Raw genomic sequence first — 461,373 nt, forward strand, 5'->3', positions numbered from 1 at the left:
GTCCTTCCATCGTCTCGCGGGCGCTGGTCTATCCTCCGGAGAGCAGGATGATGCCGCTCTCGCCCGGGGAGCGAAGCCAGGTCGTTATTGCATCACCGCTCCGGGAGCGTTATGCAACGACCATCGACCGGGAGTCCGCGTACGAGACACTGCAGCGCAGAGTTGCGGCGGTGCAGGAGACCCGGCCCTCCACTCCGGCCGGACCACACGCTCCGAAACGATCGGGTTCCGGATCCGCGGACGTGGTGGGAGCCGCCGCGAAAAGCGCAGCGAGGGCGATTGGAAGCCAGGTCGGGAGAGAGATCATCCGGGGCCTGCTCGGGTCGCTCGCAGGGACGGGGAAGAAGTAACGGATTGTGGCGTGTGAACCCCGACACGGGCAGGGGGACTCTTCCCGACGTACGGCGGGTCCGGTCGAACCCGTCGAAACAAAAAAAAGGGTGGCCTCACGTCACCGTGATACAGTTCCTGCAAAGGGTGGTGTTGCTCGTCAGTTTCCCGCCGGCGGTGGCCCACACCGTGAGCCGGACGTCGTAGGACCCCGGCTTTTTGTAGGTATGGACCGGGTCGGGGCTTGACGACACGTAGATATCCCCGAATGTGTACCGGAACCCGGTCGGGTCCCCGGTCGAGGTGTCGGTGAACCTGACCGTGAGCGGGGCGGCTCCGGACGTGGGAGTCGCGGTGAAACTCGCCACGAGCTGCCCTCCCGGCGTCCCTCTCACCGTGATGTACCCGACCTTCTCGGTCGTGGTGCTGGTGACTTTGTTATGTTCCAGTTTCATGATCGAGAGGGTGACGGTGTAGGTGCCCGGGTTTTTGTAGGTGTGCACCGGGTTCTGTGCGGTCGAGGTATACCCGTCGCCGAACTGGTAGTACCAGCGGAACGGGTCGCCGCCGGACGTGTCAGTGAACTGCACGGTCAGGGGTGCATCGCCGGAACGGGGCGCTGCGGTGAAGTCAGCGAAGAACTCCTCCGGACCCCCGGGACCGGGAGAGGTCGGCACGGGAAGGAAGTAGGGGTCGGCCATCGCCGCCGGGTAGAGCGGGAGCATGGCCCGGGACTGGTTCGAGGCCGAGTACACCGCTCCGGCGACCGTCGTGCTCTGGCCGTGGTTGTTCCACTGGCCGTCCGGGATGAGGAAGTTCTTGGTGACCAGGGCCTGGTTGGTCGGGGTCATCTGCTCTCCCTTCACCACGTTGAACCAGACGATGCCCTTGATGTAGGGATAGGCGGAGAGGGTGGTCGCATTGTAGAGGTAGGTGACCTGGTTGGTCTTGAGGGTCTCCTCGACGACAGGGTCTCCCCAGCCGTCGGCGCTGGTCTCCATGAAGATGAACGGGTGCGTGCGGTTCACGGCATAGAAGTCGTAGAAGCCCTGGAAACTGGAAAGCGTCGTCGGGCCGCCCGTCCAGGGGTACCAGGTCATGCCGACCCAGTCCACCGAATCGTTGGGGAGCGGGTTCATGTTCGTGTCATATTGCGGCCAGTAGTACTCCCGGTCCGCCATGGTCTGGGCGATGTTGCCGGCCCAGGCCACCTGGATGCCGTCCCCGCCGTACTGGTGGAGGATCGCGTAGGCCTCGCGGAAGACCTCCCGGAAGGCCTGCTTGTTCGGGCTGTCCACGTAGTCGTTCGCCTCGGGGTTGACCGAGGGGGCGGTGTTGAACTCGTGGGCGAACCAGATGATGACCGTGGCAGGCCTCCCGTCCTTGTCAGGATACTTCGCCGCGACGGTGTTCAGGTTCGTGGCGAGGTCCTGGAGGATGGCCGTGCCGGTCATGCCCGACATACTGGTCATGGAGAGATTGAGGACGCCGGTGCTGTCGGTCAGGGCGTAGGGGTCAAAGGCGAGCACCGGGACGCCGCCCTGCTGGATCACCCGCTCGGCCCAGACGTAGGGGGCCTCGCTCTCCACGTACTGGATCTTCCCGTAGTTGTTGTCGGGATAGAAGTTCATGTCGTAGTACCGGGAGATGAGGACCTGTTTCGCCCCGGAACCGGGCTGGATGGCATCGAGGTCGCCTCGAAAAGTTGCCATCCCGGTATCGATGCCGGAAGGTCCCGTCCCCTGCCGCTCCCCGTAACTCGAGGGATGGTCAAGGTACTGGGTCTCGTAGGGATCCGCCTGGACCTTCATGAAATAGTTCACGCAGAGGGCGTTGTTTGCACCCTGGTTCCCTCCGAGATACGCCCCGACATAGCACCCCTGTTCGGAGAGCAGTCCTTCATCGACGTCCGGTATGTGGAGTGCCTGGCCCGGGAGCGCCAGGCAGAGCACGATTGCCATGATTCCAAGAACATTACGCCACCGTAGTATCATTGTGTCTCCTCCAATCTGGTACTGGCTGGGTCTTGCCGGCCGGGTATATATCTTTAGTGCATGTGAGTGCGGGGGCGAAGAGGGGTGGTCTTTCACGTTGGCAGTGTACGAGGAAAAAGAGATTAAGGATTGGCATAGGGGGGCGACTCGTTCATCCCGAGGAAATCGAGCGCATTCTCTCCATATTCGACGGGGGCCTCATGGTTCCCGATATGGGGGAGATCCTTGAACCGGACGAGCCACGTCCCGTTGATCTGGCCTGCCATCTGGACGGCAATCGCCTGGGGCGTAATCACGTCAGCGGTCCCGACGACGAGCATGGTGTTTTGGGAAATCCCGGAAAGGCCGTTCCAGGTCCCGTTCCATGCGAGGCACGCATAGGCTTCTTTCGTTATCCCCGGGGATGCCGGTGTGGTATTGTTGGCTACCGCCTCGATTTTGTTGTAGAGGTTCTGGGCCTCGGGAATCCTGATGCTGTAGCTGACGGAGTCGAGGACCAGTTTCCTGACGCGTTCGGGATGATCGATGACGAGCTGCTGGGAGATGCAGGAACCCATGGACTGCCCGTACACATTCATGCTCGAATATCCGAGGGCCTGCATCAGTGCCGCCGCATCGTCGGCATACTCTGCGATCGTGTGGTTTCCGGGGGTATCGTTGCTGTATCCCACCCCACGGTAATCGTAGGTATACACATGGTATTTTGTCGCAACGATCCCGAGGAAGGTTGCATTCCACGCGGTATCCTGGGTTTCTCCGAATCCTTCATTCAGAAGGATCGGTTCGCCGCCCGACCCGTACTCACGATACGCCAGGTCTACCCCGTTCACACGAACGTACTTGACGGGGGTCGTGTTGATCGAGACCGTCGGGTAGTGCACGGTCTCGCTTGGGACGGGCGTCGGGTTTGTCGGAACGCCCGTGCAGCCAGCAGCGACAATAAAGCAAAAGGCCGCGAAAAAGGCCAGAATAAGGATCGATTTCTTGTTCAAGGTAGTACCTCGGAAGTTGATTACCAATGGGGATAATAATTCCCGTGGATTGAAAACGGATATAAATTTGCTGATTTTAAATGCACTTTTTCAGGACCTGTCAGGCTCACTTTTCTTCCTGCAAAACCCCGAAAATGATGCGGTTCTCGGGGTCGTATTCTTCAACCGGATGGACGATCCTGGCGTGCCGGAGGGCGCATTGGTCAAGATGCATGCCGTGATCGTGGGAGGCAAGGACAAGACCGGGAGCGAGGTGTTCCAGTACGTGCACGATAACGGATATGACACCGGCTATTACGCGAAGTACCATAGTTACGGGTAACCTGGAATCCTGATCTGATGTATTCAGGATTAACCAGGTGATGAAACCCAGAACGCAGAAACTGTGAGGAGAGGGAATGAATGAGGGCATAGGGAGACCGGGCTTAGATCCTTCTCTCCTCTCAGTCTCCCGAATGCACACCCCGGGTGTGAATTAAGGAGATAGTGATCGATTGCAGGAGGGTTGAACTTTCCCGTGTGGTACACCATGCACAACCTATTTATCCGTACCAAGGGGACTACCCCGTATGAGACTTTTCCTGATATTCGGCGTAATTATTCTCATCGTCGCACTCTTGTGCGCCGGTTGTACAAGCCGGAACCTCCCGGCAACGCCTGCCAGCCAGGCGATCGGCGGCATCACGATTCCCACCACGACTGGTCCGCCGAGCCCGGACGAAGCCCGGCAGATCGCGGCGGCAGCGTACGTCTACGGTTATCCCCTCGTCTTCATGGAGGTCCTCCGGGAGCACCAGACCGCAGTGACGGCGCCCGATATCCTGCGGGGCCTCGCACCCGCCAACCAGATGGTGAGGGTATACCAGGTACCGATCGACCAGTTCCAGAGCCGTGCCCCCTGGCCCATCACCGATGCGAGCTATGTCGGGGCGTGGCTGGACCTGACCGAAGAGCCGGTGGTGCTGAGCGTTCCCTCCTCGGAAGGGAGGTACTACGTCGTAATGCTCGAGGATCCCTGGACGTATGATCTCTCGTCCGTAGGAACCCGCACGACCGGCAACGGGCCCGGCAACTTCGCCGTCGTCGGTCCCGGATGGAACGGCACGCTCCCCCCGGACGTGACGAGGATCGAGTCCCCTTCACGTTACGTGATGCTCGCCGCCCGGGCACAGGTTGATGGTCCCGCCGATCTTCCTGCGACGGCGGCCTTCCTGGACAACGTCACCCTGACGCCGCTCTCCGCGTGGGGCACGAACTACACGCCGCCGGCCAATGTGCCGGTAACGTCTAATGTGACTCCGAATTCGTTATCTTCCGCGAGTGCCGCGTATATCGCGAACATGACCCCCGATGCGTTTTACGACCGCCTGGCAACGGCCATGGTAGCCAGTCCTCCCTACCCCGAGGATACGCCCGTCCTCGACCAGATCGCACGAATCGGCATCGTCCCGGGCGCACCGTTCGATTGGAGCGGCATGAACGCCACGATGCAGGACGCGATCGCCCGGGGTTATTCGGACGGTATCGCCCAGGTCAACGCCGCAGCCGTTGAATGGCCCGGCGATGTCGAAGTCCACGGCTGGAGAGCCGTGTTTGACATGGGGGCCTACGGGACCAACTACGCCCTCCGTGCCGGCCTGGCAGCGGGATACGGAGCCGGAAACCTCGTGGAGGACGCACTGTACTGGTGGTCAGCAGCCAATGCGACCGGCGTCCCCTATTCCGGCCAGAACAACTATGTGCTCCACTTTGCCCCCCACAGCACCCCGCCCGCGAACGCGTTCTGGTCGGTCACACTCTACAATATCAATGGCCAGTTCGTACAAAATCCTCTGGACAAGTATGCGATATCATCGCACGCAGGAAATCCGGTCTACAACCCGGACGGGTCGCTGGATATCTACATCCAGCAGACGACTCCCGGTGCCGACAAGGAGTCCAACTGGCTTCCCGCTCCACAGGACAGGTTCATGCTTATCATCCGTATGTACTGGCCGCAGGAGTCCGCCCTGAACGGATCGTGGGAGCCACCGGAAGTGCAGAGGGTGGGGTGAGCGGAAGCGGAACAAGAGGGGATGAGGACATGAATCGGACCAGGAGTGGACAAATAATAGGGCAAATACAACCGTCCCGCACCCGACATCGAGAGCTCTTTGTGGCGTTGAAGACAGCACAAGGCCCAGTTCCTACATCCATGCATCTTTTTCTTCAGTAGTTCCGAATTTGATGACCAGGGCTGGGATCGTAGTTTATTGCAGAGGTGCCCGACACCTTTCTGACATCATGTTTCAGATCAGAGTCATTCATCCGACTCATCAACTACGAGCATCCACACCCGTTTTAAAGGCAATTCTGCCTGAATCTCCGCTGGAAGAAGTTCATAATTTCTGTAAATAGCCTCGACTAAATCACGACTTTCCCAAAGTCGTACAGAGAAATACCCTTGCTTGGATTCAACTTGGACTGCTTTATTAAATCCGCCCCAACAAACCAACAATCCCTGTTCTGCCTTAAATGTCTGCATTGAACCTTGCAGGGTTCGATAAACCGTCACATCACAGGGATTTATTTGAGATTTCACTTGGACACAAAGACGTGGTTGATCAAGACCTAATGAACCACGTCCTGCGAAAATATCTACTCCCCCATCAGGTCCTGCAGGTGAAAATTTCGTAGTCCATCCCTCAGCCTTCAGGACGGCTTCTACTAATCGAGCAAGTGCATGTCCAGAAAAGCGACTTTGAATTCGAGAGACAATTTGATCGTGTGCAAGATCCGCAAGATTCGGTGAACTTGACTCTTCCTCTTCAATAGGGAACGTGGCACCTTGCAGTCGATTACTCGTTTCACCCAAAAAACCGGGATCTGGTTTGCCATTTAACACTGCTTCAATCCGTCTTTCTGCATCATTTCGAGAGATATTACAAACTGTAAGGGCCGAACCAAATGAGTAAAGCAGGTCTTGAAGGAACACAGTTCGGGCGATTTCAGGGCGGATCCACTTGACTGCTCGTGTATGGCGATATTCGTTATCAATTTTAAGGTAACGATAAGGACCTATTACTTTTCCTAATGCAACTTGTGATGTTAGTTTCCGAGGAAGAACAACGATATCCCCTTCCTTCATTGCGATAGCAAAATTTCCAAGCTGCCCGGCAAAGTTACCTATGGTTCGAGGTTTAAGATCGGGGTTCGTTTCTTGGATAAGGTTGTATACTTCGTTATATTCCTTCTTACCTTCTAATGAAGGAAATTCTCTAAAACCAATCATCGCCAGGTTGTGATTAAGGACATATTCTTCATCCTCTCCATCACGTCCGGCTCGCACCATAAAGACTTTAGTCCGATCTCTCATGTATTCCTCCAATATACAAACAAATTCATTCCCATATTTTTTGTTTAACCAATGAGGTCGGTTCAATTCTCTATAAGAGTTATCATTTCGTTGTTATGCTGAGTTTGGAGAATTATTATTGCATTATGCTGTTTCCAACTGGGACATGCATCAGGTTGTTCGATGATTACTTTATAGACTTGGTCGATGTGGTCGATGAGGGTAGACGTTTCTCTCACTACTGTGTCGTATTATATTGGGAGGTGGCCTAGGCTTCGAGGAATGCAGTCGTCCCGTTCCAGCAGAAGAAGCCGAGGAGGCCGCCGAGAGGGTAAATGTTTCTTTTTGTGAGCTTGTTCGAGATATCGAGTCGATATGTTGATGATGTGGACGAGGACGAAGGGAAACCGCCCTGAAGGATCGTGGGTGCCACCGAAAGTGTAGACGGTGGTTTGATTGACAACGAAACCATCATAGGATCTGACATGAAGTGGACAAAGATTGAAGTCAAAACCTCTTCGAGGACCCAGTTCATCGATATCACGGGCCTTGTTTCCGACGAGCTGGCAAAATCGGCGGTAAAGAACGGGGCATGTCATGTATACATGACGCATACCACGGCTGGCCTTACCATCAACGAGAACGCCGATCCGGACGTCGCCAGGGACATCCTCGCCGGTCTTGCTCACCTGGTCCCGGAGAAGGGAAATTACCGCCATGCCGAGGGGAACTCCGATGCCCACATCAAGGCCTCGCTCATGGGATCTTCCCTCATGGTGCCGGTGATCGATGGCCGCCTGGCGCTCGGGACCTGGCAGGGGATATACTTCTGCGAGTTCGATGGGCCCCGAGTACGGAATGTGCTGGTTGGGGTGTCGGGGGAGTAGGTGGTGGGGGGTGGTTTGCGGAGGTTGTTTTTGGGAATCGGTGGAGATGGAGCTGCAGTGGATGAGGTTGGAGGGGTGGGCATTATACTAGTTACGAGATTGGGGGGTTAGGGGGGAGGGAATTTACTTTCGCGGTACCTAGTGACCCCATTTTGGAGGATTTTTCATTATAGAAAAAATGCAATTTAATTTTTCTCGGCATACATCACAAACGAGAAAGAGAATTCGACAGTTTAGATGAAAATAAAGAAAAATTAGACGGAAATTCGTTGACTCAAATCGATTGACATTGTATTTATTGAGGAATTCTCAAATAGATAGGAAGAAGAATATTCCAAAAGAACATGTTAAAATTTACGGAGATATTTTGAATGTTTAACGTAAAATGGGACCCAGATATTAATGGTGTTATTCTTTCAACCGATCTAGGAGACACAAATTATCCCGTTCGTCCCGTTTTCCATGAGGAATTAGATCTACTAAAATTTTATGAATTGGGCTTTAAATATCCTAATTGTTCGGAACCCTTAATGTGGGCCGCTGGGAGAACGTATTACTATAAAGGAGAAAAAATTGCCTTGGTAAAAGGAGGAGGATTCTATAATAATCTTAAAATTGAAAAGTTCGTTGATTCACAAGAAATTGAGCCAATAAACATTTCGAAAATATTGAAAAAAAATCGGGATAAAATATATTTTTATTCTCATGATTCAATTGATTTTATTCGTGATTGCTATGTTAAATATAAAAATTCAGTTGATGCAATCGCTGTTTCATTCAGTGGGGGAAAGGATTCGGTTGTTCTCTCAGATTTGGTACGAAGGTCAATTAATCCGAAAGATTTTTTTTTAATATTTGCGGACACGACATTAGAAAGTCAATATACATATAATTTCATTCAGCAATACATGCATGAAAACTCAAATATAAAGTTTATAACTGCAAAATTTTACAAATCTCAAATAGATACGTGGCAAAAATTTGGTCCCCCCAGTCGGATCAATAGATGGTGTCATACGGTTTATAAAATAGCACCTATTCGAAAAAAAATTAAAGAGGTTATCGGTATTGAAAATCCAAAAGTATTGATTTTTGATGGTATTAGGTACGAAGAAAGTTCAAGAAGAAGCCTGTACGCAAATTTACAGGACGGAACTAAAAATATGTTACAGATGAATATAAGCCCAATAATAAATTGGTCTTGTTTAGAAGTGTTTCTCTATATATTTTCCCGGAACTTAAATTTCAATAAAATCTATCGTTGTGGTTATACTCGAGTTGGATGTATGGTATGTCCATATTCTTCTAATTGGAGTGAATATCTTTCAGGGATAACCCATAGTGAATTGATAAAACCATATTTAGATATTCTAAAAAAGAACGCTTCATTTGCGGGAATTATGGACATTAATAATTATATCAATCAGGGGGGATGGAAATCTCGAAGTGGAGGAATGGATTTAGAGTTTGGTGGAAATAGAGTGGGATTCTCTAATTTTGAAAACCAATTAGAAATTTCATTAAAAAATGACTCATCTGATTTCTGGACATGGTTACAATCATTGGGAGCAGTAACTAAAAGTGAAAAAAATGGTATTCTGAATTATGATGGTAAATATATCCAAATAGTCGAAAAAAAGACTAAAAGCGGGAGGAAAATTACCATTTCGAATACGGATAACAATATAAAACTTCTAAATTCTCTAAAAAGAATTGGATATAAATCAGAATATTGTGTTTATTGTCAATCGTGTGAGGCAGTTTGCCCAACGGGTGCATTAAAAATTAATAGTAATGTTATTATTGATAGTAAAAAATGCAATCATTGTGAAAAATGCATAAATTACGTGGAAAAGGGGTGCTGGGTTGCCAAATCTATTACATACGTAGGAATTCAGAAGGTAAAGAAAATGACAGGAAAAGGTTTTAATCGCTATCAAGGATTTGGTTTTGATAAGAACTGGCTTTTACTATTTCTGCAAAATAAAAAATGGCAGAATGAAAAAGATAGTAGTCTAGGAAATCGTCAAATTATGGCCTTGAAATTGTGGTTGAAGGATTCACGGTTATATGAAAATGAACAACCAACAGAGTTAGGAAAAAAATTAATGAAAATAGTTAATATTGATGATCTATTTCTTTGGTCTGTTATTTGGTCTAATCTCGCTGAAGAATCTCCTCTTATTCATTGGTTTATAACGAATATTAATGGTTCTTTTACTCGACAGGGTTTAATAAAATCGTTAGCTGAATTTCGGGGACAAACCGAGTTTAATAGAACAGATGAAAATGCGATTAATTCACTTCTTGCCACACTTAAAAAAACGCCTCTCGGGGAAGAATTGAATCAAGGAAGTGAATCGAAAAAAGGTTATGAAAAGTATTATTCAAAGGGGATTGCAATTAAGGTTCCAGATTTGGCGATATTGTATACTATTTATCAGTACTCCGAAAAAGTCCAGCGTAAACAGTTGGTTGTTAGTGAATTTATTAAGAATAAAGATGTAACTCCCTACTGGATTTATGGCCTTGACTATAACATGATTAAAACGGCCCTTACAAGATTATCTTCACAATATCCTAATTATATTCAAGTCGAATTTTCAGGAAATTTGGATAATGTCAATTTAAACGATAAAATCTCTCTGTTAGAAATTATAGACGAATATTTAGAAATGAAATAAAATTCAATACACTTATTTTTAAAAAAAACTATGGACTATTATGGTAGAAGAAAAATATGGAAATTACATTTCTTTAGACGAAAATTTTAAGGACGTTTTTAGTTTAGAAGATGATATATACAAGGACACAATATGGAGAAGATTCATTTTAACTAATTCTTTCAAAAAAATTCTTGAATCAATAGAGTATATCTTCTACCCCGAAAATAATGCAAATAAAAAAGCAATAATTCTAACAGGTAAATATGGTGTTGGTAAATCACACGCAACAGCATTTCTTAGTCATTTGTTATGGGATAAACATGATACAATTCAGGATTTACTTTTAAGAGCCAAAAATGAATTAGAAATTCCAGGAAATATTTTATATCAATTTCGACAAGAGAATAGATATTTTCCAGTGATATTGTCAGGAAGAGATTCAAATGATGTATCTGATACAAAATCGTTTGAATATCATCTCCAAATTGGTCTCGAAAGGGCCCTTCGAGAGAATGAATTTTTAGATCAAATTCAAGAAAAGACGGAATTTGAAAAATATTATTTATGGCTTGAAAATCTCTCAAAGGATCCTTCAAATGCCTCTTTACTTGAAGTTATATCAGTCAGTATTCAACAAAAATCAGATTTTTCTTCAATTGAAGAATTAAAAAGTGCACTTAAAGATCGAAATTTGGATTCAATCGAAATGATTAAAAAAATTTTTAGCGATTGGGATATTCCATCGCCTCGCCATTGCGATACATTGGGCTATTACGACTCGGTTTTACAGGAATTACAAAAGATTGATCGTTCTATACTAGGAATTATTATTTTTTGGGATGAATTTACAACAGTTTTCAATACGGCTGGAAAATATAATGATGCAAATCTGCTTGCACAAATACAAACATGGGCAGAAAAATCAGATTCGAATATTTTTCTTTTTTTAGTTAGCCATCAAAGTCCAGAAGCACTTAGAGGACGCTACGAACTAATTAACGATAGTTTGGCAAAAATTTCAGATAGATTTAAAATTTCTTCAATGGTTATGGAGCAGGTTACAACTTATCACCTAATTGCTAATACTCTTCAAATTGAAAAAAAACAAGAATTCTCTGAATTTTTAGAAAAACATGGCTTTTCTAATGACGTGAAAAAAGAAATAGATATTCTATATACTGAAATTTTTTCCGATACTTTTTGTGAGCTTGATATTTTAAGAAGAACCTTTCCTCTGCATCCATATTCCGTCCTTGTTGCCACAAAGATAGCAGATCTTATAGGATCGGCAGAAAGGAGTATTTTTGAATTAATCCACTCAAAATCGGAAGAAAAAATTTCTTTTGGAAAGAAATTAGGGTTTGCTCGATTTTTGGAAATGGAACCAGGGGAAAGTAAAATTTCTTGGTATACCCTCGATCAAATTTTTGATTTCTTCTACAACGATTTAGCTGATCATCAATTTGATCCCATTGCAGATGCAAATATGATTAAACCGCTTAACGCTTTTCAACATTATTATGATATAGTAAAAATCCAAGGGAAGGAAGCGGAGAAGGTATTTAAAATAGTCGTTATTCTAGAGATGCTGCACGCACAAAGCTTAACATCCTCTTTATTGACAACAAAAAATAATATTTTAAAAGCTCTTGCATTTACTGAAATCAATGAGCCTGAGGCGATATTACAACAACTTACAACCAAATCTATTCTTTTAGATTATTTCGACGATAAATCTAAAAAAACAATTTATAAAACGAGATTCGGGGGATATGATGATGAAGAAATAAGAAAATATATTGAAGACTTGAAGGAGAAAAAAGGATTCGATGATTTATTAAAAACAATTAATCAAAAAATTATCGCTAAAATAAAAATTGAAACGAATGACTCACCCAGAATTAAAAATAATCATGCTAACATTATAATTAATTCAATAAAACAAATTGAAAAGATAGAAAATCAGATTAGTAATTATGAAAATGAGAGTAAATTAAACATCTTCGTGTTTATACCCTTAAAAATTGGCGAATTCGATATTTCCAGAAATAAATTAGTCAAATTGTCTTCACATTTTAAAAATTCAATTTTTATTTCTTATGAGGGAAATTTTGATAAAATTTATGATAGATGGCTCGAGGGTCAAGCTATTTCATTAATCGGGCAACAACGTTCGAATCAGACAATGAAAAATCAAGCGGCTCAACAAATTGAATCAGCTGAACAACTATTAATAACCGAATTGAATCGTTCAATGATTTATTTTAGGGGAGCATCTGAATCGAGACCACATGGTATTGGTTCTTTAAAACAACATATCAATGATATTTACTACCGTGGGTTTGATTTTGTAGTTTATGATTATTTTTGGGGATCCCCTAAAAGTAGTAGTGGAGAATTAATTCAATATTACGGGAAAAAAAGTGGTCGAAAACTGATAGAAGAACATAAAACAAATTATGTAAGAAGATTTGTCGATTTATTTAAAGATATTGATGAAAACCCATTGATAGATACAAATCTCCTTTTAAAAATCGAACAGCCCTACGTTAAGAATTCATCACTTTATGAAATAGTTTCAAATATTAAGAAATATGTGGATGATCATAACGGAACCTGGATTTCACTTAGATCCCTTATTGATACATTGAATTTAGAAAAACCGCCATATGGTCTATGTGGATGGATAGAATCATTAATTATAACATATTCATTGGCTGAATATATCAATGAAGGAAGATTAGAAGTTCAATTAGGAAATCAAACTGCATCAAAAGATAACAACAAAATTATTGAAGCAATTAATAATGTGATTAAAACTCCAAGTAATGACCAAAAAATCCGATATGGCTCTTTTGACGAATTAAAACTATCTAGAAAATTGATAAATATTTTTGGCTTAGGGTCAGAAGTAAAAACATCGATTAACGAAGTTCTTGTGAGGATAAGAGAGCAAGTAAATTTGAATTTTAATTTGCCATTATGGACAATTCCTTACTCTCAGACCGGGAAAAAGAAAGAAACCCTCGAAAAAATTTTCAATACTCTTCAGACCTTTTTAATTGATTCAAACGCAGATAGAATTATTTCTGAACACGATATTGATTCTTTATTGGATAATATCGATACTTTAGAAAGTCACGATAAACAAATTTGGACAAAAATTGTAACTAAAGAAATGGCTTACCGTGGATTTAATCAGTTTTTACAAACGCACTATCCACAACTCTTAATTCAATACGATCCATTAGATAAATTGATTGAAGATTTAAAAAATGAATTGCATAAAGACCCGTGGTCCTGGGATGAGAAAATTATTTTCGAAAAATTATCATTTCTTGCAACCCATTCTCACCCTCCGGGAAGCCCGTCTAACGTTAACGCTTACCAAGAATCAGAAGGAATTATTGTGGTTTGGGATATTCCTCCGCCGGATGATCCGATTCCAACGAATTATATAATCGAAAGAAGTGAGGATCAAATTCAGTTTTATTTGATAGCAAAGGAAAAAGGAACGATTACACGATTTGTCGATCGAACCACAAAACCCGGAAATAAGTATTATTACAGGATTATATCTGAAAATCGAATGGGGAAGAGTGAACCAAGTGATATTATTTCATTAAAGGTTCTCCGAGCTCCCCCTGATATCCCTGTTAGTATTATTCCTAGAGAAGAATGTATCCATTTATCCTGGGAAATTCCTAAAAAGGAATATGCGATCACTTCTTATGATTTATTTCGTGGTACTTCACCAACTCATTTAACTTCGTTACGAGAGGATATTTCACAAGAAACATCAGACTATACGGATTATGAGGTTCAACCACATTTATGGTATTATTATCGATTGTCTGCAAAAAATTCAGCAGGAGAAAGAGGAAGCGGAATAATATCTCAAAAAATCCAATTAATTACTAATAAGCCGCCATCCATGCCTATTAATTCAAATTTATCTGTTGAGAAAAAATCAGTGCGTCTATCCTGGCAATATCCCGATTCTGGAAAGGAATCAGTTAAAGAATTTTATATCTATCGACAAGAACAAGAAGGGGACCTAAAATTAATTTCATCAATATCCCCAGAACATTTAAATTATATTGACAAAGGTATACAAAATGGCATAAATTATGTTTATTTTATTTCCGCTGGAAATGAGAACGGAGAAGGTCAGAAGGCAAGAATTGGTAATGTACAATTTTTACCAGAAATACCATTACCAAAATTATTGTGTAAAGAGAAGGAGGGAGGAGTTTTACTCAGCTGGCAAACATATGAAAAAGGTTATGAAATCGTTAATTTTGAATTAAAGAAAGGAAAATCTCTAAAATCGTTAAAGAAATTAGTCAGTCTTGATGGAACATCAAATGAATATTTTGACGATTCAATAAAACCAGAAAATACGTATTATTATGATTTAATCGTTCAAAACAGTAAAGGAGATACTCGGAATCTTGATGATATTGTAAAATTTAAATTAAATTTACATATAGATATTTCCACTTGGGAAGGCCAGACAACATCACTTCTGAAATCAGAGCCCCGTCTATTCTTGAAACAATTAAAAGACATTTTGAAATCCAATGAACACCTAAAATTGGAAAAAAATGACGAAAAAATCATTAATAAATTGATAAAGGTTTTAGAGGAACTGAAGAATGAATAAAAAATTATTAATCGAAATAGAATCATCGAAACAGTTAATAAAGGTATTAACTGCAAAATATTCAGAAAAAAAGCCTCAATATCTAAGTTCTGTTAGATTCCCTTCATCAATTATTTTTTTTAATTCGAAAAAGGAATATAAAGAATTTTTAGAACAGGCTCCATGGGATAGATCTTTACTTACCTCAATTATTGACGAATCTGATGACCTGTCTTGTTACAAAATTCAAACATGGTTTAACAATGCGCTAAAAGCATCAAAACGAGATCCACTTATGATTCTCCCAATTACGGAATATATCAGAATCTGTAATATTAATGAGAGAAATCGGAAAATTAGTGACTTTATTTTTCTATCATTGGTTCAATCCGAATCTTCAAAATTAATTGTGCCAATGTTAGATTTTTACAGTAATTATCAAGCATTTTTTAATCAGTTTCTTCATAAAGACAGAATGGCCGAAGTTTTTTCTGTAGTATCTTCGGATAACGAAGATTCAGCAGTAGAAATAATCTTGGATAAATCCGGAAGTATCCCAGCCAAAAATTATATCTCTATTACTTCCCAAAAATCTTGGTTAAATCTCTGGGAAACAGGGGAAATTGCAGAATTAAACAATTTATTAATCCAAAATGAGAAAATAATAAACGCTATTGAAAAAACTGGTATTTCTGTCCCTAGAATAAAGAAATATCTAATTAATGATATTAAAGATTATATAGCGTTTGAATATAAAATTCCTACAAGTGTTTTTAATATAAATCCAACGAAAGAGATATTAGAAAGAATTCTATCAATTTTGACTATTAAAGGTGAAATTAAAAGTTGGGATAGTATTGTAAATAGGATATTGGGTAATCCAATAAACTTCGAAAATTTAGTATTTCAATTATGGAATGGGGAAACAAATGCAGATGCTGTTATTAAAAGATGGTTTTGGCTTAACGAAGCAAAATCTAAACAATTCGATTCGATTTTTTTTAAAAATATAATTCGAAATACTGATGATCCTGAGTCTCTGTTAGACAATATCTATCAAAAAGGATTGAATCAGGAAATCGAATTTATCAACGAATTGAAAGAGAGAAGAGAGTTATTATTACAGTTCTCTAATCCATTATTTGAAACAGATAAAGGAACATTGAAAAAAAAGTTCCAAGAAATGGAGGAATCATTACCCCCGGATGAATTATATGATAGAATAACCTGCGTATTCGATTTCGAAAGACATGCCCTACTTAAATGCATTATTGGTTTTTTAAAAGATTCCAATGGATTAAATCAAGAGAAATTTGAAATTCTTCAACAAATTTGGCCTGCTTTATCCACTTACGTTGAATGTGGCTTAAGTAAATCTGATAATTGGCCTTTGATAATAGAAGATTTCGATTCTTTCGTAAACGTGTATATCAGCAACTACATCCTCTCAAAATTAATATTTGATTCTCCTAATGATGCGATTTTAGAAATGCAAAAAAGTCTTATTGATCATTGGAGTGATTTCATCAGTGTGTTGAAGCTGGGAAAAATTCCAAAGATCTCAAATAAGAATATTGTTGATCAGTTTCGACAAGAGGAATTTATCCTTATTGATGGTGCGGGATATGAATGGGGAATGGTTTTAAAAAAATTATTTGAAATGAAAGGATGGAAGATCAATAAAATCCAGCCAATTATTTCAGAATTGCCTAGCGACACTACGCATTTCCCGATAAAGGATTATTTGGAGAAAATTAATGAGTTTGATCAAAATCAACATAAATTCTATCAATATCCTTTCAGTATTGTAGATGAAATAGGTATTTTGGAAAATATAGTTGATTATATTCATCAATATTATCGAGGAAGAGATACACCTCTTTGGATAATATCTGATCATGGGGCCACCGTATTCGCTAGAAAAGGGAAGCCTAAAAAATACACATATATAAAGAAAAAAGAACATGGTGGCAGATATGGGGTAATAGACCCAGTAAAAAAAATTAAGAATGAATCAGTGTATATTGAAAAAGATTCAACTACTCGTAGTTACGCGATTTCTTTAAATTACGATAATTTAGGCGATACAACCCCCCAGGGAGAGGCACATGGCGGCGGTACGATCGAAGAAATGCTCTGCACAGCCCTTTTATGCATTCCTCCTGAGATAAATGATCAATACGAACAGCTCTATGTAACTATTGAGAAAAAATCATACTCTGCTCTTGATGAAGAATTGAAAGTAAAAATAAAAGGAAATATCGAAATAACAATAAAAGAAATTGAATTAAAAATCAATAATGGTTTAAAAAATTCAATACCTCCTAGGTATCTTGAATCAAAAACTATTACTTTGCCAATTAAATTTCTTCGAGAAAACGGTCTTAAAAATGGAAAAAACGAATTACTATTGATCTTTAATAAAACTATTATCACCTTTGCACGACTTGAATTCAAATCGGGATCAGAAAAAACAGGTTTTGATGATGCTTTTAATTTATAAGAGGTCTTTTAAATGAATGATGAAAATCGGGAAGAAGAAAATCAGTTAATCCCTTTTTCTCTTGATGATTCAAAGGAAGCAAATGAGTATAAACTTAATGAACTCGATTATAAAATAATAGATATCTTCCCCGGGGAGGCAGTAAATAAAAAATTAACCAAAACAGGTATTCTTACCTCGAGAGCGCTTCCCTCATTCGTTTCGGATTGGTTGATTAGCAAATTCTCTCACGATGAAAAATTAGAAACGCTCGCTCTTCAGAGATTCCTCGATAGTTATCTTCCTGATAAAAGTAAGGCAGAAGAAATAAAATTTAGAATAAAGAATAGCCGAGAACGTATAAAATTACTAACCAATTTCCGCGTGATTCCAGACATTCGTTCGAATGAAGATTATTTAGAAATTCCAATTCTGGATATTATTGGAAAAGAAGGAAGCGTTGATGCCTCTATTATTGATAAATGCCCGGAATTACTCAACGGAGGGATGTGGGGTGTTGGAGAATTAATTTACTCTCCGCCTGATAAAAAGAAAAAAGATGGTAAAATTGTGTTGAAAGAATTCACACCATTCAGACCTTATCATGCAAACATCGATTATTATAGACAAGCCAGATTAAAATTTTCATCGACGTATGAATGGATTGATTTTCTATTGAAAAATATGGAATATGATCCGGAGGGGTACTCACTTCTTGATCAAAAAATAAAGATGATTTCCAGATTATTGCCATTTGTTGAACCTCGGATAAATTTAATTGAACTTGCATCAAAGGGGACCGGAAAATCCTATGTTTTCGGACGGTTAAGCAAATATGGCTGGTTAGTTAGTGGAGGTTCGGTAAGTCGAGCACAATTATTTTATGATATTAGTAGAAAGAAAAGAGGACTTATCACCCGTTTTGATTATATTGCTCTCGATGAAATACAAACAATTACGTTTGGTAGCAATCCCGATGAGGTTATCGGTGCTTTAAAAGGATATCTTGAATCGGGTCAATTTCGAATAGCTTCTATTCCAGGTGAAGCAGATGCTGGTTTCATTATTTTAGGGAATATTCCAATAAACGATTTGGGAAAACCGATTAATAAGAACTTCTTCGAATCATTACCTCCATTCATGCGTGAAGCAGCATTTATTGATCGCTTTCACGGATTTATTGAGGGTTGGAAATTACCAAGAATTCAAGTCGGTAGTATTGGGAAGGGTTATGCCATTAATTCAGAATTCTTTTCTGAAATTTTACATTCATTAAGAACAGACACAATTTCGGCATCAGTTGTGGACTCAATTTTAGAAATTCCCAAGAAATCAGATAAAAGGGATGCTACTGCAATAGCGAGAATGGCAACAGGATTTTTAAAATTATTTTTTCCAAATGTCAGATCAATTGATGATGTTAATCGTACTGAATTTGAGGAATTTTGTTTCCGTCCAGCCTTTGAGATGAGACAAATTATTCGCGAACAATTGCATCGAATGGATGAAGAATATTCCCTTGATATGCCTGAAATTTCAATAAAAAAACGGTAAATATCACATTTCTCATTTTTAGTGAAGAATTAAAATTATTCCTTTTCGAGTTAAAGAAAGAATCTTAAAATTATTGAATTGTACGCTTCAAATGAATCAAAATATTTAATTAATAACTAAAATAAAAAAAGGATATACTGTGGATGATGAAAAATTTTCAAGCATAAAAAACAGAGAAAATGAGATAACAAGTATAAAAATGCTTGTCGAGATTCAGCAATCAGAGTCACAATTGAATTGCAATAGAACAAATTTTTTTCTTCTAGCAATAAGTATCGTCGCATTAACATTAACTCAGGTCCAAATGCCATTACTACAATTGGCAATTGTTATTTTGGGCTTATTAATTGCATTAGCATGGCTATTAACGCAAGATAGAAGTAGTGAATATATAAAATATTGGAAAAATGAAGTGAATCAATTATCAAATAAATTAGAAATTCCGTTTATCTACCCAGAAAACATTGGGGGTTTCCAAATGAGGAAGGTTTTATATATTTTGCCTATTGCTTTTACAATATTTTGGATATTCATGATTTTGTTAATTGCGATGAATGGGGGAATCATTTTTTCCAAAATTGTATGAGAATCAATCATAAATTCGTTTTTCTGGAATTACTCCCCTGACTCCACCACGCGGATCATTGATATCACCTATATATCGAGGAATAAGATGAATATGAAGATGCATAACAGTTTGACCCGCAGCACGACCGATATTTACACCTATATTATATCCATCTGGATGTTCAGTTTCATTAATAATTATTGATTTGTTTATTAGATCCCATAAATCTGTCAACTCGTCTATAGTTGCATCAAATAAAAATGGAAAATGTCTAAATGGAATAATTAGAATGTGTCCACGATTTACAGGGAATTTATCATATTTAGCATATGCTAATGCATTTCTTGCGATTATCTCATTTTCATTAGGATGACAAAAAGGGCATTTATCCGAATCCATGTACATTTATTAGATTCATTCCTTAAACAATTCTTTATCTAAAAAAAATTTAGTAAGGGTTTGGATTCCCCCACTCCCCTTTCCCACTTCCCTTCAATAATCCATATTCGATCTCGTAGTAGCAGCTCAGCGCGGAGTTGAAATAATGCATCTTCCCCAGTTCCTCCGCGTCGGCGATCTGTTTCAACAGGGAACCCTGTTCCTCCGGGGTATGCCCGCAGACAACCCACTTCTTCGTCTCCTCGGTGATCTTCCAGGACCTGGCAGGGACCGTGTCCGGGGGATGGTTACCAGTCGTCTTCCGGGTCGAAGAAGGAGATCTCGTCCCCCTTGTCGGGTCAGTCAAAGCTTAATTTATTATCAATAAAACAAATTAAGAATCGTTAATGCATAATTGTCGTAATTATATTTTCCTAACATTACGAGCCTTCCATGATTCTTTTTGTTTCTTTTTATCAAAGGAAGGATATCCATCAAATAAAACATCTTCTTCATTTTGTATTCCTTCGGTTAAATCGCCTTTTAAACAAAAATATGATTCACCATCAGGTGTGGTTATAAAACAAAATGGACGTTCTAAATATCCAAAAATAACTTTACCTTTAATATCAGGCCTTATTTTTCTTCTATGTCCTTGAGAGACTAATATTTTCCTTTCTCCACTAGACTCCCATACAATTTTACATTTTTTAAAAGCTACCGAAATTGAATTTGGTCTTTCAAAATTCTCTAATAGTTTATCTAATTCATCGATTGTGTTATTTAATTCTTCATTAATTTGCCATTCATTTTTTTCTCTGATTTTTTTAACAAGCAAAAAATGATCTCGCGAAGTTTCTAATTCGCCTTTTTGCTTTAATAAAAGTCCAATATCTCGGTATAATGAAATCCCCATATTATAATTTGGGCAACGTATTGCAGCGAGATATAACCATTCTAATGCGATATCTTTAGATGTTTCTAAATTGTATTGTGCAATCAATGAACCATATTCATGGTATATCCACCATTCAGTTTTAGTATATTGAATTAAAGATTCATAACATTCTTTTGCTTTTAGAAATTCTTCCAATTTTATATGTGCATGCGCTTTACACCGTAAGAAAAATTTTTTTTGTTTGGGAAATTTATCCAATATGGTGTCGATTTGCGAAATAACCTCAGTATATTTATTTTGATGAATGAGTGATATTGAATTGTAATAATACCAGAGCGCCTGTTCACTCCATCCTTCTTTTCCTTGAATAATTAATGGATCAGGATTTAATGCATCCAAATCAATTACTTGAATCCATTGTGTCATTACTTCCCATTTTTTTCTTTTTTTTGCAGATTTTAAGACTTTAAATGCTATTTTTTTTCTCGCAATTATATCTGGGTGCAACTCCATTATCTCTTTAGAGACTTTTAATATTTCAGAAAAAGATTCATCATTCAATGGATTTAATTTCCCAGAAATAAAAGTCCAAATAGCTTCGTTTCGAATCCAATTAAAAGAAGGAAATTTTTCAAGCAATTCTTCAGCGAGAGGGATTGCTCTATCATATTGGTCTGTTTTTCTCAAACAATGAAGTAACCCTGCACCATCAAATTCATCTTTTGAACTATCCCACAATTTTTCATATATCGGCAAAGCTGCTTCGATATCGCCAGATTTTCTTAATTGATTGGCAAGTTTTTTTTGTTCGAATAAATCATTCATTTTTATCTTGCTGCTTTCCCATGATTTCCTTAGTCGTTTTAAAATGTAATTTTGCAACTTTCCTTAGCTTTTCCTCACCATAATGTTCAATAAAAGTTTTTCCTACATCAATTACATTATGTGAGGCTCCCTTGGGCAAATTAATTTTAAATTCATTTGATAGTTTTTTTAATTTTTCAAGATATCTATCTCTGGCGAGGATTGAAGCAGCAGCGACAGCGATATTCTTCTCTGCTTTTGGCATTTGAATCAATTCAATTAATTTTCCTCTCTCTTGGAGTTTGCTGAGAATGTATTTCTCATCGGCAAATTGATCTGAAACTGCTCGACTGCATTTATTTAAAATTAAAATCTCTTCTATGGCTTTTGCATGGCCCCAAGCCAAAAGGGCATTTAAATTTTTATCCTCTCGTCGAAATTGCTCATATAAATCGTTATATTTTTCTGGTGAAATTTCAATAATCGCAAATTTTCCTTTGCATATTTCTTGAATTTTCAATGAAATTCTCATAACCGATGAATCGTTTAAAAGTTTGCTATCTTTAACTCCCACTGATATCAAATCATTGGCTGTATCCTCTTCTACTAGTACTCCTGCAGCGACCAGGGGGCCAAAATAATCTCCTTTTCCAGATTCATCGGTTCCTATAATGGGATATCCTAATTTATCATTTAATTCATCGTTAAAATGATTAAAATGGATGTTATCGTTTACGATCCCATCAATAATTCCGTAATGTTCTTTATTCTTAATTTGCGAAAGGTCGATTTTCAAATCTCCTTTTTTATTTTGGTATATTCTTACTAATTCAGACCAATTCTGAGATGAAACGAAAAATTGTAATCCATACTCAATTCTTTTAATATTAGATATTTTGAAATATTTTGTTTCAAAATTTTTCTTTATATTCTCGAAGAATTGATTTAATTCTTGTTCCAAAATAAATCACATCCTAAGGATAAAATTGGAATTCTCCATTAAAATAATTAAAAATTCTTTCAATTTCATGTAAAATTGAATTCACTGATTTATTAGCTTCCGCTAATGTGTCTACTTTTGTAATCTGCCCGCTATCGGAATGCATCATGAAATTTCTATATACATCAAGGTCTGATTTCATCCTAGTCATCATTTGATCAACATGATGTTCTTTATTGCATATTGACTTCCTCATCGAGTTGTTTTTATCGGATAATGCCGAAAAAGTTGCACCTGACTGCTGAAAAAAAGTAGGAGTTACTAATCCTATTGAAATCATTATTTTTTTAACGAAACCTTCGAATGCTTTGGCAGCAGGCATAACTATAGGAGAATATTCAGGTAGTGGAACTTCTACAATCCGCAGGCATTCTGATGCAATTAAATATTTTTGATCGTAATTATCCAAAAAATCATAAGCATCCCCAATAAATGAACGAACCCGAACCTCCGCCTCTATAATCAGTTGTGGAGTCACCTTAAGAGCGACTTCTCTTAATTTATCTTCGTCATCAGAAATAAAACGAGATATAATTTCATTAGCGCCAGGATTGGCAGTTTTTTCAATTATTGAACAAATATCATCAAACAACGAATCATTTTTCCCCTGTAATAATAATGTTCCCGAATTATATTGAGTTATTGTAATTTTTGATTTATTTTTAATAATTGATGCCCTATAGGTGATATTTGTGTTTGGATTGTCAACTAACTCTATTAGCCCCTCATATGCACTTATAATTTCTCTGATTATTCTTTTAAAATCATTACTTACTAGATTATACGATGTCGCACATGATTTTACTAGATTTTCATGTTTCATGAACTTTGCAGGATCTTCGATAATTTGTTTTTTTATTTCAATAAATTCTTTTTTTAGATTACTCTCCTTTCCTCCAATTGTAATACTACCTGTATTATATATATCAACATTAATTTTTTCTGTTAGATTTCCAACAATTATTCGTGTAAATAAGGTCCGATTTTCTTTTTGGCATTGATATTTTCTTTCTTTACAGATCAATTCAATTATTGCTACTATTTTTATTTGCGTAGAATTATCAGTAGCCATTAATTTACATTGCTTGTAAGAAATATAAATATATTTGAGTTTCATCTTTGGATTCAAATTATTTAAAAAATGAATAATAATTGATTGAGATATTTCCTAAGAAAATTCACCCCATCCCTTTCCCACCTCCCTTCAGCAGCCCGTATTCGATTTCGTAGTAACAACCCGGTACAGAGATGATGTACTGCACCTTCCCCAATGCCTCAGCCTCTGAAATCTGCGTGAGCAACGAGGCCTGGTCCTGCGGGTCGTGTCCGCAGATGACCCACTTCTTCGTCTCTTCGTTCATTTTCCAGGACCTGGCCGGAACCAGGTCCGGGGCCTCGGTCACCCGGTCGTCTGCCGGGTCGAAGAAGGAAACTACGTCCTGCTTGTCGGCGATGGACTCCCACTGCTGGGCACGGGCGAACTGCACAAGGTCGATCGCTTCTTCTCTCGCCTGGACAGCATCGTTCTTCTGTCGGTTCTGCCAGATGGCAATGATGGTCGCAATAACGGCGGCGATCATCTCGAGTAACTGGATAATATCAGGTTCCATGTGCGTCTTTTCCTGAGAGTACGCGGTCGTGCTCTTCCCGGAGTTTTCCAATCTCCTCGCACATCACGTCGTATTTCCCGATCTTCTGGTAAATGATGAAGAGGGCGGGATAGACGGGGAGCACGACAGTGAGCACCACCGCGATGAGTTCGTATTCCATAAGTAATTCCTCAGTGGCACTGGGAAAACGGGTGTAGGAGGGGAAGGAGAGGTAAGGAAGGAGACGCTCCTCGCATCCTCCCTCCTTGGGTCAGAATGACAACTCCCATTTGGTCAGGAAAATGACGAAACCTGACCCGGTTTGCCAGCCCGTGACCGATGAGGTGCGAGAGGTCAAACAACCAGAAACCCCTGCTCGCACTTCATTCCCGTCCTATAGGAGAGAGGGCAAACGTGTCGAACTTTGTTCTATTGGGCCGAAGTTCCGCCGACCCGAAAGGCCGGCATGGAGAAACTTCGTCATATTGGTATTATTGTATCAGCCGGTGAAGGCTGATTCACCCTCTCCTTCCATTATTGATCCCCGTTCTCCCGATACCGTGCCCGTTCAGGCGAGTGCCGGGATGGTATCTGCCCAGGTCTCCACAGCGGTCCGGATGGCATCATCCGAGTACGAGGAGATGGTCACGTGGTCCCGGGTGAAGGCCACGTAGTAGATCTCCCCGGAAGGGTCGTGGCATTTCAGGGTGCAGGTGAACGAGTCCCACTCGGTGTCCCGGACGGCATCTCCGCCCATCGCGGTTGCGAGGGCTTCGTTTGCGAGGAGCTCGGTGATGTTCGCGCTGAACCCGGCAATGCTCGGGGCTCGTGCGGTGATGTAGCCCACCGTTGCAGCTAGGTTGTCCTCGAAGTTGATCCGGGCGGTGTAGGCCTCGCGGCTCTTCATCACGGGGTCCTGGGTGACATCGTTCTGGATGTACGAGGTGCACCCGAAGGGGTTGTCGTCGAGGATCCCCTGGATGATCCCGTTGAAGGCGTTCACGTCCGCAATGGGAGTGGTGAGCTCCCGGACGGCGGTCTTGGTATTGATGGTCTGTATAAAGTCGGCCATGTCTATTCTATTCCTGTCCCATTTCTGGGACAATTACAATGTTGTCAAGGGGGGATCTTAGCTTTTTTCCCGGGGGGTCAAACGGGGGTTGCTGTGCTCCGGGATTGAGGAATGGAGAGCAAAGGTGGGGAGGAATGTGGGAAATAGAATAGATTTTAATATTTTCAATAGATTGGATTAAAACACACTTCCATATTATTCCAGCGACTCTGGGTTAGGTAAAATATCCGTAATTGTCAGTTTAATTTTTTTCTCAGAGTTTAATCTATCAATGTTTTCATAGACCTCACGATATACTTGAAGATTCAGTTCAGGAGGAAAATTATCATGTGAGAATATTAAGAGTGTATTATCTCTCGCTAAAAAAATAAGTGAAGTAATGTACCTTTTAAAAATATTTTTGCTTTCGTTTTGATATATTTGAAATTTTGTAATTTTGTTTGTTGTTTGATTTCCAAGATTTAAATCAAGAAAAATTTTTTCATCTGATTCATCAAGTCCTTCATTCAAAATACTATAATAATCAAAAAATAAATGATCTGTGAATAATGAAATTCTTAATGTGCCTCCATGGGCATAATATTTTTTGTCGTTTAATTTATTGTAAAGCTCAATTGAAAGCGAAAGTGATCTCCCAATATCATTGATCCATTTTGAGTATCTTTCATCTTTATTCCTAAAAATAACGTTCAATACTTCTCTATCAAGATTAAAAAATGAAATTTCAATATTAGATCCTAATTCTATTTTTCTTAATAACTCATCAACGATTTTTTTATTGAATTTGATTACAAGTTCTTCATTCATGGAATTTAAAATATCGCGACCGATGAAATTCAACGTTTGGGGATCATCTGAAAGCCAATCCGAATGAGGTTTAGAACGATCTTCGAAATCATCTCGAAGAAGTATCATACCTCCAATCATTTCATCTCTAATTAATTCGCGAATTGTTTCTTTTTGCTCATTTGTTTCAGTTTTTTTGAAGGCAATTTCATGAATTAATGAACCAATTCCAGTGATTATTATTGCTAATCCAAAACTGTTTAATATGGTCCCTATATTATACCTATCAATATATTCAGGATAAACGGGTGTTTGATTTAAAATTAAATATTCTGCAGGCCCACGAAAATATATGCTAATACCGAGTAATATTATGCCAATCAATATGATAAGATAACTTTTTAAAGAATTGCGAGATGATAAAATTGTTATCATTTTTCCCTCATTGAAATATGTTCTGGAGATTCCAAATGAGGAAGTTTTAAGTCATTTTTAAAAGAATTATAATAATTATATAATTCCCTATATAACTCGATATTAAACATTGGATTTTGATCAATTTCGGAAAATTCTAATAAATATTCAGATTTCTCATTTATTTTATTAATACAAAGAGAGAAATTTTGCTGAATATCTGGGTCTAAAATCTCATAGAAATGAATGTCTTTTTGGTGCAATTGGAAATCAAAATCACTTAGACTAATGAAAACATGTTCCTCTTTTTTAAAGAAATCAACGCAATCAATAAGAAAATAAAAAGGTATTTTTGGTGATATTTTCACTTTAAGGGAACCTGAGAATTTTTTTGTTTCATATGATGTATCCTTTAAATGTTTTAGCAATGAAATGCAAAATTTTACATTTTCATTTAGATCGATTAAATCTCTCTCTGATATTGACGTATTTGATAATATTCTCGGATCTTGGAATATTATTTCCACCATTGAGCCTTCCTTCAAAGCCGGAATCAGTAAACTAGGTAATGATGGACCTTTTAAATGATGCATTCTTTTAAAATTTTGAATGAATTTCTTCCCAACAAATTTAATATGACGGGGTTTTGAAAATGATGAATTAAAAATATCAAATAAAAAATCATCGTTGACCCTTTTAAGGGGGTACCGCGATTTAAATTCTTCATTTTGTATATCATATTGTTTCTTTTCTTTCCACGCTATTTCTTCGAAGGTATTTCGGAATTCCTCAATCAGAAAAGATTTTATATAGAAATCAAATATTAACACAAATAATGCCAGAAATATAATACCCGAACCTAACAGGAAAAGTAAACTTGATAATATATCTTCAAATCCAAAGAATGTCGGAATCAATATTAAATATAGACCAAATAAGAAAAGAAATGCCACAATAAACCGAACTTTAAAAAAAGGTTTGGAAAAATCCCGATTGGATCTCATTTAAATCATCTTAATCTAAAGAATATAAAAATTTTTTGAAATTTAATTTATTCATCACTATAAATATCTTCGAAATTACTAACTAAAAAATTCAGGATATATCTACTTTAATTATTCACCCCACCCCCTCAACTCTATTGCCCTCCCGGACCAGTCTCCCATAACATTTCTCACAGCAGTTCGTGTTCTTTGAATTACTTTTATAAACGGCCTCGTTCCCGCCGCAGATATCGCATTTTCCCTGGGAGAACTTCACCCGGATGAAATCGGTCGGGACTAGCAACCCGGGAATAGGAATCGCTCCTGATTTCGCAGTTTTTACTATTCTCTCAATATGCAACCGCTTCTCTTCCCTCTCTCTCACCTGTGCCTGTTTCAGGCAGGAATAGCATAGGTACTTATCCGGTGAATCGGGGGGTTCATCGATTCGTCGTTTCCTCACTGAAGTGGTGGGAATATCTCCGCAAACATGGCATGGCTCGGTAGAGTCGTTCGGTAGGGCGATGTAGTCCTGTTCCCGAATGTGATCCAGTGATCCAGACGTTTTCCCAATCTGGTCAAGGCCTGGGTCAATATTATTCTCTTGCTCCGGTGTCTGATTATCGTTTTTACCGCTATATGAAATATTTTCATTTTCATGATCCGAATGACCAGGATCGCAATGGCACACAGATGATGTATCAGGGGGGTCGCGAGAATTTGTTACCGCGGACGGAAGTATTGCGCTTTCACTATTTTGGGACAAGATAGTACTATTGTTATTATTATCTTGTACAATATCCCCCTGATTCTCGTTCGAACTGTTTTCCAGAGAATTCGACGTTGACCAGTTCGTTGACCCAATCTTGACCCACGCCTGGTCATCTGGATCATTACCGTCATCCCCACGGTCTGTATCTTCGGAAGAGAGCCATACCCCGTTACCCCTGCTCCAGGCCTTATAGCGTTCGTAATCGAAGAAGTAATGGTTCTCTCTTGTCCTGATAACCGCTGCAATGGTTCCTTCGCTGGTCGTCATCTCGACAACCCCGAAGGCAGGACATTTTGAGAGAAGTCCACCAGGTTCCCCGATGCGGTCGGGTCTCCCGTGAAGTATCCGTCGAATAATGACATAGGAGAGACCCATCCAGGCCTGCAGATCCTTCACCGTAAACTCCTCCGCCTTCATCGCAATGATCGAATCGATCAACAGTTTCTCGTTCTTCAGCAACTTTGAAGTCTGGCCTCCGTCGGTTGAATCCAGAGCGGAAAACAAACGGGCTGCATCGTGGAAGTCCTCCTCGGCAGCATCGATCTCCATCAGTCCGTCGGAAAGCGTACGCTGCTCCCGCTGCATGAACCGGAGGGCAGCGAAGGACCGGATGATATCCAGAAGCATGATCGGGTTCCTCCGGTTCCGGATGCTGTCCATCTGGATCCGGTGAGCAAAGGGGATGCGCACAGTATACAGATGCTCCCGGACGAGGGAGAAGAGCTCCCTGCACACGGCGATGTCCCGGTCTTCCCTCGAAGCTCCTCCGAATCGCCGGGCCAGGGCGAAGATGTGGTCCCGGACTCTCCTGTCCTGCTGCTCGGAGTCGTCGATCCAGGGATTCATCATCCGGTTCAGGACCTGGTCGTCGCCCGGGTTGTCCACCGAGAGGATCCACCACACGCACCGTTCCGGGAGAGAGAGGACCACCGGCTGGCGGTTCGCGTTCAGGGTATAGTGCTCGAGCTCGTGCTGGAAGCTGGAGGTCGCGTTCTTCAATACCTCCCGGAGGTCCTCGCTCATGGAAAAGTCGTCGAAGATGATCGCGGAGCCGGGTTTGATTCCATGGTAGAAGAGCGCCTTGGAAGTGATCGAGCCCTGCATCTTTGCGTCTTCGGGAAGGAGCCGGATGAACGCGTTCGCCGAGTCGCTCTTGCCTTTCCCTGAGTCCCCGGTGGGGCAGACATGAAGTCCCCGGGAGTTCGCCACCGTGGTGGAGAGGATGCTCACCAGGTAGCAGGCGGCCACGATCCCGTCACCCACGTGGCACTTCGCGAACGTATTCAGGATGAAGGACCGCGGGTCGCCGGACTGGAGGATCTCTCTCGCTCGAGTCCGGGCGGCGTTATCGTTTGGGTCTGCGGTCCCGGTCTTCTTGGGAGGGGAAGGTCCCTCCGTCCCTTTCCGAGGATCCTCTTTTCCCCTGGTTTCGACCTCTTCAGAGCCCGTCCGGGTTCCCCGAGCTGTCCCATATTCACCGGCCTTCGCCTGACCGGCCTGGGTTTCCCTCGTAGTCCCATTTACACCTGTCTTCGCCTGGTTAGCCTGTCCTGGCAGGGTTCTTGGTTCAGTCCCGCTAGCACCGGTCGCCAGGCCTTCCTGGTCCTGCTGCAATTCACGCTCGGCATATTCCCGGTCGTGCATCCTCCGTAATTCCTGCCACCGCTGTTTGCCCCCTCCGCAACTCGCGTGTTTGCACCCTGCATAGATCGCCCCGTTCGGGAACTGGATGACGAACGCCCCGTCCCGGTGAGCGGTGGAGAACGGGCACTCGTCGAGTACGAAGAGCCGTCCTCCCTGCCAGGGCTTTTCGTTCCTGATGGCGAGCCCATGTTCACGGAGCCAGTTCGGAAGGTTCAGGGGGGCGTTTCCGTCCTGGTAGACCTTCATCGGGTTCTGTCCTGGAACCGGGGTTCGTGAAGGGAGAACCTGTACGGAACGGGTCGATGCAGGACGTGTTGTCGCAATCCCGGAAGAGTTCCCGGGATTCGCACCCGCATTCGCAGGGATATCATCCGGAGAGAGCAAACCGGCGAGATCTTCCAGCCGTCCCTTAGAGACGATCTCAATCGGGTCCGGGACAGAGAGAATATGCGACCTCCGGTGGGGCCGGTCGACGGTATGGTCCCCTTTCCGGGAGACCGTGCCGTAGAGTTTCCAGATCCGGCCGGCATTGAAGACCGCCGTATCCACGGTGCACCGCTCGTCCGAGAAGAAGAAGGCAAGCACCGAGAGACACTGCTGTACGAGGTTCTTGCTCTCCTCGTCGTTCGGAAGATCGATCCGGTAGAGGAGGTGCGCCCCGTTCCCGGAATCGCCCCGGAGCGGTTCGGGGAACCCGTGCCCCGTGAGCCAGGCGGCGAGTTCCTCGGCTTTCCGGAATGCACATTCCCGCTCCTCGTCAGTAGAAGAGACCCCGCTCGGCCTGACCGGGTCGATATCGATGGGGAACCATCGACGCCGGAGAATATCCGAATCCGAGGTAGTGGCGTCCTTTGCGCCGAGCCGCATCTTCACCCGGTTGGCCCGGCGGGCGAGGAGGGCCGGGGCAACCTCGTTCAACGTGACGTAGACCCCGTGGACCGTTGCCAAATCCAGGAGCTCGGAAGCCGATGCAATAAGTGCGGGATCGGAAAAATATCCGCTGTGAGTACCGTTGTCCGCGATGGCCCGGAGCTCCGTGACACCGTCGGGGACAGAGAGGAGACGGACGGTCCACTCGACCTCGTCTCTCATGCGTGCCGTACCAGGGGCGGGTACGGCGTCATGCATGCGTATTCACCCGGGGGAGCGGAAGAGAGGTATTGGTCTCGGAAACGAGCGGAACATGCGATTCCTGCTGAAAAGGAAGGGTTCCCTTTGAGGTACCCACATCCATTCCGGCATTGCCCCTGACCGGCCGGATGATATCTGTCGGGTTCTCTTCATCCATCCCCGGGACCACCTTCGAGATCCCGCCGGGATAGACATGGAACCGCATCAGTCCGTATTGAGGGGAATTGATCCAGGCCTCCTTTCTGCAATTCGGGATATCCCCTCCGACGGCCCGGAAACGGGCAAGGTCCTCGTGGTAAAAGAGAGAGACCTCGTGACCGTCCCTGAGTGCTCTTTTGGGAGACCGGACCATGAGGAGAAGTATCTCGTTCTTCCGGATAGCTAGGATATCCAGAGGGGGGGAGGCTCCCGTGCACTGGACGACGTTCCAGCCCTGTTCCCGGAGGATTCGGCACACTTCGTATTCTACAGCGGAGATCTTCCGGGAGGTGCGGCTCATCGTGCCACCGCCGGAACAATAATTGTAGTATTACTCGGATCAGGGTATCGTATCCCGCTTGGGTGAACTGGAGCGAGACTATTCCGTCGTATCCTCGCCCCTTCCCGTGAGGAAGCGATGGTATCGGATTCGGCTCTTCTTAAAATACATACGGAGCCCGTGTCAATGCACGTTTCGACCAGCTCCGTCTTTGGTTCGTTCTGGGGGTTCATGGATATCACATCTTTTTAAATTCAACAACGACTCGGGGAGGGACGAAAAAATCGCCCGGGCTCACAGAGGGAAAAAATCGCGGGGACCGGGATCACGAATAAAAAACGGACACTTCTCGCAACGGGAAAAAATCGGTTGGAAAAGGTTCCTTTCCTATCCGGAACAGGAGGTCCCCGCGTTCATCGCGTGAAAAAGAGAGGTGGTGGGTGGTGCATGAAGGAGTGTTCCCGGGGACACGAATGGTGTGAGTACTTCCTTCCTGGCGTACTTCCCGGCACAAGAGTGCTCCGATCAAGAGCATGAACTGCAACCACCAGAGGATGATCATGAAGATGACGGGCCGTCGTGATCTCGGATTAGCAACGACTTCTTGCACGGCCACGGTCATTTTCACGATGAAATCCCGGATCATTGCTGTAAAAATGAGTTTACGTAAGAATAAATAAGTATTGCGGTCGGTTTTGAAATTCGGCAGGAAAATGGGTTAAATTTCCATTTTAAGGATGAATGTGGGGAGGATTGGGGGGTCGCGCAGGGGTAACTGAGAAAAAAATTCCAGGGAATTCTTGCGTGTATATTAGTAATTGTACATATCCAGGATACAGTTCATACAAAACTGTCTGGCCGGTCTGAAAATTTCCCTGATACCGGTGAATTCCTCAACGTTCCAGTCGTCTTTTTTCGAGGCCAGCAACCCTTCACATACACTCCCCATGGTCCCCATCAATCCGGCTTCCACGTATACTGCGACATAGCATGCGGATTTTATTCTGGATTCATGTAACGTATGCAGCCGTTCCATTTCCATGGAAACTGACTGGATCAGGTTGGGGGGATCCCCCTCCGTTCCCCGAACAAGAATAAAAATGTGGATATCGCTCTCGTCGATGAGTCTTTCACTGAGTATTCGGTTTCTCACCGGGTCTCTTATGGCCTCTTCATCTCCGGCTTCCTCATCCAGGTCTTCCGAAAGTTGCGGGAAGTATCCTTCTTTTAGAAGAAACTGCTGGAGAGCCCGTAAGTCGGTCTTCCTCGACTCGTAGAAGGAGCCGAAAATCCCGACAGGAGTGTTCTTTTTCAGCCGGTCGAAGTGCCGCCGCCTTTCCGAATAATAATCGTTAGTTTCTTCGGAAAGGGACATTGTTCTGAGAACGTTTTGGGAGAAATAAACCGTGATCCCCGTGGGGTGAAACTATGTCCAAAAGATTAAGAGTTACGAAATCGTAACTAGTTAAGTAATGGTAACTATGGATGAGGAGATCCTCCAGCATTACCTGCAGCAGGTCCCGGCAGAGATTCGCGAAGCCGTCATGGAACTGGATACCCCCCTGAAATGGGCGATCTACATCGCGCTTACGGTCGACGGAGACAGGTATTTCAACCAGCTGAAACACGAGTTTGGGGCAAATCCCAATACGATCAATATCGCGGTGAAATCACTCGTTGCGAGCGGCCTGGTCGCCAGGAAAGTGCCACGCATCGCGGATACCGGGGATGCCAACAAGACCTATTATACCGCGACGAAACTCGGCGAAAAACTGCTGACGAATTTACTCGAGGTCGTGCTTCCTCCATTGGCGGTCGGTGCACCGGAAGGCATCCGGATTCCGTCTCAAACAACAAAGAGAATTGAGATTGTCCGGGGTTCCGGTACAACCGTATCATATCCAATGCCAGAATCGCAGAAATCCATTCATCTGAAAACGGAAGGTGTTCGAACATGAAAAAGAAAGGTAAAGAAGCCGGAACCGGAGAAAAAGATGCATCTGTGGAAACGGGGCGGTCTGTGGATATAGATCTCGGGAAATGCTACACGTTCGCGCCTGAAGATTTCGAGATGGACGTCACCACGATCCGTTACTCAAACAGTTCCTTTATCCAGGTAATGGGCCAGGACGTATTCGTCGACTTCCTCGAACTACCCGGTGTGAAGAAAGGGGGAAAAATGGTGGCGAATGCGACCCGGATTTATATGACGCACGTCCAGGCGAAGAAACTGGCGGATACGCTCCGGAATATTCTGGAAAGTTCCTATCAGGCCGGCCGGATGGAGACGTTCCAGGGATCGGATACAAAATAACCTTTTTTTCAAATCGGGAGATCTCCTTGCGTGATGAACCAAGACCTGAGCAAAGTGAAATTGTGAGGGTCAACACGGGCATCATTCGCGAATCCGCATTTTTCTAACCCCCTCTCATCTCCCGTTAATTCACAAGAAAAAAAAGGGGACCCCTTACCGTACGTACACGGTCCTGGTCGTGTCGCTCTGTCCGTGCTCGTTCGATACCGAGAGCCTCACCGGGTAGGTGCCGGGGGAAAGGAACGTATGGACCGGGTTCTGGAGCGTCGAATTACCGCCGTCCCCGAAGTTCCACAGCCAGTCCGTCGGACCCTGGAACGACCTGTCCGTGAACTGCACGGTCATCGGGTCAAAGCCCACGCTCGTGTTCATGGCAAACATCGCGATCGGGGCACTTCCCGGCGACGGGGAGATCGTGGGCGTCGGAGTGACGGTCTTCGTGGGGAAGGTCGTGGGAGGAGCAGGCTTCGCCCGCACCCAGATATACGACTTGTACGTGCTGGTCCCGCCGGCATTCGAGACGGTCAGTCTTGGGGTAAAGGTCCCCGCCGTCATGTAGACATGGGTCGGGCTCTGTTCCGTCGAGGTGGTGCCGTCGCCAAAGTCCCACTGCCATCCGGTCGGCGATCCCAGGGAACGATCGGTGAACCTGACCGTCATCGGGGCTGGGCCGGTATTCGCCATAATACCGAAGAGTGCACGGGGAGGCCTGCCGGTGGGGCTGACCTGGATATACCCAGGTTTCGTCATGGTATCCTGCCCGTCCGCATTCCCGGCGGAAAGCGAGACCGTGAAGGTCCCGGGGAAGGAATACGTGTGGGAGACCGCCTGGGTCTCGTTGGCCCATTCCGTCGCCCCGTCGCCGAAGTCCCAGAACTTCGTGGTGACCACCCCGGTCGAGGTGTCGGTGAACGCTACGGGGAGCGGGGCGTTCCCTGCCGTTGTATTGGCAGAGAATTCCGCCACGGGAGGCTCAATGGGAACCGTTCCCAGGGCGTAGACCTTGCCGTCGTTCCCCCCGATGTACAGGATGCCGTTCACCACGGCCGGGCTCGAAACAAATCCCATCCTGGCGTTAAAGGTCCAGAGGAGGTCGCCTGTTTCCGCATCGAATGCATACAGGTTGTTGTGTTCGCCATTGCCTCCGATATACACCACGCCGCCTGCGACGGCCGGGCTCGAGGATACCCTCTCCCCGGTCGGGTAACTCCAGAGGGAATCCCCGGTGGAGGCGTTACACGCAAAGACGGTCCCGTCAACGTCCGCGAGATAGACGACCCCGTTCGAGACCGCAGGGCTCGACGACACGCCCTCGTTGGTGGTGAACTTCCAGAGGAGGTCCCCGGTGAGCGCATCGAATGCACGGAACCCGTGATCATAGCTGCTTCCGACATAGACGACCCCGTCGACGAACGCGGGGCTGGAATACGATCCGTACGCGCCCAGGTTGGAAGAATTCCATACGAAAGCCCCGGTTGCGGCATCAAGGGCGTAGAGCGCTCCTCCATAGGAATGTATGTACACCATGCCGTCGGCCACCGCCGGACTGGAAAAAATTGCATACTCGCCATACTCCGTCCTGGGCATGGCATACGTCCAGAGAAGATCCCCGTCCTCCTCGGAGAAGGCGTAGACCGTTCCGTCCATGTTCCCGATATACACCACCCCGTCCGACACCGCCGCACTCGAGCTTATGCTGCTCCGTATGGTGGTGCGGATCGGGAGTTTGTAATCCCAGAGGAGATCTCCCGAATACGCGTCGACCGCGTGGATCTTGTACTTCATGCCGCCGATATAGACTACCCCGTTCGACACCGCCGGGCTCGAACTCACGTAGTCATTCCGTTCGCCGCTGTCGTACTGCCATAGGAGATCGCCGGAGAGGGCGTCCAGTGCATAGAGGTTCCTGTTATGGCTCCCGATGTACACCACGCCGTCCGCGACGGAGGGGCTGGAACTGACCGGGGACCCGGTATCATAGGCCCAGAGAACCGTCGGGACCGGCCGCTTCCCGCCGTCGTCGTATACCCCGGAATTGGCAAGATCGGACCGGAACTTGCGGGCCGTCGCCGTCGCGGGGTTGTCTGTCACTGGGAAGGTCACGGTGTTGGACGATTCCCCGGACGCACGGTCATAGACGGTGATTTCCACCCGGCCCGAGTGGGCGACATACTCTGCAGGGACCTCCATGCTGAGAAGGTCCGGCTGCACGAACAGGGTGGACTGCGGATCGCCGTTCCAGAGGATCGTACAGTCCCCGGTGAAGCCCGTTCCGTACACATTGAGCGGGAACGAAGGGTCGTCCTCCACCACGCCCCCGGGGTCCAGGGAGGAGATCGAGAGCGTCCCCGTCGTCGCGGTATCGGTCACCACGGTCGCGTTGACCGCACCCTTCACCCCTACGGTCTGGAGCCCGATCGTGTGGACCGTCGAGGGGGCAAGACCGGTCGCGGTCCAGGTCCCGGTCCCGGCGGGAACCTCTTCCCGGAACACCCCGTCGAGATAGACCTTCACGCGGGAGAACCCGAGCGTCCCCGGATCGGTCCAGGTCCACGTGATCCGGACCCCGTTGACGATAGTGGTGTGCAGGCCGGTCACACTGTCCGGAGGACCGTCCGGGACCGTGGCGAGCGCGGTGAGCCAGCCGTCATTACTCTGGACGTAGACGACGCCGTTCGCCACGGCGGGGCTTGCGTATACAACGTCACCGGTCGTATAGCTCCAGAGGAGATTCCCTGTCGCGGCGTCGAGGGCGTACAGGGTATGGTCGCTGCTCCCGGCATAGACCACCCCCTGGGCAATCGACGGACTATGGACCCAGGATCCCGTCATATAATTCCAGAGGGGGTCGCCCGTCGCGGCATCGAGGGCGTAGAGGCGGCCATCGACGGCACCGACATACACCACGCCGTCCGCCACTCCCGGGCTGGACTGCACGTATCCTCCCAGGAGGGCGTTCCAGAGCAGTGATCCCGTATACGCATCGAGCGCGTAAAGGCTGCCGTCGTCACTTCCGATGTACACTACGCCGTCCACCACGGCCGGGCTGCAGGAGACACTGTCCCCGGTCGGATACTTCCACACCAGTGTGCCCGTGTCCGCCCCGAGCGCATAGACATTCCCGTCCCCGCTGCCGAAATAGACGATGTCGTTCGCCACCGCCGGGCTGGAATCCACGTGGTCCCCCCCGGTAGTATAGTTCCAGAGGAGTGCACCCGAACCCGCATCGAGTGCGTAGAGGTTGTTATCCCAGCTTCCGGCATACACGACGCCGTCCGCCACCGTGGGACTGGAATACACGATTCCCCCCGTGGTGTACTGCCAGAGGAGGTCCCCGGTGGCCGCGTCCAGTGCGGAGATGGTTTTGTCGGTGTTTCCCACGTACACGACATCGTCCTCCACCGCCGGACTGGACCTTCCTCCCCCGTACGGGGAGGTCCAGAGGAGCGTTCCGGTGAAGGCGTCAATGGCGTTGATATCGTAGATCCCGCAGACGTAGACGACGCCGTCCGCAACCGCAGGAGTGGAACCGTAATAATTCTCGGTCATGACCTTCCAGAGCACCTCGCTTCCCGGCCTGGTCCCGCCGTCATCGTACACCCCGGAATTCGCACGATCGGACCTGAACTTCCATCCCGTGCGGTCGGCGAGCGGGTCCTTCACGGTGAAGAACACGGTATTGGAGAGCGCTCCTGTCGCACTGTCCCGGACCGTGACATTCACGGACGCCGGGCGGACGAGGTCCTCCGCCGACACGTCGATCGAGAGGCGATCGGGCGGAAGGAACTGCGTCGTCCGCTCGTCGCCGTTCCAGACAACCCGACAGTCTTCTGAAAACGCCGTGCCGTAGACGTTGAGGGTGAAGCCCGGGCTTCCCGCGCCCGCAGAGGCCGGGTCGAGGCGCGAGACCGAGAGTGCACTGGTGGTAGCGGTCTGGTTCACCCAGGTACCGTTGATCGCTCCCTGCTCCCCGACGGTCCTCGTCCCTATGGTATAGGCGGTCGACGGGGCGAGTCTCCTGGCGGTCCAGGACTCCTCGCCTTTCGTCACGTTCTTCATAAACACCCCGTCAAGGTACACCATGACGTGGTCGAAATCGGGCTCTCCGGGGTCCGTCCACGTCCACCGGATCATATCCGGCTGGAAGGTGGCGTTGCGAAGATCGGTGACGGATGACGGCGGGGTGGTCCGTAAATCGATGACTTCACCCGAATTGATCACAAAATTGTCGAATGCGACCTTTACCAGTGAATCTGCAAACGCGTAGTCATGGCTCCACGCCCGGAGCACGAATGAGACACCCCCGCCGGTCACGTCTTTTTCCTGCAGGAGTACCCAGTCACCGCTCGTCTCATCGAACCGGTACCCGTATATCGTGGAACCGGTCCGTACCAGCCGCATCCGGCCGTCGGTGTCACCGGTGGCGGAAAGGAGTATCGAGTCCGCGAAATTCGTCGTATAATACTCTCCCGGGGAAAAAGAGTCCGAGTCGCTATAACTGGCCCGTTCGACCGTGCAGGTAACCGGTTCCCGTTCGATCCAGAGCCCCATCCGCACCCCGCTGTCCTGCGGCCAGGTGAGGAGGTGATAGTCCACCTGGACATCAAAATCTCCTCTCAACACCCCGGTACTGGCATACCCTGCGTAAAACGTCTCGCCGGATGCATCGGCGGGTATGGTGATCTCCAGCCGCTGGTTGGTCTCTTCGACATACGCGCCTCCGGATTCGAGGATCTCCCAGAGGGTGGTGTTGCACGTGTTGTCATCGAAGGTATCGTAGGCGAGAGGTTCCTCCTTCGAAGCACCGAACGCAGAGAGAGTGCCGTCATCGCACCCCACGAAGACCATCCCGTCCGCGACCGCAGGGTCGGAATAGACGAACCACTCTCCCATCGAGTGATCCCAGAGGACCGATCCTGAAGCAGCATCCAGCGCGTAAAAGTTCGTCCCGTATCCGAGGGTCCCCACGTAGACGACCCCGTTCGCGACCGCCGGGCTGGAATCCACCTCGTCTCCCATCGCATGGGACCAGATCACGGTCCCTGTCGATGCGTCGAGGGCATACATGTTCTCGTCGTAACTGCCCACGTACACGACTCCGTCCGCAACGGCAGGGCTCGACCGGACGGTATCGCCGGTCGGAGCGGTCCAGAGGAGCGAGCCTGTCGATGCGTCGAGGGCGTAGACGTTGAAGTCGTCACTTCCGAAATACACCGCACCGTTCGCGACCGAGGGGCTGGAGTGAACCTGGCCTCCGGTGGTGGTGTTCCAGAGCAGGGCCCCGTCGGACGCATTGAGTGCGTAGAGGTTCTTATCCTCGCTTCCCACGTACACCACACCCTCCACGATAGCAGGGCTCGACGTAACCCGCGGCCCCCCGGTAGTATACTCCCAGATGGGTTCGCCGGTGACCGCGTCCAGTGCATAGACTTTCCCGTCGAAGCTCCCTGCATAGACGATACCGTTCGCGACGGCGGGACTGGAGATCACCGCATCCCCCGTGGTAGTGTTCCAGAGAAGCGCCCCGGAGGACATGTCGAACGCGTAGATGTTATGGTCCCACGACCCGGCGTAGACGACCCCTCCGGTCACTGCGGGGCCTGTCTGTATCCCGAGCCCGGCGGCCGAGTTCCAGACAAGGCTTCCGGTCTTTGCGTCTATCGCGTACAGGTTCCCGTCGTTGCTCCCGAAATAGACGACCCCGTCCACGATGGCCGGGCAGGAACGCACTTCGCGGCCGGTGGTATAGTTCCAGAGGAGCGTCCCGTCCGGCCGGGTCCCTCCGTCGTCGTAGATACCGGAGTTAGAGAGATCGGACCGGGACTTCCAGGCCGGCTCAACTGCTGCTGCACTTGATGATGCAAAGAAAATAAGGATGCACATCACGGTGATGACAAAAATTGGTTTCATATGACTCTTGAATGTGTATTTCCATGTGATTTATTATATATTTCACGATATCCTTGTGAAATCCTCTCATTACACCATTGGGCTTCCTCCCGCTGGAGAGACCCTGTGGTAAGACGGAAGATTCGGCTTTTTTTATGTACCTGCAGAGCCAGTGTCAAGGCACGTTTCGACCCGCTCCGTCTGTGGTTCGTTCCGGGTGTTCATTGATTCACATCTTTTAAATTAAACAACGACTCGGGGAGGGACGAAAAAAAATCGCCCGGGCTTGATACGCGGGGACCTGATACAGGTACTTATCCTCCGGTCAGGAGGGTCCCTCGGATCGACAACACCGAACCCCACGACCCCCGCAAATCAAACCGGGGAAGAGAAAAAGACCTGAAGAAAGGTCCGGTTGAAACGCCGGACTGCGACCCGTTAATTGGGAAATCATTTACCGCTCCTGCAGGCGGGCACCGGTTTACCACGCCGGAGGAGATCCTATTTTTCTTTTTCTCCCGACAGGATCGCCTCTTTCAACCGCCGGAATTCCTCCTCTTCCAGATGCCCCTCCGTCCGGAGCGTAACCGCCCGCTCCAGGAGTGCGACCCGGTCCTCCGGGGAGGAAACGGACAGACCCTCGCCTTTCTTGATCTTCCCCTCCCGGATCTCCTCCACAAACCCCGAGGCGAGGATACCTGCCGGCAAGGCGAACAGGCCTATCCCGAAGAGGGCGGTGAGTGCGGCGAAGAATTTCCCCACCGGGGTGATGGGATACACGTCCCCGTAGCCCACCGTGGTGAGCGTGGCGATCGACCACCACATGGTCTCCGGGATGGAAGAGAAGTCCTCGGGCTGGACCTCGTGCTCCGCGTAGTACAGGAAGGACGATGAGATCACCAGGAGGAACCCCACCACCGAGAGCAGGACGAGCATGAGTGCCTTCTCCCGGCGGAGCACGCGGAAGAACAGGGCCATGGCATCCGAGTACCGGGCCAGCTTGAAGACCCGGATCAGCCGGATCAACCGCAGGATCCGGAGGAACCGGAGGTCTACGGGGATCACGAAGGGGATGTAGAAGGGGAGGATGGCCAGGAGGTCTACCAGGGCGAGCGGGGTGACGATATAGTGCGCCCTTCCCGAAAGAGGCGAAGAATACTCGGGGTTCTCGGTGCAGGTCCATACCCGGAGCAGGTATTCGACGGTGAACACGCCTACGGAGAACAGGTCGAAGATCACGAAATAGGGGGACATCAGGGCATGGATCGGCTCCATGGTCTCCATGAGGATCACCACCACGTTGGCCAGGATCAGCACGATGAGGAAGATATCCACGAGAAAGCTCAGGGTGCCCTGTTCCGCGGAGGGTTCGAGCACCTCGTAGATCTTATGTTTCAGGGTGCTCACGGGACACCCCCGCGAAGCACGGCCGGGGGAAAAACCCGGAGGGTCGCCGGGATCACGGAAGAAGTATGGCCCCCCCTGGTGTGCATTTGCTACACTATTTTCCGAGTAAGTGAAAAAAATTGTGAAAGAGAAAGAGGGATCGGGTCCTGCCGGGAGGTGCCCGGCAATCAAAAATGGTGTTTGCATTGCGTCACCCTTCCTGGCGATAATACCCCGGATCGACAGTGTGCAGTCCCGGATCGCGTCGAATCGCGACATATCCGCCCTGATCGGACGATGAATTTTTCTATCGCCTGCCAGGGGGTCGCAGAGAGAAAATGGATTCTCCCGATGCTGCAAAGGATACGCCCGTGCCGGGTGTTCCCCGGGGACTACCGGGGTCGATGACCCGGGCCAAAACCCCGCCGCGTGAGCGCCCAAAGGCCGGACCGGTCCGGATATCCGGATACCGCGCCGGGATTCCTGAAAAGAGCGTCAGGAATAGGATGACGAACCACTTCAGGAGGAGAAGGCGACCGGGCTTTTGGCGGCGGTGCGGGGAAAAATCCCGCGATTCATTGCACGGTATCGCAACAAAGCCCGGATTACGGGAAATGCGAACATTTCATGCAATTACCGCGGAAAGATCATCCGTTAAAAATCCTCTTGTTTTTAACAATGAAGAGCTACTTTTCCCTGTCAGGCAGGGAGCTCTTACCACATGCGATTCCTGCCGCGGGAGGAAGCGATGAGAGGAAATGTACTGGGGATATTCTTGATCGGGCTCTTTTTATGGTGCGCCATGATCGTGCTGCCCGCGGGAGCGGTATCGCAGGGGATCACCGGGATCGGGTACGGTTCCGCATCGGATTACGGGCCGTCATGGAAGATCACCACGGTCGACCCGAACGCCGGAAAATCGACGTCCATCGCCGTCGATTCGGCAGGCCACCCGCATATCGCGTACATCGACCCTGACCGGGGCACGCTCCTCTACGCGTGGAACGACGGATCGGGCTGGCAGATCGATACGGTCGACGATGATGTGCCCGGCGACCAGGCGACCGCGATTGCCGTCGAAGGCACGAACCGTCCCCATATCGCCTACACGGACATGGAACGGGGACTTCTCAAGTACGCGACATCGTGGGACAAGACCACCCTGGGCCAGGTGACCCCGGGATGCGTCGCACTGGCGCTCGATGCTTCGGGCGACCCGTATATCGTCTATGGACCGACGAAAGGCGGCAATCCCGACCACGGCCTCTTTATCGTGGCGTGTCACGACGGGGTCTGGGGTACGCCGGACGCGATCGATCCCGACGCGTACTGCACGTGGTGTTCCTTCGCGATAGATAAAGAACGAAAAGGGTTCCATATCGCCTATACCGACGGGGTGACCTGCAAGGTCAAATATGCGTGGGCCGATGAGGGTGGCTGGCACACGAACGTGATCGATTATAACAACGGCCTCTCGGGTGCGATTGCCCTCGACTCGGCAGGGAAGCCGCACATCGCCTACGTCGACATGTACGGGGCCCTGAGTTACGCGTCGCACGAGGGAACCGGCTGGTCCGAGACGACCGTCGATAAGAAGGCCATGTACGTCTCGCTCGCGATCGACGGGGAGGATACGCCGCATATCGCCTATTGCGACGGTGCGGGAACCCTGATGTACGCGTGGGCTGGCGATGACGAATGGGAGACCATGACCGTCGACAGTGCAGTCTGGCCCGGTCTCGGCTATTACTGTTCCATCGCCACGGATACCGCCGGTCACCCGTCCATCAGCTACTATGACATGAAGCACGATTCCCTCAAGTACGCATACGGGACGATCAGCGAACCGGCGCCCGCATTCGCCGCAAATTTCACTGCCCAGCCCGTTACGGGCCAGGCGCCCCTCACCGTATCGTTCACCGACGCGTCGACGGGTGATCCCACGTTCCGGACCTACGACTTCGGCGACGGGAGTTCTTCCACGGCAAAAAATCCGGTCCATACCTATCGCTCGCCCGGAACATACACCGTGACCCTCACGATACTCAAATCAGGGCGCGACGGCCTTCGGAAGGATATCGCGATACGGCAGGACCTGGTCGCGGTCGGCGGGGGGTCCGGGCCCGGGCTTGCCGCCGGGTTCACCGCCACCCCGATCAGGGGGAACGCACCGTTGAAAGTCTCCTTCACCGACACCTCGACCGGAAACCCTGACTACCGGGGCTACGACTTCGGGGACGGGACGAGTTCGTCGGCGAGGGACCCGCTCCACACCTACCTGCAGCCCGGCACCTACACGGTGAAGCTCACGGTGATGAAGGTGGAACGTGGAAACCTTGTGCGGAATACGACGGTACTGCAGGATCTGGTCATAGTAAACGGCGAGGGAGATCCTATATACTAAAAACCGGCCTGGCCTGTCGATTACGACAGCGGGGTGAGTATTATTCGATGGACTATTTGAACGATACCACGCTTCGGTTTCCCGAAAAGTTTACCCGGATAACTACGCCAGATTCGGGGAGCGTATCGTTTTTTCGGTGTAATCCGTATCCGACGACTAAAAAAATCGCCATCAATTACAAAAATATATGTGTGCAAGAATTGACCAAAAAGTATTGACTCATTCATCACCGGATGCAGGAGTGATTTACATTAAAAAAATTCTATTATTATTGGTAATTTCAGTAATGCTTTGCACCGCTGCCGCGTTTGCCGATACCGGCGTCCCCCAGGTCCCCGAGACCCAGGGATTTTCGACATCCACGGCCATGTCGGCACTGGGAACCGTGACCGAGACCGATAGTATCGTGAATGTCATCGCGAGCCAGGAACTCGAAGGGATCTCTCCCCTCATCGAGGGCGAATCCGTGTATACAAGCACGTATGCCGAGAACACCATCGCCGACCAGGGACTCGTCACGTATGCCAAGCAGATGACCACCGATACTGCCGGGGTGGCAACCACGAACCTGTTCAACGTTCACGCTGAGAAGGTCGTCGAGTTCGTGGGGACCGATACCGGCAGGATGATCTCGGATGAAAACTCCGTGCTCGACGGGGCGGGAGTGAGTGTCTGGGACCGTGTGCTCATGATTTGTCCGTTTGCAAGCCCGGACCAGTTCAGTATGAACCCGCCGTTCTGCAATATCGTGGAAGAAGGGAGCAGTGTCGACCTGACGCTCGGATCGCTCGCGACCGGCACCAGCCAGCGGTATATCATGGAGGTGTCGGACGCCGGCACCGTATATGATTACCCGGTCTCCGACCCGGGAGTCGAGTCCGGTTACCGGATAACCCTGACCGGGTTCGGGGATATCCCTGCAGCCGGCAGTGCGGAGGCCTTCCTCGATGCACACATCCAGGAAGGAAGAGTGATGACCGGGATCCCGCCCGTGGCTCCGAAAGCCGAAGATATCGTGTATTCGGAACTCACGACCGTGAGCGGGGATATCACGCTCTTCCAGAAGGTGATGGGCTACACGTCAACGATCACCTCACCCGGAGTGCTCAATTTCTAGGAATATCCTCTCATATTTCCCGGAAATTCACTTTTTTTGAAATGTCCCGACTAAATAAGTGGGAGAGCCGTGGGTGTGCGTCGGTACGTCCTTCCCCTTTCGGGAGTCACAAGGGACCTTCTTTTCGGTTCTGCGATGGCAATCATGATCGCATTTACGGCGGCGAATCGCCCTAAATTACAAAAATATATGTATTCAAGGATTGATTAAAATCGTTGAATACTTCAAAATCAAGTGGAGGAGTGAGATTATTATTAAAAAAGTTCTCTTACTGGCAATCGTCGCGATAATGTTCTGTTCATCTGCCGTATGTGCGGATACCGGGGTCCCCCAGGTCCCTGAGACCCAGGGATTTACCACCTCGACCGCAATGTCTGCACTGGGAACCGTGACCGAAACAGACAGTATCGTGAATATCATTGCGAATCGGGGAGGAGACACGCTCCCGTTCCCGTTAGAGGAGACCGATTTTGAGTATACAAGCACGTATACGGAGAACACCGTTGCAGATCAGGGCCTTGTGTCCTACACCAAGGGAATGACCACCGATACCGCCGGGATGGCGACCCAGGGCCTGTTCAACGTCCGGACCGATAAGGTCGTTGAGTTCGTGGGGACCGATACCGGCAGGATGGTCTCTGACGAATATTCAGTGCTCGACGGTGCAGGGCTGGGAATCGTGGATTTCGCAATCATGATCTGTCCGTTCGCAAGCCCGGACGAGTTCAATGTAAACCCGCCGTTCTGCAACATCATTGAAGAAGGGAGCAGTGTCGATCTTACTCTTGGGTCGCTCGCCACCACTACCGCTCAGCGATACATCATGGAGATCGGGGAGAGGGCTGGTCCCTGGGACTACCCGGTCTCGGACCCGGGAGTCGAAGCAAATTACAACGTGAAATTGACCGGGCTCGGGGATATCCCCGCGATGGGCGGTGCGGAGGCGTACATCAACGTGCACATCCAGGAAGGAAGAATTTTGACGGGGATTCCCACCGAAGACCCGAAATCCGAAGACCTGGTATATTCGGAGACTACGACCGCGAGCGGTGACATTACCCTGTTCCAGAAAGTAATGGGCTACACGTCAAAGATCACTGCTCCCGGGATGAACTTCCTCGAGGATTAATACTCTCCAACACCAGGAAACTCCCCTTTTTTGAAATATCCCGACTAAATCAGAAGGGAGCCTTTGTGTGTGTCGGTCCACACCCTGGAGCCATGCCCGCCCATGGAAACACCCGTTGTGCGATATCGGATACACCGCCTGGCCCGGCGTGGCTACCCCGGGAATCGGGCTCTCTTGAACAGATCTACGGCCGGGAATGCGATGTTCACCCACTCGATGCTCCATTGCAGGGAAAAACTCTTTCGCCGGATCGATTGCCGGACGGTAGTGGATAGCAAAGGCCTCCTCCACAAACCCTAATCTCATTTGATTCCAAATGAGTATCCATGCAGTCGATAAAGGGGTATATCGATTATTCGCGCCGGGAATATTGCAGGGACGTGCAATGCCCGATACAAATGCTGTTGAACAAGGAAGTGGAGAAATCTCCGAGGTATGAAGAGATCCGGGCGATCTGCGGGTCGGACTGCATCCACAGCACCCACGAGTTCCACCACTGGTTAATAGAGAAAGGATACCTGGTCGTCAGGCCGGAGTAAAAGTAATCCCAGCTTTTTATACAATTGTGGCGCATTAATTCACGAGATGTGTCCCATGCCAAACGCGTACCTTGATGTTGGAATACAGAGCCGGATGAACCGGATCATCAGTCCGAAAGATAACCGGGTGGTCATGCTCGCGGTCGACCATCCCTACTTCCAGGGGCCGACGACGGGCCTCAAGGACATGAGCACGACGATCAAGACCCTCCTCCCCTACTGCGACTGCCTGATGACGACCCGCGGGGCGGTCCGGGCCAATATCGCACCCGAAGACGTGGGGTCGAAACCGATCATGCTGCGGGTATCGGGCGGGAACAGCGTGTTGTTCGAGGAGTTAAGCGACGAGAAGCTCACGGTCACTATCAAGGAGGCCATCCGGATGGATGCGGCCGGGGTCGCGGTGAGCGTGTATGTCGGCGCCGCAAACCAGCAGCAGACGATCATGAACCTCACCGACATGATCAACCAGGCCGACGAGTACGGGATCCCCGTGCTCGCGGTGACCGCCGTGGGGAAGAACATGGCCCGGGACCTGCGCTACCTGGCGCTCGCGTCCCGTATCTGCCAGGATGCCGGGGCCCGGATCATCAAGACCTACTACTGCGACGAGTTCTCCAAGCTGGTCGACTCGGTCGCTCCCACCCCGGTCGTGGTCGCGGGTGGCAAGTACTCGAGCCCCCCCGACGCGATGAAGATGGCCTACGATTCGATCCAGGCGGGTGCGGTCGGGGTCGATTTCGGGCGGAATATCTTCCAGGACGAGAACCCCATCGGCATGATAAAAGCGATCAATGCGATCGTCCACGGGAATCACACGGTAAAGGAAGCCCTGGACATCTACAATGCGTGCCTGCCGGGTGCACGCAAACTCGAATAATTTTTTTATCCCGGATAATTTCACTCACCACGGGGAATAACGATGAAAGCCGCGGTCTATTATTCGAACAGCGATGTACGGGTCGAAGAGGTCGACGACCCCCAGGTGGGGCCGGGGGAGGTCAAGGTCAGGGTCATGGCGTGCGGAGTGTGCGGATCGGACGTCATGGAATGGTACCGGATCAAGCGTGCGGGAAGACCCGGGGGCATCGGGGCGTTCGGGCACGAGTGCACCGGAGTCATCGCGGAAGTCGGCGCTGGCGTGGACCCGAAGTGGAAGGTGGGAGACCGGGTCGTGGTGACCCATCACGTCCCCTGCAACACGTGCAACGCGTGTCTTCGCGGGCACACGACCGCCTGCGAGACCCTGCAGAAGACCAAGTTCAAGAATTCCTACGGTGCGTTCGCAGAATACGTGGTGCTGCCCCCGATCAACGTGGACCGGGGGATGCTCCGCCTTCCCGACCAGGTCTCGTTCGATGCGGGGACCTTCGTCGAGCCCCTCGGGTGCGTGGTCCGCGGACAGCGCCTCGCCCCGGTCTCGGACGGCCGGTCGGTCCTGATCATCGGGGCCGGGATCACCGGGCTACTCCATCTCAAGGCGGCCCGGCTGAACGGTGCGGGACTCATTGCGGTCTCCAACCCGAGCCCCGACCGGTTGAAGATCGCCAGAAAGTTCGGTGCAGATGCGACCATCTCCGCGATTACCGAAGACGTCCCGGAGAAGTTCAGGGAACTGAACGGAGGCCTGGGCGCAGACACCGTCATCATGACCGCACCGGTCCCCGTCTGCGTACAGCAGTCGCTCGACGCGGTCGGGTCCGGGGGTACCATCCTGTTCTTCGCCCCCACGAATCCCGACGTCCAGTCGGAGATCAATCTCTGGAAACTGTGGCAGAAGGAGGTCACCATCACCCATTCCTATGCTGCCGATCTCCATAACCTGACCACCGCCCTGAAATGGATCCAGTACGACAGGATCAACGTGGACGACATGATAACCCACGTGTTTCCCTTAAAAGACACGGTCGAAGGGTTTCAACTGACCGCCCGGCACCGTGAAGGGAGCCTCAAAGCCATCATTCATCCCCAGGAATAACGTCTTTTTTTGCGTGCAGGGAGCGTGCAATAGATCGGGGAGCCATGGCCCCTCCCTCTCCCAGGATTTCTGTGATTCCCAGTTTATCTCGCCCGTGCCATCTATAGTGCCTCGGGCATCCCTTTTATTCGAGCGAGGGCCCTCATTTACCGCGAAACATGACCTTAGAAGAGGAGGATGTAATCCTGCCAGGATACGCGGGGCCGGGACTCGAGTCATTCATTCCCGGAGACCCTGGTTCCTTTCTTCCGTGTGATGTCAGAAGAGGAGGATGAGTCCTGCCGGGTTACGAGGGAACCCGGGATTCCAGAAATTCCTTCCCGGAACCCTGGTTCCCGCCACCGGGGACGTGCAAAAATTGGGGGGTTACAGTCCCGCCCGTTCGACGATGACGTCGGCGACTTCCTTCGCACTCTTGAAGGGGAAATCGGACTTTTTCAGGAGCGTCCCTGCCTCTCCGGCGGTCATCGAAAGGTCCCCGACACGGCAGGTCGTGTCCGCACCGTCCGGGAACGCTGCAATGAGGGCCTCGGGGGTCTTGATCGGGAATTTCGCCCCGTTCAAGGCTCCCGTGATCTGTGCGTGGATCTGGTCTTTCACAGATGCGTCCCCGGAATCGACCATCAGGGCGACGTCTCCGGCCGCCTTTGCGATCGAACACTCGGGGTCGTGACTGTCGCACCCGAAACAGGCGCTTTTGATTGCGTTCAGGGATTTCTCCGCTTTTGAGGCGGATACGTCCTTGCCGGTGTACTTCCATGTGGGCATTTGTCTCACCGATCACTGGTGAGAGTGTTAGAAATATATACTTGAGCGTCAGTAAAATATACAACACACGAGCGGTACAGAATAATGACCCGTACGCTCATGATGATGTACCTGCCAGAAATGTGGGGAAGGAGTGCGTGGGACTCATGGAATCCAGGACTGCCCCCGGGACGGAGATAAAAGAACTGAAATCCGAGATCTCGGGGCTCCGGGCGGATCTGAAGCGGTTCATCGAGAAGGCGAACCAGCAGCACGTGGACAACGTGCTCCAGGACTTAAAGAAGAACTACGGCGACCTGATTGCGAACCACCAGGTCGAGGCCGCCGGCACCACGCTCTCCGACCGCATGGTCCGTGACTGTGCGATGAGGGACAAATGTTTTGCGGTATTCATGGACTTTCTCCAGACCACTTCGGGACATATCAGGGACGGCAGCGTCACGGACGAGGTCATCGCGGGGTACCGGGACCAGGTGAAGGCCCTCCGGGTGAAAGGGCCCTATGAGCGGTGCGACACCTGTTTTTCCGAAGTCTACCGTCTCTTTGAAAAACAGGTGGACCTGATGCGGTCGCTCGGCATTTACCTGCAGCGGGAGGACACCGGAACGTCGCCGGCGGAGGTACCGGACGAGGAGGTGGCAAAACAGCTCCTCGAACCGGTCGCAAGCCCCCAGAGATTCCAGATCCTGAAGGCGCTCGCCGTCCGGACCCGGACTTTCAGCGAACTCTCGCAGATGACCGGCCTCCGCGGTGGAAACCTTCTCTTCCACCTCAGGAAACTGGCGGACTCGGGGATGATCCTCCAGCGGCACGAGCGGGGGGACTATATCATCACCGACAAGGGGTGGAAGACGGTCACGACGATCTCAGAGCTTTACCGGACGCTGCACCCGGAAAACCTGCGGTAAACTCTTCATTCTGGAGGCAGCGGCGAATGGGACCGTACCTGGAAAAACGGTCCTGGCGGCACGCTTTTTAAAAAACAGGGGGTGTTACCCCAGAAACCCCTTAAAAATACTCCTACTCTCCTCCAGCGCCTCTTCGAGAGAAAATACGACCCCCTCACGGGAATGAACCCCGCATTCCTGCCATTGTGCGAGGTGGTCAGGTCCGCAGAAGAAGTTCAGGTCCGGGCAGCAGGCGTCTGCGTGGCACCCGCACCGGTCCCGGGCCTTCACGAACTCGATCGCACCCGCAGGGTCGCAGGATTGGATCTTCCCGCCTTCAAGGACAATGACAATCTCACGTCCACATTCCGGGCAGAGAGACCGGACGGTGATATCCTCGTCGAGCAGGAAATGGATGCCCAGGGCATCGGCCGCACAAAGAGCGTATGCGGTGTGCCCGTCCGAAAAGACGACCAAATGGCGGGTTTCAGCCGCGGAGAACGGATATGCCGCCACAATCCTTCCGCCCCGGAGCGTCAGGATATCCGCGGCGTGCAGCCTCGCGAGGGCCTGGAGTACTTCGATCTCTGAGGGCACCGGGAGCACATCGGAAACCGCCGGGATCTTGGGGAGTATATCAGGCTTCTCCGGCGGCAGAGGGAGCCCATCAGGCCTTTTCCGGGCTATGGGGGATATATCAGGATTCTCCGGAGGCAGGGAGTGCATATCGGGGTTTTCCGGGGGTCCCTGGAGTACATCGGGCATTTCCGGGGACAGGGAGACCATATCGGGAATTTCCCGGGCCATGGGGAGTTTTTCACGCATCTCCGGGGTTCCGGAGATCAGATCCGCGATCTCCTTCGGGTCCGGGGGACTGCCTCTCGCCGCGAAGACCCGGAGGACGCATTTTCGGACCTCGTTCTCCCGCGGGGTGAGCCGGGCTCGTTCGCACCGGTCCCTGACCGTGTCCCCGAGAATGTCCTTCAGGTGTGGCATTTTTTTGTTTCCCTGTTTTTCGTTTCCCTGTATCTGCCGGAGCCGGGACTCCCCTTCCCGCTCCATCCCGCGATTACCTGGGCTGCGAAAGGATCCCGTCCAGGATTTCCACGGCATCCCGGACGTATCCCTTGCACGACGTGATGAAGAGGCCGCTTGCAGCAGCCTTCCTGTAGTCCTCGGGGTTGCTGAGATCGTATCCCAGGAGCGCAGTGCAGTTGATCGCGCCGTTCCGTGCGGAGAATTTGCGGATGAACTCCCGGGTGAGCGCCCGGGTCGTATCCGTCGCTTCGTTGTCCCCGGCACGGGACTTTCCGTATTTCAGCCCGATGACCATGATCGCCCCGGAGACGGCACCGCACATGTTCCCGGTCTTCGATACCCCGGCCCCGAACCCGCAGGCGATCTTCTTCGCGGTCTCTGCATCGAGCCCCAGTTCTTCGGAGAACGTGGAAAATACCGCAGCGGAGCAGGTGAAACCGGACATGAAACTCCTTTCCGCATCGTCGGATCTGCTCATTTCGCACCTGTTCATTATTCTTTCGCGGGATGGGAGATAGGGGTATCCGTGGACCTTTCACAGGATATCCTTCAGTCCCGGGATCCGGCGGAACACGAAGTGCGTGAGAGCGAAGCACAGAGGGACGCAGATGATGCAGAGCATGAGCCAGGTCGCGATCGGGTAGAGCACGACTGACGCGAGCACCAGGGCAACCGCCACGATGATCGGGGGGGTGGACACCGCTCAAACCTCTCCGGATCCCCCCGAATGGTACCAGCGGTTCCCCTCTCCCTACCTCCTCATCCTATGCTGCTTCACCATCCCTGCAAAAGATCCGATCACCGCTCCGGCAATCATCCCGTACACGGGACACAGCACCAGGACCACGAAGAAATCGCTCGCGCCAAAACCGGGAAGTAACGCGGCGACGGCCCGGTAGGTCCCCAGGCTCGCAAAGAACGGGACCGAGAATATCGCGAACCCCGCGGGGGCGATCGCCTGGTACCAGCCTGCCGGTTCGGTCACGCCCGGGATCACGTCAGGCTGGGGCAGCACCACGAAGAGCAGGAACACGTCCGCGAGGGCCCCCCACATCAGCCCGAGGAGAATGCCGGATCGGAAATACCCCATAGAATTTTCACCGGATTTCACTGGGTGTGCGTGAGCGGAGAATACCGTCATGGTTTTGAGCCCCTCTCACCCGGAAACTGACTGCCGGTTCCGGATGTTCTATCCATGAATTCACGGTCACCGCTTCACGAAACCCCGGCCATCTCCCGGGCGAACTTCTTCGCGTTCTCCAGGTCCTCCGCGTTGGGATGACCCCGGTTCGTGAAGAGGAATTTCCCCCTGCAATGGAAACGTCCCGCGATCGCGGCACCTTTTTTGGAGAGATCCTCGGCCATGGCATCGATCATCTTTTCCGCTCCCGGGGGTCCCCCGGAGGTGCCGAAGAGTGCTACTTTGCGCCCGGTAAAGTCATTGGCTTCGATGAATTTCTTCATGGATTCTCCCGGCTTCCCGCCGTAGGTACCACTCCCGAGAAACAGGGTCTTCGCCCCGGCGGGCAGCGGAGCCGAGAGGTCCCCCACGGTGACGCCGAGTGCTCCGGCAATTGCCTCTGCCACTTTTCTGGTATTCCCACCCCGCGAATCCACAAGCACGACGATGTCGGTCATAATTCCCATGTACGCAGCGGAAGAGATAAGGTGATCCCAGAAAAGGACCCCCCTACAATCCGGAAACGCAGGAGAAAGGATATCGGTTTCGGCCCGGTATGGAAAGGGAAACTGTGGAAAGGATCCCCGGGGGAAGTTCATGTGAATCGGAGAGTCGATTCCCGGCCCGGTAATGGAAACAAAAACCCCACTATCGGAAGGAGCGGGAAGGGCCCCCCTTTCCCCACCCCCTTGCATCGTTCGATCCACATAATTACGATGCCGGAGATATCTCAGGGTAAACCCGGGAGGATCCTGGCAAGGGGAGGTCCTGATGATCGGAACCGGTTTTGAACTACGCAAATTTGTTGCTCCCGAATTCGTGATCGGGGCGGACGCACGAACGCTCGCGGGGAGATACGCGAGAAACCTCGGTGCCCGGCACGTCCTGCTGGTTACCGGCCCGGATATCACGAAGGAATGGTGGCACCGGGACGTGACCGCGAGCCTTGAGGCGGAGGGGATCGAGTACACCACGTTCTCGGAGGTCTCCGAAAACCCCCGGGACTTCCAGGTCATGAAGGGTGCGGAGTGCTACGCGGAGGCGGGCTGCGACGCCATCGTGGTGGTGGGCGGGGGGAGCCCCATCGATTGCGCCAAGGGGATCGCAATCGTCTCCTCCAACAAGAGGAACATCCTGGAGTTCGAGGGAGTGGATAACGTCCCCGTTCCCGCTCCGCCGCTCGTCTGTATCCCCACCACCGCGGGGACCAGCGCCGATGTCTCCCAGTTCGCCATCATCAACGACACGAACCGGAAGGTGAAGATCGCCATCATCAGCAAGGCGATCGTGCCCGATATCGCCCTGATCGACCCGGTCCCCCTCACCACCCTCTCCCCCGAACTGACCGCCCACACCGGCATGGACGCGATCACCCACTCGGTCGAGGCCTACGTCTCAAACGCAAGCTCCCCGGTCACCGACCTGCAGGCGCTGGAATCGGTCCGCCTTATGCACGAGGCCCTTCTCCCGGCGCAGGCCGACCCGACGAACCTCGGATGCCGCTATAAAACAATGCTCGGGAGCCTCTACGCCGGGCTGGCCTTCTCGAACGCGAGCCTCGGGGCGGTCCACGCCATGGCCCACAGCCTGGGAGGGTTCTCCGATCTCCCCCACGGGGAGTGCAATGCCCTGCTCCTGGAGCACGTCGTCGCCTACAACTTCGCGGTATGTCCCGGGAGGTACGAGACCATCGGGAAGGTCCTCGGGGTGGAGTCCGGGGATGCCGGCCCGGAGGAGAAGAAACGTATGATCGTCTCGGCCATCGCCTCGCTCCGGGAGCGGCTCGGCGTCACAGAGACCCTCCGGGACCTGGGGGTGACCAGGGACGATATCCCTGCCCTGGCGCGGAACGCGATGCACGACCCCTGCATGGCCACGAATCCGAGACCCCCGACCCAGTCCGACATCGAACGGATCTACTCTGATGCACTCTGACGACACAAGCCCGACACCGACCGACAACGCACGGATCTCCAATATGCACTCTGATGACCCCGCCACTACACCGACCAACAACGCAGGGACCTCTAGTATGCACTCTGATGACACCGCCACTGCACTGACCGACAACGCAGGGATCTCCCGCAATGACCTCTAACCACACGCCCGACTGGGACCGCCAGCGGGAGAAGATCATCGGCCTCGGCGAGACCTCGATCCACAAGAGCTACTATCCCGAGCTCCAGCAGCGGCTCTCCGAACTGCTCAGGAAGAACCAGGAACTCGCCGCCGCCTACCAGCAGCTCGCCGCCGCGGAAGAGGACCTCCGCTCGCACTACAACGAGCTCTCGGCGAGGGAGCGGGAGCTCCGGGAGAGCGAGGAGAAGTTCCGGGAGATATTCGATAAGGTCAACGACGCCATATTCATCCACGAGCGGGGGGAGGACCTGTTCTCCGGCAGGTTCCTGGAGGTCAACGAGGTCGCCTGCCGGCTGGTGGGCGCCACCCGCGAAGCGCTCCTCGATCTCCACCCCCTCGATTTTCTCACCCGGAAGAGCGACCTGCCGGCAGGGGAGATCAACGGGAGGTTGAACGCCACCGGTCACGTGCTCTTCGAGACATGGCTTTCGCGGACGGACGGGACCGTCTTCCCCGCGGAAGTCAACGCCCACCACGTGACCCTCCTCGGCCGGGAGGTGACCCTCGCGGTGGTGAGGGACATCACCGACCGGAAACTCGCAGAAGAGGCGCTGAACCGGGCAACCGAGAAATTAAATCTTCTCAACCAGATCACGTTCACCGACATCCAGAACGCGATATTCTCGCTGCATGGGTACTTCGAGCTGGAGAGGATAGACGCGTTGGACGAGGGGAAGACCGGGTACCGGGAAAAAGAGATCGCCATCGTCCGGAGTATCAGTGAGACACTGAAGTTCGCCCGGCAGTACCAGAACCTGGGCCTCCGGCCGCCCTCGTGGCAGAGCGTCACCCACTCGTTCCTCTACGCGATCTCTCACCTCGACCTCGGGGAGATCACCCGGGACCTCGGGGTGGACGGCATCAGTATCTTTGCCGACCCGCACCTGGAGAACGTCTTCTTCACCCTCGCCGAGAACGTGCTCCTGCACGGAAAAACCGCGACCGCGATCACGCTCAGTGCCCGGGAGACCCAGGACGGGCTGATGATCCTCTTCGGGGACAATGGCGTAGGCGTCCCCGCCGATATGAAGGAGAAGATCTTCGACCGGAGGTACGAGGAGAAGAAAGGAATGGGCCTCTTCTTATCCCGGGAGATCCTCTCTATCACCGGGATCACCATCAGGGAGAACGGAACTCCCGGAACGGGCGCATGCTTCGAGATCCTGGTCCCCCGCGGAGTGTACCGGATCGAGGAGAAAGACCGTACAATACCCGTGTCCTGAGAAACATCGGACTGTTGTGAGGGGACCGGCCATGAGATACCGCGTGGGAACACAGTCCCGCCGGTTGGATGAGGGCACTCCCTTTTCAGGGACATCCAGTACCTGGGTTAGTATCCGATAATTCAGGGACTAACCTCACATTGGGCGGGGCAGGCCCCTTGGGTTCGCAATCCCCAGGACCGGAAAAAAATTGAGTAGGGGAGTAGAGTAACGCCAGACACCGGTGCTGGGAGGAATTTCCCAAAATCCCGTGCGGGGGATCCTGCAGGTCTCTTTCGGTTCGCAATCCCGTGGATCAAAAAAGGATGTGGGGTTAGTACCGCCGGATTCCCGACTGGTAGGCGATCTCTTTGGCAAACACGCTGATCTCGCCCGCGGCCGTGGAAGTCTCGGAGTAGAGCACGTCTTCTGCCTTGTCCCCCTCGTACACCCTGGCCTCCTGGAGGTGGGCGTTGATGTACGCGCTCGCCGAGCCCATGGCGGGGACGTCGCCGAAGCCCGTCATTGAGATATAGTAATCGGCGGCGACCGCTGGATCGCCCGAATCCATGACGTGGCGTTCGTCCGCGGCTGTGGCGAGTGATGCGAGCGTGACGTCAACCGCGCTGCCCATTTCGATGATGTTGCAGTAGCCGGGAGTCTCGGTGGTCACCTGGGACACGAACGGGCAGACATAGAGCGACGAAGCATCGAAATACCCATAGTCTGCGGTGTCGAGCACCATGTTCTCATCGGAGGTCATCCGGCCCGTATCGAGGCCGATAAAGTCCACGGTCTTCCCGTTGTCGAAATTGTAGATGCCCGCCACTGCTACGGCGGTGTCAAGAGATTGGCCTTTGGTATACTCGATGAGACCCTGGTCCGCGATGGTGTTCTCCGTATAGGACATAACCGCGATGATCTGTCCGTCCAGGAGCGGGGGGGCGATCAGGTTATCGTCCCCGAGCTGCCATACGATGGAGTCGGTCTCGGTAACGGTGCCGAGTACCTGGGAGATCGTGGAAGTGACGAATCCCTGCGTCTCGGGGGCCTGGTAGATACCGGTATCTGCTGATGCGGCCGCAAAAAGGGCGAGCAACACGGCCATTGAAATAATAAGCATTGTAGTGGTTCTCATTTCGAATTCACTGCAGAATTGCTGGATTGTACTGCATGAAAAACTTTTCCCGTCAATACCGGGCAAACAGGTCCATTTTGGTGATCGGAATCAGATTTTCCATCCGGAGAACGTCCGGCCACGATCGGTCGAGAGCCCGGTTGAATCCGGGAAATGCCGGGCGAAGTCCGGCGAATACGAAATTTGCAGGTGGATAGCTCTTCCCGAAAGGGACCCGGCAGTCGCTACGAAAACCGGGCCCCCCCGGTTCCGGGAGGGGACGCCACGCCTCCCCTTCCGCTCAGGCCCGGTCGCGAAGTACACCTATTAATGGCGAAATTTCATCTGCCGGGGACTGTAGTCGGCATCTACGCGCCTAAACGGGACAGTCCTGGAATCCGTCCGGAAACTACGGGATACTTATATCAGGGTTGTCGTGCACCGCTGATATATCCCCGCCCGGGGTCGGCAGGGCTGACGGATCGCCTGACGGGAAGGTCCTTTAGGGTGCAAAAAAATCCTGCGGGCTTCCACGGCCGACACGTATCCGGGCGGAATGGGGGATTGAGAGTGCAGAATATCGAAGATTTTACCCTCAAGGACATGGTAGAGTTCTCAGCGGCCCTCCGGACGATGGGGACCGGTGCGGACAGCATGGAAGAGGTCGCTCATGGAATCGTCAATTACCTCCATGACAACCTTGTCGACCAGACCACCGGGGAACGAAATTGTGTACTGGTCCGTTTCTTCAAGACCGTTCCGTATGGCGAACTGGACGCCGACCTGCAGGAGTTTGCACGGGGGGTCCTCAAAGGATCTCCCGAATCGCCCGACATGAAATGCCTGGTCCTCCTGGCGAGCGCCGGCGCAAAACACGAATGGAACTCGCGGAAGAACTCCGTCGGTCACAAGGCGATTCCCCTGCCGAGCGGCCAGTTCATCGAGGCGTTTCCCATGATCGCGCAGATCATCCAGCAGATGGGGCTCGAGCTCAACACGCTTATCCGGCCGGACCCGGAGGTGCTCCTGGACATGTCCCAGACCACCTACAACGTGTTCTACGTCCCGGAGGCGGTGGGGAGCCGGTACGTCCCGGCCCAGGAAGACTTTGTCATTCCCTGCGGGGTCCGGTCGGTGATCGGGTTCGGCGGCGTCCTGCCGTCGGGAAATCTCTTCGTGACCAACCTGTTCTCTAGGGTGCCGGTCCCGAAGGAGACCGCGGACATGTTCCGGACGCTCGCCCTGAGCGTGAAAGTTGCGATATTGCCGTTCTATAACACCGTCTTCCGGGAGTCGGAATAAAGGAGGGATGAAACCATGATGAAAGATGCTCCCCCCGAGGGAAAGATATCCAATCTCGAAGCGATGGTAGTATCGCTCAACGAGCTGCTCACGGTGCAGGAAAAGGTTGTCGGCGAGCAGTCGGACCGGATACGGCAGGACGAGATCGCGTTGGAGGAGAGCAACGACCGGTTCCTCGCGTTTATCAAGGAAGCGGCGATGCGGCTCAAGAACCCGATCGAGGTGGTGGAAGAGAACATTGCGCTCGTGGTGGACGAGATCGAGAAAGAGCAGTTCGAGAGCAGGGACATCTCGCTGCAGCTGAAAGTCCAGGTGCGCAATCTGGAACAGATCCGGCAGAACATCATCGAACTCAACAAGGCGATCGTGGACCGTACCGGTGACATCCCCGAGCCCGCGAAAAAGTTTCTCACGGAATAGGTGAAAACGGAATGGCATTTCCCCTGGAAGACTTCCAGAACGAGGAGATATACCTCATCATGGCCTCGGCCGCGGAGATCCGGCAGAAGAACATCGAACTGATCCGGATGCTGCTGGATAAAGATTACGAGGTCCTGGTAATCACTACCAACCAGCCTTACGATATCCTGAAAAAGAACTACGAGAAGAACGGGATCCCGATGGACCGGATCACGGTGGTCGACACCGTGACGAAGTACGCCCTCGGCCGCGACCACGAACCGGTGCCGAACTGCCGGTTCGTGACCAACCCCGCGGACCTGACCGCCATAGGGATCGCGGTAACGGAATCCCTCGGCGGGCTCAAAGGAAAGAAAGTATCCCTCCTCTTCGACTCGGTCAACTCCATGCTGATCTACATCTCGTCCGCGAACATCACCAAGTTCGTGCACTTCGTGACCAACAAACTGCGGCTGACAGGGTTCTCAGGGATCTTCCTCGCGGTGGAAAAGGGGCTCGACCCGGACGTCCTCACCCAGCTGATCACCTTCGTGGACAAGGCCATCGACCTCGAGAAGGCGGGTGCGAATCTGAAAGAGATTCCGGCGGGATGATTTCAAGGAAAGGGGCACAATGGAGGAGGGGATCTATTATGCCGGGATCGTCGCCGGGCTGCTGGTACTCGTCGTAGGGTTCGGGTTTCACTGGATCGGCCAGCTCATCTCGGTCACGAACCGGCCGCTCGCGATACGGCTCGGGATCTGGGAGAAGGACAACCTGCCGGAGTACGAAACATACGAAAACGCGATCGCGGTCGCCGACGTGGCAATCGGCTGGACCTACGGCGTTGCGGGGGTCGGGCTCCTGCTCGGGGCTACCTGGGGGTATATGCTCGCCTGGATCCCGGGAGTCGTGCTGGTGTACCACAGCATTTCCTTCTGGTTCTGGACCGGGAACCAGAAGAAGGCGGGCCATCCCACCATGATGACCCGGAACCCGGCGAGAGCAGGGTGGTTCCTGGCAAACCTGGTCACCGGGCTGCTTGCAATTTCCGTGGCATGGACCGCGGGATAATAGAAACGAAATACTGCGAGGGGTGCGGTGAAAGGGATATCACCGGGGATCCAGAAAACGGAATCGGTAGGTGAGGTCAGAAGAGGAATATCACCGGGGATCCAGAAAAAGGGGAATTCTGGGGGAGTCCGGTCGGTTTCGCCTAGAGCCGGATATCCCCGGGGCCTTCGACGAGCCTTCCCGATGTGCCCTCGATTCTCGCGAGAGGATCGTATCTCGCGAGGTCCCCGAAATCGACCCCGGTGAGCCCTTTGATGGTGGCGACCGGGACCTGGTACGTCTTGTACTCGCCGTAGGCGAACTCGAGGTCCGAGATCAGGTTCTTCTGCGTCTGGAGGTATGCCGTGGCTGAAAGCGTGCCGTCGTCCTTCACCATCGCGACCACCTTCCAGAACTCGGCCGGAATCCGGAACTCTCCCTTGTAGACGAGGTCGTCCTCCCGGAAGACCGGTCCGGTAAACACCGAGACACGGAGGCCGTAATTCCCGGCATTCTGCAGGATGTAATCCTCGAGCCGGAGCCAGGAGATCCGGTTCAGTTTCTTGTGCTGCGGGGAGCAGTTGGTGAAGTGGAACGTGTCTTCGTTCGCCTCGTACGCGTTGTCGCCCCAGACCGGGTCGATCCTCCGCACCAGGTGCCCCTGGTCGAGGTCGTTCTTCTCGTAGAGGTCCGGCCCGCACTGGAGGCTCCGGTCGATCCTCGGGTCGAAGTACCACTTGTCCGTATCGCGGCCGATCGACTGGAGCCGGCTGCCGTCGATGTTCACCGCGGTGAAGAACGCGAGGCGGCGGGATCTGCTCATCACCACCGAGAAATGGGTGTATTTCAGGTCCCGGCTCCCGTCCGCCGGTGTCGCGACGTCCTCCTCCTGTGCGGCAGAGAGTGCCGGGAGGGGAATGACGTGTTCGCCCCCCAGGAATGCGGGGTCGTACCCGGTCGACCCTTCGTACCATTCGGCAGCGAGTGCTCCCAGCGTCATCCCGGATGGCACGGCCGGGACCGGGACTGCGGGGACCTGCCCGAAGGCAGCGAGAAGCTCGTCCAGCAGCCGCGCCTGTCCGGGCTTCATGGCCTCCTTCCGGGAGGCGAGCGCTGCCAGGATGGCACTGACCCGCACCCCCTCGTTCGCGATATAGTTCATGGGATCGTTCGGATCCTGCACGCCGGCATGGTGGAGTGCGACCACCCTCCAGTCGTCTGAGAAGACCGGGGACCCCGAGGAACCCGGCTGGGTATCGGTGAGATAGTGGAGGAAGCTCTCCTTGACCCCGATCATCTGGTTCTCGCGAACCGCCACCGCCTTCGGGGCGCCTCCGGGGTGCTGCACAATGGACACGTACTCCCCTTTCATGATCTTGCCGGTCTGCCCGACGAGCGGCAGGTACCCGAACCCGTCGAGCGTCGTTCCGTCCTGCGACCGCGGTTCTACCGCGACCAGGGCGAAGTCGAGTGTCCTGTCCGTCTCGAAGAACCGCTCGGGGGCGAGGCGGAACGATTTGACCGGGAGCGGATACTGGTTCAGGTCGTTCTCGTAGTCGAACTGCGCAAGGCTGTATTTCGCATGCTCCGTGGTCTCGAGGATGTGATTGTTGGTCAGGAGAAGCGTCGGCGACACGAGAAATCCCGTCCCGTACCAGAGCACCCTCCCGATCGCGTCGCGGACCTCGATCCGGCAGACCGACCTGCTCACCCGTTTCCCCATCTCCAGGAAGGATATGGGGAAGAGATCGCTTCTCCCCATCACCCGTTCGAGGGCGAGAGAGTCTCCGGGGTCCAGGAGCTCCTTCCGTTCGTCGATCCGTTCCGGCGTCGCGTGACTGGAAGGAGTCCCGACGGCGAGCGATTGCCTGTACTCGTCCCAGTTGTCGATCGCCCGCATGAACCGCTCCGTCGCTGCTTTCTCCTGTTCCGCGACACGGTCCTTGTTACATTCCGTGAGTATCGTTCCTTGTCCTGGTATCATGGTTCGTACTACCCAGGAGATCGATTGATGAGCCTATTATATATTTATTACTCTAATAAAAGTAATAGAATATTGCCGGGATAGGATAGTGACAGCCTCGCAAAGCCTTCGAATTTCACGTTGCAACCCGGTGCCAGGGCGATCCCTAAGAGCACGCGAAAGGTATCCCTATCGTCCGGCGGAAAAAAGAAGGTGTCCTGTTACTGCAGCGCGATTCCGCCGGTGAAATTCACGATGAAGAGCTGGATCCCGTCGGTCTGCGGCGGTGAAAGCGGGGTATGGTCGTTGTTCACCAGTTCTACGTAGAAGCGGTGAATCCCCACCGGGACGCCGGTGAAGGTATGGGAGGTGCTTGCCGAGGGTGCCCACACGGATTCCAACGGTATCCTCGGCACGATTGTCTACTGGATACACCCCTGCAAATTTTTCCTGGAACTCCCGGTCTCTAAAACTGACCCCGCGAGCCGGAATAAACGCTCCGTTACCGGTCGGAGGAAGGATCACTCCGTTCGCTCGAAGCCTGAATTCAATGAACGGGCGAACAGTTACTCTACCGCAGGGAATTTCATAACCTTTTAATCAGCTCGGGAAAAATACTCCATTATCTATGAAAACCGGCCGATATACTCTCCTTCTGGTAATCCTCCTGCTGGGTTTTGCCATTCTCGCCTGCGGGTGCCTGAACGCGGAAGATAACGTGCCGCCCTCCGGCGACCCGGACAAGACCCTCGCCCTCGCGGATACCGCGTATGAACAGGGCCGGTATCGTACGGCTTCCGCGCTTTACGACCAGGCATACGGAGAGTATACCTCCGCCGGGAACACTTCCGCTGCCCTGGAAGCACGAAACGGGAAGTTCCGGGCGAAGAGGATGATTCTCGAATTTCCTTACAACCTTTCGGGGGTTATGACGGCCATCAACGAGACTTTCCCGGACGTCGCCCCGGTCCGGAAGGCGGGATGGATCGTGCCGGGAGAGAGCCAGCAGATCGTGTCGGATAGCGAGGTGCTGTACTACGAAGGTACGGTCAAGAACATCTACTTCCACAACCCCGACCTCATCCGGGCCCGCATGGCTGCGCTCGGGCACACTGCGATCTATGACCAGGCGGCTGCCGTCGCCCTGGGACCGGTGCCTCCCGGGGACGGGCCCTACGTTAACCCCGTGACCTTCGAAGGGACGGGGACACTCACGGTGCCGGGGGATACGCTCCCCCCGAACGGTACCCTGCGGATATGGCTCCCCCTCCCCATAGAGACCGACTCCCAGCGGGAGGTTGCGGTGCTCTCGGTCGAACCGGCACGCTACATCGTATCCGGGCCGGATACCACCGGTGACATCGGCCTGGTCTACCTGGAGATCCCGCTGGAAGAAGTGTCCGCCGGGGACCTCACGGTCTCCACACGGTTCCGGTTCACCGAATACGAGCAGCGGTTCACAATCGACCGGGCGAAGGCGGGAGTATACAATACGAGCGATCCCCTCTACATCGCCTACACGAGCCCGGGGGACAATATCGTGATCACGCCGGAAATGGCCGCGAAGGCCCGGGAGATGGTAGGGTCGGAGACCAACCCCTACACGCAGGCGAGGAGGATCTACTGGTATATCATCGGGAACAATGCCTACAGCCTGGCCCCCCACCTCATGCTCGACACGGCGGGAATTCCTGAGTCCTCCTACATGCTCGAGACCGGCTTTGGGGACTGCGGGACCCAGAGCATGTATTACGCCGCACTCTGCCGGTCGCTGGGCATCCCGGCGAGGGCCATCGGAGGGTACCAGCTCCTGCCCGGGGTTGAAGGGACCCATTTCTGGGCGGAGTTCTACCTTCCGGAGTACGGCTGGGTCCCGGTCGACGTGACGATCGCGGAAGCGGCAGACTGGTCGTTCAACGCCACCCCCGGGGAGCGTGAGTCATTCCGGGACTATTATATCGGAAACCTGGACCCTTACCGGTTCGTGATCCAGAAGGATGTGGACATCCCCCTCGACCCCGACCCGGGCGATGCGGTGCTCTTCTCCACCGTGCACCAGAAACCCGCGGTGCTCTGCGACACGTGCACTGAGGACATGGAGCTCGTCGCCGTAGAACACTGGAAGATGGAGTTCCAGAGGGTGTGAAGGGACGGACCTTCCCTCATAAAGGTTAAAATCGTCGGGCATTCCACTACTACGTAGAAGACAGCGGTCGCGGATCCGGATGGGCTGATATGCGGTAAAACGGGATCCGGCGGGAGGAGGCCCGGGTTCCGGAGAGAATCCACCCCCGGGGCGGATCGTCACTGTGCACGAGAGAGGGTGGTTGGGTGAGATCAATTGCATCGGCTTATTGCCTTGTATTCTTTTTTGCCTGTGTTGTAGCCCTGGGACTTGTCGGTGTGGCATATGCCGGCAACGTGACCGGGGATGATGAAGACCAGGAGATCATCCTGGTATCCATGGCGCCGGAGATTATTCCGGGTGCGCTGCAGGAAACAGACACCTTTGCGGGACAACCTGAAAACACGCCGACCCCCGCTCCTACAGCGGGTGACGTGGAGCAGGGCACAACCTCCGCCGGTGAGGACCAGAATGTTCCACCCGGCCAGGAGGACGCTCAGGACGTACCTGGTTCTCTGTTGCAGCCCGCCGGGGAAGATCCTTCCCCGGGACCCACTCAGGAAGTGACACCGGACGATTTGGGGGAGATCCCGGCGACGGGGAATACCCTCCCTATGTCCCCGGGAAATGAGACGGAGAACCTCCCGCTGCCCCCGAATCCGCCCGATGAGCCGCTTCCCACGGCCGGGACGAGCGGTACCGGCAACGAAACCCTTCCTGCCGGTGACCCGGATTTCATAATGACACCGGCTCTGCCGGGGACGGAAAACGTGACGGCCCTCCCCGGGGACCTGAATGGGACTATTCCCGCAATCGAATCGGATATTGCATCGAACACGACATTTCCCGGCGCAGACCTGAATGAAGCCGTTCCGCCTGTCGATTCAAATATCACCGCGAATACGACATTACCAGCTTCAGACCTGAATACGACATTTCCTGCGATTGATGGAAACCAGACTCTCCGGGCCGCAGATCTCAACTCAACCTCAACCCTTCTTACAGCCGACCCGAATGCAACGCTTCCCTTAGAGTGGATGAATGGAACCCTGCCGGATGCCGGTCTGAATACGACCTTCTCCTGTGACGAATCGAATACCACCGGAAACGAGTCATATCCCTACGGCCTCCACGATCCGCCGCTGAACAGCACCAACTGGCTGGGCAGCGACGGTGCGTACTACTGGGTGATCAACGAATCGGGCTACTATCCGATAGACTGGTTCAATTATGCGGGGGACTTCGTAAACGGGGTCCTCACTACCGCGAACCCGTACGCGATCCTCATCCAGGCCTCGAACGTAGTACTGGACGGAATGGGCCTCATCATCGACGGGGCCGCGAATTACGGGATCGTGGTCAACGGCTCCAGCCAGAACGTGATGGTGACCAACTTCACTATCCTTGAAAAGACCTACGGGGTCCTGTTCGACGGTGTCACCTTCAATGCTTCCGCGACGGGCGGGGGCGATCTCGCCACCGGGGGGCAGGCGGCACCGGTGCCGAACACCATCTCAAAGGTGAACGCGAGCGACAATACCTATGGTATCTATGTCACCAATAGCGACAATGTCACCGTGACCGGTAACACGCTCACTCGCAATACCCACGGCATCAGGCTCGCTGTATCGCATAACAGCACGCTCTCCGGGAACACAGCGGAAGACAATACCAATACCGGGATATCCCTTCTTTACTCGGACAATATCACCCTCTCCGGAAATTCGGCGTTCCGCAACCTGAAATATGGCATCTCGCTGGTCGGTTCGAATAACAATACGCTCTCCGGGAATACGATAAACGACAGCGTAGATCGGGGACTTTCGCTCAGCGATTCCGATAACAATTCCCTGTCGGGCAATTTCGTGTATCGCAGCCGTGGCACCGGGATCTCCCTCAGCGGGTCGAATAACAATGCCCTTACCGGAAATATCGCACAAGACGGGCTGGACTACGGGCTGAGCCTCACCGTATCAGATGACAACACCCTGACCGGGAATGAAGCGTCTAATAACTCGTTGAGCGGTATTTTACTTGCGAGCTCGAGCCATAACGCCCTCTCCGGGAACGCGGCGAACAATAACCTGGGACACGGGATCTCCCTCTCCCTTGCGTATTACAACGACATCTCGGGAAACACGGCGGGAAACAACACAGGGAACGGGATCTCGCTCGCGACCTCGAATTACAATACACTCGATGGAAACCAGGCGGATAATAATACTGAAAGTGGGATTTCCCTCTCCGCATCGAGATTTAATGCCCTGACGGGAAATTTTGCGAACGATAACGGTGCAAACGGGATCTCTCTCTTCTTGTCAAGGAACAATACCCTGGCGGACAACGAAGCGGCAGGGAATGTCCTGAATGGCACGATCCTCTCGGGCTCTAACGGGAATAACCTGACCGGGAATCGGGCATCGTCCAACGGGATGAACGGGTTCTCCATCTTCGAATCGGATAACACTCATCTGGCGGAGAACATCGCCCGGGACAACCAGAATTCCGGGATCTACCTCGGATATTCCAATGGCACCACGGTAACGGATAATGTCGCGACCGGCAACAGTTTCGGTATCACGGCAGTCTCGACGGCATACACAGTACTCCTCAACAATACCGCGAATGAGAACAGAAATTCAGGTGTATGGATCGATAATTCGGGAGATACCAACCTGACAGGGAATACCGCGAATCACAATGGCAATAGTAACGCAGGCAACAATGGATACGGGATCTATCTGAACGGATCTTCCAATAATACGCTTTTCGACAACACCGCTCACGGGAATTATGGCGGAGTGGGAGCCCCTGCATCAGGATCCCATAGCAATGGGGGTACCGGCGGCAGCGGGTATGGTATTTACCTGACGGGATCGGGTTACAACGACCTCATCAATAATACGGTATCCGGGAATCTGGGAGGGATCGGCGGTACCGGCTATGGTGGCGGCGACGGCGGCAACGGCTATGGAATATATCTGGACGGTTCAGGCCAGGTCAATCTCACCGGGAACAACGCGAACGGGAATTACGGAGGAGCTGGCGGTACGGGCGACCGTAACGGCGGCGACGGGGGCGACGGCTACGGAATATACCTGTATGGTTCGGAGGAGGCCAGCCTGTCCGGGAACACCGCAAACGGGAATTACGGGGGTGCCGGCATTACCCGCGACAGTGGCGGCGACGGTGGCGATGGCTACGGAATATATCTAAACGGCTCGAGCCAGACCAATCTTACAGGGAACACCGCGAGCGGGAATTACGGGAATTTCGGGGGTACAAGTACTGATGGTGGCAGCAACGGAGGCAGAGGAGGCTCGGGATACGGCATTTACCTCACGGGATCTCATTACAACAACCTGACGAATACTATAGCAAATGAGAACCGGGGTGGCAGCGGAGGCACTGGAGATAGCTACACTACTGGTGGGAGAGGCGGGGCCGGCGGCAGCGGGTACGGTATCTCCCTTTCCGGTTCGAATTATAACAACCTGATCAACAGCACCGCCAGTTCCAATTATGGTGGCATTGGTGGTAACGGGGGTGGAACCAGTAGTGATTCAGGTACCGGAGGCAGCGGGGGTGCCGGCGGCAGCGGGTACGGCATCTCCCTTTCCGGTTCGAATTACAACAACCTGATCAACAGCACCGCCAGTTCCAATTATGGCGGCGCTGGTGGCGCTGGCGGCAGTGGCGGAAGCGGAGGCACCGGAGGCAGCGGGGGTGCCGGTGGCAGCGGGTATGGCATCTCCCTCTCCGGTTCGAATTACAACAACCTGATCAACAGCACCGCGAATTCCAATTACGGGGGCAGTGGCGGCTTGGGAAGGAGTGGAGGCAGCTACAGGGCCGGGAGCAATGGCGGCGCTGGCGGCAGCGGGTATGGCATCTTCCTTTCCGGTTCGAATTACAATAACCTGATCAACAGCACCGCCAGTTCCAATTACGGAGGCAGCGGCGGCAATGGCGGCAATGGCGGCAGGGGTGTTCCTGGCGGCGCGGGTGGCACCGGGGGGGCCGGCGGCAGCGGGTATGGTCTGTACCTGACCGCTTCGGGGAGTAACAACCTCACCGGGAACAATGCGACGCAGAATTATGGCGGCAACGGCGGCGCTGGTGGTCAAGGGGGCAATGGAAACGAGGGCACCAGCGGCACGGGCGCAACAGGAGGGGTCGGGGGTAGCGGTGGCGCCGGCGGCAGCGGGTATGGTCTGTACCTGACCGCTTCGGGGAGCAACAACCTCACCGGTAACCTCGTGAACATGAATTATGGCGGCACGGGCGGCGTGGCAGGCAACGGAGGTAATGGTGGCAGAGGCGGCACTGATTCCAGAGGTGGCACTGGCGGTGCCGGGGGCGTTGGCGGTGCTGGCGGCAGCGGCTACGGGATTTCCCTGACCGGGTCAGGCAACAACACCCTCACCGGGAACAATGCGACCTGGAATTATGGCGGCATCGGGGGCATTGGTGGCACTGGCGGCAGCGGGGGCACTGGTGGCGACGGAAGCTGGGGTGGCATGGGCGGCACTGGTGGTGCCGGAGGCGTTGGTGGCACCGGCGGCAGCGGGTATGGGATTTCCCTGACCGGTTCGAGCAACAACAGCCTCGCCGCGAACAATGCGACCTGGAATTATGGCGGCAACGGGGGCACCGGCGGCGTTGGGGGCACCGGGGGCACCGGCACCATCATTGGCGACGGTGGGGCCGGTGGTGCCGGGGGTGTTGGCGGTGCTGGCGGCAGCGGCTACGGGATCTCTCTCTCCAGTTCGAATTATAACACCCTCACCGGGAACAATGCGACGCGGAATTACGGCGGCATTGGCGGTACTGGTGGAACTGGTGGCACTGGCGGCACGAGTGGCAATACCCAGGATATGGGACATGAGTATCCTTATGGCGGCACCGGCGGCATTGGTGGAACCGGTGGCATTGGCGGTAGTGGGTATGGTGTCTACCTGATATTGTCGGGCAACAACAACCTCACCAGTAACCTTGCAGATTGGAATTATGGTGGCACAGCGGGCATTGGCGGCAAAGGGGGCACAGGGGGCACCATCGGCATTTCAAACGCCCACGGTGGCAGCGGGGGAGCGGGAGGCATAGGTGGCGCTGGCGGTAGCGGGTATGGGCTGTACCTGACCGGTTCGGGGAGCAACAACCTCACCGGGAACCTCGCGAACTGGAATTATGGTGGCAATGGGAGCGTTGGAGGAGCCGGGGGTAATGGCGCAAGCGGCAGCACCATCGGCAACGGTGGCAACGGCGGCAACGGGGGTGCGGGTGGCAGCGGGTATGGGCTGTACCTGACCGGTTCGGGGAGCAACAACCTCGCCGGTAACCTCGCGAATTGGAATTATGGCGGCATTGGGGGCCTTGGAGGTACCGGGGGCACAGGCACCATCCAGGGCACGAATGGGAATAAAGGGTACAACGGCGCCGGCTACGGTATTTACCTCACAGGATCGCATTACAACAACCTGATCGGCAACAACGCGAGTTACAACGACCAAAACGGATTCATCCTCCAGAACGCCAACAACAATACGCTCACTGGGAACTTCGCGGTCGGGAACCTCGAAAACGGGTTCCAGGTTACAGGTTCCCATTATAACGTCCTGACGGGAAATACCGCGATGCACAACGGGGAAGACGGGTTCTTCCTGGACGGGTCGACTTACAGCACCCTCGATTCGAACAACGCCATCGGGAACCTCGGAAACGGGTTCGAGATCACCGGAACAGGGGTGGCATTCAACAATGTGCTCACCGGGAACACGGCATCGGGGAACGCGAATGGGACGTTCCTCGACGATACGTATGTCGATACCCTGGATAACAACACGTTCTCCGGAAATCTGCAGTACGGGGTCGTGCTGAACCAGTCCGGCGGAAACAACCTCACTTCAAACTGGATTACCGGTAACACCGCCGGAGGGATGTACATCGGACTTTCCGGAAACAACTTGATCTATAACAACTACTTCAATAACACCGTCAATGTGGTCGAACCCGGACCCATAACCTCTTATTCCGGGCTTTCAGGGGCCCTCCTCGTGAATACGTGGAACACTACGAAGACTGCCGGGATGAACATCATCGGTGGGCCTTATCTTGGCGGGAACTACTGGGCGACCCCTGATGATACAGGATGGTCGCAAGTCAACTATGCCGGTCCGGACGGTATCATTCCGCTCCAGTACAATATTACCGCGACCGAGATCGACTATCTCCCCCTTGGATATCCTTCCCCCACTCCGACCCCCACACCGACTCCGCCACCTCACTATCCTCCATTCCCGGTCTTCCCGGCCCCTCCGGGCCTTGTCTGGAATGCCGCCTTCACCGGGAATACCTTCCCTGCGACGATTTGCACCTGCGGAAGCGCCCCGGTGACCGTGACGGTGAACAACACCGGCACTACCGGGTGGCTTGAGCACGACCTGCAGTTCGGGGCCTACAACGACGCGGCGAATACGTTCTCCCCGGTGAGGGTCCCGCTCGACCCCGATACCTTTGTCTCTCCCGGATACCCCTACACCTTTTCCTTCACCCTCCAGGCCCCCTGCACGCCCGGGACCTACAATCTCCAGTACAGGCTGGTCAAGAACAACGGCGAATGGCTTGGAGATACACTTACGGTCACCGTAGTGGTGCAAGCCTGCGGGCAGGTGCAGGTCAGCGGTGTACCATCTTCAGGGATCTCGGCACACGACCTGATTGTAGAAAAAGCGGGTGCAGGACCGGCGATTCACGCAGGTTCCGTTCCGGAGGACTTCGCCACGCTTCAGGCACAGGCACTGGGACGGTATTCGGCGAAGTCAACAGGGAAACTCCAGAGCCACCTGTCAGGTTCGTTCCCGGCCGGATTCCTTACCGCCTTCATTGGTGTCCCGGGACTATCCCAATAACCCTTTTTTCCCGGACTGCAGAGGAGGAAATTCTCTGTAAAGGACGTTTCGATAAAAAGTGCGGTTTTCGTAGTCTGATATTATGATGATTTGCTGGGTTGGGAGTAATTTTCCAGAAAAGCCAGGCCCTTTCCGTATGTTTGAAGGGAGTTCCTCAGTTGTCGGGAAAAAATAAAAAACGGGACCTGGAGAGGGAGAGGGTGATCTCGTGGAGGGGTGCGAGGAAGTCTTTCCGCCGTTCCTAGGCCCTGCCGAGTACTTCAGCGATTGCGGACCGGATCGCGGGGTCCTGCTCCGGGTCCGCTGAACGGGCCCTGAGTTCCTGACACGCATGCTCGCTCCGGATCGCCGCGAGTGCCGTAATGGCACTGATCCGGATCGCGAGGTCCTCTTTCCTGTCGTCGAGGTGTTCCACCAGCACATCGATCGCCCGACCGCTCCGGATCTTTCCGAGCGCCTCGATTGCATACCTCCGGATCTCCGGGTCCTTTTCTCCGCAGCAGAGGATCAGGGGGCGTACGGCCCTCGGGTCCGCGCTCTCGCCCAACCGGACGATCGCCACCATCCTCTCTTCGCGGTTCTTGTCCTCCAGCGCAGCATCGATAAGACGGTAGATCTTTCCCGTCCCCTCGCGATCGCTAAACCACTGCCCTCCGGGCATAATCACGCTCATGTCCATGAAATCACCAGAAACATCATCAAAACCCAATCCCGGTCCTTGCCAGAGAAATGGCGAAAGACCAAATCAGCGAGTGAAAATCGGCTGCCGCTTCTTGAATACGGCACGTACCCGTCCTGCTCTCGTCATCTCCAGGTAATCGGACTGGTACATTGTATTTCAATCGTAGTGCGAGAATAAAAATGTTATCCCGCTTTTGGGGTGCGGATCACCGTCACAAGAATGGCTATAGTAAATAATATATTACATTATGTTTAAAGTATCTTACAATATGTCAAACAATTGCGATAATTGCAGGATTACATCTCCGGTTCGTGCGGGAGGGGACCCGTTGCATTCCCGGTACGTGGTATGGGGCCTCACCATGGCCCTGTTCGTGGCCTGTATCCTCTTCGCCGGGTGCGTGCAGGACACCGCATCTGCCGGCGTAACACCGGGAACTGGTGCTTCCGGCCCGGCCACGCAGCAGACTACCGATATCCACGCGTCAGGGACTCCCCCTGTCGCCCGGGATCTACAGGGTCAGGCGAATGGGACGGCACCCGTCCCTGACGGGGATGGGGCCCGGGTCCAGCCCGCGGGCATCCCGCCCGATGGAGGAGCGACGGGGCCGGGAGGCCGGATGATGGAGTTCGACCTCGCTGCTGCAGCGGAAACGTTAGGGGTGACCGAGGAGGAGTTATCTGCCGCCCTCGGGGATACGAGCCAGGGTCCGGGAGATATCGCCGCGGCAGCGCAAGTGCTCGGTGTGACCGAACAGGAGCTCCAGGCTGCCCTGGGCGGACCCGCAGGAGCCCCTCCGGGAGATCAACCGACAGGAAACCCGCCGTCGGGGGCGCCGCCGCAATGAGCGAATGATGTGGGAACATGTCCGGCCTGTCCCGGGCCGGAATTCATGAAATCTTTCTTTTCGTTCTCCGGGATTACTGGAAGCGCCTCCAGGTCTTCTTTATGGTATTTCCTTCACGTTTGAGTCGCTCGCGGAAATCATGCCGCTCGATATCCCGAACTTCCATCCTGAGATCGGAGAACTCCAAATTGAGCGCCTCCCCGAGCACCAATGCCTCCGCCCCCGGGGAGATCGGGGCGAACCATCTTTTCCACCATCCGCCCGTTGACTGTTCGCGGGTTTTATTTTTATCATCGGAAACCGGCAACCAGGACGCGTGGAGTCCTCCAGACTGGAGATTATCAAGGTTCCAGGACGGAATACCAGTCCTTCCGGAGGGATTCTTCCCCGTTCTCCCCTCGCAAAAAAATTATGCTTATATATTCACAAGGTGAGCTGATCGCTATGGAAGGGAAGAAGATAGGGCGGGAGGACTTTGAAGCGCTCATAAAAGGCGAAAAGGACATCACCTCCTATATCGAACTCGACACCGCGGCCGGCGTATATTCGGTGTTCGGGGTGAGAACGGCCAGCAATCCCAATTACCTGGTCAAGGCCATTTACGAGATGTACGAGGCGAACCTCAACAGGAAACTCGCCGTCATGGCCGTGAAAAACCTGTTCCGGTCCGTCGGCCTGGGCTCGGTCGGCCTGAACAACCTGCTCAAAAAGCTCGGGCTCACCCTCAGCCCGTCGGAGTTCCTGATGCTGGTCTTTACGCTCCAGCACCAGCAGGGCTGGGGAGCCCCGTTCGAGCTCGTGGAGGCGAAAGAGACGCGGGTGGTGCTCCGCACGAAACAGACCTTCGAGGCGGCGGTAATGAAAGACTGGCAGATCCCGGTCTGCGGGATCCACCGGGGCTGGATCGAAGGGGTACTCACGGCGGTCACCGGGAAGAACTGGTTCTGCCTGGAAACGAAATGCGTCGCGAACGGCGACGAGTACTGCGAGTTCGTGGCGGACCAGCGTGAGGCGAGCTGGAAGTGGAAGGCCGAGGCGATTGCCAAGGGCGATTCGGCCATCACCGAGTACATCGAGCACAAACCGCTCGAGGGCAAAATGAAGCTGATCGACGACCCGGTGGTGATCATGCCCCGGTTCATCTTCACCTCGATGATGAACTCGCTGAAAAAGACCATGGGCGAAGCCCCTGCGAGCGGGGTCAACTACCGGGCCTACATGGAGGTCGGAAAGGAGAACGTCCAGCATTACAAAACCATGGGGATTACGAACCCGAACACGCTCTCGGACATGGCGTTTGCCTTCTACTCCCAGATGGGCTGGTTCCGCATCGTAAAGATGGAATGGAACGAAGCCAAGAAGTGCAAGACTATCACCCTGGACTACACTGCGGAGTCCGAGGCATTCGGGAAGAGCGAGAAGAACGTCTGTTTCTGCACCGCCGGGCTCCTCGCCGGGATCATCGAGGGCGCGTTCGGGATAAAGGTCCAGGGAAAAGAGATCCAGTGCCGCTCGAAGGGCGACCCGCACTGCGTCTTCACCATCACCAACCGGCAGGACAATAATAAGTAATTCCCTGCCGAATCTTTTTTCGGGAAGAGCCGGCTCCCTTCATGTTATTCAAAGGGGGAGCAGAGAAATCCGCCCGCACTCTGCAGCTCAGCGCGTACTCAATAAAAAAAGACGGTTATCAGGGATACCCTTTCGAGTCGGGAGGGATGACAAACCAGAGCCCTCCGAACTGGTTCAGACCCTGGCCGGTGGTCTGGCCGGGGCTCGAGTCGGCGACATAGTAATAGAGCGGCATTCCTTTGTAGGCAGTCTGCATCTTCCCGTCGCTCCGGGTGAACGATCCGAAGTCGGAGGCGTTCAGGCCGGAGGGGACCGTGATCGTCGGGGCATAGAAGATCGGCCACACCCCCACGCACCCGCCGGTGCAGGCGCTCTTGTCCCGTGAATCGATGGTGAAGTTATAGAGGGTTATGCCTTTCCCGTCGACCAGGAAGGTACCTAGGGCGCTCGTGGAGCCGGTCTTGACCGTGTACGCGGGATCCGTCGCAGCCGGTGTTGCGGTCGCTGCGGGGGTAGAGGGAGAGGTGGGCGTGCCGGTCCCGCCGGGGGTGGAAGTGCACCCGGCAATCAGGAGTGCTGCGATGACCGCAGCGATAAGTAAGATCCATCTTTTCTGCATGGTCGGTGCTCCATTCAGTGAGTAGGAACTATCTTACGATATTTAACGGTTTGGTTCGGGCGGCCTCCGCTGCCCGGGACTGACCTCAAGGCCGGCCCCGCCGGGTTCGCAATCACCCCACTCCTCATCCGGGATGGCACGCCACGGGAAAACCGGAGATCAGTGATATCCTCCCACCAGCCAGTATACTCCGGCGAGGGAGACGACCCAGACCAGGTACGCTCCCCCGAGGCTTTCGAAAAAGGAGAACCGGTTCAGGAAGAGGAACATCGCGGCCATGAAGAGTGCGGTGGGGATGACGAAATAGAAGGAGTTCAACGCGAGCTGTTGCGCCGTGGCCGCGTTCGTCTCCGCGTATACGAAATAGAATGCGAGCGTGGTGATGATCGGGGCGGTTGCGAGGATACCTCCCCATTTCGGGTTGATCTGCTCGGTAAGGACGGTCGTCCCGGCGACTACAGCCCCGCCGACCACGAACTTGAGGAGCAGTGCGGAATAGTCCATAGTGTCCCGGAGGGGTATGAGTGCGATGGGCAAAATATCTTGGGAGGGACGGCACGGGGTTCGAAGGAGTAGGAAGATTTCTTGGGATGATCATGCATTCCCTTCTATTTATGCACTATTGTAATAACAGGGCGAATTCCATGAAGGTTTAGGATTTATCTCGTGAAACCTGGCCCGAACGATACAAGGATTACGAAAAAGAGTATCCGGAGAGTAACATGATCAATGCCCGCGAATGACTGGCTCCGGCGTTCGGGTTTCGTTCAATAAAGGGTGTAGCCTTCGATGAAGTGATACCGGACCTTGCTCTCGAACTCGTAATATCCAAGGGACCGTGCGTGCTCATAACACGCGAGCGCCTGATCCTCATCTCCCAGGATATCGAGGGAACGGCCTTTTTCGTACCATGCCGCACCGCAGGACGGGTCCAGTGCGATGACCCGGTCGTAGGAATGTACCGCCTCCTCATTTCGCCGCCAGCCGGCAAGGCAGAGCCCCCGTTCGAACCATGCCAGGGTGTTCGAGGGTTCGAGAGAGAGGGATCGGTCGAAACAGAACAGGGCCTGCTCGAATCTTCCGGCGCGAACCAGGCACCTCCCGAGAGTGATCCACACCGGCACCGCAGCGGGGTGCAGATCGAGTGCGATGGAGTAACATTCGGCAGCCTCGTCGTACTTCCCCTCTTGGAAGAGGGCATCTCCCTTCCCCGTCCAGGCATCCACGTAGGTCCGGTTTTCGGCGAGCACGTGGTCAAAGTACGGAACTGCATCACGGGATCGCCCCAGCCGGGTGAGACACCTGCCAATCCCCACCCATGCGTCGGGAAGCGCCGGGTCGACTTTTTGGTCCCGTTCGAACCAGGTGAGGGCCTCTTCATACTTACCCAGGTGTTCCAGGCAGATCGCTTTTCCTGCCATAGCCTCGGAGTTTTTCGGGGCGAAGGCAAGTATACGGTCGTAATACCCGAGCGCCTCCTCGTAACGGCCCATGCGTTCGAGGCTTATCGCGATCCCGGACAGGGCGGACAGGCTCTTCTGATCCTTACCAAGCACCCGGGTGAAGGAGAGGATCGCCTCCTCGTGGTGCCCGCCGAACAGAAGCCCCTCTCCGCGGACCAGGTCCGGGTCCTCGGGCGCACTCCGGAATCGTGAAAACAGCGACATTCTTGTGCCCGGGTCGTTACGGAACCCTTGCGGCGGCGGATACTTTAACGTATGCAATGAGGCCGGTCCGGCCGGAAATCCGGCAGGGGCCGAATAGAGGGCGGACTCCGTGGTATCGTGACCATGACTGTACAACACTTCCCGGTCCGCTATAACCTCCAGGTTCAATAAATTCAAATAGGATGGAAATACTTCCCCTGCTATCGATGGTCCGGATCCCCACGCCGGCCCGGTACCAAGGTGGAGGGAAGACGACCCTCCGGAGGGGGCTCCTGCCAGGCTCCCGCCGGGGATCGTATTCCCTGCTGCCGGGCACGTGCCGGGGTCCACCCGACCTGAGATGCCGTCGCCGGGACGAGATGATCCCTGACCAGGAGGGCAACTGCAGCACCATCCACCCCCCGGTGATGACCACACACCACCCTCGTCACCATCAATGGCCGCCGGTACACCCGCTCGAGTCCTCTGGGTGGCGGCCATTGACCGATTCATATTCTTCCGGAGGGAATACACACCCGTCCGGGTCACCCCGCCGGTATGCCTGACGCTGCTTCCGTCTCCTGAAAAATCCGGTTCGTATAACCGCCCGGTTCAAAAAATTCAAATACCTCCGGCCGGTGTTCTTGTATAATGGCCTGAAATCCGGTTCCGCCGGGTGCCAGGCGGGAAGAGCAGGGCTCCGGGACCCCCTCCCGGCTCTGCACCACGCTCTTCTTTCCTGGCAGCCCGGTGGATCGTTCCGGCCAGACCGAGAGGGGATGCGGGGGGAACAATAACCCTCTTTATGGCACACGCACCTTTGCCCACCACCTTGTTACCTCTCCCCGGATCCCCACACCGCCAGAGACTACCTGATGTATACCTGTTCAACGCATAGTGGAACTGCTATTCATCCCGCGGGATCCGTGATGTTCCAGGACAGCACGGGAGACGTCACACCATGCAGCCCCGCGAATGCGACCCGACAGGCCGTGTGCGGAACCACGGCTTTGGGAAAAGAGCGTGATCAACATCCTTACCACGTGACATTCCTGGAAGCTTCGCCCCTGCCACTGTTCCAGCCCCCGGAGCGATATCTCCTGCAGTAATGTACCCTGGCAAATATCGCTCAATATGAAATAAATAAAAGGATCCCGGACTTCCCACGTTCAGGCGTATCCTGTCGGGGCGCAGCAGCGGCCGGGCGAAGCCCCGGAGCGTCATATGCCATGGAGTTCTTTTCTTCAACTACCCTTAGTGAAGCCCTGAATAGTGTGGCATATACGAATGAAATCGAGGATGTCAACAGAGTGTAAATGAGAAAAAGTTAGAGGGCTCCCTGCCCGGAGAGTACCGGCGTCGGCTCGGGGGTTGCTCCCGGCGGGAGGGGGACCACGTTGACCGTCACGCTCGACACCACGGGCGGTGAGAGCGGGGTGTGGTCGTTGTTCACCAGTTCGACCGAGAAGGTGTGCTTCCCGGGGGTCACGTTCGTCCAGAGATAATAGGCGTAGGGAGTGGGCACGTAGGTGCCTGCGGCCGTTATTGCCGGCTGCCCGGGTGTCGTGGGCGCGTCGACATCCATGAAGTAGTGGAGGTGCCCTTCACCGGCGACGTTCGATTTGCCCAGTTCGCTCACAAGGTCGAAGTTCTTCACCCAGGCAGTAACTATCACGTTGGTCCCTTCTACTGTTCCACCCTCTGCCGGCCTTGCGATTCCCAGCTGCGGCGCTGCGCCCGGGGTGCCCAGATCGAAGGCCACCACCGACGGTGCGGATCCCGATCCCACCGGCCAGATAAGATAGTTTCCTGCCGCTGCGGGCCAGGCATTAATGAGACCGGGTGCCTGGTGGGTCCAGAGGATCTTCCCGGTATCCTTGTTTACGGCGTAGATCATGCCATCGAAGGTCGCGGTGAAGACCAGGTCGTTCACGACCGTTACCCCCGAGAAGATCTCCGAGTCGAAGTTCCGCTCCCAGAGGATCTTCCCTGTGTCCACCTGAATCGCGGTCAGGTTGCTGGTCCCCTGGCCGTAGGGCTGGAGCCCGCCGCCCGGCGGGAAGGAGATATAGGGTGCCCAGTTCGCGTAGAGGTTGTTCGTCCCGGTATAGACCACCCCGTCGGCATACGCCATGGGAGTTTCGATCCCTCCCTGGTAACCGGGATAGACGATGACGGTCTCGTTAGGGAGGTTTACCAGGTTGTCGTTTAAGTGAATCCCCACCTGGGTGACCCAGAGGATCGCCCCGGTGTCACGGTTGAACGCGAAGACCCGTCCCCACTTGCCGCCGCCGATGGCGATCTCCTGGGTGACCCCGTTGATGTTCGCGGTGGTCAGGATGGGGGAGAGCTGGAAGTCCATGTCGGTATTGTCGTGGGCGATGGTCTGGGTGTACCACTGGAGCTTCCCGTTGTTATCGAGGGTGACGAGCGAGTCGCAGTACAAATTGTTCCCCGGCCTGGATGCCCCGTTGGGGTATTCGGGCGTACCTGCAAAGGGTGCAGGGTTCCCGGTGCCCCAGAAGGAGTTCCCGGTGTTCACGTCGATGGATGCCGGGAACCAGCAGCCTCCTCCGCTGTTCAGCTCGGGGTGGCCCCAGAAGTCGGGCGACTGGATGGTGTTGAACTGCCAGAGGACTTTGCCGGTCTGCTGGTCGAGGGCGTAGATGATCCCTGCTGCACCTGCACGGTAGCCCTGGGGGGTTGTGGAGATGAGCACCTTGCCATCGTAGACAGTGGGCTGGTCGAGGATCCCGATGGGGGCACCGAAGGAGAGGTTGGTGGTCCAGAGTTTGTCCCCTGTCTTTGCATCGACGGCCGATACGCTCGTGGGGTTGCTCGCCCCGAAGACCTTACCGTAACCGACTGCCGGGCCGTTCGGGCCCACCACGCCGGTGGAGTCAAAGGTGGTCATCCACGTGATCGCGCCGGTATCCCGGTCGATGGCAAAGAGCCGTCCAAGGAGGTCCTGGAAGTACACGGTGTTTCCCATGATCAGGGGGTTTGTCGATGCCCCGCCGAAGACTCCCGATGCGGTGATGGGCATCATCCAGGCGACCTCGAGGTTCTGGACTGTCGCCGAGCTGATGGCGGAGTCGGTGGTCCACCGGGTGCTCTCATAGTCCCTCATCGGGAGTGGCCAGTCTTTCGCGTACTGGGTTACTTCGGACGGGACGCTCCCCGCACCCGCAGAAGGTCCGGTGGTTGGCGTCGGTGTCGCAGCTCCTCCGCCTGGGTTCTGGGTGCATCCTGCACACAGGATGAAGGCACCTGCCACGAGCAGAAGAAGAAGAGAAAAAACTACGCGGGTTCTCATGACCGAGCCATATCCGGTGAAAGGAGATATAGATTTCTCCTCTTTCGATCGGAGATCGGAGAGATCTTCAGGTGGTAACCTGCAGGATGGGGATGTGTGGAATGAAAAAAAGAGTTGGTGGACCTGGTGGTAATCAGTGTAAGATCATGATAGTGAACTTGGCGATGTCTTGCTGTATCTCCTCGGTTACCCTGAGGTAGCTGTAATCCCCAATGAGATCGCTCCAATCTGACATGTCCGGGCCTAACTGCGTAGTCAGATTCAGGTAATACTCACCACCCGTCCCCGTGAGATGGTACGACTGGAGGGTTGAATTGATAACAAAGGGGGAATCGGTTCCGGGGAGATCCTGCCCGGAATCTGCATGGATGATGGAACCGTTCGTGATCCCGTTCAAGGAGGAAACATTCCCCTGGCCGTCATACGTGAGGTTGGTCCATGTCCAGTATGACCCGCCCCGGTCGGAAACACCCGTGGCAATCTTCCCGCCTGTCCCGTCAAGGGTGACATTCTGCCAGGCGGCCGCCCCGGTGTCCCCCGTATCGGAGGGAAGGAACGCGAGAAGGTTGCAGATCGTGCCCGCCGCCGCCTCCTGGTCGAAGTAGAGGCTGCCGTTGTGTACTTCGGACCATGCAGACGCGGAATCTCCTTCCGCATCGGTCCCCGTTGCGGATGCATAGCCGTTGTTGACGACGAGGCTTCCGAAATCACCGTCCTGCCGGGCATACGCCCCGCTGCCGAACACCACATCAGTTCCGGTCACGGTGATGAACCCGGTTCCCGCCCGGCCGGTCTGGTTGAAGTCGAACGGGCCGTCGGTTGCGGCTTCCACGATCGCCCGGTCTCCCCTGGCCGACATCCCCACGCTGGCCGAGGAGAGAGAGCTCCCGAACGTGCTTCCATTCGCGTGCTGTGACGCGTATACTCCATCGAAACCGGGAACCAGGCCGAGCAGCACGACTTCGGTGCCCAGGGTCCCTGCTTCCTGTTCAACGCTGGCGGAACCCCCTGATACCAGCGTCGCAGTCCAGGCCTTGTCCCCGGACGGGCCGATCACCGAGCAGCCGGCAAACGCCTCCCCCGCTTCCGCTTCCAGGGACAGGTCCTGTGATACGACGGGCTCGGTGAAGATCGGTCCCGGTTCCAGATTCAGGGTTCCCTGAGAGACGGGAGTGATCGTCCCTCCCGAGACCGCCGCAAGGGACAGTCCTTTCGTGCCGTCATCTCCCACCACGAGCGTCCCGGAATACTGGCCGCTCCCGGTGGCTCCCTCGAACGTAAAGGTCGCGGCACTCGCCGCGGCGACGATCAGGGCCAAAACGAGAAATCCCGCTATATATATCGGTTTCATGATATTCTCCGGATTCCGGACTGATAGGAGAGCACCTTCGAGAACGCAGTGATCTCCCCGGATACCGTGGTCGTCTCGCTGTACTGGACGTCCTCGCCCTTTCCGATCAGGTATGCGTCCACGTCACCGAAGGGCTCGAAGTTAAAGGTCCCAAGGGTGGTGGTCGTCCCTTCCTGCAGGTGGGCGCCGATGAATGCCGAAGCGGACCCCGAAGCCGGGATGTCGCCGAACCCGGTCACTGTTATGGAGTAATCGGCGGCAACCGGTACATCGGCCGATGCCGCAACGTTTCGCTCCGACGCGGTCGTGGCAAGAGACATGAGGGTCATGTCCACATCGCCGCCCATTTCAACAATGTTGCAGAACTCCGGGGTGATGCCGGTCGATGCGGCGGCAAAAGGACAGATGAACAAATCGTCGGTGATCCCGATCGATCCCGCTCCGTCAACCACCATGTCTTCCGAGGAGACCGCCCTTCCGGTGTCAAATCCTACGAACTCCAGGACTTTCGAGGTCTCGAGGTTTCTCGTCCCCACGACCTGGTTCGCGGTGTCGAGGGCCGAAGACTTGACATAGCCGATAAGGCCCTGGTCCGCAACGGTATTTTCAGAATATGCTATGGAATACTGTACCTCACCGGGCGTATCGGTAAGGATATCATCAAAAACGGGCAGTTCGGGGACCAGTACGGCCCCACCGTCCGTGGAGACCAGTACGCTTCCGGCAGGACTCAGGAGTGCATCGAGGACCAGGTTCGAGATCTGCCAGGTCATGGAATCGGATTCCGTCGCGGTGCCGAGCACCGTCATGGTTGTTGCCGAAGAGAACCCCTGCGTCTCGGGGACCGCAGGAGGCGGGATGTCTGCACATGCGAGCGGGAATAGGAACAGCAGTGCGATCACTATCGTTATTTGAATACGCGGTTTCACTGGTTACCACCGTTTCACTGAGCAGTGTCAGTTGATGGTGCTGGAACCGGTGCCGGCATAAAGATTCCTCTTACGGGCCTCCGGGTCGATGGCGGTTCAGCGTTATCGGTCGTGAAAAGGGATACTACTGCACGATCTTTTCGGATCCGGGTACCGGCCGGACTTAGGGGACACGTATGAAAATCGGGAGAATTAAAAAAAAACGAGGGGGATCGGGTTAATGGTTCCCGACCTTCGCGTCAAAGTCGCCGAGCCCGGTATAGGCATAGGCGTAGTGAAGATTCACTTTCCCGGTCTTCGAATCGATGTCCGATCCCAGTCCTTCGAGGTTTGCATATGCAGTCATGTTGTAGTTGTTCAGCGTGCCGTTACGGCCGAACTCGTACAACCCGGCCCCGGTGCCGGAGATGGAATCGTCCCCGATCACAGGGATGAGGTACGGCGAGTTCACGGTACCTGCACCTGCCGCAGACGCGGAGGCGATGTACCCGATCTTGTTCTTGTTCGTGTTGCTGAACGTGACGTTCACCAGGGATTCGTCACCTATTGCATTCGAACTCTTCGCGAGGACCTGCCCGTCGGAACCGGTTACGTTACTTACCTGGAGGGCAAGTGCAGCGGTCACGTTCCCGGGCTCTCCCGCATCGACCTCACCGGCCAGTGCGAGCTGGGCGAACTCCAGAGTGCCGTTCTCTGACGATGAGAGCACGAATCCGCGGTCTCGCTGGGAATCGACCCCGAATGCGAGGGCAACGGATTCCTGGGGACCTGGTGCGGTCTTCTCGAAGGTGCCGATCTGGCCGGCAAGTGCGCCGTTGACCAGGAAGTCATCCGAGTGTTCACACCCGGTATCGACATTCACACCGCCGGCGACCCCTACCTGGGCAAGCCTCCCGGTCGAGTTCCCGGAAGAGGCCGCGACCACGAGGGCGGCGTCATGTCCGGCTGAGAATGCACCCGTAACTGATTCGATCTCTCCGCCAGCGGTCTCTCCCTCTACTGCCTGGAAGCCGAACGCACCCGAACCTTCCGCATGCGGGTCATCGCCGGAGCTTCCCAGCATGTCCGCATCGAGGTCGACGTCGGCATTTCCAGCACCCACGATCTGGAGGAAGGAGAGCGAGCCGTTCTCCACGCGTGAATCGGTGAAGACCCTGTTGTCGTTCGAGTCCGATGCCCTGCCGGACACCATCCCGTTCCCGGCGACACTGTTCCAGAACTCTCCACCCTGGCCGGCGAGGGCCGCGTCAACTCCCACGCTGGAGTCACCATGGCTCGCCGATACGGTGCCCGCAAGGGCTCCCTGGCCATAATTGAAGAAGTTCCCGTTTGTCCGGAGCCTTACCTCAGCGTCGTTCCCTTCTGCCGAGGAAGCCTCCGTCACTGATGAAATCGAACCGGTAACATCTCCCTCCAGATACTGGATGCCGAAGGCACCGGAGCCTGATGCCTGGGGACTGGAACCGGCCGCTTCAAGGAGGCCGGCGTCGAAATCCACGCCGGTGTTTCCGGCTCCGACGACCTGGACGAAGAAGAGGGAGCCGCTCTCCATTCTGGTTTCGGTGAAGGCCCAGTTCCCGTCCGAGTCCGATGCCTTGCCAGATACTATCCCTCGTTCATCGGTCCCTAAATCTCCTCCCTGGCCTGCGAGGGCACAGTCGAGTCCTACATCCGCCGGTCCGAGATCTGCCGAAGCAGAGCCCGCGAGCGCAGCCTGAATGTATTCGAAGGAACCGTCAGTGCGTACTCTTACGGCTGCACCGTTGCCCCCTGCAGATTCTGAGATCGTGCTGGACGAAACCTGCGAAGCGGCGAATCCGTCGATATCCTGCACGGCGAAGGCGCCCAAAGCGTTTCCTCCAAGCGCATCTTCCACGGGCCCGCCTGCGAGCAGGTCGACTGCCACATCAAGGGTGCCTGCACCGACGACCTGGTCAAAGAAGAGAAAACCGTCCACTACATCAGTGCGGGTCGCTGCGGTGCTGCCCTGTGCATCCACGGCGGTCCCGGATATGCGTACGTTACCTGTGCCGTCAGATCCGAGGGTCCCGGTTCCCTGGATGTCGCTTCCCGACACCCCGCTCTGGCCTGCGATTGCACCGTTCACTCCCACGGAGACGGGGTCAAATGCGACCGAAGCGCTCCCGGCCGCAGCACCCTGGATAAGGTCCAGCATGCCGGTGGTATTCACGTCCACCGAAGCACTGTCTCCCTTCAGGGAAGTCGCTGCGCTGGCCGAATGCACGAATCCTACGGGGGCCGGACTCGACAGAGCACCGAAGCCTCCCGTCGAGACCTCCTGGCCGGCGTATACGCCGGTGAGGTCGAGCATCCATATCGAACCGTCGAAGGTCCCGGCTTCCTGGCTGATCGTCGCCGCTGTTCCGGCCAGGTCGGTCGCAGTCCAGGCCTGGTCGCCCGAAGCGCCGATGACCGAACAGCCTACGAACCCTTCGCCGCCTGTGGCGTCAACGGTCCATTCCTGTGATACCATAGGGTCGTTCTCGGGCTCTACGGCGGTAGTGGAATATTCGGGTTCTTTCATCGTCCCGCCGGAAACACCTGCGAGGGACAATGCCTTCGAGCCGTCGTCCCCGACGACCAGCGTCCCCGAGTACTGCCCGTTTGAAGTCGTGCCTTCAAAATTGAAGGTCTGTGCGCCCGCCGCCCCGACCAACAGGGCGACAAGCAGGACTCCGGCAAGATACGTCAGTTTCATGCCGTTCTCCGTATTCCGGACTGGTAGGAGAGCACCTTCGAGAATGCGGTGATCTCCCCGGATACCGTGGTCATCTCGCTGTACTGGACGTCCTCACCCTTGTCGGTCAGGTATGCATCCACGGCACCGAAGGGCTCGAAGTTAAAGGTCCCCAGGTACGTGGAGGATCCTTCCTGAAGGTGGGCGTCGATGAACGCTGAAGCGGACCCCGATGCCGGTACATCCCCGAACCCGGTCACCGCGATCACATAGTCCGCGGCAACAGGAACATCGGCCGATGCCGCTACATTGCGCTCAGATGCGCCCGTAGCGAGCGACATTATGGTCATGTCCACAGTGCTGCCCATCTCCACGATATTGCAGAATTCGGGAGTGATGCCGGTCGACGCGGCGGCAAACGGACAGATGAACAGGTCGTCGGTGATCCCGATCGATCCCGCCCCGTCAACCACCATGTCTTCCGAGGAGACCGCCCTTCCGGTATCTAACCCTACGAATTCCAGGACTTTCGAGGTCTCGAGGTTTCTCGTCCCCACTACCTGGTTCGCGGTGTCAAGGTCCGACGACTTGGCATAGGACACGAGGCCCTGGTCCGCAAGGGTATTTTCCGAGTATGCAACGGTATACTGCACCTCTCCCGGCGTATCGCCGAGGATATCGTCAAAGACAGGAAGGTCCGGGACCAGCACGGCCCCGCCGTCAGTGGATATCAGTGCGCCCCCGGCGGCACTCAAAGTTCCGTCAAGGTTCAGGTTCGAGATCTGCCATGTCATGGAATCAATTTCCGTGGCCGTCCCGAGGACCTGCATGGTAGTCATTGAAGAAAATCCCTGGGTTTCCGGAACAGCCGCGGGCGGGACATCCGCACAGACCGCCGGACACAGGATGAGCAGCGCAATGGCTGCCGCTAAAAGAAAAAATGGCTTATAGGTCAATATGTATCCTCCCTACCCTGACATCTGGTCAGGAGTAATTAGCTTACTTCAGTAGTGGATAAAGGTTCTGATTTCGATTAGGGACAAGATACGCAGGGATTTCCACTGCAACGCACAAGTTCCCATCTCCAGTGGAAATCTTGGGAAAATATTTTATAGTAGAAGTCATTCTCCTCACCTGGTGGATCGAATGCTCGAGATCATGAGATGTAATCTCTGTGGGAAACTCGCCATGATCATCCGCGACGGGGGGAGACGTACCATCTGCTGCGACCAGCTCATGGAGAAGCTCGCCGAACAGGGCCCCGGGGTGCCGGGCGAAGACCATGTCCCGGTGATCGAGAAGAAGGGAACGGGCATCCGGGTCAGGGTGCCTGGTATAGAATCGCCAATGGAGGCGGACCACTTCGTCGAGTGGATCGAGGTGACCGAAGGAAAGAAACTCCAGGTGATGGGACTGTCCCCCGGCGACACCCCGGAGGCGGAATTTTTCGGGGTCGGCCCCGGGTCGAAAGTTAGGGTCTACTGCGAAGATCACGGCCTCTGGTCGAACCGGCCGTCAAAACCGAAGGGGTGAACAGGTCGCGGTCACCCGGGAAAAGTCCAAAAGATCCCGTTATTTCATGTCCTTTTTCTCTCACGGGTACATGCTGATTCCGGCGTTGATTCGTCATCGGGATGATCCCGCGGGGGATATCCCTCGCACTGCAGAGTGCCTCGTCCTGTCGATACTCCCGGGAGACTGGTCTGAACCGACCATAGTCATGGTGTTCACAGGCCGGTGGGTGGGTAGGGACCAGGTATCGGAATGATGCAGGGACCGGTCCGCCAGGACCCGGAATGATTCATCAGCATTGAGAAAGAGATCCACATGGGAAAAAATGAAGAAGATCTCGCTTGTGTGTATCGCCGCGCTCGCGTGCGTTCTTATTTCCGGCTGCCTCGACGAGGGCGGGGACCGGGTTATCGGCACCTGGGAATGGTCGGACGGGAAAAACTATACCGAACGGTACACGTTCAACGAGGACCATACCTTCTCTGCCGAGGCGCTGGGTTCGACCTTTACCGGTACCTGGGAAGAGGAGTCGCCGGGCCATTACCTGGTGACCTATTGTAACGACGTCGATCCCGGATGTGCCGAACCTCTCATCGAGACCGTGCTCTATGACGAGACAACGGACGCGATCTATTTCCCGGCGCACTACCGGACCGGCTGAAGGGTGAGGCCCGGGGGCTACGAGGGGACTCCCGGGAAGCGAGGCGGCGGTCTTCCGGGAAACACTCCCTTCAGGCGGAAGCATATACTGATGATGGATAGGATTTCCGCAATCAGAACCCGCCACCGGGTAGCGTCCAACGTGACATTTGAAATAATGAGATGACTTTTTTATTGAATTCAGGAGCGTATCATGCAGTTCCTGCTCGCCCATTCCGGTCCAGGGATCCTCTCCGGAGAACCCCGGTACTATCGGAATTATCGCGGTTACGCTGATCGTGAGAACGAATTACACGAGCTGATCAGTTGACGATTCTAAAAAATGGGGGTTATACCGTCAGGCGGGATATGCCCGACTCGTAGCCGATGTTCTTGTCGAACACCCAGATCAGACCGCTGGCGGTCGAAGACTGGGAGAACACGATATCCGTGGCTTTATCGGTGGTGTTTCCCCGGCCCTCCTCGATATGGCCGTTCGTGTACGCCCCTGCCGAACCCACCGCAGGCCCGCTCCCGAGACCGGTGAGGCTCACGTCGTAGTTAAGAGCCACCGGGACATCAGCAGTGGGGGTCACGGTCCGTGACTGCGCCCGGGTCGCGAGCGACCCCTGGGAAAGGTCGAAGGAGCTCCCTGCGTTGACCGTGTTGTGGAATGCAGGTATCACTGTATTTTCCAGGAACGGGTTCACGCTCACGGATGACGCGTTCCTCGGCATTCCCATGGTATCGATCCCGATGTTCTCGGTCGATACCGCCCGTCCGGTACCGTTCCCGTCCCCGATCCCGTCGAACGAAAAGATCCTGGTCGAGTCCACGTTATACTGGCCCCGGGGTTTGTTCGCGGTATCGAGGGTAAATACCTTGTAGTACCCCGAAGTGCCACCGGTCGCGTGGGTGGATTCCCCGTACGTGCTCGTCGACTGGGCCTCTCCAGGCACCAGCACGCCATCGATCGCGTCTGAAGAGATCGTCCAGACCAGCGAGCTCGTCTCCGAGATGTCTCCGGTGGCGACAGTCGCCGCAGCGGCAAACCCTCCCGCGGAGAGGACCATCGCGAGTGCGATGGAAATTATGAAAATGCTGCTTTTTCTCATGGTATAATGCTCTTTCCTTACTGTACCGGGACATTCCGGCACCTGTACTCCCGGTTGACTCCCTGAAAATATCAACACGATTGTAGTGGCAATAGCTTCAATTCTATTGGAAGTTATGGATCCCCCGGAAGATATGATCCGCCGGGCGCGGCATGTCCGCGTGATAGCACCCCGGACCGATCATCAGTTCCAGGGAGTGGAATAACTACGATGTCGGGAGTATCGAAGAAGTCTGATGTAACCGAAATGACGTTCCGGGTGATCTGCCTGGCAGTTGCTCACCCCGGCAGGGCCTGCCGGCTTCGACCGTCCGGGTTCTTCTTATCGGTTGATCGCGAGCGATGTCCGCCAGGGTTAAACTAATGCGGAGGCTATCGCGCCGCGGTTGGCCCGAAGTGGCGGGTACAACGCCCGGGGAACATCACGAGGCAAGGATGCCGGCAAAGCCGGAAAAAAGTTAAAATCGGATCCGGGAGGCTTCAGTTAATGTTTCGGGAGGAGATAGAGGGCGGCCGCGAGGAGTGCGATGGTGATGGGAATTATCAGGACCTCCCAGGCAAGGTTCTCGTATCCCACGATGATGATGTTCTCCAGCACGTTGACGAAGAGGATGATGATGATCACCCCGGCGAGGCTTGTCTTCAACTCCCCGATACTGTTGATCTGGAGCCAGGAGGGGATCTTCTGCTTCTCCGGCTCGTCGGGATTCAGGATGAACAGGGTATAGATCCCGATCCCGAAGATCATCAGCACCAGGGCGAAGAGGAACACATCCACCGCCTGGACGATAAGCACCGTGACGAGCCCGTCCTCGGAGAGATGGGCCGGGAGGTTCATGTCGGTGTGGATATTGATGTCGGTGAAGAGCACCACCATGCCTTCGAATATCCGGGAAAGGCCGATGTAGAGGAGGAGGAACGAGCCTATGAGCGAGCCGATAACGGCGAGAAACGTGAGGTACCTGAATTTGTAGAGAGAATGAAAGGCCCTGGCCATGATGAATTATCGATTTTTTTGCACATTAAGGAAGTGGTTTTCAATGTCTGCCGGATCCGGGAGGCACAGGATGCCGGCGCCCGGATATCGGTGTCCGGGTCACACAATCTGCCGGTCTCAGATACCGTTCTGAACATGCCGCTCTTCAGTTTTTGAATCCGCCAGGAATCAGAATATCGGAGATCGCGGTGAAAGCTATGAGATCCGTGAGGTCTGCGACAACATCCTCACAGGGCTTTTGATACCCCGGGGGAACGATAACCGCAAAAAGAACTCCCCGCGGGTGGTCGCAGGTGCGACCCGGTGGAGTTCCATTCCCTGAATAAAGAAATGGATTGTCCGCCGAGGAAGGTTCATCCGCCGAAGAACCTGGCGATCCAGCGTGTATGCTTCCCGTGAAAGATCCTCCCCTCCTCGCTCACCTTCCGGATGTCCTCCACGGTGAAGAGCAGGTCGGGATAGTCTTTCTTCAGCAGGGCCACCAGGTTCTCGAGCTCTTTTCGGGGTACGATGAGGAGGAGCACCGAGACGTTCGGGGAGAACCGCCCTGTCCCCTCGACACGGGTGATCCCGTAGCCCATCTCCCCCAGCCGCTCGACCAGCGGGGCGGGGTCCCGGGGGCTGATGATCCGGACCAGCACGTTCCCGATACTGATCCGGTCTTCGATATTCATCCCCAGGATGGTACCGATACCGAATCCCACGATATAGGCGAGGATCCCGGGAATATTCTGCAGGTTGGTGAGCACCAGCCCGGTGGAGAGGAGCCAGATGCCGACCTTGACCACGCCTATCCCGGCGGCGAGGTACTTGTGACCCCGGCTGATGTAGACGGTCCGGATGGTCTCCATGCTGGTCTCCACGATCCGGGCCACCAGGATTATAAGGGGGAGATAGATCTCCGGGTTTGACATTCGCAGAGAGAAGGTGGCGTGTTCAAAGGTAAGGAGATTATGGTCCGACGAGTTCCGGAGGACCGCCCTCGTGAAAGAGAGCCGCCGGGTCTGCATGAAGAGAATCTTGGAAACGGGGCGGATACAAGAGGGTTTGCCCCCGCCGGACACTTGACCTCGGTGTCAGACTGAAAACGCCAGGAATATCCCGGTGGCGATCCCGGCCGCCATCAGCCCGGCCGTGAGGTAGCCCATACGGATATGCAGGCTGCGGACGATCGGTTTCCTGCTCTTCAGGTAAACCTTCGCGATCCCCGCCGCGAGCACGGTTACCGCCCCCAGGACGGCGATCCCCCCGATATAGGCATGGGGGACCCGGAGGTGCGGGCCTCCGGAGACGGCAACCATGTACATCGCTACCCCGAGTCCGGCGACCACGAACCCCGCCCCGGCGTGAGAGAGCCCTTTGTGCATCCGGAACCAGGCGGGCGTTGATCTCCGGGTCCTGGCGATGAACACTGCCGACCCGATGCAGGCGAACCCGACGAGGATGAGCCCCATGTGCAACGGCCAGATCGAAGGAATCCCCGAAGCGGCGGCCGAGCTGGGTAACGCGGCGACCTGCAGCTGCTCGGTGAGCGACCCGTACTTGTTGCAGGTTGCGGTCACTTCCAGGACCTCTCCTTGTTGTCCCTTAACCGGGTACTGGTAGGTGAACCTCGCATTCGCGGGCTGGGAGGTATACTGGTCCGCGATCACGACCTGCCCCCCGGACCGGACCACGACCTCTTTTATGTAATGGTCGCTCGTGTTGGTCACAAAATGGGTGATATCCACCGTGAGCTGCCCGGCGGAAGGATCGTAGGAGAGGGCGATGGCGGAGGGGGGGTGTGCGGTTACCGGCACGGCCAGGAAGGCGACGAGGAGGATAAAAACGAAAAAGGAGATCCGCCGCCGCCTCCCGTTCCGATTGCCCCCGGGAACCCGCAACGCTCCACTGCCACCTCTTTTTCCGGGCATGATCCCGCTCCACTCCACTCCACTCCTCTCCATTCCTCACTGTTGCTACTGTACGATCACGATTGCATGCTCGGTCTCGGGATGGTCGCTGCAATGGTTCGGATACACGCCGGGTTTGTCAAGCACCAGGGTGAACGTGTCCCCGGGGGTGAGGTCGCCCGAGTCCATCTCCGGGTAATTGGAGTGGGTCATGTGGGTATCCGAGTCGGCAGTGTGGTTCACGGTATCCATGTTCGTCCAGGTAACGGTGGTACCCGGGCTGACGATCACGTATCGCGGGTCTTTCTCACCGTTCACGATGTTGATGACGACCGCCGACTGTCCCCGGAGGTCGGTATAGGAACTCGCGAGAGACCGGTTTATAGAGAACTGGTAGGTCCCCTGCTCGCATCCCCCGGTCTCCAAGCAAGTAGTATAGGTCACCGTGTAGGTTCCGTCGGGTGCATCCGGGGAGAACATTTGCCGGAGGGTAACCCCGCTCTCGTCGACGGTTGCCGGCCCGACCCCGTATTCCACGCCGTTGTTCTTCACGCTCATGGACGAACCGGAGACCATGCGGGTATCGGTATCCACAACCACGTTGACCGGCGGGCCGGGGAATACCTCGCCCGCATAAGGGAGCGCATCCATGTAATGCGAGACCTGTTTCACCGCGGGCGCTGCCGCGGGCGATTGCGGGACCGGCGTGGTACACCCTGCACACCACACCGCGAGGATCAGGACGATCCCCGCGACCAGAACTGCAGATGATACGGACTTACGTGTCATGATGTTCCTTCTTTACCGAGGAGTGGCTGTATACTGAGGAACTATTTAATGATTCTCTCCCGCAATCCGGGATTCGGGGCCGAGGTGGATAGTATGCCAAAAAAGTCCTGAAAAACATCCTTTTCTTTCTCCCTCCCGCCTCACCCGGCACATGCGGATAACAAACCGTAAAACCTATCCCGGGGCTCGTCCTATCGCTTGATTTATGAATAAATTTGAGCAGAAGTGGGGGATTGTGCTTAAGGCGGCCGGCATTGTCATCGTACTGCTGCTCGTCCGTCTCGCAATCGACACATTCGGGCTCGACCTCATCACGGTGAATACGGTTGTGGGTTCCTTCGTCGGAGGAGCAATCTTCACGCTGGCCATCATCCTTACCGGAACCCTTGTGGATTTCAAGGAAGCAGAGAAAATTCCTGCGGAACTTGCCGGGGCATTCAAGAACGTGTACCAGGATGCACGGCTGATCCAGGTGGGGGATACTCGTACGGTGCGGGCAGTTCAGGAGCATGCGCAAAGGCTCCTTGCGGTGATCAATAGCAATTTCAAGGGGAACAGGTGGGATTCCCGGGAGATTACGGGTGCGATCGACCTCCTGAACGACGACATTGCGGCGCTCGCCATGCAGAACGTCCCCCCGCAGTTCCTGGTCAAACTGCGTGCAGAGGTCTCCGCAATCGAGCGGCTCACCAACCGGGTCCAGGTCATTGCCCGGACCTCGTTCATTCCGGCGGCGTATGCGATCGCGGAACTGGCAACGGTGGGGGTGTTGATTGTGCTCCTCTTCATCAAGCTTGACCCGTATTACGAAGGGCTGGTGATCTTCTTTGTCATCGCGGTGACGATCATCGGGCTCCTGCTACTTATCAAGGACATGGACGACCCGTTCGAATATGGAGCCCATGCGTATGCAGATGTCGATTTTACCATACTGTTCGAGATGGAGAATTACTTTTTGGAAAAAGAAGGAATCCCGGGCCCTGAACATTAAATAAGGGTTGAAAGGGCGGGATTTTTCAGCAGTGCGGGAAAATCCGGCCCTGCCCGGCAATGCACCGTTCAGGTGTACCCCGGGACCTGGGGAATTAATTTCATTCTTCCGGGAACGTGCCCTGCACTTCCCGCACGAACTCCTCGATCTGCGGGCCTACCGTCCGGGCATCCACATCCTTTTCGATGGTGAACCCCGAGGCTACGAAGAGCATCCCCTTCTCCCCGAGGATCTTCCGGACGAACATGATCGCGTAATCCGCTCCTCTGCCGCCCATCTCGGCAAATACGGAGAAATTCTTCCCCTCACAGTTGCTCACCCGGGAGAGATACTCGTGGACGTAGGGGGGGACCTTCCCGGACCATACGGGGGTGGCGACGACCAGGTGATCGATCCCCGAAAGGTCGGTCTGGCAGGGCCTGATCTTCTCTCTTCTCGTGAACAGGGCCTTCATTGCCTTGCCGAACATGCCCGGTCCGGGGTCGGCGAGCGGCTCTATTTTTACCAGCGGGGCGCCGAGTTTTCCTGCAATCTCTTGTGCGAGATATTCGGTGTGCCCTTTCCAGGAATAATACACGACAAGCACGTTCATAGGGATCATGAAGCAATGACCCGCACAGGATAAAAGACCTGCCCCCGGGACCGGGGATCGAACGGTCCCGGTTATTCCTCCCCCTGTTCTTCCGTCCCGGATCAGTCCGGCCAGTCCCGACCTCCATCACGACAGGTCATGGACCCGCATCCCCCGGCACCCGGTCCGGAAACGCGGAATCTTCATCCTTTTTGTCCTAAATTCGTGGAATATCCTTTAAAACTTCGTTATCGGCCCCGCAGGAACCGGAGTGGAGTTGTGTGGGCATCGCACATGCGGGAAAAAAGTTGCGCAGGATCCGGGGTGTCCGAAGGCCTCCCTTCCCAAACGGGAAATCCGGAATGCCCGGACCTGTGGAAATTAATTTATTTAACAATAATTATAATATCACGTAATACTTATTAACCCTTACAGAAGAGTACTTAGAAGGCATCAACATGAGAATATCAACTACTGTCTTTCTGATCGTTCTGGTCATTTTCGGCATTGTCTTTATCGCGCCTGTTCTTGCCGACGAACAAGGCGGGGATGCAGGAAATGTCACGTCTTCCGGTGATGAGGCGCTGACCAGCACCGTGAACGCCCTGGTTGCCGCTACCACCGCGACTACTGCCCCGACCCCCACCCCGTATGTCCCCTCCGGGAGCATCCAGGTCTCCTCGAATCCTACGGGAGCGTCGGTATGGGTGGACGGGGTCGCGAGCGGGATGACCCCGATCGTGGTCACCGGGCTTGCCCAGGGAAATCACCTGATTGAAGTTGAAAAGACCGGGTACAAGGACTGGGAATCATCGGTCTATGTCCAGGTGGGCTCGACGACCAATGTCTTTGCCGGACTTGTCGAGGGGGTCAGCCCCACCGTATCGGCCACCGCGACCACCGTGGCACCCACCACGGCGGGTACCACCGCGGTTCCCACCCCTGCATTTGGAAATCTCCAGATAGTCTCCGATCCGGAGGCCGCGAAGATCTACATCGACAACGCCTATCGCGGAATCACCCCCGGGATCATCTCGGACCTCACCACCGGGTACCACCTGGTGAGACTTGATAAGACCGGGTATCATTCGTGGGTACAGCAGGTCTATGTCTGGGGAGGCGAAACCACCCAGGTCCTCGCCACCCTGACTCCGGGCGACAGCACAGTCACGCCTACCGGGACCACCACCACGACCGTGACTGCGACAGCTACCCCCACTGCAACAACCACTCCGGTCAACAACTATACGGTCTCCGCAACGTTCGGGATCTACTCAACCCCTGCGAACGCATCGATTTACATAGATTCCGTTTACCGGGGAATGACCCCCCTGGTGGTCACCGGGCTTACCCAGGGATCTCATACGGTGAAGCTCCAGAAGACCGGCTATAAAACCTGGGAGACGACCGCCTACGGCCAGATAGGCGCCCTCACTACGATATATACCGCGCTGGTACCGGGTGCCGATCCCACCCCCACCGGGAACACGACGGGAACTGCTACCGTCACCACGATCCCCACACCCTCAACACCGCCCCATTACGGAACGCTCTCGGTGGTGTCTTTCCCCACCGGCGCAGCGATCTGGGTCGACGGGGTCAGTAAAGGACTCACCCCGGTCAACCTTGCCGGGACCCTCATCGGGAACCACACCGTGAAACTGGAGAAGACCGGCTACAAAACATGGCAGACCGTGGCCACTGTAACTGAAGGGAACACCACCAGGGTGAACGCGGAACTGGTACCGGTATCGGTGCCGAATACTTCCCCGACTCCCACCAAGACCGTGATCCCCACGTTCCCCACGCCCACCAAGACACCGACCCCCACCAAGACCCCGGTCCCGGCCGGGAACCTGATGGTGGTATCCAATCCGACCGGGGGAACGATTTACATCGATAATGTGCTCAAGGGAGATGCACCCCAGATCATCTCGAACATCCCCGCAGGGAATCATACCGTGATGGTGAACCTGACCGGGTACGAGAGCTGGAAGAGCACGGTCAATATCCAGCAGGGAACGCTCACCAGGATAGTCGCAAACCTGGTGCCCGGGTTCCTGTAATCTTCAGAATACCCTTTTTTCTCGAGATCAGGGCGTAGTACCCCCGGACGGGTTCTCTCTCAAAAAAAACACTCTCTCTCAGACGTGCCTGAGTACTCTCGCGGCACCCGGACCAGTCTTTACCGCTTCCGCCTCGAGCCTTACCATCCGGACGTGGGTCCGGCCTTCCCGGTCAGTCGGGTGGAACGCAAGGTAGCGGTCGACAACCTCGCCGATGAACTCTTCCTGTTTGCATGCAGGGAGTCGCTCCAGGAACGGGATCCAGGTGGTGCGGACCCATCCTTCGAGCCCCTGTCTGTCAGCGTGGACCATGTCCACCGGAACGAGATCGACACGAAGAGGGATGAATCCTGCCGCTTCCAGCAGCACGGAATATTCCCTGTCGGAACAGAACCGCCAGGGGGGTGTGAATCCTTCGAAAAATGATTTCCACTGGTATTCGGTGGCAATCGTGGTGGCAATAACAAAGAAATCCTCTGCGTTGCCGTATCCCCCCATCTGGAAGAGAAGCCTTCCACCGGGTTTCAATGCCCGGGAGAGCCGTTCAAGCAGTTGTCCCTGCTCACGGATCCAATGCAGGGCGGCGTTGGAGAATGCGAGGTCGAACTCCGACTCGAAGATCATCTCCCGGGCATCGACCGCGATAAAGTGGCAGTTGGGGTACTCCGCGACAGGGTAACGGAACCGTGCGTGGGCGATCATCTCCCCGGAGCGATCAATACCGGTGACCTCGCCCCGGGGAAGCAGGGAGGCGATCATCGCGGTGAGGGCACCGTCTCCGCATCCGATGTCGAGGACCCGCTCATCCCCCCGAAGGGAAAGTTTCCCGATCAGGTCTTCGCCCCACTTTTTCTGGGCCGAAGAATGCCGTGCGTAGTCGCCGGGGTTCCAGGTGTACACGGGATCCGTTCCTCAAAGGATTACTGCGCGCTGCACCATGAAAAACAAGAGGGCGGGAGGGACAAACAATCGATCCACCCCGGTCAGGGATTGTATCCGAAACACCGCCATACCATCGCCAGGGGCGCAATGCCATACTCCCGGGGGCTGTATGCGTGAAGGACCGGGGTTCCTTGTCCGTGATTGTATCCGAAACGCCGCCATAATGCCACCCGGTGGCTCAATGCAACGCTCCCGGGGGCTGTAGATGAGCAGGACCATAAGTCCCTGTCCGGAGCCCGGGTTATTTACGGCGCTCTTCCTCGGCCCCGTAGTGTTTCCGCATGAATTCCCGGACCTTTGCGGATTCGATCCACCCCTGGTCGAGCTGGGTGATGATGGCATTGATCTCCTCGGCCTGCCGGATGATCTTTTCCCCGGTCTCGCCCCCCTCGAGGGATGCAAGCCCCACGATCACCGAGAGGGGGTTCCGGATCTCGTCGTTTAAGATCGCCATCTGCATGAAGTTCTTGTCAATCTGGCTGAATGCCTCCCGTTTCAGTTCTTCGATCCTGACCCGGTCCGTGACGTCATGCATCACATTGACATACCCGTCGATCTTGTGGTCCGGATCACGCGTCGCGATGGTGATGAGGTCCACGTAGAGGAGCGTCCCATCCTTTTTCCGCTGCCTGGTCTGCCCGTACCAGACTCCTTTCTCCCTGCTGGCCCGGTAGTTCTCCCTCTCTTCAATTCCGGGAAACTGGCTCCGGAGAAGGTCTTCAAGCTTCTTTCCGGTCGCCTCGTCGCGCTCCCAGCCAAACATCGCCACCGCTTTCGGGCTCCAGGAGGTGATCCGGAAGTTCTCGTCCACCGTCACGATCGCCTCGGCCACCTCGGAGAGCAGGCGCCCCTGGTAGGCGATACGTTCCTCCGCGTTCTTCATGTCGGAAACATCGATGAACGAGGCCATCATGCAGAGCGGCGTCCCTGTCCCGTCGTGCACCAGGTTCACCAGGAGGTCCGCGTAAAACTTCGTCCCGTCGCGCCTGACGGGCTCGACCTGGCCGATCCACCCGCCGTCTTTCATCGTAGTATCGATGATGGTCTTGATCAGCTCTTTTTCGAACTCGTTCCGTGGGTCGAAGGAGAAAATGGAATTGCCAAGCACCTCTTCCGCACGGGTATAGCCGAACATTTTCAGGAACGAGTCATTGACGTAGGTGAACCGTCCGTCGAGGTTCGCGAGAGCGATCCCGGAGACCGAGGAGTTGAGGGCGTACCCCTTTACCAGGAGCTCTTTTTCTGCCGCGTCCCTCGCAACCCTGGTTCGGATGGACCGGACCCCGAAGGAGAGATCGGCCGAGAGCTGCAGGAGGAGCGCCACCTCTTCGTTGTCAAACGCTTCACTGCTCGTGGAATAGATGACCAGCACGAGGGGCGACGGATCGCCGGAGAGCAGCGACAGGGCTATCAGGGACCTGCAGTCCGGACAGAGTGCGCATTCCGTACGGAGAGGGTCTTCCGTCCCCGGCTCCGGACACCTCATGATAACGGGAGAAGACTTCGCCACGGCCTGTTCCGCGATCGATTCCTCCCTCGAAAGGTCCCGCCCTCGAGAAAAAATGTCTTCTCCCTTCACCCCCGGGGACCTTGCACATACCAGGGGAGACAGGCGGTGCGGATGGTTCCGGGGTGAAAGCGACCCTACCCAGCTGAACGGATAGTCCCCCGAGGTGACCAGGATGTCGCAGATCTGCTGGAGGAGTTCGGGCTCGGTCTTTGCCTTGACCAGGTCGGAGTTGTATTCGCTGATCACCTCGAGCGCCCGGTTCATCTTCTTCAGGGTCGCCTTTTCCTGTTCCAGGTCCCGGGTCCTCTCCTTCACCGCCCGGGTAAGCGAGGAATGAGAGGATATTCCCAGGAATACGAGGCCGCTCACCAGGAAGAGGGTGGCGAGGCCCCCGGCCCAGAAGACTCCCATCCGCCCTGCAACCGCGGCGTCCCACCCGCCGGGAGGGGTTGCGGCGAAGTCCCAGAACCCGTCCTGGACGCTTATCCTCCGGATGACAGGAGATTCGCCAAATACGGCGGGATCACCGTAGAAGACCTCACCGGACCCGTCCCGTATCGCAAGCGCAAGCGCCGAGGTATTCCCGGGCCCGAGCGATTCCTGGAGAAGGGGGGAGAGATCGAAGGTTACGGTGAGGATGCCCCATACCTCGCTCTCGTTCCGGATTGCCTTCCTGATCACCAGGGTCTGGCTCCCGTCAGGGTGTGTCATGGGACGCCCCACCACCACGTCGTTCGACTCCAGGGCACGTGCCACTTCAGTCCTCACCTCAGGGTCAGAGGAATGGACGAGGTCGACCCGGGGGTTCCCGGTCGGGTTATTTGAGGAGTACTGGTACTCCACAACTCCCCCGGGGGCTATGGAGATGTCCTGAATGGCGGGATTGGAAGAGGCGGTAATGAAAAGAATTTCATAAAAATCAGGAGGGGCTGTTGATTCCACCTGACCCTCGACCGTCGCGCCGGTATCCCGGACCAATACGATCCGGGAATAGAGGGAATTTTCAAGGCCGTTCCTGTACACCATCAGGTGCCGGTCGGTGACAATCCTGTCCTGGCCCTCCAGGCTGTCGACGTAGACTTGGGCGCCCCAGCTGAGGAGCAGGAGAAGAACTACGAAGATGACGATCGCTCCAAGGAAGGGGTGGGCCCTGAGCCGATGCCTGAACGCCTGGATATTCTGGTCCTTGCCGGAAGGGGCTGCCATCTGAAACATCACCGGTTTCCCGGGAATGGGGTGGTGGGGAGGTTCCATCCGGGATTTGTATGCCTCAATTATGCTCGCGGGTATATAAGTTGCTCTATGAAATCCGTCGGAATAAATTGCCTGATATACTTCGGATCCTATGGAGTGCCGGGGGCCGCAGGGCGGAAAGTGCCGGACAGGATATTCCCACAAAATTCCGGTGATACGGAGTTTTCAAGGGATCTTCACCGCGTCTCCCCTCACCATGGCCCCGTGAGCGATGTGGATCCTGGCCGGATGGTATGAGAGCAGGGTCCGGATGCTCATCTTCGCGGTCTCGACGTCTTCGGCCCAGAAGGGGAGCCCGGGGCGCCCGGAAGGCGGGTGGGCGAAAAGAAGGTCCCCTGCGAGTGCATCTCCGGAGGAGAGAAGAATGGAGACCGATCCCGGGGTGTGGCCGGGGGTACATAGTACCGTGCCGGATATCCCGTAGGGTTCAAGGCTCATTCCCTCCCGAAGGACCAGGTCCGGGTCCAGTGAAGGAAACGAGGATTTCTTTTTTCCTCCGAAGAACGGCCCGAGGACTCTCCCCAAAAGACTTGTGGGACGGAGGCACCCCTGGTCGCCGCACCGGAGCATCTCCGCATCGGCGGGGTGGATGGCAACCCCGGCCCCGGTCCGGGCACGGAGCTCCGCGGCCGAGCCCGCGTGGTCGGCATGGCCGTGGGTCAGGAGAATCAGGCGGACATCCCGGGGCGCAATGGTATTTTGCTCCATTACCCGGAGGATCGTATCCGCACTCCCGGGAAACCCGGTATCAACGAGGATCACCCCCTTTTGCCTTACGATGAATGCCGTGGTGATACCGAGCCTGACCGGGATAACCTCGGGCACTGGTCTTGTCTCCTGCATCGTGCTCCCAGAAGAAGGACGGATACCAAGGGGATAAACATTTTCAGGATTAATACTCCCCGCCACCAAAGAAATCCCGCAAGGTGCTCCCTGATTACTCCCCGTTCGGATTTTTTGGGTTAACTTTTTGGGTTAACTATATGCCCGATATTCGCAGAGAGAACATTACCGCCGGGGGGCGGCCCAATGCAATCCACGCCGATATCGCTGTTCATCGAGATATACGTTGATCCCTCGATATGCACCGGGTGCGGGACCTGCGTGGACCAGTGCTCCATGGGGGTGTTCGAGATGGCGAAGAAGGTCGCTGAACCGATCCGGGGGAATTCATGCATCGGGTGCTTCCAGTGCAAGAATTTCTGCCCAACGGGGGCGATTCAGACCCGGTGGGTTATGCGGGCGTGACGAATCCGGTTCATGGCTCTTTACCGGCCGTCGCATGGATGTATTCCTGCCACCTCGCAATCGAAGCGGGAAAATGTGTTCCGGTACATGATGCCGCATAGATCCCTGAAACGCCATTATATACCTGATTTTTTGCCGAACGTGAAGAATATCAGTACCAGACCCGGGAACCTCTCCGATATCTTCCGGCACTCGAAAAAAGAAGGAATGGAGGCCGGTTATTATCCTACGAGGTACTCGCCCGGGGCAGTGATCCGGGATGTATAGCTCATGACCTTCTGGAAGAGGGTAATCTCGCCGCTTGCGGTCGATGTCTCGGAGTAGACCAGATCCTCGGCTTTCACGTCCTCCATAGCACTGTAGTACCTTGCTTCCTGGACATGCACATCGATATACGATTCCGCACTGCCCATCGCGGGGATATCCCCAAACCCGGTCAGCTTGATGTTGTAGTTCGATTCGACACCCGGATCGGAGACCGGGAGATCCCATCCCTCGATCCCTCCCCGGATACCTCCCTTCTCCATGATATAACGCTGTTCGGTGTCCGTGGCAAGCGAACCGAGAGTCAGGTCGACGACGCTCCCTTCCTGGACGATATTGCAGAAGTCAGGGTTAACGGTAAGCCCCGGGCTGGCGAAGGGACAGATCATGATATCTTCATCCATGAATGCCGATCCCGCCCCGTCAAGTACAGAGTTTTCGGATGAGGTCATCCGGCCGGTATCCGTCCCGATGAACTCGACCACTTTATCGGTCCTGATATTGAACAGGCCAGTCGTTGCGGCACCGGCAGTATCGGTGGTCATTCCCTTGGCATAGGTGACGAGCCCCTGGTCGGCGATGGTGTTCTCGGTATAGGTACTGGTATATTCGGCCCGCTCCGTAGTCCCTGCGAGTGGGTAAGGCAGCGTTGATCCCTCTTCGACGTAGTTTGCGATGATGTTCACAACGCTGTCGGTCTCGGTCACCGTACCGATTGCAGACATTGCGGTCGAGGTGACGAACCCCTGGGTCTCGGGGACCTGGGGACAACCGGTGTCGGCCATGGCGGGGAGGGTACAAAGTACCAGCGCAATAGCGGACAAAACCAAAATCTCTTTGATCATAATTCACCCTTTTCGGACAGGTGCTGAACAAATCAGCACGAAAAAATAAAATTTTCGATAATAAAAATGTTTTTATTGTTTTTGAGAAGGTCTTTCTCTTCTCTGCCAGGTGGGATGAGCGCCTGGCGAACATAGGATGCCCGATGTCGCCGGTCCATCGATGTGAAAACCACAACGCGATGAGTTCCACCTTCCGAAGAATCCCAATTTTTGCCTCTTCCCGCACTCGAATCGGTCCGGGACAATTTTGTATACGAGGGTTTCGCGAATATGAGCCGCTCCCCGGTGAGCCGAGAGGCATCGAGAGGGTGCAGCCAACGGGAAATATTTACAGGGAGGAGAGAGAATTCTGGTACACGCCCGGGAACGGAATGCCCGGAGTATCACACCATGCCCGAAGAGATGAATCACAGGTCCCGTAAAGTCCCGGGAGAGCCACGTACTATGAAGACTGCCCTGATACCCGGGGTCCCGGCAGTGCTTCTGGTCATTGCACTCGTGCTCATCATGATCGCTATTCCTGCGGCGGTATGCGCCGACAACACCACAGTGACGACCACGCAGACGACGAACGCCACCACAACAGCGCCGACGGGCACGCAGACGACCTCGGAGACCACGGTCCAGACCACCGTCACCACGACGAACACCCAGACGACAATAGCGTCATCTGCGCCGGTTGCCGCGGTCGCCTGGTTCGCTGCAGAACCCCTCTACGGGAGCGCCCCGTTGGGCGTCCAGTTCACCGATACCTCGACGGGAGGAACTCCCACGTCGTGGGAATGGTTTTTCGGCGACGGTACAACTGCGTATGTACAAAATCCGTACCATATCTATACCGAACCAGGGACCTACAGCGTGAGCATGAACACGGTCATCGGCGGGTTTAGTTACACCGCCATCAGGAACGATTTGATCGAGGTGAGAACGCCCGAGACCACTGCGACCACCACGGCAACCACGACCGCCACAACCACCACGACCTCGGTTACCACGACATCGTCGACCGGATCCGGGGTTGAGGCGGCATTCTTCGGGGCACCCCGCAGAGGAAGCGCGCCGCTCACCGTAACATTCATGGATGCATCGACGGGGTCTCCCGGGTCCTGGCAGTGGGACTTTGGAGATGGCGAGACCAGTACCCTTGCCAACCCGTCCCATACGTACACCCAGACCGGGGCTTACACGGTGACCCTGACCGTCACGGGGGGGGGTGCCAGCGATGAAATGAAACTCCCCAACTACGTCACGGTGTCAGCCCCCACCTCCCCGGTTACGACGCAGACGACGGCACCGGTATCCGTCACGGGAACAACCCGGGCACCCGGAACGGGTGCATCGTTATCCACGGAATCCACCGCGGCAGTGCCATCCGGCGGAGGGATTGACCTCGGCGGGTTATCCGGTATCATCATCGCTATCGTGGTGATCGCGATCATTGCAGCAATAGCGGTTATGATCTATCGCAGGCGCAACCGCTACGATCTCCTGAAATAAATTTTTCCGCAGGGCTTCTGCTGGATCGTGGCGATCCGGACTGGACAGCTGTCAGTACGAGGGTGGAAACAATACGACATCCCGAAGGGTTACCGGTCCGCAAAATAATAGGAAATCTTGGAATTATGCCGCCATTGCCCGGCGAATGGGAGTGAAATTCAACTACCATGGGAGCGCGGCGATGAAAGATTCGTCGTGCTATAACTCAAAAAAAAAAATTATGTCGGGGGCGTAAATACGCCCGGGGAGGTAATCTTTGAGTTATAGTTCATTACCTTCTGGAAGAGGGTAATATCTCCGCTTGCGGTTGTAGTCTCGGAGTAGACCAGATCTTCCGCTTTGGGATACAAGGGCTCAATGCCCGGCCCCGGCTCGCCATAGAGCGACCTCCCTTCCTGAACATGTACATCGATGTAGGCCTCGGCGCTGCCCATAGCAGGAACATCACCGAACCCGGTTAATTTTATGGAATAATCGGACTCGACACCGGGATCTGAGACCGGTACATCAATGGCCGTGTCACTTGCCGACTTTTTCATGATGTACCGCTGATCGCTCGTGGTGGCGAGTGAACCGAGTGTCAGGTCGACGCTGCTCCCTTCCTGAACGATATTGCAGAATCCCGCATTGAATTGCCCCTGCCCTGCTGCAAAGGGACAGATCATGATTGACTGGGTCAGGAATGAGGTTGCCGCGCCGTCAATGACGCTGTTCTCATCGGAAGTCATCCGGCCGGTATCGGTCCCGACGAACTCCACGACTTTGTCGGTGTGCACATTGAACAGGTTCTCGGTTGCCATGCCGGAGGTATCAGTGCTCATACCCTTTGTGTACGTGACAAGTCCCTGATCGGCGATGGTGTTCTCGGTATATGTGCCGACATATTCCGTTTGATCTATGTAAAGAGTGGTCAGTGGAGCGGGTATCGGCAAGTTCAATGCGAGGCTTCCCACGATATTTACCACACTATCTGTCTCGGTCACCGTGCCGAGTGCGGAAATCGCCGTGGAAGTCGAAAATCCCTGGGTCTCGGGGACCTGAGGGACTCCGGTATCGGCCATCGCACCAAAGGTACAGAGTACGAGTGCGATTGCCGTGAGTAGAATAATTTTTTTAATGGTAAACATTCCCCCTACATTTTGCTGATTTCTCAGCAGATAAAAATGAAATTCAACTTATATATAAGTGCATCTATGAAATGCGTGCCGGTTTCGCTCTTAAATGTAATTCCAGGGAGTATAGGATTCCGGTGTGGTAATCTATCATCAATAATTCATCACTTTCCGGAAGCGTATTGATACTCTCCGCTCGCAGCGGAGTGTTCTGAATATGCCTTCAATCGGGGAATAAAGTTATCCCGGGGAGGGGATGGAGACGGTGCAGTGATTTTTGAATTGGAACTCGTACCCTTCTCAAAGAGGGTAGGTTCTCACCGCGTGCGGCGGAGGGCTTGACGAGAAGGTTGGCCCGCCTTCGGGGTGCGGTCGGTTCCGACCGTGAACTCGATAATCTCTCTCCCTTCCTTAAGAGGCACATCGATGTGGTGGTATCGTTCTCTAACGTGGTGCAAGAGACAGAAGATGGTCCTCTTTCAAAAGAAAAAAAAAGTGAAATTAAGCTCCAGTCGGAATGATCGATGTTCCCGTCCCTGTAATCTTTGAGTTGTAGCTCATTACTTTCTGGAACAGGCTGATATCCCCGCTGGCGGTAGTGGTCTCGGAGTATACCAGGTCTTCGGCCTTGGGGTCATGAATTCCTGGTACCGGGAATGACAGGTGGATCCGGCCTTCCTGGGCATGGACATCGATGGAAGCCTCTGCACTTCCCATGGCAGGGATATCCCCAAATCCGGTGAGCTTGATGCTGTAATCAGACTCGACACCCGGGTCCGAGACCGGCAGATCGGGATCACCGTCTCCACTCGCCTTTTTCATGATATAGCGCTGCTGTGTCCCGGTGGTGAGCGAACCGAGGGTCAGGTCGACACTGCTCCCTTCCTGAACGATATTGCAGAATGCCGGGTTAACATTGTTAGTTCCCGATGCAAACGGGCATATCAGGATCTCCGAATCAAGGAATGATATACCGGCGCCGTCAAGGACCGTGTTCTCGTCCGAGGTCATGCGTCCGGTATCGCTGCCGATGAACTCGACTACTTTGTCAGTCTCCACATTGAACAGGTTGGGGGTTGGCACTCCGGCCGTATCAGTGGTCATTGATTTTGCATAGGTGACCAGGCCCTGGTCTGCGATCGTGCTTTCGGTATACGTGCTGGTGTATTCGGCGTGATCTCTGACCAGGAGCCCCAGCGGATAAGGCAGGGTCTCATGGCCGCAGTTCGCGATAATGTTCACGACGCTGTCGGTCTCGGTGACCGTCCCGATCGCTGACATAGTCGTTGAGGTCGAGAATCCCTGGGTTTCGGGGACCTGAGGGACTCCGGTATCGGCCATCGCGAGCCCGGTACAGAGTACGAGCGCGATAGCAGTCAGTAGAACAAATCTCTTAATGGTAAAATTCCCCCTACTTTCTGCTGATTTCTCAGCAGATACGATTAAAATTTAACGTATATATAAAACCATCTATTGAAAAATTCACGTTTTTATGTGAGAAAAAAGGTTAAATGAATATCCGGTACCCGGGACCGGTGATCTTTGAATTATAGTTCATCACTTTCTGGAAGAGGGTGATGTCGCCGCTTGCGGTCGTGGTCTCCGAGTATACCAGGTCTTCTGCTTTATCAAAACCTAACCGGGATTCCTGGGCATGCACCTCGATAGAGGCTTCCGCACTCCCCATCGCAGGGATGTCACCGAAGCCGGTAAGCTTGATCGAATAATCTGACTCGACTCCCGGATCTGAAACCGGATATTGATAATCAGGGTTCATGACCGAAGGACCGGCGTTTTCCATGATATATCGCTGAGCAGTCTCCGTGGTGAGCGAGCCGAGGGTGAGATCAACACCGGATCCTTCCTGAACAATGTTGCAGAACGGCGGATTTATATTAATACCCGGGCTGGCGAAGGGGCAAATAAGTATATTGCTATCACCGAACATCGTTCCGGCTCCGTCGAGAACAGTGTTTTCATCCGAGACCATTCTGCCGGTGTCGGTCCCGATAAACTCGACTACTTTGCTGGTCTGCACATTGAACAGATTTGTCGTCGCCATCCCGGACGTATCGGTGCTCATACCCTTTGTGTAAGTGATAAGACCCTGGTCTGCGATGGTCTCTTCAGTGTAGGTGCTGGTGTACTCTGATTGTTCCCCAACCGCACCCATAGGGAATGGAAGGGTGGGTCCTCCATGATTGGCAATGATATTTACAATATTGTCAGTTTCGGTCACCGTCCCCAGAACGGACATCGCAGTGGCCGTGGTAAACCCCTGGGTCTCAGGGACCTGGGGGCAGCCGGTATCTGCCATTGCATATCCCGTGCCAAGCACGAAGACAAGAGTCATCAAGAGAATGAGATTTTTACGGATCGTAACATTCCTCCTACGTTTTTTGCTGAATACTCAGCAGATATTCTGTGAAAGTTATAGGATATAAAATATTTTTGGTGAAAAATGTGATTTTTCAGAGAAAATCTGTTGATATCCCTAGTTATGCAGTAAAGGAATTCGGAAAATAGTTCAATGGAGCGAACCGGCGGTGAGGGGGATGTGACACCATGCCGAGGTGCACTCTTACCTGACGGATGGCAACGGTAGAGGAAAGGCCACTATCCCTCGGATCCATGAAGACCACAGGCGTGCGTACAGCCGCACCCGACCTGACGAAGAACCCTTTTGCAGGCGTTCGCGAGGAATTTTGCCGCACGTTTCACCTGAATGAACCGACAAGTTCAACAAATTGATATATGGTCTGCTCATATCTTTTGTACAATGGTCCGGGACTCCATCATGAGGCTCCGGCGGCAGGAGATCGGGTTTTTCATGAAATCCTGCTGGGAAGGCTTTTTGTCTTCCCCTTCCCGCCCCACGGATATTCAGTAAGTCCCGGAACAGGATAGAGGGGAAACGCGGATACTCACTTCAGTGCCCGGGGGAGTGCAATCCCCCCCACGAGACCTCCCGGTTATGCCCGCGTTTCTCCTCCACACACATCGCCATATTTTTCAGGTCTTTTTCCTTTCACGAGCCGTGGCGAGGTTTCCCCATCCCATCCGGGCCCGATGGTATGGATTGGGGATGCTCCGGACTGGGGCAGACAGGGAATCACCAGCACGAGCATCTGGTGCAGGGTCACACTATGCGTGCCCGTACCCTTTATACCAGGGAGTGCCACAGGAACCGCATGCACCTCTCCATGCGTCATCAGTTCAGGCTCCGGATCCCCGAGCCGTTCGATTTTCCGCTCACTGTTGCCAAGCCCGCGGGGTGGCACTGGGCCACTCCGAAAGAGACGTTCGAGGACGGAGTCCTTTGGAGCGGGATCCGTATCGGGGACGTCCCGGTCGGCCTGAAGATGCAGTCGGGGACATCGGGGGTAAATGTCCGTGTATTCTGTGAGGAATCCCTTGACTCAGGGACACTCGGGGAGTTACAAGCCCAGGTAGGGACGGGCCTCGGCGCAGGGGAGGACCTTGCCGGGTTCTACCGGTTCGCCCGGGATGATCCCGTTCTCTCTGCCACTGTCGACGACCTCTACGGGATGCGGGTAGGGATGTTCGACGACATCTTCGGGGACACCATACTCGCGATCCTTCTCCAGATGGCGCCCATGACCAGGAGCAACCAGATGATGCAGGCGGTGCTGGATCTTTACGGCACGGCCCTCGAATTTGATGATAAAGCGGTGACCCTCTGGCCTACCGCCCGGAAGATTGCCGGGGTCGATCCTGGAGAGCTCCGTGGGAAGGCAAAACTCGGGTACCGGGCGGAACGGCTGGTGCAGGCGGCGCACTACCTGGCAGAGCACCCCCTTTCCATGAGGGAGCTCTCCCGGCTCCCCCCGGACCAAGCCGAAAGGATGGTGAGGGACATTCCGGGCATCGGTCCATATTCCGCGGGGATCATTCTCGGGGGGAGCTCCCTCCCGGTGGATACCTGGTCCGTGATGTTCCTCTCGGAGCTCTTCCTCGGGGCGACACCGGAACACCCCCGTAAGGAGATCCCCCGCGTGGTAACGGAACTTACTGCGAGGTGGGGAGAGTGGAGCTGGATGGCCTTCGTGTACGTGGCAAACGATCTCCCGAACCTCGCCAAAACATACAAACTCTCCAGGATAACCTGAAAAAAACCCTAAAATTCGGGCATTTTTTTCACCGGTAGCAATTTATAACCGGAGGTCTATGGCACAGTATATGAGGTGGGGGTTTGGCTGACCCTGAAGGGCGGGAATACGCGGGAGAGCGGTTCGGCGTGCTCACCGACAGGGGCCGGCCGGTCTTCGGGATCACCGGCCGGATCTGGGAGGCGCTGATACTTCTCAGCGTCGTGATCACCCTCGCGGTCACCCTTTACTCCCTCTCTCTCGGCGTGACCACGGTGTTCGCCCAGCTCTACTATATCCCCATCGTCCTCCTCGCGTTTTATTACCGGAGAACCGGGGTGTTCCTGTCGGTGCTCCTGAGCCTCGTGTATCTCGCGCTTACGGCGCTCTTCATGCCCGGAAACATAGTGGAGATCTGGGGGGCAGGTATACGGGTATTTTTTTTCATCGTGGTCGCGGTCCTCGTCGCACTGCTCTCCGAACAACTGTCCCGGAGCAGGGACGAACTGCGGGATGTCGCCGATCTCCTGGAGAGCAGCATGATGAACGCACAGGTATGGCTCACCGTGCTCGGCGCGAACGGGACGGTCCTCCTGTGGAACAAGGCGGCGGAGCGCATCAGCGGGTACCCTGCGACAGACGTGGTCGGGAAGAACGATATCTGGAAGAAACTCTACCCGGACCCGGAGTACAGGCGGGTGATGACCTCGAATATTACCCGAATTATCGGGGAGAAGGACTTCCTTTCCAATCTGGAGGCCACCATCGTATGCAGGGACGGAGAGAAAAAGACCATCTCCTGGAATACCCGCATGCTCCCTGTTCATGGTGAAGCGAGGTTCATCGTCATCGGGGTCGATATCACCGAGCAGAAACGGGCGGAATCCATCTCTTCCGAGTATATTCTCTATCTTGAGGATCTGGAAAAAATTGAGGAGATCATCCGCAAAGAGGCAGATCCAGACCGGATGATAACGCGGGTCCTCGACCTCGCACGGGAAATCCTCGAGAGCGACCGGGCCTGGCTTCTCTACCCGGGAGACCCGGAGGCCGGCTCGTTCCGTGTCCCGATGATCCGGTCCCGGGAAGAGTGGGCATTAGACTTCTCTCCCGACGCGGAGATCGCGGTCACCCCCGATGTTGCGGACGCGTTCAGGGACGCGCTTAGGACCGAGGGCCCGGTGATATTCGACCCCACGAGCGCCCGGGCAGTTCCTCTCGGAGACCGGTTCTCCATCAGGTCCCAGATCATCATGGCGCTCCATCCCCGGAGAGGGAAGGCATGGATCTTCGGGCTGCATCACTGTACCCACCCCCATGCCTGGACCAACAAGGAACAGCGTTTGTTCACCGAGATCGGCAGAAGGCTCGCCGACGGGCTCTCTTCCATGCTCCTTCTTTCGGAACTGCGGGAGAGCGAGAAGAAGTATCGTACCGTCTTTGAGACGACCGGTACCGCGATGGTGGTGCTTGAGGGCGACACCACTATCAGCCTGGCGAACAGCGAGTTCGTCCGATTGAGCGGGTTTCCCCGCGAGGCGCTGGAGGGAAAGAAACACTGGACCGAGTTTGTCCTGCCCGAAGATCTGGACAGGATGAAAAACCAGCATATGCTCCGCAGGGAGAACCCGGAACAGGCCCTCAGGCAGTATGAATTCCGGTTTTTAAGGGGGAACGGTGAGGTCAGGGATATTCTCCTCACTGTCGACATCATCCCGGGCACGAGGAAGAGCGTCGCGTCGCTCCTCGATATTACCGCGAGAAAAGAGGAGGAGAGGGCGCTTAAACAGGCCTACGACGACATCAGCGAACTCGACTTCATCGTCCGGAACAGCCCTGCAGTCGCCTTCCTGTGGAGGGCGGTCGAAGGATGGCCGGTGGAGTACGTATCCGCCAATATAGAATATTTCGGATACTCACCCGATGACTTTACTTCCGGCCGGATCCCCTATTCGACCATTATTCTTCCCGAAGACCTCTCCCGGGTGACCTCTGAGATCGGCCGGTACAGCGCCGAACCAGGACGAACCCATTTCACCCAGGAATACCGGATCCTTACCTCCGGAAGGGAGATCAGGTGGGTGGAGGACTGGACCTGGATACGGAGGGACGACAAGGGGACGATCACTCATTACCAGGGAATAATTTCCGATATCACCACCCGGAAAGAAGCCGAAGCGGCATTAAAAACGAGCGAAGAAAACTACCGCGACCTGGTGGAGAACATCAACGATATCATCATCTCGCTCGACACCCGGGGAGTCGTCACCTACATCAGCCCGGTGGTGAAGCAGGTGACCGGGTATACACCCGAAGAGATCGTCGGGCACCCGTATGTCGAGTTCGTGTATCCCGGAGATATTCCGGCGATAAACGAGGCGTTCCGGGAGACTCTGGCAGGCCACTCAATGCACGTCGAGTTCCGGCTTGTCAGGCCGGACGGTTCCCTGATCTGGTTTCGGACCAGGAGCCGGATCATCGCCGGTCCCGACGGAACCCCCCAGGGACTCTATGGAGTAGTCTCTGACATAAGTGAGCAGAAGGAGGCAGAAGAAGCGCGAAAGGCGACAGAAGAGCGCTACCATAACGTCCTCGACACCATGATGGAAGGGTGCCAGATCATCGACTTCGACTGGCGCTACCGGTACGTGAACGAAGCGGTCGCCCTGCAGGGCAGGCGGACTCGGGAGGAACTGCTCGGTGAGCGGATGATGGATGCGTATCCGGGGATAGAGCATACCGAACTGTTCGAGGTTCTGAACCACTGCATGAAAGACCGGGTCCAGACGCGGATCGTCAATAAGTTCGTGTATCCCGGCGGGGGGTCGGGCTGGTTCGAACTGAGTATCCAGCCCGTCCCGGAAGGAATTTTCATCCTTTCCATGGACGTCACGGACCGGAAGAACGCCGAGGATATGCTCGCCGAGAGCGAAAAACGGTTCCGCACCCTCTACGAGACGATGACGGAAGGGGTGATCTACCAGGACCGTTACGGAAAGGTCCTTTTCGCCAACCCGGCGGCCGAACGAATCCTCGGGCTTTCCATCGACCAGATGCAGGGCAGGAAACCCATGGACCCGCGGTGGCAGGCGGTACGCGAGGACGGGGCCGTCTTCCCCCTGGAGGAGCAGCCGGCGATGCGTACCCTCCGTTCCGGAGAACCCTCGAAGGAGATGCTGGGGATATTCAACCCTGAACGCGGGCAGTTCAACTGGCTGATGGTCAATTCCGTCCCGCTGATAGAACCCGGAGAGGAACGACCGTCCGGGGTTTACACCACCTTCGAGGATATCACGGCGCAGCAGAACGCCCGGGAGAGCCTTGCCCACCTGAACCGCGTGCTCATGACCATCCGCTCGGTCAACCGGCTGATCACGGAGGCATCGGACCGCGATACGCTGATGGACAGGGTAGCGGTGTCACTCGTCCAGGAACGGGGGTATTCCCAGGTATGGATCCTGATCCAGGACCCGACCGGCCGGCCCCTCCACCTGAGCAGTGCAGGTATGGAGGAATGCGAGCAGGAGTTCCGGCGTTGGATCGCCGAAGGCCGGTTCCCCGCATGTGTCGGGGAGGCACGGGACCATTCCGGGGTAGTCCACGTCCTCGAAAACACCCCGGAATGTAACGGGTGCCCGCTCCGGGGGCTGGGGAAGGACATACTGGTAAGCGGGCTCCGGGCGGAAGGAGTGATATACGGGGTGATCTCGGCGGTGCTCCCCGGTGGGCTCTCGATCGATCCCGAAGAGGAGGAGATATTCTCGGAGGTGGCCCATGATCTCGGATTCGCCCTTCACCACCTGGAGGTCTGGGAACGGGAGAGGGCGGCGGTGGCCGCACTCGCCCAGAGCGAGGAAAACTACCGGAACCTGGTGGAGAACATCGCGGAGGTGATCTATACCGTGGACACCACCGGACTCATCACCTATTTCAGCCCGGCGATACGGGAGATGCTCGGGTACCTTCCGGAAGAGGTGATCGGCCGGCCGTTCATGGACTACGTCGTGCCGGAAGACCGGGAGGCGCTCGCAAAGGTGTACCAGGAAAGCCTTAAAGGACGGAATGTCCGTGTGGAATTCCGGGGTTACGATCGGCAGGGGGGTATTCACGTCCTTTCCGCGATGAGCAACGCCGTCTATGAGGACGGGGGGACCACGGTAACCGGGCTGACCGGGATCCTCACGGACGTGACCGAGCAGAAGAGGATTGAAACCGAACGCGAGTTACAGAATGCGAGGGTCCGTGCCCTGCTGGAGATCCACGCCCTCGCGGAAGCCCCGGAGGACGATATACGGAATAGTGCCCTGGAAGGGGGAATCAGGATCACCGGGAGCAGGTTCGGATTCCTCGGTCTGGTCAGCGAGGACGAGTCCGTGCTCTCCATTCACGCCTGGTCGAAGGGGACCATGCCCAAATGTGCCGTATCACGGGTGCCGCTCCACTATCCTGTCGCAACGGCCGGGATATGGGCCGAATGCATCCGGAGCAGGAGGGCGATCGTGGTGAACGACTATCCCGCCTACGAGGGAAAAAAAGGATATCCCGAGGGCCATGTGCCCATACTCCGCTTCATGGCGGTGCCGGTATTCGAAGGGAATCGCATAAGGACGGTGGTCGCGGTCGCGAACAAGGAGGGGCCGTACACCGAAGAGGACGTGGGGGCGCTCACCACGCTCGGGAACACGTTCTGGGAACTGATCCAGCGGAGGAGTGCCGAACAGGACCTCCGCACCCGCCAGCACCAGCTCGTGGAGGCCCAGTCGCTCGCCCACGTGGGGAGCCTCGAGTATAACATCCCTGAGGGTACCCTGGTGTGGTCGGACGAGCTCTCGAAGATCGTGGGGATCACGCCCGAACAGGTGCCGGCAAGCCCCGAGGAGTTCATCAGGTTTATCGTCCCCGAGGACCGGGAGAGGGTACGGGCGGCAATGGAGGAGGTAATCCGTGACGGTGGGGAGCGGGACCTTGAACACGGGATCATCCGTCAGGATGGCTCCATAAAAATTGTGCACTTCCGTATCAGGACGATCACGGACGGGCAGGGTAACCCGGTGAGGGTGATCGGCACCAGCCAGGATATCACCGAGCAGAAGGAGGCCGAGGAGCGGATCGCGTCCGCCATCGCCCAGATCGCGAGGAACCTGGAACAGATGGCAATTCTGAACGACTCCATCAGGAACCCGCTCTCGGTGATCGTGGGACTCGCCGATATGGGCGGGGGCCGGACGAACGAAAAGATCATCCGGGCGGCGAAAGAGATCGACGATATCATCACCGAACTGGACCGGGGCTGGATAGAATCCGACAAGGTCAGACGGTTTCTCCAGCTCCACCACCACCTGTATGGTGAAGCGGAGCGGGAAGAGCAGGAGAAGCAGTAAAACAGGGACGGGACCCGGATTTCTATTCCCGCGATCTCAACAGGTATAATTCCGCCCGAAGTCTGGATCGACGGCGGGTGAGCCGGCAGTGCTGTTGAGGGATATTCCGGATATGAGAGTCGAATCCGCCCGGAAGGCACGAATCAATCACGTTTACGGATCAGACCCGAGCGGTTCTGAAAACCCAGGAATTTTGCCGGATATTTCCCCTGGCTGAAGCCTGGGAACACAGGGCCACTTTTATCTCCCTGTCACTTGTATACGCCGGGGATCCAAACCCCGAAACAAAATGCCGTTTTCCACCCCGCAATTGTCAAGCCATATTCGCTGCACTGCTGCTTCCGGAAACAGATAGTTTTATGAGGCTTCAGCATCCGGATCTTATTATACAGGTGGCAAAATGGAAAAAACCAGATGCGGATACCTCCTTCCGGCAATCGCCCTGTTGATCTGCATGGCGATCCTGACTGCCGGTGCAGGAGCGGAGATCCTGGAAGATGAGGGCAACGAATCGGCGACCTATACGATCACGGCTACTGCAGGACCGGACGGTTCGATCGACCCTGCCGGGAGTATTGCTGTCGCCGCAGGCGAAAACCAGAGTTTCATCGCCACTCCCGATCCCGGGAATGTCAACTGCTGGGGTGCAGGGACCCGGTACGTGGTATGGAACTTTACGGTAGACGGGCAGCCGTACAGTTTCGGGGAGCCCTCGCTCCAGCCGGTGACTTATACCTTCACTGATGTTTCGGAGAACCACACCATCCAGGCGAACTTCGCGAAAATGTTCATCACCGCCCGTCCTACCCTGCAGTTCGATGCCGAGCCGCAGTCGGGGTTCATCCCTCTCGAGGTGAATTTCACGCAGACGGACGTGAGCACCCATGACTCGGTCCTCTGGGATTTCGGTGACAATACGACCTCCACGGATGAGAATCCGGCGCATACCTACGAACTGGAGGGGAGTTACAATGTATCGCTCACCATATTTTGCGGTAACGACTCATATTCCTCAACAAAGGATGATTTCATCACAGCATGGGCCCCAATTGTAATCGGTGGCGACAAGGGGTATTACCTCGTCCACTGTAATGTCGACGGGGCACGAGTATATTTCGGGGATTCCTATGTGGGAAGCATCGAGAACGGGACCCTCCTGGTCCAGGTCTGCCTGACCTGCACCCCGTTCTTCGATTATACGGTTGAAAAGCCGGGGTACGAGCCGTTCACCGCTGCGATCACGGACCGGCCCGCCAAGGACGAGACCGTGGACCTCTATGCGGAGCTGGTCCCGGTCGAGACCTTCGAGGTCCCGCTCGGGAACGGATGGAACCTTCTCTCCACCCCCTTCGAGACCCAGTGGGAGGAGTCCACCCTGGAAACAATCCTGGACATCAGGGGACAGCCCCAGATCAGGTCGGTGCTCGGGTGGAACGGGTACTGGTACATCCCTTCGGGGTCTGACACCCTCTCCCCGCTCGACGCCCTCTACGTGAATGTGGACGGTTCGGCCACTGCGTATCTCTCGCCGTCCACAGGAGTGACCTCCCCGCCCTCCCGGGTGCTCAACGAAGGGCCAAACCTCATCGGGTCGTCGCCGTTCTACGAGAACGGGACGTTCCCGGCGATACCGCTAAACCAGGCCCTGATAAGCATCAACGAGACCTCCGGGGGAGGGACCGGTTACATCATCGTGATCAGCCCGGGGAACAACCAGCCGGGATGGGGGTATGCCCGGGGGATGACCATTCCCGATATCCTGCCGTTCAAGGGGTACTGGGTCGTAATGGAAAACTCCGACACCCTCTACGGGTTCTGTACAACCCCGCTCGGGGGCTGAACTAATTTCCGCCACCTCATTTTTCGACCGGCCGGTACGAAGGTCCTGTGAATCCGGGAGACATTCGGGTATTGACCGATGAACCCGACCCCAAATCCTCACCCCTTGGGACCGGCCCATAACAGCCTGTTTTTGCTCCTTCCGTCCGGTACGCACGAACCGGGTCGGTAAAAAATGCCGGTGTGGCACGCACGGGCGCATCTTCCCGGGAATTTCTTCTCGCAGAAAGGGTTCCCCTGTACAGTTCCCGATCTGCCTGTCATTGTACCGATCGGAGGCGCTTCCTGAAAATGTCAGGCTGGATCTCCATGGCCGTGCGAACCTGAATCCCGGGAGATCACGAGAAAACAGATATGATAACCGGTAAAAAAGTGGTTAGTAATGATGGATCCTGAACACTTTCGCGAAGTTCCAGTCATCATCACTTTTTGCGATTGCCAGATAGTCTTTCCGGCAACAGCCATCCCTGCTGTCCGAATCGATCCCTAAGGCATTCCCGGCTTCGGCATAGATACCGAAATCGTCCAGGGTGCTGTGACGGCACGACGGGTCGATCACGAGACCTGCCTCCGTATCGGTATCGTAATTGTCATTCTCCAGTTCTGCCCAGGATTTCGCCTCCAGCGAACCGGTGGGGATCCATCCGCCGCAGTGGGGTCCGTTGGTGAAGTTTGCCAGCACCTGTGAATAAATCACTCCGGTGGAATCGGCAGAGAACGACTCTACGGTCCCGGAGGTCCCTTTCAGGTCCACGCACTGTTCTGCTTCGAGCTCGCTGCCCGAGAAGCCGTTCACTCCCAGTGTTCCTTTTAAGGACCCTTCAATAGTCTTCGCTTTTGCATGCTGGTCGAACTTCAGGGTCCCGTTGAAGACCTCGGTAGAGACCAGGGAAATGCAGCCGTCCTCATCCATGGCGGTCGCCTCAACGGCGGCCCAGTCTGCGGAGTCGCATCTGCCACCGATCATACCTTCCTGGTTTGCATACGCGACCGAACCGGAAGACGAGGTGGAAGTCCCGAGTTGACCGGTTTCAAGGACGCCGCCCCACGACTTTGTGCCGGCATACTGGTCCAGCCATCTGATGGTGCCGCTTGCGTATGCTTCCACCTCGGCCCAGTCACCGTTCGCCGACTCAGATGCGGTCTCGGCCTGGATCAGGTCTGCCTCGGAGTGACAGATCTCCTGGGATGAGTACACCCCGGAGTCTTTCCCGTAGAACCCGACCTCCTGTTCGGTGTTCACTACGCCGTTGTACACGTTCACGTAGGTATCCGCATGGTTCCCCTGGGCATCATCGAGGGTGCATGACGCAAATCCCTGGCCGTTCTCGGCATCGATGGTATACTGCTGGGAAAGCACGGGTGAACCCGAGGACCCGAGGCTATTCTGCGGGGAGTTTACAGGACCATCGGCGGAAAATGTCCCGCCGACAACCCCGACGATGGAGAGTCCGACCTCGCCGTTCTCTCCCATGTAGAGGGTCCCGGCCCATTCACCGTTCTGGTTGCTCCCGTAACAGTCATAGGTCTGCGCAGAAACCACTCCTGCGAGAAGGAGCATCAGGGTAAGAACGAGTCCCGCGACACACTTCTTCATACTCGCCTCACTCCCGACTGGTAGGACATCGCCTTCTGGAACAGGGTGATCTCGCCGGATGCCGTGGACATTTCACTGTACACCACATCTTCCCCTTTCCCGACGCTGTAGAGGTCAACGGAGTAATCCTCGTCCAGTACGTGGATCGGGATCGTCATTACATACGCGGTCCTCCCTTCCTGGAGGTGCGTATCGATGAACGCAGAGGCTGAACCCATCGCCGGGATGTCACCGAACCCGGTTACCTTGATGTCATAGTCTGCTGCGACCGGAACATCGGAACTCGCGGCGATATGACGTTCGGAACTGTCGGTCACCAGGGACATCAGGGTCATGTCCACGTCGCTCCCCATCTCTACGATGTTGCAGTACTCCGGGGTCAGGTCGATCTGATCTGCGGCGAAGGGACAGATGAACTGCGATTCCGCCAGGCCGAACTCACCTGCTCCGTCTACAACAAGGCTCTCCGAGGAGACGGCCCGCCCTGTGTCAAACCCAACGAACTCAACGATCTTTGAGGTCTGAAGGTTCCTGTTGTCTACAACCTGGTTTGAGGTATCCAGTCCGGTGTTCTTTGTATATGAAACCAGTCCCTGGTCCGCGACCGTGCTCTCGGAATATGCGACGGCATACTGTACTTCACCCAGCACGTTCCCGTCACCGAACAGGGGATCGAGGATGGGTATGTGCACAACTCCGACGTACGGGCCGAAATTCAGGGCATCGACCTGAAGCGGCGCACCGTCCAGGGCGATGTTCGAAATCTGCAAGGTATATATGTCGTTTTCGGTCGCTGTTCCCGCGACCGCGATTGCAGTACCGGTTACAAACCCCTGAGTTTCGGGTGTTGCCGGCACGGGAGTGTCAGCGCATACCGCTGCAATCCCGAAGATTAGAACGATAGTTATCACTACTAAGTTAAGGGATCTTCTCAAAGGATTTCTCCCCCTCCTGCCGAGTCTTCGGCCATCAGATTCCGCCTTTTTTGTATATAACTTTTCCGAAAAAAAACGATTTTATCATCTTTATATACTAATTGAGAGCGGAAAACATTGTATTTCCAGTGGAAAAATTTGCACTGGAAATACCCTGAAAATAGGGAAGGTTATTGCACTCGAATTTCTGCAAAGAGCTCCGCCGGGTGAAGTTGAGTTAACTACTTTTGAACAAGGTATCTGGGGCAGGGGTTAAGTGTGGCATGCAAAGGCGGATAAAACTTGAAATGAGGGCGAATAAAAGAATTAACAGGCTTCCGGGGTGAAATATGGCGTGGAAAAGTAGATTATTCATCACCGTAGGAGCGTTATCGCCCTTGGGAGCGGGATCCCCGGAACCCAGGTGCATAGGTCATGATCGGGCCGGGGGCGGTTTCCCCATTTCGACCCCGGGGCATTCAGGAGCGAGCCGCCTCCGGAAGAGGTACCTTCCGGATAACCTTCACCGCATGGTGCAATGGGGAATATCCTGATGATAAGGGTCATCGTTTTGCGGGTAGGGATGTGTGGACCGCCCTACCGGATATTCAGTACTGAACCCGGAAAAAAACCCAATCTTTATCCACGCATTCATTGGATGTAATCATCAATGAATTTCTCCTGTAGCGGGATGATATTTGGTGGAAGGAGGGATTGAAAAGATGCAGGAAACAGAAGTATGTTCGGGCCCGGCCATAAAAGAAGGGGATGAAGACAAGCACCCGGAGGGAACCGGATCAAAATTATGGCACATTATTCTCATCGCTCTCATCGCCATCGCCTTTACCGCTGCGTTCCTGACCCTCTACGGCGCATTGAACAACCTCATCTGGTTTGATAACGATTTTGTCGCCGCGAACCGGTGGACCATTCCTGTGGGAGTTATGATATTCTCGCTCGCAGTCGGGCTCTGCCAGAAATATCTCCATGCCCCCAACGAAATCAACGGCAGTTTCGTGGAATCTCTCAAGGGGGAGGGTGCGGAGATCAACTACCGGACCTTTCCCGGGGCGTTCCTTTCCTCGATCTTCTCGCTCCTTTCAGGGGCCAGCATCGGCCCGGAGGGGACTATCGCGGTCCTCGTCGGTGATATTGCGAGCTTCACCAGGCAGAAGCTGAAATTCGCGGTTCATTCGGCAGGGGATGCACTCGGTTTCGACGTCGCGGCCATGGCGTCCGCATTCAACGGCATTATAGGAAGCGTCCTGTTCACCGGTATCTTCGCGACCGAGTTCCAGGTGGGTGGGAAAAAGAACGCGCTGCGTTTTCTCACCTGGAACCTGCTCGCGGGCGCCATCGGGTACATGTTTTACGCCGCCATCGGGCTTCCCGCATTCGCCCAGGCGATCCCGTTTTCACCCATTGGAGATCTTCACCTGGTCTATATCCTCGATGCGTTCCTTCTCGGAGTGCTCGGGGCCCTGATTGCCATCTTTATGGGGATTTCCATGAAGGGTGCCGGCAAGTTATTCGACCGGGTTTTCGGGGAAAAAATTATGCTCAGGATCCTGGGAGCGGGAGCGATCATCGCCGTGGTATGCTACATCTTCCCGGAGGTAATGTTCTCCGGGGAGATCCAGGTCCGTACCCTGATCGATAACCCGGCGCTGTTCGGGGTTGCGATGCTGCTTCTCTTTGCGCTGCTGAAGATCCTGCTCCTCGCGGTCTCGTTCAAGGGCGGGTATCTTGGCGGACCAATCTTCCCGATCCTTTTCTCCTCCACGATGATCGGGCTTGCCCTATCCCTCGTGTTCCCCGGAGTCCCGGTCTCTATCCTGGTCCTGTGCATCGAAGTGGCCGCCATTACCCTTGCCCTGGGGGCGCCGCTCACGGCGATCCTCCTGGTCGCGGTCGTAGGGGCCGCCGATCCTCATACGGTTGCCTTGCTTGCCCTTTCTGCGGTAACTGCGATGATCCTCATGCAGGCACTCACGCGGTTCCGGGAGAAACGGGGTGCCGGAGGCGAGGAGGCACCGGGGGAATGAGCGGGCAGGGCGCAATATTTTTCCCGATCCCAAGGTTCTCGCGATGACGTTTATGTATTTTTGAAGTGGTTTTTCAGGCGGATCCGAGCCCGTCGGGTCGACAGGGCACATATGGTGGGGTCGGGCCGGGTCCTGCCGGGAAGCGGCATGAGGCGATTCCTGTGCAGGATCGGCAGAACCCGGCTGCCGGGCGCAGAAACGTGAATAAAGACTATTTCATGACTTTTTTGAAAATCCTGCATGTTATGACATACCGGAGGCTGACGCTTTCGCCATCTGCGGCAGTCCCGGCGCGATATCGTCGAACCGCTTTCGCACCCGGATTGTAATAGCAGTAGTTGAGCTTCCGGATTTTTACGGAAACGTCAAAAAAAGGATTATTTTCTCATCATGAACGAGCCTATGATGGCCACGATTCCGCCGAGGATGGCGAATCCACCCATAATGTAGGGGAGGAGAATCGCGGTGACCAGCGTGTTTCCGAGGATGATGATACCCAGGATGATCCCGATGATACCGAGGATCACCGCTCCCCAGTCCTTGGTCGCAAAGCCCCGGAAGAGGTAGACGAATCCCATAAACAGGCCCCAGACCCCAATCACGATGGCAAGCAGCGGGAGGATGAGAATCGTGCTGTAGTACGGATAGGTCAGTATGATCAGCCCGGCGATGATACCGAGAATTCCGAGCACCACTTTCCACGCGACATCCTGTTTCGTCATCGCCGCGCTGATAATTCCGAAAATACCGCTCACGAACCAGTACGCGCCGAGGAATATCAACAGCACGAACAACGTCTGGAGCGGATACGCGATGAGATATCCTCCGATAATCAGGAGGATGATTCCCTGGATAAGGACGAGCCACCAGGGAATGAACTGCATCATACGGGCGCCTTCGGCACCCACGGTTTCTTCCATTAACACAACCTCGTTACCTTTTGCGGTATAGTCAATAATCAGGCTTCAACATATTAACCTTTCGCAAAAATCAGGGGATACTCTCCCGCTAATAAGAATCGGAGTTCTATCATCACTTTTTTTAACGTGGGGCCGGCATGAAGGACTCATCAAGGCCGCCGCCCGGATTCCCGGTCAAAAAAGACTGTTCGCTCCCATAGTTCCCTTCAGGGGGCGTTTTTCATTTTCAACCGCGTGATTCGCGGTGTGCCACACGAAGAGATTCTCGCAGTCATTCCCTGCCCGGGAATGAGACCCAGGCCCTGTGAGCAGGATCCATCCGATGCCCGGCGAATGTCCCGGGATGTCCGGGGTCGTTTCAATCCGGATCGCGGTGTATATAGGGGTACAAGCCCCTATTCCTTGACCGGTGATTATTTTGGGAGAACCGACCGCTGCAGCAAGGGGAGAGGTGGTGGAAAAGGTCCTCGGCCCTGTCCACACCGCAGTCCAGTACGCCCTCGTGGCATTCCTGTCATACGTTGCCGCTTCTAACGTGACCATAGCCATGGAGGGTACGGCCGATCTTGCCCTTATCGGGTCGCTCTGGGCAATGATATCCGGGATCGTGGTCATGCAGGAGACCCGGAAGACCACGCTCGACAGTGCCTGGCTCCGTATCCTCGGGTCACTGGCAGGAGCGATAATCAGCGCGATATATCTTGTATTTCTCCCTTTCAGCCCGTTGGGGATGGCGATCCTGATCGGAGTGACCGTACTCATCTGCCAGGGCATCGGAATTCCCGGTCACGCCCGCCTCGCCGCACTGACCGTGGGGGTAGTGATGGTGGTATCGGGCATGAACCCTGAGATCAGCCCTCTTGTGAACGCCGCCACGCGGTTCATCGAGGTGATCATCGGGAGTGTCGTTGCGGTGGCAGTGGTCTGGATATGGCCGTACGTGACCCGGCCGACCGGCTCTTCGGGGGCAGGACGGCAGTCGTAACAGAGTGTATGCGATGGCATAGGACCGCATTCCGGTCATTCGCGAATATCTGGTGAGAATGTTTTGTTGAATTCCCGAGCGTTCGCAGTCAAGGCAGACTCACGGTGAATTTTTTTGAAATACCCTGCCAGTTTTTTTTAAAAAAAGTCAAATTATTTTACACGGGATGACACTCCCCAAGAACGTCAATAAGCAGGAATGTCAAACAAAAACGGGAAAAATTAAAAAAACGGCCCGCATCTGCATTTTTTATTTGACAGCCCGGGACCGCTCCCGGATGAAAAGAAAAGCTTGATACCGTCATATTCAAGAGTACGACCGAGCTTAAGAGCATCACATCCAGGGGGTACCACCATACGATTCTGCAATATTCTCCGTATTTTCTTCCCCTGTGTATCGCCACCGCAGTCCTTGCGGTCCTTACAGTAATTGCCTGGCAGTACCGCCACCTGAAGGAAGGCCGGGCGGTCATCCTCTACCTTGGCGCTGCGACCCTCTGGGCCGGAGCATATGCCGGGGAGGTAGCGAGCCCGGAGTTCGCCCTGAATTATCTCTTTGTGGTGCTCGCCTACATCGGAGTGGTGACGGTCCCGGTGGCGTGGTTCATGTTTGTGCTGGTGTATACCGGGAAAGGAAAGCGGGTAAACACCTCCACGGTGATCGCCCTGTTCGTAGTCCCCCTCCTCACTCTGACCCTCGTGGTCACCAACCAGTACCACCACCTCTTTTACTCGTCGGCAACCGCGGTGGTCACCACTTCGGGAATAACGTGGGTCTATTCGTACGGGCCGCTTTTTCTCATCCATGCCCTGTATTCGTACGGCCTGATCGTAGCGGGGATCGCCCTCCTTGCGAGCCGTTACCCCGGATCGCCCGCCCTCTTCCGCCTCCAGATTGTCCTGCTGATCATCGCGGTAGGCGTTCCCTTCCTGGCGAACCTGTTGAGGGTCTTCAAGGCGGGACCTGTTACCGGGTTCGACACAACACCGGTGATATTCATTCTTACCGGGGTGATTCTCATCACCGCCATCACCCGGTTACGACTCTTTTCCCTCTCGCCCGTCGCCTACTCCTATCTGTTCAACCACATGACCGACGGGGTGTTCGTCACCAACGAGCAGGACCTGGTGGTGAATATCAATCCCGCCGCGGCGGGGATGCTCGGGATCCAGACTAAAGATGCTATCGGTCGCTCCGTCCAGGACCTGATCCCCGGGCTGTCACACGAGTTTCTCGGGTGCAAGGCGGAGATCCGGACGGAATGTGAGATTGCGCTTCCCAGGAAGGAGTCGGGGGAGCTCTACGAGGTGAGCTGCATGCCGCTCAGCCCCGGCCGCGAGATCACGAGCGGTCGCCTTGTGATCCTCCATAACATCAATGCAAGGCACCGGGCGCAGACCGCGTTGCTGATGGCGAACCAGAAACTGAACCTGCTCAACGATGTTACGCGACACGATATGCTCAATACGCTCACCGCCCTGCTCATGAACCTCGAATATGCGAGGACCCTTGAGGGGGACAAGAAAATATCGGGAATCCTCACCGATGCAGAGAAGTCGGCCAGGATCCTGCAGGAGCAGGTGGAGTTCACCAGGGATTACCAGGACATGGGGGTCCGTGAGCCGGCGTGGCAGGACCTCGGAGAAGCCCTCAGGAGGGCATTGGCCGGGATTTCTCCCGGCAGCGTGAGAATAGAGTCCGGGGTGAACGGGGTGTTCATCTATGCCGACCCGCTGCTCGAGAAGGTGCTCCACAACCTCGTCGAGAACGCCCTCAAATACGGTGAGCGCCTCACCTTCGTCAGGGTGCGGTACTCGACGGGCCCCGAAGGGCTGACCTGGTATGTAGAAGACGACGGGGTGGGGATCTCCCCGGACCTGAAAGAGACCATCTTCCGCAGAGGATTCGGAAGAGGATCCGGTCTCGGTCTCTTCCTCGCACGCGAGATCCTCTCCATCACCGGGATGCAAATCAGGGAGACCGGGACCTTCGGGAAGGGAGCACGGTTCGAGATCGCGGTGCCAGAAGGATCGTTTCGGATCGCCGGTATTTCTGAATAAGACCGGAATGCCGGCCTTGCAGAGATGGGGCACCCTATGACCTGGCGATTCGAAATCCTGTGTATCGGTCGTGGAAAATTACAGGTTCTTCTGGAAGACCAGAGTCTCCCGGCCGCAGGTGGAGTTGGCGATCACCGCGAGCGTGCCGGACCTCTCCGCCCCGGATACTGTCATCATCGCGCCTACCCGGGGTTCCAGGACTCCCACCGGTTCACCGTCCACCAGGACTTCCAGGGTTCCGGTGATCGCGAGGTCCCCTCCCTGCACAATGAGGTCGATATTCCCTCCGGGTCGTGGCACCGCAAGTACTTGAATGTTCCGCACCTCACACGGCGGCGGGGCCACGGTCACCACGATTCCCGGGCTGGCCGGGAGGTACCCTCCCCCGCCGGTCCCGGGGAAGGATCCGGTGAAGATCCCGAATCCCGCGACGATGATCACCAGGACCCCCACACCGGCGAGGAAACGGGTAAGCGGCCGATGCCGCTTCAGGAGCGGTGCACCGCACTGGGGGCACTGCCCCTGCCACTCCCCGTATTCCCATCCGCATTCCCGGCACCGTACCATATAATGTACTCCGGAGTATTCTTTTGGATATATTCTTTTTGGCCCATTATTAGGCGTATTCTCCCCGGGAAGTCCTGATTATTCTTCAAAATAAAAAAAGGAAAGTATAAATGGGGAATTTCAGGATAGGTCCTGCTAAAAAATCGATATCTATTTCATGTTTCCCTCCCCCCTTCCGGGAACGGGTGAGGAGCCCATGAGGGTAAGGAAGAGGAGGATAATTCCGGTATTTGTAACGGTCATTCTGATAGTGGTGTGCATCGCTCCCACGCTCTGCAGCGCGGGACCTGCCGGGGCAGCAGTCCAGGTACCCGACCCGGGAGCCGGTCAGGCGCTCGTGGGGTGGGAGTCCCGGGATATCGACGGGACCGGGGAATACGGATATTCATTCTCGCTTGCGGTCGATACACACGGTACGCCTCATATTGCTTCAACAGAGTCAAGGAGCGAATTCAGCAGCAGCCTGGTCTATTTCACCCGGGATCTCGGAGGATGGAAGAAAGAGGTGGTGGATGACCAGTCGGCTGTGTTGAGCACACCACAAATCACCACGGATCCGTTCGGCCAGCCGCACATCATTTATGGGTACCTGATAAACGGTGTCACGGCAGATTATGCGTTGAAATACGCCCATAAAGACCGGTTCGGCTGGCATATCGAGAACCTTACCGATACAATCGGGCAGACCTACGGGGACGCGTCCATCGCGGTAAACATCCAGGGGGCTCCCCGGATAGTGTATTCGTCGTTCCCTGAAGGAAGTTTGATGTATGCCTCAAAAGACGGTAATACCTGGCATACGGAGCAGATCGACCCTGACGACTCTTCATGGCCGATATTGCAGCTCGATCGGAACGGGGAGCCAAGAGTGCTCTACACCTATCTTCCCACGTACTACAGCCGGGAGAAACGGTACGCCTCGCGAAACCAGGGAGAATGGGGGATTGAGGTGATCGACCAGAACTATTCGGGACGGTTCTCAGGGTTCGTCCTCGATCTCCTGGGTACCCCGCATATCGCGTTTTATAGAGTCATCCCCGGTAATTACTACGAAGAAGTGGTGTATTTCACCCGGGGTCGGGCCGGATGGCAGCAAGATACGGTTGCGAGTGGAAACCTTCGCGATTATGCGACCGTGGTGGCGAGCGGGAACGGGATCGTGGGGGTAAGTTACGCAGTCCAGGACGCCGAAGACCAGGTCACGTCGATCCTCTATGCCATCAGGACCCGCTCGGGATGGAACCGCGAGACGGTTTCGGTTAAAGGGGACTCTTTCCTGCTCCAGCCCGGTTTCTCGATGGCCGGCGGACCGGGAGGAGCGGTCTCTCTCACTGCGACCCGGACGAACACCGTCGGAAATCCGCAACAGGTAACGCCGTTTCTCGCGACACGGGGGACCCGCACCCCGGTCGCGGGATAGTGAATTCTCTCTTTATTTTTCCGCGTGGGGTCGGATGAGGAGAATATCTGATGGACGGGATGAATCAGGAAAACTGATCCCGCCGCCGGTACGCTCAGGAAGCGTTGAAGAATTTTTATCGGGTTCGGCCCTGTATATCCTATTGAACGAACCATGAGCCAGTATTTTCGGGGCGATGTCGTCCTTATATCGCTGCAGCTGCAGGGGAAGGGGGAGCGGAAGGTGAGGCCGGCGGTGGTGGTCAGGACCGGAGACCGCGGCGAACTGGTGGTGAGCCCGGTCTCATCCAGGCCCTCGTTTGACGCCCCTTCAGAGCCCCTGGTACTGGATGATTTCAGCGAGGGGGGCCTGGACATCTTCGGGGAGAGTTATGTCATCACCGCCGGACTCTGCAGGGTCCACACCTGGGATGTCATCGGGAAAAAGGGAAAATTACGGAAAGAAGCGATGGAAAAGCTGTTTCCTGAAAAGCAATGAAATGAACCCGAAATAAAGGTCGAGCCTCAGGGACAGGGGGGCGGCCCGGACGTTCGGAGTGCATCTCCCGGGTGACAGGAGGCTTCTTCCCGACTCCGGCACGGAACAGTCTCTTTTTGTTCCATGACCGAGGGGGCACGCACTGATCCCTGCCTGCCACGGTAGTTCGTAATTTCAAAAATAACCGGTAATTAATGGTCAGATTACCGTTTCGGGTAATAATTAATACTCTTTTACCGTGACGAAATGTTTATCAGATTGGAGGACGGTGGAGGTGGCATAAGGAATGTGATATAGATGAAAACCTATTCAATTGCCCTGATACTGACAATCCTCTGTATCGGGATTCTGGCCGTCCAGCCGGCCGCATCGGCACCTCCGTTCATCCTGGAAGGATCACTCCAGATAAGTTCGACACCTGCGGGGGCCACGATCTTTATTGATGGTGAACAGGCGGGACTCACTCCCGCGACAGTCACGAACCTGACGCTCGGGTATCACGACGTGGTCCTCAGGAAGACGGGATACCAGGACTGGGGGACCCAGGCATATGTGCATTTCAGGCAGACGACCTCCGTTTCGGCGATACTTGTTCCCCTCGGCCCCACCGTGACACCTACCGTCACCCCGACCACCACCATAACTCCCACTCCCACCACGATCACGCCTACTCCCACCATCACGCCTGTCCTTACCGGCTCCCTGTCGGTATTCTCCACCCCGACCAATGCCGCGGTCATGGTTGACAACGTGTTCGTGGGGAGGACTCCTCTCATCCGTTCCGGTATAACAGCTGGTACGCATAAGGTGGAAGTGGATAAGGACGGGTACCATAGCTACGAGGTCCAGGTCACCGTCCAGTCGGGATCGACCACCACCGTGATCGCCAACCTCGTCCCTGAGACCCCCGCCACCACACCGATCACGACCGTACCGACTACCAGCCCCACGACTACGATCCCCACGACGTCCCCGACCACGGAGCCCACCACGACGGCGACTACAACAGTTCCAACAACGACTCCGACGACGGTAACCCCCACCACGACGACGACGGTGACCCCGACGGGGACGCTGCAGGTGTTCTCCACTCCGACAAATGCATCGGTGAGGGTGGATAATGTGTTCGTAGGGAAGACGCCGCTGTTCCTGAACGGAGTCGCGGCCGGGACCCACAAGGTAGAGGTGGATAAGGAAGGGTACCATAGCTACGAGACGCAGGTCACTGTCCAGGCGGGGTCGACGACCACGCTCATCGCGACCCTGATCCCCGAGACCCCCACCCCGACTCCCACAATAACGCTCACGCCTCCGCCCACCTTCACGCCGACTACCAGCCCCACGACCACGATCCCCACGACGTCCCCGACCACGGAGCCCACCACGACGGCGACTACGACCGTTCCGACAACGACTCCGACGACCGTAACCCCTACCACGACGACCACGGTGACCCCGACGGGGACGCTGCAGGTGTTCTCCACTCCGACAAACGCGTCGGTGAGGGTGGATAATGTGTTCGTAGGGAAGACGCCGCTGTTCCTGAACGGAGTCGCGGCCGGGACCCATAAGGTAGAGGTGGATAAAGAAGGGTTCCACAGTTATGAGGCGCAGGTCCAGGTCCAGGCGGGATCGACCACGACGGTGATCGCGACCCTGATCCCCGAGACCCAGACCGCGACCCCGACGACCACCACCACCGTTCCTACCACAAGTCCGACGACGGGGCCGACGACGACCACCCCGACGACGTCCCCGACCACGGAGCCCACCACGACGGCGACTACGACTGTTCCGACAACTGCCCCGACGACCGTAACCCCCACCACGACAACGACGGTGACCCCGACGGGGATGCTGCAGGTGTTCTCCACTCCGACAAACGCGTCGGTGATGGTGGATAATGTGTTCGTAGGGAAGACACCGCTGTTCCTGAACGGAGTTGCTGCCGGGACCCACAAGGTAGAGGTGGATAAAGAAGGGTACCACAGCTATGAGACCCTGGTCCAGGTCCAGGCGGGATCGACCACGACGGTGATCGCGACCCTGATCCCCGAGACCCAGACCGCGACCCCTACAACCACTACCACCGTTCCTACCACAAGTCCGACGACGGGGCCGACGACAGTAACCCCTACCACGACGACGACGGTGACCCCGACGGGGATGCTGCAGGTGTTCTCCACCCCGACAAACGCGTCAGTGAGGATGGATGATGCGTTCGCGGGGAGGACGCCGCTGTTCCTGAACGGAGTCGCGGCCGGGACCCACAAGGTAGAGGTGGATAAGGAAGGGTACCACAGCTACGAGGCGCAGGTCCAGGTCCAGGGGGGATCGACCACGACGGTGATCGCGACCCTGATCCCCGAGATCTAGACCGCGACCCCGACACCCACGGTGACCGGTATGGCGACCGGGACACTCCAGGTGTCGGGTAATCCCACGGCGGCGGGGGTATACATCGACGATGTCCTCCGGGGGATTCCCCCGCTGACGATCACCGGGATCCCGCAGGCGGTCCACACGGTGGAAGGTGACAAGGAAGGATACCAGCGTTACCTGGCCCAGATCTCCATCCTGGGGGGGAATCATAACTCCATTGAATATCACCCTCTCACCCTCCCAATCGCAATAAAGGCCCCATTCCTCCATTTTTCCGGACATTGACCGGGTGACCCCTTCAATAACGGTGTTTCCGGGGTTCAATCCAGGAAGTGGCCCGGTCTCCCGGGGCCTGGGGAGGAACCGCTCTTCAGAATGCTATACCACGGGATCCGCCGGAAAAAAGACGTTGAAAAAAGAAAAACCGGTATACGCCTATGGCGGCAGAGGCGGTAAGTCGATGATATAACGTCCCGTACCGGTCAGTTTTCCCAGGTAATTCATGTTCTTTTCGAAGAGGGTGATGTCACCGGAGACCGTGGTGGACTCTGAATATGCAAGATCTTCGGATTTGGGGTAACGCTCGTCGTAGGGTCCCGTTCCATCCATGATGACGTCTCTCCCCTCCTGTACACGGGCAGAGATGTATGCGGTCGCAGAACCGGATGCAGGAATATCGCCGAACCCGGTAAGTGCAATGGAATAGTCAGATTCCGTCCCGGGGTCCGCGAGGGGGTAAGGCCATGCAATACCGTAACTGCTTGGTGTCGTATCGGGGACTGCAATCATGATGAACCGCTCCCTTGTAGCCGTCGAGAGCGAACCCGTCGTGATGTCCACAACACTTCCTTCCTGCACGATGTTGCAGAACGGAGGGTTGTAACCGCCCTCATCCCCGGCCGCGAAGGGGCAGGTAAGGGTGAGGTCCGGTGCGTCCTGGCCCGTCGACGCCCCGTCCATAGTTACCTGCTCCTCCGAGGTCATCCGCCCTGTCCCGGTTCCCACGAATTCGACCAGCTTTTCCGTCACCAGGTTGTACTGGTTCGGTACCGCCATTCCGGCGGTATCGAAATCCGCGCTCTTCATGTACGTCACCAATCCCTGGTCCGCGAGGGTATTCTCAGAATACGCGCTCGAGTAGATCACGGAGGTCGGTGGCAGGGGAGGTGCCGGGGGGAACGCAATCGTGTACCCGTCGTTCATATCGACCGCGATGCTGTCGATCTCCGCGGCGGTCCCGAAGACCTGCATCGCGGTGCTGGTGACAAACCCCTGGGTTTCCTGGACCGCAGGTTCGCCGCTGTCGGCGAGGACCACGCCGGCCATCAGCGATCCCATAAGAAGGGCCGCCATAAATAAAGTAAATTTCATGGTAACTCCAAAATTCGTTGATTCAGAATCATTGGTTTTTAAGGTGACCTTAAAAAAAGTTGTTATTTATCCGGGACTGGTGGGACGGGGTCGCTGGTGATCGCCTATTTTCCTTTCTCTCCGGTCCGGGTGATCTTCTTCTCCGGCTTTATGGGCCCTGGCTGGTTGGTATGAGGGCCGAGGTCTTCCCCGTGGGAGTGGGAATGGGGATGGTGCCGGGGAGGGAGTTCCGGCTTGTGCTGGGGGTGGTGCGGGAGGTGGAGGTCCTCGTGATCGGTTGCATGATGCTGAAGATCTTCCTCCTTTCTGTCCTTATCCTGGCTCTTTTTCCCCCCGGTATGGGAGCGGTGGTCGTGCGGCGTCGGCTCGGGGTCGTGTCTCGGTGCCATGGAAACCCATGTAGGTGGATACAGAATAAAGGTTTTCTCGCGGTTACCGCAATGAAGCCCCGGTGGGTCAGCCTCGATTCCCGCCGGGAAAAAAATGACCGCTCCCCCGACCCGGTGGGGGCCCTGACCCTCTCCGACTCTATTTCTCCTTCTTTTCTGCCATCTTCCGGATCTTTTCGTTGATGTGCGGGCTGTTCTCCATGTGGTGCCATTCGTCATGGCTCATCCCCATGAAGAACCCGCAGGATGAACATTTCACCCATACCTCGTACTGGTCGGGGAATTCGGCAGCCAGGGTGGATTTCCCGCACCGGGGGCACACGAGTGTTGCAACCATTATTTCGCTCCGGAATCAGGATTAGTCATCCCCGGTAAAAACCATGCCGATACTATCTTCGGAGACCAGGATCCGTTCCGGGTCCGGGTCGCAGTAAGGGCAGGGTTCAGGCATCGGCCCCCGTTCCCTGTTGGGTGGACGGGTCATCACCACCGATGGGGCCTGCTTCCCGGAAAAGGTTCACGGATGAATCCTGTATCCGGCGGGAACGTTTCATCAGGCTGTGTTCGCAGTGCGTTTTCGCCAGAATCCCCAGTGCCGTGCGAGCGAGATGAGGATCGGGATGAGGAGGTAGGACCACATGCTGTCCTGCGGGCTGATGAACGACACCCCGATGGCAAACAGGCACACCGCGGGGATGATTACTCCCCGGGACAGCCCTAAACTGAAGGGTTCCAGTGTTTCGAGGGAGAGTTTCGAGAAATTACGGCGGATATACACCCAGAGCAGGGTGAGCATCAGGCTCCCGAGCAGGAGGTTGACATGGAACAGGAGGACCGCCTCGAGAACTGAGGTGTAATCGCCCGAGACGGAGGTGGTGAAGGGGATGAGCACCACGAAGAAAAGGACGAGGAAATTGATCCGGATTACCCACTCGTCCACAAAGTTTACCGGGCTCAGGATACGGTGATGCGAAAGCCAGAATCCGGAAAGGATGAAGAACGCAATCACGAAGAGGATGAACTCGGGCCATATCTCGGCCAGTTTCCCCGGAAGTACGATTATGGCATCGGCGTCCGAGATCATGGGAACGGTCAGGGAGAGGACCAGAAGGGTCATGGCAAAGGCAAATATCCCGTCGCTCAGCGACTCCAGCCTTGATTTGTTCAGGGTCTCCCGGGGAGGGCTCGTTTCCGGTGGCATTGTCGTCATCGAGATGTGGGTGAAGAGAGTATTTTAAACCGGATGGTACGGGGTGACACAGGACCGCCTTATGGTGTGCCGGAACTTCTCACGGGGCCAGGGATTGTCGGGATCGCGTAACGATCCTTGATTTATCCGGGCAGGTGTTCGTGTAACCCGGAGGATCAAAATTTATTTATCACCCCGGGTTGGTGTTCACCATAACAGAGGGAATTTTTGTGAAACTATCCGTCCTGATATTATGTGCCGTGTTGCTGGTCTGTTTCTTCCCGGCATCGGGGCTCGACCTTTCGCGGTATCCGGAACTGCAGGCGAAATATTCCGGCTACGGGAGCGCGATCCAGGAGAAGTCTTTCGATCGACTGAACACCGACTTTGCCGACAGGGCGACGTCCAGGGACGCGGTGCTCCAGAAGATCGCATCCGGGCAGGACCCGGTAGCAATCCCCGTGGTGAAGGGTGCGGACTTCCCCGGAAACAGGCTTATGCTCTATTCTTCCTCGTCCGGTTACGGGGACATGATATCGAGCCGGTTACACAACATGACCTCTCTGAACGCGGGTTCGGCGAGGGCACTTCTCGACAATCACACCTTCAAAAACCCGGCCCTCGTGAAGCCCGTACCCGTGAAGGTCCCTGCAACCAGCGATGCCGGGATGAGCGTGGTGGAGGCAAACAACCGGTTCGCCCTGGACCTTTACTCTGCGCTGGCCGGTGAAAACCCGGAGGGGAACCTGTTTTTCTCCCCCTGGAGCCTCTCCTCCGCGCTCGCCATCACCTATGAAGGAGCACGAGGTACCACGGCGGATGAGATCCGGTCGGTATTTCATTTCCCCGGGGACGACTCCACAAGGTGGAACGGGTACAAAGAGATTACCGACGGGCTGAACAATGGCAATTCAGGGTTTACCCTGGAATCCGCCAATGCACTCTGGGCAGAGGAGACCTATCCCCTCCTTCCCTCGTATCTCTCCACCGCGGACCGGTACTATTCCGCCCACGTGACCAATCTCGACTTCATAAAAAACCCCGAAGGGTCGCGGAAGACCATCAATACCTGGGTGGAAGGGAAAACAAGGAACAGGATACAGGACCTTTTACCTCCCGGTTCGATCGATTCCTCGACAACCCTGGTCATCACCAATGCCATCTACTTCAAGGGAACCTGGGCCGCCCAGTTCAGGAAAGAGAACACCGCAGAATCAGATTTTATGATTACCCCGACGGAGTCCGTGCGTGTCCAGATGATGAAACGAACGGATGCTGAGGCGAAGTACTGGTATGCGGAGACCGACGCCCTTCAGGTGCTCGGGATGCCGTACGCCCACCAGAACGGAAGGGAACTCTCCATGCTGGTCATTCTTCCAAAAGACCAGGACCTTGCCGCAGCGGAGCAGTCCCTCGATACTGCGAAACTCTCCGATTTACGACAGTCCCTGGAATATCAGCAGGTTATGGTCTATTTCCCCAAGTTTAAACTGGAGACGGGCTACCAGATGCGGGACACCCTCTCCGGAATGGGGATGCCGTCGGTATTCAACCCCGGGCAGGCCGATCTTTCCGGGATGGACGGTACCAGGTCCCTGTTCGTCACGGACGTATTCCACAAGGCATTCGTGGAGGTGAACGAGGAAGGTACCGAGGCAGCGGCGGCGACCGCCGTGCCCGTATCGAGGGCGCTGGCAGAGCCTGTCCCCGTGTTCCGTGCCGATCATCCCTTTATCTTCATCATCCAGGACAGTGAGAACGGGAACATCCTGTTCATGGGAAGAGTAGCTAATCCGGCAGGGGAATGAAGCTCGAAGGCTGCATTCTCCCCGTCACTGACTTTTTTTTTGGGTCCCGGTCTCCCGGCTAAAGATACTGCAGTATCACCCGCCACTCCGCAATCTTTTCTGCAAGTGAATGCCTCGCATTTGCCGGGCTGGTAGAGGGGAGACGGTAGAGCGGGATCCTGCCAGGTATGGTCCCGCGGGGAAAAAGTGTCCATGCTTTCCCCCCGTTCAGGGCGATGCAGGCTATTGTAGGGTGATCCCTGAGGACGCCGGCGATGTCGTTGACCCGGATCTCCCGAAGGTCCCGGTCCATGCTTCCCGGCTGAAACCGGCGGGACGCAGCCACATCCCAGAGTGAAATGTGGTTCCGGACAAGGAATGCGGGGTAGTCCCGGGCCGGAACGCCCTCCTGGTCCAGGACAGGGAGATCGAGCAGGTTCCTCATCACCTCCCAGAACTGGTTCCGGGGATTTGCATAATACCACCCTTTCTCAAGGGAGGTCCTGCTCGGGAAACTGCCAAGTACAAGGACCCTCGGGGCGTTCCCCACAAGCGGCATAAGTCCCGTTTCGCGTGGTTGTTCCATGATATGCATGACCAGGCAGCGTTATCCGGTCGACAGCAATCCCTATCAAGCTCCCGGTCGGGGTCCTTTCATAGAAGGACGGGATCGAGGGCAGTCTGTATCGAATACCACAGATATTGCCGGAAAATCTGTCCTTGTTGATATTCTCGCTTTGTGATATTCCAGGGGCTGCCTCTGGAGTGTCTTACAAAACACACCTGACTTCCTCGAGTATCCTGTCAGGTATTCGTCAAAAATGTATATCGTCAGTCCTTCTTGAATGATAGCGCAGGAAAAATTCAACAAGCCGGATAGTCCGAAAATACCTCCGTATCTATCCCTGGAATTCTCACGGTGGAAAAGCCAGGGATGAGGGGATAAAAGCCTTAATTCGTATAATCATATACGGAAATTGGTGATGTATAACTTTTAAATATAATAATTGGAGATACCATAGGAAGAGCGCGAAAAAAAACCGGCCCCCCCCGGGTAAAAGCTCTTTTTTTTTGTATAATTACGGGTAGGTATCCTACGTAGTTAAATAAAAATCATTATTTCACTACATACATTAATAATATTTAATTTATATTTTTCAAAAAATCAAATAAATACAATTAATTAAGCTTTCATAAAATGGCTCACTGACGAATGATTCGTCGAGGTATCGAGTTATGCAAATGAAATACGTTACTACTACATGCCCATATTGCGGAACGGGCTGTAGTTTCAATCTTGTGGTGTCCGACAACAAGGTGGCGGGGGTCGCACCTTACCAGCGGTCGCCCGTCAATGAAGGCAAAGTCTGCCCCAAGGGGACCTACGCTCACGAGTTCGTCAATCACCCCGACCGTCTTACCACTCCGCTGATCAAGAAGGACGGCAAGTTTGTCGAGGCGAGCTGGGACGAGGCCTACGACCTGATCGCCAAGAAGTTCAAGCAGTACAAGCCCGACGAGTGTGCCTGCCTCTCCTCCGCCCGCGTCTCTAACGAGGAGAACTACGCGATGATGAAGTTCGCCCGTGGCGTGATGAAGACCCGGCACATCGACCACTGCGCCAGGCTCTGCCATGCATCGACCGTGGCCGGGCTCGCGGCGACCTTCGGCTCCGGCGCGATGACCAACTCCATCCTGGACATCGCCGATTCGAAGTGCATGTTCATCATCGGCAGCAACACCTTCGAGCAGCACCCGCTGATCGGGCGGAAGGTCATGCAGGCCAAGATGAAGGGTGCGAAACTGATCTACGCGGACCCAAGGTTCACGCCCACCGGCAAGCAGGCCGACCTTTACATGCAGTTCCGCTCCGGTTCCGACGTGGCCATCTTCAACGGCCTGATGCAGGAGATCTTAAAGAACGGCTGGGAGGACAAGGAATTTGTCAAGAACCGGACCAAGGACTTCGACAAACTGAAGGAAGAGGTCATGAAGCCGATGTACTCCCTGGAGAACGTCTCCAAGATCTCCGGGATCCCGGTCGAACAGCTCAAGACCTGTGCGGAATGGTTTGCAAAGGCAGAGTCTGCATGCATCCTCTACTCCATGGGTATCACCCAGCACACGGTCGGCGTGGACAACGTCAAGTCCGTGGCCAACATCCAGATGCTGACCGGCAATCTGGGCAGGCCCGGCACCGGCGTGAACGCACTCCGTGGCCAGAACAACGTGCAGGGCGCCTGCGACATGGGAGCGCTCCCCGTAGTGTTCACCGGGTACCAGAAGGTCATCGACGAGGCCGCCCACAAGAAGTTCGCCGACGCGTGGGGATTCCCCGACGGCATCTGCGAGCCCAAGAACGGGTACGAAGTCACCACCATGATGGATGTCCTCGCCGACAAGCCCGGCGAGCTGAAGTGCATGTACATCATGGGCGAGAACCCCATGATCTCCGACCCCGACCTCCACCACGTGGAGAAGGCGATCAAGAACCTCGAGTTCCTGGTGGTACAGGACATCTTCATGACCGAGACCGCCGAGCTTGCCGACGTGGTCCTCCCCGCCTCCTGTTACGCGGAGAAGGACGGGACACAGACTTCCACCGAGCGCCGCGTGCAGATGTGGAGAACCGCACAGGCTCCCCCCGGCAAGGCGAAGCTCGACTGGCAGATCATCGCCGAGATCGCCGCAAAGATGGGATACGGGAAGCAGTTCGCATGGAAGAGCGCCGAAGACATCTTTACCGAGATCTCCAAGGTCACTCCCTCCTACGGTGGAATGAACTATAAGCGGCTCAGCAGACCCGAAGCGCTCCACTGGCCGTGCCCCGCTGCGGACCACCCGGGGACCCCTATCCTGCACAAGGAGAAGTTCGCCCACCCCGATGGCCTGGGCCAGTTCTTCGCCTGCGCCTACAAGCCCCCGGCAGAAGTCCCGGATGCGTCATACCCGTACATCCTCACCACCGGCCGGTGCCTGTGGCACTGGCACACCGGCACCATGACCCGGCGTTCCAAGGACCTGGAGGCGGAAGAGCCCACCGGATGGATCGAGATCAACCCCGAGGACGCCAAGGCGCTCGGCATCCAGAACAAGGAGATGGTGAAGGCCATCACCCGGCGCGGCGAGGTCAAGGTCCCTGCCCGGGTCACGAAGGACATCATGAAAGGCGTGATGTTCATGCCGTTCCACTTCAAGGAATGCGCCGCGAACGTGCTGACCAACAACGCACTCGACCCCATCGCCAAGATCCCGGAGTTCAAGGCGTGTGCGGTCCGGGTTGAGAAGATCAAGGAGGCCTGAAAATGGTAGCGAAAGGCGACATGGTCTATGCATGGACCAGCGACGCGGAGATCGCAAAGAAGGCGGAGTGCGGCGGAGCGGTGACCGGCCTGCTCAAGTACGCTCTCGAGAACAAGATGGTTGACGCGGTCCTTGCCGTGAAAAAGGGTGCGGACGTGTACGATGCGCTCCCGGTGCTGGTTACCGATCCGAAAGACCTCGCAGCCACTGCGGGATCGCTCCACTGCGGGACTCTCCTGCTCTCAAAAACGGTGAAGAAGTACCTTGCCGGTGCGAAGGACCGGAAGATCGGGATGACCGTGAAGGGCTGCGACCTGATGGGACTCTACGAGCTTTCCCGGAGAAACGAGATCAATATGAACAATCTCCTCCTGATCGGGGTCAACTGTGGAGGCACCGTGAGCCCGGTCAGTGCAAGGAAGATGATCAAGGAAAAGTTCGGAGTGGACCCGGACAGCGTTCACAAGGAGGAGATCGACAAGGGCCAGTTCATCATCGAGTACGAGGGAGGCCACAAGGGCATCTCCATCGACGAGCTTGAAGATGAGGGATACGGCCGCCGGTCCAACTGCCGCCGGTGCAAGCTGAAAGTTCCCCGCCAGGCGGACCTCGCCTGCGGGAACTGGGGAGTCATCGGCGACAAGGCCGGCAAGGCCACCTTCGTCGAGGTCTGCAGTCAGAAAGGCGCTGAACTGCTTGACAAGGCGATAAAGAGCGGTGCAATTGCCTCTGAAGCCGCGAACCCCAAGGGGATCGAGATCCGGGGTAAGGTCGAGAACGCCATGTACAAGCTGGGGGAGAAGTGGCGGAACAAGGACTTCTCGGCACTCAAGGCGGACCCGTGGGGTACCATCAACAAGGAGACCTCCCGGTGCATCAAGTGTTATTCATGTATCGAGAATTGTCCCGTGTGTTTCACGTCGGCCGATGCGCTGAAGAAGAGCTCCTACATGATCACCTCGGGAGAAGTCCCGCCGAACCCGATGTTCCATCTCAGGAGATTCGCCCACATCTCTGATACGTGTGTCAACTGCGGGCAGTGCGAAGAGCTCTGTCCCATGGAGATCAGGCTCGCCCTCTTCTCTCACGCGATCAGGGTCGAAGGAGATGCAGCATTCGAGCCAAAGCTCGGGGCCCCTGCCTATAAGAACTGATATCCACCGGTTGACCGTTGGGTGGGAGTAATCCCCCCTGTTTTTTTCGAGTGATTCGTGCGGCGGGAAAAATAGAGAAATTATTACCTTATTTCGCCCCGGAGTCATCCTGCCAGAGGCCGAACGTATTGTTCTCCGTATCCGAGCAGACCGCGACGTACCCAAACCCGGGTACCGGCATCCGGGGAAGGACCACGGTGCCCCCGGCATTCTTGATCTTCACCAGCATCGAATCGATGTCTTTTACCCCGAAATAGAGGGTAATCCGCTGTTCCGGATTCATCCGGGTGCCGAGCCCGCCTCCTATCCCCGGGTTCCCCTCGAGATCGGTGGTCTGGATGAGGGAGTAGTCCATCTCTCCCGGGTACTTCTCGTACTTCCAGTCGGGAAAAAGCGAGGAATAAAATTTCCGGGCCCGGGCGGTATCGTCGGCGGGCAGGTCAAAATGTACTATTGTGGGCATGATTTCACCAAGACCCAGATTGCCCCGCCGGACTATTTGTAGCTATCGCGGAAGGGGTAAAAGTGGCCCTTGTGACCCCGTGGCCACGTAACCTGCCGAAGACGTGCGGTCGATATCCGGAACCTCCGGTCTTTGTGAAAAGAAGATGGGTTGAACTCATCGATCTCCTTCGGCGATGAATCGCGAAAAAACTCCGTCAGCGGTCTCTAAGGACATTTGTATCTGCAGGATTTGATAATACGTCATGGAAACAGGATTTTCAGAAGAGAAAAAAAAAAGAAAAGATTGGGTTCCCGCTTTACTCGGGTATTTCCAGGTCGACCTCGATCCCCCCGACGCTTCCTGCCGAGATGTTGTAGATGAAAGCATAGATCGCTGCGACGATGAACCCCAGGATACCGCCGAGAATCAGCATAATGACGATTATCGCTGCACCGAGTCCCGCGAGCCCCAGGGCCCCGAGGCCGAGTGCGGAGAGAACGGTACCGCCTGCGATGGCGATGATGATCCCATAAATCAATCCCCAGATCAGGCCGAAGATCGCCCCGATCTTTGCGACGGAGAGAACTCCGAGATGTTTTACTACCGTTGCCTTGACAACCATGGTACACACCGTTTTTTTACAGGTGAACGATATGACCGGTCTTTTCATAAATCTTCTGTGTCCGTAAGGAATTTCGGCATAGATTACGGTGGGATTTTATCCATGCGGGAAGTTCAGGACGGAAATTGGGAGGACGGTAGATCTGGTGGAAGACCCGGAAGTCGGGCCATCCGGCGGCCGGACCAGGTGAGGGGGATCCCCCCGGTTCAGGGCTGTACTCCCGGTCCGGGAACTCGAGGCCTATGAAACCGAACGGGTGCCTGCGGCCGGCCCGGGACATACTTTAAAATATTACGAACGACAGTTGACCATGGCACTTTTTCTCTTGAAGCAGAAGGTGAAGGAGGGGCACCGCCCTGGAGTGAACGAGATTGTGAGCCTGGTGGTCCGGGCGCAGAACGAAGAGAAAGCCAGGGATTTTGCTGCCCAGCACTCGAAGGGGGCTGAGTCTCCCCAGATATGGCGTGATTCCCAGTTTTCATCCTGCGAGGAGATAGTCTCGAACGGGGCGGAGATGATCGTCCTCCAGGGGACGTGGCCGCTTCCCTCGACACAATCGCGGTATAACCAGTAGCCGATCCAAACGGAAACAAGCCGGTGCGGGAGCTTCCGGGGAAATGAACATTCTTCCGGAAGAAATCGGGTTAGGGATCACCGGTATCCAAAATGCAGGAAAAAAAATGGGTAACCGGGGGGGAGGGGCCCTGCCCCGGGAAGTCTCCCCGGTAAATGGGTGTACCTCCATTTTCCATGTGCACGGCGGGATCAGGTTAACGGAACAGCCAGCCGAACCAGCCCCTGTTGTTGAGTTCTTGCTGGGCGTATTGCTGGAGCTGTGTCTGGTTCTGGGAGAGCACCTGGAGCTGGTCCTCCAATTGCTGGCGCACCTGGGAATCGCAGGTCGTACAGTTCAGGAGGAGCTGGTCCATCTCCCGGATCCGGTCCTGATTCTGGGTTGTGGTCTGCAGCAGGGTCTGGGCCGCCTGGGCGTCACCGCCGAGGAGGGTCCTCGTAAGCGGGTCCCGGTCCCGGATCTGCTGTTGTGTCTGATCGATTGTCGTCATCGACTGCTGGATCTCCTGGTACAACCTGGTGAGGTCAGGAGAGTCGTTTCTGGCAACACTCCCCGCGATGGAGAGGGAATAGGTTGCGAGCTCGTAATTTCTTTGGTCGTTGCTGAGACCCGGTTCACTCTGTAATTCCTGCTGGCGCTGCTGGACCTCCGAGAAGTAGCGGGTCACATCCTCCTGGTAGATCCGGTCCTGTTGCTGGACCTGATCGGAAGATTGTAACTGGTCCTGAGACTGCAGCTGATCAGGATAATGGATCTGGTCCTGGGACCGGGTCTGGTCGGAAGACTGGGACTGGTCCTGAGACTGCGACTGATCGGGAGAATGGATCTGGTCCTGTGATTGTGTCCCGGAGGTCTCTACCTGGGAACCGGAGCTCTGGTCCGGGCCGGAAGAGGAAGAACCTCCCGAATCGGAAGAGGATGAACCTGAATTGCCCGAATCGGATGAAGAGGAACCTCCCGAATCAGATGAGGATGAACCTGAATTTCCTGAATCTGAAGACGACCCCGATGAAGAACCGCCTCCGTTGTCACTGCCACCGTCGGCCAGTACAATTCCGGTACAACCTGAAATGCACAGGAGGACCACCAATACGACAAGAATTTTCGATTGCATGATATCACCGCGGATAGTGGGTACCCGTAGTTTCCCGCGTAGGCGAGGATGGGTGCGATGTATGATAAAAGTATCCCCTGCCCCCCCGGGGAGGACCTCGATACGGACGCGGTAAAAAAAATTTTTCTGGATTTAAGGGCTTTATTGAATTCCGCGTCCTCCACGATTCATGGTGGATTAACCGATGAATATTTTTTTAAAATACTGCCGGGATATCAAAGAAGAGCGTGTATGACGTTCCAGGGAACGTCACGAAGTGTAGATCTAAAAAAAAAGGTGATTTGGAAATTTTTTCAAGTGACGACTTTAATGAGGGCATCTCTTTCCAGGTCCTTGAAATGGAACAGAGATTGAACGATCTCTTTTTCACCAGCCTTATGCCCCGGGACTTCCCGGGGAGGTCGTCTCATCGAGGAGACAGAACTTGCATTCGTTCTCCGCACAGGTGAGCAGGGAAGGATAGTAGTTGTTCACGTACTCCTTGACCATCCTCCTCGCCGAGAACCGGGCGCTGTTCGAGCGGATCGATTCTTTCATCTTCTTCACCCACCCGTGGGGGATGCCGTTGATCGAGGTGGAATAGTAGAGGGGAACGACCTCCTTTTCGAGGATATCGTACAACGCCGCGGCATCGGAGGCATCCCTCGACGCCGAGGGAGTCTCCGCCCCGAACGCCCACCCGTTCTTCCCGTTGTATCCTTCGAGCCACCACCCGTCCAGGATGGAAAGGTTGATCACCCCGTTTAACGATGCCTTCATCCCGGAGGTCCCGCATGCTTCCATGGGCGGGACCGGGTTGTTCAGCCAGACGTCGACCCCGTGCACCAGGTACTGCGCCATCTGCTCGCCGTAGTCCTCGACAAACCCTATCCTCCCCCCGAACTCCGGTTGCTGGGCGAAGTTGTAGATCCGCTGCAGGATCCGTTTTCCCTCGTCGTCCGCCGGGTGGGCCTTCCCGGCAAAGATGATCTGCACCGGCCTCCACCGGTTGTTGATGATCCGCTTCAACCGGTCGAGGTCGTTGAAAATCAGGTCCGCCCGCTTGTAGGTGGAGAAGCGCCTGGCGAACCCAATAGTGAGGACCGAGGGATTGAGCATGAGCCCGTCTGCGGCGAGGTTGACCGGCTCCTTAAGGTGAGTCTCCCAGTTAATCCTCTTTCGTTCCCTGATACGGTTGAAGAGTTTGGTCTTCAGCCAGACGTGCGTCGCCCAGAGATCCGAATCCGGGATCTCATCGATCAGCTCCCACAGATCGGGCATATCGTGGTCCTGCCTCCAGTGGGGGTTGACAGAATAGAAATACTCCGAGTACAGTTCTCCCATCTTGGGATTCAGCCATGTGGGGAGGTGGACCCCGTTGGTGATGGAGTCGATCGGGATCGCTTCCTCCGGAATGTCAGGCCAGAGACAGTGCCACATCTGCCGGGTGACGACCCCGTGTTTCCTTGACACCGCATTATGGAACTCCGAGGTCCGCAGGGCGAACGCGGTCATATTGAACCCCGAAGCGATATCGCACGGGTGGTATCCCAGTTTCATGAAGGTATCCCTGTCGATTCCTAATGCGGGGTAATAACTGGAGAAATATTTCTCCATCATGTGGAACGGGAAGATGTCGTTGCCCGAGGGGACCGGGGTATGGGTGGTGAAGACCGAGGTGCCTTTCACCTGGGAGAGGGCCCGATCGAAGGCCACTCCTTTCTGGACCAGTTCGCGGATCCGCTCCAGCTGGGCGAAGGCGGGGTGGCCTTCGTTGAGGTGAAGGGCCGAAAACTCGATCCCGAGCTCGGTGAGGACTCTCCTCCCTCCGATCCCGAGGACGATCTCCTGCAGGAGCCTCTGCTCGAGGTTTTCGGTATAGAGGCGGTGCGATATGGAGCGGTGGGCCGGATCGTTGGTCGAAAGGTCGGTATCCAGGAGGTACAACGTAACTTTACCCACCTCCACTTTCCAGACCGCGACATAGATCGCCGGCTCGATGAACGGGAGCCGGATGATCATCTGGTTGCCCAGGCCGTCGAGCACCCGGGTGATCGGAGCTGCATCCCGGTCAAGCACCTCGGTGATGTTGTCCTGCCACCCGTCGGGGAGGACGTGCTGGTGGAGGTATCCTTCCGAGTACATGAACCCCACCGCCACCAGGGGGACTCCCAGGTCGCTGCACTCTTTCAGGTGGTCCCCGGCCAGGAACCCGAGCCCCCCCGCGTAAAAGGGAAGTGAGTGGTGAAGCCCGTATTCGGCCGAGAAATATGCAATGGTGAGGGACCGCCCCTTCGGGAACCGCTCGGTGAACCAGCCGTTCCTGTTCCCCATGTACTGCCTGAAGCGGTGCATGATGATATCGTACCGGCGCATGTACTCCGGGTTTGCCATCACCGCGTCGAGGAATTCGGGGGGGATGTCCTGGAGCATCTTCACAGGGTTGTGCACGCTCTCTTTCCAGGCCTGCTGGTCTATCTGCTTGAAGAGGATGCGGGCCTCGGGGTGCCAGCTCCACCACAGGTTGTAGGCCAGCTCCACGAGTCCCGACAACCGTCCCGGGATATGTGAAAATTTATACTGGCGGGGATCTTCCATGCGACCGCTACCCGGGATACTCTCTGTCTTCCAAGTTTAAATCGGTTGACACCCGGTACGGGGTCGACAGCGTGCCGGTCAGGCACCGAGCCTGATGCATGGCGATCTGGAGAATAAACCTGTCGGAAAGCCCGTCCCCGGGGACTCCCGAGATCACAAGGTTACAAAAAAGGTCAGGACCGGCCGTGGTCTGCGATGATCCGGCGAAGGCGCTCCGCGAGTCCACGGTCGAGATCCGATCCCTTCGCTCGCCATCTCCAGTTCCCGCGGGTGGTTCCGGGGACGTTCATCCTGGCCCCGCTCCGGAGTCCAAGCAGGTCCTGGAGGGGGATCATCGCCAGGGACGCCCTGCTTGCGAGGGCCATCACGACAAACTCTTCCGCGACCCCTTCGGGCCCGACCTCGCGGCCGAGATACCCGGAGAGCCGTTGTCGTTCCTCCCGGGTCGCATCGCACTCGAACCATCCCCGCACCGTGTTGTTGTCGTGAGTCCCCGTATAGACGACGCAGTGTGCCGGGACATTCGCCGGGTGATTCGGGTTCTCTTCCGGATCGGTATCGAACCCGAAGAGGAGCACCCGCATACCCGGGATCCCGAACCGTGCCATCAGGTCCCGCACATCCGGGGTGATGACGCCGAGGTCTTCCGCCACGAGGGGAAGGCCGGGGTGCGAACGGCAGAGGGCCGTGAACAAGTCCGCGCCCGGCCCGGGCACCCAGCGTCCTCCCGCTGCGGTCTCCTCTCCGGCGTCGACCTCCCAGTAGGCGGAAAATCCCCTGAAGTGGTCGATCCGGAGAAGGTCGTACTGACCTGCGGCACGGGCCATCCTCTCCCCCCACCAGCGATATCCCTGTGTTTTGTGGACATCCCAGCGGTAGAGCGGGTTTCCCCACAACTGCCCGTCCCGGGAGAAATAGTCCGGGGGGACTCCCGCGACGACCCTCGCGTTCCCCTGCAGGTCGAGATCAAAGAGGCCGGGGTGCGCCCATACGTCCGCGCTGTCGTGGGTCACGTACAGGGGCAGGTCTCCCATGACCAGGATGCCGTTCCGGTTGCAGTACGTCTTTAACGATGACCATTGCCGGGAGAACAGGTACTGGAGGATCTTCTCTTTCTCCACCCGGTCGGCGAGGTGCTCCCGGCACCGGCTGATTGTGTTCTCATCCCGGTACCGGATTCTTTCCGGCCACCCGTTCCAGGCAACGCCGGGAAAAAGACCTTTAAGCGCTACGAACAGCGAATGGTCATCCAGCCAGGAACGATTGGCGGCACAGAATTCACGGTAGCCTCCCTGGTCTTCCAGGTCGGGGAAACGGCCTGCGGCGATGTCCAGCAGGCGCTCCCTGGCCGGGACCACCAGGGAGAACTCGACCTCGTCCTCGGGAAACCGGGGAAGCTGGTCCAGCTCGCGTCGCGTGAGAAATCCCTCCGTGCAGAGCAGCTCCGGACTTATCAGCAGGGTATTCGACCCGAATGCGGAATTGCTGTAATACGGGGAGTTCCCGCAGGCGAGGGACGTCGGGTTCAGGGGGAGGATCTGCCATACCTTCACCCCGGTGCGGTAGAGGAGATCGACGAACCTGAAGGCCCCGGGCCCGAGGTCTCCTGTCCCGAAGGGAGCAGGGAGCGAGGTGATGTGGAGAAGCACCCCGCAGCCGTGCGGGAGCGTTGTGTCATCATCCCCGTTCCGTTCACGGGCCCCTGTCAGGTGATCAGCCTCCGGGCGTTACGCCTATGAGGTCCCCGATCCGATCGAATGCATCTCTCCTGGCAGCGATCGCCTCTTCAAGAGATATCCGCTGGCCGAACGCGGAAAATTCCGTGGAAAAGATCCGGAGATAGAGGTTCTGGGCCTCCCAGAGGTCGGGAGAAATTCCTGCACGACGCATCAGTTCCAGTACTTCTCCTGTCTCGCGGATCAATGCGACATCGTCCGGCACCTCCCCGATTCGGCGTAAAAGCCGGACCACCACATCACCGGCCATAACCCGGAAAGAGGGATCTGCGGGGTTCCCCCCTGAGATCAGATTCGAGAGTGCCTCCCGCAGCATTGCGGTGTCCGCCGGCACGGCCTGCAATGCGTCCCTGAGCGCGGTATTCCCCGTATAAGCCTCGAGCGCGGCCAGTTCAGGGGGTACGGGGATGCGGGTCTCCTTCAGGAGGGGGATGACCGGGCAGAACTCCCTGCAGGTGCAGAGGAGGGACGACTCAAGCGAGTGCATCCTGCCGGCGACGACGAGACCAGTCGCCCGGTGACGTTCATCGAGTGAAAAATCATCGAATGAATACACGTGCGGTGCACACACGGCCCTGACCTCGGATTCCACCCGCGGCATGTCGCCGCTCCGGAACGTTTTCATCACCCGGGACTGGATCCGGGAAAATTCTTTCTCTCCCGGGAACGGGACGACCCCGAGCAGAACCTCCCCGACACCGGCCTGGAGTGCTGCAAACCCGAAGGTCTGCTCATCGTGGGTGATATCGGAGAGCAGGCGCATCCTGCCCACGGTGATCTTCTCCGTCCCGGTAACGGAGCGCTCGCAGACCGCCTGCCCCCCGGACACGTCCTTTGCCGCCTCTTCCCGGTACAGGGAGAGGAGGATGTAATGCGCTCCGACCCGGGCAGGATCGAATATCGCCGGCCTGACCATTCCGTTATAGACCGCGGCTCCGTCAGGGAACTCCGCGGTATTTCCCTGACCCTCCCGGAGATGGGACAGGAATTCCTCTTCGAGACCGCTCATGCCGAAGTCCGCCGCGAGCTGCATCGCCCTTCCGGCATACCGCATAACCTGGACCGCCTCGATCCCGGCAATATCGTCGAAGAACCAGCCGCAACTGGTGTACATCAGCATGGCGTTCCGCTGGATCTCGAGGAGCTTCAGGACCCTCACCTTCTCGTCCGGTGCGAGGAGCCGGGTCATCTGGGTCCCGAGGAACGCCTCCACCCGTTCGTCCGAACGGTCGAGGACGAGGGAAATGGCCTCGTCCCGGACGTGCCAGGGATCGGAGGCATACTTCGCCATCTCCTCCCGGTAGAGCGGGACGAGGCGGTCGCGAAGCGTATCCATGGCCGTCCTGAGTGCGGTGCGCCACTCAAAAGACCAGGCGGGATGTTTACCGGTCCCGCACCCGCACTCCCCCTTCCACCGATCGAGCCCGTGGTCGCAGCTCCAGGACGAGTTCTCCCGGACCTCCACCTCCCACCGGGGAGGGTGATGCTCAAGGTATTCCCCGTAGACCGTGAGGATCCCGGGATGATCTTCCTCAAGCCGCCGGAGGCAGTACGCGAGCGCCATGTCCCCGAATTTCTTATGGTGGCCGAAAGTCTCCCCGTCGGTGGCGACCGAGACCAGCTGATCGTCGGGGGAGCCAGGGATGAACCGCGAGAGGAGCCTGTCGGAAAACTCCTTCCCGTCCCGGAGGAGCTCCCCGAACCCCACTTCCCTGCTCACCTGGTCGTCCCGGAAAAAGATGGCGATGGACCGTCCGGAAGGCAGCCTGCACCGGTAAGCCCGGGTGCAGTCGAGGGTATCCGGGGAGGCCTCCACCCAGGGCGATCCTTCACCTGCCCTGACCCGTGCCGCCTGGTCCTGCCCGAGGATGGTGAATGCGATACCCTGCCCTGCGAGGACCTCAAGGGTCGGGGTATCGACTGCCATCTCCGGGAGCCACATCCCTTCGGGAACCCTCCCGAACCTCTTCTCGAAGTCCCTGATCCCCCACAGGACCTGTGTCCGCTTGTCTTCCGGGGTTGCGAGGGGGAGGATCATGTGGTTGTAGGGCTGGGCGATAGCTCCCCCGTGGCCGGAGAACCGGCTCCGGCTCTCCCGGTCCGCGCAGAGGATGGCCCGGTAGGTGGAGGGGCGGTACTTCTCGAGCCAGGAGAGGAGGGTCGGGCCGAAGTTGCAGCTGATCCACGCGTAATTGTTCACGATCTCCCGGATCTTCCCTTCAGGGCCGAGGATCCGGGCAGCGGTGTTCGGGGTATAGCATTCCGCGCTGATTCGCTCGTTCCAGTTGTGGCAGGGATAGGCGGAATCTTCGATCTCGATCTCCTCCAGCCACGGGTTTTCCCGGGAGGGCTGGTAAAAATGGGCATGAATGCAGATCCTGTCCGTCATGGGTGCATACTCCTGTGGCGACAGATAAGGATGGAAAGAGGCGGAAGGTCCAGGTCGAGGCAATACGGCCTCCCGTGAGATGCCGAATCCCCTGTTTCCTGCAGGTCGCGGGTCGTCCACCCGCTCCCCCCGTAAACCGTCGCATCGCTGTTCAGGACCACTTCCCACCTCCCCGCACGCGGTACGCCGATCCGGTATCCCGCACGGGGGACCGGGGTCATGTTCGCCACCGCGAGAACCGGGGGCGATGCGTCCCCCTTGCGGAGATAGCTGATCACCCCGTTCTCATGGTCCGAACAGTCTATCCAGTCGAAGCCCCGGTCGGTGAAATCGTTCTCGTGCAACGAGGGATCCTGCCGGTAGAGCCGGTTGAGATCCTTAACCCACTGCAACAGCCCCCGGTGCCCCGGGTGATCGAGGAGGTGCCAGTCGATGCCGGCGTCCTGGTTCCATTCCCTGAACTGCCCGAACTCCTGCCCCATGAAGAGGAGTTTCTTCCCCGGATGTGTATACATGTATCCCACGAGAAGTCGAAGGTTCGCCCGCTTCTGCCACTCGTCACCCGGCATCCTCGAGAGGAGGGACCCTTTCCCGTGGACCACCTCGTCGTGGGAGAAGGGGAGGATGAAGTTCTCCGAGAACGCGTAACAGACGGAGAAGGAGAGATCGTCCTGGTGAAACCTGCGGTGGACGGGGTCGAGCCTGAAGAACTCCAGGGTATCGTGCATCCAGCCCATGTTCCATTTCATCCCGAACCCGAGCCCACCGCTATAAGGGGGCCTGGTGACCATCGGCCATGCCGTGGACTCCTCTGCGATCATCATGATGTCGGGGTGTCTCTCGTAGCAGGCCCTGTTCAGGTTCCGGACGAAGTCGATGGCTTCGTAATTTTCCCTGCCCCCGTCGCGGTTGGGGGCCCATTCCCCCTCCTTTCTCCCGTAGTCCAGATAGAGCATCGATGCCACCCCGTCGACCCGCAGCCCGTCCGCATGGTAATGATCGAGCCAGAAAAGCGCGCTCGAGATGAGGAACGCCTGCACCTCGAACCTCCCGTAATTGAAAATCTTGCTCCTCCACTCGGGATGAAACCCCCTCGCCGGGTCCGCATGCTCGTAGAGATGGGTTCCGTCGAAGAATCCGAGTCCGTACTCGTCGTCGGGGAAGTGCGACGGTACCCAGTCGAGGATGACCCCGATCCCGTTCCGGTGCAGGGTGTCGATCAGGAACATGAGGTCCTCCGGGGTTCCGTACCGGCTGGTAGGAGCGAAATATCCCTCGGTCTGGTACCCCCATGATCCGTAGAACGGGTGCTCCATCACCGGGAGGAACTCGACGTGAGTGAACCCGGTGTCGAGGAGGTACTCGGTGAGCGGCCTCGCGAGTCCCCGGTACCCCGGGGAGCGCCAGTCTTCCTCCCCCATGCGGCGCCACGAGCCAAGGTGCATCTCGTAAATTGCGACGGGAGCCGAGAGCGCATTCCGGGAGAGCCGGTCCTGCATCCAGTCCCCGTCGCCCCACCGGTAGCGGAGCTCCCTGACCACCGAGGCGGTCCTGGGGGGGATTTCCCAGTAACGGGCGAACGGGTCTCCCTTATCAACCGTATAGCCGCGTAGGCGGGAGACGATATGGTACTTGTACCGGGACCCCTCCGTGACTCCGGTGATAAACCCTTCCCAGATGCCGGAACCGTCCCACCTCGACGCGAGCGCGTGGATCCCGGGCTGCCACCTGTTGAAGTCACCGATGACGGAGACAGACTCCGCATTCGGGGCCCAGACCGAGAAGAATGCCCCCGGGTGGCCATCCACCGTCCCGGGAAAGGAACCCAGCCGGTCTCCCAGCTGGTAGTGGGTACCCTGTCGGAAGAGATAGATATCGAGGTCGGAGAGACGTGGCTGTGAGGTGATCACCCGGTGCCGCGAGGACATCCCGGCGCACCCATCATGCCCCGGCATCGGCCCCCTCTCCCAGGGTTTTCCGGTACACGTCCTCCATGCCGGCGGTGACGGTGTCCCAGTTGAATTTCGCGAGCACTTTTCTCCTCCCGGCCACACCGAGAGCCCGCATACGCACCGGGTCGTCGATGACATGGTTGATCCCCCACGCGATGGACTCCGGCCTGACGGGGACCTTGATCCCGTCCACGAAGTTGTCGATGTTCTCGGAGAGCCCGCCTACTTCGGTGGCAATCACCCCCCGCCCGGCACTCCAGGCTTCGGTGAGCACCAGGCCGAAGGGCTCGTTCCTGCTGGGGATGACCACGAGGTCGCACGCATTCAGCACCCGGAGATGCTCTTCCTCGGGCAGAAAACCGAGGAACTGGACCGGGAGCGACCTGCTCTGCTCCTCGAGTACGGCCCGCATCGGGCCTTCCCCGGCGACGAGGAACTGCACATCCCAGCGCTTACGGAGGACCAGGGGAATGGCGGCCACGAGCAGGTCCGGTCCTTTCTGATACACGAGTCTTCCCACAAAAAGAACGACCGGGGCCAGGGGGTGGATCCCGTAGGTCATCTTGACCTCCCCGGGGTCGACCGTCAGCCTGTACCGATCGGGGGAGATCCCGTTCGGGACCACGGTAATCTTGTCTTCCGGGACGCCGTACAGCCACATCACCTCGGTCTTTGTATGCTTCGAGACGGTGGTCACCTGCCGGGCGATGTAGCCCTGATACCATTCCTTGGCGGATATCTCCCCGAATTCCCACCAATCTCCGAAATTACCGCCATTTCTCCCGTACTCGGTGGAATGGAAGGTGAGAACGGTGTTCCGCGACCGGAGGGCGTCCATCGCCTCGACGAAATGCCAGTCATGGAAATGGATGATATCGAACGGCGGGTCGTCATACTCCTCGAATCTCCGGAGCAGCCGGGTGCACATGTCCCTTGAGAACGCGATGATGTTCTCCCCGTGAGGTTGGCAGTAATGATACCGGACCCCGTTGATCGCCCGCCCCTCTCCCTCTCCGCGGGTAAAAAAATGCACCTCGTGGTGCCGTGCGAGCATCTCCGCAAGGTAGGTCGCGGCCGGTGACAACCCCCCGACCTTCACTGAATAGAGCGATTCCCAGCAGAAAAAGGCTATTTTATGCGGCTCCACAGGACCTCCAGCCTCCGCCCGACACATGTCCGCATCTCGTCCGTGCTCCCGCACCGGTCCACCTTTCCGGCGAGAACGGGATCCTCGAGCACATCCCGTATCCATCTTGCGAAATCGTGCCTCCCCTGGTGGAACGTAAACACCTGGTCGGGCGTATAAGAGAGAATCCGGGCGAACTCCTCCAGGCTGTAGGCCGAAGATCCCGTGAAACGATCGCTCGTAGAGAAATGAAACGCCTTTTCCGGGGGAAGGCAGCGGAGCGATCGGGCGGCTTTCCGGTGCCGTTGCCGGTTTGCCGCTGCCTCTTCGCAGTGGGAGAGGATCCGCATATAGGCGGTGAAATATTCGAATACTTGCTGGTTGCTCATGGAATGCGGGCTCCTCCCGCACGTACCCGACTTCATCTCCATGTTCCTGAAGTGGTCGTCCGCCTGGAGATTGCGCCAGGTCGTCGGATCCGGTTTCAATACCCCCGCGTTCATCACCGAGAAAAATGCCGAGTGCTGTACGATGGAGGTCATCCCGCCCAGGGTGCAGGAATCGCTCACCGTCCGCAGCCCGGGGTCCCGGGAAGGAAGTTCTTCCCCCGGCAGGCATGCCGCTTCCGAGGGAAGACAGGTCCTCACCCCTTCGTCCTGCAGGGCACCCGGGAGACGGGAGAGAAAATCGGCGAGTTCTTTACGCTCCGGGACGGGCCGTGACAGGATCTCCCCGTCAAGGAAGATATGCACGCACCTTCCCTTCGAAGCGGCGATCCATGCGGCGTATTTTTCGGGAGTGAGAGGGTACTGGTCCCATTCCTTTGAGAAGAACCGGAAGGCGATATCGTCGGAGAGGCCGCAGTTGGTGGTGAATACGGGCAGGCCGGAGCAGGAATACGCAAGGTCGGTGTTTTTCTCGGAGAAGAAGTTGTCGAATCCTTCGGTATACACGGCCGAAAACCCGAGCGATCTCAACACCGGGACAATGGCCGGGTTGAAGGAGATCCCGGTAGTATCGAAGACCCGGCCCCTGGTCCCGAACAGGTCCTCCATCGTACGGGAGTGCTGCCGGACCTGCTCCTCGAACTCGGCGAGGTCCGGGAAAAGCCCGGCCACGCTCCGGTAATACGTCATACCAAGGAGCTCGGTGTTCCGGTCAGAAACCAGCCGGCGGAGGAGGTCCAGCCCTTCCGGTTCGAACCGTGAGAGGAGTTCGGAGATGGTCCCCGATATGGAAAAGGTGCATCGGACCCCGTGTTGTAGCCACCCGGAGAGCACCTCCGTCAGGGGGATGAGGCATTCCCTCGCGTAACGCCGGGTCTCATCGGAGTTGCGGGGAGAAAAGTAGGCCTCAGGTACTTCTGTCGCCCTTCCTGACGGGCCTGGTGAAAAACGGGAGTTGAGCCGGAGGAACCGGTGGATACCGAACCCGAAGCAGACCTCCGGAGGCCCGGCCTCCCGAGAGGTGGTCATTGACATCCTCTATACCGGCAAAATATATAATCTCAACTGCGTTACTCACTCCATAAAATCAATGGACTACGTATTTTTTTTGTTTTTCCGGCCACGAAACGGAGTTCTGCCGTAACTCGGGCTGCCTGGACGCCGGAAGAACCGACAACCGCATCTATCGTGCTTTTGGTGAAATCTGTGGCCGGAAAAAAAGAAAAGAATCCTGATGTTCCGGGTGGCCGATGGTCCGGGTGTGGGGAGTTGCCACCACGGGTGGATTTTTATAAAACCGTTACGCTTCGTGAATTGCGTATTCCCTACTTACTTTCCCTCCACCGGTACCGTCCCGGGGGGACCCTGATCTCGAAACAGGCACCTTTTCCCGGCTCCCCGGATTCGGAGATCGATATCCCGGTGATGGAGAGGATCTCCCGGGACAGGAAGAGCCCAAGCCCGGTATGTGTGCCAAAGCCCCGCCGGAAGATCGCCTCCTTGGCGTCTTCCGGCACGCCTACGCCGTCGTCATGATATTCGATCACCAGGTCGTCTGCGTCCTTCCGGGAGGAACACGTAATACGGGTCGGCTTCCCCCCGTGGCGGAGGGTATTCTCCATCAGGTTATAGAACACCTTCTCCACCAGGGGGTCGGCGTAGATCTCGAGGCCTGAAAAGTCGCAGGAAACCACGAGTCCGCTGAGCGGCAGCATATCCGTGGCATTCCTGACAACCCGCTCAATATCGTGCCATACGGGGGAATGCACCCCGATGTCCTGGTAATAGCGGGTAAATTCGATCTGCCGCTGGATCTGCTTCGCCACCTCCATCTGCTTCAGGATAATGGTCCGTACCTCCGGCTCCTTCGCATCGTCAAGGGCGATCTCGGTATAGGCGAGAAGTGCGGTGAGGGAATTGAGGATGTCGTGCCGGGTGATGGACGAGAGGATGTTGAGCTTCTCGTTCGCCCTTTGAAGGGCGGATTCGGTCTTTTTCAGTTCAGTGATATCGACGATCACCCCGACCACCCCCTGGAGCGTCCCGTCGGTGCCCCGGAAGGTAGACTTGTAATTGATCACGTCCCGGTCATGCCGTCCGGGTTGCCGGATATGGCCCTCGTAGACCTGGGTTCCCGGGTTGGAAAAGAGTTCCCGGTCTTTGGCGCTGATCGTGGCAGCCGATTCCGGGGCCAGGATATCGTTGGCGGTCTTTCCGATGATCTCCTCCCTTGGGAGGCCTACATATTCCGCGAACGCGGTATTGCACCCGAGAAACCTGCCTTCACGGTCCTTGTAGAATACCGGGCTCGCGATGGTGTCCATGAGGAGCTGGAGGAACCGCTGCTCTTCTTCCTGGGCTCTTCGCAGGCGGACCCGTTCGCTGATATCATAGGCGATGGTCGAGGCCCCCACTATATCGCCGGCCGGATCCCGGAGGGGAGACAAGGAAAGCGATACGTGAATTAATTTACCGTCTTTTCTCAAACGAACGGTCTCATAGCGTTCAATGTGCTCTCCGTTCCTGAGTCTCCCGAGAAGAGAAGAGATGTCGTCAGGGTGTCCCGGGGGGATCAGGATGTGTATAGGCCTGCCGATCACTTCGACTGCCGTGTACCCGTAGAGTTTCTCTGCGCCGATGTTCCAGTCGGTAATGATTCCGTCAAGAGTCTTGCCGATGATCGCCTCGCTCGAGGATGAGACAATGGCTGCAAGCCGGGACTGGATGGCCTCCATTTCTTTCCTGGGAGTGATGTTGGAGAGGATTCCCTCGATTGCAGCCGCTCTGCCTTCCGCGTCCCTGACCAGGACGGCTTTAATCAGCACCCATTTTACGCCGCCGTCCTTGGCGGTGATCTGGAATTCGATCCCGTCCGGCAATTCGCCGCGGGCAACCGCCCTGAAATACGACGAGACCTGTTCCCGGTACCCTGGAAGGATCACCTGGTCAATATACCAGTTCGCACTGGAGAACTCCTCCCTGGAATACCCCGAGATCTCAGATACTTCGCGGTTAAGGTACTGGAATTTCCCATCGGGGAGCGAAACCCCGAAGATCACGTCCGGCACGTTGGCGGCGAGCCTGCGGAACCGTTCTTCGTTCTCTTCGGCTGCCTGGCTCTCTCTCTGGAGCATGGAGGTGAGGAAGGCGACCACTCCCCCCACAAGAATGAAGATCGCGCCCCTTGCGAGTGCCGACTCGATGATCACGGTCTGTTCCGGCACGCTCATCGCCACCATTCCGCAGTATACTACCGCGATGCCGACCGCGAACCATACCCCCCGGCGCGGATAGAAATATGCACAGAGAATTATGGGGATATAGAAGAAATGCGGGATAACGACGCTGATTCCCTCGACAAGACCATAAAAGTTAACCAGCAGGGCGATGGCGGTGGAAATAACAATGATATGAGCCGAATACCGTCGAAAGCCGTCCAGGGGGGTGCGCCGCTGATCCGTCACAATCAGGAGTTCAAAGTATACCCGTATTATTGTTTGCCCGGCATAGAAGTGCTATTGAACACGCCTTAACGATACGACCCGCAGGAATTAGTTACTTCAGTCAGGGAGGCAGCTTTCCCGGACCCTGTGCTGGTACAACAGGATGAGGATTATGAGCAGCAGCGTCCCGATCACGTAACTCCCTATCACATCGCTCGCCCAGTGTGCACCGAGGAAAATACGTGATGGCGCGATGAGCACAATAAGGGCGCCGCAGAGACTCACGAGGAGGATGCGCAGCCAGCCCGAGAGATGCACCCCGCCGAGGTAGCCCACAAACCCGAAAAAAACCACAAAGAAAAGGACGTGCCCGCTCGGAAAACTGTACCGGTCGATAGCCAGGAAGAGATCCGCAAGATTCGAAAGGTACAGGGGCGGGCGTGGTCTCCCGACCAGGACCTTGAGGACTGCCGTGAGGACCACGCTGGAGATCGTCGCCATTACGAATATCGCCTCGATCCGCATGTGCCTGTACAGCAGGAAGAGAGTGACCGCCAGAATGAGGGCCACCTCGGACCATGGGTCACCAAGGAAGGTCACCCCTCGCATGACGGCGGAAAATGCAGGATTATTCACTTCCTGAAGTTCGTGGGTCACCGAGAGATCGAAGGGAAAGACCGCGAAGAGATGTGCGGCGATAGAGAGCGCGATCCCGCACGAAAGGAGCAGGACTATCACGGTCTCCATCTTCAGATCCATCGGGTATTCTTGAGATATCATGGCGATAATGGTTCCGACCCGTACCTGCCCACGCAGCCCCCCTGCCATTCCCGGACCCTTGGAGAAAGGTTTATCATATACGTCCCCGCTTCTTCCCTGAAGGTGCGTCATATGATCGAACGACTTGCCGAAAGTTCGGGAAAGAACATCGGATTCCGGCTCTCCGGAAGGGTGACCGAGGCTGACTACATGGACGTCCTCTCCCCCGTGATTGAAAAGAGCATCGAAGAACACGCCCGGATCAACGTCCTCCTCCTGATGGAGGATTTCAAGGGGTGGACCGTCGGGGCCGCCTGGGAGGATTTCACTCTCGGTCCGAAGTTCCTGAAAGTCGAGAGGCTCGCGGTGGTGGTCGACGAGACCTGGGACGAATGGATGACCTGGCTGTTCCGGGCCTTTTCAACACTCACCGGGACCAAGGTCAGGTTCTTTAAAAAAGAACGGGTGCAGGAAGCCTGGGACTGGTTGAAGAGCGAGGAGAAATAGGGCGTTCGCCCATCGTGGCGAACACATCTCGCGGGGTATTCATATGGCCGCAGCAAAGTCCTGGAAAGAGGCGAAGGAGGTCGCGGAGAAAGAGGGCGAAGAGCTGGTCTTTCACAATTTCGATACCGGGGAGTACGGTGCGTGCTCCCGCTCGAAGAGTTTCGGCTGTTTCAAGCACGGGGAGTTCGTCGAAGAGCGGTGTATCTGCATCCCCGCGAAGTTTTCCACGGCCGAGCTCGAGGAGAAAGAGAAGAAATTCCTTCTGGAAAACCCGGAATGGGAGAAAGGAGAAGGGTAGCGGGCGGTTTCTCACCCGGGACCCTGCGATACGGTGTATGCCTGACGTTTCCGAATCAATGAATGACTGACGGGTCATGTAACGGCGAATGACCGACAGGTCCGTTGTATCTTCCGCCCTGATCCTTCCTTCGCGTGGGGCAATCGTTACGCCGTAGGTCAGAAAATCCGGGAATCCGTTCCTGCACTCTTTTTTTGGCTGAATCCTTAACCCTTGCAGTGGCGTGTGCTGAGGCGGGCGCGAAGCCCCGGGTGAAGTCATTTAAAACAGGATTCCGACAAAAGCCGGTTTCCCGTGAGAGGCCCGGGAGTCCTGCACATCCCTCGCTTAATTCTCCAAGGGCGAGTGTCCTGTGCGCGGGTGAATAAAAAACACGCGAAGTATATCGTGCTCCCGGGGAGATACGTACCTGAAAATGGGTGTCTACCGATACGAGAACAGGTATTCCGCTCCCACAAGGGAGCAGAGGGACCGTTACATGAAAGGCGACTGCGAGGAGCACAGGTTCGGTCCCGACGGGGAGATCCTGCTCGTGGTGTATGACGAGGCGGTCTACATCAAGGACGATATCGAGGACGTGAGGATCCTCTTCACCGGGATAAAGGACAAAGAAAAGGCCTACGAAGAGGTGAACCGGCTGGTGGAGTATTACCGGCAGAAAGAGGAGCGGGATGATCCGTTCAGGACAGGAAACGACTGCTGAACAGGGATACATTCCCTGGCCGGGACTCACGATCCAGGTGGTACGCCTGCTGAACGGGGCGGATTATTTCATCCAGGTGTGGGGGACGAGGGTGCCGGCGGAGAAGACCATGACCTTCACGGGCTCGCCTTTCCGAAACCGCCGCATCCTGTCGTCATAGACCTTCTGCACGTGCCGGAGGCCATGCTCCGCAAAATAATTCCCGATCAGTTCGAGGAACGACAGTTCCTGGGAGAGGACCGCGTTCTCGTATTCCTTGGTCTCCCTGGCAAGTTCCGTGCACTCCTCCGGCGGGATATCGTGATGGTATTCCCCGTGTTCGTTCAACCCGGAGACCTGGCGCCAGTCCACGATCCCTTCCTCATCGGGTTCGCGGTGGAGCATTGACGGGTAGATGCGGCAGATGGAGGGCCTCTGTCGGTAAATCCTGCAACTGCCATTCTCCAGGAACCAGCATGACCCTGCCGGGTCTCCCTGCGAACGCAACGCATATCCGGAAACGTAGAAGGTGCCGTTCTGGTCGCAGAACTCGGGGTCGGGGGCGGGCTCGATGGCCGCGGGATCGAGCGCCCGTATCACGGCGGCATCCCGGTCAAGGAGGAACACATGCCCGTTGAAGGCACGCGTGCAGCATTTTCCACAGCAGGTGCAGAAGAACCCGACCTCCCGGATCACCTCTGCAAGGCGCTCGGGTGGATACTCGAAAAGGTTGTGCTGCTCCCGGGTCAGGGCCACGATGCGATAAGGAATCGGCACGAGGGAGATTTCGACCACCGTTGGGTAGTAGTGGGAGACGGAGAGAGAAAAGGTATCGGTGGAGACATATATTGCCCCGGCCTATTTCATGGACCGGCCGGTGCTCATGACGGGCCGAGAACAAAGGACCCCGTGAGGGCAGGTCATGCCTTCCGGCGCCCGGTTATTCCCTGAGCGTTCCTACCCGGGCAAAATCGATGTGGGCATGAACGGGGTCGGTCCGCAACAACCGGACTCTTATCTTCTGGCCGACCCTGAGCCCCTGGTCCCCCTCGGTGACCTTTCCCTCCGCGGGAGGGGCAGTGAGCCGGACGAAGCTCCCGTGCTCCGTCACCCCGGTGACGAACGCCTCGAAGAGCTCCCCGATCCTGTCCGAAAGGAGCACGGCGGCCGAAGCCTTCCGCATGAACCGCTCCACTTTCTGGGACGCCTTGTCCCTTCCGGTAAGCCAATCGGCCTGTTCGGTCAGTTCCTCCGGGGAATAGGGGGAAGGGACGCCGTCCAGCACCGATTTGATCAGCCTCTGGTTGATGATATCCACGTACCGGCGGTTCGGGGCGGTGGAGTGGGTGTAATCGACGACCGCCAGGGCGAAATGCCCGATCGGGTCTTCGCCGGGAACGTAGGCAACGTATTCCCCGTGGCCGATGAGCTTCACGATGGTCAGGGACAAGTCCGGAAACCGCTCCGGGTCGGCCTCCTTCCGCCGGGTAAGGAACCGGGAGAGTGCTCCCGCGTCAGGCCCCGGAGGGAGATGCTCCCCGAATTTCGCTGCGGTGTCAACGATCTCGTCCCAATGGCGCGGGACCCTCACCACTCGCTGGACCATGGGCATTCCCGCGGCCCCCAGCCTGGTTACCATCGTCTCGTTCGCTGCTACCATGAACTCCTCGATCAGTGAACGGGCTGCATTCTGCGTCTGGACAACCAGGTCCCTGACAATTCCTCCTTCGACCACCGGCTGGGCCTCAAGGGTCTCCAGGTCCAGGGCCCCGCGGGCCATCCTGAATGCACGAAGCCTCGCGGTGGCCTCCATCTGTAGCCTGACCTGCGCATTCATCCCCGGGACCACGCTCACGGATACCGGTTCGGGACCGATCTCCTCCAGCCAGTCCCCGACCTCTTCGTAGACATGTTGTGCGTGGTTACGGACCAGCGCCCGGTAAATATCGCCATGGCGGACGTCACCCCCGGGCAGGACCGTATACTCGATGACAACTGCGATACGGTCCTGCCCGGGCAGGAGGGAGGAGATCCCTTTCGAGAGCCTGTCCGGGAGCATGGGAAAAGTCTCCACCCCGGTATAAACCGAGGTGCCGTTGTGGGCGGCGTGACGGTCGGTACGGGACCCCTGCGGTACGTAGACGTCCACGTCTGCGATAGCCACCTTGATCGCGATCTCCCCGTCCGCTCCCTTCTCGCAGTATTCGATCTGGTCCAGGTCCTCGGAATCCCAGTTGTCTATCGAGGACCAGAGCAGCTCCCTGAGGTCACGGAGGTCGCTCTGCCGTTCGAAGGTCCTTCCAGGATCGAGCGAATTCACCTCCCGGGACACCTGCGGGGAGAACCTGGGGTAAAACCCGTAACTGACCATGGTATCGAGGGCGATAGCATTCAGGTCCACGGGAGGGAGCGAATTGCGGCCCTCCCTCCTCTGGTGCGGGTTCCCTGGCCGGGGAGTATCGTCACGCGGCATGATTCATTGATGGGGGTCCCTTTGCTTAAATAACCGGAAGATTGGTCGCCGGATCCTGCAGCGAATCCATCCTGACCGCAACCGGGACGCTGCGGGCGATGATGTCCATTACCCGGGAATTCCTGGCGGCCGCACATCATCCAGGACTTCTTCTAAAATCTAATGGTGGTCCGGGCATAATGTGGGGCATCCAGATCGACATGGCCCGTGAATCTGCGATTGGTACGATGCCGCCGACCGGACGGTCCTGGGCGATTTGAGAAAGTATTAAGTGGGAGATAATCGTGCTATAACTCATCGAGGAAAACAATGGCATTCTTACGCGAGGGTGAGAAACTAATCCTGCAGGATCCTGCAAAATCGGACTATTTTGGAAAGGGAACGATCTATCTTACCGATTCAAGGTTTGTGTTCGAGGCGATGACCGGAGGGATGCTCTCGAAAAAGGCCGAGGTAAAGATTGACCAGTCTATGGACACGATACAGTCGGTCCAAGCCCCCGATGGAAAGACCCTCATGATCCAGTTTGCAGGAAGTGTCGAGCCGACGAAAATTCATACCGGCGCCGCGGCGAAATGGGAGGCCGCAATCAAGAGTGCGCTCGCGGTCCGCGGAAAGACGTGACCGGGATCCCCCTTTTCTTCTAATATTTCGCATTTGCCGGAGTTGAGAACAGGCGATCCGGTTCTCCGCTGCATCTTTGATCCCAAACTTTGACTCAGTCCTAGTATGGGCTGGAGAATAGGAGGAGATCAAGAAATCTCTGTAAGGTACCTGAAAAAGGGGAATAACCAGTAACGGAGGTACTGTTGTGTACCATGCACAAACTGAAAAAAAAGGTCCCTGATGCCGGGGCTAATGCCGCCGGAGGAACAGGACTCCTGCAAGTCCGGCAATACCCAGGGCAATAACTGCCGTGACCGGGCTTGCCGGCGCCTTCGTGGTGGGAGTGGTGACCGGTGCAACCGGGGATAATGCAGCGTAAACCTGCACGTTCTGTCCCGCAGTCACCATGCCGGTAGTCGAGAACGTGTTGTAGCCCGCGAGCCTTATCTCGATGGAATACTGTCCGGGAGAAACGTTCGTGAACGTGAGCGGGGTGATACCGACGAACACGTTGTTCACGTAGACTTCAGCCCCGCTGGGGGTCGAGGTGATCTGTGCCGTGGCGGTCGTCGGGGCCTGTCCGGAGGGCTGAAGGATCGCGGAGAGCTGTGTCTTTGCTCCTGCGACGACATTCACGGATTTGGTGTAGTCCTCATAGCCCGTTCGCGTTAAGGTAACGGTGTAGGTCCCGGGGGCAAGGTCATTGATATCCAGGGTGTCATCGACCGGAGTATTTCCCTTGAAATCCCCGTTCACGAAGACTGCAGCTCCCGAAGGAGTTGATCCCACCTGGAGGTCGCCGGTGGGGGGGTTGACCTCGGCGACGAGGGTAACACTCAGGTCGGTGATCTCTCCTGCAACCACGTTTGCAGTAGTGGTGTAGACCTCATACCCTGCTTCTGCAATGGTCACCTTGTGCGGTCCGGGTGCGAGGTTACCCACGACCTGGTTCGTTTTCCCCTCGGAGATCCCATCGATGGTGAATGCCGCTCCCTGGGGGGTGGACTTGATCGAGAGTCCGCCGGGGTTCGCCACCGGGGTCAGGGAAACTATCACGTTCTGTGTCGTCCCGGCGGTGACCGTTACAGTCGTGGCGATCGGTGAAAAACCGGGCTTGGTGACGATCACGCTATGTAGTCCGGGGCTCACCCCGGAAAAGGTTCCCGGGGTGATCAGCTGGGCAATCCCCCCGTCGAGGATGGCCGAGCCGGTCGGGGGTGTCGAATCGACATAGATGCTTCCCGAGTTGTACGCGGTGCCCCCGCTGACATCGACCTGCGATGTCGGCTGGGCGAAGGCCGGCCCGATCATCATCACGAGCAGGACAAGAGCCGGAACGATAAGAGAGATGTTTTTCATCTGGTATCACGTCCAAGGAGTGAATTACCGATAAGGTTTATAAAAGCAGTGGTGGGTCGGTGGAGAGCGTGCCATGCCGGGGTCATGGCACTCCCCGATTGAAACGGGGAAAATGAACATTAAGACTATAGTACGCATGTACTACGGACGATCGCCCGGGCCATCGGAAAAATCTCGTAGGAGAACCCAAGCCCCGAGAGAATAACGGGATCTCCGGCGGCCATGGTGCGGACCTCTTCCGCATCATCCACCTCCGCGACGGCCATCCCCCATGCCCCGTCCGGGTCCGAAACCGGCCCGAATACCACGATGCTGCCTTCATCAGCCAACCTCCTCCAATAAGCCACGTGTGCCTGCATGATTCGTGCCTCGGCTTCGTTCATGTCCCCGGGAAATGTCGGGCGAGGCGAGTGAAGTTTCAAAAAGAAATACCTTTTATCGGGCCTGGGAGCCGTGCCGGTTCCATCCATGATCTGCCTGTGGTGCAGGGAATCGGATAAACCTATCACAACACTACGGGATCCGTAATGGCCGTAGGGCCGGAGATCAGGAAAGGAATAACTGGCGGGTTGCCTCCGGGACGACAGTGCTGAGCGATCAGAGCGAAAATCTTTAAAAAAATCGTGCCGGACATGTAGTACTACAGGGCCGGCGAGGTTTCCGAGTGACCACCGAACAGGACTGCATACAGTGTGGAATTTGCTGCGAGCGCTGGGGATGGAACCAGAAGGGCATAGTCGAGGACATCATTCCCTGGATCGAACAGGGGAGAAAGGATATTCTCCGGCATGTCAGGGTAAGGTTCACGGACGGCCGGAAAGGGAGCGGAACGGAGGTCACCAGGCAGGACCTGGACCGCATCGCCCGGATCTATTACTGGCAGGACCCGAACGGGAAGGCCATGAGGAAATGCCCGTTTTTCCGGCGATCGGAGGATGGGAAGGCGTGGTGCGGGATCCACACCGTCAAACCGAGGGTCTGCCGGGAGTTCACCCCCTGGAACTGGAAGAACCTGGAGTATTACGGGAGCTGCCCGGCGTGCAGGGAGAAAGCGCCGTAATAGTCGGATATTTTTGAAAAAAGGTATGTTACCAAATCTTCTTCGTGACGTTCCTGGAGGTGGCGGCCCTGGGAGCGTCGGGAATAGAGAAGAACTGTCTGGGAGATTTTTTACCGAAAAACACACGCGATGGTTCCGCCGCTCCCGAAGAGCGCCCCGGCGGCGGTTCATGAACTTGTTCTGCCGATTCCTCTGAAAATCTCTGCGGTACGACGGTCCAGTTATATCCCGTGCCAGGGTAAGCAGCGGCAGGCAGGCAGCCCCGGGAGCGTCGAGGAACAGAGTGGAACCATCCTAAAGTTGTGTCGAAAATCCACACACGATGGTTCCGCCGCCCCCGAAGGGCGCCCCGGCGGCGGTTCATGAACTTGTTCTGTTGACTCCTTTGACAAATCTCTGCGTGCCGACAGTCCAGGCATATCCCGTCGGGTCGCCGCAGCGGCGGGGCGGCAGCCCCGGGAGCGTCTGTTCGAAAGAGTTTCCGGATAAAAAAAAGAATGTGAAAATTTCCTATCCTTCCGCTTCTTTCACCTTCGGGTGCCGCATGAACAGGAAGGCTATGACCATCCCGACCAGTGCGAGCCCGACCACGTAGGGGAAGACTCCTTCGTACACCCCCGTGGAGGTCTTGATGAACCCGGCGAGCTGGGGCCCTGCGATCGCCCCCGCCCCGTAAGCCAGGAAAACCAGCCCGTAACAGCGCGGGTAGTCGCAGGTCCCGAAGAACGACCCCGTCGCTGCGGGCGCGAGGGCCAGCCACCCGCCGAGACAGCCCCACAGTATGGCGAAGGCCAGGATGTAGATCCCCTCGCCCGGGACGACCCACATGATCAAAGACGCGAATGCGATCAGGGCAAAGGAGACCAGGGCGGCATTCCGGGGATTGATCCTGTCGGTGAGGGCTCCGAACACGGGTCGGCCGCCACCGTTGAATATTGCGAAGAAGCCCACCAGGAACGTTGCCAGGCCGGCCTCGATCCCGAGTTCGGTACCCACCGGCTTGGCGATCGAGATCGCCATCAGCCCTGCAAGGCAGCCGATGAAATAGCAGATCCACAGCCCGTAGAAGGCGGTCGTCTTCACCATGGCCCCACGGTCACATTCGCAGGTGATCTCACCGGCCCGCGGGGTGGGGGGAGCCCACCCTTTCGGCGTCCAGCCGGAGGGGGGGAACCTGAGGGGGAACGCCAGGAGCGCGATTAGGATGATGAAGGCCACTCCAAAGACCCTGAAGGTATTCATCACGCCCATGCTCCCGATCAGGAACCCGGCGATGTTCGCCGTGAAGAATGCGGAGAACCCGAACCCCAGCACGGTCAGCCCCACGGCGACCCCCCGCCGGTCGGGGAACCACCGGGCCGAGACCGCCACCGGCACCCCATAGGCGATCCCGACCCCGATCCCCCCGATGATCCCGTACACGACGTAGAGCATCTGGACCGAGGTCACGGTGGAGGCCAGCAGCCACCCGAGACCGGTCAGGATCCCACCGACGATGGTGACGTTCCTGGGTCCCCAGCTCTCGATATACTTCCCGGTCAGCGGCATTGCGATAGCGAAGAACGCCAGGAACACCGAGAACGGAAGGAGGACGTCGTTTGCCGTCACCGACTGTCCTAGGGTGTCGGTAAAGTACGCGGTAAGCGGCCCGACAAAGACGCTCCACGAGTAGATGGTCCCCAGACAGAGGTTGATCAGCAGCCCCAGCACTACCAGGCCCCACCGGCCCTTCTCGGCCGGCATCCCGAGCACGTTCAATTCATGCACCACAGCCATTCCGATTCTCCTTCATTAGTTGCTCGAATTCTGCTCCATATCGCAGGTACTCATTCCCTCAATTGCGCCGGCGGGACTGCACGTCCCCGGAGGTCCCCGCGAGACACGTCGGGGTGGGGCGCTCCTTTCCATCCGGATCGTTAAAACCCGGGTTTCACTCGCCATAACGCCATACTCCTGGAAAAAGGGAGGTTACTCCTCCAGGGTAGAGATATCTCCCGGGTCGATCCCCATCTCTTTCGCTTTCAGCACGCGGCGCATGATCTTCCCTGACCGGGTCTTCGGCAGCTTGTCCATGAACTCGATCTCGGAGGGCATGGCGATCGGGCCGAGGGTCATCCGGACGTGGTAGGTCAGGTCCGCTTTCAGTTTATCGCTCGGGGAAAAGCCCACCCGGAGGATTACGAAGGCCTTGATAGTGTTCCCCTTCATGGGGTCCGGTTTCCCGATTACCGCCGCTTCCGCGACCGCCTGGTGGGAGACCAGCGCACTCTCCACCTCGGCGGTCCCGATGTTATGGCCCGCCACGATGATCAGGTCGTCGGCCCTTCCGATGACCATGATGTAGCCGTGTTTTCCCTTCACTGCCAGGTCGCCCGCGGTATAGCAGCCCGGGATAGTGTCCCAGTATTTCTGGTACCGCTCGTCGTTCTTGTAGACCGTACGGAGCATAGAGGGCCAGGGATTCCGTATCACCAGGAACCCCCCGGTGCCGGGCTCTACCGGTTTTCCGCTCTTGTCTACCACATCGGCAACGACCCCGGGGATCGATTTACCCGCGAATCCGGGGCGCATGGGCTCTCCCACCATCGTGGTGATCATCTGCATCCCGGTCTCGGTCTGCCACCACGTATCTACAATGGGACACCGGCTTTTCCCGATCGCTTTGTAGAACCACTCGAATGCCTCGGGGTTGAGCGGCTCTCCGACAGAACCCAGGATACGGAGCGAGGAGAGGTCGTATTTATTCGGCCATTCCTCCCCCACCTTCATAAACATCCGGATGGCGGTCGGTGCGGTATAGAATATGGTAATTCCCAGTTCCTCGATGATCTTCCAGAACGATCCGGGGTCAGGGTAATCGGGAGTCACCTCTCCGAGCACTACCGTGCCCCCGGCGCAGAGGGGCCCGTAGACTACGTAGGAATGCCCGGTAATCCAGCCGGTGTCTGCAGTGCACCAGTATACGTCCGTATCTTTCAGGTCAAAGACATTCAGCGTCGTATAATACGTCCCCACCATGTATCCGGCGGTGGTGTGCACGATACCTTTCGGAGTACCGGTGGAACCCGAAGTGTAGAGGATGAACAGCGGGTCCTCCGCGTCCATAACCTCGGGCTCGCACCGGGTGGATACGCCCTTCATCAGGTCGTAAAAGTCGACCTCCATCTCCCTGTGCAGTTCCACGGGGTTCTCCTTCTCTCTTGAAAGTACCACGACCTTCTCAACGCTCGGTGCGTTGACCACGGCTTCCTCTACGATTGTCTTCAGCGGGATGGTCTTTCCCCGCCGGATGGCCACATCCGCGGTAATCACTACCTTCGCCTCGGCATCCTTGATCCGCATGTTCAGGGCGTTCACACCGAACCCGCCGAATACAACGGAGTGGACCGCCCCGATCCGGGCACATGCGAGCATGGCGATTACCTGCTCGGGGACAAGGGGCATGTAGATGCATACCCGGTCGCCCTTGGCCACCCCGAGTTTCTTGAGCCCGTTGGCGAACCTGCAGACCTCGTGGAAGAGCTTCTGGTAGGTGAGGATCCGCTCCTCTCCCTCCTCCTCGCCCCGCCAGATCATGGCCACCTTGTTCCTTCTGTGGTTGGCCACATGCCGGTCCAGGCAGTTGTAGGTGATGTTCAGCTTAGCGCCGACGAACCACTTTGCATAGGGATAGTTCCACTCCCTGACCTTTGTCCAGGGTTTGAACCACTCCAGCTGTTTCGCCTGGGTCTCCCAGAAACCGTCCGGGTCTGCAAGAAACTCCTCGTATGCCTTCTGGTAATCCTTGGTCCACGCCTGCTGCTTGTAGGATGGGTCGGGGAGGTAAAATTTCTCCTCCTCAACCAATGGCACGTCAAATGATTCAGCCATGTCTTCGCACCTTATTTCGTCAATGTATCCCGCCGGGAGAGAGGAATAAAGACCTTTCCGGCCCCTCTACTCCGGTGCTTTCCACGGCGGAGGATCTCCTGATCTCAAATTGATTGGATGTGTCGGTTGTTCCACTGCGGTTCCCGGGAACCCCGTGTCGAGGGTCCCCTCTTCCGGATGTCGTTGCGGTTCCTTTCCAAACCCTCCCACCTTTTCATAATGATTAATCATTATAATTATTAATCCTTCGTTCTGCACCGGCGACAGCATTCTCCCTGCCCGTCGAGCCTGGTTACTTCAGCAGGTGGCGGCATTTTCTTCGTGAACGGGGATACCCCTGTAAAACCCACATCTTCTGCGATAATTCTTTGATGGCCGGCATCTTTGGCGGGCAAGCGGGAGGATAAGGGAGTCGGAGGAAATCTCCCGAAGATATCCGTGAAAATTGCATGTCGGGTTGAATACGATCTTTCCCGGTCTTTTCACGGCAGGGTCTCACGGTGGGGACGGGTTAAATTCGATCAATAAACCGGTTTAAAAAATTAAGAGTCTGTAGGGTTTTATAGTAGGAGATCGAATTTAACGTATAATGCCGGGAAAACCCGGGGTGTAATCCATGGACTATGGAAAACTGATTGAAGATTCATTCACCTATGCAAAAGAAGGACTGCTTGGAAATATATGGACCTGGATTCTCCTGATAGTACTTGCGATAATACCGGCGATCCCGGTAATAATTGTCATCGCTGCTATCGTGGTCGGTATGATAGGAGGTGTGCCGAACTGGATCCTGCTCTTCTCCGGAATGGCCGTAGCGATTTTTCTGGCGCTCCTCCTGAGTTCGTTCCTGGCCGGGTACGAGATCCGGATCCTGCGCGGGACAACCCCGCTGCCGCCGGTGTCAGGGTTCGGGGCGATGTTCTTCGATGGCATCCGTTATATCGCCATCCAGATCATCTACATGATCCCGGTCATCATCGTGGTTGCATTGACCGCTGGCGCCGCTATCATGACCGCACTCTCATCCCCGACAAACCCCGAGGCGATCCTGCCGCTTATCGGCGGAATTATCCTGGGAATCATCATCGCACTCATTCTGGCGTTCATCATCGGTCTGTTTGCGATTATCGGGGTCGTGCGGTTCGCCCGCACCGGCCGGATAGGAGAGGCGTTCAATTTCAGTGAAATTCTTGCAACCATCCGGAAGATTGGATGGGGTCACTATATCCTTGCCCTCATCATAGTATTCGTGATCGTGATGGTCGTGGAATTTGTGGTGGGAATAATCCCCGTCATCGGAGGGATCATCAACCTGATCATTGTTCCCTGGGTCGTAGTATTTATGTCCCGTTACATCAGCCTGCTCTATGACAGTGCAGGGGCGGGAGAACCCACGCAACCCATGGCCCCTGTGGCAGCGATGGCACCGGCGGAATAATTCCAGGTATCACTTTTTTCCGCGCTGCTCTTTTCAGCCATTTCTTCCGGGCATTCGGGAGTGTTACCATTCCAGGCAACAACCTCCCAGGGGCCTGGCGTTCGTCCCCATGTCTTCCGACAGATGGGCCGGTCACGGGTTTCCGGGGAACGGCAAGTATAAGCATTAAGGGGTGCCGAACCGAATAGGATTCCATGAAAGTTGCGATCGTCGGAGCGTCGGGGTACGCAGGAGGAGACCTGATACGGCTCCTCCTTACTCACCCCCATGCGGAGGTCACGTTGGCCACCTCCCGGAAGCATGCCGGGCAGCCGATCGAGACGGTCCACCCCCACCTGAAGGGGTTCACCGGCCTCTCATTTGAAAACCCGGAGCCGGAGCAGATCGATGCGGATGTCGCATTCCTGGCGGTGCCGCACACCGCCGCGATGAACTATGTCAGGAAACTCCTGGACCGGGGGATCAGGGTAGTGGACCTCTCTGCGGATTACCGCCTTCCGAAGGACGTGTTCGAGCGGGTGTACGGAGTGCCCCATATCGACTACTTCGAGGCCCCGTACGGGATCCCCGAGCTCCATCGCAACGAATACCGGAACACCATGTTCGTCTCCAACCCGGGATGTTTCCCCACAGGAGCGACGCTTGCGGCAGCGCCTCTGGCCCGGTACGCCCACACGGTGATCTACGACTCCAAGACCGGGGTATCGGGTGCGGGGGACAACCCCTCCGCAACCACCCACTATCCCAACGTGGGGGACAACGTGAACCCCTACAAGTGGACGTCCCACCGGCACCTCGCAGAAATGCGTCTGGAGCTCTCCCGCCTGGGATCGAAGGCCACCGGGTACTTCACCCCCCATCTCGTCCCGGTCAACCGGGGGATCCTCACCACTGCACACATCCTCCTCTCCGAACCCCTCTCGCAGCAGGAGGTCGAGCGGATATACCGGGACTACTATAAGGACGAATACTTCGTCCGGCTCCAGTTCCCCATGCTTGCGGCGGTGCGTGGGACCAACTTCTGCGACATCCGGGTGGAGAGTGAGGGCCACCGGGTGGTAGCAGCCTCCGCCATCGACAACCTGGGCAAGGGTGCGAGCGGACAGGCCATCCAGAACATGAACGTGATGTTCGGATTCGACGAAAGGGACGGCCTCCGGGGTGCGGGGGTCCTTCCCTGAATTTGAGGTGAGAAGATGAAGATCAAGGAAATCATGACCCCGGACCCGATCACCATCCCGGTGCACGCACCGGTCAGGGACGCGGCGGCACTGCTGAAGAAACACCACATCGGGGGCCTCCCGGTGATGGACGGCGACCGGCTGGTAGGGATCGTCACCGAGTCGGATATCATCGCCCTCCTCGAGACAGGGAGGATCTCTGATGACCTGTGGCTCCCCTCTCCGCTGGAAGTCATCGAAGTACCCATCAGGGAGATCGTAAACTGGGAAAAGACGAAGAGCGCCCTGAAGGATATCGGGGACACGGGCGTTGAAGAGGTGATGAGTAAACCGGTCGTCACCATCGGGGAAGACCAGGACATCGAGGACGCGGCCCAGCTGATGCTCGATGAGGGGATTGCCCGCCTCCCGGTGGTCAGGGGGGACCTGCTCGTAGGGATAGTCACCCGGGCTGATATCGTTTCTGGCGTGGCGACCTCTGCATCCGGAGAATAAGAGGAGCGTCGTTACTTTTGAAGAGCATCTGTGGCGTAGAGGGAGTCTCAGCGTGGGGGATAAAGGAGGGCAAGTACGGGCTTGCCCTGATCCGGGCGGAAGGGGACTCGGCAGGGGTCTTTACCAGGAACCTGGTGAAAGCGGCCCCGGTAAGCCTGATGGAAGACCGGGTGCGGAAAGGCAGGCTCTCTGCAGTGATCGTGAACTCGGGGTGCGCCAACGCCTATACCGGTGAACGCGGGATACGCGACGCGGCCGCCATGGCCGATATCGCCGGGGAAGCGCTCTCCCTGGACCCCGGATCGATAGGGGTCGGGAGTACGGGGGTCATCGGCCGGTACCTCGACCTTCCCCTGATACGTGACCAGGCGTTCCGGGTGGCCCCGAAGATCGTCCGGAGCCCGGAGGCGGAAGTGATGGCCGCCCGGGCCATCATGACCACCGATCTCACCGAAAAGCATGCCCTGGAGAGGAGGGAGACCTTCTCCGTCGGAGGGATCACCAAGGGGAGCGGGATGATCGCCCCGAACATGGGCACCATGCTCGCCTTCATGTATACCGATGCCCAAATCCCGGCACGGGATTTGAGAGAGTCGCTAAAAATTGCCGCGGACAGGTCGTTTAACCGGGTGGTGGTGGACGGGGACACGAGCACCAACGACATCTGCCTCATCACCGCCACAGGGTCCGCGGGGAAAGTGAATATGGCCGAGTTCCAGGCTGCGCTGGAGTCCTGCTGCCGGAGCCTTGCGATCCAGATCGCCGAGGACGGTGAAGGCGCGACGAAACTGCTCGAGGTCACGGTTGTCGGGGCCCCCGACGAGGAATCAGCGGCGAAAGTCGCCCGGACGGTGATCGAATCGCCCCTGGTCAAGACCGCGGTATACGGCACCGACCCGAACTGGGGAAGAGTTATCGCTGCCGCAGGGAGGGCCGGGGTGAAGTTTGACCCCGATTCCGCCTCACTCGTGGTGAGCGACGGTAAGGATTCCGAACAGCTGGTAAAAGACGGTACGATCGTGGTCGACCTGGCCAGGGCCAAAGCGCGGATGCAGGGAAAGAAGGTCATTTTCGTCCTGGACCTCGCATCAGGAAACGGGGAGGCCACGGCATGGGGCTGCGACCTGACCGAGAAGTACGTGGAGATCAACGGGAGGTATACCACATGAACCGAAAGATCGGCCGGGAGGACAGGAGCAGCGGGAGGAACATCTCATGAAACGTGAAGAAGTACTTACCGAAGCCCTGCCCTACATCCGGCAGTTTCATGGCAGGACCATGGTCATCAAACTGGGGGGCCACGCACAGGTCGACCCGGTGATCCTGGACACGGTCATCAGTGACGCAGTGCTCCTGCAGCTGGTCGGGATCCGGCTGGTGCTGGTGCACGGCGGAGGTCCCGAGATCACCGAGAAGATGAAGGCTATGGGAAAGGAGCCCAAGTTCGTCGCCGGTCTCCGGATCACCGACGAGGAGACCCTGGAGATCGCCCAGATGGTACTGGTGGGAAAGATCAGCAGCAACATCGTCTCACTCATCGCCAAGTTCGGGGGAAAAGGCGTAGGCCTCTCGGGGAACGACGGGAACATGATCATCGCCCGGAAGATGACCCCCCAGCGGGTCTCGGTGGAGGGAAGAGAGCAGGAGGTCGACCTCGGTCACGTGGGGGAGATCGAGGAGATCAACCCGGCGGTGCTGAATACCCTGATGGACAACGGGTACATCCCGGTCATCGCCCCCATCGCAATCGGGAGGAACGGGCAGTCGCTGAACATCAACGCGGATACCGCCGCCGGGGATATCGCCATCGCCCTGAAGGCCTACAAGTTGATCAACATGACCGACGTGGACGGGATCATGGACCAGACCCGGACCAAGGTATACCGTCGGCTCTCACTCTCCGAGGCCGAGATGATGATCGCGAACGGTATAGTTTCCGAAGGGATGATTCCCAAGGTGAAGTCGCTCACCAAGGCGGTGAGCGAAGGTGTGGCGTTCGCCCATGTAATCAACGGCAACAAGGAGCACAATCTTCTGCTGGAGATGTTCACCGACGAGGGCGTGGGGACCATGGTCCACAGGGATTGACCTGGATAATTCATGAACTAGTTAAGGGAGCACCGCACACCTTTATTCACGACCCTGCATGAAACCGGCAACACTTCCATTTATCGTTCTGCTCGCCGTGGTGGCGGTCTTTGCGTGGAGCGGCACTCCCGTCATCGCAGATTCCCCCGGGCCGGGGACCTCCCCGGAGATCACCCTTACCCCCGCGATACTCCCGGGAAGTCCAATCGAGCCGGTGGTGGACGGGAAGGTCGTGGTCTATTTCTTCTACAACCAGGACTGCAGCGAATGCACCCATACCCTCCCTTTCGTGCAGGACTATGCGAGGACCCACCCGGACGTCATCGTCAGGTTCTATGACATCAAGGACAGCCCTGAGAACCGTGCCCTCTTCTCCCGGTTCAACCAGGAATATGCCGCAGGGTTCGTGGCGGTGCCGGCAGCATTCGTCGGGCCGTACGTGCTTGAAGGATACGAGCAGGTCACCGGAGAGCTCGATCTGAAGGTTCAGGAGACGACCGCGCTCGTCGCCGGGAACCTTACCCCGGAGGTCACTCCCACCCCCCAGGGTCCAGGCCAGGGAAGATCCCAGGTCCTTACCATCCCCCTGGTGATAGGTGCGGCCCTGGTCGACGGGATCAATCCCTGTGCGTTCTCGGTGCTCATCTTCCTCCTCCTCACTATCATGTCGCTCGGCAGCAGGAGAAAGATGCTCGAGGTGGGCACGAGTTTCATCGTCGCAGTCTTTGTCTTTTACTTCCTCTCCGGCCTGGGCCTCTTTACCGCCATCCAGATCTCGGGAGTATCGCAGGCGATCTCGGTGGTGGCGGCGTTCATCGCCATTGCGGCCGGAGTACTCTCGTTCCGGGATGCATTCCGGAAAGAAGGCGGGCCGGCCCTCGCCATACCGGAGTCCAGGAAAGGGATGATCGAACGATTCGCCCGGGTCGGTTCGGTACCGGCGGCATTCGTTCTGGGGATCCTGGTGGGGATGTTCGAGCTTCCCTGCACGGGGGGGATATACCTGGCGATACTCTCCCTCCTCTCCCAGGAGATGACCCTTATGCAGGGACTCCCGCTCCTCCTCCTCTACAACCTGATCTTCATCCTCCCCCTGGTGATCATCCTCGCGGTCGTCGCCTACGGGATCTCTGCGGAGCGGCTCGAAACCTGGCGGGTGGAGAAGAGGAGAACGGTCAGGATCCTCATGGGGGCAGTCATGATCGGGCTTGGAATTCTCCTGCTCTGGGAAGTCCTGGTGTAAACCCGGGCACCCACCTTGCCGGGATCTCTCCCGCCCTTTCGTTATTCCACATTGTTCAGGTCCCACCTTGAAAGCTCCAGATATTTATTACGGTTCCTTCCGGTTTTTCCTTCACCGGGGATGCAGCCAGATTTATCACTGCTGGTGATCCTCCGGTGATGCCTCATGAGGAGGAGAGACCTCGCCCGGGAGAAACCCTCATATTTAAATCCCCGGCCGGAGAGGATCAGGTGATGAAACTCCTCGTCTCCGGGCTCTTGCTTGTAGCCCTTATCCTGATGCTTCTTGCCGCCGGGTGTACCAACCCGGTGGAGGTCCCGACCCCGACCACGCAGGCGACCACGATCGCCACCGCGACAGCGTCACCTGTCCAGACCACGGCCGCTCCCCAGCCGGTGACCCAAGGCAGCCTCACGGGGGTTACCTGGTACCTGGTCTCGTTCAATCGCGGCACAGGGTCCACCAACGTCCTTCCGGGAACGGAGATTACCGCAATATTCGAAGGAAACACCGTGTATGGTTCGGCAGGGTGCAACCAGTACCAGGCCTCCTACCAGGGCAACCTGAACTTTATGTCGATCGGCACACCGTCAAGCACGAAGATGAGCTGCAACTCCCCGCCCGGGATCATGTCCCAGGAGAACTACTACATGAGTACGCTTCGCGGTGCATCGAGCTTTACCATAAACGGGGACATCCTGACGGTATACGACAGCAATAAGAATGCCATTCTCTCGTACACGAAGAACCCGGGTCCGGGGGCGCCTGTTCCGCTGACCGGCGGGACGTGGGTGATGAAGTCCTACGTGGACTACAAGGGCGAGATCTTCACACCGGTGGCCGGGACTACCATTAGCCTGGAGTTCTCGGATGACGGGAAGATCGCCGGCAATGCGGGATGTAACAATTATTTCGGTACATACGCCCAGACAGGAGCGAACAGCCTGGTGATCCGCGATATCGGGAGCACGAAGATGGCCTGCGCCGACCAGATCATGGTGGTGGAGAACTCCTACCTCACGATGCTGCCCCAGTTGAATACGTTCTACATTGCCGGGAACGAACTCTTCCTCTCGGACGGGGCCGGGAAGGTGACCCTGACCTTCGAGAAGAAGTGAGCGGGGTGCGGCAGGTGCCGCCCCCCAAAAAAACAATTGAAATTATTCCAATCTTTTTCCGATGCGATCTGACTCTCTTCAGGGAAGGTTTCCGTCTCCCGTGCACTCTCGCTGGCGTTCTTCCGACATCCCCACCAGGATCCGGAAAATGTCCTGTACCTGCAGCGGGTTGATGTTCTTCTCGACCGCCAGGTTGAAGGCCCGTTCCTGCACCAGTGACGATCGTTCCTCGTCATGGATGGGCACCCCCTCCAGCAGCTTGGCCTGGGCGATACGCCCCGCGATACGCTGTCGCTGGGCTATGAGGTCGATGATCTGCTCATCGATCCTGTCAATCTCCTTTCGTAGTGCGTCGATGGGCATGGTATATAATAACGGGCCCGAGTGGGGTATAAAGGTGCTGACTTTGCTCGTGCCAAAGGACATATGGCACAGGAGAACCATTGATCTAAGCTAAGGTTTTCTGATATGCTCGAGAGGATATCGGTGCGGGAACGACGCGATCTCATCATCGCCTGGCTCGCCATCTCCATCGCGTTCACCCTGATCTTCATCAGGCCGTCCGGGAAGGTCGTCCCGGAAGTATACCTGCTGTTCTTCGGGGTGTCGCTGGTCACGGTGGGGATCGGGTTCGTGCTGCACGAACTGTCGCACAAGTTCACCGCCATGAAATACGGGTTCTGGGCCGAGTTCCGCAGGGACAACCTGATGCTGGTCGTGGCGGTGGCGCTCGCGGCGCTGGTAGGGGTCGTCTTTGCCGCTCCTGGAGCCACCATGATCTACGGACCGACCATCACCCGCCAGCAGAACGGAAAAATATCGGCGGCCGGGCCGATCGTCAACCTGGTCCTCTGCATCCCGTTCGCCATCCTGCTGTTCGCAGGGCCCTTCGTCCCCCTGACCGTCTTCTCCCTGAACGTGGTCTCCCTCATCGGGCTGGTCGGCCTGCAGGTCAACGCGATGATCGCATTCTTCAACATGCTCCCTGTGAGTGTGCTCGACGGGAAGAAGGTGTGGGCCTGGAACAAGGGGATATTTATAGCGCTCTTCGGTGCCGCCCTCGTCGCGGTATTTTTCTCATATTACTACATCTATCTCTGAATTTTTTTAGGAAATCTGCAGGGCAGTGTGAATTTCAGGATACAAGGAACGAAAAACCGATTCGTATAAATAATAATTATACAAATTAATTTGTGTTAAAACAAGTAAAATTGAACTAGGAGGATCAGGATGCACATCATGGAAGGATTTCTCCCAAGCCCCTGGTGGGAGATATGGTTCGTTATCTCGGCGCCATTCTTGATCGTCGGGTTGATTCAGTTAAAGCGCCTCTTTGCCGAACACCGCGATTCGATACCCCTCCTGGCGGTCGCAGGGGCGTTCATCTTCGTACTTTCATCCCTGAAACTCCCTTCGGTCACCGGAAGCTGCTCCCACCCTACGGGGACGGGCCTTTCGGCGATCCTCTTCGGTCCGTTCATCACCTCCATCCTGGGCCTGATCGTCCTCCTCTACCAGGCGCTGTTCCTTGCGCACGGGGGGCTTACAACCCTGGGTGCCAATGTGTTTTCCATGGGGATCGCAGGGCCCCTTGTGGCATGGGGGATCTACCAGGCGGGGAACCGGACCGGGTTGAACACCTATGTCACCGTCTTCCTTGCGGCAGCCCTGGCCGATCTCTTCACCTACGTGGTCACGTCGTTTCAGCTCGCGCTGGCATTTCCGTCCGCTACAGGCGGAATATTCGGCTCGTTCCTTGCGTTCGGGGCTATATTCGCACTTACCCAGATTCCGCTCGCCATTGTCGAGGGAGTCATTATCGCCCTGGTCTTCAAATACATCGTGGCACTTCGCCCCGACGTCCTGGTGAACATCAGGGTGCTCACCCAGGAACAGGTCGACCGGCTCCGGGGGTCTTCATCATGAAGTACAAAGGAGAGATCATCGCCATCATCGTGATCGCCGTATTCGTAGGGCTGTTCCTCTACGAGAACGCGATTATACAGCAACAGGGAGCAGAAGAAGCCTGGGGCGGGGCGGACAGCCGGGCGGCAGAGATCATCGAGTCCGAGGGATACGAACCGTGGTACTCGCCGATTTGGGAACCTCCGAGCGGGGAGATCGAGACCCTTTTCTTCTCGCTCCAGGCAGCGATCGGGGCAGTCATTATTGGATATTTCTTCGGCTACTGGCGGGGGATCCAGAAGGCACAGAAACAATAGGAGACGTGAGCGCAAGGAATGGAGACCATCCTCGACGACTACGCCCACCGGAACGCACTGCGCGAGGTGGATACGCGGCTGAAACTGTCGCTCGGAGTGGGTGCCATACTTATCGGGGTCTTCTCGGCCTCCCCGCTTGCCCCTGCGTTGATCGCAGTGTCCATGAGCCTGATCACCGTGGTTCTCGCGAAGATCCCCGCCCGGCTTTATATCGGCCTGCTCGCGATACCGGTAACTTTTGCGGTGATGAGCGGGGTGGTGATCCTCCTGGTCACCGGCGGTGGGGAGACGCTCTATTCGTTCTCCCTTCTGGGTTTCCCTCTCTCGGTGACCACCGGTTCGATCCACCAGGCCGAACTGGTGATCGCCCGCACGTTCGGGGGGATGTGCTCACTGTACTTTATCGCGCTCACAACCCCGATGGTGGAACTCTTCTCGGTGATGCGGTCACTGCGCCTGCCGAGGGAGTTCGTGGACCTGTCTATGCTCATCTACCGTTCGATCTTCGTATTGATCGGGGAGGCCATCGCCATCCACAACGCCCAGGTCATGCGGAACGGGTATACCACGTTCCGGAGGAAAATCTATGCCTTTTCCATGCTCTCCGCGATGCTATTCATAAAAGCGTGGGAGCGTGGTGAGGCACTGCTCGTTGCCATGGACTCCCGGTGCTATGACGGAAAACTTGAGCTTCCCGAGACTGAAAAGAGGATCTCCTGGAAGGGTGCGGGCCTGGTGGGCACGTATCTCGCGGTGTTATTGACGGTCGCGGTCTATTCCGGAGGGTTGGCCATACTATGAACCACGACGACTCCGGGATCCCGGTCATCGAGTTCCGCAGTGTATCCTACGCGTATCCCAACGGCCCGGTCTCCCTGAAGAACATCTCGTTTTCCTTAAAGAAAGGGAGCAGGGTGGCCCTGGTAGGGCCGAACGGGGCGGGCAAGACCACCCTCCTCCTGATGTGCAACGGGATCCTCAGGCCGAAAGAGGGCAGTGTGCTCCTCTCCGGCCGGGCGGTCTCCTACGACGGCAGGTCACTCCGCGAGGTCAGGAAGAAGGTCGGGTTCGTATTCCAGAACTCGGATAACCAGCTCTTCGCCCCCACGGTCTACCAGGACGTCGCGTTCGGCCCCCTCAACCTGGGGCTTCCGGAGGACCGGATACGGGAGATCGTGACAAGGACTCTCTATGCCGTCGGCCTTGCGGGCTACGAGAAACGCCCGCCCCATCACCTTTCCGGAGGAGAAAAAAAGAGGGTGGCCATCGCGGGAGTGCTCGCCATGGAACCCGACATCCTGGTCTTCGACGAGCCGACCAGCTCGCTCGACCCGGCGGGAGGGGCGGAGATCATGGACCTCCTCGACGAGCTGAACGAGCAGGGGACCACAATCCTCCTCTCCACCCACGACGTAGACCTTGCCTACCACTGGGCGGACGAGGTAATCCTCATGGGCGGAGGGGAGATACTCCACCAGGGAACGCCCGAATCGGTCTTCACCGACCAGGGGATGATGCGGGCCGCACGGCTCACCATCCCGCCGCTCCTGGAACTCTACATGGAGCTCTCTGCGAGGGAGATACTCCCGGGGGGGAAACCACCGGCCGGTGTCCTCGACCTCACCCAGGCGATCGAGGCGGCAGCGGGAGGGAGGACCGGAATACACCCGGCTGCCATCTTCCTCTGCGATGCGGACCTGTGCCCGGGGGAACACCTCAGGGTCCTGATCGAGGAACAGGGTATCGGGCACGTGGGTGCGATGGGCACCCGGGCGAAGATGCGTGCCGAGGAGGAGGGTATCCCGGTCGACTTCACGTACGGGGTGATCGACAAGAGCCTGCTCAAGGCGATGCTCGGTGAGAAAGCCCTGATCATCACCGCCGGAGGGATGCTCGCCCGTGTCCGGGAACGGGTGGCGAAGTTTGCCGAGGAGAGCGGATTTACCATTCCCGTTATCCCTGTGGGCGAATAAGGAAAAAAATTTCTATTGGAGTTATCTTCGACGCTCCAGGTTGTTAGTTCCCCTTCACTTCCGCTTCCTGCCGGATCCTCTCGATTGCCCGCACCGCCTTCTCACCCTTCTCCCGCGCCTCCGTCATGGCGGTCGGGTGGTTCTTCACCCCTTTCCACCGGTCCATCTGGTTGGCGATGATATTGTCGTAGTACTCGAAGCCGATGGTGTTGAAAAACGCGGTAATCGCCGGGAATGCCGCGTCAAAGACGTTGTCCCAGTCCTGGCCGGCAGTGGAGATGAAGATCCCCTTATGGAGCCTGATGTGTTCGTTGGAAAAATACAGGGTTTTTAAGATGAACTTCCGGGCCCAGATGTATTGCGCACGGTCTATCAGCCCCTTTAGCTCGGCGGTGATCCCCATGCTGTAGATAGGGGAGGCCACCGCGAGGCAGTCTACGCCCATAATCGTGTCGAAGAGAGGGATCGCCTCGTCCTTCACGATGCATTGCCCGTCCTTGTGGCAGGCGTTGCAGCCCCTGCAGGCGGAGTAGTCCAGGTCCTTGAGGATTACCTTCTCTACCGACGCCCCGGCATTCCTGGTCCCGTCGAGGAATGCATCGAGGAGCGTCTCGGTATTGCCGTGGCGATGGGGGCTTCCCGAGAGTCCCACGACCCTTACCGTCATGGCCTTACCGCTCCAGCCGCGTCCGTATCTCGGCTATAACTTCCCGGGCCATTTTCTCTGCGTCCTGTTTCGCGGTGGGGTGAGAGAGGATTGCACCTTTCTCGTCCACCTTGTTTACCATCAGGGAGCGGATGTCCCGGTCCGGGATGTCCACCACGTGGAACATGCACTTAACCGTGGGGATCGCCCCGTCAAACACGTGGGCCCAGTCCTGGCCGGCGGTGGAGAGAAAGACCCCGAGCCGCTTTCCCTTGAGTTCCGGTTCGACGACCGGGAGCTTGAGCACGTACTTCCTCGAACGGAAGACCTGGAACCGGTCGATCATGGCCTTGGTCTGCGCATTGATCCCCATGCAGAATATCGGCGCGGAGACGACCATCACGTTACATGCGGTGACCTTCGGCCCGAGCACGTCCATCCCGTCCCTCTGCACGCACTTGTTCAGGATCTCGCACGCGTTGCAGCCCTTGCAGGGGTTGACATCCGCCTCGTCGAGGGCTATCTTCTCGATCAGGACGTCATCCTCGCTCCGCATCTCTTCCAGGACCCAGTCGAGCAGGGTCTCGGAGTTTCCATGCCGTCTCGGGCTGCCTGCGATTGCCAGGACCTTTATAGGCATGGATCAGCCATTGGCCTCCGGAAGATAAAAATGCCATGTGTCGTTTCTCCCGGCGGGCGGAATGTCACTCCTGAATTGTCGGAACCAGGGGAAACAGATCATCCCCGGACTCCGGTCACGAAACATACCGGGGAGTTTGGGAAGCCCTGCAGAGGGTCCTGGACGAACCACGGGATTTTTCACCTTGAAAATTCCCCTCCCGGGTTTAAGAATGGAATTTAGTTGACCCTGCCATCCGGATAATTTTTATTTAGATAATTTTATCTTCATCGAACCCAAAATTCAGGATTAATATAATTTGGGGAAGATATATGAAACTGATTTTACTCATCGCTTTTCTGGTGGCCCTTTTCTCGGGGACGGCGTCCGCTTCGGTCAATATCATCATGCAGGGTGACGACGTCTTCATCGGCGAACAGGACCTCGATATCACGGGCGCCACAGGGGGCTTTTCCCAGCTTGCATGGTTTGCGTCGGGAACGAATCCGAACGCCGATACTCCGAATTACGTCATCCCTGTGGGAGATTCCACTCACTTCTATATCGCGCCCTCCACCTTCGTAGGCAGGACGGGGATCTGGTACAGGTGGGATATCGCCAACCAGGGACCGGCGTTCAGTGTGAATGATCCCTATATTGTGCTCAAAGTATGGGACCAGGACCTGCAGAAGGACGTCTCCGGGAAAGCCGTCGCTCCGGGGGATTTTGTCAATTTCAGGATCGAAAGCAACTTCTATCTCGTAGCGAACAGGCCGGGGTACAACCCCTCCACCGACGGGGTGATCGATATAAAGGTCAGGACCGGGGACGGCGCGATCTACACGTCATTGCATCAGAACGCCACCTTCTCTCTTCCCCTCGGGAACATCAACCTGAATTCCCAGCCGTTCTACTGGGTATCCCCCACTCCGCACGGGGGTGAGTATCCTTATTCCGGATGGAATACCGCGGCATCCACGACAGCCGGAGACCGGCTCTACCCGGCGGGAGTCTATACCTGCTGGGCGGAATGCGACCTCAACCATATCATGGAGAATTATAAAGACCCCGGCGGTCATGACTACACCGGGAAAACATACTCGGCAACGACGACCGTCTCAATTGCCCAGGATACGGTAAGGATCGAGACGAGCAAGGATACCGTGGTCCGGGGAAACCCTTTCTCGGTAACAATAACCGGCACACCAAACTCCAATTACTATCTCTGGGTCAAGGATACGGGTCAAATGACCGGACTTGCACATGATAGGCCCCCATTCATCACACAGGACCAGAGCAACGTCAACCAGAACCCCCCTGCAGGTAGTTACACAGCAATAGACATCGGTGCCTACGCGTACGAGGGGGGCAATGGAAGAACTATCGCCCAGGACGTACCCTCGAACTGGGACGGCGTGCCATCCGGAACCTACTACTATGCCTACATTCTGACGTCGGGCAGCGGCACCAGGACTATTTTGTGGCAGACATCTACCGATACCAGGGATCAGAATTACACCATCAGGGTGGAGAGGCAGCTCACCTCCGGCGTCTTTATTAACGATTTTGCTAGTGTAATCATTGAAAAGGGAACCGTCACCATTGTCGCAGCCGGCGACCAGAACTTCTTCCTGGGACAGGAAGTTCGGCTTTCCGGTACCGACTCCGAGACTGACAACGTGTACCTGTTCATTACCGGCCCGAACCTCTCCTCCGCCGGCGGCAGGCTGACCGACCCCAGGACCTCGGTGGTCGATGGCATCGCTTCAACCTTTGATTCTGCCGACGTCCAGGAAGACAACACCTGGTGGTTCACATGGCAGACCTCTAACCTGAACCTCGATGCCGGTACCTACACCGTATATGCTGTTGCAACCCCGAACAACCGGGATAACCTCGAAAATACCCAGTGGGGAAACGTCTCGCTCATCATCCGCAAACCATTCGTTGCCGCGGCAGTATCGAATCCGATTGTGGTGCCAGGCGAAGAATTTTCCATTTATGGAATCGCCGAAGGACAGCCCGCTCCGGGAGTCGCGGTCTGGATCTTCGGGGACGACTTCATGGACTACCAGACCGCAGGAGTAAGCCAGAACGCAAGTTTCTCTCACGAAATAAGTGGACAGATCACCGCCACCATGTCGCCCGGGCAGTATTCCGTCGTGGTCCAGCACCCCATGTATAACGATGTGCTAGATGCGTACCCCAATCCGATCCCGATCGACTATGAAGGGTACAATTACCCCCGGCACGGCCTTGTGCTCAGCACTTACCCAGCCCCGGACACGGTATGGATACCACTCCTGGGCCCGGGAAGCGTACAGGGCAGGAACGCTGCAGACGCGCTCACAAACCTTCTTGAAAGCCCGTATTTCGATGATACATATACACTGCTCCAGTTCACCGTGGTGCCCGGTGAAGAGATCGCTCCACTCCCCGTATATGTTTCCCCGGGGTGGAATCTTCTCTCTACACCCATAGCCCTCGATACTGACTACTCGAACCTCACTTCAATCTTCCCGGAAGAATCGCTCGCCCATATCTCAGTTATTCTTACCTGGGACGGTTCCGGGTGGTCCATCCCCGGCCCGGACTACCGGCTCGAGCCGCTCTATTGCCTGGTCGTAAAGAGCGATGCAACGGTGAACGGGTTCCTGACTCCGTCATCCGCGGTCACACCACCCCCTTCAAGGGTCCTTTCGCCGGGGATAAACCTCATCGGGCCCGCCCCCGAGGGATACTTCCCCCTCCCCGGATATGTATGGTTCTCTCCGATGCCGGTTGAACAGGCACTCGCGAGCGTCAGCGAGGGTCCGGGAGGAATTTCCGGGTATACCATGGTCATAAGCCCGAACATGAACCAGCCTGGCTGGGTATACACGAAGGGGATGCCTTCTCAGGATGTCGTGCCGTTCCATGGCTACTGGGTGATCATGGACAACCCGGACACGTTGTACGGGTTTTCTACCACGCCGGTCGGATAGGGCCCTTTTTTAATGCGGATTTGGATGGGGGGGACGTCCGTTCATTCCTCGTCCCATCCGCCGGAAAAGACGTACGACTGTCTTGATCGTTCGAGGAACCCCCCGCACTCCGGGCAGCGAAACGGCCCGGGCGGTGGCGCGCAGCATGAACACCCGGTATTGAGGTAGAATTCCCTCCCGCAGCCCGGACAATGCAGTCGTTCCATTATGATCTTATCTGGTCCCGGGTGCAGTTGAACCCTTCGAAAAAAGTGCCTGGCCCGGTGAAATGAAGGTAGAAAAATGGAGGGGCACTTAATTGCCCTCGCAGCAGGATGAGGGTTCTTCCTCTTCCCCGCCCCCGCAACAGGCCCCGTCATCGCCTCCGCACCCGCATTCACCGCTGTCCATGTCCTTTCCCCGAAGCGCGGCTGAGATCATGGCCCATGCACATCCAACCCCGCTCTGTACCTCGATCGCCTGGACCGGGCAGTTCAATGCACAGGCCCCGCACTCCATGCAGTCCGGGGGGTGCCGGAGCACCGCACGCTCAGGCCCTTCGGAAAAGACCCCGTGGGGGCAGACCTGGGTGCACCGACGGCAGTTGATACAGCGCTCGGGATAATAACGGAGGGTGGTCTCGACATAAGAATCAAACATCAGATCACTCCCATGAGACGGCTTACCCCGAGGAGTATTCCGAAGAGCACTCCCGCCACCGCCATGCCCGTCATGGGCTTCACGTACCGGAAGATCTCCTTTTTCACCCCGGTCCTTGAGGTGAACGGTGTCGAACCGGTGAAGTTGAGGGCAAGATAGGCGGTCACCGCAGGGATGAGCAACAGGGGGGTGACCGCTGCGAGGAGACCCGCCCAACCCGGGAGGCCCGGTCCGGCGGCGTACCATGCGGCAAAAGGCAGGGAGACCACGAACCCCAGAATAAAGCCTTTCATACTGAAATCACGCGTCGGGATGTACGGGAGCAGGAGGGGGAAGAGCACCGTGCCCGCAACCACCGCGGTGACAGCCGCAAGGGAACTAACCGGCCCCGCAAGGAAATAGAGAACGATAGCCACGACGATCGCCGGGAGGGCGACATGCACCAGCTCCACCGGAATCAGGACTGCCCTGTCGCGCACCGGGAAACGGACCCGCCGCATCGCGGGGGTAGCGGTATGGGTCTTCAGGTACTCGGGGAGATCCTCTGCCCGAACCGGGCCGTATTCCACTGAAAAACCCGATCTGCGGATAACTTCCGGCCAGGAGACCCCGGGTGCGCCGAGTTGGGGGAGGATGAGTTTCCTGTGCCGGACGATACCCGTGAGTCCGGTGTACTCGATCCTCTTCACCAGCTCGTCTGTGCCGAACGTCCCTTTGCCTGCGGCGCACCAGACGTTGATACCCTTCGTATCCAGGACGAGGATGTAACAGTCGAATCCTTCCAGCGCGGAACGAAGCGCATCGAAGCTCAGCGTATAGTTCGCAGAAACAAAAACCGGCGAATCAGGTGTGGGTTCACCCAGCCGGTAGAGTCCCGGGTCCACCCGGTGCCCCATGCGGTCGACACCCCACCGGGCGTAGAAGTGGTCAAGCCGGTCGGCAAAGGTCAGCGTGCTGGTTGCAGAAAGGATCTCACGATGTCCGGTCTGTGTATCGAATCCGCAATTCGCGGTGTTTTGTCCGCCTCCACAACACCCGGTGTTTCCCGGGGCAGTCTCATCGGTCAATCCCTGCCTCCTGCCTCCGTTCCCTGCATCAGGGGATCGAGCACCCCCTTTATCATATCGCTGAGATTATCGGATTTTAACAGTGCGAGACAGCATATCCGGCCGTCCCTCTCCCAGCTGATAAGGGCCAGTTTGTCGCCCGTCCGTATCCCGGCTCTCTCCCGTACGTCTTTTGGGAGCACCATCTGGCCGCGGTCGTCAACACTTAAGACCGCTTCGACCTGACACCCCCGGTTTTGCCCGCACCCGCACCCACCGTCGGGATCGGGAACTTCATTCTCCAGGTTCTTCCCCGTCATGCTCATGATTACTCTCAATAGTACTCCTTCATAGTATTTATATTATTCAGAATTATCAGAATAATCAAAATATTATGACAAATGATATGGTATAGGACACAGGAACCATGAGGCTGGGAACGCACCGCGACGATCACATCCCCCGAGTGCGGTGTGCAGGATTCGGCTCATTGCCGTAAAAGTAAAATAAATATTACTAAATGTAAGTAATTACTTACATATACATCGCGGGCCGGTAATGTACCGATACTTCATGCATTATATCGCAGGACATTCTTTACCAGAACGCCACGAAGGGCCGGGATGCCGGGGCGTGACAGAAAAAAGTTTAACGTATATTACCAAATGTCAATTATCTTACACGTAAGGAGTTTGGATGAAAAGAACATCTTTCTATATTCTTGCCGGGATTATCGGGCTGCTCGAGGTAGGAGCCTTCTGGCTCTCGGTCGATCTGCACAGCCCGCTGCTGATAATCCTCGCCTTCATCGGGGGAGTCATGCTCCTCTATGTGGCCCGGCGGAAGATCCACGATGTAAAAGAGGATGAAAGGGCGGTCCTGATCAACGAAAAAGCGGCAGTTCGCACGTTCCAGGTGTTCTGGGTGGTGTTTTTTGCGATCAGTCTGGGGGATGTGGTGCTGGGTCTCGGAGCGCCCGGGTTTCCGCGGCCGCCCCGGCCTCCCGACGAAGGTCTGGTCCCGCTCGGGCATATCGGCATCGTGCAGTTGCTGGTGCTGTTCCTGATGATAATCCTCTATGTGGGATTCAGGTTCTATTACGCACGGCAATACGGGGAGTGGGAGACCGATGAAGAACAGGATTAAGGTCTACCGGGCGATGCACGACCTCACCCAGGAGGCGCTCGCCAATGAGCTGGGTGTCACCCGGCAGACCATCCTCGCCATCGAGAAGGGGAAGTACGATCCCTCGCTCGACCTGGCGTTCAAGATCGCCCGGTATTTCGGGGTAACTATCGAGGACGTTTTTACTCCTTAATCATGAACACGTGCTATTTTTCCAATAGCTCCGGAATGCCAATATTTTTCCTGCCCCCCTGGTTCCTTAGGATCCACTGTGATCTGCCAGAAATATCCTGATAATCTCCGGGGAATGTCCTCACTGCGGTCTAACCACACGGGATGTCGGCACCCCGATTCGCCGCGAACAGGCGGTCGTTATTATTTTCCGGAATATCGTATGCGCCACAACACGAACTGCACTATTCCTGTCTGATTACGTGAGATCGCCGTTTATCCCGGTATCTGCCATGAAAAGGGTCCCGGACAGGACTCACCGTTTTTCTGCCGGGGAAATCGATCCGGATTCCCTCCGTCCACACCAAAAAGTAGCCGTAAAAATTCTTATTTTTCGAATAAACGGCAGTTTTCTGCCGCCAGGGGAAGGAGAGCAATTCGATTAGACATATATACCGTCCCTGATAAACCCCTTACCAATGGCGTCCCGGGATGAAAGTTCTTGATCTCGATTCTCTATGTGGATGACGAAGAGATGTTTCTCGAGATCGCGAAGGTATACCTCGAGCGTTCGGGAGACCTTGCAATCGACACCGCCAATTCTGCATATCGGGCGATTGAAATGCTTGAAAGCCGCCCCTACGATGCCATCATCTCAGATTACCAGATGCCCGGACTGACCGGGATCGACCTGCTGAAGTACATTCGTGCAAAAGACGCCCAGATTCCTTTTCTTCTTTTCACCGGCCGGGGCAGGGAAGAAGTAGCCATTGAGGCACTCAACAGCGGCGCGGATTATTACCTCCAGAAGGATACCCATTTCAAGTCCCAGTTCGCCCAGCTGGAGCACGAGATCAGGGAGTCTATACGCCGCCGGTATGCCGAACGTGAGAGGACCCGGATGGAATCGGCGCTCAGGATAAAGGATGCGGCGATCCGGTCCGCGTTAAGCCCTATCGCGATCTCCGATAAAGAAGGACACCTTCTCTACGTGAATCCCATGTGCCTCGCCACGTGGGGGTACCGGGATGCGAATGAAGTGATTGGCAGATCGGTCGCGGATTTTGTATACGACCCTTTCACCGCCATTCGTGCACTCGAAAAACTCCAGCGGGAGGGCCGGTGGCTGGGAGAGGTGACGGCCCGGAAACGTGATGGGTCCACCTTCGAGGCGAAGGTAAGCGCGAGCATGATCCTGGACGAGGACGGGAACCCGGCCGGACTGGTGGCATCGTTCACCGACCTCACGGAACAGAAACGTGCCTGGTCCGAGCTCGAGTCATACGCAAGGGACCTAAAGTTCATCTCCGAGAAGGCGATGGAAATGGCGGATTACCCGCTCGATGCGAATATTTTCGAATATATTGCACAGGCACTTCATTCGCTTGCCCCCGAGGGGACGGTCGTCCTGGTAAACTCGATCGACACCGGAAGCACTACGGTGAAGATAGAGGCGATCCGTGGTGCGGACCCGTACCTCCCAGGCATCGCCGAGATGCTCGGCCGTTCTCCGGTCGGCCTTACCTTCAGGGCCTCGGTTCAGGGAGTAAAAGAGATGCTCCTCGGTTCATTTGTGAATATTCCGGGGGGGATGTATGAACTCTCGTTCGGGCAGATGCCGGTAGAACTCTGCGGGAAGATAGATTCCCTGCCGTTCATGGGGAGCATGAGGGGCGCCGGGCTGTCATGGAAAGGGCAGGTCTACGGGATAGCGATCCTCCTGCTCCCCCCGGGTTCGGCGCCAGAACACCCCGATATCCTGGACATGTTCGTACGGCATGCCGCTTCTGTGCTGCAGCGACGGCAGGCCGAGGAAGCGCTCCGGGCTGGAAGGGATTGATCGATTGTTCAGGTCTTCTTACCTCTTCTTTTTCCTATTCATTGCAGAGTTCAGGCGTATCGGAGGTGTGAGGGATCGCCCGGGAGAAACACCGGTATGATCCGGGGATCCCCGCCGTCTGCATCCGGGTCGAAAATACCCCGAACATGCCAGGGACTGCAGAGAATGCCCTGCATGATGAACAATCCGCCCTGATGACCGGGCCCCGGGATCACCGGCCAGGCGGGAATTCCGTGGGAACCCTGAACCCGGCAACATGCCTGATTTTAGCGGCATGCTCCTGTAACCTCTCCTCGCAGAGCTACCGGCACGAGGAGTCATCGGTTGTGGTGAAAAAAGGAAAAAAGATCAGATCTTCTTAAAGCAAAGGTACCAGTCCTTGCACTCGTACCCTTCAGAGAGCCTTTTATCCATCTCGGCCTTATTCTTCGGCGCAGGAACCACTACTTTGTCTCCCGGCTGCCAGTTGGCAGGGGTGGCGACCCCGTACTTGTCCGAGGTCTGGAGCGCTTTGACCAGCCGGATGATCTCGGGGATGTAGCGGCCGTTGGACGAGGGGTAATAGATCATGGCTCTCATGATCCCCTTGTCGTCGATGAAAAAGACGGTGCGGATTGTGGCGGTGTCACTGATTCCCGGGTGTAACATTCCGTACTTTTTGGCTACCTTCATATCCAGGTCCGCGATGATGGGGAACGGGATCTCGACCCCCATCTTCTCCTTCACGCTCCGGATCCAGGCCAGGTGGGAATGGACGGAATCGATGGAAAGGCCGATCAACTGCACGTTGAGGGCCTTTAATTCTTCAGCAACCCCAGAAAATGCGATAAACTCGGTAGTACAGACGGGGGTGAAGTCTGCGGGATGAGAGAACAACACCACCCATTTCCCCTTGAGGTCCGACAGTTTCAGGGGGCCGTTGGTCGTAGCCGCCTCGAAGTCCGGCGCAGGCTCTCCAAGAACCGGCATGCTGCTGAAATCTCCGCACATCGCAATCACTTCAGGAATTCTTCCGCGGCGGATTTACCATAGACATACGCCGGCATTCCGGCAAGGAGGAAGGCGACTCTCATAGCCTCGTCCATCTCTTCCATGGTGACTCCGAGATGTTTTGCACCCGCCATTTGTGCCCTCACCGCATGGCGGTCACGAAGGGCTGCGGCGATTGCTACCGCGATCAGTTTCTTGGTCTTTTTCGACAGCGCTCCGTCGGCCCACACCATCTGATCGAGGGCCATGACGGATTTATAGAGCGCCGGGTCGATCTTCTGCAGGTCCTCAAAGATCTTCGGGACCTTGCCGATCTTGTCTTCCAGGTCTTTTAACTGTTTATCCATTCTCATTCACCCCTTTATGCGGTTCATCGGCTGGCCACAGCAGACCAGTTCTCCTCCCCCGGCCACCTTGACGACCACGACGTTTCCGCATATCTCACATTCATATACTTCTCCCTCTTTCGAAACATTGACCATTCTTCTAAAACCTCCTTTCAATGTACATTCTGTAACGGGAACTGGCGCTAATAAGCAAAAAAAGTTATGGAAGCGGGAAGGGCAGAATGAATGACGTTCGCCCGGAAAGAAAAAAAGCTAAAAAGAGATCTTTACTGAAGACTGTCTCCGCGCTTCGGCGGTTTCTTCGCATCCTCCGGCGTTTTGATATCCGGACGGATATGTGTCATGGGGAAGCACTGATATTCTGCACAGGCGCAGTGGGGGCACTTCCTCAGGTCCTGCTCGGTTTTATCCAGTTCATATTCTCGTCCGCAATCGAGACAGACATACTTGCCGGGCCCAACTTTCTGGCCTGCCGTCACCTTTTCGGTCACTTGAATCACCTAACTCCTCTTTAGGCGTGAAAGTTATTTATCATTTGTGTTTGGGAATCCAAAATGAGGAGGACTCACCAAAATTCGCCTGATATCGGGGAGATTTCAGGTAACAATCCGGGTCTGGTTCCAAAGATATATGCGTTCCCGGGAGGAAACACTCGTTCATGCCGCCAACCGTGATAGGAGTCCTCGGAAGCCCCCTCTACTCCGGGAATACGGCGAAACTCCTCGATCGTGCACTGGACGGGGCGAAAGATGCAGGGTGCACGGTGGAGAAGATCGAGGTATGCAGGCTTGATTTCCGGTCATGCAGGGAGATCTTCTATTGCGTCGAGCACGACACATGTGCCATGAAGGACGACATGACCCCCATGTATGCCCGTTTTTCCACCCTTGACGGGGTGATCCTTGCCTCGCCGGTCATGACCATGGGGATCCCCGGAGTCCTGAAATCGTTCATGGACCGGTTCCAGGTCTATTTCATGGCAAAATACGTGCGGAATTCCCCATTCGTCCCAAAAGAGAAACGTGATCGCCGCAAAGGGCTCTATATCGCGATTTCAGGGATGAACGTCCCGTACGTGTTCGACGGGGCGAAACTCACCGTGAAGGCATTTTTCTCCATCATCGATGTGGAATACTGGGGAGAACTGCTCATCCCCGATATGGATAACATCCGGGACATCACCACCCGCCCTGAGCACCTCGAAGAGGCGTACCGGAAAGGATACGAAATGGGGCGGGCGCTTGTTTCTGAATCATGAGATGGCGGACACCGGGAATTTCCCGGTGTCCCCTACGTGGAGGATTTGAGTTCCGGGAAATCCTGGAATTCCTTTTTTACCGATCAGACCTGTCCCCGCTCTTTGAGAGACACGAATCCATCGCCGGTCACGATGAGGTGATCGAGTACCCTGATCCCCAGGAGTTCTCCTGCCTCTACCAGCTGGCGGGTTATGGCCAGGTCCTGGCTGCTGGGCTCCAGGGTCCCCGACGGGTGGTTATGCACGCAGATCACCGCGGCCGCCCGGTCGGCGATGGCATCCGCAAAGACCTCCCTGGGGTGCACGAGGCTGTGGTTCAGCAGGCCGACGGTCACGATCCGGGTCTCGATAACCTCATTCGCCCCGTTGAGGGTGACGACCACGAAATGTTCCTGCCGTTTTCCCTCGAGGAATTTTACCAGGGGGAGCACGTCGACAGGGCCGGCGATCTTTACCCGCTTCCCCGGGGGAGGCAGGTACCGGCGGGCGAGCTCGAACGAGGCCAGGATCTGGGACGCTTTTGCAGCCCCCATCCCCTTTATCCCTGCAAGGGTTGAGAAGCGCAGATCGCTCAACGGTTCGAGCGCCCGGACGACCTCTCCTGAGACCTCGAACACATCCTTCCCCTTCATCCCGCTCCCGATGATCGCGGCTACCAGTTCCCTGTCAGAGAGCGATTCAGCCCCACTGCGGGCCAGTTTCTCACGGGGGCGATCGGCGGGGTCGATATTCCGGATCTTCTTCATACCTGGGTGCCACCTTGATTGATCGGAAATTTTTCTCACGGTGGGACACAAAGGCCTGTCGTTTTATCCCCGCCTCCCGTTCTGCAGGGGTGACGGTTCCCCTGTGTCACTCATTAATTTCTTCGGAATGCCGAACGAGGCCCCGAGTGCGTGCACCCGTGAAATCAAGGCCCGGACATGTGCCCGTATCGTGGGAGAAGAGCCGGAGGGAGGGCGGGAACCATACCTTGATATGAATTTCGTCCCACACTACTCCCCATGGCAACAATGGAAGATGCAATGGAGGCATTCGCCGGGGAATCCCAGGCGAACCGGAAGTACATGATTTTTGCCGACCAGGCGGTCGCCGAGGGATTCCCTCATATCGCGAGGCTGTTCCGGGCGGCATCGGAGGCAGAAGCGATCCACGCGAAGAAACTGATGAAAGCGATGGGTAAGGTGGAGAGCACCGAGAAGAACCTGGAAGGTGCGGTCGCCGGGGAGACCCACGAATTCAAGAATATGTATCCCGGGTTCCTCAAGGATGCGGAAGCGGAGAAGAAGAGCGACATGGCCCTGGTCTTCACCTACGCAATGAAAGCCGAGGAAATACATGCAAACCACTACAAGGACGCTTTGAAGGCCCTGAAAGCAGGCCAGGACATGTCCAACCGGACCGTGTATCTCTGCCCCGCATGCGGGGCGATCTTCCTCGAGCCCGCGCCCGAAAAGTGCCCGGTGTGCAGTGCGGTCAGGAAGATATTCCGGGTTATCGAATAATCACACGACCCTTTTTTATACGGAAATGCCCCCGGCATTTCATTTCGAATGCCTGCGTCCTGGAAAGGAATCATGTGATTTTTCACGCGGGGATGACCCCCGTGCACGCATCGCCGACGGCGCGACCTGACCGGATCGGCCGTCTCCGAAGCTTTATACCCGGTCAGGGGCATAGAAACGGATGAATGCCGAAGGTCACAGTATACTATACCCAGGGGTGCCCGTACTGCAGGATGGTCAAAGCGTTCCTGGATAAGCACGGGGTGGAGTACGAGGCCATTGATGTGGGCGCCGATAAAGAGGCCGCCAAGAAGATGGTGGAGATCTCCGGGCAGTACGGTGTCCCGGTGACCACGGTTGACGAAGAGGTGATCGTCGGGTTTGACAGCCAGCGGTTGAACGAACTCTTCGGTACGGCAAAGGAAGGAGACCTGTACGACGTCCTGATCGTCGGGGCGGGTCCTGCAGGGCTTACCGCGGGTGTGTACTGTTCGAGAAAGGGTGTAAAAACCGTGATCATCAGCGAGAACATCGGGGGCCAGGCGCTGGAGAGCTGGGCCATCGATAACTACATGGGCTACCGGATGATCAGCGGGGACGAGCTGATGCGCAAGTTCGAGGAACAGGTCCGTTCGCAGAACATCCACGTGGAACTGGACCGGGTCGCCGGGCTCCGGAAGGAGGGGGTGCTCTTCATGGTCGATACCGTGACCAATGCCACGTACATCGCCCGTACAGTAATCCTCGCCCAGGGAAAACGTCCACGGAAACTGGGTGTCGAAGGGGAGGAGAAGTATCTCGGCCGGGGGCTTTCGGTCTGTGCCACCTGCGACGGGCCGCTCTTTCGGGACAAGGTCGTGGCGATCGTGGGGGGCGGGAACTCTGCCCTGCAGACCGCGATCGAGATGAGCGGGATCGCGAGGGAAGTCCATCTTATCGTGAGAAGCACCATCCGGGCGGACCAGAACTACGTGAATATCTACCAGGAGAAGAAGAATATCGTCACTCACCTGGACAGTGCGGTCGTCACGCTGCACGGGAATACCGTGCTCACCGGGATCACCATCCGGGAAAAGAAGACCGGAAAGGAGACTATGATCACACTCGACGGGGTCTTCGCCGAGATCGGGTGGGTTCCCAACACAGATTTTTTGGAAGGTCTGGTGGAGATGAACGACCAGAAAGAGGTCGTCGTGGATGTAAACTGCCACACCAGCATCGAGGGGCTCTTTGCCGCGGGCGATATCACCAATATCAAGACAAAACAGATTATCACCGCGTCGGGCGAGGGGGCAAAAGCAGCCCTCGAGGCGTACGAATACCTGCTGATTACCTCGGCGGGATAGCGGCACTACCCCGGGGGCGTTACCGGCGGAGATCCCGCACCGGGACGCGGTTTCCCGCCAGTCTGATATCCGGATCTCCCCAGACAGTTTCCTATTTTTTCGAAAAAAGAACGATTCTGTTGGTATTCGTTCCCCTGGAATTGTTCCCGATCCCCCAGATATGGGAGGTCTTAGTGAAGGCCTGTTCATGTACCACGATCCCCAGGCAGGAGAATCCTGCCCTGGTCCCGAGGGGGACGACCGCTTCGTCCAGCCGGAGTGTCCGGTTCCGCACTTCTCCCACCTCGAATGCCACATGGCCTCCCGGGGCGGTAATCCGGTACAGTTCTTCAAACGTCGCCTCCATGACAGAGGACCACTCCCCGAGAGAGCGGGTGATCGTGATCCCTTCCTCGATCTGCCCGGGATCGATACCGTTGAACCAGCACCGCAGCCAGTTGTCCTTGCTGTACTGGACCACATCAAGAAACGGGGGCGAAGTCACGGTGAGATTCACGGAATTATCATGGATATCAGGGGTACATCTCGAATCGTTACAGAGAAACAAGGCTGATCCGCCGATGTCCTCCAGCATCCTCACGGTCTCCGGGGTGAGGTCTTTCGTCAGTGACCTGGTTTTTTTCAGGATGATCGCCCGTGTATCACGGTATTCGGGTGACTGCGCTCTCCGGGCATTGATCTTCCGCTGGCCTTCGGGGCTCGCGGCCTGGTTCGGGGGGAGCGTGTAGACCGAGAAGAAACCGGGGGAATGCCCGGTGAGCCGGTTGGTGGCCACCATCCGGATCCACCGGTCCGCCCGGTCCTCTTTTCCGCTCTCCCTCCTGGCACACAGGTAAGCCCGGAGCGAGAGGATTTCCTCCAACGTATCGGGGTGGTAGAACATGGAAAGGTCGGGTCCGGTCGTGCAGGGCCCGGGTGGAACGAGAGACCCGAGCCTTTCCGCGACCTCCGCGTATGAAGGAATAAAAAACCTCGGAGCGGTCAGGATCCGGGAGAGCGGGTTGATATCGTTGGCGACGACCTGCCGGCCCATGAGCCCGGCCTCGAGGACCGTGGTCCCCCTGCCGGAGAAGGGGTCATAGACGCGGTCTCCCGGCCTTGTGAGCAGATTGATGAAGAAACGGGGGAGCTGGGGTTTAAAACACGCCCGGTAGGAGATCTCCTGGAGTGAGGAGGCCTTTCTCTGTGCCGGGGTCCAGAACTCGTTGGTAAAGCGGGGGACGGTCTCACCCCCGATCTCCAGGTAATCCGTCCGGGTCCCCGGTCCCGTTCTCCCCGTATCCGATAAGCGGAACTTTTGCAGGTATCCACGCAGATCCATGCCAGAATGCTCAAAGAATTATGAACCGGGTTGTACATCAAATGTGGCATGCTGCGGTGCGATCCGGTCCGGTCACATGCGATCCTTTTTAGCACATGATTTTTGTACGGTACCCTCATGGACGAGATCATGCGGAAGACGGTGCACATCGTCTTCGGACTGGGCATCACCGCGATGATCTACTTTCTTGACCGGGACCTGGCCATCACATTTCTCGCCCTGGGACTCTTCGTGGGGGCTATTCTCTCGGATGCGGTCCACAACGGGCACCCCGTCCCCCTCATTTCCTACCTGATCAAAAGCCTTGAGAGAAAAGATGTCCTCCCGGGGAAAGGAGCGCTGTATTTTGCCCTGAGTTCCCTCTTCTGCCTGATTGTCTTTCCAAAACAGGTGGTGGTCCCCGCGGTGCTCACCCTCACGCTGCTTGACGGCTTTGCGACCATCGTGGGCATCCGGTTCGGAAAACAGAAGATCTGGAAGAACAAAACCTCAGAAGGACTATTTGCGGGAGTGGGTGTTGCCGTGATCGCCATGCTCCCGCTTATCGCACCCCTGCAGGCACTGGTCGCGGCAATCGTAGCCGGTGTGGTGGAACTCCTCTCCCCGGTGGATGACAACCTGCTGATCCCGGTTGCGGTCTGTATCGTGCTCACCCTGATGGCAACCGGATGAATTGAGGTCCCGGTGGGAATTTCAGCAGGGCACGTCCCGTCTCGCCGATAATTTATATTCTCAGGGTCCATAGTCAGTGCAGCCTGCTCCTTGGCGGGTCGGAATGAGAGACCGGGGAGTACCGGGTCGGGGGAGAGTGGATTGGAGGATGGACGAGGACCTGCGAGGAAATGAACGGATCTCCTGGCATTCGCGCCCCATCGAAGAGGTTTATGAGCGTCTCTGCACCGGGCCTTCGGGGCTGTCGGAAGATGAGGCAGAAAAACGGCTGGAACAGTACGGCCCCAACGTCCTCCCCGCGAAGAAGCCCCCGGGTGTCCTGATCCTCTTCCTCCGCCAATTCAAAAGCCCGCTAATCTATATTCTCCTGATAGCCGCCGTAATATCCTATCTGCTGCAGGATGTCAAGGACGCGGCATTTATCCTCCTGGTAGTAATGCTCAATGCCGCTATCGGACTTGTGCAGGAGTGGAAAGCCGAACAGAGCGCACACAAGCTCGAGAAGCTCCTGCACATCACGGCACAGGTCCATCGAGCCGGGCACGACCGGCGGGTTGACGCCACCCTGCTGGTCCCGGGCGACCTGGTCTCCCTGGAATCGGGCGACCGGGTACCGGCAGACCTGCGCCTTACCCATTCCGCCCACCTTTCGGTCGACGAGTCGATTCTCACGGGTGAATCGATAACGGTGGAGAAGTCCCTTCCGGTCCTGCCCGGATCGACACCCCTCCCGCAAAGGTCCAACATGGTCTTTGGCGGGACCACAGTCACCAGCGGGCGAGGGGCAGGGGTTGTCACCGCTACCGGAATGCAGAGCGAGGTAGGGGCTATCGCCGAAGCCGTCGCCACCACCGAAGCTGCGAAACCGCCATTGATCGCCAGGATGGAACGGTTTTCCCTCCGGATAGGACTACTCGTGGTGGGCGCGAGTGTCCTGATGGCTGCGATATCCCTCTCTCGTGGAGCCCCTCTCGCGGAAGTGTTCTTTCTCGCGGTAGCGCTGGCAGTGTCGGCGATCCCTGAAGGACTTCCCGTAGCCATTACCGTAGCCCTCTCCATAGGCGCTTCACGGATGGCGGAACGAAACGTCATAATTCGCCGGCTCGCCGCGGTCGAGAGCCTGGGAAGCTGCACGATGATCGCCACGGATAAGACCGGGACCCTCACTGTGAATCAGCAGACGGTTACCAGGATAATTCTCCCCACGGGTTCGGAATTTTCAGTCACCGGTACGGGATATTCGGGATCCGGATCAATCCTCTCCCCCGAGTCGGCGCCTCCCGGAGAAGAGGACCTGGAACGGATAAAGAAAATGGCGCGAGCAGCGGCGATCTGCAACGAGGGAAGTCTGTACTCTGAGGGAGACCGCTGGATCTCCTCCGGCGATGCGATGGATGTGGCGCTCCTCGCGTACGGGTATAAAGCCGGGATCGAACCCGACCGGGTACGGGGCGATCTCCAGATTCTTCACGAAATTCCCTATGAACCGGAACGACGGTACCAGGCTGTATACTTCCGTGAGGACGGGCAGGTCAGGATCGCGGTAAAGGGGGCGGTAGAGACGCTTATTCCGTATTGCGTATCATCCGGAGGGAAGGAGTGGGATGCTCCCCGCGATACCGCGACCGTCGAGGTCTTGCACCGATCCCTTACCCGCCAGGGATTCCGGGTGCTGGCGGTTGCGGAGGGCACTCTTCCGGAACTTCCCCCGGAACCACTGGAACTCGAGGTCGTCCGTCCGCCACTCACCCTGCTGGGGCTCGCGGGGTTTATCGATCCTCTCAGGCCGGATGTCCCCGATGCGGTCAAGCGGTGCAGGAACGCGGGGATCGAAGTGGCGATGATCACCGGGGATCATCCCGATACCGCGCTTGCTATCGCCAAAAAACTGGAGATCGCCGACGACGAGGGGCGGGTGGTGACCGGTACAGACCTTGATTCCCTCGGTTCATCGGATATCCCCGAATTCCTCCGTAAGGTCGATGAAGGCCGGGTTTTTGCCCGGGTGAGCCCGCTGCAGAAACTCCAGATCGTAAACGCCATGATCAGGAACGGCCATTTCGTCGCGGTTACCGGGGACGGGGTGAACGATGCCCCAGCGCTCCGGAGAGCGAATATCGGGGTGGCGATGGGCAGCGGGAGCGATGTGGCGAAAGACACCTCTTCCATGATCGTGACCGACGATGATTTCTCATCGATCGTATCCGGAATCGAAGAAGGGCGCTTTGCCTACGACAACATAAGGAAGGTGACCTATCTTCTCATCTCCACAGGGTTTGCAGAGATCATTCTCTTTACGCTCGCACTCCTGTTCGGGCTCCCCCTCCCTCTCTTCGCCGTACAGTTGCTCTGGCTGAACCTTGTGACCAACGGGATACAGGACGTTGCGCTCGCGTTCGAGAAAGGAGAACCCGAGACCATGTCCCGGCCGCCCAGGAGACCTGACGAGGGGGTATTCAATCGCCTCATGGTCCGGCAGACGGTCCTTTCCGGGATGGTGATCGGAATCATCGCGTTCTCCACGTGGTTCTGGCTGCTCCACGAAGGATGGGACGAAGCATTGGCAAGGAGCATGCTGGTGCTGCTCATGGTGCTCCTTGAAAACTTCCATGCCCTGAATTGCAGGTCGGAGTACCGGTCTCTCTTCAGCATTCCGCTCCGGAACAATTACCTCCTCATAGGCGGGATCGTCATGGCACAGGCGGTACAGATCGCAGCGATGAATATCCCTTTTATGCAGGAGGTACTCCAGATCGGCCCGGTCTCACTCGCTGACTGGGCCGTTTTCCTAACCCTTGCCTCCCTGGTCCTGGTGGTGATGGAGATTTTCAAGTGGAACATGAGAAGACAGGGACATCCGGGGAGCGGCAGGCAGGACGGAGACAGGCCGTCGGCTCCTGGGATCTAGCCTGATCCTTGTCATCAGGTACCAGAAAGGACTTTTACCCTTCTTTACCCACCAACCATCATGGCGAAAGGTAACTTCTGGCTCGGGGCACTCGTCGGGTTCATCGTTATGATAATCCTGAATTTTCTCCCTGTCCTGGGCCCTATCATCGGGGGTTTCGTTGCCGGGATCATCGCCCGTGGAGGATGGTGGAACGGGGCGAAGGCAGGGTTCGTCGCCGGCATCTTCGGTGCGATCGTGCTCGGTATCATCTTTACCGTGGGCGGGATGATCTTTCTCGGCATCTTTGGTTTCCTGGGGGGGCTTGGGCTATTGGTGATATTTATCGCCCTGGCTCTCTACAGCGCTCTCCTGGGACTGGTCGGCGGGGCACTCGGCGGACTGATCGCGAAGTAAATTGGTATATCATTTTTTTTGGCGATACTCACTATCGCCTGATTCTAATGTTAATCCCCGGAGACGGGACCCTGACACAGGGATTCACGGGACCCGATAGTCGGGCTTGGTGAACGGATGGCGGGACATCGAATCCGGTACCGGGCTCCCGGCCGCCTTTCCGGATCTGGCAAGGCCGTTCTCATATCGGGGAAATTCCGCGATATTTCAGCGATTGAGCCAATGAAACGCCTTTTCCACGAATTGTTTCGCATCCTGTCCGATACAATCGCCGTGGGCGATGATCAGTCTGTCAAAGTCCCAGGAAAGTAGTTTCTCCAGAGATTTCCTGGCTGCATTCCGGTTGATAAAGGATAGCCTGATGTCGAGCGGGACGCCGCCGTGCGGTTCTGCGACGCCTGCCATTCTGATCAATGCGTTGCGAAAGGGGCTGCCCTTCACCAGGGGATGAACCTGAATGAGATCATCCAGGATGACCGTGTGCGATTTTTTATGAAAGAAGAAGATTTCCTCGATGAGAGGGTTGCCCCTGAACGCACACTGATCGATATCATCCGACCAGCCGGAACCCGGTATGTCCCCCAGGATTCCGGTCACGGGAAAGGACCCTTTTTTCAAGGTGAACGGGGTGGGCCGTGGAACCCACAACTCCGCCCCGGGAAACAGGGTATGCCATTCGTCCAACCGCCAGACGTGCCTCGGGGTTGCTGCAATGAGATAACGGACCGCTCCCAGACCGGTGATTCGTTCGAGCATATCAAATGGCAAGGACACGGGGGAATCCACCCATAACGAACCGTCAGAGAGCTTCACGACGGTCATGCGGGTCGTAAAAGTTACTCCGGAGTCCCGGACGGGCGGCCCGTCAATGATCCACACATCCTCTGCAAATGATTCAAAGCCGGACATTTTTGCAATGCCTCTTACAGTTGCCGGGACTTTAATATACTCATTAAGAGTAAGAAGCGGTGATTTTTCGTTCCCGGGTAACACTGCATCAGTCGGAGAAAAAATGAAATCCTGAATGAAAACGCTCAGTAATTCTCGCACCACAGTTCGAAGTATGCCCGTGGATGCGTGCAGACCGGGCAGTTGAGGGGGGCCGAAGTGCTCTCCAGGACAAACCCGCAATTCCTGCATTTCCAATGGACCGGGGTGTCTCGCTTGAATACGCGGTCCTCCTCAACATCCTCGAGGAGTTTTCGGTAACGGCGTTCGTGGTAGGACTCCACCTTCGCCACCTGCCTGAAGGTATTGGCAACGTCCGGAAACCCTTCTTTTTCGGCAGTATCGCCAAAGCCGGGATAAAGCGTGCCCCATTCGAAATGCTCCCCGTCTGCTCCTGCCCTGAGGTTCTGTGCGGTGCTGCCGATGACCCCTCCGGGATAGGCGGCGGATATTTCCACCATTCCGCCCATCAGGTGGGTAAAAAAGAGCTTCGCATGCTCCTTCTCGTTGTCGGAGGTCTCGAGGAAGATCGCGGATATCTGTTCGTATCCCTCTTTCTTCGCGACGCTCGCAAAGAACGAGTACCGGGTCCGGGCCTGGGACTCCCCGGCGAATGCGGCGAGGAGGTTCTTCTCCGTCCGGCTGCCTTTCAGTTCCATGGGATCTGATCCACCCGGAAATCGAAAAAAGGTATGTTTTTTCTTTGGATCCCGGCGTGGCGGGAATGATCCCTTGAACAACCGGTATCCTGGGCAGGTTCACCAAAAAGCCCTAATCAGGACGAATTAAAATGAGGTGCCCGATCAGCACGCAGGTTTCCCGGCGTCCTTCTTCTGCCGGTCCTTCTCCTGGTAGCCTTCCAGGAGCACAGTACAGACGTTCTTCACCGGCCGATCGGTATGGCCGCTGAGGTGGAACTCGCAGAACGGGCAGGAACTGATCACGATCCCGGCCCCGGTCTTCTCGATCTCCCGCCGACGGTTTTCGGCAAGTGCGGCGGCCTCTTCCGGTACTCCCGACCGGACACCGCCTCCGGATCCGCAACAGATTGATGGCATTTCGACGAGGTCCACTACCTGGGTGATCAGCTCCCTGGGCTGGTTCCTGATCCCCTGGCCCCGGAGGAGGTGGCAGGGGTCGTGATAGGTCGCCTTCACCGGGAGGCGTGCGGGGGGTTCGATCCCGCATTTCGTGAGCAGTTCGTTGATGTCTATCACCCGGAAGGGGAGGTTTTGATAGTCATGCTTCATTGTGGACCCGCACCCGGCGCACATGGTCACCACAGTATCGATCTTCCGGAACGCGTAGGCGTCGATGTTCCTCCGTTTCAGAGTGTCCAGGAAGTCGACCTGCCCGGTCCTGATAAGGGGCGAACCGCAGCAGACCTGCTCCTTGGGAATTATAATCCGGAAACCGTTTCTCCGGAGCACCTCCATCGCGTTCAGGGCTGTCTTCGGGAGGCGCTGGTTGTACATGCAGCCCACGAAGAATCCCACGGTCCCTTTCAGTTCCCCGTACGGCTCGAGGACCTCGGGGACTTGTTCCAGGAAGGTGGGCTCGGTCCGGTCGACGCTCCTTCCAGTCTCCCTGACCATCTTCGCCACCTCCTGGTGCCGGGGGAGGGTCAGACCTTTCTTGTTGGCCATCGCCCGGAGCTTCTCGATTGCCTTCCCCGGCATCTCGATCTCCTTGGGGCAGACCTTCCAGCAGGCCTGGCATGAGGTACAGGTGAAGAGTCCGGAGTTCACCGCCTCGGTGACCCGGTCGCATCCGTCACGGGGGTCGAGGGCCAGGCGGGTGTCCTGCCGCATGGCGGTGGGCCCTGCGAACTCTATTACCTGGAGGGCGGGGCAGACCGAGACGCAGGCCATGCACTCGATGCAGCTCCGGAGCGGTTTTAAGAGATCCACCTCTTCCATATTCGGCATGCGGAACTCCGCACCCGGAATAAGGCGGGGAAGAGCCCGGATATAGGGCTTTAAGTCCACCACGAGGTCGCGGGTAATGGGGAGGTTGAGGGGTTCGATGACCATCCCGTCCTTTGCCTCTTCCATGCATGCGAGGGCCGGCTCGCCGTTCACCCGGAGCGCACAGCTCCCGCACTGGCCCGACTCGCAGCAATAACGGTAGCAGAGGGTGGGGTCGATCTCGTCATGGATGGCATGGAGCACGTGGAGCACCCTTGCCCCGTCGTTCACCTGCACGGTGTAATTCTGGAAATGCGGCTCCTTGTCGTGCACGGGGTCGAAACGGAAAACCCTGGCGCTGATCTCCTTCATTCCCACACCCCCGTCTCGATCCCTTCCCGGTCTTTCGCGAGATATGTGTGCTTATACGGGGAATGCTGGACGTCCCAGGCCTGGGTCACGTCCCTCCTCACGTGGGCGCCCCTCGACTCTTTCCGGAGCAGGGCCGCCCGGCAGACGAGGGAGGCGGTGAGCAGCATGTTCTGGACGGTGCAGCACTGGACAAGGTTCTCGGGTGTCGCGGCCCGGAGCCGGAGCGTTCCAAGGTGGTTGATGATACCTGCGGTCTTTGCCAGTCCCTGTTCCGTCCGGAATATCCCCGCTCCTTCCCACATTGCGGTCTGGAGGGACCGCGTTACATGGAAGGGATTGGTGTCCCCGGTAAGGAATCCATCTAGCCGGGCCTGCTGGGCCCCGATCTGGGCTTCGTCGATACGGCGGCCCCTGATCTCCGCTTTGCCCGCCGATTCGCCTGCCCTTTTTCCGAATACCTGGGTATCCGCGAGCGCGTTCCCCCCCAGCCGGTTTGCGCCGTGTACCCCCCCGGTCACCTCTCCGCACGCATAGAGCCCGGGGAGGGTAGTCTCAGCCCGGGGGCTGATCCTCAGCCCTCCCATCATGTGGTGGGCGGTGGGGGCCACTTCCATCGGTTCATCCCGGATATCCACCCCGAATTTTTTAAACTGCTCGAGCATCACCGGGAGCCTGCTCTCGATCTGGTGCCTCGGGAGATGGGTCACGTCGAGGTGGACTCCTCCATGGGCAGTCCCCCGCCCCTCCAGGATCTCGGTCGCGATTGACCTGGCGACCACGTCGCGGGTGGAGAGTTCCATCCGCTCGGGGTCGTACATTTTCATGAACCGTTCACCGAGGCTGTTCTTGAGGACCCCTCCTTCACCCCGGACCGCCTCGGTGACCAGCCGGCCTCTCGCATCGTAGGGGTATACCGCGCCGGTGGGATGGAACTGGACCTGTTCCATGTCGATGACCTCCGCCCCCGCCCGGTAGCCAAGGGCGAACCCGTCGCCGGTCCCCGAGGAGGAGTTGGTGGAGATATCGTAAATTCGGGTCCCCCCGCCGGTGGCGAGCACTACGCTGTCGGCGGAGAATATGACCATTTCTCCCTTGCGGTCGAGCCCGACCGCCCCGTTCACCCTGCCCTCATCGGTGAGCAGATCGATCACCGTGACCTCGTCCTCGATCTCAGCGTCTGTCGAGGCCAGGCGGTCCATGAGCGTCATCATCATCTCGTGGCCGGTCCTGTCCCCTGCGTAGCAGGTGCGGGGAAACCGCTGCCCGCCGAAGGGCCGCTGGGCCACCTCGCAGCAGTCGGTCACGTCGAAGACCGCACCCCAGTGGAGAAGGTCGTCCATTCGCTGCGGGGCCTCGTCGACCAGGATCCGGACGAGTTCCCGGTCGTTTAAGTAGCCTCCCCCCTTGAGCGTGTCCTCGTAGTGGATCTCGCAGGAGTCTTCTTTCCTGAGCACCGCATTGTAGCCCCCTTCGGCCATGGGGGTGCAGCCACCCTTTCCGGCGATGGTTTTAGAGACCAGGAGTGTTTCCCCGTAGTTAGAGGCCTCGATCGCTGCCCGGACTCCGGCCCCTCCGCTGCCGATAATCAGGACGTGGTAATCCCTCACACAATCAGAACGCATCTTATTATTTCATGCGGCCTATACTTACATAAATAGATGGTTAAAGGACAGAGTGAGCCAGAATGAGATTTTTAATGAAATTTGGCGGAACATCCGTTGCCGACGCAGACAGCGTCACGCAGGTGGTCGACATCGTGGAACGCCACTACCTGCGCGATGATGAGGTCGCGGTAGTAGTCTCTGCGCAGCGGGGAGTAACCGACCAGCTCATCGCGATCGCAGAGGAGATCGTGAAAAGCCAGGATACCAGTACCATCGGGTCCTTCATCCACTCGCTGCGGGTGAGGCATGAGAAGGTGCTCAACCAGGTCGCCGGGGACTACGCATCCGAGGCCTGCAAGGAGATGGAAAACCGTCTCGCCAACCTGGAGAACATCCTCGACGCGGTCCACCACCTCAGGGAACTCACTCCCCGCTCACGGGACTACATCATCACCTTCGGGGAGCGGCTCAACGCCCTGGTGGTCTGCGCGGCATTCCGGCAACGGGGGATCCCTTCCACTGTGCTCGACGGGTGCGAGGCCGGGATCGTCACCACCCCGCAGCACGGGGAGGCGATGGCGCTCCCCGCGAGCGACGGCAGGATCAAGAGCCGGCTGCTCCCCCTGCTCACCGAGATGGTTCCGGTGGTGATGGGGTTCATGGGATGCACCGAGAACGGGATCATCACCACGCTCGGGAGGAGCGGCTCGGATTACTCGGCGGCCATACTGGGCGCAGGGATAGACGCGGACGAGATCTGGATCTGGACCGACGTGGACGGGATCATGACCTCGGACCCCCGGGTGATCGACAACGCCCGGGTACTCTCCACCATCTCCTACCTGGAGGTCATGGAACTCTCCTACTTCGGGGCGAAGGTCATGCACCCCCGCTCCATCGAGCCCGCGATGAGAAAGAACATCCTGGTGCGGGTGAAGAACACCTTCAACCCCGATCATCCGGGGACCTGCATCGTGCATCATGAGAAGCGGGATACCCGTGTGGTAAAGGCCCTTACCTACATCGACAAGGTCGCGCTGGTCAGCATCTGCGGGGCCCAGATGATCGGCCGGCCGGGGGTGGCCAAAATGATCTTCTCGGCGCTCGCGGACGCCGAGGTGAACGTGATGATGATCTCCCAGGGCTCCTCGGAGGCGAACATCACCCTGATCATCGACGAGACCCAGCTGAATATCGCGAAGGTGGCCCTGACCGCACTGGTCAAGCAGGGGATGGTCAGGGAAGTGACCACCAACAGGGACGTCTGTGCCGTTGCGGTGGTCGGCTGCGGTATGGCAGGAGCACGGGGGACCGGGGGCAGGATATTCACCGCGCTGGGCGAGGCGGGGATCAACGTGATGATGATCTCCCAGGGCTCATCCGAGGTGAACATCTCGTTCGTGGTGGACCAGGCCGACGGTCAGAAGGCGATGAGGACGCTCCACGACGAGTTCAGGCTCTCCGAGGAAGACGATGAGTAAGGTCCATACCTACCGGGAGGCAGGGGTCGATATCGACCTGGAATCCGAGGCGATCGGGTCTCTGGTGAAGAACCTGACCTATCGCCGGAAGGGCGACCACACGATGATAGGCGGCGTCGGCCATTTCGCCGGCCTGATGAGGTTCGGGGAGAAGGTCCTGGCCATGACCGTCGACGGGGTGGGGACCAAGATGCTGGTCGCGGACCGGCAGAAGGACTGGACCACGGTAGGGATCGACTGCATCGCAATGAACGTGAACGACCTCTACGTGATGAACATCGAACCGATCTCCTTTGTCGACTATATCGCCACCGACTCCCTCGATAAGGAGAAGATGGCCCAGATAGGAAAGGGGCTCGACGAAGGGGCGCGGCAGGCCAACATCGATATCGTCGGGGGAGAGACCGCCACCCTGAAAGGCCTGGTGACCGGGCTCGACCTTGCGGGCACCTGCCTGGGGGTCCAGGACCGGGACAAGGTGATCACCGGAGAGAAGATCCGCCCGGGCGACCTGATCTTCGGTATTCCTTCCACAGGGGTACACAGCAACGGGCTCACCCTGGCCAGGAAAGTAGTGGAAGAACATTCGGCCTGGGACAGGAAATTGCCGGGCGGCGAGAGCATCGGAGAAGCGCTCCTCACCCCGACACGTATCTACCACCCCGTGCTCCGGGTAACCGCAGAGGCGGAGATCCACGGGATGTGCCACATTACCGGCGGAGGGCTGCTCAATTTCCGCCGTCTTTCACGGTACGGATTCCGGTTCACCGATCCCCTGGAACCCCAGGAGATATTCTCCTGGATGAAGGAGACGGGGAGGATCCCGGACGAAGAGCTTTACCGGACCTTCAATATGGGGATGGGGTATGCATTCGTAGCCCCGGCATCGAGCATGGATGCGATAAAAAAGACGTTCCCGGACGCAAAAAGAGTCGGGGAGGTCACCGGGGAGCCGGGGATCTTCCTTCGCGACCTGGAAATCAACTGAACTTTTTTTATTCTTCGATTTCGCACTCTTCGACGACTTCGATCGGAGTCACTTTGGCCTTGTCCGCGAGTATGGCGGAATTCCCGGTGAGATCGTCGATGATCAGGGTTACCGGGAGGGTCCCCGCCCGGACCTGCTCGAGCTGTTTCTTGATGGCGAGCGCTTTTTCCTGTTCCTCCGGGTCGTCCTCGTTCCAGCAGATCAGGTTATCGATGACCGTCTCAACCCTGCAGATGACCCCCTCTACGTTGGAGACAAAACCCTCGCATGCCGGTCCGGGGTCAACCCTCACCCCGAGCTCCGGGATCCGTATGATCCCGGTGGTGCTCCGTACTACCCGGACGTTGAGATCTTCTTCCGATTCGACCCGCAGTTCCCAGCGTGACGGCTCGGCGTTCTCGAGGAGCTGGGTCTCTGCAAAACGCCACCCGCAGGAAGGACAGCACGCGGAAATTATCAGGATCCCTTTAAAATAGGGTATATTTTCGGTCTGGTACAGGTATTCGATATCGGCGTTGCACACCGGGCAGGGACCGGGAACGGCTGTCCGCACCTAGACGACCCCGCCGATCTTATCCCGCGAGATCTTGACCGACATGGGGGTTATTACCACGTAGCGCTGGTCTCCAAGACCGATAATGTCCCCGTTCACATCCTTTGCAACTTCTTTTAAGTCTTTTAACACCCGCTCGTACATCACTTTGTCCATCTTCAGCCTGGCGATGTCGACAATGACGATGTTCCCGTTATAAACCTCGTCCTTTATCTTCGGGCTGTCCTTGATATCTCCGATGGTGGCGATCTTGACGAAGAGGGCGGGCGCCGAGGATTCAGCCTCTTCGTATGCTTCCAGATCGAGGTCCATATAATCGTCCTCGGAGGTGGGGGTACTCCTGCCAAGAAGGGTGTCCAGAAACTTTACCATAGAGAAACTTGTTATTTGAATTTTATTTAATAGTATCTATTCTCTAAACCGGCGAATGGGTATCCGGGCCCCGATATGGGGCGCATAAACCCATGACATCCCGGCTCCCGCACGGGACCCGGTCAGAACTCGATGTTCCAGATATCGTCGCCGACGTAATGGAAGGTTTTCACCACTTTCCCGGTGGTCTTTTCGCGCATCTCCGGTGCGTCCATCAGCGCAATCCCGAGAGCAATCGGTTTGCCGTGCCGTTCTTCGACTATCTGGACCGGCCCCCCCTCCCGGATATCTTCCGTCACCGCAACGACTCCCGGGCGCATCACGTCCGCACCGTTGATCACATACGAGACCGCCCCGGTATCTACCGTGACCCTGCGTTCCGGGAAAGACCGTTCCAGGGCTCCCCGGAGCGAGGGGAACAGGGTCCCTTTGTACTCGAGGAGGAGCGGTTTCTTCCCGATAAGGTACATGACCACGTCCCCGCTGGTCTCCACGATCTCCAGACGCTCGTCGCGGAACAGCTCCGCTGAAGCCCCGATCTCGCCCGCGAGACGGGAATAAAGCTCCTGTATCTGTGATTTTCTCAGGATATGGCGCTTTCGGGGAATTATCTTCGGCATCCAAAGGTAATTTGTTCCGTGGGGAGAAAAAAGATCCCATCATGACGGGGGATCGGAAGATCGAAACATTTCCGCCGTAATTTATTCACCGGGGAAGGAAGGTCGGTATATTTATCTATACTCCTTGCGCACATATATTACTCCAAAGAGAATGAAAAGGGTATAAGAATGACCAAACGTCCGTTAGATATTTTGGACCAGGTGCTCAACCGCCAGCCGGTGATCGTATCTCTCAAAGGCGGGAGGGAACTCCGGGGCATCCTGCAGGGTTACGATGTGCACATGAACCTGGTACTGGACAAAGCGGAAGAGGTGGAGGCAGGGCAACCCAGGAGCCTTGGAACCCTCATCGTCCGCGGTGACAACGTGATTTATATTTCTCCCTCAATGGACTGATCGGAAGGTGAATTAACAATGTCAAAAGGCACACCCTCAATGGGAAAGAGGCAGGGCAACGTACACATCGCCTGCCGCCGCTGTGGAAGCGTATCCTACCACCGGAGACACAAGGTCTGTTCTTCCTGCGGATTCGGGAAGAGCACCAGGATGAGAAAATACCAGTGGCTGACCAAAAGGCCAAAAATCCCAACCCACTAGAATATTATGTGCGGTATCGTTGGCATCAGGGATGCTGGCGGTGTTTCATTCTCCATATACTATTCCCTGTACGCGCTCCAGCATCGTGGCCAGGAGAGCGCGGGAATAGCGACTTTTGATGGCACCAAGCTCCACAAGCACAAAGCCCAGGGGCTTGTGGCCGAGGTCTTCGACCCCGAGATCCTCTGCAGCCTTGAGGGAAACGTAGGGATCGGGCATGTCCGGTACCCTACCACCGGGGCGAACAGGCCCGAGAACGCACAGCCTTTCAACTTCTTCTTCAGGGACCGGATAATCTCGATCGCACACAACGGGAACCTGGTCAACGACCGCGAGCTCCGGGACGAGTTCGAGGCGAAAGGCCAGATCTTTTCCACCACCACGGATACCGAACTGATCGCGAAGCTCCTGATCGACGAACTGGGGAACTCGGGATCCATCGAGGATGCGGTGCACCGGTGTATGCGGGACCTCCAGGGGTCCTACTCGGTCGTGATGATGATCGACGGGGTACTCTTCGGGTTCCGTGATCCCCTCGGAATTAAGCCGATGTGTCTGGGAAAGACCAAAGACGGCTACATCATGGCCTCCGAGAGCGTTGCGGTAGACGCCCTGGGGGGGACCTTCATCCGCGACATCTACCCCGGAGAACTGGTCTGTATCGACGAAGAGGGCCTCCGGAGCATGCAGATCGCCCGGGCCGGAAGGAGGGCGCACTGTATTTTCGAGTACATCTATTTCGCCCGGGCGGACTCGGTCCTCGACGGTAAGCTGGTCTATGACGTCCGGAGGACGATCGGGAAGAAACTCCACGAGGAGGCACCGACATCCGCAGACCTGGTGAGCCCGGTCCCGGACTCGGGAACTGCCTACGCCATCGGCTACTCGCAACGGTCGGATATTCCCTTCGTGGAGAGCCTCATGAAGAACCGGTACATGGGGAGGACCTTCATCATGCCCTCGCAGACCGAACGGGAGAAAGCAGTGAGGATCAAGCTCAATCCTATCAGGGAGTTCCTCGCGGACCGGTCGGTGGTGCTGGTGGACGACAGCATCGTGCGGGGGACCACCTCCCGGAGGATAATCGGGATCATGCGCGATGCGGGGGCCCGGGAGATCCACATGCGCATCGGGTCCCCCGCCATCAAGGCCCCCTGTTACCTGGGGGTTGACATGCCCACGAGGGAGGAACTAATTGCGAGCGATAAGGAAGAGGAGGAAGTGAGGAGGAGGATCACCGCCAACACCCTGCACCATATCTCGCTGGCGGCGCTGGTCGAGGCGATAGGGTGCGATCACCGCAGCCTCTGCACGGGGTGCCTCACCGGGTGCTATCCTGTCCCGATCAAGGGTGAAGTATCAGAGCCCGTGCGCATCGAATTCCTCGACGGGACCTACCAGACCAAACTGGAACGGTTCGAATCGGAATAATTTTTACGGCTCTTTAACCCTGTAGACATCCTCGATCTCTTTCATTTATGATCGTGTTCTCAAGACATGCCAGGGCAGTTTACGAACACAAATTCATAGCATATGACGCTCCTGGGGCTGCGCCCTGCCGCTGCAGCGCCCCGACAGGATATGCGTGAACTATCGCAGGTCAGAGGATCTTTTTTATTTATCCGATATTGAGCGATATCAGCCCAGGTTAAACTCTTTCAGGAGATATCGCGCTGGGGGGTGCCTCATTAGCGGGGGCGAAGCCCCCCTGGAACGTCGCGGGGTAAGGATGTCAACAAAGCCGGATTTTTTGGTATAGTTTCACAGTAAATGTTTGGATAACGGTTGCTGCTCGCCGGGCCGGGCCAGCAATCCCGGAACCATCCCCTGGCCTTCGTTATCATGGGCGGCCGGGGAGGATCTGAGGGGACGAAACCGTCCCGGGCAAATTCACCTGACCTGCGGTGAGGGTTTTTCATGAACGCATACATGCGGGTACTTGGAGAATTCAAGAAAAGATCGGGAGTGTGCGATAGTTCCATAGCGAGGGATGGATTTGAACCATCGATCTACGGGTTATGAGCCCGTCGGGATATCCTGACTACCCCACCTCGCTCCGTCTGGGAGTTAATATATTCACAATCCGGCGTGATATAGTTTACTGGCAGGACCGGGGATATTGGAACGGAGGGGAAGATCCTTTAATAATCCCCGCCATGAAGAGAAGAGTACCATGGAGGACGATGAACTGCAGAGTATCCGGGAACAGAAGCTGAAAGAGATGGAGAACCGGATTTTGCAAAAGGATCAGGCGAACGTCCCGGCGAAGGTCGTCCCCGTGGACCAGGCCGGTTGGAACGACCTGATCCGGAAGAACCAGTTCGTGGTGGTGGACTTCTGGGCGGAGTGGTGCGGCCCGTGCCGGATGGTCGGACCGGTAATCGAGGAGCTCGCCGTAGAATATTCCGGAAAGGTTACATTTGCCAAATGTAATACCGACCAGAACCAGAAGCTCGCGGTGAACTTCGGGATCTCCGCCATCCCCACCATAATGCTCTTCGCCCGGGGCCAGATGGTGGACAGGATCATCGGGGCCTATCCCAAGGATGCGATAAGAAAGAAAATTTCCCGTGCATTCGGGGTATGAAGGTTTTTACGAGGAATCTGGATGAAGGGTAACGAATCGGTTATCGTGGGGCTCTCCGGCGCGAGCGGTATAATCTACGGGATCCGGCTGCTGGAAGTGCTGAAGGATCTCGGGATAGAGCGCGACCTGGTGATGACCGCGACAGGGGAAGAGATGGTGACCATCGAGACCGGCCGGACCCCGGCCGAGGTCAGGGCGCTGGCCAGCCGGGTTCACGAGAGCGACGATTTCACCTCCCCCCTCGCGAGCGGGGGATTTTTGAACCGCGGGATGGTGGTCATCCCCTGCAGCATGAAGACCGTTGCCGGGATCGCCTGCGGGTTTGCGGACAACCTCCTCCTCCGGGCGGCGGACTGCACCCTGAAGGAGGGGAGACCGCTGATCATCGTCCCCCGTGAGACGCCGCTGAACAGCATCCACCTCAAAAATATGCTTACGCTCGCAGAGGTGGGTGTCACAATTCTTCCCGCAGCCCCGGGGTTCTACCACCGGCCCAGGACGATTGATGACCTGGTGGACCACGTGGTCGGCAAGGTGCTGGACCGGATGGGGATCGCGCACCATCTCTACCACCGGTGGAGAGAAGAAGGATAAGGTCGGGATGAGCAAAAGGGAGCCCCTTCATTTCGAAATCTTCAGCTGTTACATTTGTATTTTTTTAATAGGACAGGACAGGGCATTCCAGGGAATAATCCGGTGACGCTCCCGGAGCTGTCGCCCCGCCGCTGCGGCCCCTCGCAGAGGATATCCGTGGAAATGACTGGATTGTTGACTACAAAGATATGGTAGTTCTGTTGATTGGGAGATCACCATCATAAATTGTTCAGAAAATTACATCTTCCAGTGCAAGTTCCGGATCCGCCGCCGGGGCGTCCTTCGGGGGCGGCGGAACCATCGTGTGGATTTTTGGGGGCGACAGTCCCATTTGTTCACTACTTACATCAAAATGGGAAAATCACTGCATTAAAAATTCATTTCTCGGCTATCTTCTCGAGTAGCATCCGGATTGACCGGAGTTCCCCGAGGAGTTCGCCGGGGATTGCAGGTGCCGGAATCCCGGATGAGACGGCGCCCACGGTTCCGTCAGTCGCTCCTCCGGCCATCCTTGTCTCCCGGATCATGGTGCGGATAGTCTCACGGAGTTCCTCCGCTTCGACTATCCCTTCCATAGTGATCTCGGCCTTTGCCTGCCCGGAGAACCCGGCGGTCTGGATCTTGATCAGGGAGAAGCCGAGGTACCGCATCAGCGGTCCCTGGTAGATGTCGATGTTGGTGATCCGGTCGTAGGGTACGATCCCGGTCTGGCGGAACCAGACTCCCCGTTTCCAGGTCACTTCGTCGTCTTTCAGCTCGAAGAATATTGTCCTGTAATATTTTCCTACCCAGAAGAGGTACACCCCGATGACCACCAGAAGCACTACGACGATTACGGCGAGCAAGGGTGGGATTCCGGAAAAATATCCGACGGCAAGCAGGACGCCCCCGATGACGACCATCAGGAATACGAAGAGGATATGAAACATGGTCACGATTGAGGGCGACGGTTTGAACGGGGTAAACAGCGGAAAGTGCGGAGATTTCATGGAGGTCACCAGGTCCCGGTCATACGGATTCCGGTTTTTGTTTTTACCCGGGAGGAGATAAAACCACGGAGGTCTTCGTGGAGACCGATCCGGACCGGTCGTCATCAGGTATCTTGTAGGGCGAGAAAACATCCGTAAAAGGCCGTAAAAAAGGAAAAAATTTTGTCCTTTTGCCATCCTCGATCACTTTCGGTATGAATATATTTTCAATGCTTCGTCTGGTTTGGTTTAAGGACGCGAATCGATAATATATGACGCTCCCGGGGCTGCGCCCCGCCGCTGCGGCGCCCCGACAGGATATGCCTGAACTGTCGCACGTCCTTGATCTTTTCTATTTTTTTTAATATTGAAGCGATATCAGCCAGGGTTACACTTTAACCAGAGATATCGCGCTGGGGACTGCCGTAGTGGCCGGGGCGAAGCCCCCAGGAACGTCACATGGTTAGGATGGGAATGGAGCCAAAAAGATTTAAAAAATTATGCAGGGGCCGGCTGTACCCCGCACCGTCCCGCCCTGAACTGGAGGATGGCGATTGCGAGCGCGGATATCGGGAGTGCGATCACCAGCGGGTCGATGGCGCTCCAGGGATAGCCGAGAACGCTCGTGGTCCCGAGCATCGCCTGGGAGAGGCCGAACACGGCGGCATAACGGGAGTTCACGAAGAGCGCCCAGATGAACCATGCGATCGCACCGAGCACGAGGCTTACCTTCGCCGCGGTGGGATCGGGTTTTTTGCAGTAGACCGCAACGGCAAAGACCGGGAGGAACGCGGAAGCGCAGAGCCCCATGAACATGGCCGTGGCAATCGCGATGATACTTCCCGGCATGAGGAAGGCGACGATCACCGAGACGACGATCATCACAATCACCCCGATCTGGTTGGCCTTAAGGGAGAGTGCGCACCCGCGGCCCCTTCCCCAGATGTCGCAGATAAGCGCGGTCCCCATGGTATGGAACAACGAGCTCAGCGTAGACATCGCCGCGGCGAGCAGGGTCACCATGAACAGGACCACGAACCAGTCTGGCATGGCCAGGTTGATGAAGAGGGGCATGATGGAGTCCACGTTCCCTCCCGCGGCGGCGACCGCGATCTGGCCCATGGTCTGCTGGAAATATACGTTGGTGAGCGCCCCGACGGTGAAGGCGACCCCGGTCATCATCAGGATGAAAGGCCCTCCCACGAGGACGGCCCGGTTCAGGGACCGGTTGTCCTTTGCGGTCATGAACCGCACCACCAGCTGGGGCTGCGCCAGAACCCCGATACCGACTCCCAGCACGAGGGTGGTGATCAGGGTGAACCATATCGGCGAGCCGAGTTCCGGCATGGTGGTCCAGCCTGTCATCCCCTGGTCCGCCAGTTTGGCGGGCACCAGGTTTGCCATCGCGGTCAGGGCTGAATTGGCCGTCTCGACCCCGCCGAGGATGAAGTAGGTCGCTATGATAAGGATGGTCATCCCCACCAGCATGATAGTCCCCTGCACGGCATCGGTGTACATCACGGCGATCAGCCCCCCGAAGATGACGTATACCGCGACGATGATGGCAAAACCGATGAGTGATGCCTCGTAGGAGATACCGAGGGTCTGCTTGATGAACTGCGCCCCTCCGATCAGTACCGCAGCGGTATAGAGGGGCATCCCGACGATGATCACCAGGCCGGAGACCACCTGCATGAACTGCGACGAGTAGATCTTTCCCATCAGATCGGGGAAGGTGACTGCCTTCAGCCGGTGGCCGATCTCCCGGGCCCGTTTGCCGAAGATCACGAAGGCGAGCAGGATCCCCACCCCGATATTCAGCACCGTGAGCCAGATCAGGCCCATTCCCAGGTTTGCAGCCTGGCCACCGAACCCCACGATTGCCGAGGTGGAGATGAACGTGGCCCCGTACGAGAGGGCGATGACCACCGGATGGGCCTTTCTCCCTGCCACAAGGTAGTCCTCCGCCCCTTTTGTCCGTTTGTAGCCCAGGTATCCCAGGCCGAACATGATGACGATGTAGATCGCGGTGATCGTGACCAGCCAGAATGTGCTGACGGCCACCGCTACTCACCCCCCTTGTTCCAGTTGAGCAGTCCGTATACTATGCATGCCAACGCAAGCCCGATGGCAAGCAGATAGGCGATCCATATCTGTGGGTCGGGAATTCCGAGCATAAGTAACACCTTCGGTAAACTCCGGATAGTGCCTTTACAGGGGTACCCGGGGGAAAAAACCGGGCCCCCTACCTAAAGAGGAATGCGTCGCTGCGCTGCAGGAGAGAAGAACAGTATGTATCCTGTGCGACAGACATTGGGTTTACCTGATTACAGGTCTTCCCGACGATATATATCATTTTCTGATTCCTGCGGATACCGGGGTGACCGGTCACCGAAAAGAGATATGTCCGTGCGCCCAATAGAGGGTGAAAGACTTTGCAACGCGTGTTTGAACGCCTCCATGAGTCGCTGCAGGAGGTGCTGGTGCACCGCCTGGGGTGGGACGACCTCCGCGAGGTGCAGGAGAAGACCTATCTCGCGGTCGCCGGGGGCAATGACGTGCTGGTTATCGCCCCCACGGCGGGGGGGAAGACCGAGGCGGCCCTCATCCCGGTTACCGACGGGATCCTCTCGGGAGGGTTGCCGGGAGTCGCCTGCATCTACCTCTCCCCGTTGAAGGCCCTTATCAACGACCAGGAAGAGCGTTTCAATGCCTTCTCTGTCCCATGCGGGCTGGAAGTTGCGAAATGGCACGGGGACGTCCCCAAGGGGGACCGTTCGTGGGCAAGGGGCGAGCCGCCGCACTTCCTGCTGATCACCCCGGAGTCGCTCGAGGTGATGCTCCAGGAAGAGAACCTTACCAGCGACCTGAAATCCCTCCGCTACGTGATCATCGACGAGGTGCACGCGTTCGTGGAGTCGGAACGCGGGGTTCACTTAAAAGTCCTCCTCGACCGCCTCGACCGGTGCGCGACCCACGACGTGCAGCGGATAGGACTTTCGGCTACGGTGGGGAATCCGGAAGAGATCCTCTCCTGGCTCTCCGGGGGACGGGGAGGAAAAGAGCTGGTGCGGGTGCCGGTTCCTCCCCGGGAGAAACACTTCTCGTTCGTGGTGGAAGGCGACGAACAGGGCCGGATGCAGGCACTCGCCGGTGTGATCGCCGGGAAAAAGGCCATCGTCTTCGTGAACAGCAGGAAGGAGGCCGAAGAGATCTCCCGGGCCCTGAAGGGGAGGGTGGAGCACCTCTCGGTCCACCACTCCTCCCTCTCCCCGCAGATGCGAAGGACCGCGGAGGAGGCCTTCTCCCGCGAGGGAAGCGCCTGCATCATCTCGACCAGCACGCTCGAGCTGGGGATCGATATCGGCGACCTGGATATCGTGGTCCAGGTGGGAAACCCCGGGACAGTCTCTTCGTTCCTGCAGCGGATGGGAAGGACCGGGAGGCGGGGGAAACCGCCTCATGTCGCGTGCGTGCTGAAAGACGGCTTCGAGCTCCTCTGTATGGTCGCGGTGATCGAGTGTGCGAGCAAAAAGGAGGTGGAACCGCTCATCCCCCAGGAGAAACCCTACAACGTGCTGGTGCAGCAGATATTCCTCGAAACGGTCCGTTCCCGCCGGACCTCGAAACGCCACCTCCTCGAATTTATCCGGGGGCTCACCCCGTTTTCAGGCATTCCGACGGAAGATGTCGATCTCCTGGTGGACCACCTGACCCGGGCGGGATTTTTCATCCGCGACGGGGACCTGCTCATGCCCGGCCCGGGAGCGGAGCAGATCTTCGGGAGGTCCAACTGGAAGGACCTTTACTCGGTGATCAGGGGAGGAGGCGAGTTCCGGGCGGTCACTCCCGACGGGGAGGTGGTGGGAAAGCTGGACTCCCGGTTCGTCGCCGCACGGGCCGGGGAGAGTTTCTCGCTCGGCGGGTCGAGCTGGACTATGGTGAAGAGTGACGAGTCCCATAACCTCGTGGTGGTGGTACCCGGCGGGGAACAGAAACTGGGGATATTCTGGACGGGGACCCGGGCGGGGATATCTCCGGTGGTCTGCCGGGCCATCCAGAGGATCGTAGCAAGGGGACATTCTTCCCTCCCGTTGCCGGACGAGCGGGCCCTTGACCTCGAGTCCGAGATCGGCGGGTTTCCACCGGTAAGGTCCCGGGGCCTCCACCTTTTCGAGAGGCCTTCCGCCAGGACCACCGAGGTGGTGGTGCAGAGTTTCCGGGGTGAGCAGTATAACGGGGTTCTTTCACGCATGCTGGGGCACTTCCTGGGAAAACCGGCGAGAATAAGATTTTCTGACCTCGACGTCACGATCTCCGGCCTGAAGCGGGATGACGGACTCGACCGGGTCCACCAGGCGCTCTCCGCGATCAAGGACTTATCCCCGGAGGACGCGGGAGAGATCCTCCCGCTCCCTGCCCCGGACCACTGGAAGTTCGGCCAGGCAATTCCCGGATCGATGCTCCGGGACATGGCGCTCGCGGATTACTACCACCTGGACCTCTTCTGCAGATCGATGGAGAAAGAAAAGATCTATCTTGTGGAGCCCGGGCCCCTTTCTCCCTGAAGAGATCAGGTCACCACCGCTTTCCTGAACCGCCAGAAGGCAAGAAGGAACATGATCACCGCGAAGAGCACCAGCACCAGCAGGGCGAACAAGAGTTCCATGGGGGTGGTGGTGTACTGGATTCCTATCGACTGGAAGTCCCCGCCTATCGCGAAGTAGCGTATCCCGATGACAAGGTAGGTGAGCGGGTTTGCCAGGGAGACCACCTGGAGAAATTCGGGAAAGGCGCTGATCGGGTAGAGGGCATTGCTCGCAAAGAAGATAGGCAGGGTGAGCAGGGTGATGATCCCCTGGAGTCCCTCGGGGCTCTCCAGCGAGATGGAGATCGCTGCCGAAAGGAAGAGAAAGCCCAGGGAAAAGACCCCCACGAAGAGGAGGATCCCGAGGATGGAGTAGACCGTCTGGAACGCGGTGTAACCCTTGAAGAACTCAGCCCCGATGATCAGCCCGAACACCATGATGATGATCGCCTGGATGAACGACTTGGTCATCCCGGAGAGGGCGATACCTACGATGATGTGGTCACGGGGGAGGGGGCTCGCCATGATCTCCCGCATAAGCCCCCAGTTCTTGTCGAAGAGGAGTACGATCCCTCCGAACAGGCTGGTGAACAGGGTGGTCATGGCGATCACCCCGGCGGCCATGAAGGTGAGGTACCCCACCGAAGGCACCCCGGGGATAGGGGGAAGGGTATTGGTGAGCCGGTTGAAATTCGACGACATGGCGATCCCGAAAAACGCCATCCACAGGGCCGGCTGTACCAGCGAGGAGATCAGGAGGGTCTTGAACCGGACGAAACGGAGCATGTCCCGCCAGTATATGGTGTAGAACCCGTATTTCACCGGGATCTCCCTCCTGCCTTCGATATGGCGCTCCCCGTCCGTTCAGCGCCCTCGTCTCGAAGTTCCCTCCCGGTAAAAGAGACAAATACGTCGTCCATCGAGGGTTTCTTCAGGTTCACCGTGCTGACCTGGACCCCCCTGCTCCGCAGTTCCTCGACCATTTGGGGGAGGAGTTTTGTCCCGTCCTCGGTCACCATTATCAAGAGCCCGTTTCCTTTCGGGGTGACTTCCTTCACGCTTCCCATATCCCTAAGAAGCGTTGCGGTGGCGGCATTATCACTCGTCTCGAGGTAGATCAGGTCCTTTCCAAGGGTGTTCTTCAGCTCCCACGCTCTCCCGGTAGTGATGATCTTCCCGTAATCGATAATGCTGATCCGGTCGGAGAGCTGGTCCGCCTCGTCCATGTAATGCGTGGTGAGGAAAATGGTGGTCCCCTCTTCGTTGACCTCCTTGATATAGTCCCACATCCTCATGCGGGTCTGGGGGTCAAGACCGATCGTGGGTTCGTCGAGGAAGAGCACCCGCGGCCGGGTCATCAGCCCCCGGGCGATCTCCAGCCTCCGTTTCATACCTCCCGAGAGGTGCTTGGTCAGGGTGTTGCGCTTGCTTTCGAGCTGGACCAGGTCGAGGAGCTCGTCGACCCGCTTTTTCAGCCTTTCGCGGGGCATCTCGTAGAGCATGCCGTGGAATTTCAGGATCTCCCCGCAGGTCATGTCCCGGTCGAGCGTCACCTCCTGGAATACAATCCCGATGGACTCCCGCACTTTTCCCGGCGAACGGGCGACATCGTACCCCGCGATGCTCGCGGACCCTTCCTGGAGTCTCAGCAGGGTGGTAAGCACGTTGATGGCCGTGCTCTTGCCCGCCCCGTTCGGCCCGAGAAAGGAGAAGATCTCTCCTTCGTCGACAGAGAAACTGATCCCGTCGACCGCCACGAAATTATTGTACCGGTGCCGGAGGCCCTCGACCTCGATAATGTGGCCGCTCATGCGCTCACAACCCTGATACGCGGCACTGCCTAATAGAGAGTGTGCATCCGTCGCGCAAAACGTTCTTCCTTCCTTACCGGGAAGCCTGCCGGAACGCGGTTTTCAGGCTCCCGTTGCACCGTATTCCGGGGGGGGGCAAAGATCCGGGATATGTTGCCTGCGAACCCCCGGCCGCATGGGGTTCATCCCTTTCCTCCTATCCTCCCGATGAGCCGGGCGACGTTTCGCGAAAAGACCCGGACGGTCTCCATCCCCTCCTCGTCGTTCCAGACCTCCCCGGGCGCAAACCCAAAGACCATGTTCCAGTAGTTGGACCCGGGGACGATCATCTCGTTGATCAGGAAGAACATCAGCATCTCCTGGACGGTCGCGGTATGCCCGCCCCTCCTGGCAACGGCGATGGGACCACCCACCATCCATGACAGGAACCGCTCGTTCGACATCGAGACCAGGCCTATGCGCTGCAGTGCGGCCATCACGTCACCCCGGGCCGTCCCGAAATACACCGGCGAGGCCACGATGAACCCGTCCGCATCACGAAGCTTTTCGATCAGTTCCGGGACGCAGTCCTCGAGGACGCAGTTCCCCTCTTCCCGGCAGCGGTAGCAGGCGGTGCAGGACTCGACCTTCTTCCCTGCCAGGGAGAAGATCTCCGCATCCAGTCCCTGGTCGCGGATTACCCTGGCACACTCTTCGGTTACCTGTGCGGTGTTTCCCTTCGGGCGCGGGCTCCCGCACAGGAGTAGTACCTTCCCTTTCATGATCCCTCCTCGCACGGGAAACGGATAATCATTGCCGCCCCGTAACGGCATCCGGAGTCCTGTGACCTGATCGCGGTTCAACCGTGTCGTAGTGCAACCGATCGCAAATCAATAGTATCGTATCTTCCCCTTCCCGCAATTCACGAAAACAGTATCTTCCCGGCGGGATTAAAGGGGTGAGATCTCCTGGATCGCCTTTACAAACACCGGCATGGAGGTGATCTTCTCGTAGATCTTCTTCCTCTGGCTTATGGGAGAACGTTCGTAGAGAAAGATGTGTATCGGCTCCCATATCGCGACCCACGACAGGATAAGGAGGATATTCTGCACCGCCTGGTTCTCCACGGTAGAAGGAAAGAGCGAGAGTGACTCCCGGATCAGGAGCGCAGCGACGAGGATGACGACCCCGACCACCAGGAATTTCCTCCCTGTCCGGAGCGTCCGCCTGAGTTCCCGCTCCCCGGCGGCGAGACGGTAATTGAAGTGATTATGGATCCCGCTCCGTATCGAGTCCTGGACATCCGGGGTTATTTTCGAGGGGGGGAGATACACCACTATCTCCATCGGCTCCTTGAGCGGAAAATCGTCGATGGCATTATAGATGTATTCCTCGGCAGCATGGTCGAGTTCGCGTTTCCGGAACGGGGAGGGGTCCAGGGAGTTATAAAGTTCCATGACGTTGTCGAGTACGATCTCGACCATGATCCTCCCCTCATGCTGACGATACAGCGATTTTATGTCGGTCATTCTGGTCTTTCCCCCAGGAGTCCGGAAACAGATGAGACCCCGGGTCCACTGTCAGGAGAGTGGTATGCAAGACCCGTTAATGAAGATTATGGGAACCGGGCACGACGCCGGTTCGAAGGATACAGGATATTGACATTCCGTTGGATGATTGGAAGGAATTTTTGACTCAAGGGTGCGGTGAGGTCACAACCGGAGGACCCTGGTACGCAGATGCCGGTGTGAGACGCACTGGCAGGAACTTTTCTTGCAGAACTCACACCCGGTAAGGCAGATTTTCTTTTTAAGCTCGCAGAAATGAGTCATTTTAAGGGAGGGGGCCTGCCTGGTGGTGACGATGGTGTCCTGACCATTCTCCCTGCAGGTTTCAGGCAATATCTCTGTAGTTGCCATGCTGATGTCTATACATATTTTAATAATTATATCTTTTGTACATAAAATATAGAGTTGTCATACTTTCTGTTCAGCAGGTCACGTGCAGGATGGCGACGTAAGAGCCAGTGGATCGTTTCATTTCCTGAAGAACCTCCGGGGTCGGAAGAACTACCAGCTGGTACCGGGATAGGATGATCTTTGCATCGGGAGTGATGGGAAGAGATCCGTACTGGCCTGTTCCTATATAGATCTGACCCGGCTGTTCCTCGGCGAGAAATCCGAGTTCTTTTTCAGACAGCGGAGTATGTTCGTACTGGTCCTTCAGACCTTTAGAGAGCTTTTTCTTCCTCTTTGTGATGCTCCCGTCGCTATGAATGATAATGTCATTCTCATAGACCTGATCGCCGATCTCGATCCACCCGAATCCGGTCTTCATTCAACACCCCGAGGAAAGGGATCATGAGAGGTCATATTTGAATCTTGTCCCGTATCGCTCCCCGCTCCTACCTCCACCCGATTCCGGATCCGGGACGCTATCTCACGTCCGCCTGGGACCCGAATGTCACCTCCCTCCCAGGCCTCTCCCGCGATCTCCATAGCCCGGACCGAGATATCCAAACATTCACCAGCCCGCACGACATCCTGAATGTCATGGCCGGAACCGACGGACCCGACAGGGATGAAAAATACGAGGAGCGGCTCTCCTACTATCTCGGTCTCCTCGCATCGGATAACCCGGGAGACCGGTGGAGAGCGATAGAAGTCCTGGCCAGGACCGGGGATGAACGGTCGATAGAGCCTGTAATCGCCGCGTTGCAGGACGAGGACTGGAGGGTCCGGCAGAAAGCCGCATGGGCGCTCGGCTATCTCGGAGACCCGCGGGCCCTGAAACCACTGCAAAGGGCGCTCGGGGACCGGAGGGAGGGGGTGGATGACATGATTTACGAAGCCATGGACCGGATCAAGAAGAAGATGGCGGATGCCCTCCGGGGGCAGGGGACGTAACCGGCCCTCCCTCCCTGCCGATGGTTATAAACAATTAATAGGAGGGGGAGGGAATAGTATGGGTACAGAAGGCCGGATTATTCGGCATAATCGTTTCCAGGGGAGAAAACCCGAGGATTTATCATGGATCCAGACTCAATGCACCTGAATTTTGACCAGCAGCGGATCGAAAAACTGCAGGAGATGCGGCAGGCCGGGATTTCCTTATTTCCGCCGGAGTTCGACCGAAAAGAGACGATAACGGAGATAAAAACACGATATTCCGATATCGGGCACGAGAAGAGCGAAGGGCAGGTGACCACCGCCGGGCGCCTCTACACGGTGCGGAACCACGGAAAGACGATATTCGCCGACCTTGGTGACGAGGGAGGAAGGATCCAGCTCTATATCCGGAAGAACGACCTTGGCGACGAGAAGTTCGCCGCATTCAACAGCCTCGTGGACAGGGGGGACATTATAGGGGTCAGAGGCTATGTTTTCCGCACGAAACTCGGGGAAATAACCATCTGGGTGGAGGATTTCCAGCTGCTGACGAAGTCACTCTGCGCCCTTCCGGAGAAATTCCACGGTCTGAAGGACATCGAGAAGCGGTACCGGCAGCGCTACGTCGACCTGATGGTCAACCTCGAGGTCAGGGAGACGTTCCGGACAAGGAGTCGGATCATCACCCTGATCCGCGAATATCTCACTTCGAGGGATTTTCTCGAGTTCGAGACCCCGAACCTCCAGCCGGTGTACGGGGGGGCCAATGCCCGCCCGTTCACCACGTACCACAATTTCCTCGAGCAGACTCTCTACATGAGGATAGCCCCGGAGCTCTACCTCAAGCGGCTCGTCGTGGGAGGCTTCGAACGGGTCTTCGAACTTGCCCGGAACTTCCGGAACGAGGACATAGATACCCATCACAATCCCGAGTTTACGATGGTGGAGATCTATGAAGCGTACCGTGATTTCGAGGACATGATGGCCCTCACCGAGGGCATCATCTCTCACCTGGTCCACGAGATCCACGGCACCTACGTCATCCCTTACGAGGATGCAACCCTCGACTTCACCCCGCCCTGGAAGAAGCTCTCCATGGAGGACGCGGTAAAAGAGTACGGCGGCATCGACGTTCTCACCCATACCGTCGCCGAGCTGAAGGAGATGGCCCGGGCAAAGAAGATCGAGGGGTACGAAGCGGCAGGAAATCCGCGGGAGTTCCTGGTCCTCTTCTTCGAGGCCCTGGTCGAGGACCAGCTGGTCCAGCCCACGTTCATCTACGACTTCCCGGTGGAGAACTCACCCCTCGCCAAGAAACACCGCTCAAAGGAGGGGTTCACCGAACGTTTCGAACTCTTCATTTACGGGATGGAGGTGGCGAACGGGTTCTCGGAGCTGAATGACCCGCTCGACCAGCTGGAGCGGTTCAAAAAACAGGACGAGAAACGGAGGGCCGGGGACCTCGAAGCCCAGATGATAGACTACGACTTCATCAACGCACTGGGCTACGGGATGCCGCCCACAGGGGGAGTGGGGCTCGGCATCGACCGGCTGGTGATGCTCCTCACGAACAAGAACTCAATCAAGGAAGTGATCCTCTTCCCCCAGATGAAGAGGGGAAGCGAGCTGCCGATGGAGCACGACGAAACCCCCGAAGAATAAAGGATAAAAATCCCAGTTTCTTTTTTAAAACGCAAGACTTCTGCTCCTTAAAATTAAAGGTTTCAATCGCTCCGGTCGGGGAAGTTACTGGTGGAAATATAAAAAAAAACGTTGAAAATGCCGTAGGCATTTCCGGTTGTGAAAAATCACAGCAGCGCTGTGGTAATCCCGATGACCCCGGACTGGATGATCACCGCAACGGCGATGATGACACCGGCCATCTCGAGGGCGACTGCAACATTTCCCTTCTTTAACTCCTCGAACTCTTCCACACCCTTGGTGAGGCGGTCGAGGATTTTAAGGGCAAGGTAGATGGCCGCGATTGCGAGCACGATCCCGAGGATCAACTGCAGGATCGCGACCCCGATGGCTACCAGGCCGTCGACAGAGAAGATCCCGACCGACATGGCCTTGGCGATGCCGAGAGAGACACCGGAGACTCCCGACTGGACTACGACCGCGATCCCGATAAAGACCGCCGCAATCAGGATCCCTACTGCCGCGTTCCCCTTTGCAAGTTCTTTTGCCTCATCCATCCCTTTTGTGATTCTATTCAGGACGGAGAATCCTATGTAGAGTGCGACAACCGCCAGTATGATGGCGATGATCAGCTGGATAATTCCAACAACTGCATTTGCCCATAGCATCATGGCATACTCACCTCGTATGAGGCCAAATCTCAGGTTCGCTCATGCAGGTGATAAATATGCCGTGGGTTCGCGGAAAATATGGCAGAATTATCGTTATTTTTATGAAAAAAGAGGGTCCTCACCCGGTATGGCGGCACAAAGGTCATCACCCGTGCGGGAGCGGGACATCCTCGCATTCCCTGCTCTCCACGTAGCGTTCGATCACCTCTTCCGCGGGACCGAACCCGATCCGTTCAGCGACCCGCTCCACGAAGGCTTTCACCCGGTCCGGCGGGATACAGCCGAGGCTCTCTCTGCCGTCACGTATGCATTCGACGAGGTATTCGAGGTCGGTGTCATCGAGCCGGGAGATCCGTGCCCTGAAATCCTCTGCATCGGTTGCGAAGTGCTGGGCGACGGGCGGAAGGATCGACCGGTAGGCGATGCCCGACGAGGTACAGGTGATCTCACTGCATTCCGGTGCCAGGACCTTTAAGATTTGAAGGTCCCTGGCAGAGAGTTCCCTGGGCATGGGAAGAGGTGTCGCCGGGATCCACATCAAGGTATTTTTTTCACTTTCTCCTTCCGGACCTTCGTCAATAGTTAATGATTTTTGTTCCTGAAGGTGATCGAAAAAGATGCCTCTCTCTCAACATTATCCGGAAAAAGAGGGTGGAAAACTGTTTTTCATGGGAAAGATTTATAATATACGAAAATAAGGGATACTTCAGAATATCTGATCAGACGTAACGACCCCCACGACGGGGAACCCATGGTACCATGGAAGAATTACATTGTTTGAGGGGACTATCTCCTCCTATGCCGAATTATGCGTCCATAAAGGGCAGGATTTCGAGCAAATCCAGCTGTTATCGCTATTCTGGATGCATTCCGGCCGGTCTAAAGGTGAGCGACTTATGAGACTTTCACATTCATCCCTTATGCTGATGGCATTCATCCTGCTCTGTGCCCTGCCCTGTGCGGGGCTTGCATCCGACGGAGCGGACGTTCAGTTCACGAAACTCCCCCTGAGTTTCATCGAAAACCAGGGCCAGAAAGATCCTGCGGTGCTTTTCCACGTGGAAGCGACGGACAGGAGCATATATTTCACTCCTGACGGAGTGATCTTCGCGTCTCCCGGGCAGGACGATGTTCCGGTCGTGATATCGATGGCGGTCCTTGGCTACCAGGCCGACTGCACCGTGGAAGGTATCAACCCTCTCCCGGGAAAAGCGAACTTCTTCGTAGGGAACGATCCGGAATCCTGGATTACGGACGTCCCGACCTATGCCGGTGTAGCCTATCGTGAGATCGTCCCCGGGGTGGACCTTTTGTTCGGCGGGACGGAGGGGACCTTGAAGCGTGAGTTCATCCTCTCGCCTGGTTTTGACCCTGAGGGACTGGTGCTCCAGTACCAGGGTCAGGTGACGATCACGAAGGAGGCGGACGGAAGCCTCAGTGTCGTCATCCCCGGCGGGTCGCTGAATGAAGCGGCCCCGGTGTGTTACCAGGTAATCGGCGGAGAACAGAAGAATATCGCCTGCTCATACCGGATACTCGGGGACGGACTTGTAGGATTCACGGTCGGGCCCTACAACCCGAACTATGCCCTGGTGATCGACCCGGTACTCGACTATTCCACCTATTATGGAGGCACGAATGAGGACAGGGGGCTCGCGGTGGCGGTCGATGGAGCTGGTAGTGCCTACGTGACAGGGTTTACGAAGTCTACCAATATTCCACTCCCCTACCAGGCGGTAGTGCAGGAACTTCCGGGTGGAAGTTCGGATGCGTTCGTGGTGAAGCTCTCCCCCGACGGCACCATGCTGGACTGGGCAACCTACCTGGGAGGCAGCGGTGAAGACCAGGGACATGGAATTGCAGTCGATGCCGGGGGGAATGCGACGCTCACCGGATATACCCTTTCATGTAACTTCCCCATCCTGAACCCCTACCAGAGCGTCATGTACAGCTGTTGTTGCGCTCCCGATGCATTCGTCACAAAGATCTATGCCAACGGGTCTGCACTTGCATATTCGACGTTCCTGGGAGGGAACGGTACCGATGTAGGCCAGGCCGTGGTATTGAACGGAACCGGTAGCGCGATCGTCACCGGTTACACAACATCCCTGGACTTCCCCAACGTCACGCCCTTCCAGCAGAACCTTTCCGGCGGGTCCGACGTATTCGTCACGAATGTGTTCTACGACGGCAGCGGTGACGCCTCGCTCGCATTCTCCACGTACCTCGGTGGGGCCGGGAACGACCAGGGGAATGCCATTGCACTCGATACCGGGGGCAATATCTTCCTCACCGGGTACACCAAGTCCCAGTTCTTCCCCACGATGAATGCTTACCGGCAGAACCTCTCCGGGGTGCAGGACGCGTTCGTGACCAAGATGGACCCCACGGCGAGCACCCTGATCTATTCCACCTATCTGGGGGGCCTCGGAGCAGAATCGGGGAACGGGATCGGGGTAGACTCCACGGGGCTGGCGCTTGTGGCCGGGGACACTCAGTCGAGTAACTTCCCTGCGACACCGAACGCGTTCCAGAAACTCCGCAAAGGTATCCAGGACGGGTTCCTTACCAGGATGAACCTCGCGGGGAGCGGGCTGAACTTCTCCACCTATATCGGGGGAAGTGACCTCGATTCCGTGGCAGGGATCGTGGTCGACCCCAACGACCGGGCCTTCATTACAGGATATACCGACTCGATGGACTACCCGGTGATGGACGCGTTCTATCCTACAAGGACAGGGTTCGTCTCCGATGCGTTCGTGACACGGTTCAACCAGAACGGCTCGGCCCTGGTATTCTCAACTTACATGGGCGGGAAATACTACGACCAGGGTACTGGTATTGCGCGTGACGCGGGTGCCAACGTCACCATCACCGGCTGGACGGATTCCGGGAACTTCCCTGTGGTGAATGCCTACCAGGCGACGAATGCAGGGACATTCGATGTCTTCATCGCCCGGATAGCCTCCCTGCCGCCGGTTGCGAACTTCACCGGCACCCCGCTCAAAGGGTTCGCCCCGCTCCTCGTGCAGTTCAATGACACCTCTACCGGAGGACCGACCTCCTGGGCATGGGTCTTCGGCGACGGGAACACCTCCACCATCCAGAACCCCACCAACCTGTATGGGGCTGAAGGTAACTACACGGTAAACCTCACCGTAGCCAACGTGGACGGCAGCAACACCACCTCGAAGTTCGAGTACATCCATGTCGCACCGCCGCTGATTGTGAACTTCTCCGCAAACGTCACCAACGGGACCATACCGCTCACGGTAAACTTCACCGACTACACGGACTACACCAACCAGACCCCGCCGTTCTCGTGGAACTGGTCATTCGGGGACGGAGGATACAATAATACCGCCCAGAATACGACGTACACCTATACAGGGGTGGGATTATTCAACGTAAGCCTGAACGTCACCACCGACGACGGGAGCAACACCAGCACCAGATACCAGTATATCCTGGCCGGCGACGTCCCGATCGCGAACTTCACCGGAAGCCCGCTGCTCGGGATCGCCCCGCTCAACGTGACTTTCCAGGACCTTTCGATCTCCTTCCCGCCGGGCCTCAACTGGTCCTGGGACTTCGGTGACGGAACGATCCTGAACGTGACCAACGGGTCGAACGTGACCCACACCTACCCGACGTTCGGGAACTTCACGGTGAACCTGACCATAGAGAACATCTATGGTATCAACACCACGTCAAAGACCGACTACGTCAGGGTGGGGGCCCTCCCGGTGGCAAACTTCACTGCGGACCTCACCAGCGGGGTGGTCGTGAATACGACGTTCAATTTCACCGACATGTCAACCGGTCCGGAACTGCAGAACTGGACCTGGAACTTCGGTGACGGGAATATCACCACGTACACCAACAATGCCACGTTCCCGCACATCTACCTCATTCCGGGTAACTTTACCGTCTCTCTTACGGTGACCAACCCGTTCGGAAGCGATACGGAAACAAAGCAGCGGTATATTACGGTATACGGCGTGCCGCTCCTGAGCGACCTCGTATTCGATCCCGGCAATTATACCATCCCCACCAACTCGACCACCTCGGGAAGACTGGTGCTGTTGACGGCGGAGAACGGCATATCGGGCTATAACGTGACGGTGTTCTTCGATGACCCCAATGCGGCCAATTTCGTGGCTTTGAGCCCTCCGGCATGGGCGGTGCCGAACTTCACCCAGAACAGCAGTATTCCCGCACAGATGTTCTGGCTGCGCGTGGTGGACATCAACAACGTGATCACCCCGGGAGCGACCAACGTCGAACTGGCCAGGTTTAACATCACGGGGATCACCCCGATGAACACCTACCTCAACGTCACCGCGACACAGATGGACACGGACACCGGGGATGTCCAGCTGACCGACCCGGTGCCGGCACCTGCCACGGTGGTTGCGTTGCTCAACATCCCCGGACAGGCCAACCCACCCACCGATCCCTTCTATGACGGGGTCTATTGGGACCTGAACGGGGACGGTCAGATATCATTCCTGGATGTCATCCTGTACTTCAACAACATGGACTGGATCGAGGACAACGAACCGATTGTATTCTTTGACTACAACCACAACGGGCATATCGACTTCAACGACCTGATACTGCTCTTCAATATGGTGTGAGGAGGAACAACCCATTTTGCGAGCAGCTCCAATGTCAGGATCCGGCCGGATGATGCCAGGTCTTACAGTTTACGGACGGAAAACGGGTAACCAGATGTTTTACAGGGTGGAAGGGTTCCATCCTGTCAATGTATATAGGAGAACCATATGAGAAGAATGACTGGAGGATGTATTATGACCAGAACTCATTTCTTATTCGGAATAACCGCGATAGCCGTGCTTTTGCTCCTGTCCAGTGGTGCATTGGCTACCACCATAGAGGTACAGGGAGGGACTATCGCCAATGTTGGCGACCAGCAGCAATTCAGCATTACCGGGGATTCGTTCCCGGACGGGCTCCTTGGATACGAATTCAACGTGACGCTTACAGATCCGCTCAAGGCTGAAATCGTGAGTTTCCAGTTTCCCGCATGGGCCAACCTGCTGACTGTCAATTCAACGGTCCCTACCGGAACACTTCACGTGAAAGCTGTGGGCAATTTCCCCGCCGTCCCGCCAGGTTCGACGAACGCTCCCCTGCTCAATGTGACGTTGAAGGGTAACGCAGCAGGTGTCACGAACCTGACCGTGACGGATGTGAACCGGCTCGAGAACTACTCCGGGTTTAACATGCCCTTTACCGTGGCTCCCGGTGTCATCACCATCGGGACTGTTCCGACCACGACGGTAACCACTACAGTGACGACAACTGTTACTACCACCACGACGACTCCGACAACCACGGAAACTACCCCGACGACAACGGTGACCACTCCGACAACCACGGAAACTACCCCGACGACGACGGTGACCACGCCGACGACCACAGAAACAACTCCGACGACGACGGTGACCACTCCGACAACCACGGAAACTACCCCGACGACGACGGTGACCACTCCGACAACCACCGAAACTACCCCGACGACGACGGGGACTACTACCACGATAACGACCGTTCCCACAACCCCGGTAGCCCCCGGGAGTATTACCGTCTACTCCTTTCCCCTCGGTGCCACGGTGGCACTTAACGGGAACGTGATCGGAACCACACCGATTATCGGCAAAACCGTCCCGGCGGGAACCTTCACGCTCACGGCATCGCTGACAGGGTACCAGACCCACGCCGAACAGGTCACCATCACTTCGAATCAGCTCACAAAAGTACCCCTTATCGTCCTGATCCAGGGTACTGGGACGCCGACCACCACGATGACGACACCGGTGACGACGCCTGTAACGACCAGCGGCACTCAGACGGGCACGACCATTATCCCGACGACGTTCCCTCTCGGCAACAATGGCGGGATCCTGATCTTTTCCTACCCCAGCGGGGCGGCCGTATCCATTGACGGTGTGTTGCGAGGATTTACGAACAGCCTCATAGAAAGCCTGCCTCCCGGGGCGCATACTGTGCGGGTAGAAAAGGCCGGTTACCAGCCGGTCACCCTGAATGTCGTGGTACAAAGCAACAGCATTACCCGGGTTCCCCTGGTGAAACTGGTCCCCGGAACACCGGGGACGACCCCGGTCACCACGCCCAGTACGACCGGAACCACCTCGACTACCGGAACCACAGTGACCATCACCCCGACGCAGACTGCCACCTTGCCCCCGGGAGAGACCGGTGCAATCTCGATCCTCTCCTATCCCCTGGGGGCGAACGTGTTCGTCGACGGGGTCAGGATGGGCAATACTCCGATAGTGGTCAAAAACCTGGTCCCCGGACCTCACCAGGTTACCCTGACACTTACGGGGTACCATGACTACGAACAGACCGTGATGGTCCAGGCCGGAACCACCACCCCACTTCCCCTTGTGGTTATGTCGCCGGACTTCGGGTTCGTAACGACTATCTTCTCATAAACTATTTTTTTTTGATTTCGCCGAATATTTTAGGGTTTTGCCAAACCTGATATTTTTATAGTATAAATGCTTTCTGAAAAAGTTTTATGAATAATGGAGGGATCATAGAGCGTATCTTATAAATTTAAGGAAACATTTCGCCATGCCGGACCAGGAACTCACCTCCACAATCGTTTCAGTCGAACGCTGGCTCGGGAACCCTGTCACCCGTTCTCTTCTCAACTTCATGGTTGCCGAAGACAAATGCGGGAACCGGCTCGCCAACGCGATCGATACCTACGCCGGGAAGCCCCACGATCTCTGCTGGAAATGCAACCTTGCTGCGTGGATGGTAGCAAAAATCATGCGACGCAGCAGCAGACTCTTCGATCTGGATGAGCAGGACATCAGGAAAGGACTCGCGGAACCGGGGTACCGGAGGGGAATGGTCAATGTCCTTACCGGGATCTCCCGGTACGGCATCACAAAACCGCAAATCGTGAATGCCCCATTCCTGGTGGTATGGGATTTCACCCACATGTGCAACCTGAAATGCAAACATTGCTATCAGGACGCACAGAAGGCCATGGAGGGGGAGCTCACCACCGAAGAGGCGAAGGGGGTGATCGATCAACTTGCGGATGCGGGCGTCGCGGTGATCGCGTTCTCGGGCGGCGAGCCGCTGATGAGGAAGGACTTCTACGAGGTCGCCGAATATGCCCATAATGCGGGAATTTACAATTCGCTCGCGACCAACGGCACCCTTATAACCCCTGAAGTCGCGAGGAACCTGGTCGCTTCCGGGGTGGACTATACCGAGATTTCGATAGACGGAAAGGATGCAGCGTCACACGATGCGTTCAGGGGAATCCCCGGTGCGTTTGAACGGAGCGTGCAGGGGATCAAAAACTGCGTGGAAGCAGGGCTCTATACCTGCATCGCCACCACGGTAACCCAGGCGAATTACAGCCAGATACCGGATGTCTATCGGGTGGCAGGAGATCTCGGGGTGAAGCGCATGCTATGCTTCAACTTCATTCCCACCGGACGGGGGAAAGAATTAGTAAAGACTGACCTGACCCCTGATCAGCGGGAATCACTGCTGAAATTCATACTTGAGAAGGACCTCAACGGGGGAACCCCGATCGTGCTCTCCACCGCCCCGCAGCTGGCCCGGGTGGCACTGGAGATGGAAGATGCCTGCGGGGTACCGGTGGGACATTTCCATCTGGGAAGCGAGATCCAGGGCAAAACAAGGATGCTTGCCGATTTCATCGGGGGATGCGGGGCGGGAAGGCTCTATTGCAGCATTGAGCCGGCGGGGAACGTCCAGCCCTGCGTATTCATGCCTGTTGTGCTGGGAAATGTCAGGGAAAAATCGTTCCTGGATATCTGGCACAATTCGGAGGTCCTCGACACGCTCCGGGACCGGAGCAATCTTAAGGGCAGTTGCGCAACGTGCGATAACAAACTGGTCTGCGGGGGATGTCGCGCCCGTGCCTGGGCATACTACCAGGACCTGAACGCCCCGGACCCGGGATGCAGGAATAACCTGGCATTCTGGAACGAGCTCTGCCAGGAAGAGCAAAAACCTGCAGTGGCGGCGCCTCCCCAGAAAATTGCCATTCCTGGGGCCAGATAACGGCACCTACTCTTTTTTCGCTCTCCCGGCATATACGCACTGGCCGTAGGAGATGCACCCGTCGCCCAGGGGATATTCGCGGTTCATTACCGGTTCGAGGCCCGCGGCGAGGATCTCCTCCCTGATCGCCCCTCGTATTGCTCTATTATAGGCGACCCCGCCGCTCAGCGCTACCTTTTTAAGATCCCGGTCCTGTGCGGCTCGCACTGCGAGCCCCGCGATACCCCGGGCGAGGTTGAACTGGAACGAGGCGGCGATATCCCGCAGGTCCTGGATCGTCTCGCGGTCGCTTCCCAGGTATCCCCCGAGTGCCGATTTAAACAGTGACCGGGTGGAGAGCACCTCCGCGGACCCCTCGCGGGTATAGTCCAGGTCCCACGCTCGTGCCCTGCCCCCGATCGCAAAAGACTCGAGCTTCATTGCCGGTTCGCCGTCGTATGTCCGCTCCCTGCAGATCCCGAGCAGCGCCGCCGCGGCGTCGAGAACCCTCCCGGTGCTGCTGGTCCTGGCGGTGTTGATCTCCCGTTTCAGCTGGGTCTCGAGCACCCCTGCCTCAATATCGGTCCACCCCCGGGAGACGAGGAGTTCCAGGATCTCCGGTTCGGGAAGGATGCCGTAAAGCATACGTTCGGGGAACCGGGTGGCGAGGTCGCCGCCCGGCATCGGGACGACCTCGAGGTGCCCGGTTCGCTCGTATTCCGGTGCAACACCTGCAAAAACTTCGCCTCCCCAGATGGTCCCGTCGTCTCCGTACCCCACCCCGTCGATAGCGATTCCCACACAGGGGTCGGGGATGGTCGCCGCGATATGCGCCCGGTGGTGCTGAACAGGTACGAGCTCCGCCCCGGCAGATTCGGCAAGTTCCCTCGCATAGCGGGTGGAGAGGAACTGGGGATGGGCGTCGTGGGCTATCACGTCGTAGCCCGCACCGAGGAGGGTGGTGAGTTTCCCGATCGTCTCCTGGAGATACGCGTAAGTCTGCGGATTTCTCACGTTTCCCACGTGTGGCGAGGTGATCACGAACCCGTCCCGGTAGATACTCACATTGGAGTTAAGTTCGGGTCCCACGCCCAGGATGCATTTTTTGCCCAGGTCTATTGCGGTCCTCTTGGGTGCGATCCCCCGGGAGAGCCGGATGATGAAGCCGTCGCGGACCACCGAATCGTCGCAGCGGTTCACGATGACGCGGTCGTGGGTGAGGAAATAGTCCACGTCGTTTCGCATGAGCGCCATTGCGTGATCGATACCCGTGATCATCGGATATCCCGGCATGTTCGCACTGGTCATGATCAACAGCGGATGGCGGAGATGACGGAAAAGGAGGTGATGGAGCCCGGAGTAGGGGAACATGCACCCGATGGTGTGAAGGTTGCTTATTGCGGCATGGGCCGCGGGGTCCTTCTTTTCGAGCACCACGATTGGCCGCTCCTTCCCCAGGAGGAGGGCCCGTTCATCTGTGGATACCTTCGCGATACGATCGATATAATCCGGGCGGACCATCACTGCGAACGGCTGCTCCGACCTCCCCAGCCGGCTCTTCAGTTTCGGAGCGGCCTCCTCGGTACAGGCGATATGGAACCCTCCCACGCCCCTGATAGCGATAATCCCCCCCTCGTCCAGCAGGATGGCCGTCTCGTGGACGGGGTCCCTGACGGGCAGCGTCTCCCCGTCGGGGGAGAGCAGCCTTAGCCGCGGGCCGCAGTCCTGGCAGGCGATCGTCTGGGCATGGTGCCTGCGGGAGGCGTGGTCACCATACTCCCGTGAACAGTCCAGGCACATGGGGAAGCCGGACATGGAGGTCCGTTCCCGGTCGTAGGGGAGCACCTGGATGATGCTGTAGCGGGGGCCGCAGTTCACGCAGGAGGTGCACCAGTACTGGTGGTACCGGCTTTCCGCCGAATCGATGTCCGCGAGACATTCCTCGCATGTAGCGATATCCGGGGGAATCATGCCGGAGAGCGTCCCATCTCCGCTGGGGAGGATCACGAAATCCTTCCCGGTCTCGCCGGAGAAATCCTCCACGATCACCTGGTCGATCCTCGAGAGCGGGGGGCCTCTCCGGAGCGCATCGACGAACTTGTCGAACCGGTCCCCCGCCGCTATCACCTCGACCTCCGATCCAAGATTCTTTACGTGCCCCCGTATGCCCAGTTCCCTCGCTTTTGCGTACACGAACGGGCGAAAACCGACGCCCTGGACGATCCCCCTGATGATCACTCTTCCACTGCGGGGCATAAGATTCCTGCAAAAATTTATTGATTTCTCCCGCCATATATTAATAGGGTTTTACTTTTGACCGGCCATATCAGGATAGTCAACGATCCAGTGGAGCTTGTACCTTTGCTGGTTACTTTTCATTCTAACACGTATAAACAGGCCTACGATCTGTTGAACAAGTCTTGGATGACCGAGGAGGAGCTCTGCGAGGCTATCGCGGACGGGGGTGTCATGGAATGTCTCCAGATACTGAAGAAAGGGAACCTGATCGAGGAGCAGTGGCGGATGCCGGAACAGGGCCAGAGGCCGGTCAAGGAGTACCGGGCGACCTACAATAAATTCCGGGCAAATTTTCAGTGCAACTTCATCGATCTCTCTGACCTCCTCTTCATCTCGATGTCGAACGACGAAAACCTGAGAGACCTGGGAGAGAAGGTGGCAGAAGAACTGGAGAAAGGGAACAGCTCCATCAACGATATCGCCAGAAAATTCGGAGTGAGCCCGGTCTTCATCAAGGGACTTGCCAAGCGGATCCCCCACCTCGACGTGAAGGGGCAGGGGCTGATCGTCATTGACCGGGGTCAGTAAGGATCCGCTCTATACCATCCTGCGGAGCAAGCGGGAGGTCTCGAGGCTGCAGATACTGGTCGAGATTGCGGAGCACCAGCCTGCGGTCCGGCAGCAGGAGGTCGCCGCCAAGCTGGGCGTGACCCCGCAGGCCGTTTCGGAGTACATCCGGGAGATGGTCGACGAGGGAATGGTCGCGGCGCACGGGAGGGGGAGGTACAGCGTAACCCGTTCGGGGATCGAGTGGGTAATCCACAACGCCGAGGCCCTCGAGACCTATGCACGTCATATCAGGAAGGACATCATCCAGCAGGTATCCATCTGGACCGCAATCGCCGCGGTCGACCTCCGCGAGGGTGAGGAGGTCGGGGTCTACATGAAGGACGGCTGGTTATACGCCGGGAAAGAACCCCAGAGCGCCATGGGTACCGTGATCCAGGGTGTAAAGGCCGGCGAGGATGTCGGGGTCGCGAGACTGAACGGGATCATCAGGCACAGCGAAGGGACGGTCTATGTCTGCAAGGTCCCCCGGGTGCAGCGTGGAGGCTCCCGGAAGGTGCGAAAGGAGCGGCTCAGGGATCTCATCGCGAAAAGCGGAGTGGTCGCCGCGGTGGGTCTGGAAGCGTATATTGCGGTCATGACCGCGGGAAAGAAACCGGATATGTTCTTCGGCGCGCGTGAAGGGGTCATCGAAGCGGCGTTCCACGGGATCGACTGCACGATCGTGATCGTGGATGAAGAGTTCACGGATTTCCTAAAGCGGCTGGAGAGCGTGCAGCTGGGATACCAGATCCACGACCTGGTCGCCTCATGAAGATCATAGTCCATCCCCAGAGGGGCACGTACAAGATCCTTTTTTACGACGACCGTGCCGTCAGGGGGGTGGGGATCGTCGAACTCTCATCCGGGCCCAAAGGGACGCGGCCTTCCCATTACCGCCTCAGGTGGGCGAACAAGCGGCAGTTCAAACATACCCCGCCGAAGGAACTGATCGACTCGCTCCGGAAGTCGCAGGTATTCCTCACCAGGAAAGACAGTGAATTCGAGGAGTTCCTGAATGCATTCCAGGTCCCCGTACACTACGCGGATCTCTGCCGGATGTGCCTGCTCGAGGAACGGGTGACCCCGCTCGACCGGAAAACCTCGGTGAAGTTCGGAAAATCCGAGCAGATCTGTCCCGATTGTGCGAAGAGAGAACTCCGCCGGGAACTGGCTCATATGGGGAAGATCGGACGCTCGGCGATGGGGCATGTCGACGAACTCCTCGCCCGCTTCCGGGATATCGACAAGGTCCTCGCGAGCGTCCAGCCCGATGAGCGGCGGTCGGGAAAGACGCTCTACGACCGGCTGGAAGCGCATGCGGTCCAGAAGACCGCATCCCTCGACGAACTCCCCCTCCCGAGGAAGTTCGTGGACACGGCCGGGGTGGAACATCTTATGCCCGCCCAGCAGATGGCGGTCGACGCCGGGCTGCTCTACGGAAAGGACCTCCTGATTGTCTCCGCCACCGCGAGCGGCAAGACCTTCATCGGCGAAATGGCGGGCATGAAAAATTACCTCGAAGGACGGGGCAGGATGCTTTTCCTCGTCCCCCTGGTGGCGCTCGCAGTGCAGAAGTACCACCGGTTCGACGAGCGGTACGGGAAGGTCGCCGGTACTGGACTCATGATCGGGAAGAGCCGCGTCCGCCTCCCGGACAGCCAGCAGGTGGGCGACAGGAACGCCAGGGCACCGATCCTCGTGGGGACCTACGAAGGGGTCGACCACATGATCCGGACGGGGAAGAAGCTCACCGGCATCGGCACGGTAGTCATCGACGAGGTCCAGATGCTGGAGGATCAGGACCGGGGGCACCGTCTGGACGGGCTGATCGCCCGCCTGAAGTTCCTCGCTCCGAAGGCCCAGTTCCTGTATCTCTCGGCGACCATCGGTCTCCCGAAGGTCCTTGCAAAGAAGCTCTCCGCTACGCTTGTCCGGTACGACGAGCGGCCGGTAGCCCTGGAGCGCTATCTCTATTTCATCGAGCACAAGCAGAAGATCCCGAACATAAAGAAACTCTGCGAGGAGGAGTATGCAATGACCTCTTCCAAGGGGTTCCATGGGCAGACCATCGTGTTCACCCATTCGCGGGCCCGGTGTCACGTGATCGCGGATGCACTGGGGCCGAGGTATGCGGCCTATCATGCCGGGCTGACCGCACAGGAGCGAAGGGATGTCGAGGACAAGTTTCTCAGGGGGAAGCTCAAGGCGGTGGTGACTACCGCAGCCCTGGGTGCAGGAGTGGACTTCCCCGCCTCGCAGGTGATCTTCGATTCACTGGCCATGGGGATCTCATGGCTCTCGGTCCAGGAGTTCCACCAGATGGCGGGAAGGGCGGGGAGGCCCGACTACCACGATCTGGGGAAGGTGGTGATCCTTGCAGAACCGGGCGGCACCTACTCCCGGAACGCCTCGGGAACCGAGGAGGAGGTGGCCCTCCGGCTGCTGAAAGGGGAGATGGAAGAGGTGGCCCCGGTATTTGATACCGAGCAGAGTTCCGAGGAGTTTGCCGCCAACGCGGTGGTGGCTCTGGGCGATTACGCGGCCCTCGAATGGATCAACTCCCGCATGGTGGGGAGCATGGAACCCGTGGCAGACCTCCTTTCCGGGGAAGGCCTGGTCCGCAGGGAAAAAGACCGCCTTGTGCTCCTCCCGCTCGCCAGGGTGATGGCCGAACATTTCATCGGGGTGGAGCGGCTGCTGGAGATCCTGCGGCTGGTAAAGACCATGGACGACCCGATCGAGATCCTGGCGGAACTCGAATGCAGCGGGTACGAACAGGAAAAGCGGGAACGGGAGAGAAAGGGAAGGAAATGACCGGGATTATTCCTTTTCGATCAGGCAGACCCAGCGGTCGTAGATCGGGTCCCGGGAGTTTTCGTGCAGGTCCACGTCCCTGCCGAGTCTCTGTGCCCAGTCCCTGACCCGTTCCGCTTCCCGTCCCGTCCCCACCGTGATGAGGACACGTGATGCGAGCGTGACCAGCGAAACCGTGATAGCTTCCCATATGTCCTGGTTATAAGCGTTGATCTCCCCGAACATCAGCCCCAGGCCCCGATCTGCGGGGTCCATGTAGTCTTCCGCCCGCGTGGCGTCGATATGCATGGTCTCGCCCGGAACGAGCCTCCCGGTGTGGAGGCCCAGGGAGAGCAGCGCAATATCGTTATCGAAGGAAAGGGTCCTGAACCCCATCTGCCGGAGGGCCTGCGACCCCACTCCGGACCCGCAGCAGCAGTCGAGACAGGTCTCTCCGGCAGCCGGTCCCCAGAATTCCGAAAGCAGGGAGCTCACCTGTCCGGCCCGCGAGGGGTTGAGGTCCTCGAGGGCGGGGGTGACCTCCCTGGCGATCAGGGTGCTGTAATACTCGCGGACGGCGGCCGCCCAGGCGGGCCGGGAGTCCTGGAACACGTCGCCGCCGAGTTCCTCGAACCGCTCGATGAGTGCCGCGGTAGGCCGCCGCAGATGAAAGGACCCTGCGACCCAGCCGTCCCGGACTTCTACCGCCAGGGCGAGGGGATCGCTCTCCTCGTCCACCAGGAGTCTCCCCTGGTCCGCGGGGAGGTCTATCAGCGCCTGGGTATAATCAGGCGAAGTGAGGTCCGCGAACGAGGGTTCGATAAAGACGAGGTCATCCAGTTCCATGAGCGCCGATGCGCTTGATCCTGGGTTATCGGTCATCTTCTCCCTCCGGTCAGGCCCCGTACTTATGGGACTTGTTGATCAGGTCGAGCAGTACCGGCATCAGGGAATTCCCGGACAGGCGGTGCAGGCCGCCACGGGCACAGGCGAGCTCGTCGAAGGAACCGACGTTGTCCACCCGCACTCCTTCGCCGCGGATTACCAGCGGGACAGGGTCCGCGCTATGATCTTTCACGCTGCACGGGGTGCTGTGGTCTGCGCAGACTGCGATAATGCAGTCCTCCAGTTCCAGGAAGGGCGCGAGGGCAAGGTCAACCTTCTCGATGAAATCACGTTTCTCCACGGCTTTTCCATCGTGGCCGGCCTCGTCTGCGCCCTTGATGTTCAACAGCACGAAATCCCGTTTTTCGAGCTCCCGGAGTGTTGCCTCTACCTTTCCGGTGAGGTTGGTATCCACCGATCCGGTAGCCCCGCTGACAGGAACGTGGTGCAGCCCGACGGAGATCCCGATCCCGGAAATCAGGGTTGCCGCGGCGATAACGCTCCCGGAAAGTCCGTATCTTTGCTCGAACGGTTCGAAATGACCCATCTCCCCTGCCCCGCGAATGAGGATCACGTTTGCCGGTGCGAGCCCCTTCTCCATTCGCTCCGTGTTCAGCGGATGGGAATCCAAAATAGCGGTGGACTGGCGGACGAACTCGTTCAGGACCTCCGCGGTCTTCCTGTCGCCGGGAGTATCTTTCTTCTCCTCGAACTCCAGCGGAGGAACACCCTCTTTCTTCGGGTCGTTCGACGAGACGCAGTGCCCGAGACCCTCTCCTTTCAGAGCGAGGGCGGCACGGTGCCCTGCCCCGGAGCGGAATACAAATCCGACTCCCAAAGAAGAGAGGTCGACCCGCTCCTGGATCGCCGCACTCAACGGTTCCGTGTTATGGATCCTCCCCGCTCTGCGGTCGATGACCTTTCCCTCGCGGTCCAGGGTGGCATAGTTGCACCGGAACCCGATCATCCCCGGTTCCATCCGGATCCCGTTTCCCAGTGCCTCGAGGGGTCCCCTGCCGGTATAGTACTTCCGGGGAGGATACCCGAGGAGTGCGAGGTGGGCGGTGTCGGAACCGGGACGGATGCCGGGGGCTATGGTATCCATGATCCCGGTGATCCCTTCCCGGGCGATCTGGTCCAGGACGGGGGTGAGTGCGGCCTGGAGCGGGGTGTGCCCCGCGAGCTCGGGGCACGGCCTGTCCGATACGCCGTCCAGTACCAGCAGCAGGATTTTGTGTGCGGTCATTTGGAGAGAGATAGGACCCGGGATTAATTTAACTTCACTTTTTCCCCTGCGGGAGATGGTATCGTTTACTCTCCTGGGGGTTCGCACTCGCTGAAAAGGTGACCTGTATGTGCAAGGATCGCGGGAATATGAGACAATCCACTTGCCGGCATTTGAGCCGTTCGTGATCTGGTGAGGTTAAGGAAAAAAAGTGGTTATGCAGCCCGGGTCGCTTCGACCTTGGACTTGATGATCTCAACCCTGCGGACCGGGAAGATGGTCTTGACGTCCTTGAAGAGTTCCTTGGAGATCTCCCCGTTGACGATCCCGTTGAGCAGGGACTCCAGGTCGATCTGGGTTGCAATAGCGGTCACCTTTGCGGTGATAGTCCCCCGGATGGCATGGACCTGGCTTAAGTTCGCCCGGTTGAGGGTGAAGCAGGTCACGGTGAGGGCTACCTTCTTCCCGTCCTTGGTCTGGATGGGGATGTGGCAGTCGATCCGGGAGGTGCGCCGCTTTACCATCGAGCGAAGATAGTCCTTGGTCATCTCGTGCCCCATGAATTCTGCGTTCGCGGAGTCCCCGGCCACACTGGCCACCCGGAACTTCATCTTCACGTTCTGTTTCGCATAGTCGTTCGTCAGTTCACCGAGTGTGGTCTGCATAACCCTGCCGACCACGCTCTCTGCGTCGTTGGCGATAGTATCGCCAAGATAGGCCTTGCCAAGGTTCTCGGGTGCGTACACCTTGTACCAGCTCTTGGCTTTCCAGCCTTCGACTCTTCGTCCTACCTGTTTCTTTCTTGCCATGATTTCACCAAATTAAAGGAACCTGAAGAGTTCCTTCGGTTCTCCGATTATTTCCGCCACGCATTCGGGCCAGTTCTCACAGTCCAGTCCTTTCTGGGCCAGGAATGCGGCAGTCCAGCGTTCGAGCCCGATCCCGGAGCACCCGGACCAGCATTCGGCCCCGCTCTGGATCTTGACGTTGAACCCCGAGGGGTACTTGTCCCCGTTGATGCTTACGTTCTGGAACTCGAGCCAGCTCTCGCTGTAGGGGAGATATGCTTCGTAATCGGTGGTTCCGATACGGCTCCCGCACCCGCAGCCGCAGGAGTCCTCCGTCTCGATCATCCCTTCCTGGGCCATGAACCAGGGAGTCACCCGGGCACACCGCCATTCCAGTTCCAGGATATCCTCGAAGACACGGACGTAGGCTTCGTGCAGCCGGTCCGCGATCTCCACCGTCTGTTCCGGGGTCCCGAGCCACAGGATCTCGATCCGGTGGAACTCGTCCACCCGCTCGATCCCGTGGATCCCGCCGCTCTCATAGCGGTGCGAAGTGCCGCTCCGGTCGAATATCCGGGCCGGGAGGCAGTCGTTCGCCAGGGTCTCGCCCTGGATGAAGGGCCAGAACGAGGGGCACTGGGCGTAACAGAGTCCTCCGATGGGCCCGTCGATCCGCTTCCTGATCTCGTCGACCCAGACCTCGCCGGTGACTTTGAAGTAGTCTCCGATGTCTTCCCAATACGCCGGATCCCGGGTCTTTGGGGTGCAGACGTAGTAGATCTCGGGATAGACCCCCTTGGCGTGCCCGGACTTCTTCCAGACCTCCCAGGGGACCAGTTTCGGGAAGATCATCTCGGTGAATCCCAGGGGTTCGATGATCTCCTTCATCACGATCTTCTCGAAGGCCCGGAACAGCTGGGTCGACTGCGGCCCGTGGATCCACTGGCCGCGTGACAGGGCGTGCCTGACCCAGCCCCTGCGGATCATCTCCTCCGTGGGGTCGCCCTCGAACGTCCGGGGTTTCTTTCCGCTTTCGAAGACCAGGTCCCAGTGTTCGGCCTTGCCGCCGTACCCTGCAGCCTGGATCTTCTCCTCCACCAGCCGGACGATCCGGTCCGGCACCTTGTTCTCCAGGTCCGCGGCGGTGAGGTCGAGCCTCATCCGGAGGGTATCCCCGGCGAGGGAACTCTCCTTGATGAAGGGAAGCGCCGGGATCCTCAATCCTTCCGGGAACTCCCCCTTCATCTCCACCGTGTAATCCAGGACCTCGATCACGCGCAGCCCCAGCCGGAATTTCCCGAGCGTCGGGGCGATCTGCTTCCTGAAACGGAAGAGGGCGTCGTGGACCCGGGTATACGTGCCGCTCTCCAGGTCAAGCAGGAGGCGGTTGCCTTCTGCCTGCCAGCCGGCGATCCTGCCGACCTCGCGCTCATCCGCGTCCTTCGGTACCCCCTTCCTGAACAGGACGGTGTTGGCCTCCCGGACCAGGTTTTCGACCGCCGGGCGGGCCTCGTCCGGTATCTCTGCGCTGAACTGGAGTCCGGCCTTCAATCCGAAGCGAGTGTACATATCTCCTCCGCTATACCGAGATTCATCAGATAATCATCCACCGATGCAATCACCGACCGGAGCCGGTGCCCTTCAACCGCCGTGACGACCCTGTCGCCGTCGGAGCTCGTGACCATGGATGCGAGGTTGTCCGGGCGGATCGCTCCGCCCACGCAGGCCGCACGGTCGTGGACCGTCCGGATGACTCCTTCGATCCGCGTCATGCACCCATCACCTTCGCCATGTGGCTCCGGAACTGGTCCAGCCTCGCGCAGGAGATGGTCGCTCCCGCCCGCAGGTGGTGCCCTCCGCCGAACCCTTCGCACTGGATGGCCGCGTTCCGCACCTCTTCGCCGAGGTTCTTACCGGCGCACCCGGGGCACCTGGCAGAGATATGGCAGAGTTCGTCCGCCCGGGCGACCACGAAGACCGGGCCCTTCCGCGGGCAGTCCCAGGCAAGGGCGTCGGCGACGTCGCTCGCGAGGCGGGGTTCTCCGGTCATGAAGAACCCGTCCCCGTCGGCGGCGCACCCGAGCTCCCTGAGCGTGCGGATGACTGCGGCACGGTGCCCGAGGGCAACCGTCCAGGCCGACGCGATCCCGTCCGTGCTCCTCATGCAGAGCGATGCGGCGAGCCCGCCCTGTCCTTCCTTGCCGCAGGCGTCCACCACCGCGGTAAGGCTGTGGGCGTCCGGGATCACCTCCCGCTCCAGGACCAGGCAGTCCCCGTAGATCGAGGTCATCGCCTTCTCCGTGGCATAGGGGCTGATACGGAGTATCACCAGCGAGAGCAAAGTGTCGAGGGCCAGGCCGTCATCTTCCATCGATGATTCGATCAGGTCCGCCACTGCGACCTCGTCCCCGCTTATCTGGTGAAGGTAGGGGTTTATTGCGAGCGAGAGTCTCTCGTGCTCGTCCCTGCCTGCGAGGCGGAGGCCCCTGCCGGTGGTGATCACTCCCTCTGCGGCGCCTTCGTTGAAGATCTCCAGGTTCGTTCCCGCAAGTTCCTGCCCGTCGCCGAGGATACCCAGCATGACCAGGCCGGAGAGGTCGCGGTTATCGCCCATGGCCTGGGCCACGAGGTAGGCCGCCCCCGAGGCGGAGAGCTCCCGGTCCCCGTCGATGCCGAAGAGCCGGGGGTTCACGTGCAGTCCGCCCCGGAAGTGGGGGAGGTGGTGGTCCACGACCATCACTTCGGGGGGCAGGTCTTCCAGCCCGGACCCGAAGTCGCAGAGCAGGGTGGGGACCTCCGGTGAGACGTGGGCCGGGCTGATCCGGTCCCTGACCCGGAGCCGGAAGTGGACCCCGCTCCTCGCCATGGCCATACACAGTATGGACGCGGAGGCGATGCCGTCCGCATCGTGGTGGGCGTAGACTTCCACAAACTCCTGGCGCTTCAGGTGGTCTGCGAGCTGGTCGGCGGATTCTTCGAGGGACATCAGATCATCTGGAGAGAAGGATCTCGGCGGTTTCGGGTTTGTAGCTCCAGTCGCTGGGCAGCCTGCCGCTTCCGGTGTAGTACCGCACCAGGCGCCTGACCTTCGATTCGGTCAGCTGCAGCTGCCGCTTGTTGTGCAGGTCGTTCTTGTTCTCCGAAAGGTGTTTCCGCAGTCCGAGGGCCTTGACGATAAGGTTCCTTAAGTCTTCGGGGATCTCGGAGCGCATTCCCTTCGTGTTCAGGATCTCATCGATCCGCTTTCCGGTGACGAGTTTCACATCGGGGACGCCGTAACGGTCCCTGAGGATCAGCCCGATCCGTGCGGAGGTGAGCCCTTCTTTTCTCAGGTCCACCACGATCTTCTCGATCGCCTCGACGTCGGTATTGGCCCAGGCGGGCGCCTCTTTACGATAGGGGCGCACCGAGCCGGAATGGCCTCTCCGGCGTGCATGCATTCGTGCCATGATCTACCTCCAAGTATTAGGCATATAAATCCGAAAAGAGCCGCATTCGGCTGACTCTCTGTAATCCCAGAGCCTCGCAGGCGAGGCCGTGCCGGATGGCACGTCGGACTTACATATGCCAGCACCTTCGCGTAGGAAAAGTGCTTCTTTATAAATCGGTCCCACTGGTATTTGAGAGTATCCTCCCGGTCACCCTCTTGCCGTTTTTTTTGTCGGCACTATGGGGAGCACCCGGGCCCGGTGGGACGAAAAAATCGGGTCGTGTGCCGGACGCGGTCACCGGGTTATCCTGTAGGATGGCTCACCCTGCACCCGTTGCGTTCCCGGCCGGATAACCAGGAACGATCCGGGCTCACAGGTCTTCCCTTCCTTCGGTTCCCTTTGGTAGCCTGGTTATCTCCGCATTCGTGACATTCGGCCGGACAAGTAACCCGGGACGGGACATCACTCGCCGTACCGGTTGATTGTCCGGACAAGGTCCGCGAACGCCTCCATCTCAAGGTGCAGGACCTGGTTCCTGGTCATGCCCATGCTGGTCTCTGCATCGGCGGTGAGCGAATCGGGCCCCCGAATCACCTGCCGCTCCTTCCCGTCCCGGGTGAGGACCGTCTCAGCTTCCCGGTCGTACACGAACGCCCTGCCGGGCAGAACGACCAACCGGCGAAGGCACGAGGGATCGACGGCCGAGAGGTCGTCGATGGTGATCAGGCAGGCGATATCCTGCTCCACGGCCACCACGTCAACCCCACCCCCGCAGGCATCGAGGATCGCTTTGAGGAACGGGGCGGCGACCAGCCCGGAGATCACTGTGGCCTTCTTTGCGAGCCTGGGGAGTTTCGCGAGGAGGTCGGGTTCGTTCCGGATCGCGAACGGGGACCCGATCTCGGGATCCCACAGGGGGGTTCCGCTGATTTTCATCCCGTGCCGGGACGAGAGCCCGGTCACGATATCGCGGAACTCGTCAATGGTGTGGACACGCTGCCCCTCGATCACCGGGGCGTTCCGGAGTATCAGCCCCTGGTCCCGGCGGTTGGCAAACCGCATCGCGATGAGTCCTTTCGCCCCCCGTTCTTCCAGCCACTCGCAGGTCTCTTCCAGGACGGGGCCGTCGTTTACCCCCGGGAGGACCACCGTGGCGGCGTAGACCTCGATCTCCCCGCAGAGACGTTCCAGGACCGCGAGCGACGCTTCAGGGGTGGGGTCGTGCATGTACTTTTTCCTGAGCTCCGGCCTCACCGAGAATACGGTGAAAGAGACCTCGGACAGGCCGCAATCGATGAGCAGGTCCGCGATGGCCGGGTCATCGAACCCCTTCCCGCTGGTATACCCGATGTGGAGCGGAGCCTCAAGGCTGGAGAGGAGCTCTACCAGGTCGGTGAACCGGGGATAGCAGCTCGGGTCTCCCCCGCCGCTGATGGTCACCCGGGAGATATCGTCGGTGACGAGCTGGAGCCGGGAGAGCACGTCGTCCGCGACGTCGCGGAGGTCACGGAATCCCGTATAGTACTCTTTCACGCTCCTGGAACAGTAATCGCACCCTTTCTGGTAGGGAGGACAGTACCTGCAGCCGAGCGCTTCGGTCTCTTTGACGTTGCGGAAATAACAGTATTCGCAGAAGCCACGGCAGTCGAGCCCGGGTCTTCCCCCGATGTCCACGGTAAGGTGGGCCATTACCAGTATATCGGCACTGCATTTCTATTAATGCATGGATCCTGCACCGGGAGAACCGCGGGATTACCGGAAGGGCCGCATGCCGGGCCGGACACGGACAGGATGACCCTGTGCGGGATTCTCCCTGGGCGAAGGATCAGGCGCCCCGGTTCCCAGGGTACGCAGACCTCCCTCGGGACGTTATTCATTTTCCTGCACAGCGCGGTCGTCACCGGCGGAACCGGGATTCCGGTAATGCGCATGTCGATACCCATAGAGCGCGTAGATCACCAGACCTATCGCGAGCCATACCACGAAACGGAGGTGGGTGACGGTGGGGAGCGCGAGGATGAGGGCCAGGCAGAAGCCGATGGCCAGGGCCGGGACCAGGGGGACAAGGGGACAGCGGAACGGGCGGGGAAGTTCAGGGCGTGTCCTCCGGAGCACGATGATCCCCACGGACACGATCACGAACGCGGCGAGCGTCCCGATATTCACCAGCTCGGCCATGCTCTCCAGGGGGAGGAGGGACGCAAGGAGGGCGGTGACCGCACCTACCAGGAGGCTTGCCCTTACCGGTGTGCGGAGCGTGGGGTGGACCTTCGCAAAACTCCGGGGCAACAGGCCGTCCCGGGCCATTGCGAAGAAAATCCGGGACTGTCCGTAAAGGAGCACCAGCATCACCGAGGTGATCCCGAGAACCGCTCCCACGGAGATAATTTCCGCTCCCCAGGGTACGCCGACGTATTCCAGGGCGAATGCCACCGGGGCGGAAGTGCCGGCAAGCAGGGAATAGGGCACGATCCCGGTCAGTATCGCGGCGACGACGATGTAGAGTATCGTGCAGATGATCAGGGACACTATAATCCCGATGGGGAGGTCCCGCCCCGGATTTCTTACCTCCTCGGCAGCGGTCGATACCGCATCAAACCCTATGTAGGCGAAAAAAACGATTGCCGCACCCGCGAGCACCCCGCTCCAGCCGAAGGGGAGGAACGGGTTCCAGTTGGCCGGGTCGATGTAGAAGACGCCCAGGGCGATGAAGAAGAGGACCACGCTGATCTTCGCCACAACGATCGCGGTGTTCACCCGTGCGCTGCCTTTCACCCCGGAGATAAGGAGGAGCGTGATCAGGGCGATGATCAGGATGGCCGGGAGGTTGATCACGCCACCCTCAATCCCTGGGGGATTTACAAGTGCGGGGGGGAGGACAACCCCGATCTCGGTGAGGAAGCTGTTCATGTAGCCCGACCATCCCACGGCCACAACGGCGATGGAGACCGAGTATTCCAGTATCAGGTCCCACCCGATTATCCAGGCCCAGATCTCTCCGAGGGATGCATAACTGTAAGTGTACGCGCTTCCCGCCAGCGGGACCATGGTTGCGAATTCCGCGTAGCACAAGGCCGCGAAAAGACAGGCCGTGCCGGCAATCATGAAGGAAAAGACCAGGCCCGGTCCGGCGAAGTCTGCCGCGGCAACACCGGTGATCACAAAGATCCCGGTCCCGATGATCGCCCCTATCCCGAAGAAGATCAACTCGATGGGCCCGATGACCTTCTTTAAGGCGTGCTCCCCGGCACAGCAGGACATGATCTCTTCCACCGATCGGGTCCGGAGGAGCCGCTGCCGGAGCGAGGGGGCATCATCCATATCTGATCCTCTACCGGGGAATATTAAAGAAGCAGGAAATTTCATGGACTTTCCTGCGAAGAGTGATCCGCAATGAGAAAGAGCCGGGAGATCCTCCTTAAGTACCGGTATGACGCCCGGTATCGGTTCTCCGACCTGGAGGTCTGCTATATCGACAGAGGCGCTCCGGGAAACGTGACCTGCATCGGTGGCGATCGGATCGAGGAACTGGGTCCCTACGGGCTCGAACTCTTCTCTCCCTACGGCACGACTACGATTCCCTATCACCGCGTGGTGAAGATCCGGTACCACGGGGCGGTAATATGGGAGAGGGGGCGACCAAAGATCGAAGGACAAGGACTTCCGGGGGATCAGGCAGGCCAGGATCCGGATCAATAAGAGTGAATTACTATCAGACAAGCCCTATTTTGGAAGCGGAACAGAACTGCCGGAGACAAGGCCGGAGAGGATCCAGATCAATAAGAGTGAATTGCCATCCGGGAAGTCCTACTTTGGAAGCGGAACAGAATTGCCGGGGGAAATGGCCGGAGAGGATCCAGATCAATAAGAGTGAATTACCATCCGGGAAGTCCTCCTTTGGAAGCGGAACAGAACTGCCGGGGGTGACATGGCCGGAGAGGATCCAGATCAATAAGAGTGAATTGCCATCCGGGAAGTCCTACTTTGGAAACGGAACAGAACTGCCGGGGGAAATGGCCGGAGAGGATCCAAATCAATAAGATTGAATTGCCATCCGGGAAGTCCTACTTTGGAAACGGAACAGAACTGCCGGGATGACATGGCCGGAGAGGATCCACCGCAACAAAAGTGAAACACTATCCTTCAAGACTCGTTTTGAAAGAAAAAGTGAGGGTATGGGAGTATTTCAATCGGCCGGGAAGGTCAGGTTGATGCCCGGGGGGATCTGCGGTTCGTACGAAACCCGGTCCAGCGTCAGGTTCGGGACTCCCTGGGGGTGCATCACGTCCTGCACGGGATCGTACACCAGGATGGTGTTCACCGGGATCACCTGGTAGGTCATCGTTTCGTGGTCGAGCACTATGCCGTCCCCGGTGAGGTTATAATATACGGAGCCCTCCTTCTCCCACGACCCGGTGAGCCATATCTCGTAGGAAAGATTCACCGAAGGGTCCGCCGAGAAGACGCCGGCGTCGAACCGTCCGTAGTCCTTGAACACCCAGAGTTCCCTGACGGAGCTGCTGGGATCGGGGGCGTCGATCCAGGCCCCTACGATAGGATCGGTACCGGCCGGGGGGGTCGGAGTGGTCGTGGCATTTCCGGCGGGCGCCGTGGTGCACCCGGCAAAAAGAAGCATGATCGCCAGTATCCCGGCCACCAGAATTGCTGCAGGATATTTCATGTTTTTCACCAGATCCACTCGTCCGCCCGGACTATATTCTTTCTCTCCCGGGAGTGTGATCGAAGGGGTCATGAATCATAGAAGAATAGTCCTGTTGTCCCGATTCCACACTGTCACCACTTTTTTTAGCCATGAGAACGTATGGTATATGGCGCCCCAGTGGCTTAGCTGGCAGAGCGGCTGACTTGTAATCAGCAGGTCCCGTGTTCAAATCACGGCTGGGGCTTTAGGACAGTGTGTTCAAAGCTCTAGAAACATTTTTTACCCCTTCTCTGCCACGATCTATTATGTCTTCCACAGCAACGACTACTGTATCCGATTTTAATCAGATCAAGCCAGACTATCCTGAACGCTCTATCCTCAAGGGACTTCGGAATAACGTCATTACCGAAGAGGATGCCCGTCTTATCCGGGCTTTCACGGCAGAGATGCAGTCCGCCCGGGACATCAGTCTGAAGCGGGCCCACAAGCTGACCTATTCTCTCGTTGGGTTGAGGAGATTCATTGGTCCGTTCCGGGAGAATGACATGGCCGCCTTGTATGTGGGCATCGCAGCACTCAAGAATGGGAAAAGCCTCAAGAACAAACCCTATAGCGCGAATTCAATCCGCGACCACCTTCTTACCCTGAAGCAGTTCTACCTCTGGCTCGTAGAAAATGAGATGGTAGACATCCCCTTCAAGAAGGTCAAGGCCCTCAAGGTCCCTAACCCGAACAGCATGACCAAAGTGGCCTCGGACCTCCTCACTGTTGAAGAGATCATGGCCATGCTGCATGCCACTGAAAAGAGCCGGGACCGGGCCCTCATCACCATGCTCTACGAGGGAGGGTTCCGAATAGGCGAGATGGGGGTCATGCGTTGGGGAGATATTCAGTTCGATCGCTTTGGCGTGGTTGTCAATGTCATGTTCAAGACCAACAAGCCCAGGTACATCCGGCTCGTAATGTCCCGGGAACACCTGGCAGCTTGGCAGAACGATTATCCATTCCAGCCCGTGACCAACGAAATGCCGGTCTTCCTCACCGAGCGGAAGGCCCCTCTTTCCTATGGAACTGCCGCCTCGCAGTTGAAGCGGATTGCGAAGCGAGCAAAACTGAAGAAACATGTAACTCCGCATCTGTTTCGTCATTCGCGGATTACTCATCTTATCCGTGAGGGAGTATCAGAGAGCGTGATCAAGCTGATGATGTGGGGGAATCTCACCACCGACATGTTCCAGACGTATGCTCATCTCACCGGGTCCGATATAGATAAGGAAATCCTTTCCACGTATGGGATATCAGAAGAGAAACAAGAAAAGGCCAAGACAAGGCTCGAGCCCAGGCAGTGCGAGCATTGCAGGACAATCAATTCTCCCATCTCGAACTACTGCAGCCTCTGCGGCCGGCCGCTCGATGAAGGGGCAGCTGAGACCCATGAGGATATAAAGGCATGGTTCATGGAGCATCCGGAAGAGATGAAGAAATATTTTGAATCAGTTCAAAAAAAAAAAATTAGAAACTATTAATAGAATTATAACGATATAACGAATTTGTTGGTATAAAATGGTAAAAACCCAAAATAATTTTGTCTTAATTTTTTTATTAGTGGTGATCCTTTTTTATTCTGGGTGTGTTAGCTTGTCTGAAAGATATGCAACCCCAAGCGAAACACCTACTATATCTGCAACTCACCCCATCCCTCCAGAAAAAGTTTTTAATCCTATTTATTCATCGGGAGATATTATCAACGATGTAAAATTGGCATACACTGCTTACATGGTTTATGATTATAACAATAAAACAGATTCTTATGGGTTAGTTCAAATTCAAAAATATGCTCAAAACAATTCGTGGGGATACGTCAAAGAATTTAAAATTGAAACAAAATCTCGAAAAATAGTCGAAGATACATACATGTTCAAAGTGGGCCATGTTAATGCAGATGAAATGCTTGTAAATTATGGGCAAATGTTGTATAACACAATACAGCAACAAATCGACACAGGAGTCCCAAAATATTCGGTGGGAGACATTGCTGGAATGTCGTTGTCCTCTGGATCTTATGCGTATCTGATAATACTGGAGTACACACCTGAATCAGATAAATACACAACATCGATGATTCACAAGAAAATGGATGGGAGTTGGGGGTATTATGCCCATGAAATTTATGACGGGACAACCGTTTGTGAATATAATCCAGAATCTTATGGGAGAAAAACGATGGAAAAAATGTACCCGTATAAAATGGGTTCTATTTCACCCAATAATGCAAAATGTGATTTAAATATTCTCAATTTCCAATTATAATTCTTATTTCTCATTATTATGCATTTGAATTACAGATTTTCGAATAGAATGCATCGTTGATGTATTGGAACGATTGCGGGGGAACGAACTTCTCATTGAACTCCCTTGGATCAACTGGTCTCTCAAACCGGTTTATTTCCTCAATTTCTATGGCATATCCCTTCTCTTTACCGTTAAAATACGAGAAAAATTCCTCTTCGCAAATACCGGATACTTCTTTGAACATTTCCCACAGGACCATGGGCCGGTCCTCGATGACAGAGCCTATTGCACATGTGCCAACAATCTTTTTTGTTGGGCTGCTGGAATAGATGACAATTTCACGGATATCTTCATTTTTGAATATAATCTTTCGGAATTCGTATTTTTTCAAACCGCAAAGGATTTTATCCGCATATTGCGGTTTAATGGACAGTAAAACTCTCATCGATACCTCCATTGATTTTGATCCATTCATACGAGGATTGACTGATTTCACCGATTGTCTGGGGGGGGCCATTCAAGACCCCGGCTTGCATCAATTTATCCAGTGGAATGCTGTCTTTCAGGTGGAAATGATGTCTAAAAAGAATAATGGAGCGATTTTTAATAGATCTTTCGATTTCCTCCTCAGAGTAAACGCTTCTCTTTCCAATAATTCGCATAATCTCTCCTGGAGAAATATCAGGATGGAACTCATCCACGACACCGATCGAAGTGATTCCCTGAATATCTTCGGACCGATAGAATAGGACAATATCGCCTGGTTTTAATTTTTTAATCCTGCTTTGGGTCAGATATGCCTTTTTTATAGTATTTCCCTCTATTACAAATTCTCCTAGATATTCGGGGAGCAGACTCTGTCTCCCTTTCCGAAAATCAGTAAATAGCTTTTCATGAAATTCCGGTAAAATTGGGACTACGAACTTACCGACGAATTCCCCATCATAAAAGCTTGGATAAAACATCCTGGATATGTCCACGGGCTGTAAGGAGTCAATCATGGGGCCGTTCGGTTTGAGATGTTTGACAAATACTGGTTCGGGCCGGTCTCCCGGAAGAACTGCAGCCTGATAGAAACCGAAATCCTGAATCAGTTCCACAAGATGGTCTTCCGGTTCGATAAAATGCGTTAGATAGATTTCATCAATGTCCTGACCGAGAGCAAGATCTATAGAGACCTTGATGAGCAGTTCTCCAATTTTATATCCAATATGGGTGACTTTTAGTGTGGCAATTTTTAGGCGTCTCTTTTTTGGCAAGGGTGGAACAGAGGAAATTGATTCTTCTTCGATTTTGTAAATTAGCAGTGCCCCGATACTTCCATCCGATCTTCTGTTCACGTAGCATTTCCTGCCTTTCCGGGAAATTTCTTCAAACCATTGGCGAAATGGAGTATAATCGGCAATTAGAGAATTAAAAATCGGGTCTTCGATATTGAGATTATAGACATAATCTTGAACCAAGGCAGGTGGGGTTGCAATTTGGTCCTTTCGTGGAATTTGTTGATTAAAGAATGCTAATGCTTCGGATACAAGAAAAACCCGATCTTCTATTCCTAGGGCCTGGGCTTTTTTATGTATGTCCCTGTCTTCGGTTAGAAGAAAATCGACGGCATTTCGATACACGCAGAATAAAATGGCGTTATCAATTCGATCATGTTCGGTCCTTGGTTCACCCACCCTGCCACAATATTTTCGATCTTTATCGGGATTAGGCGGGTTGTCGATAATCGAATAAGCCCGTATCTTTGAGAGATTCACCTCTCTTCTCACATCATCCTTATCGTTCTTAAGTTCGGTTATTGAAAGAGGGTGCACGAAGAGTTCTGTTCTTAGTTCATTCAGAATTCTATGAAGATCCACAAGGTCAGCAGAGACAACTCTGTCTGCTTCCCGGGAAATGAAGATATTCGTGTCAATAAGAACCCTCATTGTTGCTCACTTAACGATTTCAGGGAGATATATTTAAGATTTTGCCGAGAGCGGTGCAAATTATTGATGTATTCGACTGAATTGCCGGAGGCCGGTTAAAGATTTTCTCATTCATTTATCCTATTTCACATTCGCCCCGCACGGACTCCGTGATTTTTTAGATTAGTCGTCCACCATAACAGATTGTTTACCGTCAAGTGATTTGACACGCCCTGTTCTGAAACGGCGGTAAACGGTGAATGGAACGTGATTCTATGGAAAAACTCTTAGTGAGACGGGACGCTCTCGAAGCCTACGAGCGACTTACAGGCTTCACCGGTATAGGCCGCTTTATGGTAGAGCGGGGAGTGTTCGAAATTTCGGAGGAGAATCGATGTCAGAAAGAATAAGGGTGGCCCCCTCCAGTATCAAAGCCTTCCACAGCAACGATAGAAGAGGGCCAATATACCTTCAGGTTCTCCGTTATTTAAGGTTTAGGTCCATCCCTACGATTTCCCGAGAGGTGGCCTTATGATCATATTCCGGGCCCGTTTTATCGCGCCTATCCTTGACGGAAGGAAGACCCAGACCCGGCGTTTATGGTCCAAGGCGCGGGTGAGAGCCGGAGGCATCTACGAGGGCCGGACCTACCGGGCAGGGAAACCCTTCGCACGGTTGCATGTGACTGACATTGGAAAGGAGCGACTTGGGGATGTCAGCGAGGAAGATGCGGTGAAGGAAGGGTACACCACTTCCGCGGAATTTCTCAAGGACTTCTTCGCCATGCACGACGGGAAATTCAAACCCGGCATAGAGTGGCTGGACCACCAGGTGTGGGTCCTCTCTTTCGAGGTGATGGCATGACCTTGCCCACCACTTTCCCTACCCGGTGCTGCGATGATCACCTGACTCCCCGCTACATCCTGGACGCGGCGATAGCGTGCATGGGCGGCATCGACCTGGACCCCTGCAGCAACAGCCGGACATGCCCAAATGTCCCAGCGGCCCGGCAATTCACCCGCGAGGATGACGGGCTCGCCCAGCCTTGGGACGGACGGGTTTTCCTGAACCCACCGTTCGGCCGGGAGGTGGAGCGGTGGTTTGCCAAGCTTGCCGGGGAGTACTGCACCGGCCGGACCACCGCGGCCATCGTGCTCTGGAAGTCCGCGACCGAGACGAAGGCCTGGCAGGTCCTGACCGGAGTCGCCTGTCAGGTCTGTTTCCCTTCCCGGCGGATTGACCTTGATGGGGCCGGGAACCTTTCCGGTTCCACGTTTTCCCCAGCTATCTTCTATCTCGGGATAGAGCGGGCCCGGTTCATGCTGGCGTTTGAAGGCCTCGGCCCTGTCTGGGAAGTCCCCGGGGGGTGCCGGAATGGTCGCCGGTAACTTCACCCGCGGGCGGAGGGTGGAATACCTTGCCCGGGACCACCTCCGGGAGCAGGGTTATTGCGTGGTCCGGACTGCCGGCGCCAGGAGCCCGGTGGACCTGGTGGCCGGGAAGCACCGGGAGGTCCTCTTCGTCCGGACCCTCCGACTCAGGAGCCCGGTGGCCGATGTCCGTGAAGTGGCGACGCGGTTCCGCGGGGACATTGTCCGACTCCAGGAGGTCTATCGCCGCGTCGAGCTCCCGGTGCAGTTCTGGATCTTCACAGACCGGGAAGGATGGCGGTTCTTCGATGTCCGGCCAGGCGGGATTTCCGAGGTGCGCGGGGTGTGCGTATGAAACTGATTCCGGTCTCTGACGAGCAGCTGCTCCTTGAGCGGGGAGTCGGACTTGAATGGGAGCTTGACCGGGCCCGCCGGGATATCGCAAGGTTAGAGAAAGAGCGCACAGAAATTATTGAACACTGCATCCGTCACGGCATCTTTGAGGCGGACGAATACGCATTGATCTCCCGGTGCTCTCCGGATGGGAACACCCGTGAGCACTATTTCATCAGGAGAGAGGAGAGGCAGGATGGGGGACCCGGCGGAGTGTGAGGTCTTCCGGTCGCTCGGGGTGCTCTTCTCTCCGGGCCAGGTCGTAGAGGTCCGGGCCATCACCGATGACGGGATGGCATCAGGGTACTTCGATGACATGGCGGTCCTCTCGGAAAGCATCCCCGCGCTTGATTCGGCGGGGACCCAGGGTATCTATGTCACCCTGAACGAAGTGACCCCGGCCCTTCTCTCTCGGCGGGCGAACCGGATCAAGATGCGTCTCTCCAAGAAGGACGCAACCACCGCAGACGGTGATATTCTCCGGCGCCGGTGGCTTCCCATCGATATTGACCCGGTCCGGCCCTCGGGGGTCTCATCTTCCGATGCGGAGCATGGGGCGGCGCTTATCAAAGCGGAACGAGTTGCGACATTCCTCGCCGAGCAGGGGTTTCCCCCTGCAGTTTTGGGAGACTCGGGGAATGGGGCTCACCTCCTTTACCGCATCGATCTTCCGAACGACGACCCGGGCCGCAACCTGGTAAAGCGATGTATGGAAGTGCTCTCGGCGCTGTTCAGCGACGGGACGAGCACGATCGATACGGCGAATTACAATGCCGCCCGGATCTGGAAACTTTACGGCACGGTCAGCCGGAAAGGTGATCATACCGCAGAGCGTCCCCACCGGCGTTCCCGGTTGGTTAGGGTTCCTGATGACCTGGTTGTGGTGAATAGTGAATTGCTCGAACACCTCGCTTCGCTCCTTCCCGAGAGGGCCCCACCGCCCCCGCGAAAGAACCAGGGCATCGACCTCGCGGCTTGGCTCTATGAACACAGCATGGGGGTCCGGGCAGAGAAGCCTTATCAGGGCGGGACATTGTTCGTGCTCGAGGAATGTCCGTTCTCCGGCTCGCACCGGGACGGTGCTTTCGCCATCCAGTTCGGCAACGGGGCCATCTTTGCCGGGTGCCACCATGCGAGTTGTGGAGGCGGGGTCCAGAGATGGAAAGACCTGCGGGACCAGTTTGAGAACCGAAAGAAATGCCCGACCCCCTCCCTTCCTTCAGCACAACCCACCTCCACGGAGGTCCCTGCGGACAATGCGGTCCGCGACGAGACCATGGCCATCCTCGGCGAGGGTGACCCTCTGGCGTATTTGCTCCGGACGTTCGCCCTGGACCATGTAGGCGACGAGACGGTTGCTGCGTGTCTGATTATGTCACTCGCTTCTCAATCGGTCATCAATACCAATGGCCTGCACGTCTCCGTGACCGGCGAGAGCGGGAAGGGCAAATCACACACTTTCCGGACCATGCTTCGGCAGGTGCCGGAACGGTTCCGGCTCAAGGGGGCTATGAGCAATAAGGCCCTCTATTACCTGGACGATATGCAGCCCGGCTCGGTGATCGTACTGGATGACACGACCTTGTCTGAGGAGGTCCAGGAGATCCTGAAGTCGGCCACTACGAGCTTTCAGGAACCTATCGAATACAGGACCGTCACAAAGGAAAGAAAGGTCCGAGTCTGCACCATCCCGGAGCGGTGCGTGTGGTGGGTTGCCAAGGTAGAGGGCTCGGGGGACGACCAGGTCCTGAACCGCATGCTCACCTGTTGGATCGATGACTCCCCGGAGCAGGACGCAAGGGTGCTTTCCCGGGTACTCGAAAAGGATGAGACGGTGCCGGTGGCAACGGTCCAAGAGCGGCAGGAGGTCAGGGTCTGCCAGGCTATATGGGAATCGCTCCGGGCGCAGAGACTCTATGTGGTCATCCCCTTTGCCCGCCGAATCCGGTTCAGCAACGCGGCCAATCGTCGCAACCCGGAGATGCTCCTGGACCTGATCAAGGCCCACGCCCTGCTCCGGTTTATGCAGCGGGAAAAGACCGAGGCGGAAGACGGTTCGCCCTGCATCCTGTCCACCAGGAAGGACTTTGAGGATGCGGTCCGGCTCTACGATTATCTCAACGGCACCGCGGGTGGCCAGGAGACCAAGCTCACTAAGGTCGAGGCCGAGGTCCTTGGGGTGATTGTGAAGGCAGGGTGGCCGGAATTTACCGTTCAACAGATCCAGCAGGTAACCGGGCGCTCCTCCTCACACGTACGGAAGACTATGAACGGCTACGTGAGCCGGGGCTATACCTACAGCGGACTTCTGGAGAAGTGCCCGGCTATTTCCTACACGGACCGGACGGTGATGACCAGCGAGGAGGAAGGGCTTTCGATAAAACGACGAACAATTGCATACCAGTTTAACCCGGAGATCTATCGCCAGTGGGCGAAGGGAGGTTCCTGCTGGCTGGACCCGGGAGATGATGCTGAAGGGAATGGCAATTCCGATGGGGTGAAAGAGCGGAAAGAAATGGAGGAAGGAGAGAAAAATTCCGCTCCCCAGAATGAATCCGATCCGTCTGAAGAAGAAAGAAAAGACCATTCACCAGCTGATGTACTGAGAGAGGGGAAGAATAATTCAGATACAGTGCAGGGGGATGAAGCAGGTGAGGATGAGGAACTTTCTTTCTGCATGGAACGGGATTCCACCCGCCAGATCAATCCCTCTATGAACGTGGTGGCTACTGCCAATTCGTGTTCATGTTGTGAAGTCAACAAGGTCGGAAATCCTGGCAACCATTCCGCCCCTGGTACTCGTAACCATCTCAAGGCATCAGACTTCAAGAAGCTGGATATCATCAGGAGAGGGACGTGTGCAGGCTGTAATGGGAAGAAATACCTTGCATACATCGAAAAATTGACCGAGCGGCGAAAAAGTCTCCCGGCAAGGGCAGAGCCCTGGTATCTCTGTAAAGACTGCTATGAGGACGCGGTCCGGAGGGAAAGGGCCTCAGCACCACCTCTGCCTGGTTTAATTGATATTGATCGGTTGGAGCGAATCAGCACAGATTTAGGGAGATGCACGATATGCGGCTTGGAAAAGGCAGAATGGATTGATCGGGAGCGCGGAGTGAAGGTTTGTGAGGGGTGTTGGGAGAGGGAAATGTGTTAATGAGGCCGTCCAAAATTTCGAAACTCTTATCGATATTCCATGTAACTATTTTTTTAGGATAGATTCTACAAAATGAAACAAATATGAAATAACTGCTTGTTAACAATGAATTCTTGATCGCAAAATATGGTAATAAAATGAATGAAAGTAATGATCAGCTTTCCGTTCAGGAAGAAAGAGCAAAATACGGTGAAGAAAAACCCCGAGCAAAAGACACTGCACGACTTATTTGGGCATCCAAACCAAGGAAAGAGCCCAATCCTAAGGATTTGGAATTTCAGACTGCCGAAGAAGTATATCCTAATGTGGCCGATATTAGAGACAAGACCTTATCTTCATATGCAACAAATGGCAGAAAAGTCTCTGAATCACCAAATCGATTGATTTGGGGGGATAATCTTCTAGTCATGCAAGCACTCCTTGCACAAGGTTATGGAGGCCAAATTGACCTCATATATATTGACCCCCCGTTTAACACGGGTGAGAATTTTAATTTTAATAATGAAGTGAAAATAGGGGATTCAACTTATGAAAAAGAATTACCTTTGAATGAAAGGTTGGCTTATACGGATACGTGGTCACGCGGTTTGGATAGCTTTCTTGACATGGTATATCCAAGGTTACAGTTAATGCAAAAATTACTCTCTGCAAAAGGGAGCATCTATATTCATTGTGATTATCGAGTAAATTCATATCTTCGATTGATTTTAGATGAAATTTTTGGCCGAGAAATGTTTTGTAACGAAATTATTTGGAAGAGGCGAACTGGGACCGCAAGTTCAAATATTGGATATGGCGTTCAAACAGACACGTTGCTATTTTACACAAAAAGCGAAAACTATTATTTTGAGCACCAATTTAGGAAAGAAGGAATATCAAAAGAGGAAATTGAACAAAAATTTAATCTAATTGATGAAAAAGGTAGGCGTTATTGGAGTGGAGATTTAGGAAATCCAGCAGATAGGCCAAATCTGAAATATGAATATAAGGGTTACAAACCCCCGAAAAATGGTTGGGCAGTTAGTTTTGATGTTATGGAAAAGTGGGATGCCGAAGGAAAGCTAATATTTCCAAAAAATAAGGATGGTCGAATAAGACGAAAGATGCTTCTAGAAGATTGGAAAGGATTTCCGATTCAAAATTTATGGGATGATATCTCTCCTGTTCAACCACAGTCAAAGGAAAAAATCAATTATCCAACCCAAAAACCCGAATCGCTGCTGGAACGCATTATAAAAACATCATCAAAGGAAGGAGATTTAATTGCTGACTTTTTCTGTGGATCTGGCACCGCAGGATCTGTGGCTCAGAGATTGAATCGCAGATGGATTCTTTCTGATATTTCAAAAACCTCTCTCCAGGTAAGTCGCAGTAGGCTTGTAAATCAAAATTTAAATCCATTTGTTATTGAAAATTTAGGAAATTATCAACGTCAGCTTATCTATGCAAAAGAAGTCAATCTTCGACAAATGTACGCAATCATTCTCAAGTTGTATGGTGCGGATCCTCGTCCTGACATGCAGGGTTTCGGAATTTCACGCGATGATAAAAGTACACTTGTATATGTATGCGAACCAGACCGGGCTATGACAGCGAAAAAAGCCATTGATTTATCACGGATGGCAAAGTCCGCCGATGGCAAGGGTTATAGAAATCTGGTAATCCTAGCATGGGATTATGATTACGACTTCGATGATGCGTTTAAAAAATTGTCAAAGGGTCGCGAAAAGGAATTGAGCGAAGTTGAATTCAAAGTCATCCCATCCGATGTTTACAAGTACCTTCGGAGTACAAAAGTCGGTGACCCTGAACTTGCAAAGAGAATTAACTTTTATCAAAAACCATATATCCGAATTAGCGAACCGGAAATACGGAGAATTAATGAAAATAATTTCAGTGTAAAAATACGAATCGATCAATATGTTGTAATGGATATCCCCTTAAAAGATGAAAGCAAACGCCCCGAAATTGAAAGGTGTCTAGCAAAAAATTTTGCATATCTTATTGATTACTGGACGATAGACTGGGATTATGATGGTGATGTGTTCCGGAGTGATTGGCAGGCGATTCGGGATAGACGAGAAGATCAACCGGTTCCCGCTTTTGCTGAAAAATTGATGGAGAGGGGTAAGAAATATACAATCGCTGTCAGGGTTGTTGATGTTTTTGGCAATGACTCAGCTGGAACAAAGGAGATTGACCTACGATAAAAATGGCAGCGAAAAAATCTAAAACAGAACTTTTCGGAAAACACCCCCTGGCAAGGGCAATTGAACCAGTCATAGAAACATGGGCAAAGAGTGGCTATCCTGCAGTCAATGGAAGAGAGATAACGGCAACAACTCGCGAATTATTCCATTGGTGGTTTTCCGAACAGGTCCATGAACCTGATGCATTTCATATCTGTCAGCGTCGAGCACTTGAAACAATTGTTTACTGCTATGAAATCCTTGGGATTCCACTTATAGAATCGCTTTTCGAGACTTTTTCTTCTGGTCTTTTAGAAAAAGAAAATCTTAAAAAAGGAATTGAGAAAATCGATCATCCCCGTTTTGGGATTAAGATGGCAACGGGAACTGGAAAAACGTGGGTTATCACTGCTATTATCATTTGGCAATACTGGAATCGGGTAAAAACTGAAGATAAACGATTTGCCTCCCACTTTCTTCTTTGTGCTCCCGGCAACATAGTCTATGAACGCTTACTCGATTCATTCATCGGCAAAAAGACAACAGAAGGAAAACGATTACCTGATACCGCAGATATCCGAAAAACAATTTTCATGCCGGAACCGTGGAAGGATGATTTCAATCTAAAGATATTCTCCAAAGAAGATTTGCAGGAAAATGCCCCAATTACCGAAAGTCCCTTCATTCTCATCACAAACTGGCATCAATTAATGGATACCACAAAACAACGGGAAGATACGCTTGCTCAAAGCCTGGGTATCGATATGAAATCAGATACCATTTCTCTTCGCGTTGAGCGTTTCATGAATTTCCTTACCTTCAACGATGATCTCATCGTAATCAATGACGAAGCTCACCATGTTCAGAATGCTACCGATGCGGAGCAGAAACGGTGGCAGGAGTCCATCGAATTACTTAAAAAGGAACTTCAGACAAGGAAAGATAACATTTTCGTCCAGTATGATTTCACTGCCACGCCATTTGTGATTAAGGGAAAGAGGAAGGAATACTTCCCCCACGTAATCTATGATTATGGACTTGTCGAGGCAATGCGAGCAATGCTCGTCAAACAAATCTTCATCGAGAAAAGTAGTCTTCTCTCAGAAAAAATTGAAAAACTGCCATCATCAGAAATTGATATTACTGGTCATCGTGATGAAGCCGGCCATCCTCTCGAATTATCTGAAACACAGAAACACATGCTCGATGTGGGGTTAGCAAAACTCAACAACCTAAGGAAAGAATTCATCCGGCTGAAAATCCAGAAAAAACCAGTAATGTTTGTGATCGGAGATCAAAATGCTGAAGCTGACCTGATTGCCAATTACATTAAAGATAAAACAGATAGCGATGGCCTTTCTTACGGCGATGAAACAAACGGAGAGCAGGTCGTCACTATACATGAGGGGAAAAAAAGTATCCTATCGGAAGATGGCTATGAAAAATTGAGGACAAAGGTATTCACAAGTGACGATCCGGATAATCCCACCAAAATCATCGTTTCTGTGTTAATGTTACGTGAAGGGTTCGACGTTAAAAACGTCTGTGTTCTTGTGGTCCTTCGCCGCTCCGATTCGGACCTACTGACGGAACAGGTCATTGGCAGAGGCATTCGCCAGATGTTCCCGGAAATGGAATATTTCCATGATAAATTGGAGAACATTGAGAGGTTGAAAAATCGGCAAGAATTGGTGAATTCGTACGATCTGCTATTCGTAGTTGAGCATCCAAAATATAACGAGATTTATACCCAGCTGACTGAAGCTGGGGCACTAATTGCAAGTGGAAATTCTTTAGAAATTAGTCTCGATGCAAAAAGCGTTCTCATTTCGGCGGACCAAAGCAGGGCAGCTCAATACGATATCGCATGGCCGGCTTATCTCACCTACAGAACCGAGGAGGATTTAAATTTCAAATATTTCGATATCTCCGGCCTCCCCATTTATGAAATTCCATTCGATAAAGTGGAACCAACCAGGATAATCATCACCGATTATCACCCGGATACCAAGTTTAAACAAGATTGGGAATTGAAAGAAGCGAATTTCTCATACCAAGTCTTTCTAAGGAATCTTACCAAGGATATTATAGGAACAAGCCGTAGAAATGTCTGGATCTCACGGTATTCAACAGATATTGTTCAAATCCTCGATCAATACATTTCGGAATATCTTTTTGGGCGCCTTATCGACTTTAACAATGAAAATAATGTTAAAAGATTGCGAAATCAGCAACTATTCAATTTCATTGCAGAGAGAGTCCGAATCCAATTGATGAAATTTATCCAGGCAGCGAAATCCCAGGATGTTATCGAAGCGGAATGGGTCAAACTTTCTGATTATAAGGATATGAAAGTCAGAATGGAACGTTCCATTAGCACAAGAAAATGTATCTATCCTAACATCGATTTTCCTTATAAGGGCGGATTTGAGCGAAAATTCACCGAAGATCAACTTGAAAATGATTCTGTAGTGGAAGCGTATGTCAAACTAAATCAATACGTCCATGGATTCTCTATTCCTTATATCAATAGCCAGGGATATTTGGTTCAATATTACCCAGATTTTCTTGTTCGGACGAAAGATTCCATGCTAATTATAGAAACGAAATCAGAGAAGGAGGCACGAACCGATACCGATGTCAAACGAAAGGCACTTGCTGCAGAAAAACGATGCATTGAATTATCTAAAATCCGGACCTTACCTCCGATAAATCAGCCAAAAACTTGGAAATATGTTCTCCTACCGCAAGACATTTACAAGGACATGGAAGGACAAAGTTTGAGAGCAATCATAGAAAGATGTGAGAGCAATCTTGATCTATTAAAGATGAAAAGAGAATGATTCCTTTCAATCTCGTCTGGATGAGTATGAAATTCAATAAATCCCTTGTTTTAACTTTGGATTCAATTTTGATATAAAATTTATAACACTTTTATTAGGTACTCATCCCCAGCCCCAAATCGGGGCTGGAGTATCAGCAATGGCAGATTTTGTCCAGACCAACAACACCAAGACCGCAGTGCGTGAACTTGCCGTCCCAATTGCGGACGTCAATACGTTCAACGGCATCATCCAGGCGGTCCTCACGGACAACCCGTGGGAATGTACCGCATACATCCAGAACGACGTGCAGCAGGACCCCGTCATGCGGAGCAAGGACGCCTACACCGCCCGTATCATCTACCAGGACAACGAGGCAGACACCGTAGGCTACGTGACCGCCCGGGCCCAGACCATCGCCGGGTTTTCCGCGAGCATCACCGAGCTCCTGGCAAACGAGGCGCTCACCGCCGCAATGGGTGGAGACCCCGTCCGCGACGCCGAGCGGGACAGCTTCTCCTGCACCCTGAAGTGCCACGACGCTTCCGGGGAGATCTACTACGTGGCGTTCACCCGGGACCGAGTCACCGTCTCTTCCTACAGCGACGACGCCATTCTGACGGCCGTGGAGACCTGGGCCGACACCGTGCCCGCCCTGGCCTGATCAGGACCGGACCGAGAATAACCAATTTCCTCACAGGGAGGGAGGGCCATGAACGAGATGATCATGTTCCTCCTCGGGATGAGCTTCGGAGGGCTCCTGATGTTGTTCATCATCCTCCGGCTCATCGCAGGAATGCACGACCGGCTGGAACAGAACCTGGGGAAGCGGTGAACTCTTTCCCGCTTTCCCTTCATCGCCATGCGACGGCCCGCCCCTCCCGGGAGTTTTATCATGGAGCAGGATTTAGTCCAGATTTTCGAGTTGTTTCTCGCCCTCGCAGCGGCCGTGGTCGCCTTCTGGCAGCACCGGCAGAAACTCGTTGCGGTGGACGCCAAGGACGAGGCCCTTATCGAGCGGGACCTGGCCGAGGCCCGGCAGTGGGAAACGGAAGCGCTGAAGGACAATGTGATCTCGTTCTTCGACCCGGAAGACGAGTCGGTGGTCAAGGCCCCGCCCGAAGTGGCGGCCAGGTCCTGGAAGATGACCGACGAGACGAAGAAGTGGGTCATCTGCGGGCACTCGCCCGAGGACCAGGCATCGCTGCTGAAGCAGATCGCGGATGCCGAAGGGCAGAAGAAGATCCAGTACCTAATCTCGGTGCCCGGGTGCTACTACGAGATCGAGTACGGGTTACTGAAGGGAGGTGGGAAAGGGGGGTGAATATCCCTTTTTCTCTCTACAGGAATTCACTATTCATTTACTGTCGCCTTGCCGAATATAATTAAATATTTTTTAATGAATAGTAATATCTTAATATGAAAATATTGCTCCGAAATTATGAGGGATGGGGCTTATTTACTTTAAAGGAAGGTAAGCCACTGAAAATAATTTCATATTTTCATCTCCATTTTTTTTCAAATGGTTCAGCAGAAATACAATGCGATTTGAGCAAAGCTCATACGAGAATACTCCAAGATTTTTCATCACCTAATTTCACGTATTTTTCAATGATTGGAATTATTGAAGATTCCGAGTATTTCATCACCATCGATGAATTAGCCACTATTGAATTAAATAAACTGCTAGTTTCGAGCTCTATTATTCTTAGATCTAAATATGGAGATTTTGATGCTGGAATTGCTAGAAATGGAATCACTAATTTAGAATTTTTCGGTTGTTATTACAGAAAGAAAGATGATAAGGCTGTTCTTGATACAGTTGATCTAAAATTTGAGGATTTTGTCCTTCAGATTCAGAGAATTAACAATTACGATCATGTGATTAAAGAAATTAAAAATTCTCAAATAGCAAACGTGACCGCAGAAATAATCGTTCCAGTAACATTAGGCAATCGAGAATCTCGAGAAGAGCTAATAGAGGATATTACTCACTTATTATCTTTCGCCGTTTCAAACGAGGTTCTTGTAATTTATCGTGATTACTATTTATCCAATGGAGATATTTTTTTTACAGAATTGCTTTGTCGACATGATGTGAATTTCTCAAATTCGATTCCTATTTTACCTATTAATCATCCAATACCTTGTAATTTAGAAGAATTCTTGAAGCATTCTATTCCAAGATATCATGAATACCGCGATAATTTAGATTTGAATGCATTGATATATTTCGTAATTAATGCAAATTCGCCCTTAATTGCATTAGAGTTAAAATTTTTGATTTCCTTCACCGGGATTGAAACCTTTTGCAGTGATTTCGAGAGTTTAGGACAAGGTGTGATTCCCAGGCGTTCAATCGAAAGAAATGAAAAAATAATTCAACAATTCTTCGATAAAAAGAAAATAAAAATTGAAGAATCAGTCATGAAAGAACTTGCCATTAAAGTTGCATTTCCGCATCCAGACTTAAAAGATAAAATGCGCCTTGCACTTTCTGCATTCTCTATCCCTTTTGATGATGATGATATGAATCTTGTTTCGATAAGAAATGAAATTGTCCATAACGGACAATTTAAATCTGAAAAGAACCCTCTGGAATTAACTTTCAGGGCCCAGAATCTTTTAATCAGAATCTTATTGTCGGTTTTGAATTACCATGGTAAATATATCAAAAGATCAATAGGTTATCGACAGATTGAGTTTCCTTGATGTTTTTTATTGATATTTCTGGTAATATTTATCGATTAAATACTATTCAGAAAGTTTTTGATATGCTACTTTAAACCAAGGCCCATTTCCCTGGTTCTTTTCGAAATATTCAAGCATATTTATTCCTATAAATGCAATTTTCTTTACATCCAAACTTAAAAATTCGTAAAATAAGGATTGTTCTTTGGTTTTATTTTTAGGATATGCCTTCTGGGACTTTAGATGCAAAATATTATTGCGTATTTCTTTTATTGTTAGATATTCATTCCACAATCCCGGGTTTTCATTATTTATTGGTTTCTGTGATAGTAATTTTGGTAATATTTCTAATATCTTTTTATCTGTAGAAATCCAGTCGCTCTGCAGTTGTAATGCATTATAATTCTTAATTTTATTTTTTATTTTTATTGGAAAAGTTTTCGTCACTTTTCGCTCAATGACGCTGTTGCAATATGTGTCAATCGATTGAAGAGTAAATGTAACCGCGATCATACAGTACTCAAAAAAATCGTAGAGATGAGGTAAATTTTCGTTTGCAACGTTTTTCCCCGTGCCATACGGATTGTTTTGAAAAGCAATAGTTTTCCGTAATTTTTTTGCCTTTATTGCAGAATTAATCGCAATATCCATTGCTAGTTTGAATGGAGCCGGGGTGATAAATCCAATTAATTCACCATTAGAGTCACGAGAAACGGTATTAACATAAGCAATTTCGCCTGGAATAAATGACGGTTTCCCGGGCACCGGGGGCGGAAAGACACCCGTAACCCTTAAATAAGCTTGGACTCGCCAATCGATTGGCTCAATATCGCTCATAAATATGCATATTCTTCGAAAATCGCATGAAACTTTTCCTTAAACGAAGCATATGAATAACATCCCCCCAATGTTCGTTCCGGTCGCTGGTCCGCTCCTCCTGGCGTCCGGTGCTCCCTTCTCCATTCGCTCACAACGTGGGGCTGATTTTACCGGTTCATCCTGATATGATGAAGGCCATGCTCGCTCAAGCATTCGCTTCGCATCGTCTGCCATTCCCGCTCCTCGCAGATTGTTTTACAGACTGCTCGTCGCTGAGTTCAAGACGGAATATGAACCCCATCGCCATAAAATGACCAGTAAAGGAGCGTGAATATCAGGATTACAAACAACAACAGCCAAAACGAGATTAAAACAACAAAGAGGGGAACGTTCATTATTCCGAGAGAACGGTAAATCGCCCCGTAAATCGCAATCAGGTAGCCCATCCAGAGGTTAATAGTGATTGCTCCCAGATGGACCGGAACCCAGGACCAGGGAAGTTCAGTTTCACCCTCCATACGAATCATATTGAAAACACACCACGAAGAACCTGTCTTGTCGCACCGTCCTCGTACAAAAAGACGGAGCGTCTCTTTTGCATGCATTGAGGGGCAAACCCCCCTCAAATTTAATGTAACTGCAACATTATCGAGGCATAACGGCCCGTAGTGTTCGTCTCCGTTTCGCTTCGTCCGCTCCTCCTCGCGTCCGGTGCTCCTTCGTTCCACTCCGCTCACACATCGGGCCTGCCTTTCCTCCCTTCCTAGGTGTCAGATGACGCCCGCGAGTTCGTCACAGGCTCCTCTCCCGCCGGCTGCAGGGTCTCGCTCCTCACAGACTGTTTCACAGACTGCTCGTCGCTGTGTCCTGGATCTCGACGCTCGGTGACTCGCTCCCTCTGGTCGCTCGGGCCGCTGTGGCCCGCCCGGCTCCCCTACGGTCGCCAGATTCCCACTCCCCCGCCCTTGCGTCGCGCCGGGGGATAGGCGAGTATCCCCCTCTCTCCGCACCCTCTGGGCCAGGCTCCTCCTCTCCAGGGGAGAGGCAGTGAAGAGGATATAGCCCTTCGGGCAAAAACTAAATAAAATGGTTGAAATTATTTAAAAATTTTAATATAGATAAAAAATCAAGAAAAAATTCAATGAATAACTTATTAGACTATTTAAAATGTAACAATTCATTTAAAATTTTGACACTTTTATTGGTCATAATTTTCATTTTACCTTTGGTCTGGTCAATTATTTTCTATAACGTTCCAGAAAACGTCCAAACATCATTGAAATTAAGTGTAAATAATACTCAAATATGGCAATATTTCACCCATAGTTTTGTTCATAATGATTTAACTCATCTCCAAAACAACCTCGAGACATATTTTATTGCAATAATTTTTGGTTTAATTTTTGCATTATTATCAAAAAATTTAAAAATTTTCCTCATACTAGTGTTACTATCAATTTTTATTTTCCCTCCGATATGGGGAATTTTAAAGGTTTTTTTCCTTAATGGTTTATTTCCGTCATCTTATGAATGTGGAAGCTCTGGGGTAATTGCAGCCCTTTTAGGGATAGTACCTGTGTTTTTTATATTATCATTTAGTAAATACACTGGAAAATCGTTGTTATTTCAAGAATACTTTTATTTTTTCTTAATTTACATAGTCTTTTTTTTCCAAGATACTTATAAAACAATGGATATCTCCCCATTTTTAATGGGAATATATATTGCCTCTCTTTTGGCTCTTTTCATTGTTATATTCTTTTATATCTATCATATCCGCCAAGCATTGGATTCCAAAAAGTTATTCATTTTAACATTATTTTCATTAATGCTCTTTTTATTGATTTATACCATTTTTATTGGTTTCTTTTTCCCGCAACAGTTAGTATCTTTAGGAGGCCGTACGGCTATTGAAACGCACTACGTTGGTCTTGTTTTTGGATTATTTGTATCCTATTCACTTGTTATTTTATCACAGAATACTTCTTTTTCATGGTTAAGGTGCTGATCTAGGTTTTTCATTTTTTTAGATTAAACGACACCCAATAGAACTTCCAGAAACATGATGGATGGGAGAAATTAACCCCTGTGAACTTACCTTATGATTGCATTAAGAATAACTTTGTATTACTTTCACACCGCGAGGCGACCTTATATTATAACTCCAGTCCAAGACTATGTGGTGACAAACACCATGAGTCCTACAACTATATTCAGCCACATCGGCAGCGTGAAGCAGTCCGATGGAGTACTCCGCATCGACATCAAGACCATGCAGGCCGTGATCGCACGGTCCGATGTGTCCCAGCTCCTCGACCACTACCCGGTGGACGTCTATAACATGGCGGACATCATCCAGACATGCGGATCTCCCGAGAAGGTCGGCCGGGCCTGGATGGCTAGGTCGGGGAAGTCGGTCGTCTTCCATATCAACGGCTTCCGGTATGTCTCACCCCTCGCCCAGGTGAAGGGGTTGCTGAACGGCACCCGGAAATACGCCCACGTGGCGATAATGCTGGAAAAGGAAGCACCCGCTGCGGATGCACCCTCCTCCTGCCCGGCAGGAATGACCGCGGAGGCCTCGGCATGAGTGCCCAGGTAATAGTGCAAAGCAATGGGCGCCAGCCCCGGGTGGTGACTTTCACCACTACCAATCTCGAATGGCTTGATGCCATCCGGGAAGAATATAACCGGCGCTTTGAGCACGACCTTACTATCGAGCAGGTCCTCGATTATGCAATCATCAGTGAGATCTGGTCCTTGTCTCGCGAGATGTACCTGAGCGAAGAACAGACATTCCGCATCGGAATACAGGGGGATCTGTAGGTATGGACCTCACCACCCCTTTCTCCAACGATGAGATCATCTTTGCCTACACCCGTGCCGATGCCATCCGGGACGGGGTCCTGGTCGAAATCCCCGAGGACCTCCTCAAGGAAGTAGGCATCAGGGTCCCGGTCGCAGTTACCCAGGCGGTATGGGACTACCTCTGCCCCGAGGACCTGGACGAGTTACCGGGCCAGAGCGTCGAGGGCAGGACCTGGGACCTGCTGTGGATGTTCAGCCGGGCAGCAGCCCGGTCCCGCAATTCTTCAAAGGTCCTGTTCCGGATCGCGTTCCTCCTGATGAATGAGTATTCAGAACGGGGTCAGATCCTGCTCTCGAGCGAGCCCAGAGAGCAACTGATCACGCTGAAAGCACTATGTGGACCGGGAGATGAAGGGGAGCCAGTGATTACCATTATGCTCCCCGGGGAGGACTAACTCAATGGAAGAACCGATGCCAGAGAAAACCGGGGATGATATAATATCCGCCCCAATTTTTTATACCACGGACCAGGTGGCGGATATCCTTCATGTTCATATCAAAACGGTGCGCGAACTGATTAAAGCAAAGAAACTGAAAGCGGTGAAGATAGGAAACGAATACCGGATAACAGGGGAACAGCTCAGGCGGTTTGCAGAGGAGAATGAAACGTGACCGGGAGATCTCCGGTGCCACCATGAGTCCTACGTCAATGAGAACACCGGTCGCGACCCGGTCGCATTATTCTTGGATTTTCACCCGCAAAGAGGTTTTCCGTTCTCCTTTGGATTAGGACCATCCCGTTGGTTTCGCTCCAATCGGAGCGATAGGGGACCGAAGCGGAGCGCAGTGTCGCCTGGCGGAAGGCCCGTGGAGCCCTGGAAGGAGCCGCGAGCGGGAGCGGGAGGCGGCGACTCAGCGACGAGCAGTCTGCGGAGCAGTCTGCGAGGAGTGAGAAGGCAGGCGATGCGAAGCGAATGAATAAGCGAGCATGGCCGTCATCCTATCGGGGTGAACCGGGAGAAGCAGCCCCACGTTGTGAGTGCAGGGAGAGCGGGAGCACCGGACGCCAGGAGGAGCGGACCGGCGACTGGAGCGAACATGGTGGGGCGTCTTATAAATTAAATAGGAATAATCAGAAAAAGGTCTCCTCTTCCTCATAGTCAGGATGTTTTTTCCTAGGTCTTCCCCTTTTGCCGGTTCCACCACACGCTTCACATTCAACTAAGCCATGTGTCATATCATATTTTCTACCGGTCCCATTACACGCGCTACAAATACCCATAATTATTTTTAAAGAACCAATGAGATAAATCTTTTACCGGATGCATAAATGGGTTGAATGGGTTCCAATGACATGAAAAAGGCATTGGTATGAGGAAAAAATAACTAAGTTTTAGGCGAAAATTCCTCCAGATTTCCTATATTTTTATCCCTAACGTCTAGAATTTCAAATTGGGAGTTTATTAAATAAGTAAACTGTTCTCGAATTGGATATGCCGTTTCGAATGCGGGTTTCCCTTCTCTGGTTATAGTGCCCAGTCCAGATGGTTTTTTACTAAAATAGGTCTTTATTAAAATTGGTAGTTGGAGATTTTTCTCTTGGATTAAAGGAATAATCTCGGATTTAATTTTCTCTTCATTCACCTGCCCCTCCCCATAATCCTTTGTCGAATTCATTGGAATAACGATATCTCCATTTAACTCTGCATAATACAAACCCCACTTGGCCCTAGCTGACATGGGCATTTAATTAATGATAGGTTATTGAAAAATGTATTGGAAAATATGTCCCCTATGGCAAATGATTGTAAAAATCTGATTATTGAGTTGCTACAAATAGTCCAGATGATTATTCAAGTAGGGTCATTGGTATCAGTCATTATTTTTCCTCCATTTTTTATTGTTTTCTTAATAACTTTAGGAAATTATTTTCTAAGTCTGGCGATAGGGTTAGGAATACCGGTATTTCTCTCGTTTCTAGCTCTAATTTTTTATGTGAAAAAGGCAACAGATACGATAAAATTAGTACAAAAATATCCTGAATACAATAATCAAAATTTTCACCATGCTATAATCATAGCTTATCGAAAGCCTTTCAATGATGAAAATAGAAAAATTCGCTCTAATATGGATGGAATAGATATTTTAATAAACAGATTTAGAAACAATCCTCTCCCCCTTAATTATAAGATATATGAGGTGGATTCAAGAGAGAATGCCCAGAAAGTAATTTGCGATCCAAAAACAACGCATTTATGGATTTTTGGACATGGGCAGAGAAATAAACTAAGGTTATCTGACGGTGACCTATGTTATTATGAGGTAAAAGACGCCAAAAAAAAGATATTTATTGGACAATATCATTGCAATTCGATTCTCGGTAAAAGTTTAGCGGATTATAATAATCCTGACAATTCAGATGTAACTCGATGGAATAGAATTACACCATTAATTCGGTTCTCGGTAGGAAAGAAATTGGACGAATTGACTAAAAATAATATGATTGAACCAAATGAAACATTTTCAGATGGGAACTGTAACTCTTAAAATCATAACAATATTAATTGAAACATCACTCGCGCGGTCCACAATTCCCGAGTGATTTGAACTCCATTTCCTGCTTCACGGCTGGGGCTTTGTCGTTTTTTAAAAATTTTTTGAGGGTATTTTATATCGAGGCTGGATCAGAAGCTGTAGACGTGGTCCGCGTCTTCCATCATGTCGTGGACCATACGCTCGTAGAATTCGTCCTGCCCATACCCGCCGTCATCCTCCATCGGCACCCCCCTCGTCAGGGCATCGTCCCTGCAGACCACCACTCTTGCTTTTGGGATCTCCTGTTTCCTTATGAGGTGGAACACGCCGTCGCAAAAGAGGTACAGGACGGGGTCATCGGAGCGTTTCATGAATTCGAAACAGAGTTTCGCCCGGGTCGATCCGGGAGGTTTACTGAGCATAAAAAGATCGGTCATTACCATACCCTCACAGGAACAGGACGTGGTCGAATTTCTGCAGTTCTGCCATGAACGCATCATCGTCCAAAACTTCGATAAGTTCAATCAGCTTCAAATCCGAAAGCCCCCGCTCTTCCATTGACGGCCCGTGCGCAATCACCCGGATCTCGGGATAGGCATAGATGTAGTAGCTTAGGTTCGGGGTCGTGGGGTTTATGGATTGCTGGCCATGCAGGGCCAGGTAGGTGCCGTCCCCGTACAGCCCGACCGTAGAACCGAAAGGAAGACAGACGATCGCGGCGTGGAGCACGCCGTAGGCCTTCTCTGTACCATACGGGGATACATCGACTAACTGGATAACCGAATTCATGGAATCACCTGGTAATGGAGATTACCCTGTCGCTCTCCGCGATCATTTCCTGAAGGTCGTAGAGACTGGATATCTCGATCAGGTCAGGGTATTCGCAGTTATTCTCTGTCTGGTACCCCCGGGCCATACCGCAGCGCGGGCAGCCCCGGATCCGGGCACCGTGCTCCGCAAGGTCGATAAAGAGGTTCCCCATGTTCGCCACTGCCTGGGGGTTCTGGTGCAGCTTGGGAATATGGAGGGCATCGAGGTAGAGAAAGATGTTCACCCTGTAGTTCTTCAGGGCTTTGGAAGCGATTCGGTACGCAATTTCAGCACACTCCGATATATAGGGGCCGTCGGTCAGCAGGATCGTCAGCGTTTTCATGGGAAAAATCACCTGCCGATCAGGGAACTCACCGTTTCACGGTTGGAGGCATAGCCGTCTTCATGGAGTGGTGTGCATTTTTCCAGGCAGGTTTCTTCGAACGCAAGCATCGTCGCGAAGTAAAAACAGCTCTTGAACCCGCATTTCCCGCAGTTCGAGTGGGGGAGGGATTCGTTGATCTCCATGGGATCGACCGGGTTCCGGGTAGGGCGGGGTGCGGGTTCATCCGAACCCTTCTCCCGGACCCTGTTGATCATGGCAACGACATCTCCCAGGATCTCCCTGCCGTGGTCATCGCTGTTTAACCGGGTCATCGTGACGATCCCCGAGGTATATACGGTGATAAGCGTGTTCTCGCTCTTGACCAGGAGGGCATTCATCTTCTTTGAATACGTGGATTTATCAAAATAAGGGTCCATTGTGGCCAGGAGATGCGAGGGTGGCGGGGTGAGGCGGGCCACGACCCTGAACTTGTTCCGGTCTCCGAGGCAGGTAAGAAGCCGACTGTATTCCATCACGTCTAAATTATTTTTGCCCGTCAAGGGAGCAGCTGCCCCTTGTTCATTGCTACGCATTATTGAACGGCCCCTGTAATTTATCTTCAACTATTTGTGCTCCTTGGCAAAAATGCTAGTGCCTCGATAGATCCTCCGTGATCGAAGGACTATTCCCTGATCTCTCCGGAAAATTTACCGACGCGAAGATCCGGCTCATTCTGCCGCTTGCCGCAGAATACCGCAAGATGGAATGATTGGGTTTTGGTCTGTATGCCGCACAGGACGGGCTTTTTTCCAGGAAAATCTTTCTTATGTACTTGATCGCCCGGAGAAGTATATGTCCGGATCGCGCCACGTGAGGTGGGTCTTCTGATTTATTTTGAATTTGTCAGCGCTTTGAGTTCTTGTGTTCAAATCATCTTTTATTTCATGGGGGTATCGAACAACCCAAGAAAGTACCCGTAATCCGGTGCCGGACAGAACCGGGGAACCAAAAAACCTATCCTTCCCACAAATAGTATCATAAATTATTATGTGGTCTTCCCGGAGGGTGCCTGTTCTTTCCGGACGGGTAGGATTCTTCATACTTACTACGCTGTTCATTCTCGTAATTCCCGGCATTTGCGTGGCATCGACGCCCCCAATCTCGCCATCGCTTCTTTTAAACATGTCAGATGATCCTGCGGACCCGGACGCTTCGTATTCGTTACAGTTTACCTGGAACGGGTACGTCCCGGAAAATCTCCCCCCAGAATACATTGTCGTCGAAGTGTATGACGTGATGGACGGCGAAAGGCTGGGCTCGTTTTCGGTTCCTCGTGAAAACCCTGCGTGCGAGCCGGAACATCCGTGTACCTACGGTTCAACGGTCGACATGGGGATACTGCCCTCCGGGGAGTTCATGCTGGTCGGCTACGATCCCCTCTCGGGAGCGACGGCCCGCCAACAGATATCCGTCTCCCCCCACGGAGATGGCAATGAGGAATTTCTCGACCGGGTCGAACCGGAGCCGGCATTTTTCTTCGTATCGGGGATTCTCATGATTCTCCTGGTGATTATCCTCGCAATCCTCGTGGGGCGTAAAAAATAGGAGTGGGACCGATTGCAGAGCGCCAGCGACTCATACCCGAAAGGGCAAGCCTTTCGGCTACCTCGTCCGGACAGACCAGGTACGTGAAGAACGAGACCAGAGGATTGGAATGAAACATCCGGGAAGAACCCCGCCCTTCCGTGGACCCGACGGCGAGCCGATGCCGGACAGCATCGCCGAGATCCGCTACCTCCGTCTCGGAGGGATCGACCAGTGGGTGATGATGCGGGGCGAGCACATCACAAACCCTCCGCTGGTGTTTCTGCACGGGGGTCCCGGGTTTACCGAGACAAGTCTTTTCCGTCATTTCAATGCCCCGCTTGAGAAGATATTCACCGTCGTGTGCTGGGACCAGCGGGGCGCCGGAAAATCGTTCGACCCCACAATTCCCCGATCTTCGATGAACGTGGAACAGTTCATCTCCGATCTCGACGAACTGGTCGAGGCGGTACGGACCCGCACCGGGCAGGACCGGGTGGCACTATTCGGACACTCCTGGGGCTCTGCGCTCGGCGTGCTCTATTCTGCACGTTTTCCGGAAAAAGTCTCTGCCTACGTCGGGAGCGGGCAGATCGGAGACTGGCAGGAGGGTGAAAAGTTATCGTACTCATTCGCACTCGCAGAAGCGCAGCGCCAGGGCAACCGCAAGGCGGAACGAGCACTTCAGGCGATCGGCCCGCCTCCGCACGATTCCCGGAGCCTGATGACGGAACGTACCTGGCTGCAACGGCTCGAAGGACATCTTGGCATACGATCCATGTGGGAGATGGGACGGGTGCTTCTCGGCGGGCCGGAGGCCTCTGTCTTTGATCTGCCGGCCATCGTGCGTGGGTTCCGTTTCTCTCTTGACGCCATGTGGAGGGAGGTTTCGTGCCTTAACCTGATAGCGCGTGCACCCGTTCTGAAGATGCCGGTATTCTTTTTCCTGGGCCGCAATGACCACTGGGTCCCCCCGGAGACGAGCATGGCCTATTTCGAGTCACTCGCGGCTCCCTCGAAAAAACTGGTATGGTTCGAGGAGTCCGGGCACGAGCCGTTTGTCGATGAACCAGAGAAATTCAACGCGGCAATGGCTGAGCTGGTGAGACCGGTCACGGTGTGACAGGAAGATTAAAATCGCCCCGGGTCTTCATTGACCCGGGTTCCGGGCATTTAACTGAAATTTCTTTTTAATTCCATGGCCTGGAATTTCCCGGATGCACCCGAACGCCCCATCAGACGAGCGGTTCCGGCTGTTGCCCGGCAAGTGCAGGGAGCCGCGGGGTCTTTACCAGGACCGGAGCGTCACTCTGCCGGATCTTCTCCAGGATCATTTCTTTTCCCCTCCTGGTCATTGCGAATATCGGCACCGTGTCTCCGGCCTGCAGCAGGGCTTTGCCCCCCGCGATCTCCCGGATGGTCCCGGACGCACAGGTGGTGACCAGGTCGCACGACGACGACAGCAGCTCCGCCTCCCTGCGATCCAACCCGGTGACATGCACCCCGAACAGGAATGCCCCGGGGAACCGATCCCTTATCTTCGAAGCCTCTTCAGGGATTGCGACGGTGACCGCGACCTTCGTGTATCCCATTTCGTATGCACGGGCTACCCCGGAGAACTGATCCAGGGAGGCGTGGACTTCGTCCAGTACTATCCCGCCGTTCTCCTTGATCCTCCGGATGACGTCCGGATAGGCAACCGTCTTTACCAGGCCGGACATTCTGCCCCCAATACCCTGCACGAGCGCAGGGTTCGTCGCGATAACGGTCCCCGCCCCGTCGGAGGCAAGGACCACGGCGTCGAGCATGTCGGCGGAAAGGCCAAAACTAAGGATTTCCGAAGCCCCGAACCCGACGAACGGCCGGGTATCGGTGACTTCCCGTCCCGGGGTGCACATCCCCCATGCGTGAATCCGGTGTTCGATATTCGCCTTCACTGATTCCCTGTCGATCGCCGAAAGAGGGAATGCAAATTTTCTTGTCAGCGGGCAGGAGGTGATCCGTGCGTCCCCGACCTCCGTCACCACGCCGTTCCGGATAATCACCCGGCACCTGCCGATCGCTTCAAGGATATGTTCGTCGTTGTGTTCTGTCATCGGGCATCCTGCGGTACATACCAGTCGGCATAGAGGGTCATGAGGTGTTGGATCGATCCCTGATCGCTCCCGCACCCGGGAGAATGGAGTGCAGTCTTCAGAGCCGTGCGGTCGATATCCGTATCCAGCCGTCACCATCGGTGGGGAAATACCGGTTTTCCCCGGTCCGGAGCCACTCCATCTCGTTCATCGCGTGGTGCCGGACCTGCCCGCCCCCGGCGGAGATGAGCATCCGCACCATCTCATCCGGGCAGTAGGTAACGGTTTTTTTGACATTGCAATCCCGGTGGATGATAGACCAGATCCCCCGGGAGATGTAGCGCCGGTCTTCCCTGACCAGCCTGCAGGGGAGCAGCGAGTCCAGGATCACCGTGTTCTGCCCGGATTTCGAGGTGAAGCGGGACAGGACTCCGGAAGAGATTTCAGGCGGGAGATAGTAGGATATCCCTTCGAATACGATGATTGTGGGCCGGTCCGGATAAAACGCCCCGGTATCCGCGACCGCATCCCTCGTCCCCCCGGGGTCGTAGAGGTCTGCCTCGACGCATCGTATCCTTTGTGCGGCGGTTGGGGCTACTTCCCGGTAGATCCGTGCTTTCTCCTCCATCCCCGCAATATCCGTCTCAATCACCGATACAATCACCCCCGGGCAGCGCTCGAGGAGTTCGAGGGCAAGCGGGGATTTTCCCGAGGCAAGGATAAGGATCTGGCAGGGAAATCCCCTCGAATTGATGATGGTCGAGGCAATGTGCCGTATGAACCATTTCCGGTTCATCATTACTTCAGGATACCATGGGCAGACCGCATCGCATTCCTGCCTCATCCGTTGTCCTGCCGAGAGGTCGAGACGGGCGACGAACGAAGAGGCGATGCCCGTTCGGTACAGATCCTTCGCCCAGTCCATCACCAGCGCCGCGGTAGGTTCGAGCTCCAGGGACCCGGACATTATCGTGAGGAAAGATCTGGCACCCCTGTTATTTACACCTGTTGGGGCAATGGTATCCGGTAAAAATCCGGTCGGTGAAATCGGGCTGTCCCTGATCCTGTCGGCCTAATTTCCCGACTTACGGGAACAGCGGAAGAAGGCCCACAGAAATCGACCGGGCCGATCGGTATATTCAATTTTAACCTGCAATAGTACATGGAACGCGTGCGATCTTGTCCAGCTTGCTAAATGACCAGGGTTTGCGGAATGAACGGGCAGGAGGAGAGGATGAGATTTAAGGGCATCCCATTCTTACAGGAGAACCTCTCTCTCGGGAACAGGCTCTCGGAATGTTTCTACGGGGTGTTCATGGTGGTGATCATCACCGGGCTCATCAATACGGGCCTCCCTCCCACGGAGAGTACGCTCCGCATCCTCCTCATCGTGGCGCTTGGAGTGAACGTCTCGTGGGGGATCATCGACGGGGTGACCGCGATGTACGGGGGGCTGGTGAACCGTGCGGATTATCTCCGCATCGCCAATGCATACCGGGACGATCCCGGAAGTCCTGAAAAGAGGGATGCAGTCGCGAGATCCCTGCAGGGGACCATGGTCGAGAACCTGACAGGAGAAGAACAGTCGGGAGTGATCGACATGATCGGTGCCGGAACACCCGTGACGGACAAAAAATTCCCTGCGACCCTTTCGGACTGGAAAGTCGCGATTGCCACGCTTCTCATCGACTTTGCGCTCATCTTCCCGGTTATCATCCCCTATTTCCTTATCGATACGGTCCGGATGGCGGTGTTCGTATCCCATACGATCGCCATCGTGCTCCTCGGCGGGATCGCAATGGTCTGGGCCGGAAAACTCGGCCTCAATACCTGGAAGGCGGGGATAACCATCGCGATCATCTCATCTGTCGCGATATATTCCACATATCTCATCGGGTGGTGAGATCCCCGGGGCACCATCACCAAGCCAATTATTGCGGACCGCCGGGCCGGTCAGGAAAGTGCTCTCCCCATCCTGATCACTTCCCGCACGAGCAGATCGAAGTCGTCACACCGGCTGCGGTGATTGGTTATCGCGACATGCAGGTATTTGCTGCCCCGGATAGTAACGGAGGAAGGAACTGCGATCCCCTGCTCCTGGAGTTCACATTCGATCTGCTTGTTCAACTGATCGAGCCTCTCTTTGCTGATGCCGGGCCGGGCATACCGGAAATTCACGATGTTGAGGGAGACCGGCAGTGCAAGTTCCAGCTCCGGCGCTGCATCGACGAGTGTGCCCAGGTAATGCGCCTGTTCAATGTTCTGCTGGATTACCTGCCCGTACTTGGCGGTCCCCTGCTCTTTGATCGTCATCCATGCCTTGAGAGCATGGAAGCCTCGCGAGAGCTCAAAACCGTAATCCGAAAGCCATGGAACATCGACACCGGTCAACCCGCGGTCGCCTTCCCCATGGGCGAGGTACGTCGGGGTAAGAGAGAATGCCTGACGGTGCAGGTCTGCGTCACGGACAAGAATGCACCCGATCGGGTACTGCAGGTACATCCACTTATGAAGATCGAATGCAAGAGAATCCGCCCGGTTCATTCCCGTAACAAGATGTCGGTAGTCGGGAGCGATGGCGGCCCATGCCCCGAAGGCGCCATCTACGTGGAACCAGCATTTTTCCATCGCACAGATATCCGCGATGGAATCGAGGTCGTCGATGGCGGCGGTATTGGTCGTCCCGGCAACCCCGACCACACAAAGCGGGAGAAGCCCGGCACTGCGATCTTCTTTGATCAGTGACTTAAGTGCTTCAAGGTCCATCTGCAGGGATCCCGTTACCGGCACCCGGCGTAATGAATCGCATCCCAGACCGAGCAGTTCTACGGCCTTCTGGATCGAGGAATGGGCCTCGTCCGAACAATAGACGGTCATCCCGGAAGGTGTGTCCCGGAGACCGTGGGTACGCACGTCGAATCCGGCCCTCGTGTTCCGGGCGACGGCCAGGGCGATGAGATTCGATGCGGAGCAGCCGCTGGTAAGGAGACCGCTGGACTCCCGGGGATAGTTGAGCATTTCCTTGCACCAGTCGAGCACCTGCATCTCGACATAATTGTTGCTCTGATAGGCAAATGCCCCGCTCACTGCGTCGGTCGAGGCCGCGAGCAGTTCTGCCAACATCCCCATAACAGTCCCCGATCCCGTGACCCATCCCCAATAGCGCGGGTGGCTGTTGCCGATCTGGAAGGGAAGGACGGTATCGAGATACTCCTGGTACACGCGTTCCGGCGGAGTGGGTTCTGGCGGAGCATGCTGCCTGAAATGGGATTTTATCTCCGGTGGAGCATGCTGCCAGACAGGGCGATCCCGCAGGGTAATGATATAATCAAGTACATCGTCCATCATCCGGTGTCCGAGCGCACGCATGGAGTCCCAGTCCTCGGGATCCAGGGTCTTTTCGTGAGCACGCCCTCGGGTGCTCATGGGAGTATCTCCCCTGACCCGGTCGTCAATGAAATTCCCAACAGAACTGCCGGCATAATTTCCAATTAGGAAAAATCAACGCATATCCTTTTTGATATGGGTCGGACACGGGCAGGAGTGGATCTGATTCTCCCACGGCGGTCCGGTCGGCAGGATAATGAAAAATGAAATTATGCCCTGTTCACGACGATCGTACCGGTGGAGACAGAACTCTGCAGCGATGCGAAATCTGAATTGATACGGAGAATGGTCAGGGTTACCTTGTACGTGCCCGGGAACCGGTAGGTATGGACAGAGTGTGCGGTAGTCGATTTGAACCCGTCCCCGAAATCGTACGTGTAATAGGTGGGGTTTCCGCTTGACTCATCGCTAAAGGAGACTGTCAGGGGAGCGGGCCCCTCCATCGGCGACGCGGTGAACGCTGCTTCCGGTGGCGGGCTTATTGCACGGAAAACCGTAATGGCGCCGGGTTTTCTTGCAACGCTCGTCAGGAAAGTCATTTTTCCAGGATCATACTTCGAGATGGTCTCGGTGATCGTATACGTCCCGGGGAACCGGTAGGTATAGATTACGTCCGGACCCTTCGCAGTGAACCCGTCCCCGAAATTATATACGATCCTGCTCGGATTGCCGACAGACCTGTCTATGCAATGCACCGTCAGGGGTGCGGAACCGGTGACAGGGCTCACGGTGAAGTCCGCCTTGAACAGGGGTTGCCCACCCACTGTGATGTAATCCGGCTTGACCATGGTGTTGTCCTGGCAGGCCGTATTGGTCTCGTGGAGACTGACCGTATAGCTCCCCGGGGACGTGTAGGTATGGACCGGGTTCTCCTCTTCGGAATATGTTCCATCGCCGAAACTCCAGTTCCAGGCCTGTGCAATCCCCACAGAGCGACTCTCGAAGCCGACCGTCAGGGGAGCGGCCCCATCCGTGACGTTCGCGGTGAAATCTGCGATCAAAGGCTCCTTCGGGGCGGTGAGGTTCGCCCAGAGGTCCACCACCTCGTCCTTTGCAGGGTACCGCGTATTATTCTGGGTCAGGGCGAAATATCCGCACTTTTTCACGGTATATGTCCATACCGGTGTGCAGGTAGTGCAGGTCTCGACCAGGAGGGTGCCATTTTGTATGGTCCCTTCGAACCAGTCGCCGTTGAAGTATACCTCCGCGCCGTCGACGTTCGAATGGACCAGGTAATAGGCCTTGCCGCCGCCTATCGGGGGCAGGTGTTCCATTGCACGGATATACCCCGGTTGTTCGAAACTGTGTGAACCGGCACTGTTGCTCACGGTGAGCGTGACGTTGTAGGTTCCGCTGTAGGTATAGGTGTGAACGGGATTCTGTTCGGTCGCATTCGGTGACCCGTCACCAAAGTCCCACTGGAATGCCATGGGCGGCGAACCGGTGGATGAATCAATGAACTGGACGGTCAGCGGGACAAATCCAAACGTCTCGTTCGCGGTGAAGTTCGCCACCGGGGTGAGGGGAGACAGCACGGCATTCACGGTGGTCGTCTTTCCTGCAGTAACCGTCACAGTCCCGGTATAATTCATGTAACCTGCAAGTACCAGTTCCACGGTATGATCGCCGGCAGTGATCCCAGCCAGTTCCTGCGAGGTGACAAAGCCTGTGTCGCTCCCGTCGAGGAAGATCGCTGCGCCGAAGGGAGTCGAGGTCACCCAGATCTTCCCGGTGGTGGGCGCGAGCCCGACGTCGAGGCCGGAGAGTTGAGGGGGGCTGTTCACCATTGTGCTGGCCGCAGGCGAATATCCGTCTGCTTCCACCCAGACCCGGTAGGACCCTTCCTCCACGTCCCATTGGTATAGGCCTGCTTCACCGGTGGTGAGCGGGTTCTGGTCAGGAGTCATCGGCGGAGTGGCGAGTCCTGTCGGGACATTTACCCAGTTCCCCTCATCATCAGGCCACTGGAGCCAGACCTCGGCACCCTCGATCCGCTGCCCCCCGGTGGAGTCATAGATGTATCCCGCGGGCTCGATTTTGAAGGGGAATGTGATTCCGGAAATGATGCATCCCGGTGTCTCGTAGGTGACGGTGGCTGATCCGTAACGGGGATAGAAGGTGGCCGTATAATTCCAGTACTGGGGTCCCCCGGTCATCGGTGCGGCGATGTCCGGTCCGCCGTCATCGATATGGAACAGGATATTCACCGGTGTATCGGGGGAGCAGAGGGTCTGGTTATAAGAGAACATAACAGGGTCACGCCAGTACACCGTCGGGGTGCCCCACGGGTCCGGTACGGAGGGGGTGATCGAGCAACCCGGTGGTGTCCATGCACTTTTCAGGGTCGTCGAGGTCGAAGCGATATTGTCACCGTATTGGGTTTCCGGCGTGCTGGTGGTAATGTTTGCGGTGTTGTTCAGGACCGTGCCGTAGGCAACCGATGAAGGAATACGAACTGTAAGGGACTGCGTGCCGGTGGAGAGCGGAGGAATGCTCCCGAGATCCCACGTCACTGTCCTTGCAGTTTCATCATAGACAGGACTTCCGGATCCGGACAGATACTCGACCGAAGGCGGAAGAAAATCTTTCAGGACCACGTTCTCCGCGGAACTATTTCCCTGGTTCCGGTAGAACAAAGAATAATCCATCATGCTCGCATTCTCATAGAAAACGGGGCCCAATTTCCCGAGCATCAGGTTGGTGGTGCCTGGTGAGGAGCCGAGTGCATAGACATTTCCGTCGAAACTTCCGAAGTAGACCCGGCCATCGGAAACCGCCGGGCTGGAATACACGACACTTCCGGTCGGGTAGTTCCAGATCTGCTCGCCGGTTTCGGCATCCAGGGCGTAGAGTGTGTGATCCCAGCTTCCGACGTACACGATACCATTGGCGAGTGTCGGGCTGGAATAGACCACACTGCCCGTGGTGTAGTTCCAGATCTTCTCCCCTGTCAGGGCGTCCAGCGCGTATACGTTGTTGTCGTTGCTCCCGATGTAGACCACGCCATCCGCGACTGCCGGGCTCGAATCCATCTCGCTTTCGCTCCCTATCGCAGACCTCCAGATCTCCTGGCCTGTGAGGGTATCGAGGGCATAGGCATTACCATCCCAGCTCGATACGTAGAGGATCCCATCCGCGACCGCCGGGCTCGAAGAGATCGGGCTGCCGGTGGTGAAGTTCCAGATTTCCGTGCCGTCCATTGCATCGAGGGCATACAGTGTCGTCTGGTCCCCGGTAACGTACAGGAGACCGTTGCATACGGCGGGACTCGAATCGATGGAGGGATATTCCCCGAACGTTACGTTCCATAGCTCCGTCCCGTTGTGGGCATCGAGGGCGTAGAGCCTGTCACCAAGACTCCCGCTGTACACGACCCCGCCGGTCACTACCGGGCTCGAGGTCACCCAGCCCCCTGTTTGGAAAGTCCAGAGCAACAACCCGGTATTCTTGTCGAGAGCGTACAGGTTGTTATCGTAGCTCCCGGAGTACACGATGCCGTTATCGACTGCCGGACTTGCGAGGACCCGTCCGCCGGTAGTATAGTTCCACACCACCGCTCCGTTCTCTGCATCGAGAGCGTACAGATTCTGGTCATCGCTCCCGATGTATACTACACCGTCGACAACGGCAGGGCTCGAATAGACCCTGTCCCCGGTCGCACGGGACCATACCAGAGCACCGGAGGGGCGTGTCCCCCCGTCGTCGTTAACCCCTGTGTGACAGGGATCAGCCCTGAACATCAGGGGAGCGCGGTCCGGAGAATCCGCATGAACGCCGGGAACACACGTTGCGCATAGACCTGAAAAAAAAACTAAAAGGAAGACCAATCCAAAAATTGCCCGCATGGTTTGTCTGCCGCCTTGAAATTTATTCATCAACGACAATATACAGCACTTCACGTAATAATTCCCGCGGATACGCGGGAGGAGAATAAGGATCCGCCGATACTTTTCACACCATCAATTTCCGATAGGGAAATGGCTGATTCTCCCGGCAGGACAGACCTTGTAGAGGTCGGATCTCATGTGGGCGGGAAAATCCCGATGAACTGATAAACTTTCTCTTCTCACGCTTATCATGACCCAGCGTTCGTATGGTATGTACCTGGCCTATATTGTCCAGGCGCTCGTAGGTTTAAATGTCATTATCGCAATTGTATATCAGGGCCCTTCAGCCGCGCTGATAACAGGCGCCCTTTTCATTGTGGGGATGATCCCTTATATCTTCACGTGGAAGACAAAAATCGTCTTTCCATGGTTCGTGTATTTCCTGGTATCCCTCGCATTACTTATCCACGTCTCCGGCTATGTCCAGGAGCGGTACATCACCTTCCCCAACTGGGACTCACTCGCTCACCTGATCTCGGGAACCATCGTTTCGATCATAGGGTTTGTCGCGATCCTCTTTGCCGACAAGATCAAGAACTACAACCTGGACACCCCGTTCATCGCGATCTTTGTGATCCTCTTCGGCATGGCGATGGAATACCTCTGGGAAATCTGGGAGTTCTTCATGGACCTCTTCTTCGGGGGATCCCTCGCCGGGCCTATGCAGCCGAACAATGCCGATACCATGACCGACATGATCTTTGTCCTGTTATCGTCGATTATCGTGGCCGGAATCGTATACTTCTACATGAATCACCACGGGAAAGAGAACATTTTCCATAATATGGTGAAGGACAGCCCTTATTTTAACGAATAACCCTTTTTCCGTGTCTTCCGGATCCATAACCAGAGGATCGCTGACAATGGTTTCCTGGCCGTATCCCCGGGAGAAACAAAACCATGGAGGTCCGGGAATTTTCACCCGAAGGCAAGGTGAAAATTTAAAGAGACCCGGAAATATATCGTATGGGAAAACAGGTCAGGAGATAAGAGCGAACCATGGATAAAGAGAGCACAAAAACCGGGTTTCTGGACAGGTTTCTTCGCATCATCGTGTATATCCTGGGGATCAGTGTGATACTGCCGGTCCTGGCCGGGATTCTCTTCGGATCCACCGCAGCTTCAATGTTTGGGTTCCTCTTCTCGGCATTCGCCCTCCAGGCCATTGCCGCACCGGTCGGTCTGAGAGCCGGGCTCACTCCGCTTGAGACTCTCGTTTTTATGGCATTCTTCGGGATCGGCCTGATCCTCGGGGTATTCGAGATCTGCCAGACGCTTGGCACAAGTTCGAAACGCGTCGCATCATTCATTGACAAGATCGAGCAAAAGACCTCAAAGTATCCGTTTCTTTCGAAGTACGGTTCCGTGTCATGCTTTCTTCTTGTATGGATACCTGGGATCGGCCTTTACGGGACCCCGGTCATCGCCTGGCTGCTCTCGTGGAAGCGGATCCCGGCGGTTATCTTCACCTTTCTCGGCTTTATGTCGGGGTGTTTCACCTTCCTGTTCCTGGCCGGCGTACTATAGAATTATTATTCAATCATTTTTTTATGCGGATTATCGGGAGATAATTCAGGCGAACCCCGCTACCACCCCCTTCATCCGTCAAACCTGCCCGGCTGGTAAATTCCCCGGACCCCGGGCGGGAAACAGGTATCAAAACATCTCCTGGGAACCCGGTAGGTTCGGCGTTCGAATAACAAGAAATATGATGGAATTTAGGGAATATTCATACGATTGATCGCAGGAGCAGACCGGATATGATTACACAAACCATCCTTATGGTTGCAATATATCTCTTCATCATCACCTCGCTCCTCTTTATCGGCCTCGATCATACGTATCGCGATATTCTCGCCCCGTTGAAGGACATCAGGCTGGTCATCATCGCACTACTGGTGAATCTCGTCCTCGTTCCTCTGACGGGCTACATCCTCGTCACCGTATTTGCTCTTTCCGGGGCAGTGCTGATCGGATGCATCCTGATGACCAGCGCCCCGGGTGCGTCCTATAGTCCCAGGCTGGCTGAAGTATCCGCAGGCAACGTCCCGTTCGCCACCGGGCTCATGTTCCTGCTTTGTACAACTGCCCTGGTATCTACACCGGTCACCCTGCTTATCGTGCTCCCGGAGAGCACCATGATGAATGTCTGGCCTGTAATCCGGTCCCTGATATTCCTGATGGTCATCCCCCTGATCGTCGGCCTCGCATTGCGGGCATACCGGCCGACGGTTGCTGATCGTCTGAAGGGGCCGGTCGTGCTGTTCTCGTACGTAATGATCCTCTTCGTGCTCATCCTGGCCCTGGCGACAACATTCGGTCCGGCAAATCCGGTCGGGATTTTCCGTGGTCTCTTTGGCTCCTACGGGGTCCTGGTGATCATTCTGGCCGTCGCCATATCGTTCCTTTTCGGGTTCCTCCTCGGAGGACCCAACCCCGGAATCCGCAGGTCGCTCGCAGAGAGCTCTGCGATCAGGAACTCCGGAATGGCGCTCCTCTTCGCAGCCAGCAGTTTCACAGCCATAATGAGCGATATCCTGACCGTCCTGATTGCATATACCATTATTCAGACGGTAATCGTCGGAATTGTTGCAGGACTGTGGCGGAGAAAGTCGGGGCTCATCCCGACGGATGATACCGCAAAGGCGGGGTCCTGAACCGACGCACCTCCGGTCTCAGGCCAGGTACGGGAATTTCAAAAGCCTGATGTGGGTAGTTCGTTCACCCGGTGAAACGCGTCCTGTCCGGGGGAGATGATGGGGATTTGACCGGACATTTGTAGGTCCAGGATCTAGTTATCTAGTTATATTGAGCGATATCTGCCAGGATACGCCTTTTTCCAGGAGATATCGCGCCTGGGGGAGCTGCCGTAGCAGGGGCGAAGCCCCGGGAACGTCACGAATACGAATGTCAAAAAAGCCGGTATTTTAAAAAATTTCCTAAAAAAGAAGAAATTTTAACGTTTTTTTCATGGGACGAGGCAGTGCTTTATCATCTCGGCTCCCCTGTAGTAACTACAGTTTTTCAAACTGTTTGAGTATACAACATGGAAACATCAAATTTTGGAAGTTCGAGAAATTCCGGACCCCGTGAAATGACAAAGGTAGTCTGTTCAGACTGCGGAAAGGATTGTGAAGTGCCGTTTAAGCCTACCGAGGGCAGACCTGTCTATTGCCAGGATTGCCTCCCGAACCACAGGCGCCCCCGGCTCTAAATTTTTCTTTTTCGGACAGCCCGCCCACAGGGCCGGCAGAGGTCCGGATGATCATTATCGTTTCGTAACAACTCCTTGACGTCGGCAGATTTTTTTTTATTTTCACATGAAAGGCCGGAAATTATAGAAAAAGTCATTAATGGAGGGTGATCCTTTCCTACCCGTATCCGGCCTGGAAAGGAAAGGTGCCATGAAGACCGAATGAACCGGATGAATTGCCGACGGTCGTCGTGTTCGCGCTACCGGAAAAAAATTACCCTAAAATATAGTTATTTTTTCTCAACCATTCCGTCTGCGTTCGAATATACCGGTAGACAATATCGCATTTCTCATCCTGGAAAGTCCAGGGAGCAACGATTAATGTATCGCCCTCGCGGATCCAGGTCCTTTTTTTCATGGTTCCCTTGATCCTTCCCATCCGGGTGACCCCGTCACTGCACCGGACACGGACATGATTTGCTCCAAGCATAGATTCAGCGTACGCGAACTGCTCTTTCTTCCATTTCTTTGGCAGTCTTGCCCGGACAATCGGTGTGCCATCGGCATTCACTGCATTCGGGTTTCGTTCGCCATTATCCTTATGTGATTTTTTTTGCATGCAACCAACTTTGTAGTCCCCTAAACGGTGCGTGATACGATGAAGGTATGTATAGGACGACATATTTCCCGGTTATCCAAAAAGAATGGACAAATTTTTCCGGGAAACCATGTTGTCCCGCACCGGGGGGAAACCCCGGCTCTCGTAATTAGTGGATCCTGAAGAAAAACAATAGTTCGTTGCACGCGTTTCCGGAGCTCGAAATACTTTAGACCTCGCCTCCGAGAATGGGATTTACCCGGGAATCTTCAAATAAAAGGTAAAAATTTAGGGGTGAATACCCGGAATCCCCGGAGGTCTCACTCCCGGTTTCAGATCGGGGCCCGGACCGAACCCTCTTCGAAATACTTCATCGCTTTCGGCACATACTTCTTGACTTCTGCGTAAAAGTACTCGGCAAACGCGGGATCGGAATCTCGTATCGCCCCGTAAATGGTGTTAACCAGCCAGTTCGGGAGTTCTGACTGCTCATCGAAGACATTCTTTATGACCACCACGGTCTCGTCTACGTCAACCTTCTTGTTCCAACGGTATGGCATGCAAATCCCTTCTTCAGGGTGCATTAACGGGTCAGGAATTATTTATAATTATTGCGGAGGTCCGTGGTACAAGAATATATGATGTTGCCTTCAGTGACTGTTGAGGTGGGAGGTCACGGTCGCCTGATACCAGCCTTATATACCCTATGCCCGCCTATTATAATGAACCAGAAAAGTCTGGACATGCATACGCCTTTTTGATGGGATTGGCATAGATTCCCCAGCGGACATCTACCGGGCGAAGAGTTATCGGAATCTGAATATTCGGAGTGGACCCTTGTTACCTCCGAATCGTTGTAAAACCATTCCAAGAACGAGATTATGATAAAAAGTTCAGTATATCCGACGGTTGTCGGGACGAGATCCGGGTATGTAATCCGTTTTACCTGCCCCAGTTGCTTTAAAGAGAATTCGATCGTCTTCAACATGCCAAAAGCCTATTTTAAGGAATCCAGGGAAGGAACGTGCGCGAAATGTAAGAAACACTTCACGGTCCTGACCCCTGGGCGGACCTGATCTCTTTTTGATTGCTGATATTAGTGGATACTGCAGTTCACAAAACCGCGGGTTTATCCGTGGGTATGGATTCGGCAAAGCACTGAAATTTCGTGATGGTCCCTTTTACCATTCCCGGCTTTTGGTGACTTCCTCCTGGTCTGCCACTTATGGAATTTTTACCCATAATGAAATCCCGTGCAGATCACCCTGCCTGTCCTCCCGAACCTGATCCCCTCCATCTCGAGCAGTGCCCGTTTCATTGCAGGACCGCCCTGAAAACCGCCAAGGGTGCAGTCGGAGCGGATAGCCCTGTGACAGGGTATGAGGATGGGGAAAGGGTTCCGGGCCAGGGCATTTCCGGCCGCCCTCGCCGCGTTTTCATTCCCTGCCCGTCGCGCGAGGAGATGATAGGTACTGACTTTTCCCCTGGGGATCCCGTGTTCCAGGCGGAGGACCGCCTCCTGGAACGGTGTGCATCTCTTGAAATTCAGCATTTCAAGAGGGAAACGAACATCATCCCCGCCCAGGAATGCAAGAACTGATGCGGAAACAGAGTCAATTTCCGGACAGGCTGATGAACCTGTCCCGGGACAGAGACGGAGCACCTCATCTATCGCGGAGACCCCCGGCCTTGAGATCAGGACCCTTTCGATCCTCACCGAACCTCCCGACCCGGACCAGACAAGGGCCACCGGACCGAAAGGTGTCGGTTGTACTATCGACCGGTACAGTCCCGGGCAATTGTCCGGATTCCTGGTCATGGCTGATTCTTCCCCTCATGGACGAGATAATCTCGCGTTCCCTTCCAGCGTTCCAAAGACGGCTTGGCATGGGAATGATCCATGTCTTTTCACCTGGCACGATACCCGATACCTGATGTGGGGATGTACCCCGCATCAAAAAAAAAAGATTGCCCAGCCGTGTTATCCCAGCGGGGCGACGGTTTTCCCGTAAATATCGTTCATAATCGGTGCAAACGCGGTATAGACCGCCGAGAATCCGCTTATAATGCCCACGTATCCTGCAAGCACCGTGATAGAGGTGATCCCGGTCGCGGCTCCCGCAGCCTCCAGGAAGAAGACCAGGGCAAGCGTACCGAGCACGAACTGGAGTGCACGGGACATCTTCAGCGATCCAATGAACAGGATAACCGTGAAGACTCCCCAGACGGCAAGGTATGCCGCCAGAGCGCCGCTTCCACCGATACCTGTGGCGAGCCCCAGCTCGGGGAGTATCAGCAGGGCCGCAAACGAAAGCCAGAACAGGCCGTACGATCCGTATGCGGTCAGACCGAACGTGTTACCTTTCTTCCACTCCATCATGCCCGCGGTAAACTGGGCGATACCACCATAGAAGATGATCATGCCGAGGATCATCGATCCGGATTCGATGAGACCGGCATTTGCCAGGCTGACCAGGATTATGGGCAACCCGTACCCGAGGAGTCCGAGTGCACCCGGTCCCCCGGTGATGTCTTTTACATGTACGATTCTCTCCACATTGCTCTCTGTCATGTGTCAATCAATCCTTTGCTACGAAATCAGGGTATGACACGAAGCTATAAATGGAAGACGATTTCCTTCTTGCTAAAATAAGTATTTTCCATAGGAATATCCTGCAATTTCTCCAAACTGCGTATAATATACCGGATTTTTTGAGGTTTTTCTCATTACGGGTCCTGGTGGTGTGAAACGGTAATGGCGGTGAACACAAGTGTTCGCGATTTTTCCGGTGAAAAAGAACCCTGGCCCCGGGACTGCCCCGGACTGCACAGGGTCGGCGGGACTCGTTTCGTTATTTATAAGTAAGCTTAACAGTCACATCTTCAGCGTGATACTTTAATGGACTGGATTGCCGTTATTTCATTCATTGCCGGAATAGTCCTCGTGGTAATCGGTATTGCCCTGATCCTCAACATGTCGATGATCATGGTGCTTTTTGAGAAGATTGTCGGGGCATTATGCGTGCTTCTGGGTGCGGTAGCACTCATTTTCGCCTGGAAACTGATAAAAAGTGTGAGTGTGTGAAAGCCCCTATTTTTTCCTCATCAGCCGGAAGAGGGCAACTATCCCGATGACAATCGCCACGATATAGACGATGAACGTGAGATAAAAAAGGTTCCCGGTGATCGGGGTGTCCGACGCATACACCACGAGGGACGAACCGATGACGATTGCGGAAGCGATCATCCCTATGAGAATCCGTTCGGAAGCGTCATTGATGCTCGTACTAAGTGTTTTCAGATCATTTGCCTCGATTTCAAGTTTAAAATCGCCATTTCCAAGACTCCTGAGTGTCTGGTTGACGGCACGGGGGAGGTTCATGATCCCTTCGGCCATCTCCATAAGGGAGAGTGGGAGCTTCCTGAACGTCTCCGAGGAGAGGTAACCGCTCCGTATGATCTCCTCGAAATACGGCTTTACCCGCTCGTTGAAGTTGAAACCCGGATCGAGCTTGACCGCGACATCGAAGATCATCCAGATCACCTTGAGGACCATCATCAGGGACCCGGGGACCATAAGGTGGTATTTCTGCAGGGCCTTGGGGAGCGAGTCCATGGCCGGCCCTACATTGAAATCTCCGATTGCAGTGGTCTGGTAATCGCGGAGGGCAGAGAACAGGTCGTCTTTTAAGGGTTCCATGTCCTCCTGCCGGATGACCAGACCCAGCTTTTCGAAACAATCGACGAGGGTGTCCACGTCGGAGTCGACGATGGCCAGCAGGACCTTGATGAAGATTTTCCTCCGTTCAGGCCGGACCAGCACCATCATCCCGAAATCGAGGAAGATAAGCTGCCCCTCTGGGGAGACGAGGAGGTTGCCAGGGTGTGGATCCGCGTGGAAAAAGCCATCCCTGAAGATCTGTCTGATATAGGCGTGAAAACCGACATCCGCGATCATCACCGGGTCCACCCCGTATGACCGGATCGTCTCGATATCGTCTATTCTGCAGCCCCGGACGAACTCCATGGTCAACACCCGCTCCCCCGAACACTGCCAGAATATTTTGGGGACCTTTATTTCGGGGATATCGGCCATCCCCGCCGCCAGGATCTCGGCATTTCTCCCTTCCCTGGTGAAATCAAGTTCTTTCCGGATCTGGACCGAAAATTCGTGGACCATCGCTTTCGGGTTATACACCCTGGATTCCGGCGAGAGCTTCTCGATCCTCTCTGCCATCTTCAGGAACAGGGGGAGATCCGTCTCGATCTGCGTCGCGATGCCTGGACGCTGCACCTTCACGGCAACTACAGTCCCGTCATGCAGCATTGCCTTATGGACCTGTGAGATCGAGGCGGCCGCAAAGGGTTCGGTCTCGAAACACTGGAAGGCCTGGTCGATCGGACCGCAGTATTGCTCCACGACCGGGCGTATGTCCTCGAATGGGAGGGGGGCCACTTTGTCCTGGAGCTTGGAGAGCTCCTCGAACATCTCCTGGGAGATCATCTCCCTCCGGGTGGAAAGGATCTGCCCGAATTTTACGAACGTCGGCCCCAGATCTTCAAGGACATGCCGCATTCGTTCATAAACGGACATGTTGGCGATATTCGGATGAAGCCTCCCGGAAAGGTTCATCTGTCGCAGTCCCGGGGACAGGTCTTCGAGCAGGGTGGTCCCAAACCCCCACTTGAGGAGAACATCCCCTATCTCCTTATACCGCTTGAGATTTGAGACGGTCTTTGTCTGCATATGGTAGTGTTGCAACCACTCCGGGCATAAAAGGTAATACCTTGAATGCGACCGGATCAGGAAAAAATTTCATTGCCGGGTCGACCCGGAAATTCCAGGCTCGGGGAATGCCGAACATAGCCGCATCTCCTCGGTCCTATTTATCGGCGGATACGGACTTTCTCCCCATTTTCCGAAACAGGAGCAACATTATGATCGCAGCAAGAATCACCAGGCATGCAACACCCACGCCGAGGTAGACATTGGTCAGAATAAGGTTCCAGATCAATTCCGAGCCGAGGGCGAACATGAGACACTCCGCGGAACCCCCGATGGCGATCGCGAGAAGTATCATTCCCGGGGAGAGTCCCACCATCATCCCCACGACGGTGGCACCGACGCCTCCCGTTCCCTGAAACGGGAGAAATACGAAAAATGCAACTCCAAGTGTCCTCCAGCGGGCGAGCCAGGGGCGATCCCGCATGAAATCGTTCCCCGATGCGATGAACCGGGAGATCCAGGGCCCGAGGTAGGGGAACCGAAGTGCGATTCCGAAATTGAGGATCATGAAGAGCCCGGTGAGCACATCCAGGAGCGCGAGCGCCGCCGCCATGAGCCACCAGGGGATCCCGAGCGCAATTCCCAGGGGAATGATCGATTCCTTCCCCGCGGGAGGGACGTAATAGAGGATCATCAGGCCTCCGAGGATCATGGCGGACTCACGGGGGACAATAAGGAAACACAGGAGGAAGAAGGCGAAGGCAATTGCCCCCGGTAGGATCAGGCGGAAAAGGAAAGAAACAGGTGAATATCGTTGATCTTCCGGGGTGAACCACGCGAGAACCATGCTGCTCCCATATTCCAGATGAGTTTGGCGGGCTTTGGTCTTATCTGTTATTCGTGGGAATCCTTCCCACAAACCGCGGGAATGTCGGGAGTATAGATGCATAATTAACGAAAAGAGCCCGACCCGTCCGGGAGGCATCGCTATTCGATCCCTGAGTAAGCGCTCTTCCCTTTTTGTCCGGGATCGCGGACCTGGGGGGAGAGAGACCCCACCCATGATGGTTCAGCCCAGGAGCCGGATTTTCGCCATACTCCATTTCAAAATTCTCTCTGAAATTCACCATTTCCCGTCAGGAAATCGGGGAGATATGTTTAAATATAATGAATAAAAGGCTGTATAGAGGAGCGATTTATGAAATGTAATTATCCAGTAAAAAAATCAATTATTTTTGATATTCCCGGTTTTCCGGATCCCTGCTTTCCTCTCAGTTACTCCCGGCAAAGTGCATTTTATCCGATAGGAGGCATATCCCCGGAGGGTTTGGACATGACTGGTGAACCGAGAAATAGCCCCGCAACAGTCTGGAACGAAACGGGGAGTGCACGGCCACTCAAGTCGGACGGGGGATATGCATGAACCCGGAGGAGGAGGTCGTAGTAGCCATCATTGATGATACCATCGCGACCGATACCCCGCACGGGCGAACGATCGCCCGCATTATCAAGGGCATGACCGAGTACGATATCCAGGTCTTCACCATCGCTTCGCTCGAGGGTGCCCGGTCCGCGTATGCCAATCTCCCTGACGTGGACTGTATCCTGATCAACTGGAGCCTGGGCGGTTCGCCCACACATGACGCCGCAAAAGAACTGATCGGTGAAATCAGGCAGAGAAACGAGGATATCCCGATCTTCCTTATGTCGGAACCCCTCGGGGTAGGCGAGGCCGAGCTGGACGTCGATACGATCCGGGAGATAAACGAGTACATTTACATCATGGAAGACACCCCTGAGTTTATCGCCGGTCGTATCAGGGCTGCCGCAAACAGGTACAAGGAAAGACTGCTCCCTCCATTCTTCGGGGCCCTGGTAAACTTCTCGAAGGACTTCGAGTATTCATGGCATACCCCGGGCCATGCAGGAGGGACGGCGTTCCGCAAATCTCCGGCGGGAAGGCTGTTCTTCGAGTTCTTCGGCGAGCAGCTCTTCAGGTCGGACCTCTCGATCTCGGTGGGAGAACTCGGGTCACTGCTCGACCATTCCGGCCCCCTGGGAGAGGCGGAACGGTATGCGGCCAAGGTCTTCGGTGCGGACCAGACGTATTTTGTCACGAACGGCACGTCCACCGCAAACAAGATCGTGTTCTTCGGGAGGGTGGTCCGGGACGATATTGTCCTTGTAGATCGGAATTGTCATAAATCGGCCGAGCACGCACTCACCATGACCCATTCCGTCGCGGTCTTCATGATACCCACCCGGAACCGCTACGGGATCATCGGCCCCATCCCCCCGGAGGAAATGACCCTCCGGAAGATCAGGTCGAAGATACGGGAATGCCCGCTGATCGAGGGACTCGGGAGTACCAAGCCGGTGCATGCAATCATCACCAATTCCACTTATGACGGGCTCTGTTACAAGGCAACGGAAGTGGAGGCGCTGCTGGGAAAAGCCGTGGACAGTATTCATTTTGATGAGGCGTGGTACGGGTACGCCCGGTTCAACCCGCTGTACCGGGACCGGTTCGCAATGAGGGACGGTGCCCGGGACGAAAAAGGTCCGACCGTCTTTGCCACCCAGTCCACCCACAAGCTGCTTGCCGCCCTTTCCCAGGCATCAATGGTCCATGTAAGGAACGGACGGGTGCCGATCGAGCATTCCAGGTTCAACGAAGGGTTCATGATGCACAGCTCCACCTCCCCGCTCTATACCATCATGGCCTCGCTTGACGTTTCATCGAAAATGATGGACGGGGCTGCAGGGAGGGTCCTGACCACCGAATCGATCGAGGAGGCGATACGGTTCAGGCGGGTCATGGCCCGGTTGTACCGCGAGATCTGCGGCACCGCAAAGAAACCAAAGGACTGGTGGTTCGGGATGTGGCAGCCGGAAACGGTTGCCGAACCGAAGTCCGGAAAAAAAGTCGCGTTTGCCGATGCGCCGTTCGAACTGCTCAGAGATGAGCCCTCCGCCTGGGTCCTGCATCCCGGGGAGAAATGGCACGGATTTACCGGGCTCCCTGACGATTACTGCATGCTCGACCCGATCAAGGTCACGGTGGTGATGCCCGGGGTGAAGGAGGACGGCACACTGGATACATGGGGAATACCTGCCGCAGTGGTGGTGAAATTCCTCGACACCAGGGGGATCGTGAACGAGAAGTCCGGCGATTATATCATCCTTTTCCTCTTCTCCATGGGCAATACCAAGGGGAAGTGGGGGACCCTTGTCACCGAGCTCTTCGAGTTCAAACGCCATTATGATGAGGAAACCCCACTGGAGGAGGTGTTCCCCGACCTCACGAACGCATATCCCGAGCGGTACGGTGGGATGACGTTAAAGAGCCTCACCGAGGAGATGCACCGGTTCAAGAAGGAGCATGGTATGTGCGAGCTGCTCCAGCAGGCATACTCCCTCATACCCGAGCCGGCGATACCATATGCCGAAGCATACAGAAAACTCGTCCGGGGCGAGGTGGAGCAGGTCCCGGTATCGGAAGCGGGTGACCGGGTGGTGGCGACAGGGATCTTCCCCTATCCGCCCGGGATCCCGGTACTGGCCCCCGGGGAACGGACCGGATCGCAGGACGGCCCGATCCTCCGGTACCTGAAATCGATGCAGGATTTCGATGCCAGGTTCCCCGGGTTCGAGCATGACACCCACGGGGTTGAAAATATAAAAGGCGAATACAGGATGTATTGTATCAAAGAGGGTCGATCGTGAGCGAAGAAACCGGTAACGAACAGAAAACAGGAATGTCACCCCCCAAGATCCTCGGGGTGTTCGCCCTGGCGATGATCAACGTCGCAGCGGTACTCAGTATCAGGAACTACCCCTCGATGGCGATGTTCGGGTGGGCATGCATCGGGTGGTACATCATAGGGACCGTGCTGTTCCTGATCCCTCTCTCCCTGGCGGCGGCGGAACTGGCGACCATGCTCTCGGACAAGGGGGGCGGCGTGTATGCATGGTGCCGGGAGGCCTTCGGGGATAAAGGCGGATTCGTGGCGATATTCTGTGAATGGTCGAATAATCTCGTATGGTTCCCTACGGTACTCGCCTTCATCGCCGCGACACTCGCGTATGCGATATCGCCCGTACTGCAGACCGACAAGATTTATCTGTTCGTCGTGATGATGATCGCGTTCTGGGGCACGACGACGATTGCATACTTCGGGGAGAACGTCTCCACGAAGTTCCAGAACGTGGGAGTGATCCTCGGAAGTATCATCCCTTCGGTCCTGATCATCATCCTCGGGGTCTGGTGGATCGCCTCCGGCCAGCAGATGGTGCTCCCCCCCTTCTCGCCCGGCGAGATCGTCCCCACGTTGAACCTGGCCACCCTGCCGTTCTTTGCAACGGTAATCCTGCTGTTTGCAGGCATGGAGATGGCAGGCTTCCACGCACTTGAGACGAAGAACCCGAAAACCGATTATCCCAAGGCGATAGCCCTCTCCGCGATTATCATCTTCCTCTGCACGGTCATCGCAACCCTGGCGATTGCCTTCGTAATTCCGGCAGACGACCTCAGTCTTGCCGCAGGGGTGATGCAGGCGCTCCAGTACTTCTTCGAGGCCGCGAATATTCCCTGGGCGGTCGCGCCGATGGCGGTGCTCATCACGATCGGCGGGGCGGTCTCGCTTGCGGCATGGCTCATAGGCCCTGCAAAGGGTCTTGGGGTCGTCGCGGTGGAGGGCAACCTTCCCCCCGTGTTCAACCGGCATAACAAGTACGGGTCCCCGGTAGCGGTCCTCCTGATACAGGCGGGGATCGGGACATTCATCTCCCTGCTGTACGTATTCCTCCCGTCGGTGAACCAGGCCTACTGGATCCTCTCGGCGATCACCGTTGAACTGCTCTGTATAGTATATTTCACGATCTTTGCCGCGGTGATCAAGCTACGGTACAGCAAACCGGATGCACCCCGACCTTTCAAGATTCCGGGAGGGCTAGCCGGAATCTGGATTATCGGGGGCATGGGGGCCTTCGGGGTAATGTTCTCGTTCCTTGTCGGGCTCATGCCGACGGGTGAGTTCACTGCAGCAGAAACGGTTTCCTATGTCCTTGGCATTCTGATCGGTACATTCCTGCTGGCGGTGCCCCCACTGATCTTCCTGAAGATGAAAAAACCGAGCTGGGTCGAGGAGGGGGCAGGCGAATGACCGTGCCTCCGTATCCTCTCCGGATCGCATGGAACGGAGGGTTCCGATGAGCAGAGCAGACGAGGTCCTGGTGATCATCATTATCCTGGCCCTGGTGCTTATACCGTTCGGCTGGGTCTTTGTACTGTTTCCCGGTCATACCTATTACGTGAAGACCGGAGAACCGCTACAGCAGGCGGCACAGAACGCCGGGCTGACGATCGTGAACACATCCCCGGTACAATGGCCGTTCCCCGGGGCGACCGGAGGTACGCGTTATATCCTCGAGGATAGCGCAGGGAACACCGTGACGGTGCAGACCCAGACATTTGAGAGCATGCAGTCCCGCGACGCGGCCATCCAGGCGTTTTCCGCCCAGACCGTGGGCAAAGGCAGGCCAATCGGGACTATCCTGGTGCATGGGCAGGAACTGATCTATATTCCTGCGGACCAGACCGGGATCCTTGCCCTGATTGCATCCGAATTAAAAGCCATGGAAAAATCCATGCCCCTTTGAATTTTCATTCCGGAAGGGAGACGAACCTCTTTTTTTACCAGGGTCACCGCCGGCATTGATGAGGGCACGATGTCCGGAAACGGGGAGAGTGTGAACTTTCGTATACCTCCCTGAATATCCGGGCAATCATAGAAGGGGACGGGGCGGTGGCAAAGTATTTTACCGGGAAGGGTGAACGAATGGCTCGATATGGACCGGAAACAGGACCCCGCTAATCCCGACGACAAGTCGGTCCTCATATCGGGAGGCGGCATAGCGGGTCTCACGCTGGCCATTCTCCTCAGGGAGAGCGGATGGACCCCCCTGGTGATCGAGAAAGGACCCTCGCTCCGGACGGAGGGGTACATAATGGACTTTTTTGGAACCGGGTGGGACGTTGCAAGCACCCCGAGTTTTTCCTGAATTTATCGTTCCGGTCCCAATCTTAAAGACTACACCTTCCGATATATGCTCACCCGGGATAGTCTCCCGCAACTCAGGCAGTGTACAATGGCTTCCGCTCATGATACGACCGTTCCGGCCCCCCTGCTCGAATTCAGGGATGTCACCGTGATGAAGGAGGGGAAGAAGGTCCTTGATTCCCTCGCGGTTACCCTCCTGGAAGGCGAACATATCGCCATCCTTGGTCCGAACGGCGCGGGAAAATCCTCGTTCATCAAGACGATAACCCGGGAATATTACCCGGTGAACCGCGAGGACATGATCTTTCGGATCTGGGGCAGGGAACGCTGGCACGTGTTCGACCTCCGCGCACTCCTCGGCGTGGTCTCAAACGACCTGCAGTACACCTTCACCAGGGAGATTTCGGCAAGAGAGGCCGTAATTTCAGGATTTTTCTCAAGTGTGGGGTTGTTTTCCCAGCACGTCACCTGCGAGATGGAGGAGAAGACAGACCGGATACTCGAATTTTTGGAAATCTCCCACCTCCAGGACCGCCTGATGACCGAGTTATCCTCGGGAGAAGCCAGGAGATTTCTTATCGGGAGGGCCCTGGTGCATGACCCCAAGGCCCTCATCCTCGACGAACCGACCAACAGCCTCGACCTGCACGCGCTTCACACGTTCCGGCGTACCCTTCGCAAAGTGGCCGGGTCCGGGACCGGGATCATCCTGGTGACCCACAACCTCCCGGACATAATCCCCGAGGTGTCCCGGGTAATCCTGATGAAGGACGGCAGGTTCTGGAAAGACGGTCCGAAGAGGGATATTCTCACGGCATCCAACATGGAGGCCCTCTTCTCTGTGCCGGGCGTCCGGGTCAGGGAAGAAGAGGGATATTTTTACGCCACGGGGTACTGAACCGGTCCTGCCATAAAATGAGATGAGGAGATCGCTCTTTTTACAGTTTTTCTCTCATTCTCTGGATATAATCGTCCAGGTGAGCTTTCATGGACGTGATCGCGTCCCGGGACTGTTGATCGGGGACTCCTTCAATACGGTCGAGTGCGGTCCTCGCAAGGGTCGCGAAGTTCATGGCCAGTGCATACTGGTTGGAGTTTTCCGCGGAGGCAGCTTCGGCGATATCTTTTCCTGCAGTCGAGATCGAGGTAAGATATCCTAGGTATTCGTTGCGTTTCAGTTCGTTTGCCTGGGTTGCGAAATTCAAAATCCCAATCATCGAGGTGTGATACCCATCTGCGGTGGAGCTCATGTCGAGGGCCGCCATGCGGAGGTTCGCAGGGGAGTAGGTGACGCCTGCATCGGTTGATGAGGAATAAAACTTTGAATTCACATTCAGAATCTGAGCGGCCACATCGACCGATGACTGCGAGTACAGGGAGGAGAATGCGGAATCGCCCGACGACGTCTGCGTGGCAGGGGGGCCGGTCGTGGGAGGAGCTCCGCCCGGGACAGGAAACGGGGCACTGCATCCGGCAAGGATAAGGGAAAGTGTAAGGATCAGCATCAACGCCGGGATTTTTCCATGGATATTCATAGTTCCTGATTCGGTTTCGACCAGATAAAAACTCTTCATTTCTGGTCGCCCGAAACCCCCCGTGCTACCGGGAGGGCTCTCGTTACGCACCCTCCCTCCCCTCACCCGCCCTTGCGGAGAGGTCTCCCGAGTTCTTACCCGTTACGTCCGGACACCCCTGTCCCTGACCACCCGGATCACCATCCACGAATAGTTTTACCTGGCAGGAGTCGAACTGCATCCGTTCCGCTCTTTTGTTCATATGCTCCCGGTCGTGGCATTCCCTGCACAGGAGGATCAGATTGGAGGGTTCGGAGTTCCCGCCGAAGCAGAGCGGGACCTTGTGATGCACTTCCAGCTCACAGGGGATGCCGCAGATCGCACAATGCCACCGGTACCGTTCGGCAACCAGGACCGAGACGAACCGCCAGGCACAACTCCCGGGCCGCACTCCCGGACGGATCAGTTCGTCCCACCACTTTGCAATCCACCGGTCGCGATTACTCCACGATTCCCAGAAACGAGGATTACCCGGAATCATGGGGCCCTGTTCCCGCATAGCATGCCGATTGTTCTCGTACGTGTGTGCTTTGTGTCATGGGAAGGCAATCGGGTCATTTGCGTGCAATAATCCACTCTGATCTCAGGAACATAACGGGATCCGGTGAGGGGCGAAAGTGATCCCACCCGGCAACCGCCACCTTTAAGGTGCCAGGAACGGTAGAGAGAGCGAAAAGATCCTTATAACGCTCAAATGAGGAATTAACATGAAAATCGCAATTATCGGCAAAGGGCATGTCGGGTCATCGCTCGGTGCGGGACTGGCGCGGGCCGGACATGAGATACGCTACGGGCACCGGGACCCACGGGAGCCGGTATCCGATGCGGCGAACTGGGGGGAACTGATCATTATGGCAGTACCGTTCGGGGAGGTGGAACATACGGTGAAAGAGATCGGAGGTGCGGCTGACGGGAAAATCCTTATCGACGTCACAAATCCCCTGGACCAGAACATGGAACTCGCGATCGGATTTTCAACTTCGAATGCGGAGAACGTCCAGAGAATGCTCCCGAACGCACGCGTAATCAAGGCATTCAACACGGTGTTTGCGCAGAACCAGAGCACGGCGAGGGTCGGGGAGCATCAGCTGACCGCGTTCGTTGCCGGCGACGATCCGGATGCCAAGACCACGGTGATGCACCTGACGAAAGGGATGGGATACGATCCTGTGGATGTGGGCCCTCTGAAAAGCGCCCGGTATCTCGAGCCGATGGGGATCATGATCATCGGCATGGCGTTCAAACTCGGTATGGGGGTAAATATCGGGTATAAACTGTTGAAAGGCTGACGAGCATCCGCAGGCGAAGAGGACTATCGCAGCCCCGGATGTACCATTATGCATCACGCACGCCCCATGTTCATCGCACGTGCCCGGATGATATGCAACAATCCTCGTTTTCATCGTCCGGGGACGGGAGTGGAAAAAAATTCAGGGGGATCCCGGCTGATACCAGTCGGGAAGGACGAAGTCCGCCTCTTTGAGACCTGCAGGCCAGACAATCTTCGGCCGCAGGGCCTGGAGAGAATCGTCCCAGTAGAGCTGTTCCATATAGAGCGTGAACTGTGCTTCGTGGGCCTCTTCCGTGAAGGATATCTCGCCTCCCTGCATGGTCTCGATGATCTCCGGTATACTCATCGACCCGAGCGTGTCCTGCACCCGGGCCTTATCCAGGCTGCCGGCTTGTTCTATGGCATTCGCGGCGATGTACACACCTTCGTAGGTCGTGGCCCCCATCATCCCGGGAAGCCCTCCCCACCTGCTCTTGTATGCCTCCTTGAAGGCTGTTGCAGCAGCGGCCGTGCTCCCGCCCGGAACGGTGTACGGTGAGAAATGACTCTCGATGACCGAGCCCGCGCCGTACTGGCCGAGACTTGAGTAATAATCGGGATCGTCGTTACACTCGACCGCCAGGAAAATGGTGTCGAGCCCCACGTCCCTCCGGGCCTGGATGATCATCGGGGCCTGTTCGTTCAGGAATGCAGCGGCATAAACCGCATCAGGCCTGGTGGCCTTTACCGAGGTGAGCAGAGTCCGGAAATCGGTCTCCCCCATCTTGAACGATTCGTTGCTTACCAGCTGGATCGGAAGTCCCTCACGCTGGATAGTGGCTTCAACCGCCGAAAGTACTCCTTTTCCATAGGGGCTGTCCTGATACACGATCGCCAGCCGCAGGGGTCGGTCGGCACTGTAACCGTACTTCTCGTTTATCGCCGGCCGTATTACCTCGCTGATGAATTCGGTCGTCTGTTTTCCGTAATCGTCCGTGGTAGGGCAGAAGTGGTACATATAGCTCGTATCGACATCCGTCCTTCGCGTGATCGTGGGACTAGAGGCCCCGGTAATGATGTAAGGAACTTTATTGTCGGCGACGATGGACTGGTGGGCCGTAGTGACCGCACTGGAGAACCCCCCAACGAGCACATCGACATTGTCGTTCGATATCATTCTGGATACCGCTTTCTGGCCGCCCTCCCTGGTCGACTCGTCGTCACCCTGGACGAGCACTATCGGGATCTTTGCCCCGAGGTCCTTTACATACACCCCGCCGTTGGCATTAATCTCGTCGGCTGCGATCATGGCCGACTGCCACATGTCCTTGCCGGTGGCGCTCGCGGGCCCTGTGAGCGATGCGACCACCCCGATTTTAGCTTCTTTTACCGCCGGCGGGGCCGAAGAAGTCTGCATCTGCGTGCACCCGGCAATCAGGACCATGCAGATTATGCAGGCAAGGAGTGCACCGAGCACGATCTTCTTCATAATCCCTCACCGATATTCCGCACTCTCCATATTTCTGCGCGTGTACGTCGCCGGGACCTCGGCATGACCGCCGGTCTCCGGAGGGCGCCCCGCCCGGTCTCTGCTTCCTGTAGAAAGATTTCACCCATGATGAACACCATCCGGTAAACTCTTATTATACGCCTTTACAGGGGATCCGGCAACCTGCCAGGTCCCCTATCTAAAAAAGAAGAAAAAGGTGTCTGCTACCGGGCCTGGTGATGAACTACCGGATCCATGTGATACAGACATGAGTTTACCTGATCTCACTATTTCTGATTTGGGAATATATAGCTTGCCATGTTATGACATGGCAATGTTTTGTGGTAAAGGGAGGAACGTGGAGGTATGCGATCCCCCCCGGGCCGTCCTGGACAGACGACGTTACGGGCTTCTTTTCACGGGCATTCCCGGTGTCGGGGACACAATATCCTGAGAGTCACGTCCGGGAAATGGCGACACCCCCCCTCTCGCAGAGGGATCCCGCAGGCATCATTCTCAGCCGGATCGTCGCCTGGGGCCCCGGGCACCGTGACCCTCACGCCCTTGTGCCCCGAAATAAAAACGGCCCCGCACCGGGTGTCGCTGTAGCATTATTACCGATGAAGTCGTTCTGTGATACTGGAGAGTTTTCTTGGCAATCGACTGGTACATGGATTTCGTGGACACAGGGTATACCCCCGGGAAGGACGAACTCGTATGCCTTTACTATTTCGAACCGGCGGAAGGCATCGGCAGGGAAGAGGCGGTGGGAAGGATCGCGTCGGAGAGCTCGACGGGTACATGGACCACCCTCTTCACCCTGCCTCCCCGGATGAAAGACCTCCAGGCCACCGCATTCCAAATCGAAGGAAATTTCGCGAAGATCGCATACCCGCTCGCGCTCTGGGAGGAGGGGAACGCCCCGCAGCTGATGAGCGGGATCGCCGGGAATATCTTCGGCATGAAGGCGCTCGCGAACCTTAGATTGATCGACGTCTCCCTTCCGGCTGAATATATCACGCATTTCAGGGGCCCACATTTCGGTATGGAGGGTATCCGGAAGATGATGAAGGTCCACGGGAGGCCACTTACCGGGGCGGTCCCCAAGCCTAAGATCGGGTTCTCCGCGCAGGAGCATGCCGAGGTGGGGTACGAGACCTGGATGGGCGGGTTCGATTTCGTAAAGGACGATGAAAATCTTACTTCAACTCCCTTCAACCGTTTCGAGGACCGGGTGAAACTCATGGCAAAGATGCGGGACCGGGCCGAGAAAGAGACCGGGGAGACCAAGTCCGCGTTCATAAACATCACCGCCGAAACGGAACTGATGAAGAAAAGGGCCGAATTCCTTGCGGATTACGGCTGGAATTATGCCATGATCGATGTCGTTGTCGCCGGAACCGCCGCGGTCTCCACCCTCCGGGACCACTGTTCCGACCTTGGGCTGGCGATCCATGCCCACCGGGCCATGCATGCCGCGTTCGACCGGGACCAAAAGCACGGCATCACCATGCAGTTCCTCGCAAAGCTGATGCGCCTTATCGGGGTTGCCCAGATCCATACCGGGACCGCGGTCGGCAAGCTTGCGGGAACGAAGAAGGAGTCTCTGCTCCTGGCGAACCTCCTCCGGGAGCAAAAGACAGAAGCGTCGGGGAACATGCTCCTGGAGCAGGACTGGGGGGGGATAAAAAGTGCATTTCCGGTCTCTTCGGGAGGGCTTCACCCGGGGCTGGTCCCGGAAGTACTCGATATTTACGGCATCGACCTGGTGCTCCTGGTGAGCGGAGGGATCCACGGGCATCCTGACGGAACAAGGGCAGGAGCGACGGCGACCATGCAGGCCATCGAAGCCTGGAGCGAAGGGATTACCCTGGATGAAAAAGCGGGGACTTCACACGAGCTCGCCAGGGCGCTGGAGAAATGGGGCTATTACAGGCCAAAATAGGGTACCGCTCCAGGAGTCTGTACGAGTATGGGCTCATGGTTTTATGTCACTTCTTTTTTTAGTATACTGCTTCGCGACTGCAGATCCGAACGTGGAAAACCCGGGTGCTGATCCATAACAGGAATCCCTCACGATACCCGATCCGGGCTTTCGCGTAGGGCTAATCGTCGATAAAATCGTGAAGATGCGCAGGGAGACGTCTGCTTTTAAGATACTTGAACAGTTCAAACCAGATGATGCTCGCGACGCCGGCTCCTATCGCGATGGCCAGGGCCATCGCCGGTACCGGGCTGAAAAGGAACAGATCCTGGAGCCCCGGCACGTACAGGACGAGGAACAGGGCAACGAGCGTACCCGCAAACACCCAGGCAAGTGACGTGTTCGGCGTTCGCATGGTCGAGACCAGTGTCCTCGTCCACGAACGGTTGGTGAGGATCAGCATGAGGTTCGAGATCACGATGGTGGTGAACGCCAGTGCCCTCGCCTGGGTCGCCACGAGCCCGCCGGAGAGCGCTGCGCTGTATACCAGGAGAACGATGCCGAGGACTACCATTCCCTGGATCACGGAGAGGAACGCCGCCCCACGGGTGAACAGGACCTCGGTCTTTTTTCGCGGGGGGCGATTCATCACATCGGACTCCTCGGGTTCTGCCTCGAATACGATGGAGCATGCCGGATCGATGATCAGTTCCAGGAAGACGATATGTACCGGAAGGAGTACCAGGGGGAGGTCGAAGAGCACCGGGAGAAGCGACATTCCCGCTATAGGGACGTGGATCGAGAGGATGTAGGACACGGCCTTTTTAAGGTTGTCAAAGATTCTCCTCCCCAGGCGTACTGCGGCGACTATCGAGCTGAACGCATCGTCGAGCAGGACGAGCGAGGCCGATTCCCGGGCCACGTCCGTACCCCGCCGGCCCATCGCGATCCCGATATCGGCGGATTTCAACGCCGGGGCATCATTTACTCCGTCCCCGGTCATGGCAACCACCTCCCCGTTCTCTTTCAGCGCATCAACTATCCTCAGTTTCTGCCGGGGGACGGTCCTTGCGAAGACATTCGCGGATCCGACCCGCGCTTTGAGCGCTTCACCGTCCAACTCTTCAAGTTCTGGCCCGGTTATGCATTTTTCAGGATCTTTGAGCCCGATTTGGCGGGCTATGTTGAGGGCGGTCAGGGCGTAATCCCCGGTGATCATGATTACCCGGATCCCCGCATCGTAACACTCGCGAACCGCCTGAGGCACGTCAGGACGCACCGGGTCGGCAAAACCGATCAGGCCCAGGAATTCGAATACGAAATCATGCTGGTTCGCCGGGAGCCTTGTCCTGGTGAATGCGGCTTTCGCCACTCCGAGAACCCTAAGCCCCTCTGCGGCCATGGCATCGACCTGTACGGTGAGATCCTTCATGGAGGATACATCGAGGTGGCAGAGATCGGCGACCGCCTCCGGCGCTCCCTTGGCGGCGATGACGTAATCGGTCCCGTCCGGCGACATCCACACGTTTGACATCGCGAGCAGTTCGGGGGAGAGCGGGTACTCGATCACGAGCTCCCAGTTCCTGTGGACATGATCGGTCGTACCGAACTCCCCGTCGGCGATCTTCTTGAGGGCTTTTTCCATGGGATCGAAGGGGTCTTTCTTGCTGGCGAGAATACCGAACTCCATCAGCGTGTGGCATGATTCGGGAACACGCCCGCCGGAGTCGGAGGGGAAGTCGCAGGGTACCCCCCCGGCAGAAAATTTCTTCACCGACATCCTGTTTTCGGTAAGAGTCCCGGTCTTGTCCACGCAGAGGACGGTCGCAGCACCAAGGATCTCGACCGCCGGGATCTGCCTGGTGAGCACATTCTTCCGTGAGATTCTCCAGGCCCCCAGCGCCAGAAAAATGGTCAGCACGACCGGGAATTCCTCGGGGAGGATCGCCATGGCAAGGGTTACCCCCGCGAGCAGCCCTTCTATCCAGTTCAGCCGGGTTATCCCGTAGACCACCACGATGAGGATACAGAGCGCGAGCCCCACGAGCGCGATAGTGAGAACGATGCCGGATATCTCCTGTTTCAGGTGCGTATCGCTCCGTTCCACCTCTCCGAGGGTCATCCCGATCTTACCCATTTCGGTCCGGATCCCTGTCGATCGAACCTCGGCAACCCCCCGGCCCTGGACCACCATAGTCCCTGACCAGACCCACGGAAGTCCGTCACCTCCGGGACGATCCTCCCCTATCCCCTCTTTCCATGCGACCTTGCGCACCGGAACCGATTCCCCTGTGAGCAGGGACTCGTCAACGGCGATGTTGTTGGAATACAGGAGGACCGCATCCGCCGGCACCCTGTCGCCCTCCGAGAGGATCAGCATGTCGCCGGTCACTACCTCCCTGCCCGGGATGCGGCGATGCTCGCCGTCGCGAATCACCAGCGCCCGGGGGCTGGAAAGACTTCGCAGGGCATCCAGAGCCCGTTCGGTCTTCTGTTCCTGATATACGGTGATTCCGATGATGACGAGCACAAAACTGAGCAGGATGAGTCCTTCCTGAATATCACCCAGAATAAAATAGATCGATCCGGCAGCCACAAGGAGGATGAACATGGGCTCCCTGGCGACATCGAGGATTATCCGGGAGACGCTCCGCTTTTTTGCCGCAGGCAGTTCGTTGTATCCTTCCTTGCGCAGCCTGTCGGCGGCCTCATGCTCCGGGAGTCCCTTCACCGAATCGATCTCAAAGACCTGCAACGGACGTCCATCCCCTGCCGTGTCACAGTGTCGTTGACACACCTTTTAAAATATTTGAACCGAAGGGATCCCGGGGATTTTCGGAAGTACCACTATATGCGTTCCGTGGGAGATCTCATCCCGTTTCCGGGGTAATTGGTCTTTGGCCGGATGCCGTGCAGGCCTGCCTACCCGGTGAGAAACCCGCCGTTCCTTGCCGGTTCTCTTCCGGCCCAGGAACAGATTTCCCCCCCTGCAGCGACAGAGAGCTTATTAACCTCAGACATCATGTAAGATATCACAGTTTTCCATAACTGTTCGAGACAACCACTATGTATAAATCAAATTTTAACAGTGGCGGCCCTAGAAATTACGGCCCCCGCGAGATGACCAAAGTAGTCTGTTCAGACTGCGGTAAAGAGTGCGAAGTACCGTTCAAGCCGACCGAGGGAAGACCTGTCTATTGCCAGGAGTGCCTCCCGAAGCACCGGCGCCCCCGGTTCTAAATCCATCAAACTAACTCTTTTTAGGAAAATCCGTCTGCCAGGAAAACCTTGTTATAATACTGTTCGGTGGTTCAGTAGCAATGCACATCCTGCTGCAACGCCTGATCCTTCCGATTGACGGATCACGACGAATATCCCTGTATTACTTTTAGACTTTTTTATAGCGCGAATGAGAACCCCGGGACGAATAAGGTAGGGTTATTTCCCGATGAAAAATTACGCGGTGATTGAAGAACCTTTCAGAATATCGTTATTAACCCCTCGGACAAGAGGAGGAAGCCGAGCGATACGAGAAAGAATCCGAGCACCGTGAAGAAGACCGCAGGGAGTCTTTTCCACCGGAACAGCCACGCGATCACCGGGGTACTATACAACCCGAGCCCCGGTATCCAGGATATGAACACGCAGGAGATGGAACCGTATTTGTATATGATCTTCACCTTCTGCATCTTTTTTTCCACTTTATCCAGCCAATTCCGGACCTTTTCGGAGCTCTGTGCGAAGGTATCGCATATCTCCAGGATGCCAAGCACCATCCCCACGGCGAACGAAGTCATCACGGAAAGGATCACCGCAGGAGACAGGCCCATCCCGACCCCTACGGGGGAGGCGGTTGCCTGAAGGAGGAAGGTCGAGCTTATCAGCGCGACGATCACTCCAACAGGAACTCCTGCGATGACTCCGATAAAAAGGGGGATCGCCAGACCGAATATAAAGAAAAAGAAAAAAGCCTTCAGGATCTGACGGAATATGATGATTGCCCGAAAAAATGGTTTTTCCATCCGACAGTACCATTCACCTGCCAGGATATATACATATTCGCCGGCTCTCATGGGAGATGGGGAGAAACGCGATTAAACTGGATTTGGGAGAGCACCGGGATACTGCGGCTCTCCGGGCGCCATCACGCATGACTGAAAACCTCGAATTATTCCGCAGACGCCGGGATTTTCTTTCGACCCGGTCGGACAGACCCGGATTAACATGAGTTCCCCGCTGCATCCGGGAGCAGGGATCCCGGGAAACACTCCGGAAATGCCAGGAGGGGACTCGGGATATTTAAGGTGGAGGTTAATACCAATCGGTTCATATGAGTCTGTGACATGAGCCAGCATTCAGGACACTGGCGATTCGGGACGGTCATGACCCTGATCCTCCAGGGGTTGATCGTGATGATTCTCATAGCCAGCCTGGTAACCGGGGGACTTATCGCGGTGTTTATTCCTGCGGTCGTCCTCTTCATGACCCTCATACCGACCATTATTGAGAGGAAATACAAAGTCGCAATACCATGGTGGATCACGTTCCTGATCGTGCTCTCGCTCTATATCCACCTTGCCGGGGAGTATTTTACCTGGTATGTCATGTTCTACCCGTATTATGACAAGGTTGCACACCTCATCGCAGGTATTACCGCGGCACTCATCGGATTTACCGCGGTCCTGCTCATGGACCGGTACACCGAGAACAACTTCGACCGTTACGTGATCATCCTGATGATTATCATGTTCACCATGGCATTCGGGGCGTTCTGGGAGATCTTCGAGTTTACCATGGATACGTTCTTCGGGACGTCCCTTCAGCACGGGAACACGGACACGATGCTCGACCTGATATTCGACCTCTTTGCCGCTATAATCGTGGCGGCATTAGGGAATTTCTACCTTAGGCGGCTTTCCAAGTGTGAGTTGATGCACCTGCTCGCGGGAAACCCGAAATTTCCCCTGAAGTACGAGGAAAAACCATGCGACGAGAAACCCGAATCACCCTCGCGATACCAAGAAGATAAGTAGAATAGTCCCGACTATTAGTAAAATTTATATAACACAATGTAAAATATACCGTACGTCAGGGTGACCTGACCCCGCCGATGACAGATTCGGTCGCGGAAATGAAGAATAACGGCACTCCAGTATGTTAAAAGCGTCATTAAGCATCAGTTCATGACAATTTCGGATGTGTACGCCGTTCTCCAGACCACCATGATCTGCTTCGTTCGGATCGTCACGCGGGAAGAAAAGACCGATACAGATGCCGTGTGGTTCTTCGCCGGGATGCTCCGTAACCATTCCCCCACAACCACCAACATTCCGGCGATTCACACGACATGAGCCGGGGAGCCGGATATCCGGCGGGCAGGCCCGAGGGAGAGGATTCCGGCCTGCCGGATATTTATCATCCGCACCAGTCGCTATTTTCGTGCGTTTAGCGATTTTAATGCGATACCTGATGGCGGATTACCAAAAGGGTTATCTCGCTTCGCTATCCCTGTTCATTTATACAAAGCAGTGCTCATGATGTGAAGGGGATCCGGGAATGATTGCACTCCGTTTTTACCGCATGTACGATATCGGCAGGGAGGTCGACCTCTCCGCCCTGGAACGATCGCTTTCGGAGGGGTATTCGCCTGCCCGGACCAGCTTTTTACGGGTAAGGCCCCAGTCCATCATTCTCGAGGAGCCCCCGCTGAAGATCAGGCTCAAACCCCTCGACGTCGATTACCGCGGGACTTCCTCTCACTACACGGTATTTGCGCATATTTACGATTTCGGCGCGATCAGCCTTTGTTTTGCGTACGAGGACCAGGAAGCACCTCCTTCTCTGCTTATGGATGTCCCGGGCAATTTTCCGGGGCAGTCAGGGTTGAACGAGTTTTTCACCGCCTACCTTGCGGCACTCGGAGACATTCTTGCACCCCACATCCAGTTCTCCGCTGACAAGGACTTCTTCGAGGAATACACCATTTACGTCGCAGACCGTATCGATCCCCGGGTCGATCCTGTAGTCCTTCTCACGGGCGAAACGGGTCCCCTCTCGCCGCAGATGCGGGAAGAGATCCTGAAAAACTCCCTTAGTTATACGAATGAGGATCTGGCCGTCCTGACCTGGGACGGGGCGCTGCTCTTCAGCCCTGAGTACCCCGGTGACCTGATGGAGCTGATCGAGTTTGCCTGCGTCCAGGTGCTCGAGCTCCGGTACTACGACAGGGAGCTCACCCGGCAGATGTCCAGAATGTACGATGATATCGAGCAGGCGGACCGGCTTCCCCGCTACCGGCGGAGCCGCCAGTATCACATGATCATGGCGCGGCTGATGGAGACCTATGCGGAGATCTCGGAGATCACCGAGAAGATTCACAACCTGATCAAGGTCACCGAGGATGTCTATTATGCCCGGGTCTACGCAGCGGTCCTGAACGTGCTCCGGAGCGGGCAATGGAACCAGAGCGTCGCAAGGAAGATCGAGGTCATCCAGGAGAATTATTCCATGCTCTCGGACGAGGTGAGGATCCAGCACTCCAACTTCCTCGAATGGGTGATCATCTTCCTGATTGCATTCGAGCTGGTCCTCGGGATCTGGCAGATCTTCAGGTGATCCGGGAGTCCACTGGAAAAGATCTCTCCATCGGCTGAACAGGACCTGGCAGGGAACCGGATGACCGGTTGGCCGGTGGCATCCGGGCAGGATCACGGATGAAGCCGGGCCGGCTGTCCAGCCGGGATGAATTGATCGTCAGAGGCTGGTCATGAACCTGTCCCTGATCTGCGCCGGGGTGAGGGGGATGTTGTCCACCGTCGCATTGCCGGGTTCAAGGAGCACATGTACGAAATTCGGCCCGTCATTGAGCTCGGCGATCGCGCTGTCAAGGCTCTCCCGGTCTTCGACCTTCCAGGTGCGGGTAAACCCGGCCCCGAGCGCGATCAGCTCGAGATCGGCCGACCGGTACGCGGGGGTAAGCTGGTTTCCGGTACTTCCGAACGCCCCGTTGTCGAGGCAGAATATGGTCAGATTCCGCGGTTTTTTGGTAGCGATCACCGGAAGTATTCCGGTCCCGAGGAGACTCCCGTCTCCGTCAATCACCCACACGTCCCGCGCGGTTCCCTGTGAGAGCCCGAGGCCGATGGGGGATGCCTGGGTATAACTCCCCAGCATGTAAAAATTCAGCGGGCGGTCCAGGGCTGCATAAAGCTCTTTACCAGGGACCCCGATGTTCGAGACCACCGCCTGCTGGTCGAGGTGACCTGCGATGACCCGGATCGCGTCGTACCGGGTCATGGACGGGTTCTCTACCCGGCGTCGGAACACGATCGAGGTCTCCCTACTGCGGGAGATCGTTTCGCACCCTGTCCGGCAGGTGTGATCTCCCTTCCAGGCCCCGGGGAGAATAAGGGCGACGTGGGGCGTGGCACATTCAAAGGCGCGCTCTATAAGATCCCCAATCTTCGGCATTTCCCCATGGGTCCTGATTATCGTGTAGGGAATACCGGCCGATTTGAGTATCTCCGGGAGCGCACGATTGAACGGCACCTGGGCAGGGATAACCTCGTCCTGGACCCCCCGCCAGCTCGCCAGGATCGGCAGGGGAAGTGTGTAGGTGCAGGTAAGAGAGAGAAGTGCATTGAGCGAATTCCCAAGCCCGGAGCTCTGGATGACCATCGCAGGCTTCATCCCGGCAAGGTACGCCCCCGCGGAGACGCCTATCCCGTCTTCCTCCCTGGTCAGCCCTACATGATTGAACGCTTCGGGAATCATGAAACAGAGATCCTTTGCCTTATCGCAGGGTATGGAGGATACGAGATCTATCCCGTGCTCTTTCAGTATCGAGATGACAACGTCCTCATACATGGTGCTTCACCCAGTCCAGGAGCTCGCGGGTGCCGTCATCGACCCTGGATCCCGCGGGTACCGTGAGGGCCGCAGAGACGGGTAGTAACGTGTAGTCTTCGCGCACTCTCCGGTACCCCCCGCCGGTAATATTCAGCAGGACTGTCCCGTTTCTTTCTAGTTCCCCTGCTTCACACGCGGACACGAGGGACGCTGTACAGACCGATGCCGCCGGATCGAGGTCGATCCCCTCGGTGTCCGCGAACAGTTTCTCCGCGGCACGGGCCTCATCGTTGGACACCGCATACATCTCTCCCCGGGTATCAGAAAGCGCGTCGAAGACACCCCCCCTGATGGAGAAGGGCGGTTCCCGGTTGGTGAGGACATCGGAATACACCTCCCCGATCGCATGCTTTGCATCCGGCATGTCCTTCTCGGGGACGAGGTACCTCCTTCGTTCATTCCAGGCGGAGACCATGGGTATGAAAGGGAGGTTCTGGCAGAGACGGAGCGAGGGAAGGACAGGCCCGAACCGGCCGTCGCCTTTAAGCCGAAGCGCAGCCTCCCAGGCCGAGATCCCCCCTGTCCCGCTCCCCACCGCCTGGAAATAATAATCCGGCATCCTCCCGATGGTGACCGCGGCATCGAGCATCACCGTTCCCATCCCGTCCCTGCGGGCCACGTTCTTCGCACCGCCTTCGGCGAGGAACCCGGGGAGCGTGCATACTTCCCGGCTGAACGCTATCGCATCGGTATAATCACCCCGGACCGCGATGACAAATGCCTGCCGGGCCGGGGCGGTAGTCCAGAGACGGGAGAGCGCGGTCTCGGGCACTACCACCACCACCGGCGTGCCCGTAACGGCGGATACCTGGAGAAACGCCCGGGCGGTATTCCCTGCGGATGCGATGACCAGCACTCCGGGCCTTCGTTCCCTCTGGCGGATGACCGTGGGGATCGCTTCCAGCTCCTTGAATGAGCAGGTGGTGATCGCCGCACCCCGTTCCGGCCAGTAGCCGTTGAAATCTATGAAAAGATTATCGATATGCAGCTCCCTCGCGAGCCCCTCGCTCCGGTAGCAGACGGGGCCTGCATCCAGGGGGAGCGTATGGCCTATGGGGAGCCAGTCGCAGAACCGGAAGATCCCCGGGGATTCGCGGAGCTGCAACTGGCGGCTCGAATACTCGGTCCGCAGGAGCGACACATGCCCATCCGGGCAATCGAGGGTATAGCGATCCCTCACCACCTCGCCGCCTTCGAGACACCGCAGGCGATATTTTTCGACCGTCACATATCCTCCAGTTTTCCAGTGACCTGGAATTCTCCCTCCAGGATAAGGGTCTTTAAGTATTCACATAACCTCAATGCCCGCGCCCGGTCGGACTGGCGGAGCGTAACGGGCACGGTGCGGTGCCCGACATTCAAGTTACCGAGCTCGCCGTGGAAGGCCCCTCCGGGGCAGACCCCGACACAGGTCCCGCAATTCACGCAGAGCCCGGGGTCTATCCCGGTCCCCGGTAGTATCGCGCCCGTCGGACAGTATCCCGCTGCTTCGCAGGTTTCGCACCGGATGCAGGAACCCTCGGTATAGGTAACGGTCAGGTCGGTCCCGTTCCAGACCTCCCCGTAGTGGGATGCCGCAACAGGGACCCGGTTGTTGATGTCCGAGACGGGAAGCGGAATCTCTTCGTTCGTCACCCGTAACCGTGTGAGGATTGCATCGTCCAGGACCGGGATTGGGATCGCCACCGAGGAGGTACATTCGGGCCCGGAGGAAGTGACGAACCCGCCCATCATCTCCGGGATCATCCGGTGCATCTCGCAGAACGCGGCGATATTCGGTTTATCCCTGCTGCTCCGCGTTCCCTGGCCCATGATATACCCGGCTCCCCCGTTTAGAAGGATACGGGTCCCCACCCCTATCGTCGAGAGATTGGGGTCGTTTTGCAGCGGGTTGATATCTCCGCAGCCACTGACGGAGATCTCCCCGGAAGGCCCCGAAAGCCCCCGTACGGAGAAGATGGTGTTTACCACCCCGGGACGCGGGTTCAGGTACGCCCCGTAATTTTTAAAGGCACTGCGGGTGGTGATGATCCGGGCGGAGCCCATCTCCCTGAGGGTTATCGACCGGGAAAACCTCTTCCCCCCGGCCTCGATCTCCACATCGACCAGGGACCCCGCGACGAGGTCGCGGAAGAGGTGGCCCCCCCCGTAGGAATTATCGGCCCGGGAGGTGCCGTATATCACAAGGTCCACAGAACCGAGCCGTTCGTTCGGGCATGGCCCGGGTATTGCGGGCACCCCGTTCAGCCATGCCCTCTCGGCCCGGTCGAAAGAACCGGGTCCGGAGACCGGCACGTGGAGCACCGCGATGGTCCCGGACATTACCCCGAACGTCCCCGTGGTAACCACGTCGACATCCTTCGCGGAGATTCGCTCACCTCTCCCTGTAAGATCCTTCAGTTCGGCCGCGGTGTATACAACCGCGTCTCCCCGTGTGATCCTGTCATTAATCTCCTCAATGGTCTTTTTCACGGGAATTCCACCTAATCTATCCTGATGTCCTCCACCCGCACGTGAAGCCCCGAGGATTTCCCGAGCACCATCATGACCACTCCGGTATGGGCACGCTGCATCATACAGAAGGAAGGGAGAAAAAACTGCCGGAGCCCGAAGCCGGGGGGGTTTTTCACCACCCGGGCGATCCCTTCGAACCCGACCACGTGGTACGCCTGGATATCCTTGACCTGTGCATCCCTGGCCCGCTGCGGACCGACCGTATGGCAGGAGAGCACCCCGGTGACGGGGTTGGCATCGATCACCGACAGCACGTGCTGGATGGGACAGCCCGCGCCCATCGGCCTCCCGAGTACGATATCCCCGCTTCTGATGTCCCAGCGTTCGACGAGATCAGGGCGGAACGGGTGGATAATCTTCCGGGCCGAGGGCTCGCCCGGGAGCGGGATCAACACAAAATCGTACTCCCTGCCGCATATATCCGTCCCTTTCGGGGAGGTGATGGGAATGTGCAGGTCCGGTGCCCGACTTTCAAAAAAGGGGCATTCCGGATAATCTTTCTCCCCGCAGGAGACGAGGGCCATGAACTCCTCGCAGCTCCGTGCCCCGCAGGCCCCGCAGTTCTTCCCCGGGGGCTGCCAGGAGCGGGTATCAGTCCCCGCGGAACAGGTCGTCGGCACCTTCAAGTTTTCTCACCACCCCGGAATGTTTTTGCCACCCGATCTCCTGTTTTCCCACACATATGGTGCATACCCCAAGGGGCGGTATTCCCCTGAGAGTTATCGTCCCGGGATCCTCGATCTCGTCCGTCTGCTCGATCGCTCTCATGAGGTAGCGAAGGCCGGTTCCCTGGATGGCGTTGGTCTCTATAATCTCCACGTGGGGCGCGACCTCTTTTGTCCGTTCCCGGAACACCTCTTTCTCAGACTGGGACACCAGGTCGGTCTTGGTGATTACCGCGATGTCGGCGAGCGATATCATGGGCCCCATCTTGAGGGGGGAGTTCATCCCGCTCACCGCCGAAAGAACGACAATCCCCAGTGACTGTGTGGTGTAGGGCGAACACCGGAGGCAGAGGCCGGCGCTTTCCACGATAAATATCTCTGCACCGTTCTCTTCCGCCCAGGAGAGCGCGTCGGCGAGGACCATGATCCCGGTGTGGTCGGGACAGAGGTCCCCGGAGTATACTTTTCTGGCCGGGATGCCGAACTCTGCCCTCAGCTCCTCGTCCTCGAACGCCCGTACCACATCGATCTTGAGGAAGGCAACCCTTTTTTTCCCGAGGAAGTGCCTGATAATCTGCCTTGCTACCGCGGTCTTCCCGGCACTTGGCGGACCGGCGATGACGATCAGTTTCATGCCGGAAAACCCTTCTCCACCAGCAGCTCGCCTGCCCGGATCCTCTCCCTGAACATGCAGAGGGTGACGTCCATTCGTTCCACCATCTCCAGCACCTGCCGCTCTTTTCCCTTCGGTTCGAGTATCTTTTCAACAGCCCCGTTTCTCATTACCACCCTTCTGTCCGAGAGGAGGGATACCAGCGGGTCGTGGGTGACGAATATCACGGACTTGCAATGTTCCTTTAAGACCCGGATCACCTTTTCCCGAAATATGCCGGCATTTTCAACCTCATCGAGGAGAATAAGGGGCGCATTGCTGACCAGGATGGCGTCGGCTACCATCAGGGAACGGGTCTGCCCCCCGGAAAGGGCGGTGATCCTGCAGGAAGGCTGGATCTGTTCCCCGGTGAACTGGTTGGCCAGGTCGATCGTCTCCCGGACGATTCCAGGGTCCTGTAATTTACGTGCCTTCACGTGCATAGTGAGGAATGCCTCTACCGTGAGGTCGGCGAGGCACTTGGTGTTCTGGGTGATCAGCGCCACCGGCTTCATCGAGGGGTCACGGATATACTCCTCGGGGGGAACTCTTCCGTTTACCAGGACGGTCCTCCCCGTTGCCGTGTCGTTCTGGGCGAATACCTCGATATCGTTGATCAGTGCGGTCTTCCCCGAACCGGTAGGTCCTACGATGGACAAGGTATCCCCGGGGCGGATCACCAGAGAATCGAACTTCTCGGGCCGTCCCTGCTTGTCGTGGCCGGGAAGGATGGTGATCTCGCTGATGGCGCAGGTGTCCATGGAGTATACATGGTACGGGGGAATAAAATACATTTGCATTATTCTAGTTATTAATTACCTATTAAGGAAATATTATTAATAATAATTATACTATGGTATTATAATGTTCTCAAAAATGGTATTCGAGAAGGAGTTTCGCACCGCACTCGAGGAGGAGCTCCGACGCCAGGGCCTGACTATCAGGGAGCTGGCAGAAAAGGCCGGAATACCGGCTGCTACGCTTTACAAGCTCTCTTCGGGTGAGAGGGATGTACGGCTGTCCACCGTGAAGAGGATCGTGCAGGTCCTTGAGCCGCGGTACCCACCGTTTATTGCGGTTATCGCGGCGAAGTTTCTCCTGGACGAAGTAGAGGGACAGAAGATCACGTTCGGCGAACAGACCTGCATTATCCGGGGTTACACCGCGAATTCCATCGAAGAATGTATTATAGCGGCGGTAAAGGCGGAGAAGGAGGGTGCGGTGGGGATCGTGTGCGCACCGGTGCTCGCGTCGATGGTGGAGAAGATCGTGGATGTCCCTGTAGCCATCATGAAGCCCGGGAAAAAGACCGTGCTCGATGCACTGGACGTCATCGGGAAGCGGATTTCGTGAGGAAAAGTCCAGAACACGAGGCCCCGGAATCTTCCCGGAATTTTTTTTACCCTCCGTTTTGTTTCACTTTCTCCTCTTTTACCTCGGGGCTGAAGAGGAAGAACAGGCCGCTCACCAGCATCAGCAGGTCAAGCGGAGGCACAATGCTCGCTATGAGCGCAATGATACCTGCACGCTGCCAGCGGCCCGATCCGGTCGACCAGAGAGATACGAACCCGAGAATAATTCCCAGGATCTTTACAAAGGCCAGGGCGTAAAGCCCCCCGATAAAGAGCCCGGGCAGGCCTTGCAGCATGCGGGCGATCAGCACGCCCGCGAGGAGGACCAGGGCCACCGCGAGTATGCTCAGGACCAGGGAGACGATCAGGATGATCTTCCCGATCTTCGCCTCGGAGCTCAACCCTCGCAGTTCGAGAATTCCGGTCATTATCCTCGTATGGCCCCCGGAATTATATAACGGTATTTCAGCCCTTCCTTCGCCCGGTTACCTGTGGAGGATGAGGCACACGGCCGCTTTTGCGTTTCTGATTTGGGAATTTAGCGCCTTATTATTGTAAATAAACCCTATGATGCTTTATGGTAAAGGGGGAAGCGATCAGGCCAGCAGCGGGAGGATGCGTATCCGAAGGAAAGAACAATTATCCGGGATAAAAAAGAGAATCTCATTGTGGAATCACGCGAGGTTGCGGTGCTCCAGCATGTCCCGGAGGAGCCGGGAGGCATCATTGAAGAGCTTGCAGCTACCCGGGAAATTCCCCTCCGGAGGGTCCGGCTCTACGAGACGAATGATCTCCCGCGGCTGGATTCGTCCCACCTTCTGGTGCTCGGTGGTCCGATGAGCGTGAACGATGAGGCCGAGTACCGTTATCTTCGTCAGGAGAAGGAGCTCATCAGGGAACGGGTCCGACGCGGCCGCCCGGTGCTCGGGGTATGCCTCGGGGCGCAGCTTATCGCATCCGCCGGCGGGGCGCCGGTATCCCGGTGTGAACAGGAGCTCGGGTGGAGCATGGTCGGGCTTGACGAGGGCGCGTCCTTTTCAGGACTCCCGGAGAGGTTCAGGGTGTTCCAGATGCACGGGGAGACCTTCGGCCTGCCTGCCGGTGCGTCGCTGCTCTGTCGCGGTGAGCGGGTTTCCCACCAGGCTTTGGTATGGAAGAGTGCACTCGGAGTCCAGTTTCACCTCGAGCTGACCGGGGAGATGGCCGCTGACTGGACAAAAGGGTGCCAGCCCGGTGAACGGACGAAGATACTGGAAGAAACGAGGCGTTATCTCCCCGAGAGCCACCGGCTTTGCGGTATCATCGCCGGTAAATTCTTTTCAGGAGCCGGTGAAAGGTTCTCCTGGATATAACGTTTTGACAGTGATGGATGTCAGGGACGCATACTCCGTCAGGTTTCATGACCTGCGCCAGGTCAGGACTTTCTCAACCGGCGAAACGATGCCACTCACGGATTGGTGACCTGCCGTACCCGGATATCTCGTTTCCCTGCCTTCATTTTCCCCTAATCCCGGTTTACTAAAGGCCTGCACTACACAGAGATATTGGGGACTTTGGAGAACTATTTATACATAATGTAAAATATACTATACTTAGCACCCCTGACCCGGCGAACATATCCGTCGGGATGTGCGGGATAAAACTCTGAAGACGAATGAGCGCGGGATAACCCCGCTGAGTGATACTATGGTCATTACACCGTTAAACCGAAAAAATTCGAGAATATTCCTGATATTCTTTCTAATCGCTGCATGTGCCTGCACCGCAGTTGCCAGTGCGGCGTCAACGAGCGATGACATCGCGTCATCACAGGTCGCCGTAACCGCGATCTCCCTCGATCCGGAGATCCTCATGCAGGACGATACCGGGATGATCACCGTGGAAGTCCAGAATTTCGGCAGCAGCAGCGTTCCACTCTATCGTGCAACCCTGATGACGGACACCAATCTCAAATTGCAAAACCAGGGTACGTACGACTCGCTGGGATCCCTCGGTGCCGGGACGACCATGAAATTCACCTTCACTGTGAATGCCGATACCTGGGACGGAATATACTATCCCCGGTTCCAGCTCGACTACTCCGACCCCTCGGCGGACGGGCTCCGTTACTCCATCCCTGTCCAGGTGGAGAGCACGGGGATAGAGGTATCGGTCCTTGACGCGCCGGACAGCTTCTCGGATGGGAAAAAGGGTGCAATTACCCTGCTTATCGGGAATCCCCGTGAAAATACCGTTCACGGGATAACCGTTACCCCACAGGGGGACGGGATCACCTCTACCCAGAGGAGCATCTTCGTAGGAGACTTAAAGCCCGGAGAATCCCGGAACGTGACCTTCGATATCACCCCTTCACAGGAGACCGAGCTCACCTTCAACGTCAATTACAAAAACGGGATCAATGCCCATAATGCCACGGTCAGCCTGCCGGTCACGTTCGGCGAGGATAAGATGGGCGCCGATATGGTGATCAGCGGAATCGAGGTCTCCAGGAGCGGGGCCGGGTATTCCATGAGCGGGGATGTGAGCAATGTGGGGCTATCGGATGCAAAATCGGTGATCGTCATGGTGGATTCACCCGCCGTCCCGATCGATCCGGACAGGGTGTCGGTCATAGGCGCCCTCGAACCGGATGACTTCTCCAGTTTCGACCTGACCTTCAATGCGCAGGGGGTGTCCAGCATACCGGTGATAGTCCAGTACAAGGACGAAGACGGGAACCTCTACGAGGAAAAAACCCAGGTGAGCCTCAACTCCATGTCGGCGAGTACCGGCACGGGAAGCGGGACATTCCAGTCAGGACAGGCCGTCCAGGACGGCCAGCCCCCGGGAGGCGCCCGGACGGGTCCGTTTACGTTCGGAAGAGGTGTCAATTCGATCCCCTGGCTCGAGATCGTACTTGCAGTCATCGTCGCGGTCGGTATCGTGGTCGCCTGGAGAAAGGGCGTATTCGGGAAGATCAAAGGACGTATCCGGAAGTAATCCCGGGAGTGTTGCACATGAGCTCGCACCCGCTGATTGAGCTTGCCGGGGTCAGCAAAGTCTACCCCCTGCCGTCGGGAGACGTGGTCGCACTCGACAACCTCTCCCTCGGGATAGACGAAGGGGAGTTCGTCGCCATCATGGGACCGTCAGGGTCGGGGAAATCAACCCTTCTCAACCAGATCGGCTGCCTCGACGTCCCTACCTCGGGGACCCTGCGAATAAAAGGGAGCGATATCGGTTCGCTGAGGGATCACGAACTTACCGACCTTCGGTTGAATACCCTCGGGTACATCTTCCAGAAGTTCAACCTCATCGGGCTCCTTACCGCCTACGAGAACGTGGAATATCCCTACATCCTCAAACACCGCCACCCGGACGAGAGCGGGATCGTGGCGGAGATGCTCCGGAAGGTCGGTATCGACGAAAAACTCTCGGCCCACAGGCCGAATGAACTCTCCGGAGGGCAGCAGCAGAGGGTTGCGATTGCGAGGGCCCTGATCAACGACCCTGCAATCCTTCTCTGCGACGAGCCGACCGGAAACCTTGACACACGGACCGGCGGACAGATCATGGAGATGCTCGCGGAACTGAACCGCGAGGGAAGGACGGTCATCATGGTGACACACGACCCGGCGATCGCCCGGTACGCGGGACGGTCCATCACTATTCAGGACGGGAGGGTGGCCTAATGGCGAAAGACGTAATTTTCCAGCTCTCTCTCCGGAGCATCAGGCTTCATTTCCTGCGTTCCGTCCTCGCTGCACTCGGTATCGTGATCGGGGTGGTGGCCATCTCGTCGATGGGCATGATGGGGGCCAATATGACCCTCTCGGTTACCGAAGAACTCTCCTCCATGGGGAATGTTCTCGTGGTCCACGCGGATTCGGGTGGAGGCGGCGGGATGATCTTCCGGTCGGGCGGCGGCGGTGGCGGTGTTTCGGGCGGAGACGACGATACCACCATCTCGGATTCGGAGTTCGAGCAGATCAACAGGGCGGCAGATAAGTACGGAACGGTCTATTATCTCTATTCGGGAAATGACCGTATCTCGATAAGTTCCCAGGATGGAAGGGCGAGTATCTACGGGTTGGACCCGGATGTGATGCCGGAGATCCTGCCTCTCGCGGAGGGTGCCTACCCGAAAAGTACCAGTTCGGTGGTAATCGGCCCGACGCTCGCGGAGCGTTACGGACTCACCCTCGGCAGCCGTCTCACCATCGGTGATGAAGATTCCGGCGAGGAAACCGTTCGCGTGGTGGGGATTCTCGAGGAACGGGGAATGTCGATGGACCTCAATTCCGATAATGCGATCATCACCACCGAAAAATGGTATACCGGAGTCTATGGAGGAGAAGGTGAATACGACCAGGTCAATGTCCTCCTCGACGACATCAATGACGCGGATGCCGCAAAGACCGCGATTACCGACCAGTTGAACCGCAGGGAAAACGTGGTGAGCGTCCAGGACAGCAGCCGGATGCTCGAGAGCATCACCTCAACGCTGGGGACCCTCACCAGTTTCGTGATGGCGATCGCCGGGATCTCCCTGATCGTTGCCGCGGTCTCCATCTTCAACGTCATGATGATGTCGGTCACCGAACGGGTCCGGGAGATAGGGATCCTCCGGAGTATCGGGACCCAGAAGGGAGAGATCCGCAGGATGTTCATCTATGAATCGGTAATACTCGGCCTCGTAGGGGCAGGGATTGGTGCAATCGTCAGTCTCGGGATGGGGTACCTCATCGTGATGGCGATGGTGGGGACGACGGAGTATTTCTTTTTCCCCCAGAGCCTGGTCTATATTCCCCTTGCGATGGGAGTCGGGATCTTCACCTGCGTAATCTCGGGGGTGTACCCGGCCTGGAGAGCTTCAAACCTCGATCCCATCGAGGCATTGCGGGCTGAATAAAAAACAGTGATATTATGGCGGCCGGACCCCGCCACTCAATTTAGAGTATTGCAGGTGCCGGAGCTTATCCGGAGATCCGAAGTTGTCGGACCTCTCATCTCGATCAGGCGGACTATGAATGCATATTTTTAAATTTCCTGTAAGGATTATCAATAAATTCGACTTTGCATTGTTTAACGCTCCAGGGGCTGCGCCCCGCCGCTGTGGCGTCCCGACGGGATATGCCCGGCCTGTCGAACGTCCGGACTCTTTTTATCGATTCACATTGTGCGCTATCCGCCAGGGTTAATCTGCCGGAAAAAAATCTCGCCGGTGGCTGCCCACAGTGGCCGGGAGAAGCCCGAAAGAACGTTACGAAGTAAGGAAGTCAGAAAAGCCGGAATTCCAAAAAATATTCCACGAGTTTTCCCTGATTACGGCGGTAACTCACCCTTCCGTTATTCAGGAATTCCGCAGACGGCGTACTTTGTGGCTCTGTGGGGGTAAATAGTCGATTCCGTCAAAAAGAATGGGGGCTAATACGCCCGCTCACCATGCTGCGAGAGGTCGAGCCCCACATACTCCTCGGTCTCCGATACCCGGAGCCCGATGAACCGGTTGATGATCCAGGCGACGAGGTAGGTGACTCCGAAGGCGAACACCATTACCACGACCGCGCCGAAGATCTGGATCCCTAGCTGGGTCACGTTGCCCTCGACAAGACCCGAGACCCCGTTGACCGCGCTCATCGCAAAGATCCCCACGGCAATTGTGCCCCAGAGACCCCCGACCCCGTGGACCGCCCATGCATCCAGGCTCTCGTCCATCTTTTTCTGAATTCTCCAGAGCATCGCACGGTAACAAAGGAGACCCGCCACCGCACCTATCACGATAGCCGCCATGGGGGTGACGTATCCCGCCGCGGGAGTTATAGCCCCGAGCCCGGCTACCGCACCGCTTACCATGCCGAGCGAACTCGGCATCCCGCGCATCCAGGAGATACACAGCCAGGCAAGTGCCCCGGAAGCCGCAGAGATGTTGGTGACCACGATGGCATTTACCGCAAGACCGTTCGCGGCGAGTGCACTGCCGCCGTTGAACCCGAACCACCCGAACCAGAGCAGTCCGGCCCCAAGGAGCGTCATCGGGATGTTATGGGGATCGAGAGAGTACTCCCCGAACCCGGCTCGTTTGCCGATCACTATCGCAAGCGCCAGGGCAGCAAATCCTGCAGATATATGGACTACCGCTCCACCCGCAAAGTCGACAAATCCCAGCGATTGCGCCCATCCGCCTCCCCACACCCAGTGCGCCACCGGGGAATACACGAGGGTTACCCAGATAAGTGCAAAGATAAGGAATGCACTGAGCTTTATGCGTTCAGCCATGCCCGAGGTGACGATTGCGAGGGTTACCGCGGCGAAAGTGAGCTGGTACATCATGAACAGCATGGGGGGATAGGCCGCACTCGACTCGAAGGGGACGTTGTTGAGCCCGAAATACTCGAGGTTACCCACGAACCCTCCCGCATCCCCCCCGAATGCAAGGGTGTACCCGATGAAGATCCACTGGATGCATACCAGGGCGAAGGCGATGAAGGACAGTGCGACCATCGAGATGAAGTTCTTCTTCCTGACAAGTCCTCCGTAAAAGAACCCCACACCGGGGGTCATCAGCATGACCAGCGCCGTGGCGCAGAGGAGCCAGGCGATCGTCGATCCGTCTGCCATTATTCATCCGCTCCCGGAGACGCGGATAATTGCGAACGGTCCGGAAATCGATTTCTATACCATTTTGTCCAAGAAACAGACGTCTTTTTGGGATTTTTTTGAGTTCTCATGCTACGCACACCAATGGAAAGAATTTGCCTACCATAGAATTTAAGCAATACGGTTCCCTCCGGGAAGGTATATGATCCATGAGGTGCCGTTCCCCTCTACCGGGCAGGTGTCTCGGCCGACGCTGATGGAGGGTCCGACCCGTCATAGGAGCCGGTTTCATCGGGTATCAGGTAGCTTCGGGGGTGAGAATCGGTTTATAAGCAGGGGTAGACCGGATATGCAGGACCGGCAGAACGGAGATCCCGGATCACTGCCGGTGACCGCAATAAGGAAGTGAAAGAGAAATGCTCTATCGAACATTACTGGTCTGCGGGCTCATCGCCCTCATCGTCGTTCCAGCGTCCGTTATCGCGGCAGGACCGATGGGCGGCTCCGCAGAGTCGGGAAAACTCATGGGACAGAACCTGGTGGGATCAGGCAGCGGCCAGGGGTCCTCCGGCCAGGCAACGGCCGGCGATCAGACGATCAACCGCTTCGGGTTCACGCTCGATACCTCCGGAAAAGGAACCATGCTCCAGACAAGGATCTGTGACATGGAGTGCCTCCAGAACCAGACCGCACAGGACGGAGGATCGGATTCCGGATCCCTTAATCAGGCGAACCGTTTCGGTTTCTCATTGGAAACGGCCGGAAAAGGAACCATGCTCCAGACGAGGAGCCTTGATGCACAGTCTGCCCGTGATCTGATCAGAAACCAGACCCGGTTACAGGACGGATCCTGTGGCAACTGCATAAATTCCTAACCCTTTTTTTTATCGCCGGCATTTATCCTTCAGGCAACCCGATGCCGCATACCTCCGACTGGTAACAACTATCATATCCGGGACCCTATGGCGGGAATAAGTACCATCTCGTAAAAAAAGGGAAGTGTGGGGCTATTTCATCTGATGGAAGTTCCGGAACCACTGCATGTTGTCGGGTAGCGTGGCCCGGAGGGATGACCGTACAACCTCTTACGGGGGTCCCCGCGGCTCAGCTCACGAAGAACCGGATGTTCCCCCACGTGAATGAAGGAATTCGCAGGGATGTCCCGGGTGAAACGTCTGCGGGGCCGGGGGTACTGGAGTGAAGATCAGGGTCCTCGGGACCCGGGGCGAGATCGGGGAGGAATCGCCCGGTCATCGCCTGCATTCCGGTGTTCTGGTGGACAATACGCTCCTTCTCGACCTGGGAGAGAGAGAATACCTTGACCTCTCTCCCACCGCGATCCTCGTTACCCACCTTCACCCCGACCATGCATTCTTCGTGCGGGATAAGAGTGCGGTGGGAGTGCCGATTATTGCTCCCGAAGCCTATGACACCATGAATATCCGGGTGCCGGAGGAAGAATTCCGGTTGGGAGAGTACATCGTCCGGGCGATTCCCACTCATCACAGTAAACTGGTCCGGTCTCTTGCCTACCGGGTGGAAAAGGACGGGCAGGTATTCCTTTATACAGGTGACCTGATCTGGATCGATACGATGTATCATCATCTCCTCGGCGACCTTGACCTGGTTATCACCGACGGAAGTTATCTCAGGAAGGGAGGGATGGTCAGGAGAGACGAAAAAACCGGGCAGATTTTCGGTCATAACGGGATCCCGGAGCTGATCACACTATTCTCCGGTTTTACCCGGCACATACTGCTGGTTCATTTCGGCAGCTGGTTCTTTGAGGATGTCGAGGGATCGGCAGAAAAACTGCGCAAGGCGGGTGAACATATGGGGGTGGAGGTGCTTGTCGGATACGACGGGATGGAGATAGACCTCGCCGATATCCCCCGTTCAACGATTTATTCGCGAGAGCATCTCCTTTAAGCGTGCGAAATCCCCGGCGAGTTCGGAACGGAGCGGCGGGTTATGGGTCACCACCGCCGGGTGGTAGACAGGGAAGATCATCACCTCGTCCCCGTCAAACGCTCCCCTGAACAGTTTCCCATGTACCTCGCTGATCTTCCCGCCCCCGATCCCGAACCGGGAGAATATTACTCCGGCGGCGAATCTCCCCATAGGGACGATCACCCGGGGTTTTATATGGGCGATCTGGCGGTCGAGATGTCCCGAGCAGCTATGTATCTCGTCTTCTTTCGGGTCCCGGTTCTTCGGAGGGCGACACTTGACGATGCTTGTAATGAAGACTTCGTCGCGCGGAAGCCCCGTTTCCTCCAAAAACCTGTTCAGGACCGTCCCGGCCCGCCCCACGAAGGGCCTTCCCTGCTGATCCTCCTTCTCTCCGGGCGCCTCGCCGATCATCATGATCGGGCAGGGAACCGGCCCTTCGCCGGGCACCGCATTCGTCCGTGATTCGGAGAGCCTGCACCGGGTGCAGGTCATGATCTGGCTGTTGAGTGAGTCCCATTCGTCGTCGTGCATCTGCAGTCTGTCAGGATATTTGCTGTTCCAAGGACTTCAGGTCTCTGCTCTTCTCCGGACTTTTCATAAGGAGTATGTTCGTCATCACCCGAAGATTGCGCGCGAGAACATCTAGAACGGGTAGGCCCGGGGAACGTCATTCACTCCCTGAAACCAGCGCTCCGGGGCGATGGATGCCTGAGAGGGGGAAGTGCCCGGGATCATCGGCAAGGGAGAATGGACTAACCCTGCGGGGAAGGGTATGATCCATCTCATTGGGTACGGGCGAGTTATCATTTGATAATTTCGAGCGACCAACGATCCTGGTATACATGCTGGTACCTCTCTTTGTCTCGTTCGCAATAACCCTGGCATTCATAACCGTGATCGGGATCAGGTACCGCATTTCACCTTTTTTCTCGTTGATCGGAGGGGCGATCCTGTTCGGGCTGCTCGCCGGGATGAGCCCTGAGCAGGTATTCCAGGGAATAATTACCGGGCTCGGTTCGATATTTGCAATATTCGGGATCATCATCCTCTCCGGCGCGATAATCGCCCGCCTGCTGGTCGAACAGCATCAGACCGAAGAGATCGTCTCGGACATCAGGAAAAGAATAAGAAATCCCGTCCTCCTGTCAGGGTTCGCCGGCTACATTCTCTCGGTGCCGGTCACCTGCTGCATCACGGCGTTCGTGATGCTCCAGCCGATACTCGGTCATATCGGGGAGACCAAAGAGCAGAAGAACCGGCTGCTCTATATCGCCGCGTTGGGCAGCGTGATCTCCTACGCCCTTATCTACCCCACCCCGGTAGTCATCCCCCTGTATAATGCATTCTCCGGGACCCTCTCCCCGCTCGTTCTCGATGCGGTGACGATCCCTGTCTCCCTCCTGATACTGGGGGTACTTATCGTGTTGTTCATGAGAAAGGGGAAGATCTTCCCCGGAAATGAAGGGGACAGGGATCATTGCACCGATGCTGCCGATACCAACCCCGCCTGCAGGACCACGGGGTTCCACATCAGGGCCTGGGCCCCCTTCATCGTGATCATCCTCGCCCTCCCGCCGGGAGTCTATCTTCTCGGTCTCACTCATACCTCCCTGATACAGTTCATCATGCTGGCCGGGGTCGTCTGTGCGATCCTCATCGCCGACCCGCAGGTAAGAAAAAGCGCGATCTCAAAGGGAACGGGGCATGCAGGGCTCATCATCTTTGACATCTGCGGGGCGGGAGCGCTGGGAGCGATAATCGTGCAGAGTGGATTTGCCCAGCAGGCAATGGAGCAGATCAGCGGTATTTTCCCGCTCCTGATGGTCCCCTTCCTCATCGCGGCGCTGATCCAGACCGCCCAGGGATCGAGGGTGGTGACCGCGGTGATCACCGCCGGGATTCTCTCCGGGACTACCCTTCCCGCGGCGGTCAACCCGATCTCGCTCATCCTGATGGTCGCGGCAGGGTCCTGCCTGGTCTCTTTCGTGACCGACCCGTTCTTCTGGCTGATACACCGTACCACCGGCGACGATATCCCCACGGTCACCCGTTCGTACACCATTCCGCTGGCCCTCGCAGGGATCGGGCTATTTCTGGTGGCACTGGTGATCCAGGGAATCACAATTCCCTAATCACTCTACCGGAAGCGGGATCGCCTTCAGGGGGGCGGCATGAGAAACGATTCGGGAGGCCTCCGGAACGTGCGGGTCTTCGCGGAAGCCGCGTAACCCAGCCTGAAGAACGCCTGAACGGTGTGGGATCCCGAAATTCCCAAAATGTCCTTCAATTCCCCGTGGAGTTCTCCGGTCCCGGGATAATCACCGAGCACATGATGGTACGGCTGTAGCCCGATACCGGCGGAAGTCGCATGAAGCCATACCCGCTCGAGTGCCCTGCCGGCATGGATAAGGTTGACCCTGCTCTTCCCTTTCGTGCTGATCCAGCCGTATCCTGCAGCCGAACGGACCTGCTCTGCGCAACGTTCCCGGAGATAGGCGCAGAAAAGTTCCGGATCGGCCTGCACCTTCTCCCTGCTCAGCCGCTTTCCGGTGATGACGGAGAGGAGAGATTCACCTCCGCCCAACCATGAAAGACCGATCCCGTCCCCGGACAGGCGTGCCTCGTCCTCGTCGAAACGGACCATCTTGATCCATTCCATTGTCCTTTCCCTGCTTCCCAGGGCCAACGGGAGCGCCCGGGCCACCAGATCCCCGATCTCCCGGCAGACCTCCGGGTCGGTGAGGGTTACGAAGGAGGTGAACTCACTCTCAAAGGATCCCGCGACGTCCACCAGTGCATCATTATCGAGCGGTTTTTTATCGAACGGAGTCCTGCAGGTCTGCCGGGTCATCAGGAACGGAAACAGCGGATCAGCGTTCCGGTTGTCCGGGGAGGGGCTGCACTCAACCTGCGCTATCGGAAATTCATGGATCGTGGCATCGGTACCCCAACCCAGGGGAAAATAATCTATCGAAGTGCGGTATCCAAAGTACGATGCTGCAATTTTGAAATTCTCGAGGAACGTCGCCTGGGAGATGAGGGTATGCCGGTTCACGGGGTCGAGAGCGGGAAACATCCTTTCCCTGTCGATCCACAGCCTCATCGACTGTCCTTTTACCATTTCCACGCGCCAGGGCTGGGCATTGAGCAGGCTAGGGGCATGGACGGCGTAGGGAAGGCCTTCCCTGTACACATCCCCCTGCGCGAGGGGAGGATCATGCCCGGACAAATGCGGCGATACCATGAGCAACCGTTTGTCTCCTGAAAATATGAGTGTTGGGGACGGCTTCGGGAACGCAGTGAATTCCCGTTCGGGACTGGTTTTTGCCCTTCCCGAATTCGTTTCCGGTCCCACTCCCGGAAGCGGTCCCCTGCGGGTGCCCAAAGATTATCCTTCAGATGCTCGGGCCTTCCTTTCCGATGATCCGGGCAATATCCGCCATCTCACGGGAAAGAAGTCTGATAAGATCGTCGACGGTGAGGAGCCCCACGAGCCTTCCCCCATTGTCGACGATGGGCATCCTGCGCACCCCTGCGTTCTTCATCTCCTGGATGGCATCAAAAATTCCCGTGTCCTTTTTAATGGTCACGAGGTCCTTCGTCATCACCGATTCTACCAGGACCTCTCCTGCCTTCCCGGAGAGTTCGGCCCACTGGAGGGCGAGGTCGCGGTCCGTCACGATCCCCACGGGCTTGTGGTCTTTTGTCACCACGACGCATCCGATGTTCTTCCCCTTCATCAGGTCCGCAACGAAACTGACGGTAGAATCAGGTTTGACGCTCAGCACGTTGGTCTGGCAGTACTTGTAGGCGGTCACGATTACACCAATCCGAAGTGTAATTGTCGGTATGAGAGGGTAAATAAGTGACCGAATCGGCGGGGGAGTCCAATGATCCGGTTCATACAATGAGTCGTCTTCTCATCAGCCTGATGGCGAGGAAGAAGAATATGACCCCTACGACCGCGATCCAGGCAAGACTGTAGAGCACCAGGGGCGAGTATGCGGAGAGGGTGAGCGCCCGTGCGACTATCACCAGCTGGGTGAGCGGGAGTGCGGCGAGGGCGAAGACCTGGAGAGGCACAGGGAGGACCGACAGAGGGAAAAAAGTCCCGGAAAAGAGGAACATGGGAGTGATGAAGAGGAAGGAAGGATAGTTGAGCGCATCGATCCCGGGAACTATGGCGGTGAAACACATTGCAATACCCGCAAAGAGCAGCCCGGCAAAGAACGAGAATGGTATCAGAAGGAGGGATGAAGGGAGGTCCACCACCCCGAAGGCGATGAGGACGAGGAGCATCAGCGAGGCATAAATCAGGCTCCTGGTCGCGCCCCACAGGAGCTCGCCGGCGATGACCTCGTCGATCGAGAGCGGGGTCGCTACGATTGCATCGAAGGTCTTCTGGTAGTACATCCGGACGTACGAGGAGTAGGTGCACTCGAAGAACGCTGCGTTCATTATGGAGATGGAGATCAGCGCCGGAGCGATGTACCTGACGTAAGGGATCCCGTCGATCTCCCCCACGAACGTGCCGAGCCCGAACCCGATTGCAAGAAGGTAGAGGATTGGCTCGATGAAAGGGGGAAGAAAATTGACCTGGTAGGTCTTGAAAAACACGTCCCAGTTCCGGCGCCAGACCTTCCAGGCCGCATTCGTGATATAGTGACCCGTGTTCCTCATCCCTCACCTAATCCTTCAGCGCTCTTCCCGTGAGCGAGAGAAATACGTCCTCGAGGGTCGCCCGCCGGGCAAATACCCTGCCCGGGTTACAGTTATCGAAGAGATTCTTTGCCACTTCCCTCGGCCGGTCGGTAAACACCTGGACCATGTCGCCGAACACCTCGTACCGGGCGCCCATATGTTCCAGGCAGTCCACCACCTCGGGGGAGTTGTCCGCCTCCACGATGTCGCTCCCCACGAAATTCTTCACCAGATCCTCCGGGACACCCTCCACGAGGATCCTGCCGAGGTCCATGATGACCAGCCGGTTACACAGGCGCTCCGCCTCGTCAAGGTAGTGGGTGGTGAGCACGATGGTACTGCCTTCGTTCTGTACCGCCTTCAGTTTCTCCCAGATCAGGTGCCGGGCCTGGGGATCGAGCCCGATGGTCGGCTCGTCCATGATCAGCAGCTTCGGCTGGTTCACGAGCGACCGGGCGAGCAGGAGCCTTCTTTTCATCCCTCCCGAGAGCTTATCAATAAGCACGTCGCGTTTTTCCAGGAGTTGCATGAACTCAAGCAGGGTTTCGATCCTTTCCTGCGCCTCTTTCCGCGGGATATCGAAGTACCGGGAAAAGACCATGAGGTTCTCGAATACCGTGAACTCGGGATCGAGGTTCGTCTCCTGTGGCACCACCCCGAGCTGCCGCTTGATCTCCCGGGGGAAACGTTCCACGTCCATCCCGAAGACCTCGAGGTGACCTCCCGTGAGGGGGGAGATGCACTGGATCATCTTCATGGTCGAGGTTTTTCCCGCCCCGTTCGGCCCCAGGAACCCGAAAACTTCGCCCGTATGGACCGAGAAGTTGATCTTGTCAACTGCCCGCAGGCTCCCGAAATGCTTCTCCAGTTCGCGGGCCAGGATCACCGGGGTGCGCTCAGCCATGTCAGGAGAGATCGTCTCAACCTCAACAGTGAACACCCTTTCGATCCGGGGGGCCAGGGGCAGCCCGGGGAGTCGGGGGAAGATTTTAGCCCATACCCCGAATAGTACCGTGTGTTCTCGCCCGCCAGGTTTCTTGACCAGTTGATGAACATCGGCCCGGTCAAGAGGCAGAGCATCATCGGGCTTGCCGCCAATCTCGGAATCGCAGGGATCGGGTACATCGCCACGGTGTACTTCGCCCACACCCTGGGCCCGGCTCCGCTGGGGGCGTTCTATCTGTTCCTTGCCTACCTGGGTGTCGTGAACCTCCTGGCCGACGGGGGGATGGGGGGAGCGACAGTCCAGCGGGTCAGCGAGGGAGAAGATCAGCGGGAATTCTTCTCCGCGGGAGTTGCAGTCCGTCTCGTGCTCATACCCTTCGCCCTGAGCGTCCTCTTCCTGGCGCGAACCCTTCTGATAGACTTTTCCTCGACGGGCCTCTTCAACTGGCTGTTCCTTGCCGTCGTGGTCACCACGTCCGGGAGCATCATCGCCGCAGGCAACTATGGAAGGGGGAAAGCAGGAGTCATCCAGGTCGCGGAGCTCGGCACCACGATCGTCAAGGTCCTTGCGCAGGTCCTCGCGGTATATCTCGGCTACAGTGCGGCAGGGCTCGCCGGCGGGTTCGTCGCGGGGGCGATCGCCGGGATCGTCATCAACCTCCGCTTTCTCGACATTCGCCCCGGCCGTTTCACCAGGAAACATCTCTCGAGCATGGCTCCCTACGCGGGGTGGGTATTCCTCTCCGCTGCACTCGCCCTGGTGATCTCCTCCGCCGACACCATACTGGTGGGGTACTTCCTTACCACCGAGGAGGTGGGTTTTTACCGGACCTCGTTCCAGCTCACTACTCTTGCCCTTTTCATCGTCACCACCCTCACCACCGCACTCTATCCCAGGATCAGCCGGTGGTACAGGGAAGGCGAGCTTGCTACAATCGGGGAGTCGGTCGGCCGGGCCTATTCCTACTCCCTCCTCCTCGCTATACCTGTCAGTGCGGGCGGGATTATCCTTGCGGACCGTCTCTTATATTTCCTTTACGGGTCGCCGTTCACCGTCGCCGCCGCGGCGCTCTCTCTCCTTTTCCTGGTTCAGCTTGCGAGCATCTTCCCCCTCATCGATTCGATGTGCCTCGGGGCGCTCAACCGGCCCCGCACGGCGTTCGTGATCAACGCGATAAACGCGGTATTGGTAGTGATCCTCGAAGTAGCCCTCATTCCCCTGCTGGGGATCGCCGGAGCGGCTCTCGCAATTCTCGGCGCGATGGTCTTCCGGGCGGTGATTTCCCATCATGTTCTCGGAAAAGAGGTCAGTATCGCGATCGAAAGGGGAACGGTGGCCAGGATACTGGCGGCATCGACTGTGATGGGGATCGCGGTCGGTACGTTCCGGCTGCTCGTGCCCCTCGACTCGTTCTGGCTGCTGCTCGCCGATGTCATCCTCGGAGTGATCATCTACGGGGTCCTGATCCTCAGGCTGGACCGGGGGATTCACGACGAGTTGAAGGATCTCTCCAAAGGTATCGGCCTTCCCTGGCCGGGATGGCTGTGAGCATGACAGGCCTTTCACCGGGCGCAGCCCGCCCGGGGTCGCCGCCGGTTCGGGAATGCCCGCTATCGCAGTCCTTATGCCGTTTGATGCACTTGTTCCATGTAGGATATGAAAAGAACGGGATCGGTCCGGCGTGCGTGCGTAATGGTGATGATTGTCATCGGGATACTCGTAATAGTGCCTGTACTCGCACAGATCCCGGGAGCAACGCCCGAATCGCTGGTCGCAGCGGGTGACGAAGCCTACCGGGAAGGGAACTATACCGGAGCCGCCTTGGCGTACCGGGAGGCGACGATGCGTAATGCCACCTACGGGCCAGCCTGGCTGGGCCTCGGAAATGCACTCTACATGCAGGAAGACTACCGCCAGGCGCTGGATGCATACATCCAGGCGACGAACGTGACTCCCGGACTCTCGGACGCATGGCTGGACAAGGGCAACGCGCTACGGCAGCTGGGACGCACCGATGAGGCGATACAGGCATACGAACAGGCGATCGTGATGAACCCGGCATCCGAGAATGCGTATTACAACCTTGGACTGGCCTGGCAGGAGCTGGGGAACAACCCGGCGGCGACGGAAGCATTCGATCAGGCGACCCGGCTCTCCCCGCGCGATGCGTACGCCTGGAGAAAACTTGGGGATACGCTCTATGCCCAGCAAAAGTACCAGGAGGCGATCGACGCCTACGACCGTGCCCTGGCGATCCAACCGGGCATGCCCGAAGCGATAAAAGGAAGGGATGCGGCGCAGAAACGAGCATCGGAGGAGGGGCCGGTGCTCTCATCGATACCCCTGCCGGGATGGATCCCCCTGATCGCTGCGGGTGCGGCGGCCGCGATTCTGGCGCTCCGGAGAAAGAACGACTGAGTTACCGGTCCTGTGAACGATCCGGCGAAGCACTTATGTAACCGCCCCTCCATCATCACCTATGCCCATCCGGGAGATCGCGGTATCGAATTTCAAGAGTTTTCGTGAGATGGAGATCAGCCCCGACCGGTTCAATATCATCATCGGGTCGAACGCGTCAGGGAAGTCGAATTTTATTCAAATCTTCAAGTTTATCCGGGATATAGCGAAGTACGGCCTCCAGAACGCCATATCGCTGCAGGGAGGGGTGGAGTATTTCCGGAATACCCTTATCGGTCCGGTCGAAGATTTTTCCCTCAGGATCTCCTACGTCCTGGAGACCCTGCAGGAGGATATCGTCGCGGTGCGGGACGGGCTTCCGGTGTATTTCCGGCCCGTGGAGATTACCTACCAGTTCGGGCTTAAATTTGCTGATTCCGGAAAATCCTACAGTATCGCACATGAAGACCTGCTGGTGACGGGGAACTACCTGGTATACGATGAGCAGGGAACAAGAGATCGGGGAGAAGGATCGATCAGCCTGTCAAGGAGGAACCACTCCCTCCACATAGGGGTGCATCCCCCGGATTCCCTCCGGCTGCTTGAGCATGAGATCCTCCCCCTCCTCAACCAGCTAAAAGATCTCCCGCCGTCATGGCTCATGATAAACATGCCCCCTGCAATTCCCGGGATCCCCCCGCTGGAGTGGATATTCCGGGGGATGAAGGTCTTCGACTTCGATCCCAGGCTCCTGAAGAGCGCAGTCCCGATCATGGGAAAAAACGATCTTGAAAAGGACGGGAGAAACCTCGCCATCGTGATCCGGAATATCCTCGAAGATCCTGAGAAAAAAGCGTCTTTTTCCCGGTTACTCAACGACATGCTCCCGTTTGTGGACGAGGTTGAGGTCGAGAAGTTCATGGACATGTCCCTGTTCCTGAAATTCCGGGAGACCTACGGTAAAGAGAGCTATTTCCCGGCATCGATGATCTCGGACGGGACCATCAATCTCTGTGCCCTGATCATCGCCCTGTATTTCGAGGAGCGCCCGGTGACGGTAATTGAGGAGCCGGAGAGGAACATCCATCCTTACCTTATCTCCCGGCTTGTGGAGATGCTCCGTGACGCGTCCCGTACCAAGCAGGTCATCGTGACCACTCATAACCCCGAAATGGTGAGGCACGCACGCATCGAGGATATTCTCCTCATTACCCGCGACAAGGACGGATTCTCGAGGCTGGAGCGGCCCGCAAACAAAAAGGAGGTCCGGACATTCCTTGCACATGAGATAGGGATCGAGGACCTGTTCATCCAAAACCTGCTGGGCATGGAATGACCGATAAAAGGCTGTTTATTTTCGTGGAAGGGAATGATGACCAGAGGTTTTTCGCAAAAGTCATTCGTCCCGCCCTTGCATCCCGCTACACCTCGGTCGAGCTGGTGATGTATGCCTGCATGAAGAGGGAAAAAGTGTGCCAGTTCATCAGGAGCGTGATCTCAATGAACCACGATTTCATCATGGTGGCGGATATTGACCAGGAGCCGGATGTCTGGTCAAAAAAAGAGGTGATCCAACAGCGGTTCTGCACCATCGAGCGGGACCGTATCGCGGTGATCATCATGGAGATCGAGAGCTGGTACATGGCGGGACTTGAGAACCGGACGGCAAAAGCTATGGGCGTCAGACCGATGCGGCATACCGACCACCTTACCAAGGAGATCTTCAACCGGAGGATCCCCCGTCGTTACCATTCCCGGATTACGTTCATGCAGGATATCCTGGATAATTTCTCCCCGGAAACCGCCCTGGAAAAAAACCGGTCGTTCCGGTATTTTGCAAGGAAGTACCATCTGTTCCCGAAAAATTCCGGGACGAAGGACCCCATGGCCCCCGGAACGGGGCCGACGGTCTGATAACCTGGTCTCTGAAGCAATCCGGAGAGCAATCGGGGTGTTCATCGGGGCCCTGAAGAACCCCGGCCCTCTCTGATCCCGCAGTTCTCACCAGGTGCACGGAGGATCCGATCCGGCGGAATGGTAACCGCCGGGTGATTGGATTTAAAGAGGAGAAAGGATGTGACGGGCTTTCAAATGCCTGCGTGGTATCGATACATTTTACCATAAGGAAGGCACACGCCCTAATTGGAGCGGTGGGAGTTGGTCCGGCGATGAAACACTGGTATGCACAGATTCCCGCGACCCTGGGCCGGAAAAACGTGTGGATCCTCATCCTGGCCCTCACCACGATATTTGCATTTGCATTGAATATTTACGGCCTTACGAAGGGGATCTCAAATCTTACCCCGCACCTTTTTTATCTTCCCATCGTGATCGCCGCGTACTGGTTTCCGCGGAAGGGCGTCATATTCTCGGTTGCGGTGGGGATGTCCTACCTTGCCCTGGTATACCTCTTTACCTATCCCGATATCGATTCCATCACCTCGGCGACAGCCCGGTTTTATGTCCTGGTCGCCATCGGAGTCATTGTCGCCTCCCTCTCGAACAACCTGAAAGAACAGGAAGACCGGTATCACGGGATATTCGATAATTCGGAGGCAGGGATTTTCCTCCTTCGCCGATATCCCGAGAACGATGTCATCGACGAGGTGAACCAGCGCGGAGCAGACCTTCTCGGATACAGGATGGGAGGGTTGCTGGGCCGGCCGATACGCGAAATCTGGAATGACGACTCCGAGTACGGGGTATTCCGTGAACGGCTCGCGGGCAGACCTGTCACCGACTGGGAGACTACGCTCCGAAAGAAGACCGGTGAGAAGATCCGTGCCCTTGTCTCGGCAGGGATGCTCGAGGACGGGATGATAGTATTCACCGCTGTGGACATCAGCGCGAGGACAGCGGCCGAAGAGGCCTTAAAAGAGAGTAAAGAGCGCTACCAGGGCCTATACAACAACGCCCTCGTGGGACTGGTCAGGACGAGGATCAAGGACGGGAAAGTCCTGGAAGCAAACGAACAGATGGCGAGGATGTTTCTCTATCCCGACGTGCAGGCGTTCATCGACGAGTTCGTGTTCAACGAGAGATACGCGGACCAGGGAACCAGGGACCGTTTGATAGAGGATCTGCTGGTCAGGGGGTCCGTATCGAATTTCGAAGCGCGTTTCATCCGGAGGGACGGCTCGTTCATCTGGGCGCGGTACTGGGCCTCCATCTTCCTGGAAAGAGGATATATCGAGGCGGTTTTTACCGATATCACCGAAGAGAAGCTCTCCCATAAGGCCCTCGGCGAGACCGAGGAGCGGTATCGCAGGCTGATGGATAACCTTCCCGACTATGTCATCGTGCACACGGAAGGGATGATCCTCTTTGCCAATCCCTCCGCGGCAAAGGTGATGGGAAAGACCCCCGAACAGCTTGTGGGGACTCCCATCGGCGACTACATGCCTGATGCGAGCTATCGGAGGATCGAAGAGAATTCCAGGATCCGGTCCTCGGGAGAGGTGGTCGACCCTTACGAGATTGAGCTCAGTGTTCCGGGGGGCGCACCACGGCATGTAATCGTGAACGCTACCCCGATACATTACAGGGACCAGTATGCCATGCTCGCCGTACTGACCGACATCACTGAACGACAGCTCGCAGAAGACGAGCTCCAGGCCTCGAGGGACCAGTACCGGATCACCATCGATGCGATGAGCGACGGGATCTATCTCGTGGATGCAGGGATGAGGATCATCCTGATTAATCCCACCTTCCGGCGATGGATGGAGAACCTGGGGCTTGACGAGGACCTGGTGGGAAAGAGGCTGCCCGAGGCGATTCCTTATTTAAAACCGGATATCTGCAGGGAGTTCTCGCAGGTGATCTCCGAAGGGAGGATGCTCGAATCGCTCGACGAGTTCGAGCACAGGGGGCGGCATTTCTCATTTGAAACGAGAAAAATACCGGTAATGGAGGACGGAGAGGTGGTCAGGGTGGTGACCATCATGCGGGATATCACCCGGCAGAGGCACATCGAGACCGAGAAGAGACTTGCCTACGAACAGATCGAGAAAAATATCGAGCAGTTCGCCATCCTGGGCGACCATATCCGTAACCCCATGCAGGTCATCCTGGGCATCGCCGACCTTGAAGGCGGGGCAATTTTCGACCGGATAATGCAGCAGACCCAGGAGATCGACAGGACGATCACCCAGCTGGATAAAGGATGGATCGAATCGGAGAAGATCAGGGAGTTCGTCAGGAAATACTACGGGATTGGTAAATAGCGGGATCAATCCTTAAATAAATCAGGCAACGTGCGTTCAGGGGAATCCCTTGAATAATAAATTTTTTAACCCCTCAACCGCTAATGTGATCCGGGTTTTAGATGGGTTATTATTCCTCACTCATACAGCGAAAATTCAAGGATCTTGTCGGGACCAGGTACGAGGAGGTACGGCTGGAATACTCGGATTTTCTCGCCAGTGAGGAAGAGATGAAATTTTCGCCGATCCGGACCGTGCTCGTCCCCGTCGACGTACTCACGACCGACATTCCCGGTGACCTGGCCGAACTCTTCCTCGCCTATGGGGCCCGGGTGCACCTGGCGTATATCATGGACGCCCAGGTGCTGTCCCTGCTCGATGAGCTTGCCGGGGAAGAAGCGGAGGAGTTCCGGAAGGTCAAGGAGGCACAGGGACGGGACACGCTGGACAGATTCACCCGTTTCCTCGAAAAAAAAGGGATAGCGGTACAGACGAGCCTGTTCTCGGGATCAAAGACCGAGGATGTGATCAGGCTCTCGCACTCGCATGATATCGTCGCCTTGTACAGAGGATTCGGGGCAGCTGCCAGCGAGATGGCCCCGCTCTCACCGGTGGTCTCGCACCTCAACCGCAGGGTGGAGCAATCGGTGATCATATTCTAGGGTGACTACGATGTTCTGGGAGCTCGTTGCGGTATTCGTATTCCTCTTCACTTATGCCCTGATAGTCGACGAACGGATCCACCGGGCGGTGGCGGCGATGATCGGGGCCGCCATAGTAATTTTCCTTCATATCGTCCCCTGGGATTCTCTCCTGGTCTACCTTGACTTCGGAACCATCTTCCTGCTGATGGGCATGATGATCATTGTCAATACGGCCCGGACCAGCGGGCTATTCGAATATATTGCCATAAGAACTGCAAAAATGGCAAAAGGGAGCCCGATAAGGGTACTGATCCTCTTCTCCCTCGTTACGGCGCTCGCCAGCGCGTTCCTTGACAATGTCACTACGGTCCTCCTCCTCACCCCGATGCTCCTCACCATCGCCCGGCTGATGAAATTAAATCCGCTTCCCTACCTTATCGCAGAGATATTCGCCTCTAACGTCGGAGGGGCGGCGACGCTGATCGGCGACCCGCCGAATATCATGATCGCATCTGCCGCCGGGCTGACGTTCAACGAGTTCCTGATGGTCATGGCCCCCATCGCCCTGATCGACCTCGGGATAATCATCCTGATGATGTTCCTGATCTATGGGAAGAGCATGAAAGTGGAGCCCCACGAGCGCGATGTGATGAAGAAGGCCATGGAGGGCCTGGACGAGAATGCGGCGATCCAGGACCGGAGCCTCTTTAAGAAGTCAATCGTGACCATCCTCCTCGTGGTCGTGATGTTCTTCTTCCATTCCCTCCTGGGGCTGGAACCTGCTGAAGTCGCCCTTATAGGGGCTGCGATCATCCTCTTCTGGAGCCGGGAGCCCCCGGAGATGATCCTTGAGAAGATCGAATGGCCCGCCTTGTTCTTCTTCGGCGGGCTCTTCATCGTAGTGGGAGCGCTCGTGGAGACGGGGGTCATATCCCAGATCGCCGGCGCCATGGTGGGACTGGTGAGCACTACCGGGGAGGCGATGATACTGGTGGTCTGGTTCTCGGCCATCGCGTCTGCCCTGGTGGATAATATTCCCCTTACGGCTGCCATGATCCCCCTGATCAAGGACCTCGGGACATCAATGGAGATCTATCCTCTATGGTGGGCGCTCGCGGTCGGCGCATGCCTGGGTGGTAACGGAACGGCAATCGGTGCGTCGGCAAACGTGGTCGTGCTGGGGATATCGGAGCGCGAAGGGATCAGGATCAGCTTCCTTGACTTCATGAAACTCGGGATGGCCGTCATGGCGATTACCGTGGCAGTCGGCCTCGGAATTCTCTGGATCATGTTTATCCTTTAAACCTGTTTCATCCACTAGGAGTCCGCCAGGGACAAATCCTGTTTTTTCCAGGTTCCGGGGAAATAATCCCTGAATGCGAGGTCACTGACGTCGTACCGGAAAGATCGATCATCCGCCGGGATCCGGGAGTGCCCTGAGTATCGGGAGCCGGGCATTCCGGCCGGGGTGCCCGAACGGGAAAACGTACAGGGATGGAAATATCTACAAGGCTTATCATCATCCCTGCGCTAACTATTGATCAGGTGGTTTTGTGCAGGTCTCGATGAAGCTTGAGATGAAGGACACCCCGGGGCAGCTTGTGGCTGCACTAAAGCCCATCTCCGAGGTCGGGGGAAATATTATCGCGGTCATCCATCAGAGAGACGAAAAAAAAGACGGCGATACCCTTTCGGTCCAGATCGTTCTCGAGATCCCGGAACAGAGACTCGGGGACCTGATCTCACTGATCAAGGCGCAGGGCGTAAACATCCTGCGAATCGGAAAAGAGCACCTTCTGTACAAACAGTCGGTGATCATGATAGGACACCTGATGCACACCGACCTCGGAGATACCATCGACAAGATCGACTGTACCGGCTTTGCCGAGGTTACCGATCTCCATATCGCCATGCCTGCCATAAACGAGCGTTCTTCTGCAAGGCTTGAGATAAAAGCGGCAAACGAAGAGAGCATGGAGCAGGCCCTTAATATTCTCAGGGATGTCGCCCGGGAGAAGAAGCTGCTCATAGTCGAACCCCTGGAGGAATCCCTATGAAGGTGGCCCTTATTGGAATGGGTTCCGTGGGAAAGGGAATTCTCGAGTGCCTGGGGAGAAAGGACCTGGGGATAACTATCACAGGGATCGCAGATTCAAAGAGTGGCCTGATGGATCACGACGGCATCCCGGTCGCGGAGATTCTTGCCGCGAAGCAGGAGCGAGGGTTCGTGGGGGACAAGGGAATCTCTGCCCTGGATGTTATCGGGAGCGCCGATTACGATGTGCTGGTTGAAGTGACCCCCACCAATGCGGATACCGGAGAGCCCGCGAGCACGTTTATACGGGCTGCACTCCGGCGGGGAAAGCACGTGGTCACCTCGAACAAGGGCCCGATTGCACGGCATTTTTCAGAACTGGAGGCAATCGCGGCGGAACATGGTGTTACGATCCGGTACGAAGCGACCGTGGGGGGTGCGATCCCGATCATGCATACCCTGCAGCAGGGCCTGGCCGGGAACGAGGTCAGAGGCCTTTTCGGGGTGCTCAACGGGACCTCCAACTATATCCTCACCCGGATGGCTGCAGAAGGGCTGACCTACGACCAGGCGCTCCTCGAGGCCAGGGAGATGGGTTACGCGGAGGCGGACCCGACGTACGATGTCAAGGGGATAGACGCGGCCATAAAACTGGTCATCCTCACCAATACAATCTGGAAGCAGAACGTCACCCTCGAAGACGTGGAGATCACCGGGATCGACCTCCTCACCAGCAACGCCCTCGCCCTCGCGGAAGAACAGGGGTGCACCATCAGGCTAATCGCGGAATCGGTCCCGGGTCGCGGAATTTTAAGGGTGTCACCGAGGATCATCCCCCGGGACCACCCCCTTGTGGTCGACGGAACGCTCAATGCCATAACCCTGGAGACCGACATGGCCGGGGAGATCGCCATGATCGGCAAGGGGGCCGGATCGGTCGAGACCGCGAGCGCGATCATCGGGGACCTCTTGTATATCAGGGAATGTCATGCAGGGTGTCATTAGGCGCAGGCGGGAATTCCTGCACCTGATGAGGGCCCTTACCCTCGAGTCCGGGGCTTTTACAGTGCACGATATCCAGCGGGGGGCGGATGTCCCGCGGAGTACTGCACAGGACTGGATCAACCGGCTTATCGAAGAGGGGTGCGTAACACAGAAAGAACGTAAACAGGGGAGGACTCCCGCGAGGTACGCCGCCACCAGTGCACTTCCCTCCAGTGCGTGCCGGAAGATCTTCACCACCGTGGACGGTGACATGGTCGAGATATACCATGAATGCCTCTCCGGGGGGTGTGCCGCCTTCTGCGGGTACCATCATGGTATGGCCGGCGGAGTGGTTCGTAAGGTCCAGCGGGACGGCACGCTTCTTCGCGAATGTGCGGTACTCGGGCAGCACGAGATCGGGATTGGGTTATTTCCTGCCCCGGCGGTGGGGGTTCTCGGGGTCAGGCGGGAGGGGGACTGGATCGTGCAGAGGATCCGGTGCACCGGGGGCCCGGCCTATTCCCTTACCGATATGATGTCGCATGCCGACGGGGTATGCCAGGTCGACGTGGAGCGCCGGGGGGACGTGGTGGAGGGGGAAGTCCGAACCCGGGCCCTTTCCTACCTCGTTCTCGGAGTCGATGATACGGATACGAGGGAAGCGGGAGCGACGTTCGCGCTCTCCCTCGCCCTTCTCCAGTATCTGGGTAACACTCCCGGGGTCATCCCCATCGGGCACCACGTCGCTATGCTCAACCCCTCGATCCAGGAGAAAACTGCGGGGAACTCCTGCAGCTCTATCGAGCTTGCAGCCGAGCCCGGGCTTACGGGACGCCTGAGAGACAGGGCCCTGCTGTTCATGGAGGACGAGTCCTTCTCGTCGGACTGGGGGATCGCGATAAAGGAAGGCTTCAGGATCCCAAGGGCGTTACGCCTGTTCGGGGCGAGGGCACGGGAAGAACGGGTGAATGCCGACCAGGCGAGAGCACTCGCGGAAGAATACGGTGTCCTCCTCCACGGGGGACGGGGGGTCATAGGGGCACTTGCTGCCGTCGGCCTGTCCGGTCTCCCGTACGAGGTTCTTCTTAACGCCCGGGCAAAGGTCTCCGTCCCCCCGGATCACCCGGATTAAAGCGAGGTGGGGAGGAGCGAGAGGAAGAAGAGGAGCAGTACCATTACCGCGAGCAGCCACGCGATCCGGATAATTATCGTTCTGGCATTTCGTTTCTCCCCGTAAGAGCGCGGGCCGATCTGGAGGGCGATGACTCCTGCTACAGACCCTGCCATCAGTCCGAACACGTTTTGCAGGGTAAGAATCAGTGCCCCGAGGGTCCCCTGGCTGTATATCACCGGTGCGATACCGGTCACGACCGCGGGGGGGAGCAACGCGGCCGCCACGGCAACCCCGGCGATCCCTTCGGGAATCCCCTGAGAGAGGGCTACAATGGTGGCAAAACCGAGTATAACGGCCATGACGACATAGATCGGGTTTGATACCATCCTGGAGAGAATCTCGGGTGTCAGGGGAAGGGGGATGAACAACGAGAGTATCCAGGTGGCGACAAGAGAGAAGACGATGATCCCTCCCACGAGCACAAGGAGGGTACGGAACGAGAGTAATACAACCCTGCCCCTCCCTACCGCGGTATTGAGTGCGAATGCATAGATGGGTCCGAGCAGCGGCGAAAGCAGCATGGAGCCGATGATGATGCCGATATTATTCAGAAACAGCCCAATCAGGGCAACTATGGCCGCGATGGCTGCAAGGATAAGAAGGTTCAGGTCAAGCTGCTCGTAGGTCCCCGCAGATTCGAGCAATTTTTCGATGGGAGAGCGCTCGGATTTCTTCTTCTCACCTGTGTCGTGGTTCTTCTTCTCATCCTCTACGGGATAGATCACGAAATCCGGGGAGTAAACCTCGACCAGGGTCTTTTTATCCATGAATTTGAGGGATTGCTGGAGATTCGATATTATTCCGTCAAGCTCGTTGTCCGGGACAATGATGGTGAAACGAGTCAGATTCTCCAGATCTTCCTGGTAAAAAAATACCTTGCCGAGAACCTGAAGTATATTGGGGGCTTCTTCCCTCTTCGTGGTCACAATAATTTTTTTCATCGGCCGGAAACCGATATATGGTGTAAAATCGGATAAATCTTCCTCCGTCTAACAATTCAAAGAAAACTGTGGACGAGGGATCGGAACGCAGGAACAAGACGTTATGGCACCGATACCGGTTCACCGGACCCTGTCCGGCAAATAACTGAACGAAAGTTGAAAAAAAGGTGAGGGGGGGTTCGTTGCAGTGGGTGTTCAGGCAGTCTTTATCTGGTAGAGTGGTTTCCTTGCATCCCGGAAGTTGAACTTCGCCACAATGAGCCCGGAAGCCCTGAGCCTGTTGAGGGCATTCCGTATCGTCCTCGGAGAGAAGGAGACCTTGCCCACGAGCTCGTTCAGTGTCCGGGCTTTTCCATCGGTCAGGAGCGTAAATACCGCCCTTGCCGAGGATGGCAGAGAATCCACAGAATCATGCACCGACATTGTTGCCTCCTGTAGTCATTTCCTCTCTGGGATCCGGACGGATCCTGATCATTTCTTCGCCTCCATGAGCTCCTTGACGCGCTTGTTCACCCGTGAGAGGAACTCCTCGTCGGTGAGCATACCCTCCGGGGGATCGACGACTTTCCGCGCCTCGATGGGCACGTTATCCATACGATAGCAGTTGCCTCCGACCTCGACCCCGACGAAGGCGACCGGGACGTGAAGTTTGGCGACCTCGGTGGTGGGGGTGATATGGGGGTCGACGGCGACGGAGGGAAGTTCGGAGAACTTCTTCACCGAGGATATGGGGAAGTGCGCCCCCGGGTCGGATCCGAGCACGAAGACGGCATCGACCTCGCCCCTGCGGAGGAGGTCGTTCGAGCTGGTCTCACCGGGGTTGTAGCGAGCGAACCCGCGGGAGAGATCGACGCAGTAGGGGAACCCGAACTGCCAGCCGAGGACCTGTCCGGACCCGGTGACGTTGTAGTGACCCCGCATGGCCATGATGCTGAACTTCGTGAACTCGTTCAAGTCCTTGGTGAGCATGATGGCGTTGTCGATGTTGTGGTTCTTGGAGAGTGACTGGGTCACGCCCATCCCGAAGAAGATGATCCCGAACCTTCCGGACTTGAGGACCTCGGCGGCCTCGTAGATCTTCTCCTTGGGGATGCCTGCGACGGTGTCCGGCAGCCATTCGTTCCGGAGGGCGACGCGGAGCGCGGAGAGCAGTTCGTAGTCCCTGCCCTGCTCGATCTGGAAATGGTAGTCCGCCATCTTGGCGGTGTCCGTGACCCGGGGATCGATCACAAAGACCTTGCGGTTCTTGTGTCCCTTGTTCACGAAGAACCCGCGGGGGAAGATGGAGTACCGGGACATGTGCCGGGGGTGGGCGTGGCACGGGTTGCAGCCCCAGAAGATGATCCGGTCGGCCCGGTTCTTCACCTCGCCGAGGGTGCAGCTCGGGATCCCGACGTCCTGCACGGCGATAAGCGTCGACCCGTGGCAGACCGTCGCGGTGTTGTCCACGATCGCCCCGACCTGTTCCGCGATCTCGTGGCCCACGCTCTGGGCCTCGCAGGAGGTCGAACTCCACCCGTACATCAGGGGTTTCTTCGAGCTCGCGAGCATCTTCGCGGTGTATTCCACGGCCTCGTCGTACGAGACTTCCTTGTAACTCCCGTCAGGCTGCTGCATCCGCGGGCGTTTCACCCGGTCCGACGCCTGCGAGTGGAGGAACTTCGCCGCACCGATCACACACGCATTATACACGTCTACGATCTGCTTTCCGTCATCGGATACCTCGACCTCCAGGTCATCGCACAGTGTCCCGCAGAAAGGACAGATCACATCGGTTACTGTCTTGGTCATTTCGCTTCACATTCCACGACGATTTGTTTTATCATATACGAACATTCTACTGTATACGAACTAAATTTATATATAATTTTTCGTCACACGTGTGAGTGAGAACACCCCATGGACCGGAATAACCTCTCGGATAAGGAATTTTATCATTTTATCGAGTTATTTTCTTCTGAAAAAGGTATCCAGGCCGTGGACAGCCCAGTCAAACTGAAGATCCTGGCGATGCTGCACACACGAGAGATGGCGTTCGATGATATCGTGTCAGGAACGGGAAAGGCGAAATCGACGGTATCTGTACATCTCCGCGACCTCTCCGATGCCGGGCTTATTAGTTCGAGGCTCGATCCGCTGGACGCCCGGAAGAAGCTCTTCCTTCTGGACTCGACATTCCTCGGGGGAGCCCACAGCGGAGGGAGGGACCAGTTCAACATCGACCAGTACATTCCGGGGCACATCCCGGGGGACGGAAATCCTGCCGACTTCTACCGCATGGTGATGAGCACCATCAGGATGTCGCTCATCTCGGAAGGCATTTCTATCGAACCGGTGTTACGGAATGCCGGGGAACGGGTGGGAAAAGCGATCTACCACACTGTCGCGGACCAGGATGTCGGGATGCTAATCACTAATATACAGGATTTTTGGGAAAGATACTCTTTGGGCCACCTGGAACCCGCAGGGATGGAACCGATCACCCTCATGATCTATGACTGTTTCGAATGCGTCGACCTCCCTGTCCTGGGCAGGCCCGCATGCGCCTTCGACTCCGGAATGCTGGGAGCCATATTCTCGGGCTATTTCGGGGAGCGCAGCATTGCCGTCGAGACCGGGTGTTATGCCATGGGAGACTCGTTCTGTAGGTTCGAGGTGCGAAATCTCGATAACGGGTCGCGAACGAAATAATTCATCCTTTTCAGGCGATTCCTCCGGCGTCCCTTTCCAGAGGACGGTCCATTTGGTGGAGGATACGGTCCCCTTCCGGAATTAAGGGGAAACGAATAAGGTGGCCACCCGACCATCCCGCAATAGTCCAGTGCGGTGCGGAATGAGGGTTTCGTCAGGTGACCAGGCCATTCAAGGTGGCTCGGGCGGTTCCCGGAACCACTGGAGGATTACCGGTGAGCCTGAGGAACAGCGTTATGTTCACCATCTCAGCGGCAGTTTTCCTGTATTGTAGATGGCGATAAAAGTATTTCGGAACGTTCCGGGAACATTCATACAGCCCGCCACGATACATCGGCAGTGCCACTTTCCCACCGCAATACCCAGTATTTTATCAATGGAGGAAGAATTATTGTCAGGTGACACTGGGAAAAGGGGCCTACCTGAAGAAGATCACTTCACAGACCCAAATGCGTTCGGTCGAGGTCGGAAAGCACCTGGAAGGGAGCTCGCCACCTTCGGTCTTCGTTGGCAGCTGGAACTACCCGAATGTATACGCCGGCCCCATGATCGCTCCGGTGCACGGGGATACGGGTATCCTCGATACCCCTGAGTCCTGGATCCCGGGTCAACGGACTCAGGAAGAGATCATAAGGTTCCGGCTCTCTCTCGTGCGTGGTAAAAAGCAGGTAGACGTGCGGGATCTCGACGACCGGTTCGTCGGGAAACTGCAGGAGATCGCGATGGCCGATGCTTCGATCGAGAGCGAAGCCGATTTTTCATCGGAACCCAGGGGGGTCTCGCTCTCGGATGAACACACCCCTTATGGTCCCAGCGGCGACATTACCCGGTTCGATATAGAACACGTACGCTGGGAGCAGCACCTCGAACGGGCCTACCATGATACCGACCTGCGGGCAAAAGACGCGGTGCTGGATCTCTACCGCCAGGGCCTGCCGTTCTCCAGCATCCAGAAGGCGCTCTCCATAGGGACCCTCGGGGTTGAAGATTCGCGGAGAATGGTCCCCACCCGCTGGTCCATCACCGCGTGCGACACCATGATCGGCGATTCCCTCCTGGACCAGGTGAAGAAGAACCAGGTGATCGATTCGGTCCAGGTGCGGGAGTTTTCCAGCCTTAACAACCGGTATGCGGTAATCCTGATCCCCACACCCTGGCAGTACGAATGGACCGAGGCCTTCCTCCGCATACTCGGGAACGAGGAGATGGTCTTCTCGGACCACGAGGGGCACCGGGGAAAGAAAGAATATTCCTCGGTCGGGGGGTGCTATTACTCGTGCAAGATGGCGGTGCTCGAGGCCCTGGCCCGGGAACAGCGGCAGGCGGGGGCGATCATACTCAGGGAGGCGAGAAGCGGGTATGTCCCGCTCGGGGTATTCAACGTCCGGGAGAACGTACGGCATGCGATGCTCTCACCTCCGAAAGAGTTCGAAGACCTCAAATCCGCGCTGGAATCAACGGCACGGGATTTCATCCTTCCTGCTGACCGGTTTGTCCGGGAGAGTCCTCTGCTCAGGTCGCTCCTTCGGGAGAAACAGGCCACACTCGCAGAATTTCTTTAAAACTGAAGATCGGATGATCAGTCTTTGACCTCCCCGGGAAAAAGGTCCCCGGGTTCCGGTTCAGTCCGGTTCACGAAATCTTCCAGCACCCGGAACGATTCGGACTGCCCTCCCGGGATGAGTCCCTTCCTCGCCTCGAGGATCCACTGCTGCATCACCCTGAAATGGTTCTCGCAGAGGAAATTTTTCCCCCGGGCATCTTCCCATGCGATGGGTTCCCTGCATCCCCGAAAGATGCAGCTCCCTCGCTTCGGCACCACGATACGGCGATAATGGTCGATATCGGGGATGAACGAGATCACGGTATACTTCTCGATCAGGGCTTTCAGGGATCCGGAAGGATCGTTCGTCATAGTGCGGGTGACTATTTTTTCTTCCTCTACATATCCCTGCCGGGCTCCATCCGGGATGAGGACGAACCATCCCGCGGGCCGCACTCCATTGATCTGTTTCCCGGGAGAGAATAGTCCCGGTTACCGGACTCCACAAGTTCTATCAGATCGAAAGGGCAGGGAGAGATCGGGATGAAGTCAGTCATTGTATACTCTTCGGTGCACCACGGCAACACCGCGAAGGTCGCACGGGCCATGGCAGATGAACTCGGGGCGGTCCTCGTGAAAACGGGCGAGACGCCCCCCGAAGCGCTCGAGGTCTACGATCTTATCGGGTTCGGTTCGGGGATTTACTTCGGGTCTCATCACAAGGCATTGTTCGCGCTTGTAGATTCGCTTCCGGCGATGAAGGGAAAAAAAGCATTTATTTTCTCGACAAGCGGACGGGGAGGCCCGGGATTCCACAGGAGGTTGAAGGAGACGCTTCTCGCGAAGGATTTTCTTGTTGTCGGAGAGTTCTCCTGCAAGGGCTTTGACACCTACTCGTTGCTGAAGCTCTTCGGGGGAATAAACAAGGGAAGGCCGGATCAGGACGACCTCCGGGAAGCCGGGTTATTTGCACGGAGACTGGTGGAACAGAACGGGCAACGGTGACTACCATATGTATTCTCCGTGTCGATGAGGCCGGAACCGGCTGGGCCGGGTAGCCTCACCGCCGTACCCTGTAGTTTTCACCCGTGAGAATCCGGACCACCCTCTCCTCCCAGATACCGTCGTCATCCGGTTCATCTTCCGTCCGTATCCGGCTCCGCCATAGTTCTTCAAGGCGGGCATCATCTGTGCAAAGGTGGCGGGTTCCCATGACCCTTCCCACCCTTTTCCCCCCAGGATCGGTGATGAGCATCCTGCAACAGAAGACTTCCCGGCATACGTCGGGCCTGGTCTGGTGGACGGTGCAGGAGGATTCCTCACCTTCAGGGGCCAGGTACAGGAAGGGACAGGCTTCGGGGCCCGCGCGACCGGGCATTCGCCGTTCAAAGAGTTGAATTTTGTCCCGGTCGATCCTGACCTCATAGCGTGCCCCTGTATACAGGTTCGAGACCAGGAACCCGTAATCCCCGAGGACTTCGGCTATCTGGTATACCATTCCCATATGGCTGCAGCACTCGCCGCACCGGGAACATTCGACAGCCATGAGTGCTCCTCTCTTATATGGAAACGGGATATCCAAAAAAGCAGCTCCACGAATGAACAAACGTAAGTGAGGGGAAATGAACCGGCCGGTAAGATCCGACGAATATTGCCCGTCCTGCCCTGAATCCTCTTAAAGGAATGGGAAGTATCGGGCAACCGGTCCTCGTGGCAGCATTTACCCTCATGATGAGACCTATACCCTCAATGGAGCGGAAATATCGATGCTATTTCATTAAGGCGGAGCGCCTTTGTGAAATAAACCGACGAGAATCCCACTTTCAGAGATCTCATAAGGCATGGCGGTATGGATATTGAAGAAGTAGCCATACGACCGGAGAGAACAGGGAAATTGTGTCAAAAATTATCCGGAAATATCAGGGGGAATTCCCGGTCTCCCGCAGTTCCCTCAGGTGCCGATATTGCCATTCCCGTTCTCGGTCTGTGGCGGATCCTGCATCGGATGGATCCGCGGCATCCCGAACGGCGGTTGCTGCATAGAGCGCGGCACCGAGCGCATGACGGGGAACATGAGCGGTCGCAATTGCATGGCCCGCGGCCCGGGCGGCGGAACGGGCCGGGTCATACTCGTGTGCTTCACGAGCCGCGGCATGGGCCGCAAGAGCGGTCTTCCGGACGTCGGACATACGGAACACCCCGGTCCGGACCCACTCCCGTGTCGCTTCGATGGCATCCCGGGGCCGCCGGTCATCCGGAAAGTTCTGCTCAAAATATGGAAGCACACGTTCGGCACAGTCGGCCGCCCACATTGCCAGCGTGTTCTGGCCGGTCCCGGCCGCGAGTTCCTCTATCTCCTGGTCCAGGCTCGTTTTTGCGATTATCGGCTTCTTCATATCAATTTTATTCGGTTCTTCCTTGTCTGCAGGTAATCGGGTACCGGCCCCTGCACCCCGATCCATCATCGGGAGGATGATATGTTCATGCGGGGGAAGGGATTCGAACCCTTGAACTCCTGCGAGATGGGACCCTAAATCCCACGCCTTTGACCAGGCTCGGCAACCCCCGCGTAAGGTCGATCAATAATGGTTCTCGTATCATTTAATAGTATAAGACTCTGAATCCGGCGGTTTTAAACGGTGCCCGATATGTTCGGACACGAGGTATACTCCTCCCGGGTACAAATTTCAACCCCTTGGTCTGACCCCGGATATTTTCGTTTCACCCGGGCGGAACGTTACCTCGGGAAACTTACCCGAGGTGTATGTTCCTTGACGCAGAATTTTTTTACGCAATATTGCGCATCGCGTTCTCCATGCCGATCTGTCCTATTCCTGAAGGGAGAAGCCATATGTCAGGATCGACATCCTTTTATCGTAGAATTATTATTCTGCGCAATCCTTATATGCAAGGAGATTTAATAGAAATATGCCATATATGATGGCCTGGACGAGAACGAATACGGTCGCACCCTGCAATCTCAGCACCACCGGGGGCGGCCGGGCGTCGAAACCAGATTGGGACCAAATATGGTAAGTAGAAACGCCAGTGGAAATATCGGACAAAGAAGAGATCCTGACCGTTCGCCACCTTTCGATCAGGGGATAATAATGTCCGTCAGTGACGTTTCCCTCCTACGAGCGAAAATACTTGCCAAACTGGAGATCGAAGACGTACGAACCGCGATAGCGGCAATCGGGACCAGGCAAAAGTAACATATATGGTACTCTTTTCCGTTTTTCGATGAAAAACGAGAAAGAGGAGAAAAGATAGTCTGCAGCACATGAAGGACCCTCACAAACTCCCCTGGGTTCAAAATCCCAACCAAACTGGTCCTTTTCCCTTTCCTTTCCAAAATCTCTCCTGAAAAGCCCGGGCGGACTTCGGAAACCCCGGCGCCGGAACGATACCTGACAGAGTATGCCCCCCCGGAAATGTAATGGCATCCATCCTGAGATAATCATCCCCGGCCCCCGCCGTTCATCGCACGGGGTGTTATTATTACTCATATGCGCGTAATGATTTGCCGGGCGAGGGAACCGCATTCCGGGGGTATATTTTTCATTTACCGGGCCCATATTGAAGGGCAATTACTGGCACGATTGGTTCCAATCAGAAAAGATTATGCAGTCACTTCATGTACTTGTCTGTAGTGGAGATCAGGTGAATGCTTGAGGACCTCGCCCAACTGTGTGTCGCGGCGGTAGTTTCCTGGATCCTTTTCGTTTCGGTGGATATCATATTCAGGCTCCCGTTGAAGGGAGGTGTGAGCGGAGCCACCGGGATCGCGAAGGCCGTAGAGGGGGAGGGAGGCTCTCTTTCCGGGGGCACCATGATGGGGAATATCGTCTCGTCCCCCGATGCATCTGCCGGGACGCTCCTCGCGGCGTGCGGTGTCTATATCGCCGGAATCCCGGGCGGGCTTTTTGCGGCGCTGCTGGTGTACATCGGGAACCGCATCTGTTATGACCCCGGATATGCAGGTACAACCGGTGCGGTGCTCGCCACATTCGTTATCTATGCATTTACCCTGGCCGGGTTTTCCGCCGCATACTTCATCGCAGGGATGGTGATCGCCATTCTCACCATCCAGGGGCTCTCCCACGTGCATGCCAGCCGGCTGCTCGGGACCCTGTGGAGGTGGAGGTCATAACCCCTCCTGACCTGGCACTTATTGTGTGTTCGGTCATCGCGGTGTATGCGGCGGTCCGGGTGGTCCTTGAAAAAAACACCCTCCGTAAACTGCCCTACCTGAACGTGATGTCCTTTGCAGTGGCGGGGATAATAGTCCTCATTATCCCCCACCCGCTCGCGATCCTCGCTGCCGCCGCCTATTTTGTGGGCACGACGCTCGAGTCCAATGCTATCGCAAGCACCTTCGCCGGGGGTGAAGGGGATGAATGAGTACCTGCCGTTCGTGCTCGGGGCACTGGTCGTCATCGGTGCCCTGGCAACAATCCGGGAGAAGAGCCCCTATAACAAGCTGATATCGCTCTCCCTGATGATCGGAGGGGCGATTCCCTTCATCGCCGACAGAGGACTGCTCGACGTCGCAGTCGCGGTAGCGCTCATCGCTCCCATTTCCACCATCTTCATCCTGATGGCAATGAGGAGGGGACCGCAATGACCCCCGAATTTGTCCTGGGGCTGTTCCTTATCCTGGTCGGGACAATCGCCGTGGCGTTTCCGAGGGAGAAGACCTACCTCGCAAGGCTTATCAACCTGGAGATCCCCGGGTGGGGAGTGCTCCTCGTGATGCTCTCCTACAACGAAGCCCTGGCCCTCCTGACATTCGGCGGGGTGACCACCCTTACGGTCTACCTCTTCGCCCGGGTTCTGCAGAAGAAGGAGGGGGCACTATGATCGGGAGGATCTCACGTGTGCTCTCGAACTATGAGAACCTCCTGATGATCTTTGCCCTGGTGAGCATCGCGGTGATTATTCTCGTCCTGATCGGCCTTCCCTATACCTATGCCGAGCCCCAGCTCTACCCCAAGAGTATCAATACCAGCAGCCCGCTCAACCCGTACGACCGGGGCGGCCCGCCGTTCACCCAGGCCCACATCGCGCTCCAGTATCCGGAAAATTCTCCGTACGCAGGGTACGTGACCGCATATCTCACCCCGTTCTCGCAATGGCTCGCCGACACCACGATGTATCTGGGGACAACAATCGTCTCCCATCCGGGGGGGATCCTGGATGAGATCCTCTACAATACCCGGGGGCTTGACACCGTAGTGGAAACCACCATCCTCTTCATTGCGTTCGCCATCGGGTCCTACCTCTTCCGGAGGAGGTCCTGATGTGGGACCAGTATTCGGTCGGGCTCGCGGTGGTTCTGGTCTCCGCCATAATCGCATTCCTGGCGCTCATAAGAGAGAAAGACGACCTTCACCGCCTCCTCATAATCGACCTGGTGGAGATCCCGTCGCTTGCGGTGATCGCACTTCTGGGCACCGACCTTGCCGAGGCGCTCATCCTCCCCGGCCTGGTGGTCGGTATCGCAGAGCTGCTTGCGCTTTCCCAGATCTATATCACCAAAGAGGGGCTTTCCGATCGCCCGGTGAAGCGGCTGGGTGTGGAGGTCATCACCCGGTCGCATGCACCGGCGATACTCGCCCTGTTCCTGGTAGCATACGGCCTGGTCCTATCAGGGTTCACCGGCGGGGGGATCGCAGGGCTCGGGGTGATCTTCTTTGTAATGGCCAGGGAGAAGGAGGAACGGTTTGCGCTGGTGGAGATGGCGAGCGGGATCACCTGGGCGGTGTGGATCCTCGCGTTCTTCATCTTCATGTTCTTCCCCCTGTACTGGTACCTGGCCCTGATGCTCGCAGCTATCGCAATCCTGCTCAAGGTCACCGCGAAATTGTCGCTCATGGGGAGCATGTGGGGTGGGCGTAATGAGTAACCTCGGAGGCGTGCCCTATTTCCTTGTCCCGTTCGGGGACATCGTGATTTATTTCACGCCGTTCACCGCGACGCTCTTCATCCTTGCCCTGGTGTTTACCGTGCTCGCGATCCTGGCCCGGCCTGAGCGGCAGCTCGATATCGTGTTCGGGGGGGATGCATTCGTCGCAAAGGAGACCCCCGTGCAGGAGCTGAAGTTCCGGCGGTTCATGGCGATAGCCTGCGGGCTTGCAACCATGGGTGCAATGGTAACCGGGGATATCTTCGATTTCGCCCTGTTCACCTCCCTGGTGGGGATCACGAACGTGGGCATCGTCGGGGCGGTGAAGAACCGGCACGTCCAGGAAGCGGCCTTCCAGTATGGTATGGTGGCACTTGCCGCGACCATGCCCCTCTTTGCAGGGGCCGCGATGGTCGCCGCCACCACGGGGACGCTCTCGATGATCCAGCTCGCTTCCATGCCCGTCTCGCAGGTGCCGCTGGCGGTGAAAGCCCTGATAACCCTCGGGGTGATGGGAGAAGGGATGGCCCCGTTCTATGCCGCGAAAGCCGAGATGTTCCGGGCACCGGGCGCCCCCTACGTGATCATGTGTTCGCTCTCTTCCCTGCTGATATTCCTGCGGGTGATAGAGATAGTCCTGACGGTGTGATAGGCATGAAAAAAACGACTGCAGCTGCGATGGTCTGGATATCAGCGGGGACAGCATTCGCCGCATGGATCCTCTCGTTCCTGGAGATAATACCTCTGTGGGTATACGAAGCGGTCCTGGTGGCAGCCGTCCCCCTGTTCGTCCTTTCACTCGGGCTGTGGTGGATGGCACGGGAGAACGAGCCTGATATTCCGTTCATAGGGTACTAGCATGATTCCGTATCTCGTGTTTGCCATATTCTTCGGCCTGCTCCTGCTCGGCCTACACCGTAAGGTTATCGCCCGGATCCAGCAGCGCCCCGGCCCCCCGGTATGGCAGGAGATCCTCCACATGCTCAAGTTCTCTTTCAAGAGCACATGGATTCCCCGGACCGCGAGCGATACCCTGTTCGTTGCGGTGGTGCTGATCGCGATAGGGATATGGACGGCGGCGTTCTTCGTGGTGCTCGCCGGCGGGAGCCTCCTCATTCTCTTCGGGATCTATATGCTCCACAAGATCGTGGAGCACGGGTTCGGGCTCTCCTCGGGATCGCCGTACGGGAAGTTCGGAGGGGTACGCTCGGTCATCTCTGCGGCCTCGGAGATTCCCCTCTTTGTCTCGGTTGCCGGGATCGCACTCTTCACAAAGTCTCTCGACATAGCTGATATCATCGATTACCAGGCGGTGCACGGGCCCCTCCTCTGGGTGGTCCCGCTCTCCGCGGTGGCCATGTACCTGGTCATCCTCTCCAAAATGCCGTTCGGGCCGTTCTCGATCGTGGAAAGCAAGGAACTGGTCTCGGGATACAAGACGGAACACTTCGGGGTATGGCGGGCAGGACTTGAGGTATGCAACGGGTTGAAGACCTACGTGCTCCTGATGGCGTTCGTGATAATCTTTATCGGCGGCCTTCCGATCTGGTGGCTGCTCCTCGCAATGGTGGTGCTGATTATAACCTACTCGTTTGTCTGTGCCCTGACTCCCATGCTCGCCCCGTTTGACAGCGTGTCCATCCAGACCCTGATCACCGTGGTGATGCTCGGGTATGTAGCCTGGCTGGGGTGGTTCGCATGATCCGGGAGATAATCCTTGCCGGCGGGGCGTTTTACCTGCTGATCAACATCGTCCAACTGGTGCAGAACCAGTCGGTGGGAGGGGAAGGCCTGGCGGTCGGGGTGATCTACCTGATCGGCGTAGGGGCATTCTGGTCAAGAGAGGAAGAACCCCTGAAAAAATGGGAATACCTGGTGATATGGGTGGCCGTCCTGCTGTTCGTGGTATATGGGGCGCTTCATTACGGGGGGATGGTATGACCGCGTATCTCTATGAAAAAGACCTCGTGGGGATGAAATATTCCATCCTCATCAGCTGCAGGCACGACGCGATGGTACGGGCGATAGCCCTTGATCTTGGCGTGGGGGTCCAGCAGTTGCGGAAGCACCTGATCGAACATTTCGACATGATACTCCTGGAGAACCTGCCCGCCCGGTACGAGGCCGGGAAGAAGGATCCGGATGACGACGACGAGGAGGCAAAAATGCTGGGAAGAGCGCTCTATACAAAGTACATCCCCCTGTTTTCCGGGAACGAGATCAATCGCGCCCTCGACAGGATCGATACCTGGATATCGGAGGGAATACCGGCGGACGAGGCGGTAATGAAGGGAAAGAAATTCCTCGGCACGGTGATCACAGGATGAGCCTCCTGCAGTCGATAAAGAACTATGTCCGGTCCCGGTCGATCCACGTGAGCTACGTCGATGTCGGATCCTGCAACGGGTGCGATATCGAGGTGCTCGCCTGTCTCTCACCCCGCTACGATATCGAGCAGTACGGGATATACGTCCACAACAACCCCCGGGAAGCGGACATTCTGCTGGTTATCGGCGCATACACCCCCGGATGGGAGGAGAAGCTCGCGACGCTCTGGGAGAAGATTCCCGAGCCCAAGGCCGCGATCGCAATAGGGAACTGCCCGATATCGGGCTGCCTGTTCAACCGTCCCCACACGTATATCGACCCTCCCGTGGCAAAGCACATTCCCATCGCCGCAGAGGTGCCGGGGTGTCCGCCCCGCCCGACCGAGATCCTGGCCGCGGTGCTTGCGGTCGCACCCATCGTGTTCCGTGATTTCGAGGTGAAGCGATGAAAAAGACCGTGGACGTATCCATCCCCATGGGGCCCATCCACCCCTGCTTCAAGGAACCCGCCCGGATCAAGTGCCAGACCTCCGGGGAGCGGGTGCTGTCCGCCGAGATGGAACTGGGTTACATGAAGAAAGGGATCGAGCGGATCATGAAAGGCCGGCCCTGGCAGGAAGTGATGTTCCTTGCAGAACGGGTCTGCGGTATCTGTTCCGTGATCCACAACATGGTCTTCATCGAGGCGCTGGAGAAGATCAGCGCGATAGAAGTTCCTGAACGAGCGGCCTTGCTCCGGGTGATCGTAAACGAACTCGACCGGATACAGAGCCATACCCTGGCGAACTTTTCCTACTGCTATACCATCGAACACGAAACCCTGGCGATGTACCTCCTGGATGTCCGGGAGAAGGTCATGGACATGCTGGAACTGATCACCGGGGCCCGGGTGACCTGTGCCTACATAGTCCCGGGAGGGGTTAGGTTCGATCTCAGGCCTGAAGATGCCCGGCGCCTCTCCGCAACTATCGACCGTATCGAGGCGGATGTCACCCGGTTCATGAAGATGTTCGAGGGTGGCCCTATGATCGCGACAAGGAGCAGGGGAGTGGGCATCCTGACCAGAGAAGTGGCGATCGAGGCGCATGTGGTAGGGCCGACCGCCCGTGGGAGCAATATGCCGGAGATAGACCTGAGGCTTCGCCATCCCACCTACCGGGCGCTGGAGTTCTCCCCCGAATACCGGGAAGAAGGGGACAATTATGCCCGGATCATGGTGAGGTTCCAGGAGGTGTTCCAGAGTATCCGGCTCATCCGCAGGTGCCTTGAGCGGCTCGACCCCGGCCCTGTCCGGGGAGGAGGGATACCCGGGGCCGGGGAGATTGCCTACGCAGGGGAGGCGCCCAGGGGAGAGCTCTCCTACTTCTTAAAGACCGATGCCGCGGGAAGAGTGCTGGACATCTCCATCCAGACGCCTTCCATCATGAACATCGAGGCCTGCTGCCACTACCTTATCGTGGACGTGACGTCGCTCGCCGACGTCACCTCGACCTTTGTCAGCGTGGACCCCTGCATCGCCTGCACGGAGCGTTGACATGCCGTTCTCACTGGTCTACTACCTCTCGCATTTCGCCCGCATAGAATGGGTAAAGAATTTTTTTGCAGCAAAGACCGCTCCGCTGGAGACTCCTCCGTATTTCCGCGGGTTTCCGGAACTCACCGGGGAGCTCTGCCAGCACTCGCTCTTCTGCATGATGGCGTGCCCCGCACCCGGCGCCATCGACGTGGTCCATTCGGGGAAGAAGTGGGAGCCCCGCATCCACAAGGGGCACTGCATCCGTTGCGGGCTGTGCGTGGAGGCCTGCCCTCACGGCGTGCTGAGGAGCGGCAGGATACTGGACACGATCCACCGGGAACATACCACCCTTTCGTTCTCCTTCCGGATAGACATCGACCCTGACAAGTGCATGGGGTGCGGGAACTGTGCAGTGGCCTGCCCGGTGAACAAGGTGATCGACGCCCAGATGTCCCATGGGGGAAAGGCTTCCACCGATCAGCTCCTGCTCCGTGTAAACGCGGGGAAGAGCGAGGTCCTGCACATGGAGAAATGCACCGGCTGCAAGACCTGCGAGAACCACTGCCCGAACGAAGCGATCAGGGTATCGCGCCTGCTCGAAGCGGTCCAGAACCCGGAGGCCCCATGAAATTCCTCTTAAACACGGGCCGGACGATTCGCCAGGGCTCGTTCGTTGAGCGGAAGAACAGCCCGGCCTACAGGAACGAAGCGTCTTCCTGCAGGATGAACCCGGTGGACATGATGGAACTTGGTATCGAGGAAGGCGCCAACGTCATGGTGACCGGACCGGCGGGAACTGTCGTCATGAGGGGGGTGCCTGAACCGGGACTCCGGAAGGGCGAGGTCTTCGTCTGCCTCGGGCCCTTCGCAAACCACATCATAAGTACCGAGACGCATGGGACCGGGATGCCCGATTTTAAGACCACGGTGGTCGAGATAGTCCCCACCGACGAAAGGATCGCCGAGATATGGGAGCTGATGGAGTCCTGCGGAGGGTGGCGCTATGAAGGTTGAGGACGTGATCTGTCCGTTCTGCGGGTGCCTCTGCGACGACCTGGTGGTGGAGGTGGAGGGAGAACGTGTGATTGGCGTCGAGAACGGCTGCACCCTCGCCCAGGAGAAGTTCATGGGAGACCACCGGCTCGGACACCCTATCCGGAGGACAGGAAAGGAATGGACGCCCGTTTCGTACGACGAGGCGATCGAGACTGCGGCGCGGGTGCTCCTTGAAGCCGACCGCCCTCTTCTCTACGGCTGGAGCGGGACGCAGGGAGAGGCGCAAAGCGTCGGGGTTCACCTGGCGGAACTCCTGGGGGCGGTGATCGACAATACCTCGACCGTTTGCCACGGCCCATCCATCATGGCCATCCAGGAGGTGGGCCACCCGGGCTGCACCCTGGGACAGGTGAAGAACCGGGCGGATCTCCTCATCTACTGGGGGTGCAATCCTATCGACGCCCACCCCCGTCATATGAGCCGGTATACCACCTACGCAGATGGTTTCTTCCTCAAGGACGCCTTCCGTGACCGCAAGGTGATCGTGGTCGACATCCGGGAGACGGAGTCCTCGAATATCGCGGATGAATTCATACGGATTGACCCGGGCGGAGATTACGAGGTACTCTCCGCACTCAGGGCAATCGTGAGGGGCAAGGGGGCGCTCGTCCCTGCATCGGTCTCGGGAGTTTCACGGGAACAACTCTTCAGGGTCGCGGACCTGTGTAAAGCGGCAAGGTTCGGCGCGATATTCTTCGGGCTCGGCCTGACAATGTCCCCGGGCAAACAGAAGAACATCAGGAACGCGATCGAGCTTACCGAGGAACTGAACCGGCACACGAAGTTCACCATCTCCCCCATGCGGGGTCACTGGAACGTCTATGGTTCGAACGAAGTATTCACCTGGATATCCGGCTACCCCTACGCGGTCGATTTCGCCCGGGGAATCGCCTTTTACAACCCCGGCGAGACCACTGCGGTGGATATCCTGAAGCGGGGGGAGTGCGACGCCTGCCTGGTCGTCGCGAGTGATCCCGGCGCACATTTTCCCCGTGATTGTTGCGCTCATCTCGCCTCTATCCCGACCATCCAGATCGATCCCCACGTAAACGCGACCACTCACTTAAGCCACCTCCAGATCCCGGTTGCGGTCACCGGAATAGATGCGGAGGGGACTGCATATCGGATGGACGGGGTACCCATCCGGACGAGATCGCTTTTCCCGAGCAGGTACCCCACCGATACCGAAATCCTGGAGCGTATCTACGCCATCGTGGCGCGGGAGAAAGGACCATGACCGAACTTCTCATCAGGAACGCCTACGTCATAGACCCGATAAACGATATCCGGGGAGAGATCATGGATATCCCCATCCGGGAAGGAAAGATCGTGGAAGAGGTCTCGGACCGGGCCCCGGTGATTGACGCGGAGGGGTATCTCACCCTTCCCGGGGGCATCGACTCCCATTCGCATGTTTGCGGGACGAAGGTGAACTTCGGCCGGTACATGAGCCCGGAGGATATGAGGGCAGGAAGGACCGCACGGAAAGGCCGGATGCACGTGACTTCCGGGTACAGCGTGCCCACGACGTTCGGAAATTCCTACCGGTACAGTGCGATGGGATATACCATGGTCCTCGAGGGAGCCATGGCCCCGCTGGAAGCCCGGCACACCCACGAGGAGTTCACCGCCACTCCCCACCAGGACATGATGGCCAACACCCTCTTTGACGGGAACTGGTCGATTATGGAAGCGGTCCTCGACAAGGACGTGAAACGGGCGGCTGCGGTGGTTGCCTGGATCCTGAATGCGGTCAAGGGGTTTGCGATCAAGCTTACCAACCCCGGCGGGACCGAGGCCTGGGGGTGGGGAGAGGACCTCGCGGGGATCCACGACGAAGTCCCCCACTTCGGGGTCACCCCCGCGGAGATCATCGGGACGATGATCCGGGCGAATGAACTGTTACACCTTCCCCACTCGGTACACCTCCACTGCAACAATCTCGGGGTGCCGGGGAATCACCGGACGACCCTGGAAACCATCGCGCTTGCCCCGGACCTCAACCCGAAGCGGCAGAGCCTGTACCTGACCCATGTGCAGTTCCATTCCTATGGGGGGACCACATGGAGGGACATCGACTCGCGGAGCGAGGAGGTCACGAAGGCGGTGAACGCCAAACCGCAGGTGGTCATGGACATGGGGCAGATCATGTTCGGCAGGACCACCACCATGACCGCGGACGGGCCCATGGAGTTCAAGCTCTACATGCTCCACCACAACAAGTGGAGCAACCACGATGTGGAGCTGGAGACCGGGTCAGGGATCATCCCTGTGTACTACACCAGGAAGAGCCTGGTGAACTGCATCATGTGGGCCATAGGGCTCGAACTGGCCCTCCTCACGAAAAATCCGTGGCAGTGCATTCTCGCCACGGATAATCCGAACGGGGCGCCGTTCGTTAAATATCCCGAAATCATCGCCCTGCTGATGAGTAAAAAATTCCGCGAGCAGGAAGGTGCCCTGCTCGATCCGAGGACCGAGCATCATGTCCCCCTCTTCGCGATAGACCGGGAACTCGACTGGTACGAGATCGCGGTAATGACCCGGGCGGCACAGGCGAAAGCCCTGGGAATCCAGGACCTGGGCAGAGGGCATCTCGCTCCCGGCGCACTCGCTGATGTGGCGATATATCCCATGAAGACAGACCAGCTCGATCCGGCCACCCAGTTTCAGCAGGTGATCGCAGGGTTTGCGAGGACCCGCTACACCATCAAGCGGGGCAGGGTCGTTGCGCGGGACGGCGAGGTGGTGGTGGACGGGGCGAACAGTACTATCTGGGTAAGGCCGAAAGTCCCTCCCGAATACGACCTTTCCCGCGATCCAGAGTTTGTGAAAAAATTCGAGCAGTACTATACGGTCCGGATGCGAAACTACCCCGTGCAGGATACATATCTCCCCCGTGGGATCTGCATCGAGACCGAGGCGGACTTATGAGGGTCACGCTTGAAACAAAACCGAGGAAAAAGCCGAAAATCCCTATCGAAGCCGAGAATATAATCCCCCAGAACTTCCTTCGCGGGATGGACATTACGGTCTACGAAGGGAACAAGGAGCGCCGACTGGAAGATCTCTTCTATATTGCAGTGGAAGGTCCTGCTGTCTCTCCAGACCAGGTCGAGGTCATCCTCAAAGGTGATACCGGGGTGATCAAAAGGGTGGGAGAATACATGAATGCAGGAAGAATCGTGGTGGAAGGCGATATCGGAATGCATTGCGGGAATTTCATGAGCGCAGGAGAGATCCTGATCCGGGGGAATGCGGAATCGTGGCTCGGGCGCGAGATGAGGGGTGGAACGATCCGGTGCCTGGGCAATACCGGACATTATTGCGCTGCCGGGTACCGGGGAGAGAAACGAGGCATGCGCGGTGGAAAGGTTGAGGTAATGGGAAATGCCGGGGACTATGCCGCCGAGTATCTCTCCGGGGGAGAAGTAATCATCCGGGGCTCCACGGGAGATATGCCCGGGATCGAGATGCGGGGGGGCACCCTGGTTATCGGGGGAACCTGCACCCGTCCCGGAGCCAACATGACCGGGGGGACCTGCATTGTCCTGGGAAATGCAGCCCGAATCATTCCCACGTTCGCCGCTGCAGGTATCCGGGAACTGACGTGGGAAGACAGGAGCTACGCGGTGCAGGTCTATAACGGCGACATGGCGAACCGCGGTGGGAAAGGGACCCTTTTGGTGAGACGTGAGTGAAGCCAAAAAATTTCGCATTTCCCGGGTAATGAGGCCCCGGGACCGGTTAGAAGAGGGAATTATTCCGTTGATCGTCCGTTCATCTTACTTTTATCGTGAATTTGAGATAAAAATTCGGATCGACCCTGAATAAATTATTTCAGGCTGGAGGATGCACCTCATACTATTGAACCGGCCCGGAGACGCAGTTTCCGCACCATACGCCCGGGGTACAATGACTTTTAACGGGCTTGATCCTGTAAATCGGAAAAAATTAGCGAGTAACGTATGATCTCGGTACTACTGGTTGATGATGAGCCTGCGATCCTTGACGTTGCCCAGATCTTTCTGGAGCGGGGCGGCGGCATAAGGGTCAGCCTTTCCGAATCAGGCACGAAAGCACTGGAAATGTGTGCCCTTCACCCCTACGATATCATCGTCTCTGACTATGAGATGCCAGGGATGAACGGGATCGACCTGCTCAAGGAAGTGAAGTCCCGGAATCCCGATACCCCGTTCATTATCTTCACCGGGAGAGGGAGGGAACACGTGGCAATCGAAGCCCTGAACCTCGGCGCTTCGTTCTATCTCCAGAAAGGGGGCGACCCGAAATCCCAGTTCGCCGAGCTCCGGAACATGATAGACCAGGCGGTCCGGCATAACAAGGCCGAAGAGGAGGTCCGATTGAACGAATCCCGCCTCGCCGCGATTATCGACCTCCACCAGATGCACGGTGCAGCCATGAAGGAGATCTGCGACTACGCACTTGAGAAGGCCATCGAGCTCACCAGGAGCAGTATCGGGTACCTTGCCTTCGTGGAGGAGGCGACCTCGATGCTCACAATGTATGCCTGGTCGCGACAGGCGCTTACCGAGTGCCTGATTGGGGAGAAACCCCTGCTCTATCCGCTTGAGTCAACCGGATTGTGGGGAGAAGCGGTGAGGCAGCGCCGGCCGGTGATCACCAACGACTATGCGGCGGAAAACCCGGCAAATAAGGGATACCCGGAAGGACACGTCCACATCTCCCGGCATATGAACGTGCCAATCTTCGAGGGCAACCGGATCATGATGCTTGCCGGGGTGGGTAACAAGGAGACCGAGTATGACGAGTCCGATATACGCCAGGTGACGCTCCTTATGGGAGGATTGTGGCAGATCCTGAAACGGAAACGGGCCGAAGAAGAACTCAGGGAGAGCGAGAAGAGGCTCCGGTCGTATTTCGACCTTCCCATGGTAGGTATGGCGATCATCTCTCCCGGGATGCGCTGGGTGCAGGTGAACGATACGCTCTGTGGGATGCTCGGGTATCCGGCAGATGAGATGGTGGGCAGGACGTGGGCGGAATTCACCCCGGAAGAAGACGAGGAGAAGGAATTAAACAGTTATTCTGACGTTATCCAGGGATCGAGGTCTGCGGCAGTGTTTGAAAAGAGATACCGGAGAAAGGACGGTTCCCTGATCTCGGTCCGAATCTCGAGCATGCCCGTCCGGAACGAAAACGGCTCTATAGATTATTTTGTTGCCTTCTTCCAGGATATCACTCCCCTCGAAAGAACACGGCAGGAACTTACGATCTCGAACGAACGGGTGACCGCCGTTCTGGGGGAACTTAATGCCGCCCGTTCTGCCCTCGCAGAACAATGCGAGAGGCTCCTCCGCGAGGAATCCCTCCTGCACGAGAGTGAGGCAAAATACAACTCCCTGGTGGAAAAGATCGGTTCCGGCAATTTCGATGAGAATATTCCGGCGGATCCGATCGTTTCGGTTGAGGCGACATCCCCCTCAGCAGGACCGGGTCAGGGAACTGCTCCGGATGACCCTTCACGGGACCCGGCCTGCATCGCAGACCGGAAATTCACCCTGCTGGACACGATTACCCGGCACGATACGAATAACAAACTCGCCGTCGTTTCAGGGTACATCGAACTCATGAAGGAATCTTCCGATGACCCCGCGATCCATTCCTACCTCCGCAGGCAGGAACGGGCGGTGGAAGCAATCCAGCATATCCTGACCTTTACCAAAGCCTACCGTGACCTTGGAATGAAGGAGCCGTCCTGGCAGGATGTGGCAGGGGCCGTCCGGAACTCGGCAGGGCTCCTGGAATTACAATCGGTTACCATCTACATGGATCTTGCCGGACTGTTCGTTCGTGCGGATCCGCTCTTCGAGAAGGTATTTTATAATCTTATCGAGAATGCACTTCAATACGGAAAAAAAATCACCAAAATAGAGATATCGGCAATTGCAACCGACGAAGGACTTATAATAATAATCGAGGATGACGGGACCGGTATTCCCAATGACCAGAAAGAGAGAATTTTCGAGCCTGGTGTGGGTGAAAATACAGGATACGGACTTTTCCTGGTCCGTGAGATCCTCTCGATGACAGAGTTTTCGATCCGGGAAAACGGGCATCCGGGTGAAGGCGCCCGGTTCGAGATCGTCATCCCCCACGGGTCGTACCGGTTTGAATAGCTCGCGTATCCGAGGGTTGAGCGGTGCGACGAGGGCGGAGTCGCGCAGATCTGTACGCCACTCTGTGAGATAGTTTAATGAGAACCTGTTACTATTTTCGACTACCATGAAGGAGATACTTTCAGGACTGAAGCGAGAGGACGGGATCCACGTGATGTGGCAGTCGGGTACCGAATCGAAGACCCTGTTTTTCAGCTATTCGGAACTCATCGACATGAAGATAAATGCCCTTGACCTGCTCGACAATCCAAAAAACTATGCACTCGACGTGGACGGACGCAGGATAGTCTCGAAGGTATGAAATCCGTCTGATTATCCGGCGGGATACCGGAACGGACGTTTTTTTGGGTAGGGCTATGCGGGGACCTCACGGGACCCCCGGTTTCTCCGGGGTCGCACCGGGTCGGGAAAATTCACCGCAGCGTTCTGTTATGCGAAGACCGCCCCGATCCCATTTCAGGGAAAAAGGTGCTTATTTCCTGAATTCCAGCACCTGGTCGTAAATTTTGTAGGTATTACCGTCTTTCATGACCGCCCAGACCTCCACCCGGTCCTTGCCGGTGGAACCAAGCACATCGACGGAATCACCAATGTTCGGTTCGCTTAGTGCCGCAGTACCTACCGTGCCGTCCGACCTGGTGACCTTCACCTCGAGCCCCGAGAGAAGGTTGATCCCGGTCCCTCCCCGGTACACCACGGTAATTACGGGATCGAAGGAGAGCGTCCCCCGGCTTACTTCGATGAGCACGCTCTGTCCTGCGGGGACTACGTCGGTCGGTTCGGTGGTCAGCGTGACCGCCGGGGTGGGGGGAAGCGGGGTCGGAGTCGGAGTGGGCGTGGACGTCTGGGGAGGTGCCTGGGTACACCCTGCCCCCAGAAGTGCGAGGACGATCAATCCTGTCAGGATTAGTACACCGCGTTTCATGGGAGGTGAATAGGGACTTCTTGAATATACTTTTAACGGCCCCTGGAGTTCGATGCTCTACCACGCAGGTGTAATCCGGGTATGAATGGCGGGGAGAAAAAAGACGCTCATGTCCCTGATCCATATCTCGGATGTACGCCGGAACCGGCAATAGACTCCTCAGACTTCTTCGACGTCTTCGGACTGGCATGAGGGGCACATCGGCCGTTTTCCCACGCCCTTGAACTTCTCTCCGCATTCCCGGCACTTGTAGTTCTTTCCCTTTACCCTCTCCGGAGGGATATCGATATCTACCGGGCCACCAACGGTGCACATGTCGTACTCACCTCTATTCATCGTTTCGGGTTACCATGCCATAAGTGTATCCACCCGGTCCGGGCTTCATGTCTTTCCGGACGATCTTCCCAAAATAACCAGTCCGATGGAGAGAATGGCCAGTATCCAGGGTATAGGTGCGGTTGTAGGAGAAGGAGAGGTGACGGGACTCGTGGCCGGCGGGGATGGGGTGACGGGCGTTGTTCCCGATATCGACGTGCCTGTGGTGACGATCGGTTCGAGAGACGCAGAATACGTGGCCGTCTGCCCTGCTGCAACGCTGACATCTCCCTCTGCGGACTGATATCCCTGGAGTTCGAGCAGGACCCGGTATTCCCCGGGAGCGAGATCGGTGGCTGTCAACGGGGTGTTTCCCACGTACCTCCCGTTGAGGCTCACCTGTGCATCAACCGGTGAGGACGAGATCGCAAGACTTCCTGTGGTGACCGCCTTTTTGAGTGCGATCTGGATATCGGAGTACTTCACACCCGAGAGGTCGTTCGCCGCGGCAGGCGCCGTCGCGACATACACCGTGTAGATGCCTTCGGCGAGTCCTCCGGTAACTCTCCCTGTGTTCCACGAAAACACCCATGTATCATCGTTTACCGGGACCTGGGTGAAGGTTGAAGGGTCACCGGTAATCACCGCGGCATTGCTGTTATCCATCCTGGCTCCGTTTGCGGGGACCCCGGGGCCGGTCATGTACATGTACACGGTATCGACCAGCAATGCAGTTCCGTTCAGGGGGATGGTGTCTCCGATGGTCGCGTAGAGGTCTGCCGCGGAGGCCGGAACCACGAACCCCCCGGATATCAGTGCACAGACGAAGATCAGTGAAATACCAATCCTGGCCGTAATGTCGCACGATTTCATAGTCTCCTCTTGTACCCCCGGGGGATAAACCTATTTCCGGGTGGATAACTGGTCTGGGAATAGTTCTCCCGGATGCCCGCGGATAGTTGAAGAAAATGAATCTGTGGTATATGATCGTGTAGACCGGACCTATACCTGTACAATATCCTCGGAGAAAAAAAAGTCCGGGGTTACCGGGTTATAGAACTTACCAGTATCCCGTCCGCGTTATACAGGCGGGCGGTATCTCCGCGGTCATTCCACATCTCGTCTGGCCAGTATAACCTCGTGGAGCTGGGACTTCCGGTCTGGTTGGAATATATCGTGAGCGTTGAAAACGGCAGCAGTTCGAACCGGAAGCCGTTTTCCCATTCGATGAAAGTGATACAGCGCCCGGCCCTGTCGCAGAGCCTCCAGCCTGTCAGATCGATACGCTCATGCCCGTTATTCCGGATCCTGACATATTCCTGCGCCAGGCTAAGGTCGGTCAGGACGACATCTCCGGAGGGGACGGAGGTCTCCGCCGGGGAGGGGGACACCGTGGGTGCCGTGGTGGGGATGCTTCCGGGGACGGGGATCGTCCAGGTCGGGAAAGGTCTTGGAGTGGGAGGTGTCTGCAGGGGAGTGACCGTCGGGGTCGGATAGGGCGATGGGAGGATAAAGCCGCTTCCATCCCGTTTAATCAGAGAATAAAATGCCGAATAATTCATCTCCGGCCTTTGCGGCAGCGGGGGGCGGGGGAACTTTTCTCCTCCCGGGAACCAGTAGGTGCCGTTCGAAGGAGTAGGTGACGGGGTTACCGGTCCGAAGATCCAGTCGGTTCCGGTGAGGGACGGAGATCCCGCTCCTGCGAAGAGGGTGTTCCATCCTGTGGATGCACCTGCGGTCTCGCCAATAGTATCCGCGGTGACGACCTCTGCGGCCGGGCAGAGGGAAAAAACCATCAGGGCGAGTACCAGGAGAATTTTATCCTTCATCGAAGGCCCTCACCATAACCGTCCGGTGGAGGAGGGAAGCGAAAAGGTCGGCATCGGTCTCGGCGTGGGGATCGTCCAGGTGGGCATCGGCCTCTCTGTCGGACGGGTCCATGTGGGAACGACCTTGGGAGTAGGATAGGGCGATGGGAGGATAAAGCCGCTTCCATCCCGTTTAATCAAAGAATAAAATGCCGAATAATTCATATCCGGTCTCTTCGGCAGAGGGGTGCGGTTAAACTTTTCGCCGGCCGGGAACCAGAATGAGCCGTTCGCCGGGGTCGGAGAGGGGGTTACCGGTCCGAAGATCCAGTCCGTTCCGGAGAGCAGGGAAGAACCCTGGTTCATGGAGTAGCTATTCCAATCCGCCACAGCGCCCGCACCCTGATCCAGGGTGTCGGCGGTGACGACCTGGACCAGGGGGACGAGAGAAAATGCCGCCAGGGCGAGGATCAGGAGCAGTTTATCTTTCATCATTGTACCGCTAGAGTATACCCGTTTCAGGGTTTAAAAAATCACCGGATAGCCCGGGTTCAATGACCCCTGCCCTCCTTTCGAACCGGGAGCCGGCCCGGATAACACTTGGAGCCGCCATCTTCCACGGAGCTGGCGGTGGTTCCTGAACTGTTACAATAGAAAACCAGTAGGCCCACAAAGTGTGATATGCGGTATTTATGGGTCTATATTTCGGATATGGTTCCCCTTCCCCGGCACATCCCCCGGATCCTGCCGGGGCATGGAAGGGCTTTGCCGTGTCCCTGATCGTTTCATACCTACTACGGCGGTATCGTACCTCTGGTCTCTTGCGGCATAGATCAGGGTGAAGTACATTCCCTGTAAAATTCTCCGTATGGAATCGAGCAAATCCCCCTGTTGATCGGGATTCCCTGTCCCCAGGAGTCATGCCCTGATAATTTTAGCCATGACCTTGCCCGCTATCCCCTGTTCCAGCATGATGGCGTTGTCGGTGCACATCTCGTGACAGCAATAACATCTGATGCACCGAGAGAGATCGATCACCGCCCCCCCGCGCTCTATCCGAATGGCCCCGGCAGGACAAATGGCAGCACATTTTCCGCAGCAGGTGCACCGGTGCCGGACCGTACGCGGTCTCATGGCATACACCCTCCCCAGCGTGTAAAGGGCCCTCAAAAACCTCTTTTCCCGGATTCCTTTCCCTTCCCCCCGGTATGTGGACGGCTTTTTGAAATTCCTGACCTTGACATGTTCCAGCGGTTCCCCGAGCACGGCGATATCAGCCCCCTTTTCATCCAACCAGCCCCGCGCAACTGCAGCACGGATAACCGGGACATCCAGAGGCTCCATTCCCAGCACACGGCACAGTACGTAGTCAACAGCAACCGCGTTGGTCCCGGCAAGGATCACCCCTACCTGGCGGGGGTCCCCTCCCGTCGGGCCGTCCCCCTCCATCCCGACCACCGCATCGACGATATGAAGGGCCGGGCGGAGAAGTGCGTGAAGGTCAAGCAGCATTCCGGCGAACCGCTCCGGTTCGGGGAAACGTGCGTGGAAGACCGGTTTTTCCAGGCCCGGAATCACGCCGAAAAGGTTTTTTGTCGCCCCGGTGAGCAGGGTGAGGATATGCCCCTTTGCCTTGGACACCGAAACGATAGTATCGGCCCCGAGTACAGGGTCTATGAGGGGAAACTGCTTCACGACCTCCCCGTCGGGATGGGACCTGACCGAATAACCCGGGGAGAAATTGAGGGTGAATCCCAGTTCCTCTGCGACGCGGGCGTAACCCGCTGCATCGTATGCGTGACGCAGGTTTCCGGAGGTATATCGTATCCCGCCACCCGGGCTGTCGGCCAGGGTGACCGTGGCCCCCGCCTGTATAAGCAGGAGTGCTACGGCCCTGATCACCTCCGGGTGGGTTGCAACGGCTCGCTCGGGGGGCAATCCCTGGAGCAGGTTCGGTTTTAGCATTACCTGCGACCCTGCGGGAATGAACCGGCCGATCCCCCCGAGGAGGTCGACAGCCCGCCGGACCGCTTCAGTTACCTCCCCGGGTCGGTAGAGGGGGCAGGAAACGATGCTCACCCGATGAAGGGGGGTGTCACCGGTTGAACATGGATATCCGGATTCATCACTCGGAGGGAGCACAATTCCCCTCCCCCGGGGTAATCAGGCAGCCTCCCGTAAAATAAGCGAGGGGCACGGCCCACAGCGGGTTGGCGACAAGGAAATAGATATCAACCGTCTGCAGTATCATCCTGCTGGCGGGGGTGTCGTTTCCAAACGCGGCCATGAATGCAACGAATAGCAGGACCCCCGAGATAACGAGGTAAATGAGCACGCCGATAATTCCCCCCCGCAGGTTTGAAAGTGCATGGGTTACACAGGAGTGCATGAGGTTCCTATTGATCCGTGGGTACGATCGGTGATTAGCGTTATCCCTCAGACATCCCGCAGGAGCGGCGGTACTGCACCCTGCAGCGCATAGGGAGCAGAGATTTGATAACAGAGTACATAGGTAATCTCTTTTCATGCGAGGTTTATTTCTGCTCGGTCTTCTTGGGATTGGAATGGTATTTTTTGCAGGATGCACCTCCCCGTCCATCCCGGGCGGTGGCATGGTTCAGGAGGAGTTCCACGGGGCATACGATCTCCCCCCCGGTGCCACCCTGGAAGTGCATAATCTCAACGGAAATATCGCGATCTCGGGATCCCCCGACAGGACCCTGGTGGTGGATGCGGTGAAAAGCAGCCTGTACGGGCAGGGCGAGCTCGACAGGGCAACCATCGAGGTGCAAAACGGCACCGAATCGTCTGTGATCACGAGATTTTCACCCCCGGGTGCGAGAGTGTCCGTATCCTACCGGATCCTCGTCCCCACCACAGTGTCCGTGGTAAAGGTGGATACGACCAATGGGAATATCGACGCGTCGGGTGTCACGGGAGACGGAACGGTGGGGTCTACAAACGGATACCTGTACCTCTCGGACTGGAACGGGACAGTACGCGGGAGCACCACCAACGGCAGAATTGTGATCAATAACGTGGGGAAAATCGCGTTCCTGCACACGACCAACGGACCGATCAGCGGAACTTTGGGTGATATGAGCGGAGAACCGGTCTTGATCTCCACCACCAACGGTGCGGTGAGCCTCAGACTGGAGAAGGACCTTACATCTCCGCTCTCCATCAGTTCCTCGAACTCCCCGGTCACTATCGTGATACCTGAAATATTCAATGCCAATGTCGACCTCTCAACCACGAACGGGCAGATCCTCTTCGAAGGTGTTACCCTCTCGGGGGTATCCGGCCTGGGCAGTCATATGACCGGAGTCCTCGGAAGCGGGGGGCCGAAACTGGCCGTAAGTACCACGAACGGGAATATCATCCTACGGTCGGCCTGAAGCGGTGTATACCATGCAGCACAACTACCACGATGAAGAAGGCCGCCGCCGCTGGCAGAACCCGGAAGAACTGCTCGTAAGGATCGGCCTCGAAGAAGGGGATACGTTCATGGATGTGGGATGCGGCGAGGGATTCTTCGCAATCCCGGCCGCACGGATAGTCGGCCGAAAGGGGAAGGTATTCGGTATCGATGTAAACCGGTCTGCCCTGGACCGCCTGGAGGCCCGGGCACGCTCATCCGGCCTGGACAATATAACCGTCCTTGAAGGTGAAGGAGAAGAGGTCGTACCCTGCGCAGGATGCGCAGATTTCGTGTTCTTCGGAATAGACCTCCATGACTTCAGGGATCCCGGGACAGTGATCCGGAATGCGGGAACGATGCTTATCCCGGGCAAAGGACGCCTGGTCGATCTGGACTGGAAGAAAGTGCAGATGTCGTTCGGCCCTCCGTACAAGATCCGGCTCTCCCCCGAACAGGCGAAATCCCTGATCACCGAACAGGGGTTTGATATTATGTCCTGTGAGGATAGTGGCCCCTGGCATTACCTGATCATTGCCCGGCTTCCCTAGTGCCTGAATTCGTTCCGCCACATTTTTCTTCGCACTTACCGGGTGTTACCGAAAGGGTCTCTCCCGAATAGCGGTGAAGCCATCTCTGCCTGGACAGGTCGAAAATCCAGGTCCGGAAAGTTCCTTTCAGGCTTACATTCGATGCGTTCGCCGTAAGTACGAGCGGCGCTATCCCCGCGTCGCCGATCAGGGCCTGCCAGATATCTTCAACCCTCGCCTGATAATAGAGCCCGAGGATAACCGAAATATGGAGGTAACCCGGGTCCGGGTGGCGGTCCTGCCATTTGTGGGTTACCGTCAGGCCCGAGAGTTCGCGGACAATCGCACAATAAAAATCCGCAAATCCCGGCGAAGCGATCACGTCGTGAGCGATGACCTCGGAAAGTCCGCGGCTTTTCAACCTTTTCCAGCCGGAAATAGCGAATTCGAGGGAATCGTGGCCTTTCGCCGCGGCGGCGATCCCTGCCCGGACGCGGCCCGGCGAAACACCGGCCCTGAGCGTAAAGGGCCCGTAAAGGGTTATGTGAGGCGTTCCTACCACCTTTGATCCAAGCCCGAAACGTATTCCGACCTCCCTTGCGGTGGTGCAGAGCTGCGGCCACCAGGGCGTCTCCCTGAGATCGAGGGAGACGGTATACCTGTCACCCGCCGGATTGGTTTTTCTCCCTGCACGGCCTGCATTACGCATGGTCCGGGTCAAAGTTCAGGGACGCGGAGTTCATGCAGAACCGCTGGTGGGTCGGCGGAGGCCCGTCGTCGAAGACGTGTCCGAGGTGTGCTCCGCACCGGGCACACAAGACCTCGGTCCTTGTCATAAAAAGGCTGGTATCCGGCGCCGTACGGATGTTATGTCCGTCGATGGGGGCCCAGAAACTTGGCCATCCAGTCCCCGATTCGAACTTGGTATCGGACCTGAAGAGCGCGGTCCCGCAGCATATACACCGGTAGATCCCTTTTCCATGGAAGTTATGATATTTACCGGTAAATGGCGGTTCGGTCCCTTTTTTTCGTGCGACCCGGTAGGATTCCTCAGTGAGTACCGCCCGCCACTCTTCATCGGTTTTTACGATCCGGGGAACTTCTTCGAATTTCTCTCCTCGAGGTTCGAAAATTAACACCTTATCTGTTCCAGACTGGGGCATACGTACACCTCTGATGATCACTACAGGAGATCTCTTCTATATGAAATAGCTCTTCAGCCCCGGGTGTGCGATGAAAAAACCCTGTTATTTTATGCACCGGGGTGAAGATGATGTACTGGAGGATCGGTGCATCAATGGAACGGGAAACCGAGCGGATCAAAGGAGTCCTTGTGATCAGGTGCAGGGGGAGACTGGACGCATTCGGGGCCGAAAAACTTGAGGAGACCCTGAAGAGTTCACTTCAGGACGACGATACTTCGGTGGTTATCGATCTGGGAGAGGTCCCCTACCTGAGCAGCGGGGGGATCAGGATCCTGCTCGAATACAGGAAAAAACTCAAAGAAAGAGGTGGGATCCTCGCCCTTGCGAGGGTCGGGCAGTACCCCCGCCAGGTTTTGGATATGGCAGGATTTTCCTCGGTGTTCTCCCTTTACCCCACCCTGGAAGAAGCCGTGGCCTCCGCCAGGAAGACCACGGACCGCGACGACCTGCTGATGGAACTGATGAACCCGGCCTCCGTCCGCGGAGACCTGAAACTGAGTATCGAGCCTGGGAAGCCGAACGTCGCCGGGTTAAGGGTTGTGGGCCATATCGATGATGTCCTCCGGGCAAAAATCAGAAAAGAAGACATTCATATCCTGAGTTTCTCCGAATCCGAGTATTCGCTGGGACTGGGAGCCCTGGGTGCCACGGTCGACGATGCACTCCCCCTCCTGGGCGAGATGATCACCCTTCACGGGACGATGGTCTGGCTCCCGACAGACGGGAATAATACTCCGGACTTCTTCACTCCTGTGCAGGATACGGGAAATGTAAGGCTTTATTCGGGTTTTTCGGTGATTCTGAACGGGCAGTTCCACGAGGTTATCACGATTGAGACCGATCGGGAGGAAGGGGTCTCGATCCACGAGGTGTATCGCGAGTTATTTGAATTTGCCAGGGAACGAAAGAAGAGGGATACAGGGGTGATCGCCCTGGTGATCTGGGGTGTTCTCGCGGGGATGCAGAGTTCCGGGGTAAAGAAGGCACCGCTCGCCTCGGCGGGTTTCCCTGACGGCCATACCATCGACGAACCGGGCTTTGCGCCGGAATGGATGGACCATGATACAATTCCCAGGTGCCAGGGTGATACTCTGGTCAGTTTCGGGTTTGGCATAGACCAGGAGGCGGACCTGTCCTCATTCGACCCCCGGGCAGTTCTCGCACTCTCCCCGGTAAGGTATAGCGGGGAGCGAAGGGAGCGTCTGGCACTTCACAACCACGGGGTAGTCTTCCGGGATATTCCCTGGGATCCGAATGCACACCTGGGAAACCAGGTGAAGAAGATCGTGAGAGAAGGAAAATTCGTTGATATGCGGCACCTCCTGGAATCTACCCGTCTCCGGAGGATGAAGGCGGGCATCGCCTACATTTCCAATATCTCCCTGGAATGAATGAACCCTGGAAGGCCAGGGAATTCCTCCATGCCCGCTGCGAGTGGGGAGAGTGGTCAGGCCCAGACGCAGCCGCATCTCGCTGCATTCTCGGCACATGGCGGTGACGTCACCCTAACAGAAAGAAAAAGAATCGACGACCCGGGCAATCGGACAACCGGCGAAAAAATTATATTTAAGTGGCTGCTCCCGCATTTGCGATCTTTTGTTTAACCACGCCGATGACCCGGTTCAGGTGGATCTTCATCTCCTCGATGACCGCCATCTGGTCGTTGGTCGGGGTATAGGTAATCGAATCAAGTCCGGTCTGTGCGGCTTCGAACGAGGCGAGTGCTGAGTTGAAATCATTATTTTCGGCACTCTTGGCACCATCGCGCAGGTCGGTGGCCACGTCGTTCAGCTTCGAGAGAAATCCAAGGTAAGAACTCTGGAGCCGTGTATTTGCGGGATCCTGGAAGTTTGAGTACATCGACAAATTCCTGCTGTCATTGGTGATGGCATTCGCGAGATCGCCCGACTTGGAGGAGAGTGCCGACCACGTGGGAGAAACCACGGATACCCCCTGGATCTTTGCCAGCGCAATGTCGACCTTCCCCGAGAGATCCGTGATTCTCGGCCTTGATGCCTGATAGACCAGCAGGAAATCGGCATCCTGGTAGGCAGGAGTGGGTGTTACTATCGTCGTCTGGACCTCGGTCTGGGGGGCAGAGGGTGTAGGGGTGGGGGTAGGCGTGGAATAGCCCGGCACCCCGGTACAGCCACAGAATGCCAGCAGGATGATGAGCAGGCACGCACAGGCGCCAGCGGGTATGATCCGTATCATAAAAGAGTGAAGAATGTTGCAACGCTTAAATCTTTCCCCGAAAGGGCAAACAAAATGCCGCTGAATGGGAAATTTATCGATATTTCCGGTTCGTATTAAGCCGCGGGGAAGACAGACAGGTAGGCATGGGGGACCGGGGTCCCCTTTGAGCCGCGTGAGAGGGTTACCCGCATGAAGAGCAGATGCACCGGCGTAGCCGCTGATGGCAGGGAGGATCGTACTTCCGGTCAGCATGCGATACCCGTTCACGATCGGAAGTCCGGTGGCCCGGTGCGCCGCAAGTATTAATTGCGGTTCTTCTCTAGGAGATAATCGATGAATATCCCGTCGCGGGTGAACAGATGAAAGAGAACGTACTGATCGCGCTTGGAGGGAATGCGATCCTTAAACACAGGGAAGAAGGGACCGCTGCAGAACAGTTTGAAAATGTCCGGGTGACCTGCCGTCATCTTGCGGAGATGGTCCGGGAAGGATACCGCGTTGCAGTCACTCACGGAAACGGACCCCAGGTCGGGGATATTCTCCTCGCCTACGAACTTGCGAAGGGAACGCTCCCTCCGATGCCGCTCGACGTCTGCGGAGCGCAGTCCCAGGGAATGATCGGGTATATGCTCCAGCATAGTCTGCAGAACGAACTCCATTCCCGGGATCTTCATATTCCGGTGGCAACGATTCTGACCCGGACGCAGGTAGACCGGGATGACCCGGCCTTTATCAGTCCGTCAAAGCCAATAGGACCTTTTTATACTGCAATGGAGGCCAAAAGGCTTCGTGAAGAGAATGGGTGGGCGATCGGGAATGACAGCGGCAGAGGATTCCGGCGACTGGTCCCTTCACCAGAACCGGTCAGGATCCTCGAGGAGAAGGCGATAAAGGAGATTTACGATGAAGGAATCATCGTGATTGCGTGCGGGGGCGGGGGAATCCCGGTGATGGACTCAGGAAAAGGGGAATACATCGGTGTCGAGGCGGTGATCGATAAGGATCACGTCGCTGCCCTCATGGGGAATCTCATCGGGGCGGACACACTCCTTATCCTGACCGACGTCCCCTGTGTGTATCTTCATTATGGAAAACCGGACCAGGTAAGTCTTGGCCGTTTGACCCCTCATGAGGCCCGGAAATATTTGCATGAGGGACAGTTTCCATCGGGAAGCATGGGACCGAAGATCGAGTCTGCGCTCCGGTTTATCGCGGGAGGGGGGAAACGGGTGATAATCTCATCGCTCGAATCGGCTTCGCGGGCAATGAAGGAGGACGCCGGTACCGTGATATCAGGGGAAGATAACTAGAACGTCTCTTTATATCATCCTGGCGCCCCAGAGGGTATGTTCGAACCTCTGGGCCTTCTCCGCGCCCCTGGTGCAGAAGTGATTGTATTTCAGGCCAAGTTGAGCGAAAACCGGGCATTTTGGGCAGATACATTCTTTTTCAGTATCGATGCACATGAAACTCTTTCCATTGGAGCAGAAGAGTATCTCTTTCGCCTCATTCGCGCAGCGGTTATACGTCGGGCAACCGGGGCAGTTACACGTCCTCTTCAGTTCCCCGATCTTCGCGGCCAGCTGGTCGGGGGGCATCTTCATCATCGCATGCATTATCTCTTCAAACCTGTCCATCCTGTCTTCACCCTGCCGAGTAATACCGCCAGTGGATATTTAGAGTTATCTCAGATTTCCCGAACATTACAAGATGGATCATTATCCGGAAATTATTTGAAAATTCGAAAAATGCGGCAGTGGAGATTCCCGGTTTTGGGCAGGAAAACATCTTTATCTGGAAAGACCGTGGAATGGAGTTGTATGAGGCCCGAAGATCCGGAAAAGAGATCCGGAATACCCCCTCCCCCCCATCAGGGGCCGGGATATCACCGGTGCAAATGCACCCGATGTGGGTTTGAAATGAAGCAGCCGCCGGAATCGCCCTGTTATCTTGTCCGCTGCCCCCGGTGCGAAGGCCCGATGGTCGACGGGTAAACCAGACCGTACACGCCCCCGGCAGGTCCACGGATCAGCCCTGATCGCCGGATGTCGCGGACCTGAACTCGATGCCGGAGGCTTTAAATTCCGTAAAATCAGGAGAAGGCCAGGGCCGAGACTCGAACCCGGGTCGGGGGATCCACAGTCCCCTAGGATAACCAACTACCCCACCCTGGCAGATGTACCCTTTTTCATTTGACCCGTACATTCATTAATATATCTGCATTGTACGGATCCCGGGGAGATTATTAAGACCATATCCTGCAAATAGATAGCAGAAATGGCGAATCGGATCGACGTTTGATAAATGTCATCCGCCCATCCGGGCGAACATATTCGTTCAATATAGAAAACACGGGATTATTCCTGAGAAGAAACCTAATCGCGATGATTCCGGGGATGAAAAAAATGGCAAAACAGAACAATATCCGGACTCCGATCGTGTGTGTGCTTGGCCACGTGGATCACGGCAAAACGTCTCTGCTCGATCGCATCCGGGGATCATCCGTAGTGAGCACCGAGGACGGGGCGATTACCCAGCACATCGGAGCGACCATTGTGCCGATCGACGCGATAAAACGGATGAGCGGGGGGCTCGAGAAGCTCGCGCTCTCGGTTCCCGGTCTGCTTTTTATCGACACTCCCGGACATCACGCATTTACCACGCTTCGTGCGAGAGGTGGGGCGCTTGCGGATATGGCAATCGTGGTGGTGGACATTAACCAGGGATTCCAACCCCAGACTATCGAAGCGCTCCAGATCCTGCGTAATTATAAGACCCCCTTCGTCATCGCCGCGACCAAGATCGACAGGCTCCACGGATGGAAGGTCAACAAGGACGAACCGTTCTTGAAATCGTTCTCGATGCAGAACGACAGGGTCAGAGATCTCCTGGAAAAGAAGGTCTATGAACTGGTCGGAAACCTCTCGGATCTCGGTTTTTCGGCCGAACGTTTCGACCGGGTGAGTGATTTCCGGAGAAATCTTGCTATCGTCCCTGTGAGCGCACATACCGGGGAGGGCATCGCAGAACTCCTCATGGTGATGATCGGGCTGGCCCAGCGATATATGGAAGAGGCTCTTGAATTTTCGGTGGATGGGCCTGGAACCGGTACTATCCTGGAGGTAAAAGAGGAGAAGGGCCTGGGACTCACCCTTGACCTGATCCTGTACGACGGCACTATCGCCGTGGGCGACGATATCGCGGTCGCCACCCAGGGAGGCGTAGTCATCACGAAGGTGAGGGCGCTCTTAAAACCGCGGCCCATGAAGGAGATCCTCGTCGAAGACCGTTTCGAAAGGGTAAAATCGGTCGTTGCGGCTTCGGGGATCAAGGTCTCGGCGCCCAACCTTGAAGGAGCGATCGCAGGATCCCCGGTCCAGGTCGTCGCAGGAGAGCCCGGCCCGGTGATCGAAAAGATCAGGAAAGAGATGGAAGAGATCAATGTCCACCTCTCTCCCGAAGGGCTGGTGGTAAAGGCGGACACTATCGGCGCCCTGGAGGCACTCTCCAAGGAGCTGGAGAACCTGAACATAGGTATCATGAGGGCCGAGGTGGGTCCGCTCAGTCGCCATGACGTAATAGAGGCCGAAACAATAAAAAATCCATTTTACAGGGCTCTTCTCGCATTCAGCACCCCGGTGCTCCCCGATGCGGCCGAACTTCTCAGGGACCCCTCCTATTCAATGGTCCGGCTCTTCGAAGGCAGGGTGATCTACAAGCTGGTCGAGGATTACGTTGAATGGCGCGACGAACTGAAACGGAAAACCGAACAGCAGAAGTTTGAACAGATCGTCATGCCTGCAAAAATACGTATCCTCCCCCATTGTGTCTTCCGTCAGAGCAACCCCGCGGTGGTGGGGGTACGGGTGCTCGGGGGGACCCTTCGCACGGGAGTGTACCTGGCGACCAGGGAAGGAAAACGGGTCGGACACCTGAAGTCGATGCAGCAGAACCAGGAGAACATAAGAGAAGCGGACGCAGGTGCTGAGGTGGCGATCTCGATCGAAGGGGCCACCGTGGGAAGGCAGATCAATGTCGAGGACGACCTGCTGGTAGACATTCCAGAAAAACATGTTAAGGTGCTGGAAATGGAGATGTTATCCCATCTCCCCATAAGCACCCAGGAGGTCCTTGCGGAATTTACCGCCCTGAAGAGGAAGGAGGATCCCTTCTGGGGAAAGTAGTTTTAATAGTATCCTCGTCCAATTTTATAGGTACTTCTCCAGCGATAGATCTCCCGCGATGAGGCCGCTCACGCAGCCCCCGGATAGAACGTTTCTGGAGTTATCCTTCGGGAAATCAGGAGCAACAAAGTTATGGTAGAATTTAAAGTGGTCTTATCCGACCGTAAGACGGGGCGCGCCTACAATATTGATGTGAGCGGGGGCGCTGCCGGTGGAATTATCGGGAAGAAACTCGGCGACGAGATCGATGCGGGCGCCCTGGGACTCTCGGGATACAAGATCGAGCTGACCGGTGCATCCGACAGGAACGGAACTCCCGCCAAGAAGAACCTCCCCGTGGCAGGAAGACGCAGGATCCTGCTCGCAGGAGGAGTAGGGTTCAACCCTGTCATGGACGGTCAGAGACGGAGAAAGTCCATCAGAGGGAACGAGATAACCGCGGATTTCGTGCAGATCAATGCCAGCGTGACAAAATACGGCGAAAAGCCCCTTGAAGAACACTTCGCGAAACCTGTCGAAGAACCGAAGAAAGAATAGAAATATTTCCACTAACTCTCGTTTTTCAGCATTTGTTCACGAAGTGCGGGGAGGAGGTCTTCGAAGGGTATGTCGTACTTCCTCGCAAGGATTACGATCGCTGCCTGGGGTCTCAATTTGCCGTCGAACTGCTGGTGAATGAGATCGTTCATCTGGGAGACGACACCGGTGACCGGCTGGCCCGTGCCCGCGGCCATACGTTTCAGTAACTCCTGCAGTGCATCCGACCGGCTGAACATGGAGGAAGACGGCTTGAATCCCAATGGGATGTCCACCTGATCCACCACGAAAAGCGGGACTATCATTTCGCCCTCGAAGGCGATAAGGCCCTCTTCGAGGGCTTTCTGGATGACCTGGTTTGCCTGGTCTATGCTCATCCATTTCCTGTCGAATGCGAGATAATACACGATCTCATTCTTTTTCAGCCTCTCTTTTCTCGTGTGGCGGAAGGGTGCAGCGATAGTGATTGAAAGGCTCATATCTGCTCCTCGAAGAAGACGCCCCGGGCTGTCACGGGATTAAGGGCGAAATTTCAGTATGGTATAATTCTCACGTTCCCTCATCATAATCATTCACTAATTTTTCAAAACAGGGGGTGAGGCACCCCTGATTGCCAGGTGACCTGCAACGGGACCAGAGAATAGTATCGCGACGGTCCCGTGCCGGACTAATCTCTGAAATACGGCAGGATTGCGGTTGCGGAGAATCGTTACCCTCGTAGTAATGGACCTCTTGGAATGCATGTAGGGAGAATCCCGGAAGGCCGGGTGTTATTGAACCCGAGGCATAAAGGGTGCGTGGTTCTCCCGGGTATACCCGGGGCAATAATTTCCGTCTCATTACCCAGGCCAATATAACCCCTATCTCCGGCAATCAGCGAATTTGTGGTACCGGCTCCCAGGAAAAAGAAATACAACTGAATCAGAATATAAAAATCTTTATTTTAAACTCGTTCAATTCGAAAATAATCCCTTTTTTATCCGGATTCGCTCCCTGTACGGGGAACGATATTTGGTATTGACCGTAACTTATTTACCATTGACATGTAATAAGTAATTTCGACAAAAGCCGTATCCGGTGTATCCTCCTCCTACTAAAAAAGGATACGGCTTTTGATAATAGTTTTTAGGGAATGAACGTCTGAAAACGTTCCATATCATAAATAAAAGTGAAGAAACAGGATCTTCACAATTTTTAAAAAGGAATATTTTGCAGAACTTATTCCAGGAGAACCGCGTTTATCACGCCATCCTGTCCGGGCCTGCTCACGATGCGGGCCCTTCCGAGCTCCGTCCTGATTATTGCTCCCTTGGTAAGAAGATTTCTCCTCACATAGTTGGGATTGGCCCCGTTCTGTTCTACAGTTTCGATCTTTGCCCGCTTTATGGTCCCGGATTTGGGGTCCGCCACACTTGCGATGTTTTCCCGGACAACGCGGATTTTACGATTGCCGCCGAAGGTTTTGACGATCCGTATCCGCTCGTCTCCGATGTGCGTGTCCGTTGGCGCGGATCCGATCTCCGCACGCCGCTTGCCCCTGAAGGGCCTGTAACGCCCTCCTGTTGACTGTCTTACCGATCTTCCCTGCCAAAGCATCTTTTATCCCCTTTCACTGAAGTATTCTGCCGGGAGTGTTCCCCATCAGAGTGCTCTTAATATTGGATCCCACGCTTTAAATAACCCTCGCCTTTTCATGACAGAATGGCATCGAGCAGCGGGGACACTCCTTCGCCGGTTTTGAGATTCGTCCTGAAGATCTTCATGGAAGGGTTGTATCTGCGCATATCCGCTTCCATCCTGGAGAGATCCGCACCGACAAGAGGGGCAAGGTCCACTTTATTGATAACTCCGATGTGGCATTCCCGGAACATCATGGGGTGCTTGTTCACCACGTCGTCCCCTTCGGTGGAGCTGACTACTACGATCCTTTTCTCTGCACCAAGCCGGAAATCGGTCGGGCACACCATATTCCCTACATTTTCGATGAAGACCAGGTCCAGATCATCGAGCGGGAGCGATTCCAGCGCATGTTCCACCAGGTGAGCGTCGAGATGACATTCTTTTCCCGTATTGGCATTCACCGCGGGGATGCCCATTGCAACGATCCGCTTGAAGTCGTCGTCTCCGTACACATCCCCTGCGATAGCCCCGGCCCGCACGCCGCGCGCTGACAGAAGGGGGGCGAGACGCTCGATGAGTGCCGTCTTTCCCGACCCGATGGCTCCAAGGAGATCGAACGCCCTGACCCCGTGTTCTTTCAATAGTCTCGCATTTTCATCTGCGATCCGGTTATTGACGTCGTATATGTCTTTCTCTATCCTGACGTCGACATGATGCATACGTACTACTTCGATGCTACACTGTTTATAGATTCACCATCAAACATTACTCCGATGAAGAACGAGCGTATTCTCTATCCCTGTTATTTTAACGCAGCGTTGATGCGGCAGGAAGGGAGAAGAGTCTCCCGCGGAAGAGCGGTAAAAGAGCCCACTCTTGCGGATCTCGAGAAGGCGGCAAAGAAGAGCGGGCTTGTGTGCCGTCCCGAACAGAAACATCACCCTTCCTACTGGTGGAAAAAAGAAGGAAGGCTCGTGGTGACATGGGACAAGAGCAAGGAGCAGCTGTTGAAGACCGTTGCATCGAGGCTGGAAAGGAAATGACTGTCCAGTACGATCTCCATACCCACACGACACTCACCGACGGGGAACTTCTACCCACCGAACTGATCCGTCGTATGGCGGTACTTGGGTACACCACGGTCGCTATCACGGATCATGCGGATCGTTCCAATATCGACACGCTGGTATCGACGATTGAAAAGATCAGGGAATCTGCGGAGCATTTCGGGGTGAGGCTCCTGACCGGCGTGGAACTTACTCATGTCCCGCCCCGGGAGATCTCCCTCCTTGCCGGGATGGCAAGGAAGGCGGGAGCCCAGGTGGTGGTGGTCCATGGCGAAACTACCGTCGAACCCGTGGCGGAAGGGACCAATCTCGCGGCCTGCGGGTGCAGTGAGGTTGATATCCTTGCGCATCCCGGTCTTCTTACCTCCGAGGAGGCTGAACTTGCGAAGGAAAACGGTGTCATGGTCGAGCTGACCTCCCGCGGAGGGCACAACAGGACCAACGGCCACGTGGCCCGGGTCGCACGTGAAGCAGGGTGCACGCTCGTGGTGAACTCGGACGCGCATGCTCCACATGATCTCCTCGACAAGCGCGCGAAATTCATCATAGCCACCGGATCGGGACTTAAGAATGAAGAGGCCTCCCGCGCAATCTCTTTAAATATTGAGAAAATTTTCCCGGAGTAAAAATAATATTTATACCTTATCGATATCTTTTTATAGACTTATCAACAATATATATAGATTACTAAACATCTCACTCTGCCTGTTCCTCAGGTGAGAGGTTTGTTGACGGGGTTATCTTGTGAAGGTAATTGGTAATACACTTCATACTGTCGGGTCACGCATCCTTGTTGTGCGGTGCGATCCTGCACAACTACCCAAATTGTATGGCGAGGTTATCGACCGCCGCATGAAACCCGTGGGGAAGATCATCGAGATCTTCGGGAACGTATCCGCCCCTTATGCTGCCGTGCTCTGCAGGGGTCAGTGCGAGAGGCTGGAAGGCGAGAAACTGTTCATAAAATAAGGAGAATCAACCATGCAGGAAGTCGAAAAACTCAAAATCCTCCAGACTGAGAGAGAGGCACTCAAAGCCCGGCTCAAAGAGAGGGTAAAAGAGCACGAGAAGAAGGCGGAAGATCACACCGAGACCGTCTGCCCCGAGTGCGGCAGCAGGCAGCTGGTGCATGACTACGAGAGGGCCGAACTGGTGTGCCAGAGCTGCGGCCTTGTCATAGACGACGATTTCATCGACCGCGGGCCCGAGTGGAGGGCATTCGATCACGATCAGCGCATGAAGCGTTCCAGGGTGGGCGCTCCCATGACCTTCACCATCCATGACAAAGGGCTTTCGACCATGATCGACTGGAGGAACCGGGACTCGTATGGTCGGGCAATCTCCAGCAAAAACCGTGCCCAGCTCTACCGGCTGCGGAAGTGGCAGCGCAGGATCCGGGTAAGCAACGCAACGGAGCGGAACCTTGCATTCGCTCTGAGCGAGCTGGACCGGATGGCATCGGCGCTCGGTCTTCCCCGGAACGTCAGGGAAACTGCCGCGGTGGTCTACCGCGATGCAGTGGACAAGAACCTGATCCGTGGAAGGAGTATCGAGGGGGTCGCTGCCGCCGCCCTTTACGCCGCATGCCGCCAGTGCAGCGTGCCCCGGACCCTTGACGAGATTGCCGAGGTATCGCGGGTATCCCGGAAAGAGATCGGAAGGACCTACCGGTTCATATCCCGCGAGCTGGGACTCAAACTCCTGCCCACCTCGCCTATCGATTACGTGCCCCGTTTCTGCTCCGGTCTAAACCTCAAGGGGGAGGTGCAGAGCCGGGCGGTGGAGATCCTCCGCCAGGCCGGCGAGCGCGAACTGACCAGCGGGCGCGGCCCCACCGGTGTCGCTGCGGCGGCGATCTATATCTCGTCAATTCTCGGCGGAGAACGGCGTACCCAGCGGGAAGTCGCCGAGGTAGCAGGGGTGACCGAGGTCACAATAAGGAACAGATATAAGGAACTGGCAGAGAAATTAGATATCGAGATCATTCTCTGATCTCGTTTTCGGGCTTGTAGATCAGGGGTAGATCGTTACGTTCGCAACGTAAAGGCCGCGGGTTCGAATCCCGCCAAGTCCATCGTTTTTATCTTAAAACTTTTTTCACGGTCTGGTATCCAAATTCTTTCATATTCTTACCTCTGCATAACACCGATCCATTCAGCAAGAGATATATCGTCACGGAAAAAATTAGATAGGAGAGGGCTCGTAGATCAGGGGTAGATCGTCACGTTTGCAACGTGAAGGCCACGGGTTCGAATCCCGTCGAGTCCATCGTTTCTCATGATTTTCATGGTTTTCACGGTTTTCACTTCATCCGAATGTGTGCTTTTTTCGGTGTGAAGCCAGTCACGATTGGGGGTCGAGGGGCGAAGCCCCCGGATGGGAAAAGGGGTTCGAATCCCGTCGAGTCCATCGTTTCTCATGATTTTCATGGTTTTCATGGTTTTCACTTCATCCGAATGTGTGCTTTTTTCGGTGTGAAGCCAGTCACGATTGGGGGTCGAGGAGCGAAGCCCCCGGATGGGTAACGGGGTTCGAAGGGGCAGGGCCCCTCGGATGGAAAAAGCGGAGCCCTTCTGATGAGCAAAAAAAATTTGAAGGATGAATGCCCCCCGGCGGGAAATAAGGGTGGAGCTTCCCGGATGAGTTAGGAATAATACCTTTTAATCCACCCAGTCGAGGAGGTCGGATTTCTTACCGCTCTCTCTCCGGATCTGTGACTCGGGGATCAGGGTCTTCTCCTGTGTCGTAAAAACATCTGTTAAGGGTACGATCTCTTCGTGATGCCCGGTCTCCCGGGCAATGATAATATCCGGTGCGGGAGGTCTTGACGGCAGGCCGGAGTGCTGCCTCCCGCGCTCCAGGAGAAAGTCGATGTAATCTTCTACCTCCTTCTGCTGGTCAGGTGTAAGCCTCGAGATCTTCTCATCCAGATATCCCATATTGCTCGTGTGCTCCTCCCTAAGTATCGTCGGGGCGAGAATATCAATCTCCCGGGGGCGGGGAACTTTCAGGGCGAGGCTGGTGAAACGCACCCAGCTGCCATAGCACCCTGCAGCTGTGCTCGACAAGAGAGGTGAGGATGTACGCTTCATCGAGACCCCTCCCTGCGGCAAATGTACCGTGGCCTTTCACGAGCACTATATTCGCAAGCCGGAGCGCTTCCGCAACGTTCCTGCCGATCTCGTCCGAACCGGGTTTTCCTTCGACTACCGAGATCACAGGGCAGAACATCACCCCTTCGCTGTCCCGCGGGACTACCTCGTCTGTAACCAGCGAGGCCGCGACCGCGTGAGGTGGATGGGCATGCACTAACGCGGAGTGCCGGGTGGCACGGTAAACCTCCCGGTGCGCCCGGTACTCGCTCGAAGCGTCCGCCGGCACCGGCCCCTCGAACGGCACCTGCACCACCTTTCCCGGGCAATCCAGGTATGCCCCGGCGCTGGTGATGAAAAACCCGCTAACATCCCGGACGCTTATGTTCCCGAAATTCGCGTTTACAAGGCCTTCGCTCCGGAGTCTCGCCCCGATCCGCGCAAACTCACTCTCGTGCATTTCTCCGTCACCAGGCCCGGGAATACCGGGTTCACCTGAACTGGATGCCTACGTCCCGCAACCTGTTGAACCTGGCGATGTTGAGGAGCAGGGGGGTGAGGCACTCCACCATGCAGGAGGCTGCGAGGGGCCCGGCGTCATATGCCCGGATATGAGGTATACAATTTACCAGGGTCATCACCGTCTCCTTCGCTGCCGGATTGTCCCCGCATACGGGGATTGCGAACTCAAGATCTTCCGTCAGGGCTTTCCATTTATTGGCGGCCACCGTGTTGAATGCCGTACACAACCTGGTCCCGGCAGGAAGCTTCTTTTTGATGTAAAGCGCCGCGGATCCCTCCGGAGGAGGAGTATAGACAAAATAATCCCGTTTCTCCATCGGGTTGACCGGCGAGACCACGATCTTGTGCTCCAGGCCGTGCAAAGACGAGAGGGTGGATTCGACGTGTTTGAAAGGGAGAGCGAGGATGATCACCTCGCCCCGGTCGACCGCCTCCTGGTTGGAGACTCCGCTGATCGTGCACGACAGCCCCATATCGGTCAGGGTCCGGTAACACTCTTCGCTGCTGGTTACGGCTTTTTCCGCTTCGCGGGACCCGATGATCACTTCGTGGTGCTGGGAGAGGCGCATCGCAATCCCCTCCCCGATATCCCCGGTACCGCCGACAATACCGACCTTCACTCATTCCACCAGCGGCTTGAGCATGGAGGCCAGTGATTCGGCACCCGTGACCCCCTCAAGTGTCCTGACCACTTTTCCGTCCTTCTCGATGATAAGCGTGGGGACCACCCGGATCCCGTATTTATTCGCCAGTTCCATATTCTGGTCGACGTCGATCTTCCTGATCTCTATCGTGTCTCCCATTTTACCCTTCAATTCCTCGAGAATGGGCCCCTGGCGCTTACACGGGCCGCACCACTCAGCAAAAAAGTCCAGCAGAACAGGCTTGCTCATATCGATTACCTGTTGAGTAATGGATAAAAAAAGCAGATAAAGGTTTTTGTATTGTTATTTGGAAAGGATTCCCATGATTATCTTCCCGTATGCCGGCCGGGTGATAAGGACCCCGATCACCACACCGAGGATGGTGATGATGGCGAATCCCCGGAGGCTGGAAAGGTCCAGCAGGGCAAGGGGGAGCATCGCGATCACGACCGTGGCCGCGGAGACCATGATGATACCGAGTGCCCGGGTAAGCCTTTTCTGGTAAAGGGTCGGTGAAGGTACGCGTCCCTCGTGCAGGATCTCGTCGGTGATCACCACGAGCTGGTCGATCCCCGTACCAAGTACGGCGATCAGCCCGGCGATGGCGGCAAGGTCCAGTTGCTGTATAAATGTTGCAATACCAAGAAGAATGATGATCTCCGCGATGTTCGTGGCGATCATGGGAAGGACGATCGTGGGCTCACGGTATCGGTAGTAAATCACCACTCCCACCGCAACCAGCGCCAGGAGGCCGGCAAGGACCACCATGAACTTGTAATAGTCCGAGAAGTTCGCCGGAGTATATCCTGCACCTGCGACCACTACATCGACCGGCAACGCTCCCGCCCTGAGATGGATCTCCAGGTTCTTGGCGGACTGCAGCCCTTCATCGCCCGATCCAGTGGACGCAAAAAGCTGGCGGATGGGTTCGGTCTGGATTTTTGCGGCGAGATCCTGGGAGAGGGGTGCCGAGTACACCACCGCGTCGTCAAGGAGCATGTCGAGCCGGTGCGAATCGGGATCCGTCACCGCACCGTACTTGATGGCGGCCTGTCTGAACTGGTCGGCTCCCTGGTCGCTCAGGGTGAATGATACACCCCAGGATCCGCTGCCCGGTGGTTCCTGGCTCGGGATACCTACGCTTGTAATGGTGTCCCCGTAGAGCACGTGTTCGGTCTGGTTGCCGGTAGTGTGGATTCTGATCTCGAATTTACCCTGCTTCCCGACGATCTCCTTGGCTTCGGAGAGACTTGTCCCGGCGAGCTCCACCCTGATGTAATGCGCGACACCGTCAAGCCCGATCAGGGGGTTGACGTTGGCATTTTTGGTGCCCAGGCTGTTCAGCTTGTTCTCCAGGATCGTCTTGACCTGCTCCGCGGTCTCCCGGGATACTCCCACCTCGTAACTGGTGAGCGTTCCGCCGGAATCCGAGAAGATCTGACGCAATTGATCTTCCGGTATGAGTTGTCGTATCTCCAGCCGGTTATCATCGATCAGATAAATCTCCGCATCGAGGTTCTTCTGGAGGTTCGTAAGGAACTGCGAAGTCGTAAGATCGGTCTCGAATCCCACAACTTCGGACTGGAATTCCATCTGGAGCCAGGTCCCCGTCTGGAGATCAAGCCCGAACTGGAGGTTGGTAGTGAACTGGCCGTCTTCGAAATGGGGGTTTATCGCGACTATGGAGGCAGCTACGAGGATAATAACCAGGGCGACCTGCCAGTTTTTGATAATTCCAATCCAGTCTATTCCTTTTTTACCCGAAGGAGATGCACCGGCGGAGGCTGCTTTTTTCGGGGCTGCAGCGGGAGGCTGGACCTGCTCTGCCTGGGGTTTTGCTGCTGCCGCCTGCCCGGGAGCCTCGGATTTCGTGTCCTTCTTCTCCTTCTTCCTGCTCATCGCTCTCCCCTCCGGAGCAGGTACCACTTGATAATCCCCGCATTCGTCAGCCACGTGTTTATCATATCGATGATGAGCCCGATAATCAGGACCGTTGCGATCTCCCATATGACGATGATCTGGCCAAAAAATGCCACGACCCACATTGCCGCGACCGCCGCGAGCGTGGTGGTGGTCATGATGATACCGGTGCGGAACGCCCCCGAGAGCTTATCCTCAAGTTTTCCCTGCCTCTTCAGGGTCCGCATGGTAAGAAGGATATCACTATCCACCGAATACCCGATGAGCATCAGCAGGGCTGCGGTCGTGGCGAGGGAAAGCTCAATTCCTACAAGGTTCATCGCCGCTGCGGTCATGACGATGTCAGCGAACGCCGAGAGCACAACCGCCGCTGCAGGCACGAACGTGCGGAACGCGATGAACACCACGATTGACATCCCGACAAACGAGAATATCAGGGCAAGGATTGACTGTTGCTGAAGTGTCTGCCCGAATGTCGCCCCGATCTGGTCGATCTTGGCATCGGGATAGTGATCGTTGATGACCGTGGCGAGCGATTGCAGTTGGTCGTCACTCATCGGGCCGAACTTCAGGTATTTTCCATTATTGATACCGCCCGTTATGCTGATCAGGGGATAACCGGCAAACACCTCTTCCATCTGGGTATCCGTATCGGTTGTGAAGAGGGTTACCGCTGTCCCCCCGGAGAAATCAAGCCCTGGTTTCACCGGCATACCTGTCGTCGCCATCATATATCCCAGCGAGGCGAGCGCAAGTATGAGAAGAATCAGCGGGATGATTACCATCTGTTTGGGGGAATATCGATTTACATCGTAGCTGATAAATCCCATATCATATATGTTTGAAAGCTCGAGGGTAAAATGCTTCGGATATCGGAGGCATAATAGTCCCTAAATTGCCGTCGGATAGTAGATCAAAAAGATATTCTGCCCGGAGAGCGCTTCGCTCCGGTCTGGAAGCCTCCCTTTTACCCAGCGGGGTCCGCAACCACGAAAAAAAAGAAAAACCTTATATAAATGAGGAGAGTGAGTACCAATTATGAGATCTCCTGCCGAGATCACTCACCTCATAGAATCCAGGTTAAACAGCTATCTCTCCCGTGACAGAACCGGCATCCGCCGTGCAATGCTCAACCTGTTTCTTCGGATCAAATCCCTCACGATAGCCCAGATCTTTTCGGCCCTTAATGAGCAGTTCAATATCAGCTATCATTCGGTGGCCGCGATGGTGGGCATAATCGCCTCGAGAATCGGTATACTGCATGTCGTCAAGAACCGCGAGGGGACCTGCAGTATCTACCAGCTGAAGGAACAGTACAAGGAGATAGTGGTAAGGATCGTAAAGGCTGCATAAACCCCTGACCGGTGCCCGCTCCGGGGCCAGCATAATTTTTTTCAGCCCTGCCTTCGTAGTATATGAGCATCATGTATGCTCATCCCAACGATACGTTTCATCCGGAAAATATCCATATCGCGAAGGAAGTGATCGAGTACATCGACAAAAGAGGGTGTGATTTCAGGATCTCCACATCCTGCGGGGGGCCGTTGCTCCTGCCCGTGAGTATGAAACCTCCGAAATCGACTGACTTGCAGGTTAAGGCTGGGATCCATACCATTTTTATCTCAATTCACCAGGCCCGGTACCTCAATGTCATCGACATGAGCATGATCCCACTTTTTTTTGATGATCCGGAGAATTGATCTCTACCGCGATGAGTTACGTTGAACTGGAGCATACGGCAGACGTGAAACTAAGGGTCGAGGCAGGGACCCTTGAGGAACTTTTCTCCGAGGCCGTCCGGGCCCTGATGGCGACCATGTACGGGAGCGTGGAGCCCGGAACCCGCGCTGTCAGCGTGGAGGTACACTCTGCAGACCTTGAGGGCCTGGTCCACGATCTCCTTTCGGAGGCGCTGTTCCTTTCAGATGTCGAAGAGGTGGTCTTTTCCTCGGCCCGACTGACGATCGGGAAGGATTCCGTTTCCGGAATCCTCCTGGGGGAGCCGTTTGACCCCTCCAGGCACAGGGGGGGAAGCGAGGTCAAAGGAATCTCCTATTCCGGAATGAAGATCGGGAAAGAGGATGATACATATATACTTGATGTCATTCTTGATGTGTGATGGGGTATGCTGGAAGGAATAAAGAGGATAGGGCCGTGTGAGTGGGAGGTCCCCCGTGGTTTTGTCCCGGCTATGAGGGTTCCCGGGAGGTTCTTCCTCTCGGATGCACTGATGGAGACGCTGGAGGAAGGAGCGATCCATCAGCTCGCGAACGTCGCCACGATGCCGGGGATAGTGAAAAATTCACTGGCGATGCCGGACATTCACTGGGGCTACGGTTTTCCCATCGGAGGTGTCGCGGCATTCGACCTGGAAGAAGGGGTCATCTCCCCGGGAGGCGTGGGTTTTGACATCAATTGCGGGGTCCGCCTCCTGTCTACCCCTCTTCGTGCCGGGGAGATCACCAACCGGAGAGCGCTGATCGAACGTCTTTTCAAGGCGGTCCCGACTGGCGTGGGCGCAAAAAGCACGCTCAGGCTTTCGACGAAAGAACTCGAAGCCATGCTCCTGAAAGGGAGTGCATGGGCGGTCGACCAGGGGTACGGGACCGCGAAGGATATCGTCCGTTGCGAGGAGCAGGGGCAGATGAAATCCGCAGATCCTTCTGCGGTCTCCGCAAAGGCACGACAGCGGGGAATGCCCCAGAGCGGGACCCTGGGTTCCGGGAACCATTTCCTGGAGGTGCAGGAGGTGCGGGAAATCTACAACCCTCCGGCGGCAGCCCGGATGGGACTCTCCGTGGGACAGGTCTGTATCATGATTCACTGCGGTTCCCGGGGTCTCGGTCACCAGGTCTGTACTGACCACCTGAAAGTGCTGGAAGGTGCTACCAAGCGGTATAAGATAACCCTTCCCGACCGGCAGCTCGCGTGTGCTCCGCTGGACTCTCCGGAGGGAAGGGCATATTTCGGGGCAATGGCGGCCGCGGCAAACTATGCCTGGGCAAACCGCCAGGTGATCATGCACATGACAAGAGGTGTACTCACATCGCTCTACGGGATCGCGGAGGACGAGATGCCCCTGATCTACGATGTGGCGCATAACGTCGCCAAGTTCGAGGAGCACGAGGTTGACGGCATGCGGAGAAAGGTCTGTGTCCACCGGAAAGGAGCTACCAGGGCTTTCGGGCCCGGGAGCCATGACATCCCCCCCGAATTCTCAGATATCGGCCAGCCGGTGATCATCCCCGGGAGTATGGGAACTCCCTCGTACCTGCTGAACGGGACCCTGCACGCCATGGAACGGACCTTCGGGAGCACCTGCCACGGGGCGGGGCGGGTGATGAGCCGTTCAAAGGCAAAAAAGGCATTAAGTGGTCAGGAAGTCAAAGAAGCTCTGGAGAACGAAGGAATCATTGTCAGGGCACCCAGTGTGGGTGCAATCGTCGACGAGGCCCCCGAGGTCTATAAACCGAGTGCAGAAGTGGTGAGAGTCGTGCACGATGTGGGAATTTCAAGACTTATCGCACGGCTCGAGCCCATGGGAGTGATAAAAGGGTGATACAGCGATCCGGACTGGTGTGGGACACGAACCTGATGTTCCACCGGTATATCGAGGACTGCGGGGTTTCCTGCGAGCACGTGACCCCGCACATGCTTGCAGCGCCATTCTTCAGGGGAAGGTATGTTACCCTGGTCATTCCCACGGGATTTGGCAATCCCTCGTATTCACGACTGCTTCCCGCCCTGCGGGCATCTTCGGGGAGGATCAGGAGATTCGTGGAGAACGGGGGAAACCTGTTGGTGTTCGGGGCGGCCGAGGACAAGAATGAACCCTACGACTGGCTCCCGTTCCGCGTGGTCTACCGGCACCAGTACCAGGCACGGGCCGTCGAGGTCGAACCCGCTCATCCATGTGCAGGCATCATCGCCGATTTCGATTCAGAATCCATCGAATGCGATGGTTTTTTCCCCGAACACGAAGGCGAGGTGGTGGCACACTCGGGCGGCCTCCCCGTAGCGATCTCCCGCAGGGTTGGAGAGGGATCGGTTCTCGTCACCTGCATTCATGAATATCCCTCGAGACGCTTCCTCTCATATTTCTGCAGCGCCGAAGGGGAAACATTATTTTAACTGGAAACCGACGGATTGATGAGGTTAACCCATGCGCAGCTATGTCATCTCGTCCAGTTCACGCGCGGAAGATATGGAACCGGTGGGGATGGCGCTTCACGAGCTTCTGAACCGTCTCCCGGTCACTGCACGGTCGAAAGAGAGGCCCGGGATCCGGATCGAAGACGGGAAGGTAGTGGACAGGAATTACACCGGCCCCGTCCTGGAAGAAGTGCTGCATCGCAACGTCCTGATCAAGCAGACTCCGGTAACCGGGGAATACCGGGGTGTCCCGGTGGTGGTGAGCCCGATCCGGGAAGAGGGTGGCGAGGCCATCGGTGCGATAGGCGTGGTGGACATCACCGGGATCTTCGATCTCGCCACGCTCATGGAACATCAGTCCGCAATTTTAAAGCAGGTATGCGGAAAGGACCCCTGTCCTCTTCCCACGGAACAGATCGGAGCAAAGAGGTAGGGAGATAATGTACGAAGCGGCATTCCGGGTGCTGGAGATTCTGGAGAACAGTGAAGGGCCTGTGTCCGGGGAACAGATCAGCAGCAGGCTGGGAATATCCCGATCAGCGGTGTGGAAGCACATCAAGGAGCTGAACAACATGGGGTACGAGGTCTCGGCATCCCACAAGGAAGGATACCAGCTGAAGAAAAGCAGCAACCGGCTGCTTCCCTACGAGGTGCATAAAAAACTCCGGACCACCTTCATCGGGAAGAAGATGCGCTACCTGGAAAATACTCCCTCAACCATCTGGAAGGGGAAACAGCTCGCGAACGAGGGGGATGTCAACAAACTTCACGGGATGGTCATCATCGCCGAAGAACAGACCGGGGGGGTAGGGAGGCTGGGCAGGGCCTGGGTCTCGCCGGTAGGAGGGATCTGGATCACCATCGTCCTAACCCCGAAGATCCCGGTAGACCACGTTTTCATGGTGACTATGGCCTCTTCGGTGGCGGTGGCCCGGGCGATACGGAAAGAATTCGACCTGGGGGCGCTGATCAAGTGGCCGAACGACATCTATATCGGTGACTCGAAGGTGGCCGGGCTCCTTCTTGAACTCTCGGCCGAGGCTGATACCATACACTACTGCCTGCTCTCTATCGGGGTGGACGTCAATGTGGCCCCCCATCAGCTCTCGAGCGTCCCGAACTCGGTCACCTCCATTAGTGCGGAACTGGGCCACGATGTCGACCGGGCAACGTTCCTGGCCCGGATCCTGCGTGAATTCGAGAGCCGGTACCTGTTGCTCGAATCCGGGGAGTACGAGGCCATTATCAGGGAATGGAAGAGCCTTTCCTGTACCCTGGACCACAGGGTCGAGATAAAAACCATGCGAAGCACCTTCGAGGGAGAAGCTATCGATATCGATGAATTCGGTGCATTGCTGATCCGGAAGGACAACGGTAAGATCGAACGGGTTATCGCCGGGGACTGCGTTCAGCGATAACCTGATATCGTCAACCAGAAAATAATTTCAGGTTGACGATGCAGGACACCCGTGATCGCGCACTTCTTATTACCAGGACCGCAGCATTTACCGGTCTTATCGCCGTCGGGGCCTGGATCTCCGTACCTTTTTTTCCGGTGCCCCTCACGTTCCAGACCCTCTTCGTCCTTCTTGCCGGGGCGGTGATGCGTCGATACGCAGTTATCCCTGCTTCACTGTATCTGCTTCTGGGGGCTTTGAACCTCCCGGTATTCCATAATGGTACCGCGGGACTCGGCATCCTGCTGGGGCCGACCGGGGGGTATATGGTGGGGTTCGTCCCCGCGGCGTTGATCGTCGGGCTTGCGTACGAACAGGAGCGGAAGAGCATACGGATCGCGGGACTGATCGGGGGAAGCGCCTCAATATACGCATTCGGCACCGTGTGGCTCGCCTTTTCAGCAGGGCTCCCTTTGTACGAGGCCCTCGTGATCGGGGTAATCCCATTCATCCCCGGGGATATCCTGAAAGCCTACGCGGCGTACCTGATAGCCGATCGGCTGGAGAGGAGAAGGTGGCCGCACCTGCCCGGGGGTAACGGGGGTGCGGGTACATGATCCTGTTGTCCGGTCTCCGGTTCAACACCCTGTGCATACCCCGTCTCGAAATCCCCCCCGGAAGGACGGCGATCATCGGGAGAAACGGTTCGGGGAAGACCTCGCTCCTCCGGTTGCTCGCGGGGCTGGTGTCACCGGAAGAAGGGGCCATCGACAGACCGGGCGAACCCGGAGAGATGCGGGTCGGATGGGTGGACGAATACCCGGATCGCAATTTCATTTTTTCCCGCGTGCGTGACGAGATCGCGTCATCCTGCAGGTTCAGGCATATCTCCTGTGAAGAAACGGACGGGATGGTCACGAACATTGCATCGAAGGCAGGGATCTCTCATCTGCTCGACCGGAATATCAGGACACTTTCGGGAGGGGAAAAGGCGATGGTGGCGCTCTCTGCCGCACTGGTCACCTCGCCGCCAGTAGTGGTGCTTGACGAATATGACTCCCATCTCGATGCCCCTTCAATCGATGCGGCGGAAGTTCTGCTCGGTGCATCCGGAGCCCGGTACATCGTACAGTGCACCCAGAACATGGAACTTGCCGCGTGGTGCGATACCGTGGTGGTCCTCGGGGAAGGAAAAGTAGCGTGCGCCGGACCCCCCGCTGACGTGTTCAGGTCCCTGGAAAAAACCTGTTTCTATCCATTTTCCTGGAGGGTTCGCGATGCGGGTTGTCTTTGAGGACACCGGGTTCTCAAGGGACCTCTTCGCGGTCCGGGCATCCGGATCCTTTCCCGAGGGGGTCCACCTCGTATCGGGCCCGGTGGGGTCGGGAAAAACGACGCTTGCCCTCGCTGCAACGGGATTGAGATCGCCGGAGAGAGGGAAGATAGTCCGGGAGGGCGTGACGAAGTTCACGCTCTCCCAGCAGTTCCCCGAGTATCATGTCACCGGAACAACGCTGAAGGAGGAGATCGCGGGATGGGGTATCGAACCTGATGCTATCCTGGAAAAAACGGGGTTCTCCGGACAGGGCTCGAGAGACCCGTTCAGCCTGGCGAGGGGAGAACTGAAACGGGTGCATCTCGCCTGCGTCTTTGCGGGGGACTGGGATCTCCTGGTACTCGACGAACCTTTCAGCGGTCTGGACTGCCGGGAAAAAACGAGGATCGCGAGTGAGATAGGGTTGCTGAAGGCGAAGATCGTGATCATCTTCACCCACGAACAGACGATCTTCCCCCGCGTCGACCGCGTATGGGAAATTCGTGATGGATCACTGGAAGATCTGGGCACGTTTCCGGAAGCGTTCCTGCAATGGAAAGGGGCGCCCCCGATTCTTCGCACACTTCGTGAAAAAGGCGTGATCCCACGTAATCTGACGGGGAAGGATCTTCTGGAGGCCGCATGCAGGATGTAAGGATCAGGGTCGGTTCCACCCTCCTTCTTTCGTTCGCGACATTCATCAGCATCCCGGGGGCCATTGCCGCAATGGTCTGGTGGCTCGTTGCGGGGGGGCCTTCGACCGTGAGATCTTCCCGCTACGCCCTGGTCTTCATCGGGGCTGCAGGCCTGGTCTCGCTCCTCGTGGAGTTATCAGGGGGCAACGGGGTCTCGTATTTCATCCGCATGTCGGTGATCCTCCTCATCGCATTCTGGGCCTTCGCTCACCAGACTCCCGGGGAGTTCATGGATCTCGCGGTCTGGGCCGGGGGAACTACCAGGGGATTCGAACTGGGACTGGTCGCCGAGGCCACGCTCCAGTCCATCAATGCGATCAGGGACGACATCGAAAGGATAAGAGTCGCCCTCACCCTCAAAGGCATGGGTACAGGCATCCGGGGGCTCCTTCCCGCGGCATCCGTTCTGATTATCACCCACCTCTCCAGGGCGGAAGATCAGGCGGACCTGCTGGTGGTCAGGGGGTATCGCCGGGGTGGATCATGGTGCCCGGAATTCCCGAAAAATACCAGTGACCTCGTAGGCGGAATCGGGGCAATTCTTGTCCTTTTGGTGGCTTTCATTCCTATTCGTGAGATTTTTATACTTTTACAGTGAAGGTTTTAGAGACTTGAACGCTATTATGCAGAGCGTTCGTTTTCAGCCAGGAGGAGTTACATGAGTGTTGCGAACCATAAAGTACTGATCACAGATACTACCCTGCGGGATGCGCATCAGTCTTTGATCGCCACACGGCTGAAGACTGACGATATGATCGTCCTTGCAAAACAGATCGACAGCATAGGCTTCTTTTCCGTTGAGGCGTGGGGTGGGGCAACCTTTGATTCGAGCATCCGGTATCTCGCCGAAGACCCCTGGGAGCGCCTCCAGCTGCTCAAGCAGGAACTTACAAGGACCCCTATCCAGATGCTCCTTCGCGGCCAGAACCTCGTAGGGTACCGTCATTATCCCGACGATGTCGTAGACAAATTCGTGGAACAGGCCTACAAGAACGGGGTGGACATCTTCCGGGTATTCGACGCCTTAAACGATATCCGGAACATGACCGAGTCGATGAAGATGGTGAAGAAGATGGGGGCACACCTCCAGGGCACTATCTCGTATACCACAAGCCCGGTCCATTCCACTGAAAAGTTCATCCAGATGGCAGAGGAGCTCTATGCCCTCGACTGCGATTCCATCTGTATCAAAGATATGGCGGGGCTCATCATGCCCGATGCCGCACGGGACCTGATCAGGGGGATCAAGGACGCTATCGACATAAAAGTGGACCTTCACAGCCATTCTACCAGCGGAATCGCGCCGATGAGTTACCAGGCGGCGGTGGAAGCGGGCGTGGATATCCTGGACACCGCGATGTCGCCGTTCGCCCTGGGAACTTCCCAGCCGCCGACTGAGAGCGTGGTGGCGGCGCTCAAGGGAACCCCTCGTGATACCGGGATCGATCTCCTCGCACTGAGAGATGTGCGGAACACCTGCCGTTCGCTCCGGGAAAAGTACCAGGGGCTGCTCAATCCCATTTCAGAACGGGTTGACAGCGACGTTCTGATCTACCAGCTCCCCGGTGGGATGATCTCGAACCTGGTTTCACAGCTCCAGGAGCAGGACGCACTGGAACGGATGCCGGAGGTATACCAGGAGATCCCACGTGTAAGGGAGGATTTGGGATATCCCCCCCTCGTCACACCCACCTCCCAAATCGTGGGGACCCAGGCCGTGATGAACGTCCTCCTTGGCGGAGAGCGGTACCGCAACGTGACCAAGGAGGTCAAGGACTACGTACGGGGACTCTACGGGAGGTCGCCGGCACCAATCTCGGAGAAGATAAAAAAACTCATAATCGGTGACGAACCGGTCATCACCGTCCGGCCCGCAGACCTGCTCGAACCCGTCTACGAGAAGATGAAGACACAGGCCGTTGCCGACGGGCTGGTCAGGAAAGAGGAAGATGTCCTTACCTACATCCTTTACCCGGCGATAGCGCCGTCATTCCTCCGCGGCGAGCGGAAAGTGGAAGAGATCCCTGTCCCGCAGAAACCATCCAGTGCCCCCGTCGAAATCCCCCGGTCCATGGAAGTCGAGGTGGACGGGGAGATCTTCAATGTCAGGATTATCTCCATTGAGGGAAGCGCCACGGCAGTCGCGGTTCCTGCGGGAGAGAAGATCCCCCGCGGGGAGATCAAAGGCGGGGTCAAGTCCAACATGCAGGGGATGGTCCTCGAGGTTGCGGTGCGGAGAGGGGAGGAGGTCAAAAAAGGAGACGTCCTGCTCGTCCTGGAAGCCATGAAAATGGAAAACCCCATTCACAGCCCTGTCGACGGGAAAGTGAGCGAAATATTTGTCGACGTGGGTGACGTGGTCCAGAATGGCGACGTGCTCATGGTGGTGGAATGAAATACTTCGAGAAAGTACTTGTCGCCAACCGGGGAGAGATCGCCATCCGCGTCATGAGGGCGTGCCGGGAGTTAAATATCGAGACCGTGGGGATCTACTCCACCGCGGACAAGGATGCGCTCCATGTGAAGTATGCCGACGAGGCGTTTCCCGCCGGGGAAGCCCCCCCCTCGAAGAGCTACCTCAACATGGAAAGGATCGTGGATATCGCCCGCAAATCGGGCAGCGAAGCGGTCCATCCCGGCTATGGGTTCCTCGCAGAGAACTATAAATTCGCAAAACTCTGCCAGGATGAAGGTATTACTTTCATCGGGCCTTCCTGGAAGACGATCAGGTCCATGGGCTCCAAGATCGAGAGCAAGAAGACCATGAAGGACGCCGGAGTGCCGGTCCTCCCCGGGACCGAGGGTGGGGTCAAGGACCCCGAATCGGCCAAATCCATCGCCGCAGAGATCGGGTACCCGGTTATCGTGAAAGCGAGTGCCGGAGGCGGCGGGATCGGCATGCAGATCGCTCACGACGAGAAGGCCCTGGAAGACGCGATAACTGCAGGGATGAGGATCGCGGAATCAGCATTCGGCGACGCCACGGTCTTTGTGGAGAAATACCTGGTCAAACCGAGGCATATTGAGTTCCAGATCCTCTCGGATGAACACGGCAACTGCATCCACCTGTACGACAGGGAGTGCTCTATCCAGAGAAGGCACCAGAAACTTGTAGAAGAGGCTCCCTGCCCCATTATGACCCCGGAACTCCGGGAGAAGATGGCGGAGTCCGCGATTGCCGTGGCCAGGGCATCGGATTATACCAATGCGGGCACCGTCGAGTTCCTCTACGCGGCCGGGGATTATTATTTCATGGAGATGAACACCCGGCTGCAGGTGGAGCATACGGTGACCGAACTGATCACCGGTCTCGATATCGTGAAGCGACAGCTTTCCATCGCGGCCGGGGAGCCCCTGCCTCTTGAGCAGGACGATGTGAGCATACGGGGGCACGCGATCGAGTGCCGGATCAATGCCGAGGACCCCCTCAACAATTTCACTGCCGACCCGGGGAAGATCCTCCGCTACCGGTCTCCGGGCGGCCCGGGAATGAGGGTCGATTCAGGTATCCACATGGGATATACGATCCCGCCGAATTACGACTCGATGATCGCCAAGTTGTGTGCATGGGGGATGAACCGACAGGAGGCTATCGAGCGGATGAGGCGTGCGATCTACGAGTACGTGATCATCGGGGTCAAGACCACTATCCCGCTCCATCACGCGATCATGCACAACCAGCATTTCGTGGATGGGAACACCCACACCCATTTCCTTCAGGAGGAACACATCGCAAAGACTCTGGCGAGATATGTCCGCGAGGAGGAGACGAGGATCCATACCCTCGCCGCATCGCTCCGGGGCGGAAAACAGACCGCAGCGGTCACCGCGGCGGTCACCGCCTATCTGGCGAGCCAGCAGAAAAAACAGTAAAACCCGCTCCCTTTTTTGCAACCCGGATATTTTGTTGTGTAATTCCGGAATTAATGAGCCAGGAAATCTGGAATTGACTTCATTTGAAAGTGACATGGCTCGGGAGGAACGAATATGAGAACATTTAATAGTTGAAAAGACGTTTTTATTATGCATTTTGTGTGCTGCGGTGGCCTAGCTGGTTAGGGCGCCAGACTCATAGGGTTTTTGAGCAAACCGATGCGTCCATAATCTGAGACATCTGGAGGTCGCGGGTTCGGATCCCGTCCGCAGCATTTCTTTCGAATCGACCTTTAAAGGATTTTTCGGGGCAATCCTGATTTTACGGCAATTAGTCCGCGAAACGAATCGGTCCTTCGTGTCCTTTACGGATCCGGAACGTCCGGTGAACCCATAATAATAAAAACCAGGAGCGACATTCCGGAAGTATGAAATTATTCATACTTTGTGTCAGCACTTGTGTGCTCCTCGCATTGCTCGTGGCAGGATGCACTACACCGACCCCGCCGGTTACTCCCACGGCGACACCTACCCCGACAGAGACCTTTACCCCCGTTCCCACCACCGCCGCTGCTCCTGTTATCGATCCCGCACTCCTCGGGACTTGGACACTCCAGCAGATGTATGTCCAGGGTTCGGGCGATCCTATCACTGCATTCAACGTCCCGATCACCGCGACATTTGACAATCAGAGCAATTTGTACGGAAACGGCGGTTGTAATAACTATAACGGGGCATACACCCTCTCCGGGGGGACGAACGAATTCGGAAAAGATATCCGGATCGGTCCCCTGATCAGCACGCTGATGTATTGTGAGTCAACCAGCAGCACTGAGTCCATGTATCTCGGGATAATGAATAGTGCGACGAGTTATGCGGTGCCGAACCCCCAGACCCTCTCGATCAGGGACCCCTCCGGAAACACTCTCGTATTCACGATGTAGACGGTGTCGCAGTACCTTCACTTTTTTTACGGAGATTTTCGAACACTACGGGCCCTCTTCGAATCCCGGACCATAAAATTGAAAACGGGGGTGATTTGGGCACGCCACGGGGAACTATTCTTTCGGGGCACATGCGTCGCAGGCGTTCCGCATCGCGGTAATGAAACCGGGGAGGTTGCGCCCTGCATCACGCCCGATGATATCGACAATTGCAGAACCGACGATGATCGCCCCGGCCCCTGCAGCGAAGAGGGGGGCAATATGCTCAGGTTTCGATATCCCGAACCCGACGGCGACGGGTATCCGGCTAGCACGGGCGGTCCTCCTCACCAGGTCGAGGACCTGCGGGGAGAGTTCATTCCTGGCCCCGGTGATCCCCAGCACCGAGATGAGATAAATGAACCCCGACGCCCGTTCCATGGTGGCATTCAACCGGGGTCCCTTCGTTGTGGGGGCAACCAGAAAGATGTGGTCTATTCCTTGTTCCTCTGCCGCCCGCTGGGCCTCTTCCGATTCTTCAAGGGGGAGATCCACCACCAGGATCCCGTCGACACCTGCTGACGCGGCGCTCCGATAGAAGTCCGGTATTCCCCTGGCGTAGAGGTGGTTTGCATAGACCAGAAGGACTATGGGTGACTGGTATTCCCTTCGGAGCGTTGCCGCCATCCGGAAGACATTTTCCTGGGTCATACCGTGTTCCAGCGCCCTCTGGTGGGCCTGCTGAATCGTAGGGCCGTCAGCCAGGGGATCGGTGAACGGCATCCCGATCTCCAGGATATCCACCCCGGCATCGAGCATCGTCCTGGCCGCTTCCAGGGATTGTTCGTAATCCGGGTCTCCCGCCACCAGGTAGCCGATGAATACCGGTCGCCCCGCGGTGGAAAAAGTCCGTTCGATCCTGCTCATTTATGCCACCCCCCGCAACCGGGCAACCTCACCCACGTCCTTGTCACCCCGCCCGGAAAGGTTGATGATGAGAGTGTCGTCCCGGGAGCACTGCGCTGCGAGTTCGACCGCATAGGCTACGGCGTGGGAGGATTCCAGGGCGGGGATGATCCCTTCCGTGCGGGAGAGGAGGAAGAATGCGTCAAGGGCCTGATCGTCCGTGACGGCATGGTAGCATACCCTCCCGCTATCCTTGAGCATACTGTGTTCAGGCCCCACTCCGGGATAATCCAGCCCGGCCGAGACGCTGTGGGTGGGGAGTATCTGGCCGTCCCCGTCCATGAGGAGATAGGAGAGGGCCCCGTGGAGGACCCCCCTGCGTCCTGCACAGAGCGAAGCCCCGTGTTCATTGCCGTCGAGCCCTTTTCCCCCCGCCTCGACACCGTGAAGATCCACGCGGTCCTTCAGGAACGGATGGAAGATTCCTATGGCATTGGAACCCCCCCCGACACAGGCAATCACCGCATCGGGAAGACAGCCCTGCTGCTCGAGCATCTGGGCCCGGGCCTCCTCCCCGATAACGGACTGGAAATCCCGGACCATCTGCGGGAATGGGTGCGGCCCTACCACCGAACCTATCAGGTAGTGGGTCTCCTGCACGTTGGCCACCCAGTCTCGGAGCGCCTCGTTTATGGCATCCTTGAGGGTCCTGCTCCCGGTCTCAACCGGGATGACCTTCGCACCGAGCAGTTGCATACGGAATACATTCAACTTCTGCCGGGCAACGTCCGTCGCTCCCATATAAACCTCGACCGGCAGCCCGAGTGCCGCACCCGCGATGGCGGTGGCCACCCCGTGCTGCCCTGCACCGGTCTCCGCAATAAGCCGTTTTTTTCCCATGAACCGGGCAAGGAGCGCCTGCCCGAGGGTGTTGTTGATCTTGTGCGCACCCCCGTGGAGGAGATCCTCCCGCTTGAGGTAGATATTACAGCCGAGCTGCCGGGAAAGGTTTTCGCAGAACGTGAGCCTGGTAGGTCTCCCCGCATACTCGGTCAGGTACCGGGATAAAATCTGCTGGTAATCCTGATCTTTTACGAACCGGGCATATGCATCATCAAGCTCTTCCAGTGCGCTCATCAGGGTCTCGGGCACATATTGCCCTCCATAATCTCCGAAACGTCCTTTTTTCATAGTGTTCCCCCGAAACATGCACGCATGAAAGCCCGCACCTTTTCCGGGTCTTTTATACCCGGGCGTGACTCGACCCCGGTCGCAACGTCGACCGCATAGGGACGCACCTCCCGGATGGCCCCGGCGACGTTGGCAGGAGTAAGCCCGCCGGCAAGGATTACCGGAACTGTCGAGCGTTCCACCACCTTCCGTGCATAGACCGGGTCGTAGGGCAGTCCTTTTCCCTGGCTCGCATCCACTACCAATGCATCACAGTCATCCGGGATTCGTTCGCCGGGGCGTATCGACCGGATAATCTTCACCCCTCTGCCCCTGAGATCCGGGAAGGGGTGGGAGATCTGGAGAGCGCAGGGGTTGAGTCCGATGATACTGTCGATATCCTCCATATCCCGTGTATGGGTAACTATGACCGTCACGGTCAGCGGACCCGCGTTATCGAGCAGGATCCCGGCCTGTTCGGAGTGTACCGAACGCGGAGAATCGCTGCACATCACGATGCCGACTGCCGATGCACCCGCTTCTACGGCAAGGAGTATATCCTCCTCCCTGGTTATCCCGCAGATCTTTACCCGAATACGAATCCCTCCAGGGCCTTGGCCGGACTCGGCGAACGCATCAGCGATGTCCCGATAAGGTAGGCATCGCAGTAGTCCTTCAGCAACCTGACGTCATAGGGCCAGAGAATTCCGCTCTCCGAGACCACCAGTCGTCCGGATCTCCTGATCATCTCTCCCAGCCTGATGGTCGGGCGCAGACTCACCTGCAGCGTGGTAAGGTCACGGTTGTTGATACCGATGATCCGGGCCCCGGATTGAAGGGCAATCTCGGTATCTTTCCTGTCCCGGACTTCAACAAGGGGTTCGATCCCGAGTTCTGCACATCGTTCGACAAAGGAGGGCAGCTTTTCTTTCAATACCCCCGATATGAGCAGCACCGCGTCCGCGCCCATATCGAGGCTCTCCTCGAGCTGCCGGTCGTCGATAATGAAGTCTTTCCGAAGTACCGGCACCGCCACCGCCTCCCTGACCGCGTGCAGGTCCTCCGGAGATCCATGGAAATAATGAGGTTCGGTATGGACCGACAGGGCGATGCATCCGTTCTGCACGAACTCGAGCGCCAGCCCCCGGGGATCGGAGTACGGGCGGATGGAGCCTCTGCTGGGCGAGGAGAACTTCAACTCGGCGATTATCGCGTGCCTCGGCGAGGGAGAATATTTCACGTCACGTATCGAAGCCTCAAGGCTCCTGCACGTTCCCCTGCTGTACTCCCCCCTCGCCCGGGGGATTGACTCGACCCGTTCGGCGGTCCGGGAGAGGATATCATCGAGGATCATGAGGCACCCCCGGTCTCAATGACCAGGGTCTCGAGGACCCGCATCGCATTGTGAGTATCTATTGAATGTGCAGCCGCATGAATCCCTTCCCCGAGACTTGCAGCCCCCCCGCCGAGGTATATGGCGGCCCCTGCGTTCATGAGAACGACGTCCCTCGCAGGTCCGCGGTCCCCGGCGAGAATACCGCGTATGATCGCGGCATTCTCGGTGGCAGTGCCACCCCGGAGTTGCCCCGGCTCCGCACACGGAATCCCGAAATCGTCCGGGCTGATCGAATACTCCCGTATCTCCCCCCCGGCAAGTTCTGCGACCATTGTCGGGCCGGTGGTGGTGATCTCGTCCATTCCGTTGCCGTGCACCACCATTGCTCGGCCGACCCCCAGACACCGGAGGACCCGGGCCAGCGTGTTCGTCAATGCAGGGTCGAATACCCCGAGGACCTGGTTTTTGGCCCCGGCGGGGTTGGCAAGAGGCCCGAGCAGGTTAAATACGGTCTTTATACCAAGTTCCCCGCGGATCCCTGATACCCTCGCGAGCGAGGGATGATAAAGGGGAGCGAACAGGAATACCATCCCTGCTTTTTCCAGTACTTGTGAGGCCTTTTCCGGGGTGATATTCACGGTGACTCCCAGGGCGGCCATTACATCCGATGACCCGCACCTGCTGCTTACCCCCCGGTTTCCGTGTTTGACCACCGGAATGCCTGCCCCCGCGGCAACAATGGCCGAGGCGGTGCTGATGTTGAATGTTCCCGCACCGTCCCCCCCTGTCCCGCACGTGTCGACGATACGGTTGGGGTCTGCGACCATGAGCGGTACCGAAAGTTCCCTGAGCACCCCTGCAAACGAGAGGATCTCGCCGAATGATTCTTTTTTAACCCGTAGACCTGCGAGGAGCGCTCCCACCTGGGCGGGGGTCGCCGCTCCTTCAATGATGTCCCGCATCACCCGGTCGGCCTCTGAGGGAAGCAGGTCAGTTCCCTCCGTCACCCGCGCCAGCGCTCCACGGATCATGCGCACACCGCCGTGGAGGCAAGGAAATTGGAGAGGATCCGGTCTCCTTCCTGCGTTAGGATGCTTTCCGGGTGGAACTGAACCCCGCGTATGGGAAAGCGCCGATGCCGGACTCCCATCACGTATCCGTCATCCCTGCTCGTGGCGCATACTTCAAGTTCTGAGGGAAGGCTCTCCCGCTCCGCTATCAGAGAATGATAGCGGGTGGCGGTGAACGGGTTGCACACCCCGGAAAAGAGGTCCTGCCCGTCGTGAACGATAGTGGATACCTTGCCATGGACCAGGTGGGCTGCGCGTACTACCTCGCCTCCGAAGGTATAGCAGATGGCCTGGTGCCCCAGGCAGACCCCCAGGGTGGGTACGGACCTGCTCATCGAGTGGAGGACCTCGAGGCATAACCCGGAATCCTCCGGTTTACCCGGCCCGGGTGAGAGGATTATCCGATCGAATGCGCTTCCCGCAATCTCGCGAAAAGATGCGTCGCAGGTCATTACCACGGGGGTGGCACCGAGCCTGCCTACCTGCTGCACGAGGTTATAGGTGAAGCTGTCGAAACAGTCGACGATGAGGACTTTCATGAGGGAGAACCCCCTGCGGACTCCAGGGCCCGGAGCATCGCACCTGCTTTGTGCTCGGTCTCTTCCCACTCCCTCGCAGGGTCGGAATCGGCGACAATACCCGCACCGACCTGGAAGGACGCAACCCTGTCCTTCACCACGATCGTCCTGATAGTGATTGCGAACTCCATGTTCCCGTCAAGCCCGAAGTATCCCACGGCTCCTGCATAGATCCCCCGGGGATCGGGCTCCAGCGAATCGATGATCTGCATGGCACGGATCTTTGGCGCCCCGCTTACCGTGCCCGCGGGGAAACATGAGATCAGGGCGGCAGCGGGGTGAAGTACCGGGGAGAGCTCCCCCTCCACGACAGACACCAGGTGCTGGACGTGGGAAAATTTCTCCACGCTCATAAACTCCGTCACCCCGACAGTCCCGAAGGAACATACCCGTCCAAGGTCGTTTCTTGCCAGGTCTACCAGCATGGTATGTTCTGCACGTTCTTTCTCGTCGGAAAGGAGATTTTGTTCCAGCAGAGCATCCTCTTCGCGGGTTCTGCCCCGGAGCCGGGTCCCTGCGATCGGGACGGTGGTGACCCTCCGGCCTTCGACCCGGACGAGCATTTCCGGCGAGGATCCGATCACCTTAGTGTCACCGAAGTCGAGGTAGTACATGTAGGGGCTGGGATTTATCCTCCGGAGCGCTTCGTAGAGTGCAAAACTGTCGCCTTCGAGAGCGCAATCGATCCTGCGTGAGATCACCGCCTGGAATATATCCCCTGCCCTGATATGCTCCTTTACGACCATTACCGCGTCCTCGAATTCGCGGCGTGACATATTTGAACGGCGGGGGCCGCTCTTTGCGGAGGGAGTGTAATGGCCGGCGGGGCCGTCGTTCCGGTCCCCGATAGTTCCGATTTTTTCCAGGAGATCGAAAATCCGGGCTCTGCAGCGGTAATATTCATCTTCAGGATGTGTGGAGGGCATTACCAGCGCATTGCACACGATCCTCAGGATGCCGGCTTCGTGGTCGAATACCAGATTATCCCTGGATAACATGAAACGGGCGTAATTATCTTCAGGATTTCTCTTTCCCGAGATATCCACCCGGGGCTCGAGGTCTTTCACCAGGTCGTAGGTGCAGTACCCGACCAGCCCCCCGGAATAACGGGGGAACCGGGGACCCGCCACGGTGTACCGTGCGAGCAGATCCTGTAGTCGTGCGATGGGGTTCTCTCCGGCAAGTCCTGAAAAGAACGAGATGAGCGTTTCATCCCCCTCACACCAGGTCGTTCTCCCCAGGCGCAACTCGAGGTCGGGTCTTACTCCGAGGAATGAATACCTCGCATTTCGCGAGGGCCCCTCCATCGATTCGAGAAGGAACCCGGTTTGCGGGTTCAATCCCGAGTAGACCGCGGGGGGGGTGATCCCTGGCAGGGGGCATTCGAGGCAGAGCGGGACAAAAACGGGCATGTCCCTGTTCCTGACCAGGGTATAAAACTCATCGTACCCGAGATTAAGCACTAAAGCGGCATCGTCTATGCCGCATTTCGCCATTCCACCGGCATCACCCCGGGGGAGACGGCAGAACAGGACCCTGGCACGGTATGTCTGGGGTCATGAATGAGGTGTGCCTCATGGTTCATACATTAGGATGTGCTTTGCACATATATATACATTAATGTTCATTTATGTTGGGGGATGTTGGAAAAAGGGAAAAGTTCGCCCGGAGCCCGGGCGATCCCACCGGGGTCCTATCCCGGGTCCTGTCTATAATGTTCTGATCAGTGCACCTTTGTTGGCTGCCGAGGTATGGATGAACGATGCAGGCATTCCCTGGAGCGTCTCCCGGGCGGCACGTTCCAGCGCCTCCGGGGAGGAATCCGTGATACAGAAGACCGTGGGGCCGAACGAGCTCATCCCCGTGCACGCGGCACCTGCTGACCGCAGCGAACGCAGGAGGTCCCCGAGTAACGGAGGTTGGTGGGAGCGTTCAACCTCCTTGAACCCAAGGTGCTGGATCCGGTTGACACCGGCTGAAAACAGGTCGAGGTCATGGTCCACCAGTCCGGGAAGGACCCTCATGATTACTTCGCGGCAGGTCTCACCTACTTCGCCCTCCGGTACTGGACACGCCCTGGCAAACAGGTCTCGTTCCTCTTCGCCGTAGACCCGGAGGAGACCGTGCGGAATGACCAGGAGTATCTTCCATTCTTCAGGGAAGGCGTGCCGCGCGATAAGCGGCGGTGGGGAAAGCCCTTTGGATGCCGCCGAAGGGAGAAAAGATTCCTTATCTGCAGACTTTCCAAAACTATGGCCGCCGTCGAGGAGAAACCCCCCGAATTCGAACGCGCCGGTACCGACCCCGGAGGTCCCCCCCCGCCCAACGGCCCTCGCCAAATCCCTGACCGGGAGTTCGATCCGGTAGAGTTCGCAGACGGCCCGGGCTGCCGAGAGACCGAGGGCGGTACCCGCTCCCAGGCCCACGTGTTCAGGGGGTGATGCATGCAGGGTAAGGAACGCACCGCCAGATATTCCCTGCCGGGCAAGAATTGACAAGGCCGCCTCGGCGGCCCTCCGGTTCATTTCCGGGGTCCCCCCCTCAACGTGCAATTCCGGTGCCAGACGGGCCGAAAGGATGGTAGCGGGGTGCGAGAGGGCGAGGCCGATCCCTCCGTCAACTCTCGACAGTCCCCCGTGGAGATCGATGAGCCCGAAATGGAGACGAGAAGGAGCGCGAATGACCACACCAGCCCCCCTGGAGAAGGACTGCAGAGGAAATTTCTCGTGAATATCAATGAGCGGGAGTCCCCGGTGGATTATCCGGTATTCCCGTTTGAGGAGGAGATCGCCGGGGTCGATCCCGAATATCCCGGCCATTTTCACTCCGGCGGGTTCCAGTCCTACGTCCAGGAGCTCTCTTCTGGCCTCGATCTTGTGCCCGGCAAGGATTTTACCTATCGGGACGTCCGCCCTCACCAGGTCCTGGCGCCATTCGGGCTCCAGCCTGGAAAGCGGGGTGAACGAGGTCGCGTGGAGCAGCACGGCGCCCGTATCCGTGCGCCTGATCTCGACGATCCGGTGGTTCACCGCTTCTCCGGGGTTTACGTCCAGCACTGCGGACTCCGGCGGGGAGGATTCGACGGTCTGCTGGTGAAGGGTGACGATCCCGATCCCCGAGCCGGTGAACGCCTCCAGCAGGCGGGTAACGGACCCGTCCGTGGTTATGAGAATCTTCTGCACGGGGGAAAGGGGGCCGACGTCCTCTTCGATGCTCCGGAGGCTGGAAGAAAAACGATCCCCGGCATCCCCGTCAGGCTTCCCGGGAGATTGCATGGTGAAAGTACATCAGAGCGGAAAAAGATGAAGATATGGGACCTGCCCGGACTCCGCCCTTCCCGAGTCAGGGCAACCTTTTAAGAAATCCGGTCCGGTCGAATTCCACGCATATCCTGAAATGGAATCTTTAATCGGCCTCCGAAATTGAAGGATCAATAAGGAGGATTTGATCCTCCGGGCGATACCCGGGGAGCACTGGGATATCCATATTCCCGCTGTCCCGGGATCCATGAATCTGGTCCCGCTTCACCCGTAGGGTGAACATTCCCCCGCCGGAACCCGGGAGTTTTCTCTATAGACTCGGTCCTCTCTGTCGAAAAACCATATATCGGCGAAGGGTTTTTCTACATTCGGGTGCCAACCCCGCGCATAGTGGAGTCGCATTGACCACAAAGGAGTCAATAATCCGGGAACTGGGGGAGAACGAGCTGGTTCTTCCGGTCCTGGTTAATAATGCCCTGGCAGCGAACGACAGGATAAAATACTATTTTACACTTCTTCAGGCCGCCCTCGCAAAAGGTCTGGAACCGTACCGCGAATATTCAAATCTGCGCATCGAGCGGGAGACCGCAGGGATCACCGACAGCCAGCTGGACACCGTGGTACACGGGAGCAGCATGGTTTCCCCCGATACGATAAGGATCCCCCGGGTGGCAGGGATCTTTTCTGAGATCAAGCAGTGTCTTGATGAGATGATCCTGCCCTTGAAGATGGCGGCTACGGAGGCGACGGAACGGTATGAAGAGCGTGCCCTGGGGCTCATGGAGCGTATCGGCACGGCGCCGGACGACCTGGTGCGTAAGAGTGTCATTCTCGACATAACATCGGGAGACCCGGAAGAGAACGACAGCGTGCACCTGCTGGTTATCGACCTCCATCAGGCCCTGAACCGGCTGCAGAGCCAGCTTTCAGGTGAGACCGTAGACGGTGCGATAACTTATCTTCTCCAGCCCGGCGATCATGACATCATAAGGGCATTCATGGCCGGAGTGAACCGGAACGCCCCATTGAAATTCGGGCATCCCGGGTTGGGGACCACCGCGACACGAACGGGCCGAAAGATAGTGATCCAGAATGACATCGGGATGACCGATGCGCATGTCCTGGTGATCAACGTGACCGATGAGGAAGTGTCGGTTATCTACACCGATATCCACATGCCTCGCGTCCAGTTTTTCCACAGCCTTTTCCCGCCCGGTACGATAAGATGGGAGGATACGCTCTCGAGGAAAGGTGCCGAAGACTTCGAGAAGAAGATGTATCACCTCTCGGTCGGGAGATATCACGCCCGCGATAGGGAAGATCTCCTTGGCTTCGCTGAATTCCTCGGTTCGAGGCTTGTGTTCCTGATCGACTGGAACCGGGCCCGCAAAAAGATGCGGAATTTCCTTCCGAACAGGGATAGCGTTGCCGTGTTGAAGTGGGCGGCGGACCACAATTACGGGCACATGGCGTTCCTTCTGGTAGGAGGAGAGCAGCTTATCTACGAAGCCCTCCAGTTCGCCGCGGGAGTGCCCATCAGGTACGGGGAACCCCTCTACCAGATACTGGGCCGGGAAAAGACCGTGGAATACTTCCAGTGGGTGATGAAGACCGCGGCATCGGGGCTCGTTGCCGGCCAGTCCCACCAGCTGATCCAGGACGAGATCCGGACCGAACTGCTCAGGTATTTCCGTTCCGCACACGAGGACCTCATCACGATATGCGAGGATCACGCCACCTACACTATCGAGGTCGCGATGGTGGCAAGGGACTCCCTCCTCCATATCCGGCGGAGGATGAACGGGGAGTTCGTCACACGGAATGCAAAGAGGGCAAAGATCTGGGAAAGCCGGGCCGATGCACTGGTGAACGAGGTCAGGAAGATCTCGCGGAGGATCGAGGAGGGCGGGTTCTTCGAGGAGCTGATGCATACCTCCGACGACGCCCTCGATTATCTCGAGGAGGCCTGTTATTTCATCACCCTGGTCCCCGGGATATCGTCCTCCAGGGGAGTGAGCGAGGAGCTGGTGACGATGGCTGAGATCGCGGTCAGGAGTTGTCAGGAATATCTCCGGGCTCTCATGGCCTCCAGGTATTTGCACCGGTCCTACAGCCGGGAGGAACTGCAGGATTTCCTCCTCGCGATAGACCGTGTGGTGGGGCTCGAGAGGGAATGCGACGAAGAACTCAGGAAAGCCCAGAAGTCCATCCTGATGGAGACCACAGATTACAAAGAACTCTGGCTTTTTTCCGAGATCGCACGAACTGTCGAGGAGTCCACCAACTCGATGATGAAGGCTGCGTTCCTGCTCCGCGACGCCATGCTCGAGCAGATGAGCAGGAGGGGATGATGGAAAATCTCGGGAAAAGGATGATCAGGTTTGGCCCCGGCACCGTGGATGAGGAGATAACCGCCGAATATTTCGGAAACAAGGCCGCAGGGCTGGCGGAGCTGGTACGCCTTGGGATACCCGTCCCTCCTGGTTTCGCACTTTCGGTCGTATTGTGCGAGGAATATTTTGCGGGGGGCGGAAAGGCGCCTGATGATCTCCGGGAGCTGCTCAGGGAAGGGATATCGTTCCTTGAACGGGCTACATTGCGTAAATTCGGGGGGGCGAGAAACCCCCTCCTGGTCTCGGTCAGGTCCGGGGCCGCGGCCTCGATGCCCGGGGTGATGGAGACGCTCCTGAATGTGGGCTTATCCAGGGAAACGGTCCGGGGCCTGATATTTCTGACAGGGAACCCTCGTTTCGCCTGGGACACCTACCGGCGCGCACTCCAGAATTTCGGGCAGGCCATATACGGACTGGATGGAGGATGGTTCCATGCCCGGCTTTTGGAAGCGATGGCCGCGGAAGACATCCGGGACGAAGTCGAACTGGATGCACACAGCCTGAAGCAGCTGTGCGACGAGTATGAGAAGGAGTTTTCTACTGCAGGAGTAAATTTTCCGCAGGACGTGATGGTTCAGCTCGAACTGTCCGCGCTCGGGGTATTGCGCTCCTGGGAGGGACCGCGTGCGCGTGCGTTTCGGAAGATGAACCTGGTGGAGGGTGCGCGAGGAACCGCGGTGACCGTCCAGGCGATGGTCTACGGCAACCTTGGATCGCAGTCCGGTGCCGGGGTGGCCTTCACGCGGAACCCGTGGAAGGGCGATAACGAGCTGGTGATAGACTTCAAGTTCGGGGCCCAGGGAGAGGACGTGGTCTCGGGTGACCAGGCCGCGACAACCCAGGATGAATTCAGGGCGGCAATGCCCGGCGTATACGATCAACTCTCAGGTTTCGGACGGATGCTCGAACTGCATTTCCACGATATGCAGGATATTGAGTTCACCGTTCAGGACGGCGATCTCTTCATCCTCCAGACAAGAATAGGGAAACGGTCGCCGTATGCGGCACTTGCCATCGCGGTAAACATGGTGATGGAGGGTATACTTACCTCGTCCGATGCGCTGTGGATGTTGCGGGATGTAGACATCGACCGGATCTCGGTCCAGAAGATCAGTTCCCGCGATTATCCGGTGGCAATCGGGGTTCCGGCATCAAGCGGAGTGGCTTCGGGAATGATTGCCCTCAGCAGTGAGCGGGCGGCTCGCGACGCGGAGGAAGGAAAGGACGTGATCCTCGTGAGCGAGACTGCGTCACCGGACGACCTGCCGGGGATCCACTTCGCCAGGGGACTCCTTACCTCCCGTGGCGCAAGAACCTCCCATGCGGCAGTGGTAGCCCGGCAGCTCGGAAAGATCTGCGTGGTGAACTGCACGACGCTGGAGATCGATCTTCCCCGCCACCGATGTACCATCGGTGGGCAGGAACTGCGGGAAGGCGAGGTAATCACAATCGACGGCAACACCGGAAGGGTATACCTCGGAGAAGTTGAAGTGATCCTTGAAAAACCCCAGGATTTGATCGATACGGTCCACTCGTGGGAAAATACCGGGTGATGCAGGGAGAGATCCTGCCCCCCCATCAGGTGAGGTTCTCCCGACCGAACCGGAGGGATGCATACTTGATCAGGGAAGAGAGCCCGTCGGCTTCCGGGTGGACTTCCAGGAATTTCTGGAAATCGTGGACGTTTACTCCCATACTGACCAGGAACGTGGAATAAGCCGCGATGATTCCCCCGGCGGGTGCGGCAACACATATCTCTTCGATCTCTCCGGAATCCGGGTCGGCGGTGAGTTTTGCCATGCCTGTGCGGCCTTCCGGAACGCTCCAGAAGGTACCCGGTCCGGCCGGGCCGGGAACCCAGAGCGATACTCCTTCCGTCTTCGCGTTCCGGGCGAACGCGTACTCGTACATAAGGTTCATCGATTGTGGGATCAAGGTATAGTTCATCTCGCAGGGTCTCCCGAGAATATTATCGGCCGCAACCATTCCTTCCCGCCGGGCGACCGGGGTCAGGCACGGGCAGCCGGTCACGTCCCCCGCAGCGTATACCCCGGAGACGCTGGTCTCCATTCTCCCGTTTACCAGGATCTCTCCAAGGGCCCCTTTTTCGATCCCTGATATATGTTCCGACCGGGGGGCAAGTCCCGCGGCGAGAAAGACCGCATCGCAATTCACTTCTTCCGGCTCTCCTTCGTGTACGAACCGTACCGAACCTGCAGCCTCTTCACCTCCGATCCCGACGAGACGGGCGTGTTCATGAAGGGTGATCCCGGAGAGGTCCCTGATCGCAGCCTCACGGAGCCGGGGATCCAAATTTTTAAGGAACCCGCTCCTTGACACCAGGTCCACGGTGCTCCCCAGGGATTGAAAGATGAATGCAAATTCGGCCGCCATTATCCCTCCCCCCACCACGGTTATCCTGCGCGGAAGGGAGGGAATCTCCGAAAAGGTATGCGAAGTATAGACCCCCGGAAGCCCGATGCCGGGAACATCCGGTATCAATGGACACGAGCCGGTTGCGATCAGCAGGTGATCAGGGGTGTGCGGGTCGTCATCGACAAGGACCGTTTTCCCCTGTACATGGGCCTCTTTCCCGTAAATAATCTCTATCCCGGCATCCCGGGTTTCCTTGTCGAGAAATTCCGCAATTTTTCCCTGCACTTCCGAAAGGCCTGCGACCAGCGCCTCAAAATCGATATCAGGGAGGGACCCGAGTATTCCTCTCCGCCGGAGTACGGCGGACTGGGCCCTGACCCTGGCCACGTCGTTCAGACCGCAGACCAGCATACAGCCGTAATGGAGGCACTGACCCCCGATGCCGCTTTTCCCCCCGGACTCGATCAGCCTTACTTCCTCACCCGCGTGTGCCATGTATACGGCCGCATTGCGCCCTGCGGGCCCCCCGCCGACAACGGTGATCATGGCCGGAGTTACAGAATTTCCACGCCTTCATCCATCGGTTCGGTGAGTATCTCCCCGTTGAACGCATTGATCTCCACGATCTTCTTGCCCCTTATCTGCCAGACCGGCACGTACACCTGGCTGATCTCGATGGCGATGTTCTTCTTCTCGGGTTTGATCACCTTCTCTTCGTAAAATATCGCGTCTCCTTTCACCTGCCTGAGACGCACGTGCTGGGTCAGTTTTTCCACGAGCTCGTTAAAGATCCGCTCCGATGCATCTTCTTTGGTGATATGGGGTTTTACGATATCCGCTTCCGCAGGGACCTCGTCCTCGATCGCGGAGGCCAGGTCCCATCCCATGCAGCTGCCGTTGATCGCATTCATGGCCCCGCTGCCTTCGGAATCGAAGGGGATTCGTTTTTCCTTGTATACCTGTTCACCGGAACTCACGAAATGGTAGTACCAGTGAGGCATGAACCGGAGGGTCGCATTCCCCTGGGTATTGGCGATCTTCTCGGCTGACTGCCGGTTGATCTTGACCGGAAGGTGGAGCAGGGAGATTCCCGAACCGGCAGGTGCCGGTGCTTCGGCCCTGGGCGTAGGTTCCGCCCTGGCCGGTTCCGCGGAAAAGGACAGGACAAGTTCCTTGTCCATTACCCGTGCGAGGGTCGCTTCTCCCGCGTACCTCATGAACTCCTTCTGCCCCCAGACGACGCTGTTATCCGCCCTGACAGATTCATCGTAGGAGAGCAGGAGTTTTCTGCAGGATAGCTCCTGCTCGTCGTTCTTTACCGTATACCTGGTGGAATCGAACTCCCTGATCTCGTCGGTATCGTCGTTGATCATCACGATAAGGCATTCATTACCTTTTATTGCCGAAAGATCAAGTGGAGGATCAACCTCCGAAACCTCGTAACCTGCTGCAGAGATTATCCCTCTCATCGCAACCCTTGCCCGTTCCCGCAAATTCTGGTCCATCAACGTACATTTCCTCCAGCCTTATAGAACAATTTTTCTATTGCAATGAATGAAGAATTATTGATGAGTCTCCCCCTGAAGTTTGTGAATAACACGATTGAAGACTATGCGATGCAGGTGACCTTCGACCCGCGGGAAGGGACCGGAAAAGTGGTCTACAATCTTTCCCTGGTTGACGACAAGGATCTGGAGACATCGATCTCAATTTTTAAGGACGCGTATAAATCGGGGATCTGTGTCAGCGGACTTGTCCGTTTCATCGAAGCCGGAAAAAAGATCGGGGATCTCGTGGTTCCGCAGGGACAGACCGCGATAATCACCATGTGCAGTTCGACCCTGGATGGGATCCTCTTAAAAAAAGGTGTTCCGCTCAACCCGATCGGCGGCGGAGTCGTCGAGATCGAGCGAAGAATCCCCCGCAGGTTTACCCATATCATCCTGTACGAGCATACGACCATCGACCCGCTCCAGGTCCTCATATCTCAGGAGATCACCTCCATCACCAGCGTGATGCGGAAGGGCAGCGGAAACATCCTGGCAAACATCCGGCAGTGCCATATGGAGGCGGAGGCCCTCATCGGGGAAGTGATGGACGACCTTGCAGGGAGCAGTTTTTCGGGGATACTGGACGTGGGCCTCCCGAACACACCCACATTAGGCGTTGCGGTCGACCCTCAGTACATGGGGATAGTCGCGGTCGGAGGTACCAACCCGATAGCCGCGATCCGAGAAGACGGGGTTAATGTCGTCACCCACGCCATCAAGGGACTGATGGAAGCGGATACCATGATCGAGATACTGGATTACTGAGCCTCCGTGCCGGCCCATGCGGAGAAAAAATTCCAGTATATTGAAAAAAACCGTAAAAATCCGATCGATTCAGAGTATAGCGCGGTAAACCCCTCTTCATTTGAGCCCATCAGTACCATGGACTTTTTCGCGTCGACCAGGAAGACGCCTCCGGCAAATGACCGGGGCGTTATCTGTTCGTGATCTTTTGGCCCCTGCTTGATATGCACATTCATCCCTTTGGGAACCTGGCCGTCCCATTGATCGGTAATAATCTCCACCGAGATGCGGGCTGCCAGTTCGGAGAGTATCTCGGTTATTTCCTGCTTTAAAAACCCGTGAAAGAAGATGATCTTCACCGAATCTTCCGCTCCGGAGATCATATCGATCAACCGGACTCTGATATTCTCGTTCCCGTAGATGCTCCAGATCAGCTCCTGGTTTCCACGATCGGGCGAGGAGCGCTCCCGGTACATTTTGTTGAGGATCTTTTTCGCCTGCCTGGCGTCGGATTCCACGGTCTTAAGCAGGCTGTCGATCCCTTCATCGGGGGGGATCGAGGTGAAACGTTTGGGGGTTGTATGGGAGACTGCAACAAGGTTCTTTTGAAGAAGCCTGTCCAGGACCGGGTAGACCGATGCGCGTGGCACCCCGGATATCTCGTGGATCTCTGTCGCGGTCGCACCGGTGACCCGGAGCAGTGCAATGTACACCAGTGCCTCATATTTGGTTAAACCGAGAGATTTGAGAGATTCCGCAATCGTCAGTTGCTGGGGTGACAACTCAGTCATCAATTACCTATATATATAGTAGAATAATAAATGTTGTTATTACAATAACAACAAGTGATCGACCATGGATCTGCGATATCTTGCGTTAATAGCCGTTATAATGGGCTTAATAGTATCCCCGGTTATGGCTGGGACCAAGTACATGTCCGGGGGTCCCGATATCTCCGCAGCACTCTCAGGTTCCAACCAGTTCTCCCCGGGCCAGGACACCACCCTCAATGTAAAAATCGAAAACAAGGGGCTTATCGATATAAAATTTGTCCAGTCCGGGATCGTCGATCGCGATGACCTTCCGAATACCGCAAAACTGGTAAGTGTCGCACTCTCGCCCGGGGATGCCCCTATCGTCATCAAATCCGATCCCCAGAACGTGGGAGACATCCCTGGAGGGAAGAGCGCATCGGCATCCTTTGCAGTGAAGTTCTCCTCGGATGCCGCTGCGGGAAGATACGTGCTCCCCCTGACGGTCAAATACACGTACCTTAGCTCCGCTGAACAGATCGGTCAGGACAGCATCCAGTATATCTATAAGGATGTCGAGGAGACTATCGACCTCCCCGTCTCCATAGAACCAAGGGTGATACTGGAAGTCGTCTCCGCGGACCCGGAACACCTGAATGTGGGAAACGAGGGATATCTGCACGTTAAAGTGAAAAATACCGGTCTGGAGACCGGCGAGTCGACCATCATAAAGATCGCCCGCAATGGGAACAGTCCCCTCATCCCTACAGACAGCAGCGTGTACATCGGCACCCTCAGCCCTGGTGAGACGGTGGACTGCACATTCAAGGTCTCGGTATCCCGCGATGCAACCGCCCAGACGTACCCCGTGGACCTTCTCGCAGTGTACCAGGACCACGAGGGGGACACGGTGACCTCCGATCCCGTGACCGTGGGGGTTCCTGTGGGCGGGAAGGTTTCGTTCGAAGTGATCTCGACACCAGGCGAGCTCACCCCGGGAGTCAAAAAGGTAATCGAGGTGGAATACAGGAATACCGGAGATACTACGGCGTACAATGCCCAGGCGCGGATTAGCGCGATCGATCCGTTCACGAGCAACGACGATACCGCGTTCCTCGGTGACCTTGCACCAGGGGACACTGCTATCGCCCGCTACGAAGTGAGCGTGGACCAGGCGGCTGTTGCCAAAGATTACGGGCTTGATTCTGAGATCCGGTACAGGGATGCTTTGGACAACAGCCAGATCTCGGATACCATGAAAGTCCAGGTGAAGGTTGCCCCGGCCGGATCCCCCCTGCCGATGATAATAGGAATCATCATCATACTCGGGATAGTGGGAGGGGTCGGGTATTATGTGTACCAAAAACGAAAGAAGAACTGATGGTTTTGTGGGGATGGACCCTTCCCGAGCCTGACATCCGCACAGGCACCGATATGCACCGGGTGCTGCAGTCACCTGCCTGCGCAACGGATACCCCCCTCTATTTTATGTACCGGGACCTGGCCCGGTCTGAGAGAGATAAACTCTGGTTACAGAGCCACAATGTGCGGTTCGACCTGACCATCATCCCCCCACGCCAGATATGCGGCGAGTTCGTCAAGACCAAAGGGCATTATCATCCAAAAAATGCCGCAGGTGTAGGGTACCCCGAGATCTACGAGGTTATTTCGGGAGAAGCGCATTACCTGCTGCAGCATCGGGACCTGCACGACGTGGTAGTGATCCCCGCGTATGAAGGTGATGTGGTGATCATCCCACCGGGGTACGGGCATGTCACGATAAACCCGGGATCGTGCAGACTTAGCATGTGCAACCTCGTCTCGACGGAATTCAGGAGCGAATACGAGGAGTTCGAACAGAACCAGGGGGCGGCGTATTACGAACAATGCGACGGATCATTCGTAAAGAACAGCCGCTACCGGGACCTGCCGCCGCTCCGCATCGCGGAGCCGTCACTGCTCGGCAACGAGTTCAGGGAAATAAATGCCCCGCTGTACGAACTGGTGGGACACGGGGGGGAGCTGCCCGGGCTCCTCAACAACCCGGAACGCTACCTTGACCGTTTCAGCAGATTCCGACCAGACTAGGGGCCGGTAAACGTTTATGCTCGCTTTTCTTGACCATTTCGAGCACCTTCTCCTCCCGGTTGTTCTTCGGTCGCCATTCCTGCGCTTCCAGCGCACGGATCGCCGTGTCGATCTCGGCATAGGTCATCCCGATCTCCCCCTCGTCGCTCTGCCCCGGCCATAGCCCTGCGGAAGGAGCTTTTTTAATAATGGCCTCGGGAATGCCCAGTTCTTGTGCCACTTCGACGACCTCTGTTTTCAGGAGGTGCAGGATCGGCTGGAAATCCCCGGCGTTATCCCCGTATTTCGTGGTGTAACCGAGCAGAAACTCGCTCCGGTTCGAGGTCCCGCAGACGAGCCGCCGGTCCCGGTTCGCATAATAATAGAGGATCGCCATCCTGCTCCTCGCCATCAGGTTGCCAGTGAGGTACGGGGTCTCCATAAACCCAGGCATCGCCCGGTATGCGTCCAGCATGGGATCTATCCGCACTACCATATGTGATATCCCGAGGTATTCGCAGAGGGCTCTGGCATCAAGGAGGTCCTCCTCCCTCGAGACGGCGCTTGGCATCGATAATCCGAGAATGTTCCCGCCTCCTATCGCTTTCTCGCAGAACGCCGCAGCAACCGCAGAATCTATACCGCCGGAAATCCCGATAACGATGCCGCCCGCACCGCTGTTCCAGAGTGTGTAGCGGATCATCTGTTCTATCCTGCCCATCGCACAACCAAGATCGCCTTTCATATCACACCTTCAGCCATCATAATAATCGGATAAATTTTCTCAATCCCTCTGTATCGCCCATTGCGATCAGTTCGTCTCCTTCCTGCAGCGCCTCGCCAGGGCCGGGCCTGACCAGCGACCGGTTCCGCCCCTCGATACCGATCACCTTCACCCCGGCTTTTTTCTCTATCCATTCGATATTCTGTGAAAGGACCTTCATCGCCCGTTTCCTGACCACTTTCCTCCCGTCAGGGAGGTTAAGGATGACCTGCACGATGTCGGAGAGCACGACCCCCCCGATCACCTGCCCTCCGATGCTCGGGAGCAGGGCGACGTAATCCGCACCCGCACGGTAGAGTTTGTCCACCGATACCGGTTCGTTGGCACGGGCCAGGATCCTGATTCCCGGGTTTAAGTCCCGTGCCATGAGGGTCGTAAAAATGTTCAGTGTATCGTCATTAAGAGCTACGATGCAGAACTGCGCCTCCTCGACATGCGCCTCCCGGAGGATCCGCTCATCCTCGGCGTTACCTATCACCTGGGAGACCGGGTGCTCCTTCTGGTCGATGACCACGCAGTCGATCCCGAGCCCGGTAAGTTCCCTGTATGCGGCGGATCCCACGTCTCCGAACCCGGCGATAACCGCGAGCGAACTTCCCCGTTCGTCGATAACGAACTCCTGCTCCATCATATTTCCGATATGCTGCACCGATCCGAGGAGAAAGAGCATGGTTGAGGTGTCGAGTATATCGTCGTCCCCGGGCTCGAACGAATAGCGGCCACCCTGCGAGAGAAAGAGTGTCTCGATCTCATACCTGGTAAAGAGGGAGAGGTCCCCGAGTCTCTTTCCCGCGGCCCTGGACCCGGGAATAACAGGGATATTGACAAGTCGCAGTGTTTTCCCGGGATCGGTCCCCGGTGCCCGGGGTTCGCGGTCGGTGATGGTCTCTTCCACTATTGTGCTCACATGGGAGGAGAGTGCGGCGTGGCGGGCCAGGATCTGGCCGGTGACGTGCTTCGGCGAGAGCACGTATTCGGCCCCGGCATAATGAAGGTACCGGTCGAATGCAAGCTTGTCCACCACCGCGATGATCCGTCCCCGGGTTATCTCACGTATCCCGAGGATGACATTCGCTGTGATCTTCTCGTCCTCGTTCACCACGACATTGCTCGCCGTCCGGACCCAGGAATTTGCCCAGGTCGCAGGGTTTGAATAATCCCCCCATACGACGAACGCCCTTCTCCCGTACTTCCGGGTAAGCTCCCTTGCGACATCCTGCGAGTCAGAGACGATGACCATGTCCATCTCTGATATGAGGAGACTGTCGATGAGCGACTTGGTCAGTTCGCCAAACCCTATGATCACCACGTGACCGTACATGCCGTGGGGGGTTTTCCTCGGGGGGGTCGAATAGAAGAGGTTGCTTAGGTAAGGAACAAGGAGCAAAGGCACGATCATGAAGATCAGGATGATCCCGGTGAGCATCATCAGGATGGTAATCCCCACCGTGATCTGGTTCTGGAATGGGAGGAGTTCTCCGTACCCCGTCGTGGTGACCGTCTCCATCACGAAAAGGAGCGCTGCAGGCCAGGTGATGGGCTTTTCCTCGAGGATCGGGTAGGCATAGTGGAAAAGGAACGTATACGCAGCGATTTGAAGAAAGAACAGGGAGAAAAAGAACGCAATCTTCATCCTCCCCGATCCGTGAACCAGGCGCCAGAGGAATCCTCTCTTGTTCAGGACCATTGTCTCACCTGCCCGAGGATCTCGCAGCTCCTGCATGTCGTCCCGCACGGCTCCCCGCATATCCGGCACACCCCTCTCTCCGGAGATTTTCCGGGAGACGTCGTCCCGGAGAGTTCTTCGCCAAGATTTACCAGCGAATGGCGGGCGGACGGATGATACCAGGCATACTGGTTCAGCATCAGGCGAACTTCTGCCCGGAGGGCGTTATGGGAGTACGGGCAGCGGCCCAGTTCGAAGCCCTTCACGTTAAGAAAGGAGTAGAGTGCGACCTCCCGTTCAGGGACGAGGATAAACGGTTTGATCCGGGGGACCATTCCGGGAAAAGGGACTGCCTTTCTCTGGAGCCGGGCAACATCTCCCCGGAGGACATTCATCAGTATACTCTGTGCTTCGTCATCGAGGTTAAATCCGAGGGCGAGTTTGGTCACCCCGTTCTCCCTCGCGACCTTGTTGATCAGGTGACGCCGGAGGACCCCGCAATAGGAGCAGGACTGGGCCTCACCGGTCCGCTCAAGAATACGGTCAAGGGGGATCCCGTATTCTTCTTCAAACGAGGCGGTAATGCAGTCAATCCCCATTCCCCTGGCAAGGTCGCGGGGGGCTTCCGGAGTACGGTACCCCCGGATCCCTTCGTCTATCGTGATAGCGATGAGATCCACGTCCTTCCGGGGCGACAGGATCTTCTCGAGAAAGTAGAGCAGTGCACTGCTGTCCTTGCCTCCGCTTATCGCCACCCCGACACGATCTCCCGGCAGAATCCACCGGTGGGTCCTTACGGCTCTTTTCGCTTTGGTCTCCACGTCCTGGATAAAATGGCTTTCGCAAAGGTGGAGCCCGGAATAACGCTGGAATATTATGGCAGGCCGGAGGCATTTGGTGCAGCGCATATAGGGTATCAGATCAACCTTTATCATCAGGATAGATAAAAATGTGTAGAAACCATGGGAATTTCTGCTGATCATATACGGAAACTGCATAAATACGAGATCCGCATACTGGTCGCCCTGGAACGCCTGATGAAGCGTTACCAGTGGGTTCCCCTTGATATTCTCACCAGAACCGTCCGGCTTTCGGAGTCGGAAGTGAGCTACCGCCTGGGACGACTGATGGACTGGGGCATGGTCCGGTACGATACCGTGCCGTACGAAGGGTATACGCTTATCTTTTCAGGATATGATACGATCGCCCTGATCTCGCTCACGCGAAAAGGAACGGTGAGCGCTCTGGGATGCATGATCGGCGAGGGGAAAGAAGCCCTTGTATACGAAGGCCTCGGGCTGGGCCCGGTGGCGCTGAAATTTCACCACGTCGGGCAGCGCTCATTCCAGTCTGCCCGGGTCACCCGGGAATACCTCCCGGAACAGGGACACTGCCCATGGATCTTTGCCTCGGGATACTCGGCTGAAAGGGAATACCAGGCGCTCCAGCGCCTGCAGCCCGCGGTAAGCGTCCCCCTTCCCATCGATCATAACCGTCACGTGGTAGTGATGGAACTCATCTCCGGGGCGACCCTGAACAGGTGCAGGCTCAGCGAACCCCGGGTCGTACTGGATGCGATACTCGAAAACGTACGGAAATCCTACGAGGCGGGGATAATCCACTCAGACCTGAGTGAGTTCAACGTGATGGTGGACGGGGACGAGCAGGTCTACCTCATCGACTGGCCCCAGTGGATCGACCCCGCCCATCCCAATGCAGAAGAAATCCTTGCCCGCGACGTGGACAATATAATCCGGTATTTCGACCGCAAATACAGGATATCCTATGCCCTGCAGGACGCAATGGCGCTGGTGATGCGATGAAGGTATACGGGATCGATATCATCAGGGGGTCGGTGAGGTCCAGGTCCCGTCGCCCCATGTATGCCCTGGTCCGGATGCATGACCAGGAAATTCTGTCCGAGACCGAGATCTCCTCGTTCCGGCTGGAGAGAATTTTATCGAATGAAAAGCCCGACATCCTGGCGGTCGACAGTCTCCAGGAGATATCGGTCGACCAGCACGACCTCTTTGCATTTCTCCAGGCAATGCCCCCCTCGGTCCGCCTGGTCCAGGTTACCGGTGGCGAGCGAAAAGAAAGCCTCGGCAAGGTTGCCGCCCGGTTCAATATCAGTTTCAACCGCTTTGACCCTTTTGCAGAAGCACGAACCATTGCGAGGGTCGCCTCTCTCGGAGCGGGATACGAGGTGATCGCGTTCGAGAATACGAGCGACATCGTGGTGAGCAGGCACCGCTCCCCCGGGAAGGGAGGATGGAGCCAGAACCGGTATGTGCGGAAGATCCACGGGGCGGTCCAGCAGAAAGCGCGGGAGATTGAGATGGAGCTGGTTGCCGCGGGGCATCGGTACGAGAAGAAAGAGACACGTGCCTTCGGAGGGTGCAGCAGGGTCTCGTTCCAGGTATTCGCCCCGAGGGATCAGATGCCGGTCGCAATGTACCGCGGGGCGGACGTCCAGGTTCGGATCAGCGGGAAAAAACTGGACCGGATCAGGTTCAAACCGCTGACTGGACGGCCAAAATACCTCATCGTGGGGATCGATCCCGGTACCACCACCGCAATCGCGGCCCTGGACCTCGAAGGGAACCTGCTTCACCTCTCCAGCTCCCGCCAGATGTCCATGTCGGACGTTACCGAAGTACTGTACAAAGTGGGAAAGCCGCTGATCATCGCATCCGACGTTCATGAAATGCCGTATTCAGTAGAGAAAATACGAAGAGCGTTCAACGGCGTGGCCTATACTCCGCGCCAGGATATGAGCGTGGAAACCAAGCTCGATCTCGCGGCCCCTCACCCGTATAAAAACGACCACGAACGGGATGCCCTTTCAGCGGCCCTCGATGCACACAGGAGTTATAAGAACAAGTTCCAGAGTATCCAGAAGAGAGTACCTCCGGGCTACGACCTGGACGAAGTCCGTGCGGCGATAGTGCGGGGCCTGTCGGTGGAACAGGCCCTGGGGGAGATCAAAGGGCGGGAAGCCCCGGAGGTCACCGTGACCCCGCATGTTGAAGTGCAGGCTCCGGGTGACGAAAGGATCCGGATCCTCGACGGGACGGTGAAGCGGTTACGTTCTCTGATACAGGAGATGCAGGAGGAATCGAAGCAGAAGGACAGGGAGATCATCCGTCTCCAGGGAAGGTTGAGGAGGATACGTTCTCACCGGGAAGACAAGATCCGGAAGGATAACGAGATCGTCAAGCGCGATGCGATCATCACCAGCCTGAAAAAAAGGGTCAGGCGGGAAGAACGGGTAAACAGGAACCTACGGAAACGGGTGAGCCGGCTGAAGGAGTTTGAAAGCCTGCAACAGCAGGAAAATGCAGTCCCGTTGAAGATTCTCGTCTCGTTTACCAGGGAAGGGTTAAAGTCCCTGATCGAGGAGTTCGGGCTCCGGGAAGGAGAGCTCGTATACATCGCCAGGATCGACGGTTGGAGCCGGAACGTGGTCCGCGATCTCGCTGGCACCGGCATCATGGGCCTGGTGGTCGGCGACGAGGAGAGCATTCCCGGCGACCCCCGGTTCATGGAGCCTTTCCATGAGTATAACATCCCCCTTCTTAACGGGGAGGATGTCGATGCCAGGGTAAAAGGCAAACAAGGCTCGGCGAATAAAAAAATGGTCGACGATGCCCTTTCCGACTGGGAGGAGCGGCGAAAGACCTATGAACTCGAGAAGAAGGCGAAGATGCTCGAGCATATATTCAAAGAATACCGGTCCGAACGTGGAAAGGAGATGAAGAAAGTTGGATGATCGGGAGCTCCTCCGTGAAGTCATGGAGATTGTAGGAAAGGAGTGCTGCCTCGACGACTGTGCGGTGATTCCCGCCGGAGAGCGCTACCTGGTGGCATCGACCGATATGCTCCATAGAAAAACCGATTTTCCTGAAAGGATGTCGGAGTGGCAGATCGGGTGGACCTCGGTGGCGGTGACCCTGAGCGATATCGCTGCGATGGGAGCCAGGCCCTGTTTTGTGCTCCTCGCCGTAGGACTGGATGCAAACACCGCGATCGCTCCGCTCCTGAAGGGAGCGAAGGACTGTTGCGATACGTACGGAACGGACCTGGCAGGGGGGGACCTCGACCATCATGACGAGCTCACGCTCGTGAGTTCCGGAGTCGGCGAAGTCTCCCGCACTCACATTGTGCGGAGGCGGGGGGGCACGCCTGGCGACCTCATATGCGTTACCGGAATTCCCGGGAGGGCCCAGGCAGCGCTTGAGGGCTACCAGGAGTTCGATCGGTATCTTCTCGAGCCCAGACCGAGGGTAAAGGAGGGGCAGATCCTGGGGACGGCGGGAGCGACCTCCATGATGGATCTGAGCGACGGACTGGCGCTCTCGCTCTATGACCTGTCCCTCGCCGGGGATGTGGGGTTCGCCCTCGATTCACGATGTATTCCACGAATTCCAGGGATCCCTGCGGACAAGGGTCTCGAATGTGCGTTGTTCGGCGGAGGAGATTACGAGCTCCTTTTTACCTGCCCGGCAGGCATGCTCCCGGTGGAAGGGGTCGATGCCACCCCGATCGGATCCGTCACCTCAAAAAAAGAGGTCAGCATGGATGGCGCCCCCCTCCCGCGGAGAGGATACCAGCACTCCTGGTAACCCGGCCGAGCGGAGTGCCCGGACTGATTCGGGAGATCTCGCGGGCGGTTTGTGTGGATCAGGAAAGTGCACGAATTGCAGGCGGAGAGATGTTCAAGTACGGGTCAGGTAACTCGGGATACGACCGGTTATACCGTTATCAGGAACAATAAAATTACAGAAAGGGATTATCCCGGGTAGTTGGGCCAGTTTACCTGGATTGCCTGGATCTTCCCGTATTGTGCGTCGGTGTTTCGGGGATCCAGTTCGAGTGCCCGGTCGAACGAACTGATCGCCTCGCTGATATCGCCGAGTTTGATCAACGCGAAGCCTCTGTTGGCCCAAGCCATGGAGATATTCGGGTTGATCGCGATCAGTGCGTCGTATGACTCGAGCGCTTCTTCGAACATGTCATTCCTGTAGAGTGCGATCCCCTTATACATGTAGGCCTCCGTATTATCCGGGTCGATGGCAAGCACCCTGTCATACATCTGGATCGCGGGGAGATATCCTCCCTGGTTCATCCGCTCGTAGGCGAGGTCGAGCATCGCCACCGTGTTGTCAGGCTGAATATCGAGGACCTTCTGGTAGAGACGGATGGCATCGGAATAGTCCCCGAGCCGGTCGAACGCGTACGCGGTATTCATCAGTGCGGGAATGTTTTCCGGGTCGTCTCTGAGTACTTTATCGTAAATACGGGTGGTCTCCTCTCCTCTTCCGAGACTGTGGTACGCCGAGACTTCATAGGACCACGCGACGGAGTTGGAGGGGTCCAGTTCCAGGGCCTTATTATATGCGGCAATGGCATCCAGGTATTTTCCCATGTTATGGAGTGCGAGTCCTTTGGATATCCAGAGCGTAGTAAAGCGCGGGTTCATCGTGAGCGCGGCATCGTAGGCATCTGCTGCCTCCTGATACCTTCCGAGTGCATTAAGGGCGTTTCCTTTCGCCATCAGGGCCATGAAGCTTCCGGGGTCCAGTTCCAGCGCTTTTCCGGCGGCTTCCAGTGCGTCGCTGCTGCGTCCCACGTTCACCAGGGAATTCGCCTTGTAGGCATAGGCGACAGAAATGTCAGGGTCGAGGGCGAGTGCTTTGTCGTACGAGACAAGGGCGTTCTTGTCCTGACCCATGCTGGCCTGGGCGTAGCCCATATTTGTCCATGCCACCGAATTCTCCGGGTCAAGCGCGAGGGATGCATTGTACGCTTCGATCGCCTCGCTGTAACGACCCATGCTGTTAAGCGCAAACCCTTTATTATTCCATGCCACCGAATTCTCCGGGTCGACCTCCAGTGCCCGTTCACTTGCGTCCAGACCGTCGGAATACCTGCCGAGGTTGTTCAACGCGTAGCCCTTGTACGCCCATGCAGAAGCGTCGCCAGGGTTCTGGTCGTTTATCCTCTGATATACCTGGATTGCTTCCGTGTATCGTCCCATGCTGTTGAGCACGATACCCTCACTGGAGAGCAGAACGGTGCTGTTCGGGGAGATATTGAGTGCGTACTGATATGCCTGCAGGGCCTCGTTGTATTGCCCGAAAGCCTTGTAAAGGTCCCCGATCTTCTTCGCGGCACTGGTCTGTTCCGGATTTATGGCTATAGCGTTCTTATACGCGGCCAGCGCTTCGTTATATTGTCCCATCTGGAGGAGGAGGTCGCCCTTGTTCTCTGCGGCTATCGCAAGTTTCGGGTCAACCTCAATGGCCGTATCGAAGGCATCGAGCGCCTTCTGATAATCTCCCATCCTAGCGTACACAATGGCCTTGTACCCCCAGGCGACACCGAGCGAAGGGTCTATGGACAGGGCCTTGTCGTAGGCGTCAAGGGCGTCCTGGTATCTTTCAAGAGTCTGAAGCGAGTTGCCCTTGTACCCCCAGACGATCGCAAGGTTCGGATCCAGCGCAAGGGCATGGTCGAACGATTCGATCGCTTCGGTGTTCCGCCCGAGGTTCTGGAGTGCCATACCTCTCCGGGTCCACGCAAGTGCATTTCCCGGTTCTGATTTTACAATCGAATCGTATATCTCGAGTGATTCGTTATATTTTCCCGAGGCCTCGAGCTGTTTCCCCGCGTCAAGGGATGATTCCGACTGATTGGTCAGGCAGCCAGCGGAAAATATCACTGCGAGGAGGGATACGATCACGATGGCGGGGAATATTTTCATCATCAGGAATGCAATGTAAATACATATAAACCTCGCAGAGCTGGCAGCAGGGGTTAGTATAACCTAAGAGATAAAAAAATATTTATCCCAGAGAATTAAATTATCAATTAAAAGGAGGTAGGATAGATGATATCAATCAGGACCGCAGGAGCAATTGCGATGGTGCTGGTATTTTTAACCGCCATGGCAATGCCGGTCTCCGCGGCAGCAGATTTCAGCAATCTGATCAATTCAGGGAGCTCGATGAATGGAAACATAGGCTCCCTGGCGACCAGCCTGTCGTCAACCATGACCGGACAGCCAAGCGTGAACTATAATGTCGGGCTCCAGGGGATAGGAAATACTCCGGCTCAGGGGAGCATTTCGGCATATGCCAGTGCGAATCTTATGGAAGGAAGATCGGACGGAAGCCTCGCGCAACAGATTCTCTATAGCCAGAGATCCACGGCGAGCGGAGAAATCTCCCTGTTCAGCTTCTCTTTCAGCTATCTGAGCAAATTAAACTCTTAAAATTAATTTTTCCATCCGTTTTTTTGTCAGACATTTTTTTTATACGAATTGGTCATTTAATCCCCTGTTAGGTAAAACGGAGACCAATTCAAGGGAAACTATAAATACTACCACGTAATTATCATTATTTTGATCCGATTCGAAAAGTCGATCAAGGTGGCAAAATGAAGACGAGACTGTTATTACTACTGGTCATCCCGATGCTGATGATCGTATGTGTCACTCCTGCTCTCGGAGCCAGGACAATCCCTGCGAGTAATGAGACCAACCAGTTGACGGTGGTCACCTCGGCAGCGGCGATTGGTTCCGTGACTGCACACACCACTATTGTCTACACCCAGGGGAACGGAAACCTTACGGACAACCCGCCCCTCGAATCCGGTGAAGGCCAATCTACTATTGCCTACACTGAGGATACCTTGGCGGTAAACGGTGCGGTGACCTATGATAAGTACACCAACCTCGATACCGGCAACCAGGGTCCCAACGGAGATAACCTGGAGACCGAGAGGATCATAGAATACTCCGCGGAAGGCGATGGCCAGACCGGAGGCCGTATGCTCTCGAGTGAAGAGATATTGGTTGACACGGCCGCTACCGGAACCATCGACAGTGCGGGATGCTGTCCGTGGGGCTCTGGTCAGGACCAGGTATTGCCAGCTAACAATGATATCGTGGTGGCAGGCTCTACAATGGACGTGACCGAGGCATCGGTGGCATCCACATCCGGGGCAAGGACTACCTCTTCATCGGTCGACACACCTGTGGAGCTCACCTATAGCGTGAACATCCAGGGTATTAACCAGACACCGGGCGACATGAATGAGGCGGCCCAGGGAAGTGCGACGGCCTACGTGAGCGCCAACCTCCAGGAAGGGCTCGGCAACGAGACTGCGAAGGGTACTGATGTCCAGTACAGTGACGTGACCTCCGCAAGCGGCCTGTTCGACCTGGCAAAGGAAGTCTCCTATACTTCAGGGTAATTTTAAACCCACACCTCTTTTCTTTAAAATTTCCACTGATTCACAGGTTGAACCGCCTGGTTCTCCCGCGGGATATCGTTCCGACTCCTTCCCGGGAGTTTTATTCCACGGTCTTCAAGGGTATATCATCGTAAATGCGGCGCTCATATGGTGAATTCTTTGAAAAAATATTTCATCCCGACTGTTTTATGACGTCCATTTTCCCCTCTGGGCATTCTTTTGAGGTTCCCCGGCTCTGCAGCAGCCCCCGGTGCGATATCTCTTTAGCATGGTTTCAAGATGGGTGTCAATGCCATGGTGTGTTCCGGATTTTGTAGATCTATGGAGCATATTTTATCGATATCAGCTGAAAATCTTTCCGGAAACACGAGCGTTCAGGACTAACCTTGTCGGGACGCGAAAGCGGCGGGTATGCCGCCCCTTACGCGTCATTTACGGAATGATTCGTCGCCTTCATTTGTCCGGGGAGAGGCCTTGGAATATATGTACCTGCAATAAGGTGCTCAAGGAATTCAACAGGGATTCTAACCCGGGCGAAGTCCATCTCACCGAATTTGATGAGTTGTTATCCGAGACATTACCTTTCAGGATTTACTGTCGGGCCTATTGTGAGAATTCTTATGAACGGGAAATCTGGCAAATACCTTCTCCATCGACCTGCCAGCATATTGAATGGAATATAATCCGTTCCCCATACTTTTATCCGGAAGGGACATTCCGGCATATTTGCCGGATTCCGGGCGCTTTCTCCACCAGGGATCTGCCTCCCGAAGGTTTTTCTGTTTGTCATATATTTATCATTTCATATAATCATGAACATTCACGATTCGTACCGGGTTTTAATTGCCTGAGAAAAGAGGATACCGTGGTTATAGGATGTCCAGGGGAGTTTTCCGCCATCTGGAAATCGTAATTCTCACTTTTTTCCAGGGTCCCCGGGGGGAAAGTGATCCTGAAGAAGTTCTCCACTGACGGATAATCCATCAGAAATTTTCCATTATTCTTTACACCGGGATATTTTTCTTGGGCAGTACCCTGAAAATTACATCCACCGGGCAACCGGTGCAATGACTCAAAAATATACTCAAAAGTACGCGTCTGCCAAGAAAAGGGATGGTTGAGGAGAAACCTCAATCCCCTTTATCCTGAGACTTCAGAACCGGCGGAGGCCGGACTGGTATGCAATTACCTTCTGGAACAGGGTGATGTCGCCTGCTGCAGTGGACATCTCGGAGTAGGTCAGGTCTTCTGCCTTCGCTCCGTCGTCGGTGCGGGCCTCCTGGATGTGCGCATTGATGTACGCGTCAGCGGATCCCATTGCGGGGACGTCGCCGAAGCCGGTCATCTTGATCGCATAGTCGACTTCAACAGCCGGGTCGCTGGACTTCATGACATGGCGCTCGTCTGCTGCGGTGGTGAGGGACGCAAGGGTCACGTCAACGTCGCTGCCGACCTCGATGATGTTACAGAACGGCGGCATTTCCTCGGTCACACCTACTGCGAACGGGCAGATGAATCCTGTTGCTACATCCTTTCCTTCGGCTGCACCGTCAAGGACCATGTTCTCGGAAGAGAGCATGCGGCCGGTGTCGAGGCCGATGAACTCGACGACCTTTCCGGTCTCGAAGTTATAGGTGCCTGCGACCATGTTCGCGGTGTCAAGGGACTGTCCCTTTACATAGCTGACCAGGCCCTGGTCCGCAATGGTGTCCTCGGTATAGGACATGACGTAGTAGATCTCGTCATCCCCGAGCGGCGGAACAGTGAGGTCCAAGTATGCAAGCGACCATACGATGGTGTCGGTCTCGGTAACGGTTCCCAGTGCTTCGATGTTGGTTGCCGTCACAATTCCCTGGGTCTCAGGTACCTGGTTGACCCCGGTATCGGCCATGGCCATACCGGTGAATGCAACGAGCATGGCCAGTGCAATGACCATGATTGTGAGTTTCTTCATTTAGTTCCTCCTACAGTTATGCTGATACTCTCAGCATCAAACCAGTTTTTTAGTTGCACGATGTTAATAAACTTTCCCTCGAATTGACCACGTATCCAGCCATTTTTACCGGCGAGATAGCTCCGTCAACCGTGGACACGGATGATCAAACCGGGAAAACGTTCGATTAACCCCGGGATCTCATGACCGGACGGACCCTGCAGGCAACGCAGGATCTGCCCTGTTACGAGACCATCAGAACAAGATTCCGAATGAATCCGGATAATCCGGAGAAAGAAGATCCGGACTGATAAGATTCACTGTAGTGCACACTTCCAGAAATCAGCGCCAGAAATCGCAATGGCATGAGGATTATTACAATCCGAAAACAGAATAAAATTTAAAGGGTTTGGGTTTCCCCAAACCGGTCCATCTGAGACCTTAGTACCGGCGGAGGCCGGACTGGTAGGTGATTGCCTTCTGGAACAGGGTGATGTCGCCTGCTGCAGTGGACATCTCAGAGTAGACTACATCCTCAGCCTTGCCACCGGTTGCAGTGCGGGCTTCCTGGATGTGCGCATTGATGTACGCGTCAGCGGATCCCATTGCGGGGATGTCGCCGAAGCCGGTCATCTTGATTGCGTAGTCGACTGCGACTGCGGGGTCACCGGAGGCCATGACATGGCGCTCGTCTGCTGCGGTGGTGAGGGACGCAAGGGTCACGTCAACATCGCTGCCGACCTCGATGATGTTGCAGAACGGCGGGATAGTCTCGGTCACGGCGGATGCGAACGGACAGATGTAGGTAGTAGCGGTGGTCTGGCCGTTGCCTGCACCGTCGAGGACCATGTTCTCGGAAGAGATCATGCGACCGGTGTCAAGACCGACGAACTCGACGACCTTGCCGGTGTCGAAGTTGAAGGTGCCTGCGACCTTGTTCGCGGTGTCAAGGGACTGTCCCTTGGCGTAGCTGACCAGGCCCTGGTCTGCAATGGTGCTCTCGGTGTAGGACATGACATACATCTTGTCACCTGCATCGAGCGGCGGAACGGCGAGGTTGGGGAATCCCAGCTGCCATACGACGCTGTCGGTCTCGGTGACGGTTCCCACTGCCTGGACGGCGGTGGAGGTAACGATGCCCTGGGTCTCAGGGACTGCATTGATTCCGGGGTCTGCCATCGCAACTCCGGTGAGCGCGAAGAGCATGGCCACGGCAATGACCATAAGTCCGAATTTCTTCATTTAATATCCTCCTACAGTTATGCTGATACTCTCAGCATCAACCATAAAATTCAATCTGGTTCCTTAATAACCTTTCTTTTTCTTCTCTGAATTTCGAGGTTTTTATGCGATTACAAACCCATTTTGAATTTATTATAATAAATAAAACGCCTGGCAACATCTGAAATTTTCCCAGGTCCGGAAACAATCAAAGGAGCGCCCGTAGGCATTTGCCGCCAAAGACCGCGGGGACTGTCATCCTCTGTGCCGATATGGATGATTTTGGGCTACATGTGGAATAATGGTTGATTTTTCGGGTGCGAATGAACAGGTGTGCCTGGTTGCAGCTGCCTGCATCTTGAGCGGTTGAGAACCCCACACCGCCGGTGCAAGGCGGACGAACTCAACGACATCCGCTAGTGAAGGGAAGGTGTCAGCGACCTTGTTCGCGGTGTCACGGGATTGCCTCTTGGCGTAACTGACCTGGCCCTGGTCCGTAATAGTGAATTCTCAAACTTAAGCCAAACCGCGTTCTGATGGCCCGGAAAAGATACCAAAAAACACCTGATGGCCTCTGAAAAACAAAATCGATAAAAAATTGGGTTTGGGTTTCCCCAAACCAGTCTTATCTGAGACCTTAGTACCGGCGGAGGCCGGACTGGTAGTCGATTGCCTTCTGGAACAGGGTGATGTCGCCTGCTGCAGTGGAGGTCTCGGAGTATGCTACATCCTCAGCCTTGCCACCGTCGCCGGTGCGTGCTTCCTGGATGTGTGCATCGATGTACGCGGTTGCGGATCCCATCGCGGGGATGTCGCCGAAGCCGGTCATCTTGATGTCGTAGCCGACTGCAACACCCGGGTCGCCGGAGGCCATGACATGGCGTTCGTCAGCGGCGGTGGTCAGGGATGCAAGGGTTACATCGACATCGCTGCCGACCTGGATGATGTTGCAGAACGGCGGGATGGTGTCGGTGGTGGCGGATGCGAACGGACAGATGTAGGTAGTAGCGGTGTCCTGACCGTTGCCTGCACCGTCGAGGACCATGTTCTCGGAAGAGAGCATGCGGCCGGTGTCGAGGCCTACGAACTCAACGACCTTCTGGGTTGCGAAGTTGTTGGTGCCTGCGACCTTGTTTGCGGTGTCAAGGGACTGTCCCTTGGCGTAGCTGACCAGGCCCTGGTCTGCAATGGTGTTCTCGGTGTAGGACATGACGTAGTACTTGCCGCCTTCAGGGTCGAGCGGGGGTACTGCAGCGTTGGGGTATCCCAGCTGCCATACAACACTGTCGGTCTCGGTTACGGTTCCCACTGCCTGGACGGCGGTGGAGGTGACGATACCCTGGGTCTCAGGGACTGCATTGATCCCGGGGTCTGCCATTGCCATTCCAGTGAATGCAACGAGCATTGCCAGGGCAATTGCCACGAATGCGAATTTCTTCATATTGTTCCTCCTACATTTATGCTGATACCCTCAGCATCAACCAATTTGTTGGAGACAATCGGTTATCAACTTTTCTCCGTTTTTACGGGAAACGGGGTTAATATATCATTCCTTTTGGTGAAATGATAGAAATTTGAGGTTAATTCGTATAACCTGCAGGTTCAACACATCGAGGAAAGATATCCCTGCTTATTTCTTGATTACCTCAAAAAATAAAGTTATTTCCGGGCGACCGTCAGGTAGCCGCTATGGCATACCCTGGTCGAAGGCCGGGTTCCCCGTGTGCTGCGGGTCATCTCCCGTTCGATGCACTCGCGGGAATTCACCTCCGAAAACAGCCCCCCCGCCGCATCCGCGACGAGCGCGAGATGTTCGAAGAACGGGGTGTAGCATACCAGGAATCCCCCGGGGACAAGAAGCCGGTGGGCGAGGCTGACATGGTCCCGGGTCAGAGTCATGTCAAAGTTCACCACGTCGAATGTTCCCTCCGCATTCAGCACGTCGTCTGCCACGACATGTACGTTCGTAAGTCCTGCGTCGGTAATATTCGCCGAGGCGAGGCGGGCGAAATCGGGACGCACTTCGTAGGTCGTGACCTCCTTCGCGATCCCTCCGAAGTATATCGCCGCAATTCCCGAACCGGTCCCCGCATCGAGGACCCGGTCGTCCCGGTTCATGCCGGTATACGCGATGACCATCCCGATATCCCTGGGGAGCATGGGGGCCCCGCTTCTCTTGGAATATTCGAAAAAGTCAGGAGCCCGGGGACGCAGAATGAGAAAAGAGTTTCCGTTGTGGGACTCGATGCAATCACCGCTCTCCTTTCCGACCGCCTGGCCCAGGTCTATCATGCCCAGGTCGGTGGAGAACGTCCCGCTGCCCGCACGGACGAAATATTTCCGGTCGGGACCGACCAGGAGAATCCGTTCTCCCTCGCCGATCATTGCTGCGAGACCGAGAGGATTGCCTCTGCAATGTCCCCTTTGCACCGGATCAGGGCTTCACGCGCCTTATCCATAGGGACCCCGGACTGCTCGGCCACCATCTTCACATCGTCTTCCGGAATGTCCGGAGCCGACTCCTCGAAACGGGGCTGGCCCATGATCTGGTACGTGGTGACACCCTGCATCACCATCGCAGTGACCTCTGCAGAGTCGAAAATGTACCTGCCTCTGGAGGTGGTGATGACGATCTGCTGCACATCCTCGATGGGCTCGATCTGCATACCCATCTGCTTCATCATCTGTTTCATCTTTTTTGGGTTCACATTCCCCGGAAACATGGTTATGCACTTCCTTGCCGTACTTTTACCGCTACACCGTAATTAAATGCCAGCATCTCTCCGCCCGACATCACCGCCGACCCCGTTGCGAGCAGGTCGTCCGCACTGCTCACGACCAGCACCTCGTCGTCCGCCCGGATCGCGGGATCGGCTGCCACGACGTGTTTCGCGAACGCATTCTTCCCCTGCCGGATAAATTCCGTCACTTCGGGATCGATTACCACGCGGTACGACGGAGGGGAGAGTACTCTTTTCAGCCGGAGGCCTCCCTCGATCCCCAGGGTGAGGCGGCCGTCTTCCGCCCGGACCGTCGCCAGGCGTTTCTTTCCGAGAAGTATCTGCCGGATCCTCCCGGTTCTCGAAAAAATAAAAGTACACTCCTCCGGAAAGAGTTCCGGTCCGATACCCGAGCCGAACTGGTATTCAGCAATCGTTCTTGCCCGCCGAAGCGAACTGTTCTCCAAGCAACTCGTTGACACGATGTACAAACTCCTCTTCGCTGGTTTTTGGTATGAATGCTCCGGCGGCTATCCTGTGGCCTCCTCCCGCCCCCCCGAACTCGGCGGAGGCGGTCGTAAGGGCCTGCTGGAGGTCGATTCCCCGGGCGACCGTACGTTCGTTGGTCCTCATGGATACTTTGGTGACCAGGGGATCTTCGGGCTGTTCCACCAAGATCATGATCGGTTTGCCCATGTCCAGTTTCGAGAGCGCCATTCCTGCGCCGATTCCGACGATGGTATCGGGATACCGGTCCCCCACGTGGATATACTGGAGGTGCGGGAGGTGCTTCACCCCGGTATCCAGGATATAGGAGAGGAGATCGCGGATCACCGCCCGGTGGTTGGAGAGCATGTGTTCGGCCTGGCGGTAGGACTCACCGCGATCTCCCCTGCAGATCATGCCTCCCACCCGGGGTCTGGACCACCTTCCGCAGGCGTTCAGCAGGGTCGCGAACTCCTGCGCATTCCGGAGTGGTGTTCTCGCGGTTTCCCCCGGGAAAAGGTAGCTCTCGGCGAACAGCCGTTTCACCGGCTCACCCCGTGACACGAGGTGCTGGATCAGCATGCTCGCGATGGCCCGTTTCTCTTCGAGTGAGAGCTCTTCCCAGACCCGCCATCTCTTTGTTCCGGTCTGGAGCGGTATTTTCAGTCCCTGGAGAAATTTCAGCGCCCCATTGGGGTTGTTGGAGATCCCCGGGATGTAGGGGTCGTCGTTATAGGCGAGGCAGACATGCACGGGCCGGGTCGACGTTCCGTAGCAGTTGAGGTCTTTCTTCACGATCTCGATATGCCCGTGTTCCGCTCCTTCCCTGGCGATATCGGCCGCCGGACCGACCAGCCCGCAGTCTTCCCTTGCCATCATGTCTCCGACGTTTCCAATCACCGCGAGCGGGGCGAGGTCGACATTCGCCGGGTCCATCTCCCTGGCGACCAGATACGCGACTCCTGCGGCACTGAGTTTTGTATGTCCGTAAGGAAGACTGTTCACCTGACGGTAGTCGGTTTCGCACGGCTGGCTCACATGGTGATCGAGGATAAGCACGTCCTCCGCCCGGAGGCCCTTCTCGAGAAGGAGGTTCTGCTGTCCGGAACCTAGGTCGCAGAACACCTTGAAACTCTCGTCCTCCGGGATACGGTGCATGGTAAGCGGCTCCAGCTGTCGGACGAAGACCGATTCTACCCGTATTTCAGCCCTGGCCAACGCCTGGGCCAGAATGCTCTCGCCCGAGATGCCGTCCGCATCGATATGGGAGATCACGGTCACTTCGTCATGCGACAGAAGTTCTTTGGCTGCGTCCCTGATCTCCCCGGTAAAGCCCATCATAAGGTAATTGACGAACCAGGGTAAAAATCTCGCTTTAACGGAATGGATCTAAGTCAAAAAATGAACGTCAAAAAATGACACGTCGCGCCATCGGTCCCGGCTTGCCCGCGAAACTTCCGGTCCTGGAAAAAAGACATGAATACGAACGAATAAATGAGTGAATACAGTACGGAAACCAGGGATGCGTGAATTTCTCGAGACCGGGGTCATCTCCCCGGCAAGGATGCGGGCGGTGGACCGGAATGCCGCCGCCCTGGGGGTCGGGGCGCTCCAGCTGATGGAAAGTGCGGGGATGGCCCTCGCACGGAAGGTGCGGGAAGAAGACCCGTCAGGGGTGCTTATCCTGTGCGGGAAAGGAAACAACGGGGGGGACGGGATGGTTGCAGCCCGCCATCTCCAGGACCTCGAACCGGCGGTGTGCTATCTCGATCTCCCCGGGCAGAGCAGGGAGACCGCATTGCAACTTGCGGCCCTGCGTCATTGCGGCGTTGAACTTTTCCCTGTCCGCTGTGAGGAGAACCTCAACGCCCTTGACCGGCATTTTTCATCGGCAGGGGTCATCCTCGATGCCCTGCTCGGAACAGGAGCACGAAGCGGACTGGCGGGACCGATCGCCGGGCTCGTGGAACGGGCGAACAGGAGCGGGGCGAGGATAATCGCTGCGGATATCCCCACACCGGGTATGAGGGCAAACCTCGTGCTCTCGTTTCACCGGCCGAAAGTGGCCGGGGCGGAAACCGTCGGCATCGGGATTCCACTCGAGGCGGAGTGTATGACAGGACCCGGGGACCTGACCCTCGTCCCGGGAAGGGAGCGATCGGCACACAAGGGAGCCGGAGGGAAGGTATTGATCATCGGTGGAGGCCCGTACCAGGGAGCGCCGTTCCTCGCAGGCCTCGGGGCGCTTCGTGCCGGAGCGGATATCGTCCGGGTCGCATCCCCCGCATTTGAACCCGTTCCGGAGCTGATCTATGAAAGATTACCCGGAACGGTCATTACCCGGGACCATATAGATGACCTTCTCCGGCTGGCAGATCTTTCCGATGTCGTGGTGATGGGAAACGGCATCGGGGAAGGGAGCCACGAGGTGGTCAGAGAGGTCGCGGCCCGATGTAAAAAGGCGGTTTTCGACGCCGATGCACTCAGGCTGCCCCTCCCAAGCGCGGAAGAGTCTTTGTATACTCCCCATGCGGGTGAGTTCACCAGGATCACGGGCATCATCCCTCCGGAAGATCTCTCCGGCAGGGGACACGCGGTAAAAGTCGCTGCATCGCAGGGGACAATCCTGCTAAAAGGACCGGTCGACGTGATTTCGGACGGCGACCGGGTCCGGTTCAATCGCACCGGCACTCCGCTCATGACTGCCGGAGGGACGGGGGATGTCCTGGCCGGGGTTGCAGGGGCACTGTTCTGTCACCTGCCCGCGTTCGATGCGGCCTGCATCGCGGCGTACGCAAACGGGAAGGCGGGAATGGCAGTCGAATATACTCGCGGAGGAGGGCTCATGGCCGGAGAGCTGGCAGACCACATTCCGCGGGAACTTTTCAGAGGAGGATTGTAATGGCAGAGTTCAGTCACATAAAAGAGGACCGGGTTCACATGGTGGACATCGGGGAGAAGTCCGAAGTACGAAGGACCGCGACCGCACGGGGGAGGATCCACCTCAGGGATACCACGCTTCTCGCGATCCGGGAAGGGGCGGTGGTGAAAGGGAACGTGCTCGCGACCGCCCGCATCGCGGCTACCCTCGCAGTCAAGGACACCCCGCGCCTGATCCCTATGTGCCATACGATCCCGATCAGCAGTATCAGTGTCGACTTCTCCGAGGAAACCGGGTGTATCGAGGCAATAGTGAAGGTAAGCTCGGTAGGAAGGACCGGGGTTGAGATGGAGGCGCTCACCGGGGTAAGCGTGGCACTCCTCACCATCTGGGACATGGTCAAGTCCGCCGAGAAAGACGAGCAGGGGCAGTATCCCTGTACCCGGATAACCGGTATCGAGGTCACCGAGAAGCGGAAAGGATGAGGCACTTTTACGGGGTGCGCCCGGCCCCGGGACCTTCATGCACGGTGGAGTTTAATACCACGAACGTCGAATATTACTGGTCTTTCGGGATCCGTCCCGAAGAAGGAATGTGGCTCGTTCGCGAGCTGAACCTGAAGGTGAAGAATTATGGCGAAATCAATGTATGCGTACGTCAGGGACGCCTGGAAGAGACCTGAAGATTCCGAAGTCAAGGCTCTCCAGTGGGAAAGGATGCAGATCTGGCGGCGCGAAGGGAGTGTCGTCCGCATCGAGCGCCCGACCAGGATCGACCGCGCCCGGTGCCTCGGCTACAAGGCAAAACAGGGCATTGTAGTTGTACGGGTGAGCGTCCGCCGCGGAGGAAGGAGAAAATCCCGGTACGTCCGCGCCCGGAGAAGCGCAAGGATGGGAATGGCACGGATGACCGCGGGCAAGAGCCTCCAGCGGATCGGCGAAGAGCGTGCGTCCCGAAAATACCCCAATATGGAGGTCCTGAACTCCTACTGGGTGGGGCAGGACGGCAGGCAGAAATGGTTCGAAGTCATCCTGGTCGATGGCCACCACCCCTCGATCCGGCGTGACCCCCGCCTGAACTGGATAGGAAGACCCCAGAACCGCGGCCGTGCGGAGCGGGGAAAGACCAGTGCGGGAAGGAAAGGCAGGGGTATGAGGTACAGGGGCAAGGGTACCGAAAAGACCCGCCCGAGTATCCGGTCCCACGGCAACATCGGGAAATAATCATATCCTCTTTTTTACCACAGTATTCACAATGTCCCTTACCGACGCATGTGTCCACCCCTTCCCGGCCGGCGATTCCAGCATCCGGCGTATGGCCCTCGAAGCCCGCCAGCTGGGGCTTTCCGGACTTGTCGCCATCGACACACCCCCGGGGATCGTCGAGGGGATGAAGGTGACCAGGGGGGTGATCATCGCTGCCACGCAAGTGAAGGAGGTGCTCTCGACGCTCCGCAAAGTACCGAGGGCCGACACCCTGGTAATGGTGAACGCGACCGATCCCGGGTTTGTAAGGGCGGTTATCGGATTGAAGAGCGTTCATATCCTGCGGCACGTGCACAAGGCAGAGAAGTATGCGTTCGACCATGTGGCCGCACGGATGGCGGCCGACCACGGGGTGGCGGTGGACTTCGATCTCCGCCCTGTCGTGTATTACCGGGGTGTACCCCGCCAGAAGGTTCTCCAGAGATACCGGGACGTCCTGACCCTTCACCACCGGTACGAGTTTCCGCTCACTATTTCCACAAACTCCCGTTCGATACTCGACATGCGGGGGCCACGCGAGCTCCGTGCGCTCTCTGCCCTGTTCGATATGGATGAAGTGGTCTTCGACGGAATCGCCCCCGCGGTGGACCGGCTTCTCTCCCCAGGAAATCCGGTGAGGGTGATCGGATGAAACCGAGACCCCCCACCCTTCGGGAGAAACGCCGGTACCTGCTGGTGAGGATCGCCCCTCCTTCGAACGTTGTCGAACCCCGTGAACTCTACCTCGCGATACTCGAGGCTCTCTCCTCCCTGCACGGGGATACCACCGTGGCGAAAGTCCAGATGGCCGTCGTGAAAGCAACCGGAGAGTACGCGATAGTACGATGTACCCGGGGGTGGGAGGCACTGGTAACGGGGGCGATGAGCACCGTAACCGCGGTAAACGGAAACCGGGTCGCGCTCCGCACGCTTGCCGTTTCGGGCACCATACTCGCACTGCAGAAGAGAATGGCAGGATCCGGGGGTGGCGGGCCGGAGAGGACCTGTGATCTCATGTATCGGGAGAAATGGTACCAGGCGTACTATTATAGCGGGGAAAAGGTTGATTTGATTGAAAAAGGATTTAAAAGTCAGGAACTATTGTTTCTCACAACTGAAGATCTGGAGGAGTTATAATGCAGCCACAGGCATATCAGATGGGATATGACAGGGCAATCACGGTATTCAGCCCTGACGGCCGTCTTTATCAGGTCGAATACGCCCGGGAAGCCGTGAAGAGAGGTACAACCGCGGTCGGCATCAAGTGCAACGACGGGCTCGTGCTGATAGTGGATAAGCGGGTGAGTTCACGACTTCTTGAAGCCTCGTCAATAGAGAAGATCTTCAAGATCGACGAACATATCGGGGTTGCATCATCCGGACTGGTCGGCGACGCGAGAGCACTTGTCGATCGGGCCCGCGTGGAATCGCAGATTAACAGGGTCACCTACGACGAAAAGATCGATGTCGAGACCCTGGCAAAAAAACTCTGCGACCACATGCAGACCTATACCCAGTTCGGGGGAGCGAGACCCTATGGAACGGCGCTTCTTATCGCAGGGATAAGCGACGGGGAACTGCGCCTTTTCGAGACGGATCCCAGCGGCACGCTCCTTGAGTACAAAGCGACCGGGATCGGGATAGGCAGAAATGCGGTCATGAAGGTCTTCGAGGAGGAGTATAATCCCGAAGCCCCCCTGAAAGAATGCATCCTGCTTGGAATAAAAGCCCTTCACGACGCCACCGAAGGAAAATTCGACGTAAATACGGTGGAGATCGGGATTATCGAGACCGATAACCCGGTGTTCCGGAAGATGAGCAAGGAAGAAGTGGCCTCGTTCGTGGAAGGCTTCGAGAAATAGGGGCGATCGGGATGATACCACTCGAAAAGGCAGTGGTAGCCCGGCTCGACAGCCACGGCGAACGGTTCGAGATCCTGGTGGACCCGGACCTTGCGGTCAGGTTCCGCCAGGGGGAACCGCTGGAGATCGAGGACGTGGTCGCGGCACTCTTCGTATTCGAGAACTCATCCCATGCGACACGCGCTTCGGAAGAATCCCTCCAGAAAGTCTTCCATACGACTGATTTTAGCCCGGTTGCAAAAAGAATCATCGAGAAAGGAGAGATCCACCTCACCGCCGAGCAGCGGCGCCACATGATCACCGAGAAAAGGAGACAGGTCGTAGCGTTCATTTCCAGGAACGCGATCAACCCCCAGACCGGCCTTCCCCATCCTCCGCAGCGGATTGAGATGGCGATGGAGGAGGCGAGGGTCAATATTGACCCCTTCAAGCACCTCGACGAACAGGTCAAGGAGACCGTCAAGGCACTTCGGCCCATTATTCCCATAAAATTCGAGGAGATAAGGATCGCGGTAAAGATACCCGCGGATTATGCGCCGAAGGCTTACGGTGACATCCAGGCCGCCGGCACAATGGAACGCGAGGAATGGCAGAAGGACGGGTCCTGGATATGCGTTCTCAGGATACCTGCCGGGATCCAGTCTGATCTCTACGACCTGATCAACCGGCTCACCAAGGGTCAGGGCGAGGTGAAGATCCTCAATCAAGTATATTAATGCAGACCACGAATTATATAAGACAGCTATCAGGGTAGTCACTATGAGCAGGCAACAGAAAGCAAAAGGACGGGTGACCGGAAGCGCAGGAAGATTCGGCCCCAGGTATGGACGATTTATCCGGAAAAGAGTAGCCGAGACCGAGAAGATATCAAAGGCCGTTCACCCGTGCCCCCGTTGTGATGTCCTTGCGGTGCGCCGGGAAGGAACCGGGATATGGGCGTGCCGGAAGTGCGGGTTCAAGTTTGCCGGAGGGGCATACCAGCCGCAGACCCCGCAGCTCCGGGTAGCACTCCGGACCATTGACCGGGCGCTCCAGAAGGAGGCGTGAAGGACAGTGGCAAGTACCTACAAGTGTGCCAGATGCAAACAGAAGGTTGAGATCGACGTAAACGTCCGGTGCCCTTACTGCGGCCACCGGATCCTGTTCAAAGAACGCGGTGCCGGGATCAAAGAGCTGAAAGCTCGATGACCACGGTGACCACGTCCAGAAAGCCTGAATCCGAAGTGCGTGCCCTGGCCAAGGACCTCGCATTCGCCGCAAAATGCCGGTACATGGTGAGGGGTAAGATGGGGATGAAAGAAGTCGGGGAACAGGACCCTTTTTTTTTGATTGTGTTCCGGGAAAAGGGAGAGATGAGGATCCAGGCGTTCGATCACGGGGTGCCCTCAGGAGAGATCATCGCCACCTCGGTCTCGGTCTCCCGGCGTGAAGACGAGTTCAAATCCGGGATTTTCACCTCAAACCAATCTATTTATGAACTGCTGAAATCATATGTACCGGTGACCCTGTCAAAAGGAGGCAAGGATATGCTTTCTTTCGACGGCACGAGAAGAACCCGTTACCATCTCACCGTGGTTATCCATGCGGCATGAGGCGATATTCCGGGTGCATCACCCCGACGCGGTATACCTGTTCGGGGCAGTGGCACCGGAGATGGATGAGAAGAATCAGCGGTCAAGGGCGGAATGCCGGCTCGAAGGACGCGAGACCCTGGTGCTGAAGGTAACCGCCAGGGATATCGCTGCGTTGCGGGCGGCACTGAATATGTGGCTCCGCCTGATCAATGTCGCGAAAGAGATGCAGGACCTGATTAAAAGACCAGGAGAACACGACACATGAATGGAATTTCACCAAAAGTCCAGAACCAGATCGCCATGCTGCAACAGATCCAGCAGCAGATGCAGACCATAGGGGCACAAAAGACCCAGTACGAGATGGCGGTACGGGAAGCGAAAAGGGCGACGGAGGAGCTAAAGGACGTTGCCGAGGATGCACCCGTGTACCTGAGCGTAGGTACCGTAATGATGCAGAAGAAGAAAGAAGAAGTCGAAAAGAACCTGACCGAGAAGATCGAGACCCTGGAACTCCGGGTAAAATCCCTGGAAAAGCAGGAGACCATGCTCCAGGGCAAGTTCGAGCAACTCCAGGCCCAGATCAAGCAGGCGCTGGAGGGCAAGGCCCCCGTTAACGCCTCTTAATTCTTTTTTCCTTCAAAAAACTGTTCACAACGGGCCTTTTACCCGCTGTAATAAGTTTATGGCATTGATCATCGCTTCGGCAGACGAGAGCACGATGTCGTCGCCCGAGGCACTCGCATCGAAGACATGCCCGTGCTCATCCTCGACCGCGATGGTCACGTGACCGATCGCGTCCGACCCCCCGGAAATGGCCTCGATGTTGAACTCCTTGAGTTGTATCCGTGCCGGGAGGATACCGAGGATGGCCTTCAATGCGGCATCCACGGGCCCGTTGCCGGTGCTGGAAAAGACATGCTCTTTTCCGTTCACCAGTGCCTTCACGCTTGCGGTGGGGATAACATGATTTCCGGTCATGATGGCAATATCCTCGAGCTGGATCACCTTTTTACCGGTTTCAAGCCCCATGACGCTCTCCGCAATCTCATAGAGATCCGCATCGGTCACCCGCTTCCCCTTGACCGAGATGAACTTGACCTTCTCGACGATGGCATCGAGCTGTTCGTCGGAGGGGTTCATGTGCACCTCCTGGAGCATCTGGCGGACCGCGTGCCTGCCTACATGCTTACCCAGGGTGAGCTTTCTCCGGTGCCCCACCATCTCGGGGGTCATGATCCCGGGCTCGAACGTGGCGGCACAGGCGATCACCCCGTGGGAATGGATCCCGCTCTCGTGGGAGAACGCGTTGTCCCCCACGATTGGCTGGATGGGCGGGATGCCGATCCCGGAATACCGTGAAATCAACCGGGAGGTCTCGACCAACCGGGGGAGATCAATCCCCGTCCGGATCCCGAAGATGGTCTCGAGGATCATCACCGACTGGGCAAGGTCCGCATTTCCGGCCCGTTCGCCGAGTCCGTTCACCGTGACCTGCATCTGCGACGCACCCGCTTCGACCGCGGTGATGGTGTTCGCCACCGCGAGGCCGAAGTCGTTATGACAATGGACGTCAACCGGGCAGTCCACATCCGCGACAATGCGGGAGACGAGGGCCCGCATCGCCGACGGAGCATAAACCCCGACGGTATCAGGTACATTGATGATGGTGGCCCCGGATTCTGCCGCCGCCCGGAACACCGAGATAAGGTATTCCGGTTCGGTACGGGTGGCATCCATCGCAGAGAACATGCACTGGTCGCAGTGTTCCCGGACATAGGCCACGATCTCCCGGGTGATATCAAGCACTTCTTCGGGAGATTTCCGGATAGTGTGTACCCGCTGCACCTCGGAAGTGGGGATAAAGACATGCACCATGTCGACCCCGCAGTCGAGACAGGTATCCACGTCCTCCTTTCTCGAACGGGCGAGCCCGCAGACTACCGAGTCGAGCCCCAGATCAACGATGGCCCGGACCGTTTCCCGTTCTCCCTGCGAGGACGCAGGGAAACCGGCCTCTATGGCATGGACCCCGATTGAGGATAACTGGCGAGCGATCTCCAGTTTTTGTTCGAATTTAAACGAGATACCCGGCGTTTGTTCGCCATCCCTGAGGGTGGTATCAAAGACAGTGACTTTTCTGGTCGACTGGCTATCGGTGAAGAAAACAATTCCCCGCAACCTTTGTTATGGGAGACATACACCTATTACAATGCGCCCGAAGTATAAAAGAGTCGCGGGAACGGCTCGCGAGGATATCGTAAATCGGAACGTTTAATAAGTTACCTCTCCATATATGATGAGCGCAGAACCCGCCTTAACTCAGCCTGGTAGAGTGCGCGGCTGTAGTATGAGTTGCCGTTCAGGCAAATTGCGCGGCTACCGCGATGTCCCCGGTTCGACTCCGGGAGGCGGGATATCTTCCAGCGCGAAACAACGGTGCCCAGGTAGTGTAGCGGCCTATCATGTCTGCCTGTCACGCAGACGACTCGGATTCGAATTCCGACCTGGGCGTAGCAATCTTTTCGCCATAATCTGTGCAGGGAAGACTACCTCACTTTTCTAGGCTAAGTCAATCAAGGTGACCTGATATTTTTTATAATTTTATATTCGGGCTGACCTCCGTGATAATCTCTATTCCGGCATTTCTCCCTAATCGGAAACAAGTAAAATCAAGATATGCGGGTATGACAGCCCATGGACGAAAGTGCGGTGTTCCGGAAAAACAAAGGCCGGCGGACCTGTCCTTCCAGGGGAGAACTATCCCGGCCGGATTGAAAATAATTTCATATAGCCCGGCGTAGATACATTCAGTGATCGCGATGGACTCCGGAAATATTATGATACGATTACTATTGCTGACTTTTTGCGGGTTCCTGGTATTCCAGGCGGCTTCAGCCAGCTGCCCCTGTCTTTTGCCAAACTTTTCCCATGGCAATACCAGTTATTCCCCATCGCAATGTCTCTGCCCTTTTAACCAGAGCAATGTGAGTTATCCCTTTTATCCCTGTTACTGTCCGTTCTACGACCCTAACCAGACCATTTCCCCCTGCCCGACACCTTGTCCCTGCCCTTTTAATACGTCCTGCAGTCTCCCCCCAAGGCCGGTGTTGATGACAACGGTTCAGGCGGATTTTACTGAAAACGTCACTTCGGGGGATGCACCCCTGACGGTAAAATTCACCGACAAATCCTCGGGAAGACCGAATTCATGGCTCTGGGATTTTGGGGACGGGAGCACCTCCAGCCTGCAGAACCCTGTTCATACCTACTCGAGCGCGGGGACGTATACCGTTACCCTGACTGCGGGGACGGTATTTGACCAGGGTGGTGTCCATTCGGGAATATCCACCGTGATCCGGAAAGAGAACCTGGTCACCGTGACCGGGACGATCCAGGCTGTGCAACCCGGTTCCGGAGTGATTCCAGGAAGTTCGTCACCGCCAAAGACCAGTTTCTCCGCGGCCGATATTGAGGAGTTCATCGGTCAACGTTCGCTTCCAAGCATTTCCGGGCAACTAGTATCCGATAACTCCACGGGGAGCTACAGGGGTGTCGAAAGCGCTACCAGGATTCTGGTATTGGGAGATCCGGCAATTCCCACCGAGATTTCTACTGCAGAACAGGATCTGTTGCAAAACCGTCTTCACTCTGGACAAAGTGGTTCCACTGCGGCCCTGTTGATCAGGCAAAGGTTATCCACATAAACTCCGGCAGTTCATGGAGATTATCTCGAGGTCGGGGCCCGGATGGACTTTTTTTTGAATGGATACTCTTTTATCACCGGCTGGCTACAATGAATCTGCAGCGGAATGCTTTTCCTGTCGAAAGCCAGTAAGATGCTGTACGTAATGGAGATGATCCCATGTTCAGCGGGAATTTGAGAATTTTTGCGATATTGTGCGTCATCGCGCTCCTGGTATCCCCGGTGCTTGCCGGGGTGAACCAGGGCCCGATGCAGACACAGGTTCGGAACCTGCTTGAAAAGGTGAGATCCGGGGGGGTAACCGAGAGTTCATTACTCTCCACCCGATCATTTGTTGCGGATATTCAACCGGGTATGTCGGGTCCACAGGCGTCTCTACTCGCAATCACCTACCCCTATCGACCGCCGGTGAGGAATTCGACGATAACCTACCCATTTCCCGGGCCTGCTCCGACCGTATATCCTCTCCCCGTGATCCCCACGATCCCCACCACGACCCCGATCATCCCTTCCTCTTCGAGAGGCTTTGGATCCCTTCTGGTAAAGACCAGCTATGAGGGGCAGCTTTACCTTTGGATAAAATCGGATTTCTTTGCACAGGACGTGGAGCCGGGATATGATATGCGATGGCACACAGGAGGGGCGATTCCGGTGTATTACGAGAATAATATCCTGGCGGGTCACTATTATCTGAAGGCCACCACCAGCTCACACGACAACTCCACCGGGGTATTATGGTGTGGTCAGGCTACGATTTATGAGGGACAGGTGACCGAAGTGAATATTGTTCCCACTGTATGCCCCTTCGGCTGTTCCTGCTGCTGACCCGGTATTTTCTACCCTTTAGTTCTTTTTTGCTTCGTTGAAATCCCTGATCACCTTTCGAACTATTACGTCCAGGGTTATGTGCCGGGGACTGCCGCAGCGGCAGAGCGAATCCTGTGAAACGTAATGAGAAGGATTTTTGGGATAGCCCCGTTGTTCGGCTGTTTTCCCTCTGTCCCTGAAATGAATGGCCCTGCGTCGATTTCGGGTTAACAGGTATCCAAAACAAGGATTTTAATGCCAGTACAAAAATCCGGGATATCTGATTACGCGGGGGATCGAAGCGGTATTCGGGGCCGACAGGAGATCCTGAATAATCTCAGGGACGGGTGTCGTTGCCGGTGATTGTCGTGGTCGTGTTTTTTTCGAAAGAACAATCCAGGGAGATGCATTCACATCGTTGTATCCTCCGTCTCCTCCCTTATTAAAAGAAAATTGTGACCCGATATCTCCCCCATTTCGTAATTCCGAACGCCTTTCAAAATACGGCGATATTTTTGATTTTTCAACTATAAACCGTATAGTGCGATATGATAAATGCGTCAGGGATCTACCTTGCGCAGAAGGAGAGAGAAAAGAACTATACCGGGGGATGACAGAGTCTGGACCCTGCGAGAAGCATGACAGAACCGAAATCAGCCAATCCCTGCTGCCCGTTATTCGGGGTGAAGAGCGGGGTGCCCCCCATTGGAATCGGGATACTGTTGATCCTCTTCGCGGTGATCCCCGTGGCAATCGGGATGCCGGGTCTTCCCTTTCCTGTAACCATCGTATTTGTGGCGGCAGGGATTTTCTTCATCTGGATGGGATTTGCCCGGTGAACCGGAAGAGCCGGCCGGTGCCTCCGGGCCTTCGATGAGAGGGTTATTGAATCCTCATAATATAATGGAATAAGTATGGAGGAACATGCATCCGATTACGATCGCGGCCGCGGAGTTCTGGTGAGAAGTGCAAGGGAGTGCCCCGACCCTCATGCGAGGCGGTACTCGATCCTCCTTCTTTCCCGGGAGAAGGACCCCGATCTCCTGCCGCTGTTCGTGGCGGGGATGAAGGATGAGGATAAGGGGGTCAGGGAGCAGGCGGCGAGGGCACTCGCAGAAATGGGCGAACCCGCGACAGCAGCCCTTCTGGACCTCATCAGGGACAAAGAGTGGAGAGTGCGGTACAGGTCGGCCGAAGCGCTCGGGTTGATGGGTTACAGCCCGGGAGATGCCGCCCTGATCGAGGCACTTCATGACCCGAAGGATCATGTCCGCTATATGGCCGCGAAATCGCTGGGCCTGATAGGAGACCCCTTAGCGCTGGAGCCACTGATCGGACGGCTGGAGGACGAGAACGAGTTCGTCCGGCGGATCGCAGCGGTATCGCTGGCAAAGATAGGTCTTCCGAGGGCCCGCTCCGCCGTTGCCATGGCAATGGAAAAAGAAAAGAATCCCGAGGTGCGTGAGGCCATGGCACTCGCTCTCGCGGGCTTTACGCTTTCCGGCCCGGAACTCGATGACGAGAACACGGATTGATTTCCGGGCTGATACCGACCCTGGGATGATCCCGTGCCCACGGATTGAATGGTCCGCATCCGGTCCGGTATGAGATACGAGTACCGGATGAACCGGACACCCTCAAATTTTCTAACCCATTTTTATCCGAAAGTTTCCGATGTGCCCGCCCGGGGGGCGGCTCACGCGTCTTCTTTTCGAAGCAACGTGCTTGAATCCGGAAAAAATTTAACGAATTTTCGTACCCGGTTCCACAACAGTGAGCGGGACCAGGAGGGAGGCGGTATCGCCGGCGGCGAGGATCATTCCTCTGCTCTCCACCCCGAAGATCGTCGCCGGGGCAAGGTTCGCCAGTACCGCGACCTGCTGTCCCACCAGATCCTCCGGGGTATAGAACTGGGCGATACCGCTCACGATCTGCCGTTTCTCCTGGCCCAAATCCACGATAAGTCTCAAAAGTTTTTTGGATTTTGGAATCGGTTCGGCCTTCAGGATCTTACCGATCCGGATATCCATCCTGCAGAAATCCTCGATCGATATCTCCTCCATTTTCGGGGCCGGTGGAGCTCCGGCCTCCTTTACCCGTTTCTGGAGGAGGAGATCGAGCTCGGCGATAAGACCGTCCTCGAGCTTCTCGAAAAGCGGTGCCGGAACGGGGATTGCGCCCCCAAGGAGAGGATCGGTTGCGTCCCGAAGGAGATGGGAACCTGCCTGGTCCGTATACCCGAGCGCCTCCCAGACCTTCTGGGATTTCTCCGGGATCACCGGCTCGAAAAGCAATGCGAGAGCCCGGACCAGGAAGAGGCAGTTCTTGATGACCTTCCGCGCCTGGTCGCGATCGGTCTTGACCAGTTTCCATGGAGCATTGGACTGGATGTAGTTGTTGCCGAATGCGGCGAGTCCCATCATGGCATCGATTGCGTTCTTGAACTCGTACTCCCTCATCGCGGAGTCTACCGCCGCAAGTGCGCATTTCACCTCTTCGAGAACGAGTGCGTCGACGGGGTCATCGGGTATCCCTGAAAACTCTTTATTGGCGAAATAAAGGCTCCGATAGATGAAATTGCCAAGGGTATTGACCAGTTCGTTATTGACCCGCTCCTGGAACACAGTCCAGGAAAAGTTCAGTTCCTTGGTGTGATTGGTGTACGAAAGAAGGTAGTACCGGAGGTAGTCGGGAGAGAGCCCGCGGTCAAGGTAATCCTCGTTAGTCCACACCACGTAACCTCTGGACTTGGAGAACTTGTGGTCGTCGACCTTCACCATCCCGCTCGCAACCACCGCATGGGGGAGGCCGTAACCCGCTCCTTTCAACAACGCAGGCCAGAAGATGCAATGGTGGTAGATGATGTCCCCGCCGATGAAGTGGGTGATGCGATTTTCCCCGCACCAGAATTCTTTCCAGTCGTTTCCGGTTATTTTCGCCCATTCCTCGGTGAAGGAGATGTATCCGATAGGGGCGTCGACCCAGACATACACGACAAGGTCGTCTCTTCCCGGGAACTTGACCCCCCATTCGAGAGTCCTGGTGATACACCAGTCGTGAAGCTCGTCTTTCACCCAGCCCAGGGCATAATTTCTTGCGTTCAGGGTTCCCTTCAGGCCAGGGAGGTATTCGAGCAGGAAATCCCTGAAATCGCTCAGCCGGAAAAAATAATGCTCCTGGTCGCGGAACTCGGCCTTCGTACCGCAAACTTTGCAGGTCGGCTCCTGGATCTCGCCGGGTTCCAGGTGACGACCGCACCCCTGGTCACACTCGTCACCTCTGGCGGGAGTCCCGCAATGGGGACATATCCCCTCCACGTAACGGTCTGGGAGGAACCTCCTGCACCGGGTGCAGTAACTCTGCTTGACCACCTGGGAATAGACATACCCGTTCCCTATAAGGGAGGAGACGATCTGCCGCGTGCGATCGTGATTGGTGGGATCATCGGTCATCCCGAAGTGATCGAAGCAGACCTGCATCCGTTTGAATGTCCGGTCGAAATGGTCGTGATACCGTTGGGACATCTCACGGGGGGAGATCCCCTCCATCTCCGCGCTGACCACGATAGGGGTCCCATGGTTATCCGAGCCACAGACAAAAACTACCCGCTCACCGCACCGCCGCATATAGCGCACGTAAAAATCGGCCGGCACGTAGGTCCTCAAATGCCCGATATGGCACGGACCGTTGGTATAAGGGAGTCCGCAGGTCACCAGCAGCGGTTGATCACTCATCAGTATGCTTTTGATAATGATGCTATAAATAAGATAACGAGATGGCCAAAAAACTGTTTTTTCCCACCAGATCGTTCGGATCCGATAGTCCCCAGGCCGGGATCACCGAGTTGTCGGAATGGGTGGGCACCAGGTCGGGGAAAGGGGGAGATCTCCTTCTTTACCGCCTGGAAAAAACGCTTATTCCCCAGATAGAAGCGGGCATCGGAATGCCATGCGCGGGAGGGCCTTTCTATGACGAAAGAATACTCGAATGCACCCCGGGGATCCGTGAAAGGAAGATCGCGGGCGAACTCTGGCTAGAAACCGGGCTTGTGGAAGGTGACGGGAGAATAATCAGGGGGCATTCCTCCTGCGCCTGGTGTGCTATCCCCGCGCCCTCCCTCCTCGATCTGGACAACGAATATTACTCCGATGACGAAGATGCCCTCCATGCCCTCTGTTCTCACTACCAGGTCATTATGAGGGAGATGCGGGACCAGGGCGTCGCGGGACACGTGATCGTGGCAGATGGTGCCGTGGAAGAGGAGATTGAGCGGCTTTCGGGGAAGAAAACATATTTTTACATAACAAGGAATGAAGTGGATTCTCTCTCCACCCTTCTCGAATACCAGCGCGATGTGGCCGTGGTTCCTGGGGACCTCGATGTGCTGGCCGGCCTTTCGGATGAGTTCCGGGTAGGAACCGTAACCCTTTGCGAGCCTGATCGGGATTCCCTGGGCCGGCTCCTGGAATGGAAAGACCGGGACCAGGTGATGGCGGGAGGGTACTGCCGGGAAGACTGCCCCGGGTACTGGAAACGTCTGGTTGAATCCTCTGTATTCACTCAATAGATTCTGCGATCTTCACGAACCTGTCGAATTTTGAATTTTTCCCGCGCAACCAGAAGAGGAATTTCTCCCATAACGAAAAATCGAACGACCCTCCCGCGGCATTGGGGTGTCCGCCACCGTTAAATTCCCGGGCGATGAGGTGGCTTATCGGGGGGACGGACCTGAGTGAAAACCGTCCGCCGGGCGATATCAGGACTTCCATATCGGAAGAGAGGTCTTTTCTGAGACGGGCCGCGGTCTCGCTGGGATACCCGTAGAGGGGTGCGAGTACGATCCTGTACCTGCTCCCCATTACGACTGCCCTCCTTTCGCTCTTCTCCATCATTGCCTCCATCTCATCGCTGATCTCCCTGTATTCCCGTTCGATCGTCTCGTCCGACAGGACTCCCTTCACCATGGCATCCCTTACATAATCGCGGTTCTTCCGCTTCTGCAGCACGATCCCGAGAACCGCCGAACGGGGGTCCTCGTGTTTCCACAGGTCATAGTCACATACCACCCGTGCCACCTCCGCGGCCTGCGGATCGCCCGGCATAAGGTCCCTCGCACACAATCCGCACCCGCAGGTGGTGACATCGACCGAGAGCAGGTCGACGATCTCACCGGCGATGCGGAGTTCCTCATCTTTCCACCGGTGATGGTCCCGCCATTCTATACGCCATCCGTTCGTCTTCAGGTTTTTCAGCGGTGCGACCGCCTGCTGCTGGAACCCGAGGTCGCTTATACTGAGCAGGTCCCCGTTTCCATGGATACCGCTGATCTGCCCGAGGATCGAGGGAAAACTCCCCACGGAGCAGAAGACGCTGACGATTTTCCCGAATTTCATCCGGTGGATTGCATCCGCCCCTACTGCATCGAGATCGTTATGGGTCAGGTGCACCACCCCGGTCTCTCGTGACGCGATCATCTCCCCGATTCCGCTCTTCCCCGCTCCTGCCGCTTTATCCCGTGAAGTCTTTTTCAGAAAATCCACCGCCTCGTATGGAAAAAATGTGATTCCTGTCGTACATCGGTCTAAAAACCAGATCATTTATCAACCTGCACGTTCAATACTGTTACCCTGCCTCAGTAGCTCAGTTCGGGAGAGCGCCAGACTGAAGATCTGGTTGTCCCCGGTTCAAATCCGGGCTGAGGCATCCGGAACAGTAGTTCCAAATCCTCTCCTCGAACTTTTTCACGCTATGTCTCTTATCGATCCCTTATCTTCCGGCAATATCACGACGAAATACCTGCTCTGTAACATCAATTAACCTCTCCAACCGGAGGTGCGATGGACCGATACAAATCGATTCGGAAACAGTCCCATGAACCTCACTTCGATATCTACATATCAGGTGTCCTGTTCATTCTGATCTATGGAACAGCACCGCTCGTTCCCCTGGGGCGTTCTCTTTATCGTGAGCCTGGCGGCATTCATCCTGGTCATCGACACCACCACGATTGAAGTCTCCCTCAGCGCCCTGGCCGTAGGCCTGAACACCGACCTCACATCCATACATTCCATCATTACCCTCTATACCCTGGTGAAAGCCTCCTCCATGCTGATCGGGGCAAAGATACAGGACATCATCGGGAGGAAGAAGACGTTTATGACAGGGGCCGCGATTTATGGCGTTGGGACCTTCATCGCCGCAATAAGCCAGGACGCAGGCATGTTTCTTTTCGGCTGGTCGATACTCGAGGGGATTGGCACGGTGCTGATGCTCCCGGCAACGGTAACGTTCATTACCGGGGCGTATAAGGGGAAAGAACGGGCTTTTGCCTTCGGTGTCTGGGGCGGGATCGCAGCGGCAGCGAGCATCTTCGGCCTTATCTTCGGTGGTTACCTGGCCACCTTTTACTCCTGGAGGTGGGTATTTGTCCTCGAACTGGTAATCCTGCTCGTCATCTTTGCGTTTCATCGCGTGCTTACGGAAACCCGTCCGACGACATCCTGGAAAAGATTTGATATCGGGGGGGCACTCCTCTCGTTTTTCGGCCTTATCGCCCTCGTTTTTGGGATCCTGCTCGTCAAAGAGCCGGAAAAATGGGTGCTCGTCCCCTTCCTCGTCACTGGTGGGATCATCCTTCTCTTCGGGTTTTACCTCTGGGAACGGCGGCAGATCGGGAAGGAAACAGACATCCTGGTAGATGTGACCATACTTCCTACGCGTTCCTTCCTTGCGGGGAATGTCGTTGCAATCGGCCAGAAATTTATCACTGCCGGGTTCATCTTCCTCTTTCCCGTGTTTTACGAGATCGTTGCGGGTGCAAGCGCATACGAAACCGGTATTGCCCTTCTGCCCATGTCCCTTGCGATCGTCGTGTTCTCCATCCTCGGCGCCCGGCTCGCGTCGTGGTTCGAACCAAAATATGTTCTTCTCGGAGGGATTGCTCTCACCGGTGCAGGACTGGCAGCCATCAGGGATGTCTTTACCCTTACCACAACCGTCTATGACATCCTCTCCGGGAGCCTCCTGTTCGGGATCGGGCTCGGCATCGTCCTCTCCCAGGTGACCAACCTCACCCTCTCTTCTATCCGGAGCGAGCGCCAGACCGATGCATCAGGTATCTATAATACTACGAGACAGCTGGGGAGTTCTCTCGGAACTGCAGTCATCGGGATTGTCCTGGCCCTCGGTTTCGTGGCCGGGCTGTTCCCCGGTCGGTCGCTGTCACTCCCTTCCGGCCAGCCGTTGTTGTCACTTGGGATCAGCGATGCAGCGGTCAACCAGGGAATGGAATGGGCGTTCATTGCGATGATCCTGGTGGTAATCGGTATGTTTATCGCGGGCCTGTTCATCCGGAAGACCGGGAAGATCGCGTGAAGCCGGAGAATTGAGAAGAAAAGGAACCCCGGGAAAAGGGCTTGTTTCTTCGGGACTGATCCTGACGGGCTGAATCAAGGTGAGAGCGGGGTGACAGGTCCGGGCCGGAATTGGGTCCCTTTGATTTTCCTTTGTTTTGCGTGGCGGCGGCAAAAAGGAAGGGGATGGGGATTGCTTCTGGCACCATGTGGTCTTCAGGATGTAAAGCATTGCATATTCTCTCTCTGAAACCCCGGGCTGAAACATCTTTGAAACTTCATAAAAATGGTGATTATCTAATTTTATGCCATTTAATGGATTTTTAAATCTTCATTTTTTTTACCATCATATTATGTCGCCGTAACGCTCTTCCCAGCCCCCCGTGCACTTCGCCTGCCAAGCTCTCCCGCAATGATCATCAGGATGATAAATCCAATTACCGCTACGTCCATTACTTCTATCAGTACTTCCGGATCGGCGGCAAAATTGCTGGAGGCAACGGCAAACGCCGCGGCCAAATTTCGTTGACCCGTCCCGAGTGCGAGAACCTTTTTATTGTCTTTATCGGTCCCCCCCAGCAGGTACCCTATGATAACCGCGCCTACCACCAGGAGAATGGACACCAGAATTCCACCGGTTCCAAGAACTCCGTAGGTTACATCCCAATAACCCACAAAATATCCGATGAACATTGCCGCGAGGGACAGGTTGGCTGCCATGTTCATAGTGGGGATCAGGCCCTTGGCCACCTCTTCATACCTGGCTCGAATTAACAGGGCGACAGCGAGCGGAATCAGCATGAGCACGATCAAGCTCTGGGCGATCTCCCACGGATTGACCTGCACTCCGGTCAACACGAGTGGCAGGACTATGGGCAGGTAGGCGATGGTTACCACCATCAGGAGGACCATCAGCCCTGCGGTGAACGCCATGCCGCCTTTCGCCATCTGGACCAGCTTTGGCAGGAATGGCGCCCCTGCGGCGAAACCAACCAGAATCAGGCCGATCTGCAGTCCCTCGGAGAGTGGGATGATTCTCACGATCAATAAAGCCAGGATAGGCACGAGAACGAAATTGGCAACGAGAGACATGATGACCAGCGTTCTATTCCGAAGCGGGGTCAGGATTTGGGAGAAGGTCAGGCCAAACCCCATACCGAGCATGCTGGTAATCACGAATATCAGCACGCCCAAAGTACCAATGGCGATGAAGAAAGGATCGAACTGGGTCATGATTTCAACCCCTGCCTAATACTACTTTTATTGAGCCGGCTTTCGCTATCATAGACTTGACCCTCCGGCAACGCCATTTTTTCTGAATCATGTGTGTCAATGTATGCTCCAATTCAGGGATAGTGTCGTGATTAAATATGATTTGTGTGATTCGCTCCGCGGAGGCGCGGGAGCTATCAATCCTTGCAACAGCTCTGACAAGGCTGGGTTTGCGTGGCTTAACTGCCGGGAAATGACCGATGCGTCGGTAGGGCGGAAGAAGGTCCCGCATGTTCCGCCCGGGACACAACGAATGACCGGATATATAGTCAGATTGCGAGAATAGAAAAAAAAGGATTCAGGAAAAGATTGAAAAATCGTTTTTCAATGCGATTGTGTCTACAATGGGCTTGAGTACTGCTTCGGAAATTCCGAACTTCTCCGCGTACTGCTGCAGCAGTTTCTGCTCGTTGCCCACGAGCACTCCGTCGGCCATTGCGAGGTCTGCGAGGATCGCGATGGTGGAGATTTTCTGTTTCTCGTCAAGGCAGTTGTTCACCATATCGATTGCTTCCGGCAGCGGGGTTGTTCGAAGAACCTGAATAGCGGTGTCTATGGCCTTTTTATCACCGCGGACAATCTTTGCGAGGTCTCCGAGTTCGGCCTCGTCGATTACCCCGTCCGCCGCGACTACGGTAAGGGCGGAGAGGACCAGGGCTGATTTCGGGGTCAGCTGCACATTTTTGCTTCCTGTAAGCTTGTCAAAAATTCCCATACGATTCACCTCTTTACGATTCCACAGTGATATGAACCTGAATGGATATCTTCCTTTCCCTGGCGCAGGTTACCTGCATGAACCGATCAATCCGGCCTGGGGGAGACAGGACCATGGACTGATGCAGGGTTAGGCGATGACGGAAACTGAGTTTCCGTTCACTCGGGTGTATAGTGAGCAGATAATCTGACGACAGGAAGTCAGAGTGCCGGGTTTCACCGGAAGTTGAGGGGTCTATCTGCCGGCCCTGCTCAGGTTTCGTAGTATACGGATGAATGCAAACGGATCTCTTTTCCGGGCCGAATGAGAAACAGGCCGTACATCAGTGCCAGAAGTCCTGCCCCCGCAACTGTTGCGAGCTGGATCGGCGACTGGGCCGGGACAAAGAGCGTCCCTCCGGAGAGCAGTGCGGTGAAATCGGTCAGGGAATGAATCCCTACGACCGGCCAGATCGTGCCGGTCCTGAAAAGAATGGCGGCGAACGCGACCCCCAGGCCGAACGCGGCAAAACTGTCTGCAAGGGTAAAGCCCGGGTCCCATGCCCCGGAGAGGGCGTTGAGGAGGTGGGGCAATGCGAACAGGGCAGCTGAAATCATAACGGTCCTGAACATGCCCAGGGAGACCAGGGACTGAAGCATCAGTCCCCTGAAATAGGTCTCCTCCGATACGCCGATGACCAGCGCCACCGCAAGGAAATACAGCACTGTAACGGCGGAAAATTCCACGGTCCCTTCCGAGAGCGAGAGGAGGGCAATTCCCGCGGGCAGGATATACAGCGGAACGTCGCCCAGCCTCCCGGATGTTGCGTATCCTGCCCGCCTCACCCATCCGAGACGTAAGATAAACAGAATTCCTACGATTCCCGCAGACCCCTCGGCGATCGCGACCAGTGTGAGCGTGCTTCCGGTCACAAGGATCCCGACGGCTCCTCCAAGTGTTCCGACGAGCAGGAACAGGATCAGAAAGTATACCGCTCCGCCGATCGGGTGCCTCACGATAAACCCCGGAAGAATCCCGGGCTTCTGTACCTCCATTGCAACACCTTGTCCGATAACCGGAATTCGAGCTATGTGGCCTGCATCCTAAATAACTACATCTCCATGTCGGTCAGGAGTTTCGGGAGGAGGACCGTGTCCGGCCGGGAGTCTTATTGTTTGCGCATCGCAGGACAATAGGACCCCTGGAATGGGAAGGGCGATCAGGATCGGCAGGAAAACGGCCTGCGTTCCTGTTATACAGATTACGAAGATGTTTTTTCTCACCGGCCCTGGTACCGGTCGAGATATTCATCCATCAGTTTCTTCCGTTCGGGGTCGATCCCGTAAAGCCCGCACACCAGAGAATCGATCGCCATCGCCGTATGTCCTATGCGGACCGCAAGCCTTTCTGAGGCGTCCTTATCGGGGCCACGGACCAACAGGGCGAGGTGGAACATCCGTTCGACAAGCATCCTGATCCGTTCCCAGGTTCGGGATTCTTCCGCCGATGCGGGATCTATCACGTGGACCGGGAATGCCATCGCCCGGGAGACTGCAGTACTTCCCGGGCTTCCGGGTGTTTTTTCCTCGCCGAATATCATGTAAAACCTGGCGACGGAGGAGTTGATCACCCCGACGAGATAGAGGTCCGGATGGGGTGCATGCAGTATTCCCCCGTCATAGCACATACCCTGGTCGGCGATAGTTGCCATCAGGGAATGAGCCCCTGTGGCGATTACGAGTTCCCCGTCCTCCTCGTTTTCCCGGCAGGAGTCCGTGGCCGTTTCCAGTCCGGCGGGATGCCCTGACGTGGATGGTACTCTGCAGGATTCGTCCGGGCCGAGGTATCCGTCGGGGACGAGTCTGACATACGGGATTACCGACGAGCCCCTTGCATACGGCCGGGAGGAATCAGGTCGCCCCCCCCCGGGCGCGGAATGTGGGACTTCCCGCCTGAACCCCAGAGGGAGTGTCCCCCGGAAGATCTCCCCGAGCAGGTACCGGGAGAGAGGGGTGCCGTGGTTCGCGATATGCGCCCGGAGTTCGCCTAGTCTCGGGTCTTTGAGACTCCAGCCTCCTTTGCCGGTCGGGGCGGGGATCTCCTCCCGGGGGGTCATCAGAGGCCCGGGAAGCCTTCCCGTCGATGCATGAATCACCCCGACGGACCCTGCCGGGGGTGCGTTTCTTCCGGTGATGACACAGTACCCCTCGCCCCTGTGGGAAATTGTGCCGTGGCGCTCAGGTCCGTATTCCAGGACCGTGAGAATCTCTTTCCCGGAGATCATATCCCGGGCATCCCCATCAACGATAGCCGAGAGCCACCTGCCGGGAAATGTTACGGAATAAATGCCGCCTTCCCGGAGGAATTCAAGAATTCGTTCGAGATAGCAGTCCTCGAGCCCGGCGGCAGGCCGGAAGAATCGGTACTTCCGCGCCAGGTAATCCCGGACGGCACGGGGAAGCCGTTCGGGTGGAAAGAGGAACTCCCCCCCGATGCCTTCGAATCCTGCCTCTTCCACCCAGGGGAACCGGGCGGGCCAGTCGAGAGGAAAGAGCCTCTGCTCCTGCAGGGTGCCTGTTTCCGCACGGAAGAGGTCCGTGAGAATATCGGTACCGATGATTGCGTTCCCCCGTACAAGGGTGACACCTGGCAGTTCCTCCCCCCTGCGATAAAGGGAGGAGAAATCCGCCTCATCGCCCGTGTCATTCCCTGAACCACCGTAACGCTGGAGGAAAAGCACGAATCTCGTGCACTCCAGCATGACAGGGTCGGGGTCCACGCCGTACAGCGTGATAACTGGTCCGGAATCCTGCCGATCGGTCGTATGTTCCGGCATCCCGCCTCCGTCTCCCCGGAAACAATGGAATATCCCGGAAAGTTCGAGCAGGAACGTCCCGGTCCTGCAGCAGGGATCGAGGACCCTGACCGGGTTCATCCCCTCATATTCCCGGCACAGCCCCTCCGAAAACAACGCCGCTGCCAGTCCGCTCACCGCCCCCGGGGGATTCGGCGGAATTTGGAGTTCATGGTGCGGCATTTTCCGCTTTTTCTGGAGCCGGTGCTCCTTTTCATGGAGTACGATGGAAAACACCCGGCTGTACAGCTCCGGGGGAATCGGGGAGAACAGGAGAGAAGGGCCGGCGAAGTCATGCATACAGAGCCTCCGGAGCCGCTCACCTTCAAGCCCTTCGACGGAAAGAGAGGGAAAGTGTGATCCGGGGCCATTTTCTAAACGTGGCCGGTTACCCGGTGTCTGCGCCCGTTCCAGGTCCATGTGTTCGAGGATAAGATTACACACGATCTGCATCGCTCTCAAATCCCGTTTCTCGTGGTCAAGGCCCGGATCGGCGGATCTCAGGATCCGTTCGACCCCCTCTCGCCAGTATTTCACCCGGGAAATCAGTGCGTCCCGAAGGGTGAGTGCAGTTTCATCCGGTTCACCGGGAAGGATCCGGTCGTGCCGGGCAACCCTCCACAAAAGAGGGACCGGAGAGATCGAGTGTAAAAAATTCTCTGCACTCTCACCGGGCAGTCCCGGGGTCCAGGCCGAGATCGTCCTGGATCCCGGGGGTCGTCCCTGAATGACCGCAGAAGTGTCCTGCAGTGCACAGCGTTCCGGAGTGAAGAGGACACAGCACGGATGATTTGTGTTCCAGGCCCATTGCAGTATGGTTTCCTTATCCCGGGAATTCTCCCGTTCCCCGGGCCCGGCCGGTGCGAGGACTGCAACGGGTGCCCGCAGGAATCGCGGGGGGAGCGGGGGGTATGAGACATCCTGTTCCACATAGAAGCATGAAAGTCCGGGATCCGGCAGGAAACACGCGGGAATACGAACGGGTGATACCCTGTGCCACCCGAGCGGGGAGAAGAAGCGGAGAAGTATCTGCGGGAGATGGCCGCAATCCCCCGGGGGTCCGGCGAACACATCCCCGAGGCACTCCGAAAGGTGCAGGAGAGATGATGTCGCGTCAGGCGGACTACGCTTCTCTGAGGCCATGAATGGGAGAATATTGGAGATCACGGGTGATAAGGCTGCCAGTGGAAGGGATGCCGGCGGTTTAGCAACAGGTAGTTCGGCACGAAGACCGATATTCCGACGGGAGATCATCCTCACATTCCCTGAGTCCGGGGTCGGGGTTCCGGGTCATGTCCCATCCCCTCTGTGAAAACCGCCGTACCGATGATCACTAATAGAATATTTCCCAACACTCTACCATGCGGCCCCATGTATGGGTGAATGTTGCCATGAGCGCCGACGGGAAGCTCTCCACCCGGGAACGGCGCCAGGTGAAGATTTCGGGAAAAGAGGACTTTTCGAGGGTGGACCGGCTGAAGTCGGAGAGCGACGCCATAATGGTGGGCATTGGCACGGTCCTCGCCGATGACCCCTCCCTTACCGTCAAGTCTCCCACGCTCAGGGAGATGAGGACGAAGCGGGGGGTGGAGGAGAACCCCGTGCGGGTCGTGGTGGACAGTACGCTCCGCTGCCCGGCCGATGCATCGGTCCTTCACAAGGGGGGAGGGAGAAGGGTCATCGCCTGCACCAATCGTGCAGACCCGGAAAAGGTGACGCTCCTCGGTGAGTACGCGACGGTCATCCGGGCGGGAGGGGATCGTGTCGACCTGAAGGTGCTCCTCTCCAGCCTGTACGACATGGGGATCCGCAGGCTGATGGTCGAGGGAGGGGGGACCCTGATCTGGGCCCTTTTCGAGGCGGACCTGGTGGACGAACTGACCTGTTTCGTAGGGAATATTATCATCGGCGGGGCGAGCGCGCCCACCCTGGCGGACGGAACCGGGTTCACACGGGAAGACGCATTTATACGCCTTGACCTTGAATCTGCCGTGCGGATCGAGGAAGGAGTCCTGCTCACCTGGAGGGTCAGAAGATAGGAGTGCCGGAGACGGATTATCACGTACATCCCGGTCGTGGTTCTCGGGCTGGTATTTCTTCTCATCGCGATCAGGCAGGTGGGAAGATACCGGTTCAGGATATGGCAGATCATGCTCTTCGGGGCAGTGATAGTCCTGATCACAGGACAGATCAGTCCGGTCGAAGCGCTCGCTTCCATCAACCCGGAAGTTATGATCTTCCTGTTCGGGAT

439 protein-coding genes and 10 tRNA genes (2 of these 449 only partly in view) are annotated in these 461,373 nt (G+C 56.0%); 234 read left to right on the forward strand and 215 right to left on the reverse strand.

Annotated elements, in window-relative coordinates; all coding sequences use genetic code 11:
* Nucleotides 1–350, forward strand: the final stretch of a protein-coding gene (locus tag J2741_RS07335; RefSeq protein WP_209674400.1) for a helicase HerA-like domain-containing protein. It extends 1,117 nt beyond the left edge of the window; the window shows 350 of its 1,467 coding nt (coding positions 1,118–1,467); the start codon falls outside the window, past its left edge; its stop codon occupies nt 348–350.
* A gap of 96 nt (nt 351–446) precedes the next feature.
* Here the strand turns inward: J2741_RS07335 and J2741_RS07340 are convergent, their stop codons facing one another.
* Both J2741_RS07340 and J2741_RS07345 read right to left on the reverse strand, forming a co-directional pair.
* Nucleotides 447–2,324 carry a PKD domain-containing protein gene (locus J2741_RS07340; protein WP_209674402.1) on the reverse strand — a complete coding sequence of 626 codons (1,878 nt, stop codon included), beginning with the start codon at nt 2,322–2,324 and terminating at the stop codon, nt 447–449.
* A gap of 122 nt (nt 2,325–2,446) precedes the next feature.
* Complete coding sequence (locus J2741_RS07345) at nt 2,447–3,316, reverse strand: alpha/beta fold hydrolase (RefSeq protein WP_209674404.1); 870 nt, start codon at nt 3,314–3,316, stop codon at nt 2,447–2,449.
* Nucleotides 3,317–3,383: 67 nt separating this feature from the next.
* Between J2741_RS07345 and J2741_RS07350 the strand changes: the two genes are divergently transcribed.
* Both J2741_RS07350 and J2741_RS07355 read left to right on the forward strand, forming a co-directional pair.
* Nucleotides 3,384–3,638 (forward strand): hypothetical protein, encoded by a 255-nt coding sequence (locus tag J2741_RS07350; protein WP_209674406.1) that lies wholly within the window; start codon nt 3,384–3,386, stop codon nt 3,636–3,638.
* A gap of 247 nt (nt 3,639–3,885) precedes the next feature.
* Entirely contained in the window at nt 3,886–5,370 is a 1,485-nt protein-coding gene (locus tag J2741_RS07355; protein WP_209674408.1) for a DUF1254 domain-containing protein, read from the forward strand.
* A gap of 245 nt (nt 5,371–5,615) precedes the next feature.
* Here J2741_RS07355 and J2741_RS07360 read toward each other — a convergent pair whose 3' ends face one another.
* Nucleotides 5,616–6,671: a restriction endonuclease gene (locus J2741_RS07360; RefSeq protein ID WP_209674410.1), complete on the reverse strand. Its 1,056-nt coding sequence runs from the start codon at nt 6,669–6,671 to the stop codon at nt 5,616–5,618.
* 464 nt (nt 6,672–7,135) lie between these two features.
* Here J2741_RS07360 and J2741_RS07365 point away from each other — a divergent pair, with 464 nt between their 5' ends.
* The 6 genes from J2741_RS07365 to J2741_RS07390 all read left to right on the forward strand — a co-directional run bounded on the left by J2741_RS07365 (nt 7,136) and on the right by J2741_RS07390 (nt 19,470).
* The gene (locus J2741_RS07365) at nt 7,136–7,537 is read left to right on the forward strand and encodes a secondary thiamine-phosphate synthase enzyme YjbQ (protein ID WP_209674412.1); all 402 of its coding nucleotides are present in this window, start codon (nt 7,136–7,138) and stop codon (nt 7,535–7,537) included.
* Nucleotides 7,538–7,908: 371 nt separating this feature from the next.
* Entirely contained in the window at nt 7,909–10,221 is a 2,313-nt protein-coding gene (locus J2741_RS07370; protein ID WP_209674414.1) for a phosphoadenosine phosphosulfate reductase domain-containing protein, read from the forward strand.
* A gap of 40 nt (nt 10,222–10,261) precedes the next feature.
* On the forward strand, nt 10,262–14,869 hold the full coding sequence (locus J2741_RS07375) for a fibronectin type III domain-containing protein (protein WP_209674416.1): 4,608 nt from the start codon (nt 10,262–10,264) through the stop codon (nt 14,867–14,869).
* Complete coding sequence (gene pglZ / locus J2741_RS07380) at nt 14,862–17,351, forward strand: BREX-4 system phosphatase PglZ (protein WP_209674418.1); 2,490 nt, start codon at nt 14,862–14,864, stop codon at nt 17,349–17,351. The genes J2741_RS07375 and pglZ overlap by 8 nt, the downstream gene beginning before the upstream one ends.
* Nucleotides 17,352–17,363: 12 nt before the next feature.
* Entirely contained in the window at nt 17,364–18,884 is a 1,521-nt protein-coding gene (brxL, locus tag J2741_RS07385) for a BREX system Lon protease-like protein BrxL (protein WP_209674420.1), read from the forward strand.
* A gap of 139 nt (nt 18,885–19,023) precedes the next feature.
* Nucleotides 19,024–19,470 (forward strand): RipA family octameric membrane protein, encoded by a 447-nt coding sequence (locus J2741_RS07390; RefSeq protein WP_209674422.1) that lies wholly within the window; start codon nt 19,024–19,026, stop codon nt 19,468–19,470.
* A gap of 3 nt (nt 19,471–19,473) precedes the next feature.
* Here the strand turns inward: J2741_RS07390 and J2741_RS07395 are convergent, their stop codons facing one another.
* The 13 genes from J2741_RS07395 to J2741_RS07455 all read right to left on the reverse strand — a co-directional run bounded on the left by J2741_RS07395 (nt 19,474) and on the right by J2741_RS07455 (nt 32,776).
* Nucleotides 19,474–19,851 carry an HIT family protein gene (locus tag J2741_RS07395; RefSeq protein WP_209674424.1) on the reverse strand — a complete coding sequence of 126 codons (378 nt, stop codon included), beginning with the start codon at nt 19,849–19,851 and terminating at the stop codon, nt 19,474–19,476.
* A gap of 49 nt (nt 19,852–19,900) precedes the next feature.
* Nucleotides 19,901–20,197: a hypothetical protein gene (locus tag J2741_RS07400; RefSeq protein ID WP_209674426.1), complete on the reverse strand. Its 297-nt coding sequence runs from the start codon at nt 20,195–20,197 to the stop codon at nt 19,901–19,903.
* Between the two features lie 57 nt (nt 20,198–20,254).
* Nucleotides 20,255–21,553: a tetratricopeptide repeat protein gene (locus J2741_RS07405; RefSeq protein WP_209674428.1), complete on the reverse strand. Its 1,299-nt coding sequence runs from the start codon at nt 21,551–21,553 to the stop codon at nt 20,255–20,257.
* Complete coding sequence (gene rnhC, locus J2741_RS07410; RefSeq protein WP_209674430.1) at nt 21,546–22,493, reverse strand: ribonuclease HIII; 948 nt, start codon at nt 22,491–22,493, stop codon at nt 21,546–21,548. The genes J2741_RS07405 and rnhC overlap by 8 nt, the downstream gene beginning before the upstream one ends.
* A gap of 13 nt (nt 22,494–22,506) precedes the next feature.
* Nucleotides 22,507–23,604 carry a type II toxin-antitoxin system RnlA family toxin gene (locus J2741_RS07415; RefSeq protein ID WP_209674432.1) on the reverse strand — a complete coding sequence of 366 codons (1,098 nt, stop codon included), beginning with the start codon at nt 23,602–23,604 and terminating at the stop codon, nt 22,507–22,509.
* A 106-nt stretch (nt 23,605–23,710) separates the two neighbouring features.
* A complete protein-coding gene (locus tag J2741_RS07420) occupies nt 23,711–24,142 on the reverse strand; it encodes a hypothetical protein (protein ID WP_209674434.1) in 432 nt (143 codons plus the stop codon).
* Nucleotides 24,132–24,302 (reverse strand): hypothetical protein, encoded by a 171-nt coding sequence (locus tag J2741_RS07425; RefSeq protein ID WP_209674437.1) that lies wholly within the window; start codon nt 24,300–24,302, stop codon nt 24,132–24,134. Before J2741_RS07425 ends, J2741_RS07420 begins: the two co-directional genes overlap by 11 nt.
* Before the next feature lie 387 nt (nt 24,303–24,689).
* Nucleotides 24,690–25,193 carry a hypothetical protein gene (locus J2741_RS07430; RefSeq protein WP_209674439.1) on the reverse strand — a complete coding sequence of 168 codons (504 nt, stop codon included), beginning with the start codon at nt 25,191–25,193 and terminating at the stop codon, nt 24,690–24,692.
* 195 nt (nt 25,194–25,388) lie between these two features.
* Nucleotides 25,389–26,414 (reverse strand): hypothetical protein, encoded by a 1,026-nt coding sequence (locus tag J2741_RS07435; RefSeq protein WP_209674441.1) that lies wholly within the window; start codon nt 26,412–26,414, stop codon nt 25,389–25,391.
* Nucleotides 26,411–27,346, reverse strand: a complete 936-nt coding sequence (locus tag J2741_RS07440; RefSeq protein ID WP_209674442.1) for a hypothetical protein — start codon at nt 27,344–27,346, stop codon at nt 26,411–26,413. Before J2741_RS07440 ends, J2741_RS07435 begins: the two co-directional genes overlap by 4 nt.
* Before the next feature lie 166 nt (nt 27,347–27,512).
* Nucleotides 27,513–30,884 carry a hypothetical protein gene (locus J2741_RS12925; RefSeq protein WP_245249659.1) on the reverse strand — a complete coding sequence of 1,124 codons (3,372 nt, stop codon included), beginning with the start codon at nt 30,882–30,884 and terminating at the stop codon, nt 27,513–27,515.
* A 28-nt stretch (nt 30,885–30,912) separates the two neighbouring features.
* Nucleotides 30,913–31,422, reverse strand: coding sequence for a hypothetical protein (locus tag J2741_RS07450; protein WP_209674444.1), 510 nt, complete (start codon nt 31,420–31,422; stop codon nt 30,913–30,915).
* Nucleotides 31,423–32,212: 790 nt separating this feature from the next.
* The gene (locus J2741_RS07455) at nt 32,213–32,776 is read right to left on the reverse strand and encodes a hypothetical protein (protein ID WP_209674446.1); all 564 of its coding nucleotides are present in this window, start codon (nt 32,774–32,776) and stop codon (nt 32,213–32,215) included.
* 97 nt (nt 32,777–32,873) lie between these two features.
* Between J2741_RS07455 and J2741_RS07460 the strand changes: the two genes are divergently transcribed.
* Together J2741_RS07460 and J2741_RS07465 are read left to right on the forward strand one after the other, a co-directional pair.
* Complete coding sequence (locus tag J2741_RS07460; RefSeq protein WP_209674448.1) at nt 32,874–33,359, forward strand: hypothetical protein; 486 nt, start codon at nt 32,874–32,876, stop codon at nt 33,357–33,359.
* Entirely contained in the window at nt 33,356–33,715 is a 360-nt protein-coding gene (locus J2741_RS07465) for a DUF3467 domain-containing protein (RefSeq protein WP_209674450.1), read from the forward strand. The genes J2741_RS07460 and J2741_RS07465 overlap by 4 nt, the downstream gene beginning before the upstream one ends.
* 153 nt (nt 33,716–33,868) lie before the next feature.
* Here the strand turns inward: J2741_RS07465 and J2741_RS07470 are convergent, their stop codons facing one another.
* Nucleotides 33,869–39,625 carry a beta-alanine-activating enzyme beta-propeller domain-containing protein gene (locus J2741_RS07470; protein ID WP_209674452.1) on the reverse strand — a complete coding sequence of 1,919 codons (5,757 nt, stop codon included), beginning with the start codon at nt 39,623–39,625 and terminating at the stop codon, nt 33,869–33,871.
* 480 nt (nt 39,626–40,105) lie between these two features.
* Entirely contained in the window at nt 40,106–41,011 is a 906-nt protein-coding gene (locus tag J2741_RS07475) for an ion transporter (RefSeq protein ID WP_209674454.1), read from the reverse strand.
* 700 nt (nt 41,012–41,711) lie between these two features.
* Here J2741_RS07475 and J2741_RS07480 point away from each other — a divergent pair.
* The 6 genes from J2741_RS07480 (at nt 41,712) to J2741_RS07505 (ending at nt 48,157) form a co-directional block, all read left to right on the forward strand.
* The gene (locus J2741_RS07480; RefSeq protein WP_209674456.1) at nt 41,712–43,394 is read left to right on the forward strand and encodes a PKD domain-containing protein; all 1,683 of its coding nucleotides are present in this window, start codon (nt 41,712–41,714) and stop codon (nt 43,392–43,394) included.
* Between the two features lie 286 nt (nt 43,395–43,680).
* On the forward strand, nt 43,681–44,511 hold the full coding sequence (locus J2741_RS07485) for a hypothetical protein (RefSeq protein WP_209674458.1): 831 nt from the start codon (nt 43,681–43,683) through the stop codon (nt 44,509–44,511).
* Between the two features lie 202 nt (nt 44,512–44,713).
* Complete coding sequence (locus tag J2741_RS07490; RefSeq protein WP_209674460.1) at nt 44,714–45,640, forward strand: hypothetical protein; 927 nt, start codon at nt 44,714–44,716, stop codon at nt 45,638–45,640.
* Nucleotides 45,641–45,966: 326 nt separating this feature from the next.
* A complete protein-coding gene (locus J2741_RS07495) occupies nt 45,967–46,179 on the forward strand; it encodes a hypothetical protein (RefSeq protein ID WP_209674462.1) in 213 nt (70 codons plus the stop codon).
* A 46-nt stretch (nt 46,180–46,225) separates the two neighbouring features.
* The gene (gene lsrF, locus J2741_RS07500) at nt 46,226–47,059 is read left to right on the forward strand and encodes a 3-hydroxy-5-phosphonooxypentane-2,4-dione thiolase (protein WP_209674464.1); all 834 of its coding nucleotides are present in this window, start codon (nt 46,226–46,228) and stop codon (nt 47,057–47,059) included.
* Between the two features lie 42 nt (nt 47,060–47,101).
* Nucleotides 47,102–48,157 carry an alcohol dehydrogenase catalytic domain-containing protein gene (locus J2741_RS07505; protein ID WP_209674466.1) on the forward strand — a complete coding sequence of 352 codons (1,056 nt, stop codon included), beginning with the start codon at nt 47,102–47,104 and terminating at the stop codon, nt 48,155–48,157.
* Nucleotides 48,158–48,523: 366 nt separating this feature from the next.
* On the opposite strand, the gene J2741_RS12930 is transcribed toward J2741_RS07505, so the two are convergent.
* Nucleotides 48,524–48,925 carry an MTH865 family protein gene (locus J2741_RS12930; protein ID WP_245249444.1) on the reverse strand — a complete coding sequence of 134 codons (402 nt, stop codon included), beginning with the start codon at nt 48,923–48,925 and terminating at the stop codon, nt 48,524–48,526.
* 146 nt (nt 48,926–49,071) lie between these two features.
* Between J2741_RS12930 and J2741_RS07515 the strand changes: the two genes are divergently transcribed.
* Nucleotides 49,072–49,833 (forward strand): winged helix-turn-helix domain-containing protein, encoded by a 762-nt coding sequence (locus J2741_RS07515; protein ID WP_209674468.1) that lies wholly within the window; start codon nt 49,072–49,074, stop codon nt 49,831–49,833.
* An 84-nt stretch (nt 49,834–49,917) separates the two neighbouring features.
* Here J2741_RS07515 and J2741_RS07520 read toward each other — a convergent pair whose 3' ends face one another.
* The 5 genes from J2741_RS07520 to J2741_RS07540 form a co-directional block, all read right to left on the reverse strand.
* Nucleotides 49,918–50,808, reverse strand: coding sequence for an alkylmercury lyase family protein (locus tag J2741_RS07520; protein ID WP_209674470.1), 891 nt, complete (start codon nt 50,806–50,808; stop codon nt 49,918–49,920).
* Between the two features lie 73 nt (nt 50,809–50,881).
* Nucleotides 50,882–51,328, reverse strand: coding sequence for a C-GCAxxG-C-C family protein (locus J2741_RS07525; RefSeq protein ID WP_209674472.1), 447 nt, complete (start codon nt 51,326–51,328; stop codon nt 50,882–50,884).
* A 57-nt stretch (nt 51,329–51,385) separates the two neighbouring features.
* Nucleotides 51,386–51,550, reverse strand: coding sequence for a hypothetical protein (locus J2741_RS07530; RefSeq protein ID WP_209674474.1), 165 nt, complete (start codon nt 51,548–51,550; stop codon nt 51,386–51,388).
* A 51-nt stretch (nt 51,551–51,601) separates the two neighbouring features.
* Complete coding sequence (locus J2741_RS07535) at nt 51,602–51,940, reverse strand: hypothetical protein (protein WP_209674476.1); 339 nt, start codon at nt 51,938–51,940, stop codon at nt 51,602–51,604.
* Nucleotides 51,941–52,065: 125 nt separating this feature from the next.
* The gene (locus J2741_RS07540; protein ID WP_209674477.1) at nt 52,066–52,488 is read right to left on the reverse strand and encodes a flavodoxin family protein; all 423 of its coding nucleotides are present in this window, start codon (nt 52,486–52,488) and stop codon (nt 52,066–52,068) included.
* 313 nt (nt 52,489–52,801) lie between these two features.
* On the opposite strand from J2741_RS07540, the gene ercA reads away from it, so the two are divergent.
* From ercA to J2741_RS07555, 3 genes are read left to right on the forward strand one after another with little or no spacing between them, the layout of a single operon-like run.
* Nucleotides 52,802–53,965: an alcohol dehydrogenase-like regulatory protein ErcA gene (gene ercA, locus J2741_RS07545; protein WP_209674479.1), complete on the forward strand. Its 1,164-nt coding sequence runs from the start codon at nt 52,802–52,804 to the stop codon at nt 53,963–53,965.
* Entirely contained in the window at nt 53,955–54,128 is a 174-nt protein-coding gene (locus J2741_RS07550; RefSeq protein ID WP_209674481.1) for a hypothetical protein, read from the forward strand. The genes ercA and J2741_RS07550 overlap by 11 nt, the downstream gene beginning before the upstream one ends.
* Nucleotides 54,118–55,392 carry a PAS domain S-box protein gene (locus tag J2741_RS07555; RefSeq protein ID WP_209674483.1) on the forward strand — a complete coding sequence of 425 codons (1,275 nt, stop codon included), beginning with the start codon at nt 54,118–54,120 and terminating at the stop codon, nt 55,390–55,392. The genes J2741_RS07550 and J2741_RS07555 overlap by 11 nt, the downstream gene beginning before the upstream one ends.
* A gap of 313 nt (nt 55,393–55,705) precedes the next feature.
* Here J2741_RS07555 and J2741_RS07560 read toward each other — a convergent pair whose 3' ends face one another.
* Entirely contained in the window at nt 55,706–56,494 is a 789-nt protein-coding gene (locus tag J2741_RS07560) for a hypothetical protein (protein WP_209674485.1), read from the reverse strand.
* 564 nt (nt 56,495–57,058) lie between these two features.
* Here J2741_RS07560 and J2741_RS07565 point away from each other — a divergent pair.
* The 4 genes from J2741_RS07565 to J2741_RS07580 are packed head-to-tail and all read left to right on the forward strand — an operon-like array spanning nt 57,059 to nt 59,263.
* Nucleotides 57,059–57,790, forward strand: a complete 732-nt coding sequence (locus tag J2741_RS07565) for a hypothetical protein (RefSeq protein ID WP_209674487.1) — start codon at nt 57,059–57,061, stop codon at nt 57,788–57,790.
* A 15-nt stretch (nt 57,791–57,805) separates the two neighbouring features.
* Complete coding sequence (locus J2741_RS07570; RefSeq protein WP_209674489.1) at nt 57,806–58,210, forward strand: hypothetical protein; 405 nt, start codon at nt 57,806–57,808, stop codon at nt 58,208–58,210.
* An 11-nt stretch (nt 58,211–58,221) separates the two neighbouring features.
* The gene (locus J2741_RS07575) at nt 58,222–58,803 is read left to right on the forward strand and encodes a DUF7504 family protein (RefSeq protein ID WP_209674491.1); all 582 of its coding nucleotides are present in this window, start codon (nt 58,222–58,224) and stop codon (nt 58,801–58,803) included.
* Nucleotides 58,804–58,822: 19 nt separating this feature from the next.
* Nucleotides 58,823–59,263 carry a hypothetical protein gene (locus J2741_RS07580; protein ID WP_209674492.1) on the forward strand — a complete coding sequence of 147 codons (441 nt, stop codon included), beginning with the start codon at nt 58,823–58,825 and terminating at the stop codon, nt 59,261–59,263.
* Nucleotides 59,264–59,405: 142 nt separating this feature from the next.
* Here J2741_RS07580 and J2741_RS07585 read toward each other — a convergent pair whose 3' ends face one another.
* Together J2741_RS07585 and J2741_RS07590 are read right to left on the reverse strand one after the other, a co-directional pair.
* On the reverse strand, nt 59,406–61,226 hold the full coding sequence (locus J2741_RS07585) for a DNA/RNA non-specific endonuclease (protein ID WP_209674493.1): 1,821 nt from the start codon (nt 61,224–61,226) through the stop codon (nt 59,406–59,408).
* 200 nt (nt 61,227–61,426) lie between these two features.
* Entirely contained in the window at nt 61,427–61,606 is a 180-nt protein-coding gene (locus tag J2741_RS07590) for a hypothetical protein (RefSeq protein ID WP_209674497.1), read from the reverse strand.
* Between the two features lie 227 nt (nt 61,607–61,833).
* Here J2741_RS07590 and J2741_RS07595 point away from each other — a divergent pair, with 227 nt between their 5' ends.
* Both J2741_RS07595 and J2741_RS07600 read left to right on the forward strand, forming a co-directional pair.
* Entirely contained in the window at nt 61,834–63,351 is a 1,518-nt protein-coding gene (locus tag J2741_RS07595) for a transglutaminase-like domain-containing protein (RefSeq protein WP_209674499.1), read from the forward strand.
* Nucleotides 63,352–63,536: 185 nt separating this feature from the next.
* Complete coding sequence (locus J2741_RS07600; RefSeq protein WP_209674501.1) at nt 63,537–70,241, forward strand: NosD domain-containing protein; 6,705 nt, start codon at nt 63,537–63,539, stop codon at nt 70,239–70,241.
* Nucleotides 70,242–70,482: 241 nt separating this feature from the next.
* Here J2741_RS07600 and J2741_RS07605 read toward each other — a convergent pair whose 3' ends face one another.
* Complete coding sequence (locus J2741_RS07605) at nt 70,483–70,914, reverse strand: HEAT repeat domain-containing protein (RefSeq protein WP_209674503.1); 432 nt, start codon at nt 70,912–70,914, stop codon at nt 70,483–70,485.
* A 277-nt stretch (nt 70,915–71,191) separates the two neighbouring features.
* Here J2741_RS07605 and J2741_RS07610 point away from each other — a divergent pair, with 277 nt between their 5' ends.
* Nucleotides 71,192–71,770, forward strand: a complete 579-nt coding sequence (locus J2741_RS07610) for a hypothetical protein (protein WP_209674505.1) — start codon at nt 71,192–71,194, stop codon at nt 71,768–71,770.
* 73 nt (nt 71,771–71,843) lie between these two features.
* Here J2741_RS07610 and J2741_RS07615 read toward each other — a convergent pair whose 3' ends face one another.
* Nucleotides 71,844–72,077 carry a hypothetical protein gene (locus J2741_RS07615; RefSeq protein WP_209674508.1) on the reverse strand — a complete coding sequence of 78 codons (234 nt, stop codon included), beginning with the start codon at nt 72,075–72,077 and terminating at the stop codon, nt 71,844–71,846.
* Between the two features lie 137 nt (nt 72,078–72,214).
* Between J2741_RS07615 and J2741_RS07620 the strand changes: the two genes are divergently transcribed.
* The gene (locus tag J2741_RS07620) at nt 72,215–73,342 is read left to right on the forward strand and encodes a V4R domain-containing protein (RefSeq protein WP_209674509.1); all 1,128 of its coding nucleotides are present in this window, start codon (nt 72,215–72,217) and stop codon (nt 73,340–73,342) included.
* Nucleotides 73,343–73,460: 118 nt separating this feature from the next.
* Here J2741_RS07620 and J2741_RS07625 read toward each other — a convergent pair whose 3' ends face one another.
* The 8 genes from J2741_RS07625 to J2741_RS07660 all read right to left on the reverse strand — a co-directional run bounded on the left by J2741_RS07625 (nt 73,461) and on the right by J2741_RS07660 (nt 84,740).
* Nucleotides 73,461–73,961 (reverse strand): COG4315 family predicted lipoprotein, encoded by a 501-nt coding sequence (locus tag J2741_RS07625; protein ID WP_209674511.1) that lies wholly within the window; start codon nt 73,959–73,961, stop codon nt 73,461–73,463.
* Between the two features lie 159 nt (nt 73,962–74,120).
* On the reverse strand, nt 74,121–74,465 hold the full coding sequence (locus J2741_RS07630) for a GlpM family protein (protein WP_209674513.1): 345 nt from the start codon (nt 74,463–74,465) through the stop codon (nt 74,121–74,123).
* Between the two features lie 263 nt (nt 74,466–74,728).
* Entirely contained in the window at nt 74,729–75,628 is a 900-nt protein-coding gene (locus tag J2741_RS07635) for a tetratricopeptide repeat protein (protein ID WP_209674514.1), read from the reverse strand.
* Nucleotides 75,629–76,934: 1,306 nt separating this feature from the next.
* Nucleotides 76,935–78,923, reverse strand: coding sequence for an outer membrane protein assembly factor BamB family protein (locus J2741_RS07640; protein ID WP_209674515.1), 1,989 nt, complete (start codon nt 78,921–78,923; stop codon nt 76,935–76,937).
* 133 nt (nt 78,924–79,056) lie between these two features.
* On the reverse strand, nt 79,057–80,274 hold the full coding sequence (locus J2741_RS07645; RefSeq protein WP_209674516.1) for a hypothetical protein: 1,218 nt from the start codon (nt 80,272–80,274) through the stop codon (nt 79,057–79,059).
* Nucleotides 80,271–81,203 (reverse strand): hypothetical protein, encoded by a 933-nt coding sequence (locus J2741_RS07650; protein ID WP_209674517.1) that lies wholly within the window; start codon nt 81,201–81,203, stop codon nt 80,271–80,273. Before J2741_RS07650 ends, J2741_RS07645 begins: the two co-directional genes overlap by 4 nt.
* Nucleotides 81,204–81,420: 217 nt before the next feature.
* Nucleotides 81,421–83,922, reverse strand: coding sequence for a hypothetical protein (locus J2741_RS07655; protein ID WP_209674518.1), 2,502 nt, complete (start codon nt 83,920–83,922; stop codon nt 81,421–81,423).
* Entirely contained in the window at nt 83,919–84,740 is an 822-nt protein-coding gene (locus J2741_RS07660) for a hypothetical protein (protein ID WP_209674520.1), read from the reverse strand. The genes J2741_RS07655 and J2741_RS07660 overlap by 4 nt, the downstream gene beginning before the upstream one ends.
* Before the next feature lie 307 nt (nt 84,741–85,047).
* On the opposite strand from J2741_RS07660, the gene J2741_RS07665 reads away from it, so the two are divergent.
* Nucleotides 85,048–85,434: a desulfoferrodoxin family protein gene (locus tag J2741_RS07665; protein WP_245249666.1), complete on the forward strand. Its 387-nt coding sequence runs from the start codon at nt 85,048–85,050 to the stop codon at nt 85,432–85,434.
* A gap of 304 nt (nt 85,435–85,738) precedes the next feature.
* Nucleotides 85,739–86,074 carry a hypothetical protein gene (locus tag J2741_RS07670; RefSeq protein ID WP_209674524.1) on the forward strand — a complete coding sequence of 112 codons (336 nt, stop codon included), beginning with the start codon at nt 85,739–85,741 and terminating at the stop codon, nt 86,072–86,074.
* A 328-nt stretch (nt 86,075–86,402) separates the two neighbouring features.
* Here the strand turns inward: J2741_RS07670 and J2741_RS07675 are convergent, their stop codons facing one another.
* The 5 genes from J2741_RS07675 to J2741_RS07695 form a co-directional block, all read right to left on the reverse strand.
* On the reverse strand, nt 86,403–87,167 hold the full coding sequence (locus J2741_RS07675; RefSeq protein WP_209674526.1) for a hypothetical protein: 765 nt from the start codon (nt 87,165–87,167) through the stop codon (nt 86,403–86,405).
* Between the two features lie 483 nt (nt 87,168–87,650).
* A complete protein-coding gene (locus J2741_RS07680; protein ID WP_209674527.1) occupies nt 87,651–88,163 on the reverse strand; it encodes a YqhA family protein in 513 nt (170 codons plus the stop codon).
* A gap of 353 nt (nt 88,164–88,516) precedes the next feature.
* The gene (locus J2741_RS07685) at nt 88,517–89,173 is read right to left on the reverse strand and encodes a DUF2179 domain-containing protein (RefSeq protein ID WP_245249446.1); all 657 of its coding nucleotides are present in this window, start codon (nt 89,171–89,173) and stop codon (nt 88,517–88,519) included.
* Nucleotides 89,174–89,239: 66 nt separating this feature from the next.
* Nucleotides 89,240–90,109, reverse strand: a complete 870-nt coding sequence (locus tag J2741_RS07690; protein ID WP_209674528.1) for a hypothetical protein — start codon at nt 90,107–90,109, stop codon at nt 89,240–89,242.
* 12 nt (nt 90,110–90,121) lie between these two features.
* Nucleotides 90,122–90,844 carry a hypothetical protein gene (locus tag J2741_RS07695; protein WP_209674529.1) on the reverse strand — a complete coding sequence of 241 codons (723 nt, stop codon included), beginning with the start codon at nt 90,842–90,844 and terminating at the stop codon, nt 90,122–90,124.
* A gap of 205 nt (nt 90,845–91,049) precedes the next feature.
* Here J2741_RS07695 and J2741_RS07700 point away from each other — a divergent pair, with 205 nt between their 5' ends.
* The gene (locus tag J2741_RS07700) at nt 91,050–91,835 is read left to right on the forward strand and encodes a hypothetical protein (RefSeq protein WP_209674530.1); all 786 of its coding nucleotides are present in this window, start codon (nt 91,050–91,052) and stop codon (nt 91,833–91,835) included.
* Between the two features lie 100 nt (nt 91,836–91,935).
* On the opposite strand, the gene J2741_RS07705 is transcribed toward J2741_RS07700, so the two are convergent.
* On the reverse strand, nt 91,936–92,436 hold the full coding sequence (locus tag J2741_RS07705) for a flavodoxin family protein (protein ID WP_245249448.1): 501 nt from the start codon (nt 92,434–92,436) through the stop codon (nt 91,936–91,938).
* A 428-nt stretch (nt 92,437–92,864) separates the two neighbouring features.
* Here J2741_RS07705 and J2741_RS07710 point away from each other — a divergent pair, with 428 nt between their 5' ends.
* On the forward strand, nt 92,865–94,472 hold the full coding sequence (locus J2741_RS07710) for a PEGA domain-containing protein (protein ID WP_209674531.1): 1,608 nt from the start codon (nt 92,865–92,867) through the stop codon (nt 94,470–94,472).
* Nucleotides 94,473–94,550: 78 nt separating this feature from the next.
* On the opposite strand, the gene J2741_RS07715 is transcribed toward J2741_RS07710, so the two are convergent.
* From J2741_RS07715 to J2741_RS07725, 3 genes are all read right to left on the reverse strand, one after another.
* Entirely contained in the window at nt 94,551–95,372 is an 822-nt protein-coding gene (locus tag J2741_RS07715; RefSeq protein ID WP_209674532.1) for a methyltransferase domain-containing protein, read from the reverse strand.
* Nucleotides 95,373–95,655: 283 nt separating this feature from the next.
* Entirely contained in the window at nt 95,656–98,130 is a 2,475-nt protein-coding gene (locus J2741_RS07720; RefSeq protein ID WP_209674533.1) for a PAS domain S-box protein, read from the reverse strand.
* Between the two features lie 213 nt (nt 98,131–98,343).
* Complete coding sequence (locus J2741_RS07725) at nt 98,344–99,003, reverse strand: MBL fold metallo-hydrolase (protein WP_209674534.1); 660 nt, start codon at nt 99,001–99,003, stop codon at nt 98,344–98,346.
* 204 nt (nt 99,004–99,207) lie between these two features.
* Between J2741_RS07725 and J2741_RS07730 the strand changes: the two genes are divergently transcribed.
* Entirely contained in the window at nt 99,208–99,426 is a 219-nt protein-coding gene (locus J2741_RS07730; RefSeq protein WP_209674536.1) for a 4Fe-4S dicluster domain-containing protein, read from the forward strand.
* 221 nt (nt 99,427–99,647) lie between these two features.
* Here J2741_RS07730 and J2741_RS07735 read toward each other — a convergent pair whose 3' ends face one another.
* Nucleotides 99,648–100,535: a hypothetical protein gene (locus tag J2741_RS07735; RefSeq protein ID WP_209674538.1), complete on the reverse strand. Its 888-nt coding sequence runs from the start codon at nt 100,533–100,535 to the stop codon at nt 99,648–99,650.
* A gap of 444 nt (nt 100,536–100,979) precedes the next feature.
* On the opposite strand from J2741_RS07735, the gene J2741_RS13030 reads away from it, so the two are divergent.
* Nucleotides 100,980–102,032, forward strand: coding sequence for a PKD domain-containing protein (locus tag J2741_RS13030; protein WP_209674540.1), 1,053 nt, complete (start codon nt 100,980–100,982; stop codon nt 102,030–102,032).
* Nucleotides 102,033–102,250: 218 nt separating this feature from the next.
* Here J2741_RS13030 and J2741_RS07745 read toward each other — a convergent pair whose 3' ends face one another.
* The 3 genes from J2741_RS07745 to J2741_RS07755 all read right to left on the reverse strand — a co-directional run bounded on the left by J2741_RS07745 (nt 102,251) and on the right by J2741_RS07755 (nt 105,497).
* On the reverse strand, nt 102,251–103,159 hold the full coding sequence (locus J2741_RS07745; RefSeq protein ID WP_209674542.1) for a hypothetical protein: 909 nt from the start codon (nt 103,157–103,159) through the stop codon (nt 102,251–102,253).
* A 486-nt stretch (nt 103,160–103,645) separates the two neighbouring features.
* Nucleotides 103,646–104,485 carry a hypothetical protein gene (locus J2741_RS07750; RefSeq protein ID WP_209674544.1) on the reverse strand — a complete coding sequence of 280 codons (840 nt, stop codon included), beginning with the start codon at nt 104,483–104,485 and terminating at the stop codon, nt 103,646–103,648.
* A 166-nt stretch (nt 104,486–104,651) separates the two neighbouring features.
* Nucleotides 104,652–105,497 carry a hypothetical protein gene (locus tag J2741_RS07755; protein WP_209674546.1) on the reverse strand — a complete coding sequence of 282 codons (846 nt, stop codon included), beginning with the start codon at nt 105,495–105,497 and terminating at the stop codon, nt 104,652–104,654.
* Between the two features lie 793 nt (nt 105,498–106,290).
* On the opposite strand from J2741_RS07755, the gene J2741_RS07760 reads away from it, so the two are divergent.
* From J2741_RS07760 to J2741_RS13035, 3 genes are all read left to right on the forward strand, one after another.
* Nucleotides 106,291–107,274 carry a DNA-3-methyladenine glycosylase family protein gene (locus tag J2741_RS07760; RefSeq protein ID WP_209674548.1) on the forward strand — a complete coding sequence of 328 codons (984 nt, stop codon included), beginning with the start codon at nt 106,291–106,293 and terminating at the stop codon, nt 107,272–107,274.
* A gap of 83 nt (nt 107,275–107,357) precedes the next feature.
* A complete protein-coding gene (locus J2741_RS07765) occupies nt 107,358–112,634 on the forward strand; it encodes a PAS domain S-box protein (RefSeq protein WP_209674550.1) in 5,277 nt (1,758 codons plus the stop codon).
* A gap of 400 nt (nt 112,635–113,034) precedes the next feature.
* The gene (locus J2741_RS13035; protein ID WP_209674552.1) at nt 113,035–114,474 is read left to right on the forward strand and encodes a PKD domain-containing protein; all 1,440 of its coding nucleotides are present in this window, start codon (nt 113,035–113,037) and stop codon (nt 114,472–114,474) included.
* Between the two features lie 375 nt (nt 114,475–114,849).
* Here J2741_RS13035 and J2741_RS07775 read toward each other — a convergent pair whose 3' ends face one another.
* Together J2741_RS07775 and J2741_RS07780 are read right to left on the reverse strand one after the other, a co-directional pair.
* Entirely contained in the window at nt 114,850–116,070 is a 1,221-nt protein-coding gene (locus tag J2741_RS07775) for a hypothetical protein (RefSeq protein ID WP_209674554.1), read from the reverse strand.
* Nucleotides 116,067–116,840, reverse strand: a complete 774-nt coding sequence (locus J2741_RS07780; protein WP_209674556.1) for a hypothetical protein — start codon at nt 116,838–116,840, stop codon at nt 116,067–116,069. Before J2741_RS07780 ends, J2741_RS07775 begins: the two co-directional genes overlap by 4 nt.
* Nucleotides 116,841–116,931: 91 nt before the next feature.
* Between J2741_RS07780 and J2741_RS07785 the strand changes: the two genes are divergently transcribed.
* Both J2741_RS07785 and J2741_RS07790 read left to right on the forward strand, forming a co-directional pair.
* Complete coding sequence (locus tag J2741_RS07785; RefSeq protein ID WP_209674558.1) at nt 116,932–117,261, forward strand: hypothetical protein; 330 nt, start codon at nt 116,932–116,934, stop codon at nt 117,259–117,261.
* Nucleotides 117,262–117,706: 445 nt separating this feature from the next.
* Nucleotides 117,707–119,029: a chloride channel protein gene (locus J2741_RS07790; protein WP_209674560.1), complete on the forward strand. Its 1,323-nt coding sequence runs from the start codon at nt 117,707–117,709 to the stop codon at nt 119,027–119,029.
* A gap of 377 nt (nt 119,030–119,406) precedes the next feature.
* On the opposite strand, the gene J2741_RS07795 is transcribed toward J2741_RS07790, so the two are convergent.
* A complete protein-coding gene (locus J2741_RS07795; protein ID WP_209674562.1) occupies nt 119,407–119,949 on the reverse strand; it encodes a DUF308 domain-containing protein in 543 nt (180 codons plus the stop codon).
* Between the two features lie 418 nt (nt 119,950–120,367).
* Between J2741_RS07795 and J2741_RS07800 the strand changes: the two genes are divergently transcribed.
* Together J2741_RS07800 and J2741_RS07805 are read left to right on the forward strand one after the other, a co-directional pair.
* Nucleotides 120,368–120,934, forward strand: a complete 567-nt coding sequence (locus J2741_RS07800; RefSeq protein ID WP_245249453.1) for an FUSC family protein — start codon at nt 120,368–120,370, stop codon at nt 120,932–120,934.
* Nucleotides 120,935–121,329: 395 nt separating this feature from the next.
* Entirely contained in the window at nt 121,330–122,994 is a 1,665-nt protein-coding gene (locus J2741_RS07805; RefSeq protein WP_342452270.1) for a histidine kinase N-terminal 7TM domain-containing protein, read from the forward strand.
* 78 nt (nt 122,995–123,072) lie between these two features.
* Here the strand turns inward: J2741_RS07805 and J2741_RS07810 are convergent, their stop codons facing one another.
* Nucleotides 123,073–123,561, reverse strand: coding sequence for a hypothetical protein (locus J2741_RS07810; protein WP_209674566.1), 489 nt, complete (start codon nt 123,559–123,561; stop codon nt 123,073–123,075).
* 196 nt (nt 123,562–123,757) lie between these two features.
* Between J2741_RS07810 and J2741_RS07815 the strand changes: the two genes are divergently transcribed.
* The 4 genes from J2741_RS07815 (at nt 123,758) to J2741_RS07830 (ending at nt 128,125) form a co-directional block, all read left to right on the forward strand.
* Nucleotides 123,758–124,981: a hypothetical protein gene (locus J2741_RS07815; RefSeq protein WP_209674568.1), complete on the forward strand. Its 1,224-nt coding sequence runs from the start codon at nt 123,758–123,760 to the stop codon at nt 124,979–124,981.
* 153 nt (nt 124,982–125,134) lie between these two features.
* Nucleotides 125,135–125,458: a type II toxin-antitoxin system PemK/MazF family toxin gene (locus tag J2741_RS07820; RefSeq protein WP_209674570.1), complete on the forward strand. Its 324-nt coding sequence runs from the start codon at nt 125,135–125,137 to the stop codon at nt 125,456–125,458.
* A gap of 297 nt (nt 125,459–125,755) precedes the next feature.
* Nucleotides 125,756–127,834, forward strand: coding sequence for a PEGA domain-containing protein (locus J2741_RS07825; RefSeq protein ID WP_209674572.1), 2,079 nt, complete (start codon nt 125,756–125,758; stop codon nt 127,832–127,834).
* 30 nt (nt 127,835–127,864) lie between these two features.
* Complete coding sequence (locus J2741_RS07830; RefSeq protein WP_209674574.1) at nt 127,865–128,125, forward strand: PEGA domain-containing protein; 261 nt, start codon at nt 127,865–127,867, stop codon at nt 128,123–128,125.
* Nucleotides 128,126–128,275: 150 nt separating this feature from the next.
* Here J2741_RS07830 and J2741_RS07835 read toward each other — a convergent pair whose 3' ends face one another.
* The 5 genes from J2741_RS07835 to J2741_RS07850 form a co-directional block, all read right to left on the reverse strand.
* Complete coding sequence (locus tag J2741_RS07835; protein ID WP_209674576.1) at nt 128,276–129,211, reverse strand: hypothetical protein; 936 nt, start codon at nt 129,209–129,211, stop codon at nt 128,276–128,278.
* 104 nt (nt 129,212–129,315) lie between these two features.
* Nucleotides 129,316–129,600, reverse strand: a complete 285-nt coding sequence (locus tag J2741_RS07840) for a hypothetical protein (RefSeq protein ID WP_209674578.1) — start codon at nt 129,598–129,600, stop codon at nt 129,316–129,318.
* Between the two features lie 139 nt (nt 129,601–129,739).
* Nucleotides 129,740–129,937, reverse strand: coding sequence for a hypothetical protein (locus J2741_RS07845; RefSeq protein ID WP_209674580.1), 198 nt, complete (start codon nt 129,935–129,937; stop codon nt 129,740–129,742).
* A gap of 21 nt (nt 129,938–129,958) precedes the next feature.
* Nucleotides 129,959–130,084, reverse strand: coding sequence for a hypothetical protein (locus J2741_RS13040; RefSeq protein WP_280897443.1), 126 nt, complete (start codon nt 130,082–130,084; stop codon nt 129,959–129,961).
* A gap of 69 nt (nt 130,085–130,153) precedes the next feature.
* The gene (locus J2741_RS07850) at nt 130,154–130,810 is read right to left on the reverse strand and encodes a TMEM175 family protein (protein WP_209674582.1); all 657 of its coding nucleotides are present in this window, start codon (nt 130,808–130,810) and stop codon (nt 130,154–130,156) included.
* Between the two features lie 209 nt (nt 130,811–131,019).
* On the opposite strand from J2741_RS07850, the gene J2741_RS07855 reads away from it, so the two are divergent.
* Nucleotides 131,020–132,597, forward strand: coding sequence for a serpin family protein (locus tag J2741_RS07855; protein WP_342452243.1), 1,578 nt, complete (start codon nt 131,020–131,022; stop codon nt 132,595–132,597).
* A 58-nt stretch (nt 132,598–132,655) separates the two neighbouring features.
* Here the strand turns inward: J2741_RS07855 and J2741_RS07860 are convergent, their stop codons facing one another.
* The gene (locus tag J2741_RS07860; RefSeq protein WP_209674584.1) at nt 132,656–133,162 is read right to left on the reverse strand and encodes a DNA-deoxyinosine glycosylase; all 507 of its coding nucleotides are present in this window, start codon (nt 133,160–133,162) and stop codon (nt 132,656–132,658) included.
* Nucleotides 133,163–133,812: 650 nt separating this feature from the next.
* Between J2741_RS07860 and fdhF the strand changes: the two genes are divergently transcribed.
* Both fdhF and J2741_RS07870 read left to right on the forward strand, forming a co-directional pair.
* Nucleotides 133,813–135,879, forward strand: a complete 2,067-nt coding sequence (gene fdhF / locus J2741_RS07865) for a formate dehydrogenase subunit alpha (RefSeq protein WP_209674586.1) — start codon at nt 133,813–133,815, stop codon at nt 135,877–135,879.
* A 2-nt stretch (nt 135,880–135,881) separates the two neighbouring features.
* A complete protein-coding gene (locus J2741_RS07870; protein ID WP_209674588.1) occupies nt 135,882–137,033 on the forward strand; it encodes a Coenzyme F420 hydrogenase/dehydrogenase, beta subunit C-terminal domain in 1,152 nt (383 codons plus the stop codon).
* An 88-nt stretch (nt 137,034–137,121) separates the two neighbouring features.
* On the opposite strand, the gene J2741_RS07875 is transcribed toward J2741_RS07870, so the two are convergent.
* Together J2741_RS07875 and J2741_RS07880 are read right to left on the reverse strand one after the other, a co-directional pair.
* Nucleotides 137,122–137,496 carry a VOC family protein gene (locus J2741_RS07875; RefSeq protein ID WP_209674590.1) on the reverse strand — a complete coding sequence of 125 codons (375 nt, stop codon included), beginning with the start codon at nt 137,494–137,496 and terminating at the stop codon, nt 137,122–137,124.
* A 298-nt stretch (nt 137,497–137,794) separates the two neighbouring features.
* Nucleotides 137,795–138,100 carry a hypothetical protein gene (locus J2741_RS07880; RefSeq protein WP_209674591.1) on the reverse strand — a complete coding sequence of 102 codons (306 nt, stop codon included), beginning with the start codon at nt 138,098–138,100 and terminating at the stop codon, nt 137,795–137,797.
* Between the two features lie 310 nt (nt 138,101–138,410).
* Between J2741_RS07880 and J2741_RS07885 the strand changes: the two genes are divergently transcribed.
* Nucleotides 138,411–138,674 carry a hypothetical protein gene (locus tag J2741_RS07885; protein WP_209674593.1) on the forward strand — a complete coding sequence of 88 codons (264 nt, stop codon included), beginning with the start codon at nt 138,411–138,413 and terminating at the stop codon, nt 138,672–138,674.
* Between the two features lie 196 nt (nt 138,675–138,870).
* Here J2741_RS07885 and J2741_RS07890 read toward each other — a convergent pair whose 3' ends face one another.
* The 9 genes from J2741_RS07890 to J2741_RS07930 all read right to left on the reverse strand — a co-directional run bounded on the left by J2741_RS07890 (nt 138,871) and on the right by J2741_RS07930 (nt 154,216).
* Complete coding sequence (locus tag J2741_RS07890; protein WP_209674594.1) at nt 138,871–139,788, reverse strand: hypothetical protein; 918 nt, start codon at nt 139,786–139,788, stop codon at nt 138,871–138,873.
* Between the two features lie 375 nt (nt 139,789–140,163).
* A complete protein-coding gene (gene glgP / locus J2741_RS07895) occupies nt 140,164–142,365 on the reverse strand; it encodes an alpha-glucan family phosphorylase (RefSeq protein WP_209674596.1) in 2,202 nt (733 codons plus the stop codon).
* Nucleotides 142,366–142,538: 173 nt separating this feature from the next.
* Entirely contained in the window at nt 142,539–144,014 is a 1,476-nt protein-coding gene (malQ, locus tag J2741_RS07900; RefSeq protein ID WP_209674598.1) for a 4-alpha-glucanotransferase, read from the reverse strand.
* A 64-nt stretch (nt 144,015–144,078) separates the two neighbouring features.
* Nucleotides 144,079–146,490, reverse strand: coding sequence for a DUF3536 domain-containing protein (locus J2741_RS07905; RefSeq protein WP_209674600.1), 2,412 nt, complete (start codon nt 146,488–146,490; stop codon nt 144,079–144,081).
* Nucleotides 146,487–148,445, reverse strand: coding sequence for a 1,4-alpha-glucan branching protein GlgB (gene glgB, locus J2741_RS07910; RefSeq protein WP_245249455.1), 1,959 nt, complete (start codon nt 148,443–148,445; stop codon nt 146,487–146,489). Before glgB ends, J2741_RS07905 begins: the two co-directional genes overlap by 4 nt.
* Nucleotides 148,432–149,589, reverse strand: a complete 1,158-nt coding sequence (locus J2741_RS07915) for a glycosyltransferase family 4 protein (protein WP_209674602.1) — start codon at nt 149,587–149,589, stop codon at nt 148,432–148,434. The genes glgB and J2741_RS07915 overlap by 14 nt, the downstream gene beginning before the upstream one ends.
* Nucleotides 149,571–151,043, reverse strand: a complete 1,473-nt coding sequence (locus J2741_RS07920) for a hypothetical protein (RefSeq protein WP_209674603.1) — start codon at nt 151,041–151,043, stop codon at nt 149,571–149,573. The genes J2741_RS07915 and J2741_RS07920 overlap by 19 nt, the downstream gene beginning before the upstream one ends.
* Nucleotides 151,044–151,339: 296 nt before the next feature.
* Nucleotides 151,340–153,478 carry a PAS domain S-box protein gene (locus tag J2741_RS07925; protein WP_209674605.1) on the reverse strand — a complete coding sequence of 713 codons (2,139 nt, stop codon included), beginning with the start codon at nt 153,476–153,478 and terminating at the stop codon, nt 151,340–151,342.
* A gap of 96 nt (nt 153,479–153,574) precedes the next feature.
* Nucleotides 153,575–154,216 carry a phosphatase PAP2 family protein gene (locus J2741_RS07930; protein WP_209674607.1) on the reverse strand — a complete coding sequence of 214 codons (642 nt, stop codon included), beginning with the start codon at nt 154,214–154,216 and terminating at the stop codon, nt 153,575–153,577.
* Between the two features lie 132 nt (nt 154,217–154,348).
* Here J2741_RS07930 and J2741_RS07935 point away from each other — a divergent pair, with 132 nt between their 5' ends.
* The 3 genes from J2741_RS07935 (at nt 154,349) to J2741_RS07945 (ending at nt 155,724) form a co-directional block, all read left to right on the forward strand.
* A complete protein-coding gene (locus J2741_RS07935) occupies nt 154,349–154,723 on the forward strand; it encodes a SpoIIAA family protein (protein WP_209674609.1) in 375 nt (124 codons plus the stop codon).
* Between the two features lie 43 nt (nt 154,724–154,766).
* Entirely contained in the window at nt 154,767–155,021 is a 255-nt protein-coding gene (locus tag J2741_RS07940; RefSeq protein WP_209674611.1) for a hypothetical protein, read from the forward strand.
* 415 nt (nt 155,022–155,436) lie between these two features.
* Nucleotides 155,437–155,724 (forward strand): hypothetical protein, encoded by a 288-nt coding sequence (locus J2741_RS07945; RefSeq protein WP_209674613.1) that lies wholly within the window; start codon nt 155,437–155,439, stop codon nt 155,722–155,724.
* 63 nt (nt 155,725–155,787) lie between these two features.
* Here the strand turns inward: J2741_RS07945 and J2741_RS07950 are convergent, their stop codons facing one another.
* Both J2741_RS07950 and J2741_RS07955 read right to left on the reverse strand, forming a co-directional pair.
* Nucleotides 155,788–156,498 (reverse strand): YkgJ family cysteine cluster protein, encoded by a 711-nt coding sequence (locus J2741_RS07950; protein ID WP_209674619.1) that lies wholly within the window; start codon nt 156,496–156,498, stop codon nt 155,788–155,790.
* Between the two features lie 145 nt (nt 156,499–156,643).
* On the reverse strand, nt 156,644–158,074 hold the full coding sequence (locus J2741_RS07955) for an RNB domain-containing ribonuclease (protein WP_245249677.1): 1,431 nt from the start codon (nt 158,072–158,074) through the stop codon (nt 156,644–156,646).
* Nucleotides 158,075–158,485: 411 nt separating this feature from the next.
* Here J2741_RS07955 and J2741_RS07960 point away from each other — a divergent pair, with 411 nt between their 5' ends.
* Nucleotides 158,486–158,800, forward strand: a complete 315-nt coding sequence (locus J2741_RS07960; protein WP_209674623.1) for a hypothetical protein — start codon at nt 158,486–158,488, stop codon at nt 158,798–158,800.
* A gap of 231 nt (nt 158,801–159,031) precedes the next feature.
* Here J2741_RS07960 and J2741_RS07965 read toward each other — a convergent pair whose 3' ends face one another.
* Entirely contained in the window at nt 159,032–160,141 is a 1,110-nt protein-coding gene (locus J2741_RS07965) for a PEGA domain-containing protein (protein WP_209674625.1), read from the reverse strand.
* Nucleotides 160,142–160,266: 125 nt separating this feature from the next.
* Nucleotides 160,267–160,611, reverse strand: coding sequence for a YciI family protein (locus J2741_RS07970; protein WP_342452244.1), 345 nt, complete (start codon nt 160,609–160,611; stop codon nt 160,267–160,269).
* 194 nt (nt 160,612–160,805) lie between these two features.
* On the opposite strand from J2741_RS07970, the gene J2741_RS07975 reads away from it, so the two are divergent.
* Nucleotides 160,806–161,201 carry a YkgJ family cysteine cluster protein gene (locus J2741_RS07975; RefSeq protein ID WP_209674629.1) on the forward strand — a complete coding sequence of 132 codons (396 nt, stop codon included), beginning with the start codon at nt 160,806–160,808 and terminating at the stop codon, nt 161,199–161,201.
* A gap of 510 nt (nt 161,202–161,711) precedes the next feature.
* Here the strand turns inward: J2741_RS07975 and J2741_RS07980 are convergent.
* Both J2741_RS07980 and acs read right to left on the reverse strand, forming a co-directional pair.
* Nucleotides 161,712–162,977 carry an L-lactate MFS transporter gene (locus J2741_RS07980; RefSeq protein WP_245249456.1) on the reverse strand — a complete coding sequence of 422 codons (1,266 nt, stop codon included), beginning with the start codon at nt 162,975–162,977 and terminating at the stop codon, nt 161,712–161,714.
* Between the two features lie 192 nt (nt 162,978–163,169).
* Nucleotides 163,170–165,071, reverse strand: coding sequence for an acetate--CoA ligase (acs, locus tag J2741_RS07985; protein WP_209674631.1), 1,902 nt, complete (start codon nt 165,069–165,071; stop codon nt 163,170–163,172).
* Between the two features lie 616 nt (nt 165,072–165,687).
* Here acs and J2741_RS07990 point away from each other — a divergent pair.
* The 7 genes from J2741_RS07990 to J2741_RS08020 all read left to right on the forward strand — a co-directional run bounded on the left by J2741_RS07990 (nt 165,688) and on the right by J2741_RS08020 (nt 172,634).
* Nucleotides 165,688–166,509: a DUF4013 domain-containing protein gene (locus tag J2741_RS07990; RefSeq protein ID WP_209674633.1), complete on the forward strand. Its 822-nt coding sequence runs from the start codon at nt 165,688–165,690 to the stop codon at nt 166,507–166,509.
* A 194-nt stretch (nt 166,510–166,703) separates the two neighbouring features.
* Entirely contained in the window at nt 166,704–167,690 is a 987-nt protein-coding gene (gene argC, locus J2741_RS07995) for an N-acetyl-gamma-glutamyl-phosphate reductase (protein ID WP_209674635.1), read from the forward strand.
* 15 nt (nt 167,691–167,705) lie between these two features.
* Nucleotides 167,706–168,185 carry a CBS domain-containing protein gene (locus J2741_RS08000; protein ID WP_209674636.1) on the forward strand — a complete coding sequence of 160 codons (480 nt, stop codon included), beginning with the start codon at nt 167,706–167,708 and terminating at the stop codon, nt 168,183–168,185.
* A gap of 17 nt (nt 168,186–168,202) precedes the next feature.
* Nucleotides 168,203–169,354: a bifunctional ornithine acetyltransferase/N-acetylglutamate synthase gene (gene argJ / locus J2741_RS08005; protein WP_209674638.1), complete on the forward strand. Its 1,152-nt coding sequence runs from the start codon at nt 168,203–168,205 to the stop codon at nt 169,352–169,354.
* Nucleotides 169,355–169,400: 46 nt separating this feature from the next.
* The gene (gene argB, locus J2741_RS08010) at nt 169,401–170,273 is read left to right on the forward strand and encodes an acetylglutamate kinase (RefSeq protein WP_209674640.1); all 873 of its coding nucleotides are present in this window, start codon (nt 169,401–169,403) and stop codon (nt 170,271–170,273) included.
* A gap of 58 nt (nt 170,274–170,331) precedes the next feature.
* Nucleotides 170,332–171,516 carry a cytochrome c biogenesis protein CcdA gene (locus J2741_RS08015; protein WP_209674642.1) on the forward strand — a complete coding sequence of 395 codons (1,185 nt, stop codon included), beginning with the start codon at nt 170,332–170,334 and terminating at the stop codon, nt 171,514–171,516.
* A 233-nt stretch (nt 171,517–171,749) separates the two neighbouring features.
* Nucleotides 171,750–172,634: an META domain-containing protein gene (locus J2741_RS08020; protein ID WP_209674644.1), complete on the forward strand. Its 885-nt coding sequence runs from the start codon at nt 171,750–171,752 to the stop codon at nt 172,632–172,634.
* A 78-nt stretch (nt 172,635–172,712) separates the two neighbouring features.
* On the opposite strand, the gene J2741_RS08025 is transcribed toward J2741_RS08020, so the two are convergent.
* Nucleotides 172,713–172,997, reverse strand: coding sequence for a chorismate mutase (locus J2741_RS08025; RefSeq protein WP_209674646.1), 285 nt, complete (start codon nt 172,995–172,997; stop codon nt 172,713–172,715).
* 105 nt (nt 172,998–173,102) lie between these two features.
* Here J2741_RS08025 and J2741_RS08030 point away from each other — a divergent pair, with 105 nt between their 5' ends.
* The 5 genes from J2741_RS08030 to J2741_RS08050 all read left to right on the forward strand — a co-directional run bounded on the left by J2741_RS08030 (nt 173,103) and on the right by J2741_RS08050 (nt 176,829).
* Nucleotides 173,103–173,735 (forward strand): peptidase M50, encoded by a 633-nt coding sequence (locus J2741_RS08030; RefSeq protein ID WP_209674648.1) that lies wholly within the window; start codon nt 173,103–173,105, stop codon nt 173,733–173,735.
* A gap of 129 nt (nt 173,736–173,864) precedes the next feature.
* On the forward strand, nt 173,865–174,560 hold the full coding sequence (locus tag J2741_RS08035; RefSeq protein ID WP_209674650.1) for an energy-coupling factor ABC transporter permease: 696 nt from the start codon (nt 173,865–173,867) through the stop codon (nt 174,558–174,560).
* The gene (locus tag J2741_RS08040) at nt 174,557–174,856 is read left to right on the forward strand and encodes an energy-coupling factor ABC transporter substrate-binding protein (RefSeq protein WP_209674652.1); all 300 of its coding nucleotides are present in this window, start codon (nt 174,557–174,559) and stop codon (nt 174,854–174,856) included. The genes J2741_RS08035 and J2741_RS08040 overlap by 4 nt, the downstream gene beginning before the upstream one ends.
* A gap of 18 nt (nt 174,857–174,874) precedes the next feature.
* On the forward strand, nt 174,875–175,657 hold the full coding sequence (gene cbiQ / locus J2741_RS08045; protein WP_209674654.1) for a cobalt ECF transporter T component CbiQ: 783 nt from the start codon (nt 174,875–174,877) through the stop codon (nt 175,655–175,657).
* The gene (locus J2741_RS08050) at nt 175,654–176,829 is read left to right on the forward strand and encodes an energy-coupling factor ABC transporter ATP-binding protein (RefSeq protein WP_209674656.1); all 1,176 of its coding nucleotides are present in this window, start codon (nt 175,654–175,656) and stop codon (nt 176,827–176,829) included. Before cbiQ ends, J2741_RS08050 begins: the two co-directional genes overlap by 4 nt.
* A gap of 43 nt (nt 176,830–176,872) precedes the next feature.
* Here the strand turns inward: J2741_RS08050 and J2741_RS08055 are convergent, their stop codons facing one another.
* On the reverse strand, nt 176,873–177,496 hold the full coding sequence (locus tag J2741_RS08055; RefSeq protein ID WP_209674658.1) for a flavodoxin family protein: 624 nt from the start codon (nt 177,494–177,496) through the stop codon (nt 176,873–176,875).
* Between the two features lie 4 nt (nt 177,497–177,500).
* Nucleotides 177,501–178,115 carry a flavodoxin family protein gene (locus tag J2741_RS08060; RefSeq protein ID WP_209674659.1) on the reverse strand — a complete coding sequence of 205 codons (615 nt, stop codon included), beginning with the start codon at nt 178,113–178,115 and terminating at the stop codon, nt 177,501–177,503.
* A gap of 311 nt (nt 178,116–178,426) precedes the next feature.
* On the opposite strand from J2741_RS08060, the gene J2741_RS08065 reads away from it, so the two are divergent.
* Entirely contained in the window at nt 178,427–181,078 is a 2,652-nt protein-coding gene (locus J2741_RS08065; protein ID WP_209674661.1) for an MEMAR_RS02690 family S-layer glycoprotein, read from the forward strand.
* A 294-nt stretch (nt 181,079–181,372) separates the two neighbouring features.
* Here J2741_RS08065 and hgcB read toward each other — a convergent pair whose 3' ends face one another.
* The 3 genes from hgcB to hgcC are packed head-to-tail and all read right to left on the reverse strand — an operon-like array spanning nt 181,373 to nt 183,083.
* A complete protein-coding gene (gene hgcB, locus J2741_RS08070) occupies nt 181,373–181,717 on the reverse strand; it encodes a mercury methylation ferredoxin HgcB (RefSeq protein ID WP_209674662.1) in 345 nt (114 codons plus the stop codon).
* Nucleotides 181,717–182,784, reverse strand: coding sequence for a mercury methylation corrinoid protein HgcA (hgcA, locus tag J2741_RS08075; protein WP_245249458.1), 1,068 nt, complete (start codon nt 182,782–182,784; stop codon nt 181,717–181,719). The genes hgcB and hgcA overlap by 1 nt, the downstream gene beginning before the upstream one ends.
* A complete protein-coding gene (gene hgcC, locus J2741_RS08080; RefSeq protein ID WP_209674663.1) occupies nt 182,781–183,083 on the reverse strand; it encodes an HgcAB-associated protein HgcC in 303 nt (100 codons plus the stop codon). The genes hgcA and hgcC overlap by 4 nt, the downstream gene beginning before the upstream one ends.
* Before the next feature lie 376 nt (nt 183,084–183,459).
* Between hgcC and J2741_RS08085 the strand changes: the two genes are divergently transcribed.
* The 3 genes from J2741_RS08085 (at nt 183,460) to J2741_RS08095 (ending at nt 185,899) form a co-directional block, all read left to right on the forward strand.
* Nucleotides 183,460–183,909: a DUF2178 domain-containing protein gene (locus J2741_RS08085; RefSeq protein WP_209674664.1), complete on the forward strand. Its 450-nt coding sequence runs from the start codon at nt 183,460–183,462 to the stop codon at nt 183,907–183,909.
* Complete coding sequence (locus tag J2741_RS08090; RefSeq protein WP_209674665.1) at nt 183,893–184,081, forward strand: helix-turn-helix transcriptional regulator; 189 nt, start codon at nt 183,893–183,895, stop codon at nt 184,079–184,081. Before J2741_RS08085 ends, J2741_RS08090 begins: the two co-directional genes overlap by 17 nt.
* A gap of 480 nt (nt 184,082–184,561) precedes the next feature.
* Nucleotides 184,562–185,899 carry a PAS domain-containing response regulator gene (locus tag J2741_RS08095; protein ID WP_209674666.1) on the forward strand — a complete coding sequence of 446 codons (1,338 nt, stop codon included), beginning with the start codon at nt 184,562–184,564 and terminating at the stop codon, nt 185,897–185,899.
* A gap of 348 nt (nt 185,900–186,247) precedes the next feature.
* Here the strand turns inward: J2741_RS08095 and J2741_RS08100 are convergent, their stop codons facing one another.
* The 4 genes from J2741_RS08100 to J2741_RS08115 all read right to left on the reverse strand — a co-directional run bounded on the left by J2741_RS08100 (nt 186,248) and on the right by J2741_RS08115 (nt 187,736).
* A complete protein-coding gene (locus J2741_RS08100; protein WP_342452246.1) occupies nt 186,248–186,868 on the reverse strand; it encodes a peroxiredoxin in 621 nt (206 codons plus the stop codon).
* Nucleotides 186,869–186,894: 26 nt separating this feature from the next.
* Nucleotides 186,895–187,236 (reverse strand): carboxymuconolactone decarboxylase family protein, encoded by a 342-nt coding sequence (locus J2741_RS08105; RefSeq protein ID WP_209674668.1) that lies wholly within the window; start codon nt 187,234–187,236, stop codon nt 186,895–186,897.
* Between the two features lie 6 nt (nt 187,237–187,242).
* Entirely contained in the window at nt 187,243–187,371 is a 129-nt protein-coding gene (locus J2741_RS08110) for a desulfoferrodoxin FeS4 iron-binding domain-containing protein (RefSeq protein ID WP_209674671.1), read from the reverse strand.
* Between the two features lie 131 nt (nt 187,372–187,502).
* Entirely contained in the window at nt 187,503–187,736 is a 234-nt protein-coding gene (locus J2741_RS08115; RefSeq protein ID WP_209674673.1) for a zinc ribbon-containing protein, read from the reverse strand.
* Between the two features lie 158 nt (nt 187,737–187,894).
* Between J2741_RS08115 and J2741_RS08120 the strand changes: the two genes are divergently transcribed.
* Complete coding sequence (locus J2741_RS08120; protein WP_209674675.1) at nt 187,895–188,494, forward strand: flavodoxin family protein; 600 nt, start codon at nt 187,895–187,897, stop codon at nt 188,492–188,494.
* A gap of 83 nt (nt 188,495–188,577) precedes the next feature.
* Here J2741_RS08120 and radC read toward each other — a convergent pair whose 3' ends face one another.
* Nucleotides 188,578–189,240 carry a RadC family protein gene (radC, locus tag J2741_RS08125; protein ID WP_209674677.1) on the reverse strand — a complete coding sequence of 221 codons (663 nt, stop codon included), beginning with the start codon at nt 189,238–189,240 and terminating at the stop codon, nt 188,578–188,580.
* Between the two features lie 258 nt (nt 189,241–189,498).
* Between radC and J2741_RS08130 the strand changes: the two genes are divergently transcribed.
* Nucleotides 189,499–189,999, forward strand: coding sequence for a rubrerythrin family protein (locus J2741_RS08130; protein ID WP_209674679.1), 501 nt, complete (start codon nt 189,499–189,501; stop codon nt 189,997–189,999).
* Between the two features lie 185 nt (nt 190,000–190,184).
* Nucleotides 190,185–191,345 carry an FAD-dependent oxidoreductase gene (locus J2741_RS08135; RefSeq protein ID WP_209674681.1) on the forward strand — a complete coding sequence of 387 codons (1,161 nt, stop codon included), beginning with the start codon at nt 190,185–190,187 and terminating at the stop codon, nt 191,343–191,345.
* A gap of 91 nt (nt 191,346–191,436) precedes the next feature.
* On the opposite strand, the gene J2741_RS08140 is transcribed toward J2741_RS08135, so the two are convergent.
* On the reverse strand, nt 191,437–192,666 hold the full coding sequence (locus J2741_RS08140) for a DNA methyltransferase (RefSeq protein ID WP_209674683.1): 1,230 nt from the start codon (nt 192,664–192,666) through the stop codon (nt 191,437–191,439).
* A 117-nt stretch (nt 192,667–192,783) separates the two neighbouring features.
* Between J2741_RS08140 and J2741_RS08145 the strand changes: the two genes are divergently transcribed.
* The 3 genes from J2741_RS08145 to J2741_RS08155 all read left to right on the forward strand — a co-directional run bounded on the left by J2741_RS08145 (nt 192,784) and on the right by J2741_RS08155 (nt 196,642).
* Nucleotides 192,784–193,338: a diacylglycerol/polyprenol kinase family protein gene (locus J2741_RS08145; protein WP_209674685.1), complete on the forward strand. Its 555-nt coding sequence runs from the start codon at nt 192,784–192,786 to the stop codon at nt 193,336–193,338.
* A gap of 148 nt (nt 193,339–193,486) precedes the next feature.
* Nucleotides 193,487–196,246, forward strand: a complete 2,760-nt coding sequence (locus tag J2741_RS08150; RefSeq protein ID WP_209674687.1) for a cation-translocating P-type ATPase — start codon at nt 193,487–193,489, stop codon at nt 196,244–196,246.
* Between the two features lie 60 nt (nt 196,247–196,306).
* A complete protein-coding gene (locus J2741_RS08155) occupies nt 196,307–196,642 on the forward strand; it encodes a DUF5518 domain-containing protein (protein WP_209674689.1) in 336 nt (111 codons plus the stop codon).
* A gap of 207 nt (nt 196,643–196,849) precedes the next feature.
* Here the strand turns inward: J2741_RS08155 and J2741_RS08160 are convergent, their stop codons facing one another.
* The 4 genes from J2741_RS08160 to tfrA all read right to left on the reverse strand — a co-directional run bounded on the left by J2741_RS08160 (nt 196,850) and on the right by tfrA (nt 201,491).
* A complete protein-coding gene (locus tag J2741_RS08160; protein ID WP_209674691.1) occupies nt 196,850–197,782 on the reverse strand; it encodes a DUF4336 domain-containing protein in 933 nt (310 codons plus the stop codon).
* Nucleotides 197,677–198,249: a rubrerythrin gene (gene rbr / locus J2741_RS08165; RefSeq protein WP_209674693.1), complete on the reverse strand. Its 573-nt coding sequence runs from the start codon at nt 198,247–198,249 to the stop codon at nt 197,677–197,679. Before rbr ends, J2741_RS08160 begins: the two co-directional genes overlap by 106 nt.
* A 144-nt stretch (nt 198,250–198,393) precedes the next feature.
* Entirely contained in the window at nt 198,394–199,869 is a 1,476-nt protein-coding gene (tfrB, locus tag J2741_RS08170) for a fumarate reductase (CoM/CoB) subunit TfrB (RefSeq protein WP_209674695.1), read from the reverse strand.
* Nucleotides 199,866–201,491, reverse strand: coding sequence for a fumarate reductase (CoM/CoB) subunit TfrA (gene tfrA / locus J2741_RS08175; RefSeq protein ID WP_209674705.1), 1,626 nt, complete (start codon nt 201,489–201,491; stop codon nt 199,866–199,868). Before tfrA ends, tfrB begins: the two co-directional genes overlap by 4 nt.
* 74 nt (nt 201,492–201,565) lie before the next feature.
* On the opposite strand from tfrA, the gene J2741_RS08180 reads away from it, so the two are divergent.
* Together J2741_RS08180 and purM are read left to right on the forward strand one after the other, a co-directional pair.
* Nucleotides 201,566–202,954 (forward strand): aspartate kinase, encoded by a 1,389-nt coding sequence (locus J2741_RS08180; RefSeq protein WP_209674707.1) that lies wholly within the window; start codon nt 201,566–201,568, stop codon nt 202,952–202,954.
* Nucleotides 202,947–203,942 (forward strand): phosphoribosylformylglycinamidine cyclo-ligase, encoded by a 996-nt coding sequence (gene purM, locus J2741_RS08185; protein WP_209674709.1) that lies wholly within the window; start codon nt 202,947–202,949, stop codon nt 203,940–203,942. The genes J2741_RS08180 and purM overlap by 8 nt, the downstream gene beginning before the upstream one ends.
* Before the next feature lie 7 nt (nt 203,943–203,949).
* On the opposite strand, the gene J2741_RS08190 is transcribed toward purM, so the two are convergent.
* From J2741_RS08190 to J2741_RS08200, 3 genes are all read right to left on the reverse strand, one after another.
* Nucleotides 203,950–204,495 carry a ZPR1 zinc finger domain-containing protein gene (locus J2741_RS08190; protein WP_209674711.1) on the reverse strand — a complete coding sequence of 182 codons (546 nt, stop codon included), beginning with the start codon at nt 204,493–204,495 and terminating at the stop codon, nt 203,950–203,952.
* Nucleotides 204,496–204,867, reverse strand: coding sequence for a cell division protein SepF (locus J2741_RS08195; RefSeq protein WP_209674713.1), 372 nt, complete (start codon nt 204,865–204,867; stop codon nt 204,496–204,498).
* Nucleotides 204,868–204,989: 122 nt separating this feature from the next.
* The gene (locus J2741_RS08200) at nt 204,990–205,487 is read right to left on the reverse strand and encodes an RNA-binding protein (protein WP_209674715.1); all 498 of its coding nucleotides are present in this window, start codon (nt 205,485–205,487) and stop codon (nt 204,990–204,992) included.
* Between the two features lie 168 nt (nt 205,488–205,655).
* Between J2741_RS08200 and J2741_RS08205 the strand changes: the two genes are divergently transcribed.
* From J2741_RS08205 to purF, 3 genes are read left to right on the forward strand one after another with little or no spacing between them, the layout of a single operon-like run.
* Complete coding sequence (locus J2741_RS08205) at nt 205,656–205,883, forward strand: LSM domain-containing protein (protein ID WP_209674716.1); 228 nt, start codon at nt 205,656–205,658, stop codon at nt 205,881–205,883.
* A gap of 18 nt (nt 205,884–205,901) precedes the next feature.
* The gene (locus J2741_RS08210; protein ID WP_209674717.1) at nt 205,902–206,084 is read left to right on the forward strand and encodes a 50S ribosomal protein L37e; all 183 of its coding nucleotides are present in this window, start codon (nt 205,902–205,904) and stop codon (nt 206,082–206,084) included.
* Nucleotides 206,085–206,090: 6 nt separating this feature from the next.
* The gene (gene purF / locus J2741_RS08215; protein WP_209674718.1) at nt 206,091–207,515 is read left to right on the forward strand and encodes an amidophosphoribosyltransferase; all 1,425 of its coding nucleotides are present in this window, start codon (nt 206,091–206,093) and stop codon (nt 207,513–207,515) included.
* A gap of 550 nt (nt 207,516–208,065) precedes the next feature.
* Here purF and J2741_RS08220 read toward each other — a convergent pair.
* A tRNA-Met gene (locus tag J2741_RS08220) sits at nt 208,066–208,140 on the reverse strand.
* A gap of 117 nt (nt 208,141–208,257) precedes the next feature.
* Here J2741_RS08220 and trxA (J2741_RS08225) point away from each other — a divergent pair.
* Nucleotides 208,258–208,671: a thioredoxin gene (trxA, locus tag J2741_RS08225; protein ID WP_209674719.1), complete on the forward strand. Its 414-nt coding sequence runs from the start codon at nt 208,258–208,260 to the stop codon at nt 208,669–208,671.
* 21 nt (nt 208,672–208,692) lie between these two features.
* A complete protein-coding gene (locus tag J2741_RS08230) occupies nt 208,693–209,265 on the forward strand; it encodes a UbiX family flavin prenyltransferase (protein WP_209674720.1) in 573 nt (190 codons plus the stop codon).
* 377 nt (nt 209,266–209,642) lie between these two features.
* On the opposite strand, the gene J2741_RS08235 is transcribed toward J2741_RS08230, so the two are convergent.
* The 3 genes from J2741_RS08235 to J2741_RS13115 all read right to left on the reverse strand — a co-directional run bounded on the left by J2741_RS08235 (nt 209,643) and on the right by J2741_RS13115 (nt 212,410).
* On the reverse strand, nt 209,643–210,254 hold the full coding sequence (locus J2741_RS08235) for a PH domain-containing protein (RefSeq protein WP_209674721.1): 612 nt from the start codon (nt 210,252–210,254) through the stop codon (nt 209,643–209,645).
* Between the two features lie 477 nt (nt 210,255–210,731).
* A complete protein-coding gene (locus tag J2741_RS08240; protein WP_209674723.1) occupies nt 210,732–212,297 on the reverse strand; it encodes a sodium:solute symporter family protein in 1,566 nt (521 codons plus the stop codon).
* A 2-nt stretch (nt 212,298–212,299) separates the two neighbouring features.
* Nucleotides 212,300–212,410: a symporter small accessory protein gene (locus tag J2741_RS13115; RefSeq protein WP_342452271.1), complete on the reverse strand. Its 111-nt coding sequence runs from the start codon at nt 212,408–212,410 to the stop codon at nt 212,300–212,302.
* Nucleotides 212,411–212,677: 267 nt separating this feature from the next.
* Between J2741_RS13115 and J2741_RS08245 the strand changes: the two genes are divergently transcribed.
* Complete coding sequence (locus J2741_RS08245; protein ID WP_342452272.1) at nt 212,678–214,801, forward strand: DEAD/DEAH box helicase; 2,124 nt, start codon at nt 212,678–212,680, stop codon at nt 214,799–214,801.
* A 5-nt stretch (nt 214,802–214,806) separates the two neighbouring features.
* Here J2741_RS08245 and J2741_RS08250 read toward each other — a convergent pair whose 3' ends face one another.
* The 6 genes from J2741_RS08250 to J2741_RS08275 all read right to left on the reverse strand — a co-directional run bounded on the left by J2741_RS08250 (nt 214,807) and on the right by J2741_RS08275 (nt 218,948).
* Nucleotides 214,807–215,643, reverse strand: coding sequence for an ABC transporter permease (locus J2741_RS08250; RefSeq protein WP_209674727.1), 837 nt, complete (start codon nt 215,641–215,643; stop codon nt 214,807–214,809).
* On the reverse strand, nt 215,640–216,632 hold the full coding sequence (locus tag J2741_RS08255; RefSeq protein ID WP_209674729.1) for an ATP-binding cassette domain-containing protein: 993 nt from the start codon (nt 216,630–216,632) through the stop codon (nt 215,640–215,642). Before J2741_RS08255 ends, J2741_RS08250 begins: the two co-directional genes overlap by 4 nt.
* A gap of 182 nt (nt 216,633–216,814) precedes the next feature.
* Entirely contained in the window at nt 216,815–217,393 is a 579-nt protein-coding gene (locus J2741_RS08260) for a flavodoxin family protein (RefSeq protein ID WP_209674732.1), read from the reverse strand.
* Nucleotides 217,394–217,561: 168 nt separating this feature from the next.
* Nucleotides 217,562–218,140 (reverse strand): hypothetical protein, encoded by a 579-nt coding sequence (locus J2741_RS08265; RefSeq protein WP_209674734.1) that lies wholly within the window; start codon nt 218,138–218,140, stop codon nt 217,562–217,564.
* A gap of 183 nt (nt 218,141–218,323) precedes the next feature.
* Nucleotides 218,324–218,530 carry a hypothetical protein gene (locus J2741_RS08270; protein ID WP_209674736.1) on the reverse strand — a complete coding sequence of 69 codons (207 nt, stop codon included), beginning with the start codon at nt 218,528–218,530 and terminating at the stop codon, nt 218,324–218,326.
* Between the two features lie 70 nt (nt 218,531–218,600).
* Nucleotides 218,601–218,948 (reverse strand): hypothetical protein, encoded by a 348-nt coding sequence (locus J2741_RS08275; RefSeq protein ID WP_209674738.1) that lies wholly within the window; start codon nt 218,946–218,948, stop codon nt 218,601–218,603.
* A gap of 215 nt (nt 218,949–219,163) precedes the next feature.
* Between J2741_RS08275 and J2741_RS08280 the strand changes: the two genes are divergently transcribed.
* Together J2741_RS08280 and lysS are read left to right on the forward strand one after the other, a co-directional pair.
* A complete protein-coding gene (locus J2741_RS08280) occupies nt 219,164–219,517 on the forward strand; it encodes a HEAT repeat domain-containing protein (protein ID WP_209674740.1) in 354 nt (117 codons plus the stop codon).
* A gap of 123 nt (nt 219,518–219,640) precedes the next feature.
* Entirely contained in the window at nt 219,641–221,161 is a 1,521-nt protein-coding gene (gene lysS, locus J2741_RS08285; RefSeq protein WP_209674748.1) for a lysine--tRNA ligase, read from the forward strand.
* 146 nt (nt 221,162–221,307) lie between these two features.
* Here lysS and J2741_RS08290 read toward each other — a convergent pair whose 3' ends face one another.
* Together J2741_RS08290 and J2741_RS08295 are read right to left on the reverse strand one after the other, a co-directional pair.
* A complete protein-coding gene (locus tag J2741_RS08290) occupies nt 221,308–221,811 on the reverse strand; it encodes a DUF350 domain-containing protein (protein ID WP_245249460.1) in 504 nt (167 codons plus the stop codon).
* 145 nt (nt 221,812–221,956) lie between these two features.
* Nucleotides 221,957–222,322, reverse strand: coding sequence for a hypothetical protein (locus tag J2741_RS08295; protein WP_209674750.1), 366 nt, complete (start codon nt 222,320–222,322; stop codon nt 221,957–221,959).
* A gap of 385 nt (nt 222,323–222,707) precedes the next feature.
* Between J2741_RS08295 and J2741_RS08300 the strand changes: the two genes are divergently transcribed.
* The 3 genes from J2741_RS08300 (at nt 222,708) to J2741_RS08310 (ending at nt 229,917) form a co-directional block, all read left to right on the forward strand.
* Nucleotides 222,708–226,451, forward strand: a complete 3,744-nt coding sequence (locus J2741_RS08300) for a PKD domain-containing protein (protein WP_209674753.1) — start codon at nt 222,708–222,710, stop codon at nt 226,449–226,451.
* 174 nt (nt 226,452–226,625) lie between these two features.
* Nucleotides 226,626–228,296, forward strand: coding sequence for a PEGA domain-containing protein (locus J2741_RS08305; RefSeq protein WP_209674755.1), 1,671 nt, complete (start codon nt 226,626–226,628; stop codon nt 228,294–228,296).
* Nucleotides 228,297–228,438: 142 nt separating this feature from the next.
* Nucleotides 228,439–229,917: a radical SAM/SPASM domain-containing protein gene (locus J2741_RS08310; RefSeq protein WP_209674762.1), complete on the forward strand. Its 1,479-nt coding sequence runs from the start codon at nt 228,439–228,441 to the stop codon at nt 229,915–229,917.
* Nucleotides 229,918–229,923: 6 nt separating this feature from the next.
* On the opposite strand, the gene hypF is transcribed toward J2741_RS08310, so the two are convergent.
* The gene (hypF, locus tag J2741_RS08315; protein WP_209674764.1) at nt 229,924–232,152 is read right to left on the reverse strand and encodes a carbamoyltransferase HypF; all 2,229 of its coding nucleotides are present in this window, start codon (nt 232,150–232,152) and stop codon (nt 229,924–229,926) included.
* A 90-nt stretch (nt 232,153–232,242) separates the two neighbouring features.
* Here hypF and J2741_RS08320 point away from each other — a divergent pair, with 90 nt between their 5' ends.
* The 3 genes from J2741_RS08320 to J2741_RS08330 are packed head-to-tail and all read left to right on the forward strand — an operon-like array spanning nt 232,243 to nt 235,557.
* Entirely contained in the window at nt 232,243–232,722 is a 480-nt protein-coding gene (locus J2741_RS08320) for an ArsR family transcriptional regulator (protein ID WP_342452247.1), read from the forward strand.
* The gene (locus J2741_RS08325) at nt 232,706–233,515 is read left to right on the forward strand and encodes a DUF7839 domain-containing protein (RefSeq protein WP_209674769.1); all 810 of its coding nucleotides are present in this window, start codon (nt 232,706–232,708) and stop codon (nt 233,513–233,515) included. Before J2741_RS08320 ends, J2741_RS08325 begins: the two co-directional genes overlap by 17 nt.
* A complete protein-coding gene (locus J2741_RS08330; protein ID WP_209674771.1) occupies nt 233,512–235,557 on the forward strand; it encodes a DEAD/DEAH box helicase in 2,046 nt (681 codons plus the stop codon). The genes J2741_RS08325 and J2741_RS08330 overlap by 4 nt, the downstream gene beginning before the upstream one ends.
* Nucleotides 235,558–235,563: 6 nt before the next feature.
* Here J2741_RS08330 and J2741_RS08335 read toward each other — a convergent pair whose 3' ends face one another.
* From J2741_RS08335 to J2741_RS08375, 9 genes are all read right to left on the reverse strand, one after another.
* Nucleotides 235,564–236,418, reverse strand: a complete 855-nt coding sequence (locus J2741_RS08335) for a hypothetical protein (RefSeq protein ID WP_245249462.1) — start codon at nt 236,416–236,418, stop codon at nt 235,564–235,566.
* 13 nt (nt 236,419–236,431) lie between these two features.
* Nucleotides 236,432–237,667, reverse strand: coding sequence for a 2,3-bisphosphoglycerate-independent phosphoglycerate mutase (locus J2741_RS08340; RefSeq protein ID WP_209674773.1), 1,236 nt, complete (start codon nt 237,665–237,667; stop codon nt 236,432–236,434).
* A 194-nt stretch (nt 237,668–237,861) separates the two neighbouring features.
* Nucleotides 237,862–238,455, reverse strand: a complete 594-nt coding sequence (locus J2741_RS08345; protein ID WP_209674775.1) for a 30S ribosomal protein S3ae — start codon at nt 238,453–238,455, stop codon at nt 237,862–237,864.
* Nucleotides 238,456–238,467: 12 nt separating this feature from the next.
* The gene (locus J2741_RS08350; protein WP_209674777.1) at nt 238,468–240,003 is read right to left on the reverse strand and encodes a serine--tRNA ligase; all 1,536 of its coding nucleotides are present in this window, start codon (nt 240,001–240,003) and stop codon (nt 238,468–238,470) included.
* Nucleotides 239,982–240,206 (reverse strand): KEOPS complex subunit Pcc1, encoded by a 225-nt coding sequence (locus J2741_RS08355; protein ID WP_209674779.1) that lies wholly within the window; start codon nt 240,204–240,206, stop codon nt 239,982–239,984. The genes J2741_RS08350 and J2741_RS08355 overlap by 22 nt, the downstream gene beginning before the upstream one ends.
* Nucleotides 240,203–241,420: a DHHA1 domain-containing protein gene (locus tag J2741_RS08360; protein ID WP_209674781.1), complete on the reverse strand. Its 1,218-nt coding sequence runs from the start codon at nt 241,418–241,420 to the stop codon at nt 240,203–240,205. Before J2741_RS08360 ends, J2741_RS08355 begins: the two co-directional genes overlap by 4 nt.
* Before the next feature lie 4 nt (nt 241,421–241,424).
* Nucleotides 241,425–241,883 carry a 30S ribosomal protein S15 gene (locus J2741_RS08365; RefSeq protein ID WP_209674783.1) on the reverse strand — a complete coding sequence of 153 codons (459 nt, stop codon included), beginning with the start codon at nt 241,881–241,883 and terminating at the stop codon, nt 241,425–241,427.
* Nucleotides 241,884–242,327: 444 nt separating this feature from the next.
* Nucleotides 242,328–243,554, reverse strand: a complete 1,227-nt coding sequence (mmp10, locus tag J2741_RS08370; RefSeq protein WP_209674785.1) for a methyl coenzyme M reductase-arginine methyltransferase Mmp10 — start codon at nt 243,552–243,554, stop codon at nt 242,328–242,330.
* Between the two features lie 180 nt (nt 243,555–243,734).
* Nucleotides 243,735–245,186, reverse strand: coding sequence for an amino acid permease (locus tag J2741_RS08375; RefSeq protein WP_209674786.1), 1,452 nt, complete (start codon nt 245,184–245,186; stop codon nt 243,735–243,737).
* 72 nt (nt 245,187–245,258) lie between these two features.
* Between J2741_RS08375 and J2741_RS08380 the strand changes: the two genes are divergently transcribed.
* Complete coding sequence (locus J2741_RS08380; protein WP_209674788.1) at nt 245,259–245,564, forward strand: DUF504 domain-containing protein; 306 nt, start codon at nt 245,259–245,261, stop codon at nt 245,562–245,564.
* 487 nt (nt 245,565–246,051) lie between these two features.
* On the opposite strand, the gene J2741_RS08385 is transcribed toward J2741_RS08380, so the two are convergent.
* Nucleotides 246,052–246,546, reverse strand: a complete 495-nt coding sequence (locus J2741_RS08385) for a hypothetical protein (protein ID WP_209674790.1) — start codon at nt 246,544–246,546, stop codon at nt 246,052–246,054.
* A gap of 153 nt (nt 246,547–246,699) precedes the next feature.
* On the opposite strand from J2741_RS08385, the gene J2741_RS08390 reads away from it, so the two are divergent.
* From J2741_RS08390 to J2741_RS08400, 3 genes are all read left to right on the forward strand, one after another.
* Nucleotides 246,700–246,772: transfer RNA gene (locus J2741_RS08390), tRNA-Thr, on the forward strand.
* 61 nt (nt 246,773–246,833) lie between these two features.
* Nucleotides 246,834–248,054, forward strand: coding sequence for a site-specific integrase (locus J2741_RS08395; protein ID WP_209674792.1), 1,221 nt, complete (start codon nt 246,834–246,836; stop codon nt 248,052–248,054).
* Between the two features lie 37 nt (nt 248,055–248,091).
* Complete coding sequence (locus J2741_RS08400; RefSeq protein ID WP_209674794.1) at nt 248,092–248,838, forward strand: hypothetical protein; 747 nt, start codon at nt 248,092–248,094, stop codon at nt 248,836–248,838.
* Nucleotides 248,839–248,854: 16 nt separating this feature from the next.
* On the opposite strand, the gene J2741_RS08405 is transcribed toward J2741_RS08400, so the two are convergent.
* Nucleotides 248,855–249,265, reverse strand: coding sequence for an ASCH domain-containing protein (locus J2741_RS08405; protein WP_209674796.1), 411 nt, complete (start codon nt 249,263–249,265; stop codon nt 248,855–248,857).
* On the reverse strand, nt 249,243–250,751 hold the full coding sequence (locus tag J2741_RS08410) for a hypothetical protein (RefSeq protein WP_209674797.1): 1,509 nt from the start codon (nt 250,749–250,751) through the stop codon (nt 249,243–249,245). Before J2741_RS08410 ends, J2741_RS08405 begins: the two co-directional genes overlap by 23 nt.
* 510 nt (nt 250,752–251,261) lie before the next feature.
* Here J2741_RS08410 and J2741_RS08415 point away from each other — a divergent pair.
* From J2741_RS08415 to J2741_RS08460, 11 genes are all read left to right on the forward strand, one after another.
* The gene (locus J2741_RS08415; protein ID WP_209674799.1) at nt 251,262–251,594 is read left to right on the forward strand and encodes an ASCH domain-containing protein; all 333 of its coding nucleotides are present in this window, start codon (nt 251,262–251,264) and stop codon (nt 251,592–251,594) included.
* Entirely contained in the window at nt 251,591–252,118 is a 528-nt protein-coding gene (locus tag J2741_RS08420; RefSeq protein WP_209674802.1) for a DNA N-6-adenine-methyltransferase, read from the forward strand. The genes J2741_RS08415 and J2741_RS08420 overlap by 4 nt, the downstream gene beginning before the upstream one ends.
* Nucleotides 252,105–252,455: a hypothetical protein gene (locus J2741_RS08425; RefSeq protein WP_209674804.1), complete on the forward strand. Its 351-nt coding sequence runs from the start codon at nt 252,105–252,107 to the stop codon at nt 252,453–252,455. Before J2741_RS08420 ends, J2741_RS08425 begins: the two co-directional genes overlap by 14 nt.
* Nucleotides 252,452–252,712 carry a hypothetical protein gene (locus J2741_RS08430; RefSeq protein WP_209674806.1) on the forward strand — a complete coding sequence of 87 codons (261 nt, stop codon included), beginning with the start codon at nt 252,452–252,454 and terminating at the stop codon, nt 252,710–252,712. Before J2741_RS08425 ends, J2741_RS08430 begins: the two co-directional genes overlap by 4 nt.
* On the forward strand, nt 252,690–255,650 hold the full coding sequence (locus tag J2741_RS08435; RefSeq protein ID WP_209674808.1) for a hypothetical protein: 2,961 nt from the start codon (nt 252,690–252,692) through the stop codon (nt 255,648–255,650). Before J2741_RS08430 ends, J2741_RS08435 begins: the two co-directional genes overlap by 23 nt.
* A gap of 113 nt (nt 255,651–255,763) precedes the next feature.
* The gene (locus J2741_RS08440) at nt 255,764–257,860 is read left to right on the forward strand and encodes a site-specific DNA-methyltransferase (RefSeq protein ID WP_209674810.1); all 2,097 of its coding nucleotides are present in this window, start codon (nt 255,764–255,766) and stop codon (nt 257,858–257,860) included.
* A 2-nt stretch (nt 257,861–257,862) separates the two neighbouring features.
* Nucleotides 257,863–260,682, forward strand: coding sequence for a DEAD/DEAH box helicase (locus J2741_RS08445; protein WP_209674812.1), 2,820 nt, complete (start codon nt 257,863–257,865; stop codon nt 260,680–260,682).
* Nucleotides 260,683–260,821: 139 nt separating this feature from the next.
* A complete protein-coding gene (locus J2741_RS08450; protein ID WP_209674814.1) occupies nt 260,822–261,325 on the forward strand; it encodes a hypothetical protein in 504 nt (167 codons plus the stop codon).
* A gap of 48 nt (nt 261,326–261,373) precedes the next feature.
* Entirely contained in the window at nt 261,374–261,496 is a 123-nt protein-coding gene (locus tag J2741_RS13045) for a hypothetical protein (RefSeq protein ID WP_280897444.1), read from the forward strand.
* A gap of 60 nt (nt 261,497–261,556) precedes the next feature.
* Nucleotides 261,557–261,985: a hypothetical protein gene (locus J2741_RS08455; protein ID WP_209674816.1), complete on the forward strand. Its 429-nt coding sequence runs from the start codon at nt 261,557–261,559 to the stop codon at nt 261,983–261,985.
* Nucleotides 261,986–262,080: 95 nt separating this feature from the next.
* A complete protein-coding gene (locus J2741_RS08460) occupies nt 262,081–263,373 on the forward strand; it encodes a hypothetical protein (RefSeq protein ID WP_209674818.1) in 1,293 nt (430 codons plus the stop codon).
* Between the two features lie 42 nt (nt 263,374–263,415).
* Here J2741_RS08460 and J2741_RS08465 read toward each other — a convergent pair whose 3' ends face one another.
* Together J2741_RS08465 and J2741_RS08470 are read right to left on the reverse strand one after the other, a co-directional pair.
* Complete coding sequence (locus tag J2741_RS08465) at nt 263,416–264,189, reverse strand: hypothetical protein (RefSeq protein WP_209674820.1); 774 nt, start codon at nt 264,187–264,189, stop codon at nt 263,416–263,418.
* A 260-nt stretch (nt 264,190–264,449) separates the two neighbouring features.
* Entirely contained in the window at nt 264,450–264,689 is a 240-nt protein-coding gene (locus tag J2741_RS08470; RefSeq protein ID WP_209674822.1) for a hypothetical protein, read from the reverse strand.
* 623 nt (nt 264,690–265,312) lie between these two features.
* Between J2741_RS08470 and J2741_RS08475 the strand changes: the two genes are divergently transcribed.
* From J2741_RS08475 to J2741_RS08495, 5 genes are all read left to right on the forward strand, one after another.
* Nucleotides 265,313–266,179: a rhomboid family intramembrane serine protease gene (locus J2741_RS08475; RefSeq protein ID WP_209674824.1), complete on the forward strand. Its 867-nt coding sequence runs from the start codon at nt 265,313–265,315 to the stop codon at nt 266,177–266,179.
* A 186-nt stretch (nt 266,180–266,365) separates the two neighbouring features.
* Nucleotides 266,366–266,761 (forward strand): hypothetical protein, encoded by a 396-nt coding sequence (locus tag J2741_RS08480; protein WP_209674825.1) that lies wholly within the window; start codon nt 266,366–266,368, stop codon nt 266,759–266,761.
* On the forward strand, nt 266,758–266,997 hold the full coding sequence (locus J2741_RS08485; RefSeq protein ID WP_209674827.1) for a hypothetical protein: 240 nt from the start codon (nt 266,758–266,760) through the stop codon (nt 266,995–266,997). The genes J2741_RS08480 and J2741_RS08485 overlap by 4 nt, the downstream gene beginning before the upstream one ends.
* Before the next feature lie 2 nt (nt 266,998–266,999).
* Nucleotides 267,000–267,434, forward strand: coding sequence for a DUF6573 family protein (locus J2741_RS08490; RefSeq protein WP_209674829.1), 435 nt, complete (start codon nt 267,000–267,002; stop codon nt 267,432–267,434).
* Nucleotides 267,435–267,438: 4 nt separating this feature from the next.
* A complete protein-coding gene (locus tag J2741_RS08495) occupies nt 267,439–267,651 on the forward strand; it encodes a helix-turn-helix domain-containing protein (RefSeq protein WP_209674831.1) in 213 nt (70 codons plus the stop codon).
* A 714-nt stretch (nt 267,652–268,365) separates the two neighbouring features.
* On the opposite strand, the gene J2741_RS08500 is transcribed toward J2741_RS08495, so the two are convergent.
* Nucleotides 268,366–268,719: a hypothetical protein gene (locus tag J2741_RS08500; RefSeq protein ID WP_209674833.1), complete on the reverse strand. Its 354-nt coding sequence runs from the start codon at nt 268,717–268,719 to the stop codon at nt 268,366–268,368.
* 45 nt (nt 268,720–268,764) lie between these two features.
* Here J2741_RS08500 and J2741_RS08505 point away from each other — a divergent pair, with 45 nt between their 5' ends.
* Nucleotides 268,765–269,526: a hypothetical protein gene (locus J2741_RS08505; RefSeq protein ID WP_209674835.1), complete on the forward strand. Its 762-nt coding sequence runs from the start codon at nt 268,765–268,767 to the stop codon at nt 269,524–269,526.
* Nucleotides 269,527–269,663: 137 nt separating this feature from the next.
* Here the strand turns inward: J2741_RS08505 and J2741_RS08510 are convergent, their stop codons facing one another.
* The 5 genes from J2741_RS08510 to J2741_RS08530 form a co-directional block, all read right to left on the reverse strand.
* On the reverse strand, nt 269,664–269,951 hold the full coding sequence (locus J2741_RS08510) for a hypothetical protein (RefSeq protein WP_209674836.1): 288 nt from the start codon (nt 269,949–269,951) through the stop codon (nt 269,664–269,666).
* 10 nt (nt 269,952–269,961) lie between these two features.
* A complete protein-coding gene (locus tag J2741_RS08515) occupies nt 269,962–270,303 on the reverse strand; it encodes a DsrE family protein (RefSeq protein ID WP_209674838.1) in 342 nt (113 codons plus the stop codon).
* Between the two features lie 4 nt (nt 270,304–270,307).
* Nucleotides 270,308–270,667 (reverse strand): DsrE/DsrF/TusD sulfur relay family protein, encoded by a 360-nt coding sequence (locus J2741_RS08520; protein ID WP_209674840.1) that lies wholly within the window; start codon nt 270,665–270,667, stop codon nt 270,308–270,310.
* Nucleotides 270,668–270,675: 8 nt separating this feature from the next.
* A complete protein-coding gene (locus J2741_RS08525) occupies nt 270,676–271,182 on the reverse strand; it encodes a (Fe-S)-binding protein (RefSeq protein ID WP_209674842.1) in 507 nt (168 codons plus the stop codon).
* Nucleotides 271,183–271,473: 291 nt separating this feature from the next.
* Nucleotides 271,474–271,833: a hypothetical protein gene (locus tag J2741_RS08530; protein WP_209674844.1), complete on the reverse strand. Its 360-nt coding sequence runs from the start codon at nt 271,831–271,833 to the stop codon at nt 271,474–271,476.
* On the opposite strand from J2741_RS08530, the gene J2741_RS08535 reads away from it, so the two are divergent.
* Together J2741_RS08535 and J2741_RS08540 are read left to right on the forward strand one after the other, a co-directional pair.
* Nucleotides 271,832–272,254 carry a hypothetical protein gene (locus tag J2741_RS08535; protein WP_209674846.1) on the forward strand — a complete coding sequence of 141 codons (423 nt, stop codon included), beginning with the start codon at nt 271,832–271,834 and terminating at the stop codon, nt 272,252–272,254. The genes J2741_RS08530 and J2741_RS08535 overlap by 2 nt on opposite strands.
* Nucleotides 272,255–272,363: 109 nt before the next feature.
* On the forward strand, nt 272,364–273,356 hold the full coding sequence (locus tag J2741_RS08540; RefSeq protein WP_209674848.1) for an alpha/beta fold hydrolase: 993 nt from the start codon (nt 272,364–272,366) through the stop codon (nt 273,354–273,356).
* Between the two features lie 112 nt (nt 273,357–273,468).
* Here the strand turns inward: J2741_RS08540 and J2741_RS08545 are convergent, their stop codons facing one another.
* Both J2741_RS08545 and J2741_RS08550 read right to left on the reverse strand, forming a co-directional pair.
* Nucleotides 273,469–274,329: a methanogenesis marker 8 protein gene (locus tag J2741_RS08545; RefSeq protein ID WP_209674850.1), complete on the reverse strand. Its 861-nt coding sequence runs from the start codon at nt 274,327–274,329 to the stop codon at nt 273,469–273,471.
* Between the two features lie 97 nt (nt 274,330–274,426).
* Complete coding sequence (locus J2741_RS08550; RefSeq protein ID WP_209674852.1) at nt 274,427–275,275, reverse strand: class I SAM-dependent methyltransferase; 849 nt, start codon at nt 275,273–275,275, stop codon at nt 274,427–274,429.
* A gap of 267 nt (nt 275,276–275,542) precedes the next feature.
* Here J2741_RS08550 and J2741_RS08555 point away from each other — a divergent pair, with 267 nt between their 5' ends.
* On the forward strand, nt 275,543–276,211 hold the full coding sequence (locus tag J2741_RS08555; RefSeq protein ID WP_209674854.1) for a VIT1/CCC1 transporter family protein: 669 nt from the start codon (nt 275,543–275,545) through the stop codon (nt 276,209–276,211).
* A 50-nt stretch (nt 276,212–276,261) separates the two neighbouring features.
* Here the strand turns inward: J2741_RS08555 and J2741_RS08560 are convergent, their stop codons facing one another.
* Nucleotides 276,262–277,734 (reverse strand): pyridoxal phosphate-dependent decarboxylase family protein, encoded by a 1,473-nt coding sequence (locus J2741_RS08560; RefSeq protein ID WP_209674856.1) that lies wholly within the window; start codon nt 277,732–277,734, stop codon nt 276,262–276,264.
* Between the two features lie 170 nt (nt 277,735–277,904).
* The gene (locus J2741_RS08565) at nt 277,905–281,435 is read right to left on the reverse strand and encodes an outer membrane protein assembly factor BamB family protein (protein WP_209674858.1); all 3,531 of its coding nucleotides are present in this window, start codon (nt 281,433–281,435) and stop codon (nt 277,905–277,907) included.
* Between the two features lie 337 nt (nt 281,436–281,772).
* Between J2741_RS08565 and J2741_RS08570 the strand changes: the two genes are divergently transcribed.
* From J2741_RS08570 to J2741_RS08585, 4 genes are all read left to right on the forward strand, one after another.
* Nucleotides 281,773–282,399 carry a hypothetical protein gene (locus J2741_RS08570; protein ID WP_209674860.1) on the forward strand — a complete coding sequence of 209 codons (627 nt, stop codon included), beginning with the start codon at nt 281,773–281,775 and terminating at the stop codon, nt 282,397–282,399.
* A gap of 182 nt (nt 282,400–282,581) precedes the next feature.
* Nucleotides 282,582–283,109, forward strand: coding sequence for a small multi-drug export protein (locus J2741_RS08575; protein ID WP_209674862.1), 528 nt, complete (start codon nt 282,582–282,584; stop codon nt 283,107–283,109).
* Nucleotides 283,110–283,342: 233 nt separating this feature from the next.
* A complete protein-coding gene (locus tag J2741_RS08580) occupies nt 283,343–284,239 on the forward strand; it encodes a bile acid:sodium symporter family protein (protein WP_209674864.1) in 897 nt (298 codons plus the stop codon).
* A 389-nt stretch (nt 284,240–284,628) separates the two neighbouring features.
* Nucleotides 284,629–284,796 (forward strand): CxxC-x17-CxxC domain-containing protein, encoded by a 168-nt coding sequence (locus J2741_RS08585; RefSeq protein WP_209674866.1) that lies wholly within the window; start codon nt 284,629–284,631, stop codon nt 284,794–284,796.
* A 253-nt stretch (nt 284,797–285,049) separates the two neighbouring features.
* Here the strand turns inward: J2741_RS08585 and eif1A are convergent, their stop codons facing one another.
* The 4 genes from eif1A to J2741_RS08605 form a co-directional block, all read right to left on the reverse strand.
* Complete coding sequence (eif1A, locus tag J2741_RS08590; RefSeq protein ID WP_342452249.1) at nt 285,050–285,457, reverse strand: translation initiation factor eIF-1A; 408 nt, start codon at nt 285,455–285,457, stop codon at nt 285,050–285,052.
* 248 nt (nt 285,458–285,705) lie between these two features.
* Nucleotides 285,706–285,957 carry a hypothetical protein gene (locus J2741_RS08595; protein ID WP_245249464.1) on the reverse strand — a complete coding sequence of 84 codons (252 nt, stop codon included), beginning with the start codon at nt 285,955–285,957 and terminating at the stop codon, nt 285,706–285,708.
* A 650-nt stretch (nt 285,958–286,607) separates the two neighbouring features.
* On the reverse strand, nt 286,608–287,192 hold the full coding sequence (locus J2741_RS08600) for a methylated-DNA--[protein]-cysteine S-methyltransferase (RefSeq protein ID WP_209674868.1): 585 nt from the start codon (nt 287,190–287,192) through the stop codon (nt 286,608–286,610).
* Nucleotides 287,193–287,354: 162 nt separating this feature from the next.
* A complete protein-coding gene (locus tag J2741_RS08605; RefSeq protein WP_209674870.1) occupies nt 287,355–287,945 on the reverse strand; it encodes an acetate uptake transporter in 591 nt (196 codons plus the stop codon).
* A gap of 327 nt (nt 287,946–288,272) precedes the next feature.
* Here J2741_RS08605 and J2741_RS08610 point away from each other — a divergent pair, with 327 nt between their 5' ends.
* Nucleotides 288,273–288,458: a hypothetical protein gene (locus J2741_RS08610; RefSeq protein ID WP_209674872.1), complete on the forward strand. Its 186-nt coding sequence runs from the start codon at nt 288,273–288,275 to the stop codon at nt 288,456–288,458.
* Nucleotides 288,459–288,464: 6 nt separating this feature from the next.
* Here the strand turns inward: J2741_RS08610 and J2741_RS08615 are convergent, their stop codons facing one another.
* Both J2741_RS08615 and J2741_RS08620 read right to left on the reverse strand, forming a co-directional pair.
* The gene (locus J2741_RS08615) at nt 288,465–290,120 is read right to left on the reverse strand and encodes an ABC1 kinase family protein (RefSeq protein WP_209674873.1); all 1,656 of its coding nucleotides are present in this window, start codon (nt 290,118–290,120) and stop codon (nt 288,465–288,467) included.
* A 136-nt stretch (nt 290,121–290,256) separates the two neighbouring features.
* On the reverse strand, nt 290,257–290,946 hold the full coding sequence (locus tag J2741_RS08620; protein WP_209674874.1) for a small multi-drug export protein: 690 nt from the start codon (nt 290,944–290,946) through the stop codon (nt 290,257–290,259).
* 572 nt (nt 290,947–291,518) lie between these two features.
* Between J2741_RS08620 and J2741_RS08625 the strand changes: the two genes are divergently transcribed.
* The 5 genes from J2741_RS08625 (at nt 291,519) to J2741_RS08645 (ending at nt 297,059) form a co-directional block, all read left to right on the forward strand.
* Entirely contained in the window at nt 291,519–293,825 is a 2,307-nt protein-coding gene (locus J2741_RS08625) for an Orn/Lys/Arg family decarboxylase (protein ID WP_209674875.1), read from the forward strand.
* The gene (locus J2741_RS08630) at nt 293,822–295,264 is read left to right on the forward strand and encodes an APC family permease (RefSeq protein ID WP_209674876.1); all 1,443 of its coding nucleotides are present in this window, start codon (nt 293,822–293,824) and stop codon (nt 295,262–295,264) included. The genes J2741_RS08625 and J2741_RS08630 overlap by 4 nt, the downstream gene beginning before the upstream one ends.
* Nucleotides 295,265–295,310: 46 nt before the next feature.
* On the forward strand, nt 295,311–295,760 hold the full coding sequence (locus J2741_RS08635; RefSeq protein WP_209674877.1) for a hypothetical protein: 450 nt from the start codon (nt 295,311–295,313) through the stop codon (nt 295,758–295,760).
* A gap of 189 nt (nt 295,761–295,949) precedes the next feature.
* Nucleotides 295,950–296,162: an NAD(P)-binding protein gene (locus J2741_RS08640; RefSeq protein ID WP_209674878.1), complete on the forward strand. Its 213-nt coding sequence runs from the start codon at nt 295,950–295,952 to the stop codon at nt 296,160–296,162.
* A 45-nt stretch (nt 296,163–296,207) separates the two neighbouring features.
* Nucleotides 296,208–297,059 carry an ABC transporter ATP-binding protein gene (locus J2741_RS08645; protein WP_394357418.1) on the forward strand — a complete coding sequence of 284 codons (852 nt, stop codon included), beginning with the start codon at nt 296,208–296,210 and terminating at the stop codon, nt 297,057–297,059.
* Nucleotides 297,060–297,099: 40 nt separating this feature from the next.
* On the opposite strand, the gene J2741_RS08650 is transcribed toward J2741_RS08645, so the two are convergent.
* Nucleotides 297,100–297,666: a hypothetical protein gene (locus J2741_RS08650; protein ID WP_209674879.1), complete on the reverse strand. Its 567-nt coding sequence runs from the start codon at nt 297,664–297,666 to the stop codon at nt 297,100–297,102.
* Nucleotides 297,667–297,778: 112 nt separating this feature from the next.
* On the reverse strand, nt 297,779–298,216 hold the full coding sequence (locus J2741_RS08655; RefSeq protein WP_209674880.1) for an HNH endonuclease: 438 nt from the start codon (nt 298,214–298,216) through the stop codon (nt 297,779–297,781).
* 226 nt (nt 298,217–298,442) lie between these two features.
* Here J2741_RS08655 and J2741_RS08660 point away from each other — a divergent pair, with 226 nt between their 5' ends.
* Nucleotides 298,443–299,024: an NADPH-dependent F420 reductase gene (locus J2741_RS08660; RefSeq protein WP_209674881.1), complete on the forward strand. Its 582-nt coding sequence runs from the start codon at nt 298,443–298,445 to the stop codon at nt 299,022–299,024.
* A gap of 141 nt (nt 299,025–299,165) precedes the next feature.
* Here J2741_RS08660 and J2741_RS08665 read toward each other — a convergent pair whose 3' ends face one another.
* On the reverse strand, nt 299,166–300,494 hold the full coding sequence (locus tag J2741_RS08665; protein WP_209674882.1) for an ABC transporter substrate-binding protein: 1,329 nt from the start codon (nt 300,492–300,494) through the stop codon (nt 299,166–299,168).
* A gap of 652 nt (nt 300,495–301,146) precedes the next feature.
* Between J2741_RS08665 and rbcL the strand changes: the two genes are divergently transcribed.
* Complete coding sequence (gene rbcL / locus J2741_RS08670) at nt 301,147–302,439, forward strand: type III ribulose-bisphosphate carboxylase (RefSeq protein WP_209674883.1); 1,293 nt, start codon at nt 301,147–301,149, stop codon at nt 302,437–302,439.
* Nucleotides 302,440–302,599: 160 nt separating this feature from the next.
* Here the strand turns inward: rbcL and J2741_RS08675 are convergent, their stop codons facing one another.
* Nucleotides 302,600–305,173, reverse strand: a complete 2,574-nt coding sequence (locus J2741_RS08675) for a cation-translocating P-type ATPase (protein ID WP_209674884.1) — start codon at nt 305,171–305,173, stop codon at nt 302,600–302,602.
* Nucleotides 305,174–305,484: 311 nt separating this feature from the next.
* On the opposite strand from J2741_RS08675, the gene J2741_RS08680 reads away from it, so the two are divergent.
* Nucleotides 305,485–305,658: a CxxC-x17-CxxC domain-containing protein gene (locus tag J2741_RS08680; RefSeq protein WP_209674885.1), complete on the forward strand. Its 174-nt coding sequence runs from the start codon at nt 305,485–305,487 to the stop codon at nt 305,656–305,658.
* A gap of 239 nt (nt 305,659–305,897) precedes the next feature.
* On the opposite strand, the gene J2741_RS08685 is transcribed toward J2741_RS08680, so the two are convergent.
* The gene (locus tag J2741_RS08685) at nt 305,898–306,440 is read right to left on the reverse strand and encodes a small multi-drug export protein (RefSeq protein WP_209674886.1); all 543 of its coding nucleotides are present in this window, start codon (nt 306,438–306,440) and stop codon (nt 305,898–305,900) included.
* 321 nt (nt 306,441–306,761) lie between these two features.
* On the opposite strand from J2741_RS08685, the gene J2741_RS08690 reads away from it, so the two are divergent.
* The 3 genes from J2741_RS08690 to J2741_RS08700 all read left to right on the forward strand — a co-directional run bounded on the left by J2741_RS08690 (nt 306,762) and on the right by J2741_RS08700 (nt 309,033).
* Complete coding sequence (locus J2741_RS08690) at nt 306,762–307,451, forward strand: hypothetical protein (RefSeq protein ID WP_209674887.1); 690 nt, start codon at nt 306,762–306,764, stop codon at nt 307,449–307,451.
* A 150-nt stretch (nt 307,452–307,601) separates the two neighbouring features.
* On the forward strand, nt 307,602–307,769 hold the full coding sequence (locus tag J2741_RS08695) for a hypothetical protein (RefSeq protein ID WP_209674888.1): 168 nt from the start codon (nt 307,602–307,604) through the stop codon (nt 307,767–307,769).
* 205 nt (nt 307,770–307,974) lie between these two features.
* Nucleotides 307,975–309,033: a hypothetical protein gene (locus tag J2741_RS08700; RefSeq protein ID WP_209674889.1), complete on the forward strand. Its 1,059-nt coding sequence runs from the start codon at nt 307,975–307,977 to the stop codon at nt 309,031–309,033.
* 138 nt (nt 309,034–309,171) lie between these two features.
* Here J2741_RS08700 and comE read toward each other — a convergent pair whose 3' ends face one another.
* Genes comE through J2741_RS08730 form a run of 6 tightly spaced genes read right to left on the reverse strand, consistent with a single transcriptional unit; the run spans nt 309,172 to nt 314,918 of the window.
* Nucleotides 309,172–310,284 carry a sulfopyruvate decarboxylase subunit beta gene (gene comE / locus J2741_RS08705; RefSeq protein ID WP_209674890.1) on the reverse strand — a complete coding sequence of 371 codons (1,113 nt, stop codon included), beginning with the start codon at nt 310,282–310,284 and terminating at the stop codon, nt 309,172–309,174.
* Entirely contained in the window at nt 310,277–311,554 is a 1,278-nt protein-coding gene (locus J2741_RS08710) for a cysteate synthase (protein ID WP_209674891.1), read from the reverse strand. Before J2741_RS08710 ends, comE begins: the two co-directional genes overlap by 8 nt.
* Nucleotides 311,551–312,798 carry a methanogenesis marker 16 metalloprotein gene (locus J2741_RS08715; protein WP_209674892.1) on the reverse strand — a complete coding sequence of 416 codons (1,248 nt, stop codon included), beginning with the start codon at nt 312,796–312,798 and terminating at the stop codon, nt 311,551–311,553. The genes J2741_RS08710 and J2741_RS08715 overlap by 4 nt, the downstream gene beginning before the upstream one ends.
* A gap of 11 nt (nt 312,799–312,809) precedes the next feature.
* Nucleotides 312,810–313,460 (reverse strand): (Fe-S)-binding protein, encoded by a 651-nt coding sequence (locus J2741_RS08720; protein ID WP_209675607.1) that lies wholly within the window; start codon nt 313,458–313,460, stop codon nt 312,810–312,812.
* A complete protein-coding gene (locus J2741_RS08725) occupies nt 313,432–314,139 on the reverse strand; it encodes a GTP-binding protein (protein ID WP_209674893.1) in 708 nt (235 codons plus the stop codon). The genes J2741_RS08720 and J2741_RS08725 overlap by 29 nt, the downstream gene beginning before the upstream one ends.
* Nucleotides 314,136–314,918, reverse strand: coding sequence for an ATP-binding cassette domain-containing protein (locus J2741_RS08730; protein ID WP_209674894.1), 783 nt, complete (start codon nt 314,916–314,918; stop codon nt 314,136–314,138). Before J2741_RS08730 ends, J2741_RS08725 begins: the two co-directional genes overlap by 4 nt.
* A gap of 115 nt (nt 314,919–315,033) precedes the next feature.
* On the opposite strand from J2741_RS08730, the gene J2741_RS08735 reads away from it, so the two are divergent.
* A complete protein-coding gene (locus tag J2741_RS08735) occupies nt 315,034–315,510 on the forward strand; it encodes a helix-turn-helix domain-containing protein (RefSeq protein ID WP_342452250.1) in 477 nt (158 codons plus the stop codon).
* Nucleotides 315,511–315,556: 46 nt separating this feature from the next.
* Here the strand turns inward: J2741_RS08735 and J2741_RS08740 are convergent, their stop codons facing one another.
* Nucleotides 315,557–315,937 (reverse strand): hypothetical protein, encoded by a 381-nt coding sequence (locus J2741_RS08740; RefSeq protein ID WP_209674896.1) that lies wholly within the window; start codon nt 315,935–315,937, stop codon nt 315,557–315,559.
* A gap of 240 nt (nt 315,938–316,177) precedes the next feature.
* Here J2741_RS08740 and J2741_RS08745 point away from each other — a divergent pair, with 240 nt between their 5' ends.
* The 4 genes from J2741_RS08745 (at nt 316,178) to J2741_RS08760 (ending at nt 320,400) form a co-directional block, all read left to right on the forward strand.
* On the forward strand, nt 316,178–316,861 hold the full coding sequence (locus J2741_RS08745; protein WP_342452251.1) for a type 1 glutamine amidotransferase: 684 nt from the start codon (nt 316,178–316,180) through the stop codon (nt 316,859–316,861).
* A 334-nt stretch (nt 316,862–317,195) separates the two neighbouring features.
* Complete coding sequence (locus J2741_RS08750) at nt 317,196–318,488, forward strand: COG1361 S-layer family protein (protein WP_209674897.1); 1,293 nt, start codon at nt 317,196–317,198, stop codon at nt 318,486–318,488.
* A 17-nt stretch (nt 318,489–318,505) separates the two neighbouring features.
* Nucleotides 318,506–319,180: an ABC transporter ATP-binding protein gene (locus tag J2741_RS08755; RefSeq protein ID WP_209674898.1), complete on the forward strand. Its 675-nt coding sequence runs from the start codon at nt 318,506–318,508 to the stop codon at nt 319,178–319,180.
* Nucleotides 319,180–320,400, forward strand: coding sequence for an ABC transporter permease (locus J2741_RS08760; protein WP_209674899.1), 1,221 nt, complete (start codon nt 319,180–319,182; stop codon nt 320,398–320,400). The genes J2741_RS08755 and J2741_RS08760 overlap by 1 nt, the downstream gene beginning before the upstream one ends.
* 515 nt (nt 320,401–320,915) lie before the next feature.
* Here the strand turns inward: J2741_RS08760 and J2741_RS08765 are convergent.
* Complete coding sequence (locus J2741_RS08765; RefSeq protein ID WP_209674900.1) at nt 320,916–322,109, reverse strand: ammonium transporter; 1,194 nt, start codon at nt 322,107–322,109, stop codon at nt 320,916–320,918.
* 395 nt (nt 322,110–322,504) lie between these two features.
* Between J2741_RS08765 and J2741_RS08770 the strand changes: the two genes are divergently transcribed.
* On the forward strand, nt 322,505–322,963 hold the full coding sequence (locus J2741_RS08770; RefSeq protein WP_209674901.1) for a hypothetical protein: 459 nt from the start codon (nt 322,505–322,507) through the stop codon (nt 322,961–322,963).
* Between the two features lie 322 nt (nt 322,964–323,285).
* On the forward strand, nt 323,286–324,017 hold the full coding sequence (locus J2741_RS08775; protein ID WP_209674902.1) for an MBL fold metallo-hydrolase: 732 nt from the start codon (nt 323,286–323,288) through the stop codon (nt 324,015–324,017).
* Here J2741_RS08775 and J2741_RS08780 read toward each other — a convergent pair.
* A complete protein-coding gene (locus J2741_RS08780; RefSeq protein WP_209674903.1) occupies nt 323,985–324,572 on the reverse strand; it encodes a uracil-DNA glycosylase in 588 nt (195 codons plus the stop codon). The genes J2741_RS08775 and J2741_RS08780 overlap by 33 nt on opposite strands.
* 311 nt (nt 324,573–324,883) lie before the next feature.
* Here J2741_RS08780 and J2741_RS08785 point away from each other — a divergent pair, with 311 nt between their 5' ends.
* Nucleotides 324,884–326,173 carry a GntP family permease gene (locus J2741_RS08785; protein WP_209674904.1) on the forward strand — a complete coding sequence of 430 codons (1,290 nt, stop codon included), beginning with the start codon at nt 324,884–324,886 and terminating at the stop codon, nt 326,171–326,173.
* Between the two features lie 26 nt (nt 326,174–326,199).
* Here J2741_RS08785 and J2741_RS08790 read toward each other — a convergent pair whose 3' ends face one another.
* The 4 genes from J2741_RS08790 to J2741_RS08805 all read right to left on the reverse strand — a co-directional run bounded on the left by J2741_RS08790 (nt 326,200) and on the right by J2741_RS08805 (nt 329,682).
* On the reverse strand, nt 326,200–327,285 hold the full coding sequence (locus tag J2741_RS08790) for an Acg family FMN-binding oxidoreductase (protein ID WP_209674905.1): 1,086 nt from the start codon (nt 327,283–327,285) through the stop codon (nt 326,200–326,202).
* A 151-nt stretch (nt 327,286–327,436) separates the two neighbouring features.
* Complete coding sequence (locus tag J2741_RS08795; RefSeq protein ID WP_209674906.1) at nt 327,437–327,859, reverse strand: CBS domain-containing protein; 423 nt, start codon at nt 327,857–327,859, stop codon at nt 327,437–327,439.
* Nucleotides 327,860–327,941: 82 nt separating this feature from the next.
* Complete coding sequence (locus tag J2741_RS08800) at nt 327,942–328,721, reverse strand: ABC transporter permease (RefSeq protein ID WP_209674907.1); 780 nt, start codon at nt 328,719–328,721, stop codon at nt 327,942–327,944.
* A gap of 7 nt (nt 328,722–328,728) precedes the next feature.
* Nucleotides 328,729–329,682, reverse strand: a complete 954-nt coding sequence (locus tag J2741_RS08805; RefSeq protein WP_342452252.1) for an ABC transporter ATP-binding protein — start codon at nt 329,680–329,682, stop codon at nt 328,729–328,731.
* Between the two features lie 75 nt (nt 329,683–329,757).
* On the opposite strand from J2741_RS08805, the gene J2741_RS08810 reads away from it, so the two are divergent.
* The 10 genes from J2741_RS08810 (at nt 329,758) to J2741_RS08855 (ending at nt 341,085) form a co-directional block, all read left to right on the forward strand.
* Nucleotides 329,758–331,236 carry an oligosaccharide flippase family protein gene (locus J2741_RS08810; RefSeq protein ID WP_209674908.1) on the forward strand — a complete coding sequence of 493 codons (1,479 nt, stop codon included), beginning with the start codon at nt 329,758–329,760 and terminating at the stop codon, nt 331,234–331,236.
* 108 nt (nt 331,237–331,344) lie between these two features.
* On the forward strand, nt 331,345–332,106 hold the full coding sequence (locus J2741_RS08815) for a tetratricopeptide repeat protein (RefSeq protein WP_209674909.1): 762 nt from the start codon (nt 331,345–331,347) through the stop codon (nt 332,104–332,106).
* A 61-nt stretch (nt 332,107–332,167) separates the two neighbouring features.
* The gene (locus J2741_RS08820; RefSeq protein ID WP_209674910.1) at nt 332,168–333,421 is read left to right on the forward strand and encodes an AAA family ATPase; all 1,254 of its coding nucleotides are present in this window, start codon (nt 332,168–332,170) and stop codon (nt 333,419–333,421) included.
* Nucleotides 333,418–333,999, forward strand: a complete 582-nt coding sequence (locus J2741_RS08825) for a hypothetical protein (protein WP_209674911.1) — start codon at nt 333,418–333,420, stop codon at nt 333,997–333,999. Before J2741_RS08820 ends, J2741_RS08825 begins: the two co-directional genes overlap by 4 nt.
* Nucleotides 334,000–334,253: 254 nt before the next feature.
* Complete coding sequence (locus J2741_RS08830) at nt 334,254–336,311, forward strand: PAS domain S-box protein (RefSeq protein WP_209674912.1); 2,058 nt, start codon at nt 334,254–334,256, stop codon at nt 336,309–336,311.
* 101 nt (nt 336,312–336,412) lie between these two features.
* Nucleotides 336,413–336,952 (forward strand): universal stress protein, encoded by a 540-nt coding sequence (locus J2741_RS08835; RefSeq protein ID WP_209674913.1) that lies wholly within the window; start codon nt 336,413–336,415, stop codon nt 336,950–336,952.
* A gap of 10 nt (nt 336,953–336,962) precedes the next feature.
* Nucleotides 336,963–338,237, forward strand: a complete 1,275-nt coding sequence (locus J2741_RS08840) for an ArsB/NhaD family transporter (RefSeq protein WP_209674914.1) — start codon at nt 336,963–336,965, stop codon at nt 338,235–338,237.
* Nucleotides 338,238–338,499: 262 nt separating this feature from the next.
* Nucleotides 338,500–338,991: an amino acid-binding protein gene (locus J2741_RS08845; RefSeq protein ID WP_209675613.1), complete on the forward strand. Its 492-nt coding sequence runs from the start codon at nt 338,500–338,502 to the stop codon at nt 338,989–338,991.
* A complete protein-coding gene (locus J2741_RS08850; protein WP_209674915.1) occupies nt 338,988–339,974 on the forward strand; it encodes a homoserine dehydrogenase in 987 nt (328 codons plus the stop codon). The genes J2741_RS08845 and J2741_RS08850 overlap by 4 nt, the downstream gene beginning before the upstream one ends.
* Nucleotides 339,958–341,085, forward strand: a complete 1,128-nt coding sequence (locus J2741_RS08855) for a helix-turn-helix domain-containing protein (protein WP_209674916.1) — start codon at nt 339,958–339,960, stop codon at nt 341,083–341,085. Before J2741_RS08850 ends, J2741_RS08855 begins: the two co-directional genes overlap by 17 nt.
* On the opposite strand, the gene J2741_RS08860 is transcribed toward J2741_RS08855, so the two are convergent.
* The 3 genes from J2741_RS08860 to J2741_RS08870 all read right to left on the reverse strand — a co-directional run bounded on the left by J2741_RS08860 (nt 341,082) and on the right by J2741_RS08870 (nt 343,859).
* Nucleotides 341,082–342,068 carry a TIGR00341 family protein gene (locus J2741_RS08860; RefSeq protein ID WP_209674917.1) on the reverse strand — a complete coding sequence of 329 codons (987 nt, stop codon included), beginning with the start codon at nt 342,066–342,068 and terminating at the stop codon, nt 341,082–341,084. The genes J2741_RS08855 and J2741_RS08860 overlap by 4 nt on opposite strands.
* A 195-nt stretch (nt 342,069–342,263) precedes the next feature.
* Complete coding sequence (locus J2741_RS08865) at nt 342,264–342,491, reverse strand: hypothetical protein (protein WP_209674918.1); 228 nt, start codon at nt 342,489–342,491, stop codon at nt 342,264–342,266.
* Between the two features lie 48 nt (nt 342,492–342,539).
* Complete coding sequence (locus tag J2741_RS08870) at nt 342,540–343,859, reverse strand: formylmethanofuran dehydrogenase subunit B (RefSeq protein ID WP_209673928.1); 1,320 nt, start codon at nt 343,857–343,859, stop codon at nt 342,540–342,542.
* 186 nt (nt 343,860–344,045) lie between these two features.
* Here J2741_RS08870 and J2741_RS08875 point away from each other — a divergent pair, with 186 nt between their 5' ends.
* Complete coding sequence (locus J2741_RS08875) at nt 344,046–344,759, forward strand: V4R domain-containing protein (protein ID WP_209674919.1); 714 nt, start codon at nt 344,046–344,048, stop codon at nt 344,757–344,759.
* Between the two features lie 398 nt (nt 344,760–345,157).
* Nucleotides 345,158–346,321 carry a hypothetical protein gene (locus J2741_RS08880; protein ID WP_209674920.1) on the forward strand — a complete coding sequence of 388 codons (1,164 nt, stop codon included), beginning with the start codon at nt 345,158–345,160 and terminating at the stop codon, nt 346,319–346,321.
* A 17-nt stretch (nt 346,322–346,338) separates the two neighbouring features.
* Here the strand turns inward: J2741_RS08880 and J2741_RS08885 are convergent, their stop codons facing one another.
* Complete coding sequence (locus J2741_RS08885) at nt 346,339–346,674, reverse strand: hypothetical protein (protein ID WP_209674921.1); 336 nt, start codon at nt 346,672–346,674, stop codon at nt 346,339–346,341.
* Between the two features lie 171 nt (nt 346,675–346,845).
* Here J2741_RS08885 and J2741_RS08890 point away from each other — a divergent pair, with 171 nt between their 5' ends.
* On the forward strand, nt 346,846–347,307 hold the full coding sequence (locus J2741_RS08890; protein ID WP_209674922.1) for a flavodoxin family protein: 462 nt from the start codon (nt 346,846–346,848) through the stop codon (nt 347,305–347,307).
* Nucleotides 347,308–347,362: 55 nt separating this feature from the next.
* Here J2741_RS08890 and J2741_RS08895 read toward each other — a convergent pair whose 3' ends face one another.
* The 3 genes from J2741_RS08895 to J2741_RS08905 form a co-directional block, all read right to left on the reverse strand.
* Complete coding sequence (locus J2741_RS08895) at nt 347,363–347,848, reverse strand: YkgJ family cysteine cluster protein (RefSeq protein ID WP_209674923.1); 486 nt, start codon at nt 347,846–347,848, stop codon at nt 347,363–347,365.
* Nucleotides 347,849–348,221: 373 nt separating this feature from the next.
* Nucleotides 348,222–348,698 (reverse strand): putative immunity protein, encoded by a 477-nt coding sequence (locus J2741_RS08900; RefSeq protein WP_209674924.1) that lies wholly within the window; start codon nt 348,696–348,698, stop codon nt 348,222–348,224.
* A gap of 88 nt (nt 348,699–348,786) precedes the next feature.
* A tRNA-Leu gene (locus J2741_RS08905) sits at nt 348,787–348,871 on the reverse strand.
* A 1,098-nt stretch (nt 348,872–349,969) separates the two neighbouring features.
* Here J2741_RS08905 and J2741_RS08910 point away from each other — a divergent pair.
* From J2741_RS08910 to J2741_RS09005, 20 genes are all read left to right on the forward strand, one after another.
* On the forward strand, nt 349,970–350,455 hold the full coding sequence (locus J2741_RS08910; protein ID WP_209674925.1) for a hypothetical protein: 486 nt from the start codon (nt 349,970–349,972) through the stop codon (nt 350,453–350,455).
* The gene (locus tag J2741_RS08915; RefSeq protein WP_342452253.1) at nt 350,443–350,706 is read left to right on the forward strand and encodes a DUF2109 domain-containing protein; all 264 of its coding nucleotides are present in this window, start codon (nt 350,443–350,445) and stop codon (nt 350,704–350,706) included. Before J2741_RS08910 ends, J2741_RS08915 begins: the two co-directional genes overlap by 13 nt.
* Nucleotides 350,699–350,929, forward strand: a complete 231-nt coding sequence (locus tag J2741_RS08920; protein WP_209674926.1) for a DUF2108 domain-containing protein — start codon at nt 350,699–350,701, stop codon at nt 350,927–350,929. Before J2741_RS08915 ends, J2741_RS08920 begins: the two co-directional genes overlap by 8 nt.
* On the forward strand, nt 350,926–351,165 hold the full coding sequence (locus tag J2741_RS08925) for an EhaE family protein (RefSeq protein ID WP_209674927.1): 240 nt from the start codon (nt 350,926–350,928) through the stop codon (nt 351,163–351,165). Before J2741_RS08920 ends, J2741_RS08925 begins: the two co-directional genes overlap by 4 nt.
* A complete protein-coding gene (locus J2741_RS08930) occupies nt 351,162–351,605 on the forward strand; it encodes a DUF2106 family protein (protein ID WP_209674928.1) in 444 nt (147 codons plus the stop codon). Before J2741_RS08925 ends, J2741_RS08930 begins: the two co-directional genes overlap by 4 nt.
* A complete protein-coding gene (locus J2741_RS08935; protein ID WP_209674929.1) occupies nt 351,605–352,210 on the forward strand; it encodes an EhaG family protein in 606 nt (201 codons plus the stop codon). The genes J2741_RS08930 and J2741_RS08935 overlap by 1 nt, the downstream gene beginning before the upstream one ends.
* Nucleotides 352,203–352,859, forward strand: coding sequence for a hypothetical protein (locus J2741_RS08940; RefSeq protein WP_209674930.1), 657 nt, complete (start codon nt 352,203–352,205; stop codon nt 352,857–352,859). The genes J2741_RS08935 and J2741_RS08940 overlap by 8 nt, the downstream gene beginning before the upstream one ends.
* Before the next feature lie 5 nt (nt 352,860–352,864).
* Entirely contained in the window at nt 352,865–353,068 is a 204-nt protein-coding gene (locus J2741_RS08945) for a hypothetical protein (protein ID WP_209674931.1), read from the forward strand.
* 1 nt (nt 353,069) lies between these two features.
* Entirely contained in the window at nt 353,070–353,912 is an 843-nt protein-coding gene (locus J2741_RS08950; protein ID WP_209674932.1) for a respiratory chain complex I subunit 1 family protein, read from the forward strand.
* Entirely contained in the window at nt 353,909–354,151 is a 243-nt protein-coding gene (locus J2741_RS08955) for a hypothetical protein (protein WP_209674933.1), read from the forward strand. The genes J2741_RS08950 and J2741_RS08955 overlap by 4 nt, the downstream gene beginning before the upstream one ends.
* Nucleotides 354,148–354,537, forward strand: a complete 390-nt coding sequence (locus J2741_RS08960) for a DUF1959 domain-containing protein (protein ID WP_209674934.1) — start codon at nt 354,148–354,150, stop codon at nt 354,535–354,537. The genes J2741_RS08955 and J2741_RS08960 overlap by 4 nt, the downstream gene beginning before the upstream one ends.
* Nucleotides 354,534–354,986, forward strand: coding sequence for an NADH-quinone oxidoreductase subunit B family protein (locus tag J2741_RS08965; RefSeq protein WP_209674935.1), 453 nt, complete (start codon nt 354,534–354,536; stop codon nt 354,984–354,986). Before J2741_RS08960 ends, J2741_RS08965 begins: the two co-directional genes overlap by 4 nt.
* Complete coding sequence (locus tag J2741_RS08970; RefSeq protein WP_209674936.1) at nt 354,983–356,071, forward strand: hydrogenase large subunit; 1,089 nt, start codon at nt 354,983–354,985, stop codon at nt 356,069–356,071. Before J2741_RS08965 ends, J2741_RS08970 begins: the two co-directional genes overlap by 4 nt.
* 1 nt (nt 356,072) lies before the next feature.
* Nucleotides 356,073–356,681 (forward strand): 4Fe-4S binding protein, encoded by a 609-nt coding sequence (locus J2741_RS08975; RefSeq protein WP_209674937.1) that lies wholly within the window; start codon nt 356,073–356,075, stop codon nt 356,679–356,681.
* A complete protein-coding gene (locus tag J2741_RS08980; protein ID WP_209674938.1) occupies nt 356,678–357,067 on the forward strand; it encodes a molybdopterin dinucleotide binding domain-containing protein in 390 nt (129 codons plus the stop codon). The genes J2741_RS08975 and J2741_RS08980 overlap by 4 nt, the downstream gene beginning before the upstream one ends.
* Nucleotides 357,057–358,346: a formylmethanofuran dehydrogenase subunit B gene (locus J2741_RS08985; RefSeq protein WP_209674939.1), complete on the forward strand. Its 1,290-nt coding sequence runs from the start codon at nt 357,057–357,059 to the stop codon at nt 358,344–358,346. The genes J2741_RS08980 and J2741_RS08985 overlap by 11 nt, the downstream gene beginning before the upstream one ends.
* Nucleotides 358,343–360,043: a formylmethanofuran dehydrogenase subunit A gene (locus J2741_RS08990; protein WP_209674940.1), complete on the forward strand. Its 1,701-nt coding sequence runs from the start codon at nt 358,343–358,345 to the stop codon at nt 360,041–360,043. The genes J2741_RS08985 and J2741_RS08990 overlap by 4 nt, the downstream gene beginning before the upstream one ends.
* A complete protein-coding gene (locus J2741_RS08995) occupies nt 360,040–360,810 on the forward strand; it encodes a formylmethanofuran dehydrogenase subunit C (protein ID WP_209674941.1) in 771 nt (256 codons plus the stop codon). Before J2741_RS08990 ends, J2741_RS08995 begins: the two co-directional genes overlap by 4 nt.
* A 267-nt stretch (nt 360,811–361,077) precedes the next feature.
* Nucleotides 361,078–363,270 (forward strand): hybrid sensor histidine kinase/response regulator, encoded by a 2,193-nt coding sequence (locus J2741_RS09000; protein WP_209674942.1) that lies wholly within the window; start codon nt 361,078–361,080, stop codon nt 363,268–363,270.
* A 106-nt stretch (nt 363,271–363,376) separates the two neighbouring features.
* Entirely contained in the window at nt 363,377–363,571 is a 195-nt protein-coding gene (locus tag J2741_RS09005; protein WP_209674943.1) for a hypothetical protein, read from the forward strand.
* Nucleotides 363,572–363,742: 171 nt separating this feature from the next.
* Here the strand turns inward: J2741_RS09005 and J2741_RS09010 are convergent, their stop codons facing one another.
* The 7 genes from J2741_RS09010 to J2741_RS09040 all read right to left on the reverse strand — a co-directional run bounded on the left by J2741_RS09010 (nt 363,743) and on the right by J2741_RS09040 (nt 368,707).
* Complete coding sequence (locus J2741_RS09010) at nt 363,743–364,195, reverse strand: hypothetical protein (protein WP_209674944.1); 453 nt, start codon at nt 364,193–364,195, stop codon at nt 363,743–363,745.
* A 159-nt stretch (nt 364,196–364,354) separates the two neighbouring features.
* Entirely contained in the window at nt 364,355–364,531 is a 177-nt protein-coding gene (locus J2741_RS09015) for a hypothetical protein (RefSeq protein ID WP_209675688.1), read from the reverse strand.
* A gap of 45 nt (nt 364,532–364,576) precedes the next feature.
* Entirely contained in the window at nt 364,577–365,383 is an 807-nt protein-coding gene (locus J2741_RS09020) for a PEGA domain-containing protein (protein WP_209674945.1), read from the reverse strand.
* A gap of 170 nt (nt 365,384–365,553) precedes the next feature.
* Nucleotides 365,554–366,339 (reverse strand): lamin tail domain-containing protein, encoded by a 786-nt coding sequence (locus J2741_RS09025; RefSeq protein ID WP_209674946.1) that lies wholly within the window; start codon nt 366,337–366,339, stop codon nt 365,554–365,556.
* A 9-nt stretch (nt 366,340–366,348) separates the two neighbouring features.
* A complete protein-coding gene (locus tag J2741_RS09030) occupies nt 366,349–366,813 on the reverse strand; it encodes a hypothetical protein (RefSeq protein WP_209674947.1) in 465 nt (154 codons plus the stop codon).
* A 423-nt stretch (nt 366,814–367,236) separates the two neighbouring features.
* On the reverse strand, nt 367,237–368,397 hold the full coding sequence (locus J2741_RS09035) for a DUF362 domain-containing protein (RefSeq protein WP_209674948.1): 1,161 nt from the start codon (nt 368,395–368,397) through the stop codon (nt 367,237–367,239).
* Between the two features lie 46 nt (nt 368,398–368,443).
* The gene (locus J2741_RS09040) at nt 368,444–368,707 is read right to left on the reverse strand and encodes a hypothetical protein (RefSeq protein ID WP_209674949.1); all 264 of its coding nucleotides are present in this window, start codon (nt 368,705–368,707) and stop codon (nt 368,444–368,446) included.
* A 136-nt stretch (nt 368,708–368,843) separates the two neighbouring features.
* Here J2741_RS09040 and J2741_RS09045 point away from each other — a divergent pair, with 136 nt between their 5' ends.
* Together J2741_RS09045 and J2741_RS09050 are read left to right on the forward strand one after the other, a co-directional pair.
* The gene (locus tag J2741_RS09045) at nt 368,844–369,716 is read left to right on the forward strand and encodes a DUF4097 family beta strand repeat-containing protein (protein ID WP_209674950.1); all 873 of its coding nucleotides are present in this window, start codon (nt 368,844–368,846) and stop codon (nt 369,714–369,716) included.
* Nucleotides 369,717–369,729: 13 nt separating this feature from the next.
* Nucleotides 369,730–370,287 carry a class I SAM-dependent methyltransferase gene (locus tag J2741_RS09050; protein ID WP_209674951.1) on the forward strand — a complete coding sequence of 186 codons (558 nt, stop codon included), beginning with the start codon at nt 369,730–369,732 and terminating at the stop codon, nt 370,285–370,287.
* On the opposite strand, the gene J2741_RS09055 is transcribed toward J2741_RS09050, so the two are convergent.
* Nucleotides 370,268–370,975: a hypothetical protein gene (locus J2741_RS09055; RefSeq protein ID WP_209674952.1), complete on the reverse strand. Its 708-nt coding sequence runs from the start codon at nt 370,973–370,975 to the stop codon at nt 370,268–370,270. The two genes, J2741_RS09050 and J2741_RS09055, sit on opposite strands and share 20 nt — an antisense overlap.
* Entirely contained in the window at nt 370,968–371,429 is a 462-nt protein-coding gene (gene msrB, locus J2741_RS09060) for a peptide-methionine (R)-S-oxide reductase MsrB (RefSeq protein ID WP_209674953.1), read from the reverse strand. The genes J2741_RS09055 and msrB overlap by 8 nt, the downstream gene beginning before the upstream one ends.
* Nucleotides 371,430–371,536: 107 nt before the next feature.
* On the opposite strand from msrB, the gene J2741_RS09065 reads away from it, so the two are divergent.
* Nucleotides 371,537–372,862 carry an STAS domain-containing protein gene (locus J2741_RS09065; RefSeq protein ID WP_245249470.1) on the forward strand — a complete coding sequence of 442 codons (1,326 nt, stop codon included), beginning with the start codon at nt 371,537–371,539 and terminating at the stop codon, nt 372,860–372,862.
* A 175-nt stretch (nt 372,863–373,037) separates the two neighbouring features.
* Here the strand turns inward: J2741_RS09065 and J2741_RS09070 are convergent, their stop codons facing one another.
* Nucleotides 373,038–373,685, reverse strand: coding sequence for a hypothetical protein (locus tag J2741_RS09070; protein ID WP_209674954.1), 648 nt, complete (start codon nt 373,683–373,685; stop codon nt 373,038–373,040).
* A gap of 341 nt (nt 373,686–374,026) precedes the next feature.
* On the opposite strand from J2741_RS09070, the gene arcC reads away from it, so the two are divergent.
* Nucleotides 374,027–374,977 carry a carbamate kinase gene (gene arcC, locus J2741_RS09075; RefSeq protein ID WP_209674955.1) on the forward strand — a complete coding sequence of 317 codons (951 nt, stop codon included), beginning with the start codon at nt 374,027–374,029 and terminating at the stop codon, nt 374,975–374,977.
* Nucleotides 374,978–374,986: 9 nt separating this feature from the next.
* Here arcC and J2741_RS09080 read toward each other — a convergent pair whose 3' ends face one another.
* Nucleotides 374,987–375,304: a DUF2769 domain-containing protein gene (locus J2741_RS09080; protein WP_209674956.1), complete on the reverse strand. Its 318-nt coding sequence runs from the start codon at nt 375,302–375,304 to the stop codon at nt 374,987–374,989.
* 464 nt (nt 375,305–375,768) lie between these two features.
* Nucleotides 375,769–375,841: transfer RNA gene (locus tag J2741_RS09085), tRNA-His, on the reverse strand.
* Nucleotides 375,842–376,072: 231 nt separating this feature from the next.
* Between J2741_RS09085 and infB the strand changes: the two genes are divergently transcribed.
* Entirely contained in the window at nt 376,073–377,851 is a 1,779-nt protein-coding gene (infB, locus tag J2741_RS09090; protein ID WP_209674957.1) for a translation initiation factor IF-2, read from the forward strand.
* A gap of 132 nt (nt 377,852–377,983) precedes the next feature.
* Nucleotides 377,984–378,388, forward strand: a complete 405-nt coding sequence (locus J2741_RS09095) for a 30S ribosomal protein S6e (protein ID WP_209674958.1) — start codon at nt 377,984–377,986, stop codon at nt 378,386–378,388.
* Nucleotides 378,389–378,399: 11 nt separating this feature from the next.
* Here the strand turns inward: J2741_RS09095 and J2741_RS09100 are convergent, their stop codons facing one another.
* The 3 genes from J2741_RS09100 to hypB all read right to left on the reverse strand — a co-directional run bounded on the left by J2741_RS09100 (nt 378,400) and on the right by hypB (nt 380,727).
* Nucleotides 378,400–378,867 (reverse strand): DUF2240 family protein, encoded by a 468-nt coding sequence (locus J2741_RS09100; RefSeq protein WP_209674959.1) that lies wholly within the window; start codon nt 378,865–378,867, stop codon nt 378,400–378,402.
* Nucleotides 378,868–379,606: 739 nt separating this feature from the next.
* Nucleotides 379,607–379,984, reverse strand: coding sequence for a 30S ribosomal protein S8e (locus J2741_RS09105; protein WP_209674960.1), 378 nt, complete (start codon nt 379,982–379,984; stop codon nt 379,607–379,609).
* Between the two features lie 95 nt (nt 379,985–380,079).
* Nucleotides 380,080–380,727 (reverse strand): hydrogenase nickel incorporation protein HypB, encoded by a 648-nt coding sequence (hypB, locus tag J2741_RS09110; protein WP_209674961.1) that lies wholly within the window; start codon nt 380,725–380,727, stop codon nt 380,080–380,082.
* 54 nt (nt 380,728–380,781) lie between these two features.
* Here hypB and J2741_RS09115 point away from each other — a divergent pair, with 54 nt between their 5' ends.
* From J2741_RS09115 to J2741_RS09140, 6 genes are all read left to right on the forward strand, one after another.
* Nucleotides 380,782–381,051, forward strand: coding sequence for a signal recognition particle subunit SRP19/SEC65 family protein (locus J2741_RS09115; protein WP_209674962.1), 270 nt, complete (start codon nt 380,782–380,784; stop codon nt 381,049–381,051).
* Nucleotides 381,048–381,701, forward strand: coding sequence for a histidinol phosphate phosphatase domain-containing protein (locus J2741_RS09120; RefSeq protein WP_209674963.1), 654 nt, complete (start codon nt 381,048–381,050; stop codon nt 381,699–381,701). Before J2741_RS09115 ends, J2741_RS09120 begins: the two co-directional genes overlap by 4 nt.
* Before the next feature lie 226 nt (nt 381,702–381,927).
* Nucleotides 381,928–382,044, forward strand: coding sequence for an H/ACA ribonucleoprotein complex subunit GAR1 (locus J2741_RS13130; protein ID WP_394357419.1), 117 nt, complete (start codon nt 381,928–381,930; stop codon nt 382,042–382,044).
* Between the two features lie 12 nt (nt 382,045–382,056).
* A complete protein-coding gene (locus J2741_RS09130; RefSeq protein ID WP_209674965.1) occupies nt 382,057–383,067 on the forward strand; it encodes a transcription initiation factor IIB in 1,011 nt (336 codons plus the stop codon).
* 10 nt (nt 383,068–383,077) lie between these two features.
* Nucleotides 383,078–383,149, forward strand: a tRNA-Ala gene (locus tag J2741_RS09135).
* 122 nt (nt 383,150–383,271) lie between these two features.
* Nucleotides 383,272–383,343, forward strand: a tRNA-Ala gene (locus J2741_RS09140).
* 392 nt (nt 383,344–383,735) lie between these two features.
* Here the strand turns inward: J2741_RS09140 and J2741_RS09145 are convergent.
* Genes J2741_RS09145 through J2741_RS09170 form a run of 6 tightly spaced genes read right to left on the reverse strand, consistent with a single transcriptional unit; the run spans nt 383,736 to nt 388,083 of the window.
* Nucleotides 383,736–384,107 carry a hypothetical protein gene (locus J2741_RS09145; RefSeq protein ID WP_209675691.1) on the reverse strand — a complete coding sequence of 124 codons (372 nt, stop codon included), beginning with the start codon at nt 384,105–384,107 and terminating at the stop codon, nt 383,736–383,738.
* Nucleotides 384,058–384,627: an aldolase gene (locus J2741_RS09150; RefSeq protein ID WP_209674966.1), complete on the reverse strand. Its 570-nt coding sequence runs from the start codon at nt 384,625–384,627 to the stop codon at nt 384,058–384,060. Before J2741_RS09150 ends, J2741_RS09145 begins: the two co-directional genes overlap by 50 nt.
* 31 nt (nt 384,628–384,658) lie before the next feature.
* Nucleotides 384,659–385,309 carry an NADPH-dependent F420 reductase gene (npdG, locus tag J2741_RS09155; protein WP_209674967.1) on the reverse strand — a complete coding sequence of 217 codons (651 nt, stop codon included), beginning with the start codon at nt 385,307–385,309 and terminating at the stop codon, nt 384,659–384,661.
* The gene (gene trxA / locus J2741_RS09160) at nt 385,310–385,603 is read right to left on the reverse strand and encodes a thioredoxin (protein WP_342452273.1); all 294 of its coding nucleotides are present in this window, start codon (nt 385,601–385,603) and stop codon (nt 385,310–385,312) included.
* A 33-nt stretch (nt 385,604–385,636) separates the two neighbouring features.
* Nucleotides 385,637–387,232, reverse strand: coding sequence for a preprotein translocase subunit SecD (locus tag J2741_RS09165; protein WP_209674969.1), 1,596 nt, complete (start codon nt 387,230–387,232; stop codon nt 385,637–385,639).
* On the reverse strand, nt 387,229–388,083 hold the full coding sequence (locus tag J2741_RS09170) for a protein translocase subunit SecF (RefSeq protein WP_209674970.1): 855 nt from the start codon (nt 388,081–388,083) through the stop codon (nt 387,229–387,231). Before J2741_RS09170 ends, J2741_RS09165 begins: the two co-directional genes overlap by 4 nt.
* 208 nt (nt 388,084–388,291) lie before the next feature.
* Here J2741_RS09170 and J2741_RS09175 point away from each other — a divergent pair, with 208 nt between their 5' ends.
* From J2741_RS09175 to J2741_RS09240, 14 genes are all read left to right on the forward strand, one after another.
* Nucleotides 388,292–388,606: a DUF2551 domain-containing protein gene (locus J2741_RS09175; RefSeq protein ID WP_209674971.1), complete on the forward strand. Its 315-nt coding sequence runs from the start codon at nt 388,292–388,294 to the stop codon at nt 388,604–388,606.
* 358 nt (nt 388,607–388,964) lie between these two features.
* On the forward strand, nt 388,965–389,372 hold the full coding sequence (locus J2741_RS09180; protein WP_209674972.1) for an archease: 408 nt from the start codon (nt 388,965–388,967) through the stop codon (nt 389,370–389,372).
* Nucleotides 389,373–389,378: 6 nt separating this feature from the next.
* Entirely contained in the window at nt 389,379–390,812 is a 1,434-nt protein-coding gene (locus J2741_RS09185; RefSeq protein WP_209674973.1) for an RtcB family protein, read from the forward strand.
* The gene (locus J2741_RS09190; RefSeq protein ID WP_209674974.1) at nt 390,809–391,384 is read left to right on the forward strand and encodes a hypothetical protein; all 576 of its coding nucleotides are present in this window, start codon (nt 390,809–390,811) and stop codon (nt 391,382–391,384) included. Before J2741_RS09185 ends, J2741_RS09190 begins: the two co-directional genes overlap by 4 nt.
* A 31-nt stretch (nt 391,385–391,415) precedes the next feature.
* A complete protein-coding gene (locus J2741_RS09195; protein WP_209674975.1) occupies nt 391,416–391,838 on the forward strand; it encodes a DUF2111 domain-containing protein in 423 nt (140 codons plus the stop codon).
* A 7-nt stretch (nt 391,839–391,845) separates the two neighbouring features.
* Nucleotides 391,846–392,823: a biotin--[acetyl-CoA-carboxylase] ligase gene (locus J2741_RS09200; RefSeq protein WP_209674976.1), complete on the forward strand. Its 978-nt coding sequence runs from the start codon at nt 391,846–391,848 to the stop codon at nt 392,821–392,823.
* Nucleotides 392,824–392,861: 38 nt separating this feature from the next.
* Nucleotides 392,862–393,419 carry a biotin transporter BioY gene (locus J2741_RS09205; RefSeq protein ID WP_209674977.1) on the forward strand — a complete coding sequence of 186 codons (558 nt, stop codon included), beginning with the start codon at nt 392,862–392,864 and terminating at the stop codon, nt 393,417–393,419.
* Nucleotides 393,416–394,096, forward strand: coding sequence for an energy-coupling factor ABC transporter ATP-binding protein (locus J2741_RS09210; protein ID WP_209674978.1), 681 nt, complete (start codon nt 393,416–393,418; stop codon nt 394,094–394,096). The genes J2741_RS09205 and J2741_RS09210 overlap by 4 nt, the downstream gene beginning before the upstream one ends.
* The gene (locus J2741_RS09215) at nt 394,080–394,772 is read left to right on the forward strand and encodes an ATP-binding cassette domain-containing protein (protein ID WP_209674979.1); all 693 of its coding nucleotides are present in this window, start codon (nt 394,080–394,082) and stop codon (nt 394,770–394,772) included. The genes J2741_RS09210 and J2741_RS09215 overlap by 17 nt, the downstream gene beginning before the upstream one ends.
* Nucleotides 394,760–395,410 carry a hypothetical protein gene (locus J2741_RS09220; protein WP_209674980.1) on the forward strand — a complete coding sequence of 217 codons (651 nt, stop codon included), beginning with the start codon at nt 394,760–394,762 and terminating at the stop codon, nt 395,408–395,410. The genes J2741_RS09215 and J2741_RS09220 overlap by 13 nt, the downstream gene beginning before the upstream one ends.
* Nucleotides 395,411–395,470: 60 nt before the next feature.
* On the forward strand, nt 395,471–397,207 hold the full coding sequence (locus tag J2741_RS09225) for a pyruvate/oxaloacetate carboxyltransferase (protein ID WP_209674981.1): 1,737 nt from the start codon (nt 395,471–395,473) through the stop codon (nt 397,205–397,207).
* A complete protein-coding gene (locus tag J2741_RS09230) occupies nt 397,204–398,685 on the forward strand; it encodes an acetyl-CoA carboxylase biotin carboxylase subunit (RefSeq protein WP_209674982.1) in 1,482 nt (493 codons plus the stop codon). The genes J2741_RS09225 and J2741_RS09230 overlap by 4 nt, the downstream gene beginning before the upstream one ends.
* A 163-nt stretch (nt 398,686–398,848) precedes the next feature.
* A tRNA-Met gene (locus tag J2741_RS09235) sits at nt 398,849–398,960 on the forward strand.
* Nucleotides 398,961–399,113: 153 nt separating this feature from the next.
* The gene (locus J2741_RS09240; RefSeq protein ID WP_209674983.1) at nt 399,114–399,629 is read left to right on the forward strand and encodes an META domain-containing protein; all 516 of its coding nucleotides are present in this window, start codon (nt 399,114–399,116) and stop codon (nt 399,627–399,629) included.
* A gap of 114 nt (nt 399,630–399,743) precedes the next feature.
* On the opposite strand, the gene trpA is transcribed toward J2741_RS09240, so the two are convergent.
* From trpA to J2741_RS09280, 8 genes are all read right to left on the reverse strand, one after another.
* The gene (gene trpA / locus J2741_RS09245; protein ID WP_209674984.1) at nt 399,744–400,535 is read right to left on the reverse strand and encodes a tryptophan synthase subunit alpha; all 792 of its coding nucleotides are present in this window, start codon (nt 400,533–400,535) and stop codon (nt 399,744–399,746) included.
* Nucleotides 400,536–401,705 (reverse strand): tryptophan synthase subunit beta, encoded by a 1,170-nt coding sequence (gene trpB / locus J2741_RS09250; protein ID WP_209674985.1) that lies wholly within the window; start codon nt 401,703–401,705, stop codon nt 400,536–400,538.
* Complete coding sequence (locus J2741_RS09255; protein ID WP_342452274.1) at nt 401,702–402,328, reverse strand: phosphoribosylanthranilate isomerase; 627 nt, start codon at nt 402,326–402,328, stop codon at nt 401,702–401,704. The genes trpB and J2741_RS09255 overlap by 4 nt, the downstream gene beginning before the upstream one ends.
* Nucleotides 402,271–403,038, reverse strand: coding sequence for an indole-3-glycerol phosphate synthase TrpC (locus J2741_RS09260; protein ID WP_209674986.1), 768 nt, complete (start codon nt 403,036–403,038; stop codon nt 402,271–402,273). The genes J2741_RS09255 and J2741_RS09260 overlap by 58 nt, the downstream gene beginning before the upstream one ends.
* Nucleotides 403,035–404,051, reverse strand: a complete 1,017-nt coding sequence (gene trpD, locus J2741_RS09265; protein WP_209674987.1) for an anthranilate phosphoribosyltransferase — start codon at nt 404,049–404,051, stop codon at nt 403,035–403,037. Before trpD ends, J2741_RS09260 begins: the two co-directional genes overlap by 4 nt.
* Nucleotides 404,048–404,629 carry an anthranilate synthase component II gene (locus J2741_RS09270; RefSeq protein ID WP_209674988.1) on the reverse strand — a complete coding sequence of 194 codons (582 nt, stop codon included), beginning with the start codon at nt 404,627–404,629 and terminating at the stop codon, nt 404,048–404,050. The genes trpD and J2741_RS09270 overlap by 4 nt, the downstream gene beginning before the upstream one ends.
* Complete coding sequence (locus tag J2741_RS09275) at nt 404,626–406,164, reverse strand: anthranilate synthase component I family protein (protein WP_209674989.1); 1,539 nt, start codon at nt 406,162–406,164, stop codon at nt 404,626–404,628. The genes J2741_RS09270 and J2741_RS09275 overlap by 4 nt, the downstream gene beginning before the upstream one ends.
* 213 nt (nt 406,165–406,377) lie before the next feature.
* The gene (locus J2741_RS09280; protein ID WP_209674990.1) at nt 406,378–407,943 is read right to left on the reverse strand and encodes a beta-ribofuranosylaminobenzene 5'-phosphate synthase family protein; all 1,566 of its coding nucleotides are present in this window, start codon (nt 407,941–407,943) and stop codon (nt 406,378–406,380) included.
* Nucleotides 407,944–408,329: 386 nt separating this feature from the next.
* On the opposite strand from J2741_RS09280, the gene J2741_RS09285 reads away from it, so the two are divergent.
* Entirely contained in the window at nt 408,330–410,279 is a 1,950-nt protein-coding gene (locus J2741_RS09285; RefSeq protein ID WP_209674991.1) for a hypothetical protein, read from the forward strand.
* A 20-nt stretch (nt 410,280–410,299) separates the two neighbouring features.
* Nucleotides 410,300–411,874: a PEP/pyruvate-binding domain-containing protein gene (locus tag J2741_RS09290; protein WP_209674992.1), complete on the forward strand. Its 1,575-nt coding sequence runs from the start codon at nt 410,300–410,302 to the stop codon at nt 411,872–411,874.
* A 25-nt stretch (nt 411,875–411,899) separates the two neighbouring features.
* On the opposite strand, the gene J2741_RS09295 is transcribed toward J2741_RS09290, so the two are convergent.
* Together J2741_RS09295 and J2741_RS09300 are read right to left on the reverse strand one after the other, a co-directional pair.
* Nucleotides 411,900–413,243 carry an FAD-dependent oxidoreductase gene (locus J2741_RS09295; protein ID WP_209674993.1) on the reverse strand — a complete coding sequence of 448 codons (1,344 nt, stop codon included), beginning with the start codon at nt 413,241–413,243 and terminating at the stop codon, nt 411,900–411,902.
* Nucleotides 413,244–413,251: 8 nt separating this feature from the next.
* On the reverse strand, nt 413,252–414,202 hold the full coding sequence (locus J2741_RS09300) for a hypothetical protein (protein ID WP_245249472.1): 951 nt from the start codon (nt 414,200–414,202) through the stop codon (nt 413,252–413,254).
* A 63-nt stretch (nt 414,203–414,265) separates the two neighbouring features.
* Between J2741_RS09300 and J2741_RS09305 the strand changes: the two genes are divergently transcribed.
* The gene (locus J2741_RS09305; RefSeq protein WP_209674994.1) at nt 414,266–415,012 is read left to right on the forward strand and encodes a DUF128 domain-containing protein; all 747 of its coding nucleotides are present in this window, start codon (nt 414,266–414,268) and stop codon (nt 415,010–415,012) included.
* Here J2741_RS09305 and J2741_RS09310 read toward each other — a convergent pair.
* Entirely contained in the window at nt 415,006–415,782 is a 777-nt protein-coding gene (locus J2741_RS09310) for a TrmB family transcriptional regulator (RefSeq protein ID WP_209674995.1), read from the reverse strand. The genes J2741_RS09305 and J2741_RS09310 overlap by 7 nt on opposite strands.
* A gap of 124 nt (nt 415,783–415,906) precedes the next feature.
* Here J2741_RS09310 and J2741_RS09315 point away from each other — a divergent pair, with 124 nt between their 5' ends.
* Nucleotides 415,907–417,124 (forward strand): COG1361 S-layer family protein, encoded by a 1,218-nt coding sequence (locus J2741_RS09315; RefSeq protein WP_245249474.1) that lies wholly within the window; start codon nt 415,907–415,909, stop codon nt 417,122–417,124.
* Nucleotides 417,124–417,831, forward strand: coding sequence for a glucose-6-phosphate isomerase family protein (locus J2741_RS09320; protein WP_209674997.1), 708 nt, complete (start codon nt 417,124–417,126; stop codon nt 417,829–417,831). The genes J2741_RS09315 and J2741_RS09320 overlap by 1 nt, the downstream gene beginning before the upstream one ends.
* Here the strand turns inward: J2741_RS09320 and J2741_RS09325 are convergent.
* The 3 genes from J2741_RS09325 to J2741_RS09335 are packed head-to-tail and all read right to left on the reverse strand — an operon-like array spanning nt 417,809 to nt 421,195.
* A complete protein-coding gene (locus tag J2741_RS09325) occupies nt 417,809–418,555 on the reverse strand; it encodes an NAD+ synthase (RefSeq protein WP_209674998.1) in 747 nt (248 codons plus the stop codon). The genes J2741_RS09320 and J2741_RS09325 overlap by 23 nt on opposite strands.
* Nucleotides 418,556–418,571: 16 nt before the next feature.
* Entirely contained in the window at nt 418,572–420,281 is a 1,710-nt protein-coding gene (locus J2741_RS09330; protein WP_209674999.1) for a potassium channel family protein, read from the reverse strand.
* On the reverse strand, nt 420,272–421,195 hold the full coding sequence (locus tag J2741_RS09335) for a TIGR00269 family protein (RefSeq protein WP_245249477.1): 924 nt from the start codon (nt 421,193–421,195) through the stop codon (nt 420,272–420,274). Before J2741_RS09335 ends, J2741_RS09330 begins: the two co-directional genes overlap by 10 nt.
* Nucleotides 421,196–421,222: 27 nt before the next feature.
* On the opposite strand from J2741_RS09335, the gene J2741_RS09340 reads away from it, so the two are divergent.
* Genes J2741_RS09340 through thiL form a run of 3 tightly spaced genes read left to right on the forward strand, consistent with a single transcriptional unit; the run spans nt 421,223 to nt 424,885 of the window.
* Nucleotides 421,223–422,083: a serine/threonine-protein kinase RIO2 gene (locus tag J2741_RS09340; protein WP_209675000.1), complete on the forward strand. Its 861-nt coding sequence runs from the start codon at nt 421,223–421,225 to the stop codon at nt 422,081–422,083.
* A complete protein-coding gene (locus J2741_RS09345) occupies nt 422,080–424,032 on the forward strand; it encodes a DUF460 domain-containing protein (protein WP_209675001.1) in 1,953 nt (650 codons plus the stop codon). The genes J2741_RS09340 and J2741_RS09345 overlap by 4 nt, the downstream gene beginning before the upstream one ends.
* Nucleotides 424,025–424,885 carry a thiamine-phosphate kinase gene (gene thiL, locus J2741_RS09350; protein ID WP_209675002.1) on the forward strand — a complete coding sequence of 287 codons (861 nt, stop codon included), beginning with the start codon at nt 424,025–424,027 and terminating at the stop codon, nt 424,883–424,885. Before J2741_RS09345 ends, thiL begins: the two co-directional genes overlap by 8 nt.
* 167 nt (nt 424,886–425,052) lie before the next feature.
* On the opposite strand, the gene J2741_RS09355 is transcribed toward thiL, so the two are convergent.
* Nucleotides 425,053–427,029 (reverse strand): tetratricopeptide repeat protein, encoded by a 1,977-nt coding sequence (locus J2741_RS09355; protein ID WP_209675003.1) that lies wholly within the window; start codon nt 427,027–427,029, stop codon nt 425,053–425,055.
* 123 nt (nt 427,030–427,152) lie between these two features.
* Between J2741_RS09355 and J2741_RS09360 the strand changes: the two genes are divergently transcribed.
* The gene (locus J2741_RS09360) at nt 427,153–427,536 is read left to right on the forward strand and encodes a hypothetical protein (protein WP_209675004.1); all 384 of its coding nucleotides are present in this window, start codon (nt 427,153–427,155) and stop codon (nt 427,534–427,536) included.
* A gap of 164 nt (nt 427,537–427,700) precedes the next feature.
* Nucleotides 427,701–428,519, forward strand: coding sequence for a hypothetical protein (locus J2741_RS09365; protein WP_209675005.1), 819 nt, complete (start codon nt 427,701–427,703; stop codon nt 428,517–428,519).
* A gap of 577 nt (nt 428,520–429,096) precedes the next feature.
* On the opposite strand, the gene J2741_RS09370 is transcribed toward J2741_RS09365, so the two are convergent.
* The 8 genes from J2741_RS09370 to J2741_RS09405 form a co-directional block, all read right to left on the reverse strand.
* Entirely contained in the window at nt 429,097–429,309 is a 213-nt protein-coding gene (locus J2741_RS09370) for a hypothetical protein (RefSeq protein ID WP_209675006.1), read from the reverse strand.
* Between the two features lie 363 nt (nt 429,310–429,672).
* Entirely contained in the window at nt 429,673–430,473 is an 801-nt protein-coding gene (locus tag J2741_RS09375) for a hypothetical protein (protein WP_209675007.1), read from the reverse strand.
* 420 nt (nt 430,474–430,893) lie between these two features.
* Nucleotides 430,894–431,694 carry a hypothetical protein gene (locus J2741_RS09380; protein ID WP_209675008.1) on the reverse strand — a complete coding sequence of 267 codons (801 nt, stop codon included), beginning with the start codon at nt 431,692–431,694 and terminating at the stop codon, nt 430,894–430,896.
* 616 nt (nt 431,695–432,310) lie between these two features.
* On the reverse strand, nt 432,311–433,114 hold the full coding sequence (locus tag J2741_RS09385) for a hypothetical protein (RefSeq protein ID WP_209675009.1): 804 nt from the start codon (nt 433,112–433,114) through the stop codon (nt 432,311–432,313).
* 218 nt (nt 433,115–433,332) lie between these two features.
* Nucleotides 433,333–434,058 carry a methyltransferase domain-containing protein gene (locus J2741_RS09390; protein ID WP_209675010.1) on the reverse strand — a complete coding sequence of 242 codons (726 nt, stop codon included), beginning with the start codon at nt 434,056–434,058 and terminating at the stop codon, nt 433,333–433,335.
* A complete protein-coding gene (locus J2741_RS09395) occupies nt 434,055–434,396 on the reverse strand; it encodes a nascent polypeptide-associated complex protein (RefSeq protein WP_209675011.1) in 342 nt (113 codons plus the stop codon). The genes J2741_RS09390 and J2741_RS09395 overlap by 4 nt, the downstream gene beginning before the upstream one ends.
* A gap of 2 nt (nt 434,397–434,398) precedes the next feature.
* Complete coding sequence (locus tag J2741_RS09400; protein WP_209675012.1) at nt 434,399–434,875, reverse strand: PUA domain-containing protein; 477 nt, start codon at nt 434,873–434,875, stop codon at nt 434,399–434,401.
* On the reverse strand, nt 434,820–436,217 hold the full coding sequence (locus tag J2741_RS09405) for a DHHA1 domain-containing protein (RefSeq protein ID WP_209675625.1): 1,398 nt from the start codon (nt 436,215–436,217) through the stop codon (nt 434,820–434,822). The genes J2741_RS09400 and J2741_RS09405 overlap by 56 nt, the downstream gene beginning before the upstream one ends.
* 184 nt (nt 436,218–436,401) lie before the next feature.
* Between J2741_RS09405 and J2741_RS09410 the strand changes: the two genes are divergently transcribed.
* Genes J2741_RS09410 through J2741_RS09470 form a run of 13 tightly spaced genes read left to right on the forward strand, consistent with a single transcriptional unit; the run spans nt 436,402 to nt 443,064 of the window.
* The gene (locus J2741_RS09410; protein WP_209675013.1) at nt 436,402–437,781 is read left to right on the forward strand and encodes an NAD(P)H-hydrate dehydratase; all 1,380 of its coding nucleotides are present in this window, start codon (nt 436,402–436,404) and stop codon (nt 437,779–437,781) included.
* Nucleotides 437,781–438,245: a cyclic pyranopterin monophosphate synthase MoaC gene (gene moaC, locus J2741_RS09415; RefSeq protein ID WP_209675014.1), complete on the forward strand. Its 465-nt coding sequence runs from the start codon at nt 437,781–437,783 to the stop codon at nt 438,243–438,245. The genes J2741_RS09410 and moaC overlap by 1 nt, the downstream gene beginning before the upstream one ends.
* Entirely contained in the window at nt 438,242–438,442 is a 201-nt protein-coding gene (locus tag J2741_RS09420; protein ID WP_209675015.1) for a hypothetical protein, read from the forward strand. The genes moaC and J2741_RS09420 overlap by 4 nt, the downstream gene beginning before the upstream one ends.
* Nucleotides 438,393–438,983 carry a 50S ribosomal protein L15e gene (locus tag J2741_RS09425; protein ID WP_209675016.1) on the forward strand — a complete coding sequence of 197 codons (591 nt, stop codon included), beginning with the start codon at nt 438,393–438,395 and terminating at the stop codon, nt 438,981–438,983. Before J2741_RS09420 ends, J2741_RS09425 begins: the two co-directional genes overlap by 50 nt.
* Before the next feature lie 31 nt (nt 438,984–439,014).
* Complete coding sequence (locus J2741_RS09430; protein WP_209675017.1) at nt 439,015–439,656, forward strand: RNase P subunit p30 family protein; 642 nt, start codon at nt 439,015–439,017, stop codon at nt 439,654–439,656.
* Nucleotides 439,653–440,141 (forward strand): Rpp14/Pop5 family protein, encoded by a 489-nt coding sequence (locus J2741_RS09435; protein ID WP_209675018.1) that lies wholly within the window; start codon nt 439,653–439,655, stop codon nt 440,139–440,141. Before J2741_RS09430 ends, J2741_RS09435 begins: the two co-directional genes overlap by 4 nt.
* Complete coding sequence (psmA, locus tag J2741_RS09440; RefSeq protein ID WP_209675019.1) at nt 440,141–440,866, forward strand: archaeal proteasome endopeptidase complex subunit alpha; 726 nt, start codon at nt 440,141–440,143, stop codon at nt 440,864–440,866. Before J2741_RS09435 ends, psmA begins: the two co-directional genes overlap by 1 nt.
* Before the next feature lie 11 nt (nt 440,867–440,877).
* Nucleotides 440,878–441,582 (forward strand): ribosome assembly factor SBDS, encoded by a 705-nt coding sequence (locus J2741_RS09445; RefSeq protein WP_209675020.1) that lies wholly within the window; start codon nt 440,878–440,880, stop codon nt 441,580–441,582.
* A 43-nt stretch (nt 441,583–441,625) separates the two neighbouring features.
* Nucleotides 441,626–441,913, forward strand: a complete 288-nt coding sequence (locus J2741_RS09450) for a 50S ribosomal protein L37ae (RefSeq protein WP_209675021.1) — start codon at nt 441,626–441,628, stop codon at nt 441,911–441,913.
* 6 nt (nt 441,914–441,919) lie between these two features.
* A complete protein-coding gene (locus tag J2741_RS09455; protein ID WP_209675022.1) occupies nt 441,920–442,054 on the forward strand; it encodes a DNA-directed RNA polymerase subunit P in 135 nt (44 codons plus the stop codon).
* On the forward strand, nt 442,051–442,458 hold the full coding sequence (locus J2741_RS09460) for a hypothetical protein (protein WP_209675023.1): 408 nt from the start codon (nt 442,051–442,053) through the stop codon (nt 442,456–442,458). Before J2741_RS09455 ends, J2741_RS09460 begins: the two co-directional genes overlap by 4 nt.
* Nucleotides 442,448–442,705 carry a KEOPS complex subunit Pcc1 gene (locus J2741_RS09465; RefSeq protein ID WP_209675024.1) on the forward strand — a complete coding sequence of 86 codons (258 nt, stop codon included), beginning with the start codon at nt 442,448–442,450 and terminating at the stop codon, nt 442,703–442,705. The genes J2741_RS09460 and J2741_RS09465 overlap by 11 nt, the downstream gene beginning before the upstream one ends.
* Nucleotides 442,702–443,064, forward strand: a complete 363-nt coding sequence (locus J2741_RS09470) for a prefoldin subunit beta (protein ID WP_209675025.1) — start codon at nt 442,702–442,704, stop codon at nt 443,062–443,064. Before J2741_RS09465 ends, J2741_RS09470 begins: the two co-directional genes overlap by 4 nt.
* 24 nt (nt 443,065–443,088) lie before the next feature.
* Here the strand turns inward: J2741_RS09470 and J2741_RS09475 are convergent, their stop codons facing one another.
* Nucleotides 443,089–444,618, reverse strand: coding sequence for a 2-isopropylmalate synthase (locus J2741_RS09475; protein WP_209675026.1), 1,530 nt, complete (start codon nt 444,616–444,618; stop codon nt 443,089–443,091).
* A gap of 130 nt (nt 444,619–444,748) precedes the next feature.
* Between J2741_RS09475 and J2741_RS09480 the strand changes: the two genes are divergently transcribed.
* From J2741_RS09480 to J2741_RS09505, 6 genes are all read left to right on the forward strand, one after another.
* A tRNA-Tyr gene (locus tag J2741_RS09480) sits at nt 444,749–444,854 on the forward strand.
* Between the two features lie 24 nt (nt 444,855–444,878).
* A tRNA-Asp gene (locus tag J2741_RS09485) sits at nt 444,879–444,951 on the forward strand.
* 599 nt (nt 444,952–445,550) lie between these two features.
* Nucleotides 445,551–446,144 carry a PKD domain-containing protein gene (locus tag J2741_RS09490; protein WP_245249481.1) on the forward strand — a complete coding sequence of 198 codons (594 nt, stop codon included), beginning with the start codon at nt 445,551–445,553 and terminating at the stop codon, nt 446,142–446,144.
* A 158-nt stretch (nt 446,145–446,302) separates the two neighbouring features.
* The gene (locus J2741_RS09495) at nt 446,303–446,968 is read left to right on the forward strand and encodes a hypothetical protein (protein ID WP_209675027.1); all 666 of its coding nucleotides are present in this window, start codon (nt 446,303–446,305) and stop codon (nt 446,966–446,968) included.
* Between the two features lie 620 nt (nt 446,969–447,588).
* A complete protein-coding gene (locus tag J2741_RS09500) occupies nt 447,589–447,789 on the forward strand; it encodes a hypothetical protein (RefSeq protein WP_209675028.1) in 201 nt (66 codons plus the stop codon).
* A 75-nt stretch (nt 447,790–447,864) separates the two neighbouring features.
* Nucleotides 447,865–448,485, forward strand: a complete 621-nt coding sequence (locus tag J2741_RS09505) for a HEAT repeat domain-containing protein (protein WP_209675029.1) — start codon at nt 447,865–447,867, stop codon at nt 448,483–448,485.
* A gap of 207 nt (nt 448,486–448,692) precedes the next feature.
* On the opposite strand, the gene metG is transcribed toward J2741_RS09505, so the two are convergent.
* A complete protein-coding gene (gene metG, locus J2741_RS09510; RefSeq protein ID WP_209675030.1) occupies nt 448,693–450,684 on the reverse strand; it encodes a methionine--tRNA ligase in 1,992 nt (663 codons plus the stop codon).
* Nucleotides 450,685–450,725: 41 nt separating this feature from the next.
* Between metG and J2741_RS09515 the strand changes: the two genes are divergently transcribed.
* The gene (locus J2741_RS09515; protein WP_209675031.1) at nt 450,726–451,517 is read left to right on the forward strand and encodes a hypothetical protein; all 792 of its coding nucleotides are present in this window, start codon (nt 450,726–450,728) and stop codon (nt 451,515–451,517) included.
* On the opposite strand, the gene J2741_RS09520 is transcribed toward J2741_RS09515, so the two are convergent.
* Nucleotides 451,507–452,490 carry a DHH family phosphoesterase gene (locus tag J2741_RS09520; RefSeq protein ID WP_342452255.1) on the reverse strand — a complete coding sequence of 328 codons (984 nt, stop codon included), beginning with the start codon at nt 452,488–452,490 and terminating at the stop codon, nt 451,507–451,509. The genes J2741_RS09515 and J2741_RS09520 overlap by 11 nt on opposite strands.
* Before the next feature lie 89 nt (nt 452,491–452,579).
* On the opposite strand from J2741_RS09520, the gene J2741_RS09525 reads away from it, so the two are divergent.
* Both J2741_RS09525 and J2741_RS09530 read left to right on the forward strand, forming a co-directional pair.
* Nucleotides 452,580–452,653 (forward strand) — tRNA-Phe (locus J2741_RS09525).
* Between the two features lie 219 nt (nt 452,654–452,872).
* Nucleotides 452,873–454,324, forward strand: coding sequence for an MFS transporter (locus J2741_RS09530; protein WP_209675032.1), 1,452 nt, complete (start codon nt 452,873–452,875; stop codon nt 454,322–454,324).
* 329 nt (nt 454,325–454,653) lie between these two features.
* Here J2741_RS09530 and J2741_RS09535 read toward each other — a convergent pair whose 3' ends face one another.
* The 4 genes from J2741_RS09535 to J2741_RS09550 all read right to left on the reverse strand — a co-directional run bounded on the left by J2741_RS09535 (nt 454,654) and on the right by J2741_RS09550 (nt 459,746).
* Complete coding sequence (locus tag J2741_RS09535; RefSeq protein ID WP_209675033.1) at nt 454,654–455,535, reverse strand: bile acid:sodium symporter family protein; 882 nt, start codon at nt 455,533–455,535, stop codon at nt 454,654–454,656.
* 337 nt (nt 455,536–455,872) lie between these two features.
* On the reverse strand, nt 455,873–456,289 hold the full coding sequence (locus J2741_RS09540) for a tellurite resistance TerB family protein (protein ID WP_209675034.1): 417 nt from the start codon (nt 456,287–456,289) through the stop codon (nt 455,873–455,875).
* 251 nt (nt 456,290–456,540) lie between these two features.
* Nucleotides 456,541–457,323 (reverse strand): CPBP family intramembrane glutamic endopeptidase, encoded by a 783-nt coding sequence (locus J2741_RS09545; protein WP_209675035.1) that lies wholly within the window; start codon nt 457,321–457,323, stop codon nt 456,541–456,543.
* Between the two features lie 224 nt (nt 457,324–457,547).
* Nucleotides 457,548–459,746 carry a hypothetical protein gene (locus J2741_RS09550; RefSeq protein WP_209675036.1) on the reverse strand — a complete coding sequence of 733 codons (2,199 nt, stop codon included), beginning with the start codon at nt 459,744–459,746 and terminating at the stop codon, nt 457,548–457,550.
* A 737-nt stretch (nt 459,747–460,483) separates the two neighbouring features.
* Here J2741_RS09550 and J2741_RS09555 point away from each other — a divergent pair.
* Together J2741_RS09555 and J2741_RS09560 are read left to right on the forward strand one after the other, a co-directional pair.
* Complete coding sequence (locus J2741_RS09555) at nt 460,484–461,161, forward strand: 2,5-diamino-6-(ribosylamino)-4(3H)-pyrimidinone 5'-phosphate reductase (protein WP_209675037.1); 678 nt, start codon at nt 460,484–460,486, stop codon at nt 461,159–461,161.
* A gap of 36 nt (nt 461,162–461,197) precedes the next feature.
* A protein-coding gene (locus J2741_RS09560) for an SLC13 family permease (RefSeq protein WP_342452256.1) crosses the window boundary here: on the forward strand, nt 461,198–461,373 show its 5' portion. The gene runs 1,045 nt beyond the window's last position; 176 of the gene's 1,221 nt are visible here — the first part of the coding sequence; the start codon lies at nt 461,198–461,200; its stop codon lies off the right edge, out of view.

Source organism: Methanolinea mesophila (assembly GCF_017873855.1).
In the GTDB taxonomy this organism is placed as follows: Archaea; Halobacteriota; Methanomicrobia; order Methanomicrobiales; family Methanospirillaceae; genus Methanolinea_B; species Methanolinea_B mesophila.

Coding starts and splice junctions, on each gene's coding strand:
- J2741_RS08375 (WP_209674786.1), bottom strand. CDS start 245,186: ATGGATGATGCCCCCTCGCTCCGGCAGCGGCTCCTCCGGACCCGATCG.
- J2741_RS09360 (WP_209675004.1), top strand. CDS start 427,153: ATGATATCAATCAGGACCGCAGGAGCAATTGCGATGGTGCTGGTATTT.
- J2741_RS08085 (WP_209674664.1), top strand. CDS start 183,460: ATGAAAAGAACATCTTTCTATATTCTTGCCGGGATTATCGGGCTGCTC.
- J2741_RS08365 (WP_209674783.1), bottom strand. CDS start 241,883: ATGGCACGAATGCATGCACGCCGGAGAGGCCATTCCGGCTCGGTGCGC.
- J2741_RS07550 (WP_209674481.1), top strand. CDS start 53,955: ATGCACTCTGACGACACAAGCCCGACACCGACCGACAACGCACGGATC.
- J2741_RS09365 (WP_209675005.1), top strand. CDS start 427,701: ATGAAGACGAGACTGTTATTACTACTGGTCATCCCGATGCTGATGATC.
- J2741_RS08230 (WP_209674720.1), top strand. CDS start 208,693: ATGAAGGGTAACGAATCGGTTATCGTGGGGCTCTCCGGCGCGAGCGGT.
- J2741_RS07675 (WP_209674526.1), bottom strand. CDS start 87,167: ATGAGAAAAAGCAGCATTTTCATAATTTCCATCGCACTCGCGATGGTC.
- J2741_RS08530 (WP_209674844.1), bottom strand. CDS start 271,833: ATGTTTAAAAGAAGCGATGGCGAGATTGGGGGCGTCGATGCCACGCAA.
- J2741_RS08235 (WP_209674721.1), bottom strand. CDS start 210,254: ATGAAATCTCCGCACTTTCCGCTGTTTACCCCGTTCAAACCGTCGCCC.
- J2741_RS08425 (WP_209674804.1), top strand. CDS start 252,105: ATGGTCGCCGGTAACTTCACCCGCGGGCGGAGGGTGGAATACCTTGCC.
- J2741_RS07755 (WP_209674546.1), bottom strand. CDS start 105,497: ATGACTCTTGTCTTCGTGCTTGGCACGGGATATGCAATGGCAGATACC.
- J2741_RS08020 (WP_209674644.1), top strand. CDS start 171,750: ATGAAACTCCTCGTCTCCGGGCTCTTGCTTGTAGCCCTTATCCTGATG.
- J2741_RS08680 (WP_209674885.1), top strand. CDS start 305,485: ATGTATAAATCAAATTTTAACAGTGGCGGCCCTAGAAATTACGGCCCC.
- J2741_RS08525 (WP_209674842.1), bottom strand. CDS start 271,182: ATGGAATACAGTCGGCTTCTTACCTGCCTCGGAGACCGGAACAAGTTC.
- J2741_RS08740 (WP_209674896.1), bottom strand. CDS start 315,937: ATGACCGGAATTCTCGAACTGCGAGGGTTGAGCTCCGAGGCGAAGATC.
- J2741_RS08960 (WP_209674934.1), top strand. CDS start 354,148: ATGACCGCGTATCTCTATGAAAAAGACCTCGTGGGGATGAAATATTCC.
- J2741_RS07470 (WP_209674452.1), bottom strand. CDS start 39,625: ATGAAACCAATTTTTGTCATCACCGTGATGTGCATCCTTATTTTCTTT.
- J2741_RS07570 (WP_209674489.1), top strand. CDS start 57,806: ATGATGAAAGATGCTCCCCCCGAGGGAAAGATATCCAATCTCGAAGCG.
- J2741_RS08605 (WP_209674870.1), bottom strand. CDS start 287,945: ATGACAGAGAGCAATGTGGAGAGAATCGTACATGTAAAAGACATCACC.
- J2741_RS08100 (WP_342452246.1), bottom strand. CDS start 186,868: ATGCCGGTTCTTGGAGAGCCTGCGCCGGACTTCGAGGCGGCTACGACC.
- J2741_RS13115 (WP_342452271.1), bottom strand. CDS start 212,410: ATGCTCGGAATTCCCGACCCACAGATATGGATCGCCTATCTGCTTGCC.
- J2741_RS09505 (WP_209675029.1), top strand. CDS start 447,865: ATGGAGGAACATGCATCCGATTACGATCGCGGCCGCGGAGTTCTGGTG.
- ercA (WP_209674479.1), top strand. CDS start 52,802: ATGATCGGAACCGGTTTTGAACTACGCAAATTTGTTGCTCCCGAATTC.
- J2741_RS08870 (WP_209673928.1), bottom strand. CDS start 343,859: ATGACCAAGACAGTAACCGATGTGATCTGTCCTTTCTGCGGGACACTG.
- J2741_RS07670 (WP_209674524.1), top strand. CDS start 85,739: ATGAAGAAGATCTCGCTTGTGTGTATCGCCGCGCTCGCGTGCGTTCTT.
- comE (WP_209674890.1), bottom strand. CDS start 310,284: ATGTATGAGGACGTTGTCATCTCGATACTGAAAGAGCACGGGATAGAT.
- J2741_RS08205 (WP_209674716.1), top strand. CDS start 205,656: ATGACCAAACGTCCGTTAGATATTTTGGACCAGGTGCTCAACCGCCAG.
- J2741_RS07945 (WP_209674613.1), top strand. CDS start 155,437: ATGGGTGTCTACCGATACGAGAACAGGTATTCCGCTCCCACAAGGGAG.
- J2741_RS09295 (WP_209674993.1), bottom strand. CDS start 413,243: ATGATCACCGTTGTCGGCGGGGGGCCCGCAGGGCGCAATGCGGCCGTA.
- J2741_RS08510 (WP_209674836.1), bottom strand. CDS start 269,951: ATGACCGATCTTTTTATGCTCAGTAAACCTCCCGGATCGACCCGGGCG.
- J2741_RS08820 (WP_209674910.1), top strand. CDS start 332,168: ATGCCCATCCGGGAGATCGCGGTATCGAATTTCAAGAGTTTTCGTGAG.
- J2741_RS09165 (WP_209674969.1), bottom strand. CDS start 387,232: ATGAGCAGGAAGAAGGAGAAGAAGGACACGAAATCCGAGGCTCCCGGG.
- J2741_RS09170 (WP_209674970.1), bottom strand. CDS start 388,083: ATGGGATTTATCAGCTACGATGTAAATCGATATTCCCCCAAACAGATG.
- J2741_RS08415 (WP_209674799.1), top strand. CDS start 251,262: ATGATCATATTCCGGGCCCGTTTTATCGCGCCTATCCTTGACGGAAGG.
- J2741_RS09100 (WP_209674959.1), bottom strand. CDS start 378,867: ATGAGCCTTTCAATCACTATCGCTGCACCCTTCCGCCACACGAGAAAA.
- J2741_RS08145 (WP_209674685.1), top strand. CDS start 192,784: ATGGACGAGATCATGCGGAAGACGGTGCACATCGTCTTCGGACTGGGC.
- J2741_RS07935 (WP_209674609.1), top strand. CDS start 154,349: ATGATCGAACGACTTGCCGAAAGTTCGGGAAAGAACATCGGATTCCGG.
- J2741_RS08620 (WP_209674874.1), bottom strand. CDS start 290,946: ATGGTTCTCGCGTGGTTCACCCCGGAAGATCAACGATATTCACCTGTT.
- J2741_RS12925 (WP_245249659.1), bottom strand. CDS start 30,884: ATGAGAGACGAGGTCGAGTGGACCGTCCGTCTCCTCTCTGTCCCCGAC.
- J2741_RS08040 (WP_209674652.1), top strand. CDS start 174,557: ATGAAGTACAAAGGAGAGATCATCGCCATCATCGTGATCGCCGTATTC.
- J2741_RS08890 (WP_209674922.1), top strand. CDS start 346,846: ATGAAGTCAGTCATTGTATACTCTTCGGTGCACCACGGCAACACCGCG.
- acs (WP_209674631.1), bottom strand. CDS start 165,071: ATGGCTGAATCATTTGACGTGCCATTGGTTGAGGAGGAGAAATTTTAC.
- J2741_RS07940 (WP_209674611.1), top strand. CDS start 154,767: ATGGCCGCAGCAAAGTCCTGGAAAGAGGCGAAGGAGGTCGCGGAGAAA.
- J2741_RS07730 (WP_209674536.1), top strand. CDS start 99,208: ATGCAATCCACGCCGATATCGCTGTTCATCGAGATATACGTTGATCCC.
- J2741_RS07425 (WP_209674437.1), bottom strand. CDS start 24,302: ATGGAATACGAACTCATCGCGGTGGTGCTCACTGTCGTGCTCCCCGTC.
- J2741_RS08835 (WP_209674913.1), top strand. CDS start 336,413: ATGGGTTATTATTCCTCACTCATACAGCGAAAATTCAAGGATCTTGTC.
- J2741_RS09195 (WP_209674975.1), top strand. CDS start 391,416: ATGCGCAGCTATGTCATCTCGTCCAGTTCACGCGCGGAAGATATGGAA.
- J2741_RS07735 (WP_209674538.1), bottom strand. CDS start 100,535: ATGATCAAAGAGATTTTGGTTTTGTCCGCTATTGCGCTGGTACTTTGT.
- J2741_RS09555 (WP_209675037.1), top strand. CDS start 460,484: ATGCGGCCCCATGTATGGGTGAATGTTGCCATGAGCGCCGACGGGAAG.
- fdhF (WP_209674586.1), top strand. CDS start 133,813: ATGCAAATGAAATACGTTACTACTACATGCCCATATTGCGGAACGGGC.
- J2741_RS07845 (WP_209674580.1), bottom strand. CDS start 129,937: ATGGTTGCAACACTCGTGTGCCCCCGGTGCGGGAAATCCACCCTGGCT.
- J2741_RS09375 (WP_209675007.1), bottom strand. CDS start 430,473: ATGAAGAAACTCACAATCATGGTCATTGCACTGGCCATGCTCGTTGCA.
- J2741_RS08035 (WP_209674650.1), top strand. CDS start 173,865: ATGCACATCATGGAAGGATTTCTCCCAAGCCCCTGGTGGGAGATATGG.
- J2741_RS13045 (WP_280897444.1), top strand. CDS start 261,374: ATGAACGAGATGATCATGTTCCTCCTCGGGATGAGCTTCGGAGGGCTC.
- J2741_RS08515 (WP_209674838.1), bottom strand. CDS start 270,303: ATGAATTCGGTTATCCAGTTAGTCGATGTATCCCCGTATGGTACAGAG.
- J2741_RS07640 (WP_209674515.1), bottom strand. CDS start 78,923: ATGAGAACCCGCGTAGTTTTTTCTCTTCTTCTTCTGCTCGTGGCAGGT.
- J2741_RS08685 (WP_209674886.1), bottom strand. CDS start 306,440: ATGGAAAAACCATTTTTTCGGGCAATCATCATATTCCGTCAGATCCTG.
- J2741_RS08690 (WP_209674887.1), top strand. CDS start 306,762: ATGAGCCAGCATTCAGGACACTGGCGATTCGGGACGGTCATGACCCTG.
- J2741_RS08730 (WP_209674894.1), bottom strand. CDS start 314,918: ATGGACACCTGCGCCATCAGCGAGATCACCATCCTTCCCGGCCACGAC.
- J2741_RS08495 (WP_209674831.1), top strand. CDS start 267,439: ATGGAAGAACCGATGCCAGAGAAAACCGGGGATGATATAATATCCGCC.
- J2741_RS08410 (WP_209674797.1), bottom strand. CDS start 250,751: ATGAGGGTTCTTATTGACACGAATATCTTCATTTCCCGGGAAGCAGAC.
- lsrF (WP_209674464.1), top strand. CDS start 46,226: ATGTGTCCCATGCCAAACGCGTACCTTGATGTTGGAATACAGAGCCGG.
- J2741_RS08825 (WP_209674911.1), top strand. CDS start 333,418: ATGACCGATAAAAGGCTGTTTATTTTCGTGGAAGGGAATGATGACCAG.
- J2741_RS08990 (WP_209674940.1), top strand. CDS start 358,343: ATGACCGAACTTCTCATCAGGAACGCCTACGTCATAGACCCGATAAAC.
- J2741_RS08970 (WP_209674936.1), top strand. CDS start 354,983: ATGAAAAAGACCGTGGACGTATCCATCCCCATGGGGCCCATCCACCCC.
- metG (WP_209675030.1), bottom strand. CDS start 450,684: ATGAGTGATCAACCGCTGCTGGTGACCTGCGGACTCCCTTATACCAAC.
- J2741_RS08735 (WP_342452250.1), top strand. CDS start 315,034: ATGGTATTCGAGAAGGAGTTTCGCACCGCACTCGAGGAGGAGCTCCGA.
- J2741_RS09080 (WP_209674956.1), bottom strand. CDS start 375,304: ATGGACAGGTTTGAAGAGATAATGCATGCGATGATGAAGATGCCCCCC.
- J2741_RS09445 (WP_209675020.1), top strand. CDS start 440,878: ATGATACCACTCGAAAAGGCAGTGGTAGCCCGGCTCGACAGCCACGGC.
- J2741_RS08980 (WP_209674938.1), top strand. CDS start 356,678: ATGAAATTCCTCTTAAACACGGGCCGGACGATTCGCCAGGGCTCGTTC.
- J2741_RS07635 (WP_209674514.1), bottom strand. CDS start 75,628: ATGTCGCTGTTTTCACGATTCCGGAGTGCGCCCGAGGACCCGGACCTG.
- J2741_RS08360 (WP_209674781.1), bottom strand. CDS start 241,420: ATGTCCCTCGAAGAATCCGCCGACCAGCTCGCAGACCACCTGAAGCGC.
- J2741_RS07690 (WP_209674528.1), bottom strand. CDS start 90,109: ATGGAGAGGAGTGGAGTGGAGTGGAGCGGGATCATGCCCGGAAAAAGA.
- J2741_RS08695 (WP_209674888.1), top strand. CDS start 307,602: ATGACAATTTCGGATGTGTACGCCGTTCTCCAGACCACCATGATCTGC.
- J2741_RS08930 (WP_209674928.1), top strand. CDS start 351,162: ATGATCGGGAGGATCTCACGTGTGCTCTCGAACTATGAGAACCTCCTG.
- J2741_RS09010 (WP_209674944.1), bottom strand. CDS start 364,195: ATGAAACGCGGTGTACTAATCCTGACAGGATTGATCGTCCTCGCACTT.
- J2741_RS09210 (WP_209674978.1), top strand. CDS start 393,416: ATGATCCTGTTGTCCGGTCTCCGGTTCAACACCCTGTGCATACCCCGT.
- J2741_RS07990 (WP_209674633.1), top strand. CDS start 165,688: ATGGACTATGGAAAACTGATTGAAGATTCATTCACCTATGCAAAAGAA.
- J2741_RS08595 (WP_245249464.1), bottom strand. CDS start 285,957: ATGCACCCTGAAGAAGGGATTTGCATGCCATACCGTTGGAACAAGAAG.
- J2741_RS09330 (WP_209674999.1), bottom strand. CDS start 420,281: ATGGTCCTGAACAAGAGAGGATTCCTCTGGCGCCTGGTTCACGGATCG.
- J2741_RS08310 (WP_209674762.1), top strand. CDS start 228,439: ATGCCGGACCAGGAACTCACCTCCACAATCGTTTCAGTCGAACGCTGG.
- J2741_RS07625 (WP_209674511.1), bottom strand. CDS start 73,961: ATGCAGAAAAGATGGATCTTACTTATCGCTGCGGTCATCGCAGCACTC.
- J2741_RS09040 (WP_209674949.1), bottom strand. CDS start 368,707: ATGCACTCCTGTGTAACCCATGCACTTTCAAACCTGCGGGGGGGAATT.
- J2741_RS08950 (WP_209674932.1), top strand. CDS start 353,070: ATGATTCCGTATCTCGTGTTTGCCATATTCTTCGGCCTGCTCCTGCTC.
- J2741_RS07885 (WP_209674593.1), top strand. CDS start 138,411: ATGGCACTTTTTCTCTTGAAGCAGAAGGTGAAGGAGGGGCACCGCCCT.
- J2741_RS08585 (WP_209674866.1), top strand. CDS start 284,629: ATGGAAACATCAAATTTTGGAAGTTCGAGAAATTCCGGACCCCGTGAA.
- J2741_RS08780 (WP_209674903.1), bottom strand. CDS start 324,572: ATGCACGACGACGAATGGGACTCACTCAACAGCCAGATCATGACCTGC.
- J2741_RS08480 (WP_209674825.1), top strand. CDS start 266,366: ATGAGTCCTACAACTATATTCAGCCACATCGGCAGCGTGAAGCAGTCC.
- J2741_RS07835 (WP_209674576.1), bottom strand. CDS start 129,211: ATGAAATTTACTTTATTTATGGCGGCCCTTCTTATGGGATCGCTGATG.
- purF (WP_209674718.1), top strand. CDS start 206,091: ATGTGCGGTATCGTTGGCATCAGGGATGCTGGCGGTGTTTCATTCTCC.
- J2741_RS08535 (WP_209674846.1), top strand. CDS start 271,832: ATGTCAGATGATCCTGCGGACCCGGACGCTTCGTATTCGTTACAGTTT.
- J2741_RS08985 (WP_209674939.1), top strand. CDS start 357,057: ATGAAGGTTGAGGACGTGATCTGTCCGTTCTGCGGGTGCCTCTGCGAC.
- J2741_RS07955 (WP_245249677.1), bottom strand. CDS start 158,074: ATGGTCAGTTACGGGTTTTACCCCAGGTTCTCCCCGCAGGTGTCCCGG.
- J2741_RS08935 (WP_209674929.1), top strand. CDS start 351,605: ATGTGGGACCAGTATTCGGTCGGGCTCGCGGTGGTTCTGGTCTCCGCC.
- J2741_RS07520 (WP_209674470.1), bottom strand. CDS start 50,808: ATGCCACACCTGAAGGACATTCTCGGGGACACGGTCAGGGACCGGTGC.
- J2741_RS12930 (WP_245249444.1), bottom strand. CDS start 48,925: ATGCCCACATGGAAGTACACCGGCAAGGACGTATCCGCCTCAAAAGCG.
- J2741_RS09490 (WP_245249481.1), top strand. CDS start 445,551: ATGACAACGGTTCAGGCGGATTTTACTGAAAACGTCACTTCGGGGGAT.
- J2741_RS08490 (WP_209674829.1), top strand. CDS start 267,000: ATGGACCTCACCACCCCTTTCTCCAACGATGAGATCATCTTTGCCTAC.
- J2741_RS07870 (WP_209674588.1), top strand. CDS start 135,882: ATGGTAGCGAAAGGCGACATGGTCTATGCATGGACCAGCGACGCGGAG.
- J2741_RS09385 (WP_209675009.1), bottom strand. CDS start 433,114: ATGAAGAAATTCGCATTCGTGGCAATTGCCCTGGCAATGCTCGTTGCA.
- J2741_RS07595 (WP_209674499.1), top strand. CDS start 61,834: ATGAAAACCGGCCGATATACTCTCCTTCTGGTAATCCTCCTGCTGGGT.
- J2741_RS08140 (WP_209674683.1), bottom strand. CDS start 192,666: ATGGATCTGCGTGGATACCTGCAAAAGTTCCGCTTATCGGATACGGGG.
- radC (WP_209674677.1), bottom strand. CDS start 189,240: ATGAAGAAGATCCGGAATATCGACCCCGCCGATCGCCCCCGTGAGAAA.
- J2741_RS08270 (WP_209674736.1), bottom strand. CDS start 218,530: ATGGCAACTACAGAGATATTGCCTGAAACCTGCAGGGAGAATGGTCAG.
- J2741_RS08305 (WP_209674755.1), top strand. CDS start 226,626: ATGACCAGAACTCATTTCTTATTCGGAATAACCGCGATAGCCGTGCTT.
- J2741_RS07830 (WP_209674574.1), top strand. CDS start 127,865: ATGGCGACCGGGACACTCCAGGTGTCGGGTAATCCCACGGCGGCGGGG.
- arcC (WP_209674955.1), top strand. CDS start 374,027: ATGAAAGAGAACGTACTGATCGCGCTTGGAGGGAATGCGATCCTTAAA.
- glgP (WP_209674596.1), bottom strand. CDS start 142,365: ATGGAAGATCCCCGCCAGTATAAATTTTCACATATCCCGGGACGGTTG.
- J2741_RS07630 (WP_209674513.1), bottom strand. CDS start 74,465: ATGGACTATTCCGCACTGCTCCTCAAGTTCGTGGTCGGCGGGGCTGTA.
- J2741_RS08200 (WP_209674715.1), bottom strand. CDS start 205,487: ATGCCGAAGATAATTCCCCGAAAGCGCCATATCCTGAGAAAATCACAG.
- J2741_RS07610 (WP_209674505.1), top strand. CDS start 71,192: ATGTCAAACAATTGCGATAATTGCAGGATTACATCTCCGGTTCGTGCG.
- J2741_RS07860 (WP_209674584.1), bottom strand. CDS start 133,162: ATGGAACAACCACGCGAAACGGGACTTATGCCGCTTGTGGGGAACGCC.
- J2741_RS09045 (WP_209674950.1), top strand. CDS start 368,844: ATGCGAGGTTTATTTCTGCTCGGTCTTCTTGGGATTGGAATGGTATTT.
- J2741_RS08885 (WP_209674921.1), bottom strand. CDS start 346,674: ATGACGAACGATCCTTCCGGATCCCTGAAAGCCCTGATCGAGAAGTAT.
- J2741_RS08340 (WP_209674773.1), bottom strand. CDS start 237,667: ATGACCGCACACAAAATCCTGCTGCTGGTACTGGACGGCGTATCGGAC.
- tfrA (WP_209674705.1), bottom strand. CDS start 201,491: ATGCGTTCTGATTGTGTGAGGGATTACCACGTCCTGATTATCGGCAGC.
- J2741_RS09305 (WP_209674994.1), top strand. CDS start 414,266: ATGAGTCTCCCCCTGAAGTTTGTGAATAACACGATTGAAGACTATGCG.
- J2741_RS08290 (WP_245249460.1), bottom strand. CDS start 221,811: ATGATGCTATGGGCAAATGCAGTTGTTGGAATTATCCAGCTGATCATC.
- J2741_RS07375 (WP_209674416.1), top strand. CDS start 10,262: ATGGTAGAAGAAAAATATGGAAATTACATTTCTTTAGACGAAAATTTT.
- J2741_RS07760 (WP_209674548.1), top strand. CDS start 106,291: ATGCGTGCCCGTACCCTTTATACCAGGGAGTGCCACAGGAACCGCATG.
- J2741_RS07815 (WP_209674568.1), top strand. CDS start 123,758: ATGAGGGTAAGGAAGAGGAGGATAATTCCGGTATTTGTAACGGTCATT.
- J2741_RS07930 (WP_209674607.1), bottom strand. CDS start 154,216: ATGGATCTGAAGATGGAGACCGTGATAGTCCTGCTCCTTTCGTGCGGG.
- J2741_RS07360 (WP_209674410.1), bottom strand. CDS start 6,671: ATGAGAGATCGGACTAAAGTCTTTATGGTGCGAGCCGGACGTGATGGA.
- J2741_RS08655 (WP_209674880.1), bottom strand. CDS start 298,216: ATGATTCCGGGTAATCCTCGTTTCTGGGAATCGTGGAGTAATCGCGAC.
- J2741_RS07700 (WP_209674530.1), top strand. CDS start 91,050: ATGAATAAATTTGAGCAGAAGTGGGGGATTGTGCTTAAGGCGGCCGGC.
- brxL (WP_209674420.1), top strand. CDS start 17,364: ATGAATGATGAAAATCGGGAAGAAGAAAATCAGTTAATCCCTTTTTCT.
- J2741_RS08445 (WP_209674812.1), top strand. CDS start 257,863: ATGGCAGCGAAAAAATCTAAAACAGAACTTTTCGGAAAACACCCCCTG.
- J2741_RS08180 (WP_209674707.1), top strand. CDS start 201,566: ATGAAATTTGGCGGAACATCCGTTGCCGACGCAGACAGCGTCACGCAG.
- J2741_RS08770 (WP_209674901.1), top strand. CDS start 322,505: ATGCTCTATCGAACATTACTGGTCTGCGGGCTCATCGCCCTCATCGTC.
- J2741_RS07450 (WP_209674444.1), bottom strand. CDS start 31,422: ATGAGCCGCACCTCCCGGAAGATCTCCGCTGTAGAATACGAAGTGTGC.
- J2741_RS07405 (WP_209674428.1), bottom strand. CDS start 21,553: ATGAATGATTTATTCGAACAAAAAAAACTTGCCAATCAATTAAGAAAA.
- J2741_RS08160 (WP_209674691.1), bottom strand. CDS start 197,782: ATGCAGGAATTGCGGGTTTGTCCTGGAGAGCACTTCGGCCCCCCTCAA.
- J2741_RS09200 (WP_209674976.1), top strand. CDS start 391,846: ATGTACGAAGCGGCATTCCGGGTGCTGGAGATTCTGGAGAACAGTGAA.
- J2741_RS08550 (WP_209674852.1), bottom strand. CDS start 275,275: ATGTCCGGGTCCCTGGAGCTCGAACCTACCGCGGCGCTGGTGATGGAC.
- J2741_RS09175 (WP_209674971.1), top strand. CDS start 388,292: ATGAGATCTCCTGCCGAGATCACTCACCTCATAGAATCCAGGTTAAAC.
- J2741_RS07970 (WP_342452244.1), bottom strand. CDS start 160,611: ATGGATGGAACCGGCACGGCTCCCAGGCCCGATAAAAGGTATTTCTTT.
- J2741_RS07840 (WP_209674578.1), bottom strand. CDS start 129,600: ATGGCACCGAGACACGACCCCGAGCCGACGCCGCACGACCACCGCTCC.
- J2741_RS09395 (WP_209675011.1), bottom strand. CDS start 434,396: ATGTTTCCGGGGAATGTGAACCCAAAAAAGATGAAACAGATGATGAAG.
- J2741_RS08385 (WP_209674790.1), bottom strand. CDS start 246,546: ATGAAATATCCTGCAGCAATTCTGGTGGCCGGGATACTGGCGATCATG.
- J2741_RS08965 (WP_209674935.1), top strand. CDS start 354,534: ATGAGCCTCCTGCAGTCGATAAAGAACTATGTCCGGTCCCGGTCGATC.
- J2741_RS08725 (WP_209674893.1), bottom strand. CDS start 314,139: ATGAAACTGATCGTCATCGCCGGTCCGCCAAGTGCCGGGAAGACCGCG.
- J2741_RS09430 (WP_209675017.1), top strand. CDS start 439,015: ATGTCCCTTACCGACGCATGTGTCCACCCCTTCCCGGCCGGCGATTCC.
- tfrB (WP_209674695.1), bottom strand. CDS start 199,869: ATGAAGGAGATCAGCGCCAGGGTTTTCCGTTTCGACCCCGTGCACGAC.
- J2741_RS08210 (WP_209674717.1), top strand. CDS start 205,902: ATGTCAAAAGGCACACCCTCAATGGGAAAGAGGCAGGGCAACGTACAC.
- J2741_RS09270 (WP_209674988.1), bottom strand. CDS start 404,629: ATGAAAGTCCTCATCGTCGACTGTTTCGACAGCTTCACCTATAACCTC.
- J2741_RS08355 (WP_209674779.1), bottom strand. CDS start 240,206: ATGACGCGGATCGAAGGAGTCATCCGGACGGTCCACGACCGTGCGGCC.
- J2741_RS07965 (WP_209674625.1), bottom strand. CDS start 160,141: ATGAAAAACATCTCTCTTATCGTTCCGGCTCTTGTCCTGCTCGTGATG.
- J2741_RS07795 (WP_209674562.1), bottom strand. CDS start 119,949: ATGGAAGAAACCGTGGGTGCCGAAGGCGCCCGTATGATGCAGTTCATT.
- J2741_RS09435 (WP_209675018.1), top strand. CDS start 439,653: ATGAAACCGAGACCCCCCACCCTTCGGGAGAAACGCCGGTACCTGCTG.
- J2741_RS08750 (WP_209674897.1), top strand. CDS start 317,196: ATGGTCATTACACCGTTAAACCGAAAAAATTCGAGAATATTCCTGATA.
- J2741_RS08460 (WP_209674818.1), top strand. CDS start 262,081: ATGAAAATATTGCTCCGAAATTATGAGGGATGGGGCTTATTTACTTTA.
- J2741_RS09030 (WP_209674947.1), bottom strand. CDS start 366,813: ATGATGAAAGATAAACTGCTCCTGATCCTCGCCCTGGCGGCATTTTCT.
- J2741_RS09420 (WP_209675015.1), top strand. CDS start 438,242: ATGAGGCACTTTTACGGGGTGCGCCCGGCCCCGGGACCTTCATGCACG.
- J2741_RS08120 (WP_209674675.1), top strand. CDS start 187,895: ATGCCGCCAACCGTGATAGGAGTCCTCGGAAGCCCCCTCTACTCCGGG.
- J2741_RS07485 (WP_209674458.1), top strand. CDS start 43,681: ATGCTTTGCACCGCTGCCGCGTTTGCCGATACCGGCGTCCCCCAGGTC.
- J2741_RS07875 (WP_209674590.1), bottom strand. CDS start 137,496: ATGCCCACAATAGTACATTTTGACCTGCCCGCCGACGATACCGCCCGG.
- J2741_RS08195 (WP_209674713.1), bottom strand. CDS start 204,867: ATGGTAAAGTTTCTGGACACCCTTCTTGGCAGGAGTACCCCCACCTCC.
- J2741_RS08295 (WP_209674750.1), bottom strand. CDS start 222,322: ATGCCCAGGGAACTCTCTGCCAGGGACCTTCAAATCTTAAAGGTCCTG.
- J2741_RS07720 (WP_209674533.1), bottom strand. CDS start 98,130: ATGGCAGCCCCTTCCGGCAAGGACCAGAATATCCAGGCGTTCAGGCAT.
- J2741_RS07575 (WP_209674491.1), top strand. CDS start 58,222: ATGGCATTTCCCCTGGAAGACTTCCAGAACGAGGAGATATACCTCATC.
- J2741_RS09180 (WP_209674972.1), top strand. CDS start 388,965: ATGAGTTACGTTGAACTGGAGCATACGGCAGACGTGAAACTAAGGGTC.
- J2741_RS07430 (WP_209674439.1), bottom strand. CDS start 25,193: ATGGCCGACTTTATACAGACCATCAATACCAAGACCGCCGTCCGGGAG.
- J2741_RS08865 (WP_209674918.1), bottom strand. CDS start 342,491: ATGTCGGTGCATGATTCTGTGGATTCTCTGCCATCCTCGGCAAGGGCG.
- J2741_RS08900 (WP_209674924.1), bottom strand. CDS start 348,698: ATGAAGAAGCCGATAATCGCAAAAACGAGCCTGGACCAGGAGATAGAG.
- J2741_RS09370 (WP_209675006.1), bottom strand. CDS start 429,309: ATGACAAACAGAAAAACCTTCGGGAGGCAGATCCCTGGTGGAGAAAGC.
- hypF (WP_209674764.1), bottom strand. CDS start 232,152: ATGCCCCGCAGTGGAAGAGTGATCATCAGGGGGATCGTCCAGGGCGTC.
- J2741_RS08635 (WP_209674877.1), top strand. CDS start 295,311: ATGAGCAGAGCAGACGAGGTCCTGGTGATCATCATTATCCTGGCCCTG.
- J2741_RS08380 (WP_209674788.1), top strand. CDS start 245,259: ATGAGAAAGAGCCGGGAGATCCTCCTTAAGTACCGGTATGACGCCCGG.
- argC (WP_209674635.1), top strand. CDS start 166,704: ATGAAAGTTGCGATCGTCGGAGCGTCGGGGTACGCAGGAGGAGACCTG.
- J2741_RS08660 (WP_209674881.1), top strand. CDS start 298,443: ATGAAAATCGCAATTATCGGCAAAGGGCATGTCGGGTCATCGCTCGGT.
- J2741_RS08470 (WP_209674822.1), bottom strand. CDS start 264,689: ATGGAGGGTGAAACTGAACTTCCCTGGTCCTGGGTTCCGGTCCATCTG.
- J2741_RS09345 (WP_209675001.1), top strand. CDS start 422,080: ATGAAGGTATACGGGATCGATATCATCAGGGGGTCGGTGAGGTCCAGG.
- J2741_RS08760 (WP_209674899.1), top strand. CDS start 319,180: ATGGCGAAAGACGTAATTTTCCAGCTCTCTCTCCGGAGCATCAGGCTT.
- J2741_RS07535 (WP_209674476.1), bottom strand. CDS start 51,940: ATGGGGTATTTCCGATCCGGCATTCTCCTCGGGCTGATGTGGGGGGCC.
- J2741_RS07605 (WP_209674503.1), bottom strand. CDS start 70,914: ATGAGCGTGATTATGCCCGGAGGGCAGTGGTTTAGCGATCGCGAGGGG.
- J2741_RS09405 (WP_209675625.1), bottom strand. CDS start 436,217: ATGGGCTTTACCGGGGAGATCAGGGACGCAGCCAAAGAACTTCTGTCG.
- J2741_RS08405 (WP_209674796.1), bottom strand. CDS start 249,265: ATGAGAGTTTTACTGTCCATTAAACCGCAATATGCGGATAAAATCCTT.
- J2741_RS08625 (WP_209674875.1), top strand. CDS start 291,519: ATGAACCCGGAGGAGGAGGTCGTAGTAGCCATCATTGATGATACCATC.
- J2741_RS09515 (WP_209675031.1), top strand. CDS start 450,726: ATGGCCAAAAAACTGTTTTTTCCCACCAGATCGTTCGGATCCGATAGT.
- J2741_RS13130 (WP_394357419.1), top strand. CDS start 381,928: ATGAAACCCGTGGGGAAGATCATCGAGATCTTCGGGAACGTATCCGCC.
- hypB (WP_209674961.1), bottom strand. CDS start 380,727: ATGCATCATGTCGACGTCAGGATAGAGAAAGACATATACGACGTCAAT.
- hgcB (WP_209674662.1), bottom strand. CDS start 181,717: ATGTTTGATTCTTATGTCGAGACCACCCTCCGTTATTATCCCGAGCGC.
- J2741_RS07890 (WP_209674594.1), bottom strand. CDS start 139,788: ATGCAATCGAAAATTCTTGTCGTATTGGTGGTCCTCCTGTGCATTTCA.
- J2741_RS08155 (WP_209674689.1), top strand. CDS start 196,307: ATGGCGAAAGGTAACTTCTGGCTCGGGGCACTCGTCGGGTTCATCGTT.
- J2741_RS07810 (WP_209674566.1), bottom strand. CDS start 123,561: ATGGTACGGTGCCGGGAATGCGGATGGGAATACGGGGAGTGGCAGGGG.
- J2741_RS09220 (WP_209674980.1), top strand. CDS start 394,760: ATGCAGGATGTAAGGATCAGGGTCGGTTCCACCCTCCTTCTTTCGTTC.
- J2741_RS08665 (WP_209674882.1), bottom strand. CDS start 300,494: ATGAAGAAGATCGTGCTCGGTGCACTCCTTGCCTGCATAATCTGCATG.
- J2741_RS08435 (WP_209674808.1), top strand. CDS start 252,690: ATGGGGGACCCGGCGGAGTGTGAGGTCTTCCGGTCGCTCGGGGTGCTC.
- J2741_RS08570 (WP_209674860.1), top strand. CDS start 281,773: ATGACCCAGCGTTCGTATGGTATGTACCTGGCCTATATTGTCCAGGCG.
- J2741_RS07825 (WP_209674572.1), top strand. CDS start 125,756: ATGAAAACCTATTCAATTGCCCTGATACTGACAATCCTCTGTATCGGG.
- J2741_RS08645 (WP_394357418.1), top strand. CDS start 296,208: ATGCTCACCCGGGATAGTCTCCCGCAACTCAGGCAGTGTACAATGGCT.
- J2741_RS09215 (WP_209674979.1), top strand. CDS start 394,080: ATGCGGGTTGTCTTTGAGGACACCGGGTTCTCAAGGGACCTCTTCGCG.
- J2741_RS08130 (WP_209674679.1), top strand. CDS start 189,499: ATGGCAACAATGGAAGATGCAATGGAGGCATTCGCCGGGGAATCCCAG.
- J2741_RS07395 (WP_209674424.1), bottom strand. CDS start 19,851: ATGGATTCGGATAAATGCCCTTTTTGTCATCCTAATGAAAATGAGATA.
- J2741_RS07460 (WP_209674448.1), top strand. CDS start 32,874: ATGGTAACTATGGATGAGGAGATCCTCCAGCATTACCTGCAGCAGGTC.
- J2741_RS13030 (WP_209674540.1), top strand. CDS start 100,980: ATGAAGACTGCCCTGATACCCGGGGTCCCGGCAGTGCTTCTGGTCATT.
- J2741_RS09390 (WP_209675010.1), bottom strand. CDS start 434,058: ATGATCGGCGAGGGAGAACGGATTCTCCTGGTCGGTCCCGACCGGAAA.
- J2741_RS08015 (WP_209674642.1), top strand. CDS start 170,332: ATGAAACCGGCAACACTTCCATTTATCGTTCTGCTCGCCGTGGTGGCG.
- J2741_RS07645 (WP_209674516.1), bottom strand. CDS start 80,274: ATGAAACCGATATATATAGCGGGATTTCTCGTTTTGGCCCTGATCGTC.
- J2741_RS08350 (WP_209674777.1), bottom strand. CDS start 240,003: ATGTACACTCGCTTCGGATTGAAGGCCGGACTCCAGTTCAGCGCAGAG.
- J2741_RS09355 (WP_209675003.1), bottom strand. CDS start 427,029: ATGATGAAAATATTCCCCGCCATCGTGATCGTATCCCTCCTCGCAGTG.
- J2741_RS09335 (WP_245249477.1), bottom strand. CDS start 421,195: ATGATAAAGGTTGATCTGATACCCTATATGCGCTGCACCAAATGCCTC.
- hgcC (WP_209674663.1), bottom strand. CDS start 183,083: ATGACGGGGAAGAACCTGGAGAATGAAGTTCCCGATCCCGACGGTGGG.
- J2741_RS08840 (WP_209674914.1), top strand. CDS start 336,963: ATGTTCTGGGAGCTCGTTGCGGTATTCGTATTCCTCTTCACTTATGCC.
- J2741_RS07480 (WP_209674456.1), top strand. CDS start 41,712: ATGCGATTCCTGCCGCGGGAGGAAGCGATGAGAGGAAATGTACTGGGG.
- J2741_RS08910 (WP_209674925.1), top strand. CDS start 349,970: ATGCTTGAGGACCTCGCCCAACTGTGTGTCGCGGCGGTAGTTTCCTGG.
- J2741_RS07685 (WP_245249446.1), bottom strand. CDS start 89,173: ATGCAGACCCGGCGGCTCTCTTTCACGAGGGCGGTCCTCCGGAACTCG.
- J2741_RS08430 (WP_209674806.1), top strand. CDS start 252,452: ATGAAACTGATTCCGGTCTCTGACGAGCAGCTGCTCCTTGAGCGGGGA.
- J2741_RS08395 (WP_209674792.1), top strand. CDS start 246,834: ATGTCTTCCACAGCAACGACTACTGTATCCGATTTTAATCAGATCAAG.
- J2741_RS08895 (WP_209674923.1), bottom strand. CDS start 347,848: ATGGCTGTCGAATGTTCCCGGTGCGGCGAGTGCTGCAGCCATATGGGA.
- J2741_RS08050 (WP_209674656.1), top strand. CDS start 175,654: ATGAACCACGACGACTCCGGGATCCCGGTCATCGAGTTCCGCAGTGTA.
- J2741_RS07705 (WP_245249448.1), bottom strand. CDS start 92,436: ATGATCCCTATGAACGTGCTTGTCGTGTATTATTCCTGGAAAGGGCAC.
- J2741_RS07665 (WP_245249666.1), top strand. CDS start 85,048: ATGCTCGAGATCATGAGATGTAATCTCTGTGGGAAACTCGCCATGATC.
- J2741_RS07585 (WP_209674493.1), bottom strand. CDS start 61,226: ATGATACCAGGACAAGGAACGATACTCACGGAATGTAACAAGGACCGT.
- J2741_RS08500 (WP_209674833.1), bottom strand. CDS start 268,719: ATGTCAGCTAGGGCCAAGTGGGGTTTGTATTATGCAGAGTTAAATGGA.
- J2741_RS09280 (WP_209674990.1), bottom strand. CDS start 407,943: ATGCAATCTCCCGGGAAGCCTGACGGGGATGCCGGGGATCGTTTTTCT.
- J2741_RS13035 (WP_209674552.1), top strand. CDS start 113,035: ATGGAAAAAACCAGATGCGGATACCTCCTTCCGGCAATCGCCCTGTTG.
- J2741_RS07525 (WP_209674472.1), bottom strand. CDS start 51,328: ATGAGCAGATCCGACGATGCGGAAAGGAGTTTCATGTCCGGTTTCACC.
- J2741_RS08345 (WP_209674775.1), bottom strand. CDS start 238,455: ATGGCAAGAAAGAAACAGGTAGGACGAAGAGTCGAAGGCTGGAAAGCC.
- J2741_RS09320 (WP_209674997.1), top strand. CDS start 417,124: ATGGTTTTGTGGGGATGGACCCTTCCCGAGCCTGACATCCGCACAGGC.
- J2741_RS09535 (WP_209675033.1), bottom strand. CDS start 455,535: ATGACCCAGTTCGATCCTTTCTTCATCGCCATTGGTACTTTGGGCGTG.
- J2741_RS13040 (WP_280897443.1), bottom strand. CDS start 130,084: ATGACCCGTCCACCCAACAGGGAACGGGGGCCGATGCCTGAACCCTGC.
- J2741_RS09530 (WP_209675032.1), top strand. CDS start 452,873: ATGGAACAGCACCGCTCGTTCCCCTGGGGCGTTCTCTTTATCGTGAGC.
- J2741_RS09290 (WP_209674992.1), top strand. CDS start 410,300: ATGATCAGGTTTGGCCCCGGCACCGTGGATGAGGAGATAACCGCCGAA.
- J2741_RS07920 (WP_209674603.1), bottom strand. CDS start 151,043: ATGACCACCTCTCGGGAGGCCGGGCCTCCGGAGGTCTGCTTCGGGTTC.
- J2741_RS08450 (WP_209674814.1), top strand. CDS start 260,822: ATGGCAGATTTTGTCCAGACCAACAACACCAAGACCGCAGTGCGTGAA.
- mmp10 (WP_209674785.1), bottom strand. CDS start 243,554: ATGGCCCACCTTACCGTGGACATCGGGGGAAGACCCGGGCTCGACTGC.
- J2741_RS09015 (WP_209675688.1), bottom strand. CDS start 364,531: ATGAATAGAGGTGAGTACGACATGTGCACCGTTGGTGGCCCGGTAGAT.
- J2741_RS08110 (WP_209674671.1), bottom strand. CDS start 187,371: ATGGTCAATGTTTCGAAAGAGGGAGAAGTATATGAATGTGAGATATGC.
- J2741_RS08265 (WP_209674734.1), bottom strand. CDS start 218,140: ATGACCGACATAAAATCGCTGTATCGTCAGCATGAGGGGAGGATCATG.
- eif1A (WP_342452249.1), bottom strand. CDS start 285,457: ATGTCGTCCTATACATACCTTCATCGTATCACGCACCGTTTAGGGGAC.
- J2741_RS07620 (WP_209674509.1), top strand. CDS start 72,215: ATGGAAGGGAAGAAGATAGGGCGGGAGGACTTTGAAGCGCTCATAAAA.
- J2741_RS09410 (WP_209675013.1), top strand. CDS start 436,402: ATGCGTGAATTTCTCGAGACCGGGGTCATCTCCCCGGCAAGGATGCGG.
- infB (WP_209674957.1), top strand. CDS start 376,073: ATGGCAAAACAGAACAATATCCGGACTCCGATCGTGTGTGTGCTTGGC.
- J2741_RS09150 (WP_209674966.1), bottom strand. CDS start 384,627: ATGCACGAGAGTGAGTTTGCGCGGATCGGGGCGAGACTCCGGAGCGAA.
- J2741_RS09130 (WP_209674965.1), top strand. CDS start 382,057: ATGCAGGAAGTCGAAAAACTCAAAATCCTCCAGACTGAGAGAGAGGCA.
- lysS (WP_209674748.1), top strand. CDS start 219,641: ATGGATCCAGACTCAATGCACCTGAATTTTGACCAGCAGCGGATCGAA.
- J2741_RS09240 (WP_209674983.1), top strand. CDS start 399,114: ATGAAATTATTCATACTTTGTGTCAGCACTTGTGTGCTCCTCGCATTG.
- J2741_RS08755 (WP_209674898.1), top strand. CDS start 318,506: ATGAGCTCGCACCCGCTGATTGAGCTTGCCGGGGTCAGCAAAGTCTAC.
- J2741_RS08790 (WP_209674905.1), bottom strand. CDS start 327,285: ATGGTATCGCCGCATTTGTCCGGGCATGATCCTCCCCTCGCGCAGGGG.
- J2741_RS09065 (WP_245249470.1), top strand. CDS start 371,537: ATGATGTACTGGAGGATCGGTGCATCAATGGAACGGGAAACCGAGCGG.
- J2741_RS07980 (WP_245249456.1), bottom strand. CDS start 162,977: ATGGCTGTGGTGCATGAATTGAACGTGCTCGGGATGCCGGCCGAGAAG.
- J2741_RS07420 (WP_209674434.1), bottom strand. CDS start 24,142: ATGGAACCTGATATTATCCAGTTACTCGAGATGATCGCCGCCGTTATT.
- J2741_RS09225 (WP_209674981.1), top strand. CDS start 395,471: ATGAGTGTTGCGAACCATAAAGTACTGATCACAGATACTACCCTGCGG.
- J2741_RS09020 (WP_209674945.1), bottom strand. CDS start 365,383: ATGAAATCGTGCGACATTACGGCCAGGATTGGTATTTCACTGATCTTC.
- J2741_RS09540 (WP_209675034.1), bottom strand. CDS start 456,289: ATGGGAATTTTTGACAAGCTTACAGGAAGCAAAAATGTGCAGCTGACC.
- J2741_RS09275 (WP_209674989.1), bottom strand. CDS start 406,164: ATGGCGAAATGCGGCATAGACGATGCCGCTTTAGTGCTTAATCTCGGG.
- J2741_RS09005 (WP_209674943.1), top strand. CDS start 363,377: ATGAAGGAGATACTTTCAGGACTGAAGCGAGAGGACGGGATCCACGTG.
- J2741_RS07820 (WP_209674570.1), top strand. CDS start 125,135: ATGAGCCAGTATTTTCGGGGCGATGTCGTCCTTATATCGCTGCAGCTG.
- J2741_RS08135 (WP_209674681.1), top strand. CDS start 190,185: ATGCCGAAGGTCACAGTATACTATACCCAGGGGTGCCCGTACTGCAGG.
- psmA (WP_209675019.1), top strand. CDS start 440,141: ATGCAGCCACAGGCATATCAGATGGGATATGACAGGGCAATCACGGTA.
- J2741_RS07365 (WP_209674412.1), top strand. CDS start 7,136: ATGAAGTGGACAAAGATTGAAGTCAAAACCTCTTCGAGGACCCAGTTC.
- J2741_RS08565 (WP_209674858.1), bottom strand. CDS start 281,435: ATGTTCAGGGCTGATCCCTGTCACACAGGGGTTAACGACGACGGGGGG.
- trpD (WP_209674987.1), bottom strand. CDS start 404,051: ATGATCCGTGGAGCGCTGGCGCGGGTGACGGAGGGAACTGACCTGCTT.
- J2741_RS07880 (WP_209674591.1), bottom strand. CDS start 138,100: ATGGTTGTCAAGGCAACGGTAGTAAAACATCTCGGAGTTCTCTCCGTC.
- J2741_RS08575 (WP_209674862.1), top strand. CDS start 282,582: ATGGATAAAGAGAGCACAAAAACCGGGTTTCTGGACAGGTTTCTTCGC.
- J2741_RS08975 (WP_209674937.1), top strand. CDS start 356,073: ATGCCGTTCTCACTGGTCTACTACCTCTCGCATTTCGCCCGCATAGAA.
- J2741_RS08280 (WP_209674740.1), top strand. CDS start 219,164: ATGGCCGGAACCGACGGACCCGACAGGGATGAAAAATACGAGGAGCGG.
- J2741_RS08600 (WP_209674868.1), bottom strand. CDS start 287,192: ATGACCAGGAATCCGGACAATTGCCCGGGACTGTACCGGTCGATAGTA.
- J2741_RS07680 (WP_209674527.1), bottom strand. CDS start 88,163: ATGGCCAGGGCCTTTCATTCTCTCTACAAATTCAGGTACCTCACGTTT.
- J2741_RS09495 (WP_209675027.1), top strand. CDS start 446,303: ATGTTCAGCGGGAATTTGAGAATTTTTGCGATATTGTGCGTCATCGCG.
- J2741_RS08090 (WP_209674665.1), top strand. CDS start 183,893: ATGAAGAACAGGATTAAGGTCTACCGGGCGATGCACGACCTCACCCAG.
- J2741_RS08335 (WP_245249462.1), bottom strand. CDS start 236,418: ATGACCGATAACCCAGGATCAAGCGCATCGGCGCTCATGGAACTGGAT.
- J2741_RS09230 (WP_209674982.1), top strand. CDS start 397,204: ATGAAATACTTCGAGAAAGTACTTGTCGCCAACCGGGGAGAGATCGCC.
- J2741_RS08055 (WP_209674658.1), bottom strand. CDS start 177,496: ATGACGGTAAGGGTCGTGGGACTCTCGGGAAGCCCCCATCGCCACGGC.
- J2741_RS08150 (WP_209674687.1), top strand. CDS start 193,487: ATGGACGAGGACCTGCGAGGAAATGAACGGATCTCCTGGCATTCGCGC.
- J2741_RS07775 (WP_209674554.1), bottom strand. CDS start 116,070: ATGAAGAAGTGTGTCGCGGGACTCGTTCTTACCCTGATGCTCCTTCTC.
- msrB (WP_209674953.1), bottom strand. CDS start 371,429: ATGCCCCAGTCTGGAACAGATAAGGTGTTAATTTTCGAACCTCGAGGA.
- J2741_RS08555 (WP_209674854.1), top strand. CDS start 275,543: ATGAGATTTAAGGGCATCCCATTCTTACAGGAGAACCTCTCTCTCGGG.
- J2741_RS08815 (WP_209674909.1), top strand. CDS start 331,345: ATGAAAAGAACGGGATCGGTCCGGCGTGCGTGCGTAATGGTGATGATT.
- J2741_RS07465 (WP_209674450.1), top strand. CDS start 33,356: ATGAAAAAGAAAGGTAAAGAAGCCGGAACCGGAGAAAAAGATGCATCT.
- J2741_RS08580 (WP_209674864.1), top strand. CDS start 283,343: ATGATTACACAAACCATCCTTATGGTTGCAATATATCTCTTCATCATC.
- J2741_RS08400 (WP_209674794.1), top strand. CDS start 248,092: ATGGTAAAAACCCAAAATAATTTTGTCTTAATTTTTTTATTAGTGGTG.
- J2741_RS08995 (WP_209674941.1), top strand. CDS start 360,040: ATGAGGGTCACGCTTGAAACAAAACCGAGGAAAAAGCCGAAAATCCCT.
- J2741_RS08650 (WP_209674879.1), bottom strand. CDS start 297,666: ATGCTGATCCTTACACTTTCCCTTATCCTTGCCGGATGCAGTGCCCCG.
- J2741_RS08545 (WP_209674850.1), bottom strand. CDS start 274,329: ATGACAGAACACAACGACGAACATATCCTTGAAGCGATCGGCAGGTGC.
- J2741_RS08065 (WP_209674661.1), top strand. CDS start 178,427: ATGAAACTGATTTTACTCATCGCTTTTCTGGTGGCCCTTTTCTCGGGG.
- J2741_RS08700 (WP_209674889.1), top strand. CDS start 307,975: ATGATTGCACTCCGTTTTTACCGCATGTACGATATCGGCAGGGAGGTC.
- purM (WP_209674709.1), top strand. CDS start 202,947: ATGAGTAAGGTCCATACCTACCGGGAGGCAGGGGTCGATATCGACCTG.
- J2741_RS09500 (WP_209675028.1), top strand. CDS start 447,589: ATGACAGAACCGAAATCAGCCAATCCCTGCTGCCCGTTATTCGGGGTG.
- J2741_RS08540 (WP_209674848.1), top strand. CDS start 272,364: ATGAAACATCCGGGAAGAACCCCGCCCTTCCGTGGACCCGACGGCGAG.
- J2741_RS07655 (WP_209674518.1), bottom strand. CDS start 83,922: ATGAAACTGACGTATCTTGCCGGAGTCCTGCTTGTCGCCCTGTTGGTC.
- J2741_RS08105 (WP_209674668.1), bottom strand. CDS start 187,236: ATGGATAAACAGTTAAAAGACCTGGAAGACAAGATCGGCAAGGTCCCG.
- J2741_RS07505 (WP_209674466.1), top strand. CDS start 47,102: ATGAAAGCCGCGGTCTATTATTCGAACAGCGATGTACGGGTCGAAGAG.
- J2741_RS08300 (WP_209674753.1), top strand. CDS start 222,708: ATGAGACTTTCACATTCATCCCTTATGCTGATGGCATTCATCCTGCTC.
- J2741_RS07560 (WP_209674485.1), bottom strand. CDS start 56,494: ATGCTTATTATTTCAATGGCCGTGTTGCTCGCCCTTTTTGCGGCCGCA.
- J2741_RS09260 (WP_209674986.1), bottom strand. CDS start 403,038: ATGATCCTCGATGATATCCTCTCCCGGACCGCCGAACGGGTCGAGTCA.
- J2741_RS09095 (WP_209674958.1), top strand. CDS start 377,984: ATGGTAGAATTTAAAGTGGTCTTATCCGACCGTAAGACGGGGCGCGCC.
- J2741_RS08800 (WP_209674907.1), bottom strand. CDS start 328,721: ATGAGGAACACGGGTCACTATATCACGAATGCGGCCTGGAAGGTCTGG.
- J2741_RS09450 (WP_209675021.1), top strand. CDS start 441,626: ATGAGCAGGCAACAGAAAGCAAAAGGACGGGTGACCGGAAGCGCAGGA.
- J2741_RS09120 (WP_209674963.1), top strand. CDS start 381,048: ATGACTGTCCAGTACGATCTCCATACCCACACGACACTCACCGACGGG.
- J2741_RS09185 (WP_209674973.1), top strand. CDS start 389,379: ATGCTGGAAGGAATAAAGAGGATAGGGCCGTGTGAGTGGGAGGTCCCC.
- J2741_RS07355 (WP_209674408.1), top strand. CDS start 3,886: ATGAGACTTTTCCTGATATTCGGCGTAATTATTCTCATCGTCGCACTC.
- J2741_RS09115 (WP_209674962.1), top strand. CDS start 380,782: ATGAAGAACGAGCGTATTCTCTATCCCTGTTATTTTAACGCAGCGTTG.
- J2741_RS08330 (WP_209674771.1), top strand. CDS start 233,512: ATGAAGATCATAGTCCATCCCCAGAGGGGCACGTACAAGATCCTTTTT.
- J2741_RS07695 (WP_209674529.1), bottom strand. CDS start 90,844: ATGACACGTAAGTCCGTATCATCTGCAGTTCTGGTCGCGGGGATCGTC.
- J2741_RS08940 (WP_209674930.1), top strand. CDS start 352,203: ATGAGTAACCTCGGAGGCGTGCCCTATTTCCTTGTCCCGTTCGGGGAC.
- J2741_RS08505 (WP_209674835.1), top strand. CDS start 268,765: ATGTCCCCTATGGCAAATGATTGTAAAAATCTGATTATTGAGTTGCTA.
- J2741_RS08925 (WP_209674927.1), top strand. CDS start 350,926: ATGACCCCCGAATTTGTCCTGGGGCTGTTCCTTATCCTGGTCGGGACA.
- J2741_RS07370 (WP_209674414.1), top strand. CDS start 7,909: ATGTTTAACGTAAAATGGGACCCAGATATTAATGGTGTTATTCTTTCA.
- J2741_RS08255 (WP_209674729.1), bottom strand. CDS start 216,632: ATGAGCGGCCACATTATCGAGGTCGAGGGCCTCCGGCACCGGTACAAT.
- J2741_RS08765 (WP_209674900.1), bottom strand. CDS start 322,109: ATGGCAGACGGATCGACGATCGCCTGGCTCCTCTGCGCCACGGCGCTG.
- J2741_RS08000 (WP_209674636.1), top strand. CDS start 167,706: ATGAAGATCAAGGAAATCATGACCCCGGACCCGATCACCATCCCGGTG.
- J2741_RS09425 (WP_209675016.1), top strand. CDS start 438,393: ATGGCGAAATCAATGTATGCGTACGTCAGGGACGCCTGGAAGAGACCT.
- cbiQ (WP_209674654.1), top strand. CDS start 174,875: ATGGAGACCATCCTCGACGACTACGCCCACCGGAACGCACTGCGCGAG.
- J2741_RS09025 (WP_209674946.1), bottom strand. CDS start 366,339: ATGAAGGATAAAATTCTCCTGGTACTCGCCCTGATGGTTTTTTCCCTC.
- J2741_RS09000 (WP_209674942.1), top strand. CDS start 361,078: ATGATCTCGGTACTACTGGTTGATGATGAGCCTGCGATCCTTGACGTT.
- J2741_RS09325 (WP_209674998.1), bottom strand. CDS start 418,555: ATGAAAGGCGATCTTGGTTGTGCGATGGGCAGGATAGAACAGATGATC.
- J2741_RS09315 (WP_245249474.1), top strand. CDS start 415,907: ATGGCTGGGACCAAGTACATGTCCGGGGGTCCCGATATCTCCGCAGCA.
- J2741_RS07495 (WP_209674462.1), top strand. CDS start 45,967: ATGCAGTCGATAAAGGGGTATATCGATTATTCGCGCCGGGAATATTGC.
- glgB (WP_245249455.1), bottom strand. CDS start 148,445: ATGCCGGGGCATGATGGGTGCGCCGGGATGTCCTCGCGGCACCGGGTG.
- J2741_RS08855 (WP_209674916.1), top strand. CDS start 339,958: ATGCAGGGTGTCATTAGGCGCAGGCGGGAATTCCTGCACCTGATGAGG.
- J2741_RS07960 (WP_209674623.1), top strand. CDS start 158,486: ATGGCATTCTTACGCGAGGGTGAGAAACTAATCCTGCAGGATCCTGCA.
- J2741_RS08610 (WP_209674872.1), top strand. CDS start 288,273: ATGGACTGGATTGCCGTTATTTCATTCATTGCCGGAATAGTCCTCGTG.
- J2741_RS09070 (WP_209674954.1), bottom strand. CDS start 373,685: ATGATACGGATCATACCCGCTGGCGCCTGTGCGTGCCTGCTCATCATC.
- J2741_RS08640 (WP_209674878.1), top strand. CDS start 295,950: ATGGACCGGAAACAGGACCCCGCTAATCCCGACGACAAGTCGGTCCTC.
- trxA (WP_209674719.1), top strand. CDS start 208,258: ATGGAGGACGATGAACTGCAGAGTATCCGGGAACAGAAGCTGAAAGAG.
- J2741_RS09340 (WP_209675000.1), top strand. CDS start 421,223: ATGGGAATTTCTGCTGATCATATACGGAAACTGCATAAATACGAGATC.
- J2741_RS07340 (WP_209674402.1), bottom strand. CDS start 2,324: ATGATACTACGGTGGCGTAATGTTCTTGGAATCATGGCAATCGTGCTC.
- J2741_RS07415 (WP_209674432.1), bottom strand. CDS start 23,604: ATGGCTACTGATAATTCTACGCAAATAAAAATAGTAGCAATAATTGAA.
- J2741_RS08615 (WP_209674873.1), bottom strand. CDS start 290,120: ATGCAGACAAAGACCGTCTCAAATCTCAAGCGGTATAAGGAGATAGGG.
- pglZ (WP_209674418.1), top strand. CDS start 14,862: ATGAATAAAAAATTATTAATCGAAATAGAATCATCGAAACAGTTAATA.
- J2741_RS08785 (WP_209674904.1), top strand. CDS start 324,884: ATGCTGGTACCTCTCTTTGTCTCGTTCGCAATAACCCTGGCATTCATA.
- J2741_RS08560 (WP_209674856.1), bottom strand. CDS start 277,734: ATGAGCACCCGAGGGCGTGCTCACGAAAAGACCCTGGATCCCGAGGAC.
- J2741_RS07455 (WP_209674446.1), bottom strand. CDS start 32,776: ATGTCCCTTTCCGAAGAAACTAACGATTATTATTCGGAAAGGCGGCGG.
- J2741_RS07555 (WP_209674483.1), top strand. CDS start 54,118: ATGACCTCTAACCACACGCCCGACTGGGACCGCCAGCGGGAGAAGATC.
- J2741_RS08830 (WP_209674912.1), top strand. CDS start 334,254: ATGAAACACTGGTATGCACAGATTCCCGCGACCCTGGGCCGGAAAAAC.
- trpB (WP_209674985.1), bottom strand. CDS start 401,705: ATGAAAAAAGGACGTTTCGGAGATTATGGAGGGCAATATGTGCCCGAG.
- J2741_RS09465 (WP_209675024.1), top strand. CDS start 442,448: ATGCGGCATGAGGCGATATTCCGGGTGCATCACCCCGACGCGGTATAC.
- J2741_RS09205 (WP_209674977.1), top strand. CDS start 392,862: ATGCAGGACACCCGTGATCGCGCACTTCTTATTACCAGGACCGCAGCA.
- argB (WP_209674640.1), top strand. CDS start 169,401: ATGAAACGTGAAGAAGTACTTACCGAAGCCCTGCCCTACATCCGGCAG.
- J2741_RS08945 (WP_209674931.1), top strand. CDS start 352,865: ATGAAAAAAACGACTGCAGCTGCGATGGTCTGGATATCAGCGGGGACA.
- J2741_RS09300 (WP_245249472.1), bottom strand. CDS start 414,202: ATGGACCAGAATTTGCGGGAACGGGCAAGGGTTGCGATGAGAGGGATA.
- J2741_RS08275 (WP_209674738.1), bottom strand. CDS start 218,948: ATGAAGACCGGATTCGGGTGGATCGAGATCGGCGATCAGGTCTATGAG.
- J2741_RS08455 (WP_209674816.1), top strand. CDS start 261,557: ATGGAGCAGGATTTAGTCCAGATTTTCGAGTTGTTTCTCGCCCTCGCA.
- J2741_RS07905 (WP_209674600.1), bottom strand. CDS start 146,490: ATGACGGACAGGATCTGCATTCATGCCCATTTTTACCAGCCCTCCCGG.
- J2741_RS07850 (WP_209674582.1), bottom strand. CDS start 130,810: ATGACGACAATGCCACCGGAAACGAGCCCTCCCCGGGAGACCCTGAAC.
- J2741_RS08025 (WP_209674646.1), bottom strand. CDS start 172,997: ATGCCCATCGACGCACTACGAAAGGAGATTGACAGGATCGATGAGCAG.
- J2741_RS07515 (WP_209674468.1), top strand. CDS start 49,072: ATGGAATCCAGGACTGCCCCCGGGACGGAGATAAAAGAACTGAAATCC.
- J2741_RS09545 (WP_209675035.1), bottom strand. CDS start 457,323: ATGGAGGTACAGAAGCCCGGGATTCTTCCGGGGTTTATCGTGAGGCAC.
- J2741_RS07745 (WP_209674542.1), bottom strand. CDS start 103,159: ATGTTTACCATTAAAAAAATTATTCTACTCACGGCAATCGCACTCGTA.
- J2741_RS07710 (WP_209674531.1), top strand. CDS start 92,865: ATGAGAATATCAACTACTGTCTTTCTGATCGTTCTGGTCATTTTCGGC.
- J2741_RS08850 (WP_209674915.1), top strand. CDS start 338,988: ATGAAGGTGGCCCTTATTGGAATGGGTTCCGTGGGAAAGGGAATTCTC.
- J2741_RS08465 (WP_209674820.1), bottom strand. CDS start 264,189: ATGAGCGATATTGAGCCAATCGATTGGCGAGTCCAAGCTTATTTAAGG.
- J2741_RS07750 (WP_209674544.1), bottom strand. CDS start 104,485: ATGGCCGATACCGGAGTCCCTCAGGTCCCCGAAACCCAGGGATTCTCG.
- J2741_RS08955 (WP_209674933.1), top strand. CDS start 353,909: ATGATCCGGGAGATAATCCTTGCCGGCGGGGCGTTTTACCTGCTGATC.
- J2741_RS08920 (WP_209674926.1), top strand. CDS start 350,699: ATGAATGAGTACCTGCCGTTCGTGCTCGGGGCACTGGTCGTCATCGGT.
- J2741_RS09470 (WP_209675025.1), top strand. CDS start 442,702: ATGAATGGAATTTCACCAAAAGTCCAGAACCAGATCGCCATGCTGCAA.
- J2741_RS07540 (WP_209674477.1), bottom strand. CDS start 52,488: ATGACCGACATCGTCGTGCTTGTGGATTCGCGGGGTGGGAATACCAGA.
- J2741_RS07660 (WP_209674520.1), bottom strand. CDS start 84,740: ATGACTACCATGCAGGTCCTCGGGACGGCCACGGAAATTGATTCCATG.
- J2741_RS08030 (WP_209674648.1), top strand. CDS start 173,103: ATGCTCGAGAGGATATCGGTGCGGGAACGACGCGATCTCATCATCGCC.
- rbr (WP_209674693.1), bottom strand. CDS start 198,249: ATGGAACTGAAAGGCAGCCGGACGGAGAAGAACCTCCTCGCCGCATTC.
- J2741_RS08845 (WP_209675613.1), top strand. CDS start 338,500: ATGAAGCTTGAGATGAAGGACACCCCGGGGCAGCTTGTGGCTGCACTA.
- J2741_RS08485 (WP_209674827.1), top strand. CDS start 266,758: ATGAGTGCCCAGGTAATAGTGCAAAGCAATGGGCGCCAGCCCCGGGTG.
- J2741_RS08520 (WP_209674840.1), bottom strand. CDS start 270,667: ATGAAAACGCTGACGATCCTGCTGACCGACGGCCCCTATATATCGGAG.
- moaC (WP_209675014.1), top strand. CDS start 437,781: ATGGCAGAGTTCAGTCACATAAAAGAGGACCGGGTTCACATGGTGGAC.
- J2741_RS09310 (WP_209674995.1), bottom strand. CDS start 415,782: ATGACTGAGTTGTCACCCCAGCAACTGACGATTGCGGAATCTCTCAAA.
- J2741_RS09055 (WP_209674952.1), bottom strand. CDS start 370,975: ATGCGTAATGCAGGCCGTGCAGGGAGAAAAACCAATCCGGCGGGTGAC.
- J2741_RS08260 (WP_209674732.1), bottom strand. CDS start 217,393: ATGAAAGGGAAGGTACTACTCCTGTGCGGGAGCCCGCGCCCGAAGGGA.
- J2741_RS07790 (WP_209674560.1), top strand. CDS start 117,707: ATGCAGGAAACAGAAGTATGTTCGGGCCCGGCCATAAAAGAAGGGGAT.
- J2741_RS09050 (WP_209674951.1), top strand. CDS start 369,730: ATGCAGCACAACTACCACGATGAAGAAGGCCGCCGCCGCTGGCAGAAC.
- J2741_RS08475 (WP_209674824.1), top strand. CDS start 265,313: ATGAATAACTTATTAGACTATTTAAAATGTAACAATTCATTTAAAATT.
- J2741_RS09105 (WP_209674960.1), bottom strand. CDS start 379,984: ATGCTTTGGCAGGGAAGATCGGTAAGACAGTCAACAGGAGGGCGTTAC.
- J2741_RS07435 (WP_209674441.1), bottom strand. CDS start 26,414: ATGATAACAATTTTATCATCTCGCAATTCTTTAAAAAGTTATCTTATC.
- trpA (WP_209674984.1), bottom strand. CDS start 400,535: ATGAGCAGGATCGAACGGACTTTTTCCACCGCGGGGCGACCGGTATTC.
- J2741_RS09380 (WP_209675008.1), bottom strand. CDS start 431,694: ATGAAGAAATTCGGACTTATGGTCATTGCCGTGGCCATGCTCTTCGCG.
- J2741_RS08420 (WP_209674802.1), top strand. CDS start 251,591: ATGACCTTGCCCACCACTTTCCCTACCCGGTGCTGCGATGATCACCTG.
- J2741_RS08060 (WP_209674659.1), bottom strand. CDS start 178,115: ATGCCTATAAAGGTCCTGGCAATCGCAGGCAGCCCGAGACGGCATGGA.
- J2741_RS07580 (WP_209674492.1), top strand. CDS start 58,823: ATGGAGGAGGGGATCTATTATGCCGGGATCGTCGCCGGGCTGCTGGTA.
- J2741_RS09460 (WP_209675023.1), top strand. CDS start 442,051: ATGACCACGGTGACCACGTCCAGAAAGCCTGAATCCGAAGTGCGTGCC.
- J2741_RS08860 (WP_209674917.1), bottom strand. CDS start 342,068: ATGAAAAAAATTATTGTGACCACGAAGAGGGAAGAAGCCCCCAATATA.